349 protein-coding genes, 1 tRNA gene and 2 pseudogenes (1 of these 352 running past the window's edge) are annotated in these 364,192 nt (G+C 64.4%); 176 read left to right on the plus strand and 176 right to left on the minus strand.

The annotated features are described in order from the left end of the window. The 3 genes from QM588_RS02755 to QM588_RS02765 all read left to right on the plus strand — a co-directional run. A protein-coding gene (locus QM588_RS02755) for an ABC transporter ATP-binding protein (protein ID WP_027495330.1) crosses the window boundary here: on the plus strand, positions 1-497 show its end. It extends 583 nt beyond the left edge of the window; 497 of the gene's 1,080 nt are visible here — the last part of the coding sequence; its start codon lies beyond the left edge, outside the window; it ends in the stop codon at positions 495-497. A 173-nt stretch (positions 498-670) separates the two neighbouring features. After that, the gene (locus QM588_RS02760) at positions 671-1,984 is read left to right on the plus strand and encodes a TrkH family potassium uptake protein (protein ID WP_283311804.1); all 1,314 of its coding nucleotides are present in this window, start codon (positions 671-673) and stop codon (positions 1,982-1,984) included. After that, positions 1,977-2,642 carry a potassium channel family protein gene (locus QM588_RS02765; protein ID WP_027495332.1) on the plus strand — a complete coding sequence of 222 codons (666 nt, stop codon included), beginning with the start codon at positions 1,977-1,979 and terminating at the stop codon, positions 2,640-2,642. Before QM588_RS02760 ends, QM588_RS02765 begins: the two co-directional genes overlap by 8 nt. Here QM588_RS02765 and QM588_RS02770 read toward each other — a convergent pair. Together QM588_RS02770 and QM588_RS02775 are read right to left on the minus strand one after the other, a co-directional pair. Continuing rightward, on the minus strand, positions 2,626-4,101 hold the full coding sequence (locus QM588_RS02770; protein WP_283311292.1) for a mannitol dehydrogenase family protein: 1,476 nt from the start codon (positions 4,099-4,101) through the stop codon (positions 2,626-2,628). The two genes, QM588_RS02765 and QM588_RS02770, sit on opposite strands and share 17 nt — an antisense overlap. Next, positions 4,098-5,120, minus strand: coding sequence for an NAD(P)-dependent alcohol dehydrogenase (locus QM588_RS02775; RefSeq protein WP_283311805.1), 1,023 nt, complete (start codon positions 5,118-5,120; stop codon positions 4,098-4,100). The genes QM588_RS02770 and QM588_RS02775 overlap by 4 nt, the downstream gene beginning before the upstream one ends. A gap of 116 nt (positions 5,121-5,236) precedes the next feature. Here QM588_RS02775 and QM588_RS02780 point away from each other — a divergent pair, with 116 nt between their 5' ends. The 5 genes from QM588_RS02780 to QM588_RS02800 are packed head-to-tail and all read left to right on the plus strand — an operon-like array spanning position 5,237 to position 10,542. Continuing rightward, positions 5,237-6,262: a sugar-binding transcriptional regulator gene (locus QM588_RS02780; protein WP_283311293.1), complete on the plus strand. Its 1,026-nt coding sequence runs from the start codon at positions 5,237-5,239 to the stop codon at positions 6,260-6,262. Next, positions 6,259-7,611, plus strand: coding sequence for an ABC transporter substrate-binding protein (locus QM588_RS02785; protein WP_283311296.1), 1,353 nt, complete (start codon positions 6,259-6,261; stop codon positions 7,609-7,611). The genes QM588_RS02780 and QM588_RS02785 overlap by 4 nt, the downstream gene beginning before the upstream one ends. Then, positions 7,608-8,558 carry a carbohydrate ABC transporter permease gene (locus tag QM588_RS02790; protein WP_135046710.1) on the plus strand — a complete coding sequence of 317 codons (951 nt, stop codon included), beginning with the start codon at positions 7,608-7,610 and terminating at the stop codon, positions 8,556-8,558. The genes QM588_RS02785 and QM588_RS02790 overlap by 4 nt, the downstream gene beginning before the upstream one ends. Beyond that, the gene (locus QM588_RS02795; protein WP_283311297.1) at positions 8,558-9,424 is read left to right on the plus strand and encodes a carbohydrate ABC transporter permease; all 867 of its coding nucleotides are present in this window, start codon (positions 8,558-8,560) and stop codon (positions 9,422-9,424) included. Before QM588_RS02790 ends, QM588_RS02795 begins: the two co-directional genes overlap by 1 nt. Positions 9,425-9,435: 11 nt before the next feature. Beyond that, on the plus strand, positions 9,436-10,542 hold the full coding sequence (locus tag QM588_RS02800) for an ABC transporter ATP-binding protein (protein WP_032374789.1): 1,107 nt from the start codon (positions 9,436-9,438) through the stop codon (positions 10,540-10,542). On the opposite strand, the gene QM588_RS02805 is transcribed toward QM588_RS02800, so the two are convergent. Then, positions 10,539-11,012 (minus strand): DUF3995 domain-containing protein, encoded by a 474-nt coding sequence (locus QM588_RS02805; RefSeq protein ID WP_283311299.1) that lies wholly within the window; start codon positions 11,010-11,012, stop codon positions 10,539-10,541. The genes QM588_RS02800 and QM588_RS02805 overlap by 4 nt on opposite strands. 77 nt (positions 11,013-11,089) lie before the next feature. Here QM588_RS02805 and QM588_RS02810 point away from each other — a divergent pair, with 77 nt between their 5' ends. Next, positions 11,090-12,805, plus strand: coding sequence for an AMP-binding protein (locus tag QM588_RS02810; RefSeq protein WP_442972854.1), 1,716 nt, complete (start codon positions 11,090-11,092; stop codon positions 12,803-12,805). A gap of 178 nt (positions 12,806-12,983) precedes the next feature. On the opposite strand, the gene QM588_RS02815 is transcribed toward QM588_RS02810, so the two are convergent. The 3 genes from QM588_RS02815 to QM588_RS02825 form a co-directional block, all read right to left on the minus strand. Next, on the minus strand, positions 12,984-13,796 hold the full coding sequence (locus QM588_RS02815) for an alpha/beta fold hydrolase (RefSeq protein ID WP_442972855.1): 813 nt from the start codon (positions 13,794-13,796) through the stop codon (positions 12,984-12,986). 37 nt (positions 13,797-13,833) lie between these two features. Continuing rightward, positions 13,834-15,444 (minus strand): ABC-F family ATP-binding cassette domain-containing protein, encoded by a 1,611-nt coding sequence (locus QM588_RS02820; RefSeq protein WP_283311301.1) that lies wholly within the window; start codon positions 15,442-15,444, stop codon positions 13,834-13,836. A gap of 133 nt (positions 15,445-15,577) precedes the next feature. Next, positions 15,578-16,135 carry a hypothetical protein gene (locus QM588_RS02825; RefSeq protein ID WP_283311303.1) on the minus strand — a complete coding sequence of 186 codons (558 nt, stop codon included), beginning with the start codon at positions 16,133-16,135 and terminating at the stop codon, positions 15,578-15,580. Between the two features lie 79 nt (positions 16,136-16,214). On the opposite strand from QM588_RS02825, the gene QM588_RS02830 reads away from it, so the two are divergent. From QM588_RS02830 to QM588_RS02840, 3 genes are all read left to right on the plus strand, one after another. Further along, the gene (locus tag QM588_RS02830) at positions 16,215-18,044 is read left to right on the plus strand and encodes a penicillin-binding transpeptidase domain-containing protein (RefSeq protein ID WP_283311304.1); all 1,830 of its coding nucleotides are present in this window, start codon (positions 16,215-16,217) and stop codon (positions 18,042-18,044) included. A gap of 107 nt (positions 18,045-18,151) precedes the next feature. Beyond that, on the plus strand, positions 18,152-19,813 hold the full coding sequence (locus QM588_RS02835) for an NTF2-like N-terminal transpeptidase domain-containing protein (protein ID WP_283311810.1): 1,662 nt from the start codon (positions 18,152-18,154) through the stop codon (positions 19,811-19,813). 37 nt (positions 19,814-19,850) lie between these two features. Continuing rightward, positions 19,851-20,597 carry a sulfite exporter TauE/SafE family protein gene (locus QM588_RS02840; RefSeq protein ID WP_283311306.1) on the plus strand — a complete coding sequence of 249 codons (747 nt, stop codon included), beginning with the start codon at positions 19,851-19,853 and terminating at the stop codon, positions 20,595-20,597. A 3-nt stretch (positions 20,598-20,600) separates the two neighbouring features. Here the strand turns inward: QM588_RS02840 and QM588_RS02845 are convergent. The 13 genes and pseudogenes from QM588_RS02845 to QM588_RS02905 form a co-directional block, all read right to left on the minus strand. After that, a pseudogene (locus QM588_RS02845) lies at positions 20,601-21,920 on the minus strand (NAD(P)-binding domain-containing protein). Beyond that, positions 21,917-22,972: an ArsO family NAD(P)H-dependent flavin-containing monooxygenase gene (locus tag QM588_RS02850; RefSeq protein ID WP_283311307.1), complete on the minus strand. Its 1,056-nt coding sequence runs from the start codon at positions 22,970-22,972 to the stop codon at positions 21,917-21,919. The pseudogene QM588_RS02845 and the gene QM588_RS02850 overlap by 4 nt, the downstream one beginning before the upstream one ends. A gap of 5 nt (positions 22,973-22,977) precedes the next feature. Continuing rightward, positions 22,978-23,394 carry an arsenate-mycothiol transferase ArsC gene (locus tag QM588_RS02855; protein WP_283311309.1) on the minus strand — a complete coding sequence of 139 codons (417 nt, stop codon included), beginning with the start codon at positions 23,392-23,394 and terminating at the stop codon, positions 22,978-22,980. Continuing rightward, positions 23,391-23,813: an arsenate reductase ArsC gene (locus QM588_RS02860; protein ID WP_283311310.1), complete on the minus strand. Its 423-nt coding sequence runs from the start codon at positions 23,811-23,813 to the stop codon at positions 23,391-23,393. The genes QM588_RS02855 and QM588_RS02860 overlap by 4 nt, the downstream gene beginning before the upstream one ends. Further along, entirely contained in the window at positions 23,813-24,901 is a 1,089-nt protein-coding gene (arsB, locus tag QM588_RS02865) for an ACR3 family arsenite efflux transporter (protein WP_283311311.1), read from the minus strand. The genes QM588_RS02860 and arsB overlap by 1 nt, the downstream gene beginning before the upstream one ends. Continuing rightward, positions 24,898-25,263, minus strand: coding sequence for an ArsR/SmtB family transcription factor (locus QM588_RS02870; RefSeq protein ID WP_283311313.1), 366 nt, complete (start codon positions 25,261-25,263; stop codon positions 24,898-24,900). The genes arsB and QM588_RS02870 overlap by 4 nt, the downstream gene beginning before the upstream one ends. Positions 25,264-25,294: 31 nt before the next feature. Further along, positions 25,295-26,548 carry an APC family permease gene (locus tag QM588_RS02875; RefSeq protein ID WP_283311314.1) on the minus strand — a complete coding sequence of 418 codons (1,254 nt, stop codon included), beginning with the start codon at positions 26,546-26,548 and terminating at the stop codon, positions 25,295-25,297. A 66-nt stretch (positions 26,549-26,614) separates the two neighbouring features. Further along, positions 26,615-27,712, minus strand: a complete 1,098-nt coding sequence (locus QM588_RS02880; RefSeq protein WP_283311315.1) for a serine hydrolase domain-containing protein — start codon at positions 27,710-27,712, stop codon at positions 26,615-26,617. A 42-nt stretch (positions 27,713-27,754) separates the two neighbouring features. Continuing rightward, positions 27,755-29,035 (minus strand): Na+/H+ antiporter NhaA, encoded by a 1,281-nt coding sequence (nhaA, locus tag QM588_RS02885; protein WP_442972862.1) that lies wholly within the window; start codon positions 29,033-29,035, stop codon positions 27,755-27,757. A 164-nt stretch (positions 29,036-29,199) separates the two neighbouring features. Then, positions 29,200-29,574, minus strand: coding sequence for a DUF3054 domain-containing protein (locus tag QM588_RS02890; RefSeq protein ID WP_032367109.1), 375 nt, complete (start codon positions 29,572-29,574; stop codon positions 29,200-29,202). A gap of 200 nt (positions 29,575-29,774) precedes the next feature. Then, a complete protein-coding gene (locus QM588_RS02895; RefSeq protein WP_283311319.1) occupies positions 29,775-30,326 on the minus strand; it encodes a YceI family protein in 552 nt (183 codons plus the stop codon). A gap of 112 nt (positions 30,327-30,438) precedes the next feature. After that, positions 30,439-31,572 carry a lysylphosphatidylglycerol synthase transmembrane domain-containing protein gene (locus tag QM588_RS02900; RefSeq protein ID WP_283311322.1) on the minus strand — a complete coding sequence of 378 codons (1,134 nt, stop codon included), beginning with the start codon at positions 31,570-31,572 and terminating at the stop codon, positions 30,439-30,441. Positions 31,573-31,581: 9 nt separating this feature from the next. Next, positions 31,582-33,057 carry an adenylate/guanylate cyclase domain-containing protein gene (locus QM588_RS02905; RefSeq protein WP_283311811.1) on the minus strand — a complete coding sequence of 492 codons (1,476 nt, stop codon included), beginning with the start codon at positions 33,055-33,057 and terminating at the stop codon, positions 31,582-31,584. Between the two features lie 73 nt (positions 33,058-33,130). Between QM588_RS02905 and QM588_RS02910 the strand changes: the two genes are divergently transcribed. From QM588_RS02910 to QM588_RS02925, 4 genes are read left to right on the plus strand one after another with little or no spacing between them, the layout of a single operon-like run. After that, positions 33,131-34,378: an AI-2E family transporter gene (locus tag QM588_RS02910; protein WP_371828769.1), complete on the plus strand. Its 1,248-nt coding sequence runs from the start codon at positions 33,131-33,133 to the stop codon at positions 34,376-34,378. Further along, a complete protein-coding gene (gene macS / locus QM588_RS02915; protein WP_283311323.1) occupies positions 34,365-35,534 on the plus strand; it encodes a MacS family sensor histidine kinase in 1,170 nt (389 codons plus the stop codon). The genes QM588_RS02910 and macS overlap by 14 nt, the downstream gene beginning before the upstream one ends. A 35-nt stretch (positions 35,535-35,569) precedes the next feature. Continuing rightward, positions 35,570-36,196: a response regulator gene (locus tag QM588_RS02920; RefSeq protein ID WP_027495360.1), complete on the plus strand. Its 627-nt coding sequence runs from the start codon at positions 35,570-35,572 to the stop codon at positions 36,194-36,196. A 37-nt stretch (positions 36,197-36,233) separates the two neighbouring features. Continuing rightward, entirely contained in the window at positions 36,234-36,452 is a 219-nt protein-coding gene (locus tag QM588_RS02925; RefSeq protein WP_045841033.1) for a hypothetical protein, read from the plus strand. Between the two features lie 3 nt (positions 36,453-36,455). Here QM588_RS02925 and QM588_RS02930 read toward each other — a convergent pair whose 3' ends face one another. Beyond that, positions 36,456-36,845 (minus strand): MarR family transcriptional regulator, encoded by a 390-nt coding sequence (locus tag QM588_RS02930; protein WP_230073191.1) that lies wholly within the window; start codon positions 36,843-36,845, stop codon positions 36,456-36,458. A 110-nt stretch (positions 36,846-36,955) separates the two neighbouring features. Between QM588_RS02930 and QM588_RS02935 the strand changes: the two genes are divergently transcribed. The 3 genes from QM588_RS02935 to QM588_RS02945 all read left to right on the plus strand — a co-directional run bounded on the left by QM588_RS02935 (position 36,956) and on the right by QM588_RS02945 (position 40,716). After that, entirely contained in the window at positions 36,956-38,068 is a 1,113-nt protein-coding gene (locus QM588_RS02935) for a glycosyltransferase (protein ID WP_283311327.1), read from the plus strand. Positions 38,069-38,089: 21 nt separating this feature from the next. After that, positions 38,090-38,740 (plus strand): DUF1707 SHOCT-like domain-containing protein, encoded by a 651-nt coding sequence (locus tag QM588_RS02940; RefSeq protein ID WP_283311329.1) that lies wholly within the window; start codon positions 38,090-38,092, stop codon positions 38,738-38,740. 74 nt (positions 38,741-38,814) lie between these two features. Then, a complete protein-coding gene (locus tag QM588_RS02945) occupies positions 38,815-40,716 on the plus strand; it encodes a DUF2339 domain-containing protein (protein ID WP_283311330.1) in 1,902 nt (633 codons plus the stop codon). 102 nt (positions 40,717-40,818) lie between these two features. On the opposite strand, the gene QM588_RS02950 is transcribed toward QM588_RS02945, so the two are convergent. Genes QM588_RS02950 through trmB form a run of 3 tightly spaced genes read right to left on the minus strand, consistent with a single transcriptional unit; the run spans position 40,819 to position 45,665 of the window. Continuing rightward, the gene (locus QM588_RS02950) at positions 40,819-44,205 is read right to left on the minus strand and encodes an MMPL family transporter (protein WP_283311332.1); all 3,387 of its coding nucleotides are present in this window, start codon (positions 44,203-44,205) and stop codon (positions 40,819-40,821) included. Then, a complete protein-coding gene (locus QM588_RS02955; RefSeq protein WP_228139387.1) occupies positions 44,206-44,892 on the minus strand; it encodes an NYN domain-containing protein in 687 nt (228 codons plus the stop codon). Positions 44,893-44,906: 14 nt separating this feature from the next. Next, positions 44,907-45,665 carry a tRNA (guanosine(46)-N7)-methyltransferase TrmB gene (trmB, locus tag QM588_RS02960; RefSeq protein ID WP_027495368.1) on the minus strand — a complete coding sequence of 253 codons (759 nt, stop codon included), beginning with the start codon at positions 45,663-45,665 and terminating at the stop codon, positions 44,907-44,909. 247 nt (positions 45,666-45,912) lie between these two features. On the opposite strand from trmB, the gene QM588_RS02965 reads away from it, so the two are divergent. The 4 genes from QM588_RS02965 to QM588_RS02980 all read left to right on the plus strand — a co-directional run bounded on the left by QM588_RS02965 (position 45,913) and on the right by QM588_RS02980 (position 51,040). Continuing rightward, positions 45,913-46,995 (plus strand): hypothetical protein, encoded by a 1,083-nt coding sequence (locus QM588_RS02965; protein ID WP_283311335.1) that lies wholly within the window; start codon positions 45,913-45,915, stop codon positions 46,993-46,995. Continuing rightward, on the plus strand, positions 46,992-48,542 hold the full coding sequence (locus tag QM588_RS02970; protein ID WP_283311336.1) for a hypothetical protein: 1,551 nt from the start codon (positions 46,992-46,994) through the stop codon (positions 48,540-48,542). Before QM588_RS02965 ends, QM588_RS02970 begins: the two co-directional genes overlap by 4 nt. Positions 48,543-48,599: 57 nt before the next feature. After that, a complete protein-coding gene (locus QM588_RS02975) occupies positions 48,600-48,896 on the plus strand; it encodes a DUF6802 family protein (protein WP_283311338.1) in 297 nt (98 codons plus the stop codon). Positions 48,897-49,210: 314 nt separating this feature from the next. Further along, positions 49,211-51,040 (plus strand): phosphoenolpyruvate carboxykinase (GTP), encoded by a 1,830-nt coding sequence (locus tag QM588_RS02980; protein ID WP_283311340.1) that lies wholly within the window; start codon positions 49,211-49,213, stop codon positions 51,038-51,040. A gap of 66 nt (positions 51,041-51,106) precedes the next feature. Here the strand turns inward: QM588_RS02980 and QM588_RS02985 are convergent, their stop codons facing one another. Then, complete coding sequence (locus tag QM588_RS02985) at positions 51,107-51,985, minus strand: ROK family protein (RefSeq protein WP_283311343.1); 879 nt, start codon at positions 51,983-51,985, stop codon at positions 51,107-51,109. 9 nt (positions 51,986-51,994) lie between these two features. After that, the gene (locus QM588_RS02990; RefSeq protein WP_283311344.1) at positions 51,995-52,765 is read right to left on the minus strand and encodes a class I SAM-dependent methyltransferase; all 771 of its coding nucleotides are present in this window, start codon (positions 52,763-52,765) and stop codon (positions 51,995-51,997) included. A gap of 83 nt (positions 52,766-52,848) precedes the next feature. Between QM588_RS02990 and QM588_RS02995 the strand changes: the two genes are divergently transcribed. Continuing rightward, positions 52,849-54,081: a glycosyltransferase family 4 protein gene (locus QM588_RS02995; RefSeq protein WP_283311814.1), complete on the plus strand. Its 1,233-nt coding sequence runs from the start codon at positions 52,849-52,851 to the stop codon at positions 54,079-54,081. Here QM588_RS02995 and QM588_RS03000 read toward each other — a convergent pair. Next, on the minus strand, positions 54,016-55,743 hold the full coding sequence (locus QM588_RS03000; protein WP_283311345.1) for a hypothetical protein: 1,728 nt from the start codon (positions 55,741-55,743) through the stop codon (positions 54,016-54,018). The two genes, QM588_RS02995 and QM588_RS03000, sit on opposite strands and share 66 nt — an antisense overlap. A 25-nt stretch (positions 55,744-55,768) precedes the next feature. Here QM588_RS03000 and QM588_RS03005 point away from each other — a divergent pair, with 25 nt between their 5' ends. After that, positions 55,769-56,983 (plus strand): lipopolysaccharide biosynthesis protein, encoded by a 1,215-nt coding sequence (locus QM588_RS03005; RefSeq protein ID WP_283311346.1) that lies wholly within the window; start codon positions 55,769-55,771, stop codon positions 56,981-56,983. On the opposite strand, the gene QM588_RS03010 is transcribed toward QM588_RS03005, so the two are convergent. Beyond that, positions 56,964-58,040 (minus strand): substrate-binding domain-containing protein, encoded by a 1,077-nt coding sequence (locus QM588_RS03010; RefSeq protein ID WP_283311347.1) that lies wholly within the window; start codon positions 58,038-58,040, stop codon positions 56,964-56,966. The two genes, QM588_RS03005 and QM588_RS03010, sit on opposite strands and share 20 nt — an antisense overlap. 104 nt (positions 58,041-58,144) lie before the next feature. On the opposite strand from QM588_RS03010, the gene QM588_RS03015 reads away from it, so the two are divergent. The 3 genes from QM588_RS03015 to QM588_RS03025 all read left to right on the plus strand — a co-directional run bounded on the left by QM588_RS03015 (position 58,145) and on the right by QM588_RS03025 (position 61,907). Next, positions 58,145-58,582, plus strand: coding sequence for a MarR family winged helix-turn-helix transcriptional regulator (locus QM588_RS03015; RefSeq protein WP_283311348.1), 438 nt, complete (start codon positions 58,145-58,147; stop codon positions 58,580-58,582). Between the two features lie 167 nt (positions 58,583-58,749). After that, on the plus strand, positions 58,750-60,189 hold the full coding sequence (locus QM588_RS03020) for a purine-cytosine permease family protein (RefSeq protein WP_283311349.1): 1,440 nt from the start codon (positions 58,750-58,752) through the stop codon (positions 60,187-60,189). After that, positions 60,186-61,907: a nitrilase-related carbon-nitrogen hydrolase gene (locus tag QM588_RS03025; RefSeq protein WP_283311350.1), complete on the plus strand. Its 1,722-nt coding sequence runs from the start codon at positions 60,186-60,188 to the stop codon at positions 61,905-61,907. The genes QM588_RS03020 and QM588_RS03025 overlap by 4 nt, the downstream gene beginning before the upstream one ends. A 102-nt stretch (positions 61,908-62,009) precedes the next feature. Here the strand turns inward: QM588_RS03025 and QM588_RS03030 are convergent, their stop codons facing one another. Further along, positions 62,010-63,134 carry a DUF3068 domain-containing protein gene (locus QM588_RS03030; protein WP_283311352.1) on the minus strand — a complete coding sequence of 375 codons (1,125 nt, stop codon included), beginning with the start codon at positions 63,132-63,134 and terminating at the stop codon, positions 62,010-62,012. A gap of 167 nt (positions 63,135-63,301) precedes the next feature. On the opposite strand from QM588_RS03030, the gene QM588_RS03035 reads away from it, so the two are divergent. After that, positions 63,302-64,447: an acyltransferase family protein gene (locus QM588_RS03035; RefSeq protein ID WP_283311354.1), complete on the plus strand. Its 1,146-nt coding sequence runs from the start codon at positions 63,302-63,304 to the stop codon at positions 64,445-64,447. On the opposite strand, the gene QM588_RS03040 is transcribed toward QM588_RS03035, so the two are convergent. The 3 genes from QM588_RS03040 to QM588_RS03050 form a co-directional block, all read right to left on the minus strand. Next, on the minus strand, positions 64,425-68,714 hold the full coding sequence (locus tag QM588_RS03040; protein ID WP_283311356.1) for an alpha-(1->3)-arabinofuranosyltransferase: 4,290 nt from the start codon (positions 68,712-68,714) through the stop codon (positions 64,425-64,427). The two genes, QM588_RS03035 and QM588_RS03040, sit on opposite strands and share 23 nt — an antisense overlap. Beyond that, entirely contained in the window at positions 68,695-68,865 is a 171-nt protein-coding gene (locus QM588_RS03045; RefSeq protein WP_072692026.1) for a DUF2613 domain-containing protein, read from the minus strand. The genes QM588_RS03040 and QM588_RS03045 overlap by 20 nt, the downstream gene beginning before the upstream one ends. A gap of 103 nt (positions 68,866-68,968) precedes the next feature. Continuing rightward, positions 68,969-69,436: a universal stress protein gene (locus tag QM588_RS03050; protein ID WP_027495380.1), complete on the minus strand. Its 468-nt coding sequence runs from the start codon at positions 69,434-69,436 to the stop codon at positions 68,969-68,971. Positions 69,437-69,590: 154 nt separating this feature from the next. On the opposite strand from QM588_RS03050, the gene QM588_RS03055 reads away from it, so the two are divergent. Then, positions 69,591-70,766 carry a glycoside hydrolase family 3 N-terminal domain-containing protein gene (locus QM588_RS03055; protein ID WP_283311358.1) on the plus strand — a complete coding sequence of 392 codons (1,176 nt, stop codon included), beginning with the start codon at positions 69,591-69,593 and terminating at the stop codon, positions 70,764-70,766. A 62-nt stretch (positions 70,767-70,828) separates the two neighbouring features. After that, positions 70,829-71,431, plus strand: a complete 603-nt coding sequence (locus QM588_RS03060; protein ID WP_027495382.1) for a TetR/AcrR family transcriptional regulator — start codon at positions 70,829-70,831, stop codon at positions 71,429-71,431. 68 nt (positions 71,432-71,499) lie between these two features. Here QM588_RS03060 and QM588_RS03065 read toward each other — a convergent pair whose 3' ends face one another. Continuing rightward, positions 71,500-72,357, minus strand: coding sequence for a MaoC/PaaZ C-terminal domain-containing protein (locus tag QM588_RS03065; RefSeq protein ID WP_222079669.1), 858 nt, complete (start codon positions 72,355-72,357; stop codon positions 71,500-71,502). Then, the gene (locus QM588_RS03070) at positions 72,354-73,700 is read right to left on the minus strand and encodes a 3-oxoacyl-ACP reductase (RefSeq protein ID WP_283311361.1); all 1,347 of its coding nucleotides are present in this window, start codon (positions 73,698-73,700) and stop codon (positions 72,354-72,356) included. The genes QM588_RS03065 and QM588_RS03070 overlap by 4 nt, the downstream gene beginning before the upstream one ends. 139 nt (positions 73,701-73,839) lie before the next feature. Between QM588_RS03070 and QM588_RS03075 the strand changes: the two genes are divergently transcribed. Next, positions 73,840-75,138 carry an acetyl-CoA C-acetyltransferase gene (locus QM588_RS03075; RefSeq protein ID WP_032387612.1) on the plus strand — a complete coding sequence of 433 codons (1,299 nt, stop codon included), beginning with the start codon at positions 73,840-73,842 and terminating at the stop codon, positions 75,136-75,138. A gap of 149 nt (positions 75,139-75,287) precedes the next feature. On the opposite strand, the gene QM588_RS03080 is transcribed toward QM588_RS03075, so the two are convergent. Genes QM588_RS03080 through QM588_RS03100 form a run of 5 tightly spaced genes read right to left on the minus strand, consistent with a single transcriptional unit; the run spans position 75,288 to position 80,051 of the window. Next, a complete protein-coding gene (locus tag QM588_RS03080) occupies positions 75,288-76,607 on the minus strand; it encodes an ABC transporter substrate-binding protein (protein WP_283311362.1) in 1,320 nt (439 codons plus the stop codon). Continuing rightward, positions 76,604-77,647, minus strand: coding sequence for a branched-chain amino acid ABC transporter permease (locus QM588_RS03085; protein WP_283311364.1), 1,044 nt, complete (start codon positions 77,645-77,647; stop codon positions 76,604-76,606). Before QM588_RS03085 ends, QM588_RS03080 begins: the two co-directional genes overlap by 4 nt. Position 77,648: 1 nt before the next feature. Next, positions 77,649-78,527, minus strand: coding sequence for a branched-chain amino acid ABC transporter permease (locus QM588_RS03090; RefSeq protein WP_032374817.1), 879 nt, complete (start codon positions 78,525-78,527; stop codon positions 77,649-77,651). Positions 78,528-78,553: 26 nt separating this feature from the next. After that, positions 78,554-79,276 carry an ABC transporter ATP-binding protein gene (locus QM588_RS03095; RefSeq protein WP_283311367.1) on the minus strand — a complete coding sequence of 241 codons (723 nt, stop codon included), beginning with the start codon at positions 79,274-79,276 and terminating at the stop codon, positions 78,554-78,556. Further along, complete coding sequence (locus QM588_RS03100) at positions 79,266-80,051, minus strand: ABC transporter ATP-binding protein (protein WP_442972863.1); 786 nt, start codon at positions 80,049-80,051, stop codon at positions 79,266-79,268. The genes QM588_RS03095 and QM588_RS03100 overlap by 11 nt, the downstream gene beginning before the upstream one ends. Positions 80,052-80,235: 184 nt before the next feature. Here QM588_RS03100 and QM588_RS03105 point away from each other — a divergent pair, with 184 nt between their 5' ends. From QM588_RS03105 to QM588_RS03120, 4 genes are all read left to right on the plus strand, one after another. Further along, entirely contained in the window at positions 80,236-81,540 is a 1,305-nt protein-coding gene (locus QM588_RS03105; RefSeq protein ID WP_283311369.1) for a PucR family transcriptional regulator, read from the plus strand. 229 nt (positions 81,541-81,769) lie between these two features. Continuing rightward, the gene (locus QM588_RS03110) at positions 81,770-83,998 is read left to right on the plus strand and encodes a VanW family protein (protein ID WP_283311371.1); all 2,229 of its coding nucleotides are present in this window, start codon (positions 81,770-81,772) and stop codon (positions 83,996-83,998) included. A 169-nt stretch (positions 83,999-84,167) separates the two neighbouring features. Beyond that, positions 84,168-84,659 (plus strand): flavin reductase family protein, encoded by a 492-nt coding sequence (locus tag QM588_RS03115; RefSeq protein ID WP_283311373.1) that lies wholly within the window; start codon positions 84,168-84,170, stop codon positions 84,657-84,659. Between the two features lie 525 nt (positions 84,660-85,184). Further along, positions 85,185-86,171 (plus strand): hypothetical protein, encoded by a 987-nt coding sequence (locus QM588_RS03120; RefSeq protein ID WP_283311375.1) that lies wholly within the window; start codon positions 85,185-85,187, stop codon positions 86,169-86,171. 350 nt (positions 86,172-86,521) lie between these two features. On the opposite strand, the gene QM588_RS03125 is transcribed toward QM588_RS03120, so the two are convergent. Both QM588_RS03125 and QM588_RS03130 read right to left on the minus strand, forming a co-directional pair. Then, positions 86,522-88,357, minus strand: a complete 1,836-nt coding sequence (locus QM588_RS03125) for an acyl-CoA dehydrogenase (RefSeq protein WP_027495393.1) — start codon at positions 88,355-88,357, stop codon at positions 86,522-86,524. Between the two features lie 79 nt (positions 88,358-88,436). Next, the gene (locus QM588_RS03130) at positions 88,437-89,060 is read right to left on the minus strand and encodes a class I SAM-dependent methyltransferase (RefSeq protein ID WP_283311379.1); all 624 of its coding nucleotides are present in this window, start codon (positions 89,058-89,060) and stop codon (positions 88,437-88,439) included. 275 nt (positions 89,061-89,335) lie between these two features. Here QM588_RS03130 and QM588_RS03135 point away from each other — a divergent pair, with 275 nt between their 5' ends. Continuing rightward, entirely contained in the window at positions 89,336-89,770 is a 435-nt protein-coding gene (locus QM588_RS03135; protein ID WP_283311382.1) for a MarR family winged helix-turn-helix transcriptional regulator, read from the plus strand. A 5-nt stretch (positions 89,771-89,775) separates the two neighbouring features. Here QM588_RS03135 and QM588_RS03140 read toward each other — a convergent pair whose 3' ends face one another. The 5 genes from QM588_RS03140 to QM588_RS03160 all read right to left on the minus strand — a co-directional run bounded on the left by QM588_RS03140 (position 89,776) and on the right by QM588_RS03160 (position 93,264). After that, the gene (locus tag QM588_RS03140; RefSeq protein ID WP_283311384.1) at positions 89,776-89,937 is read right to left on the minus strand and encodes a hypothetical protein; all 162 of its coding nucleotides are present in this window, start codon (positions 89,935-89,937) and stop codon (positions 89,776-89,778) included. A 175-nt stretch (positions 89,938-90,112) separates the two neighbouring features. Then, the gene (locus QM588_RS03145; protein ID WP_283311388.1) at positions 90,113-90,769 is read right to left on the minus strand and encodes a TIGR04282 family arsenosugar biosynthesis glycosyltransferase; all 657 of its coding nucleotides are present in this window, start codon (positions 90,767-90,769) and stop codon (positions 90,113-90,115) included. After that, positions 90,766-91,419: a glycosyltransferase family 2 protein gene (locus QM588_RS03150; RefSeq protein WP_283311389.1), complete on the minus strand. Its 654-nt coding sequence runs from the start codon at positions 91,417-91,419 to the stop codon at positions 90,766-90,768. The genes QM588_RS03145 and QM588_RS03150 overlap by 4 nt, the downstream gene beginning before the upstream one ends. Next, positions 91,412-92,470, minus strand: coding sequence for an NAD-dependent epimerase/dehydratase family protein (locus QM588_RS03155; protein WP_283311390.1), 1,059 nt, complete (start codon positions 92,468-92,470; stop codon positions 91,412-91,414). Before QM588_RS03155 ends, QM588_RS03150 begins: the two co-directional genes overlap by 8 nt. Next, a complete protein-coding gene (locus QM588_RS03160) occupies positions 92,467-93,264 on the minus strand; it encodes an S-methyl-5'-thioadenosine phosphorylase (protein WP_283311391.1) in 798 nt (265 codons plus the stop codon). Before QM588_RS03160 ends, QM588_RS03155 begins: the two co-directional genes overlap by 4 nt. 112 nt (positions 93,265-93,376) lie before the next feature. Here QM588_RS03160 and QM588_RS03165 point away from each other — a divergent pair, with 112 nt between their 5' ends. Then, positions 93,377-94,660: a hypothetical protein gene (locus QM588_RS03165; protein WP_283311817.1), complete on the plus strand. Its 1,284-nt coding sequence runs from the start codon at positions 93,377-93,379 to the stop codon at positions 94,658-94,660. On the opposite strand, the gene QM588_RS03170 is transcribed toward QM588_RS03165, so the two are convergent. From QM588_RS03170 to QM588_RS03190, 5 genes are all read right to left on the minus strand, one after another. Then, complete coding sequence (locus QM588_RS03170) at positions 94,647-95,312, minus strand: methyltransferase domain-containing protein (protein ID WP_283311392.1); 666 nt, start codon at positions 95,310-95,312, stop codon at positions 94,647-94,649. The genes QM588_RS03165 and QM588_RS03170 overlap by 14 nt on opposite strands. Continuing rightward, positions 95,309-95,779, minus strand: coding sequence for a hypothetical protein (locus tag QM588_RS03175; protein ID WP_283311394.1), 471 nt, complete (start codon positions 95,777-95,779; stop codon positions 95,309-95,311). The genes QM588_RS03170 and QM588_RS03175 overlap by 4 nt, the downstream gene beginning before the upstream one ends. 103 nt (positions 95,780-95,882) lie before the next feature. Then, the gene (locus QM588_RS03180) at positions 95,883-96,572 is read right to left on the minus strand and encodes a hypothetical protein (protein ID WP_027495404.1); all 690 of its coding nucleotides are present in this window, start codon (positions 96,570-96,572) and stop codon (positions 95,883-95,885) included. A 154-nt stretch (positions 96,573-96,726) separates the two neighbouring features. Then, on the minus strand, positions 96,727-98,313 hold the full coding sequence (locus QM588_RS03185; protein ID WP_283311396.1) for a GMC family oxidoreductase: 1,587 nt from the start codon (positions 98,311-98,313) through the stop codon (positions 96,727-96,729). A 20-nt stretch (positions 98,314-98,333) separates the two neighbouring features. Beyond that, positions 98,334-100,058 carry an aldehyde dehydrogenase family protein gene (locus tag QM588_RS03190; protein WP_283311819.1) on the minus strand — a complete coding sequence of 575 codons (1,725 nt, stop codon included), beginning with the start codon at positions 100,056-100,058 and terminating at the stop codon, positions 98,334-98,336. A gap of 188 nt (positions 100,059-100,246) precedes the next feature. On the opposite strand from QM588_RS03190, the gene QM588_RS03195 reads away from it, so the two are divergent. Continuing rightward, the gene (locus tag QM588_RS03195) at positions 100,247-101,434 is read left to right on the plus strand and encodes a PucR family transcriptional regulator (RefSeq protein WP_283311398.1); all 1,188 of its coding nucleotides are present in this window, start codon (positions 100,247-100,249) and stop codon (positions 101,432-101,434) included. 4 nt (positions 101,435-101,438) lie between these two features. On the opposite strand, the gene QM588_RS03200 is transcribed toward QM588_RS03195, so the two are convergent. The 5 genes from QM588_RS03200 to QM588_RS03220 all read right to left on the minus strand — a co-directional run bounded on the left by QM588_RS03200 (position 101,439) and on the right by QM588_RS03220 (position 107,459). Next, positions 101,439-102,413 carry an esterase/lipase family protein gene (locus QM588_RS03200; protein ID WP_283311400.1) on the minus strand — a complete coding sequence of 325 codons (975 nt, stop codon included), beginning with the start codon at positions 102,411-102,413 and terminating at the stop codon, positions 101,439-101,441. Between the two features lie 188 nt (positions 102,414-102,601). Continuing rightward, a tRNA-Gly gene (locus tag QM588_RS03205) sits at positions 102,602-102,675 on the minus strand. Between the two features lie 19 nt (positions 102,676-102,694). Next, positions 102,695-104,488, minus strand: coding sequence for a putative bifunctional diguanylate cyclase/phosphodiesterase (locus QM588_RS03210; RefSeq protein WP_336620056.1), 1,794 nt, complete (start codon positions 104,486-104,488; stop codon positions 102,695-102,697). Between the two features lie 143 nt (positions 104,489-104,631). Continuing rightward, positions 104,632-106,743 carry an Rv1355c family protein gene (locus QM588_RS03215; protein ID WP_442972864.1) on the minus strand — a complete coding sequence of 704 codons (2,112 nt, stop codon included), beginning with the start codon at positions 106,741-106,743 and terminating at the stop codon, positions 104,632-104,634. 2 nt (positions 106,744-106,745) lie between these two features. After that, positions 106,746-107,459 (minus strand): hypothetical protein, encoded by a 714-nt coding sequence (locus QM588_RS03220; protein ID WP_283311403.1) that lies wholly within the window; start codon positions 107,457-107,459, stop codon positions 106,746-106,748. 140 nt (positions 107,460-107,599) lie between these two features. Here QM588_RS03220 and dcd point away from each other — a divergent pair, with 140 nt between their 5' ends. The 7 genes from dcd to QM588_RS03255 all read left to right on the plus strand — a co-directional run bounded on the left by dcd (position 107,600) and on the right by QM588_RS03255 (position 115,196). Continuing rightward, positions 107,600-108,178 carry a dCTP deaminase gene (gene dcd / locus QM588_RS03225; RefSeq protein ID WP_027495411.1) on the plus strand — a complete coding sequence of 193 codons (579 nt, stop codon included), beginning with the start codon at positions 107,600-107,602 and terminating at the stop codon, positions 108,176-108,178. Positions 108,179-108,283: 105 nt separating this feature from the next. Beyond that, positions 108,284-109,804, plus strand: coding sequence for an Hsp70 family protein (locus QM588_RS03230; protein WP_283311405.1), 1,521 nt, complete (start codon positions 108,284-108,286; stop codon positions 109,802-109,804). 86 nt (positions 109,805-109,890) lie between these two features. After that, the gene (locus QM588_RS03235) at positions 109,891-111,330 is read left to right on the plus strand and encodes a CYTH and CHAD domain-containing protein (protein ID WP_283311406.1); all 1,440 of its coding nucleotides are present in this window, start codon (positions 109,891-109,893) and stop codon (positions 111,328-111,330) included. Positions 111,331-111,413: 83 nt separating this feature from the next. Then, positions 111,414-112,490, plus strand: a complete 1,077-nt coding sequence (locus QM588_RS03240) for a hypothetical protein (protein ID WP_283311408.1) — start codon at positions 111,414-111,416, stop codon at positions 112,488-112,490. A gap of 149 nt (positions 112,491-112,639) precedes the next feature. Next, a complete protein-coding gene (locus QM588_RS03245; protein WP_027495414.1) occupies positions 112,640-112,927 on the plus strand; it encodes an ANTAR domain-containing protein in 288 nt (95 codons plus the stop codon). Between the two features lie 137 nt (positions 112,928-113,064). Beyond that, positions 113,065-114,033 (plus strand): Hsp70 family protein, encoded by a 969-nt coding sequence (locus QM588_RS03250; protein WP_283311411.1) that lies wholly within the window; start codon positions 113,065-113,067, stop codon positions 114,031-114,033. A gap of 83 nt (positions 114,034-114,116) precedes the next feature. Further along, the gene (locus tag QM588_RS03255) at positions 114,117-115,196 is read left to right on the plus strand and encodes a fused (3R)-hydroxyacyl-ACP dehydratase subunits HadA/HadB (RefSeq protein WP_283311413.1); all 1,080 of its coding nucleotides are present in this window, start codon (positions 114,117-114,119) and stop codon (positions 115,194-115,196) included. Positions 115,197-115,511: 315 nt separating this feature from the next. Here the strand turns inward: QM588_RS03255 and QM588_RS03260 are convergent, their stop codons facing one another. Beyond that, positions 115,512-116,066 carry a CGNR zinc finger domain-containing protein gene (locus QM588_RS03260; protein WP_283311414.1) on the minus strand — a complete coding sequence of 185 codons (555 nt, stop codon included), beginning with the start codon at positions 116,064-116,066 and terminating at the stop codon, positions 115,512-115,514. Positions 116,067-116,118: 52 nt separating this feature from the next. On the opposite strand from QM588_RS03260, the gene QM588_RS03265 reads away from it, so the two are divergent. Continuing rightward, complete coding sequence (locus tag QM588_RS03265; RefSeq protein WP_283311416.1) at positions 116,119-116,709, plus strand: LysE family translocator; 591 nt, start codon at positions 116,119-116,121, stop codon at positions 116,707-116,709. A gap of 23 nt (positions 116,710-116,732) precedes the next feature. On the opposite strand, the gene QM588_RS03270 is transcribed toward QM588_RS03265, so the two are convergent. Further along, entirely contained in the window at positions 116,733-116,897 is a 165-nt protein-coding gene (locus QM588_RS03270; RefSeq protein ID WP_283311417.1) for a hypothetical protein, read from the minus strand. Positions 116,898-116,926: 29 nt separating this feature from the next. Next, positions 116,927-117,397 (minus strand): winged helix-turn-helix transcriptional regulator, encoded by a 471-nt coding sequence (locus QM588_RS03275; protein WP_283311419.1) that lies wholly within the window; start codon positions 117,395-117,397, stop codon positions 116,927-116,929. 93 nt (positions 117,398-117,490) lie between these two features. Here QM588_RS03275 and QM588_RS03280 point away from each other — a divergent pair, with 93 nt between their 5' ends. Together QM588_RS03280 and QM588_RS03285 are read left to right on the plus strand one after the other, a co-directional pair. After that, positions 117,491-118,660 carry a thiolase family protein gene (locus QM588_RS03280; RefSeq protein WP_283311421.1) on the plus strand — a complete coding sequence of 390 codons (1,170 nt, stop codon included), beginning with the start codon at positions 117,491-117,493 and terminating at the stop codon, positions 118,658-118,660. A gap of 295 nt (positions 118,661-118,955) precedes the next feature. Further along, the gene (locus QM588_RS03285; protein WP_027495425.1) at positions 118,956-119,396 is read left to right on the plus strand and encodes an Hsp20/alpha crystallin family protein; all 441 of its coding nucleotides are present in this window, start codon (positions 118,956-118,958) and stop codon (positions 119,394-119,396) included. 68 nt (positions 119,397-119,464) lie between these two features. Here the strand turns inward: QM588_RS03285 and QM588_RS03290 are convergent, their stop codons facing one another. The 3 genes from QM588_RS03290 to QM588_RS03300 are packed head-to-tail and all read right to left on the minus strand — an operon-like array spanning position 119,465 to position 121,922. Continuing rightward, on the minus strand, positions 119,465-120,298 hold the full coding sequence (locus QM588_RS03290) for an alpha/beta fold hydrolase (protein ID WP_283311423.1): 834 nt from the start codon (positions 120,296-120,298) through the stop codon (positions 119,465-119,467). Between the two features lie 19 nt (positions 120,299-120,317). Continuing rightward, positions 120,318-121,535: an alpha/beta hydrolase family protein gene (locus QM588_RS03295; protein WP_283311424.1), complete on the minus strand. Its 1,218-nt coding sequence runs from the start codon at positions 121,533-121,535 to the stop codon at positions 120,318-120,320. Between the two features lie 9 nt (positions 121,536-121,544). Continuing rightward, a complete protein-coding gene (locus tag QM588_RS03300) occupies positions 121,545-121,922 on the minus strand; it encodes a hypothetical protein (protein ID WP_283311426.1) in 378 nt (125 codons plus the stop codon). A 555-nt stretch (positions 121,923-122,477) separates the two neighbouring features. Between QM588_RS03300 and QM588_RS03305 the strand changes: the two genes are divergently transcribed. Next, the gene (locus QM588_RS03305) at positions 122,478-123,209 is read left to right on the plus strand and encodes a tryptophan-rich sensory protein (protein WP_283311428.1); all 732 of its coding nucleotides are present in this window, start codon (positions 122,478-122,480) and stop codon (positions 123,207-123,209) included. Here the strand turns inward: QM588_RS03305 and QM588_RS03310 are convergent. From QM588_RS03310 to QM588_RS03340, 7 genes are all read right to left on the minus strand, one after another. After that, on the minus strand, positions 123,196-123,984 hold the full coding sequence (locus QM588_RS03310; RefSeq protein ID WP_283311429.1) for an alpha/beta fold hydrolase: 789 nt from the start codon (positions 123,982-123,984) through the stop codon (positions 123,196-123,198). The genes QM588_RS03305 and QM588_RS03310 overlap by 14 nt on opposite strands. A 69-nt stretch (positions 123,985-124,053) precedes the next feature. Next, positions 124,054-125,841 (minus strand): FAD-dependent monooxygenase, encoded by a 1,788-nt coding sequence (locus QM588_RS03315; protein WP_283311430.1) that lies wholly within the window; start codon positions 125,839-125,841, stop codon positions 124,054-124,056. Beyond that, complete coding sequence (locus tag QM588_RS03320) at positions 125,838-126,764, minus strand: fumarylacetoacetate hydrolase family protein (RefSeq protein ID WP_283311432.1); 927 nt, start codon at positions 126,762-126,764, stop codon at positions 125,838-125,840. Before QM588_RS03320 ends, QM588_RS03315 begins: the two co-directional genes overlap by 4 nt. Positions 126,765-126,790: 26 nt before the next feature. After that, positions 126,791-127,426 carry a VOC family protein gene (locus tag QM588_RS03325; RefSeq protein WP_283311433.1) on the minus strand — a complete coding sequence of 212 codons (636 nt, stop codon included), beginning with the start codon at positions 127,424-127,426 and terminating at the stop codon, positions 126,791-126,793. Between the two features lie 130 nt (positions 127,427-127,556). After that, positions 127,557-128,273: a TetR family transcriptional regulator gene (locus tag QM588_RS03330; protein ID WP_283311434.1), complete on the minus strand. Its 717-nt coding sequence runs from the start codon at positions 128,271-128,273 to the stop codon at positions 127,557-127,559. Between the two features lie 12 nt (positions 128,274-128,285). Beyond that, positions 128,286-129,071, minus strand: coding sequence for an SDR family NAD(P)-dependent oxidoreductase (locus QM588_RS03335; protein WP_283311435.1), 786 nt, complete (start codon positions 129,069-129,071; stop codon positions 128,286-128,288). Next, entirely contained in the window at positions 129,068-130,048 is a 981-nt protein-coding gene (locus tag QM588_RS03340; protein WP_283311436.1) for an SDR family oxidoreductase, read from the minus strand. Before QM588_RS03340 ends, QM588_RS03335 begins: the two co-directional genes overlap by 4 nt. Before the next feature lie 118 nt (positions 130,049-130,166). Here QM588_RS03340 and QM588_RS03345 point away from each other — a divergent pair, with 118 nt between their 5' ends. Next, a complete protein-coding gene (locus QM588_RS03345; RefSeq protein WP_201010078.1) occupies positions 130,167-130,796 on the plus strand; it encodes a TetR/AcrR family transcriptional regulator in 630 nt (209 codons plus the stop codon). Positions 130,797-131,033: 237 nt separating this feature from the next. Beyond that, entirely contained in the window at positions 131,034-133,391 is a 2,358-nt protein-coding gene (locus QM588_RS03350; protein ID WP_283311437.1) for a transketolase-like TK C-terminal-containing protein, read from the plus strand. A 12-nt stretch (positions 133,392-133,403) separates the two neighbouring features. Here QM588_RS03350 and QM588_RS03355 read toward each other — a convergent pair whose 3' ends face one another. Both QM588_RS03355 and QM588_RS03360 read right to left on the minus strand, forming a co-directional pair. Beyond that, positions 133,404-133,610 carry a helix-turn-helix domain-containing protein gene (locus tag QM588_RS03355; protein ID WP_283311439.1) on the minus strand — a complete coding sequence of 69 codons (207 nt, stop codon included), beginning with the start codon at positions 133,608-133,610 and terminating at the stop codon, positions 133,404-133,406. Next, entirely contained in the window at positions 133,610-134,092 is a 483-nt protein-coding gene (locus QM588_RS03360; RefSeq protein WP_283311441.1) for a DUF2975 domain-containing protein, read from the minus strand. Before QM588_RS03360 ends, QM588_RS03355 begins: the two co-directional genes overlap by 1 nt. Positions 134,093-134,266: 174 nt before the next feature. On the opposite strand from QM588_RS03360, the gene QM588_RS03365 reads away from it, so the two are divergent. Beyond that, complete coding sequence (locus QM588_RS03365; protein ID WP_283311442.1) at positions 134,267-135,115, plus strand: GAF and ANTAR domain-containing protein; 849 nt, start codon at positions 134,267-134,269, stop codon at positions 135,113-135,115. Between the two features lie 88 nt (positions 135,116-135,203). On the opposite strand, the gene QM588_RS03370 is transcribed toward QM588_RS03365, so the two are convergent. Further along, positions 135,204-135,866: a TetR/AcrR family transcriptional regulator gene (locus QM588_RS03370; RefSeq protein ID WP_283311445.1), complete on the minus strand. Its 663-nt coding sequence runs from the start codon at positions 135,864-135,866 to the stop codon at positions 135,204-135,206. A gap of 158 nt (positions 135,867-136,024) precedes the next feature. Here QM588_RS03370 and QM588_RS03375 point away from each other — a divergent pair, with 158 nt between their 5' ends. Genes QM588_RS03375 through QM588_RS03395 form a run of 5 tightly spaced genes read left to right on the plus strand, consistent with a single transcriptional unit; the run spans position 136,025 to position 139,726 of the window. Then, a complete protein-coding gene (locus QM588_RS03375) occupies positions 136,025-137,227 on the plus strand; it encodes a cytochrome P450 (RefSeq protein ID WP_283311822.1) in 1,203 nt (400 codons plus the stop codon). Continuing rightward, positions 137,224-137,421 carry a ferredoxin gene (locus QM588_RS03380; protein ID WP_027495453.1) on the plus strand — a complete coding sequence of 66 codons (198 nt, stop codon included), beginning with the start codon at positions 137,224-137,226 and terminating at the stop codon, positions 137,419-137,421. The genes QM588_RS03375 and QM588_RS03380 overlap by 4 nt, the downstream gene beginning before the upstream one ends. Further along, positions 137,418-138,560 carry an NAD(P)/FAD-dependent oxidoreductase gene (locus QM588_RS03385; protein ID WP_283311447.1) on the plus strand — a complete coding sequence of 381 codons (1,143 nt, stop codon included), beginning with the start codon at positions 137,418-137,420 and terminating at the stop codon, positions 138,558-138,560. The genes QM588_RS03380 and QM588_RS03385 overlap by 4 nt, the downstream gene beginning before the upstream one ends. A gap of 8 nt (positions 138,561-138,568) precedes the next feature. Next, positions 138,569-138,961 (plus strand): hypothetical protein, encoded by a 393-nt coding sequence (locus tag QM588_RS03390; protein ID WP_032392145.1) that lies wholly within the window; start codon positions 138,569-138,571, stop codon positions 138,959-138,961. Between the two features lie 6 nt (positions 138,962-138,967). Beyond that, a complete protein-coding gene (locus QM588_RS03395; protein WP_283311454.1) occupies positions 138,968-139,726 on the plus strand; it encodes a 1-acyl-sn-glycerol-3-phosphate acyltransferase in 759 nt (252 codons plus the stop codon). A 34-nt stretch (positions 139,727-139,760) separates the two neighbouring features. On the opposite strand, the gene QM588_RS03400 is transcribed toward QM588_RS03395, so the two are convergent. Beyond that, a complete protein-coding gene (locus QM588_RS03400) occupies positions 139,761-141,386 on the minus strand; it encodes an FAD-dependent monooxygenase (RefSeq protein WP_283311456.1) in 1,626 nt (541 codons plus the stop codon). A 132-nt stretch (positions 141,387-141,518) separates the two neighbouring features. Here QM588_RS03400 and QM588_RS03405 point away from each other — a divergent pair, with 132 nt between their 5' ends. From QM588_RS03405 to QM588_RS03430, 6 genes are all read left to right on the plus strand, one after another. Then, a complete protein-coding gene (locus QM588_RS03405) occupies positions 141,519-142,844 on the plus strand; it encodes an MCE family protein (protein WP_283311457.1) in 1,326 nt (441 codons plus the stop codon). 49 nt (positions 142,845-142,893) lie between these two features. Then, on the plus strand, positions 142,894-143,445 hold the full coding sequence (locus QM588_RS03410) for a TetR/AcrR family transcriptional regulator (protein ID WP_283311459.1): 552 nt from the start codon (positions 142,894-142,896) through the stop codon (positions 143,443-143,445). A 104-nt stretch (positions 143,446-143,549) separates the two neighbouring features. Further along, a complete protein-coding gene (locus tag QM588_RS03415) occupies positions 143,550-145,139 on the plus strand; it encodes a GMC oxidoreductase (RefSeq protein ID WP_283311462.1) in 1,590 nt (529 codons plus the stop codon). A 20-nt stretch (positions 145,140-145,159) separates the two neighbouring features. After that, the gene (locus tag QM588_RS03420; protein ID WP_283311463.1) at positions 145,160-146,452 is read left to right on the plus strand and encodes a lipase family protein; all 1,293 of its coding nucleotides are present in this window, start codon (positions 145,160-145,162) and stop codon (positions 146,450-146,452) included. After that, positions 146,437-146,724, plus strand: a complete 288-nt coding sequence (locus QM588_RS03425; protein WP_283311466.1) for a hypothetical protein — start codon at positions 146,437-146,439, stop codon at positions 146,722-146,724. Before QM588_RS03420 ends, QM588_RS03425 begins: the two co-directional genes overlap by 16 nt. Then, the gene (locus QM588_RS03430; RefSeq protein WP_283311467.1) at positions 146,711-147,466 is read left to right on the plus strand and encodes an EAL domain-containing protein; all 756 of its coding nucleotides are present in this window, start codon (positions 146,711-146,713) and stop codon (positions 147,464-147,466) included. Before QM588_RS03425 ends, QM588_RS03430 begins: the two co-directional genes overlap by 14 nt. An 8-nt stretch (positions 147,467-147,474) precedes the next feature. On the opposite strand, the gene QM588_RS03435 is transcribed toward QM588_RS03430, so the two are convergent. From QM588_RS03435 to QM588_RS03450, 4 genes are read right to left on the minus strand one after another with little or no spacing between them, the layout of a single operon-like run. Then, entirely contained in the window at positions 147,475-148,086 is a 612-nt protein-coding gene (locus QM588_RS03435) for a methyltransferase (RefSeq protein WP_283311470.1), read from the minus strand. 23 nt (positions 148,087-148,109) lie between these two features. Continuing rightward, a complete protein-coding gene (locus QM588_RS03440) occupies positions 148,110-149,102 on the minus strand; it encodes a tripartite tricarboxylate transporter substrate binding protein (RefSeq protein WP_283311472.1) in 993 nt (330 codons plus the stop codon). Beyond that, on the minus strand, positions 149,099-150,622 hold the full coding sequence (locus QM588_RS03445; RefSeq protein WP_283311473.1) for a tripartite tricarboxylate transporter permease: 1,524 nt from the start codon (positions 150,620-150,622) through the stop codon (positions 149,099-149,101). The genes QM588_RS03440 and QM588_RS03445 overlap by 4 nt, the downstream gene beginning before the upstream one ends. A gap of 3 nt (positions 150,623-150,625) precedes the next feature. Then, positions 150,626-151,201, minus strand: a complete 576-nt coding sequence (locus QM588_RS03450) for a tripartite tricarboxylate transporter TctB family protein (RefSeq protein ID WP_032371763.1) — start codon at positions 151,199-151,201, stop codon at positions 150,626-150,628. A 143-nt stretch (positions 151,202-151,344) separates the two neighbouring features. On the opposite strand from QM588_RS03450, the gene QM588_RS03455 reads away from it, so the two are divergent. Both QM588_RS03455 and QM588_RS03460 read left to right on the plus strand, forming a co-directional pair. Beyond that, the gene (locus QM588_RS03455; protein WP_283311476.1) at positions 151,345-152,184 is read left to right on the plus strand and encodes a MurR/RpiR family transcriptional regulator; all 840 of its coding nucleotides are present in this window, start codon (positions 151,345-151,347) and stop codon (positions 152,182-152,184) included. After that, on the plus strand, positions 152,184-153,353 hold the full coding sequence (locus tag QM588_RS03460; RefSeq protein ID WP_283311478.1) for an MFS transporter: 1,170 nt from the start codon (positions 152,184-152,186) through the stop codon (positions 153,351-153,353). Before QM588_RS03455 ends, QM588_RS03460 begins: the two co-directional genes overlap by 1 nt. A gap of 98 nt (positions 153,354-153,451) precedes the next feature. Here the strand turns inward: QM588_RS03460 and QM588_RS03465 are convergent, their stop codons facing one another. The 3 genes from QM588_RS03465 to QM588_RS03475 form a co-directional block, all read right to left on the minus strand. After that, the gene (locus tag QM588_RS03465) at positions 153,452-153,886 is read right to left on the minus strand and encodes a GNAT family N-acetyltransferase (RefSeq protein ID WP_283311480.1); all 435 of its coding nucleotides are present in this window, start codon (positions 153,884-153,886) and stop codon (positions 153,452-153,454) included. Positions 153,887-153,916: 30 nt separating this feature from the next. Beyond that, positions 153,917-154,336 (minus strand): DUF4234 domain-containing protein, encoded by a 420-nt coding sequence (locus QM588_RS03470; RefSeq protein WP_283311482.1) that lies wholly within the window; start codon positions 154,334-154,336, stop codon positions 153,917-153,919. A 105-nt stretch (positions 154,337-154,441) separates the two neighbouring features. Continuing rightward, positions 154,442-154,795 carry a VOC family protein gene (locus QM588_RS03475; RefSeq protein ID WP_283311483.1) on the minus strand — a complete coding sequence of 118 codons (354 nt, stop codon included), beginning with the start codon at positions 154,793-154,795 and terminating at the stop codon, positions 154,442-154,444. A gap of 245 nt (positions 154,796-155,040) precedes the next feature. Between QM588_RS03475 and QM588_RS03480 the strand changes: the two genes are divergently transcribed. Together QM588_RS03480 and QM588_RS03485 are read left to right on the plus strand one after the other, a co-directional pair. Beyond that, positions 155,041-156,069 (plus strand): ABC transporter substrate-binding protein, encoded by a 1,029-nt coding sequence (locus QM588_RS03480; RefSeq protein ID WP_283311484.1) that lies wholly within the window; start codon positions 155,041-155,043, stop codon positions 156,067-156,069. 168 nt (positions 156,070-156,237) lie between these two features. Next, complete coding sequence (locus QM588_RS03485) at positions 156,238-156,834, plus strand: hypothetical protein (RefSeq protein ID WP_283311485.1); 597 nt, start codon at positions 156,238-156,240, stop codon at positions 156,832-156,834. 52 nt (positions 156,835-156,886) lie between these two features. Here QM588_RS03485 and QM588_RS03490 read toward each other — a convergent pair whose 3' ends face one another. Continuing rightward, positions 156,887-157,939 (minus strand): YihY/virulence factor BrkB family protein, encoded by a 1,053-nt coding sequence (locus QM588_RS03490; RefSeq protein ID WP_283311486.1) that lies wholly within the window; start codon positions 157,937-157,939, stop codon positions 156,887-156,889. Between the two features lie 127 nt (positions 157,940-158,066). Here QM588_RS03490 and QM588_RS03495 point away from each other — a divergent pair, with 127 nt between their 5' ends. Beyond that, the gene (locus QM588_RS03495; protein WP_283311487.1) at positions 158,067-159,137 is read left to right on the plus strand and encodes an NAD-dependent epimerase/dehydratase family protein; all 1,071 of its coding nucleotides are present in this window, start codon (positions 158,067-158,069) and stop codon (positions 159,135-159,137) included. A 26-nt stretch (positions 159,138-159,163) separates the two neighbouring features. Here the strand turns inward: QM588_RS03495 and QM588_RS03500 are convergent, their stop codons facing one another. Further along, the gene (locus QM588_RS03500; RefSeq protein WP_283311489.1) at positions 159,164-159,787 is read right to left on the minus strand and encodes a TetR/AcrR family transcriptional regulator; all 624 of its coding nucleotides are present in this window, start codon (positions 159,785-159,787) and stop codon (positions 159,164-159,166) included. A gap of 73 nt (positions 159,788-159,860) precedes the next feature. Here QM588_RS03500 and QM588_RS03505 point away from each other — a divergent pair, with 73 nt between their 5' ends. Then, positions 159,861-160,649, plus strand: coding sequence for an alpha/beta hydrolase (locus tag QM588_RS03505; RefSeq protein ID WP_283311490.1), 789 nt, complete (start codon positions 159,861-159,863; stop codon positions 160,647-160,649). A 43-nt stretch (positions 160,650-160,692) separates the two neighbouring features. Then, positions 160,693-161,073, plus strand: a complete 381-nt coding sequence (locus QM588_RS03510; protein WP_283311491.1) for a VOC family protein — start codon at positions 160,693-160,695, stop codon at positions 161,071-161,073. Between the two features lie 22 nt (positions 161,074-161,095). On the opposite strand, the gene QM588_RS03515 is transcribed toward QM588_RS03510, so the two are convergent. Beyond that, positions 161,096-161,776: a FadR/GntR family transcriptional regulator gene (locus QM588_RS03515; RefSeq protein ID WP_283311492.1), complete on the minus strand. Its 681-nt coding sequence runs from the start codon at positions 161,774-161,776 to the stop codon at positions 161,096-161,098. Positions 161,777-161,914: 138 nt separating this feature from the next. Here QM588_RS03515 and QM588_RS03520 point away from each other — a divergent pair, with 138 nt between their 5' ends. Then, complete coding sequence (locus QM588_RS03520) at positions 161,915-163,591, plus strand: 2-isopropylmalate synthase (RefSeq protein WP_283311832.1); 1,677 nt, start codon at positions 161,915-161,917, stop codon at positions 163,589-163,591. Here QM588_RS03520 and QM588_RS03525 read toward each other — a convergent pair. Continuing rightward, entirely contained in the window at positions 163,588-163,752 is a 165-nt protein-coding gene (locus QM588_RS03525) for an SDR family oxidoreductase (protein WP_283311834.1), read from the minus strand. The two genes, QM588_RS03520 and QM588_RS03525, sit on opposite strands and share 4 nt — an antisense overlap. 45 nt (positions 163,753-163,797) lie before the next feature. Here QM588_RS03525 and QM588_RS03530 point away from each other — a divergent pair, with 45 nt between their 5' ends. Then, the gene (locus QM588_RS03530) at positions 163,798-163,947 is read left to right on the plus strand and encodes a hypothetical protein (RefSeq protein WP_283311494.1); all 150 of its coding nucleotides are present in this window, start codon (positions 163,798-163,800) and stop codon (positions 163,945-163,947) included. Here QM588_RS03530 and QM588_RS03535 read toward each other — a convergent pair whose 3' ends face one another. Continuing rightward, on the minus strand, positions 163,948-165,087 hold the full coding sequence (locus tag QM588_RS03535) for an alpha/beta hydrolase family protein (protein ID WP_283311495.1): 1,140 nt from the start codon (positions 165,085-165,087) through the stop codon (positions 163,948-163,950). Between the two features lie 183 nt (positions 165,088-165,270). On the opposite strand from QM588_RS03535, the gene QM588_RS03540 reads away from it, so the two are divergent. Continuing rightward, positions 165,271-165,678, plus strand: a complete 408-nt coding sequence (locus tag QM588_RS03540; RefSeq protein ID WP_045841083.1) for a hypothetical protein — start codon at positions 165,271-165,273, stop codon at positions 165,676-165,678. On the opposite strand, the gene QM588_RS03545 is transcribed toward QM588_RS03540, so the two are convergent. Then, entirely contained in the window at positions 165,679-166,473 is a 795-nt protein-coding gene (locus tag QM588_RS03545; RefSeq protein WP_283311497.1) for a hypothetical protein, read from the minus strand. A gap of 135 nt (positions 166,474-166,608) precedes the next feature. Between QM588_RS03545 and QM588_RS03550 the strand changes: the two genes are divergently transcribed. From QM588_RS03550 to QM588_RS03565, 4 genes are read left to right on the plus strand one after another with little or no spacing between them, the layout of a single operon-like run. After that, positions 166,609-168,492 (plus strand): hypothetical protein, encoded by a 1,884-nt coding sequence (locus QM588_RS03550; RefSeq protein ID WP_283311499.1) that lies wholly within the window; start codon positions 166,609-166,611, stop codon positions 168,490-168,492. Further along, positions 168,489-168,653, plus strand: coding sequence for a hypothetical protein (locus QM588_RS03555; protein WP_167326471.1), 165 nt, complete (start codon positions 168,489-168,491; stop codon positions 168,651-168,653). Before QM588_RS03550 ends, QM588_RS03555 begins: the two co-directional genes overlap by 4 nt. Before the next feature lies 1 nt (position 168,654). Beyond that, complete coding sequence (locus QM588_RS03560) at positions 168,655-169,074, plus strand: hypothetical protein (RefSeq protein WP_283311500.1); 420 nt, start codon at positions 168,655-168,657, stop codon at positions 169,072-169,074. Next, entirely contained in the window at positions 169,071-170,387 is a 1,317-nt protein-coding gene (locus QM588_RS03565; RefSeq protein ID WP_283311501.1) for a hypothetical protein, read from the plus strand. The genes QM588_RS03560 and QM588_RS03565 overlap by 4 nt, the downstream gene beginning before the upstream one ends. Here the strand turns inward: QM588_RS03565 and QM588_RS03570 are convergent. Further along, the gene (locus QM588_RS03570; RefSeq protein ID WP_283311502.1) at positions 170,348-170,656 is read right to left on the minus strand and encodes a hypothetical protein; all 309 of its coding nucleotides are present in this window, start codon (positions 170,654-170,656) and stop codon (positions 170,348-170,350) included. The two genes, QM588_RS03565 and QM588_RS03570, sit on opposite strands and share 40 nt — an antisense overlap. A gap of 45 nt (positions 170,657-170,701) precedes the next feature. Continuing rightward, positions 170,702-171,394, minus strand: a complete 693-nt coding sequence (locus QM588_RS03575; RefSeq protein ID WP_283311503.1) for a hypothetical protein — start codon at positions 171,392-171,394, stop codon at positions 170,702-170,704. A gap of 76 nt (positions 171,395-171,470) precedes the next feature. Between QM588_RS03575 and QM588_RS03580 the strand changes: the two genes are divergently transcribed. Further along, entirely contained in the window at positions 171,471-171,944 is a 474-nt protein-coding gene (locus QM588_RS03580; RefSeq protein ID WP_032400416.1) for a hypothetical protein, read from the plus strand. A gap of 22 nt (positions 171,945-171,966) precedes the next feature. On the opposite strand, the gene QM588_RS03585 is transcribed toward QM588_RS03580, so the two are convergent. Then, positions 171,967-173,157, minus strand: coding sequence for a transposase (locus QM588_RS03585; RefSeq protein WP_283311505.1), 1,191 nt, complete (start codon positions 173,155-173,157; stop codon positions 171,967-171,969). A gap of 194 nt (positions 173,158-173,351) precedes the next feature. Here QM588_RS03585 and QM588_RS03590 point away from each other — a divergent pair, with 194 nt between their 5' ends. Further along, entirely contained in the window at positions 173,352-174,635 is a 1,284-nt protein-coding gene (locus QM588_RS03590) for an MFS transporter (protein ID WP_283311507.1), read from the plus strand. Here QM588_RS03590 and QM588_RS03595 read toward each other — a convergent pair. Both QM588_RS03595 and QM588_RS03600 read right to left on the minus strand, forming a co-directional pair. Then, positions 174,610-175,632: an ABC transporter substrate-binding protein gene (locus tag QM588_RS03595; protein WP_135046834.1), complete on the minus strand. Its 1,023-nt coding sequence runs from the start codon at positions 175,630-175,632 to the stop codon at positions 174,610-174,612. The genes QM588_RS03590 and QM588_RS03595 overlap by 26 nt on opposite strands. A 96-nt stretch (positions 175,633-175,728) precedes the next feature. After that, positions 175,729-176,151 (minus strand): hypothetical protein, encoded by a 423-nt coding sequence (locus tag QM588_RS03600; RefSeq protein WP_245154411.1) that lies wholly within the window; start codon positions 176,149-176,151, stop codon positions 175,729-175,731. Positions 176,152-176,284: 133 nt separating this feature from the next. Between QM588_RS03600 and QM588_RS03605 the strand changes: the two genes are divergently transcribed. After that, the gene (locus QM588_RS03605) at positions 176,285-176,761 is read left to right on the plus strand and encodes a DinB family protein (RefSeq protein ID WP_135046835.1); all 477 of its coding nucleotides are present in this window, start codon (positions 176,285-176,287) and stop codon (positions 176,759-176,761) included. Here the strand turns inward: QM588_RS03605 and QM588_RS03610 are convergent. Continuing rightward, positions 176,733-177,542 carry an NAD(P)H-dependent oxidoreductase gene (locus tag QM588_RS03610; protein WP_283311511.1) on the minus strand — a complete coding sequence of 270 codons (810 nt, stop codon included), beginning with the start codon at positions 177,540-177,542 and terminating at the stop codon, positions 176,733-176,735. The two genes, QM588_RS03605 and QM588_RS03610, sit on opposite strands and share 29 nt — an antisense overlap. Positions 177,543-177,692: 150 nt before the next feature. On the opposite strand from QM588_RS03610, the gene QM588_RS03615 reads away from it, so the two are divergent. Continuing rightward, positions 177,693-178,556: a helix-turn-helix transcriptional regulator gene (locus QM588_RS03615; RefSeq protein WP_283311514.1), complete on the plus strand. Its 864-nt coding sequence runs from the start codon at positions 177,693-177,695 to the stop codon at positions 178,554-178,556. On the opposite strand, the gene QM588_RS03620 is transcribed toward QM588_RS03615, so the two are convergent. From QM588_RS03620 to QM588_RS03655, 8 genes are all read right to left on the minus strand, one after another. Next, positions 178,519-179,673, minus strand: a complete 1,155-nt coding sequence (locus tag QM588_RS03620; protein WP_283311515.1) for an FAD-dependent oxidoreductase — start codon at positions 179,671-179,673, stop codon at positions 178,519-178,521. The genes QM588_RS03615 and QM588_RS03620 overlap by 38 nt on opposite strands. Positions 179,674-179,762: 89 nt before the next feature. Next, a complete protein-coding gene (locus QM588_RS03625; protein ID WP_283311517.1) occupies positions 179,763-180,425 on the minus strand; it encodes a TetR/AcrR family transcriptional regulator in 663 nt (220 codons plus the stop codon). A gap of 93 nt (positions 180,426-180,518) precedes the next feature. Then, positions 180,519-181,187, minus strand: coding sequence for a hypothetical protein (locus QM588_RS03630; RefSeq protein WP_283311518.1), 669 nt, complete (start codon positions 181,185-181,187; stop codon positions 180,519-180,521). Positions 181,188-181,423: 236 nt separating this feature from the next. Next, entirely contained in the window at positions 181,424-181,969 is a 546-nt protein-coding gene (locus QM588_RS03635) for a GNAT family N-acetyltransferase (protein ID WP_283311519.1), read from the minus strand. Between the two features lie 127 nt (positions 181,970-182,096). Then, positions 182,097-182,687, minus strand: a complete 591-nt coding sequence (locus QM588_RS03640) for a TetR/AcrR family transcriptional regulator (protein WP_283311520.1) — start codon at positions 182,685-182,687, stop codon at positions 182,097-182,099. After that, entirely contained in the window at positions 182,680-183,516 is an 837-nt protein-coding gene (locus QM588_RS03645; protein WP_283311521.1) for an alpha/beta fold hydrolase, read from the minus strand. The genes QM588_RS03640 and QM588_RS03645 overlap by 8 nt, the downstream gene beginning before the upstream one ends. A 106-nt stretch (positions 183,517-183,622) precedes the next feature. Next, positions 183,623-183,820 (minus strand): hypothetical protein, encoded by a 198-nt coding sequence (locus QM588_RS03650; protein ID WP_167326485.1) that lies wholly within the window; start codon positions 183,818-183,820, stop codon positions 183,623-183,625. Positions 183,821-183,918: 98 nt separating this feature from the next. Then, positions 183,919-184,509 (minus strand): hypothetical protein, encoded by a 591-nt coding sequence (locus tag QM588_RS03655; protein ID WP_283311522.1) that lies wholly within the window; start codon positions 184,507-184,509, stop codon positions 183,919-183,921. 281 nt (positions 184,510-184,790) lie between these two features. On the opposite strand from QM588_RS03655, the gene QM588_RS03660 reads away from it, so the two are divergent. Next, the gene (locus tag QM588_RS03660; RefSeq protein ID WP_283311523.1) at positions 184,791-185,162 is read left to right on the plus strand and encodes a VOC family protein; all 372 of its coding nucleotides are present in this window, start codon (positions 184,791-184,793) and stop codon (positions 185,160-185,162) included. A 46-nt stretch (positions 185,163-185,208) separates the two neighbouring features. Here QM588_RS03660 and trpS read toward each other — a convergent pair whose 3' ends face one another. Beyond that, on the minus strand, positions 185,209-186,255 hold the full coding sequence (trpS, locus tag QM588_RS03665; RefSeq protein WP_283311524.1) for a tryptophan--tRNA ligase: 1,047 nt from the start codon (positions 186,253-186,255) through the stop codon (positions 185,209-185,211). A gap of 605 nt (positions 186,256-186,860) precedes the next feature. On the opposite strand from trpS, the gene QM588_RS03670 reads away from it, so the two are divergent. From QM588_RS03670 to QM588_RS03725, 13 genes and pseudogenes are all read left to right on the plus strand, one after another. After that, a complete protein-coding gene (locus QM588_RS03670; RefSeq protein ID WP_283311526.1) occupies positions 186,861-188,381 on the plus strand; it encodes a sugar transferase in 1,521 nt (506 codons plus the stop codon). A 212-nt stretch (positions 188,382-188,593) separates the two neighbouring features. Beyond that, positions 188,594-189,913, plus strand: a complete 1,320-nt coding sequence (locus QM588_RS03675; protein ID WP_283311527.1) for a UDP-glucose dehydrogenase family protein — start codon at positions 188,594-188,596, stop codon at positions 189,911-189,913. A gap of 491 nt (positions 189,914-190,404) precedes the next feature. Continuing rightward, on the plus strand, positions 190,405-191,913 hold the full coding sequence (locus tag QM588_RS03680) for a sugar transferase (protein WP_442972856.1): 1,509 nt from the start codon (positions 190,405-190,407) through the stop codon (positions 191,911-191,913). A gap of 571 nt (positions 191,914-192,484) precedes the next feature. Continuing rightward, positions 192,485-192,745, plus strand: coding sequence for an acyltransferase (locus tag QM588_RS25775; RefSeq protein ID WP_442972865.1), 261 nt, complete (start codon positions 192,485-192,487; stop codon positions 192,743-192,745). After that, complete coding sequence (locus QM588_RS03685) at positions 192,745-193,830, plus strand: glycosyltransferase (protein ID WP_283311529.1); 1,086 nt, start codon at positions 192,745-192,747, stop codon at positions 193,828-193,830. The genes QM588_RS25775 and QM588_RS03685 overlap by 1 nt, the downstream gene beginning before the upstream one ends. 97 nt (positions 193,831-193,927) lie before the next feature. Further along, positions 193,928-195,028, plus strand: a complete 1,101-nt coding sequence (locus QM588_RS03690; protein ID WP_283311530.1) for a glycosyltransferase — start codon at positions 193,928-193,930, stop codon at positions 195,026-195,028. Between the two features lie 53 nt (positions 195,029-195,081). Continuing rightward, complete coding sequence (locus QM588_RS03695; RefSeq protein ID WP_283311532.1) at positions 195,082-196,062, plus strand: glycosyltransferase family 2 protein; 981 nt, start codon at positions 195,082-195,084, stop codon at positions 196,060-196,062. An 81-nt stretch (positions 196,063-196,143) separates the two neighbouring features. Beyond that, entirely contained in the window at positions 196,144-197,295 is a 1,152-nt protein-coding gene (locus tag QM588_RS03700; RefSeq protein WP_283311534.1) for a polysaccharide pyruvyl transferase family protein, read from the plus strand. Next, positions 197,295-199,961, plus strand: coding sequence for an oligosaccharide flippase family protein (locus tag QM588_RS03705; RefSeq protein WP_283311838.1), 2,667 nt, complete (start codon positions 197,295-197,297; stop codon positions 199,959-199,961). The genes QM588_RS03700 and QM588_RS03705 overlap by 1 nt, the downstream gene beginning before the upstream one ends. Before the next feature lie 28 nt (positions 199,962-199,989). Beyond that, positions 199,990-200,133: pseudogene (locus tag QM588_RS03710) on the plus strand (IS3 family transposase); the annotation flags it as partial. A gap of 185 nt (positions 200,134-200,318) precedes the next feature. Beyond that, a complete protein-coding gene (gene rfbA, locus QM588_RS03715; RefSeq protein ID WP_283311536.1) occupies positions 200,319-201,191 on the plus strand; it encodes a glucose-1-phosphate thymidylyltransferase RfbA in 873 nt (290 codons plus the stop codon). Continuing rightward, the gene (locus QM588_RS03720; RefSeq protein ID WP_283311538.1) at positions 201,188-201,769 is read left to right on the plus strand and encodes a dTDP-4-dehydrorhamnose 3,5-epimerase family protein; all 582 of its coding nucleotides are present in this window, start codon (positions 201,188-201,190) and stop codon (positions 201,767-201,769) included. The genes rfbA and QM588_RS03720 overlap by 4 nt, the downstream gene beginning before the upstream one ends. 455 nt (positions 201,770-202,224) lie before the next feature. Continuing rightward, entirely contained in the window at positions 202,225-203,841 is a 1,617-nt protein-coding gene (locus tag QM588_RS03725) for a polysaccharide biosynthesis tyrosine autokinase (protein WP_283311540.1), read from the plus strand. 352 nt (positions 203,842-204,193) lie between these two features. On the opposite strand, the gene QM588_RS03730 is transcribed toward QM588_RS03725, so the two are convergent. Then, positions 204,194-205,969 carry a DUF4012 domain-containing protein gene (locus QM588_RS03730; protein ID WP_283311542.1) on the minus strand — a complete coding sequence of 592 codons (1,776 nt, stop codon included), beginning with the start codon at positions 205,967-205,969 and terminating at the stop codon, positions 204,194-204,196. A gap of 207 nt (positions 205,970-206,176) precedes the next feature. On the opposite strand from QM588_RS03730, the gene QM588_RS03735 reads away from it, so the two are divergent. The 4 genes from QM588_RS03735 to QM588_RS03750 all read left to right on the plus strand — a co-directional run bounded on the left by QM588_RS03735 (position 206,177) and on the right by QM588_RS03750 (position 217,524). Then, positions 206,177-216,037 carry a non-ribosomal peptide synthetase gene (locus QM588_RS03735; protein WP_283311544.1) on the plus strand — a complete coding sequence of 3,287 codons (9,861 nt, stop codon included), beginning with the start codon at positions 206,177-206,179 and terminating at the stop codon, positions 216,035-216,037. Next, positions 216,037-216,912 carry a cyclopropane mycolic acid synthase family methyltransferase gene (locus QM588_RS03740; RefSeq protein ID WP_230073058.1) on the plus strand — a complete coding sequence of 292 codons (876 nt, stop codon included), beginning with the start codon at positions 216,037-216,039 and terminating at the stop codon, positions 216,910-216,912. Before QM588_RS03735 ends, QM588_RS03740 begins: the two co-directional genes overlap by 1 nt. 104 nt (positions 216,913-217,016) lie before the next feature. Then, positions 217,017-217,322, plus strand: coding sequence for a hypothetical protein (locus QM588_RS03745; RefSeq protein ID WP_283311547.1), 306 nt, complete (start codon positions 217,017-217,019; stop codon positions 217,320-217,322). A gap of 25 nt (positions 217,323-217,347) precedes the next feature. Next, the gene (locus QM588_RS03750) at positions 217,348-217,524 is read left to right on the plus strand and encodes a hypothetical protein (protein ID WP_283311548.1); all 177 of its coding nucleotides are present in this window, start codon (positions 217,348-217,350) and stop codon (positions 217,522-217,524) included. Positions 217,525-217,570: 46 nt separating this feature from the next. Here QM588_RS03750 and QM588_RS03755 read toward each other — a convergent pair whose 3' ends face one another. After that, positions 217,571-217,732, minus strand: coding sequence for a hypothetical protein (locus QM588_RS03755; RefSeq protein WP_283311550.1), 162 nt, complete (start codon positions 217,730-217,732; stop codon positions 217,571-217,573). A 96-nt stretch (positions 217,733-217,828) separates the two neighbouring features. Between QM588_RS03755 and QM588_RS03760 the strand changes: the two genes are divergently transcribed. From QM588_RS03760 to QM588_RS03775, 4 genes are all read left to right on the plus strand, one after another. Further along, positions 217,829-218,497 carry a hypothetical protein gene (locus tag QM588_RS03760; protein ID WP_283311551.1) on the plus strand — a complete coding sequence of 223 codons (669 nt, stop codon included), beginning with the start codon at positions 217,829-217,831 and terminating at the stop codon, positions 218,495-218,497. A gap of 59 nt (positions 218,498-218,556) precedes the next feature. Beyond that, positions 218,557-219,090 carry a hypothetical protein gene (locus QM588_RS03765; RefSeq protein ID WP_283311552.1) on the plus strand — a complete coding sequence of 178 codons (534 nt, stop codon included), beginning with the start codon at positions 218,557-218,559 and terminating at the stop codon, positions 219,088-219,090. A gap of 371 nt (positions 219,091-219,461) precedes the next feature. Further along, on the plus strand, positions 219,462-220,307 hold the full coding sequence (locus QM588_RS03770) for a nucleoside-diphosphate sugar epimerase/dehydratase (RefSeq protein ID WP_283311554.1): 846 nt from the start codon (positions 219,462-219,464) through the stop codon (positions 220,305-220,307). Beyond that, positions 220,304-220,735, plus strand: coding sequence for a sugar transferase (locus tag QM588_RS03775; RefSeq protein WP_283311555.1), 432 nt, complete (start codon positions 220,304-220,306; stop codon positions 220,733-220,735). The genes QM588_RS03770 and QM588_RS03775 overlap by 4 nt, the downstream gene beginning before the upstream one ends. Before the next feature lie 12 nt (positions 220,736-220,747). Here QM588_RS03775 and QM588_RS03780 read toward each other — a convergent pair whose 3' ends face one another. From QM588_RS03780 to QM588_RS03800, 5 genes are read right to left on the minus strand one after another with little or no spacing between them, the layout of a single operon-like run. Then, the gene (locus QM588_RS03780; RefSeq protein ID WP_283311556.1) at positions 220,748-221,812 is read right to left on the minus strand and encodes an isopenicillin N synthase family dioxygenase; all 1,065 of its coding nucleotides are present in this window, start codon (positions 221,810-221,812) and stop codon (positions 220,748-220,750) included. A 50-nt stretch (positions 221,813-221,862) separates the two neighbouring features. Then, a complete protein-coding gene (locus tag QM588_RS03785) occupies positions 221,863-222,330 on the minus strand; it encodes a Sec-independent protein translocase subunit TatA/TatB (RefSeq protein WP_283311557.1) in 468 nt (155 codons plus the stop codon). Continuing rightward, positions 222,318-223,097 (minus strand): twin-arginine translocase subunit TatC, encoded by a 780-nt coding sequence (gene tatC, locus QM588_RS03790; protein WP_283311558.1) that lies wholly within the window; start codon positions 223,095-223,097, stop codon positions 222,318-222,320. The genes QM588_RS03785 and tatC overlap by 13 nt, the downstream gene beginning before the upstream one ends. Further along, a complete protein-coding gene (gene tatA, locus QM588_RS03795; protein ID WP_032366957.1) occupies positions 223,094-223,300 on the minus strand; it encodes a twin-arginine translocase TatA/TatE family subunit in 207 nt (68 codons plus the stop codon). Before tatA ends, tatC begins: the two co-directional genes overlap by 4 nt. 33 nt (positions 223,301-223,333) lie before the next feature. Continuing rightward, positions 223,334-224,329 carry a dioxygenase family protein gene (locus QM588_RS03800; protein WP_204857656.1) on the minus strand — a complete coding sequence of 332 codons (996 nt, stop codon included), beginning with the start codon at positions 224,327-224,329 and terminating at the stop codon, positions 223,334-223,336. A 168-nt stretch (positions 224,330-224,497) separates the two neighbouring features. Here QM588_RS03800 and QM588_RS03805 point away from each other — a divergent pair, with 168 nt between their 5' ends. Both QM588_RS03805 and QM588_RS03810 read left to right on the plus strand, forming a co-directional pair. Further along, complete coding sequence (locus tag QM588_RS03805; RefSeq protein ID WP_283311561.1) at positions 224,498-225,046, plus strand: ABC transporter substrate-binding protein; 549 nt, start codon at positions 224,498-224,500, stop codon at positions 225,044-225,046. Between the two features lie 4 nt (positions 225,047-225,050). Further along, a complete protein-coding gene (locus tag QM588_RS03810; protein ID WP_283311562.1) occupies positions 225,051-225,515 on the plus strand; it encodes a hypothetical protein in 465 nt (154 codons plus the stop codon). 65 nt (positions 225,516-225,580) lie between these two features. On the opposite strand, the gene QM588_RS03815 is transcribed toward QM588_RS03810, so the two are convergent. Beyond that, a complete protein-coding gene (locus QM588_RS03815; protein WP_283311563.1) occupies positions 225,581-226,555 on the minus strand; it encodes a GGDEF domain-containing protein in 975 nt (324 codons plus the stop codon). Positions 226,556-226,789: 234 nt separating this feature from the next. Between QM588_RS03815 and QM588_RS03820 the strand changes: the two genes are divergently transcribed. After that, entirely contained in the window at positions 226,790-227,731 is a 942-nt protein-coding gene (locus QM588_RS03820) for a GGDEF domain-containing protein (RefSeq protein WP_283311564.1), read from the plus strand. 10 nt (positions 227,732-227,741) lie between these two features. Here the strand turns inward: QM588_RS03820 and QM588_RS03825 are convergent, their stop codons facing one another. Further along, positions 227,742-228,536: an SDR family NAD(P)-dependent oxidoreductase gene (locus QM588_RS03825; protein ID WP_283311568.1), complete on the minus strand. Its 795-nt coding sequence runs from the start codon at positions 228,534-228,536 to the stop codon at positions 227,742-227,744. Positions 228,537-228,691: 155 nt separating this feature from the next. Between QM588_RS03825 and QM588_RS03830 the strand changes: the two genes are divergently transcribed. Then, the gene (locus QM588_RS03830) at positions 228,692-229,015 is read left to right on the plus strand and encodes a hypothetical protein (protein ID WP_141214889.1); all 324 of its coding nucleotides are present in this window, start codon (positions 228,692-228,694) and stop codon (positions 229,013-229,015) included. Between the two features lie 163 nt (positions 229,016-229,178). Continuing rightward, a complete protein-coding gene (locus QM588_RS03835; RefSeq protein ID WP_283311569.1) occupies positions 229,179-230,147 on the plus strand; it encodes an AurF N-oxygenase family protein in 969 nt (322 codons plus the stop codon). Here QM588_RS03835 and QM588_RS03840 read toward each other — a convergent pair. The 3 genes from QM588_RS03840 to QM588_RS03850 are packed head-to-tail and all read right to left on the minus strand — an operon-like array spanning position 230,120 to position 232,503. Next, complete coding sequence (locus QM588_RS03840) at positions 230,120-230,857, minus strand: TetR/AcrR family transcriptional regulator (protein WP_283311571.1); 738 nt, start codon at positions 230,855-230,857, stop codon at positions 230,120-230,122. The two genes, QM588_RS03835 and QM588_RS03840, sit on opposite strands and share 28 nt — an antisense overlap. A 53-nt stretch (positions 230,858-230,910) precedes the next feature. Further along, on the minus strand, positions 230,911-231,267 hold the full coding sequence (locus tag QM588_RS03845) for an ArsR/SmtB family transcription factor (protein ID WP_032366952.1): 357 nt from the start codon (positions 231,265-231,267) through the stop codon (positions 230,911-230,913). A 30-nt stretch (positions 231,268-231,297) separates the two neighbouring features. Continuing rightward, positions 231,298-232,503 carry an MFS transporter gene (locus QM588_RS03850; RefSeq protein ID WP_283311572.1) on the minus strand — a complete coding sequence of 402 codons (1,206 nt, stop codon included), beginning with the start codon at positions 232,501-232,503 and terminating at the stop codon, positions 231,298-231,300. A 135-nt stretch (positions 232,504-232,638) separates the two neighbouring features. On the opposite strand from QM588_RS03850, the gene QM588_RS03855 reads away from it, so the two are divergent. Further along, positions 232,639-233,865, plus strand: coding sequence for a PAS domain S-box protein (locus QM588_RS03855; protein ID WP_283311573.1), 1,227 nt, complete (start codon positions 232,639-232,641; stop codon positions 233,863-233,865). A gap of 335 nt (positions 233,866-234,200) precedes the next feature. On the opposite strand, the gene QM588_RS03860 is transcribed toward QM588_RS03855, so the two are convergent. Continuing rightward, a complete protein-coding gene (locus QM588_RS03860) occupies positions 234,201-234,494 on the minus strand; it encodes a hypothetical protein (protein ID WP_094621451.1) in 294 nt (97 codons plus the stop codon). A gap of 77 nt (positions 234,495-234,571) precedes the next feature. Between QM588_RS03860 and QM588_RS03865 the strand changes: the two genes are divergently transcribed. Both QM588_RS03865 and QM588_RS03870 read left to right on the plus strand, forming a co-directional pair. Beyond that, positions 234,572-234,754: a hypothetical protein gene (locus QM588_RS03865; RefSeq protein WP_283311575.1), complete on the plus strand. Its 183-nt coding sequence runs from the start codon at positions 234,572-234,574 to the stop codon at positions 234,752-234,754. 276 nt (positions 234,755-235,030) lie between these two features. After that, positions 235,031-235,453 carry a hypothetical protein gene (locus QM588_RS03870; RefSeq protein ID WP_283311576.1) on the plus strand — a complete coding sequence of 141 codons (423 nt, stop codon included), beginning with the start codon at positions 235,031-235,033 and terminating at the stop codon, positions 235,451-235,453. A 50-nt stretch (positions 235,454-235,503) separates the two neighbouring features. On the opposite strand, the gene QM588_RS03875 is transcribed toward QM588_RS03870, so the two are convergent. Together QM588_RS03875 and QM588_RS03880 are read right to left on the minus strand one after the other, a co-directional pair. Beyond that, positions 235,504-235,989, minus strand: coding sequence for a hypothetical protein (locus QM588_RS03875; RefSeq protein WP_222096352.1), 486 nt, complete (start codon positions 235,987-235,989; stop codon positions 235,504-235,506). A 46-nt stretch (positions 235,990-236,035) separates the two neighbouring features. Continuing rightward, a complete protein-coding gene (locus tag QM588_RS03880) occupies positions 236,036-236,368 on the minus strand; it encodes a hypothetical protein (RefSeq protein WP_283311580.1) in 333 nt (110 codons plus the stop codon). Between the two features lie 41 nt (positions 236,369-236,409). Between QM588_RS03880 and lepB the strand changes: the two genes are divergently transcribed. Then, complete coding sequence (lepB, locus tag QM588_RS03885; RefSeq protein ID WP_222082412.1) at positions 236,410-237,150, plus strand: signal peptidase I; 741 nt, start codon at positions 236,410-236,412, stop codon at positions 237,148-237,150. 40 nt (positions 237,151-237,190) lie between these two features. Here lepB and QM588_RS03890 read toward each other — a convergent pair whose 3' ends face one another. After that, entirely contained in the window at positions 237,191-237,565 is a 375-nt protein-coding gene (locus tag QM588_RS03890) for a PLD nuclease N-terminal domain-containing protein (protein ID WP_222082411.1), read from the minus strand. A 217-nt stretch (positions 237,566-237,782) separates the two neighbouring features. Then, a complete protein-coding gene (locus QM588_RS03895) occupies positions 237,783-239,111 on the minus strand; it encodes a glycosyltransferase 87 family protein (RefSeq protein WP_283311586.1) in 1,329 nt (442 codons plus the stop codon). Between the two features lie 215 nt (positions 239,112-239,326). Between QM588_RS03895 and QM588_RS03900 the strand changes: the two genes are divergently transcribed. Genes QM588_RS03900 through QM588_RS03910 form a run of 3 tightly spaced genes read left to right on the plus strand, consistent with a single transcriptional unit; the run spans position 239,327 to position 240,705 of the window. Then, on the plus strand, positions 239,327-239,896 hold the full coding sequence (locus tag QM588_RS03900; protein ID WP_283311589.1) for a cysteine hydrolase family protein: 570 nt from the start codon (positions 239,327-239,329) through the stop codon (positions 239,894-239,896). Between the two features lie 26 nt (positions 239,897-239,922). Beyond that, positions 239,923-240,366, plus strand: a complete 444-nt coding sequence (locus QM588_RS03905) for a hypothetical protein (RefSeq protein ID WP_094643389.1) — start codon at positions 239,923-239,925, stop codon at positions 240,364-240,366. Between the two features lie 3 nt (positions 240,367-240,369). Continuing rightward, a complete protein-coding gene (locus QM588_RS03910; protein WP_283311593.1) occupies positions 240,370-240,705 on the plus strand; it encodes a hypothetical protein in 336 nt (111 codons plus the stop codon). Here the strand turns inward: QM588_RS03910 and QM588_RS03915 are convergent. Genes QM588_RS03915 through QM588_RS03925 form a run of 3 tightly spaced genes read right to left on the minus strand, consistent with a single transcriptional unit; the run spans position 240,692 to position 242,641 of the window. Beyond that, positions 240,692-240,985: a hypothetical protein gene (locus tag QM588_RS03915; protein ID WP_283311595.1), complete on the minus strand. Its 294-nt coding sequence runs from the start codon at positions 240,983-240,985 to the stop codon at positions 240,692-240,694. The two genes, QM588_RS03910 and QM588_RS03915, sit on opposite strands and share 14 nt — an antisense overlap. A 55-nt stretch (positions 240,986-241,040) precedes the next feature. Beyond that, entirely contained in the window at positions 241,041-241,973 is a 933-nt protein-coding gene (locus QM588_RS03920) for a TIGR01777 family oxidoreductase (protein ID WP_283311597.1), read from the minus strand. Beyond that, complete coding sequence (locus QM588_RS03925; protein WP_283311599.1) at positions 241,970-242,641, minus strand: TetR/AcrR family transcriptional regulator; 672 nt, start codon at positions 242,639-242,641, stop codon at positions 241,970-241,972. The genes QM588_RS03920 and QM588_RS03925 overlap by 4 nt, the downstream gene beginning before the upstream one ends. A 99-nt stretch (positions 242,642-242,740) precedes the next feature. Here QM588_RS03925 and QM588_RS03930 point away from each other — a divergent pair, with 99 nt between their 5' ends. Then, a complete protein-coding gene (locus tag QM588_RS03930) occupies positions 242,741-243,415 on the plus strand; it encodes a class I SAM-dependent methyltransferase (RefSeq protein WP_283311600.1) in 675 nt (224 codons plus the stop codon). 66 nt (positions 243,416-243,481) lie between these two features. Next, positions 243,482-243,784 carry a helix-turn-helix domain-containing protein gene (locus QM588_RS03935; RefSeq protein ID WP_045841141.1) on the plus strand — a complete coding sequence of 101 codons (303 nt, stop codon included), beginning with the start codon at positions 243,482-243,484 and terminating at the stop codon, positions 243,782-243,784. Here QM588_RS03935 and QM588_RS03940 read toward each other — a convergent pair. After that, positions 243,742-244,371: a ClpP family protease gene (locus QM588_RS03940; RefSeq protein WP_283311602.1), complete on the minus strand. Its 630-nt coding sequence runs from the start codon at positions 244,369-244,371 to the stop codon at positions 243,742-243,744. The two genes, QM588_RS03935 and QM588_RS03940, sit on opposite strands and share 43 nt — an antisense overlap. Then, entirely contained in the window at positions 244,368-244,976 is a 609-nt protein-coding gene (locus QM588_RS03945; RefSeq protein ID WP_283311604.1) for a ClpP family protease, read from the minus strand. Before QM588_RS03945 ends, QM588_RS03940 begins: the two co-directional genes overlap by 4 nt. 98 nt (positions 244,977-245,074) lie before the next feature. Here QM588_RS03945 and QM588_RS03950 point away from each other — a divergent pair, with 98 nt between their 5' ends. Together QM588_RS03950 and QM588_RS03955 are read left to right on the plus strand one after the other, a co-directional pair. Next, positions 245,075-245,542, plus strand: a complete 468-nt coding sequence (locus tag QM588_RS03950) for an SRPBCC family protein (protein ID WP_283311606.1) — start codon at positions 245,075-245,077, stop codon at positions 245,540-245,542. Positions 245,543-245,647: 105 nt separating this feature from the next. Further along, entirely contained in the window at positions 245,648-246,097 is a 450-nt protein-coding gene (locus QM588_RS03955) for a YdeI/OmpD-associated family protein (RefSeq protein WP_283311608.1), read from the plus strand. 52 nt (positions 246,098-246,149) lie between these two features. Here the strand turns inward: QM588_RS03955 and yczR are convergent, their stop codons facing one another. From yczR to QM588_RS03985, 6 genes are all read right to left on the minus strand, one after another. Continuing rightward, on the minus strand, positions 246,150-247,613 hold the full coding sequence (gene yczR / locus QM588_RS03960) for an aminotransferase-like domain-containing protein (RefSeq protein WP_283311609.1): 1,464 nt from the start codon (positions 247,611-247,613) through the stop codon (positions 246,150-246,152). A 394-nt stretch (positions 247,614-248,007) separates the two neighbouring features. Then, entirely contained in the window at positions 248,008-248,628 is a 621-nt protein-coding gene (locus QM588_RS03965) for a TetR/AcrR family transcriptional regulator (protein ID WP_283311611.1), read from the minus strand. Positions 248,629-248,638: 10 nt separating this feature from the next. After that, positions 248,639-249,853 carry an NAD(P)/FAD-dependent oxidoreductase gene (locus tag QM588_RS03970; protein ID WP_283311613.1) on the minus strand — a complete coding sequence of 405 codons (1,215 nt, stop codon included), beginning with the start codon at positions 249,851-249,853 and terminating at the stop codon, positions 248,639-248,641. Continuing rightward, positions 249,850-250,023: a rubredoxin gene (locus QM588_RS03975; RefSeq protein WP_027495558.1), complete on the minus strand. Its 174-nt coding sequence runs from the start codon at positions 250,021-250,023 to the stop codon at positions 249,850-249,852. The genes QM588_RS03970 and QM588_RS03975 overlap by 4 nt, the downstream gene beginning before the upstream one ends. Then, positions 250,020-250,184: a rubredoxin gene (locus QM588_RS03980; protein ID WP_283311615.1), complete on the minus strand. Its 165-nt coding sequence runs from the start codon at positions 250,182-250,184 to the stop codon at positions 250,020-250,022. Before QM588_RS03980 ends, QM588_RS03975 begins: the two co-directional genes overlap by 4 nt. Beyond that, entirely contained in the window at positions 250,184-251,407 is a 1,224-nt protein-coding gene (locus QM588_RS03985; protein ID WP_283311616.1) for an alkane 1-monooxygenase, read from the minus strand. The genes QM588_RS03980 and QM588_RS03985 overlap by 1 nt, the downstream gene beginning before the upstream one ends. Before the next feature lie 772 nt (positions 251,408-252,179). Between QM588_RS03985 and QM588_RS03990 the strand changes: the two genes are divergently transcribed. Further along, positions 252,180-252,398 (plus strand): hypothetical protein, encoded by a 219-nt coding sequence (locus tag QM588_RS03990; RefSeq protein WP_027495561.1) that lies wholly within the window; start codon positions 252,180-252,182, stop codon positions 252,396-252,398. A 98-nt stretch (positions 252,399-252,496) separates the two neighbouring features. After that, positions 252,497-253,606: a GGDEF domain-containing protein gene (locus QM588_RS03995; RefSeq protein ID WP_283311617.1), complete on the plus strand. Its 1,110-nt coding sequence runs from the start codon at positions 252,497-252,499 to the stop codon at positions 253,604-253,606. 69 nt (positions 253,607-253,675) lie between these two features. On the opposite strand, the gene QM588_RS04000 is transcribed toward QM588_RS03995, so the two are convergent. Together QM588_RS04000 and praA are read right to left on the minus strand one after the other, a co-directional pair. Then, positions 253,676-254,398, minus strand: coding sequence for a hypothetical protein (locus QM588_RS04000; protein ID WP_283311619.1), 723 nt, complete (start codon positions 254,396-254,398; stop codon positions 253,676-253,678). 44 nt (positions 254,399-254,442) lie between these two features. After that, positions 254,443-254,952: an alkane oxidation protein activator PraA gene (praA, locus tag QM588_RS04005; protein WP_032366927.1), complete on the minus strand. Its 510-nt coding sequence runs from the start codon at positions 254,950-254,952 to the stop codon at positions 254,443-254,445. Positions 254,953-255,375: 423 nt separating this feature from the next. Here praA and QM588_RS04010 point away from each other — a divergent pair, with 423 nt between their 5' ends. Further along, the gene (locus tag QM588_RS04010; RefSeq protein ID WP_283311623.1) at positions 255,376-256,605 is read left to right on the plus strand and encodes an EAL domain-containing protein; all 1,230 of its coding nucleotides are present in this window, start codon (positions 255,376-255,378) and stop codon (positions 256,603-256,605) included. 141 nt (positions 256,606-256,746) lie between these two features. Here the strand turns inward: QM588_RS04010 and QM588_RS04015 are convergent, their stop codons facing one another. From QM588_RS04015 to QM588_RS04035, 5 genes are all read right to left on the minus strand, one after another. Further along, the gene (locus QM588_RS04015) at positions 256,747-256,968 is read right to left on the minus strand and encodes an ANTAR domain-containing protein (RefSeq protein WP_283311624.1); all 222 of its coding nucleotides are present in this window, start codon (positions 256,966-256,968) and stop codon (positions 256,747-256,749) included. Between the two features lie 119 nt (positions 256,969-257,087). Further along, positions 257,088-257,396 (minus strand): WhiB family transcriptional regulator, encoded by a 309-nt coding sequence (locus QM588_RS04020; RefSeq protein ID WP_135043299.1) that lies wholly within the window; start codon positions 257,394-257,396, stop codon positions 257,088-257,090. 130 nt (positions 257,397-257,526) lie between these two features. Further along, on the minus strand, positions 257,527-258,654 hold the full coding sequence (locus QM588_RS04025) for a cation:proton antiporter (RefSeq protein WP_283311628.1): 1,128 nt from the start codon (positions 258,652-258,654) through the stop codon (positions 257,527-257,529). Between the two features lie 15 nt (positions 258,655-258,669). Next, positions 258,670-258,870 (minus strand): hypothetical protein, encoded by a 201-nt coding sequence (locus QM588_RS04030; protein WP_222067619.1) that lies wholly within the window; start codon positions 258,868-258,870, stop codon positions 258,670-258,672. A 172-nt stretch (positions 258,871-259,042) separates the two neighbouring features. Then, positions 259,043-259,639 carry an Rv1733c family protein gene (locus QM588_RS04035; protein ID WP_442972857.1) on the minus strand — a complete coding sequence of 199 codons (597 nt, stop codon included), beginning with the start codon at positions 259,637-259,639 and terminating at the stop codon, positions 259,043-259,045. 194 nt (positions 259,640-259,833) lie between these two features. Between QM588_RS04035 and QM588_RS04040 the strand changes: the two genes are divergently transcribed. Together QM588_RS04040 and QM588_RS04045 are read left to right on the plus strand one after the other, a co-directional pair. Next, positions 259,834-260,265 (plus strand): hypothetical protein, encoded by a 432-nt coding sequence (locus tag QM588_RS04040; RefSeq protein WP_283311632.1) that lies wholly within the window; start codon positions 259,834-259,836, stop codon positions 260,263-260,265. Then, the gene (locus tag QM588_RS04045) at positions 260,262-260,762 is read left to right on the plus strand and encodes a flavodoxin domain-containing protein (protein ID WP_283311634.1); all 501 of its coding nucleotides are present in this window, start codon (positions 260,262-260,264) and stop codon (positions 260,760-260,762) included. The genes QM588_RS04040 and QM588_RS04045 overlap by 4 nt, the downstream gene beginning before the upstream one ends. On the opposite strand, the gene QM588_RS04050 is transcribed toward QM588_RS04045, so the two are convergent. Continuing rightward, entirely contained in the window at positions 260,737-261,189 is a 453-nt protein-coding gene (locus QM588_RS04050) for a DUF1003 domain-containing protein (RefSeq protein ID WP_283311636.1), read from the minus strand. The two genes, QM588_RS04045 and QM588_RS04050, sit on opposite strands and share 26 nt — an antisense overlap. Before the next feature lie 90 nt (positions 261,190-261,279). Between QM588_RS04050 and QM588_RS04055 the strand changes: the two genes are divergently transcribed. The 4 genes from QM588_RS04055 (at position 261,280) to QM588_RS04070 (ending at position 263,587) form a co-directional block, all read left to right on the plus strand. Then, complete coding sequence (locus QM588_RS04055; RefSeq protein WP_283311638.1) at positions 261,280-261,426, plus strand: hypothetical protein; 147 nt, start codon at positions 261,280-261,282, stop codon at positions 261,424-261,426. Positions 261,427-261,445: 19 nt separating this feature from the next. Next, on the plus strand, positions 261,446-262,456 hold the full coding sequence (gene adhP, locus QM588_RS04060; protein WP_283311640.1) for an alcohol dehydrogenase AdhP: 1,011 nt from the start codon (positions 261,446-261,448) through the stop codon (positions 262,454-262,456). Between the two features lie 111 nt (positions 262,457-262,567). Then, positions 262,568-262,843 carry an ANTAR domain-containing protein gene (locus tag QM588_RS04065; RefSeq protein WP_283311641.1) on the plus strand — a complete coding sequence of 92 codons (276 nt, stop codon included), beginning with the start codon at positions 262,568-262,570 and terminating at the stop codon, positions 262,841-262,843. A gap of 144 nt (positions 262,844-262,987) precedes the next feature. Further along, the gene (locus tag QM588_RS04070; RefSeq protein WP_283311642.1) at positions 262,988-263,587 is read left to right on the plus strand and encodes a hypothetical protein; all 600 of its coding nucleotides are present in this window, start codon (positions 262,988-262,990) and stop codon (positions 263,585-263,587) included. A gap of 15 nt (positions 263,588-263,602) precedes the next feature. Here the strand turns inward: QM588_RS04070 and QM588_RS04075 are convergent, their stop codons facing one another. From QM588_RS04075 to QM588_RS04095, 5 genes are all read right to left on the minus strand, one after another. Next, on the minus strand, positions 263,603-264,364 hold the full coding sequence (locus tag QM588_RS04075) for a flavodoxin domain-containing protein (protein ID WP_283311644.1): 762 nt from the start codon (positions 264,362-264,364) through the stop codon (positions 263,603-263,605). A gap of 273 nt (positions 264,365-264,637) precedes the next feature. Continuing rightward, a complete protein-coding gene (locus QM588_RS04080; RefSeq protein WP_283311646.1) occupies positions 264,638-265,288 on the minus strand; it encodes a hypothetical protein in 651 nt (216 codons plus the stop codon). After that, the gene (locus QM588_RS04085) at positions 265,281-266,108 is read right to left on the minus strand and encodes an ABC transporter permease subunit (RefSeq protein WP_283311648.1); all 828 of its coding nucleotides are present in this window, start codon (positions 266,106-266,108) and stop codon (positions 265,281-265,283) included. Before QM588_RS04085 ends, QM588_RS04080 begins: the two co-directional genes overlap by 8 nt. Further along, positions 266,105-267,070 (minus strand): ABC transporter ATP-binding protein, encoded by a 966-nt coding sequence (locus tag QM588_RS04090; protein ID WP_283311650.1) that lies wholly within the window; start codon positions 267,068-267,070, stop codon positions 266,105-266,107. The genes QM588_RS04085 and QM588_RS04090 overlap by 4 nt, the downstream gene beginning before the upstream one ends. Positions 267,071-267,156: 86 nt before the next feature. Continuing rightward, complete coding sequence (locus tag QM588_RS04095) at positions 267,157-268,068, minus strand: universal stress protein (RefSeq protein ID WP_283311651.1); 912 nt, start codon at positions 268,066-268,068, stop codon at positions 267,157-267,159. A gap of 196 nt (positions 268,069-268,264) precedes the next feature. Here QM588_RS04095 and QM588_RS04100 point away from each other — a divergent pair, with 196 nt between their 5' ends. The 4 genes from QM588_RS04100 (at position 268,265) to QM588_RS04115 (ending at position 272,474) form a co-directional block, all read left to right on the plus strand. Then, positions 268,265-268,936 carry a response regulator gene (locus tag QM588_RS04100; RefSeq protein WP_135043265.1) on the plus strand — a complete coding sequence of 224 codons (672 nt, stop codon included), beginning with the start codon at positions 268,265-268,267 and terminating at the stop codon, positions 268,934-268,936. Next, positions 268,929-270,635 carry a sensor histidine kinase gene (locus QM588_RS04105; RefSeq protein WP_283311653.1) on the plus strand — a complete coding sequence of 569 codons (1,707 nt, stop codon included), beginning with the start codon at positions 268,929-268,931 and terminating at the stop codon, positions 270,633-270,635. Before QM588_RS04100 ends, QM588_RS04105 begins: the two co-directional genes overlap by 8 nt. A 115-nt stretch (positions 270,636-270,750) precedes the next feature. Beyond that, the gene (locus tag QM588_RS04110) at positions 270,751-271,593 is read left to right on the plus strand and encodes a universal stress protein (RefSeq protein ID WP_283311654.1); all 843 of its coding nucleotides are present in this window, start codon (positions 270,751-270,753) and stop codon (positions 271,591-271,593) included. Further along, positions 271,590-272,474: a universal stress protein gene (locus QM588_RS04115; RefSeq protein WP_283311656.1), complete on the plus strand. Its 885-nt coding sequence runs from the start codon at positions 271,590-271,592 to the stop codon at positions 272,472-272,474. The genes QM588_RS04110 and QM588_RS04115 overlap by 4 nt, the downstream gene beginning before the upstream one ends. Positions 272,475-272,485: 11 nt before the next feature. Here the strand turns inward: QM588_RS04115 and QM588_RS04120 are convergent, their stop codons facing one another. Both QM588_RS04120 and QM588_RS04125 read right to left on the minus strand, forming a co-directional pair. After that, positions 272,486-274,876, minus strand: a complete 2,391-nt coding sequence (locus QM588_RS04120; protein ID WP_283311657.1) for a phosphoketolase family protein — start codon at positions 274,874-274,876, stop codon at positions 272,486-272,488. Continuing rightward, positions 274,873-275,751: a universal stress protein gene (locus QM588_RS04125; RefSeq protein WP_283311658.1), complete on the minus strand. Its 879-nt coding sequence runs from the start codon at positions 275,749-275,751 to the stop codon at positions 274,873-274,875. The genes QM588_RS04120 and QM588_RS04125 overlap by 4 nt, the downstream gene beginning before the upstream one ends. Positions 275,752-275,901: 150 nt before the next feature. Here QM588_RS04125 and QM588_RS04130 point away from each other — a divergent pair, with 150 nt between their 5' ends. From QM588_RS04130 to QM588_RS04140, 3 genes are all read left to right on the plus strand, one after another. Then, positions 275,902-276,297: a DUF6153 family protein gene (locus QM588_RS04130; RefSeq protein WP_283311659.1), complete on the plus strand. Its 396-nt coding sequence runs from the start codon at positions 275,902-275,904 to the stop codon at positions 276,295-276,297. A gap of 82 nt (positions 276,298-276,379) precedes the next feature. Then, on the plus strand, positions 276,380-277,003 hold the full coding sequence (locus QM588_RS04135; RefSeq protein WP_283311660.1) for a DUF305 domain-containing protein: 624 nt from the start codon (positions 276,380-276,382) through the stop codon (positions 277,001-277,003). 145 nt (positions 277,004-277,148) lie between these two features. Beyond that, positions 277,149-278,456 carry an NAD(P)/FAD-dependent oxidoreductase gene (locus QM588_RS04140; protein ID WP_283311661.1) on the plus strand — a complete coding sequence of 436 codons (1,308 nt, stop codon included), beginning with the start codon at positions 277,149-277,151 and terminating at the stop codon, positions 278,454-278,456. A 92-nt stretch (positions 278,457-278,548) separates the two neighbouring features. Here the strand turns inward: QM588_RS04140 and QM588_RS04145 are convergent, their stop codons facing one another. Continuing rightward, positions 278,549-278,944 (minus strand): hypothetical protein, encoded by a 396-nt coding sequence (locus QM588_RS04145; RefSeq protein ID WP_283311662.1) that lies wholly within the window; start codon positions 278,942-278,944, stop codon positions 278,549-278,551. Between the two features lie 77 nt (positions 278,945-279,021). On the opposite strand from QM588_RS04145, the gene QM588_RS04150 reads away from it, so the two are divergent. The 3 genes from QM588_RS04150 (at position 279,022) to QM588_RS04160 (ending at position 281,863) form a co-directional block, all read left to right on the plus strand. Continuing rightward, the gene (locus tag QM588_RS04150; protein WP_283311664.1) at positions 279,022-280,320 is read left to right on the plus strand and encodes a hypothetical protein; all 1,299 of its coding nucleotides are present in this window, start codon (positions 279,022-279,024) and stop codon (positions 280,318-280,320) included. A 177-nt stretch (positions 280,321-280,497) separates the two neighbouring features. Beyond that, a complete protein-coding gene (locus QM588_RS04155) occupies positions 280,498-281,463 on the plus strand; it encodes an alpha/beta hydrolase (protein WP_442972866.1) in 966 nt (321 codons plus the stop codon). Between the two features lie 103 nt (positions 281,464-281,566). Further along, on the plus strand, positions 281,567-281,863 hold the full coding sequence (locus tag QM588_RS04160; RefSeq protein ID WP_027495602.1) for a hypothetical protein: 297 nt from the start codon (positions 281,567-281,569) through the stop codon (positions 281,861-281,863). A 53-nt stretch (positions 281,864-281,916) separates the two neighbouring features. Here the strand turns inward: QM588_RS04160 and QM588_RS25780 are convergent, their stop codons facing one another. Further along, positions 281,917-282,507 (minus strand): CsbD family protein, encoded by a 591-nt coding sequence (locus QM588_RS25780; RefSeq protein ID WP_063216602.1) that lies wholly within the window; start codon positions 282,505-282,507, stop codon positions 281,917-281,919. A gap of 474 nt (positions 282,508-282,981) precedes the next feature. On the opposite strand from QM588_RS25780, the gene QM588_RS04170 reads away from it, so the two are divergent. The 4 genes from QM588_RS04170 to QM588_RS04185 all read left to right on the plus strand — a co-directional run bounded on the left by QM588_RS04170 (position 282,982) and on the right by QM588_RS04185 (position 285,536). After that, positions 282,982-283,806 carry an alpha/beta fold hydrolase gene (locus QM588_RS04170; RefSeq protein ID WP_283311667.1) on the plus strand — a complete coding sequence of 275 codons (825 nt, stop codon included), beginning with the start codon at positions 282,982-282,984 and terminating at the stop codon, positions 283,804-283,806. A 76-nt stretch (positions 283,807-283,882) separates the two neighbouring features. Next, complete coding sequence (locus QM588_RS04175; RefSeq protein ID WP_283311668.1) at positions 283,883-284,635, plus strand: MerR family transcriptional regulator; 753 nt, start codon at positions 283,883-283,885, stop codon at positions 284,633-284,635. A gap of 68 nt (positions 284,636-284,703) precedes the next feature. Beyond that, positions 284,704-284,910, plus strand: coding sequence for a hypothetical protein (locus tag QM588_RS04180; RefSeq protein WP_027495611.1), 207 nt, complete (start codon positions 284,704-284,706; stop codon positions 284,908-284,910). A 50-nt stretch (positions 284,911-284,960) separates the two neighbouring features. Beyond that, on the plus strand, positions 284,961-285,536 hold the full coding sequence (locus QM588_RS04185; RefSeq protein ID WP_283311671.1) for a YdcF family protein: 576 nt from the start codon (positions 284,961-284,963) through the stop codon (positions 285,534-285,536). Between the two features lie 10 nt (positions 285,537-285,546). On the opposite strand, the gene QM588_RS04190 is transcribed toward QM588_RS04185, so the two are convergent. Together QM588_RS04190 and QM588_RS04195 are read right to left on the minus strand one after the other, a co-directional pair. Beyond that, positions 285,547-285,912, minus strand: coding sequence for a CrcB family protein (locus tag QM588_RS04190; RefSeq protein ID WP_283311672.1), 366 nt, complete (start codon positions 285,910-285,912; stop codon positions 285,547-285,549). Continuing rightward, complete coding sequence (locus QM588_RS04195) at positions 285,909-286,328, minus strand: fluoride efflux transporter FluC (protein ID WP_283311673.1); 420 nt, start codon at positions 286,326-286,328, stop codon at positions 285,909-285,911. The genes QM588_RS04190 and QM588_RS04195 overlap by 4 nt, the downstream gene beginning before the upstream one ends. Before the next feature lie 287 nt (positions 286,329-286,615). On the opposite strand from QM588_RS04195, the gene QM588_RS04200 reads away from it, so the two are divergent. Genes QM588_RS04200 through QM588_RS04210 form a run of 3 tightly spaced genes read left to right on the plus strand, consistent with a single transcriptional unit; the run spans position 286,616 to position 289,255 of the window. After that, positions 286,616-286,951 carry an STAS domain-containing protein gene (locus tag QM588_RS04200; protein WP_442972867.1) on the plus strand — a complete coding sequence of 112 codons (336 nt, stop codon included), beginning with the start codon at positions 286,616-286,618 and terminating at the stop codon, positions 286,949-286,951. Between the two features lie 21 nt (positions 286,952-286,972). Next, positions 286,973-287,437 carry an ATP-binding protein gene (locus QM588_RS04205; protein ID WP_283311674.1) on the plus strand — a complete coding sequence of 155 codons (465 nt, stop codon included), beginning with the start codon at positions 286,973-286,975 and terminating at the stop codon, positions 287,435-287,437. A gap of 21 nt (positions 287,438-287,458) precedes the next feature. Next, positions 287,459-289,255, plus strand: a complete 1,797-nt coding sequence (locus QM588_RS04210; protein WP_283311675.1) for an ABC transporter ATP-binding protein — start codon at positions 287,459-287,461, stop codon at positions 289,253-289,255. A gap of 3 nt (positions 289,256-289,258) precedes the next feature. Here the strand turns inward: QM588_RS04210 and QM588_RS04215 are convergent, their stop codons facing one another. Further along, positions 289,259-289,630, minus strand: coding sequence for a hypothetical protein (locus QM588_RS04215; protein WP_283311676.1), 372 nt, complete (start codon positions 289,628-289,630; stop codon positions 289,259-289,261). A gap of 90 nt (positions 289,631-289,720) precedes the next feature. Continuing rightward, positions 289,721-290,230: an arsenate reductase/protein-tyrosine-phosphatase family protein gene (locus QM588_RS04220; RefSeq protein ID WP_283311678.1), complete on the minus strand. Its 510-nt coding sequence runs from the start codon at positions 290,228-290,230 to the stop codon at positions 289,721-289,723. Between the two features lie 164 nt (positions 290,231-290,394). Here QM588_RS04220 and QM588_RS04225 point away from each other — a divergent pair, with 164 nt between their 5' ends. Beyond that, the gene (locus QM588_RS04225; RefSeq protein WP_283311679.1) at positions 290,395-291,789 is read left to right on the plus strand and encodes an Hsp70 family protein; all 1,395 of its coding nucleotides are present in this window, start codon (positions 290,395-290,397) and stop codon (positions 291,787-291,789) included. A 10-nt stretch (positions 291,790-291,799) separates the two neighbouring features. Here QM588_RS04225 and QM588_RS04230 read toward each other — a convergent pair whose 3' ends face one another. Next, complete coding sequence (locus QM588_RS04230) at positions 291,800-292,738, minus strand: endonuclease/exonuclease/phosphatase family protein (protein ID WP_283311680.1); 939 nt, start codon at positions 292,736-292,738, stop codon at positions 291,800-291,802. Between the two features lie 355 nt (positions 292,739-293,093). Here QM588_RS04230 and QM588_RS04235 point away from each other — a divergent pair, with 355 nt between their 5' ends. Beyond that, positions 293,094-294,098 carry a DUF1839 family protein gene (locus QM588_RS04235; RefSeq protein ID WP_283311682.1) on the plus strand — a complete coding sequence of 335 codons (1,005 nt, stop codon included), beginning with the start codon at positions 293,094-293,096 and terminating at the stop codon, positions 294,096-294,098. Continuing rightward, positions 294,095-296,512 carry a glycosyl hydrolase 2 galactose-binding domain-containing protein gene (locus tag QM588_RS04240; protein WP_283311683.1) on the plus strand — a complete coding sequence of 806 codons (2,418 nt, stop codon included), beginning with the start codon at positions 294,095-294,097 and terminating at the stop codon, positions 296,510-296,512. Before QM588_RS04235 ends, QM588_RS04240 begins: the two co-directional genes overlap by 4 nt. Positions 296,513-296,540: 28 nt before the next feature. On the opposite strand, the gene QM588_RS04245 is transcribed toward QM588_RS04240, so the two are convergent. The 7 genes from QM588_RS04245 to QM588_RS04275 form a co-directional block, all read right to left on the minus strand. Continuing rightward, positions 296,541-297,503 carry a glycosyltransferase family 2 protein gene (locus QM588_RS04245; RefSeq protein ID WP_283311685.1) on the minus strand — a complete coding sequence of 321 codons (963 nt, stop codon included), beginning with the start codon at positions 297,501-297,503 and terminating at the stop codon, positions 296,541-296,543. Continuing rightward, positions 297,500-298,351, minus strand: coding sequence for a glycosyltransferase family 2 protein (locus QM588_RS04250; RefSeq protein ID WP_442972858.1), 852 nt, complete (start codon positions 298,349-298,351; stop codon positions 297,500-297,502). Before QM588_RS04250 ends, QM588_RS04245 begins: the two co-directional genes overlap by 4 nt. Before the next feature lie 238 nt (positions 298,352-298,589). Beyond that, positions 298,590-300,164, minus strand: a complete 1,575-nt coding sequence (locus QM588_RS04255) for a lipopolysaccharide biosynthesis protein (RefSeq protein ID WP_283311689.1) — start codon at positions 300,162-300,164, stop codon at positions 298,590-298,592. Then, positions 300,161-301,969, minus strand: coding sequence for a hypothetical protein (locus tag QM588_RS04260; RefSeq protein ID WP_283311690.1), 1,809 nt, complete (start codon positions 301,967-301,969; stop codon positions 300,161-300,163). Before QM588_RS04260 ends, QM588_RS04255 begins: the two co-directional genes overlap by 4 nt. A gap of 46 nt (positions 301,970-302,015) precedes the next feature. Then, a complete protein-coding gene (locus QM588_RS04265; RefSeq protein WP_442972859.1) occupies positions 302,016-302,954 on the minus strand; it encodes an amino acid--[acyl-carrier-protein] ligase in 939 nt (312 codons plus the stop codon). After that, positions 302,951-304,108, minus strand: a complete 1,158-nt coding sequence (locus tag QM588_RS04270; RefSeq protein ID WP_283311692.1) for an acyl-CoA dehydrogenase family protein — start codon at positions 304,106-304,108, stop codon at positions 302,951-302,953. Before QM588_RS04270 ends, QM588_RS04265 begins: the two co-directional genes overlap by 4 nt. A gap of 5 nt (positions 304,109-304,113) precedes the next feature. Then, complete coding sequence (locus tag QM588_RS04275; protein WP_283311693.1) at positions 304,114-304,371, minus strand: acyl carrier protein; 258 nt, start codon at positions 304,369-304,371, stop codon at positions 304,114-304,116. Between the two features lie 277 nt (positions 304,372-304,648). On the opposite strand from QM588_RS04275, the gene QM588_RS04280 reads away from it, so the two are divergent. Together QM588_RS04280 and QM588_RS04285 are read left to right on the plus strand one after the other, a co-directional pair. Beyond that, positions 304,649-306,028 (plus strand): hypothetical protein, encoded by a 1,380-nt coding sequence (locus tag QM588_RS04280; protein WP_283311694.1) that lies wholly within the window; start codon positions 304,649-304,651, stop codon positions 306,026-306,028. Between the two features lie 99 nt (positions 306,029-306,127). Next, entirely contained in the window at positions 306,128-308,038 is a 1,911-nt protein-coding gene (locus QM588_RS04285; RefSeq protein WP_283311695.1) for an Hsp70 family protein, read from the plus strand. Positions 308,039-308,044: 6 nt separating this feature from the next. Here QM588_RS04285 and QM588_RS04290 read toward each other — a convergent pair whose 3' ends face one another. After that, the gene (locus QM588_RS04290; RefSeq protein ID WP_032366892.1) at positions 308,045-308,569 is read right to left on the minus strand and encodes an Lrp/AsnC family transcriptional regulator; all 525 of its coding nucleotides are present in this window, start codon (positions 308,567-308,569) and stop codon (positions 308,045-308,047) included. A gap of 112 nt (positions 308,570-308,681) precedes the next feature. On the opposite strand from QM588_RS04290, the gene ald reads away from it, so the two are divergent. Next, the gene (ald, locus tag QM588_RS04295) at positions 308,682-309,764 is read left to right on the plus strand and encodes an alanine dehydrogenase (RefSeq protein ID WP_032366891.1); all 1,083 of its coding nucleotides are present in this window, start codon (positions 308,682-308,684) and stop codon (positions 309,762-309,764) included. A gap of 75 nt (positions 309,765-309,839) precedes the next feature. Here ald and QM588_RS04300 read toward each other — a convergent pair whose 3' ends face one another. Beyond that, positions 309,840-311,192, minus strand: a complete 1,353-nt coding sequence (locus QM588_RS04300) for a YibE/F family protein (RefSeq protein WP_283311696.1) — start codon at positions 311,190-311,192, stop codon at positions 309,840-309,842. A gap of 246 nt (positions 311,193-311,438) precedes the next feature. Next, entirely contained in the window at positions 311,439-312,689 is a 1,251-nt protein-coding gene (locus tag QM588_RS04305; protein ID WP_222059608.1) for a pyridoxal phosphate-dependent aminotransferase, read from the minus strand. 105 nt (positions 312,690-312,794) lie between these two features. Here QM588_RS04305 and QM588_RS04310 point away from each other — a divergent pair, with 105 nt between their 5' ends. Further along, a complete protein-coding gene (locus tag QM588_RS04310; RefSeq protein WP_283311699.1) occupies positions 312,795-313,499 on the plus strand; it encodes an SOS response-associated peptidase in 705 nt (234 codons plus the stop codon). Here QM588_RS04310 and QM588_RS04315 read toward each other — a convergent pair. After that, a complete protein-coding gene (locus tag QM588_RS04315; RefSeq protein ID WP_283311701.1) occupies positions 313,496-313,732 on the minus strand; it encodes a DUF3263 domain-containing protein in 237 nt (78 codons plus the stop codon). The genes QM588_RS04310 and QM588_RS04315 overlap by 4 nt on opposite strands. Before the next feature lie 70 nt (positions 313,733-313,802). On the opposite strand from QM588_RS04315, the gene QM588_RS04320 reads away from it, so the two are divergent. Continuing rightward, positions 313,803-315,746 (plus strand): dipeptidyl-peptidase 5, encoded by a 1,944-nt coding sequence (locus QM588_RS04320; RefSeq protein ID WP_283311702.1) that lies wholly within the window; start codon positions 313,803-313,805, stop codon positions 315,744-315,746. Here QM588_RS04320 and QM588_RS04325 read toward each other — a convergent pair. Both QM588_RS04325 and QM588_RS04330 read right to left on the minus strand, forming a co-directional pair. Then, entirely contained in the window at positions 315,739-316,008 is a 270-nt protein-coding gene (locus tag QM588_RS04325) for a hypothetical protein (protein ID WP_283311703.1), read from the minus strand. The genes QM588_RS04320 and QM588_RS04325 overlap by 8 nt on opposite strands. 468 nt (positions 316,009-316,476) lie before the next feature. Beyond that, positions 316,477-319,878: a heterodisulfide reductase-related iron-sulfur binding cluster gene (locus tag QM588_RS04330; protein ID WP_283311704.1), complete on the minus strand. Its 3,402-nt coding sequence runs from the start codon at positions 319,876-319,878 to the stop codon at positions 316,477-316,479. A gap of 539 nt (positions 319,879-320,417) precedes the next feature. Here QM588_RS04330 and QM588_RS04335 point away from each other — a divergent pair. The 7 genes from QM588_RS04335 to QM588_RS04365 all read left to right on the plus strand — a co-directional run bounded on the left by QM588_RS04335 (position 320,418) and on the right by QM588_RS04365 (position 328,495). Next, positions 320,418-321,074 carry an ammonium transporter gene (locus QM588_RS04335; protein WP_283311706.1) on the plus strand — a complete coding sequence of 219 codons (657 nt, stop codon included), beginning with the start codon at positions 320,418-320,420 and terminating at the stop codon, positions 321,072-321,074. A 417-nt stretch (positions 321,075-321,491) separates the two neighbouring features. Then, on the plus strand, positions 321,492-322,526 hold the full coding sequence (locus QM588_RS04340; protein WP_283311707.1) for a GNAT family N-acetyltransferase: 1,035 nt from the start codon (positions 321,492-321,494) through the stop codon (positions 322,524-322,526). Positions 322,527-322,724: 198 nt separating this feature from the next. Further along, positions 322,725-323,909, plus strand: coding sequence for a glycosyltransferase family 4 protein (locus QM588_RS04345; protein WP_283311708.1), 1,185 nt, complete (start codon positions 322,725-322,727; stop codon positions 323,907-323,909). Between the two features lie 98 nt (positions 323,910-324,007). Further along, the gene (locus QM588_RS04350; RefSeq protein WP_283311709.1) at positions 324,008-325,162 is read left to right on the plus strand and encodes a glycosyltransferase family 2 protein; all 1,155 of its coding nucleotides are present in this window, start codon (positions 324,008-324,010) and stop codon (positions 325,160-325,162) included. Next, positions 325,159-327,384: a serine/threonine protein kinase gene (locus tag QM588_RS04355; RefSeq protein WP_283311710.1), complete on the plus strand. Its 2,226-nt coding sequence runs from the start codon at positions 325,159-325,161 to the stop codon at positions 327,382-327,384. The genes QM588_RS04350 and QM588_RS04355 overlap by 4 nt, the downstream gene beginning before the upstream one ends. Further along, positions 327,381-327,605: a hypothetical protein gene (locus tag QM588_RS04360; RefSeq protein WP_283311711.1), complete on the plus strand. Its 225-nt coding sequence runs from the start codon at positions 327,381-327,383 to the stop codon at positions 327,603-327,605. The genes QM588_RS04355 and QM588_RS04360 overlap by 4 nt, the downstream gene beginning before the upstream one ends. After that, a complete protein-coding gene (locus QM588_RS04365; protein WP_283311712.1) occupies positions 327,602-328,495 on the plus strand; it encodes a glycoside hydrolase family 16 protein in 894 nt (297 codons plus the stop codon). The genes QM588_RS04360 and QM588_RS04365 overlap by 4 nt, the downstream gene beginning before the upstream one ends. 12 nt (positions 328,496-328,507) lie before the next feature. Here QM588_RS04365 and QM588_RS04370 read toward each other — a convergent pair whose 3' ends face one another. From QM588_RS04370 to QM588_RS04395, 6 genes are all read right to left on the minus strand, one after another. After that, positions 328,508-329,626 carry a S1 family peptidase gene (locus tag QM588_RS04370; protein ID WP_283311713.1) on the minus strand — a complete coding sequence of 373 codons (1,119 nt, stop codon included), beginning with the start codon at positions 329,624-329,626 and terminating at the stop codon, positions 328,508-328,510. An 87-nt stretch (positions 329,627-329,713) separates the two neighbouring features. Further along, complete coding sequence (locus QM588_RS04375) at positions 329,714-331,012, minus strand: S1 family peptidase (RefSeq protein WP_283311715.1); 1,299 nt, start codon at positions 331,010-331,012, stop codon at positions 329,714-329,716. Positions 331,013-331,087: 75 nt separating this feature from the next. Continuing rightward, positions 331,088-332,737 carry a hypothetical protein gene (locus QM588_RS04380; RefSeq protein WP_283311716.1) on the minus strand — a complete coding sequence of 550 codons (1,650 nt, stop codon included), beginning with the start codon at positions 332,735-332,737 and terminating at the stop codon, positions 331,088-331,090. Beyond that, positions 332,734-333,912, minus strand: a complete 1,179-nt coding sequence (locus QM588_RS04385) for a hypothetical protein (RefSeq protein WP_283311718.1) — start codon at positions 333,910-333,912, stop codon at positions 332,734-332,736. The genes QM588_RS04380 and QM588_RS04385 overlap by 4 nt, the downstream gene beginning before the upstream one ends. A 121-nt stretch (positions 333,913-334,033) precedes the next feature. Continuing rightward, positions 334,034-336,505 carry a helix-turn-helix transcriptional regulator gene (locus QM588_RS04390; protein ID WP_283311719.1) on the minus strand — a complete coding sequence of 824 codons (2,472 nt, stop codon included), beginning with the start codon at positions 336,503-336,505 and terminating at the stop codon, positions 334,034-334,036. Positions 336,506-336,512: 7 nt separating this feature from the next. Further along, entirely contained in the window at positions 336,513-338,252 is a 1,740-nt protein-coding gene (locus QM588_RS04395; RefSeq protein WP_283311721.1) for an Hsp70 family protein, read from the minus strand. Positions 338,253-338,508: 256 nt separating this feature from the next. Here QM588_RS04395 and QM588_RS04400 point away from each other — a divergent pair, with 256 nt between their 5' ends. From QM588_RS04400 to QM588_RS04410, 3 genes are all read left to right on the plus strand, one after another. Beyond that, entirely contained in the window at positions 338,509-341,031 is a 2,523-nt protein-coding gene (locus QM588_RS04400) for an IniB N-terminal domain-containing protein (RefSeq protein WP_283311722.1), read from the plus strand. A 152-nt stretch (positions 341,032-341,183) separates the two neighbouring features. Next, positions 341,184-342,992, plus strand: coding sequence for a dynamin family protein (locus QM588_RS04405; protein ID WP_283311724.1), 1,809 nt, complete (start codon positions 341,184-341,186; stop codon positions 342,990-342,992). Next, positions 342,989-344,449 (plus strand): dynamin family protein, encoded by a 1,461-nt coding sequence (locus tag QM588_RS04410; RefSeq protein WP_283311725.1) that lies wholly within the window; start codon positions 342,989-342,991, stop codon positions 344,447-344,449. The genes QM588_RS04405 and QM588_RS04410 overlap by 4 nt, the downstream gene beginning before the upstream one ends. Here QM588_RS04410 and QM588_RS04415 read toward each other — a convergent pair. Next, positions 344,438-345,001, minus strand: coding sequence for a hypothetical protein (locus QM588_RS04415; protein WP_283311726.1), 564 nt, complete (start codon positions 344,999-345,001; stop codon positions 344,438-344,440). The genes QM588_RS04410 and QM588_RS04415 overlap by 12 nt on opposite strands. A 41-nt stretch (positions 345,002-345,042) precedes the next feature. Next, on the minus strand, positions 345,043-347,223 hold the full coding sequence (gene treS / locus QM588_RS04420) for a maltose alpha-D-glucosyltransferase (protein ID WP_283311727.1): 2,181 nt from the start codon (positions 347,221-347,223) through the stop codon (positions 345,043-345,045). Between the two features lie 316 nt (positions 347,224-347,539). On the opposite strand from treS, the gene QM588_RS04425 reads away from it, so the two are divergent. The 6 genes from QM588_RS04425 to QM588_RS04450 all read left to right on the plus strand — a co-directional run bounded on the left by QM588_RS04425 (position 347,540) and on the right by QM588_RS04450 (position 353,387). Beyond that, positions 347,540-348,040: a Pro-kumamolisin, activation domain family protein gene (locus QM588_RS04425; protein WP_283311729.1), complete on the plus strand. Its 501-nt coding sequence runs from the start codon at positions 347,540-347,542 to the stop codon at positions 348,038-348,040. Positions 348,041-348,341: 301 nt separating this feature from the next. Next, a complete protein-coding gene (gene dnaK, locus QM588_RS04430; protein WP_283311730.1) occupies positions 348,342-350,186 on the plus strand; it encodes a molecular chaperone DnaK in 1,845 nt (614 codons plus the stop codon). Next, positions 350,183-350,842: a nucleotide exchange factor GrpE gene (grpE, locus tag QM588_RS04435; protein WP_283311731.1), complete on the plus strand. Its 660-nt coding sequence runs from the start codon at positions 350,183-350,185 to the stop codon at positions 350,840-350,842. Before dnaK ends, grpE begins: the two co-directional genes overlap by 4 nt. A 31-nt stretch (positions 350,843-350,873) precedes the next feature. Continuing rightward, positions 350,874-352,049, plus strand: a complete 1,176-nt coding sequence (gene dnaJ / locus QM588_RS04440; protein ID WP_283311732.1) for a molecular chaperone DnaJ — start codon at positions 350,874-350,876, stop codon at positions 352,047-352,049. Next, complete coding sequence (locus QM588_RS04445; RefSeq protein ID WP_283311733.1) at positions 352,049-352,465, plus strand: heat shock protein transcriptional repressor HspR; 417 nt, start codon at positions 352,049-352,051, stop codon at positions 352,463-352,465. Before dnaJ ends, QM588_RS04445 begins: the two co-directional genes overlap by 1 nt. Positions 352,466-352,640: 175 nt before the next feature. Continuing rightward, complete coding sequence (locus QM588_RS04450) at positions 352,641-353,387, plus strand: FAD-binding oxidoreductase (protein ID WP_283311735.1); 747 nt, start codon at positions 352,641-352,643, stop codon at positions 353,385-353,387. Positions 353,388-353,416: 29 nt separating this feature from the next. Here the strand turns inward: QM588_RS04450 and QM588_RS04455 are convergent, their stop codons facing one another. Continuing rightward, positions 353,417-353,818, minus strand: coding sequence for a MarR family winged helix-turn-helix transcriptional regulator (locus tag QM588_RS04455; RefSeq protein ID WP_283311737.1), 402 nt, complete (start codon positions 353,816-353,818; stop codon positions 353,417-353,419). Further along, on the minus strand, positions 353,815-355,230 hold the full coding sequence (locus QM588_RS04460; RefSeq protein WP_283311739.1) for an MFS transporter: 1,416 nt from the start codon (positions 355,228-355,230) through the stop codon (positions 353,815-353,817). The genes QM588_RS04455 and QM588_RS04460 overlap by 4 nt, the downstream gene beginning before the upstream one ends. Before the next feature lie 158 nt (positions 355,231-355,388). On the opposite strand from QM588_RS04460, the gene QM588_RS04465 reads away from it, so the two are divergent. Next, positions 355,389-355,619, plus strand: coding sequence for a hypothetical protein (locus QM588_RS04465; protein ID WP_027495662.1), 231 nt, complete (start codon positions 355,389-355,391; stop codon positions 355,617-355,619). Position 355,620: 1 nt separating this feature from the next. Here the strand turns inward: QM588_RS04465 and rsgA are convergent, their stop codons facing one another. From rsgA to QM588_RS04480, 3 genes are all read right to left on the minus strand, one after another. Further along, positions 355,621-356,670 (minus strand): ribosome small subunit-dependent GTPase A, encoded by a 1,050-nt coding sequence (rsgA, locus tag QM588_RS04470; RefSeq protein WP_283311742.1) that lies wholly within the window; start codon positions 356,668-356,670, stop codon positions 355,621-355,623. 141 nt (positions 356,671-356,811) lie between these two features. After that, on the minus strand, positions 356,812-358,260 hold the full coding sequence (locus QM588_RS04475) for an alpha,alpha-trehalose-phosphate synthase (UDP-forming) (protein WP_135043124.1): 1,449 nt from the start codon (positions 358,258-358,260) through the stop codon (positions 356,812-356,814). Between the two features lie 51 nt (positions 358,261-358,311). Further along, the gene (locus QM588_RS04480) at positions 358,312-358,485 is read right to left on the minus strand and encodes a hypothetical protein (protein ID WP_008710019.1); all 174 of its coding nucleotides are present in this window, start codon (positions 358,483-358,485) and stop codon (positions 358,312-358,314) included. 105 nt (positions 358,486-358,590) lie between these two features. Between QM588_RS04480 and QM588_RS04485 the strand changes: the two genes are divergently transcribed. The 5 genes from QM588_RS04485 to QM588_RS04505 form a co-directional block, all read left to right on the plus strand. Beyond that, positions 358,591-360,339 carry an ABC transporter ATP-binding protein gene (locus tag QM588_RS04485; protein ID WP_283311743.1) on the plus strand — a complete coding sequence of 583 codons (1,749 nt, stop codon included), beginning with the start codon at positions 358,591-358,593 and terminating at the stop codon, positions 360,337-360,339. Then, positions 360,336-362,084 (plus strand): ABC transporter ATP-binding protein, encoded by a 1,749-nt coding sequence (locus tag QM588_RS04490; RefSeq protein ID WP_283311744.1) that lies wholly within the window; start codon positions 360,336-360,338, stop codon positions 362,082-362,084. Before QM588_RS04485 ends, QM588_RS04490 begins: the two co-directional genes overlap by 4 nt. A 69-nt stretch (positions 362,085-362,153) precedes the next feature. Further along, positions 362,154-362,726, plus strand: coding sequence for a TetR/AcrR family transcriptional regulator (locus QM588_RS04495; protein ID WP_283311745.1), 573 nt, complete (start codon positions 362,154-362,156; stop codon positions 362,724-362,726). After that, on the plus strand, positions 362,723-363,211 hold the full coding sequence (locus tag QM588_RS04500; protein WP_283311746.1) for an FBP domain-containing protein: 489 nt from the start codon (positions 362,723-362,725) through the stop codon (positions 363,209-363,211). The genes QM588_RS04495 and QM588_RS04500 overlap by 4 nt, the downstream gene beginning before the upstream one ends. A gap of 519 nt (positions 363,212-363,730) precedes the next feature. Beyond that, the coding region (locus tag QM588_RS04505; RefSeq protein WP_283311747.1) for a DUF222 domain-containing protein at positions 363,731-364,192 on the plus strand (462 nt) is incomplete at its 3' end.

A 364,192-nucleotide genomic window follows, 5' to 3' on the forward strand; every position in this document is an offset into this window, starting at 1 on the left:
ATCAGGTCGAGGCCATGACGATGGGCGATCGCGTGGCCGTCCTCAAAGACGGTGTGCTGCAGCAGTGTGACTCGCCGAGGCGCATGTACGAACACCCGAACAACGTGTTCGTCGCCGGCTTCATCGGATCGCCTGCAATGAATCTGCTCGAGCTACCGCTCGTCGACGGCGGCGTCCGCTTCGGCGGTGAAGTGGTTCCGGTTCCCCGCTCCGCCATCGCCGGAATCGGCGAGAACACAGTGACGCTCGGTGTGCGGCCCGAGGACCTGCAGATCACCACCGGGGCAGGCCTCGAAGTGACCATCGACGTCGTCGAAGAACTCGGAGCCGACGCCTACGTCTACGGCCAGGCCGATATCAACGGCACGCGTCAGCCCATCGTCGTCCGCGCCGACGGCCGCATCCCACCGGAACGCGGATCGACGATCACGCTCTCCTACGCCGCCGAGCGCACCCACCTGTTCTCCACTGTGACCGGGGAGCGCTTGGTCGACTGATGCCGTAGGCGGTGGAGCGCTGACGCGCATGTGCGCGGAAACTCGACCCCTGCTACGAACTTCCGCGCACGTGCCGCGAAGCGGCTCGTCTCACCGGTACTGTCTGCCGAGTGGCAGACGCTCGCCCGGCCTCGCGATGGTCCGCGGTCTTTCGGCTCACGCCGGTACGAGTCATGGCGTCTGGATTCGCGTTCGCCATTCTGCTCGGCTCAGGTGTGCTGATGATTCCGGCGGCCACTATGCCTGGCTACGACACCGATGTTCTCCAGGCGTTGTTCACCTCGACCTCGGCCGTGAGCTTGACAGGTCTGATCGTGGTCGACACCCCGGTGTACTGGTCGGCTTTCGGGCAGGGCGTGATTCTCGGCCTGATCCAGATCGGCGGATTCGGGATCATGACGATCGCGTCTCTGGTCGGATTGGTCCTGGCCGATCGAATCGGGCTGCGAGGCAGGCTCAATGCGGCGGCGGAGGTACGCACGACGGGGCTGGGCGACGTCAGGAGTGTCGTCGTCGGGGTGTTCCGCACCAGCGTGATCATCGAGAGTGTGGTCGCGATGGCCCTGGCGGCGCGTTTCGTCATCGGCTACGACGAGCCACCCGGGCGCGCGCTCTGGTTGGGCGTCTTCCATGCCGTGTCGGCGTTCAACAATGCCGGATTCGCTCTGTTCAGCGACAACATGATCGGGTTCGCCACCGACCCGTGGATCTGTGTGCCGCTGCTGATCGCAGTCGTGTTGGGCGGCATCGGATTTCCGGTTCTCTTCGAGATCGCCCGTCACCTCCGCGCACGTTCCCGCGGCGTTCGGGCACGAAAGCGATGGTCGCTCCACACCCGGATGACACTCACCGTCACCGGCGTTCTTCTGGTCCTCGGGCCCACTGTGGTGATGTTGTTCGAGTGGTCCAGGACGCTGGGCGGATTCGGCTTCTGGGACAAGATGCTCGTTGCCACGTTCCAGGGCGTCATGCCCCGAACCGCAGGATTCAACAGCGTCGACTACGCGGATGTGGACAACGCGACCCTCTTGGTCACCGACGTCCTGATGTTCATCGGCGGTGGTAGCGGCGGCACGGCGGGTGGTATCAAAGTCACCACCTTCGCACTCCTGCTGTTCGTCATCGTGGCCGAGATCCGCGGTGATCGGGAGGTGACGGTGTTCGACCGTCGAATAGATCCACGGGTGCAACGTCAGGCATTGACCGTCGCGTTGATCGGGGTGGCCCTCATCATGCTGCCGGTGGTAGCGCTGTTGGCCGGTACGAACTTCGACCTCGACGTGCTTCTTTTCGAGGTCGTCTCGGCATTCGCGACGGTGGGCCTGTCCACCGGAATCACCGCGCAGTTGCCCGGCTGGGGCCAGATGATTCTGATCGTCCTGATGTATCTGGGCCGCATCGGTTCCATCACTCTGGTCAGTGCTCTCGCCGCCCGCGACCGCGGTCGGCGCTACACGCTTCCCACGGAAAGGCCGTTCATTGGCTAGGAAACCGTCCTCCGACGTCGTCGTCGTTCTCGGTCTCGGCCGCTTCGGTAAGTCGCTGGCGCTGGAACTGATGAGCCAGGGAGTCGAGGTGCTCGGCGTCGACAGCGACGAGGCCGTAGTGCAACGCGTGGCAGACCGTTTGACGCATGCTGTGGTGGCCGATACCACCGACGAGGAGTCGTTGCGACAGCTTTCGGTACACGAGTACGACCGCGCCGTCGTGGGCATCGGCTCAAATCTCGAAGCGAGCCTGCTCACCGCATCCGCTCTGGTGAATCTGTCGATGTCGACCATCTGGGCCAAGGCTCTGAGCAACGCGCACGCCAAGATTCTCAGCCAGATCGGCGTCCACCACGTCGTCCGGCCCGAGCACGACATGGGTAAGCGAGTAGCTCACCTGGTACGTGGTCGGATGATGGACTACATCGAGTTCGACGACGGCTTTGCCATGGCGAAGACGTCGCCCCCGGCCTCACTGCTCGGAAAAACTCTGGGCGAGAGCGGAATCCGCACCAAGCACGGAGTAACCGTCGTTGCAGTCAAGCGTCCGGGTGAAGGGTTCACCTACGCCACGGCGGATACGGTGATCGGCGCAGGCGATACCGTCATCGTCTCCGGCCAGGTTCGAGACACCGAAAAATTCAGCGAGTCGACATGAGCGCCTCCAGGGTTGCGCGCGCACCGTTCTCCTGAAGTGATGTCAGCTGTTTCGTGTATTCGGTGACGAAGCGTTCGTTGTCGATCAGGTCCCCGAACACGGCTCGGTTGGCGATGAAGGCCGTCGGATTCTCCCGCTGACTCTGCGCGATCGGCACCAGTGAATCCTTCAACTGATCGACGATCTCGATGGGCTCGCCGGATTCGTCCACGGCCTCGGCGTAACGCGCCCAACTGGCAACGACCGCGGTGGAGCGAGTGATCTCACCGCCGGTCTCGAGGTTCTTGCGGATGACAGGCAAGAGCCACTTGGGAATTCGATCCGAGGACTCGGCGCACAGCCGAGCGACGGTATCGCGGATCTCAGGATTGGAGAATCGTTCGATGAGTGTGTGCTTGTACTCGGTCAGATCGATGCCGGGCACGGCCTGCAGCGTGGGCGTTGCTTCCTCGTCCATGTAGGCGAGTAGGAACGCGGCGAACTGCGGGTCCTGACAGACCTCGTGCACCAGTCGAAAACCGCTGAGGTAGCCGAAATACGCGAGCGCCTGATGGCTGGCGTTGAGCAGCCGTAGCTTCATCAGCTCGTACGGAGTGACGTCGTCGACAACCTGAACTCCGACATCGTCGAGAGGGGGGCGTCCGAGCGTGAAGTTGTCCTCGAGCACCCACTGTGTGAACGGCTCACCGGCTACCGGCCACTGATCGTCGATGGCGTATCGGGCCGATAGTTCCTCGATCACTTCCGGTGTCGTGACCGGAGTGATGCGATCGACCATGGAGTTGGGGAACGCGCCTTCTGTGGTGATCCACTCTGCGAGAGCTGGATCTTTCAGGCGCGCGAAGGTGGTGAACGTCGACTGTGCGATGTGGCCGTTGCCTTCGATGTTGTCGCACGACATGATCGTGAACGGCATGAGTCCGCGTTCCTTACGCCGTGACAATGCTTCCACGACGAGCCCGAATGTCGTTGCCGGAACTGCCCCGTCCGCGAGATCGGCGACGATGGCGGGGTTCTCGACGTCGAACTCACCCGTCGTCGCGGAGAAGTTGTAGCCGCCCTCGGTGATCGTGAGGGAGACGATCTTCGTGGTCTCCGCGGCCATCTTCTCGATGACGGCCTCTGCGTCGTCGGGCGCGAAGAGATATTCGACGATGGATCCGATGACGCGGGTGTCCCATGTGCCGTCGGAATGCTTGAGCGCCAACGTGTACAGGCAGTTCTGCGCCTCCATGACGTCCTTCATCCGGCGGTCTCCGGGAAGTACGCCGACTCCACAGATGCCCCACTCGGAACCTTGCCCCTGTTGCAACAACCGGTCGATGTACATCGCCTGATGGGCGCGATGGAAGCCGCCGACACCGAAATGCACTATGCCCACGGTGATGTCGGAACGGTCGTAGGTGGGAACGGCCACGTCCTCGATGAAGTCGTCGAGATTGCGCGAGTTCAACTTCATACGTCCGTCTCCTTCGAAAGTCCGGGTATCACTACGGCTTTGATGCTGCCGGGTTGCTTGTCTGCGTTCAAGGCATCTTCGACGCGATCGAGGCCGAAACGCGCGGTGACCATTGCGTCGAGGTCGACGCGACCGGCCAGGACGAGCTCGCGCGCGATCGGCCATGTGTTGGCGTACCGAAAGACACCGGTGAGAACCAGTTCTCGGTTCTGAATCAGTGAGATGGGGAGCGGGTAGTCCGAACCGCCCATGCCCACCAGTACGACGGTACCCGCCGGCCGCACAGCGTGAATGCCGTCGACGACGGCCCGAGCGGCACCCGATGCGTCGATGAACGCGTCCACGTCGAGCGCGCGGACGTCCTCCACTGCTGGATCGAGCACCCGCGTCGCGCCGAGTTTCGCGGCATTGTCGCGCCGCGGTGCGTCGATGTCACTGACGATCACTTCGGTGGCACCGAAAGCACGGGCCACCTGGGCGGTGACGATGCCGACCGGACCTGCGCCGGCGATGAGCACGCTCGATCCGGCGGTGATTCCGGCCTTCTGCGCCGACGCGATACCGACCGACAGCGGCTCGAACAGTGCTGCGGCCTCGTCGGAGATCGAGTCTGGGACGTCGTGGGCGAATACCGACTGGATCAGAACGTACTCCGCCAGCGCGCCGTCGATCGGCGGCGTCGCGAAGAATTCCATGGCCGGGCACAGGTTGTAGCGGCCGGCGCGCGACTGGGCACTGGTGGGATCGGGGCGCTGCGGCTCGATGGAGACGCGCTGCCCGACGCGGGTGTCGGCGACTGCTGATCCCACGGCCACGATCACACCCGCAGCCTCGTGTCCGAGTACCAGCGGACCGTCGACGACGTAGTCGCCGATGCGTCCCTCGCGGTAGTAATGCGCGTCGGAACCGCAGACACCGACGGCGGTGACCTTGACGAGTACCTCGTCGTGAGCCGGGGTGGGCACCGGCCGATCTTCCATTCGTATCTCCTGCACGCCGGTGAGCACGCTGGCCTGCATGAACTGTGGCACGGGTCGCCGGTCGCGAGGGGGTGTTGTGTAGATCACACCTTAATGTTAGCTTAATGAGCAGATGAACACGAGCTGAGCATCTGCTCACCAAGCAGGGAGGCGCAATGGACGGATCGGAGTCCGGCAGAGCGAGGCCCGTGCGGTCCGGAGAGGATCTCCGTCTCGCTCTGCGCGCCGCCACGATGTACCACCTCGAAGGTGCGACGCAGGCCGAGATCGCAGTGAAGCTGGGAGTTTCGCGTCCGACCGCTGGACGATTGGTCGCTCGTGCTCGTACTCAGGGTCTCGTGACGATCGAGATCAACGTCCCCGACGATCTGCAGGGCACCGTGCATGCGGACGTCGAGCGAGAGCTGGAGGCGATGTTCGGGCTCACCGAGGTGTTGGTCGTTTCGGACGTCATCGACGGAACGGACGGCGGCTACGGGTCCTTGGGCCGCGCGGCAGCGACGTTGCTGTCGCGGCGACTCAAGGATCAGGACGTTCTCGGTTTTACCTGGGGCCCCGAAACGGTGGCGGTAGCGAGCTCGCTGAAGACCCGATCCACCAAATGTGCTGCGGTGGTACAGCTCGACGGCTCCATCACGTCGGCCGATTATCAGACCGGTGTCGAGTACACGCTCGGACGCTGCGCCTCGTACTTGCAGGCGACACCCGTCCGGCTCAATGCTCCGCTGTACGCCGATCAGGCGACAGTGGTTGCGCTGGAGCAGGATTCCGTGATCTCGCGCGCCCTCAAAGCCGGGACCGATGCCGATGTGATGATGTACGGCATCGGTCCCGTTTCCACGTCCACCACATTGTTCGAGGGAAGCTTCATCGACCTCGAGGTTCTCGACGAATTGCGCCGCCTCGGTGCAGTCGGCGAAATCGGCGGACGGTTCTACGACGCCGACGGCATCGATACCGGAGGATCACTCCCCGGCCGAACTGTGTCGGTGGGGCTCGACGCCATCAGGGCGTGCGATCGGGCCGTGCTCGTCACCGGTGGGCGACGTAAACACGAGGCGCTCCTCGGTGCTCTGCGCGGCGGACTGGCCTCGATCCTGGTGACCGACATCGAAAGTGCACGTTGGCTCGTTGCGCAAGCTCCTGCAACGGCGACCTCCAATGGAAAGGTATTTCAGTGAGGGTTCTACCGAAAGTGGCTGTCGCGGCATCGCTGGCGACAACCTTGGTGTTATCCGGCTGCGCCGGTGCCGGATCGATAGGCGGTGACGGTGACGGGAAGACGATCACCGTGGCGATCGTCTCCAATTCGCAGATGTCCGACGCCATTTCGCTCGCTCCGGAGTTCGAGGCGGAGAACCCCGGCATCAATCTGAAGTTCGTGTCGCTGTCGGAGAACGAGGCGCGTGCCAAGATCACCGCCTCGGTCGCCACCGGCGGTGGTGAGTTCGACGTGGTGATGATCAGCAACTTCGAGACCCCACAGTGGGCCGAGAACGGCTGGCTGACCAATCTGTCCGAGTATGCCGACGCCACACCGGGTTACGACGAGGATGATTTCATCCCCACACTGAAGGAGTCGTTGTCCTACGAGGGCAGCATGTACTCGGTGCCGTTCTACGGTGAGTCGTCGTTCTTGATGTACCGCAAGGACCTGATGGAAGCCGCCGGAATCACCATGCCGGAGGAGCCCACCTGGCAGGAAGTCGCCGACGCGGCCGCGAAGCTCGACAGTCCTGATGTCTCGGGAATCTGCCTGCGCGGCAAGCCCGGTTGGGGTGAAGTACTCGCCCCGCTGGATACCGTCATCAACGCCTTCGGTGGCCGGTGGTTCGACGAGAACTGGAACGCGCAGCTCAACAGCCCAGAGGTGGAACAGGCCGTTCAGTTCTACGTCGACTTGGTCCGTGAGCACGGTCAGGCAGGCGCGGCGACAAGCGGTTTCAGCGAATGTGGAACGCAACTGTCGCAGGGAAATACGGCAATGTGGTACGACGCAACGTCCGCTGTGTCGGTACTCGAAGACCCGACGTCGTCGAACGTCGTCGGCAAGATCGGGTACGCCAAGGCGCCGTCGGCGGTCAAAGGCGACAACGGGTGGCTGTACTCCTGGGCACTCGGTATCCCGAAGACGTCGGAGAATCCCGACGACGCATGGAAGTTCGTCTCGTGGATGACCAGCAAGGAATACCTGAACAAGGTCGGCAACGAATTGGGTTGGGAACGAGTACCTCCCGGTAGCCGCCTGTCCACCTACGAGATCCCCGAGTACGAACGGGCATCCGCGGCCTATGGGCAGGTCACCCTCGATTCCATCAACGGTGCCGATCCCAACAATCCGACGGTCGATCCGGTTCCGTACACCGGAGTGCAGTTCCTGACCATTCCCGAGTTCCAGGACCTGGGAACCCGCGTCAGCCAACAGATCAGCGCCGCCGTGGCAGGGCGAATCAGCGTCCAGGACGCGCTCGAACAAGCGCAGCAGTACGCCGAAGTGGTCGGCAAGACGTACCAGGAGGGCCAGGGATGACCACCACCGAAACACGATCGGCGCAGGCCGATTCCGAGGAATTCGTACCGAGACCCAGGACGATCTCGAAGGCGGAAGGGTGGCGTCGCCGCGGCCCGCTACTCCCGGCCATGGTGTTCGCCATTCTGGTCACCCAAGTCCCGTTCCTGTTCACGCTGTACTACTCGACGCAGTCGTGGAACCTCGTGCGACCGGGTTCGCAGAAGTTCAACTGGCTCAACAACTATGTGGCAGTCTTCCAGGACAGTCAGTTCCGTGAGGTCGCCCTCAACACGGTGATCATGATCGTGGGAACCGTCATCATCTCGGTGGTTCTCGGGTTGTTCCTGGCGCTGCTCCTGGATCGTAAGTTCATCGGCCGCAGCCTGATTCGCACCCTACTGATCACCCCGTTCCTCATCACCCCGGTCGCCGGCGCGCTGATCTGGAAGACCACGATGTTCGATCCCGTCTTCGGCCTCATCAACTTTGCACTCAGCCCGTTCGGTGTCGATCAGATCGACTGGGTCTCGCGTTACCCGCTGCCTGCCGTCATGGCGAACCTCATCTGGCAGTGGACTCCGTTCATGATGCTGCTCATCCTCGCCGGCCTGCAGTCCATGCCCAAGGACATCGCCGAGGCCGCACGGGTCGACGGTGCGGGCCCGGTCAAACTCTTCCGTGAGCTGACCCTCCCGCATCTGCGTCGATTCATCGAGCTCGGTGCCGTTCTCGGTGCGATCTACCTGGTCAACACCTTCGACGCGGTCTACATGATGACCTCCGGCGGACCGGGTGTGGCGAGTGCGAACCTGCCGTTCTACATCTACCAGCGAGCGTTCCTCGGCTTCGACATCGGCCAGGCCGCGGCCATGGGCGTCGTCACCGTCGTGGCCACCATCATCGTCAGCACCCTGGCGCTGAGACTGATCTTCAAGAGCTTCAGCGGAACCGAGGAGGCAGCGTGATGAGTACCCCAACCGTAGACAAGACAACTACTTCCGCGCCGATCAAGCGCAAGAGCAAGTGGGGCCCGGGGTCCATCTGGTCCTTCGTCGCCTGGGTCGCAGGCATCGCGTTCTTCTTCCCGGTGCTGTGGATGGTCCTCACCGGTTTCAAGCAGGAGGCCGACGCCTACTCCGACCCGCCCAAGCTGTTCTTCACACCGACCCTCGATCAGTATCGAGGGGTTCTCGAGAGCGGCATCGGCACGACACTGTTGAACTCGGCATTCGCGACGGTCGTCTCGACGATCTTCGTTCTGCTGCTGGGTGTTCCGGCCGCCTTCGCTCTGTCGCTGCGACCGGTCAAGAAGACGAAGGACGTGCTGTTCTTCTTCATCTCCACCAAGATGCTGCCCGTCGTCGCCGCGATTGTCCCGTTGTACGTCATCGTCGGTGACATCGGAATGCTCGACAACATCTGGACTTTGGTCGTGCTGTACACCGCGATGAATCTTCCGATCGCCGTGTGGATGATGCGATCGTTTTTCCTCGAGGTGCCGAGCGAACTGCTCGAAGCCGCGAGTATGGACGGCGCGTCACTGTGGACGTCGGTACGTGAGGTGATCCTGCCGCTGGTCTCGCCCGGCATCGCGGCCACGTCGTTGATCTGCGTCATCTTCTCGTGGAACGAGTTCTTCTTCGCGGTCAACCTCACTGCCGTTCAGGCCCAGACGATTCCGGTGTACCTCGTCGGATTCATCACCGGTCAGGGCCTGTACTGGGCCCAGCTTTCCGCCGCTGCGACGTTCGCAGCACTCCCCGTCGTCCTTGCCGGATGGTTCGCGCAGAACAAGCTCGTGCGCGGCCTGTCCTTCGGCGCAATCAAGTAGGAGAAAGTCCCATGGCTGCAATCACGTACAAGAAGGCATCCTGCGTCTACGAAGGTGCCGACAAGCTCGCCGTCGATTCACTCGACCTCGACATCCAGGACGGCGAATTCGTCGTTCTGGTCGGGCCTTCCGGCTCCGGCAAGTCCACGGCACTGCGGATGCTCGCCGGACTGGAGGAGATCGACGGTGGTGCCATCGAGATCGGTGGCAAGAACATGGTGGGGGTGCCGTCGAAGGACCGCGACATCGCGATGGTGTTCCAGAACTACGCCCTGTACCCCAACAAGACCGTCGGGGAAAACATGGGTTTCGCACTCAAGATGCGCGGCGTCTCGCTCGAGGAGCGCACGAAGAAGGTGGCCGAGGCCGCGAAGATCCTCGACCTCACCGAGTACCTCGACCGCAAGCCCGGCAAGCTCTCCGGTGGTCAGCGACAGCGAGTTGCCATGGGACGCGCCATCGTTCGTGAGCCGCAGGTGTTCTGCATGGACGAGCCCCTGTCCAACCTCGACGCGAAACTGCGAGTCCAGACGCGTACGCAGATCGCGGCGTTGCAGCGTCGGCTCGGCACCACCACGGTCTACGTCACGCACGACCAGGTCGAGGCCATGACGATGGGTGATCGTGTGGCCGTGTTGCGCGGCGGCAAGCTGCAGCAGTTCGCCTCTCCCACAGACCTGTACGACAACCCCGTCAACGCGTTCGTCGCCGGCTTCATCGGTTCGCCGGCGATGAACCTGATGACGGTTCCCATCGGCTCGGGTGGCGTACAGATCGGTAGCTTCCTGCTTCCCCTCGAGCGCGACGAGCTGACCAAGCTCGCGAGCCTGGGTCTCGACAACGTCACCGTCGGGCTACGCCCGGAGCAACTCGGCATCGTGCACGGCGGCGGTGAAGGCTTCGAGGGCAAGGTCGATCTGATCGAGGAACTCGGCAGCGAATCCTACCTCTACGCGCACCTGGACGACCCGAAGGTCAAGGGTCTCGATGGGGGACCGGTGTCGTTGGTTGCGCGTTCGGCCGTCCGAGCCCCGGCCAAGATCGGCGAAAGCATCGGCCTGACGCGACTCGACGGTGCAATCCATCTCTTCCACCCGGAGACCGGGGAGCGCATCTAGCGCGGTTGGTACGGGGCTTTTCGGGCGAGGACCAATGCCGTCAGAAGCGCGGCACCCCAGAGCAGGAAGATGCCGTCGAAGAACAAGTGGCCGTACTTGACGCTTCGGTTCTCGTCCGAAGCGATCAGGCCGATCACCGCGCCGACGAACGACGCTCCGCCCCACAGGATCAGCAGCACAGAGCCGGGCCAGGATATGCCGAAGATCAACGACGGCAGCCGGGTCCGGTTCCGTGCTGCCAGGCGCGGCCGGTTCATGTATGCGAGGGCCGGAAGAATTGCTGCGGCCAGCTTGACGAGTGCAAGCACCAGCAGTGCCGTTCGTGCCGTTGCCGGTTCGGAGTCGGCCCACTCCGTGGCGAAGGCACCGACGGTATCGAGCATCCACCGGCCACCTGCAGCCCAATAGCCGGAGAACGCAGCGTGGACTATCCCCAATGCGCATGCGATAGCGAAGTATCTGATGGCCACGGCGATCGAGGCTAGCCGAGTTGCCACCCCCGTTCAGGGGTAGCGAGGGATTGTTCATCTGCCCTACCGTGGCGGTGATGGGCATCACAGGCGCAGGAGGAAACATGGTCGACTCGGCATATACGGCATTCAGAAACGCACGCGATCTTCTGCTCGACACCTACGGCGACTACGACCGTGCGGTAGCGACTTTCGAATGGCCGTCGTTCGGCGAGACGTTCAACTGGGCCATCGATTGGTTCGACGCAATTGCCCGTGGCAACGACGGCACCGCGCTGTGGATCGTCGAAGAGGACGGCAGCGAGGCCAAATACAGTTTCGACGACATGGCGCGTCGCTCCGATCAGGTGGCTCGTTGGCTCGAACTGCAGGGAATCGGCCGCGGCGACTCGGTGATCCTGATGCTGGGCAACCAGGTGGAACTCTGGGAGTCGATGCTCGCGGTGATGAAGCTCGGAGCGGTGCTGATGCCGACGACCACGGCGATCGGGCCCGCCGACCTGACCGACCGAGTAGTGCGCGGCAATGCTCGCGCCGTGATCGTGAACCCCTCGGATACCGAAAAATTCGACGACGTTCCGGGGGACTACCTGCGTATCGCCACTGCGGCACATGACGGTTGGGTCGACTATTCGGATGCTCGTTCTGTGGAGGCCAGGCCGTTCGAGTCCGTCACCGCACCCACCGACCGCCTGCTCATGTACTTCACCTCCGGCACCACCAGTAAGCCCAAGCTCGTAGAGCACACTCAGATCTCCTATCCCGCTGGGCATCTGAGCACGATGTACTTCCTCGGGCTACGTCCGGGCGACGTGCACCTGAACATCAGCTCGCCCGGCTGGGCCAAGCACGCCTGGAGTTGTTTCTTCGCGCCATGGATTGCCGAAGCGACCATCTTCATCTACAACTACGGCAAGTTCGACGCGAAGGCGTTGCTCGAGCAGATCCGCCGCGCTGAGGTGACGACGTTCTGCGCGCCACCGACAGTGTGGCGCATGCTGATTCAGGCAGACCTCGCCGGCGGGGGTGGATCGCTGCGTGAGGCAATCGGTGCCGGTGAGCCACTCAACCCAGAGGTGATCTCCCGGGTACAGCAGGACTGGGGCCTGAACATCCGTGACGGCTTCGGCCAGACCGAAACCACTGCGCTGGTTGCCAACACGCCGGGTGCGGTGCTGAAGTCCGGATCGATGGGTCGGCCACTGCCCGGCGTCCCCGTGGTGATCGTCGACCCCACCACCGGTGAACTCACCGACGAGGGAGAGATCTGCCTCGACCTGGCGCAGCAGCCGTTCAACCTGATGACCGGCTACCTCGGGGACCCCGAGCGCAACGCTGCCGTCATGGCCGACGGTTACTACCACACCGGTGACGTCGCATCGCGGGATTCCGAGGGCTACATCACCTACGTCGGCCGCACCGACGACGTGTTCAAGGCGTCGGACTACAAGATCTCCCCGTTCGAGCTCGAAAGCGTGCTGATCGAACACCCTGCGGTGGCCGAGGCGGCCGTCGTTCCGGCTCCCGACGAGACGCGGTTGGCCGTCCCCAAGGCGTATGTTGCGCTCGCAGCAGGCTGGGAACCCAACGAAGACACGGCATTCGAGATCTTGAAGTACGCACGCGAGCACCTGGCCCCGTTCCTGCGTGTTCGGCGTATCGAGTTCTTCGAGCTACCCAAAACCATCTCGGGCAAAATCCGTCGAGTGGAGTTGCGCGCCCGTGAGGACGCAGCCGTCGGACCACTGGCCAGCGAGTGGCGTGACGACCAGTTCCCTGCGCTGAAGAGGTGATGTGAGCGCCCACTATTCGCTCTGCGAGGCGGGATCCCGCTCCTCGACGCGAATTGTGGACACTCAGATCAGTTGTGGGTGGGGCCGGCAGGGTCGGTTGTCGTAGGTGACGTGAGCGCCCATTATTGGTTGCTCGCGGCGGGATCCCGATTCTCGACGCGAATTGTGGACACTGAGCTCAGTTGCTCCAGAACCGCTCGAGGAATTCGAGCACCTCGGCCGATGCGGCCATCGTCGTCGCATGGTCGAATCCGCGAACGATGTGCAATTCGGAGTCGGGCACCAGGGCGGCAGCGGCACGGGTGTCGTCGAGCCGGGTCCGGTCCTCGCTGCCGACGTAGAACAGCGACGGCTGGGTGAAGTGCTGCAACATCTCGTCGGGTAGTCCGGGATCGGCGTCGCATGCGCGGATGTACGCAGCCATGGCCCGAGCATCGTTGGCGGAGAACACCGCTCGTGTTCCGGCGTCGACTGGAAACATGCGGTGCTTGTTCCACGCCGCGATGAAACCGTCCATGCCGCGCTCCTCCAACACGTCCGCGCAGCCCGGGAAGAAAAGCCTGTCGAATGCTCCCGCCTGAGCGCCGTGACTACCGCCACCCACCGCGAGTGAACGCACGCGATCCGGTTTCGCAGCCGTCAACGCGAGGCCGGCCCGCGCCCCGAACGAATACCCCAGATAGTCGACAGTCGGAGCGCCGACCGCATCGAGTACCGCCGTCAGATCGCCGACGATGTTGGCCATGGCATAGGCGTCGAGAGTATGGGGCTTTTCGCTGCGACCGTGGCCGCGACTGTCGACCAGAATAAGTTGCCGACTTCCGCGTAGCGCTTTGACGTAACCGAACGTCCGCCAGATCGTGTGCGTCAGAAAGCTGCCGTGCACCATCAACAACGGCGGCCCGGACCCCACCACCGTGTACGCGATCTGCGTCCCATCATCTGCATTCGAGGCGTACTCCACCCCGCGATTCTCCCTTCCGAAGTCCACTCAACGTGACATTGACCCCCTGAAAGGCCACCGAACGTCACATTGACTCCTCCCGGGTGGGTGTTTCCTCGGCCGACTCGGCGAGCTCCACGGTCGGCGTCAGGTCGATGGTGCGGGTAGGGGCTATGGCGTCGAGGAACGGGCGATCGTGGCTTGCGATGATCAGCGCACCCTCGAATGTGTTCAGTGCGTCGATGAGGTGTTGGCGGCTGGTGATGTCGAGGTTGTTGGTGGGCTCGTCGAGCATCAGTAGTTTCGGAGCAGGCTCGGCCAGCAGGATTCGTGCCAGTGCGGCCCGCAGTCTCTCGCCTCCGGACAGGGTGGCGACGACGGCGTCGGCGTCGGATCCGCGGAAGAGGAAACGCGCCAATCGGCCACGGATCTTCTCGGCGGTGGCGTGCGGTGCCACGTCGGCGATGTTCTCGGCAACGGTGCGTGTTTCGTCGAAGATGTCGAGGCGTTGCGGAAGGTATTTCCACGGCACTTCGGCTTCGGCGGCGTCGAGGCTGCGCAGCAGGGTGGTCTTCCCGCTTCCGTTCGGCCCGACGAGCGCGATGCGTTCGGGACCGACGATGTGCACGTCGTCATGAGTCAGAACTACCTGTCCCGGATGGACTTTCGTTGCGGGTAGGTCGACGCGTATCTCGCGGTCGTCGCGCAGGAGGTCCTCGGCGGCAGACAGTGACGTCCGGGCATCGTCGACGCGGTCGCTGTGGGTACCGCGTAGTTTGCCGGCTGATTCCTGGGCGGCCCGCTTGCGTCTGCCCGCAAGGATCGGAGGTACGCGCTTCTGCTCCGCCATCTTCTTGCCGTAGCGCAACCTGCGATCGAGTTTGATTTGTGTGTCGACCAATTCGCGTTCCTGCTTGCGCACGTCGTTCTTGGCGTCTCGGATGCTCGCCCGCGCGGCTTCCTGTTCGGCGTCGATCACCGATCGGTAGTGCGTGTAGTTTCCACCGAACATGCGTACTCGGGAGGTGCCGCTGCGTTCGGCGCGGACCTCGGCGATGGTATCGACACGCTCGAGCAGTTCGAGGTCGTGGCTGCAGACGACGAGCACCCCCGAGTATCCGTTCACGGCCGCATACAGTCGTTCTCGTGCAACGAGATCCAGGTTGTTCGTCGGCTCGTCCAACAGCAGTACGTCTGGTTCGGCGAGCAACTGCGCGGTGAGAGCCAGCAGCATCGCTTCGCCACCGGACAGCGTGCCTACCGGTCGATCCAGGTCGTCGAGGGAGCCGACGATGCCGCCCAGTCCGAGCTTGTTCAGCAACGCCAGCGCGCGCTCCTCGATGTCCCAGGCCGATCCCACGACGGCGAAATCGTCCTCGGATGACGAACCGGATTCGATGCGATGCAATGACTTTCGGACCGAATCGATAGCCAGCACGCGATCCACCGAGAGCTCGGGGTCGAGTGCGATGTCCTGACGCAGATAACCCAGGACGCCGGGCATCGAGATCGAACCGCGCTGCGGCGTCAGGCGTCCGGCGAGCAATTTCAGAAGGGTCGACTTTCCGGCACCGTTCGAGCCGACGAGACCTGTTGTGCCGCTGGGAAAGATGGCTGACAACGCGTCGAACACGGGGTCACCGTCGGGCCAGGAGAACGTCAGATCCGAGACAGAAAGGGAAGATGAATGAGGCATGGATGCTCCAAAGGTGTGCGTGCGGTCGATCTGCAGGCGTCTAGAACCTTTGGAAGAGCAATGGCCTCTCCGAATCTGTGGGCAACAAGGCGATCTCCACGCTAATACCGAACGTGGGCAGTCCGCAAGCGATTTAGACCGATGGCCCCTTCTTGCGCAGTTCGTCCACTGTCGACATGGCTCCGCGCAGTTCGTCCAACCAGTCCTGCGTGTGTTCGCCGACCAACTTCACGGCCCACGAGAGGGCGTCTGCACGAGACCGCGCGACTCCGGCATCGACGAGCGTGTCGAGGACGCGTCGTTCGGGCTGACGCAGGCGGGTCATGACCGGAACGGCGAGGTGGGTGAACAGGACTACCTCGGAGTCGGTCCGAACGCCCCAGGCAACCTTGCGTCCGTAGCGCTTCTCGGCCTCGTCGGCAATCTGCATGCGCTCGGCCCGGGTGCCTTCTCGGAATCGGGCGATGCGACCTTCGGTGGCGGCAGGTGAACTGCCCTCCTCGGTGGGCAACGTCCCGACCACCACGATCTCTTCGCGATCCACCTCGATTGACGCGGTGCCCTCGAACCAGCTGTCGGGCAGTCTGCCGCCGAACCAGTCGCCGGCATCGGTGGCGTCGGGAACGTCTGCGTGCTGCCAGCCGCCGGGGCGACCGAACGAGCGTCCACTGGGTTTCATGGTGACTCCCATGATGGTTCAGTAATACTGATTACATGATTACACCTGATCTTGGGTTCGCGCCACCGCCGGTTCGTCGGAGGCCTGGGGCATGATCGACTCCGTGCGCACAACGAGAAGACCGACGACTCTGGCCGCAATCGTGTCCGTACTGGCGCTGGTGGTCGCTGCCTGCGGAAACAGTGGGCCCGATCAGCCGCGGACGGTCGCCGAGCAGTTCGCGGCCGCCGTCAGCAGCTCGAACATCGATCAGGCAGCCGCGCTGACGACCGATCCCGCGGGCGCGAGCGCCGCTCTCACCCAGCTGTACGACGGGCTGTCCGCCGGCGGAACGGTGACGGCCACTCCCGATTTCGAGGCTGTCGACGCGAACGAGGATGCGGGCACGTTCACGCTGAACGCCGGGTGGCGCTTCTCGACCACCACCGACGGCACGGCGGAACCGGACGGCGAGCCGAAGGAGTGGAACTACACGACGTCTGCGACGGCGGCGGAGACTCCGCAAGGGTGGAAGATCACCTGGGACCCGGCCATCTTGGTCCCCGGACTGACGGCCGATTCCTCGGTCCGATTCACCCCGACCGACGCACTCGTCGCGCCCAGGGTTTTCGATGCCAACGGCGGCGAGCTCATGTCGCAGCAGGTCGTCACCCTCGTCAACGTCGATGCGACGGCCGACCCTGTTGCAGTTGCGAACCTCGTCGGATCCGTCGTTCCCGGGATCACGGCCCAGTCTGTTGCGTCGTCTGTTGCTGCTGCACAAGGTAATTCAGCAACCATAGTCTCGCTCCGTCAGGCAGACATCGATCCCATCGGCGCACAACTCGCGGCCGTTCCGGGAGTCACCCTGGCACCGCAGACTCGGCTGCTGGCCACCGATCGCAATCTCGTCTCGCCGGTTCTCAGCGATCTGACGACGCTGTGGGAACAGGAGCAGGCGGCCAATCGAGGTTGGGCGATCCAATCGGTCGCTGCCGACAACACCGTCACCCAGCTTGCCGGTCGCGATGCCACCACCGGTGAAGACATCGCGACCACCGTCGACTCGGCGTTGCAGATCAAGGCCGAGAACGCACTGGCGTCGGTGCCGCAGCAGGCTGCCATCGTCGCGCTTCGGCCGTCCACCGGAGAGGTTCTTGCCGTCGCACAGAACGCCGCGGCGGATGCGGAGGGCCCGATTGCTCTGACCGGTCTCTACCCGCCCGGGTCGACCTTCAAGACGGTCACCACGTCGGCTGCTCTGCAATCCGGTGCCGTCACCCCCGACACCGTGTTGCCGTGCCCGGCGACGGAGAACATCGAGGGACGTCAGATTCCCAACGACGACAACTTCGCGCTCGGCGACGTTCCGCTGCACACTGCCTTCGCGAAATCGTGCAACACGACGATGGGCCGACTCGGCGTCGCCCTGCCACCGAACGGTCTGACCGACGCAGCAGCGCAATACGGCCTCGGCGTCGACTACGTGACCCCCGGTTTCACGACCGTCACCGGATCGGTGCCGTCGGCCGACACCCCGGCGCAGCGCGTCGAATCCGCCATCGGCCAGGGGCAGGTGACTGCGTCGCCGTTCGGTATGGCGCTGGTCGCGTCGTCGATCGCGAACAACGGATTGCTTCCGCCGACGGTCGTCGCAGGTAAGCCCGGCGTGGGAAACATGCAGCCGGCAGCGGTGAACCCACAGGTCACCGAGCAGATCAAGACCATGATGCGCGAGACCATCACCGGCGGTACGGCCACGGCCCTGAACGACATTCCGGGGCTGCTCGGCAAGACCGGAACCGCCGAATTCGGGCCGAACAACGAAGGCGCGCACGGCTGGTTCGTCGGGATATCCGGTGATCTTGCGTTCGCGGTCTTCGTGAACAACGCGGGAAGTTCGGCTCCCGCCATCGAGGCTGCGGGACGTTTTCTGAGGTAGCAGTCTTCGGGTAACAGACCACGCCGTATCTCAATCGTGACCGGCTCGTGTGAATACCGTGCTTGTTACTCGTGTGACTACAGTGAATATTGTGACTCATGAGTTCTATGAGTCGTGTCCGTCGTGGCCCGCGCAAGGTCCGCGGTCGCTACCTCGTCGCAGTAGCAGCATCGGCGACGCTGTCGGTCTCGGCCGTGTTCTGGATGGTCGACCGCCCGCCGAGCGAGGCCGAGGTGTTGGTCTCGAAATTCGTCGACGCGCTGGACAACCGCGACGTCGCGGCGGCCGCCGCACTGACGACCTATCCGAGTGCTGCTACCGCAGCGATCACCCAGATGTTCGACGGTTTGGCGGCCGACGGTAAATCGACGGGCGACTTCGACCTGACGCAGTACATGGATCTCTCCGACGAGAGCGGATTTTTCACGCTCGCGTCCGCCTGGAATTTCGGCGAGGGCAAGGACTGGAAGTACAGCGCTCAGGGCGCAACCAAGAAGCTCAGCGTCGGCTGGCGTATCGCGTGGGATCCGGCCACGCTCGTTCCGGATCTGACCTCGGGTGGGTCGGTTCGCTACACCCGCACCGACGCCGCTCCGCCGTTGATCTTCGATTCCGCGAACAACGTGCTGATGAGCGAGCGGACCATCAACGCGATCTCTCTCGACCCCGCCCAGATGAGTGATCCGGCGGCGTCGACTCAGCAGCTCGCCGATGTCATCGACGTCGTCGCGCCGCTGATCACCTCCGAATCGCTACTGAAGGAACTCGATTCGGCCCACGGAGCTCCGATCACCGCAGTGACACTGCGCGACGACGACTTCGCCGTTCTCGAGGACGATCTGCGAGCGGTGCCGGGAGTGGTGGTCGCCCCGCAGCCGAAGCTCATCGTCGACGATCGTCGAATCACCTCACCGGTGCTCGACTCCCTGCGCGCCGCATGGCAATCCGGCCGCGACGCCACGGCAGGCTGGGCCGTCGACACCTACACCGTCGACGGAACCGGTGAACGACGCGTGGGATTCCAGGGACCGGGCGGACCGGACCTGCACGCAACACTCGATCCGCGCGTCCAACTTGCGGCCGAGAACGCTGTGGTGATGGCGGGTACGTCCGCGTCGATCGTGGCGGTGTCCACCTCGACCGGTGCGATTCTCGGTGCGGCACAGAACAGTTACGCCAACGAGCAGGGTGACGTGGTGTTCGCCGGCTCCTATCCGGCCGGTACCGCGTCGGAGTTGATCAAAGCCGTACAGGCCGATCGCGGCGACGACAGTGCCGAAGACGCGGCAGCACGCCTGGGTCTGGGAATTCACTACGCAATGCCCGGTCTCGACGCCTACACCGGCACTCCCGCCGACAGCCGGAGCGCGATCGACGGCATTCGGAACGTCTCCACCACATCCGGGGCCGAGGCGACGGTGACACCGTTCGGACTGGCCCAGATGGCAGCGGCGATCTCCCGCGGCAGCGCGCCCACTCCGGCCATCGTCGCCGGGCAGACTGCAGTAGCAGACCGCGCAGCGGAGCCCATGGGCGCTGACGCGGCAGCCCGCTTGCGTGAGATCGTGGCCGCATCGTCGAACAGCAGTGGCCTCGATACGTTCGACGGCGTCCAGGGATTTGCGGGCGAGAGCGCAGACGATCGCTTCGTGCTCGCCACCAGTGGCGATGTTGCCTTCGCGGTGTACATCGAGGACGCCGACGGTGGAGATCAGGCAGTGCGCATGACGAGCCGGTTGTTGCAGGAGATGGCAAACCCGGTCGAGTAGATTTCGACCGGACGGTCGGTCGCGGTAGTTTCGTCAGGTGACTGTGCTCGATTTCGGACTACTGGTGGTGGCCGGGTTCTTCGCCGGCCTCATCGGGTTCGTCACCGGGCTCGCATCCCTCGTGTCGTATCCGGCGCTGTTGGCGGTAGGGCTCCCCGCGGTATCGGCGAACGTGACTAACACCGTCGCTCTGGTCGCTGCCGGAGTGGGTGCCACGGCGAGTTCGTCGGCCGAACTCGCCAAGGACGGCAAGCAGCTGGTTCGCTACGCGATCTACTCGGCGCTCGGCGGAACCACCGGAGCCATCCTGTTGCTCGTCACCCCTGAGGGATCGTTCGAGGTGATCGTGCCCTTCCTGGTCGCGATGGCTGCGATTGCGCTGCTGCTGCAGCCCAAGATTCGAAAGTTGTCCGGCGGCAGGCAGTTTCCGACGCCGTACCCGTTGGCGCTGTTCGCCGTTGCCATTTACGGGGGCTACTTCGGAGCCGGAGCCGGGGTGATCTTCCTGGCTCTGGCGCTGATCTGCACGTCCGATACGTTCTGGCGCGCAAGCATCCTGAAGAGCTTCTTCCTCGGCATCGCCAATCTCATTGCGGCGATCATCTTCTCGTTCTCCGGTTACGTGAACTGGTGGGCCGCTCTGGCTCTCGCGATCGGCTGCTTCGTCGGCGGTGCCTGCGGGCCCCCGACCGTCAAGGTGATCTCGCCGATCGTGCTCCGCGTCGGCGTCGGCATTCTGGGACTCGGCCTCGCCGGCTGGTTGGGGTACCAGGCATTCGGCTGACAGTCAGGTCAGTGCGATCAATTCCGGAGCCGCCGGGGCACCGCAGCATCCACCGGTCGTGGGGGCGTCGGGCTCGTCGAACAGGCCGGCCCCACCGCAGACGCCGGTGTCGGGCAACGTCAGCTCCACCTTTCGCGCGCCCTCGTGATCGCCGGCCAGTTCGGCGGCGATGCTGCGCACCTGCTCGTATCCGGTCATCGCCAGGAACGTCGGCGCGCGGCCTTAGCTCTTCATACCCACCAGGTAGAAGCCGGGCTCGGGTTGGGTGAGTTCTTCGACTCCGTGCGGTGACACCGAGCCGCAGGAATGCATGTTGGGGTCCACCAACTCTGCGACGAATCTGGGTGCCTGCAGGGTGGGATCGAGATCGAGACGGACCTCGGACAGCCACGACAGGTCCGGGCGGAACCCGGTCAGTGCGACGACGCGGTCGACGTTCTCGATGCGGGCGCCGGTATCGCCCACGAGGGTGAGTCGATCACCCTCCACCGCAACGGTTTCGGTGCGGAATCCCGATCGCACGGTGAGGAAGCCGTCTTCGACGGCCTTCCTCGCGCGTAGGCCCAGAGCGCCGCGGGCAGCAAGTTCGTCGGCTTCCCCGCCGCCGAATACGTCTGCGGTGACGCCTCGGCGCACGGCCCAGGTGAGCGTCGTTCCTGTTTCCTCTGCAGCGAGTTCGGCGAAGGTGATGATGGCGGTCAGGGCGGAGTGGCCGCTGCCTGCGATGACCGTGTGCTTGCCCGCGAACTGGGCGCGAATCACCGGATCGGTCAGATCGGGAATTCGATAGTTGATCCGGTCTACGGCGGACCTCTCGCCGATGGCTGGAAGTCCCTCACTGCCCAGTGGATTCGGCGATCCGCAGGTGCCCGACGCGTCGATTACCGCGCGGGCCAGAATACGTTCCTCGCTGCCGTCGGAATGCCGGATGTGAACGGACAGGGGCTCGGTGTCGCGGCCGGCGTCGACGACGCGGTCGCGTCCGCGGCGGGCTACGCCGACTACTTCGGAGTCGACTCGAACGGCTTCTCCGAGAACAGCGGCGAGAGGCGCTAGGTATCGCTCCACCCATTCGCGTCCGGTGGCGTAGGCGTCGCCGTCCGGTGAAGTCCACCCGGTCGGCTCGAGCAACCGTGCGGCAGCGGGATCCACGACCTCCGACCACGGGGAGAACAATCGCACGTGATTCCAGTCGGACACTGCCGCACCTGCGGACGACCCGCGTTCGAGAACGGCCACGGCAGAGCCGGTTTCGGTGAGATGTGCTGCGGCAGCCAGACCGATGGGGCCGGCGCCGATGACCACCACGGGGTATTCGTTCATGGCTGATCTACCTTTCCTCGTCGAGCGAGAGTGTCCACCGCTGCGCGTGCTGTGCGGCCGACACCGATGAGCGTTGCCGATGCCGGGCCGGTCCAGTCGCCGTAACCGAGAAACAGCAGGTTCGGCTCGTCTCGAACATGATTGCCGTCCAGCATGATTCCGGACCCGTCGGCGTGCAGGTGCAGTGGCCGCAGGTGGTGCAGAGCAGGGCGAAAGCCGGTGCACCACACGATTGCATCCAGTGTTTCGGTCGTGTGTCCGTCGGTGACGCCGTCGGAGGTGAGCGCGGTGAACATCGGCCGAGCATGCAGTACTCCACGTTCGCGGGCCTCTCGCACTGGCGGGACCATCACGATGTCGCCCAGGCCGGCGACCCCGCCGGTATCCGCATCGCCCGATGCGAGAGCACGAGCCCGATCGCTGGCGACATCGAACAGCACTCGGCCGTCGACATCGTCGGGTAGAAACCTGGGTTCGCGGTTGGTGAACCACAGGGTCTCGGCGACGGTGGAGATCTCGGCAAGTATCTGAGCGGCCGAGTTTCCGCCGCCGACGATTCCTACTCGCTTGCCCACGAACTGATCCGGCGTTCGGTAGTCGGCGGCATGCAGCTGAGTCCCACCGAACTCACGCATGCCCGGGTAGCTCGGCCAGAACGGCCGAGACCACGTTCCCGTCGCATTGACGACTGCTGCGGCACCGTACGACTCGCCGTCGGTGTCGATTCGGTAGCCGCCGTCGACTCTGTGCACGGACTGCACCGCGACGGGCCTGCGCACCGGCAAGTCGTACTTCTTCTCGTACACCTGAAGGTAGTCCACCACATGCGATGCCGGCGGAAAACCACTGTGCCACGACGGCATCGGCCAACCGGGCAGTCGCGAGTACTCTGCGGGTGAGAACAGATGCAGCGAGGGCCAGTAGTCCTGCCACGAACCGCCGGCATTGGTCTGGTCGTCGAGGATGACGAAGTCCAGCCCGGCTCGGCGCAGGTAGTAGCCGGCGGCCAGCCCTGCCTGACCACCGCCGATCACCACTACCTCGTACTTCATGCGAATCAGCTGCTCACGCTGAGCATTCGGGACGCAAGTTCCTCGACGCGACCGGCAATATCGTCGCGTACCAGACGCATCCGCTCGATCCCGTCGATACCACGCTCGGACGGCTCGTCGGTGTGCCAGTTCTCGAACGTCGGGCCGTCCACGGGTTCCACGTGCGCCTCGCTACCGAGGGTGATCACGTAGTCGATGCGAGACAATAACTCCGGATCGATGGGCTTCGGCCGACCACCGGACAGGTCGACACCGACTTCGAGGAGAGCCTCGGCCGACAACGCGTTGACGCCGCCACCAGGTTTCGTTCCGGCAGAATGTACTTCGACCGAATCCCCGGCGATCTTGCGCATCAAACCTGCGGCCATCTGTGACTTGCCGCCGTTCTTGGCGCAGACGAACAGCACGCTGGGTGTCGTCATGACGCCGAACTCTGCTTCGCTGGAGCCAGTTCGGCGATCAGTTTTTCGATTCGACTCTTGATCTCGTCGCGAATCGGCCGCACGGCTTCGACGCCTTTGCCTGCCGGATCGGCCAGTGCCCAGTCGCGGTAACTCACTCCGGGGAACACCGGGCAGGCGTCACCGCAGCCCATGGTGATGACGACGTCGGACGTCTCGACGGCCTCGGGTGTGAGAATCTTCGGAGACTGCGACGAGATGTCGATGCCGAGTTCGGCCATGGCCTCGACCGCTGCCGAGTTGATGGATTCCGCCGGAGCGCTTCCGGCGGAGCGAACCTCGATCGCGTCGCCGGCGAGGTGGCTCAAAAATCCCGCGGCCATCTGAGATCGACCGGCGTTGTGGACGCAGACGAAGAGAACACTGGGTGTGTCGGACATCAGGATTCCTTCGGTGACGTGGTCGTGGAAAGGCTGGGGGCGAAGCGTTTACGTAGTGCAAGCGACACGTACACGAGGCCGACCAGGACCGGCACCTCGATGAGTGGTCCGACGACTCCGGCGAGTGCCTGCCCGGAGGTCGCGCCGTAGGTCGCGATGGCGACGGCAATCGCCAGCTCGAAATTGTTGCCTGCAGCGGTGAACGCGAGGGTGGTGGTGCGCTCGTAGCCCAGACCCATTGCGGCACCGAGGGCGTAGCCGCCGCCCCACATCACCGCGAAGTACACCAGTAGAGGCAGCGCGATACGCACCACGTCGAACGGCTGCGACGTGATCTGATCACCCTGCAGCGCAAAGAGAATGACGATGGTGAACAGCAAACCGTAGAGCGCCCACGGGGCGATCCTGGGGATGAACTTCTCCTCGTACCACTCGCGGCCCTTGGCGCGCTCACCGAAGAAGCGCGAGGCGAATCCCGCAATCAGCGGAATGCCGAGGAAGATCAGCACCGATTTCGCGATCTGCCAGGGCGAGGCTTCGATGGTCGTCTGTTCCAACCCGAGCCAGCCGGGAAGTACGGAGAGGTAGAACCATCCGAGGATGGCGAACATGAAGACCTGGAACACCGAGTTGATGGCCACCAGAACCGCGGCGGCCTCTCGGTCGCCGCAGGCGAGGTCGTTCCAGATGATGACCATCGCGATACATCGAGCCAGACCGACGATGATCAGGCCGGTTCGATACTCAGGCAGGTCGGGCAGGAAAAGCCATGCGAGAGCGAACATCAGCGCCGGTCCGAGGATCCAGTTGAGGAGCAGGGAGCCGATCAGCAGACGCTTGTCGCCGGTGACGGTGTCGAGGCGGTCGTAGCGCACTTTCGCCAACACCGGATACATCATGATCAGCAGTCCGACGGCGATCGGGAGTGAGACTCCGTCGATGGAGATGGACGACAAGGCGTCGTTCAGCCCGGGAATCACCCGTCCCAGCAGAAGGCCCACGACCATGGCCACCCCGATCCACACGGGGAGAAAACGGTCGAGGGTGGAGAGCTTGCCGACCACGGCGGTCTCGGTCGATGTGCTCATGCCATGACCGCCGTCGGATCGGCCGAGTCGAGAACCGACGACAGCTGTTGCAGCGCAGTAGGAACCACCCAGTAGTACACCCAGGTCCCGCGGCGCTCGCAGTCGAGCAGGCCTGCCTCGCGTAGGACCTTGAGGTGGTGGGAGATGGTGGGTTGGGAGAGGTCGAATGCGGGGGAGATATCGCAGACACATGCTTCGCCGCCGGCGTGGCTGGCAACGAGGCTGAGTAGACGCAGCCGGACGGGATCCCCCAGAGCTTTGAACATGCGGGCGAGATCTCCGGCCCAGTCCACGGTGAGGGGCTCGCGAATCAGCGGCGAGCAGCACTCGTCGTCGACGGACGGCCGGTCTTGGTTCGACATGCGTCTATATTGATGTTCATCGAACCAGTCGTCAAGTGAACAGTGGCCGAACGCGGACGAGCCGATACGCGACACCGAGCACGACCACCACGGTTCCGACGGCAATGGACGTCGCAGGCAGCGTGGCTATCAGGACGATGCATCCGATACTGCCGACGATCTGCAGAGCCTTCGGGTACCGCCGGTTCTCGGTGTCCTGGGTGTAGGCGCTCAGGTTCGCAACCAGGTAGTACAGCAGCACCCCGAACGACGAGAAGCCGATGGCGTTGCGTAGATCGACGACGAGAACGAGGACGCAGACGATCACTGCGAGAGTGATCTCGGCGCGATGCGGAACCGAGTAGCGGGGGTGGACCGCGGTCAGATACGACGGCAGATCGTCGTGGCGGGCCATTGCCAGTGAGGTGCGTCCGATGCCGGCGATCAAGGCCAGCAACGCTCCCAACGCGGCCAACGCCGCGCCGATGCGCATCAGCGGTGACGCCCACGAATGTCCGGATGCCACAACGAGATCGACCAGAGGAGCCGTCGACGACGCCAGTGAATCGGGGCCGAGGACCGACAACAAGGTCAGTGCAATCACCGCATAGACGACCAACGCGATAGCGAGGGCGGACACGATGGCGCGCGGAATGGTGCGCTCGGGCCGGACGACCTCCTCGCCCAGAGTGGCAATGCGTGCGTAGCCGGCGAAGGCGAAGAACAGGAGACCGGCCGACTGCAGAATTCCGTACCAGCCGTCCCCGGTGAAGGATTCCGCACTGCCGATACCGCTCCCCGGCGAGCCCGCGAAGCCCAGTACCACCCCGACGGCGAGGATGGCGAGCACCGCGGTGACGATGATCTTCGTCAGCAGCGCCGTGCGACTGATGCCGAAGTAGTTCACCACCGTCAACGCAACAATGGCAAGAACAGCAACGACTTTCGTGTACCCGGCAGGTGCGACGTAGGCCGCGAACACCAGTGTCATGGCTGCGGAACTGGCGGTCTTGCCTATGACGAAGCTCCACCCGGCCAGAAAGCCGGACCACTCACCGAGCCGCTCTCGGCCGTAGATGTATGTCCCGCCCGACGTCGGATACTGGGCGGCGAGTTGCGCGGACGACGTCGCGTTGCAGAACGCGACGACAGCCGCGATGGCGAGGCCGATCAGCAAGCCGGCACCCGCTGCGGCCGACGCGGGCGCGAAGGACGCGAACACTCCCGCTCCGACCATCGAACCGACACCGATGGCGATGGCGTCGAACAACCCGAGTCGACGGGCGAGCGATGGCGGATTCGTCATGCGAGGAATCGATGGTCGATCACGGCGACAACTGTAGGTGCTGCACTCGACTCAGCGTCGATCCTGTCAGCGCAGTTCCTGGAACTCCGACAGCAGCGCGAAGGCGGCTTCGCACAATTCGGTCTGCGTCAGCAGGATGCCGACCGTCCCGTCCGGGTCGACGAAGAAGTCGGTCCCCTGCCCGCCGGACCATCCGTACCGACCGAGGTGCTCTCCTTCGGTGACGACCGAAACGCCGAATCCCCACCCCGTGCCCGGCCAGAAGCCCGGGTAGAAGCTCTCGTCCGTCTTGATCGACGCAGGCACTTGGTCGTGTGTCATGAGCTCCAGATGCTCGGTCGACACCACCGTCGCGATCATACGAAGAAAGCGGTGAAAATCGGTCACCGTCGACACCAACTCGCCGTGACTCACATCGACAGCGGGCGTTCCTGCGTAGGGCCCGCCGGCGGCTGGTTCGGTCTCGATCAACGACCCGTCCTCGTACCGGTAGGCCGCCGTCAGGCGATGGCATCGGTCGGTGGGTACCCACAGTCCGGTGTCGGGCATGTCGAGTGGTCCGAACAGGTCGTCGCGGAAGTGATCCTGCAGTGACCGGCCGACGATCCGAGAGACGAGGATGCCGAGGATCGCGAAGCCGTGGTGGTAGCGCCACCCGGTACCGGGCTGAAAAGCCAGAGGGAGATCCGCCATGCGTGCCAACCACTCGTCCGCGCCGAGCGGGGACGGCGCGGGGCCGGCTTCCGTGTCGTTGTCCCTCATTGCCCGGGCCAGCGGGGTATCTCCCATCTGAATTCCGTACCCACTGGTGTTGGTGAGCAAGTGCTGCAACGTGATCGGGCGGTCCTGAGGAACGGTGTCGTCGAGTGCGGCGTCGGGGCGGGTGAGCACACGGCGGACGGCGAGTTCGGGAAGCCAGGGTGCGATGTCGTCGTCCAGCGTCAGTCGACCCGCCTCCACGAGCCGCAGGGCGGCCACACTGGTGACGATCTTGGTCATCGACTGAATCCGGACGATGGCGTCGACTGCCATCGGTGGACCGCCGACCGCGGATGACCCGAGTGCGACGGGTTCCGCGTCAGGGCCACCCAGGAGTGCTGTTGCCCCCGGCATCAGTCCGGCGTCGATGTGCCGGGTCAACAGTTCGCGCACGGTCTCGCTCACGGACTCATCGTGTCACCGGAGCGGTCCGGATTCCAACGCTCGCTACTTCTGATACACGTCCGGGATGCCGTCGTGGTCGTCGTCGCGGGTCTCTTCGATGTAGATGTCCCGGTACGCCTTGTTGCGGGTGCGCAGAATGATCGAGGCGATGGTTGCGGCGATGATCGAACCGGTGAGCACACCGACCTTGACGTGGTCGTCGCGTTGAGTTCCTTCGCCGAAGGCGAGGTCGCCGATCAGTAGCGACACGGTGAATCCGATACCCGCGAGCATCGCGACACCGAACACGTCGAGCCATTTCAGTCCGGCATCCAGTGTCGCCCGGGTGAAACGGGAGACGAGGTAGGTGGTGCCGAAGATGCCGATGGCCTTACCGATGACGAGGCCGGCGATGATGCCGATGGCGATCGGGTCGGTCAGGGCACTGGCCAGGCCGGAGAATCCACCGACTGTGACACCGGCTGCGCAGAAGGCGAACAGGGGCACCGCGATGCCCGCGGAGATGGGCCGGATCTTGTGCTCGAAGTGCTCGGCGAGTCCGGGGCCTGCTTCGGGGCCGCCGTTGGCCTTGCTCCGGATCACCGGGACGGCGAAACCGAGCAGCACGCCCGCGACGGTGGCGTGGACGCCGGACTCGTGCATGAGCACCCACGTCACCACCGCCAGCGGGATTAGAATCCACCACGAGCGGACGCGCATCTGCACGGCGACAGCGAACAGAGCCAGCGGAATCAGCGTCAGGCCGAGCGCGATGAAGTTGATGTCGTCGGTGTAGAAGATGGCGATGACGCTGACGGCGAGGAGGTCGTCGACCACAGCCAAGGTCAGCAGGAAGGTACGCAGCGCGGTCGGAAGGTGCGTGCTGATCACAGCGAGAACGGCAACAGCGAACGCGATGTCGGTTGCGGTGGGAATGGCCCAGCCGAGGAGGGCACCGTCCCCGGTGCCGAGATTGAACAGCACGAAAATGACTGCGGGAACTGCCATTCCGCCGACGGCTGCGGCAACCGGCAATGCGGCGCGTGCCGGATCGCGCAAATCGCCGGCAACGAATTCGCGTTTGAGTTCGAGTCCGACGACGAAGAAGAAGATGGCCAGCAGCCCATCGGCGGCCCACGTCGACAGGGTCAGATCGAGATGGAGAGCCGACGGCCCGACGCGAGTGCTCATCACTGTGTCGTAGGCGGCGGACCACGGTGAGTTGGCCCAGATCAGTGCAACGAGGGTGGCAACGAGAAGCAGAGCCCCACCGACTGTTTCTTTGCGCAGGACCTGTGCGATGCGGTCTGCCTCGGACCAGGAACCGCGAGAGAACAGCGGCAGTTTCTCTTTTGGGATCGGTGAATCAGACACGGGAACAACGCCTTTCGGTAGCAACAGCGTGCTGAGCGCGTCCGCCGAGTCGACGGGCATGTGCGCAGCACAGAACAGTTGCCGACCAGACTTCCCGGCGCACCGTGGATCATCCTATCGCGAAAAAGTCCCTGTCACCGAACCGAGGGAATGAATCTGGCGATCGCGCGCCAGCCGAGCAGCAGAACCGCGGTGGAAATCGTCGCAACGATGATGAACGCGGTAGCGGTTCCCTGACCTGTCGCCGTGCGCAGGATCATGCCTCCCACGACCGTGGTGACCCACACCAGAATGCCCGTCGGAACGACGAGGAACGCGTCGAACTTGTTGCGGTACAGAGCGAACGTAGCGATCCAGCCGACAGCGGCACCGACGACGAACGGCCACGCGGTGTGGAAGAGGCCGGACAGCGCAGTGGCCTCGTCGTGACTGCGACGGCCGATCGCGGCGAACAGCACGATCATGACGAGATCGAGGACGGCAGCGACAGCGGGGGAACGAAACTTCACGGGCCCACTGTAGGACACCGACGAGAACGGCCCGCGCCTACGAGTGCAGGTGCGGGCCGTTCGATGCCACTGGATCCCGGCCCCCCAGGTCCGGATCAATGTGGGTTTCAGTCGGTTGGACTGCAACAAAGGCGCATTGATCCGGAAGGCGGGGGTGAATCCGGAAGGAGAGGGCGGAATCCGGAAGGCGGGAGTGAAACTTACGCCTGGAGGCCGGCCTCGATGTCGAGGTTCAATGCGATCTTGTCGCCGACGACTGCGCCGCCGCCTTCGAGGGGCATGTCGATGCTGATGCCGAAGTCCTTGCGGTTGATGGTGGTGCTGGCTTCGAAGCCTGCGACCGGTCCGTTGCCCATGCCGGCGTTGACGCCGTTGAACTCGAGCTTGAGGTCGATGGACTTGGTGACGCCGTGGAGGGTGAAGTCTCCGGTGACGACGAAGTTTCCGCCGTCGGCCTTGACCGAGGTGGACTTGAACGTCGCGGTCGGGAACTTCTCGACCTCGAAGAAGTCGGCGGTCTTGAGGTGGCCGTCGCGCTGCTCGTTGTCGGTGGTGATCGAGGTGACGTCGATCTCGGCGTCGACGGACGGGGTGCCGTCGGCGGCGACGGTGACGGTGCCGGTGAAGTTCTGGAAGCGGCCGCGGACCTTGCTGACCACCAGGTGGCGGACGGTGAATCCGACGGTGGAGTGGGTGGGATCGATGGCCCAGGTGCCTGCGGTGAGCTCGGGAAGTGCGATGGCGGTGGTCATGAGGACTCCTTGTTGGGTTGAAGATTCAAACTCATAGTACACAAGCGGACCGGGGTCCGTATATATTCCGGGTGAACAGACAGTGACGGACGCCATACCGAACGGCACTGGGTCACGCAGTCTCCGGGTCGCCCTTGGAGTCGCGATCGTGCTCGGCGGGTCGGCCGAGATCCGAGGTCTCCTGCCGCTCGAGGGCGATGTCGAATTCGAGATCGGCGTGCTGGTGCTTGCGGAACAGGACGAGGAACACGATCCACCCGACGATGGCGACCAAGATGAAGCTGACCCCGCGATAGACCAGGGCCGACGCCACTGCCTGCGACGCGGTGATGGACGCAGCGCTGGTCAGGAATGCGATGAGGGTGGCGTCGACGACCACGAGGCCGCCGGGTGCGAGCGGGACGGATCCGACGGCCTTGCCCGCCGCGAACGCGATGAACAGCCCGGACAGTCGCGGATCTGCGCCGACGGCGAAGCACGCGAACGCCAGGCACGCCACGTCCGCGAGCCGATGTACGGCAGACCAGGACAGTGTGAGCGCGCCGTCCCGCTTGCCGAGCTGGACGGATTGAATCTGGCCGATGACCTTGTCGATGGCCTCGGCTCCGGCGTCGAGATCGTGGTTGCGGAACGCGTTGTACTTGCGCAGACCCCAGCGGGCGAGCTGTTTGATGGACGCCGGGTGGTTCGAGATGTATCGGACAGCGGCCACGATCGCGATGACGCCGATGATCGGCAGCACCACGGTGAAGGTATTGAACGAACTGCCGACAACCAGTCCGCCGGCAACGCCGAGCACCGCCAACCCGGCCGCGGCGATGACGCCGGAGATGGCGAGCTGCCACGAGGCGACAACCGGACTCGCACCCCAGCGTCGGGTCTCGCGGTAGGTGAAGGCCGTCGAGAACACCTGGCCGGCGGGCAGAGTGAGTGACATTGCGGTGCTGCCGTAAATGACCGAAACGGATTTGCGCTGGCGTACCTGCACGCCGCCCGCGTCGAGCAGCTGCTTCTGGACGCGGCCGAACGCGCTGAGCGACACGGCTTGGGCGAATACGCACGCCGCCAGCCAACCCCAGTGAATTTCTCGTACGGCTGTCCAGGATTCGTGCAGCCGTGGCCACAGGTAGATTGCCTCGCCCACTAGCAGTGCAACCAGGGCGATTCCCGCAATCCACTTGACCCATCTCAGCCGGTTTCGCGGGCGCCGCGCTGCGGGTCCGCTGGTCGAGCTGGGGTCGGGCATCTTGTCAGACTAACCGTCGCTCGAAGGGGAGTCGGGATACTCCACCGGCCAGGCCAGGTGGGTTGCCCGTCGTCGGCCACGCAGTTGCACCTGGTCGCCCAATTCCCACTGTTCCTGCTCCTCGTCGTCGGCGAAGTACAGGGCCGAGGTGGATGCCAGAACGCGCCCGGGCCGCAGTTTCGCCAGTTCTGTGAGCCGCGAGGCCTCGTTGACCGGGTCTCCGATGACCGTGTACTCGAAGCGCTCGGACGCGCCGATGTTGCCGGCGACGGCCAGTCCCGCGGACACCCCGATGCCGATGTCGAGTCCGGTGATCTCGTCCAGAGCGAAACGCAGTTCACGCGCCGCGGCCAAGGCAGCGGTGGGAGCGTCGGGACGGTCCAGCGGTGCCCCGAAGATCGCCAGCGCCGCGTCGCCCATGAATTTGTTGACGAAGCCGTGGTGGCGTCCGACGACGTCGACGACCACCCGGAAGAACTCGTTGAGCAACACCACGACCTCGCTCGGCGGGCGCTCCGACGCGGTGGCGGTCGATCCGACCATGTCGACGAACAGCACTGCGACGAATCGTGTCTCGCCGCCCAGTTCGGTACCGAACTGCAGTGCTCGACGCGCCACGTCCTCGCCGACGTGCTGGCCGAACAACTGACGCAGGACGCGTCGCTCGGCGGATTCCTCCATCATTCGGTTGAAGCCGACCTGGAGGCGACCGATCTCGCTGCCGTCGAACACATCGACCTCGACGTCGGTCTCGCCGCGTTGCACGCGTTCGATGGCGTTGTGCAGTTGGCTGATCGGGTCGGAGATCTGGCTCGCCGTGAGCATCGACAGGACGAATGCCTGCACGATGGCCAGCACGCTGAGCAGGATGATGGCCACGGCCAGTGCGTTCGGCGAGAACACCAGGTCGGTCGTCAGCTGGGTGGCGCACAGCAAGATGATGCCGATGACGGGCATCAACGTGCCCAGTCCCCACGTCATGGCCATGCGGGTGCCGACGCCGGGCGTCATGGTGCGGTCGAAGCGGCCTTCGCTCAGGGCCAGTGCTGCGACCGGGCGCAGGATGCGTTCGCCGAGCATGTAGGTGAAACCGAAGGTGACGGTGGCGGCCATGCCGACGGTGACGATGACGGCGATCGACAGCGACGGCATCTCCGCGATGGTCAGCAACACGAAGATGATGCCGCCGATGATCCACAGAATCAGGTGCACGATGGCCTGACGCAGCGGCGCGTGCAGCGTCGTCATCTGCTCCTTGCGGGTGGGCGGGCCGCCCCGCAACTGCCACCTGATGACCGAGCGCAGCAGAACGTAGGCATAGATGAGGCTGACGACCAGCGCCACACCGAGGTACGCGCCGAAGATGTACACGTTGCGGACGCGGTCGGCGACGATCGAGTCCGACTCGGGGATGGGTAGGCCGTAGCGCACGAAGGCGAATACGAGCACCGCGCCGAAGACGTTGGCGATGAGCATCGAGAGCATATAGAGCGGCCAGCGACTCTTCAGGGTGAGCGAGACCGCTCGGAAAGATGCCAGCACAGGTTAAATTTAGCGGGTGAGCACCGACGAGTTGCGGGCGCAAGGTACGGGGGCGTCCCCGCGCCTCACTTCGGCCGCAGATTCGGTGCATCCGCTGGTGCGGGTGGGGGCGGAATGGACGTGGCGACTGCTCGTCCTGTTTGCCGGATTCATCACTTTTGCCTATGTGATCGCCAAACTGAGCACGGTCGTCATCCCGCTGGGTCTGGCGCTGCTGGCGGCCGCGCTGCTGGTGCCGATCGTCGATTGGATGCAGCGCCGAGGAGTGCCGCGTGTCGCCGCGGTGATCATCGTGATCATCGCCAGCATCGGCGTCGTCGCCGGAATCATGACGTTCATCGTCGAGCAGTTCATCGAGGGGCTGCCGCAGGTGGGCGATCAGTTCACTCAGTCGATCAACAGCGTCGAGGAGTGGCTCAGTAACGGGCCGCTGCACATCAGTGAGGACCAGATTCGGCAGGCGACCGACAATCTGGTCAAGGTCATACAGGACAACCAGGAGGCCGTCACCAGTGGTGCGCTGACCACGGCGACGGTGATCGGCGAGATTCTGACCGGGGCGCTGCTGACGCTGTTCACACTGATCTTCTTCCTGTACGGCGGTGATCAGATCTGGCAGTTCGTCACCCGGCTCGCACCGACGAAGGCGCGCAGGAAGATTCGCACAGCCGGTATCCAAGGTTTCGGGTCGCTCGTCGGATACGTCCGCGCGACGGTGGCCGTCGCCGCAGCCGACGCCGTGGGCATCGGTGCCGGGCTCGCCATTCTCGGTGTACCGCTGGCACTTCCGTTGGCCTCACTGGTGTTCATCGGCGCATTCATTCCGATCATCGGTGCCGTGCTGACCGGATTCGTCGCAGTGTTCATCGCCCTGGTGACGAAGGGGCTCATCACGGCCGTCATCACCCTGGGTATCGTCATAGCGGTCATGCAACTCGAAGGCCATGTGTTGCAGCCACTTCTGCTCGGCCGCGCCGTTCGGCTGCACCCGCTGGCCGTCGTCCTGTCCATCACCGTCGGCATACTGCTCGCGGGCATCGTCGGCGGCCTGCTGGCGGTCCCGATCGTCGCGGTGCTCAACACCGCCGTCCGGTCGCTGCTCGCCGACGACCCCGACGAGGTGTACGAGGAACTCGACGTCAGCGACACGCTGTACTCCGCCGAACCCAGCGACCCGGACACCCCTCCCGGTTCCTCGGAGCCCGATCGACTTGCCAAGGGGGAGCTGAACACTGCAGACCCGAAGACCGATGCGGACGACTGACAGAGTGCGGCCGACGCTGAACTCGGCCGATCCCGACAGCCCGCTGTGGCGGGCCTCGCAGGCCTTCCGTCTGGTCACTCTCGTGTACGCCGTCAGCTACCAGGCCGCGACCGTCGACAACTACACCAACCCACGGCTGAGTTGGGCGTTGGTCGCCCTGATGGCCGTGTGGTCCGGAGCCTCGGCGCTCCTGCTCTCGCGGGCCACCCTGCCGCGCTGGCAGGTGGTGCTCGCAGATCAGATCATCGTGATCGCCCTGATGGCGTCGACGCGGTTGGTGGCCGACTACGACTGGTACAGCACCCGCCAGACCCTGCCCACCACGCTGTGGGCCACCAACGCCGTCATCTCCGCCGCAATTCTGTTGGGGCCCAGAGGCGGTATCGCCTCGGGTGTGGTGATGTCGTTGGTCAGTGCCCTGGTACGGGACCGGTTCGACACCGACCTGTGGTCCGACGCCACCGCCCCGGTGCTGCTGTCGGCCGGACTCGCGTTGGGATTGGCGTCGAACACCGCCCGGCGCGCCCACGAGGAATTACGCAGTGCGGCACGGTTGGCCGCGATCACCGAGGAGCGTGAGCGACTCGCCCGACAGGTGCACGACGGGGTTCTGCAGGTACTGGCCCTCGTTCGCCGTCGAGGTCTCGAAATAGGCGGACCGGCAGCCGAACTCGCCGAGCTCGCCGGTGAGCAGGAAGTCGCTCTGCGCGTGCTGATCTCCGAACAGTCGGCTCCGCGAGACGATCACACCGGATCGATCGTCGACGTGCGGGCCCTGCTGCGCACTCAGGCCGGCACGTCGATCTCGGTGTCGACTCCCGCGGACCCGGTGCTCGTCGAATCCGACGTCGCCGACGAGCTCGCTGCCGTCGTGACCACTGCCCTGTCCAACGTCGAGCTCCACGCAGGTGCCGACGCGAAGGCCTATGTGCTGCTCGAAGACGTCGGCGGAGAGCTGATCCTGAGCATTCGTGACGACGGCCGCGGCATACCCGCCGGGCGGCTCGCTGCCGCCGAGGCCGAGGGCCGGATGGGCGTCTCGAAGTCCATCCTCGGCCGCGTCGAATCTCTCGGTGGTACTGCGATACTCGACACCGGAGAGGGCGAGGGCACCGAATGGGAAATTCGGGTTCCGCGAACGAGAGGAGCGAGATGACCGGCGACGAGAATCCGAACGCCGAGATCGCGGTGATGGTCGTCGACGATCACCCCATGTGGCGAGACGGCGTCGCCCGGGATCTCGAGGCCGCCGGATTTCGGGTGGTCGCCACCGCAGATGGAGTAGCCGCGGCCGGACGCCGCGCGCGAGCCACCACGCCCGACGTCGTTCTCATGGACATGCATCTGCCCGACGGGAACGGTGCCGATGCCACTGTCGCAGTGCTGGACGCGTCCCCGAAATCCACGATTCTGGTGCTCTCGGCGTCGGCAGAACGCAGCGACGTACTCGACGCGATCAAGGCAGGTGCGACGGGTTACCTCGTCAAGAGTGCCTCGGCGGAGGAACTGTTCGACGCCGTCCGCGCTACCGCAGCCGGACAAGCGGTGTTCACTCCGGGTCTGGCCGGTTTGGTTCTCGGCGAGTTCCGGCGGATGTCGTCGTCACCGGAGCCGGAGTCCGATACCCGCCCCACGTTGACCGAGCGCGAGACCGAGGTGCTCAGGCTGGTGGCAAAAGGGCTCAGCGCCAAGCAGATTGCGACCCGTTTGACGCTCAGCCATCGGACGGTCGAGAACCACGTGCAGGCGACACTGCGCAAACTGCAGCTGGCCAACCGCGTCGAATTGACCCGGTACGCCATCGAAAAGGGCCTGTAGGGGTTTGCGCCCCGGCACCACGGGCACTCTTGACCCCATGACCGACAACGAAGCAGTGGACACGACAGTCGATCCGGCCGAGCATACGAAGGGCGTCGACGCCGACCAAGATCAGACCGGTGCCGAACGCGCCGAGGCCATCGACGAATTCGACGGCCATCTGGACGGATCGGGCGAGGAGTCCGAGCTTCCGACACCCGAGCCGACCGAAGTGGCCGACAAGAGCGACGAGAAGACCGTCACCCGGTCCGAGTAGCCCCTACTGGGCACACAGCCTGCCGAGCGCGAATTTGGCGATCGGCAGGTAGGGCAGGACCAGCGGCAGCGGGCCGTCGATGGTGATCCACGCCCGGGTTCCACTGGGTCGGGAGACGACACCGTGAGCCAGATCCACGCCGATGGCCCTGTTCTGGAACCACGCCGACCACGCCCACGTCCACGACTGCTCATCCACCGAGTGCACCTCGAAATCGATCGGCACCCCCAACGGTCCCAGCACTCGGCCGGTGGTGTCGGAGTCGAGGCGTTCGCCCCGGTATTCGACGCCCATGATCTGCGGAGCCCAGGTCTTCCAGACCGTCGGGTCCATGTAACGCTCCCAGACCTCGGGTGCCGGGGCGTCTCCGGTGGATTGCAGTGTCACTCGCATAGCTCTCACCTACCCGCTGGTAGCCGTCTCCACACGGATATTCGCCGAACGTTCGGTCACCATCCACCGCCGTGGCATCGAGTGGACGTCCGGCTGGAGAGACTGAGCAGGTGCGCATCGTTCAACTGGCGAACTTCTACGGGCCGCGGTCCGGCGGTCTGCGGACGGCCGTCGATCAGCTGGGATCGGGCTACGTGGCCGCTGGTCACGACGTGACGCTGATCGTGCCGGGTGCCCGGTGGAGTGAGACGACGCTGCAGTCGGGAGTGACGCGCGTCGAAGTGCCTGCGCCGAAGGTCCCGTTCACCGGCGGCTACCGCGTGGCCGATCCGCGACGAGTGGCCTCGATCGCGTCGGGTCTACGTCCGGACGTGATCGAAGTGTCGGATCGGCTGACCCTGCGCGGAATGGGCAGGTGGGCGTCGCGTCGCGACATCCGCAGCGTGATGATCTCCCATGAGCGTCTCGACCGGCTGCTGGCTCAGACGATGCCGATGCGGTACGCCCGGCCCCTCGCCGACGCGGCCAACCGACGCAGTGCCGAGTGGTACGACGCCGTCGTCTGCACCACCGAGTTCGCGCAGCAGGAATTCGATCGAATCGGAACACCCAACGTTTATCGGGTACCGCTCGGCGTCGATCTCGAGCTGTTTCATCCCCGACGACGTCGAGCCGGCGCGCGCTCGGCATGGTTGGGTAGCGCCGACCGGCTGCTGGTCCATTGCGGCCGGCTGTCGGTGGAAAAGCATGTCGAGACCAGTATCGATTCGCTTGCCGCGCTCTGCGATTCGGGTATGCGGGCTCGGTTGGTCATCGCCGGCGACGGCCCCCGACGAGCGGGCCTCGAACGACGCGCCCGCGGGCTGCCCGTCGACTTCCTCGGCTTCGTCGACGGCAGGTCGGCCGTCGCCGAACTGCTCGCCTCGGCAGACATCGCCCTCGCACCGGGGCCGCACGAGACATTCGGCCTCGCCGCACTGGAATCGCTCGCCGCGGGCACGCCCGTCGTCGTCTCCGAAACCTCGGCACTGGCCCAGATCGTCACCCCGCAGTGCGGCGGATCCTCGATCAACACCGCGGACGGCTTCGCAGCGGAAATCCAACGGCTGCTTCGGCTTCCGGCCGACGGACGCCGGATCGCGGCGAGAGTACGCGCAGAAGAGTTCGGCTGGCCCGCATCGGTACACGGAATGTTGTCGGTTCTCCGCGGGCACGCCGCCTGAGAACTTCGCTACCCTGGGCCCATGGAGGCAAGGGATCTGCGAGTGTCCGATGCCGAACGCGAGCACGTCGGGCAACTGCTGCAACGGGCAGTCGGCCAAGGCATGTTGTCGCTCGGTGAGTTCACCGAAAGAATGGACACCGCTCTGGCGTCGAAGACCCGGGGCGAGCTGAACTCGGTACTCGCCGATCTACCGGGGATGCAGATTGCCGAAGAACACCGTCCGTCGCCGAAACCCTTCGCTGATCCCACCCCGCAACCGACGCCACGCCGCGTCGTGCAGGAGCACTGGGGACACGGCGGCGGTACCCCGGACACGGTGCGCGGCAGCATGTCCACCATCACCCGCAAAGGCCCGTGGAACGTACCGCGTCGATTGAACGTGGTGACGCGGCTGTCGTCGGTGACACTCGACTTCACGCAGGCCGTCATGGTCAGTCAGGTCGTCGACATTCACGTCGACGACTATTGCAGCTCGGTCACGTTGATCCTCCCGACGGAGGCCACCGCCGACGTCAACGGTGCCGAGGCCGTCGCAGGTACCGTCACCAACAAGGTGCGCACCGGCCCGCCGTACGGACCGCTGCACGTGGTGCTCACCGGGAAGGTCCGCTTCGGTTCCCTCACCGTCAAGCACCCCTTCGGAAGCTCGTTCCGTAAAATTTTCGGATAGTCGGGCGGACTACTCGAGGGATCCGAGTAGCACTACTCAGGCTATCGGTCCGCGCGGCCCGCAGGATCTATCCCATGACTTCTTCCCAGAACTCCGGGCTGGACCCGCAACTCGTCGCGCGCCTGTCCAGCCGATTCGATTCCCTGGGCGACCACATGCGTCAGGTGGCCGTCGACCTGCAGACATTGCAGTCTCAGCTCGGTACTGCGCCCGCTTCGGCTCCTGCCAGGCCACAGCCGGTGCCGCGGACGTACGTGCCGCCCGTCGCTCCGCAGTCGTTCTCGCCCCCGCAGATGCTTGCACCGCAGCAACCCTTCGCTGCGCGCGGCCCGGTGTCGGCACCGCCGGTCATGCCCCCTCCTGTGGTCGGCCGGCCCATGGCAGCCCCGGCGTTGCGAGGGCCGGTGGTCGCGCCGCGGCCACCCGTTCCACCTCGTGAGCCGTGGTGGCAACGGGACGGCGTCATCAGTCGCCTCCTCGCCGTCGCAGGCGCGGGTGTCACCCTCGTCGGTGTCGTGATGCTGCTGGTTCTGGCCGCACAGGCCGGCTGGTTCGGGCCGCCCCTGCGCGTCGCCGCAGGCGGGGTGTTCTCCCTCGCCCTGATCGGTGCCGGTGTGCGGGTGTTCGGCCGGTCCGGAGGACGCGTCGGCGGAATTGCTCTGGCCGCCACAGGTATTGCAGGTCTGTACCTCGACGTTCTGGCAACGTCCGTCCTGTACGGCTGGCTCGATCCGGTGATCGGCCTGATCGGTGCATTCGGAATCGCGGCTGCTGGAACAGCTCTCGCAGTGCAGTGGAAGTCGCAGCCGATGGCGGTATTGATTCTCGCCGGAGTCGCGGCGTGCGGCCCCATCCTGACCGACGGTCCGACCTTGGCCCTGATCGCGTTCTTCATCGCCACCTACATTGCGAGCTTCCCGGCCCAGATCGGCCGTGATTGGCCGCTGCTGCAGATCGTCCGAACCCTTCCCCTCGTCGGCACGGTCCTGATAGCGCTGGTCGGCACCGACCTGTCCGAACCGACCGACTATCGACTGCTTCTCGTCGTCCTGCTGGTCGCTGCGTCCGGGATGAGCATGTCTCTGGAACTGCTGCGCCGCAACGTCTCCGACGTGGCGGCCACCGTCATGACGGCTCTGGCTGCGCTGCCGCTGTTGATCTCGGCGAGCGTGTTCGATCGGTGGACCACCGTGACCGTGCAGTTGGTTCTGGTGGCCGCGGCACTGGTGATCGTGTTGCTGGTGCACTGGCTGCCGGCGCATGCCCGCATCACGGTCTCGATCATCGGTGCCGTGGCAATGCTGCAGGCGGCAGTCGGATCGACGACGGTCGACGTGCGTCCGGTCGTGCTGTTCGCGGTTGCCCTGGCGCTGTTCGCCGCGGCCCACCGCACTCGCTCGTCGTTGGCGTACCTGATCGGAAGCGCGTTCGGTGTGATCGGCGCGTTGACCTTCGTCTCGATCTCCCCGCCGGAGGCTCTCCTGGACTCCGATCACGCTGCCGGGAACGCGGGCATCATCATCGGCGGAATACTGCTCGCTGCAACAGCATCCGCGTTCGCCTATGTCCTGACCGAACTGAAACTCCTCGACGACGGAATGCAGACCCTCGCCATCGTCTCCGGAGTGCTCGCCCTGTACGGCCTCACCTCGGCCACCGTGAGCCTGGGAACCTCGATCGGCGGCAACACCACCGGATTCACCGCCGGGCACACCGCCGCCACGATCGAGTGGATGATCGCCGCATTCGCCCTGCTGGCCTTCGGATTGCGGAGTGCCGCCCACGCTCACCTGGCTCTGCTGGCCGGACTGTCCCTGACCGCCGCCTCCATCGCCAAACTGTTCCTGTTCGACCTGGTCGCCCTGGACGGCCTGTTCCGCGTCATCGCCTTCATCGCAGTCGGCTTGTTGCTGCTGATCGCGGGTACCCGATACGCCAAGGTGTTCGCGGACCGAGAGGGCGCGGTAACCCCCTGACCCCCATTGCGTGAACGGACCACTGCACACACGTCTCGACGGTGCAGTGGTCCATTCACGCGTTGCGGGGTAGGGCGTGCCGCCCGGCTGTGACGGGTGTCGTCAGCGTGAGCGGTTGCGCTCCCGAGCCAACAGTTCGCTGACACTGAGCACCTGGCCGTTATCGCCGCCGCGGTGGCGGCCACTGTCGCCGCCCTCGGTGGACGGAGCAGCACGCCGACCGGACGGCTTCTCCTCGCGATCCGATTCCGAACTCGCCCCGGCACCGTTGCCGTTGCTTTCGGGGTCGCGTCGTTCCGAGGTGCGGTGGTCGGAACCATTGCTGTTGGAACCACTGCTCTCCGAACCGTTGCGGTCGATGCCGTTTCCGTTCGAGCCACGGCGTTCGGAACCGTTGTCGGCGTTGCCGTTTCGCCCGGAAACGTTTCGCCCGGAACCGTTGCGTCCGGCAGCCGGGCCGCCGTGGGCACCGGTGCTGGAGCCGTTGGTGCCGTGCTCATCGGCCCCGTTCGTAGCTGCTCCGTTGGTAGCGGTGCCGTTGGTGGTCGAGCCGTTGGACGATGACCCATTGGCATCGGTGCTGTGACCGTTCGTGCTGTGACCGTTCGAGCCGTGACCATTCGATGTGTGGCTGTCGGAGCCGTGGGAGCCGTTGGTGGGCGACTCGCTTCGCGGAGTGCTCGGCCGTGGTGCCTGCGATGCGCTCGGGGCTCGCAGATCGGCCAGCCAACTTTCGATGGAACGCGAATCCGGCTCCTCGGCCCGTCCCGCTCGCGTGCTGCGGGTACGGCTCGGCGGTGCACTCGGCGGTCGGGGCGACCGTTCCGGTGCGGGTGCGGGTGCGGGATTCGGGGGAGCGGGGCGAACGACGTCCGCTGCCTGCGTCGGTTCGGGTTCGACGTGCGGACGCGGCGGGACCTGCTGAGCCCGAGTCGGCCCGGATACGGGTGGGCGCGGTTCGGCAGGACGCGGCGGAATGGGACGCGCCGCGGGCGCCTGCGGCGAGTAGGCCTGCGACGAACGAGCCTGGGGCGAGTAGGCCTGCGACGAGTACGGCTGCGCCGAATCGGGCTGGGGCTCAACCTGCTTCGGGGGCGTGGCCGGTGCTGCGCGGGTCGGCTCGGGTGGCGTCGCCGGTCGTCCGGTCACGCTTCGACGTGACTCTTCCTTCGCGGCGTGCGTGGCACGGATCGGTCCACCTCCGTGTGGTGCCACCACCGGGATGGGTTCGGTGAGGGGCTCACCGCGGCGCGGTGTCGGACGCATCGGGGGTGCGACGGTCGACGAGGGTGCACCGCCCGCGAGTGCGAGCTCGGGCACGTCTCCGGTGGGCAGCAGTTCGTCTTCGAGGATGGTCTCGCCGAGGCCGAGCTTGCGCTGAATGCGCTTCATCCACTGTGGGGCCCACCAGCAGTCGTCGCCCAGCAGCTTCATCGTGGCGGGCACGAGGAACATGCGGATCAGGGTGGCGTCGATGATGAGGGCGGCGATCATGCCGTAGGCGATGTACTTCATCATCACCAGATCGGAGAACGCGAACGCACCGGTGACGACGATGAGGATCAGTGCCGCCGCGGTGATGATGCGTCCGGTATGCGAGGTTCCGATGCGGATGGCTTCGCTTGTGCTGGCACCCTTTTCGCGTGCCTCGACCATTCTGGAGAGTAGGAACACCTCGTAGTCCGTGGACAGGCCGAACACAATCGAGATGATCAGCACCAGCACCGGAGCCATGATCGGCCCCGGGGTGAAGTTCATCAGTCCCGCCCCGTGACCCTCGATGAAGATCCACGTCAGGATGCCCATGGTCGCGCCGAGGCCGAGGACGGTCATCAGCACCGCCTTGATCGGCAGCACCAACGATCCGAACGTCAGGAACATCAACATCGTCACGATGAACACCACCAGCACGGCCATCAGCGGCAGCTTGTCGATGAGTGCGCTGATCGAGTCCTGCTCGATCGCCGGTGTGCCGCCGATCATCACCGTGGCACCGTCCGGCACGTCGATGCTGCGCAAGAAGTCGATAGCGGGCTTCGAGTCGTTGCGGTCGGTCAACCCGGCCTTGAAGACGATGACGCCGTCTTTACTGGCACCGACGGGGCTGAACTTCTCGATCAGTCCGGGAGCGTTGTTGGCCTGGTTGGTGATCGCCGCGAGGGTCGCGCCCTGGGCGTCCTTGATGACCATCTTGATGGGTTCGGTGCGCTGACCGGGGAAGAGGCTGTCGAACTCACCCTGCGCGACGCGGGTGACGTTGTCCGGCGGTAGGTAGGTCTCGTTGATGCCACCGAATTTGATGTTGCCGACGGGCAGCGTCAGCAGGACCAATCCGAGCACGATGGGCACGGTGACCTTGACGGGGTTACGCATCACCCAGCGGGTGAGCTTGCCCCACATGCCGTTCTCGATCTCTTCACTCGACTTGGTCTTGCGCATGAACTTCAGACCGAGGGCGTCGACGCGTGGGCCGAGGATGGCCAGCATCGCGGGCAGGATCGTGATGGCCGTCAGCGCTGCGAGCGCGACGGTGGCGATGGACCCGTAGGCGACGGATTTCAGGAAGCCCTGCGGGAACAGCAGCAGGCCACCGAGGGAGGCGACGATCATGGTCGCCGAGAACACCACGGTGCGACCCGCCGTCATGACGGTACGGCGCACCGCCTGCGTCGTCGTATATCCATCGCCCAGCTCTTCTCGAAAACGCGAGACGATGAACAGTCCGTAGTCGATGGCCAACCCGAGGCCGACGAGCGAGACCACGGGCGCGACGAACGAGTTGACCTCGGTGAAGTTGGTGAACACCTTGACGATGCCGTTGGCTCCGACGACCGTCAGTCCGCCGATGATCAGCGGGAGTGCAGCGGCCACGACGCCGCCGAAGATGAAGAACAGCAGGACTGCGACGGCGGGAATCGCCAGCAGTTCCATGCGGTGGATGTCGCCCGCCATCGTCGACTGCAGCGCCCCGGCCACGGCTTGAAGGCCGGTGACCTGGACGTCGACCCCGTCGATGTAGAAGGCGTCCTTGACGGCTTGGAAGTTGTTCGTCAGTTCGGTGTCGTTGGCACCCTTGATGGCGATGCTGGCGATGGCGTGTTGCTTGTCGTTGGTGCCGAGAGCCGCGAGGTTCGGTGCGCCGGCCACCTTGAAGTAGGTGCCGTTGACCTTCTCGATCTGGTCCGGGTGGTCGACGGGGAGCGATTCGAGGCTGGCCACGACCTTGGACTGGAACGCCGGATCGTCGATCGACGACCCCTGCGGTGCGGTGTAGAGGACGATGACGTCACCCTGCTTGTCGCGTCCGAATGTCGTATCCGCCAGACGGGCAGCCTGGGCCGATTCCGAAGTCGGATCGTCCCAACCGCTCTGACTGAGATGGCTGTTGAGATCGAGACCGTAGGCAGCGAAGCCCAACAGCCCGGCCACCATGACACCGATAACGGTGTACCGCAGGCGGTAGACGATGTCTCCCCATCTGGCGAACACTTAAGAAACTCCTTGGCGCCCGACGAGCAGGGCGGACAGCGGTCGGAAGGGCTGCAGCCACGCGCCCTCGTCGGGGAGCGAATCGAGACTCACCCGAGGCAGTGGCTCACGGAAGACGCCGGGAATGTCCTCGAGGTCGAGGAATTCCAGGATGTCCGACGTGACAGCCCAGCTTGCGTGCTCCCGGAATCCCAGTACCTGAACGGGTACTCCGGTAGCTGCGATGGCCTCCAACGGCCCCTTGAACGCCTGACCGTCGGCGGACGCGACCATGACACCGGCGAGGCCGCCGTCACGGTTGCGGAAGTCGATGTGGTCGAGCATGTCGGCGTCGACATCACTGTCTTCGTCGACCTTGGGCTTGGCGAACACCGCGAAGCCCACGTTACGCAATGCTTCGACCCAGGGGCGGACGACGTCGGCGCTGCCGGGTGCAATGTTGGTGAACACCGTTGCCTCGGGCTCGAGTGTCGCGGTGCCCGAGGTGGACAGTTCGGCGGTGCGGCTGAGCAGCCATCGGCCCAGCGCATCGAATCGTGGGCGGTAGGCAGCGGTGGGCCGGCCACCCAGGATCGCGCCGAGGCCCATATCCAGGTTGGGTGCATCCCACACGAGCAGCACTCGCTTGCTGTGGCGGGACTCACCGATCGCACCGAGCTCGGCGGGATCGATCACGGTGTCGGGCATGTCCGTACTGACGCTCATGCTGTCTTCTTTCCCCAGATCAATTCCGTCACCGAGCTGCCCACCTGCTGGGCCTTGCCCTCGAACTTGGTCACCGGCCGCTCGTGCGTCATGGGCGACTCCCAATCGAGAACGGTCAGGCCGGGCTCGGCGTTCCCGGCCTCGGCAATCCACTCAGCGTATTCGGCGTGATCGGTGGCCACGTGCAGAACGCCGCCCGGCTTCAGGCGATCCGCGATCATCGCGAACGTCGGGCCCTGCAGGAGACGGCGCTTGTGGTGGCGCACCTTGGGCCACGGGTCGGGGAAGAAGACGCGAACGCCGGTCAAGGACTCCGAGGTCAGCATGTTCTCGAGGACGTCCATCGCGTCGCCGCGGAACAACCTGACGTTCTCGATGTTCTCGCGCTCGATCTGCTGCAGAGTCTGCGCGAGCCCGGGGCGATAGACCTCGACCGCCATGAGGTTGACGTGCGGCTCGGCCATCGCCATCGCCGTGGTTGCCGTGCCCGTGCCCGACCCGATTTCGAGAATCGCCGGACCACTGCGCCCGAACCAGGCGTCGATGTCGATCTGCTCGTCGGCGACATCGCGGCCGATGCGTGGCCACAGGTTGTCCCAGGTGCTCTGCTGCGCGTCCGTCAGCGCTCCGCGGCGGGAGCGGAAACTGGTCACTCTGGGGTACAGCCGCGAGCCCCGTTCCTGGGTCTGCACCGAGTTGTCTCCGGTGTCGGCAGAGGTGTCCTGTGGCTCGTTCACCGGTCCATTGTCGCGCATCGACGGACTGTGTGACAGGTGGGTCTCGAGTTGAAGTTGAGACTTACGGTTCCTGCGCTGATCAGGGGTAGGACCGCGTCGACCAATTACATCGGTGTAATTCCCGACGACCGGTCCCAAACGGTCGTCGTGTGCCAGAATCGGTGCCGCAGCAGGGGGCTGCGGGCCACGTGGCCGATCGTGCTCGACGAGTCGATCGCGCATCTCTATGTGGACGTTCGGTGGGTCGTTTCCGGGGGGATCGATGATGGACGGTGCCGAGGCAGGTCTGGGTCGATTGCGTCAGCGCTCGGGAGAGGCGGACACGGACGGGGCCCTCACGGCCCGGAACGCTGTCGAGAACGCTGTCCAGCGGCGTCTGCGGCCGCTGGAGGTGCACATTTCCGGCCGCGTCGGAGTCGGGAAGTCGGTGATTCTCTCGGTGCTCGATGCCGCGCGTCTGCATACCGACGGGTTCGAGGTCCGGTTGCGTGAGAGCGAATGGACCGATACCCCGCGTGCAGTGCAGGTGCAGCAGAACCGCAGCGCATCCGATGTCGACGTTCTCGTCCACGTGCTGGCCGGTGCCGTGTCCCCGGACGACGTCGCATTCCTCTCCGCTCGACCCGGCGGTCCGCCGGAACACACCGTGGTTCTGCTGAACAAGGCCGACACTCTCGACGAACCCGCGGCGACAGCCGCAGCGGCATCCGAACAACTGGGGCGACGGGTGCTGCCGGTGATGGGATCTGTCGCGGCGGGCCTGGGCGGCGCGGCCCGAGGCTCTGCTGTGGACATGGCCGATGTGCGGGCCGTCGCGGCCGGTGCGCTGCGTCCTGGTGATCTGCTGACGGTCGATCGGTTCCGGAGTGCTGATATTCCGCTCTCCACGCCCCGCCGAGAGGCTCTGCTGGACCGGGTGGAATTACGCGGTCTCGCCCTACTCGTCGATGCGCTCCGGTGGCGTAGCGAAGTGTCCGACGCGGATGTATTGCGTGAGCTGTGGGAGGCCACCGGGGTCGACGCTGTGACGACGGTGGTGTCCGACGCTGTCTCGGCTGCTGCGACGGCCCGCGACGAGGACCTGCACGAACAACTGCTGCAGATATCCGCCCGTCACCGAGACGTTCGAAGTGCCGTCGAATCGTATCTGGCTTCGGATGAGGCGGTGGCTGCCGATATGCGCTGTGCTGCAGCGCGATTGGGGGTGTCGCTCGAGACGGGCTCGGAGCGGGCCCTGCTGGAGCAGGCCATGACGTGGAAGCGATGTGCCGCCACATCGGAGGACGACGCCGTCCGGCGCTCCGCCCTGGCCCTGTGTCGTGGCTATGTGCGGATGCTCCGACCGTGATCGATCCGAACAGGTACGCGCTGCCGGACGATCTCAAAAGTGTTCTGCGTCGGAGAAACTCGGAATCCCTAGTGCGCATCGACCGTGCACGCAGCAGTCGACCTGCGGGCATTCACGTCACCGGCACCGCAGCAGCCGGTAAGACCGAGATCTGCCATCTGCTCACTCGGCGCGACGGCGCGGTGACCGGATTCGCCGACTCGGTCGAGGAGGCCGCGGTGGTCGTGATCGTCGTCGACGCGTCGGCTCCTGTCGGCCGTGCCGACGTCGAGCGCTGGCGTCCTGCCTTCGAGTCGACACCGGTTGTATTGGTCATCGACGAGATCGATGTGCATCGCCGGTGGCGCGAGGTGGTCGACGCCGATATCGACATCGTCGCCGAGCGGGTTCCGCGTGCGGCGGAACACTCCGTTCATCCGGTCTCGGCGCGGTTGGCGCGAGTCGGTAGGGAAAGCGGCGATGCTGCCATGTTCGCGGAGTCGGGTTTCGGGGCGGTCGCCGACAGAATCGACGCGTTGCTGATGCAGGTCGCAGCGGTAGGGGCTCAGCGTAAATACGTTGCTGCAGTGCAGGATTCTGCCGCGGAAGCGAAAGCCGCCATCGTTGCCGAAGCTCGCGTAGTGACCGGAGGAGGGGACACCGCCCCTCTGCGTGCCCGGCGGGCGCGGCTGCTCGGTGAACGCGAAAATCTCGGTGGTGACCGACGAGCATTGCTGCACAACCGTATTCAACGGGTTCGGGTCGACTGCATTCACACAGCGGCCGAGGACGTTCGGATGCTCGGCGCTCGGGTACGGCAGACGATAGAGGGATCTCGGCGGGCCGAACTCGGCCATCTGCCCGGGTACCTCGGCGAGTCCGTACAGGCAGTTCGAGCACGCGCCGACGCTGCATTGTCCACCGGTCTCCGTGCCGTGGAAGCAGAACTCGGGCTCGCCGACACGGTGCCCGAACCCGTTACCGCGGCCGGTGCGATCGACATCGGCGAACCGACCGGGCGACGCGGAATCGAGGACGTCCTGATGGTTGCACTGGGGGCCTCGGCGGGGGTGGGACTGGGTCGACTGATCGTCTCGCCCTTGGCTCTGATTCCGACTTTGGCCGTCGCCAACACGATCGTCTCACTTGCTCTCGGTGCCGCGATCGCGTGGTGGTTGACCCGGTCACGCGCACTCGTCGCCGACCGTGCGCACCTTCGGGGCTGGACCCAGGAAAGTCTGGCTCGGGTGAAGTCGGAAGTGGAACAGCGGCTCCTCTCTCGCATTCTCGATGCCGAGTCCGCGCTCGCGTCTGCGTTGACCTCGACGGACCGGGAGGCAGCATCGCGTATCGATCTGTCGCTGGCCGAGATCGATGCCGAACTTCGCACGCTCGCCGATCACAGATCGGCGCTGCTCTCGGCCTGCGATCAGGATCTGGTTGCACTCGAGCGTGGGCTGGAGCGATTTCGCGGGTCCGGGCCCGACATGGTCGTGCCGTCGGAGCACGTCGAATTCTCTCCCGGCGATCCGGAACCGATCGGCGCGCCGATGCGTCTAAGCGGGTAGGTGCACTTCCGAACAGGTTCGCAGGTGGCGAACAGTGCCCGGCAGTGAGGAGCGTCGATGATCGCGGTGGATGGCTTCGCAGTGGGCGGTGCCGAGACGAACGAGCCGGCCGAGCACGCGTCGAACGACGACGGCGGTTACGTCTCGACGGACTGGTTCGATCTCGACGGCGACGGTCGCCACGAGACCTCCGTGCGGACGACGGAGGCCGGAATGACGGTGGGAACGGATGTCGATGGAGATGGTGTGACAGACAAGTTCACCGCCTTCGACCGTGACGGGCACTACGAATCCTGGGAGATTTTTCGGGAAGCGAACGGTTTCGGGCAGGGCAGATCGTCCGAATCCGGCTGACTGTAGGCCATTCGGTCTGATTTGCATCGGCGCTGGTGGATGGCTTCTTGCGTCGGTCTTTCCCTATCTGAATCGGTCTTGTGACCAATCGGACAACACCCTGTTTCTGGAATCACGTCGCTCGGCGTTAACCTGATCAACAGGACATCCGGCGCTCGGTCCTCAGCTTGCTGTATCCAGTAACATGGTGTACTGCAGCTCGAACGGCCGAGCAGCGCCCCGCCGAGAGGGGAAAACCGAGATCTACTCGTGCGTGCTTGCCCACAGCGATCGTGCGAATTCTTCCCGGTTCCGGCTAACCCCAGGAGAGTTAGATGACCTCAGCGACCATTCCCGGCTCGAGCGGCACCGACAGCGTGCCGACTCGACACAAAGAACTGCTTGCCTGGGTTGCTCAGGTAGCCGAACTGACCGAACCGGACTCCGTGGTGTTCGCTGACGGATCCGACGCCGAATGGGAGCGCCTGACCGACAAGCTGGTCGAGGCGGGAACCTTCACCCGTCTCAACGACGAGAAGAAGCCCAACTCGTTCCTCGGCAACTCCGATCCGTCGGACGTGGCCCGCGTCGAGTCGCGCACGTACATCTGTTCCAAGGACGAGATCGACGCCGGTCCCACCAACAACTGGATGGACCCGTCGGAGATGCGGTCGTTGATGACCGAGCTCTACCGCGGCTGCATGCGTGGCCGCACCATGTACGTCGTTCCGTTCTGCATGGGACCGTTGGACGCTGCCGATCCCAAGTTGGGCGTCGAGCTCACCGATTCGGAGTACGTCGTCATCTCCATGCGTGTGATGACCCGCATGGGTCAGGCCGCTCTGGACAAGATCGGCGACGACGGGTTCTACGTCAAGGCGCTGCACTCGCTCGGTGCTCCGCTGGCCGAGGGCCAGGCCGACGTGCCGTGGCCGTGCAACGACACCAAATACATCACGCACTTCCCCGAGGACCGCGAGATCTGGAGCTACGGATCCGGTTACGGCGGAAACGCTCTGCTGGGCAAGAAGTGCTACTCGCTGCGTATCGCGTCGGCGATGGCCCACGACGAGGGCTGGCTGGCCGAGCACATGCTGATCCTCAAGCTGATCTCGCCCGAGGACAAGGCCTACTACATTGCGGCGGCATTCCCGTCCGCGTGCGGTAAGACCAACCTCGCGATGATTCAGCCGACCATTCCGGGCTGGCGTGCCGAGACCATCGGCGACGACATCGCGTGGATGCGCTTCGGTGAGGACGGCCGTCTCTACGCCGTCAACCCCGAATTCGGTTTCTTCGGTGTCGCTCCGGGCACCAACTGGGACTCCAACCCGAACGCGATGAAGACCATCGACCAGGGCAACTCGGTGTTCACCAATGTCGGCCTGACCGATGACGGCGACGTGTGGTGGGAAGGCCTCGAAGGCAAGCCCGATCACCTCATCGACTGGAAGGGCAACGACTGGACCCCCGAGTCCGGAACCGATGCCGCACATCCCAACTCGCGTTACTGCGTGCCGATGGCTCAGTGCCCCTCGATGGCTCCCGAGTGGGACGACCCGCAGGGCGTGCCGATCTCGGCAATCCTGTTCGGCGGACGTCGTAAGACCACCGTTCCCTTGGTGACCGAGGCCCGCGACTGGCAGCACGGAGTGTTCATGGGAGCCACCGTCGGCTCCGAGCAGACCGCTGCTGCCGAGGGCACCGTCGGTACCGTCCGACGCGACCCGATGGCCATGCTGCCGTTCCTCGGCTACAACGTGGGCGACTACTTCCAGCACTGGATCGACCTCGGCAAGAACGCCGACGAGTCGAAGCTGCCGAAGGTGTTCTACGTCAACTGGTTCCGCCGCGGCGACGACAAGCGCTTCCTGTGGCCCGGATTCGGTGAGAACTCGCGCGTGCTCAAGTGGATCGTCGAGCGCATCGAGCACAAGGCTGCCGGCGTCGAGACCCCGATCGGTGTCGTCCCCACGGCCGAGGCACTCGATATCGACGGCCTCGACACCACCGTCGACGACGTCGCCGAGGCACTCGCGGTGAACACCGACGAGTGGAAGGCCGAGATCCCGCTGATCCAGGACTGGTTCGACTTCGTCGGCGAGAAACTGCCCACCGGAATTCAGGACGAATTCGACGCCCTCAAGCAGCGCCTGGGCGCGTAGTATTCACGAGACAGAACGGGGCTCACCGAGGGGTGGGCCCCGTTCTGGCTTTCGAAGTATGTGAGATCAGGCGGTGAGAGCGGCAGCGCCGGCCAGGGTTCCCAGGCCACCGAGAGCTGCGGGCACCACCTGCAGGCCGTCGAGGAACTTCAGGCGAGCGTGCAGGGCGATCGACTCCTGAATTGGATCCCACAGCGGTGGGCCGGCCTGAGCGAAGCCGCCGCCGATCACCACCATGCGTACGTCCACCAGGGCGACGGCCGAGGCGATCGCTTGCCCCAGAGCCACTCCGGCGCGCTGCAGCGAGGTGATGGCAACCGGCTCCCCGGCAGCGGCGTCGGAGGCCAGTTCGGAACCGGTGCTGCCGGTCCAGCCCTGCTCGCGTGCCCACCGCACCGCCGACGGCCCGCTCGACACGGTTTCCACACACCCGATTCCGCCGCACGCGCAGGGCGTCGTCGAACCGGGGACGACGATATGGCCGATGTGCCCGGCATTGCCACTGGCCCCGGCGACGATCTTCCCGCCCAGCACCAGGCCCCCGCCGATGCCAGTGGACACCACGAGGCTCAGCACGTCCGGCACCCCGACAGCGGCACCGAATCGATGCTCACCCAACGCCGCTGCGCTGCCGTCCATCGCCAGAAGTACGTCGGCGTCGGGAAGCGCGGCGGAGATGTGCTCGCGCAGGCCGAATCCGTTCTTCCACTCGTCGACGTTGATCGGCGCGACCGACCCGGTGACGAGGTCGACCGGACCGGAGCACGCGACCCCGACCCGCGTCACGCCGACGCTTCCGACGACCCCGTGCAGCAGTTGCGCACAGGCCTCCCACACGCCGGTGGCCGGTGTCGGAACTGTCGCTGGGTTCTGCGGACGTCCGTCGTCGCCGACGAGTGCCGCTGTCATCTTGGTGCCGCCGATGTCGAGCGCGAGTGCCGTCATCGTTCCAGGCTATCCAGTCGGTTTCAGGACCAGGACGAGGTTGCTGCCGAGGAATTCGCGGAGTATCGGTACGCGCATCATCCACCATGCCCAGCGCGGGTGATAGCGCGGAAAAGAAGCTAGTAGCGTTGCGTTGGAAGTGCTTCGTGCCCAACGCAATCCGTCCGAAGCGCTGATGTCGAACAGTGATTCGCCGAATCGGTTCTTGGGTTCGTGTCCGGTGGTGCGGAGGTAGCGTCGGGCCGCGTATTCGCCACCGAGGTAATGCCACGGCCGGGTCTCGTGGCCGCCGAACGGGCCGAACCAAATGGTGTACGAGAGCACCGTGAGGCCGCCGGGCTTGGTGACACGGAGCATTTCCTCGGCCATGGTCCACGGCTCACGTACGTGTTCGGCGACGTTCGACGAAAAGCAGATGTCGACGCTGTCGTCGCGAAAGGGCAGCGCCATGCCGGAGCCGCGCACCGAACCGGGGATCTGCAGTCCTGCGGCGTGCATTTCCGAGGCGTCGGGTTCGACGGGCAGATAACGTGCGCAACTCGCTCCGAAGACCTCGGCGAAGTATCCGGGTCCGCCGCCGACGTCGAGTACCGTCGCCGCGGACATGTCGGTGCCGGTCAGGCCGCGGTACAGGTCTCCGATCAGTTCGACGGAATCACGGGCCAAGGCGCCGTAGAAGATGTCCGGAGAACTCTGCTCGTGCCCGAAATCCTTCAGGAGCTTCACCGAGCGACGCAGTGTCGCGCGAGAGGCGAACAGTCGAGTCACGGCGGAAGTCACGAAAACGAACCCTAGCGGTTAGTGTGGCAGCGGTATTCGACGACGGTCGAGAAGCGAGCACGGTGGATGGGGTGAAGCGAGCGGTGCGCGAGGTTCTGTTGCTGTGCTGGCGCGATACCGGGCATCCGCAGGGCGGCGGCAGCGAGCGCTACCTCGAGCAAGTAGGCGCGGGCCTGGCTCGACGCGGTGTCCGTGTCACGCTGCGGACGGCGTCCTACCCCGGTGCTCCTGCCGAGGAGATCGTCGACGGCATCCGGATCAGTCGCGGTGGTGGTCGCCTGTCGGTGTATCCCCGCGCTCTGGCCGCCATCGCCGCCGGTCGGCTCGGTTTCGGGCCGCTCAAGGGGATCTCCCCGGATGCCGTGATCGACACCCAGAACGGCATTCCGTTCTTCTCCCGCGCAGTGCTCGGCGTGCCGGTGACGCTGCTGGTGCATCACTGCCACCGCGAGCAGTGGCCGGTGGCCGGCCCGATGATGGCAAAACTCGGCTGGTGGCTCGAGTCGACGATCTCGCCGAGGGTGCACCGCCGCAATCAGTACCTGACGGTGTCGTTGCCTTCTGCAGACGAGTTGATCGCGCTCGGTGTCGATCGGGAGCGCATCGCCGTGGTTCGCAACGGTGCCGACGACATTCCACTGTCGGTGCCGGAAGGCGGCGAGGACACCCGCACGCCGCACCCGTCCTTGTCCGTGCTGTCGAGGCTGGTTCCACACAAGCAGATCGAGGACGCGATCGACGTCGTGGCTGCACTGCGCGGCAGCATTCCCGATATCCACCTCGACGTCATCGGCGGCGGGTGGTGGGAACAGAACCTTCGCGACTACGTCACGAACCTGGGCGTGGACCGGTACGTCACCTTTCACGGCCACGTCGACGAGGAGCGCAAGCATGCACTGCTCGGTCGGTCATGGGTGCACGTGATGCCCTCCCGCAAGGAGGGGTGGGGCCTCGCCGTCGTCGAAGCTGCCCAGCACGGTGTTCCCACGGTGGGCTATCGCAGCTCCAAGGGGCTCACCGATTCGATCATCGACGGCGTCACCGGAGTTCTCGTGGGTGGTTCGACGTCCGGAGCGGAGGACCGCGATGTGTCCGCGCTGACCGCCGCCGTCGCCGAACTGCTGCAGGACGCCGAGGCCCGCACTCGCCTCGGTGAGAAGGCGCGAGTCCGCGCGGGTGAGTTCTCCTGGGGGCAGTGCGCCGACGGCGTGTTCTCGGTGCTCGACGGGACGACGCGCGGCACCTGGTCGTCAGGTCTGGTGGGGGCGGCCGACGCCTATGCGCCTGCCGAATTGCCTCAGGAGTCCTACCGCTAGTCCTCCGAGCAACAGCAGTGTCCACGCCAGATGCGCGAGCACAACAGCTGTCGCCGAACGACTTTCGAGCATCGCCGGATTCGGCACCCGGTAGAGACTCAGTTCCTCGTCGGTGTACACGGGGTCGAGCCGGTCCAGCGTCTGCTGTGCCTCGCCGAGCTCGCCCGGCGTCGTGTTCTCCACCAGTACCCAGCCGACGCCCAGGGCCGCGAGAGTGTCCGCGGAGTCGCCTGCCAGCAGAGCGTTCTGCACTTGCGTTGCCCGTCTGCCTTCCCCGCGGACCGTGCCGCCCGCGACGAGGAGTTCACCGGTCTGCAGCACGTCGAGGGGCAGCATGCGGGGTGCAGGATCGAGAACGGGTGCTGCGCCGCTGTAGGGGAAGCGGCGAAACATACCGGCGGGCAGGACGGCCACGTCGCCGTCCTGGCCGGCGAGTTCCGCCGAAACCGCTCGCCACGACTGCGGGTACGTCACCGGCTTCAGCGTGTTGCCGACGCCCCAGCCGAGGTCGGGGAGCGCAACGAGCAGCGCGAGCACGGCAACGCCACCCGGCAGCCATGCGTTGCCGAATCGGGTGCGCCGGGATGCCAACCAGCTGACACCGGCCGCAGCGGCGAGGGCGTACATCGGCATGGCCAGCGCAACCCACTTCTGTGAATCGCGGAGCAGGCCGGCCCCGGGGACGGTGTCGCCCAGTACGCGAGCGGCCGTCAACCCCGGTCCGGTCGCAGCCAGCGCAGGAAGCACGATGGCAGCGAGTGCAACGACACTCAGACCCACGATGACCGGATTGCGTCGACGCCGATACAACGGCCGTATCCCGAGCGCGACGACGGTCAGCAACAGGACCGTCCCCACAACAGCGAAAAGTCCTGTCCGAGAATCGGGTACGGCATCGGAGTTCCAGATGCCGCCGAGACCGGCCACGCTACCCACCGTGCCCAGACCCGGTTCGGCGCGCGCTGCGAACGCGGCCCAACCCGCCGGATCCGCCGGTTCGACGCCACCGCCCGACACCATCGTCGCCGTCAACCAGGGTGCCGACGCGACGGCTGCGGTCGCGAGGGTTGCGACCACGCGCAGGCCGCGTCGGGCACCCCCGGGGAGCGCGGCGACGAGTAGCGCGACGGTTGCCGCCAGCAACGCGCCGGTGGGGGTGAGCCCGGCCGCGGCCAGGCAGACGGCGAGGGCCCACCAGGAGCGACCGGACCGGACCGCGAGTGCAGCGACCACGGTCCACGGGAGGGCGGCGTAGCCGACGAGCAGACTCCAATGTCCTTGCAGCAGGCGTTCGGCGACGTAGGGGTTCCACACGGCTACCGTCGACGCAACGAGCAGCGCGGGTAGTGGGGCTGTCGGCAGCACTGTTCGTGCCATCACCGCCGCGCCCCAGCCGGCCATCCACAACGCCAGCAGTAGGACGACCTTGACCACGAGGCCACCGTCGAACACCGTGGTCAGGGCGGCGATCGCGGCATCCTGCGGTACGGCTCGCGCAGCCGCGTCGGCGATTCCCCAGGCGGAGTCGGTGAAGTAGGACCGGGGAGTGCTGACGGCGTCGCGGAGCAGGAGATACCCGGGGCCGAGCAGTGGTCCGAGGACGACGAGTGAGAGCAGCAGGCTGTAGAGCGGCGGCGTCCACCTCGACCTCGACCACGCCATGATCGGCACCCTATACCGTGGACGCATGTCGTTTCGCGCCTCGTCCGAGGCAGACCACCCGGCGGGTGCGTCCGTCGCCGGGATGGGGATGGTGACGGCCGGCTCGATGTTCGCCAATGTCGTGGCGTATCTGCTGCAGGTGCTCGCGAGTCGCATGCTCGGCGTCGAGGGATACGGCGAGTTCGCGAGTCTTCTTGCGGTGCAATTGGTTCTGGCGGTCCCGGCGCTGGCGTTGCAGTCCGTCGTCGCGCGCGAGGTGGTGCGCGGCCGCAGTTCGCGCGAGCTTCGCGGTGTCGGCTACCGATGTGCGGCGGTCGTGGGTGTGCTGGCTGTCGCTGTGTCCCCGGCGTTGTCGGCGGCCATGGACGTCTCCGCAGCCGCGACGGTGTCGGCCGTGATCGCTGCGCCGGTGCTGGTGCTGTTGGCCGCGGAGCAGGGGCTGTTGCAAGGACGCGGCCGGTTCGGCGCTTTGAGCGTGGTGTTGGCGGCGGCCGGTTTCGGCAAGGTGGCACCGGCGGTGGTCGTGTTGCTGCTCGGCGGTGGACCGGGTTCGGTGCTGCTGGCGACGGCGGCCGGTATCGGCGTGGTGGCCGTCGGCGCGCGGTCGGCCGCCGGAGTGCCGGTGAACGCGGTGTCGGAGACCAGGGTGACCGTTCTGACGGTGCTGCAGGCCTCGCAGGTGCAGTTGGTGTTGATCGCGATGTCCGCGTTGGATCTGGTGCTGGCTCGGTCGTTGCTCAGCAGTACCGAGGCCGGGTTGTACGCGGTCGGTGCCGTCGCGTCCAAGGCGGCGTTCTGGCTGCCGCAGGCGGTCGGAGTGGTGTTGTATCCGCGCATGGCGAACCCGCTGCACTCGGCTGCCGCAGTGCGCTCGGCGCTGACCGTCGTCGCCGGACTCGGCACGGTACTGGTACTCGGGGGCGCACTGGCGTCGCCGTTACTTCCGTTGGTTGTCGGTGACACGTATTCCGGTGTACAGCAATACGTGTGGCTCTTCGTACTGCAGGGGGCGTGCCTGGCGGTACTGCAGAGTGCGCTGCTGTGGGCGATCGCGGGTGAGCGCACCCGCTTGGCCCTCGTCGCCTGGTTCGCCCTCGCGGTCGAGGTGCTGCTGTTGTTGTTCGTGGCCTCCACGCTGGCCCAGTTCGTCACCGTCGCAGCCGTTACCGCCGCAGTCACGATGGTCGTCGTGTGCGCAGTCGTTCTGTTCGGAGACAGGATCAGTCGCCGGCAGGTCTGATCTCGCCGATGATGTCGAAGTCGACGGCACCGGCCAACGCCAAGTAGATCGGTTGCGAGACGTGGCCGTCGGACAGAAACAGGTGCCCGCGGGCACCTGTGAACGACACCGAATCGGATACGGACTCGATGACGCGAACATCGGCGGTGCCTGCCCTGTTCACCAACGCCCCGAGCAGTTTGATGCCCTCGTAGCACGACTGTCCCAGTGCGCCGACGATCGGCGCGTCGACTCCGAAGGAACGGGCGAATCGAGCCGAGAATCCCAAACTCGCTTCGGTGGCGAGGGTTTCGAAGTAGCCGGACGCGACGTACAGCCCGTGGGTGTTCTCGCCGCCGGCCGCCAGCAACATGTTCTCGTCCATCAGTGGACTGAGGCGGATGCAGTGGACGTCGAGTCCTGCTGCCGCGAACTGCTGGTGAAAGTAGACCGCGTCGTCGCCGATGAGGAGCACCACGGTTGCGTCGGCTCCGGATCGTTCGAGTTCGGTCACGGTCGTGGCGAAGTCGATGGTGCCGACCGGCGCGAACTCGGCGTGCACGACCGACGCGCCGAGCCCACGCAGCCGAGTCGCGGTGATGGCTGCGCTCTTTCGTGGCCAGACGTAGTCGTTTCCGACAATGGCCCAGCGTCGCCGACCGAATTCGCGGACGAGAAACTCGAGGGCCGGAACGAGTTGGTTGGCGGGCGTCTCCCCGGTGATGAAGAGTCCCGAATAGCGATCTCCGCCCTCGTACAGGGATGTGTAGACGTAGGGAATGCGGTTCAGCGTTACCGGAATGACGGCTCGACGCACCGCGGAGGTGTGCATGCCGGCAACCGCGTCGAGGGCGCCGGCATCGAGCAGTGTGGCCACTTCACGGGCCACGTGTGCGGGGTCCCGGCCGCCGTCGATCGAGATCAGCTCCACCCGGCGGCCCAGCACTCCGTCCGAGGCGTTGAGTTCGTCCCTGGCCAGTTGGGCGGACAGCTCGCTGGATGGACCCACGATGCCGAACGGTCCGGACATCGGGAAGATCAGGCCGACGCGAAATGTGCCGAACCGATCGTTGTTCATAGTGCCGTCCGTCCGATCCGTGTCGATTCGTCGCTCGCTTCGCCATAGAATCGCTGACAGCAGACTGTAGCGCCGACGGCGGAACCGAGCAGGGGGACGATCGCATGGATCACGACGAGGCTGCGTCGGCAGCGCGTTTGCTCACCGTGGTCGAGCGGGCTGTGTCGGATCGGTTGCGTGCCGCACTCGTTCCCTGGGAGCTCGACCTCGAAGAGTGGCGAGTGCTGTCGTTGTTGTCCGACGGCGAAGGCCACACGATGGCCGAAACGGCCGAGTTCGCGCTCCTTGCTCCGCCGACGTTGACCAAGGCGGTCAACCGGCTGGTGTCCAACAATCTCGTGCACCGTCGTACCGGCACCGTCGATCGTCGACAGGTGCTCATTCGATCCACGGTGCGTGGGCAGGCCAAGTACGACGAGGCTTCCCCCGTCATGGAAGCCGCCGCAGCCGCAGTGTTTCCGTCGGCTTCGGATCGTGAGCTGTTGCAAACGCTGCTGCGTGCTCTCGAGACCAACGCGAAAGCGTCCTCGGTCTCGCTCTGATCGCCGCCGGGTGTCCGGCAAGCCCGATTCGACCGGCTTCGTTCCTGGTCGGGAAGTTTCGTGATCTCCTTTTAACATGTTTCACGTTGCAATAGTGTCCACGGAAAGTATTGTTCCGATGCAGCGCAATCAGCGCTACGACCTCGAACAGAAGTGGACACCTGTTCATGAACATGAAGAAGTACTTCGAGGGGCCGGCAACGAGCCTCGACGACCAGATCGAAAGCTACGCAACCTCCCGCGTGCCCGACGACCAACGGTGGCGACGGCCGGCGATCCTGTTGGTCCTCACCGGCAACGTGACAGCGATGTTCTGGTTCGCCCTCGGTGGTCAGATCGGGTTCTTGGTGGGATGGCCGATGTTCCTGATTCCCGTCGCCTACATGGTCATCGGTGCGACGCTCGTCGGCAGCCTGATCATGCGTATCGCCAGCCAGGAGGGCCTGTCGCTCCCGTTGCTCACCCGCGGACTCGGGTTCGGAACCAAAGGCTCGGCCGTGGCTTCGCTCGTCTACGCCGTGAACTACGTCTTCTACTTCATCTTCGAGGGCAGCATCGTCTCGCACGGCCTCAGCGAGCTCGCCGGGATCGATATCAATTCTGCTTGGGCCACAGTGGTATTCGCATTGGTCGCGCTCGTGGCGCTGTTCTTCTCCTGGCGCGGAATGCACTCGATGAACATCCTGCAGCGATTCGGCATGCCCATCTTCCTGGTCCTGTTCGCCGTCGGTATGTACATGCTGGCCAGCGGCTACGTGCTCGTCGGCCCCGGTGAATGGGAAGCAACCGGTGGATTCACCGCCACTGCCATGTGGCAGGCCTTCAGTCTCGCCAACGGGCAGGTGGTGTTCCAAGCGCTCATCGCCACCGACTACGGGCGGTTCGTCAAGAAGAGCGTGAGCTACGTCGGAACGGCCGTACTGATGCTGGCTGAGCTCCTGATGATCGTCGTCGTGATGATTCTCGGTGTGTTCCTCGGCTTCACGATGCTGCGTCACTTCACCGGAACTACTGCAAAACCAGAACTTTCGGCCACCGACCCGGGACTGTATTTCGCGATCATCATGGGTCTGCTCGGCGTGATCTTCGCCGTCGTCACCCAGGTGCGCATCAACGTCATGAACCTGTACTCCGGGTCGCTGGCGCTCTCCAACGCGTGGGATGTGCTCTCGCCTCGTAAGGTCGGACGCCAGTGGTGGATGGTTGCGCTACTCGTCGTCGGCGTGCTCTGTTACCCGGTCAACATCCTGCAGTACACCGATAAATTCCTGGCCGTCACCGGCATCATGACCAACACCTGGATCTTCATTCTGCTCGCGGACTACTTCGTCTGCAGGCGGATGCTCGGTCTTGCACCGCGCAACAACATCGAGTTTCGCGAAGGGCGAGTGCGTAATTGGAACCCCTGCGGCATCGTTGCCATGGCAGCAGGCGTGGCCGTGGGCGGACTCGGCGTGTTCGGACTCTACCCGTCGTACTACGCATCGTTCATCGCGATGCTCCTCGGGCCGATCATCTACATCCCGCTGACGATGGCAACACGGGGGAAGTACTACGAACCACCGGTCTCCACCGAGGCCCCGACAATCGAAAGGACGGTGGCATGATGACATTCACGGCAGCGGCCATTCAGTTCGAGCCCACACTGTTCGCCAAGGATGCGAATGTCGCCGCGTTGGCGGAGCTCGTCGACAAGGCCGCATCCGACGGTGCCGAATTGATCACCACACCCGAAATGGCCACCACGGGTTACTGTTTCCATGATCATGAGGAAGCAGCTACCGTCGTCGAGCAGATCCCCGGACCCACCACCGATACGTTCGTCGAGATCGCGTCCCGTCGCGACTGCTACATCGTCCTGGGCATGCCGGAAGTCGACCCGACAAGCGGATTGTTCTACAACAGTGCGATTCTCATCGGACCCCAGGGAATCATCGGTACCCATCGCAAGACGCACCCCTACATCGCCGAGCCCAAGTGGGCAGCTCCGGGGAACCTGGGCCATCAGGTGTTCGAGACCAGGCTCGGCAGAATCGCGCTGCTGATCTGTATGGATCTGCACTTCGTGGAGACCGCTCGAGTGGTCGCACTGCAAGGCGCGGACGTGATCTGCCACATCAGCAACTGGCTCGCCGAACGAACGCCGGCTCCCTACTGGATCAGTCGAGCCTTCGAGAACAACTGCTATGTCATCGAGAGCAATCGATGGGGACTCGAACGGACTGTCCAATTCAGCGGCGGCACATGCATCATCGAGCCCGACGGCACTGTCACCGGCCGGATCGACGTAGGCAATGGGATCGTCGCCGCCGAGATCGATATTCGGCGGACCCGCGCGTGCGGACCCACGCGTCGTCCGGAGCTGTATCGGGAGTTGCAGACGAACACGTACACCTGGAACCCCTTGGATTTCTTCACCCTGTACGGGCACTCGCCGTTGCCCGCAGGCCACACGTCTGCGGTGAGCGTGGTGCAATGCACGCCGGGTACGTCGATCGAGACCAACCTCGCCGACATCGAGGCCTGGGTCCAACAGGTCTCCGGCACAGCCGATCTCGTCGTGTTTCCCGAACTGTCGATCACCGGTCCGGTCTCCGAGGATCGACCACCTCGTGACGTTGCCGAGACCGTCGACGGGTCCTCGCTCACGCGGATTGCAGACCTTGCGGTTCGGCACGGCGTGTCGATCGTCGTCGGCATTGCCGAGCGCGACGCCGACACCGATCGGGTGTACAACTCGGCGGTGCTGATCGAGCAGGACAGAAAGTGCACGGCATACCGCCAGATCCATCTGTCCGCGGAACATACTTCGCTGTTCGATGCGGGTGATCGATGGGTGGTCGTAGACCTGCCGATGGGCAGAGTCGGTCTCCTCGTCGGCAACGATGCCCTGCTCCCGGAATCGGGTCGAGTGCTCGCGCTGCGCGGGTGCGACCTCGTCGTCTGCCCATCAGCACTGGCGGGTGTTTTCGTCGGATCGCACCCCGGAACCGAGATTCCCCTCGCCACCGAGGTTCTCACCGGGCCCGACGCCACCCACTGGCATCACATGCGCGTGCGCGCCGGCGAGAACAACGTCTACTTCGCGTTCGCCAACGTCGTCGACCCCAGCCGCGGTATCGCCGGGCACAGCGGAGTGTTCGGACCGGACACGTTCGCGTTCCCACGCACCGAGGCTCTCGTCGACGGCGACGCACCGGGCCACGCGACGAGCGTCGTCGACACCACCAACCTCGGCGGGGCGTACCCCACCAACGTCGTGCGCCGAAAAGACCTCGTCCTGATGCGGCAACCCCACCACTACGGGATTCTCTCGACTGCTTGAGTGGCTGAAAACGCCAGTGGCGTGGTCAGGTGCCCCCACGGGCACTCAACCACGCCACTGACCAACCGGGTCGTTCCGCAGGCTCCACTCCTGCGCAGGCACCTATTCCTTGGAGAGGTTCGTCCTCGGAATCTCTTCCGTGCGATCCGTCGTCCAATCGCGGTTCGGTGCGGTACCACCACTGGGGGTCGGGCGGGGGCCGGTGTCGGTGCGGGCCGGCTGACGGTGTCCACCGTTGCCGCCGCCGCGCAGCAGCAGCACGACTCCGGCGATCAGCGAGATGACACCGAGGATGCCGGCAACGATCGGCACGGTGCGGCCGAAGAGCGACAGCTTGTCCTGACCGTCCTTGGCCTGCTGGATCTGGTACTCGACGGTGTTCTCGTCGAACGTGATCGGGGCCTTCAGCACGTCGACCTCGGGACGACCTGCTTCACGGCCGTAGTACTGGTGGATCTGCTCTTCGCCCTTGACGACGACGCCGGTCTCGGGCTCGACCCACAGGGTGCGGGTGTTCTCGTACCAGCGGGTCATCGTCACCGGTGCGGTTCCGCCTTCGACGCCCCAGGTGTCGGCGGGCAGTGTGACCTTGTTGGTCGGCAGGTTCACCACGGTCGACAGGTCGACCGGTCCGACGGTCTGCTGGTACTGGTACACCGGCGTGCCGTTGATTTCGGTTTCTTCGACGAAGTCGATGTCCTTCGAGGCGCGCGCGTTGACGTCGAAGTACGGGTAGCTCTTCTGCTCGGCATTGAACGGGAACTTGTACTGCAGACCGGTGTGGGCCACTTCCTCGGCCGGCTTGTCGCCTGCCACCTGAATCGTGCCGATCGGGCTCTCGACGGGCATCGACGTCTTGCGGTCGATGCTCACGCGGTCGACCGTGGCGGTCAACAGTCCGGTGTCGGCCTGCTTGTCGGTGCGGCGCAACGTCTGTCCGGCCTGAAGCGTCATGATGTCGGCATCGGAGGGATCTTCGACGGTGACGAATCGCTGTGAGGTCAGCGGGACGTTCTGATCGACCACGGCGCGACCGGCTGCCAGCGACCGTGCGTCGAGGACGCTTCCGGTGCCGTCGGAGACGGTGGTGACCTCGAGGTCGAGTGGGGTCTTTTCGAGCGCCGAAACGGTGTAGGTGGGGATGAGGATGGCGGCAACCACCAGAAATGCGCCCAAGCCGATGAGAACAAGGGCCAATATCCGGCTCGGCCCTGAGCGCTCCGCCATGCTGAATCTCCTTAGTCGACCGCTTCACTGGAAGACACCGCAGGCGGGATCGTACGAATTCCCCGATGCGCTGCCCGATTTCTTACGACACGTCGCAGGTGACAGTAACAGTCGACAGTGGCACCGGTCTCGTCCATGCCGGTTCGACACGGCACACTTGAGCCACCATGAGCACTCGAGTCCAGTCGGCGTCCGTCGTACCGTTGCGTGCCTTTGTGCCCGCTCTGGAAGGGATGCGGGCAGTCGCCGCCCTCGGCATCGTCGTCACCCACGTCGCATTCCAGACCGGGGCCGCCAATTCCCCGCTGATGGGCCGAGTGTGGGGCCGGTTCGATCTCACGGTGGCGATCTTCTTCGCGCTCTCGGGTTTTCTGCTGTGGCGCCCGCATGCCGCGCAGGCCCGTGGACTCGCACAAGCGCAGCCCACTCGCCGCTACTTCTGGTCTCGCGCGGTACGCATCCTGCCCGCCTACTGGGTGGTCACGGTGCTCGTTTTGCTGTTTCTGCCGCACGCAGGCGGGGACTATCGGGTGTGGCTGGCCAACCTGTCCCTGACCCAGGTGTTCGTACCGTTGACGTTGACCGAGGGCATGACGCAGATGTGGTCACTGTCGGTGGAGGTGGCGTTCTATCTGTTGCTGCCGCTGTTCGCCTGGCTGATGATCCGGCTTCGGGGATCGTCGGCGAGGTACCGGGTGTGGGTTCTGCTCGCTGCGTCCGCGGTGACGCTCTCCTGGGCGTTCGTCCCGATCGCGACACCGGAAGCCATCCATCACGACAACTGGTTGCCCGGCTACTTCCCGTGGTTCGCCGCCGGCATGGTGCTCGCCGAAGTGTCGGTCGGCCCGCAGGGGTGGGTGCATCGTTGGGCGCGTCGCAGGTGGGTGATGCCCGCGATCGCGGTGACGGCATTCGTCCTGTCGGCGACGCCGCTCGCGGGCCCACAAGGATTGGTGCGGCCCGAGCCGTGGCAGTTCGAGCTCAAGATCGTCTTCGGTGCCGTGCTGGCGTTCGCGATGCTCTCGCCGTTGGTGCTGGCCGATTCCGGCCGCAGGCATCGGGTGTTCGAGCATCCGGTGATGCTGACCCTCGGCCGCTGGTCGTACGGAATTTTCATCTGGCACCTGGCCGTACTCGCGGTCGTGTTCCCGGTGTTCGGCATCGTCCCCTTCTCGGGTGGCATGTGGTTCGTGCTGACGGTGACCCTGGCACTGTCGATTCCGGTCGCTGCCGCGAGTTACGCGCTGGTGGAAGAGCCGGCCCGTCGCAGGTTCGCGCCGAAGAAGGCGGTCACGGCTTCCGCATCGCGCTGACGGCCAGCGCGACGATGCCGATCAACGACGCCAGCTGCACCGCGTAGGACCCGCCCACATATCCGTCGGCCGACCGCCACGGTCCGAGTGAGAGCAGCGCTGCCCCCAGCAGGGCGAATCCTCCTGCTGTACATACCGATACGCGCGACGCGAGCTCCGACCCGTAGCGGCGGTTCAGCAGCGCCGAGCCGGTGCCGAGAACCAGCACCGAGATGGCTCCGACCACGCCTGCCAACACGATCGCCGCGCCGAGCAGCGCCGCGAACGCCACCGGGGTGCTACGCCACGGTCTGGGCGCGGGGCCTGGATCGACGACGCTGCGAGGCCGCCGCAGCGCCGCGATCAGCAACGGAATCAACAGCAGCAGCCCGCCGAAGATCCCGAGTCGGTACCAGCGGTCGGTGGTGAAATCCAACGACACCGTGCCCGACGCCCCGGCCGGGACGATCCAGGCCTGCTGCCAGCCGTCGACGACCACCGGGGTCAGTTCGGTCCCTCCGGGTGTCGTTGCCCGCCATCCGCTGTTGTTGCTTTCGGGGATGACGAGCAGGCGATCCGAGGTGCTCGAGGTGAGGGTCACTTCGCGGTGATCGGGGCTCCACGCTGTGGTGCGCGCCGCCTGCGGTGCAGACGTGTTCGGCCACAACGCCGGAATGGGCGTGGTGCGCAGTCGAAGTCCGTCGACGAAGGACGACGCTCCGGGCTCGACGACGATGTCCTGGCGTCCCTCGGGGAGTGACACGGGATTGACGAAGTTCTCGTTCACCGGGGTGTCCGCGTCGCAAACGGATGCGGGTAGAGCTGCGCCGGAACGGAATTGGTCGGCGGTCGCCGTCACCGAGGTGCGCACCGTCTGCCCCGCGATGGACACCAGGGGCCCGTCGAAGCAGTCGACCGTGATCTGCCGGTCACCGTCGTACGGCGGCCCGATCGGCTCACCGGCGGACAGTGGTGTGACCTCGGCAAATCCGGGCGGTTGAGATTGGATGAAGCCCAACGAGTTTCGGTCGAGTACGCCGTCCCAGTCCACGATGGACAGCACGATTCTGTCGGTCACGTAAGGTGCCAACGCGAGTGTCGTCGAACCGTCGGTGTCCACGTCGCGCACCATCGGACCGTTGCCGAGATTCACCGCCACCCGCGTGGGGTGGGCAGGCAACGCGCCGAGGCTGGGGCTCAGCTCGAGCCCGTCCACCAGTGTCGGAGCAGGCAATTGGATGGTGAGAGTGGGGTCGGTGCCGGCTCGATCGGTGATCGACTTCTCCGGTGCCGTCCACGATGTACGCGGGTCGCCGTCGGTGGCGGCGAAGGCCGAACCGTCGAGGTCCGCGACGTCGGACGCCCCGCTCGCCAGCGGTCGTCCGGGTTGTGCCAGCAGGGCCTCGAGCTCGGGGGACTGGCGCGTGCGTACCGTCAGCTCGGGGATCACCGCGGTACCCATCGGAACGTCGATGGTGCGCGAGAAGCGACCCAGTTCCTCCGGCGACTTGGACAGTCCACTGCTGCAGCGGATTCGATCGTCGGTGTCCAGGCAGCCCGAGCGTCCCGGGAACTCTTGGCCCAGCTCCCACGCGTCGACGCTCGCGCCCGCAGGAGTGGGCGGCAACACTGCGCGATGCACGATGGAGACCGGCTTCGGGTTGTCCCGGTCGGAGTAGTCGTCCACCGACACCTCGCTGATGCCGAACTGACTGCCCCGGGTGCCGTCGACCGTCGACTTCGCGGTGATGCGCAGCCACGGAGTTTCCCCACCGGGCAGCGACACCGTCATCGGGTCTCCCGGCTTGTCCACCCGGGCCGCCGTCGAGCCGTTCGGAGTGGTGACCTCGACCCACTTGACCGGGTCTCCGATCGTTCCCGGGCTGGTCCGCATGTGGAGCAGCCCGCCGCGCACCGGCGTATCGAAATCGAGCTGAAGCCATTGCCCCACAGCGCGTTCGATGCCGTTGCTGATCCACCCGGTGGCCAGGTCGCCGTCCACTGCGGCCGCGACACCGCTGCCGGGCACACTGCCCCCGATCTGAGTGGCGTCCGACGCCGAACTCGAGGCGGTCAACGTCGCGCCTTCCCACTCGGCGTCCACGGTCTGCGCCCCGTACACCGGATAATCGGGCACCTCGTTGAGCGAACGGCGGGGCTCGTGGGCGGCACGCAACGCGGAGTTGTGATTGTCCACCTGGCCGAAGTCGGTCTCGCGATTCATCGGTGTGTCGGTCACCGTCACCGAATCGACGGGCAGGCCCGCAGCAGCTGCATCCGACGCCAGCAGCGTCGGCCCGGCCGGAACGGGCAGGCGAACACCGTTGTTGCGCAACTCGTTCGACCGCAGAATCGACTCCGGCCCGCCCTGTATCACCGGCACCCGATCCACATCGACCGTGTACGGGCCGGAGGCAGGTACGTCCGCTGCGGCATCGACCGCGTAGATCTCGACGGCCGGATACGGAGGCCGTAGATCGCCGTCCAGAACCACCCCGTCGACCTGACCGGGTGCCACGTCCTCGCCGAACTCTGCCACCTTCTCGAGCCCCGGCGAACCGTCGAGCACGCGGTGGACGGACGCCGGCCGGGTGGACCGGGAATCCTCCGGATCCAGGTCGTTGCGCACGACGACGTAGCTGATGCCCTGTCCCACCAGGGTGTCGGCCAGGCCGGTCGACGGCCGACCGTCGGCGAAGAGTCGTTGCACCGAGTCGAGGGCGCGAATGGCACCGGGCGGCGTGAGCGGCACCGCATCTCGGACGGCCCAGGGCGTGGTCGCGAGAGCCTGCAACGGCTCGTCGCGCGTCAGTCCCCAGGTCTGCAGAGCGAACGGTGCGCCGGGCACGATCAGTGCACGCTGCGCGTCGGAACCGTCGGGGCTCGAGCCGGAGGCATGGTCGGTGAGCCAGTCCGCGGCGTCGTGCCAGTACTGCGGCACGGCCTCGTACGCACCGCGCGGCGCGAGCTTGCCCGTCCACGCCAGCGCTGTCGAGAGCGTCAGCGCCACCAGGACCAGTGAGGTGACCGCCATCATCGGGTGCTTCTCGGGATGCGCGACGGCCGCTCGCCAGGTCGGCCGTGGAACCGAACCCGGCAGTGGAACCCGGGCCAGCAGATGAGCGAGGCCGAGTACCAACGGGATTCGAATGACCGGCTCGAGTTTGTGAATGTTGCGCAGTGGTGCGCCCGCGGAATCGAGGAACACTCGCACGGTTGCTGCGAACGGACCGTCGAGATCGCCGACGAACCCTGCGCCCAGGCCGACGAGGCCGACGAACAACATGATCGTCAACCGGCCGCGGGCCGGCATCGAGCGCATCGCCAGACCCGCAATGCCTGCGGCCGCGATCAAGCCGGTCGCGATCACGGCAGCAGGCTGAGTCACCAGCACGGCGCCCGCCACCCGCTCGGGAGAGACGAACGGGGTCCAGCTGCCGGTACCGCGCAGCACCTCGGTCAGCGACGTCCACTGGGTCGTCGTGCCGGACGACTCGATGTAGTCGAGGAACGGCGGAGAGACCTTGCCCAGCAACAGCAGTGGGACGATCCACCACAGTGTCGCCAGCACCAGAAAGCCGGTCCACCACGCCGCGAACACCAGCCAGCGGCGGTTCGGCCGATGGCACAGCATCCAGATGACGGCAACCAGAACGGCAGCGGCCGTCGCGACGGCATTGACCGCGCCCATCGACGCCACGGCCAGAGCAGATTGTGCTGCCGCACGCCGAACCGTGTTTCTTGCGGACCGAGTGTTCAGGCAACGAACGATGGGAACGAGCACCCACGGAGCGAGCATCATCGGCATCGTCTCCGAGGAGATCGACGCCAGCGTGGTGATCACTCTGGGGGACAGCACGAATGCCGTCGCCGCAATCAGTCGGGAGCTGCGGCTGCCGACACCGAGTGCCTCGGCGAGCCGGACGATTCCCCAGAATCCGGCGATGAGCAGCAGCGCCCACCAGATGCGCTGCGTGATCCACGGCGGAATCGACAGCAGATCACCGCCGGCGAAGAACGCTCCGTGCGGGAAGAAGTAGCCGTAGGCCTGATTCTGCACCTGGCCCAGCGGTGCGGCGCTGTTCCACTGATGCGAGGCGCGTTCGAGAAATCCGAGAGGGTTCTGCGCCAGGTCGTACTTGGTATCGGCGACGGTGAAGCCCGGGACCTGCAGAAACGTGAGCAGGAATGCGAGAGCGGAGACTCCGAAGAGCCAAATCCGGCCGAGCGGCTCGGCCGAGATCAACGATCCACGTGAGCGACCAGCGTCAGCGGCTGCCGTACTCAACCTGGTTCAGCAAGGACGAGTCGGCGTTTCCGGTGCGATCGATGTCCGGCCGAGAGTTGTCTGCTGCACCGGCGGTGACTCCGAATACGACGCCGGCACCCAGTACGGCTCCGACGACGGCGGCAATGACACCCGGGACAGCGAACTTCATCTCGGTTCTCCAGTCAGTCGGCTCAGTGAAGCAGTGGGCGAGGTTGTCCCCCACGCGGGCATCACGGTATCACTTGCACCAGCTGAACCGGCCGGTGGACGCGTTACTTTCCGGGAGGAACGATCAGGACGGGTCGATGGCTGTGCCGTAGGACGTGCTCGGCCACCGAGCTCTGCAGTAGGGCCCGCAGGCCGGTGGTGCCCCTGGTGCCGGTGACGATGATGTCGACGTTCATCTCGTCGGCCTTCTCCACGATCGCGCTCCAGATGGCGGTGGTGCATTCGGTGCACTGGCCTTCGACCTTCAGGCCTGCGGCCTCGGCCAGGGCGACGCCCTCGCTGTTGGTCACCTTGGCATCGGTGAGAGCGACGTCCTCGGCCTCGTCGTCCGGCACCCACTCGGGCTGCATGACACCCGACAGACCCGACATCCGCGCTGCTTGACGCACCATCGGTTCCCAGGCCGTGACGACGATTGCGCGAGAGGTGGTGAGAAACCGTCCCGCATAGTCGATGGCTCGTTTGGCGTTGTCGGAACCGTCGTAGGCAATGAGTATGAGGTCAGCAGTCATGGTGGTGATTCTCCTCATGTCGCTTTCGCCCAGATTACCCCGCCCCGGCCCCGGATCGATGTGGGTTTCAGTCGCTCGAAGTGCAACGAAGTCGCATTGATCCCAACCGGAGGGCGGTCAGCAACACGCAACTTCTCGGCTACCGTCGTATTCCATGCGACTTCGGTTTTCGGTTCGGTCCGCTGCAGCACTGACGGTCGGGGTGGGGTTGCTCGTCTCGTGTTCCAGTGAATCGACGCAGGTGGCCTCGACGCAGTCGGCTCCGTCCTCGACGACGACCGATCCGCAGACGACCGTCCCGCAGTCGACGCCGCCGCCTGCCGACGCGTGTGTCACCTTCGTCGACGGCCTGACCGAGAGGCAACGTCTCGCTCAGTTGCTCACCGTCGGCGTCACCGGAACGCAGGACGCGATTCGGATCATGTCCACCGAGCAGGTGGGTGGGATCTTCGTCGGCAGCTGGACCGACGAGTCGATGCTCGGCAACCGTGAGGTGCCGCAGGTGCTCGACGCGTCCGCGGTGGCACCGATGGTGACGATCGACGAAGAAGGCGGACGCGTGTCGCGGGTTGCCGATTTGTTGGGTGCGGCACCGTCGGCGCGGGAACTGGCGCAGACGATGTCGGTGGACGAGGCGTATCAGGAGGCCTTGACGCGAGGCCGGGGGCTGAAGGATCTCGGCGTCACCGTCGACTTCGCGCCGGTCGTCGACGTCAGTGCTCAGCCCGATGATTCGGTCATCGGTGATCGCTCGTTCTCCGACGATCCGCAGGTCGTCATCGAGTACGCGGGTGCGTACGCGAAGGGGTTGAAGGATGCGGGTGTCGAGCCGGTCATCAAGCACTTTCCCGGGCACGGCTCGGGTTCGGGTGACTCGCACACCGGGGCCGTCACCACGCCGCCGCTCGACGAGCTCAAAGCCAAGGATCTGCTGCCGTTCGCCGCGCTCGACACCACCGGAGTCGGCGTCATGGTCGGCCACCTCGACGTGCCAGGACTGACCGACTCCGGTGTTCCCGCCAGCATCAGCCCTGCGGCCATGGCGTTGCTGCGTGACGGCGTCGGATACGGAGCGAAGCCCTTCGACGGCCCGATCTTCACCGACGACCTCAGTGGCATGGCAGCGATCACGGCCCGGCTCGGGATCGTCGACGCGGTCGAGTCGGCGTTGGTTGCCGGAGCCGACGTGGCGTTGTGGCTGACCACCGATCAGGTGCCGGCGGTGTTGGACAATCTGGAGGACGCGGTGGCGACTGGACGCCTTCCCGCAGCCCAGGTGGACGACGCGGCGGCGACGGTTGCACGGTTCAAAGGGGCGTGCGGAGCCTGATCGGTCGTCGCTGGACCTTACTGTGGAGTAACGTCTAGTGCTTCGTACGTATTGGAGGATCCATGGCTGGCGGCACCAAGAGACTGCCCCGCGCCGTCCGTGAGCAGCAGATGCTCGACGCGGCAGTGGATGTGTTCTCCGACAACGGGTTTCACGAGACGTCGATGGATTCGATCGCCAAGAAGGCGGCGATCTCCAAGCCGATGCTCTATCTGTACTACGGCTCGAAGGACGAGCTGTTCGCTGCGTGCATCCATCGTGAGGGCCTCAAGTTCGTCGAGGCCCTGACGCCCGCGGCAGACCCGACCCTGACGCCGCGCGAACAACTGCGCCGCGCGCTGGTCGGTTTCCTCGGCTTCGTCGGCGAGAACCGGAAGTCGTGGATGGTGCTCTACCGCCAGGCGATCGGTCAGCAGGCTTTTGCCTCGCAGGTGCAGAGCAGCCGAGACCGGTTGATCGAGTTGACCGCAGGTCTGCTGGCGATGAGCACCAGAGACCCGGAACAGTCACAGAACTTCGGGCTGATGGCCGTGGCACTGGTCGGGGCCGGTGAGGCCGTGGCCGACCGTGTGGCAGGCGGAGAAATCGAGGTCGACGCCGCAGCGGACCTCCTGGAAAACCTGGCCTGGCGCGGCCTGGCAGGAAAGAAAACCGCCACTACCTGAGACGCCGAACTCGAAGTTATGGACGGAAATCCGAGGAAATTCGTCCACAACTTCGAGTTCGCGCCAACTCAGCGCAGGGTTCCCGTCAGATGCGGGTAGCCCTTCTTCGGGTTCTTCAGCGACAGGTCCCAGCCGGTGCCGACGGCATCGGCGTAGGCGTTGATCGTCGCGGGCAGGAGGATCGGCTTGCCGAAACGGATGCTGTAGTTCACGGCCTCCGGGATACGACCTTCGACCGTCTGCAGTACCGCTGCTGCACTCCACATTCCGTGTGCGATGGTTTTCGGGAAGCCGAATGCCTTTGCACCGAGCGAGGATACGTGGATCGGGTTGCGGTCTCCGGAGATGGCCGCGTACCGGCTGATGATCCGCTGATCGACGCGCAGGGTGCGGGTCGGGGGCGGCGGTACCTCGTCGGCAGGAGGCGTCTCGCGAGGCCCACCCGAGAGCGAGGTCTTCTGCAAGCTCAGGAAGCTCGAGGTCTGCTTCCAGACCAGCTCGCGTCCCACCTTGACCTCACTGATCAGGTCGACCAGTAAGCCCTTGCGGTGCTCGCGCAGATTCTCCGCGTGCACTCGGATGTCCAGCGGCTCCGATGCCGAGATGCCGCGGAACTGTTCGATGACGTTCTCGGCGTGCACCGAACCGATGGCGGCGAACGGAAAGCCCTTGGAGACCATCAGTTTCATCACGGTCGGGAACACGAGCGTGAACGGGTAGGTGATCGGGAGCTGATCGCCGAATCGCAGCCCCGTCGCGCGGCAGTAGCCGGCCAGGTTGTCCTGGTCCACTCGCAGGCCCTTGAGCTCGAACACGGTGCTGGGCACCGTCTTCGACTTGGAGCCGAGGAAGGGCAACGCGCCCAGTGCCGCCGAGGTGTAGATCTGCGACGTCTTCGGCTGCTCGGTGAGCGTGACGGTGCTCATGCGCCGAGGAGGCTCTGGCCGCACACGCGTACGACCTGCCCGGTGACGGCGTTGGATGCGGGAGACGCGAAGTAGGAGACCAACTCCGCGACGTCGACGGTCTCGCCGCCCTGCAGCAGCGAGCTCATGCGCCGTCCGGCCTCGCGGGTGGCGAACGGGATTGCCGCCGTCATCGCGGTTTCGATGAAGCCGGGGGCCACGGCGTTGATGGTGATGTTCTTCTTCGCGAGCACCGGTGCGGATGCGTGCACCAGGCCGATGACGCCGGCCTTGGAGGTGCCGTAGTTGGTCTGGCCGCGGTTGCCCGCGATACCGGCGATGGAGGAGACGTCGACGACGCGGCCGCCGTCCTTGAGTGCGCCGGAGGCCACCAGTTCGTCGGTAATACGCTGCGGCGCAGCGAGATTGACGCCGATGACGGAGTTCCAGCGGGCGTCGTCCATGTTGGCGAGGGTCTTGTCGCGGGTGATGCCGGCGTTGTGCACGATGATGTCGGCTCCGCCGTGACGCTCGAGCAGGTGCTTCGAGAGGACCTCGCCGGCGTCGGGGGAGGTGACGTCGAGGGCCAGTGAGGTGCCGCCGACCTTGTTGGCCGTCTGCGAGAGTGCTTCTCCCGCAGCGGGAATGTCCGCGGCGATGACGGTGGCTCCGTCACGGGCGAGAACCTCGGCGATGGTGGCACCGATGCCGCGGGCGGCTCCGGTGACGACGGCGACCTTGCCGGCGAGCGGCTTGTCCCACGAGGCCGGTGCCTGTGAGTCTGCGTCACCGACGGCGATGACCTGGCCGTCGACGAAGGCGGACTTGGCCGACAGCAGGAAGCGCAGGGTGGATTCGAGGCCGGAGAGTCCGGTCGACGCGTTGGGCGAGATGTAGACGAGCTGAGCCGTCGCGCCGCGCTTGACCTCTTTGCCCACGCTGCGGGTGAAGCCTTCGAGGGCGCGCTGCGCGATGTGCTCGTCGACGCTGGACGTTTCTTCGGGGGTGGTGCCGATGACGACGACGCGAGCCGAGGGTGCCAGGTTGCGGATGACCGGCTGGAAGAACTTGAAGAGCTGCTCGAGCTCAGCGACGTTGCCGATGCCGGTGGCGTCGAACACCAGTCCGCCGTGCTTGTCGTCGTGGGGCTGCGACTGAGGGTAGTCCGAGAGCAGCTCACGCAGCGGCTCGACGAGGCGGCCGCTGCCGCCGATCAGGACCGGTCCGGCCAGCGGCGGCTCGCCTGCCTTGTAGCGGCGCAGTTTCTCGGGCTGCGGCAGGCCGGCCTGCTTGGCGATGAAGGCTCCCGGCGCGGACGCGAGGAACGTTGAGTAGAGATCTGGGGCTCCCTTGGAGGCTGCCACTGTCGTACCTTTCATTCAGCGCTGCTCGCTCTGAGGGCGAGGCGCACGACCGGGTGTCGACAACCAACTTACTCGCCAGTAAGATGAAACTCCACCAGGGCCATTCCCCACACGCTGGGGACGATGTTTGGAGACGTCAGTGACAAGCAAGCAGCTACGACCGGTCGCAATCGTCGGTGGCAACCGCATTCCGTTCGCGCGTTCGGACAAGAAGTACGCGCTGGCGTCCAACCAGGACATGCTCACCGCCACCATCGACGGTCTCGTCTCGCGATTCGGTCTGCAGGGCGAGCGGCTGGGCCTCGTCGCCGCCGGTGCCGTGCTCAAGCACTCACGCGATTTCAACCTCACTCGCGAGGTCGTACTGGGCAGCGCACTGAGCCCGTACACCCCGGCCTTCGACATCCAGCAGGCCTGCGGAACCGGACTGCAGTCGATCATCGCCGTCGGCGACGCCATCGCCTCGGGCCGTATCGACGCCGGTATCGGCGGCGGCGTGGACACGACGTCCGACGCTCCGATCGGTGTCAACGACGAACTGCGCGAGTTCCTGCTCTCGCTCAACCGGGCGAAGAGCACCACCGCTCGCCTCAAGCTGCTCGGCAACGTCCGTCCCGGCATGCTCGGCATCGAGATCCCACGCAACGGGGAGCCGCGTACCGGCCTGTCGATGGGCGACCACGCGGCTATCACCGCCAAGGAATTCGGTATCCGCCGCGAGGACCAGGACGAACTGGCTGCGGCGAGCCACCACAACATGGCAGCCGCCTACGACCGCGGTTTCTTCGACGACCTGGTGACGCCGTTCCTCGGCCTCACGCGCGACGACAATCTGCGTCCGGGATCGACCGTCGAGAAGCTGGCCACCCTCAAGCCGGTCTTCGGAACCAAGCTGGGCGACGCGACCATGACGGCCGGCAACTCGACTCCGCTGACCGACGGTGCGTCGGCTGCGCTGCTGTCGAGCGACGAATGGGCTGCCGAGCGCAACCTGCCGGTGCTGGCGCACCTCGTCGATTCCGAGACTGCAGCGGTCGATTACATCCACGGCAACGGATCGTTCAAGGACGGCCTTTTGATGGCCCCGACGTACGCGATTCCGCGTCTGCTCGCCCGCAACGGTCTGACGCTGCAGGACTTCGACTACTACGAGATCCACGAGGCGTTCGCTTCGGTGGTGCTCGCGACGCTGCAGGCGTTCGAGAGCGACGCGTACTGCAAGGAGCGTCTGGGACTCGACGGTGCGCTCGGTTCCATCGACCGCAGCAAGCTCAACGTCAACGGATCCTCGCTCGCCGCGGGCCACCCGTTCGCCGCGACCGGTGGACGCATCGTCGCATCGCTGGCGAAGATGCTCGCCGAAAAGGGTTCGGGCCGCGGCCTGATCTCGATCTGCGCGGCCGGTGGCCAGGGCGTCACCGCCATCATCGAGCGCTGATCACCGCAGCTACGGCTGCTCCCCGATACGGGGACACGATCTGGGGGTCACAGGGTCGGCGGATCCGGCAAACGAGGGGTTTTCGGATCTGCTGATCACAACGTAGAAAAGGCACGCAGAGCTTGCTCTGCGTGCCTTTTCGTATCCGATCAGCCGGGTATACCGCTTTCCGGCGGAGTCGATTCCTCGCCGGTGTATTCCTCCACTGCCGAGTCTCCGATGTCGGTCTGCAGCACCGGAGTCAGGTACTCGGGTACACCTCCGCGGATCTGGAAGACACTGGCTCCGGAGATTCCGAGGTGGCTTTCGTCGGAGTATCGGAACGGGGCGAGCTGCGGGCCCTGGAAGTCCATTCCGCCGTCCTGGATCGCGGAGACGATGCCCTCACGGGTGGGGTTCTCGCCGGCCGCCTGAAGTGCCTGCACGAACGCGTACGCCTGGCTGAGTCCGTAGATGCGGTAGTTGGTCAGTGGGTCACCTGTTCCGTTCTGCGCCCAGACCTTCTGCCACAGTTGCGTCCACGGATTCTCGGGGGAGTCGACGCCGGGGATGTATTCCAGCGAGATCATGCCTTCGAGAGACTGCGCGCCGTTGGTGACCGCCCCCTGGGAGAAGCGCCCCAGCAGAGAACCGACCAGGTCGACGTCGGAGCCGATCGAACTGTAGAACCACTCGGGATCGTAGTTGAGCCGCATCGCGGTCAGTTGGCTCAGTGCGGTGTACGACGGGACGTTGAAGCCGAGTACGAGGTCGGCTCCGGCACCCTGCAGAGCCGCGATCTGTGGTGCGACATCGGTGTTGCCGGACGTGTAGCGCACGACCTCGACGATCTGGTCGTCGAGATATTGGCGTACCGCGGCTTCGCTGTCCCTGCCGAGATCGTCGTCCTGGAGGAACAGCCCGACCTTGGCGTCGGGCCGGTTCTTCGTCACCCAGTCGCCGATGATCTTGCCCTCGACCTGATAATCGGGCTGCCAGCCGAAGGTATTCGGGTACTTCTCGGGGTCGTTGCCCCACATGATCGCGCCGGAGGAGACGAACAGATCCGGCACACCCTCCTCGTTCAGAAAGTCGATGACTGCGCTGTGCGTCGCGGTGCCGAGTCCACCGACGACGGCGAACACTTCGTCCTGTAGGACGAGTTCGTTGACGACCTGGGTGGTCGTCGTCGGATCGTAGGAGTCGTCACGAACGACGTACTCGATCTGCCTGCCGTTGACGCCGCCCGCGGCGTTGACGTAGTCGAAGTAAGCTTTTGCGCCCGTGGGTATTTCGCTGTATCCGGGTGCTGCGACCCCGGTCAGTGGAAAGTGGGCTCCGATCTTCACCGAGGTGTCGGTGATGCCGACCGTCGAGCCTTCCGAGGATTCTGTTGCCTCGTCTCTACCGCCTGCACCGCACGCTGCGGCCAACGAGACGACGGCGACGAGTGCGGTCGTTCTGACCGCCACCGATCCGAACTTCTTCATTTCATCTCTTTTCTGGTTGAACGCAACCTTCGAAACGTGCCCACCAGACCCAGTGGGGCGAACAGGATGACCAGGACGGTGAAGATGCCGGTCACCAGTGGTGCGAGTTCGGCGGATTGCAGACTGCTCAGCCCCAGATCGAGCCCGAGGTTGGTGACCACCGGCGGGATGTAGGTGAGCAGCAGCGCCCCGATCAATGCCCCGGACAGGGTGCCGAGCCCGCCGATGACGACGGCGGAGAGCAGGGTCAGGGAGAGCGTCAGCGTGAACCCGCTCGGGGCGGCGATCCGCGCCGACATCGCGAGGACGGCACCTCCGGCACCCGCACAGGCCGCACTGACGACGAAAGCCAGGATGCGTGCCCGCCCGAGATCGATCCCGGACAGCTCGGCGGCTACTTCGTCGTCTCGAACGGCCCGCCAGCGACGGCCGATCCGGCTCGACGAGACGTTCGCCAGCAGGAAGAACACCACGACGAGCAGCACCCAGCTGACGTAAGCGACGAATTTGGTTCCGCTGAGCTCGTTTCCGGTGACGAAGAACATCACGTCGTCGATCAGGTCCGGTACTTTCGGAGCCGGGACGACGAGACCCTGTTCGCCGCCGAGGTAGTCCGAGAAGTACAGGGCCAGTCCCGGTACGGCGACGGCCAAGGCCAGCGTCGCACCGGCCAGGTACGGGCCGTGCAATCGGGCTGCGGCCACTCCCACGACCACGCCCACCACGGCGGAGATCACGGTGGCGGCCAGCAGTACGAGGGGCACCGACCATCCGGAATCGTTGGCCCGCAGCATCAACGCCGCGGTGTACGCACCGACGGCCATGAACGCTCCGTGCCCGAGCGAGAGCTGTCCGCTCAGCCCGGTCAGCACGGTCAATCCGCCGGCTGCGATTGCCAGGTACGCGACCGAGGTGAGCTGACTCTGACGGAAAGTGCTCAGTGATTCGAGCGCGAGCACTATGACGACGAGTCCGATGACAGCGCAGAGGAAGTGGCGTCGTACCGGGGTGGCCGTGAGACGAGTGAGAGTTGCGTTCACGTCATACCCTCCTGGCTGCTGCGCTGGCGAACAACCCGCTCGGGCGGACGAGGAGAACGACGATCAGAATGATCAACGCCGCGCTCGACACGAGGTCCTGGCCGAGATAGCCGCTGACGAAACTGAGCCCGACGCCCATCAGCAGGCCTCCGACCACTGCGCCTGCCGGGCTGTCGAGACCGCCGAGAACGGCTGCGACGAAACCGAAGACGACGATCGAGTCCATGTACCCGGGGTGCACCAGCGAGCCGCCTGCAATGAGCAGTCCGGCCAACGATCCGACGACTGCGGCCAAAGCCCAACCGAGCGTGAGCATTCGACTCACCCGGACTCCGAGCAGTTTGGCCACCTCCTGCTCGAATGCGCTGGCGCGCATCTTCAGTCCCAGATCGGTGAACCGGAACAGCAGAATCAGCAAGCCCAGGACCACGAGAACGGCGACGATCTTGAACACGTCGTATCCGGTCAGTGCCACGTTGATCTCCCCGACCTTCTGGCCGGTGAGACCGAACGGTGCTGGGAACGAACGGAATTGATTACCGAAGATGATGGCCGCGACCGCGTGGATGATGATGAACAGCCCGAGCGTCAGAATCACCGGGTTGATGTGCGAGGAGCTGTCGACGAATCGAATGACGAGTCGTTCGATCAACGCTCCCAGCAGCAGTCCGCTGAGCAGCGCGACTCCGAAGCCCAACCAGTACGAGTAACCGGCGTCGATGACGACCAGTGCGACGTACGTGGTGATCATGGCCATCGGTGCCTGGGCGAAATTGACGATGCGGGTCGATCGCCAGATGAGGACGAGAGCGAGGGCGAACGCGGCATAGACCATGCCTGTCGTCACGCCGTTGATGAGGATGGTGAGCAGTTGTTGCACTGTGGCTGGCGTCCTTTCGGCTTGCTCTAGAACCCGAGATAAGCGTGTCGGAGGGCGTCGTCCCCGGCCAAGGTGTCGGCCGGGCCTTCCACCGCGACCTTGCCCAGATCGAGGACGACGGCGTGTTCGGCGATGGACAGTGCACTGCGCGCGTTCTGTTCGACGAGCACGACCGTCATCGATTCGGAATCGACGAGTGCGCGCAGCGTTTCGAAGATCTGTGCGGCGACTTTCGGAGCCAACCCGAGCGACGGTTCGTCGAGGAGGAGAACCGACGGTGTTGCCATCAGTGCTCGACCGATCACCAACATCTGCCGTTCTCCGCCCGACAGCGTGTGCGCCGACGAGGCCCGGCGTCCGGTCAGCGGCGGGAACATGTCGTAGATCCGGTCCAGGGTCACGGCGTCGTGACTTCTGTTGCGTCCCAACGCGCCGAGTCGAAGATTCTCGTCGACGGTGAGTTCGGCGATCACTCCTCGACCCTCGGGGACATGAGCAAGCCCTTTGCGGGACATGCGATCCGGTGCGACACCGACGATGTCGACACCGGCGAGTTCGATGCGTCCCGATACCGGTTTCAGCAGACCCGAGATCGTGCGAAGTAGCGTCGTTTTTCCGGCTCCGTTTGCCCCGAGTACAGCGGTGATCGCCCCGGCAGTGACGGTCATCGAGACCGAATCGAGAGCTGTGACCGGGCCGTAGCGAACGGTCAGGTCGGTGATTTTCAGGTGTGCCGCGTCAGTTGCCATGTGTCACCTCGTTTCCGAGATATGCGGCCAGTACGGCCGGATCCTCGCGAATCTGATCCGGTGTGCCCTGGGCGATGACCTTGCCGAAGTCCAGGACGTAGATCCGGTCGCACACGGTCATGACGAGGTCCATGTGGTGTTCGACGAGCATGACAGACGGTGCCGGTCGGTCCGGCTGAGAATCCTTGTTTACTGATGTGAGAGAACGGATTTCGTCACCGAGTTCGCTCATTTCGTCGTTGGACAAGCCCGAGGCGGGTTCGTCGAGCAGGATCAACGACGGTTCGCTCACCAGTGCGCGCGCGAGGGCCACGCGCTTGCGCACCGCGTAGGGCAGGCTCGGTGGCAGCCGGTGCGCATAGCCGTCGATGCGCAGTCGTTCCAGGGTGTTCATCGCGGTCGAGCGGACCGCCGCGTCGTCGGCCGCACTCGCGGGAAGGCCCAGGAGGCCGCTGAGGATTCCGGTGCGTGCCGTTCGGTCGGCACCGACCATGACGTTGTCCAGGACGGTCATTCGGTCGAACAGTCCCAGTCCCTGCAGGGTTCGGCTCATGCCGAGCCGGGGCAGGTCGTGTGGACGCAGGCGCGTCAACGTTTCGCCGTGTCGGCCCAGGGTTCCCGATTGCGGTCGAACGAGACCGCACGCAACGTTGAACAGTGTGGTCTTGCCTGCGCCGTTGGGTCCGATCACGCCGAGGACTTCGCCGGGTCGTACCTCGATGGTCACTCCGGAGAGCGCGACGATGCCGCCGAAGGACACGTCGACGTCCGTCATGGTGAGGACCGGATTCATCGTGTCGAGAGAATTCAAGTGATGCACCTCACAATCTGTTGGCTCCACTATGGGGCGTGCAGCACAACGCGCGGTATGGGCGCTCCGCACAGAATGTTTGGGTGTCTGGGCACCAGTAACGGTCAAATCACCCTGTGATGTGGGCTCTGTGCGCAAAAATGAGCGGATGGCTTCTCCTGCAGTGCGCCGCTCGTCGTCGCGTTCCGCTGCGCGCGGCGCAGTGAAGCCCGCCGACCAGGAGAAGATTCGCGGTGCCTGGGCCGCGCTGTTGCCGCGGGCGGATGCGATTGCCGACTCGATCACGCTGGCGCTGATAGAGCAGGAGCCCGCGTACCTGGCGAGCTCCACTCCTGACATCGCGGGCGAAATTCGTCGCAGCACCCGCGCGCACATCAGCCAGGGCCTACGCACGCTGTCCGGGCTTGCGGCCGCGGGCGACAACGCCAGAGAGGTATGGCGTCGCACCGGGAGAGAGCGTGCGCGCCAGGGCATTCCGATGGAGTTGGTGCTGAAGGCGTACACGCTCGGGAGTCGGACGCTGTGGGAAGAGCTGATGCTCGAGCGTGAACAATGCAGATCCGTGATCGACGAACATCTACTCCTCGTCGCCGGCCAGCAGTTGTGGAGAGCGCTGGACAGTCAGTACGAAACTCTCGTCGAGGCGTACCGCCAGGAGAGCGCGCGTATGCAGCAGCGTGATCTCGCCAATGTGCTGGTGATTCTCGACGGTCTCCGGTCGGGCCGAGGCGGCGATCCGGCTTTCGTGATCGAAGCCCGCGCGACCCTCGGTCTTTCGGCCTCACAACAGATCGCCTGCGTGGTCGGCCCGCTCGACGATCAGGGGTCGCCTCCGCTCCCCGCGCCCGAGGATGCGATGGACCAGATCGGCGCAGTGTCGCACTGGAACACTCGGGACGGGCACCAATTCGCGCTGGTTGCCCTCGGGACCGGATCGTGGAGATCGGTCATCGACGCCCTTGCCGCGCGTGCGGTCGGTCCGGTGGGTGTCGCGCATTCGCCCGAGGGCGTGGCGTCGTTCGCGGCGGCGTATCGCCTGGCGGCGCTGACGGCCGAGACCATCACCGAAGACAGTGGCGTCGCGTTGGCGACGGACCGATTGCCGAGGGTGATCATGGCCGCCGACGATCAGTCGTCGGAACTGTTGGTTCGCCATGCGCTCGGTGCCCTGTTCACGCATCCGGAGCCGCACCGAGAAACGTTGCTCGACACGTTGGCGCACATGCTCGCTTCGGACGGTTCGCCCACCAACGCTGCGAAGGCGCTGTACTGCCATCGCAACACCGTCATCTACAGGGTGCGTCGAATCGAGGAGTTGACCGGGCGTGATCTGACCGATGCACGCGACCGGCTTCTGCTCACTCTTGCGCTGGTCAGGACAGGACATTGGGCGCGGGCCGTCGAGCAGGAGGACGGTTCGACAGCCCACGGTTCATTCAATCGAATGAAATGACGGTGGCAATTCCAAACTCGCTGTAACGAGTGGTTGAAGTCTGCATATATTCCGTGTGGCTCCGTACTGCTGCCTGACCCCCGACCCGGCAGCAGTGCGGGGCCTTTTTGCGTAATGCGCATGCGAGGGTCTCGGAACGAGCGGTGCTGTGCGGTTTGCGTAAGCTCGTCCGCGGGGTACGCCGCGCAACAGGCCGGAATATGAATCGACGGTCCTGGAAGGGTCGAATGTGAGCGAGGGCAACAGTAGGTCGGGTGACGCGCCGAAGGGTGCCGAGCCCCGCCCCGACGTACCGCCGTACGACACGCCGACCGAGGTGTTCGGGGCCATCCGGGACGACGCCGAAGCGCCGAAGCATGCAGACCAGCCGATATCCGACGGCCAGGACGCCACGGAATCCGAGGCCGCGGAATCCGATGCGAACGAAGCCGAGCTGACGCAGGCCGATGGAACCGAAGCCGATGCCACCGCCGAGGTCGAGCAGCAATCCGAGCCGGTCGCCGACCTCGACACCGCCGGTGATGCGGACGTCGACCCGCTCGGCAAGGGCGAGTCTGCTGCACCCGTCACGGACGCGCAGCCCGCGCCGGTGGCAGACGAATCACCGACGGTGGCGCAGCCCGTCGTTCTACCGTCCCCTTCTGACGCCGGGCAACCTCGACCACCGGCCGAACCTCCCGCTACTCCCCCCGAAAGCGGTCCCACGGAGCACGACGGATCCGGGTCCACACCACCGTGGAAGAAGATTGCCATCGGTACCGGCGCGGTGGTTGCCGTCCTCGGGTTGCTGTACGCGGCGGACTGGATTGCCTCCAGCGATCGGGTTCCGCGCGGTGTGACCGTTGCCGGCATCGAGGTAGGCGGCAAGAGTCATTCCGACGCCGAGGCCGTACTGCGTGCCGAATTGGGACCTCGGGCGGAGGAACCGATTCAGGTGGGCATCGACGACCGGCAGGTCGAGGTGTTGCCTGCCGCGGCCGGGCTGGGAGTCGATTGGAATGCGACGCTCGATCGCGCGGGTACGCAGCCCATCAACCCGATCACGCGTCTGACGTCGCTGTTCGGAAGCCGGGAGATCGGCGTCGTCTCGACCACCGACGAGCAGGCACTCGCGGTCGCCGTGGACGGCCTGCGAGCGGAGACGGACCGTGCGCCCGTCGAAGGCGACGTCGTCTTCGAAGGCAGCACTCCGGTAGCTGTCGAACCGCTGGCCGGCCGGGTACTCGACGCCGACGGGACGCGTCGAAATCTGCAGACCGAGTGGTCGACGGGTGCAACCGAGGTCGTCTACGAATCGACGCCCGTCACCGTGACGCAGGAGGCGGTCGATCAGTCTCTGTCGAACGTCGCGGTGCCCGCGGTCTCGGAGCCGGTGGTCATCGAAGGCCGACAGGACGTCGATGCAACGTTGCCGGTGGACCGTGTGGGTGAGGTGCTGCGCTTCGACCCGGACGGGCAGGGCGGTCTCACGCCGATCTACGACACCGGTATCGCAACGGGCATTCTTGCTCCGCAACTGGTCCGCACCGAAGTTCCGCCCAAGGACGCGTCGTTCACGTTCTCCGGCGGAGCTCCCACCGTCGTTCCCGGGGTGATGGGTGAGCTCGTCGAGTGGAACAAGACCCTCGAGCAGCTTCCCGCTCTGCTCGCTGCGGACGGTCCACGCTCGGCCGAGGCCGTCTACGAACCGGCGCCGCCTGCCCTCACCACCGAGGCGGCAGAGAATCTCGGCGTGCGAGAGGTGGTCGCGGAGTACACGACCGGAGGTTTCGAGTACGCGTCGGGCGTCAACATCGGGCTCACCGCGCAGATCGTCAACGGCGCGCTGGTCAAGCCGAAGGAGACGTTCTCGCTCAACGGGTACACCGGTCCGCGCGGGACCGCTCAGGGCTTCGTCGAATCGGGAATCATCGACAACGGTCGACCCGATCGAGCCGTCGGCGGCGGCATCAGCCAGTTCGCGACGACGCTGTACAACGCGTCGTACTTCGCGGGCATGGAAGACACCGATCACACCGAGCACAGCTACTACATCAGTCGATACCCCGAGGCCCGGGAGGCAACGGTCTTCGAAGGTGCCATCGACCTGAAGTTCACCAACCCCAACGACACCGGCGTGGTGATCGAGTCGTTCGCGGATTCGTCCAGCGTCACCGTCCGGCTGTGGGGCACCAAAACCGTCGACGTCGAGTCGATCACCGGCCCGCGCACGCGGCCTACCTCGCCCAACACCGTGACATTGCCGGCCGGTGCCGGCTGCGTCGCGTCCGGCGGGGGACCCGGATTCACCGCGAGTGACACCCGGGTGATCAGCGACGCCGCGTCGGGCCGGGAGATCTCGCGCAACACCAGAACCGTGAAATACGACCCCATTCCGATCGTCAAGTGCGTCCAGCCCGATCGCCCGGCTCCGACCCCCGCACCCGACGACCCCCCGCGCCCGAACGACGACGAATGACGACCCGTGCTCGACGTGTCACTTCGAATCACACAGATTCGGACTGTGGCGTCGACACTCGATCGGGTGTTTGCTGGAACTAGACGTATGCCCGGAACGAATGCCGCCGCGACGAGGTTGCACAGAACAGGTGCGCTCGGCACCGCACGATCGAAAGGGAGCATCCTCCATGACGCTCACACGCACCGTCCTCGATCAACAGACACTTCGTGAGGCGTATGCGCAGTTCCCCAGTGGCGTCGTGGCGATCGCTGCGAGAATCGACGGTGTCCTGGTGGGCTTGGCGGCCAGTAGCTTCGTGTCGGTGTCGATCGATCCACCGTTGGTAGCGGTGTGCATCCAGAACACGTCGACCACGTGGCCGAAACTGGAAGTTGCGCCGAACATCGGCGTCAGCGTGCTCGGGGAAGCGCACAACGATGCCGTCCGCACTCTGGCTGCGAAAACCGGTGACCGCTTCGCCGGTCTCGACCTCACCGTCACCGACGGAGGCGCAGCCTTCATCGTCGGAGCCACCGCCTGGCTCGACACCACCGTCGAGCAACAAATCCCAGCGGGCGATCACGCAATAGTGTTGCTACGCATCCATTCCCTCGAAGTGCAGAGCGAAGTCAATCCAATCGTGTTCCACGGCAGCAAGTTCCGCAAACTTCAGCAGTAGCCGCTGTTCGACTTGGTTCGGCCCCTTCGGCCTGTCCCCTTCGCCCACCGGTTTGGCCCTGTCCGCTCACCTTCGGCCTGGTCGGTTCGCCCTCCGGCTTTCGCAAACGCGCGCGCACTTGCTGAACGCGCGCGAAATGGTGGCCCCATCGTGGGCAATTCTGCGCGCATCTGACAAATGCGCGCGCGTTTGTCGGATCGGTCTCGTGAAGTCTGCCAGCGACGCTTCGCCGAGCCGGTTCTCCTGGTGGTGCAGCTGCGCTTCGCTCGGTGCGGCCTCGTTTGCTCGTCCACCTGTTTCGGCTCCGTCTGCTTCGCAAACGCGCGCGCACGTGCTGAACGCGCGCGAAATAGTGGCCGAATAGTCGACAATTCTGCGCGCACCTGACAAATGCGCGCGCGTTTGCGGGACTGACAGCTAGGCGAACTGGTACGCCGGTACCTGTATTCATCCACAAGCCCGGAGTTGTGCACAGTCGTCAGCTTTCGAGCTCGACTCCGTCGACGCATGGCCGAGACTCGGAGCATGAAGGACGACCGAATGATTCGACGCTCCGAGGCGCTGGCAGACGGGAGCGCCGATCACGAGTTGCGCGCACTGTATGAGCGGGGTGGCTGGGAGCGTTTTGTGAATGGCGTCTACGTTCCGTCGTCGAGATTGGCCGGGCTGACAGAACAGGAGCGGCACAGACTGTTGATCGATGCGATTTTGCCGATCTTGTCCGGTGGTTACGTTGTCAGTCACCGTTCGGCTGCACTACTGCACGGATTACCTTTACCCACTGGCGGATTGGACAAGGTTCACATCACCCGACACCGCCGCGGCGGCGGTCGTACGAATACGACTGTGACCGTGCACTGTGCACCGTCCTTATCGAGCGTGACGGTCGACGGAGTCTCGGTGACCTCGCTGGCTCGGACAGTGGTCGACCTTGCTCGAACCGAGACGCTGCTGTCTGCGGTAATCGCAGGTGACGTGGCTTTGAAGTGCTGTGACGAGAGGGAGCTCGACGCGGAGTTGCAGCGGGCTCGGGGCTGGAAAGGTGTGGCGCAGGCGCGACGCGCCGTGAACCTCATGGACGGGCGCAGCGAGAACCCAGGGGAATCGCAGAGTCGAATCATACTGCGCCAGGGTGGATTCGACGTCGAGTCCCAGGTGGAGATCCTGGATCCAAGTGGACGATCGGTGGCACGGATCGATTGGATGGTCAATGGCCTCGTCGTATGCGAGTTCGACGGTAAAGCCAAGTACACCAAGTACTTACGACAGGATGAGAACCCCGGCGACGTGGTCTTCAGAGAGAAGATACGGGAGGACGCGGTGCGCGATCTCGGATATCCGGTGGTGCGCTGGACCTGGGCGGACCTGGCGAATCCAGCAGAATTGGTGGCTCGCGTTGCCCGAGCTGTAGAACGGGCCGCTGCCTTGCCGCCACCGCGAGGGAGCGTACGAATTACATCGAGTCGCGAGCAAACGCGCGCGCATTTGCCGAACGCGCGCGAAATCGCCTGAGTATCCCGCAGAATCCGCGCGCATCTGACAAACGCGCGCGCGTTTGTGCCAGGGCTGGGGGAAGCGTCGCCAGGGGCTAGGGGGAAGCGTCTACGGGGGAGCGTCTACGTGGGTCGGGCTCGGTGACCGTGGCGCGTGAAGTCCATCGGACCCGGCTAGGTCGCAAACGCGCGCGCATCTGCTGAACGCGCGCGGAATTGCCTGAGTTTTCCGCAGAATTCGCGCGCATCTGACAAACGCGCGCGCGTTTGCGCCGCTACGCAGGCCGTCAGCCGACGCGAGACCGACGGCCCACATACAACAACGGCCGCACCCGAGGAACAGGTGCGGCCGTCGACGGTTTCAGGGAATCAGAATGCTGCTTCGTCCAGTTCCATGATGTCGTTGTCGATGTTGGTGAGGATGGCGCGCGTGGCGGTGAGCTGCGGCAGGATGTTCTTGGCGAAGAACGAGGCCACTGCGATCTTGCCTTCGTAGAACGCCTTGTCCTTGCCCTCTGCGCCGTTGTCCAGTGCGGCGATGGCGATTTCGGACTGGCGCAGGAGCAGCCAGCCGATGAGCAGGTCGCCGAAGCCCATCAGGAAGCGCACCGATGCCAGGCCGACCTTGTACAGCTCGGTGGGCTGGTCCTGTGCGCCCATGAGGTGCTGGGTCATCGAGGTGACGATGGCCTGGACGTCCTCGAGGGCGGTGGCGAGCAGTGCGCGCTCGGCCTTGAGGCGACCGTTGCCTGCTTCGCTGTCGATGAACGACTTGATCTGTCCGGCAACGTGCGCCAGGGCTACGCCGCGGTCGCGGGCGATCTTGCGGAAGAAGAAGTCCTGCGCCTGGATGGCGGTGGTGCCCTCGTACAGCGAGTCGATCTTGGCGTCGCGGATGTACTGCTCGACGGGGTAGTCCTGCAGGAAGCCGGAGCCACCGAAGGTCTGCAGCGATTCGGCCAGCACCTGGTAGGCGATCTCCGAGCCGACGCCCTTGACGATGGGCAGCAGCAGGTCGTTGACGCGGTAGGCGATGTCTTCGTCGGCGTCCGAGACCTGCTTGGCGGTGATCGGGTCCTGGTGTGCGGCGGTGTAGAGGTACACCGCACGCAGGCCCTCGGAGTACGCCTTCTGCATCATGAGGCTGCGGCGCACGTCGGGGTGGTGCGTGATGGTGACGCGCGGCGCGGTCTTGTCGGTCATCTGCGTCAGGTCGGCGCCCTGGACGCGTTCCTTGGCGTACTCGAGTGCATTGAGGTAACCGGTGGAGAGGGTGCCGATTGCCTTGGTGCCCACCATCATTCGAGCGTGCTCGATGACGTCGAACATCTGCGCGATGCCCTTGTGGACCTCGCCGACGAGCCAGCCCTTGGCGGGGACGCCGTGGCCACCGAAGGTGAGCTCACAGGTGGCGGAGGCCTTGAGGCCCATCTTGTGCTCGACGCCGGTGACGAAGGCACCGTTGCGCTCTCCCAGTTCACCCTTCTCGAAGTCGAAGAGGATGGACGGAACGAAGAACAGGCTCAGGCCCTTGGTGCCCGGTCCGGCACCTTCGGGGCGGGCGAGCACGAGGTGGAAGATGTTCTCGAAGAGGTCGTCGGAGACGGCCGAGGTGATGAAGCGCTTGACGCCCTCGATGTGCCAGGAGCCGTCGTCCTGCTTGATCGCCTTGGTGCGTCCTGCGCCGACGTCGGATCCGGCGTCGGGCTCGGTGAGGACCATCGTGGCACCCCACTGGCGCTCGACGGCGACCTTGGCCCATTCCTTCTGCTCGTCGGTTCCGTTGTGGTACAGGATGTTCGCAAAACCGGGGCCTGCGGAGTACATGAAGGCGGCGGGCTGCGAGCCGAGGAGCATCTCGTTGATGCCCCACAGAAGGTTGCGAGGCGCTGCCATGCCGCCGACCTCTTCGTCGAGGCCGACGCGCCACCACTCACCGTCGGCGAGGGCCTTGTAGGACTTCTTGAAGGATTCGGGCAGCTTCAGGCTGTGGGTCTCGGGATCGAAGACCGGGGGGTTGCGGTCGGCGTCCGCGAAGGATTCCGCCAGGGGGCCCTCGGCCAGGCGTACTACCTCGCGCAGCATGTCACGGGCTACTTCACCGTCCATGTCGCCGAAGTTGTCGCCTTCGAGTGTCTCGTCGAGTCCGAACAGCTCGAAGAGATTGAATTCGAGGTCCCGGAGGTTGCTCTTGTAATGGCCCATTGCTCGTTCGCTCTCCAGTCGGTGGTGCGGTCTCGTGAGTACCGCCCAAGTTAGCTACTCGTCGGTAACTTAACGGATATTACCCCCGATCGGTTCCGCTGCCAAGGGCGGACCTACTCGCCAGTAATAGAGCGTCGATCGCTGTGCCGTCGGTCACGTCTCGATACCGGTTCTCGGCCGTGGTGACAGTGAGTCGACCATCGATATCCGCCGTCAAATCCTCTGGCGTGTACAGGATTTCAGGCTCCTGCGGACCGCCGACGCCGTCGGCGATGTTCGCGGAGTGATGCCCGAGAATCATGAGGATTCCGTCAGGTTTCAACGCCGACACCGCAGCCGATACGGCTCGGCGTCGCTCGTCCGCCGGCAAATGGAGGTAGAACATGAGCACCAGGTCATAGTTGGGCTCGGTTGCCAGCTTCGTCACATCGGCATGTATCCAGGTCAGGCGCTCGCGCACCGACCTCGGGGCCGAGTCGGCCACTCGACTCGCCCGCGTCAATGCCACCGAGGAGAAGTCGACGGCGTCCACGGTCCAGCCTCGCGTCGCGAGCCAGATGGCGTTGCGGCCCTGGCCGGCCGCCAGATCGAGGGCGCGACCGCGCGGGAGCGTCGTCGCGACTTCGACCAAGGTGGCATTGGGGGCCTCGCCGTAGACGAGTTCCCGGCGTTCGTACTTGCGATCCCATTCGGCAGCGTCCACGCCGGAAGCCTAATAGGAACTGCTGCAGCGTGGCCCGCAGCAACGGCATGTCGTAGTTCTGGAACGCCGTGGCCGGTAAGTGAATGTTGCATCAGCGCAACAGATTGCGCCTCGTCGTGGTCAGGATTGCCCCTGTTTCGGTCCTTGCCCGTGCGATGGTGGTCGGTCAGGCTTCGGTCGTTGCTGCGGGCGATGGCGTCGATGTGTCAGGATCGAAGGCCGCCGGCGTCTCGGCGAATCGGACGAATGCACCGCTGTGTCGTAATCTGGACACCGTGAGTGATCTACCCGATTCCCAGCTGGCGCGGGATCTGTCCGTCAGTGCGATGCGGCTGAATCGGAGACTGCGTCTGCGTCATTCGAGCGACCGGTTGCCGGTGGCTCAGTTGTCGATTCTGACGACGTTGCTTCGCGAGGGGCCGATGACGACCGGTGAACTGGCCTCTCGGGAACGAATCAAGCCGCCGTCGGTGTCGCGGTCGTCGCATCAGTTGGTCGAGGCGGGCCTGATTCGACGTCACCCACATCCGACCGATGGTCGGCAGGTGGTGCTGCAGTTGACCGAGGCGGGTGCTGCGACTGCGCGCGATGAGGTGGCGTCTCGCGAAATCGCACTTGCGGAACAGTTGGACGAGTTGTCGGCTCGGCAGCGGGAAACGCTCGCCGCAGCGTCGGCGATCCTGATCGAATTGGTCGATCGAGTCGATTGAGACCGTCAGTTCTCGTGTTGAACTTCGCGACCGAGACCGTCGATATTCCACTCGAGGGTCGATCCGAGTTCCTCGGAGTCTCCTCGGTGCGCGACGCGGCCGAGGACGGTGGCGACCAGTGCAGCGCACACCATCCAGACGACTACGCCTATCAGCAACCCGGTCATGGACACTTTGTAGCACTGATGTCTGAGAAATCGCCGTGAAACGGTGGTTATGAAGTGTTGCTGTTCGATATACATCGCGCGCGGTCCGGCAAATGCGACAAAGTGAAGCTTCTTGTTCCCCAACATATATGGAGACCTGGAGGATTGTTTCGTAGGCCTTCTCGAATATATCGACTCAATGAGTCTCGCGTAATTGTTCGACGACTCGACGAAAGCGACTGTTCGGTGTGCACATATTCGACACCGCATCGAGATCGGATTCAAAATCCACATCTCGTAATTGCGACACCATGGTGACCTCGGCACCCGCGGCGATCAGTGCCGCCCGAGTGTCGTCGCCCGTCGACGTTACCGACATCGGGACGTCCAGCAATGCCCGGGCCTGAGCAGGATTGCGTAGACCCAGGATCCACCAGCCGCCGTCCTCGGCGGCACCGAGTAGATCGGTGTCGGCCAGCAACGCGGCTGCGTCGCTGAGCAGTGGCCCGGTGACCTGCGGGGTGTCCATGCCGATCTGAAGTACCGCACCCCTGGTTGCAGCATCGGCGTGCGCATTCGCCAGCCGTTCGCCCAGTCCGTCGCCGCGCTGCGGGATCACGGTGAACGACGCGAGGGCTCGGGTGAGTTCCTGGGCGCGGGCCGCGTCGGCGAGATGACCGGTGAGGGCCACGACGCGGTGGTCGACGTCCGCTGCCGCGACGGCGTCGAGTGTGTCCAGCAGCGCGGCAGCTGCCACCTCGGCGGCGGCCGCGTCGCCGATCGTGGCGGCGAGACGAGTCTTGGCAAGTCCTGGAACGGGTGCTTTGGCCACGACGAGGGCGGTGACGGTCACGAGAGCACCTTCCAGAAGTCGCGCACGGCCACGATGGTGCCGCGGACCGAGCCCGAGACCTTGGACGTGCCTGCGGTTCGTGGTCGGTAGTCCACGTCGTGTTCTACGACGGTCCAGCCGGCCTCGGCCGCGAGCACGAGTAGCTGCAGCGGGTAGCCGGAGCGTCGGTCGGTGACGTCGAGGTCGAGTAGTGCTTGTCGGCGCACCGCTCGGATGGCACCGAGGTCGTGAACGGGCAACTTGTACTTTGTTCGAAGCCGAAGGGACAGAACGGCATTGCCGATTCGTGCGTGTAGCGGGGAGCTGCCCTTGGCGGGCCTGCGACGGCCGACGGCCAGGTCTGCGCTGTCGAGCGCGGCCACCAGGGTGGGTAGGTCGCGTGGGTCCATCGAGCCGTCTCCGTCGAGCACGCAGACGATATCGGTGTCGGCGGCGAGGACTCCCGCGTGCACGGCGGCTCCGTATCCAGGCACGGTTTCCGCTACCACCGCAGCGCCGTGGGCGGCTGCCACCGCGGCGGTGGCGTCGGTCGAGTTGTTGTCCACGACGATCGTACGATAGCCGGAAGGGATCGAATCCAGCACGGCCGGAAGCGATTCGGCTTCGTTCATGCATGGAATGACGACGGTGACCGATTCGGGCTCAGACACGGGGTGGGCCCGTTCCCTCGGCGTCGCGCAGTGGTGCGTCGGCAAACGCGGTGAGACCATCCTGCGGCAGGATCTGCGCGCGAAATCCCAGAACCTCTTCTGCCCGCTGTGGACTGGCGACGATGTGCCGTACGTCCCCGGCTCGGTACTGGCCGGTGACCTCGGGGGCCGGTCCACCCCTCGCGTCGGCGAGCACGGACGCCACCTCCCCGATGGTGATCGGATGACCCGAGCACACGTTGAGCGCGGTGAAGCCGTCCAGTTCTGCGGAGATGGACGCGATGTTCGCTGCTGCCACGTCGTGTACGTGGACGAAATCGCGTGCCTGCTTGCCGTCTTCGTAGACCGTGGGCGGCTTCCCGAGTTCGAGCGAGGACCGGAACATTGCCGCCACACCGGAATACGGGGTGTTGCGCGGCATGTGCGGGCCGTACACGTTGTGGTAGCGCAGCGCGACGACGGAACCGCCGGTCGACAATACCCACGCGGATGCGTAGTTCTCCTGCGCCAGTTTGCTCGCTGCGTAGGTGCTGCGCGGTTGCAGCGGTGAATCCTCCTCGACCAGTAGCCAATCGAGTGGCTCGCCGGACGCGGGGTCGCGGTTGTCGAACAGCCCGGCGTCCAGATCGGCTCGGGTACGCGGTCGCGGCACGACGGTCTCGCCGGAGGAATTGAGGTAGCGCCCCTCGCCGTAGACCACCATCGACGATGCCAGCACCAAGCGGGAGCACCCTGCCTCGTACATCGCCGCGAGCAGGACTGCGGTTCCGAAGTCGTTGTGACTGGCGTACGCCGGCGCGTCCGCGGCGTCGACGCCTGCGCCGACCACAGCGGCCTGATGGCACACGACATCCACGCCGCGGAGCGCATCGACGAGTGAATCCTTGTCTCGCACATCCAGATCGGTGATGCCCTCGGCTTTCGCGCCGGGTCCGTGGGCGGAACCCAACATGGCGTCGACGGCAACGATCTCGAGATCGGTGCCGCGTGCTGCGTCGAGGACGTGGCCCCCGATGAATCCGGCTGCGCCGGTGAGCAGTACGCGAGTCATGGCAGCTCGATCGGCAGTGTGACTCCGGCGTGCACCCGGCAGTGGGGGCATTCGCCCGTCGGCGCGTCGCGCACTGCCGATCGGACCAGCGCCTTGAGCGGTTCGATGTTCTTCTGGAATTCGGCGAACACGTCCACTGCCTTGACTCCCTGACCGGATTCGATTCCGGCGTCGAGGTCGGTCACCAACGCTATCGGCGCGTAACAGAGTTCGAGCTCGCGGGCCAGGACGGCTTCGGGGTGACCGGTCATGTTCACCAGTGTCCAACCTTGCCGCGCGAACCATTGGCTTTCGGCGCGAGTGGAGAACCGAGGACCCTCGACGACCACCATGACACCGCCGTCGACCGCGGACCCCTGGACGGCCGCGCTGCGCAACTCCGCGCAGTAGGGATCGGCGAATTCGACGTGGATGCCGCCGTTGTCGAAGTAGGTCTGGTTGCGGCCGGACGTCCGATCGACGAGTTGATCCGGAATCACGACGGTTCCCGGACCGTATTCGGCCACCAGCGATCCCACGGCACACGGGGCGAACACGCGGCTGACACCGAGCATGCGCAGCGCCCACATGTTGGCCCGATACGGCAGGGTGTGCGGCGAGTATTCGTGAGCGCGGCCGTGTCGAGGTAGAAAGGCAACTCGTCGTCCTTCCACCTCGCCGACGGTGATCGGTGCGCTCGGTGATCCGTAGGGCGTGTCCAGCTCGATCTCTTCGGCGTCGTCGGCGAAGAACGAGTAGAAACCACTGCCGCCGATCACCGCGATCTCGGCCCGTAACCCCGCTTGCGTGTTCATCTACCCATCCTCCATCACCGTCGGTCGATATGCTGGTCCGAAACCGTGTTCGTCTTCAAGTCCGCAGGGAGAAAACACTATCCGTTACTGGAGAGAAGCCGTAGCCGGTGCGCTGGCCGTCGTGCTCGTTGCCGTCGCGTTCGTCGTTCCGTATCTGGGCAACGAGATCGTCACCCCGATCATCAACAGGACACCGCAGCAGGTGCGCGATTTCGCCGACGCCGCACCGCTGTTCGGTTTTCGTGACATTCATGTCGGATGGGGAACGCCGTTCGCCGTCCTCATCGCGGTAGCGACCGTGCTGTGGGGACCGACCGTAGCTCGACGCCTGTCGTGGACGCGGCTGTTGTTCATCGTGTGGGGTGCATCGGCGGCGTGGACGATGGCGCTGGCGATGGTCGACGGTTTCAAGCGCGGGTTCGTCGATCGGTTGGCCTCGACGGACGAGTACCTGCACGAGGTGCCCGGCATCACTGACATCCCCGCGACACTGCGCGGATTCTCCGAGCGCATTCTGGATTATCAGGCGGATTCGTGGACCACTCACGTCTCGGGCCATCCGCCCGGTGCGCTGCTGACGTTCGTCTGGCTCGACCGTCTCGGTCTGAGCGGCGGGGCCTGGGCGGCAACGCTGTGCGTGGTGGTGGGAACGAGTGCCGCAGTTGCCGTGGTCCTCACGCTCGGTGTTCTGGGCGACGAGGACATGGCCAGGCGCGCAGCACCGTTCGTGGCGATCGCTCCGGCAGCGATCTGGATCGCCGTCTCCGCCGACGCGTTCTATGCCGGGGTCGCGGCGTGGGGTATCGCGCTGCTGGCCGTCTCGACGAAGCGATGGCTGTGGCCCGCATCCATCGGTGCGGGAGTGCTTCTCGGGTTCGGAATCTATTTGAACTACGGCCTGGTGTTGATGGGTCTGCCCGCGGTCGCGGTGCTGATAGCGGGCCGAAAGGTTTTGCCGTTCCTCGGTGCAGTGATCGGTGCCCTGCTCGTTGCCGGCATCTTCACGGCGTACGGATTCTGGTGGTACGACGGGTACGAGCTGGTGCAGGAACGGTATTACCAGGGCATCGCCAAGGATCGACCGTTCGAGTACTGGGGCTGGGCGAACTTCGCTGCACTGTTCTGTGCGCTCGGCGTTGCTGTGCCCGCGGCTTTCCCGCGCATCGCCGCGCGGATGCAGCCGATCAACCTGTTGGTGCTCGGCGGTCTCGCGGCGGTGGTGATGGCCGATCTGAGTCAACTGAGCAAAGCGGAGACGGAGCGAATCTGGCTGCCGTTCGCGATGTGGATGTTGATCGCCCCGGCGGTGCTGCCGCGTCGAACACATCGATTCTGGTTGGCGCTGCAGGTGATCGGGGCCTTGGCCGTCAATCATCTGCTGTTCACGAATTGGTGAGCGGAGCCGGAGTCATCTGCGCGAACCAGCGGCCGTCGATCGGAGCCACGTCCACCATCTGCAAGCCCGCGGCGCGGGCGAGGTCGGCGGTGGCGTCGGCGCTGACACTCGACCAGGCGAACCAGTCGCCGACCATGGTGTCGGTTTCCCAGCGGACGGTGCGGTGCCGAATCCCGGAGTCGCTGGGTTCGTCGACCTCGGCGATGATGGCTCCGTGTGGTGCCAGCAGATCGGCGGCTCGCCGTAGCAGGCGCACCGGATCTCCGCCGATGCCGATGTTGCCGTCGGCGAGCAGCACACACGACCACGTGCCGGTGCCGGGCAGAGGCTCGAAGAGGTCACGGAGAACGGCGTTTCCGCCGCGGCCGATGGTCAGGTCGACGGCGGCCTTCGACGTGTCGACGCCGAGTGCCGCGAGCCCGCGTCGGGCAAGAGCTTCGGTCAGTCGGCCGGGTCCGCACCCGAGATCGATGGTGGAACCGGTACATCGGCTGATCATGGCGTGGTCGGCTCGGCGATCTTCTGCCGAGGATGCGCTCCCACCCATCCAGCGGGCTGTGGGCAGACGTTCTCTGGAGCCGTCGGAATCGCCGATCCAGCAGGGCAATCCAGCGGCGGCGCGGTGAAAAAGGGTGTCTGCGGTGACGCTCATGTTCGGCTCCGTACCAAGGTGAAGCGAATGAAGTAGACGAGGGCGCTGACGGTGAACAACACGGCCGTCAGGACCAGCCATCGTTCCAAGAAAGGGTCTTGGGTCAAACCTGTTGCCGCTCGGTAGGTTTCCGCGCCCTGGGACAGTATTCCGGGGAAGAACATCACGAACGTCAGCGCCGTGCCGAGAGCGGGAACGCGAATGTAGTTGACGGGCGAGACGGTCAGCTGCAGTCGTCCGAGCCCGGTGAGAAGGCGATCGGCCGCCGAGTAGAGCGGGAAGAGGACCGCGTCGTGCAGCAGTACCGATCCGAAGAACCAGACGGCGATGGAATGCCACCAGATGTCGTTGTTCCACAACGTTTTCGGGCCGGCGATGTGGACGACGTAGCCGACCAGAGCGAAAGAGAGCAGCAGGCCGACGGCATGCAGGGGGTGGCCACCGTATATCCGTCGGAAGGCTCTCATTCCCGGTCCCCTGTCGCGTTTTACGAAACGTCTGTGAAAGCACCAGAGCGCGAGCAGCACCGACATTCGTCGGTGACTGCCCGCGCACGGGTTCAGGAACTGATTATGCGGCGGTCTTGACCGTGATGGTCGCAACGCCGACGAGCAGTCCCGGGGTGACAGCGTCGGTCTTGAACGTGTCGTTGAGCAGTCCGGCTGCGGTCTCCGAGATCTTCACCTGGGTGCCTTGCAGGATGGCGGTGTTCTCGGGGCCGGTTGCCAACGGCTGCAGGGTGCGGCCGTCGAGGTCGAACAGCACGGCGTCGGCAGCAGCCTCTTCGCCGTTGACGGTGACGTCACCGGTGAGCAGCGACGTGCCCGGATCGATGTCGAAGTTGGTCAGCTCGACCACGGTCTCGCCTGCGGTCAGCGACAGTCCGCTGCCGTCGTGGTTGATCTCGCCCTGCACGTAGGGGTCGACCGTGCCGGGCTCCCAGTACTTCACGTCGCCACCGGTGATCGGGAAGCGAATGGAACCGTCTGCGAGAGTTGCGGTTCCGACTACGCCCGGCGTGAGGCCGAGGGTGGTCAGTGCGCCCAGGAAGCCGGGGTCGAGGGCAACTGCGGTGTCGACGCCGTTGCTGAGGTCGTCGACCTCGGCTGCGGGCTCGGGGGTGCTCTCCATTGCCTCGGTGGCGGAGGACGTGGCCGATTCCACGGTGCTGGATGCGTCGTCGCTGGAGCACGCGGCGAGCGGAACGATGGTGAGTGCACCGATTGCGGTGGCGGCCAAAGCTTTACGAACAGTGAACATGTCGGTCAACCTTCCGTGCTCGTCTCTCGAGCGTTGTGGGTTATTCGGCGCTGCTTGCCGATCGGATGGGTCTTCATCGCGATGCTTGCATTCAAGCGTGCCCACCTGTTACCCCACTGCGTGAACGGTCAAACCAGACATGTTCACGTTCGGCTCAGCCCAGGATCAGATCCGCGGCTCGTTCGCCGATGATCACCGACGGTGCGTGGGTGTGGCCGCGGATGATGCTGGGCATGATCGATGCGTCGGCGACACGCAGGCGGTCGACGCCCCGAACCCGCAGTGCAGCGTCGACGACGCTGCCGGCATCGTTGCCCATCCGCGCGGTGCCCACCGGGTGGTACAGAGTGTGCGCGTTCTGCTCGAGGGCCTCGGTGAGCAGATCCGCCGGGGAGATGTTCGACGCCACCCTGGGGCGTACGACGTCCCCGAGCTGCCCCTTCAGGGACGGGGTCTCCGACAGCGCGACGCACACCCGCAGTCCTTCGATCATGGCTTTGCGGTCCATGCCGTCGGGGTCGCTGAGGTAACGCGGCTCGACGATGGGCTTGGCCAGGGGGTCGGCGGACCGGAGCGTGATCTCGCCTCGGCTCTTGGGTTGCAGCAGGACGGTGCCGATGACCGCGGCGTGTGCGTCGGCGGCGATCAGGCCTTCGTCGAAGAACGGGGCGGGGCCGAAGATGAGTTCGAGGTCCGGCAGCGCCAGGTCCTCGCGGCTTCGGACGAAGCCGTATGCCTCCGCGACGTTGGAGGTGAGCATGCCGCGTCGGCGCGCGAGATAGTTGATGAGCTCGGGAATCTTCTCGGCATGGAACAGGGAGTCCTTCTCGGTTTTCCATCCGATGAGGGCAGCCAGGTGGTCGAGAAGGTTCTGTCCGACGTCCGGCGAGTGGTGCCGGACGGCGATGCCGTGGGCTTCGAGCTGCTCCTTTTCTCCGATGCCGGAGAGCATCAGCAGCTGCGGTGTGTTGATGGCTCCGCCGGACAGAATGACTTCCTTGTGCGCGCGCACCGTATGGGTGACGCCATCGGAGGTGTATTCGACGCCGACGGCGGCGCTGCCCTCGAAGAGAACCCGGGTGGCCTGTGCCTCGGTGAGGACGGTGAGGTTGGTCCGCTTCTTGGCCGGGCGGAGGTAGGCGTCGGCGGTGCTCCAGCGGGCACCGCGTTTCTGGTTCACCATGGTGCGGCTGAAGCCCGTGGGTTCGGGCAGGTTGGGTGTTTCCACCGAGTAGCCGGCTTCCTCGACGGCGGACAGGAAGGACGAGGTGAGCGGGCGTGAGCTGCGCTGGTGGGACACGATCAGCGGCCCACCGGTTCCGGCGTCCAGTTCGGTTGTGCCCTCGATGTTCTCGATCTTGCGGAAGTAACCGACGAGGTTGCGGAACGACCACGAGTCGTCGGAATTGGCCGCCCACTCGTCGTAGTCGGCGGCGAATCCGCGTACCCACATCATGGCGTTCATCGACGACGAGCCGCCGAGCATCTTGCCTCGCGGCCAGTAGATGCTGCGGTCGCGTAGACCCGGCTGCGGTTCGGTGAGGTAGTCCCAATCGACCTCGGTACGAAAGAGTTTGGAGAAGGCCGCAGGGATGTGGGCGAACTTGTTCTTGTCTTCCGGGCCTGCCTCGAGCAGGATCACGCTGTTGCGGGGATCGGCGCTGAGCCGGTTGGCCACCACTGCGCCGGCCGAGCCCGCGCCCACGACGATGTAGTCGGCGGTTGTGTTCTGTGTGCTCATGAATGTCCCTCGGGTTCTGCTCAGCCGCGCAGGGCGGAGGCGAAGATTGCGGGAAGTTTGGTCCATGACGGTGCTCCGGCGAATGCGGTGAGCAATTTGCCGGTCGACGCCGCGGTCTTGTTGGTGACGAACCACGGCGGCTTGGGCGAGATGGACATCTCGCCACTGATCAAAGATCTCGACAGGGGTCGGAACGGTCCGCGGACCACGGTTCGTTCGGCTCCGTCGATCAGTAATGCGTTGTGCACGATGCCGATTCCGCTCTGCACGTCGTCGACGGTATGGCCGGGGAATGCGCCCCAGGTGGCCGATGCGGTGAGGAAGCCGAGGGCAGTCCAGGCGTTGACGGCGATGGTGCCGTATCGCAGGTCGGCGAGCATGGAGTCGAATTTGCTGCCGAGTTCCTTGATGCTGCTCGGCGTGCCGATGATGTTGATGCCGAGGGTGCCGGTGAACTCCTCGTTGGCCGTTTGTGTGGCTTTCGCAGCGAATGCTGCACCACTGTAAGGCAATTCGATGATGCCCATGACGGGAGCGAAGTACTCGGTCTGCAGAAGCGGTGCGTACTCGCCGGGGTTGAGGTCGGTGATGAGCACGCGGCCACCGCCGTCGCCGAGCCGTTCGGCCGACGGGTACGTGGCGGTGGCGTCGGACACTCGTTTGTCGCTGCCCGGGTAGTAGGGGGCGCGAGCCGGTGCCCGGTCGAGTGCGGCGCGCAGGGCTGCGACGAACTCGTCGCGCTGCTTCCATTCCGAGGACAGCACGACGACCTGCGAAGCGACACAGTTGTATCCGCTGTTGTGCAGTCGCTGGGTGGCTACGTGTTCGGCCTGGAACTCGATGTCCGCGCGGCTCCACTCGCCCGGCAACACGATGGTGGGCGAGACGCCACCGAGTTCACTGGAGATCTCCTTGGTCAGGATCGGCCGGTTCGCCGCCTTACGGGCGGCACCGTCGGGTCCCGGGCCGAAGACGATGGCGTCGTGGGTGATTGCGCTGCCGGTCATGTGGACGTGGTCGACGCGATCGTGGTTGACCAGGTACGTGCCGACGTCGGCACCGCCGGTGAGCAGACGCAGCGCGCCGATGTCCACCAGTGGGGCGAGAATCTTCTCGAAGACCGGCAGCAGTGGGTCCATGATGGGGTTCAGCTTGAGCGCGACGACCCGGTTGAAGGCGATCAGTTCGTACAGGGCGTCGAGCGGGGCGATCGAGGTGATGTTGCCCGCGCCCAGGACCACTCCGATGCCCGCGGTGCGCGTCGGGTCGAGTTGGGCGAGACCTGCGGTGCGCTGTGCGGTGGCACGGTCGATTCCGGGCCGGAGCCACACCTCGGCACTGAATCCGTTGAGTAGCAATTTCTCGAAGTTGTTGAGCGGCAACACAGATACGGTCGTTCGTCCGCCCGGGGCTGTTCCGAACTTCACTCCGGCCAGCGGGCTGCCGCCCGACTCGAGCGCCGAGAGGGTGTGCGCGAGTGTGCCGAGACCGCCGAGGAGCGAGTACGGGCCGGAGAGCCATTCCTCACCGAGCAGGCTGGACGAGTGGTCGAGGCCTTTGACCGACGCGGCGGCGTTCACCCATTCCTGTGCGTGCGTCGTGGTGAGGGCGTGCATGCGCTCGAGCAGTGCCCGGCGGTCGGCCAGGGCGAGCTTGCCCCAGGTCTGCTCGCCTGCGGCGAGGTCGGCGAGAGCGGTATCGACCGCCTGGGAGGCGTCCGGTCCGTTCGTCGGTACAGGCTGCAGATGTGGGGTGACTTCGCTGGTCAACTTTTCGTCTCCACTCGTCGTTCGGATACACGGCTTCGATTCTGATTCTGGTCGCATTCCGGCCGACAGGCTATGGGCCACGGCTGTCAATCGAGCGCAGCGGACTGTGCCGCCGCACAATGTGGATGTGGTGTGGCTTACAGCGGCCGGGTTATGGTGCAGTCATGACCACCACGGAGTCCGCTCTGCATCCGTCACCCACCGAGCTGGCGGCGACGATGCTCGACGACGTCGACGAGCTGGCGAGCGAACTGGTCCGGCGCATCCTGGGGGCAGAGCACGCCTATCTCGAGGCGACGCTGCTCACCGCGGATCAACTCCACGAAGCGTCTCGCAGCAATCTGGCCTCGATGTTGGGCAAGCTGTCCGGGCGTGCACCGGTGCGGCTCGAGTCGGCGCAGCAGGCGGGCAGGCTCAAGGCCGAGCAAGGTGTGCCGCTGGCGGCATTGCTGCACGCGTTCCGGCTCGGTGGCAGGCTGGTCTGGGACGAGTTGATGGTGCGTTCGCACGGCCGGGCCAGTCATGCGCTGCTGGACATGGCGGCACAGGTGTGGGCATTGGTCGACGTGTATTCCGACGAGGCGGCCGAAGCGTATCGAGAGAGCGCCGACACGCGAGCCCGCGAGAGCGCCGAAGCCCGCGGCCGCCTCATTCGGGTGCTGTTCGCCGATCACGCCGCGAATCCCGCTGCGGCGGCAGATGCCCTGCGTGCGTTCCGAATTCCGGAACGTGGCTGCTTTGCGGTGGTCTCGCAGGAGCCGTCGACGACGGGACTCGGCATCGATGGCGTGGTCGCTCGGCTGCGGGCCGCGGGTACCGAGTCGGTGTGGGATGCCGAGGTGGACGGCAGCATCGGATTGTTCTGCGCTGCAGAGGAATCCGACATCGACACGGCACTGGCCACGTTCGGGGAACTGTGTCCGGGACGGATCGGTGTCAGTTCGGTGTTCCGGTCGCCGTCGGGTATCGGTGAAGCCGTGGGTCAGGCCCGTCTGGCTCGGTCGTGCAGCTTTCCCGATTCTGTGCCGTCGACGCCGGTGCGCTACGACTCGGTACCGGTGCCGCTACTGCTCGCGCGCGACCCGAAATCCGGCCGTATCGCTGCACGTCAGATTCTGGGAGATCTGTTGGCGTTGCCCCGCGCCGAGCGGACGAGTCTGCTCGCCACTCTCGATGCGTGGTTCTCGTGCGGTGGCTCCACCAAGGACGCCGCCGAACAGCTGCACTACCACCGCAATACGGTGTTGTACCGATTGCGGCGTATCGCCGAACTCACCGGTCGCGACTTCCGTGATCCCGTGCACGCCGCCGAACTCTATGTCGGACTTCGGGCCCATCAACTGCTGACCTGACGGGTCAGTGACTGGCCAGCACGACGTCGAGGATTCCCGTTCCCAGTGGTACCGGAACGCAGGACGGCTTACGCGCATTCGCGGGGTCGAGTGCATTGAGCGCCAGACGTAGTGCGGTCGGGTCGTAGGTGAACGTGAAGTGTGCGACCTCGGTGTCGGGGCACACGTCCTGGATCACGATGTTGTGCGCTCCCGGATCTCGCAGCAGCGCATTGGTATACGGCTGAATCACTTCGTCGACCTCGGTTGCGATCGAGGTGTAGTCGACGCCGGGTACGGTGTCGCCGCCGGCGTTGAGGTTCTCGAGAAAGTCCGATCCGGCCATCAGCTGGGCCAGACCCGGTCCGAATTCGTCGGCCACCAGACCGGTCGCGCCGGGCACGGCCTGTACGACGGGGGCGACTCCGTACATGGTGCCGCCGTAGGTCGGTGACGCGATTCCCACCCATCGGTCGACGACGTCGGCACCGCCGAGCCTGTTGACGAAGTATCGGGCGACGGCAGCACCCTGTGAGTAGCCGACCAGGTCCACTGCCGCGGCGCCGGTCGCGTCGAGGATGGTCGCCGTCATCGATTTCAGTTGTGCTGCACTGTCTTCGATGACTCCGTAGCCGTTGGACTTGCCGTCCGGCGACGCGCCGTAGTTGATCGCGAAGACGCAGAAGCCTGCGGCCTGCAGGATGGGGGAGAAGCCGGCCCAATCGGAGTAGGCGGTGGCGTCGGTGCCGTGGACGAGAACGACAGGATTGGGGTGTTCCGCAGTGGGCACGCAGTCCATGTCGTTGGCCCCGGGTGGGGCGGCGTCACGGTTGGTCGACGCGTAGCGAATGGCGTCGGCGTGGTCGGGTTGAGACGGCGCAGCGGCGATGGGCATGAGCGGGCCTGCTTGGGCGAGTGGTGCCGCATGGGTCGACAGAACCGACAGCGCAGCGGCGAGTGCGACGGCGAGAAGAATCAGACTTCGGCGTGGTCCGCGCATGACCACACGATATTCCTGCCGTTGTGAAATGTCCCTACGAATTCGGACATGAACGCATAAAAGTCACAACAATAGTTCTGTAGCGATTATTGTGTCGCATGCCGATTGCCGACCGAGCTACCGGTGGCGGCGAGGGTGCAGACCCAGGGATCGATCGAAAGACGGGTTTACTGCCGACAAGGGGAACGTGGAGCCGGTGACGGGAATCGAACCCGCCTCTCAACCTTGGGAAGGTCGCGTTCTACCAATGAACTACACCGGCGTGTGGTGCGGCGTCCAGATTAGCAGGGTGGCCCGACATCGATGCGTACACCGTGCAGCAGGGCCTGGGCATCCTCGGCCGGCACCGGTTCGGAGAAGAGGTAGCCCTGAGCGCGGGTGCAGCCCAAGGCCACCAATGTGCTCCTGGCACTCTCGGTTTCGACGCCCTCGGCGATGATGCTCAGGCCGAACGCGTGCGCGAGCCCGATGATCGACTGGACGATCGCGAGATCGTCGGTCGCTCCCGATCCGAGGTCGGTGACGAACGCCCGGTCGATCTTGAGTGCGTCGACGGGCAGTTCCTTGAGGTGTGACAGTGAGCTGTATCCGGTTCCGAAGTCGTCGATCGCCACCTGAACGCCGAGGTCGCGCAGTTCTCGGAGCGTCACTCGCGTACGCGAAAGATCCTGTACGACTGCCACTTCGGTGATCTCCAGGCACAGGTTGCAGCCCGCGATCGAGAATTCGTCGAGGGCGCGCGCCACGGTGGACGCGAAGCCCGTGGTGACCAGCTGTACGGGTGAGATGTTCACGCGCATCACGACGTCGAGGCCGGGGATCTCCCGTTGCCACGCAGCCAACGTCCGGCACGCCTGGTCGAGAACCCACCGACCGAGCTCGCCGGCGAGGTTCGTCTCCTCCGCCACCGGAATGAAGGCTGACGGTGGAAGCAGCCCGCGGGTGGGGTGACGCCACCGAACCAGTGCCTCCACCGCCGTGATGCGTCCGGTGACGAGGTCGACTTCGGGTTGGAAGTGCAACGTCAGCGAGTCGCCTGCGATGGCGTCACGCAGATGGATCTCGACGTCGTTGCGGAGTTCGGATTGCGCGTGCATCTCGTCGGTGAACAGTGAGATGTGATGTCCACCAGCGCGCTTGGCCACCAGAGCGGCTTGCCCTGCTTGCCGGAGCAGGGAGTCGGCGGTGTGGGTGCCGGGCACGCCGAAGGCAATTCCGATGCTGGCGCTACGACCGATTCGCTCGACCCCGAGAGTGACCGGTGCCTGTATCGACTCGGCGATCTCGCGGGCGTGGTGGGTGGCGACGCGGTGCGAGCACGGGCCCGCCAGGACGACGACGAACTCGTCGCCGCTCAGGCGGGCCGCGAGACTCACCGATCTGTCCACGAACGCTTGCAGGCGTCCGGCGACAGCCTGTAGGTACTGGTCGCCGGCGAGGTGGCCGAGAAAATCGTTCAGCGCCTTGGTGCGGTCCAGGTCGATGTGCAGCACCGCAACCGGGCCCGGCATCGACGGATCGAGTCGGTCGTGGAGGTGCTGCACGAGTGCGGTGCGGTTCGGGAGTGAGGTGAGCCCGTCGTGCGTGGCCGAGAACCTGATCTGCTCCTCGGCAACGACTCGCGCCTGCAGCTGCGAGAGAAGGGCCGCAATTGCTTTGAGAGCGTTCAGTTCTGCGTCGGACCAGCTCCGGTCTCCGACCTTGATGAAGCCCAGGATTCCGGTGGTGCGGTCGGAGTGCAGCAGTGGCACCACGGCCATCGAGGTGGCGTGCAATCCCGAGGCGTCCTCGACGCGTCGGCGATAGTCCTCCTGCTCCGGGTCGGGCCGAAACACTGCCGGTTCGGACAGTGTTTCGGCCATCGCGAAGACCGAGTCGGCCTCGTCGAAGTAGACGACGGCCAGGGGGTCGGGATCGGGCATGCTCAGGCGCGGTGGCCATTCCGCGGTGAGTCTGGTTGCCCGGGCCTCGAAATCGTGGTGCCGGAGAAAGCTGAAATCGATGCCGAGGTAGTCCACGAGCTGACGCAATACCGAAAGGTACGCTTCTCGTACCGTCGCCGCGTCGACGCCCATGAGTTCGGTGGCGACGCCGGTGACGAGGACCTCGAGTGTCCGACTGTTCTCCAGGGCCCCACTCCCGCCTCTCGTCGACGCGGTCTCGTGAACCGCTCCTGTAGACGCAGTGCAGGACTGTTCCCCCTGGTCTATGCCGGACTCTACCCCGGTAAGGACGCCGAAACCGCGACTCTGCGACTGTGTATCGCGCCTCGTGGCGCGGTGCCGAGCCGCAACACCAGAGCGATCGACTCGGCGTCGTCCAGTTTCGCCAACGTCCGCAGCTCGATATTCAACTGCTGCAACGTGTCTGCGTGGTCCGGTGACAATTCGCGGTGTTCGTCCCGAGTGTGCGCGTAGAGGAACGGCGGTGAGACAGGTTGCACCGCCAGTGCTTGCAGATGTGAAGTCACCCAAACGTTCTCCGTTGCAAATCCGCCGCGGATGTAATGCGCCGGAGTCGATCCGGGCACCACGATCACCGCAAGCGCAGAACTCGCCGATACTCGATCGCGCATGTCGGTGCTCAGGGCAGCACCTGCGTTCCAGGCAGCGACGAGCGCCATGACGTCGGGCCGTCCGATGATGTCCAGCGTGGACAGGTCTGCGGCGTCGATGCCGAGGCTGGAGACGTCGATGCCCCGATCCGGATCGGGATCGCCTGCCCAGCGCAGTTCGGAGAACATCTCTCGGTGCAGATGCGGCGTGAGATAACGAATCCGGTCGGCGGCCGCGAGGATGTCCGCCGCCGCAGTGATGGAGTCACGCGTCGTCAACAGCACGGCACGTCCGCCTTCGGCAGCGGCCGCCGCAACGAGATCGGCCACGACCGCATCGTCGAGCGTCGACGGGGACCCGAGTTCTCGGTCGGTGGACCGGGTGAGGACGGCGTCGAGAAGGCGTCGATCGGTGATCGGCGCGGGGGTGCCGTCGCGCAACGACAACGCGACCGTCTCGTCCGTGACCTCGATGCCGGCGAGCATGCCCTGGGCGGCGGCGGCCACGCGCGCGTTGAATCCGGCTGCGCCCACAGCGACGAAGCTGCCGCGGTACGCGATGTCGAGGGTGGACGTTCGTGATCGATCGACGTCGATCCGGAAGGTCCGCCCGTTCGAGGAGAAGGTCCACGGCTGACTGTTGCCACCGGAGGGCGCTCGTCGTGCCGCGTCGAGTATCGAATTATCGGGGTCCATGCTCGGCGGACCGGCCGCGGCAGTCGAGTCCACTTGTCTGCGGGTGGGGGTCGGCGTGTTCAGCCCGTCGAGGTGATCCTCCAGATCGATACGGATACGTCCGGACGGTAGGTGCGCTCCGGTCCCGAAGCGTCGAACTGCCGCGGCGATGGTGGCACCCCCGAGCTGGACGTCGCCGCCCAGCTGGGGCCACGTCTCGATCGTTTCGCCCACCTCCACCATCGAGGCCGCCATCCGAGCTGACAGCTGGGAGGCGTCGAGCTGATCGAGCACGATGGGGATCTTGTCGCGGGTTCCGAGTCCGTGCAGGCCGGCGGACTCGATGTTGCCGAGTACGCCGTGAAACACCGGCCGCTGTGGTTCGAGGTCGAATCGCTCGACGTCCAGTAGACCTCGATCGGAGGTCTCCATCAGTACCGGGATTCGACGCGACCTGGCCGCCTCGCGTGCCCGGACCTTGATATCGAGGGAATCGCATTCTTCGACGAGCAGGTCGAGTCCGTCGAAGAACTCGTCGATCGTGGTCTCGTCGATCCCGTTCCCAAAGACTTCCACCGTCAGGTACGGGTCTATTTCGGCAATTCGCCGGGCGGCGACGATCGCTTTGTTGACGCCCAGATCGATGATCGATGCCGGGATCCTGTTGAGGTTCGACAGTTCTATCTCGTCGAAATCCGCGAGGCGAAGAGTTCCGCAGATTCCCTCGAGAGCGAGAGTGTGCGCAATGGCGTGTCCGACGCTCAAGCCGATGACGCCGATCGTGAGATCTCCCAATTTCCGCTGTTCCTCGAGAGTTATCTTGTTTCTGTTTCGGTCGAGTCGGAGGTGCCGATACGAATTCGGACCGAGAATGGCGACGACGGTATTGCGCCACGGGAAATAGACCCACCTGTCGCCTTCGTCGAGAAGGCTCTGCTCAGGGCTCGGCAACACTGCCTGTAGGCCGGATCGCTGAGTGTCGCGTTCGTCGAGAACGGTGATCGAGGTGTCATCCCGTAGTTCGTCCAGGGCAGCTCGCTGTGTGGCGACCGTCTCGTCAAATATCACAGGCTGCCAGCTGGATTCGGTAGTGGTCGGAATCGTCACGACGCCACCGCCGACTGCAGGTTCTTCGACGTGCCGTGCTGCGCGAGCAGCGAGACCGTGTTGCGTTTCATGCGCCGCCACGTCTCCAGTTCGGCATCGAACGCGAGAGTCGTTCGGTCCCACCAGAACACCTCGGTTCGGTATCTGTCGTCGGGGTAGGGCACCGGTTCGATGTGCGTTGCTATCGCCGCTCCGGTCCGCAGCCACGCGGCGCGGACGTGGGAGGCGGCGGTGGCCAGCGCGTATCGAGTGCCCAGCAGGGCTGTGCTGTACGCGGGTGACTGCGCGATCATGGTGGTGACGGCGCGGCCTCGGGGTGCTCCCGGGGCGACCCACGCCGACTTGATCTCGACCACCCCGTCCTCGATGCGGCTCTCCAGCATCGCGCGAACGCGATGACGGCCCTCGGGATGCGCGGCGAATTCCACGAGTGCGTGTGATTGATCGGCCGAGGAATACGGCCCTTGAACGCGAACTCCGCCGAGGAGCGTTCCGGTTCGGTCGAGAGCGGCGAAGAACAATGCGGTGGTCTCGCCGTCGCGAATTGCCGATATTTCGAGCGCTGGTGTCACGTCGTGGCGTCGATAGCTTTCTTCGGCACCGTCGAGGAATTGGGTCCACAAAGCGGGACTTCGGGTGGGAGTCGTGGCCAGAATGTGGCACTGGGATGGGTGATCGAAGTACGAAGGAACGTCGATTCGAATGTGCATGGGGGCTCTTCCTGAGGGAGTGTCACCGAATGTGAGAGGTGTGACCGGTCGATTGTCCGACTGTTCGGTCCGCCCGCAGCTGTGGAAGTGGTCACTCGGGTGCTTCGCGCAGGGCGCGTGGGGACCAGTAGCCTGCAGTGGTGCTGCTCTCCGACCGTGACATTCGTGCCGAAGTGACCCTGGGCAACCTGGCGATCGATCCCTTCGATCCGTCGATGGTGCAGCCGTCGAGCGTCGATGTGCGGCTCGACAAGCTGTTTCGGGTGTTCAACAACACTCGGTACACCCACATCGATCCGTCCCAGCAGCAGGACGAGCTGACGACGTTGGTCGAGCCCCGAGCGGGTGAGCCTTTCGTTCTTCATCCGGGGGAGTTCGTCCTCGGTTCCACTCTCGAACTGACGACGTTGCCGGATTATCTGGCGGGTCGACTCGAGGGGAAGAGCTCTCTGGGTCGGCTGGGATTGCTCACCCACTCGACGGCGGGTTTCATCGACCCAGGATTCAGCGGCCACATCACGTTGGAGTTGTCCAACGTCGCCAACCTGCCGATCACGCTGTGGCCGGGAATGAAGATCGGGCAGCTGTGCCTGTTCCGGCTGTCGTCACCCTCGGAGAATCCGTACGGCAGCGCCGCGGTCGGCTCCAAGTATCAGGGGCAGCGTGGTCCCACTCCGTCGAAGGCGTATCTGAACTTCATCCAGTCGGACGTGACATAGACCAACGTTCGGTCTGTTTCATTGGACGAAACCTGGTGAGTTCCCGGTTGTAGCGGTATTCTGGTGCTCGAACGTGGGTTGGGGCCTACCAGAATGAGGTTTCTCGTGTCCGCGGTACCCGATCCGTCCGTGCTCGGCGCTTCCTTGGGGTCGAGTGGCGTCCGCAGCGTGATCAGCGACAGCTCGGGTGTCGACACGGTGCTCGACGTCCTCGAACCGGTTGCCACCGAGCCTGCGCCCAACGGTCTCGCCCCCGATCCCTGGGATGCCGTCGTCGCATCGGTGCACAGCACGGCAGACGAATACGCGTCCGCGCGCTACTACCCGGTGCTCGCCCTCCGTGAGAGCGATCCCGACACGGCCTTTCGCGAGGACTTCTCCGACGGCATCGTGCTCGTATCCGAACTGGGTGCGCAGCTGGGCGCGTTGCGAGAAAGCGGAGTGCTCGCCGGTGAGCGTTGCGTCGCACTGTTCGACGTCGGCGCATCAGGCACCAGCGTGTCGGTGATCGACGTCGAGTCCGGTCGCGTCCTGGCCTCACAACGAACCGAAGCACTTCGCGGCGACGACTGCGACCGTGTGCTCAGCGATCACCTGATCGAGACGTTCGGCGCGGCGGAGGCGTTGACGGTGGCAGCTCGGCGACAGCTCGTGCACGACGTGCGAGACGGCAAACACCAGCTGTCGATGCTGCGCAGCGTCTCTGTCATCGGGCCGTTCGTCGGTGGTCGCGCCTCGTTGTGGCGCCACGATCTCGACGAACTGATCGGCGACGCCGTTGATTCGGCAGTCTCCACTGCCGTCGACGTACTGGCTTCCGTCGCCGCGAGCGGCGTTCACGTGGAGGCGATCGTCGCGGTCGGCGGCGGCGCCAACATGCAGATCGTTCGGCAGAAACTGTTCGACGCCGTGTCGGTGCCCGTCTACGCTCCGGAACGGCCGGAACTGCTGGCTGCGCGTGGTGCGGCCGGGATCGCGCGGACCGTGGGTGTCAGGCCTGCACCGTCACCTGCAGTGACCACCGTGCCCTCCCGTCGTCCACGGCACAGCGGCAGCCCGTCGAATCGAATGGCCAGAGCAGCCAAGTCCCGGCGCGTCGGGGGCGCACTCGCCGCGCTGATTGCTGTGTGCGTGGCCGGAACCGTGGTCGCAGCAGCAGCTCGGACCACCGACGACGTCCCCGAACCGTCGATCGCGACCTCGCAGAGCGCGTCGCCCTCCGCCCGATCGCAGGCTGTGATGCCGGCGGTGGACGGCTCACCGTCCGTGTCGACGCAGCCCTCGGTGTCGGCCTCGAACGGGGCCGCTCCGTCCTCGGCGTCCCCGACATCCGGCGACCCGTCGTCCTCTTCTTCACCCACCTCGCCGAGTGCTGCCGATTCACCGCCTCGAAGCCCCGCGGTTCCGGACGCATCCGTCGTTCGACCCGCGCGTGAGGGCAGTCGAGTTCCGACGACGACCACGGCCCCGGCCCCGACCACCACCACCACGGCTCCGACGTCCACGACTCACCCCATGCCCACCACTGCGCCGACAACTACCGCACCGACCACAACAACGATGCCGCGCACCACCACTCGCACTCCGACCTCGACGAAACCCGCGACCACTACTCGGCGGCCGTAGCCCACCCCGGTTCGATACGCCGTCGAGGAGATAGATCTGCGGTTTCGGCCGCCACGGCACCGCATGCTCGAGGCAGGATGGTCGGTATGGAGTCACAGACCGAGCGCGAAGACAAGTTCGATGTCGATGCAGACTTCGAGTTCCCCGCCCTCACCTCGCTCGTTCCTGCCGACGGCGCGATGACGGAAACGGAGACCGAACTGGTCAGCGAGTACTTCGACACCGCCGGTCACGATCTGCTGCGTCGGGGAATCACTCTTCGGCGACGCACCGGAGACTCCGACAACGGTTGGCACGCAAAGGTTCCTGCGGAGAAGGCGCGAACCGAGATCAGGCTTCCGCTCGGTCACGGCGACCCGCAGGTCGTGCCCGACGAGCTGGCCGACGTCCTGCGCGGGGCGGTCATGGGCAAGCAGTTGTCGGCTGTCGCGACCCTGACGACGCGTCGGAAGATTCGTACCGTCACCGATGCAGACGGAGCCGTCGTGGCCGAATTCGCCGACGACGCGGTGTCGGTCGTCCTGATCGGCGGCGCGACCGGTCCACAGTGGCGTGAGGTGGAGGTCGAGCTCGGGCCGGCCGGCCCGGAATCGTTTCTGAAGAAGGCGAGCAAGGTGCTCCGCGCGTCGGGTGCGACGCCGTCGGCGCATCCGTCCAAGTTGAATCGCGCGCTGTCGGTGGTTCGTGAGGAGCCGGCGCACGACGGGCTTCGGTTGCTCGTCGATTATCTCGACGAGCAAGCGCAGGCCATCGTGGCCGGCGACGTGTATCTGCGCCGCGGACTGGATCCGATTCACTCCACGCGGGTGGCCATCAGGCGCTATCGCAGCACGCTCCGCGTCTTCGGCAGCGTGTTCGAGGACGAGCCAGCGGCCGCGCTCGAAGCCGAATTATCCTGGTATGCAAGCTTGCTCGGTGAGGTGCGGGATCGGCAGGTGCAGCGGGCGCGGTTTGCAGCTGCGCTGCGTGACCTTCCGTCGGAATTGGTTCTGGGCCCGGTGGCGTCGCGCATCGAGAACGACCTGCTGGCCGAGCAGATCCGCCACCGCGAAGCTGCGATGGCGGAGCTCGACGGCGAACGGTATCGAGAGTTGCTCACGACCGTGGCTGCGTGGTCGAGGGGATTGCCGATCGACGGCGAGGTGAGCGAGCGGTTGCTGATCAAGCTGGCGCGCAAGGCCGGTAAGAAGGCCGTCGACCGAACCGAGAAGGCTGTGCGCGGCACCGACGACGAGCAACTGCACCGCGCGAGGAAGGCCTCGAAGCGGGCTCGGTATGCGGCCGAATTGGTGGCACCCGTCGTGGACAAGAAGGTGTCCAAGTCGAATATCAAGCGATACAAGCAGATTCAGGAAGTTCTGGGCGAGCATCAGGACGCCGTCATCGCGGCGGAGATTCTGCGCACTCTCGGGGCCCGAGCGGGAACCACCTCCGGGGAGAACGGGTTCACGTTCGGACTCCTCTTCGAGCGTGAGCGCCGTGCAGCCGAACTGGCGCGCGACGAGGCGAGCAAGCTGGAGTTCTGATCGAGGACGTAAACCGTCTTTTTCCCCGTTTGGACCCTCGAAGTGTACTGTGAGACCGAATCGAGTGGGGGGGGTCGACGGGTATGTCCGTTGCGTTGGGCGTTCACGTCGGAACCGACGAGATTTCGGCCGTTTTGGTCGAAACCGATCTTCCTGGTCTGGGCCCGGTCACTTCGCGACCCGTGTCGATTGCTGCTGCTCCCGGCGGAATCGGTGACGCCGTCGCGACGGTTCTCGGAATCATGCGTGTACAGGCCGCACAACGAGACCTGATCGTCGACGGGGCCGCCGTGGTCTGCGACAACCTTCTCCACGGCGAGATCGTTCGGGCCGCGTTGGCCGACCACCGCGTCGTCGACGTCGAGGTATTGGCGATGGACGATCCGCGGTTGCCCGACGAGTATCCGTTGGACGTGGCCGCCGCCGTTGTCGGTGCCGCGTCCAGGACGGCCCGTCCGTCGGGTGGCGAGGTCGCTGCAATGCACTCCGGCTGGGACGATCAGGCCTCAGAATCGGATGCTGCGTCGCGCAGATCTCGATGGACCATGGTCGGACTGGGTGTTGCCGTGATTGCTGCTCTGAGCGGGGCAACCGTGTGGGCGTTCTCCTCGCCCGCGCCTGCTCGGAACGCAGTACTCGATACCGCAGAGTCCAGTATCGACCCATCGGTGCCCGGTCGGCCGGCGTCGAGCGTCGGTCCGGTTGTTCCTGTGGCCGAGCCGTCCTCGGTTCCACCCCTCGGCGCGGGAGTTCAGGGTGTGTCGACCGCCGGCTCCGGATCGGGGGACGTCCGGACCGACGCGTGGCCGGTGGACGCCCCGAGTGCGGCGTCGAACGCACCGCGTTCGTCGTCGACGGGACGGGACAACTCGGGTGGCGGCAATTCTGCCCCCGGTGGTCGGGGTACGACGACCGACATCTCGAAGCCCGAGACTCCGCCGACCGACGACGAAACCACGCCTCCCACCGACGTTCCGACGGACGTCCCCGATCCCACCGAACCGGGCCCGACCGATCCCACGGGTCCGACCGATCCCACGGAGCCGACAGATCCCACGGAGCCGACTGAGCCTTCGGGGCCCACGGAGCCTTCGGGGCCGACGGATCCCGAGCCCGCGCCCCGGCTGGAAGAGCCACCTGTCACCGTTCCGGCCGAGTGACGATTCGCCGATATTCCGTTGTGAGCGAGCGGGTTCGCTACTTCGAAAAGTCCGTGGTGTGACAGGTGTGTGAATTCGACTCGGACACCTGAACTTCTGCTCGAGCCTGGCTACCATCGGGTGATCGACCAGTAGACGGTGAGTTCTCGATGACCGACAAGTCCGCAGTAGAACCGGTGACGCGCACGACCATCGACAGAGCGGTGGGTGTCCTCATTGCCTTGCGCGGCTGCAGTCCGGATGAGGCGTTCGCCGAATTGGCAGCGCACAGTTTCCGTTTCGATGTTTCTCTCGTGCAGTCGGCTCGGTCCATCGTCACTGCGGCACGGGGAATGGACTCCGACAACGGCGTGGGCTGTGCCGCGATGTCGTCGGCGCAGGAGGAGTGGGGTTCGTTGCTCGCCGACCGTCGGGACGGGTTCGGGCACGTCGCTTGATCCAACTCGTCGCCCGAGTGTTTGTGCCGAATACCAAAACAAACCAAAAGTTGAACGAAACAGGGCGTTTACCGACTTGTCGACGGTTCGAGGCGCTACGATCGCCAGGTCGGAGTAGCTAGGCGAGTCGAGGAAACATGAGATCTGTCCTTGGTGTCTCGGTGGGTTCAGCCATTGCCCGGGGTGTGGCCCTGGATGCGTCGGACGAGTCGGTACGTTCTGCGCACGTCGTGCGATCGTTCGATCCCGACGACCATCTGCAGGTCGCACTCGATCTGTTGGATTCGATGTCGCGGGATCAAATGGTCGATCGACCGGACATCGTTCTCGCAGTGCCGGACGATCCCGGTGCGCGCGGACGCACGTCGGCATATTCCACGTACGAGGCCGATCGGCTGCTCGTCGCGTCGGAGCTCGGAGCGCAACTTCGGTATCTGCGCGGGACCGGGATGCTCGAGGGCGCGCGCACCGTGGCCGTGTGCGACGTCGGAGCGTCCGGAACCACCGTGTCCATTGCCGACCCGGCCACGGGAGTAGTGCATAGTTCGGTGCGCACCACGTTGTTCGGCGGAATCGGGTGTGACGCCCAGATCTCGCGTTACCTCCTGTCCGTCTACGGGGCAGACGAATTGGCCTCGGAGCGGGCGCGCGCGGAGTTGCTGGTGTCCATTCGCACGGCTCGCGAACAGCTGTCACGCTTGCGGGTGGCCGAGGTCGTCGGCCCATTCGTCGGCGGACCGGTTCGGTTGTGGCGCAACACGTTCGACGATGTCCTCGAACGTAGTATCCGATCGCTGGAAGATTGGGTGGCCAGCATCATCGTCGACGCACCCTGCGCCGTGAATGCGCTGGTGATGGTGGGCGGATGCGCCAATCTGCCGTCGCTTCGTCGGATGTTCCGACGCGATTTGATGTTGCCCGTCATCGCGCCTGCCAATCCCGAGTCCCTCACTGCGCACGGCGCGGCCCTGATGGCGATCGACGCGGTCGCGTCGCGGCAACACCGTCCGCGCGGCGCGACGAGCAGTGCGTCGGTGCTGACGCAGCAGGCCGCGATGGTGGGCATGGTGGGGTACCGGGACGCCCCGCGGCACCGTTCTGCCTGAGCCCCTTCCTGGCCAACGTGTGTCGTCGTTGGGTAGGTTGCTCGGGTAATGATGAACAGTAGGGACGAGACGGTGGGGCAACAGTGGCAGAGCAGGTAGCGGAGTCCGGCGCAGCAGCATCCGATGCGGGAGCATTCGATCCGGCGGAGCACGCGCGCAGCATGGTCGGGTATCACTACCGCACCGAGGACTACTACGAGGTGGGCCGCGAGAAGGTTCGCGAGTACGCCCGTGCCGTTCAGGATTTCCACCCCGCCCACTGGGACGGCGATGCCGCAGCAGCGCTGGGCCACAGTGCTCTGGTGGCCCCGCTGACGTTCATGTCGCTGGTCGGAACTTTGGCGCAGAAGAAGCTTCTCGAGTCCATCGCCGAGGGATACGACCTCAGCCAGATTCTGCAGACCGACCAGGTGCTGGTGTTCCAGAAGCCGATCCTGGCCGGCGACCAGTTGACCTGCGATGTCTCGCTCGACTCGTTCAAGACGGTCATGGGCCGCGACATGATGGTCACCAAGAACGTCGTGTCCAACCAGAAGAACGAACTGGTGCAGACCACGTACACCACCCTGCTCGTCGGGCGCTCGGGTGAGATCGACCCGGCCATTGCGGACGCAGCCAAGAACCTCGTGATGTTCGGTGCCTCGATGGATGCCGCTGCTGCCGCCGCCAGTGAGCACGACACGCTGTCCACTCCGCAGGAACACGAGCCGCTCATCGTCGAGGAGTACCGGGGCCAGCCGACTCGCACGTTCGACGAGGTGAACGTCGGCGACGAGTTGCCCACGCGCACGGTGCGTTTGACTCGCGGAGATCTGGTGAACTATGCCGGCGTCGCCGGTGACGCGAACCCGATCCACTGGGACGAGAAGTTCGCCAAGATGATCGATCTCGAGAACGTCCTGGCGCACGGCATGCTCACCATGGGTGTCGGCGGCGGATTCATCAGCGAGTGGCTCGGCGATCCAGGTGCGGTGAAGGACTACACCGTTCGTTTCACCACCCCGATCCCGGTGGACACACACAAGCCTGCCGAAATCGTCTTCAGCGGCAAAATCAAGTCGAAGGACGAAGAGTCCCGTACGGCCGTCATCTCGATCGGCGCGACCTTCGAGGGCAAGCGAATCTTCGGCCACCGCGCTACTGCGACAGTGCAATTGGGCTGAGCCCTCGGTCCGCATATCGGCGGGGCGTGGATGTGTGGGTGGGGTTGCGATCTACGCCCCGGTTCGGAATCTACGCCCCGTGTGGGGGGCGTGGATTGCTGCTGGGGGCGTAGATGTGTCGGCTGGGCCCTCTGTTCGTGTATCGGCTCCCCAGTTTCGGATTTCTGACTCCGATCGGCGTCGGGTTTCCGAATGTGGGGAGCCGATGTGTCGGTGGGGCGTAGATGTGTCGGCTGGGCCCTCTGCTGTGTCGGTAGAACTCGGCGAGTTGGCGCACATCGGCGCAGTCCAGCACCATCTGGCGTACCCAAACGTTCAGGATCCGCGCTTCTCCTTTGCGTGGTGTCGTGCCGCACGTGCTCGATTCCCGCATGCGCTGCAACACCATTGCTGATTGGGCCGGTCCTGCAGAAACAGTTGACCGCATCGCGGAGCGTCGCAGAGCGCCAATCGTGCGCGATCCGGTCCGTTCAGTAGGTCGATGACCGCTGACGCTGCACGGGCGCAGACGGCATCGACCGGATCCGACGCTCCCACAACATGTCCGACGCCACCGCCGCCCCCGAGATCGAGCCGGCGGGTCACCGGGTGTCGTCGGGCAATGTCGTCGATGTGGTCGACGCTGTCTCCCGGAACTTCCATGTCCGACGCCACCGCCCGCAGCAGCGCCAGCATGTGATCTCGCGTCAGCCGGAATCTGTCGATGTCGGCATCGTCAGGGATTGTCTCGGGCACTCGCGCACCCTGTAGCTCGGCCCATTCCTGGAGATCGGCGGCCGAGGCGATCAGCTCGACGTAGGTGCCGCGTTGCAACTGCACGGTGTTGACCACGTCGAGTGCGAAGTGGTCGCCGAGCCAGTTCCAGTCCATTCGCTGATTCTAATGGTTTACGTATTAAAAAGCATCAGATATCCTCGAGGCGATGACGGACATTCGATGGCTGCCGTTCCTCGGCGTTGTGCTGTTGGCCTACGCGATACCCGGTCCGGACTTCGCGGTGGTGGCCCGGGCGGCAGTGGGCAGCCGCGCCGCAGGGTGGCGAGCGGGCCTCGGCGCGCAGACCGGGCTGTGTGTGCACATGGTCGCCGCGGTGGTGGGGCTGTCACTGCTCATCTCACGATCACCGATGACGCTGAGCATCATTCAGATTCTCGGGGGCCTGTATCTGGTGTGGCTCGGTATCTCCGCGCTGCGACAGTCGTCGTCGCTGGGGAATGCAACGTCCGACGTGCGTTGGTTTCGTATGGGTTTGGTGACGAACCTGCTCAATCCGAAAGCCGTTCTGTTCTTCGTTGCGCTCCTGCCGCAGTTCGTCGATGCCGACGGACCACTGCCTGTGCAGATCGGGCTACTCGGAATCGTCGACGTGGCAATCGGTGTGGTGGTCTGGGCGGTGGTCACCACTGCTGTGGGCCGTCTGGCCGGAAGTTCGTCGAACTCGACATCCTGGAACCGAGTTGCCGGGGTCCTGTTCATCGGTATCGGAGTCGCACTCGCCGTCGAGGCGGTGTGACCCGAAGAAGGCAACTGCGCAGATCAGCGAACGATTCCGACTTCTGGGTCGTATCTGGGTTTGCGGTCCCACAGAGACGCGTCGGATTCGAGGGCCTGGCCCTCGTGGCTGGGCTGCACGGGGTCGGGTAGCTGTCGCCACTGTGCTCGCGGGTCGTCCTCGGGTTCGATGCACGATTCATCGTCCATGGCGGAGACGCTACGCGTTGGCCCGGCAATCATTCGGCAACGCGCACTCGCAGCTCGTTCATCGGCACTTCGGAACCGACGCCGTCGGTGACGCGGATACGCACTGGCTCGCCTCGGGAATCGACGACGTCGAGTGGCCCGTCGTCGTCTTGCAGATACTTATCGCCCCACTGCATCAACCCGAGTACGACGGGCAATAGATCCTCGCCCATCCTCGTCAGAACGTATTCGTAGCGCGTTCTGCCCTTATCGGGACGGTAGGGCTTCTTGACGAAGATTCCGACGTCGACCAGTTCTTTGAGTCGGGCCGCACTGCTGGCGTCGGTGATGCCGACGCGTCGGCTGAAGTCATCGAAGCGGGTGGTTCCGTAGAACGCCTCGCGCAGGATCAGCATCGTCGATCGGGTGCCGACCACTGACAGCGCGCGTGCGATGGAGCAGCGGTCGCCTGCTGTCCAGCTGCCGAGATCGGACAGTGGGCCGTCCATCTGGAGGGGCATGCCACAAGCCTACTGGCTTTACAAAACTATAGCCAGCTCGTACCGTGGTGTCAGCGATCCGATAGGAACGGATCGATCGGACAAGGAGCCGTCATGAGAGACGCAGTCATCGTCGAGGCAGTCAGAACCCCGGTCGGACGGGGCAAAGCGAACGGCACGTTACATCCCGAGCATCCAGTCGACCTGATGGCCCACAGTCTCCGGGAAGTGTTGCAGCGCAGTGGGATAGATCCGACCCAGATCGACGACGTCATCGGCGGAGTTGTCACGGCGGTAGGGGATCAGGCGTCGAACATGACTCGGCGCGCGGCGCTGGCAGCGGGCTATCCGGAATCCGTACCCGCAACCACCGTAGATCGGCAATGTGGAAGCAGCCAGCAGGCAATACATTTCGCCGCACAGGGCGTGATCTCCGGTGCTTACGATCTGGCCGTGGCTACCGGTTCGGAGTCGATGAGCCGCATTCCGATGGGGTCGAACCTGGTGGGAACCGAGGATCCGGCAGGTGTCGGTTTCATCGAGAGGTATCCGGAAGGGTTGGTACCGCAGGGCATCAGTGCCGAATTGATCGCGGCGAGATGGGGTATCAGCCGTACCGAGATGGACGAGTTCGCTCTGTCGAGTCATGCGAAGGCTGCCGCAGCCACCGAAGAGGGGCGTTTCAAGCGGGAGATCACCGCAATCCGCGGGCTCGACCGCGACGAGGGAATCCGCATCGGATCCACACTCGATGCGCTGGCGGGACTGCGACCGGCCTACTACAGCGACGCCATGGCGCAGCGTTTCCCGGAAATAGGTTGGAACATCACCGCGGGCAACGCAAGTCAGGTCAACGACGGTAGCGCGGCCGTCATGATCACGACCAGCGAGAAAGCGAAGGAACTCGGCCTGACTCCGATGGCGAGGCTGCACAGCTTTGCGGTGGTCGGTGACGATCCGCTGATGATGCTCACCGCAGTCATCCCGGCGACGAAGAAAGTGCTCGCGAAAGCCGGATTGACCATCGACGACATAGACCTGTTCGAGGTGAACGAAGCCTTTGCCTCCGTGGTGCTCGCCTGGACCAGGGAGACCGGCGCAGACCTGAACAAGGTGAACGTCAACGGCGGGGCCATCGCCATCGGCCATCCGCTCGGCGGCAGCGGTGCCCGAATAATGACGACCATGGTCCACGCGCTCGCCGAGCGCGAGCAGCGTTACGGCCTACAGGTGATGTGCGAGGCCGGAGGGCTCTCGAACGCCACCATCATCGAACGCCTGTAGTGCCTCCGGCAGTGGTGCGGTTGAGTCCCCTGGAGGGCACATAACCGCACCCTGGTGTCGTCGTACCTGGCACCGGAAACTAAGGGCCGCGATCTCGTGAGGCTTGCCGACGCAGCCTGAGATGTCCGCAGTGGTGCAGCTGAGCCCATAGCTGCACCACTGCAACATAATTGGGCGCAGAAAAATTGGAACTACCTCTTGGCACTCTCCGATGGAGAGTGCTAATTTGGGTTCTGCACAGTGAAGGGCGGCCCGCCACAGGGGCGGACGCTTCGTCGTACAGGAGGTGGTTGCTGTGCTTCGCTTCGATCCGTTCCGTGACCTCGACTCCATTGCCGCCGGCATGCTCGGCGCGACCAGTGGTTCGGACCGTGCGCCCAGATTTATGCCGATGGATCTGTACAAGCTCGACGACCATTACGTACTCAACGCTGACCTACCCGGCGTCGACCCCGGCTCCATCGACGTCGACATCGACCGAGGCACCCTCACTCTGACGGCTCATCGCACCGCTCCGAGTAGTGATGGTGTGCAGTGGCTTTCGTCGGAGCGGTTCGCCGGAACGTACCGGCGTCAACTCTCCCTCGGAGACGGCGTCGACGCGGAGAAGATCTCGGCCTCCTACGACAACGGCGTCCTGACGGTCACCATCCCGCTGGCAGAGCGCGCGAAGCCGCGCAAGATCGAGATCGCCCACGACAACACGCAGAAGACCATCGAGCCGCAGAAGAGCTGAGTGCGCTTCGCGCAGTGGTGCGGCAATGCGCCGCAGAGGGCACATAGTCGCACCACTGCCGAAGGCATCTACGAGGCGTTGGCGATAATTGCCTGCGCTGCCTCGGTCGGTGCCTGAGTCGGGATCCAATGTGTCACTCCGGCAAGCACTGTCAGGGTGTAGCGGGCATCGACGTACTGTTGTGCGCGTTCGATGGCCGAGCGGCCGATGAAGGTGTCGCCGTCACTCCACACCATCGATGTCGGCACTGTGATGCGCAGACGGCCGATACCAGGGTTGGAGAACGGCAGTCCGCGATACCAGGTGACAGCGTAGGGAAGTGCGCCGTAGTCGACGACGTCCGTGCGCGTGCGCTCCAGGTCGTCAGCATTCATACCGCTTTTCTCGTACCACTTTTCGGCCCTCTGGCCAGGCCGTGTCATCCATTTCTCGGGGAGCACCGGCAGTTGGAAGAATGCGAAGTACCAGGAGTGCAGAATTTGTCGTGAGGTGAGCAGAGCCGTGATGAACGACCCCGGATGCGGGACGGAGAACGCTGTCAGCGACGACACCAGATCCGGCCGCCGACCCGCGGTGACCCACGCGATGTTCGCTCCCCAGTCGTGGCCGACCAGATGCACCGGGGCTCCGATCGTGTCGATGAGGGCTACGACGTCGTCGACGAGCGCACCGACGCGATAGGCGCGTCGGCGTTTGGGTCGGGCACCCGGCGAGTACCCGCGCTGATCGGGCGCGACTGTTCGAAACCCGGCCTCGTTCAGCTGGTCCATCACTGCGGACCACGACGCGGCACGTTCCGGAAAGCCGTGCAGCAGCAACACAACCGGGCCGTCCAGAGGTCCCTGGTCGAGGACGTCGAACTCGAGTCCGTCATGGGTGTAGCGTGCAATCCTCTCACTCACCGAAGAGTCCTTTCGTTGGTCAGCACGTGCTGGGAACCGATGCACCGGCGAATTCGGCGGCGAGGAATTGCATGGCCGCGTCGTCGCTCACGTTGTGTCCTTGCTCTGGTTGTTCTTGGGCGACAACCCGATCGCCGATCGCACACGCTGCGCGGACGGCGTCTGCCGTCCACTGCGGTAGCACGATGTCGTCGCGCGCACCGTAGGCAACGAACATGGGCACGGTGGTTCGTACCTGGGGGAGGGTGTAACGGCCGATCAGATCGAACAGCTTCTGCTCGGCCTCAGGGGATCTCGGCGCGAACTCCGTCGGTGCCATCTCGCTGACCGCGCGCTCCTTGGTTGCGGTGTTCGTGCCCTGGCACGTCAGTAGCAGTTCTGTGTTGGTCTGGGCAACCGTGCCGCTGTAGTCGCGAGGGTCGATGGTGGGATCGACCTGTTGCGCCCCGTAGAGCAGGTACGGCAGCAGCCCTTTCTGTGACGTGGTCAGGGTGCCGTCCCTGGCGGCGCGTGCAAGCGGTGCCAGGTCCGTGGGTGGGGACAGGGATACCGAGGCGATCAGTTCCAAACCCTGCCCGTAGCTGGAGTTCAATTCGTTTGCAGCCCAAGCGGCTTGCCCGCCCTGTGACAGTCCGACGGCCGCCCACCGAGCAGAGGTCTCGGGCAGGGCGTTGTGGACGGCACGAGCCGCGTCGATCATGTTGTGCCCTGCAGTGCGCGGCTCCAGGTACGGGTGTGTGCCGTCTCCGCTGCCGAGTCCCTGATAGTCGGGTAGCACCGTGACGTAGCCGAGTTCGGTGAAGGCCTCGACCGTGGAGTCCAATCCGAGTAGGTCGGGGTAGAGGGACGGTCCGCAGTCGGCCTGTACGCCGGTGGTGCCGTGGCCGTAGACGACGATCGGCCATCCACCTGCCGGAGGTGTACCGGGCGGAACAGCGGCGACACCGGAGACCGCAGTCGCAGAATCATCGACACCGGACGTCGATTCGTACACGAAGCGATAGACGGTCGCGCCCGTCGCCGTGAGCCTGGCCGACCGGGACTCGAAATCCTCCGATTCGAGCAGCGTCCCCGCAGTACCCGTCAGCTCGTACTGCGACTGAGTTGCGGACGTCGTTGTAGGCGCGGGCGAGTCGGGTCCAGCGGGCGACGAACTGCATCCGACGGCCGTCAGCAGAGTGAGCCCGCACGCAGCTGCGAAGACTCGGCGAGACGGCAGGGCAATGGATGCGGGCATGCCGCGTGTCTACCAGAACGCAGCCAACAACTCCTCGGTCGCCTGCAGCGGCGCATATCCGTCGGGAATGACGCGACGGCATCCGTCGAGTTCGATGGTGAAATTGCGAATGTTCGACGGCCAGTCAGCAACGTATGTCGTCACTGCCGTCCGCATCGCGGACATCGAGCAGGGTCCGGCGGGTGCCAAGTCCTCGATCGATGTCCCGATCTCGCCGGTGACTCCGGTGAATTCGGTGCCGGAGAACAAGCAGTACGTGTAGCCGATGGTCAGACCCGCTGTGCGCTCACTGCCGAGGAGAATCTCGGAGTAGTGGGGGGAGCAGCTCGAGACTCGTTGCCGGTCGTAGCCGATCACCGATACGTCGTGCTCGAATTCGGTAACCATATCGAGTGTCCGAATTTCGGCGATGGCGCTGTGATTCGGCAGCCCGCATTCTCCAGCAGGGAGAGTCGGTTCCATTGCGCGCCCTCGGTTGTCGACGAGCCAAATCTGCGGCGGCTCGACGACGCTGTATGTCGGGCAATAGCCTCGTACCAGCACGTTTTCGGACGGCGCGTTGAGTAGGCGGATCACCTCCGTGAGGTCGCCTTCGTATCTGTGTTCGCGGTACGGCACAGTGTCGGGGGCGACCCCCTCGTCGATTTGGTCGCAGACGATCGCGGCTACTGGAACGAAATCGTCAGGCACTGTCCCAGGCGTGGGCCGAGGGAATCTCGGCCGCGGCTCGTCTATCTGGGGCCCTCGGTCGCACCGAAATGCCTCTGCAGATCCGATTTCGGCGACGACCCGGTGGGGACTCAGCGACACCTGCGACGCACAGGTGACCGCGATGATGGCAACGAGCATCACCCCGACCATCCATCGCCATGTCATCTGGTCAACGTAGCGGCATCGCAGCTGCGGGTTTGTCGCTTCTGTTTTTCGGGCACTATCGCAGCCATGAGTATTGGCGTCGTAGTCAGTGCGGTCGTAGCGGTTGTGGTGTCGTTTCTGGGGTCCGGTGCGTGGATAGGGACGCCCATTGCCGAGGCGGCCGGCGGTGCGCTCAGTGCGACGTCGACACTGGTGGCTCCGGCAGGTCCCGCGTTCTCGATCTGGTCGGTGATCTACACCGGTCTCATCGTCTATGCGATATGGCAGTTCCTACCCGGTCGAACTGCACGTCACGACGCCTTACGGGCACCGGCCATCGCGTCGATGTTGCTCAATCCGGCGTGGATTCTCGCGATTCAGTTCGGGCAGGTGTGGCTCAGCGTGGTGGTCATCGTCGCGCTGTTGGCCGCTCTCGTGCGCGTGTTCGTACTCCTGCAACAGCAGCGCCCGGAATCCGTGGCCGACGCGGTGATCACCGACGGCACGATGGGCCTCTATCTCGGGTGGGTGTGCGTCGCGACAATCGCCAACATCTCGGCGTGGCTGGTCGATCTCGGAGTGACCGGCGGCGCAACGTTCTGGGCAATTGTCGTACTCGTTGTCGCGGCGCTGGTCGGGGTGACTCTCGCGCGCTACTCGAACGGGGCCATTGCTCCGATGCTCGCGATCGTGTGGGGTCTGGGATGGCTGGCACAGGGGCGTCTCGGCGGCGAGCTGACGAACGCCACTGTCGGATGGACGGCAGTAGTTGCCGCAGCGATCGTCGCTGTGGTGACGGTGGCAATCAAACTGCGTTGATGATTCTCCGACATACATCGAGAACTTCTTCGGGGTGGGTCAAGTGCACCGAATGATCGGCTTCGGGCCATTGTTCGACCCTCGCGCCCAGCGCATCGGCCAAACGCGCGTGCGCCGAGGTCATTCGTGAATTCGGTTTCCGGTCGGCAGTGACAACGACGGACGGCACGCGTGGGAGGTCGCACTCGCGGAAGCTCTTCGCCAGGTCGGCCAATCCGTCGGCGGCATCACGGAGCCGCGGAATGTCGACTCCTGCGGTCCGAACAAGGGCAGACCGACACTCCGGTCGCATCGCATGTCGGTCGGCCAATTTCTCTGCCTGTGTTCGCAGTCCCGAGGCAATCGACTTTCGGAACAAGGGAACTCGCCATGCAAGGCCGGCCAGTCGCGCCATCAGCTCGGTGGCCTTCGCCAGTTTCACGTCGTTGACGGCGGATGGATCGAGGAGAATCAGACCCGCCACGTCTTCGGGGTGGTCTCGGGCGAGAAGCAGCGCCGCAGCGCCTCCGAGACTCTGCCCGACGACGATCGCGGGTGCCAGTCGGTGCTCGTCCAGCATCGTGTGCAACGCGGCACTCGCTCCGGCCAGAGACCCGCGTGTCGTGTTCGCGCCGGTGCCGGGGCGGTCGTACAACACCACCCGGCATCCGGGGTCGGCGCGAAGTCCCTCCACGAGACCGGGAAAGAACCCTTCGACGGGCTCGGCTCCGCCCGGTAGCAGGACGACGACCGGTCCTCTGTCACCGAGAATCCTCACCGATTCCGAGTTCGACACCAGGCTCCTTTTCGACGCTTCCACCGGGTACCGTGTCACGTGGGAGCCGCCGCGACAACCCCCTGCCCGTCAAACGGTTCCGGCGTAGTAGCTTGCCCACTGCGTGCTCAGAAACGTCGACAGCGAGGCCTGCGCTTCCACAGTCGAATCGGCGGCGCGCCAGGCAACATGGCCGTCGGGTCGGACGAGGACGGCTCCGGTCTCACCCACCTCGAACAGTGACATCAGCTCGTTGCGATCGAGGCCGACGGGTGCGTCCAGCACGACCAGCTCGATTCCGGGCCTGGAAGAACTGAGTCCCTCCACCACTGCTGACCACGCAGAACCGTCGAAGGTAAACAGCGTCAACATGTTCGGGTCCAACACGTCGTGCGGCGAGACGAGTTGCCCGTCGACCGAGACGAGCGCATGCGGCAATCGCGCACCGGGGTACGTGGTGGGCACGTAATCGACAACATCTTCCACGGGCTTCGTCGACGGGTCCTGGGCGATCAGTGGACTGTCGTAGAGGTAGCCGAATTGCAGGCCGGTGGAGACGAAATGCTCCAATTGCAGTGGAATCGCCGCTGCGATTTCGGCGCGCAGTTCCGTCGACCCGGGGGCATCCGGGCGCAGGCTTCGTGACCGGCTCATCTGCTTGCGGGTTGCCGCGGCCGCGATGGGTGCGATCAGTCGGCCCGGGATCTTGTTCAGGGGTGCCCGGCCCATGGCTTGAGTTGCCTTGGCCAGCATGGCATTGGTGATCCCCACCCGCTTGCCGATGTCGTCCATGCGGAAGTGGTTGGCCACGCTCTGTTCGGCGAATTTCTCCACCACGGGGCGGCGCTCGGTGTCGTAGGTGTCCAGCAACTCCGGGCCCGCCGCACCCGAGAGCACAGCGTCGAGCTTCCACGCGAGGTTGTGGGCATCCTGCACTCCCGAATTGAGCCCGAAGCCGCCGGTATGCGGGAAGCGGTGAGCGGCATCGCCCAGCAACAGCAGCCGATCGTGGCGGAACGTGTCGGCCGTCTGTGACGTCATCACCCACGTGCCCGTCGATTCGAGCGTGAAGTCGTTGGTACCCAACGCCTTCGGTAGCGTCTTCTCCCAGAATCGGCGGCCGTTCCTGGCGATCTCCTGCGCTGGGTGCAGATAGGCCGTCATCAGGATGTAGCGGTGATCGGCGTGCGAGATGAGTACTCCGCACAGGTCCGGGGTGTAGATCCAACTCAACAGTGGACGCGCGTCGTCGGGAAACAGTGTTGTCGAGGTGAAGAACGCACTGCCCATGTTGGCGAGTACCGGCCCGGTCAGCGATATCCCGGCTGCGTCGCGGGTCGCGCTGTTGGCACCGTCGCAGGCGAGGACGTACGGCCCACGTACTTCGGCGGCGTCACCCGTCACGGTGCGGAAGGCGACGCGCGCGTCACCGGAGTTCGATTCGACCGATTCGACGGAGACACCCCGACGAAATTCGATCAGCGGTTCGGCGTCCACGGCGTCCCACAGTGCGGGCATCAGAAGGTGCTGGCCGATGTGCGACACCATGTACGGGCTCTGGCTTTCCACGATCGCTTTGCGTTCGGGGTCGGACAGCAGATCGATCGACCCGATGGCGTCGCCGGCCAGGTCGCCGTACCAGCTGATCAGATTGACCTGTTCGTGCGGAGGCGACATCGCCGCTATCGACTTGGCCAGTTCGGGGCTGTACTCGTTCCAGATCTCCAGCGTCCGAGCATTGATGACGTGAGCCGCCGGATGGAACAGTGGACTGGTTCGACGCTCGAGCAGTAGCGTTCGAATACCCCTGCGCGCCAGCAGAAGCGCTGCAGTGGTACCCGCCGGCCCGGCACCGATGATGACGACAGGAGTGCTCATCGGACGACGGTTTCCTGGGTCCCCAGGTCGATCGACCCGTCCGCAGTGCGGATCGTGGCAGTGACGACGTCGTCGACCGAAAGGTATTTCGGGTTCTTGGCTTGGCGTGCGAAGAAGAACTTCCACTTCAGTGCCGGCGGGATGAGTTCGCCGATCTTCTGGATTGCTTTGGGCGGCGCGGAGATCGCCGTGCCGATCGGCGTTCCGGTCAGCAGGACGTCGCCTGCGGTCATGTTCTGAAAACGGGCCAGTCTGGTGAAGGCCTCGGCGGGAGGAGTGATGAGGTCGTCGCCGATGGTCTGGTCCTGACGGATCTCCCCGTTGACCGCCAACGTCATCCGTAGCTCGGGTAGTCGTCGCAGCTCGTCGTTGTCGAGCAGCACCAGCCGAGGGCCGAGTGGGGTGAAGGTGGGATACGACTTGCTCTCGTACACCTGCACTTTCGTCAACTGGATCTCCCGAGCCGACACGTCGTTGGCCACGACGAAGCCCGCCACGTAGGACGCGAGATTGTCGTCGGTGACGGTTGTCCCGATGGGGATATCGGCACCGACCACCACGCCCAGCTCGATTTCGTAGTCGAGCAGAGCTACCTCCGGTGGCTGCCGAATGGGATCGCTCGGGCCGCTGATCGATGCGGACGACTTGCGAAAGAACGTCGGCTGCAGGGTTTTCGGGTCCGAACCGGCATCGATCGCATGGGATCGGTAGTTCAGCAACTGCGCCACCACTCGGCAGGGTGCGGTGATGGGCGAGACGAGCCGGAGCTCGGCGACGTTCGTCCCGACCCCCGACGCGGCCTCGATGGCCGTACGGTCGGCGAGTAGCTCACGGGTGGTCTGCGCGGTGGTGTCGATCCTGATGGCCTGGTCGCCGTCGAGACGCCACCAGCCGTCCTCGGTTCGAATGATGTTGATGGGCATAGCTTTCGATCCCCCCTAGCAATCGGTCACAGAGTTTTCGGAGTGATGGTCTTCTTGTTGGCGATCACCGGCCGACCGGGCCTCGTCCCGGCCTCGCGCCGTCGCAGTTCCTCGTGGGTCGCTCCGTTGCGGAGTCGGCTCAGGAGGTAGTCGGGGTCGATGTTGACTCCGATGGGATTGCGCGCGAATTCCTCGGTGAAGAAGAAGGCCGCGGTGTTGTCGGGGTCGAAGTTCTCCACCTGGAATTCGAGCCGAATACCGTCGGGGTCCTCGTAGTACAGCGAGATCGTCGGTCCGTGGTTGATGGACCACACCGGGAGGATGCGCTGGCGCTTGAGCCGCACGTAGTTCTCCAGCAGTCGTTCCAGCGATCGGAACGTCAGGGCGATGTGGTCGATGCCGTAGGCCTTGCGCCGCAGCTTGGCGAAGGGAAACAGGAACTTCACCGGCTTGGGTACGGCGATGATCGCAAGTCGATGCGACTCGTCGTCCCAGGTCAAGAACGTGATCTCGTCGTCCTGGTAGGCGATCTCGGCACCGAACACCGTGCCGTACCAGCGCACCATCTCCTCGGTTCGCGCAGATTTGACGACCCAATGCGCGATGTAGTCGGGCGCGACCCGTTGCGTCTCGATCGTCGGTGCATCGTGCGTTGCGCTCATGAATCGACCTTTCGTCGCGATCGGAGTGTGATCCAGATTAAGGCCAGTTTGACTGTCAGTCAATAATTTGACTGACAGTCAGTAGCTTGTGAGCGTCGACCGATGCCGTAGGTGAGAAGACGTCCGGGAATCAGGCGGGCGGGATCAGAAGGTGCACACGGCCGACGAGGGCCAGAGCCGTGTCGGCGTCGGCACCGTCGAACACCGCTGTGTGGATGCCGCGCATGGCACCGGTGAGCAGTCGGGCTGAGGCAGGGAGGTCCGTGGCGTAGTCGATCTGCCCTGCTTCGGCAGCGGCGCGGAGTAGTTCGGTGATGGCATCGACGAAGCTGTCGTGCCAACGCTCGGCTGTGCCTTCGGATTTCGGGACTCCGAGATTGCGGAACAGCACGTGCGTGCGCGGGGTCTCGTAGATGCTCTCGGCAGCGATTCGAAGAAATGTCTGCAGCTGCTCGAGTGGGGTGTTCGGCCAGCCGGCATCCGCAGACCGTTCACGGATGCGTTCGACCAGAACGGTGGCGGCGTCGTCGACGGCGGCCTGAAAGAGTTGGCGTTTGTTGGGGAAGTGGTGGAAGGCCGTTCTGGGTGCCAGACCGCATCGGGCAGCGACACTTTCGATCGTGATGTCTGCGTAGTCGGCGTGCCGAAGCAGCTCCTGGGTGGCCTCGATGAGGCGTGTCGATGCGGGCCCGGGTTCGTCCGTGGTCGACGACCCGGCCCAGCGGTACAGCGTGGTGGTGTGGATGCCCAAGTCCGTGGCTACGGCTGTCGGGCTTTCGGAACCCCCGAATGCCCGTGCCACCGCCTCTCGGCGATCGGCGAGTGTGAATCTCGAGACCCTGGCCATGATCGTGACAGTCTAGTGCAGCATTCGTGCGAGGGCCGGGAGTAGAACTCGTGCGGGGACGATACCCGCCGTCGCCGCCTGCAGAGCATTGCGGCGACCCGAAACAACATGTGGCCGTGACCGTTTGGCGTCTAGTGCCTTCATGGCGGTGGCGACGACGTCGGTCGGTGTCTGGTAGGTACCGGTGGCTGTGGCCGAATCGCCTATGACGTCGAAGAATTCGGTGTGGGTGGGTCCGGGGTTGAGTGCGAACACTCTGACTCCGTGTTGCGCTGATTCGTACCACAGCGACTGGCTGAAGCTCAGCACGAAGGCTTTGGCGGCCGCGTACACGGCAAGAGTCGGGACGGGTTGGAATGCCGTCGTGCTGGCCACATTGACGATGGTGCCGGCTGTGCGGGCGATCATGTCCGGCAGGAACGCCGAGCAGATGTCCACGACCGCGCGGATGTCGACGGCGACGAGTCGCTCGAAGTCGTCTGCGTCGCCGTCGACGAACGGTCCCTGGACCGCGAATCCTGCGTTGTTGACGATGAGGTCGATGCGCTCGGGAACGATGGCCCGGAGCCGGCGACCACTGGCCTCCTCCGACAAGTCCCAGGGCACTGTTCGGCAGCGCACACCGTAGGTCGATTCGAGCTCGTCCGACAGGGCTGTCAGACGATCTTCCCGTCGGGCGACGAGCACCAGATCGGAGCCGCGGGCGGCCAGCACTCGCGCGAACTCGGCACCGATTCCGGAACTCGCGCCGGTGACCAGCGAGCGGCCCGGACGGTATCGACCAGCTGTGCGGCTCATCGGTCCGAGCGTCCGAGCTCAGCGGCCGAGCGCCGGGCGAAGTCCTCGTACGAGGTGGGTGCTCGTCCGAGCAGGGTCGGAAGAACCGTCAGGTCTCCCGCGAGCAGACCGTGGCCGTCGTAATGGGTCATCATCGTGCGATACGCCTGACGTGCGTCCTCCGGCCAATTCTTCATGTCGCGGGGGTTCGAAGCGGCCTGCGCACCGCGGACGAGGTGTCCGAGCGATGTGAGTTTCGTCGATCGCACAGCGTGACCGATGACGGTGGGGAGTGCGGGCAGGACATCGAGCGTGTTGGTCAGAGACGAGGGCGGGATTCGGATAGCGGTCACCGGATGCCCCAGCACGCGTGACCAGATCTCGGCCATCTGGTGTCGGGTGAGTTCGACAGTGGACAGGTCGTAGGTGCGGCCGGTGTGCGGCGTCGGGTCGATCAGCACGTTCGCCGCGGCCTCGGCGACGTCGGCGAGATCGACGACCCCCATGACGCTGTCCGGTGAGACCGGGTACGGCATGACGCCCGCCTGCAGGAACTCCCACACTTCCAGGTAGTTCTGCATGTAATGCGACGGCCTGAGCACCGTGGTGGGAATCCCGCTGTTGCGGAGCAGACCCTCGGCGATGTCCTTCTGCTGATGGTGTGTCAGCTGATGCAGGTCCGGATGGATGACGGAGTGAAACACGATGTGCTGCAATCCACTTGCCGGAGTCGTCGCGATCAGGTGCTCGATGATCGGTCTTTCGTCGATGACCTGGGTCGGTGCCGCGTGATAGAGCACGTCGGCTCCGGCCAGGGCTCTGTCGAGCGTGTCGGGCGACCGCAGATCGCCCACGACGACCTCGGTTGCCCCGTCTCGACGGGTGGTCGCAGCCTGGCTGTCGTTCTTCACGACAGCGCGGACGGGCATTTTCTGCGCGGTCAGCTGCCGGACGAGCAACCGTCCGATCCCGCCCGCGGCACTGGTCACTGTGATCATCGGACCTCCTCGATGGGGAGCGCGGCAGTCCCGGCTCTCTCGCACATATTGCAGATGATCTGCATATAACGCAAGAGGGCGACGCAAAAGCCGACTCGATCTGCATTAGTCTCGGACGGTGCCTTCGAACGACGTCGACGATGCAGAGCAGTCGCGGCGCGCCCGCCCACGTCGTGATCGCCGTCAGGCGTTGATCGACGCCGCGATCGAGATGATCTCCGAAGGTGCCAGCGCAGACATCAGTGCGGCGGCGATCTCGCGCAGGGCGGGTGTGGCGCACGGGTTGCTCTTCTACTACTTCACCGACAAGCAGGGCCTGGTACAGGCTGCACTGGCCGACGTTCTGGGCAAGTTGTCCGACGCGCAGGGGCCGCAGTCCGAGGAGCGGACCGTCCGAGCTCGGCTGGAAGGATTCGTCCGACGGCACATCGAGTTTCTGCGGGATCACCGCGCGCTCTACCTGCGGGTGGTGCGCGAGGAGGAATTCGGCGAGGCAGGCGTCGAGAGCGCCCTTCGGCAGGCTCGGGCCGAGGGCGAGCGTCAGGTTGCAGCCCTGGCCGAACTCCCGGATCCGTTGCCCCCGCTGGTCGCTGTTGCGATTTCGGGGTGGACAGGCTTTCTCGATCGAACAGCCGACGCCTTCTTCGAGTCGGCGGATCTCGATCTGGACGAGTCGGTCGCGCTGATCGTCGACGCATTCGAGGCCGTCATCGATTCCGCGACTCGTCGAGGTGCCGGGTCTCGGTGATCAGGTCGCCCAGAAAGTACACGCGCGTGACCGACCAATTGTGCAGAATGCCCAACCTGACTCACTTCTATTGCGCAGTCGGTCGGGTTCTGGTCGACTGACGCCGGTTGCATCACAGACGCGACTGACTCGGCGCTTCGCAATCCGAACGCTTGCCTCATGGAGTGATGGGACCCATCCGGTCCCGCCACTTCCACTCGATGCAATCTTTCGTCGCCTATTTCAGGAGTGCTCGCCATGACCAGCCTCAGCTCGACCACCGGCAATTCGACCGACGGTGATTCGGTCACCGGGGGGCGCGAAACCCTGCACGACATTTCCGAGCGGGTGCTGTGGTTGTCGACGTCGATGATCCACCACGCCAACCGAATCCGGCCCAATCCGACGGGTCTCAAGGTGGGCGGTCATCAGGCGTCGTGCGCGTCGATGGTCACCATCATGACCTCGCTGTGGTTCGAGCAGCTCGAAGCGGGCGACCGAGTGTCGGTCAAGCCGCACGCGTCGCCGGTGCTGCACGCCATCAACTACCTTCTCGGTGAGCTGGACGAGAAATATCTGACGACACTGCGCTCGTACGGTGGTCTGCAGTCCTACCCGTCGCGCGCCAAGGATCCCGATACCGTCGACTACTCGACGGGATCGGTGGGTATCGGTGCGACGGCACCTATTTGGGGCGCAATGTCGCGCCGCTTCGTCGACTCCGCATTTTCCGAAGACACACCGAGTGGGTTTCGCGGCCGGCAGTATTCGCTCGTCGGAGACGCCGAGCTCGACGAGGGTGCCGTGTGGGAAGCCGTCATCGATCCGGGCATCGGGGAGTTGGGTGAGATCGTCTGGATCGTCGACCTCAACCGTCAGTCCCTGGACCGAGTGGTGCCGAACATCGCCGCGCGTCGCCTCGAGAAGATGTTCGACGCGGCAGGCTGGCAGGTCATCACCGTGCGTTTCGGTCGGCTGCTCGAGAACCTGTTCGCGCGTACCGGTGGTGACGCCCTGCGGCGTCGCATCCTCGACATGCCCAATCCCGAGTATCAGCGGCTGTTGCGGTGCTCGGCGTCCGAGTTGCGAGATCGGTTGCCCGGCAACGGTTCCGATGCCGCGACGATCTCGGCGCTCATCGGCGATCTCGACGATCTGATTCTCACCGAGTCGATTCGCAATCTCGGCGGCCATGATCTCGACGCGCTGCGCGAGGCCTACGCGCAGATCGACGACACCCGTCCCACGGTCATCATCGCCTACACAGTCAAGGGCTTCGGGCTCCCTACACAAGGGCACCCACAGAACCATTCCTCTCTGTTGACAATCGAGGAATATGTCTCACTCGCAGACACTCTCGGCACGGATGCCGACTCGCCCTGGGGCCGCTTCGACGACGCCACCGCTGCCGGGCAGTTGTGCGCCGATGTCGCCGAACGGCTGCGCCGCGAGCCGGTGCCCGTCTCGGCACCGCCTTCAGTTCCCACCGACATCGGCCGTACTCCCAAGGGCACGGCCACGACGCAGGCCGCGCTCGGCCGCACCCTGATCGACCTGACGCGTGAGGCCCCGGATGCGGCGCGCCGCGTCGTCACGGTCAGTCCCGACGTCAGCTCCACCACCAATCTCGGCGGTTGGGTCAACAAGGTCGGTGTCTGGTCGTCGTCGGAGCGGCACGACTGGTTCGGTGACGATGCCGAAACCATCATGCACTGGCGTGAGGGTCCGACCGGTCAACACATGGAACTCGGTATCGCAGAGACCAATCTGGTCGGATTGATGGGCGAGCTGGGTGCAACGTGGAGTCGGTGGGGAGAGCCCCTGTTCCCCATCGGGGTGATGTACGACCCGTTCGTCGAACGCGCCCTCGAACCGTGGTCGTACGGCATCTACGCGGGTGGTCAGTCGATTCTGGTCGGTACGCCGTCGGGTGTCACGTTGGCTGCGGAAGGTGGTGCGCACCAGTCGATCAAGACTCCGTCGATCGGTCTGGAGCAGCCCGGATGCATCTCGTACGAGCCGGCGTTCGCCATCGACGTCGAGTGGACGCTCCTCGCCAGTATCGCCAAGTTGGGTCGCCCCGACGGCACCTCGGCGTACCTGCGCCTGTCGACCCGTCCGGTCGATCAGACGTTGGCCGACGTGCCCAGCGATCCGGCGGCCCGCGAACGCAGGCGCAAGCAGGTGGTGGCCGGCGGCTACCCACTCGTCCGACGAGACGGTGCCACCGTCACGATCGCGGCGATGGGTGCGCTCATGCCCGAAGCTCTCGATGCTGCAGCACGTTTGGAGCGCATCGGCATTCTCGCGGACGTCCTGTGCATCACGAGTCCGGGCCAGCTCTATCGAGCCGTCCAGGCTCGACAGGGGCACGGCGACGCGGAGTCGTGGATTCTCGATCAGCTGTTGCCGGCCGATCGGGCGACACCGATGGTGACCGTCCTCGACGGCCATCCGCACACCCTGGCCTTCCTTGCGAACGTGAACCGCGTGGCGTCGACGTCGTTGGGCGTCAGCAACTTCGGTCAGGTGGGCTCTCTGGACGAGGTGTACAAGCATCATCACATCGACACCGATTCGATCGTCGGTGCCGCTCTGGATGTCACCGGCCAGTAGTGCCGCGGGTGCTCATTCGTCCACCCATTCCAAGAGGTCTCCGGGTTGGCATTGCAGCACCCGGCACATGGCGTCGAGGGTGCTCAGTCGTACGGCTTTGGCCCGTCCGTTCTTGAGGACTGCGATGTTGGCGGGCGTCAGGCCGACGCGTTCGGCAAACTCGCCGACGCTCATCTTCTGCTTGGCCAACTGAACATCGATGCGCACCACGATGGCCATCAGATGACCGCGTCCATGTCGCTGCGCAGTTCCGTGGCCTGCCTGAGCAGGGTCCTCATGACGACCATCAACAGTGCGGCGACGGCGACGATGACGACGAGCAGGAAGAGCAGTAGCGGCAGGCCTGGGTCGTCGGCTCCGAATCCGACGTAGAGAAAGACGCCGACCAGCACCGCCCAGGCCGCGACGATCGACCACGTGATCGTGTCGACCCACACCAACGAGGCGCGGGTGAAGATTGCATTGCGGTTCACCATCGTCAGCAGCTTCCACGTCGCGACCACGACCACCTGAATGCACAGCACCCAGAAGATCGACACGATGGTCAACGGCCATCGCAGGTATGCGGATTCGGGAGATTCCTGTGCCATGTGGGCGAACTGCCCGGGCAGCGACATGACTTGCATCAGCACCAGTACCGCGAACAACGCGGCGAGAAACAGGCGAAGCAACAGGACGACCGCTCGATATCCACTCAGCATTTATCGAGTATCGACAGGAATCTATCGAAAGTGAATAGATCAATACGGTGTCCGGATCATCCAGTTCCGATTGACAGTGGGCGTACGGTTGTAACATTCGGCGAGGGTCAACGCCGTAGGTTGCTCGTTCACGGCGAAGGGTGTGATGGCCGCATCGTATGGGGGCGGGACCACGTGACCGATCGGACATCCGAGGAAACGCCGGACGATTCGGCTGCCGAGAGAGCGGCCGCAGCCGCGTTCGACGAGCAGATCGCGGCGGCACTCCCGAGGCGATCACACGTGCCGGGTGCGACGACGTATTTCGCGGAAGACACCTTCGAGGCGCTCGATGTGTTCCGCGGAATATTGCTCGAGCACAGCCGATTCGAGACTGTGCTGCAGGGCCTGTGCGAGCAGGCCGTCGTGGCAATTCCCGGGGCGGATATGGCGGGAGTGACCCTGCTGCATCATGATTCGGAGAATCCTGCCACCGCTGCATTCTCGGACGCTCGTGTGGTGGACATCGATGCCGATCAGTACCGAGCGGACGAGGGGCCGTGTCTCGAAGCTGCGCGCCACGATCGGTTGGTGTGCGTCCGAGTCGACGAGATCACTACTCGCTGGCCTGCATTCGCAGCCGCAGCAGCAGACATCGGAGTGCAGAGTTACCTGTCGGCACCGCTGGCAGTCGATTCCGAGCATGCAGGCTCGCTCAACATCTATGGGTTGGATGCCGGTGGCTTCAACGACATCGACGAAGTGCTGGTGAAGATGTTCGTCACATCGGTGGAAGCGGCAGTGTGGCATTCCCGACACGCAACGGAGGCGAAGCAGGAAGTCGTCGGTCTTCGTGTGGCGATGATGACCAGGGCGACCATCGAGCAGGCCAAAGGCATCCTGATGGCAACGCGATCGATCACTCCAGACGCCGCGTTTGCCGTGTTGGTGCAGCAGTCCCAGCGCGAGAACACGCGAGTTGCTGTGTTGGCGGCCCGGATGGTCGATTCCGTCATCCGGCGGCAGGAGGCCGAACGGCCTTAGTGTCGGGGTTACGTGGTCTACCGAGCATCACCCACGGCTCAGCAACTCGACATCGACACCGGCGAAGGGAGATATTTCGGGTGGTCCCTCAGTGCGACGCAGTGGGTGCAACAGCCGCATGGACGCCGCCGCTGTAGGACGCCGGTAGTGGACTGCTGCACAGTGCGCGAGCCTCATCGGTCGAAATGCCGAGTGCGCGGAGCACTCGCTCGGTGGTGCCGTCGACCGTCGCCGCTTCGTCGCGGTCGGGCTGTGCAAGGAGCAGACGGCCCATGGACAGCAGTGAACCGGCGACTATCGCGAGGGCGAGATCCGGGTCGTCGACGTCGAATCTCCCTTGCGCTGCGGCCGATTCGATATCGCGACGCGACCGTGGTGCCAGGCCACCGGCCGCGGCGAACGCGGCGGCCTCGGAGTTGAGCAGGACACGGCTCAGTTGAGGTTCGAGGCGGAACAGGCGTCCGGACAGTCTGAACGATTGGGTGAACTTCTCGACCGGATCCTCGAAACCGACGGTGAGCGAATCGAGGTAGTCGCCGACGGACTCGAGAGCGGCGTCGATGGCGGCCTGCCACAGTTCTTCTTTGCTCTCGAAGTAGTTGTAGAACGATCCGTTGCTGACGTCGGCGGCCTGCGTTATTTCGAGCACGGGTGCGTTGGTGTTCCCGTTGGCGAGTAACCCTTGCGCGGCCTGGATCAGCGCGGCTCTGGTGCGTGCCTTGCGGCGCTCGACGCGGTTGCCTTCGGTCACGATCTGCTCCTGCTCTGCGATGTCGAGTGCAGCCTATCGCGAATCAATGATGACGAATTCGTCAAAAAACCTTGACGTACGGCCGTGGCATGAGTGACGATATCGTCAACACCTTGCGACGGCAGGGGAATCGACTTCCGGCGGCACCGAAGGACCTCATGACGACGAACGCGACGATCCCGCAGTACCGCACCGATCTGTACTCCACCGATGCGATCCTCGACCCGTACCCCCATTACGCCCGGCTACGCGCCCTCGGTCCGGTGGTGTGGCTGCCGCGCCAGCAGGTATTCGCCGTCCCGCGTTACGCGGATTGCAAGGCCGTGCTGCTCGACGACGAGACCTTCATCTCGGGGGACGGAGTGGCGCTCAATCCCGTCGCCAATCGGCTCGGCCGCGGAACGACACTGAACAGTGACGGCGACGAGCATGCGACCAAGCGATCGGTGCTCGCGCATCGACTCACTCCGAAGGCCGTGCGCAAGATGAAAGCGGCTGTGGAGGAAAAAGCGAACAGCATCGTCGACGCGGCACTGAGCAAACAGTTCGTCGACGGCGTGGACGATCTCGCGACAGCCCTGCCGATGTCGATCGTGCCCGATCTCGTCGGGTGGCCGGAGGACGGCCGAGAGGATCTACTCCGTTGGGCCGGCGCGACATTCGACTCCCTCGGCCCCGTCAACCGGCACTCGATCACCGCCGTCAAGGGTGCCGCCGAGATGCTCGCTTTCTCGCGGCGCGTGGTGCGAGATCGATCGGTGATTCCCGGGAGCATGGGCGACGACGTTCTGAAGGCCGCCGACGACAACAAGATTCAGAAGTCGACATGTCCTGCGCTGATGATCGACTACCTCGGTCCCTCACTCGATACCACCATCGGAGCCATTTCCGGTGCCCTCGACCTGTTCGCCCGGCACCCCGAGCAGTGGCAGGCGATCAGGCAGGACCCGGACCTGATACCCAATGCGATCAACGAGGTCGTTCGATACGAGTCGCCGATCAGAGCATTCTCGCGTCGTGCGGTCCGTGACGTCGAGATCGACGGATCGCGAATCCCGAAAGGTGCTCGCGTACTGGTGGTCTACGCGTCGGCGAACCGCGACGAGCGTGAATGGGACAACCCCGATGCCTTCGACATCACCCGTGACGCGGCGCGTCAACTCGGCTTCGGTTCCGGCGTGCACGGGTGCGCCGGTCAGGGGCTCGCCCGTCTGGAAGCCCAGACCATGCTTCGGGTGCTGGCGCAGCGTGTCGAGAAGTTCGTTCCCGCAGGAACACCCGTACGAGCCGTCAACAACGTCATTCATCGATACGAACGGTTGCCCCTGAAATTGGTGGCAGCAGAAAGGACACAGCCATGAGGATCGACGTCGATTGGGATCGCTGCGAGGGCCACGGCATCTGCGCCGAACAGGCACCCAAGGTGTTCAGCCTCGATGACGAGGGCGAACTGCACTACGCCTTCGATGGCAACGACATTCCCGACGACCTCGCAGCCTCGGCCCGGTCCGCGGTCGGGGTGTGTCCGGTGGCGGCACTGCGAGAACAGGCGTGAGCTCTCTCGAGAGCAGGATCGTCGTCGTCGGAGACTCCATAGCCGCGTGCACCGCTGTCCGCGAACTGCGGGCCCGCGGATACGAAGGTCAACTGACGATGATCGGGGCCGATGCCGACGGTTGCTACGCGCGGCCGCCGTTGTCCAAGCACGTGCTCAAAGGCGAAGCAGCCGAGGCGGAAACGTGGGATCTGTCGGACCTGGACATCGAGGCGATCGGCGATCGTGCCGTATCGGTGAACACCGAGACTCGGATCGTCACCACCGCGGCCGGTACCGATGTTCCGTACGATCGCTTGATCGTCGCCACTGGAGCAGCTGCACGTCGCATCGCGGCTCCCGGGCAAACGGGCGAGACGGTGCTGCGGACCTTCGACGATGTCCGGGCGCTACGTCCGAAACTCGATGCGGCGCAGACGGCGATCGTCGTCGGTGCCGGATTCCTCGGCATGGAGGTCGTCAGTGCGTGCGTCTTGCGCGGAATCGCAGTCACCGTCGTGGACGTCGACCCTCCGTTGAAACGCCTGCTGGGTACTTACCTGTCCGACGCGATTTCCGCCCGGGCCGAGGCAGCGTCGGTCGAGTTTCTCCGCGCGGACAACCCGGTTGCGTTGACGGGTAACCCCGTCACCGGGATCGAGTTCGAGGGACGCACCCTCGACGCCGATGTGGTGGTCACCTGCGCCGGTGATGTCCCCGAGACCGAGTGGTTGAGCGGTACCGGTATCGCCGATGATCGCGGTGTTGCCATCGACGAGCGCTGCGCCACTGCAGTTCCCGATGTGTTCGCCGCAGGAGACGTCGCGTACTCACGTGCCGGTTCCGGTCGAGCGCCGTTCTGGTCCAATGCTGTCGCGCAGGGCAAGGTTGCCGCGGCCTCCGCACTCGGCCTCGAACCCACGTGTGCGCCTACCGACGACTACTTCTGGACCGAGATTCTGGGACTGTCCATCAAGGTCGTCGGTCCTCTTCCGCTCCTGGGTGATCCGACCGTGCTCGAGGGTGCCGTCGACGACGGATCGGCGCTGCTGCAGTGGAATCACGAGGACGGCCGCACGACCATCGTTGCCTACGGCATGAAGAAGGCCGTCGGCCTCCTCCGACGCCTTGCTCGCGACTCCGCTGTTCCCACTACGTAAGGAATTTCATGGCTTTCGGTTCTGCGTCCGGTCTGGTTCGTCGTCTACCCGAGGCGGTCGGGCTCGCCCGGGCCGCGATCGGCATCGCCCACATGGTTGCGCCCACTCGCGCCAACGAACTCCTCGCCGGGCCCGACGCGGCCGTGGCGACGACGCGAGCTGCGGCTCGCACCTTCGGAATTCGTGAAATCTACATCGGCGGCGGGCTCTACGCGGCAACTCGGTACGCGCCGAAGGCCGTGCGCACTCTGCTGCGAGCAGGTGTGGCCGTCGACGTCTGGGACACCGCGGCGTTCGCGCTCACCGCTCACCTGCCGCAACGAACGAGAACGGCCGGCTGTGCAATCGCCGGAGGCTTCGTTATCGCCGGCGCGCTGGCAGACCTGCAACTGGACCGGTAGTCGGCGGTGGACAACATCGCTCGAGTTGTTCGCGCGGCCAGCATCAGTGCTGTTCGCCTCTACAACCGATTGGAAGTGACGGTGGCGCAGCCGGTTCCGGACACCCCGGTACTGTTCGTCGCCAACCACGGGTTCGGCGGAGTCATCGATCTCAACGTGTTCGCATTCGCGGCCGCATACGACCAGCTCGGGATCGACCGCGAGCTGATCACGCTGACGCATCAGATCGCGTGGACGCTGCATGCAGAGAAGCTGATCGAACCCTTCGGTGCCAGGCCCGCAAGCAAACAGACGGCACTCGATGCGTTCGAGGAGGGCCAGAACGTCCTGGTGTTTCCTGGTGGAGATGTCGATGCGCTCAAGGCCTGGAAGCACCGCAACGAGATTCTCTTCGACGGGCGTACCGGGTACGCCCGGTTGGCGATGGAGGCGGGGGTGCCGATCGTCCCTGTGGTGACCGCAGGAGCAGGGGAGTCCCTGCTGGTACTCGGCAGCGGGAAGCGATTGGCGAAGGCGCTGAGGTTGGACAAGGTACTGCGGCTCAAAACGTTTCCGCTGACGGTGTCCATTCCGTGGGGCGTCAATCTCGGTCTGGTTGGGCTTCTTCCGTACCTGCCGCTGCCCACCAAACTCGAAACGACGGTGCTCGCACCCATGCGCCCCGAGGCCGACGAGACGGCCGAGGAGTTCGCAGTGCGGGTGCACTCGGCTATGCAAGCCGAACTCGACGAACTGACGAAGGATCGGCGACCCGTTATCGGATGACGTCGAATGCGACGCCATCCGATAGCGCGCCGACTCATGCGTGATTCGTGAGCCGCGCCCCGCCTACCACCGACGCCACTCGCTGCACATCGTCCGCTGTGATGTCGCGATCACTGCAGTAGATGAACCTGTCGGGTCGAACCAGAAATCCCCGTGCGCGAGATGTACGCATCTGACGCGCCACGACGCCTTCGCTGTCCACGTAGTGCCCTGGTGGGACGGTGTGAGTCGCTACGGCAGAGGCGTATTCGAGTTTCACCTCGCGGACGCCGGCCTCGGCAAGCGCGCGGGGGATGGGCGCGGACGAAAATCCGATCCAGGTCCAGCTGTTGTCCAAGATCGTGTCCAATCTGACCGGAGCCAGATCGGAGCCCACCACCCACGGCTGGCGGATGAAGGTGCCGCGAGGACTGCGTAAACGGGCGGTGTGGGCGAAGAAGCCGCCCTTCGTTCCCAGTTCGTAGCGGGGCTTGAGTCCATTCGACGTGATGACCCGCCCGAGGGCGGGCGTTTTCATGGCCGCTCGAATGACGTTGTCGCGCAGACGTACCGCAGTGGGGTTGCCGAGCATCACCAGCTTGCCGATGCGCAGTGAGAATGCGGTCAGTTTCGTGACGTTCGGTCGGCGTTCGGGCTCGTAGGTATCCAACAGGCTCGGGTCGGCCTGCGCGTTGAGTACTGCATCGAGCTTCCAACAGAGATTGGCAACATCACGTACCCCGGACGAGACTCCCTGCCCGGCGAAGGGCGGCATGATGTGTGCGGCGTCGCCCGCGAGAAAGACACGCCCCTTGCTCCATTGCTCGGCCTGCCGGATGTGGAAGGTGTATCCCCAGCTTCGGTAGATCTCGACCTGGTCGTAGTCGATCCCGCGTTCTGCGAGCAGGCCGCGTAGGCCTTCCTCGGTCTGCAGCTGCTCGACGGTCTCGCCCTTGTTGACCCTGAACTCGACGCGGTGATAGCCCATCGGACACGGGCAGTCGACGCCGGGACGATGCGGGTTGGAAATGAAGGTGAAGTCCAGCGGGGCGTCGACGGGTAGGTCGTACCAGGCTCGGAGCTGGATGTCGAACCAGGGTTCCTCGATGTGTTTGCCGGGCAACGCAATTCCGAGAAGCTTACGGATGGAGCTGGAGCCGCCGTCGCAGGCGATCACGTAACGTCCGGTGATCTGCCGATCCGGTCCGCCCTCGGCAGAGCGAAGAGTGACGGTGACGGATTTCTCGTCCTGCGACAGATCGATCGCGTCGTATCCCGGCATGACGGTGACGGTGGGGAAGCGTTCGATCCCCTGGCGCAGAACACGTTCGAGCTCGGGCTGATGGTAGTAACACATTCCGGGCACGCCCTGCCCATGACTCTGCGACGACGTCATCGACAGGAACGTTCGATCGCCGTTCTTGAAATGCACCCGGACGTCCGAGGACATCGTGGCCAGCATCTCGTCGAACAGGCCGAGCCCCTGCCACACCCGGTGCGCGTCCTCGTCCGACGCGATCGCGCGTTGGCGTGGATAGATGGAGATATCGCGCTCCACGATGGTAGTCCGGATGCCTCGTTGCCCCAGAAGGTTGGCGGCGGTGGCACCGGTGGGTCCGAACCCGATGATGACGACATCCACGTCGAGAGCAGGGCTGGCGCCACCGTTGTTGCTGGTCATGTGGTTCCTCGAAGTAGGCGGGAGCGTGAAGCTCGGGGGCGACGGCACTTGAATGACGGTACCGCCATGCGTGACGATACCGTCAATCGCAAAGGAGTATGGCATGAATCACTCAGACCGCACCACTTCGTCATGATCGATTCACGCCGGCGATCGACGACCGTTCCGCTCGGTGCCGCGTTCTTCGTTCTGCTGGCGGTGTTCATCGGTTGGTCCGTCACCCGGTACGACGGAACGTTCGACGACGCTGTGGACGTTGATGTGGTCTTGAACTCCGCAGGTAATTCGTTGCCGCTCCGCGCGGACGTCAAGGTGCGTGGGGTTCTGGTGGGCCATGTCGATTCGACGTCGGTTCGCGACGGGGCTGTCGTCGCACATCTGGCCATCACGCCGTCGTTCGCTCCGATGATCTCATCGAACGCGACCGCGCGTCTGCTGCCGAAGACTTTGTTCGGTGAGCGTTACGTCGCCTTGAATGTTCCTGTCGGCCCGGTGGACCCGGTCGTGGACGGATCGGTGCTCGAGCAGGACGTGAGCGGCAACGCCATCGAGGTCGGAGTTCTCCTCGACGGACTGCAGCCCCTGCTCGAGGCAATTCCGCCACAGGATCTGGCCAGTACCCTCGGTGCCCTCGCCCAAGGTCTGTCCGGAAAGGGCGAGCAGATCGGGTCCACGATCGACCGCCTCGAGAACATCTTCGAGCAGGTGAACGCCGTTATGCCCGCTCTGCAAGAAGATATTCGCGGTGTCGCCGATCTTGCCGATACCTACTCCGACGCGCTTCCGTCCTTGGTGAACGCGTTGGACAACTTCCGGGCCACCGGCAACACCGTCGTCGAACGACGGTCCGCTGTCGACGCGCTGATCGCGTCACTGAATTCGAGCAGTTCGACCACAGCGGACTTCGTAGCCGCGAACTCCGACGACGTCATCAGTCTGGCAGCGGATTCCCGGGAAGCGCTCGAAACGCTCCAGGAGTACATCCCCACCGTCGAGTGCTTCCTCGACCAGATCGTCGCGGTGGTGCCTCAGATCCCCGAAGTCCTCGAAACGGACGGCGAGTTTCCCGGAATTCAGGGAACAGCCGAGTTCGTCAACCCCAAGGGGCGGTACCTACCGAACCAGGACGAGCCGCGATTCCTGGACGATCGGCCGCCCAGGTGCCTACCGAGCCCGCCGGTAGGGGAGAACATGCCACAGTATTCCGGCGGCTCCTTCAACGACGGTGCGTATCAGGTGCCCTCACGTAATCCCGGTCCTCAGGGAGGCGGCGAACCCACTGCTCAGAACGTCGCGTTTCCTGCCGCGTCCGCGTCGTACGCCGGCTCGGACGTCGAGCGGGAGACTCTGGCCGTCGTCTACGCCAACCGATCGGGCATGGAGCCTTCGCAAATTCCCTCCTGGACAACACTGTTGGGTGCACCGGCCATGCGAGGCAGTCAGATCGAACTGCGCTGATGGGACGTGGGTGGCGACGCGGCTGTGCGGGAGCGGTCATACTCGAATCATGCGTTCGAAGCAGAAAATTCTCGACGCCACCCTCGGGCTCATTGCCGAGGGTGGGTTCGAGGATGTCACCATTGCGGCGGCTGCGCGGGCTGCAGGCGTGACGCGCCAGACGGTGTATTCGATCTTCAGCACGCGCGAGGACATGATCTCGGAGGCGATGGTCGGCCTCGTCGTCGGCTTCATCGGTGAGATAGGGGAGAAGGCCGATCAGGCCGAAACGGCATCGGAGTTCGTCGTCGAAACCATTGTGGCTGCACGAGATCTCCTTCGCAGGCAACCGGTTCTGAATACGTTGCTACGTTCGGGCAATGCGAATCCGCTGTTCGATCCGGACGTGATGGATCGCGCCGAGCCGGTGGTGCGTCAGTTCCTCGACGGCTACATCGAACGACATCCCGAATTCGATCCGACACAGTTCGACGGGGTCGAGGCCATGTTCACGCGCAACGCGCTGTCGGTCATTCTGTTCGACGACCCGACGATTCACGACGACGACGGCCTACGGGCATACCTCCGACGCTGGTTGGTGCCGCTTCTATCCGTGCGCTGACCCCCTAAGAACTTGACACTGCGACCCAGTTCTGTCTAGTTTTGCATCGCACTTGCACGTGACACAGGTCTCGGTGCGCGCTGCTGCACACCATTGGGGGGTACGTGTCGAACTTGAATCGCCGGTCTTTTCTCGGCGCAACTGCGGTTGCGGGGTTGGCCGCACTATCGGGCACCGGGGTGGCGCGAGCAGCCGGCGGGCGACGCTCTCGGATCCCGCTGACCCGCGAGGACCACCGGGTGGTGATCATCGGATCGGGGTTCGGCGGTGGCGTCGCCGCATTGCGCCTGGCCGAAGCGGGGGTGCCGGTTCTGGTCCTCGAGCGCGGAAGACGTTGGAACACAGGGCCGAACGCGAACACGTTCCCCGATGCCACGTCACCGGACAAGCGGATGCTGTGGCACGGTTCGAGTCCCAACCTGTTCGGAACGCCGGTCCCGTTCGATCCATACGTAGGCCTCCTCGAGGCCGTGCCCGGAGACAACATGACTGCGCTGTGCGCGGCCGGTGTCGGAGGCGGATCACTGATCTACCAGGGAATGACACTGCAGCCATCGCAGCCGGTATTCGAAGAGCACTTTCCGGTCGGGCTCGACTGGTCGACTCTGAATCGAGTGCACTACCCACGCGTGGCGCGGATGTTGCAGCTTCAGCAGGCTCCCGACGAGTTGATCGGTACGCCCAATTATCAAGCGGCGCGGGTGTTCGCGGCCAATGCGCGTCGAGCAGGTCTGCCGGTGTCGAAGATCCCGATGCCGATCGACTGGAACTTCGCCCTCGACGAGACGCGCGGGGTGATGGCACCGTCCTACACCGATGGGTCCGGGGCCTTCGGAGTCAACAACGGCGGCAAGCACTCAGTGGACGTCACCTACATCGCCGCCGCCGAGGCGACGGGGCTGGCCACGGTTGCGACACAGCACGATGTCACGGCAATCGAGCGGCGTGACGACGGTCGTTGGACGGTGTATGTCGATCGAATCGACTCCGACGGAACGGTATTGGAAAACAAGGTTCTCACGGCCGGCGCATTGGTGATGGCAGCGGGCAGCTTGAACACCACGAAGCTGCTCGTGCGTGCCGGTGCCACCGGAGCGATCTCGGACTTGCCGGACCAACTGGGACAGGGTTGGGGCACCAATGCCGATCGCATCTACGTGTGGTCGAGCATCGAGCAGAGTTTCGGTGCGCCACAGGGTGGTCCGGTGGTGTTCGGCAGCCTGAACTGGGACGACCCGAACACTGCGCACACCGTCATTCAGGCATCGATACCGCCGTTGTCGTTCGATGCCCACAGTACGATGCTGGTCGGGTACGGAGTCAGCAGCGGCCGCGGCCATTTCGGCTACGACTCCTCCGCGGACCAGGTGCGATTGCACTGGCCGGCCAACGGCGACAGCGTGATTCAGGACGGTTCGATCGATCCGACGGTGCGTCGTATCGCCGGATCGGGCAGTGTTCTCACCGATACCAACGCACTGTTCCCGTCCACCTGGCATCCGTTGGGTGGGGCCAACATGGGCGCGGTCTGTGATCTCGACGGTCGCGTCCACGGCCAGCGAGGCCTGTATGTCCTCGACGGAGCGCTCATGCCCGGCACCACCGCCGCGTGCAACCCATCCATGACCATCGCCGCACTGGCCGAACGCGCGTTGGACAACATCGTTGCCGACGACATCGGCTCCGTTATCTGACCCCCACCAGAAAGAGACCGATGCATCTGTACCGCAACCTGATCGGCGTCGCAGTCACCGCCGTGCTCGCGTCTTCCCTTACCGTGCTCGGCGGCTCTGCAGCGAATGCCGACCCCGTCGACGACTTCTACGTCCCTCCGGCTCAGGTAGTCGACGACCCGGGGGCCGTGTTGCGGACGCAGCCGATGTCACTGTTCGCGGCTCTGCCCGGGGCGGACGGTGTCTACCCCGTTCAGGCGCAGCGGGTGCTGTACACGTCACGGACGCAGGACGATACTCCGGTGGGCGTGTCGGGCACGTTCATCGAGACCGAGGTGCCCTGGCGTGGTGCAGGCCCGCGGCCGACCATCGTCGTCGCGCCCGGCACGGTGGGTCAGGCCGATCAGTGCGCTCCTTCGCGTGCGTTCCCGACGACGGTCAATGCTGTGACGCAGCCGTTGTCGATTTCTGCGAACCAAGAAGCCTTGTCCTCCACGCTGTGGGGGTCGATGGGTGCGAACGTGTTCGTCACCGACTACATCGGGTTGGGAACGCCCGGCGTGCACACCTATGTCAATCGAATCGAGGAGGCTCATGCGGTTCTCGACGGTGCGCGCGCGGCGAACGAACTGCTCGGTGATGCCGATGCGCCTGTTGGTATCTGGGGTTACTCCCAGGGCGGCGGGGCGGCAGCCGCGGCGGCCGAACTCGCCTCGGAGTACGCACCTGAGGTCGATCTGAAGGGCACGTGGGCCGGAGCGCCTACAGCGGACTTGCTCGAGGTGTTGAAGACCGTCGACGGAACGCTGATCGGTGGAGTGATCGGGTATGCCCTCAACGGTTTCGTCGAGCGCGATCCGAGCCTGCTGCCGCTGATCGACGAACGGCTCACCGATCGCGGCAAGGCAGTGTTGAGTGATCTGTCGACAGAGTGCATCGCAGACACCATCCTGAAGTACCCGTTCCTGCGAACCGAATCGCTGACCGCGGACGGCAAGTCGATGCTGGAAAATTTGGGCACCATTCCTCAGGCGGGTCGCATCCTCGAGGCTCAGCGGATCGGTCGCAGTACTCCGAACGCACCGGTCATGATCACCAGCGGACTCAACGACGACACCGTGCCGTACGGTCAGGCCCGGCAGTTGGCTCAGGATTGGTGTGGGCGAGGTGCCACGGTCGAGTTCCGAACCAACCCGTTGCCGCCGATCCTGCAGGGTGCGGTGTTGCCCAACCACTTCGGGCCGCAGCTGATCGACGGGTACGGCGGCGCCGCTGCAGCGTTCCTGATGGATCGGTTCGCCGACGTCCCCATGGCACCATGCTCCATCGACTGATCGGCGGCCGCAGGCGCTGGCGGCTGGTGCGAGAATTCGTACTGCGCAATCGTTGTCCCGCAGCCTCGACCGTCGAGCAGCGTGCCCATGACTATGTGGCGATAGCAGACGCGTTCGGGCTGTGCTGGCCGCCGGATGGACAGCGTGCCAGGGCACTGCTCACCAGTTTCGGCGATCGGGATCCGGATGCCGTCCTTGCCGCGATGCGTCCGCTTGCGCCTCCGGTTCGGCTCCACCCGGTGGTTCGGGTGTGGAATCGTGCCGTTGGCTAGGGCCGCGTCGACACCGGTGCGCTCGACACTGCTGCGGTCGCGGCGTCGGGTGGAGGCTGTGATTGCCGGCGGTGGCCCGGACATCGTCTTTCAGCCGATCGTCCGTGCACGCGATGGGGTGATCGAGGGATACGAGGCCCTGTCGCGTTTCCCGGCGGGTGGCGGTGACACCGAGGCGTGGTTCGCCGATGCAGCGCAGTGCGGACTCGGTCCCGCTCTGGACCGATCCGCGGCGGTGAAGGCATTGGGAGAATCTTCGCGTCTGCCGGATGGTTGCTTCGTTGCGGTGAACGTCAGTGCTGCAACGCTATTGGTCGATGCATCCTTGGTGGACGTGTTGCTCGACTTCGGCCGCCGGCGGTCACTGGTTGTCGAGCTCACCGAACACGCTGCCCCGAACGACGAGGATGCGGTGGTGGCCGTGTTGACCGAACTTCGACGCGGCGGTGTCGCTGTCGCAGTGGACGATGTGGGATCCGGATACGCAGGTATGCGGCAACTCGTCGTGATCGAGCCGCAGATCATCAAACTCGACGCGTTCGTCGTTCACGGCATGAAAGGCAATCGAGTGAAGTCGGCCTTGGCGGAACTGGTCCTCGAGTTCGCGCGAAAAACGGAGGCCAGGTGCGTGTTCGAGGGTATCGAGACCGACGACGACCTCGAAGCAGCCACGGCGATCGGGGCAGACCTGCTGCAGGGCTACCGAATCGGTCGCCCTGCAGCGGTGGATCTGCTTGTCTGAGGATGTGTTCAGTGGCTGCGGGCCGAGAAGCTCTCCCGTTTCGAAGCCTCACGTGCCACCACTTCCTCGGCCGCGACGATGACGTCGTCCACATCGGCACTCTTGACGACGACCACTCCGTCGGCATCGGCGACGATGATGTCACCGGGTGAGACGACGACTCCTCCGAGTGCGACAGGCTCGTTCAGTCGGCCCGGCCCGTTCTTGTAGGGACCCGCCGGTGTGACACCGCGCGCGAAGACGGGCAGACCCAATTCTGCCAAGGCGTCGGCATCGCGCACGGCACCGTCGATGACGAAGCCGGCGATGCCGAGCGATTTGGCGCGGATTCCGATGAGATCGCCGATGAGGGCGCGTGTGTCGTCACCCGAGCCGTTGACCACGATGACGTCGCCGGGGCGGGCGTCGTCGAGAGCCTTGTGGATGTAGAGGTTGTCGCCCGACCGAGTCCAGACGGTGTACGCCCGGCCGGTGACTGCTGCTCCGGCCCAGATGGGCCGCAGTCCGGCGATGATGCCGAAGCGCTCCTGGGCATCGCCTACGTTGGCTGCGGGCACTCGAGAGAAGCGTTCGATCATATCGTCGGATACGGCAGTGGCGGAAAAGGTTTCGGTACTCATGAGATCAATGCCTTTCGGGTGACTTATTGCTGGTCGGCGAGCAGTTCGGCGATGATCGGTTCGATCTCGGTTTCACGCTGTTCCCACAAGGTCGCGACGTCGGCACCGGACACCCAATCGGGCTGCGTCGCAGCGCCGGTCAGCTTCTCGGCGACTGCCGGGTCGGCCAGTGCAGTCTCGAGGGCGTTCTGCAGCGTGGTCATCGTCGCGTCCGGGGTGCCGGCGGGGGCACTGATGGCGAAGTTGTTGGTCATGAACGGCGCGTCGTATCCCTCGCTTGCCAGCGTCGGTACCTCGGGGATGAGCTTGTTCTGCTCTTCGGTGAGAACCGAGAGGATGTTCACCTCACCCGAGGCGAACTGGCCGTAGAAGCTGGACACTCCACCGAGGGCGAAGTCGGTTTCGCCGGAGACCAATGCCGAGATCTTGTCGGCTCCGCTGTTGTAATGAACGATGTTGAAGTCCAGGCCGAGGGTGTCTTCGAGGGTGCGGAGGTTGACGTGGTCGTCGCCGGCCCTGGAATCGGTGCCCACGGTGATGGACCCCGGGTTGGCCTTCACGGCGTCGAAGAGCTCGGCAATGTCTTTGTACGGGTTGGACTTGTTGACCCCGATCACGATGTCGTTCGATGCGAACGACCCGATGGGCGAGAAGCTTTCGCGATCGAACCCGGCTTTCTTGCTCGGGTCGAGGTATCGCCCGAGGATCGACGGGATGTTGGTGAAGCCGATGGTCTCGCCGTCCGGTTTCGCGTTGGCCAGGTAGTTCAGTCCGACGACCTGGCTGCCGCCCTCCTTGTTGACGACCTTGACCGGCACGCCCAGTTCGGTCTCCATGGCGGGGGCCATGATTCGGGCCAGGATGTCGTTGCCTGCACCTGCGGCGGACGGGACGACCCATTCGACGGTGGCACCGTTGCGTGGAAACGGTGCTCCCGAATCGGTTGTACTCGAGCTGCATCCGGCAATCAGGGCGGCGGCGGAGATGGCCGCGACCAGGGTGGGCAGTGTTCTCATGAGACAGGCTCCTTGATGGGCTGGGTGCGGGTGGCGCGGCGGGAGAGGATACGAGCGAGGACGGGGCGCAGCATTCCGAACAGAACGGCCGCGATGAAGACGAGCAGAAGGACCTTGTTGATGGGTCCTTCGACGAAGACTCCGTAGTCACCGCGGGACAGTGACAGCGAGCGCTGAAAGTTCTCCTCGAGAAGCGGCCCGAGGATCAGTGCGAGAACGAGTGGAGTGAGCGGAATCTTGGTGAGGTGGAACAGGTATCCGATGACGCCTGCGCCGAGCATGATGAAGATGTCGAAGACGCTGCCGTTGATGCTGTAGACGCCCAGGAACATGAAGGCCAAGATCATCGCCATCAGGTAGTGGAACGGGATCTTCAGTACGGCAATCCACAGACGAACCAGTGGCACGTTGAGAATCAGCAGGATGATGTTGCCGACGAGGAAGCTGGCGATGATGGTCCACGCGACCTCGGGGTTGTCGCGGAACAACAGTGGGCCGGGGATCAGACCGTTGATCGTGAAGGCGCTAGCCATGATGGCGACGGTCGCCGAGGTGGGGATACCGAGGGTGAACAGTGGAATCATCGACGACAGTGCGAGCGCGTTGTTGGCCGATTCCGGTCCGGCGACACCCTCGACGGCACCCTTACCGAACTGTCCAGGACGCTTGGTGAGCTTCTTCTCCATAGCGTAGGAAGCCAATGAGGTTGCAGCACCCGGAGATCCGGGGAGCAGACCCATGAAGAAACCGATGATCGAGCCGCGCATCGTCGGTCCCGCGGACCTGCTGATGTCCGTCTTGTTGGGCAACAGCTTTCCGACGGCGAGTGGTCGTCGGCCGGCACCGCCCGCCGAGCGGGCTTGGATGAGGATCTCGGTGAGGCCGAAGCAACCCATCACGACGGCCACGAGTGCGACGCCGTCGAACAGTTCCGGCATGCCGAACGTGAATCGCTGGATGCCTTGGCCGGAGTCGATACCCACCGACGCAATGGCCAGGCCGAGCCCGACGCTGATCAGCGCTTTGGCGGGGTTGTTGCCTGAGAAGCTGGTGATCAGGGCCATGCCGAGTAGTGCGACGAGAAACAGTTCGGGAGCACCGAATTCGAGTGCGAATCGGCTGAACGGGGCGACGACGACGAATCCGACGACGCCGACCAGTCCGCCGACGAACGACGCGAGTGCGGCAACGACGAGGGCGGGACCTCCGCGTCCGCTCTTGGCCATCTCGTAGCCGTCGAGTGTCGTTGCAATGGACGACGCCTCACCGGGAATGCGCAGTAGGACCGCGGTGACGGTGCCGCCGAATGCTGCGCCGTAGAGGATGGCGGCGAGCATGATGAGCGCTGTGGTGGCGTCGAGGCCGAAGGTGATCGGGATCAGCAGCGATACCGCAGCGGCGGGGCCGAAGCCGGGCAGCACACCGACCAACATGCCCAGTACGCAGCCGAGGAGTGCGAACAGCAGATGCGTCGGAGTGAGGACGTTGACGAAGCCTGCCATCAGATCGGGAAATCCCATGGCTCACAACCCCCAATCGGCGAGGAAGGGAATGGACGATGCAGGCAGGGCCGTGCCGAGCCAGACGTCGAACACCAGTCGGGTGGCGAGTGTGGTGGCCACGGCGACGCCGATGGCGACCACTGGAGTGCGTTTGCCGACGAAGGTCAGCACGACAGCGAGCATCAGCGCCATGGACAGGGTGTACCCGAGGGTGGGGAGGACCAGCGCTGCACCGGCGATCGCGGCGACGACCACTCCGATTCTGATCCAGCCTGCGCGGTCGGGAAGTTCGGTCTCGTCGGCGTCCTCCTCGTTGTCGCTGGAGAGGAACGCGACGGCCGCCGAGGTGGCGGGTTCGAGCTCCAGTTCAGGTTCGGGGGTCGTCACCCGCGGTGCTCGGACGAGCTGTATCGCCCACATAGCGCCGCCGAGGATCATGCCGAGGCCGCCCACCAGGGGCAGGAAGCCCGCGCCGACGCCGGGGTCGGCGGCGATGCCGTAGCCGGTTGCCATGGTGACGGTCGCCAATCCGACGACCAGCGTCGCGCCGAGCACGATCCATTCGATCGTGTGTTGTGTGCCGAGCAGTATCTTCACGGCCGGCTGCCTTTCTGACGATAAGTTCGGATGTGGCCTGGAGGGGTCGGCCGGATTGCTGTGCTTCACGTCACTTGCAATCTTGCACAGGTTTACAGGATTGTGGTTGAGTGTGTCAACAGACACAGTGGAAAGTGGAGGGTATGAGCTTCCGAACAGTGGTTGCCAGTAGCGGGAAATCGCTCAGCGCGTCCGAAAAACGCGTCATTGCAGTACTTCTCGGAGAGCCCGAACCGTCGAGTCTGCGGGCGGCCCCGGTCGCGGCCCGTGCACAGACGCATGAGTCGACGGTAGTGCGTCTTGCGCAGAAGCTCGGCTACAGCGGCTTCCCCGACCTTCGTGCCGACCTGGAGCGCGACAGCCCAGAACCGGTTGCGGCATCGGCACTGATGAGGAGCGACACCGGGCATGAGCTTGCCGTGTTCGCCCGCGACGAAGCGCGTGCTCTCGAACGATTGTCGAGCTTCATCCCACAGGAGCAGTTGGTGGAGGTGGCTACGGCGATTCACCGTTCGCGGGTGGTCTACCTGTTCTCCAAGGCCGACGAGCGGCCCGCGTTGGACATGCTGGCACGACGGCTCCGCAGGCTCGGCCTGGTGGTCGTCGAGCTCGGGCTCGGAGGGAAGGACCTTGCCGAGCGGTTCGTCAGCTTCACCGAGGACTCCGTCCTGATCGCCTTTGCCCTGCGCGAGGCACCGTCGCAGCTGCCTGCGCTGGTCCGGGAAGCGGAACGACGCGGCGGCACGTCGATCCTCATCAGCGACGCGCCGGGATATCACTTTCGCCCCGCGCCGACGCATCTGCTCGTCGCCCAACGTGGTGACGATTCGGAATACAACACCCTCATCATTCCCATCGCCATTGCGTACGCGCTGCAGTTGGCCATCTTCCACCTCGAGCCCGATCGATACGGGGCGGTGCGCGACGACATCAACGACGTGTCGAGGTTGGTCGGAGGAACCGACGAAATTCCCTTGCGCTGATGCCTTCTCGTGACTCCATTGCTCTGACCGTTCAGGCGACGACTGCGCAAGCAGGGTGGGTCGGGGTGCGGTTGATGATCGGCTATCGGGCGATCGCCGAGGGTGCCGACACTCGAACGCTTGCGGTGATTGCGGCACTCTTCGCTGCGCCCGCAGTATTGGCGGCCCTGCCGATCGGGCGCATCGCCGACAGGTTCGGCGGGCCGGTGGTGATAGTTTCGGGAATCGTGTTGTGCTCGATCGCAACCGGTGTACTCGTCACGTTTTCGGCAATGTGGGCGTTGCTCGTGTGCACGGCTGCGTTCGGACTGGGCAATCTGCTCATCATGATCGGGCAGCAAGCGTTCGTTGCACACGTCCACGTCGACGGCAAGAACGAAAGTGCCTTCGGCGCACTGACTGCCGCCGCGTCGATGGGTCAGTTGGTCGGGCCGCTCGCCGTGACGGCCGTCGCGTCGAGATTCGGCGGCGCGAGCATCGAGAGCCCGAACACGACGGCAGGCATCCTCACTGCCGGTGCCTTCACCGCCGTCGCGCTCCCCACCGCACTGTTCTTGATGCTCGGCCGCAACCACATTCGTGCCGAGAAGCCTGCCGAAGGGGAAGCATCGGGGCTGAAGTTGCTGAAGCTGCCGGGTATGTGGCAGTCGTTGACGGTCAGCGGCGCAGTGCTGGTGACCGTCGATCTGCTCTACGCCTTCGTGCCGGCATGGGCCATCGAGCGTGGGGTGTCGGTGACGACGGTGGGCTGGCTGCTGGCATTGCGTGCCGGAGTGTCGGTGGTCAGCAGAGTGGGGCTCGGCAAACTGGACGCGAGGTTCGGCCGCACTGTGCTGCTCAATGTTTCGTTGGCGGCGGGCGCGATCGCTCTCGCTGTGCTGCCGTTCGTGCAGGCCGTCGGAGCCATCGGAGTCATGATTGCACTCGGCATCGCGCTGGGCATTCCGCAGCCACTGACCATGTCGTGGGTGGTGTCGATCGTCCCGAAATCCACTCAGGGGGAGGCGTTGGGATTGCGGATGTCGGCCAACAGATCTGCGCAGATCCTCATCCCGCTGACGGTCGGCGCACTCGCCGGCCCGTTCGGGGTGACCGGCATTCTGCTCGGCAATGCCCTGGTGCTCGGAGGATCGATCGTCGCGGCCTCGCACCCGAGAAGTCGGCCCTGAGCAATCGACGCTCCACTCGACGTCTCGGTCGCGAGGATTCTCCAACATGGGGCCCAGAGTGGAGCACAAGTTGCACACGCACCGACAAATGGCCTGACTCAGCTGGGATGGGTGGACATCTTCACGTGCGGGATTCCCGCTTCCAGGTATTGCTCGCCCACTCGAGTGAATCCGAATCGCGCGTACCATTTTTCGAGGTGCGCTTGCGCGGACATCTCGACCACCCCGGGGTATGCCTTCAGCGCGGCCTCGACCAGCTGTCCGGCATAGCCTCTGCCCCGGCCCGCAGCCGCGGTCGCGACGCGGCCGATGTGGACCGTATCGTCCACGAGCACTCGGAGAGTGGCCACCACCTCGTCGTCCTCGTCCTGGATCCAGAACAGTTCGGTCGTCGGAAGTAGGTCCGCGCCATCGAGTTCGACCTCGTCGACGATCTTCTGTTCGTGCACGAATACCGCGACCCGCAGTGCCATGATGCGGTACAGCGTGCTCGGATCGACGCGCGAGAGCGTGGCGTGGTGAATGGAAGGCATGGGTCCGTTTCGTCTATTGGGCATCGGAATTCACGCCGCAAGCGGCACAACGGTTCCCGGCGGCACGTCGTTGTATCGGGCCGTGATCTTGTTCAGTTCCAGCTGGTAGTACAGGGACTGCAGGCCGAAGACGAACGTGAGCAGAAGTCCGACAACCGAGCTGCACGTCGGCTGGAGGCCGGCTGCGCGCTGGGCGTCGGCGATGCGGTTTCCGGTGTTGTAGTAGCTGATCAACGGAGCGATGATGGTCCAACCGAGGAGAAGCAGGACCAGCAGTGGGCCGACGACCGGCGGGTCGACCTTGCGTCGGTCGAAGTCGGCCATTTCACGGTGAACGAGGTAGTACCAGATGAAGTGGTAGATGCCGAGAGTGATGAGCGGCAACAGGATCCACACGACAACGGGGTTTCGCCGCTTCATCGCACTTCCCTGGGCAACCGGACCGGTCATGATGCTCCCCCACCTTGTCGGACGCGTGCTCGTGGACCGGACGATTCTACCCAGCTTGCGATTCAACCTCGGGCGGCACACATGCGTGAGCGTGACGCACAGTGATCATGTGGGTGGCGGCGTCACCAGACACCACTCGTTGCCCTCGGGGTCCAGGAGCACCTGAAAAGATCCCGCAGCATCGGAGTGCCGATCCCCGACCACCGTCGCACCGAGTTCAACGGCCTGCTCGACCGCTACATCGATACTCGGCACGGCGACGTCGAGATGAAGCCGGTTCTTGAAGGATTTGCCCTCCGGAACCCGCTGAAACGCCAGCCGAGTGAACCCGGGGACATCGACGAAGTGCCACGAATCGTCTCGCATCGCAGGCTGCCCGCCGAGCACCCGGGCCCAGAACTGCGCCAATACAGCCGGATCCGTGCAGTCGAATACGACCTCGTCGATGCGTCCGATCACGGTGTCATCGTATGCATCACTGAACACCCTGTGCTTATCAAGACTGGTCGTAAGCGGGAGCACGCAACGCAGATCGTCGATTCGATCAGGTGGCCCAAGAAACGCTGTCGGCGCAAAGCGACGCATACTGCGGCCCTGTGGTGCGACGAATCAACTGCACCGAAACCAGCTCGGGTTGGCTAGCCTTCCAACGTAGGCAACGTTTGCCTAACTTGGACGATGGGGAAAGCATGCGGCTTTGCAGAATGTCACCGACTCGAACTCCCGCCTCTGGGCACAAAGTGGCGACGGCGTTCGCCGTGCTCTCGGTCGTCGGTGTCACCGTATTGAGTGGATGTTCCTCGTCCGACAACGGACCGGCGGAGTCGAATGGGGCCACCTCGGAGTTCGGCTTCAGTTATGTGGACGGTCGCGGGGAGAAAGTCGAGCTCGACGCGATCCCGTCGCGCATCGTTGCCAGTGAACAGGCCGCTGCAGCGTTGATTCCGTTGGGCATCAGGCCGATCGGAATCTGGGGCGGCAGCTCCTTCGAGTCGTCGATCCCACTTCGCGGCCTCGATCTGGACGGGATCGAGAGCGTCGGACAGGCATACGGTGACATCGATGTCGAGAAGGTCGCAGCCCTCGATCCCGATGTGATCATCACCGGTTGGTACGCCGGTGACGCCTACGGTGGCCTCGGTCTGGAAACGTCCGACCTCGCCAAGAATCTCGCGCAGGTTGCACCGTTCCTCGCGGTGTCCGCGCAGAAACCGTCGTCCGAGGCGCTGAAGGACTACGAGACCCTGGCTACGGAACTCGGTGCCGACATCGATACCGAATCGACCAGAGCGGACCGGGACGCCTACGACGCTGCGGTCGCCGGTCTGAGGGAAGCCGTCGAAGCCAAACCAGGCCTGACCGCGATGGCCATTTCCCCTTCGGATCAGTATTACGTCGCGATCAACGACGAGTTCCCCGAACTGCGCGACTACGAGAACTGGGGTCTGACGCTTCTGGAGTCCGATGTTCCACGCGCCGCCGACTCGGGATCCTTCACTCCGGTGAGCTGGGAGAACGTCGGTCAGTACCAGCCCGATCTCATTCTGCTGGACACCCGCTCGAATTCGACCTCGTTGGCTGAGCTCGAGGCTGACCGCCCGACATGGGCTCTGGTGAAAGCGGCGGAGGCCGGCAACATCGCCGACTGGACTACCGACGCGACCAACAATTATGCGAGCTACACCGCACAGATCGTCGACCTGACAGCAGCGATCGACAAGACGCCCGTCTAGCCCCTCTGGGGTGACAGGCACGGCTGCGTCGTGGCGACGGCGCGTGCTGTCACCAAAAATTCACGGACTGGACGGTCAGCCGAAGAGCACTGCTCTTGCTTGCGGTTCGCGCCGGGTGAATACTGCTTCCTGAAGAGAGCGCCGCTCTCGAAAGGTGTGGTTGATCCAATGCGCGCTGCAGCATTACTGTTTCTCGGCTTGGTGTTTGCCGCCTACCCGATATTTCGTCCCTACTCGAGCGAGACCGGCAGTGCGGGAGCTCAGGCCTTCGCGTCCCCAGCTTGGGTCATCGCTCACTGCTTCGCGATGCTTGGATTCGTGGTGTGGGGCCTCGTCGTCCTGTACTCGGGACGGCGATCGGATCTCGCGATCATCGCCACTTGGATCGGCGTCGGGTTGGTGCTGCCCTATTACGGGGCGGAGACGTTCGCTCTGCATGCGCTCGGCGTCGAATCGGTGACGACGTCCACCCCGACGTTGATGGACCTGGCCGACCCCATTCGATACTCGCCCGTGCAGACCGTCATGTTCGGGCTCGGGCTGCTGCTGATCGCGGTGGGGGCAGTAGCGTTCGCACTGCGTAACCGATACGCGACGGTGCTGGCTGTCGGGTTTGTGCTGTTTCTACCGCAGTTCTACGCGCCGCCGACGCTCCGCATCGCTCACGGCTTACTGATTGCACTGGGCGCGATCATTGCTGCCCGTGCCGTCGTGAAGACGCTGACGGAGAGCGGGCTGCCGATCCCGACGATCGCCGGCGCGTGAGCGCCGGCGATGCCGTCGGGTATCGGGGGTGCTTCTATCGAGACGGCGTGATTCACGGAGTCCGGTTGTGTTCCTCCCGCAATTTGCGACCCTGCTCAATAGCCTGTGCATCCTTCTCGTCGTTCTTGTCCGATACCCGGGTGTCTCGGGGCGGCAGTTGCAGGCGTTCTTCGGCGACGATTCCGGCCTGAAGTTGGCGGCCGCGTTCGAGTTCGGAGTCCAATTCTGCACCGAACAGCAAGGCCAAGTTGGTGATCCACAGCCACAGCAGGAACACGATGGCTCCGGCGAGGGAGCCGTAGGTCTTGTTGTAGCTGGAGAAGTTCGCGACGTAGAAGCCGAACGCGATGGTGGCGAGAATCCACACGATGATGCCGACGGCGGCACCGGAACTGATCCATTTGAACTTGGGCTGCTGCACATTCGGCGTTGCGTAGTACAGAATCGCGACGGCGAGGACCACCACGATCAGGACCAGCGGCCACCGCGCGATGTTCCAGATGGTCAGTGCGGTGTCGCCCAGTCCGACGGCGTCGCCCACAGCTTTCGCCACGGGGCCACTGATGGCCAGCATGACGGCGGCAAGCGCGATGAGGATCAAGGCGATGAGCGTGACCAGAAGCATCACGGGGCGCAGCTTCCAGATGGGCCTGCCTTCGTCCACCTCGTACATTCGGTTCATCGCGCGGCCGAATGCGCCGACATAGCCGGATGCAGACCACAGTGCGCCTGCGATACCGATGATCAACGCGAATCCGGCAGTGGGCGCTTGGACGAGCTGTTCGATGGTGGGACGCAACGTGTCGACAGCCGACTGGGGGCCGAGATCGCCGACGACCTGCAGGACGCCGTCGACCGTGGCTTGTCCCTGGCCGAACACACCCAGCAACGACACGATGGCCAGGATCGCGGGGAACAGCGAGAGCACGGCGTAGTAGGTCAATGCGGCTGCGAGGTCGGTGCACTGATCTCGGGAGAACTCACGGGCAGTCTTCTTCAGAACATAGATCCACGACGGCTTGGTCAGATCGGCCGGTGAATCCGCTTTACGCGGGTCGTCCGGATCTGCCTCGGTGGGTGCGGGTGATGTTGCTGAGTCGGCCATGGCGGTCGCATACCCGGGGTTTTTCGGTGGAAACCGGGAGGACGGCGGCACAAACCCGTGAGTCGCATCGGTTTCGATCGACGCACACGAGGGCACTTCGATTGTGGTCCATTACCGGAGGTGGAAGATGCGAACAGTCGTCGTCGGAGCAACCGGAAATGCCGGCACGGCGCTACTGCGAGCGTTGGCACGGGATCGTCCGAACGATTCGGTTGTCGGGGTCGCGCGGCGTCCACCGGAAGCCGAATCCCCCTTTCCGCAAGCGGAATGGGTATCGCTGGATGTGACGGCCGTCGACGCCGCGGATCGGCTGCGCGCGGTGATGCGCGACGCGGATGCAGTCGTCCACTTGGCCATCGCTTTTCAGCCGATGCGAGAGCGCTCGTATCTACGGGCAGTCAACGTCGACGCAGTGCGGACGGTGGCAACGGCCAGTGCGGACGCAGGAGTTCCTCATCTTGTGCACATGTCGTCCGGCGGGGTGTACGCACCGGGGTCATACGGCGAGAAGGTCGACGAGTCGTGGCCGAGAACCGGGGTGTCCTCGTCGACGTACAGCATGGACAAGGCTGCCGCCGAGGATGTGCTCGACGAGTTCGAGGCAGCGCATCCCGACGTCGCGGTCGCCCGAATCAGGCCGGGTCTGATCGGGCAGTACGAGTTCGGAAGCGCGCTGCTGCGATACGCCCTGCCCGATCTCGTACCGTCGGCAATCGTCGATCATCTGCCGATCCTGCCCATCGACAGGTCGTTCTCTGTTCCGGCCGCGCACAGCGACGATGTCGCCGATGCCCTTGTGCGCGTGCTGGATCTACGCGCAACCGGGCCGTACAACCTCGGCGGCCCGACACCCGTGCGAGCCTACGACGTGGCCGATGCGTTCGGTGCCCGCATCGTGCCCGTTCCGTCTCGGGTGTTGTCCGCTGCCGCGCGCCTCGGCTTCGAAGCCCACGTGTCCGCTGTCCACCACGGTTGGGTCGATCTCGCGTTCGCCACCCCGATGTTGAACACCGACCGCGCTCGACGGGATCTGGACTGGACTCCCCGCATGGACGGACCCGACGTGGCCCGGGAGGTCATTCGCGGAATGCGCGACAACGCAGGGTCCATCTCGAGCGCGCTACGATCACGCACGGTGGTCGACCGCATCCGCGCCTTCGGTCGACGGGGATTCATCTCCCGCGCGAAGAGGCCGTGACGACGGTCCGATCTACGCGGCGGATGTCACGTCGTCTGGGTGAGTGCCGGACCGAGGGTTGCCATGGCCAGCTCGAATGCTGCGTCGACGCGCTCGACGTCGCCCGTTGCGACGAGGTCGAGGTGTAGGCCTCGGAGGACCGACAACACCAGGGTGGCCACCGGTCGCGCAGTGGCCGGTTCGACTCCGTCGTCGATGAGGGGTGCCTCGATCTGCGGCAGCCAGTCGGTGACGATCGACTCGGTGAACCACCGATACTGCTCGGGGTGATGTGAGGCCAACCCGAACAGCTCGAACATGACCCGAAATTGTCTGCCCTGAGCTGGGTCCAGCCACCGCCGCCACAGGATGCGCAAGGTCTCCACCGGGGGTGAGTCGACGAGTTCGGGGTCTTCGCGGAGAGTCGTGAGCAGGTCATCGTTGATGGCGCGAGTGATCTCCTGGACCAGAGCCTCCTTCGATCCGAACTGTCGCACCACCGTCGCGATGGTGATCCCCATCGCCGACGCCAGCGGCCGCAGTGTCAGATCGGATACACCGTGGTCGAGGACGTAGCGGGTGGCGGCCGCCACCAGTTCCGGTCGACGGTGTGCCCAGCGAGCAGCGCGACCATCGACCGCAGCGTCGGGTGTGTCGTCGTGTCGATCCATGGCGTCACTCTATCGGCGTATGTATCCGGATCGAACGATTGCCAAATCGAATGATCCGTGTAGATTCACGATCATGTCTACTCGTCACGTCGTCCTTGTCCACGGCACCTGGGGCCGGGGTACCCCCACCTGGTGGGGATCTGCCTCGCAGGCCTTCACCGACCGCGGGTTCACCGTCCACACCCCGACCCTTCGACACCACGAGCTGCCGCGCGAGGAGGGTGCGCAGCTGATCGCGGGCCTGAGCCTGCTCGACTACACCGACGACCTCGTTCAGCTGTGCCGATCGTTGGATTCACCGCCCCTGGTGGTGGGACTGTCGATGGGTGGACTGCTGGTGCAGCTGGTCGCCGCCCGCACCCCGGTCGCCGGCGTCGTCGCCGCGGCACCGGCCCCCGCAGCAGGCATCTTCGCCGTCTACCCGACGATGATCCGCCTGTTCGGCACCCACTTCTTCCGCCCGGGGCTGCCGTGGCGACGGCCGCTGATGCCCACCATGCCCGCGTTCGAGCTCATCGCACAGCATCAACCGCGCGAGCACGTCCGCGAACTCCTCGATGACGCCGTCGCAGAATCGGGTCGGGCGTATTGCGAGATGAGCTTTCCGTACCTCGACCGCCGGCACGCCGCCAAAGTCGACTTCGACGCAATTACCGCACCGGTGCTCGTGATCGGTGCGGAACAGGACAGGGCCGTGAACCGGCGAATTCCTCGCACCACGGCGCGCAAATACCGCGATGCCGATCACGTCGAGATTCCGGGCGCCGATCACGCACTGTTCGACGAGCCCTTTCTCGGTCTCACCATGGCTGCTGTCGACAAGTGGATGACCGAGCGGGCGGTGTCGCCGTCTAGGTCGTGAGATCGCGGCGAAGTCGCCTTTGCGGCGTGTTATGTTCGCGCCCATGGCATGTCGAATCAGTGAACTGGTACTCGAAGGTCGAGATCCCGAGGCCTTGGCGACGTTCTGGTGTGAGGTGTTGGACTTCGTCGTGTTGGACAGGGAGGGTGACGGTTCCGTCGAGATCGGTGCGCGCGATGGTTTCGGCGGCTCGCAGCCGACCATCATCTTCATCCCTAGCGAGAATCCCGAGCCGGCGAAACCTCGACTGCACATCGACGTCAGTGCAACCGACCGAGATCAGGACGCCGAGCTCGAACGACTGCTCACCCTCGGTGCCCGACGAGTGGAGATCGGCCAGACCGGCCAGGAATCGTGGCATGTGCTGGCGGATCCGGAAGGCAACGAATTCTGTTTGCTGCGAACAAGACTCAGCCCCGTGTAGATCACCATCGCTTCCATGCTGATCACGTCGAGGGGGCCATCGATTTCGACAACTCCAGTAGGTGCGCGCGCGTGAGGTTGTGAGCTCGTTCCGGTTCGCGTGCGGCGATGGACTCGACGACGTCGGTGTGGGCGTCGTGGTCTGCGTCCTCTCCGAACGTGCCCTTGATCTTCAGCATGTCGATCATGGCGTCGCGGAGACGTGGAGCCATGGAGTCGAAGAGTTCGAGCAGGATGTCGTTGTGCGACGCGACCACGATGGAGCGGTGAAAAGCCATGTCCGCCTCCACCAGATCGACCGCGTCGGGGCGGGCGGTATTGCGCACCTCGAGTGAGCCACGGATGGCGTCGAGGTCGGTGGGTGTGCGTCGGGCTGCGGCGAGACCTGCAGCCTCACCTTCGATGGCGAGGCGGGCCTCGAGGACGGCGGTGATGTGTGCGCGCTGGAGAACTTTGTCCCAGTCCGTCCGCGCCTCGTCGATCGATTCGACGAAGACTCCGGAGCCCTGACGGGTAACGAGGATTCCGCGCCCCACCAGTTGTCTGATGGCCTCGCGCATCGTCGATCGACCGACGTCGAACATGGGGGCAAGGGTGGTTTCACCAGGCAGTTTGGTGCCGATCGGCCACTCGCCGGACTGAATTCTGGCAAGCAGCAGTTCGGCGGCCTGATCGGCCAACGACGTTCGGCGTATCGCGGTCACAGGAGAAGACTACTCCTCAGCTTGTCTGAGGAGTAGTGCTACATTGCTCGCATGCGCACAGGTTTCCCCACTCTGTCCACTCCCGCCGGGCCCGTTCCCTCCGATGCGCCCGCCTGGAATCGGCAGCGGCACTCCCAGATGCCGTCGCATCGTTACCGTGACGTCTACGCCAAAGTCGACATTCCGCTGACCCAGCGCCGCTGGCCGGAGCGACGGTTGAGCGAGGCACCGCTGTGGGTGCCGGTCGATCTGCGCGACGGCAACCAAGCGCTACCCGAGCCGATGGATCCTGCCCGCAAGAAACAATTCTTCGAGTTGATGGTCGCGATGGGCTACAAGGAGATCGAAGTCGGCTATCCATCGGCATCGCAGACCGATTTCGATTTCGTGCGGCTGCTGGCCCACGCCGATCTGGCGCCCGACGACGTCACCGTGGTCGTCTTCACCCCGGCGCGACGCGACCTCATCGAGCGAACCGTCGAGTCGATTCGCGGAATCACCAACGACGTCGTGATCCATATGTACACCGCCACGGCTCCGACGTGGCGCGAGGTAGTGCTCGGCAGGGAGGCCAACGAGCTTCGCTCACTGATACTTTCGGGTGCGGCCGACGTTCTCGACCTTGCCGGCGACCTTCCCAACGTGCGCTTCGAGTTCTCGCCCGAGGTCTTCAATCTCACCGAACCCGACTACGTCCTCGATGTCTGTGATGCAGTGACGACTCTGTGGGACGCGACGCAGCAGCGGCCGGTCATCCTCAATCTGCCTGCCACCGTGGAGGTGGCGACGCCGAATGTCTATGCAGACCAGATCGAGTACATGAACGACAACCTTGCGCGACGAGACAGCGTGATCCTGTCGGTGCATCCGCACAACGACCGCGGGACGGGCATTGCCTGCGCCGAGCTGGCCGTCCTGGCCGGTGCGCAGCGAGTGGAGGGCTGCGTGTTCGGCAACGGAGAGCGCACCGGAAATGTCGACATCGCCACTCTCGCATTGAATTTGCACGCTCAGGGTATCGATCCCATGATCGATTTCTCCGACATCGATCAGATTCGCCGTACCGTCGAACACTGCAACCAGCTCGAGATTCACCCTCGGCATCCGTATGTCGGCGACCTCGTACACACCGCCTTCAGTGGTACGCACCAGGACGCCATCAAGAAGGGTTTCGTCGAGCATCGCTCGCGGGCGCTGAGCGAAGGCCGCTCCGAGCGCGACATCGAATGGCGGGTGCCGTACCTACCGATCGACCCCAGCGACATCGGTCGCTCGTACGACGCGGTCATTCGGGTGAATTCGCAATCGGGCAAGGGAGGTATCGCTTATCTCCTCGAAACCAACTATGGCATCGAACTTCCGCGTCGCCTGCAGATCGACCTCGCCCGACATGTGCAGGCCCGCACGGATTCTGTCGGTACCGAACTGTCGGCCGAGCAACTCTGGGACGTTTTCCAGGAGGTGTACATCGCTGTCGACGAACCCGACGTGACTCTGCTCGGTTTCGACTCTCACGACGACGAGGGGTCCGCCGACACCTGCATCACATTGAAGATCGACGGCACGTCCTTCGAGACATCACACACGGGAGTCGGACCCGTCGAGGCGCTCGTCGACGCGTTGTCTGCTCATGGCAGGCACGTGGACATCCTCGGTCTGACGCAGACGAGTGTGCGAGCCGGCAACGACAGTGATGCGGTCTCGATGCTCGAATATCGCTCTGCCACTGGGCCTCGATGGGCGGCAGGGATCGATCGCTCCGTTCTGTCCGCCACCCTCGACGCGGTCCTTCGTGCGGCCAACGCGTCGACCTAGCGGGACGGCCACTCACCGCCGTTGACGGCGAATGTCTGGGCAGTGATCTGGCGGGCGCGATCGGAGGCCAAGAACTCCACCATTTCGGCGATGTCCCGTGGTGCTCCGGCGCGTCCGGTCATGGCGGACGCGGCCATACCGTTCTTCGCGTCGTTGGTCAGGACGTCGAACTGACCGAATCAGGCCATCGCACAGTCGAACGCCTCGTGGACGAGGTGTTCGGACGTGAGGCGGAACTGCTCGAGAATCTCACTGCTCGGGAGAAGGAGCGGCTGGAATCGCTGCTGCGGCGACTGCTCGGGGAACTGCACGACGTGCTCGGCAGCGATCGTCGTCCACCGCATGTGGGTGGCTGATCAGCGCAACATGTCGAGTATGCGGGGCAGGGCGTCGTCGACGGTTGCGGCAGTGACGTCGTAATGAGTGGCACCGGGTACAGGCAGGTAGGTCACGTCGCGGATGCCCTGTGCCACCAGTTCCGCAGCGAGGGCGGTCGTCAGAGCCGGCGGCACGACGGTATCGGCCAGCCCCTGCTCGATGGTCACCGGCCGTGTGTAACCGGTGGTCGGCACGGATAGGTAGTCGCGGATAGCCGAGGTCATGGCGGGGTTGGACAGCGGTCGAGCCAGGAGTTGTTGTGGTGCAACACCATCGACCTTCTGCCGTAGGTCGCTGATGCAATTGTCTTCTGCGTGCGCCAGGTAGTCGCTCCCCAGTTCGCTGAGGTAGCTGTTCACGTCGAGATCCGGCCGAGAATCCCTGAGCCCGTACAGGACGTAGATCAGAGTGGCCGTGATGTTGTCGAGAGGTGCGATCCGGGGAGTGGTGGGCGAGAGCAGCGGAAGGACGGCTTCGAGGTTCGACGACGGTGCGAACGACATCACCCCGCGAAAATCCGACCGTTCTCCGTAGATGTCGGCGCGAGCCCCGGTGGTGAGTGCTGCTGCGCCGCCCTGAGAGTGTCCGGCGGCAACCCAGGTGCGCGACAGCTCGGGAAGTTCGTCTGCGGCAGCGCTGACGATGTCAGTGACGGCGTTGGCCTCCGAGATGCTGTTCAGGTAGTGGTGGGCTTCGGCGGTTCCGAGCCCGATGTAGTCCGTCGAGACAACGGCCGTGCCGCTTCGTAGCAGCTGGGTGAGCAGGGGCTTGGACAGCTCGACGGCCATGGGGTCCTCGGCAGCACCGTCGTCGAGTGCTGTGCTCATGGAGCATGAATCCCCCACGCCGACGGTCCCTTTGGCCCACGACACGACCGGCCATCCTCCCGGTGGTGGTGTGCCGGAGGGGAGGTAGACCTGTCCGTGGGCAATCGCGGGACGGCCGTGCTCGTCGGTGGTTGCGTAGGACAGTGCGTAACCCGCTGCGGCACCGTCGATCAGCCGCGGAAGCACATCGATGGACGTTGCCGGTGCCGCGTCGGCGATGGGGGTGAGAAGTCCCGCGCCGCCGAACACTGCCACCGCTGCAGGCAGAATCAAGATGGTGCGAATCTTCATGGCTTCCTTCGGTTCGACCGTCCCTGGCGACGTTCTGCCCGAACCCGCCCCGCAGGCAGAGTACACAGGGGCGCAGCTGAAACTGGTCTGAATAGAACGAGACCAATCGGACTTGTTCTGGCAGAATCGACAACTACGCCGGGGTGCGGCCGCGACCGAAGGACGACGAACGATGACGTCACCGTGAACAAGCTCTCGACGGTGGCACTGCTGATCCTGTTGGGTGCAGCCGGAACGTTCAATGGAATGTCGTTGACCTCCGACCCCACCGGGCGGTCACTGGGCTTGGATGTCGACATGCTCCCTGCGTGGCATACCTGGGACTACCGCATCTCCGGGCTGTTCGTGCTGATTTTTCTCGGACTCGGATCGTTGATCTCGGTTGCTGCTGTGCTCGTCGATGCGTACGACGCTCCGACGTGTGTCGTGTTCGTGGGGTTGGTGACCATCGGGTGGGTGGTGTGGCAGATCCTCGTACTCGATATCGACGCGCCCCGCGCCCAAATCCCCCTCACCCTGTTGGGGGTCGCGTTGACCATCCTCGCGATCGGCCAATTCCGCGCGCGTGCCCGCGACCGCAGCCGGCAGTAGTTACACGCCGACTGATCCGAGGAGCGCGTCTCCCGGATCGACGACCGCCACGACGGCAGCGACGAAGAGCAGCGCCATCCCGATCGTCATCAGCGCGCCGAGTGAACCGAGGGTGACGAACATTCGACGGTGAGTAGCGTCTGTCGTGTCCGTCGCCGCGTACCGACGGAACGCGATCACGGTTGCGGGACCGACAACGGCGATCACCACACCCGTCGCGACGATCACCGCCCAGTTGTAGTGCTCGACCTGTGTGAGCAGCTCGAGCAGAGGCGGCCTCGTATCTCCGCTCTGCACACCGTTTTCGATCAGTGACTGCGCCGCCTTGCCGTCCGCGTTGTCATCGGAGAGCATCGGAAGCAGCGCGACGACGGGAGCGACCGTCGACTGGATGTTGATCACGGCCACGAACACCGAAAACAGCGACAGCACGGCCGAAGTACCCGCAGCGATCACGTAACCCATTCCGGCAGCCAGGGATCGCCTCCACAGCGTCGCCGCCAGCAGGCCCAGAACGGTGGTCAACAGTACCGAGATGACGATCTTGATGGCGTGCCACGCGAACCAGTAGTCCACCATCTCCGCCAATCCGGGAGGAAAGGTGCGGACGCCGCTGCCCCAGTACTCGACCAATCCGCGGCCGAGCAGCTCGCCCATGGCGGATTGATCCTGGAACTGGGGATAACTTCCGCGCAGCAGCGCGGCCGGTCCGAGAACGAACGCGGCCACCAATGCTGCTCCTGCACATGCCAACAGAACGATCGACCAGCGGCCGCGGTGGATGGGCTTACTCATTGGGTGACTCACGGACGAGAGTCAATCATCGAGGGGCCGGGCGCACATCACTCTGTAGGACTGGATCGAAGAGCAGTGAGCCACCGATTGTCCCGAACTTCACCGAAATGGCGGCCTGTGGTCCATACTCTCGCTATGGTCAATGTAAGTGTGACGACGGGTAACGTCATTGCTCAGTCGGAAAGCGGAGGCGCGGCGCTGGACCAGGTCTTCGGTATGACGGCAGCCGCGGCCGTCGTGTCGTTGTTTCTGCTGTACCTGGCATTCATGCACCGCACTCGCCGCATCACGTGGTTGGCGAGGCTGGCGGACTACGCGGGATCGAAGCTGAATTTGCCCGGCTGGGCTGCGTTGCCGCTGGTCCTGTTCGTCTCGACGATCCTGACGGCATTCTTCGGGTTCATCTGGGACGTCAGCCTGCACATCGGACGAGGGCGCGACGAGGGACCACTGGCCAACCCGGCCCACTACTTCATCCTGGTCGGCTTGTTCTTCCTGTTCATCGCGGGCGCGCTGGCGATCATCCTGCCGCTCGACGAGAAGCCCGGTCGTGCGGCCGTCAAGATCACCCGCACCTGGTATGCGCCGACGGGCGGTCTGCTGATCGCGGGCAGTGGACTGTATGCGCTCATCGGTTTTCCGTTGGACGACATCTGGCACCGCATCTTCGGCCAGGACGTCACGCTGTGGGGCCCGACGCACCTGATGCTGATCGGCGGTGCCGGACTGTCTCTGATCGGAGTCCTGCTGCTCGAGCACGAAGGCAGACTGGCGCTCGCCGCAGCACAGCAGACGTCCCCCGACGAGGTGGACGAGACTGCGCAGGGGCCCAGACGCTCGGTGTTGTCCTGGATTCTCAAGGCCAGCGCCTTCGGTGGTCTCCTCATCGGGCTGTCGGTGTTCCAGATCGAATTCGATTTCGGAGTTGAGCAGTTCCGGTTGGTGTTCCAACCGATGCTCATCGTCGGTGCCGGCGCGTTCGCACTCGTCGCCGCACGACTTGTCGTGGGACGGGGCGCGACTCTGTTCGTCGTCGCATTTGCCGCGGTCATTCGCGAGCTGACGGCATTCGTCGTCGGTCCAGTTCTGGGTGAACCGCACAACGTCTTCGCGCTGTTCCTCGGGATCGCGGTGGTGGTCGAACTCGTCGGTCTCACTCCGCTCGTGGTGCACAGACTTCGATTCGGAATGCTCGCTGGATTCGCTGCCGCAACCGTGGGCTTGTGGCTCGAATCGTTGTGGATAGAAGCAGCATTCGTCTACCCGTGGCCGACGTCGATGTGGGTCGAGGCACTCGCGATGGCAGTACCCGTCGGCGTCATGTGTGGGCTGACGGCGGGACTGTTCGCGCAACTGCTCAGCGGGGACGGGCTGCCGGCACCTGCCGTCCGGCGCACGATCGTCGTCGCGTTGGTACTCGTCCTCGGCGGCGCAACAGCCAACGGTTTGATGATCGATGTACCGGAAAACGCAACGGCGACGGTCACTCTCGCCGATGCTGCGCCGCAGGACGGTGGCCGGATGGTGACGGCGACGGTCCGTCTCGATCCAGCCGATCTGGTGTCCGACGACCCCGAGTGGGTGGCGATCCTGGCATGGCAGGGAGCCGGCGATACTCTGCGTGGTCTGGTCGTCGATCGTCTCGAACGGACCGGGCCCGGCATGTATCGGTCGACCCGTCCGGTTCCGGCGCACGGAACGTGGAAGACGTTCCTGCGTATCCAGGACGGTCGAACGTTGACCGGAACGCCGATCTTCATGGCGGCCGATCCCGGCATCGGCGCATCCGAGGTCTCGGCTGACGCCCAGTTCACACGGCAGCTGCAGAGCGAGACTGCGCTGCTGCAGCGTGAGCGGAGCTTCGATCACCCGGCGTGGCTGTTCGGTGCCGCATCACTGGTTGTGCTCGTCTGCACTCTGGCATTGATCTGGGCTCTGTCGTGGGGCGCAGTGCGCATCAGTACCGAGACCCCGGGAGCATCGGTGTCACGCAGGACGCTCGATTCGAGCTCCGTATGACGGCAGCATCCGACGTCGTCTATCTCGCCGATCACTCTGTGGTGCTGGCTATTCCGGCGGTCGCGCCCGCGTTGATCATCGTGGCCGCGGTGCTGTACGTCGTCAGGAAGGACCGCCGGGCGGAGCGCGCAGAGAAACTCGAACAAGAAGGAGAGCACTGACATGGGACTGTCGCCAGTGCGGGCAGCGATCATCGGATGTGCAACGGTGGCGTTGGTGGCCGGCTGCGGATCGTCGTCCGGCGGTACCTCGCCCACCACAGCAGAACCGGTGCCCAGCACCGACTCCGCCGCGTCGGTGTCCGCGGAACCCGATACCCTGCGGATGAGTCTGTCGATCGATGGCGGAACGGTCGAACCGACCAATCAGCGCCTCGACGCCTCTGTGGGGCAGACGATTTCGATGTCCATCACCAGTGATGTCACGGACGAACTGCACGTGCATTCGGTTCCCGAGCACACCTTCGAGATCGAGCCGGGTAAAGATCAGCTGTTCACGTTCACCGTCGACGTACCCGGACAGGTGGATATCGAACTGCACCACAGCGACCGCACTGTCGCCACGCTCGTCGTTCGTCCGTGATTCTCGCCCACGGCCTCGGCGGATCGACCGATCTGCCGATTCCTGTCACCTACGCCTTGATCGGAGGGGCGTGGGCGCTGGCGGCGTCGTTCGTGCTGCTGTTGTTCGCGTGGCGTCGCCCCAGACTCGACCCCACGCGTGTCGTCGTGGCGTTGCCGCGGACGACGGTGGTGGCTGATTCGGCGGTGGTCCGGGGGCTCGTCGGGACCTTGTCGGTGTTGCTGGCGGGCACTGTCGCCGCAGCATCGGTGTGGGGGCCACAGGATTCCAGCAACGCGTTGCTCGGCACCTTCTACGTTCTGGTGTGGGTGGGCATCGTTCCGGCATCGCTGGTGTTCGGGCCGTTCTGGCGAATCGTGTCTCCGATGCGGGCACTACACCGCGTCGTGTGCGGACTGTTGCGTCGTCCGACGTCAGCGGCGATGGTCGCCTACCGTCGCCAATGGGGCTGCGTACCAGGAGTTGTCGGACTCTTCGCGTTCGTCTGGCTCGAACTGGCCTCACCCGATTCGGGCTCGGTACCGGCTGTTCGTCTGTGGTGCGCGGTGTACGTCGTGTCGATGGCGGTCGGTGCGGCGATCTTCGGTGACGAATGGTTCTCTTGTGCAGACCCTTTCGAGGTATACAGCGACACCTTGTCCCGGTTGTCTCCACTCACCCGAGATGCCGCGTCCGGCCTTCTGGCGCTGCGGTCACCGCTCGACGGTGCGGTGAGCCTTCCGGTGCAGCGGGGCACGGTGGCAGTGCTCGCCGTTCTGCTCGGGTCCACCGCCTTCGACAGCATCGGGCAGATACCGGCATGGCGTTCGCTGGTCGACGATTCCGCTCTAGGATCGGTGCCGACCAGAACTCTCGGGTTGATTGCCGTCATCTGCGTTGTCGGAGCGGCGTTCTGGTCTGCGGCCCGTGCCACCGGGGGAGTGTCGCGTGTTCGCCGTGCCGCGCTACCCGGCCTGCTCGCCCATTCTCTGATCCCGATCGTGGTGGGTTACCTGACGGCTCACTACCTCACGTACTTCGTCGAAAAGGGGCAGCAGACAATCATTTCGCTGTCGGATCCACTCGGTAATGGTGCGAATGTACTGGGGCTGCGGGATGCATCGGTCTCCTACGTCCTGTCCAACCACCCGTCGGTTGTCGCCGGTATCGCCGTCCTGGCGGTCGTGGTGGGGCACCTGGTGGGCATCATCCTCGCCCACGACGCGTCGCTGCAAACTCTGCCGAAAGAACACGCGGCCACCGGTCAACTCGCCATGATGGTCGTGATGGTGCTCTACACATTCGGTGGATTGTTCCTGCTGTTCGGTGCGTGATCGGGCCGCCCGCGCCGGACCCTGACAATCGTCACCGCTGCCAACACCAACCCGGCGAGTGTCATGAAGTCGGACTCGGTGAGACCCCGTTCTGCGTCGACCACGTACAACGTTCGGCCTTCGATAGGGGCGTTGAAGAACAGCCACAGCACCGAGACGACACCCAGCGATATCGCCGCGGGCCACGACGGCCTGGCCAGAGACCAAGCTGCTGAGGCGAACACGGCGTTCATCAGAACGAGGGCATGGAACGGATCGATAGATGGCACCGGTACATCATGACGGAGTGCGTGACAGACGACGACATCCTGAGTTCAGCGTTCACCGCGACAGAAAACCCCCGCTTCGGGATCTGCCGAGGGGTCGGGCGTGAAGTCGGCACAGTCCTTCATGACGGGCAGGCCCTGGTAGTCGGCCAGTTGCGGGCATACGTATGCCAGCGCCGAGTAGACGAGAAGATCGTATTGAGCGACCTGATCGCTAGGAATCGACGGTGCCGCCCGATCGCTCGGATGCAGTTGCTCCCACATCTGGGGAACTCCGGAACCGGCGATCGAGTTGCACGTCGCTCGTCCGTACTGTGCAACCTGGCCTCGGAGGGCGCGGAACTCGACTCCCGAGTGCAGCTGCCCGTCGTTGATGGGCAAGCCGCACACTGCATTCGAGAAGGCTGCGTCTGCGCCGCTCGGAACTTCGTCGTTCGGCCCTAGCTGCCATTCCGCGCTCTTGTCCTCGGCGATCTGTGCAGGTGATGGGAACGATTGATCCGGGTAGGCGGCACGCTGGTCGTCGAACACGGTCTGCCAGTAGGTGACGTAATCGTCCTCGGTGATGTTCGGCTGGTCGGAGTCCACGCATACAGCGGTGTCGTCGACTGGAGCGTTGACGGGAGCGGTGGTGAAGTAGCGCTCGGGCGTCGGTGACGTTGTGCTGGGTGGGTCCACGGCCGGTGTGCCGCATGCGGTTGCCACGAACACTGCAGCAACCGGGATGATCGACCACCTCATGCCGGCAAACCCTAACAGGGAGTAGCGGTTCGCATCTGATACCCGGCCGCCCATGTGCAGCTGGGATACTCACGTAGTGCACCCCTTCTTCCCGAACCGAGAGCAAGTGTTGACCGGGCAATGGACGCCATCGCGTGGAGTCGAGATAACGCATGTCGACCTGCCTGACCCGTGGTTGCGTGCTATCCACCGACTCAGCCGTGATCTGCATGTGCGCCAGTACAGCGGTCTGATCGAACACATCGATTGGGTAGCCGAGTACGACCCCGACGGCGGCGCGGTGTGGCTTGCTAGCGCGGTTACCATCACCGGTCGGCGAGCCAACGGCCTCAACGGCAACGGCACCGGCGCGAACATCGATGCCGATGAAGATGCTGCGTTGTGGTCGATGGCGGATCTTGTCCAAAACGCAGTAGCCGAGGCCCACACAGCGTGGCCGTGGGGTGATGCCGGCGGGTTCATGAGCCCTCAGCTCGTCGACGACGTAGCTGTGTGGCGCGACAGGAACGGCACCATCACACGAATGGGCGACCTCGCAGAGAGCACGTGATCGATCGAGCACACCTGCGCCGTCATCGCCCTGCATCTGCTTGCAGCACATCGTCGATCGTGTGACCGATCCAGCGTTCGTATCGGTCGGCGGGGGCCAGTTTCGGAAAGAACTCGCGACGTACGACGGAGATGAGTCCCACATGGTCGTAATCCGGCCTTTGGAATGGCAACTGGTTCGGGTGGTCGACCTGATATTGCACCTTGAGCAAGGTTTCCAGGGCGTAGAACAGGGCTGTGAACGGCTCGTCTCCGCTGGCCTCGGTCAAAGAATTGATCGCTACTGAAGCCGCCGTCGGGACCTGCTCGCCGCTGTCCGATGTGACCCACATCTGGATGCGGGTGTCGGCGTTGAAGGCGTCCCACACTTTCGTGCTGTGCCTGTCGTCGAACGGTGCCGGGAGCGGGACGTTGTTCTCGAACGCCTCGAGTCCGGCACGAATCCAGTCGATATCTGCAACGCCGGCCAACGTGTAAGACCTGCGCACGGCCCATGCTGCGATCTTGCGAAGTTTCGGTGCGCGGGCGCGCGCGAGGGCGTCGACGAGCATTCGATCGTGAAACGCGAACTGTTGGGACGTGGCGACCCGGTCCAGCTTGTCGGTGGGTGGTCGCCCACCCCAGTTGATCGCGTTCTGTTTCACTTGGTTCGCCATGTGCTCGTAGCCGTACTTGATGTACAGGGTCGCGTCTGCGACGGGATCCGGGTCCCACCAGCTTCGGACCTTGTGGACGGTGATGTCGTCGTTCCCCACCGTGTCGGTCTTGTGGAGTCGCCGCAGTGCGGCGGGCTGGGTAACTTTCCAGACCTGCACGAGGTAGGACTCGGTGGGTGCGGTGACGGTCTGGTCCGGGCTCGCATCTCGACCTCGCGCGCTGACGCGGAAGGTGTTGAGGCCCTTCGTTATCGACAGCGCTGGGAAATCCTGCGAGATCTCACCATCGAGAGTGATGACCCGGAACGGTGTGCTCACTTTGATCGTGGCTTCTTCGATGACCTCCCACTCGACCTCAGCGCCAGGGTCGCCGGGAGCGGTAGTAAGCAGTTCGACCGTCACCGATACCGGGCCGTACGCGACTCCTGTCATGACAGTAACGAAATTCCGCCCCACTTCCATGACGCTGCCGGTCACAGCAGGTTCGTAGGTCTCTGCGGATTGTGACCCGACGACGAACTGATGATGGTCGGCGTCGACGATTCCGGAGTGCTTCACGAAACCTGCTCTCTAGGAATGGACGTCGAGACATTCCAAGGATCTGCGCTGCCACGATCGTCCCAGCCGCCGGCGCGCGATGTCATGATCAGAGCTTATGAGATCGAGAACATCGTCAGCAAGGGTCGAATACCTGGGAACCCTGAAGGGCTGAGGAGACCGCACCGGCTGTCGCGCCAGTAGTGTCGACGTTCGTGACGATCAACCCTGGAGTCGGTGGTGCGTCGGCGCGAGGTCGACTACGAGACCTTCCGTCGGTGGTCAAGCTCGTGCTGGCATCGATGGTGTTGTTCAATGTCGGCTTCTATCTGGTGGTTCCGTTTCTCGCGGTGCATCTGTCAGAGGAGCTAGGCTTCGCGAGCTGGATCGTCGGGCTCGTATTGGGTCTGCGCACGTTCAGTCAGCAGGGCATGTTCTTTCTCGGCGGCAGCATCGCCGATCGTTTCGGTCGTCGACCGGTTATTCTGTGGGGCATAGCAATACGCATCGTCGGGTTCGTTGTGCTGGCGCTTGCGAGCAGCCTCCCCGCTGTGATCGTCGGGATTCTGCTGATCGGTTTCGCCGCAGCACTGTTCGCGCCTGCGGTGGAATCCGCCAACGCCGATATCGGTCGACAACTCGAAGACTCGGGCGTCATCAAACGCACCGAACTGTTCGGTTACGAGCAGATGAGCAGTCGGCTCGGCACCGTCCTCGGGCCCGCGTTGGGAGCGGTGCTCCTGGTGTTCCCGTTCTCGGCCTCCGCCGCCGTGGCCGCAATCTTGTTCGCCGGCATGTGGATCGGGTTCTACTTCCTGTTCCCCAGGACAATCGAAACCGGCAGTGTCGTCGGCACTTCCATCACCCGGGTCTGGCGTGTGGTGTTGGGCAATCGACGCTACGTCGTCCTGGCCACGCTGTGCAGCGCACAGTTCGTCGCGCTCGCTCAGCTGTATCTGATGCTGCCCGAGCAACTCTCGCTGCGCATCGGCTCTCAGGATCTGCTCGGCTGGTTCTACGTGGGGGCAGCGGTACTGGTGATCGTCGGTCAGCGGCCGATGGTGGCTGTTGCCGCACGGATGGGCTCGCGAGCCGCAACAACCATCGGCTTGGCCGTGATGGCGGCGTCGTTCGTCATTCCGGCGCTAGGGCCAGGCACCATCACAGACTCGGTGTGGCCGTACGTGCAGATTGCAGCGTGGATTGCACTACTGCATCTGGGGCAGATGTTGATGGTGCCGTCGATGCGAGACACCCTCGCCCGAATTGCCGGAGAGCGTTATCTGGGAGCACATTTCGGACTGCTCAACACCATCGGTGGATGTCTGTCGTTGATCGGCACGATCGGCGTCGGGTATCTCTACGATCGCCTCGACGACGGCAGCGTTGCAGCGGCGACCCCATGGTTGGTGGTCGCCGGCTGCATCGCCGCGCCTGCCGTCGTGCTCGGTGTGTGGTCGTCGATGTCCGACGCTATCTGGCCGCGTCGACAGCCTTGATGTCGTCGATGAACGCAGACAGCACGAACGGGATGGTCAACGGATTCGGCATCGACACTGCGTCGGAGACAATCGGATCCAGCGCGATCAATCCACCGTTGCGCACGACGCCCAGACTGGTGAAGGTCTCCTGCGATTCCATGGACTCGCGGTGGAGTTCGTAATTGTCGAAGAAGAGGTAGTCGCAGTCGAGCAAGCTGTAACTTTCCGCCGACAGTTCGGTGTTCAGCTTGCCTTCGAACTGGGACGCCAACGCGGCGGGTGCCTCGAAGCCGAGTGCGGTCAACAGCTGGGCCCGCGCCGAGTCGGGACTGAACGCCCGTAGCTTGCCGTCACTCCACCTGATGACCAATGCAGCCGTCTTGCCGACGAACTGCGGATTGTCGGTTCGAGCCTGCGCCACCAGGGCTTCGACGCGGTCGACCTCGGCCTGAGCGGCACTCGGCAAACCTACGGAGCGTCCGATTCTGGTGGTCACCTCCTGCCACGGCAGCACCCAGTCGGTCTGGTCGGCAGCGTGCAGCACCGTCGGCGCGATCGCACTGAGCTGCGCATAGACGTCCTCGTCGATGGCGTTGTTGACGGCGATGATCAGATCGGGGGCAGCGGCGGCGATCGTCTCCACATCGAACTCGGTCGTCGCATTCGCCAGCGCGACCGGTTCGTCTCCCTTGACTGTCGGTTCGGCCCAGATGCCGATGCCGTCGTCGGTCGAGCCCTTCCACACCGGCACCAGCACAGGCGTCAGACCCAACGAGAGCAGCACGTCGGAGTCGCCGATGCCCACCGCGGCGATACGAGTGGGAGCGGTGTTGATGGTCGTCGAACCGAGCTTGTGCTCGATCGTCACGGGGAACGCGCCGCTCTCGACGTTCGCCGTCGAGCTCGAACCATCCGAACGTTCCGCCGAGCCATTGGCGCAGCCGGCTACGACGAGCCCGGCGACCGACACGAACGTCATCGATAATGCAGTCCGCCGATTCACCACGGGATTCATCGAGTCTCCTTCGAGCGTAGTTTGGATGCCCTAATCTAGTCCACGCTCGCCCGATTGTGCTGTCCTACGTTCTGCGGTCGATACCTTCTCGAATGGCTACGGAACGTAGAACGTCGCGAACCCCGGCACAGTGGTCGCAGAAGTCGGTAGTCCGATGAGTGCCACTTGCCCTGGCCCGCTGTACACAATTGCCTCGTGCGGGGATCCGAAGAGGGCGTCGGACAATCGCGCGTTGCCACTGGCCCCGGTGGTCAGGTTCACCCAGCGCACGTCGGAGATGAGGTAGCAGCCGGTGTTCGCGTTCGGGACGTCCGTGACCTTGGCGATCCCGGGTTGCTCGCCCACCACCACGGCACAATTGCTCGGCGGTGAATCGACACTGCCCCTGGGGTTTCCGTAGGGGGCTGGGTTGAACTGGAACGGGATCGTCACCTCTGCGGACGCCACTGCAGCCGACGCGATCGCCGCACCGACCATTACCGCACCGCACACTGCAACCCGTTGAACAAGCCTTGCCATGGCAACCTCCACTGGTTTCGGAATCTGGCGATGGCCCCATCCTCTCTCCTATTCGAGGCGAGATGGTGGCAAACGAGCTATCGAGACGCCATCGACACTGGGTTCGCGAGATGGCTGGGTGTACGGTCCGGTGATGCACGACGACATCGAAAGGCGCGTAGCCGACGCCACTCTCGTGATCACCGGCGAGAGCCTGTCGTCGATGACGGAAATTCTCAGGGGCCTGGGTGACGAGCTGGCCAACACCACACCGGATCTGCCGGGCGCCAACAGTCCGTACGCCATCGTCTTCCACTGTGTCGCCGTGATCGAGCACTGGGGAGGCTCGGTGATCGCCGGCCTGAAAATCCCGCGGGACCGCGCCACCGAATTCACGGCCACCGGTCGGGTCGATGACCTGATCGCACGGGTCGACGACGTTCGTACGCGTCTGCCCGAGTGGGTGGATTTGGCATTACGCGAGGGCATTCGCGATCGGACCGTCATGGGTTCCACGCGTCCGGAGCTGGCAACCGCCACCCCGGAATGGGTGTTGACACACTTGGTGCGTGAGCTGTCTCAGCATCTCGGCCAGCTCGAGCTCACCCGCGACGTCCTTCGTCGGGAGTGACTGGCGGCCGCACGTGTAAGGCGAAGCTCGACTGCCCGGGTTGCTCGAGGCCGTCTTTGAGACGAAGGGACGGCATCTCGTAATCGCCGAAGTTCTGTTTCCTGAACGCTATTGGTTCGGTTGTCTCGAGTTCGAGTAGTCGCCGTTCCCAGTTCTTCGCTGCGACCGCGTACTCCTCGGCCGTCAATCGATCGGATCCGTGGACGACGAACGGAGGCAGAACATCGATGCCCGGGTAGTAGAGGATCCCGTGGTGGATGGGGAACAACAGGTCGTCGATCGGGCCGTTGATGCCTCGATCCGAGTAGTGGGCTTCAGGGCCGCCCACGGTGACCGACAGCAGTGCTCTTTTGCCGGCGAGGGTTCCCTCGCCGAAGCGCTCACCGTACTTGGTGTCGCTGTGTTCGCCGACGCCATAAGCGAAGTGGTAGGTGAACACTCGGTCCACCCATCCCTTCAGGATCGCGGGCATCGAGTACCACCACAGGGGGAATTGGAAGATGATGGTGTCGGCCCACAACAGCTTTTCCTGCTCGGTGCGGACGTCGGACGTGAGGGTGCCAGTGTCGAAGGCCCGTCCGGAATCTGCAGCCACCCGCAGCGGCGACGACGCGGCAGGACCGTAGTCCGATGCGTCCAGCGCCGGCTTCCAGTTGGAGGCGTAGAGATCGGTCACCTGCACTTCGTGGCGTCCGGCTTCCAATGTGGTGACGGCAACATCTTTGAGAGAGTGGTTGAGCGACAGCGGTTCTGGGTGGGCGTAGACGATGAGCGTCTTCACGGGTGCTCCTTGTTGTCGAGTTGTGTTCGAGTGACGCTTTCACCCTGTCTCGTTCTGTCCGTCTCGTTCAGGGGCGCGATGTCCTGTGGTCGGTGTTCCTGGTATCGGCGGTACCACTCTCGATCGACGAATCCGAGGGATACTTCAGGTGTGGACGATTTGGCGAACTTCTTGAGAATTCGGCGGGCCCGGGTCGATCCGGCCTCGGTCGGAATTCCCGTCGACCGATATCGCCGCGTCGACGGGCTGCGGCGCGAGGAGGTCGCTCACCTGTCGGGCGTCAGCATCGATTACTACGTTCGCCTCGAACAGGGCCGCGCCACACAGCCATCCGACCAGATTCTCGACGCTCTGGCGCGGGTGTTCGCTTTGGACGACACCGAACGGGCGCACCTGGATCGGCTCGCCCGCCGACGTCGCCGGCCCGCGAAGACCCCGAAGGGGCGGGTGCGGCCGGAACTCCTGCGCGTCCTCGATCTGGTCCAGGGGGCACCTGCGTTCATCATGGACCACCGCATGAATGTGCTTGCGGCCAACCGACTTGCACGTGTGCTGTATGGCCAACCCGTCCCGGGGTTGAACACTGCACGACACATCTTTCTCGAAGAGACCGAGCGGGGGCTGTACGACGACTGGAACACCTGCACCATGGATGTCGTCGGTCACCTTCGGCTCGCTGCGGGACAGTATCCGGACGACCCCCAGTTGGCGTCACTGATCGGCGAATTGTCCATGGGCAGTGACCGATTCCGTCGACTGTGGGCACGCGCTGATGTGTGCGCTCGAACGCACGGGCGCAAGGCCTACCGTCACCCGCTGGTGGGTCTGTTGGAGCTTCACCAGGAGAACTTCGCTCTGCCGGGTGAGCCGGGAATGGAGATGATCGTCCTGAGCGCCGCGGCCGGCAGTGCCAGCGAGGACGGCCTGCGGCTTCTTGCAGCCCTCGCGCTCGACACGGCGTCGGACAGTGAATCTGCTACTGCGAGAGACGAACACCAGAGCTCGCAGGGGTGACTCCGGTGATCAGGTCGATCATCCCGAACGGGGAGCGTTCCCCGAGACACAGGTCGAGCGTTTCGTGTGACTGGATGGCCACTGTCTCACTTCGGGTGAACATGGCCTTCTCGTAGGCGGACAGGGCCGCATCGATGTTGTCGGGTTGATCGGCGATGGCGCGAGCGAGTTCTGCGCCGTCGAACATCGCCAGATTCGCGCCGTCTCCGGATGGAGGCATCAGGTGTGCGGCATCGCCCACGAGGGTTACTCCCGGCGTGTGATCCCAGCGGTGGTCGTTGGGGAGCGTGAAGATCTTTCGGGGAACCAGCGCGGTTTGACCGTCGGTGATCAATGCTGTCAATTCCGGTGCCCACCCATCGAATTCGGCTGCGACCGTCGCTTTGGCCGAGGCGGTGTCGGTGAAGTCGATCGCGTCGATCCAGTCGGCGCTGCGATTGAGCTGAACGTACGTGTGCAGGATATCGCCTGCCTCGCGGTGCACGGCGATTCCCTTACCCGGGGTGAGGGCGAACATGGCACCGCCGCCGACTGCGCGAGCCGTCGCGGGGTGACGTACGTCGACGTCGTGGAGGTAGGTCTCGACGAAGACGGTACCCACGTATTCGGGTTGGTCAGCCGAGAGCAGGGATCGGACTCGTGACCACGCGCCGTCGGCTCCGACGAGCAGATCGCTGACCGCCGTGGTTCCGTTCGCGAACTCGAGTGTGTGTTGCCCATTGCCCAGTGGGCGGACGGCGGTGAGCTTGTGCCCCCACTGAACGGTGTCGGCCGGCAGTGAGTCGAGCAGAATGCGTCGCAGGTCGCCGCGCAGTACCTCCGGTCGACCGCCGGTGCCGTCGTCGGCTTCGTCGAGTAGAGCCTCGCCGTCGGGGCGCAGGACGCGAGTCGCTTCGCCTCCCTCGTGAATGATGGCGCGGAACTGTTCGGTCAGCCCGGCCGCGGCGAGGGCGACCTGCCCGTCCTCCTCGTGGATGTCGAGCTGCCCGCCTTGGGTGCGCACGTCAGCCGTGGCGTCGGCCTCGTACACCGTGGCGGCGATTCCGTGAACGTGCAGTACCCGTGCCAGCACCAGGCCGCCGAGTCCTGCACCGATGATCGAGATGGATTTCTTCATGAATGTCTCCGCTCGTTGTTGGAACGCTGTTCCAACTAAGATTGGAACACTGTTCCAAAGCTGTCAAGCGGGGTGTTGGTTAGCGGTCGTCAACCGCGGTCGATACCGGCCAGGATGATGTCGACACCCGCCCGAAATTGTTCTCTGTCGTCATGTTCGGCGAATTGCGACGCGATTCGGGTCAGGAACGGATAGTCGCCGGTGTCCGTCACCGCCGAGCGTGTGGAGTCGAGAAATGTCGCGCGGTCCGTCACCGTGGCGGCCAGTTGCCTCCCGGCATTGCGCTGACTCGCAGCCCCGAGGGCGTGGTACATGAGCACGGACGCGGCGTCGAACTGCGCATTCTCCGGAATTCCGCGTACGTCCAGTTCGGTTCCGATGCGGTCGAACAGATGCATGACGGCCGGCTGCCACGGCGCGCCGGCGAGTTGCGTCGCCACCCATGGCCGCGTGGTGATCATGTCGAACACCCTCATCATCACGCCGCGAATGCCCTGCTCTGTCGGCTCGTTCTCGGGCGAGGATTCCAGGACCGACGCCATGACTGCGTTGGCCGCTGCCGCGAGTAGATCTTCCCTGTTGCCGACGTGGTGATAGAGCGCCCCGGCGCCGGTGGACAGGTGTGCGGCGAGAGTGCGAAACGTCAAAGCGTCGGTGCCACCCTCGTCGAGCATCTCGATCGCTGCCTGCACGATGCGCCCTTTGGACAGGGCATCGGACCGTCGCGTGGGTGTCGGTTTCTTCTCGGGCATGCGCAAATCCTGTCACAACTGGAACGGTGTTCCATGCCTGAATGCCGCCCACGCAGCCTGCCACCAGCAGATGGTCGCGCCACTGGGCGATCGCTACCGCAGTAGTCGACGCACGAGCAGAACAGAACCGCCGGCGAAGACAACCACCACTGCGACCACACCGAGAAGAATCGGCCCCGCCCCGTCGTCACCCGTGCTGCCGTCGTCGACCATGTGCCCTGCCGTCGCCAATGGTGTCGCACTACCGGTGGGCGCGGTCGTGGAACTCGCCGACGTCGGCGTCCATTGATCGGCGAACGCTGGACTCAGCTCGTCGAGAGCAGGCGTCGGGCTACACGCATTGTCCGCGTAAGGAGCCAAACGAGTGAGATCGCCGCCGCCGGAATCTTGACGCGACTCGGTCGGAGCGAGGAAGTACCGTTTGCCGATCTCGAAGGTGCGTGCATTCGAATTATCCTGAGGTGCAGCAACCTTCACGCTCTCGCCAGCTTGTACCCCCTTGATGCCAGTGTCGATGGCGAACGTGTACACGGCCACCGGAAGTCCACCGGACGGAGGGCGTGGGGTCGTCTCCACAGCAGTCGGAGTCGCGATCGCAGCTATCGCAGCTCGATCGCGGGCGAAAGTAACCCGTTCGGTTTCCGATCCGAATCCCGCACAGTCCGCGGAGGCCGTGGGTGCAACCAGGACACCGAGCGACACTGTCATCAGCGCAGCCAACACCGCCCGGCGAACCGTTCGGTGGGTCGGGAAACGCCGCATGGGTTACTCCTTCAGAAGGATCGACCGTCACGCTTTTCCCACCGGCGGAAACCTAACGGTTTGTTCCAGGATGGCCAGCAAACCCTGGTGCAATCCCTGGCACAAGTAAAAGAACAACAAATTTTCCCAAAAGTCGAATCCGCGGGCTTCCTACCCGAGGATGATGCTCGACGCGACCGCGACACCCCACGGCCGCAATCAATGCGGCGTGACGCGAGACCGCACGCGTCCAAGCGCTATCCGGTCGCGATCACGGAATACAGGTGGTGATCGCGTCGCTCACCTCGGACAACCTTGAACGATCGGAGAGTGCCCTCACGAACCATCCCGACCTTCTCCAGCACCCGCGCCGACGCGAAGTTGTACACATCGCACGTCGCCGCTATCCGCACTAGCCCGAGTCGATCACGCCCGACACCGATGAGTGCCCTGGCTGCCTCTGTCGCATAGCCATGCCCCCATGCCGCAGCCGATAGCGAATAACCTAGCTCGCCAACCTTGTTCGTCGAATCTGTCACCCACACCGCCGCACTGCCGACGACCTCGCCACGGACGATAATCGCAAGCTGGTAGTCATCCACCGAGGGCGTCAACCGCTCCACCAAGAACCGGTGCGTGTCAGCAGGACTATTCGGCCCCCACGTCATGAACTCACATACGCGCGGGTCGGAAGCAAAAGCGTGGACAGCATCGAAGTCCTCAGGCAGGAACCAGCCCAAGCTCAGTCGTTCGCTTTCCGCGACGATGTGTCGCTCTCCCCCCGCACTCATATCCGCCTTCATACCAGATCATGGCGTATCCCTATGCGTAGCTTCGCAGACCAATGAGGATGCGCACCTCAAATTTGCGCCATTGTTCCTCAAGCGCAGGGTACTTCACGACCGCCGACCGACCGACTCCGCCAACGGCTCAATCATGTTCCGAACGCGTCGGTTTCGCAGCCCGAGTCAAGGATTGGTCTACGAAGTCGATCATCCAGTCGAAGCTCTCGTCGAGGTCGGTGCCGAGTTGAAAGCTGTGTTCCGCTTGGAGAGTGGCAAATCCGTGCAGCAGGCTCCGCAGCATCCGGAGCGCATGCGTCTGTTGCGCCGGATCGATGCGGTAGCCGTGCAACATCGCAGCCCAGGATTCCATGACGCGGTTGGCGGCAGCCATCAGTGGGTCGTCGGGGCCGGTGATCTGGGCGGCGTTGCCCGCGGCATATCGGCCAGGATGGGCGACGACGTAGTCGCGCATTGCGCGCGTTCCCGCGACGAGGGCTTCGCGTCCGGACCGCCCCGCGATGGCGTCGCGGATGGTGTCACCCAGTTCGTTCATGGCCAGGATGCCCACGCGGTGCACCAGGTCGGCCAGGTTGTCGACGTGTTTGTAGAGCGAGGGTGTCTTGACGCCGAGTCGTTCGGCCACCAATCCCATCGACATCTGCGCAATTCCGATCTCGTCGGCGAGGTCGGCACCCGCTTCGGTGACCGATGCGGGCGCGAGGCCGGCCCTAGGCATGGTGCAGCGCCTTGGCCAGGAACGGAAGTGTTACGGCGAGAGGCTCATCGGGTGCCTGGGTGTGTGGGTAGTGACCGACTCCGTCGAGGACGGCTACCTCGCCGATGCCGGTGGGCAGATCGGCGACAATGCGGTCGCCTTCGGCTCGGGGGTCCGCGAAATCGGGATCGGCATCGCCTTCGACGACGAGGACGGGGCACTGAACGTTGCCCAGTTGCGCGCCGGCATCGGTGGGGGCCGACTTGCACATCGCCTGAAGGGTTTTCGCTCGTCCGGGCTCGCGGAGAACGGTGACGATACGGGCCAGCTCGTCGTCCCAGTCGGCAGGCTTGGTGGGATACGCGAGATCGAGGTACTTCTGCCAGGCATTGATGTTGCCGCTCAGCAGGGTTCGACCCAGCAGTGTGGTCGCGCGGCGGTAGCGCTTGTTCGTCAGCAGTGCGCCCATCGAGTAGGTTACTGCGCGAGTGAACGGAGCGAGCTCGATCAGGCCCACGATCAGCTCGGGAGCGGTGGCGGCGGCGATGGTCGCTGCACCGCCGCTGATGGAATGTCCGATGATCACCGCGGGGCCGCCGAGGTGACGAACAAGGGCGACGAGGTCTCCGGCGATGTCGGTGCGGCTGTAGCCGTCCCACTCGATGCTGGACTCCCCGCAACCGCGAATGTCGAGATTCGCCACCCGGTATCCGGCCTCGACCAGCGCCGGTGCCAGAAAGCGGTAGGCGTGCCGGCTGTCGCCGATGCCGTGGGCGAGGACGACGAGGGGACCGTCGCCGGTCAGGTCGTATGCGAGGGTGTTGTCGCCGATGGCGAGTACTTCGGTCATGGTGGGCTCCGAGGACGAGTCGGCTAACTGGTGTAGCTAAAAGCTAATCCGATTAGCCAACGGTGTCAACCCCTCATGCAAGCCGACGCGAGGCCGGCATGTTCGTTCAGCGGCCCGAGCCTGGGGGTCGGTTCATGCGGGCAATGAACACCGACGACACGAGAGCGCCGACGAACATGCCTCCGCCGATCCCGATGCTGAGGTTGTCGATCAGAACGCCGACGATGACACCTGCCAACATGCCCGCGACTACTCCGTACAGCACGTACGTCCCGGCATTCGGCTTCTGTGGATTGTCGGCCATAGGGGTATCCGTTCGTTGATTCGGCAGAAAAGAGTTCGGACACAGCCTAATTGCTCACCGCGACGTGTGGAGCGCCCAGTGCGGAGGCCACGCAGGATTTACCCCGTACGGGTCAGCGCGGCCATGGCCTCCGCCGGGATGGTGCGGTAGTAGCCGAATCCCGAGGCGCGTTGGCACCCGTCGAGCTCGAAGGATACGAAGGAGCGGCCCGAGCCGTCGGGTCTGCGCCGTTCGGTCGATGCAATACGGGTACTGCTCTGATTGCACGCCGGCGCGATGGGCGCGTCCGCCACCGACCTGACGAGCCGAGTGCTGTCCGCTCGGCTCATTGTCGTCAGGGACCCGACCGCGTCGACTGGCGGTTCCGCGGTGGCGACCGTGCACAACTGCAGCCGGTCCACGTCGTCTATCGGCATTACCAAGGAGGGAACCAGCGGATCATCGCGTTCCTCGGCGGCAGCTACCTCCTCGGGGGTGGTATTCGCGAATCCATCTGCGTAAGAACTGGATTGGCAGGTTATGGTGTATCGGTCGTCGTAGCCGGTCGAGTGCGACGTTCTGGATACCTCGGTGAGATCGGCCAGTGCTTCGATCGGTCCGTTCTGTAGACCACACGGGCTCGCCGGCCATGCGGGACGGAATGCCTCGCCGGAGTCGTCGACGAACCACAGACCTACGGGTGGGGTCATCTCGTACGCGCACGACGCCATGACGCCGGGAGGGAAGCGCGACCGCGACCACGACGCCCATCAGAAATAGGGACGATCCGACGCGACGCATGCCCAAAGGGTAGTGGCAGACGACGTCGTCACCGGTCGCCTCGCACGTATCTCGCTGACGGGGTGAGCAGTGCTTCAGTGACGCGATGGTGCGCTCATTGTCTACACTTCGATCAGGGGCCACCGCGCCCAGAGACAGGGTTGACGCGAGCACCGCCTCGCCGCCCGAACTCTGTGCAAGGAGATCGATCATGAGCGCAACCACCGTGGGCTTCGGCCGCATCGCACCCACAATTCCCGTCACCGATATACAGCACTCGATCGAGTTCTACCGCGACGTTCTCGGTATGACCGTGACCTTCACCAATGGCAGCCCGACCGGATTCGTCATTCTCCGGCGAGACGCCGCCGAGCTGCACCTCACCTTGGTGAGCGGCCACCGAGCTGGCCACCACAACGGTGCTCACCTGATGGTCGACGATGCATCAGGCCTCTACGAGCACCTGATCGAACACCAGGTGCGCGTCGTCAAACGGCTGCGCGACGCGGACTACGGACTTCGTGGCTTCGTCTTCTGCGACCCGGACGGGAATCGAATCGACGTCGGGCAGCCCCTCCCCTAGAGGCAACCGCTTTTTCCGAATTGTGCGTGCGTCAGTGCCGACCGGCTCAGTAGTGGGTGCCCATGACCCTGCGTACTTCGTCCAGGGTCTGCTCGGCTATCTCGTTCGCACGCTCGTTCCCCCGACGCACTACCGACCGGACATAGCTGGGATCGAGGGCAAGCTCTGCGCGACGACGACGATGCCCGGCAAGGAATGAGTTGGCCGCCTCTGTCACAAGGGTTTTCAGTGCGCTCGACCCTGCTGAGCCCACATCGGCGGCGATCGATTCCGGGCTTGCGTCAGTGCACAGTGCTGCGATAGTGAGCAGCGCCGACACTCCCGGTCGCGTGTCCGGATCGTAGGAGATGTGTCGCTCCGAGTCCGTAGCCGTTCTACGTACAACCCGAGCTGTCTCGTCCGGTGTCATCGACAGCGTGATCGCGTTACCGAAACTCTTGGACATCTTGCGTCCGTCGAGTCCCGGAACGTCAGGACTCGAGGTCAGGAGTGCTTGTGGTTCGGTGAATACCGCGGCGTAGCGGTCGTTGAATCGCCGTGCGATGACCCGTGCCATCTCGATGTGCGGGAGTTGGTCCTTACCGACGGGAACCACATTGGCCTTGCAGAACAAGATGTCCGCCGCCTGATGTACCGGATAGGTCAGCAACAGGCCGCTCAGGACACGACCACTGGCTGCGAGTTCGGCCTTCACGGTCGGGTTTCGGTGGAGTTCGGCCTCTGTCACCAAGCTGAGGAAGGGCAGTATCAGTTGATTGAGGGCAGGTACCGCCGAGTGCGTGAAGATGGTCGATCTGTCGGGATCGATGCCGGCCGCCATGTTGTCCAAAGCTGCGTCGTACACGTGCTGTCGCACGTGCCCGATTGCGTCGCGGTCGGTGATCACCTGGTAGTCCGCCAGGACGATCATCGTCTCGACGCCCAGGTCTTGCAGTCGCACGCGCTCTCGGATCGTCCCGAACAGGTGACCGAGATGCAATGGCCCGGTGGGCCTTTCCCCGGTCAGCGTGCGGTACCTGCCCGGATCAGCGGCAATATCGGTGGCGAGTACATTGCTGCGCTCGACGCTGGAAATGTAGGTGTCGGTGCTCATCGAAGACCTCTCTGTACGAATGGGCGGGCTGTTTTCAGCCGCGTCGTGTTCGTTCGAGAGACCGGCGGGCTGAAGTACAGCCCGCAGGACATGGTCGACCGGGCTGCTAGCGCAGCCACCACCAAGCCTGATGAATGTCGATCATTCCGGCAGGGTAGCAAGGTCGACCGACGCTGTGCCGTGAGCTGCTACCTCCGTGGGCGATGCAGGCCTCCGGGCGGCCGGAACAGATCGCACTTCGGGCGACCTGGGTGGAACCCTCGGTCCCGCTATTCAGACGTCGACCATTCGACGGACACCTCACGGATCGAACATCTACGAGCCGGCCGAATCGGAATGGGCCGCCCTGTTCCGGTGCGCCGTTCGACCGACAACCCTTGACTTCGATTCGATGATTCGGAGCTAATGAATGGGCGGGAACCTCCCGAGTGGGAGTTCCGAGAGCCGTCTGCAACGTAGCGGACACGTCGAGGCAATCCCGCAAAAAAATGTAACGACCTGCGTCTATCTGCCGATCTCCATCAGGACAAAGCAAGTAGGACCAGCTAGTCTGCTCCGTGGGGTGGCACGCAGTCGTGTCGATCGCGCAGGGCGCGATACAGCGGATGCATAAGGGGAATCAGTTGACGATCAGCGGCTCGGGCGCGCTGGGATCGGTCGTGTCTCGACGCGACGCTCGGCGGTTGCGCAAGGTGACCTCGCGTCGCGAGTGGGAGTCGCACTACATCGATGGATTGCGCATCACGGACACACTCGTGGTGCTCCTCGCCGTAACGGTTGCGCAGATCATCCGTTTCGGTGAGATCGACTTTCGCAACCCATGGTCGATTGCCGGCTACATCGGCGTATCGGGTGCCCTCGCTCTGCTGTGGCCGACGTTCCTCGCCATCTTCCGCACCCGTTCCCCTCGGGTCATCGGCAATGGCTCGGAGGAGTATCGACGCATCGTCTCGGCCACGTTCCGCCTCTTCGGCACCGTGGCAATTCTGTCTCTGCTGTTTCGCTTCGACATCGCGCGTCTGTATCTCGCCATCGCATTTCCCGTCGGCCTGATCGGGTTGCTGCTGAGTCGATGGGGATGGCGCAAGGTGGTCGCTCGCAAGCGTGCGCGTGGTGAGTATCAGACGGCGGTGCTCATCGTCGGAAGTAAGAGTTCGGCGTTGTCGATGGCTCGGTCGTTCGAGCGTTCGCCCGGCGCGGGTTACAGCGTGGTCGGCATCTGCTTGCCCAACTACGAGCCCAGCAGCGCCGCGTCCTTCACGATCGACGGCATCGACATTCCGGTGCTGGGGGACGAGCACAGCGTCGTCGAGGCCATCGAGGTCTCCGGCGCAGACACCGTCGCGGTGACGGCAACCGAGCACATCGGCCATCACGGGCTCCGAAAGATGGTGTGGGACCTCGAGAAGAAGAAAGTCGATCTCGTCGTCTCTCCCGGCGTCATGGACGTCGCCGGCCCGCGACTGGTGATGCGGCCGGTCTCGGACTTCCCGCTCATCCACGTCGAGAAGCCGCAGTACAACGGGGCAAAGAAATTCGGGAAGACGGCCTTCGACCTCGTCTTCGCCGCGTCGATGTTGCTGGTGATCTCGCCGATTCTGCTCACCCTCGCCGTGATCATCAAGCTCACCAGCAAGGGCTCGATTTTCTACAAGTCCGAGCGAATGGGTATGGACGGCAGGCCGTTCCAGATGATCAAGTTCCGCAGCATGGTGCAGGACGCAGACAAGCGGGTGCAGGATCTCGCTGCCCTCAACGAGGGTGCGGGCGTGCTGTTCAAGATGCGTGACGACCCCCGCGTCACATCCGTCGGCAAGGTGATGCGCAAATACAGCCTCGACGAGCTTCCGCAGTTCGTCAACGTCCTCACCCGCGAGATGAGTGTGGTGGGTCCGCGGCCGCCGCTGCGCAGTGAAGTCGAAACCTACGACGGCGAAGTGCGGCGACGATTGCTGGTGAAGCCGGGCATCACCGGCCTTTGGCAGGTGAGTGGCCGATCTGATCTGTCGTGGGAAGAGAGCGTGCGTCTGGATCTCTCGTACGTCGAGAACTGGTCCATGACAGGCGATTTGCTCATCATCGCGAAGACAGCGGTTGCGGTCGCCAAGAGCGAAGGCGCGTACTGACGGAGCTGGATGAATTGGCCCACGGGTGTTCCGTTATGTTCGTATCTCTCTGACAGTCGCTCAGTTTGGCTACCGGACTCCCGGGTAACTCCTCAACGCTCATTTGTCATTCAGCCGGCATTGTCCGGACGTTGTCTTTGGGCGCTCACAATGTCGACCCGATACTGCGGAACCGTCAGGGTTGCGTTCGAGACCGAGGAGATTGCCGACGTATGCGCATCACAGTGTTCGGAACCGGGTACCTGGGCGCTACCCACGCAGCGTGTATGGCAGAGCTGGGACACGACGTCCTGGGAGTCGACGTCGACGAGTCCAAACTCCGCAAGCTGGAATCTGGTGAGGTGCCATTCTGGGAGCCCGGGTTGACAGAGGTTCTGCAGCGCAACATCGCTGCCGGCCGTCTTCGCTTCACGTCGTCTTACGCAGAAGCTGCCGAATTCGCCGAGGTGCACTTCTTGGGTGTGGGAACTCCTCAGCGAAGGGGCGAGTACGCCGCCGACATGAAGTACGTCGACTCAGTTATCGAGACGCTCGCACCGTTGCTGACCAAGCCGGCCGTGATTTTCGGTAAGTCCACAGTTCCCGTCGGCACCGCCGAGCGGCTCGGCAGCATGGCCCGCGAACTAGCCCCGGCAGGCGATGGCGTCGAGGTGGCCTGGAACCCCGAGTTCCTGCGCGAGGGCTATGCCGTCAAAGACACTCTGCGCCCGGATCGTCTGGTGCTGGGTGTCGATCGTGAGCGGCCCGGCAGGGCGGAGGAGCTGGCCCGCGAGGTTTACGCGCAGCTGCTCGACGAACAGATCCCGTTCCTGGTGACCGACTTGGCCACGGCCGAGCTGGTCAAGGCCTCGGCCAATGCGTTCCTGGCCACCAAGATCTCGTTCATCAACGCCATTGCCGAAGTCTGTGAGGCGGCCGGAGCAGATGTCACCGTCCTCGCCGACGCCATCGGCCACGACGAGCGCATCGGCCGCAAGTTCCTGAACGCGGGTATCGGCTTCGGCGGTGGCTGCCTGCCCAAGGACATCCGCGCGTTCATGGCAAGGGCAGGCGAGCTCGGCGCCGATCAGGCGCTGACGTTCCTCCGCGAGGTCGACAACATCAACATGCGAAGACGCACCCGCATGGTCGAGCTTGCGCGGGAGGCGTGCGGCTCGCTGCTCGGTGCCCGGGTGGCGGTGCTGGGCGCGGCCTTCAAGCCCGACTCCGACGACGTTCGTGATTCACCGGCCCTTAACGTGGCCGGGCAGATCCAGCTGCAGGGGGCAACGGTCAACGTGTACGACCCGAAGGCCATGGAGAACTCCCGGGCGCTGTTCCCCACGCTGACCTACAACAACACCGCTCTCGAGGCCTGCGAGGGTGCAGACGTGGTGCTGGTGCTGACGGAGTGGAAAGAGTTCAAGGCTCTCGTTCCCGGCGACCTGGACGGCGTGGTGCGCAGCAAGAAGTTGATCGATGGCCGCAACTGCTTGGACCCGGAGCAGTGGCGGGCGGCGGGGTGGAACTACCGAGGCTTAGGTCGTCCCTGAGCTCGACCAGGCAATTCGATCGCACAATTCATTCGATGGAATGAATTGTCGGCCAGTTGCGCTCGTAGGTATCTGTAAATTGCATTAACGCACACCGACTACGAGACGAACGTATTGCTTTGCACTCATCGACTAGTGTTGATGTTTGTTAGAAGCGGTCTTGGCCTCAATTGGCGGGTAAATCACCCGATAAACAGCGCTGAACACTGTGAGTGGTCACTAAAGTGCGTCGATCGTGCTCGTGTGTAACGTTTTTGGACCTCGCGGCGGTTACACCTTGGAAGTCCCAGCCACCTGTTTCGCCTCGTCAGCGTATGTGTGGTAAACCGAACGGACGCTGTTATTCATCTGTGATCTGCGCCGCTCGCGTGGTGCTTCGCATAGCAGCGTGGGACTATTCCAAATCGATACCAGTCGCATTCCGGATTGGTTCGGATGTCAGACCAGCGTCCACCGGAGGTGGACGCAGACGCGCAGAAGGAGGGGAGCAGGTGGCATCTGTCGAGGCGGCACCACGCTCACTCTGGGGATCCTCGCGGTCCGGGGAGTTGAAGACTCGCAAGCTGACATCGCGGCATGTGTGGGAACGCCAGTACATCGCCCGTCTTCGAGTGACCGACGTGCTGGCTGTGGTCCTGTCCGTTGCTCTGGCTCAGATCGTTCGCTTCGGAGGGGTAGAAACCACCGGACTGACGAACTCGGCGATCTACACCGGTGTCTCCGTCGCGGTGGCTAGTGTGTGGATCGCGTTTCTCGCCATCTTCCGAACCCGGTCGACGCGGGTGATCGGCAACGGTGCCGAGGAGTACCGCCGCATCGTGTCGGCCACCTTCCGGCTCTTCGGTGTCATCGCCATCGTCTCCCTGCTTTTCCGTGTCGACTTTGCACGGCTGTACCTGGCCATCGCGCTTCCCGTGGGATTGGTGGCGTTACTAGTCAGTCGCTGGCTGTGGCGCAAGGTGGTCACTCGACTCCGCAGCGAAGACAAGTACAAGACGTCGGTGCTGATCGTCGGAAGCCGATCGGCCGCGGTCTCGATGGCGCAGTCGTTCGAGCGTTCGCCCTCCTCAGGCTACGCAGTGGTGGGAATATGCATGCCTGGCTACGAGGTGCCGAGTGATGGAATCGTTCACGTCGAGGGTGCAGATATTCCGGTACTAGGTAGTGAAAGAGACGTCCTCGCCGCAATCGACGAGTGCGGTGCCGATACGGTCGCGGTGACGGCCACCGAACATCTCGGGCACAAGGGCATTCGCAAGATGATCTGGGACTTGGAGAAGAAGAACGTCGACCTGGTGGTCGCGCCCGGCGTCGTTGATGTTGCCGGCCCTCGTTTGGTGATGCGGCCAGTCGCAGGGTTCCCTCTGATTCACGTCGAAAAGCCGCAGTACAACGGTGCGACGCGATTCAGCAAGGTCGCCTTCGACCTGACGTTCGCCGCGCTGGTGCTGGTGGTGATCTCGCCAATCCTGCTCGCGGTAGCGATTGCAGTCAAAGCTACGAGTCGCGGGCCGGTGTTCTACAAGTCGGAACGGATGGGCATCGACGGCAAACCGTTTTCGATGATCAAGTTCCGCAGCATGACCATCGATGCGGACAAGCAGGTTGCACATCTGCTCGACCGGAACGAGGGTGCCGGCGGGGTGCTGTTCAAGATGCGCGATGACCCGCGGGTAACGCCTGTCGGCAAGATCCTGCGACGCTTCAGTCTGGATGAGCTTCCGCAGTTCATCAACGTGCTCAGGCGTGAGATGAGTGTGGTGGGGCCGAGGCCTCCGCTACGCCGTGAGGTCGAGACCTACAACGGCGAGGTTCGTCGACGCCTTCTTGTCAAGCCTGGTGTCACCGGGCTGTGGCAGGTCAGCGGGAGGTCCGACCTGTCGTGGGAAGAGACTGTCCGGCTCGATCTTTCGTACGTCGAGAACTGGTCGATGGTGGGAGATCTACTGATTATTGCGAAAACCATAAAGGCCGTCACTGGACAAGACGGTGCATACTGAGGATATAACTGGTATGTAAAATGTTCGAGATTGAGTAGCGGACAATGTACCTACTGAGCGGTAAGAGTGACCGAATTCAAGCTGCTAAGAATTGGTAAACGAGCGACTTGGACCAGAGGAAGATGTGAGCTGGATGTCTTTAATCGACCGGTTGGTCCATGACCAGCGCCATCGACTTGCAGAAGCGAAGTCAGACCAGTCGTGGAAATTGGTCAGCGGTCAATTGGCAGGCAAGACTGCAGCCATGGCCGCGCGGGGAGCCACGCTAAAGTACCGACTTCGAACGTGCACCGGAATTCCCCTCATTGGCTCGGGAGTCAGAGTTCGAAATCCGCAATTCATCGATATTGGATCAGACTTTGTCGCTGAGGACTTCGCGGAGATTCAAGGTCTAAGCCGCGACGGAATCAGGCTAGCCGACACCGTTTCTATCGGTACGGGAGCCCTCATTCGACCAAGTAGCTACTACTCCCGAGAGATCGGCGTCGGTCTGCAGGTTGGATCTGGAAGTAGTATTGGACCACAGTGCTACATCGGATGCTCCGGTGGGATAACGATAGGGCGGGACGTAATGCTTGGTCCTGGAGTGCGGCTATTCGCTGAAAACCACACAATTGGGGATGCCTCGAAAACGGTGAAGAGTCAAGGCGTCGAATGGGGAAAGATAATTATCGAAGATGGTGCTTGGATTGCTAGCGGGGTGACCATTACGGCAGGGGTTACCATTGGCGAAAACTCAGTTGTCGCTGCTGGTGCAGTTGTTACGAAGAACGTTGAGCCCGGGGTAACTGTGGGCGGAGTTCCGGCAAGGCCGATTAAAGGCAGAAGCTAGTGACGAAGAAGCGTCTTCTGGTCGTCCACCCCTCCGATGAGATGTACGGTGCCGATAAGGTATTGCTGGAATTTCTTTCCGCAGTTCCCGACGGGTGGGACGTCAATGTCTGGCTACCCACGGATATTGACTACCCACTTAAAGAACTTTCATCAAAGATTCTGGAAATGGGCTATCCAGTTAGCCATGTTGCATTGCCGGTTCTGCGCCGATCATATCTTACACCTTCTGCTGTGCCAGCCCTCGTTGGTCGATTCATCCGAACGGGGTTTCGGCTACTATGCCTAAGGCCATCAATCGTTTATGTAAGCACATCCGCAGTGGCCCCCGTGCTTCCGCTGGCAAAAATCATCGGAGCCAAGCCAATTCTGCATCTCCATGAGTACATTGATGCCGTAACAGCAAGGTATCTATTGCCCTTTATCGCGTTCGCTCGGAAAATAGTCTGCGTGAGCGAGGCAATACGTGAGCCATTGCCAGCTAGGCTTCTGACCAAGACAGACGTGATTCTCAATGGGTTCGAATTTGATGATCCGACGCCTCTGAATCAATCTGACCAAATAGTCTGTTTAGTGGCGAGTCGCTGGAACTCATGGAAGGGGCATGAGGTATTGCTGGAAGCGTGGGACCAGCTCACTCGTGATGACCTCGCCATTGTTATTCTCGGTAACGCCCCAGTTAATGGCGAGGCCACTGATGTTCTTGCGCTTGTCGCGAAATTAAAGCGAAGAGAATCCGTCACGGTGGTAGGTCAAACATCTGATGTCCGAAAGTACCTTGACGCCGCTCACTTGGTGCTGGTGCCAAGCATCAAACCCGATCCTCTGCCAACTATAGCCATTGAAGCACTGGCAGCCGGACGTCCAATAATGGGCAGCGACAGTGGTGGATTGCCTGAGATTATTGGACGCGAAGCGGGATATCTGGTCGAAACAGGTAGCGTCGAGGCCTGGAAGTCGGCGCTTGCTGCCCTAACACGAGATGATATTGCAGACCGGGCTTTGAATGCGTACCCGCGTTTTGAGAAAAAATTTGGAGTACGTCGGTTCCACGACGAAATACGTGAGGCAGTCTGGAAAACGTGAATTAGTAGACGCTAGAGGCGCATGTAATGCGATTTCACTGCGGAGTGCAGAACGACCTTCGGCCTACAATTAGTGCGACTAGAATCGGAGACATTCAGTGAAACGGTCAGTTGCGATCATCGGGACGCGGGGCTATCCGAGCTTCTACGGCGGATTTGAAACCCTGCTGCGGCAGTTATGCCCGTACCTGGCAGAAGACGATTGGGACGTGACTGTCTATGGCCGGGATGCCAAAGTGTTGGCAAACGGTGAACCTGCAGACAGTCGAATCAATAGCGTGATTACGCGCGGAATAGAATCAAAGTCTGCTAGCACGCTTTCGTACGGACTGACTTCAACCGTCCATGCAGCACGAACAAAGCCAGACGTTGCCTTAGTGATGAACGTTGCAAACGGTTTCTGGTTACCCATTCTAAAAGCGAGGGGAGTGCCGACGGTCGTAAACGTCGACGGGATTGAATGGGAGCGTGAAAAGTGGGGACAAGCAGCGAAGGGTGCTTTCAAAGCGGGTGCATTTTTGACTGCGAAGTACGCCGACAAGCTGGTTTTCGACGCGAACGAAATTGGAAAAAAATGGGATAGAGAGTTTGGTCGTGATGGCAGTTTCATCCCATACGGAGGCGCTGAACCGCCGCAGTCTGAACCTGTCGATGGATTCCCCCATCGTGGCTATGTCCTCATGGTTGCTCGTTTTGTTCCAGAAAATACTATCGAGCAGTTTTTCGATGCAGCGGAGGAAGTCAGTAGAAAGTGGCCAGTGGCTATTGTCGGGTCATCTGGTTACGGTGGTGACCTAGACTCAAGAGCGCATCAATTGGCCTCCCAGTTCGAGAATATCCACTGGTTTGGCCACATGAGTGATGATGCGAAGTTATTCGCGCTATGGCAGCACGCAGGCGCATACTTCCATGGGCATAGCGTCGGTGGTACTAATCCCGCGCTCGTCCAGGCTATGGCATGTTCGGCACCTATCGTCGCACGAGACACGGTCTTCAATCGAGAGGTGTTGGATAGCTCGGCAGTGTTTGTGCAACCCACTGCTGCGAGCATTTCCGACGGGTTAATGCGCGTTTTGTCGGATCCCAGTCTTATGTCCAGTCTTAGCCAAGGCGCAAAACTTCGACAGGAAGTGCACTACACCTGGGATTCGGTGTGCAAAAAATACTCAGATCTCCTTCGCTCTTCAGTGAAGAGGTAGCCGAGTGGCGTGTCGCGAAGTGTTTTTAATGGCAGAAGCTAGGGAGAGTTGTCATGAGTCTTAGAGGTAGTAGCGTCGCAGTGACCGCTATTATAGTCACCTATAATAGCTCGGCGGTCATCAAAGATTGCTTGTCACTCTTGCAATCGAACCCGGAGATCGAGGTAATTGTTTTTGACAATGCATCCCTTGACGGCACTGTCGAGTTAATGAAGCGAGAATACAAGAACGTCAAAGTTATCGAACACGATCGAAATCTTGGCTTTGCAGGCGCGGTTAATCGCGCAGCAGAGGAAGCCTCCGGCGATGCAATCCTGCTACTCAATCCAGACGCAATAATCAGCGGAAGTACTGTGATTGCGATGTACAAGACGTTACATTCGGATGACTCAATTGGCGTCATAGCACCCACCTTGAGGCAACCGGCTGGGCATCTGACAGTTCGTGAGGGGGGCCGTGAACCCAATTTGTGGCGGGTCCTCTGCCACTTCTCCGGGTTGTCTAGATTTTCGCACCGGATCAGAACCTTCGAGGGTGCCTACTTGCTTCATGTCCACGGGCTGAACACTCGCGACGTGGATTGGGTTTCGGGTGCGTGCATGATGGTTAAAAGTGAACTATGGAGTTCACTAGGTGGCCTCTCCGACCGTTGGTTTATGTATGCCGAGGACATTGAGTTCTGTCTCCGAGCGAGAGAATGCGGACTCAGGGTAGTTATGAGTGCGGACTTCGACGCGACGCACGCATTGGGTGAAAGCTCAGGGTCACAGGACTTTGGCAAGCCCAATACACTATGGATCGAGAACTTGTTTGACCTATATAAGTGGAAAATTTCCGGCGGGAGGCTATCCAATATTGCCTGGAAAGTGGTGGTGGCGGGCGGTTTCTACGCACGGGCGATGTTGTACATGGGCAGGTCGAGGATCGGGCACTCTCCTGATGGACCGGACGGGATCTCCGCGAGGCGAGCCCTCACCTTTGCAAGGGCAGTCAGCAAGCAACCAAGTAAGCTGGATGCGCCGTTTTTGGATTGAACAGTCAAGTTCTAGGCGCGGTATCATTTGGCCACCTATGGATATACGAAGTGCATCACCAGCTAGGAAGTGCTCACTACCATGAATCTTGTAAGCGTCGGTGCATTTGACCGGTTCAATTACGGCGACTTGCTGTTTCCACTGGTGCTCGATGCGGCGTGGAATGAGGTCAGCAATTCGCCAATGCGCCACTTTGCACTGCACGGCGCATCCGGGCGTGCCTGGGGCACATTGCCTTCTGAGAGCGCTCGCGCACTCCGAGAATATTTTGAAGCAGAATCAGGCGTCTCTGGGTGCATCGTGGCGGGCGGGGACGTTCTCGGTGCATCATGGTTTGACCTTGCCTGGCATTCGCTTCCAAGTGTGCTCGACATGCCCGCTGCGGCGTTAAGCCGCCTCGTGCCCCGCTCAAAGCTCTCGTCGAGTGTGCGGAGAATCGCAGGAGGTAAATGGAGGCTGCCGTTTGTACCGGACGCGGTCACAGCGCGGCGTGTTCCAATTGTTTATAATGCTGTGGGTGCCACCAGTATGAGTGGTATGTCCGAGATTGACCGAAGTTATGTTGTAGACGCATTAAAGTCGGCGTCATACGTAAGCGTGCGCGACAAAACTGGCAATGATTTGTTGCGGGAGATGGGCGTTCACTCTGTTTTAGTACCCGATTCAGCATCTGTTATCAAAAAGCTTATGCCTGGATTTCCGAAGAAACCCGGCAGTGTGGTATTTCAGTGTTCGAGACATTGGTTACGTTCTCAATATGAAGATGATGTTTTTGGAAGTATACGAGTACTCGCCGACTCGTTTGACCACGTCTACTTGCTAGCGATCGGCCTAGCAGGCGGCCACTCCGATATGACATCTCTTCGGAAGATCAAACGTGCATTGGACGTCGATAATGTTTCACTTATTAGTCCAAATAATGTTTTTGAGGTTGCTCGGCCGATCGCGGGTGCAGACTGCTATGTCGGCTCAAGTTTGCATGGTGCGATTACGGCGCTTGCTTATGGCACTCCAGTTGTCGGCCTAAATCGAGTTCCGAAACTGACCGCCTACCTGCAAACCTGGGCTGCCGATGTGTCCTACAGCGATGTTGCGCCGTCAGTCATCGCAGACTCCGTATTGTCAAGTAGAAACCGGGACCCAGCCGATCTTGCTGAGCTGGGTGACAGACTCTCCGAACTGAGTAGTGCTGCCACGCGTTCCATGCTTGACATATTTATTGGTTCTGCATGATGCGGCGAAGTGCGGTCGGACTCCGCTCAAAACTGGACAATAAGTTCATCTTCCTGCTGCTTGCGCAGTATTCACCATTTGCGGTGCAGCTTGCTACTGGGCCAATACTCGCACGGTCGCTTGGTCCCGTGGACCGAGGCTACTTGGGCGTCGCCTTGACTTTGGTAGCGGTTATACCGATCACTGCTGCGATGGGAATGCCCGCGGCGGCGAGACGTCTCGCCGCTGAAGGCGTGGATTCGGAAAGCGCTGGCTATGCTGCCTCAAGGTACAATCCTTGGGTTCTTTTAATTACACTGACACTGACGGTGGTTAGTGTGCAAGTGTGGTTTTCATCAATGTCGATAAGTGAATCGGCGGCAATATTTGCATTGCTACTCTTGTCTTTTTTCGGCGCTGTACGAGCCACCATACTTGCATTGGCGGTCGGGGACGGCCGGACCGATCTTGTCGCTAGATACCAAATGTCAGGTGCCGCGGTATCCGGAATTGGGATTGTGGGACTGGCAGCATGGGGTCAATTGTCAATAGTCACTGTGTGTCTCATCTATATACTGAGTCAGTTGGCGCAATTTGTGATAATTGGCGGCGCGCGATCCATCAAGTTGAAGTCTAGGAAATTTGCGCCTGACGTCTACCGTGGTGCACTCAAGGCGGACCTTCGTTATGCATTGAAGTCACTCCCCGGACAATTTGGCGACGTGATGTTGCTCCGCGTAGACCAGCTGCTTTGTGCTTTGATTCTGGGAGCCTACGCTACTGGTCTCTATACTGTCGCCTTTAGTTACGCTTTTGTTGTATTTCCGTTCGTCCATACGCTTTCGCTTAAGGTTGCTGCCGGTAAGTCCCGTAGTCGGCTAGTTGCGGACTCGGTGCGAGATCCCCTTCTTGTTCTTTCCGTTGGTTTGGTGTTTGGTCTGGTTTGGAGTGTTGGAGCGTTTCTTGCTGTTCCGCTTCTGTTCGGGTCCGCGTATCAATCGTCAGCGCCGATTGCTGGAATTCTCACGTTCGGCGTCGTCCTCTTCGCGTCCTCGACCGTAAATGTGCAGGCCGCTATTACGATGGGTCGCGCCCACGCCATGAGCGTCGTGTCCATTTTTGTTCTCCTAATCGAGATCGGCTTAATTGTTACTGTCGCTGGTTACGAATCTCTTGAACTGATAGCCCTCGTCGGTGTATTAGCGTCAGCGACGTATTTCTTCCTCTCGATGTTCGTGCGGCAGTCGAGGCAGACTGAATCGCACCTAACTGATTCTAAGGGCGTTTACAAAATGAAGATAATATTGAGGAATATCAGTTCAGCAGGCGTTCTGGTGGCGTTCCTACTTGTTTCCTGCTTTTTCGGTGCTACTGTAGCGATGTCGACAATGAATAATTCGTTCACGGTTGCTGCAATCTATGCTGGAATAAGTGTTCTTGTTCTACTAGTCGGCTTTCCCTTGCTCAAGTCTGGCGTTGCGCGTAATAATGTTGCGGTGTACTTTCTTCCGGTCTTTATCGTATACAATATGGGTTCGCTGTTTTTTGCAAGAACCGAGACTTCATCGTTTCAGGCAGTCTTAGTAGTAATTGGGGCTGGATCGTTTGTGGCAGGCTCGCTCGTGTATTCCTCCGTCGCGGATGTTCCGATTACTAAAGCGAGGCCGGAGGTTAGATTCTCACGGTACGCTGCGGTTTTCTTACTAGGTTCTGTCGTGGCGGTTGGCCTGCTCGCAGTCAATGGAGTTCCGGTACTCTCGGGCGACGTTCTGACAGCACGTCTTGGTGCCATTTCTAACGGCTATGCTGGAACTGTGATGGTTGTTGCGTTGCAGTCGGTTTTGATTGTGGGCATTAGCCGCGTTGTAGACCTCGGACGTGCTGTGAGGCGGGATGGATTATTCTGGCTCGGTGTTCTGTCTATTGCTATATTGTATTTATTCGGAAATAGGGGTTTGTATATATTTCCTTTGGTTAGTGTGGTTTCGTACTTGCTTATTCGTAGGCCGAAAGCAGTGTGGGTGACTATCCCGGGTGCTTTGTTGGGGCTGACATTAGTTTCGTGGATCGGGTTTACGAGAGGGCTTGAGGCTTACGGTTCGTCCTATCTTTCAACGCTGAGGCGGCAAGGTGTTTCGGAGCAGTTTTATATATTCGGGCCTGTGATTGAGTATTTCAAGGGAACAAGTGAGGCCGTGGACGCGGTGATTCGGACCTTCCCTGATTCAGTACCGCATCCTTGGGGTGCAGTTTTTTTCTCCCCGTTACTGACTCCGTTGCCGGGAAAGCAAGAATCGGCAGGTGTCTTTCTGAAGGAGTCGATAGGTCTGGACTTTTCCGGGTTTGGTTTGGCGTCCGGTTCCATAGGTGGGTTTTACATGGATTTCGGTTTAGCTGGCGTTTTTGGCGGTTTTTTTGCTCTTGCAATTATAGCTCAGTTGATACGAAGAAGGGCGGTCGAATCTGCTCGTTGGACGCTTGTGCTGGCATACTATATTGGGCACTTGTGGGCAATGAACTATTCGCACCCATTTCCATATCTAGCGACTGTTGTAATCCCGGTTGTGATTTTGTTCCTGACCAGTCCACTTAAAACGGTAAACGATCCTATTCGTGATTCGCGCGCGTGGATTGATGGTACCGAGGGGCGTCGGAGCAGATCTGCTACCTTTCCAGCCAAATCATAGAGGCCGGCCTCACCAACAGCGATGATCTTCGCGGGAGCTGCTACGTGTGGTGATCATGACCTCGATCGAACGGACTTACCACCGCAAGCGGGGACAGCGACGTCTCGGCAAGCTCGTTCCGATCGCGGTTGAGGCAATCAGTCGGACCGCACGCGCGGCCTGGACTACTTAACCCCACGAGCCAACCGAAGTGGGCTCAGTCCCGAGGGTCGGAAGATCGACTGAAACTAATGACACGGTGGATATAGTGCACGGTGGGTCTAACGTCAGGGACTTTCCCTACCGACGACGAACAAACGGCCCAGGCCACTTAGCTTGCCGCGCGAGGACGTTTGATACCTGGAAGACTTCGGGTTCATGCGGGGAATCATTCTGGCGGGCGGCACGGGCTCACGGCTTCATCCGATCACGATGGGGGTGAGCAAACAGTTGGTCCCGGTCTACGACAAACCGATGATCTACTACCCCCTCTCGACCCTGATCCTCGCCGGAATCCGCGAGATCCTCATCATCACCACACCCCAGGACGCCGACCAATTCGCACGCCTCCTGGGCGATGGCTCCCAATTCGGCATCTCCTTGACCTACAAGGTCCAACACGAGCCCAACGGCCTCGCCCAAGCCTTCGTCCTGGGAGCCGAGCACATCGGCACCGACTCCGCAGCACTGGTGCTCGGCGACAACATCTTCTACGGCCCCGGCCTGGGCACCCAACTCTCGCGCTTCGACACCATCGACGGCGGAGCCGTCTTCGCCTACGAGGTCTCCGACCCCACCGCCTACGGCGTCATCGAATTCGATGCGAACCGAAAAGCTGTGTCGTTGGAAGAAAAGCCCGCCGCCCCGAAATCGAACTACGCCGTCCCGGGCCTGTACTTCTACGACAACGACGTCATCGCCATCGCCCGCGACCTCGCCCCCTCCGCGCGTGGGGAGTACGAGATCACCGACGTCAACCGCCACTACCTCGACGCCGGCCGCCTCCAGGTCGAGGTCCTGCCCCGCGGCACCGCCTGGCTCGACACCGGCACCTTCGACTCCCTCCTCGACGCCTCCAACTACGTGCGCACCATCGAACAACGCCAAGGACTCAAGATCGGATCCCCCGAAGAAGTCGCCTGGCGACGAGGATTCATCACCGACGACGAACTACGCGCCCGCGCCGAGACACTCGTCAAATCCGGGTACGGCCGCTACCTGCTCGATCTGATCGACCGAGGAAACAGATGACCTTTCGTGAACTGACAATATCCGGGGCCTACGAATACACCCCACGCCAGTTCGGTGACGACCGCGGCGTGTTCTTCGAATGGTTCAAAGCGAGCCTGTTCGAGGAGACCACCGGGCGAGCGTTGGATCTGAAGCAGGCGAACTGCTCGGTCTCCGCCGCCGGAGTGCTGCGCGGGATCCACTTCACCACCAACCCACCCGGGCAAGCGAAATACGTCACCTGTGCCCGCGGGGCGTTCCTCGACGTCATCGTCGACCTGCGTGTCGGCTCCCCGACGTTCGGGCAATGGGACAGCGTGCTGATCGACGACGTCGACCGCAAAGCAGTGTTCCTCTCCGAAGGACTCGGCCACGCCATCCTCTCGCTCGAAGATGGCTCCACCGTCATGTACCTGTGTTCGTTGGAGTACACCCCGGCACTGGACCGCGACATCAACCCCCTCGACCCCGCGCTGGGCATCGACTGGCCCACCACCGGCCGCGACGGATCGCCTCTGACCTACGAGCTCTCCGCCAAAGACAAAGCCGCCCCCACCCTCACCGAAGCCCTCGAAGCAGGGACCCTGCCCACCTTCTGAGTTCGTGTCCCCCGCTCGTCGATGCCCGCACGGCCCGGCCGAGGCAAGTCAAGGAGGTTCACTCGCGCTGGAGTGCGGAATTGGGTTCTTGGTCGGTGTAGCTTAAAAACAGCCCTGTTCCAAAGATCAAGCTTGCTTGATCCATCCGGGTGTCGAGAATCACCCCGACTTGCAGCTTGAGTGCAGAGCCCTCTCTTCGTTCGCGCACAGACGGCTGCCGCACTGCTCGCGTCTGTTTTTTCAATTGTTAACACTTGCTTCAGAATCAGGGACAGAGATTGTCGTGATACGTCACAGCGGGGAATTCCCCGACTGAGGTGTCGTGAATCAAACGAATCATTAACTGGCTTCCGGGCCGGGAGCCATCCGGTGCACGGAGATCAAATACTTATGTAACGATTGAGCCACACAGTAGCCCGTTGCGGGGTTGTACGAACGGACGAGGAGCTCGAAGCATGGAGATACAGGATTACCTGAAAATCCTGAAGGCGAGATGGATCATCATCGCCGTAACCGTGGTCGTAGTGATCCTTGGTGCTTTGGGTGCGTCACTGTTGACAACACCCCTGTATGAGTCGAGCGCCAGGATGTTCGTCTCTACTTCTGGTGGCGCGACGGTAAGTGAGACCTACCAGGGCAACCTGACCTCGCAGCAACTCGTGGCGTCGTACTCGGAGTTGGCGACCAGCGACGCGTTGGCAGCCCGCGTTCTCAACGTACTTCCGCTCGGGGGTATGAGCGCGGCCCAGCTGGCATCGAAGGTGAAGGCGTCGTCGACTCCCGACACTGTTCTGTTCAATCTGACGGTCACAGATTCGTCGCCTGAACGCGCTCGCGACATTGCCAATGCGATGGCCACCGAATTGACCGAGCAGGTCCGGGAACTGGAGACACCGGCCAATGGTGGTGACCCCGCGGCCGGGGTCAAGACGTTCCAACAGGCCGAGGCGTCGTCTACGCCTGTCAGCCCTAACACCAAGCGCAACCTCGCGCTCGGTGCTGCGGTGGGTCTGTTGCTCGGCATCGCGTTGGCGGTGTTGCGAGACCGTTTGGACAACACGATCAAGGGTCGTCGCGAGATCGAAGCGATCTCCGGTAAGGCGCTCGTCGGTACGATCCCGTTCGACAAGGAGCGTAAGGCGCATCCGGCCGTCGACTTCCAAGATCTCACCCAGTCGGCTAGTGCCGAGGCGTTCCGCGAGCTGCGCACCAACTTGCAGTTCCTTGAGGTCGACCATCCACCACGAGTCATCGTCGTCACGAGTGCGATTCCCAGTGAAGGTAAGACGACCACCGCAGTGAATCTCGCCGTGGCCCTGGCCGAAGCAGGCCACCATGTGGCTCTCGTGGAAGGCGATCTGCGTCGGCCGCGCGTTTCGAAGTACATGGGTCTCATCGGCTCGGTCGGAATGAGTACCGTTCTCGCCGGCCAAGCAACGGTGGAAGAGGTGCTGCAGCCCACCAAGTACGAGGGTCTGCAGGCCATGGCCTCGGGCCCCATCCCGCCGAACCCGTCCGAGCTGTTGGGCTCGGAAGCCTCGCGTGCTCTGTTGGTCGAACTGCGTTCGAGGTTCGACTACGTGATCGTCGACGGTGCCCCGTTGCTGCCCGTCACCGACTCGGCTGTCCTCACCACCCATGCTGACGGAGCTCTTCTCGTCACCCGGTACGGACACACGAAGTCCAACGAACTCGCGCGAGCTATCGGTAATCTCGAAACCATCGGTGCCCGTGTCCTCGGCGTGGTGCTGGCGTTGACCCCGTCGAAGAAGGGGGACATGTACAGCTACTCGTACAACTACACCGCCGATACCAACCTGCCTCGTCAGGTTGTGCCCCCGGTGCCCGCACCGGCACCGCAAGGCCCGGTCGAGCCATCTGGCCCGGTCGCTGCACCCACGCCGCCGCAGGCTGCATCGACATCCACCGGCTCGGCGCAGCCTGCGCCTTCGGCACCGACCGACACTGCACGCTCGGCCGTCAGCGCGGCTCCATACGGACGAGCGCGGCGTCCCGAAGTGCACACCGACCCGCCCAGAAACGGCACCGACAACCCCCGCTTCCGTGAATAGTCGGTTCCGTCGACAGAACTAGCGCGGCCGAGATTACTCACAGCCACAACCCGAAATGCCCCGCCACAATTGCTGTGGCGGGGCATTTCGACTGTTGGAGGCTAGACGCGACCCTCGAATTCCGCGACCACGAACAGCACGGTTAGTGCAAGCGTCAGGACTATCAACGCGATCCAAACAAATGGATGCGCCTTTTCTGGTGGCCTGACCCGGTCCCTACGTCGTTTTCCGAACACGGAACGAACTGTAAGTCAGCCGAAGAACAACCGCAGCCCCGTCGCGCCTAGTGTGACGAAGACGCGCGGGGCTGGGGTTATCGGGCTGTCAGCGCTGGGCTGTCAACGCTGGGGAGTCAACATTGCGGGACGTCGATGCTGACCGTCGGCTGATCGACCAAAGGTTGCACGGGCACCGTCGCCTCACCCGGAGCTGACGGCTCCTCGAGCTCCCAGGTGACCGTCTGCGATTTGCCCGGCGGAATGGTCAGATACGCGGCCTGCACAGGACGACCCAATTCGGTGCCGGCCTGGATGGAGAATCCGGAGACACCGTTCACCTTCATGGACGTGATTTTCGCGCCCTGAGTGCCGTACAGATAGACGATCGACTCGTTGGTGCCGTATGGGACGTTGGGCTGGAACGTGCTCGCCACGTACGACGTCAGGCCGTTCGGATCAACGTTGTTGGTCAGTGTCGCCGTCACTGTCGACTTACGGGTCCCGGCGGTGCAGGATTCAGCCGAATATTTGATATCGCGGGCCAGGTAGTAATCCAGCTTGTTGCCACCGGCATTGTTGACCACCACATTGGCGTAGGGGGCCGGGCTATCCGGCAACACGTGACCCACCTTGGTGCCGGCCAGAATTGCCTGCTCGGCCGGATCTGCGCTCCACACCGAAATGCGGCCCTCACTGCCGGCGCGGCCCACCGCGTCGAGCAACGATCTGGTGGGGGCAGCGCCCGTCGTCATCTTCTGTACCACTGCGGACGCGATCTGCTGAAGATACGTCTTGCGGGCCAATTGGTCGTCGCCGAACCTCGAATAGGCGGTGCTGAGGGTGATTTCGACGACATTGTCTGCGGTGATCTGCTCGCCGTCGGCCAGCGTGACCGGCCCGGTGGCTCCGAGGATGTAGCTCAACGCAATCGGATCGGTCGCGATGGCACCGTTGAGCACCTCGCCGGTCTGCTCCGTCCACATCGACGACCAGATCTGACCGGCATACGGAAAGTGCGGGCTGGCATTCGAGTTTCGGAAGTCGGTCGTGGTGTTGCGCGGTGCCCACAGTGCGTTGTACTCGGGGCCCAGGTCGATGGGCTGCTTCGCGAATTCGAGTTCGTTGTTGGCACCCAGGGTGTCGACACGGGCGGTGCCGTTCTCGGCGCGAATGATGCCGTAGCCACCGAGCAGGCCACCGGTACCGCGGGCCTCCGCGTTGGTCTGGAACGCGAGAAAGTAACTGCGCGGGCCGTTGTCGCCGAGCATCGACGGCAACAGTTGACTGGCGATGCGGGTGTTGGTGAGCAGGCCTGCGAGGTCGTGTGTTTGATCGATCAACGACGTACGTGCATCGCTCACGACGCCGAGGAATGCGGGCTCGTCCACCTGCTGGGCTTGGAGGCTCAATTCCTCGGCTGCGGCGGCGGTCTGCTCCAGCACAGGTTGTGCGTCCCGGAGAGCGGCGGTATCGACCTTGCCGCCACCTTCGACGAGGCTGCTCGGATTCAGGCTTTCGCCCGCCGTTGATGCGGGAGTGAGGACGTCCACGGCCAAACCGTGCACCACATCGGTGATCTGAGCTACCGATTTCAGCGGACTTCCAAGGTAAGGAACGGCTTTCGCTATCGAAAACGGGATGGACGTCGTTGCCGCCACCGCGTCGTCTGCCGATTCCGAGGCCCGAGCGGCCGCGGCCTCGGCACCGGCCGCATCACCGTCGAGCAGAGCATCTTTCGCCTGCGTGGCGGAGTCGCGCGTCGCGTTCAGGCTGGACTGAGCGGTGTAGGCCTCGTACCCCAGCCACACCAGAAATGCGACGAGGACGACCAGTAACACCCCTACCGTCAGGAGAATCGGCCGCTTCTTGCCGGATCGAGAACCACGAACATCGGTGGAACTGGTCGCCATTGTCGGTGGCCTCTCGGTCATAGGAAGTCGGTCGAGTGCATAGCCTAAAGGGGAGCGGCGGTTCCGGCGTACCTGTCGTTCGATCCGGGTAGAGCATTCACAGTGGGTCGACTAGGTTTGTTACGGGCGATGTAGATCGACGTTGCTGGGCGGCACGTCAGCCGAAAATTCACGCCGTCGAAGCATATGCGTTGAGGAGGTCATCGAGTGTCGCCAGAGGTTGGTGAGCTGTTCGAGGATGGCCGCTTCCCTTTGTCCGCTGCGCAGATGAATATCTACCTCGCCCAGCAGCTGGCACCGGACGTACCGTTCACCATCGCCCAATACGTCGAAATTCGCGGCGATATCGATCCGGCCGTCCTGATCCGAGCCACGGACATCGCCTGCAGGCAACTCGAATCGCCCGCAGTGCGGATCGGACTGCACGACGGTCATCCGTACCAGTGGCGAGACCTCCGGGTGCCATACGCGATGATCTATCGCGATTTCCGAGACCGCGAGAATCCCGTCGAGGATGCTCAGCGCTACATGGACGAGCAGTACCGTCGCCCCGTCGATCTGGTTCGCGATCAGTTGATCGCCTCCGAAATTATCCAGGTGAACGATGGGCACTACTACTGGTACAGCCGCGCCCACCACATCGTCATGGACGGCCTCGGCGCGATCTCCGTCCAGGAGCGCACCGCGGCGGTGTACACCGCGTTGACCGAGGGCACCGAGATTCCGAAGACCCGCGCCATCGGCGTCCGCGAGATCTACGACTACGAGGCTGCCTACCCCAACTCCTCCCGCTACGACACCGACCGCCAGTACTGGCTCGGCCGACTCGACGGCCACCTGGACGCACCCCGACTGGCCGGCAACACGTACACGCGCGCGGCACCGAGCGGCGTGACGGTGAGTGTGGGTGCCGTGCTGGACGCAGACCTCACCGAAGCCGTGGCGGCCGTGGCGCATCGGTACAACAGCTCCGATGTTCCTGTCGTGCTCGCGACGTTCGCGCTGTATCTCGCGCGCATGACCGACACCGACGACGTGATGCTCAGCCTCCCGGTATCGGGCCGAGCCACCACCAAACTGCGGGAATCGTCCGGAATGATGTCCAACGTCGTGCCCCTGCGCATCGGCGTCGAACAGGGCGTGACCGTCGAAGAACTCCTGCGACGCATTCAGGTGGAACTCACCGGCGCGCTGCGCCACCAGCGTTTCCGCGTCGAGGACATGCAGCGCGAGACCGGCGACGGCACCGGCAGCGCCGCCGCCGGACGCGGAGTGTTCGGCCCCACGGTCAACATCATGATGTACAACAGCACAATTCGGCTCGGCGATGTCATCGGCGAATACCGCGTGCTCTCCAGCGGCCCCATCGACGACATGATGGTCAACGTCTACCCCGGAGTCGCAGGCACTAGCACCCGCGTCGACTTCCTCGGCAACCCGGCCCTCTACTCCACCGATGAGCTCGCAGCCCATCACCGTCGGTTCCTGGTTCTGCTGCGCGCGGTGGTGAATGCCCCCGAGGGCCTTGCGGTATCGGATCTGGATGTGCTCGATGCCGCGGACGAATCAGCGTTGCCGACTGCACGTCCAGCGGACACGGTGACGCCGGCACCGCTGTCGTCGCTGCTGCGACGCGGGACGGTGGTGCGTGCCGCGGGTGTCGACCAGTCCAGTGAGGACTTCACCAGGGTCGCAGAACACATTGCAGCACAACTGGTCTCGCTGGGCGCAGGCGTCGAGAAGCGCATTGCCGTGGCGATGGAACGCTCCTACGAATCTCTGCTCGCCTCGTGGTCGGTCTCCACTGCCGGAGCCTCGTTCGTTCCGCTCGACCCCACCGAGCCCACCGAGCGGCTGGCTACGGTGCTGGCCGGCGCAGACATCGAATTCGGTATCACCACCAAGGATGTGCTGGAACAGCTTCCGAGCACCATCGAATGGTTCGACATCGAGGATCTTCTCGACGCGAACGAACGTGACCTCGCGCCGCCGGCGTTGCACGTCGACAACGAGGCCTACGTCATCCACACCTCGGGATCGACCGGAAAACCCAAGGCCGTCAGCGTCACTCATCGCGGCCTGGCACAATTGGCCGATAACGTCGTCGATCGGTATGCCGTGACCGTCGACTCGCGAGTGCTGCACCTGGCCTCGCCCGTGTTCGACGCGTCCATCCAGGAGGTTCTCGCTGCCTTCGCGGCGGGTGCCACCCTGGTGATCGCCCCGGCCGATGTCTACGCCGGGCCTGCCCTCGCCGAGTTCCTGGCCGGCGAGAAGATCACGCATCTGATCACCTCACCGACGGTGCTGGCGACACTCGACCCGGAAGATCTGCGCTCCATCGAAGTCTTCGACGTCGGCGGCGAAGAGTGCCCACCCACACTGCGGGACCGATTCGCCACTCCTGAACGAACGATGCTCGACGCCTACGGACCCACCGAGACAACGGTATTGGCGACGCTGTCCGCCCCGATGGTCGCCGGTGAGCGCATCACGATCGGTGCGCCCCTACCGGGTGTTCGTGCGCTGGTACTGGACTCGCACCTGCGGCCCACACCACACGGAGGCGTCGGCGAGCTGTATCTCGGCGGCGACGGACTCGCCCGCGGATACGACGGCCAACCCGGTTCGACCGCGACGCGGTTCGTTGCCGACCCGGGCGCGGCCGGAGCGCGGCTCTACCGCACGGGCGACATCGTCCGGTGGTCGTTCGACGGGTCCTCGCTCGAATACCTGGGCCGCTCCGACCATCAGATCCAATTGCACGGGCGTCGACTCGAACTCGGTGAAATCGAATCCGCAGCAACCTCTTTCGCTGGAGTGACCGCGGCCGCGGCCGTCGTTCGTGACGATCGACTGGCCCTGTACGTCACCGGTGTCTCCGACGGGCTCGACAGCCACTTGCGGAACCGGTTGCCGGCATGGATGACTCCCCGCCACATCGTCGTTCTGGACGCACTGCCGATGACGGCAGGCGGCAAGGTCGACCGTCGGGCACTACCGGCCCCCACCGAGCCGACACACACCGAGTACGTACCGTCGCAGACCGAGACCGAACGCGCTGTCGCCGCAGCCTTCGCCGACGTTCTCGGCGTCGAGGAGGTGGGTCGTGAGCACTCCTTCTTCGAGCTCGGCGGTGATTCGCTCAGCGCCACCCGAGTTCTCGCTCGCCTCGGCTCGGGAGTCTCGCTCACCGCGTTGTTCGCCGACCCCACCGTCCGCGCCGTCGCGGCCGCCATCGATGCGTCCGCCGAGCGTGAAGTCTCGCTCGACTTGCTCGATACCGTTCTGCCGGAACATGTCCCGCTGTCGTACGCGCAACAACGCCTGTGGTTCCTCAACCAGTTCGACCCCACATCACCCGCCTACAACATGCCCATTGCGATTCGGGTCGCAGCGGGCGGCGATGCGTCATTGGTCCTGACAGCACTGCGCGATGTCGCCGAACGACACGAGGCGCTGCGCACCTACTACCCGGACGACGGTGACGGCCCGCGGCAGGTGGTGCGGCCCACCGACACCGTCCTGGTCGATGTACCGGCCCACATTGTGCCCGAGCATCACCTCGACGACGCCGTCGCGGCTATTGCCGGGCAGGGATTCGACGTCGCGGCCGACGTCCCCATCCGGGCAGCGCTGCTGAGCGTGGAGGAGTCCGGCGACACGGTGGTCGTCGTGGCAGTGCACCACATCTCGATGGACGGATGGTCCCTCGACCCACTCGTACGCGACTTCGCGTTCGCCCACGCATCACGCACGGCCGGTCATGCACCGACGTGGCCACGCCTACGCGCGCAGTACGGCCAGTACTCGGTGTGGAACCGGGCGACGGTGGATGCGGTTGCCGGCGAGCAACTCTCGTTCTGGACCTCGGTGCTGGGGGAGCGCGACACCGCGCTGGCGGAATTGCCGTCCGACTTCCCCCGACCCGCCGTGCAGTCGATGACCACCGACGCGGTTCCGTTCGAGATCGGACCGGACCTGCATGCGGGCATCCGTGAGCTGGCGCGGTCGAACAACGCCACCACATTCATGGTGGTCCACGCCGCGGTGGCCGCGGCCCTGAGTCGATTCGGCACATCGAACCGCGTGGTGGTCGGATCGCCGACGGCCGGGCGAGGCCACGAAGCCCTCGACGAGATGGTCGGAATGTTCGTCGGAACCCTCCCTCTCGCAGTCACAGTGGACCCGGCCGGTAGTTTCGCCGACCTGTTGGGTGCCGTCCGTTCCGCCGACCTCCACGCCTTCTCTCACTCGGACGTGCCATTCGAGCGCATCGTCGACGCCGTGACCACCGATCGATCGCTGGACCGGCACCCGCTGTTCCAGGTGATGCTGGCATTCGACAATGCACCGCACCGATCGGTCGACGACCTGCCGTTCTCGGTGCTGGAGATACCCACTCGCACCTCCGAGTTCGACCTCAATCTCGTGCTGGAGGAATCCTCCGCCGGACATGCCGAATCGGCCGGTCTCGTCGGACAGATCGAATATGCGCTGGACCTGTATCAGCGGGCCACCGTCGAACAGTTCGCGTCCGCGGTGACGGCACTCCTGCATGCGGCGGTGTCGGACCCCGTGTTCGTCGTCGGCGACCTCGCTCTTGCCGATGCACCGACACAACCCGCCGAATCCGACACCGGCACGCTCCTGGACGTGTTGGTCCGTGGCACAGCAGATTCGGTGGCGATCGATGGCCTGGAATCGCTGGCGTACTCCGAACTCGATCGTCGGTCCAACCGAATCGCACGCCTGCTGATCGCCCACGGCGTGGGACCGGAAACCCTCGTCGCGTTGTCGCTCGAGCGCTCGGCCGAGTACATCGTGGCGCTGTGGTCCGTGGTGAAGGCCGGTGGAGCATTCGTACCGGTGGATCCCCGCTACCCGGCGGCTCGCCGGGAGCAAATGCTGGGGCCCATCGTGATCGGCTTCGGCGGAACGGAACCGGGAGTGCGGTGGGTCGAGGAGAGCCACGCGCAGACGTTCAGCGACGCGCCACTGACCGACGACGACCGACTGGCGACGCTCGAACCAGCACACCCGGCGTACGTGATTCATACGTCCGGTTCCACCGGCACGCCCAAGCCCGTCGTCGTGACGCATCAGGGTGTGTATTCACTCGCGCAGCAAGTTGTGTCGCGCTACGGCGTCACGGCGATGTCGCGAGTGCTGCACGGATACTCGGTGAACTTCGATGCCGCGGTGCTCGAGCTCGTCCTCGCGTTCGGGGCCGGAGCGACCATGGTGATCGCCCCGCGTGACCTGCTCGGCGGTGAGGAGATGGCCGGGTTCCTCGCCGAGCAGCGAGTGACCCACTACCTGTCCACACCCGCGGTACTCGCGACGGTGCCGACGGTGGACGGCATCGAGACCGTCGCGGTCGGCGGAGACGTGCTCGGTGCCGGGGTCGTCGACGCGTGGTCGGCCGGGCGCTCGATGCTCAACGCCTACGGACCCAGCGAAGCCACGGTGGTGGCCACCCTGGCCGAATCACTGCGTGCCGGAGAGCCCGTCACGATCGGCCGCCCGTTGGACCACGTCGGAGCCTTCGTGCTCGACGACCGGTTGCAGCCGGTGCCACTCGGAGGCGTCGGAGAGCTGTATCTCGCGGGGTCCGGTGTGGCTCGCGGCTACCGAGCAGATCCGGCGTCGACTGCCGCGCGCTTCGTCGCAACCGACGGCGGTGCCCGGATGTACCGGACCGGCGATCTTGTTCGACGTGAACTCTCGGGACTGCTCGACTACCGCGGTCGGCGCGACGACCAGGTGCAGATCAACGGTGTGCGCATCGAACTCGGAGACATCGAGAGCGCACTGACGGCGCATCCCGACGTCAGTGCCGCGACAGCACTGGTGGTCGACAACAGAATTCACGCCTGGGTGGTGGGAACCAGCGAGTTCGAGGCGGGCCAGTGGCTCTTGGACCGGCTGCCGTTGGCGATGCAGCCGGCCGTCATCACGTCGATCGATCGTATTCCGTTGACCGGCAACGGAAAGGTGGACAAGGAGGCCTTGTTGCCGGCGATGTTGCCCGACTCCGAACCGGGGGCCGGTCGCACGTTGACGCAGGACGTCATTCTCGGAATCTTCGCCGACACGTTGGGGGTCGACGTGCCGGCCGTCGACAGCAATTTCTTCGTCCTCGGGGGCGACTCCCTCGCGGCCACCCGCGTCGCCACCCGCATCAGCGCGGTGCTCGGCGTTCGGGTTCCGGTGCGGACGGTATTCGAAGCCCCCACCGCGACGCAGCTCGCGTCGGCGATCGAGGTGCTGTCCGACAACTACACCGCGCTCCCCGCGCTGGTGCACCGCGCGGATGCGCGCTCCTACTCCGGCCTCGCGCCGGCCGAGCGACGCATCTGGCTGCAGAATCGATACGACCCGACATCGGCGGCCTACAACATCGCCTTCGAGGTGACGCTTCCGGACGGACTCGACCTCGAGGTGCTGCGCGCGGCGATTGCCGATGTGCTGGAACGGCATACGCCGCTCCGCACGGTGTATCCGTCGACGGGCGACGGCCCCGTGACGGTGGTCCTCGATCCGCAGATCGTGCTGTCGACCCTGGACGACGCCCATGCGGGCATCGGCGGGGTGGCACAGCAGGGCTTCGACCTGACCGTCGAGGCACCGCTACGACTCATGCTCGCGGGACGTCGCGGTGAGCGCGTGTTGACCGTCGTCGCCCACCACATCGCGGTCGACGGCCTGTCGCTACGTCCACTGAGCCGCGACATCGAGACGGCTCTGCTGGCTCGAACGGCCGGAGCTACACCGCAGTTCACTCCACTCGCCGTCGACTATCCGGACTACCGCGTGTGGCAACGCGACGTCCTGGACGCGGTGGCGTCCGACCAACTCGACTTCTGGCGTCGCACCCTGGCCGGCTTGCCGGAATTCCTCGACCTGCCCACCGGCACTCCTGACGCCGAGCAGGAGGCGTCGGGAGTCCAGTTTGCCGTCGACGCAGACACTCTCGCGAATCTGCGGTCGCTCGCGCATCGTCTGGGCGCGACGGTCTTCGTCGTCGTCCACGCGGCGCTGGCGGCCGTACTCGCGGAGGCCAGCGGAACTCGGGATATCGCCATCGGAACTCCGGTGTCGGGCCGAGCAGATCCGGCACTCGACCACCTCGTCGGCATGTTCGTCGGCACCGTTGTCCTGCGGACCGACGTCGATCCGGCGTCGACGTTCGAGGATTTCGTGACCGAGGTGCGCAATCGAGACCTCGATGCCTTCGCGAACTCGGACGTCCCGTTCGAGTGGGTGGTGGACGCGGTACAACCCACCCGCGCCGTCGACACGCACCCGCTGTTCCAGGTGCTTCTGGCCTTCGGTGACGTCAGCACGCCCACAATCGAATTGGGCCCGAGCGCCGTCAATCCGCGTCGAGTGGATATCACGGCGACGCAATTCGATCTGGAATTCGTCGTCGAAGAATCCGATGCCGGGCTGCTGGGCACTCTCGCGTACTCCGCCGACCGGTTCTCCCAGGCGGTCGTCACCGGACTGGCAGAACGTCTGACCACGGTGTTGAACACGGTCGCCGCGGCACCGGACCTTCGGCTCGGCAGCGCAGAATTCGGTCAGGGTGGATCGGCGGTCGTGTCCCGCCGAGACGGCACGGCCGATCAGTCCACACTGGCGCAAGTATTCATGCGGGCGGCGAGTAGCTGGCCCGACAACATCGCGGTGATCGACGACTCGCGTTCGGGGACCTACCGCGAGCTGGACAGGCAATCGAATGCTCTGGCCGACAGGCTCGTCCGGGCCGGAGTCGAGCCGGGGTCGTTGGTGGCGATCGCCCTGCCACGGTCTGTTGAGTACCTCACCGCGATCTGGGCTGTGGCCAAGGCCGGTGCGGGCTTCCTTCCGATCGATCCGTCGCAGCCCGCCGCGCGCGCACGGGAGATACTCGATCGCGCTGCCCCCGTCACGGGAATTGCGTCCGTGGACTTCCACTCGGCCGGAAACGACTGGCTGACGGTTGATGGTGACGAGCTCGACCACTTCCAGGTACGTGAAGCACCCGTCGACAGCACGGCGTACGTCGTCTACACCTCGGGATCGACCGGGGCACCCAAGGGTGTGCGGGTGACGCACCGCGGTATCGCGAATCTCGTTCAGAGCCAACGAGAGCTGTTCGACGTCACGCCTGAATCCCGCGTGCTGCAGTTCGCGTCACCGAGTTTCGATGCGTCGATCTTCGAGACGCTGATGGCCGTCGGTGCCGGTGCGAGCCTGGTGATCGTGCCGCCCGATGTGCACGGTGGACGCGAGCTCGAGGCGCTCGTCGACCGGCACCAGGTGACCCACGCCTGCCTCACCCCGACCGTGCTGCAGGTGACCGACTCCGCGGCTCTGCCCTCTCTCCGGGTGGTCGTCATGGCCGGCGAGGCCGCCAATTCTGCACTGCTGCAGCGATGGTCGCAGGATCGCTCGGTGTTCAACGCGTACGGGCCCACCGAGGGAACCGTCATGAGCACCTGCACCACGCATCAGCGGGACTGGGCATCGGCTGCGGTGACCATCGGCGTACCGACCCTCGGATTCGACACGGTGGTTCTCGACGCGCGTTTGCGACCGGTGGGCACCGACGTCGTGGGGGAGCTGTACCTGGGCGGGGCCGGTCTGGCCGACGGGTACGTGGGCGACGCTGCGTTGACGTCGAGCAGCTTCGTCGCCAATCCCTTCGGTGACGGCAGGCTCTATCGCACCGGCGATCTGGTGCGGTGGGTGGCGCGCGAGACGGGACGCGAACTCGAATATCTGGGTCGAGTGGATTCGCAGGTGAAGATCCGTGGCCATCGCGTCGAACTCGCCGAGGTCGAGGCGGCACTGCTGCGTCACCCCACCGTGCGCCAGGCCAGCGTGATCGGGCATGCGAACTCCTTGGCTGCCTACGTGGTGGGTGCGGTCGAACCGCGAGAGACTCGCGACTTTCTGGCGAGAACAGTGCCCGCCTACATGGTGCCCAGCACCGTGACCGTCGTGGACGCGTTGCCGATGACGTTGTCGGGCAAGGTCGATACGAGCAGGCTGCCCGAGCCCACCGTGATGTCGACCGAACGACGCGCGCCGGTCTCGCCCACCGAAGTACTCGTGCACACCGTGTTCTCAGACGTGCTGCATATCGCCGCCGACGACATCGGTATCGACGACAATTTCTTCGATCTTGGCGGGCACTCCCTCTCGGCGGTGCAGGTGATGGACGCCCTCGGCGACAAACTGAGCCGTCGCATCCCGATCAGTGCATTGCTCGAGCATCCGACGATCACGGCATTGGCCGTGCGCCTCGACATGGACGACGGAGACATCGAACCGAGTGGCGCGTTCGATGTGCTGCTGCCGCTGCGGACCGACGGCGTGGGCGCACCCCTGTTCTGCGTGCACCCGGCCATCGGAATCGCGTGGAGCTACCTGTCGTTGCTGGGGGAGACGGACCGCCCGGTGTACGGCCTGCAGGATCCGGGTATCTCGAACCGTGACGCTGCGCCGTCGTCGATCGAGGAGTTCGCTTTCGCGTACGTGCGGATGATTCGAGATGTGCAGCCGCACGGGCCTTACCACCTGCTGGGGTGGTCGCTCGGCGGTGTGATCGCCCACGCGGCGGCCGTGCAGTTGCAGTCGGAAGGCGAGGACGTCGCGTTGCTGGCGCTCGTCGATGCGCAACTCGCAGCCCCCGACGACGCCGAGGAATTCGGCATCGACGATCTCGCTCGTCAGCTCGGGGTCGAGGCGACGTCCTTCGAGGACATCGTGACCGAATTGCGGAGTACGCGAACCGAACTGACATTCCTCACCGAGGACGATTTACGTGCCATGTATAGACCGGTCGTCTCCGCTGCCAGCTGGGTCGCGTCGTACCGGCCGGCGGTGTACGCGGGCGATGTCCACTACTTCGCCGCCCGGGGCTCGGACGGCGCGAAGCACTGGACGGCTCTGGTCGACGGCCGGATCTCGGTGACAGAGGTCGATGTGGAACACGAAGACATGCTGGGCGTGCAGGGTGCCCGTGCACTAGGCCGAGTGATCGGCGCCGATGCTGTGGGGAAGGGTGTGGCGTGATGAACCAACAACTGGAGCCGTTCGTCGATGATGTGCGGGCGCATTACGACCTGTCGGACGATTTCTTCGCGCTGTTCCTCGATCCGAGCATGACGTACAGCTGCGCCTATTTCGAGCGCGACGACATGACGTTGGAGGAAGCGCAGACGGCCAAGATCGACCTGGCGCTGGGCAAGCTCGATCTGAAGCCGGGCATGACACTGCTCGATATCGGTTGCGGCTGGGGAGCTCTCGTCAAGCGAGCGGTGGAGAAGTACGACGTCAACGTCATCGGTCTGACGTTGAGTCGAAACCAGTACGAGCGCGGTCGCGCGCTCGTCGCCGACCTACCGACCGAACGCAACGTCGACATCCGGTTGCAGGGCTGGGAGGAATTCGACGAGCCCGTCGACCGGATCGTGTCCATCGGTGCGTTCGAGCACTTCAGGCGTCAGCGGTATTCGGCGTTCTTCGCCAAGTGCCGTTCGGTGTTGCAGCCCGGTGGCCGAATGCTGTTGCACACCATCGTCATTACCCCGCCCGACCCAGCCTCCGGGGGTGGACTCACGCGTGAGGATGCGCATTTCTCCCGCTTCATCCTGCGCGACATCTTTCCCGGTGGGCAGTTGACGTTGGTCAAGGTGGTGAAGGCGAAAGCGGCCGAGGCGGGATTCGAGTTGCTCCGCGAGCATGCACTGGGACCGCACTATGCACGGACACTCGACACGTGGGCCGAGAAGTTGATCGCGTCCAAGGACGAGGCCATCGCACTGTCGTCGGAAGCGACCTACGACAAATACGTGCAATACCTCACCGGGTCGTCGGAGCGATTCAAGAACTCACGCATCAACGTTGTGCAGTTCACCCTCGAAGCTGGGGACACACCTGCGGAGTGATGGTGCGACCGACCCCTTGACTAGAGAGCGCAACTAAGTACTCTGGCTAACGACAGGGGCATGTGCGTGTAGCGCGGGGCAGCGGTTGGGCCCGGGACGGAGATATGAAGAGCATCCGGACCCCGTGGGGTGTGACCCTGCCGTCAGTGGTCTACGCGGCAGTAGTGTCGTTGGCCATCATGCTGGGCTCCGTGTTGACCATGGCAAGACTCGAGTTGCCCTGGTGGGCATGGGTTATCGAGTTCTTGCTCTTGTTCGGGGTCACTTTCTCGATCGCCGAAACCAACGCCGTCCCAGCAGGCGACGGGATTTTTACAGTGACCAACGCACGAACACTTGCTCTGGCCGGCGGTGGCCTGTTGCTGTTCGTCGTCTTGTTCGTAGTAATTCTCGTCTTCTGGTCCGAGTGAGACTGCTTCCGATGTAGGAGGATCCATGCACACAGTGTTCTGGGCACCACGTTTTGCGGTTGTGTATTTCCTCGCGGCTCTGGGGGCGGTGGTCCTGTTCACTGCCATCGGTGCGAACATGGCAATAGCGGCTCCGCTGATCCTGGCCCTGATCGGAATGGGAGTCGCAGTGTTGGTTCGAGGTCGCACGGTTCGCCCGTGACGCATTCCTGAAGCCGGCTCGTAGAGCCAGGCGTGACACCGCTCGATTACGCGGCGTCTTTCTCAGGTGGTGGTTCGTGAGTCGACCTGCTCGGGGACTCGGTTGCCGACTCCTCGACGTCGGCTCGGCGAATGCCGCGGCCGATCCACACGGCAACGAGTGCGCCGATCAACAGCCACACGGCGACGATGCCGACAACCCACCACACGAGTCGCATTCGTAGCCGGGCGCTGGTTGGATGGGTATGAAACGCGACCAGCGTCGCTCACCCCGAACCGACATTCATCGACGAGGAATGCCCACCATGAAGATTGCTCGACTCGGTGTTGTCAGTGGACTGTTCACCGCCCTGGCTCTCGCGTTCACTGCGACGTCCACCGGCACCGCAACCGCAGCGCCACTTCCGGTCGTCGGCCCCGGTAGTGGTTTCGTCACCACCGGTGGCCTCGACGACCTCACCGTCTGTTCCATCGCGGCCGTCGGCTACGACGACGCGGGCCGACTCGTCGCGCTCACCGCAGGCCACTGCATCCTTCGCCCGGGGCTCCCCGTCACGCTCGTCGGATCGCCCGCGGCCCCGGTCGGCACCACCGCCGTCGGGCATTGGGGGCCGGACTACGGCGTCATCGTTCTCGACCCCACTAAGGTGACACCCGTCAACAGTCTCGGCGGAGTCACCGTCACCGACATCGGTACCGCATCGGTGGGGCAGCCCGTCTGCAAGACCGGGCTCGGCAGCGGAGTGACATGCGGCAGCATCGTCGACGCCCGCGGCAGCGACCTGATGTCCGACGCGCTCACTGTCTGGTCCGACTCCGGGGGGCCACTGGTCGTCGGCACCACCCTCGTCGGCATCACCAGCCACGCATCCGGGGTGCCGCTGATCAGCCCCACCGCGTACGCGTCGGCAGCGGAATCCGTTCGGCTGCTGAATCAATCGGGAGAGCCGGGAGCCGGCTTCCGTCCAGTGTGAGCCGGGGTGGCCGGCCGATCGCTGCGCGTAACAGAGCGGAGTGAACTACCGTCCGATAGGTGGACTTGGGGAAAACCGGATTCGGAGATCGAATCAACAGGCTGTTGACGCACCATGCCGATAAGGCCGGCGAGTCCCTCAACACCTACGCACGTCGGGCAATCATCACTCGGCTCGTCACCGAACTCGAACGAGAGTCCTCACCGGAAGTGGCCGCCGTGCTCGCGGACGCCCGTAGTTTCGAATACGAGAACATCGAGTTGTCCGATCCCGATTCGACGTCACTTCCGCAGACGTACTTACAGATCGGCGACGTCGACCGTCTCGCCGCGGTACGAGCTACCGGCATGATCGGCAGTTCTCGTGACGAGCAGTTCGACAAACTGGCCCGGATGACATTGCGAGCCATGGGAGCACAGGGTGCGTCGATCTCGTTCGTCGACGATCACACGCAATTCATCAAAGCCAGCGTCGGAACATCGGGAACGGCAGCGCAGCCACAGACCGTAGCGGTGGAACGGTCGGCGTGCTGTGTCGTGGTGGAACCGGCGAAACGCTGGTGGCACAGGACATTCGAGAGCATGCGCTACTGAGGGATCACGCGACTGCGGATCTGATCGCCTATATGGCAGCGCCGATCAAGTCCGACGCGGGTTTCACCGTCGGAATGCTGGATGTGTGGGACTACCGCCCACGTAAATGGACGTCGGGCCATGTCAAACCCTCGAAGACATCGCCTGGCTCATTCAACAGCGAATTCGTTGACAGCAGCGCTGTTTCGACAGTGACGATGCTTGCGTTGCACGCCGGAAGAACGTGAAGGGTGATATGCCTTCGGTGTACGAAATGTCGCCTGCCGAAGAGCAACCCTGTTCGTACGATCCTCACAGTTCTTTTCGACGCGCTCGCGGCCGCCATCGGCGTAGCCGAAGGCGTCCAGTGGCGCTCCGGTAGCGTCGCCGCATTGGGGTGGTACCCATGGTTGTTCGTGCCCACGGTCCTGGTGTTGCTCGCGTCGAGAAAGCTCTATCGACGTGGGCTTCGACGAAACTTCATCGATGAAATCGGCCCGGTTCAATCCGCCGTCGCTTTCGCGACCCTGATCACGCTCGCCCTGATCCTGGCCATCGAGACTCCCTATCGCCCAGGTGCGGTCATGGTTCGTGTGTGGCTGTGCGCAGCTGTTGCGCTCGCGATCGCGTGCCTGGCACGGGCGTGGGGGCAGCGCTGGCTTCGCGCGAAACACCATGCGAGTGCACCGACTGTCATCGTCGGTAGTGGACCCGTCACAGAGCAACTGGCGCGCAGAATGAAGCAGTCCTCGGAATACGGGATGGATCTCGTCGGGACAGTCGACTCCTCGCCCGACATCGACCCCTCTGTGCAACAGGGGCTTTCGTATCTGGGACCGCTCACCGACCTGACTCGAATACTCCGAGCGCATCGGGTGGAAGAGGTGGTGATCGCGTTCGCGTCGGCTCCGCACGAACAGATAGTCGACGCGATCCGTGCAGCACAACATGCCGGTGCCCGCGTCTGGCTCGTACCCCGCATGTTCGACACCGTCGGAATGCACGCGCGCATAGAGCATCTGGGCGGGCTGCCCCTGATGGTGCTGCGGCATGTCGATCCGAGGGGTTGGCAGTTCGTCCTCAAGGGCGCACTGGACCGGGTCGCTGCGGGACTGGCTCTGCTGCTGTTGTCGCCGGTGTTCCTCGTGCTCACCGTGCTGGTACGGGCGAGTTCCCCGGGCCCATCTTTTTCGCGCAAGAACGAATCGGCCGAGACGGAGTCCCGTTCGACTGCTTGAAGTTCCGATCCATGCGGCCACCACGTAACTCCGATGCAGACTTCGTCCGGACCGAGGGAGCGGCACCCGGCGGTGTGGAAGGCGTGGATCGACGCACCCGGATCGGCAAGATCATGCGGCAGACCTCGCTCGACGAGCTGCCGCAGCTCCTCAATGTGCTGCGCGGCGACATGAGCCTGGTCGGTCCACGTCCCGAGCGACCGGAGTACGTCGACCTGTTCGCAGCGCAGATCAGACGCTACGGCGAGCGACATCGCGTCAAAGCTGGTCTCACCGGATGGGCTCAGGTGAACGGATTGCGCGGTCAGACCCCCATCGCGGATCGTGCGGAATGGGACAACTACTACATCGAGAACTGGTCCCTCCGGCTCGATATCAAGATCGTGTTTCTGACGTGCATCGCCGTGCTGAAGAGGTCGGAAGACTGACCCAAGCGTCCGTCATCGGCCTTCCGCCGCGCGTACGCGTGCGGCCTCGCGGACCGCGCCGACATTCGCCTTGCCCTGCCGCGATCCGGCGAGCTTGGCGGCAATGTGATCGCGTACCGACACCGGCTCGTAGGCCAGGCCGGAATCCGCGTCCAGGTGCGACGGCAAGGTGGAGATCACCGCGTCGACATTGCCGTCGTGGAAGAACGCTGCCGACCGCCGACGCACGATGGTGCCGTCGACGACGGGTGGCTTGACGCGATGCAGAGTGGACAGCCACCGGTCGTTCGTCAATCGCGCAGTGAGGTCTCCCAGGTTCACCAACAGAGCGCCGTCCCGAGGAGTGACGTCGTGCCACACGCGGTCGGTCCCCAGCACCTGAAGACCGGCCACCTGGTCGGCCCACAACACCGTCACGATCCCGAAATCGGTGTGCTCGCCCATCCCGGTGAGGTCACCGTCGAGGGTGACCATGCCCTCGGGCAGGGCGTAGTTGTTCATCCGCAGCACGTCGATCGACTGGTCGGTGAGCGTGTCGAAAAAGTCGACCGGTAGCTCGAGTGCGGCAGCGAAGATTCCGGTGAGAGTGCGGGCGACCCGAGACGCCTCGGCGAAATACCGTTCGACGTCGCGTTGGAAATCAGGCACCTCGTCGGGCCACACGTTGATCCCGTAATCCGACTCGTCCAGATCGAGGGAGTCGAAGGACCGCGCTTCGACCCCCACATTGAACGCCTCGAAGAAGTCGTTCATCCGCGACGCAGACTCGACTCCCACACTGAGGCTCAATGATTCGCTCTTGGGCGGGCTGTATCCACGATTCGCGTCGGGTATCCGGTATTCGTTCTTGGTCGCAAGCGGCAAAGCGAAGAACGAGTCGATGGACCGCGCCAGACCGTCGAGCACCTCGTCTCCGATGCCGTGCCCGACGATTTGCATGAATCCGGAACGGGTGCAGGCATCGTCGATCTCGGCCACCACACGAGCTCGGGCTGCCGCATCGGCCGTACTGCCCGAGGCGAAGGGGCCGATGTCGATCGTGGGGATCTCGAACTCGTCTGCACGGTGATCGGACATCGGCGTTCACACTCCTGTAGTCCTGGCTGCTGAGCCGACAATTTACCGCCTCAGCACGCATTCTCGCGCGTCGATGCCTCGGCAGCGATCCGGCGTGGATCGTTCTCGGGCAGTGACTCGATGAGCACGCGACGCGGATGCGATGACGGTCCGGTGATCAGATACTTCTGACCGGGTCGCACTCGGGCGGCCTCTGCGACCAGTTCCGGATCGGTCGGCGTCCCCGTATCGTTCTCTCGCAGAGCGTCGTTCTCTTGCAGTGCGTCGTTCTCTCGCAGTGCGTCGGCGACGATGCGGCGTGGGTCGTACTGCTTGAGATCCAACGACTCCCACTCGCTGCGGCGCAGCGGGACGCCCATCTCGGCCTCCGCCGTGCTGCGGGTGCTGTCGACGAAGTGCCGGAGGGTGCGCACCGCCCGTCCGAGTCGGTGGGCATAGCCGGGCAGTCGTTGCGGGCCGAGGACGAACCCCGCAATGATCGCGACGAGGAACAATTTCTCGAATGTCAGACCGAACATGATGAATTCTCCTGTGCAGTAGCACGTCTGGACGATCGTCTGTCGTGTATCTCGGTGATCGCGAGAGCCGCGCCGAACAGGGTGACCATCGGCAGCGCGACGAGGAACATTGAGAGCACGTCTGCCGCGGGGGTGACCAGCGCGCTGAACAGGGCGATCGCTACCACGCTGACACGCCAACTGCTGCGCAGCCTGTGCGCGGAGACGATGCCGAGGCAGTTCAGCATGACCAACACTGCCGGCAGGACGAAGGCGATACCGGTTGCCAACACGATTTTCATGACGAAATCCACGTAGTACGACGCGTTGAGGATGGTGCTGTCCTCGTCGGAGGAGAAGCCCGCGAGCACGCTCACCATACGAGGGAAGATGGTGAACCCGAACGCGCAGCCGGCGACGAACAGTGGGGTGGCGGCCGCAGAGAAGCCGAGAACGTACTTCTTCTCGCGACGGGTCAATCCTGGAGTGAGATAAGCGAAGATCTCCCGTAACCACACCGGACTCGACACGATGACGCCGGTGAACAGAGCGATTCGCAGCTGGAGATCGAATGCGCCCGTGACGGTCTCGAAGTTGAGGCTGGCCTGGCGGGACAGCGCCAGTTCCTCGACGGGGCCGCGGAGGATGTCGAGAATTTCATCGGAGGTCGCGAAGCCGATCAGGACGCCGACGAGCTGCGACACCGCCGCACGGATCGCACGGCGACGTGCCTCGCGCATGTGCCCGGCAAGGGGCATCGCACCCCGCACGGCGGTGGCTGCGGTCATGAGGCGTGTCGGTACGGAACCGGGACCGAGACGTCGTCGGGCGTCGCCGATGTCTTCGCTTTGTCCTCACGCACTTCGTCTTTGAGGATGCGCATCGACTGACCGACACCCTTGGCGAGCGAGGGGAGTTTGGTCGAACCGAACACGAGCAGAACGATGGCGAGAACGACGAGGGCGTGCCATCCAGTGAGGTTGTGCAACATGATGTTTCCTTCGGTGGGTTAAGTCGGGGAGGGTCAGTTGATGGGAGCTGGTCCGCCGGCCGGGGGTGTGCCGCCCATCGGCGGTTGTCCGCCGCCGCCGCCCGCACCGCCGCCGGAAGGCGCTGCGCTCATGGCGGGTTCGGTGGTGGTGTCGATCGCGACTGCCAGCGAGCCGACGTAGCCGCTCGTGGGGTCGCCGGTGAAGGTGCCCATCTCCAGGTCGTAGCCGTCGCCGAACACGTTGTCGTTGTCGAGACTGCCGAGCTGGGCGAGGTTGCTCGCGGAGCCCGGATAGGTGTCGAGCTGGTAGATGTCGTTCAGGATCTCCTGCGGAAAGGCGACCTGCGACGTGGCAATTGCGTTCTCGGCGTTGGTTGCCGACGCTGCGTCGGGGTAGACCTCGAAGTGCATGTGCGTCCAGCGGCCGGAGTAGCAGCCGGGCACGATGGTGTCGAAGGTGGCGCTCCCGCTCGCGTCGGCCGTCTGCACACCGCGTAGGTACGTCTCGTCTTCGGCACCCTCGGAGTACATCGAGTACTTGCCGTTCGCGTCGCACTGCCACAGGTACACCGCTGCCCCCTCGAAGGGGCGGTTGTCGTTCGCCATGTCGGTGAGGGTGAACGTGAACGACAGTGGGACACCGCTGACCGTGGTGCCGCCGTCGAGGCTCGACGTCACGTCTCGGCGAACGATTCCCGATTCTTCGAGAACGTTGACGCCGTTGGTGCCGTCGGCGGGATACGGGCCGTTGGTCTCCTGCGGAATCTCGCTCGTGGCCGAGGCAGTGGTCGCCGTCGTGGATGCAGCTGTGGTGGTGGTACTTCCGGCGTTCGACGTGCTCGAGCACGCCGCGAGGGCGAGTGCTCCGGCACCGGCACCGACGATGCTCAGAACGCGGCGGCGGGTCAGGAGGGTGGTGATGTCGAACGCGGCACCCTGATCGACCACCTCCTCGTCGGGACGGTCGAGCAGTCGACCTTCGTACGCGGGTCCGTCGGGGGTGTTCGTGGGTTCGGGAATGCGAGGCATCGCGTTGTGTCTCCTTCGATGTGGCACTGGATGTTTCGGTAGTGCCAATACTCTGCGGAGATCCGGGGAGAACCCTGGGCTCCGGCTGGGAGGTTCCTGGGAGCCGATTCGCGGTTCAGGCAAGCTAAGGCTAACCTTTAGTCACTACCCCGACATACAGGACTTTTCATGACTCATCGTGTACTGACCAGCATCGCTGCCGCGGTGCTCACCTCGCTCGCCCTGGTGAGCTGCAGCTCGTCCGATGCAGATGACGCCCCCGCCGCCGCGTCGTCCACCGACTCGTTTCCGCTGACCGTGCAGCACATGTACGGCGAGACCACCCTCGACGCCGTGCCCGAGCGGATTGCCACGTGGGGCTTCGGCACCACCGACGCTGTGCTCGCGTTGGGCGTGGTGCCGGTGGCCATGCCGTCGGCCGAATACGGCGGCGGCGACGACCTGATCTATCCGTGGATCTCCGACGCCATCGACGCCAGCGGTGGGCCCGCTCCGACGTTGCTGGACAACGTGACCGACGCATTGACGGTCGAGAAGGTGCTCGCCGCCGACCCCGACGTTCTGCTCGCCCCGCATTCGGGTCTGACCCAGGCCGAGTACGACGCGGTGACCGACGCCGGAATTCCCGTCATCGCCCCGCCGGAAGAACTGTGGTCGACGCCGTGGCGCGACGTCATCACCACCACGGGCGACGTGCTGGGCGGACCGGGCTCGTGAACTCGTGGCCGATCTGGACAAGCAGGTCACCGACGCAGGCTCGCAACACCCCGAGTTCGATGGCCGCACAATCGCTTACGTGTCCGAGGCCGCAGATGTCTACTACCTGCTGCTGCTGCCGTCCGACCCGCGAGTGGAGCTGCTCGAGAATCTGGGCTTCACCTCGGACCCGTCGGTGACGGCCCTGGCGAGCGGCGACTCGACGTTCTCGACCACCGTCTCGGCGGAGAACATCTCGAAGATCGACGCCGACGTGGTGTTCACTCAGGTCGATACCGACGCTGCACTGGCCGAATTCACGGGTTCACCGGTGACGCGGCAGATCCCGGCCGTCGCCGGGGGAGCAGTGGCAGGATTCGTCGGCCAGGAAGCCGGTGCCGCAGTAGGCCCGACAGCACTGTCGATTCCGTACTTCCTGCCGACCCTCGTCGACGGACTGGCTCGGGCTACCGAGGTAGCCGGGAACTGACGCGGCAGCGATGCGGGTAGGGATTTGGTTTGGCGGCGTGGGGATTCCCCCATGACACCGACTCCTCAAGGGCGTTCTCGGCGAACATGTTTGACGCCGTACAGATTTTCGTCCGCGCGGGCGAGGATGTCCGAGACAGACTCCTGCGGATCCGTGGACTGAGCTGTTCCGACGCTGGCGTAGGGCAACGACTCGGCGGTGATCCGGGCGAACTCGTCGACCACGTCACGGCTGTGCCCTGTCAGGAGCGCCGCGAACTCGTCACCGCCCAGACGTGCGATCACGGCGTCGGAGGGAGCTGCGCGGGTCCAGGACTGCGCCAGATCGATCAGCAGTTCGTCACCCGCACGATGTCCGCCCGAATCGTTGACGGCCTTGAAATTGTCCACGTCGACGATCACCACCGCGACCGGAAGCTCCGCAGTCCTGCTGCCTGCCACCTCCGCCGCGGCCATCTCCCATCCCGCCCGGTTGAACACTCCGGTCAGAGGATCGGTGCACGACGCCACGATGAGAGCCTTGGTCACCACACCGAACGCCTCGCCTGCGGCAATCACCGCGACGCCGAAGATCAGGTACGAAATTGGATACATCGGAGCAGGAGAAGCCCACACCGCCGACAGCACACTCACCACGAGCACGCCGACCAGCACTCTGCCGGGTCCGTCCCGATGGAACGCACGGATGTACATCGCCAGAAACATCGCCGCGATCAGACACTGGCTCTGCGCCGCCGCGAGCCGATGGAACGCCATCACCGCGGGTGTCGCCACCATCGCCGCGGCCAGGGCAAGCCGAAGCGCCACCGCGGTACCGGGTCGAACCCACAGCACCACCACGCCGGCCGCTCCCAGGCCGACAGCTACGACACCACCGGTGACATCGGACGTCACCCGGTCGCCGTGAGGCAGCAACGTCAAGATCACCCCTACTGCATAGAGACCGGTTGTGGCCAGCAGAAAGTACATCAACAGCCGCGTCCGTAGACCCGCCGTACCGTGCACCGAACTCGGATGCGGAACGTGAGGGAACGAGGGCATGGCCAATACCCTGCCAGGGCGCACGGCACCTGTCTCGACCACGACCCCGCCGTTCCGTTGCCTGCGATGATTTTCGCAACGGACGAGCTCATCGGCGGCGGTGAATGCCGCCACAGCGTGCCCGCTTTTTCGGCTGATCGTGTTGCTGGTGCAGGAAAAGTACGGGGCAGTCCGGTAACGCCAGCGGGTAGGCGGCGATGATGAGCTGTGTCCCCACGGCGAAACAGGCAGTCGGTGAACGCGGGGTCGGTGGTGATCGACTCGCGTCGCCGCGTTCTGTCGTCCCTTCTCGCTGTACAGCTGGTGCTCTATTCGGCCGCGTTCATCGCGTCCTGGGCCGACACGAACGGTGCCGGGGCTGTGGGTGAGATGTGGGCCGCAGTGGTCGCTGCGGTGGGATCCGTTGCGATCCTGTCTCGTCGGCCCGGCCCGGTGCGGCAGGGGATCGCCATTGCCTGTGCGGCATTGGCTCCAGCGCTGACGATGCTGACCCATGAGAATCTCGCTGCCCAGGTGTGGGCGTTGATTCCCGCGATGTTTCTGGCGCTCTACCTGCGCGCTGCGTACCCCGTCGTCGTGGCCCGGTTCCTGTGTGTGGCGCTGGCCTTGCTGTCGGCCACGGCGCTGCTGCTCGCGCCCGCACCGGCACCGATGCTGTGGGGCGCGCTCTACGTCGTGTGCATTCTCGCCGCCGCCGAGGTGTTCGGCGCTCTCGGTGCCGCCCTGATCGCCGGTGCTCTCCGCGACCCGCTGACCGGGGTGTTCAACCGCGCCGGTGCCGTCGACGCGGCGACGAATCTCGCTGCCCGAGCGGCTCGTCGATCCGAGAACATCGCCGCGATCGTGTTCGATGTCGACCACTTCAAAGCCGTCAACGACAGGGACGGCCACGCCGCGGGCGACCGCATTCTCATCGGGCTCGCCGACACGCTGACGGAGAAAGCTCCGGCCGGAAGTGTGATCGCCCGGCTCGGCGGCGACGAGTTCATCGTTCTCGTCGCCGGCCTCGACACGGTGCAGATCGACGCTCTCGCGAGGGAACTCGTCGACGGGCATGTCGTCACAGTCACGTACGGCATCGCCGTCGGTTCGCCGGGACCCGACGTGCTCGACGCGCTGACCCAGGTTGCCGACGCCGACATGTACCGCCGAAAGATGCTGCGCCGCAGCCACTGACAGTGCTCGATCAGGGCAGGATGGAATCGACGTAACCGCCGTCGACCCGCAGAGCGCCACCGGTGGTGGCAGATGCCTGCTCCGAGCTCAAGTAGACGATCATGTTGCCGACTTCCTCGGGCTCGATCAATCTGCCGATCAACGAGTTCGGGCGATGGTTCTTCATGAACGTCGCCTGGGCCTCGTCCCACGGGAGATCGTCGCCGACGAGCTCGGCCACGAAATCCTCCACCCCGCCGGTGTGGGTGGGGCCGACGATGACGGAATTGACCGTAACGCCCGTCCCGGCAGCGGCTTTGGCAAATCCGCGGCTCACGGCCAGCAACGCGGTCTTGGTCATGCCGTAGTGGATCATCTCCTCGGGAATGACCACCGCGGAATCGCTACAGATGTTCTGCACTCGGCCCCAACCGAATTCCATCATCCCGGGCAGGTAGGTGCGGATCAGGCGAACGGCCGAGAGCACGTTCACCTCGAAGTAGCGACGCCACTCGTCGTCGTCGATCTCGAGGGCGGGCTTGGATCCGAAGATGCCGAGGTTGTTGACGAGAATGTCGACCGCGGGGACCCGTGCGGTGAGTTGCTCGACGCCCTCGGCGGTGGTGAGGTCGGCGGCGACCCCGATGACACGCGCGCCCGGAACGGTGTCGAGTATCTGCTGCTCGGCGTTGTCCACGGTGGCCTGCGAGCGCCCGTTGATGACCACGCGGGCACCCGACAGTGCAAGCGCCGTAGCGATCGCCAGCCCGATTCCCTGTGTGGAACCGGACACCAGGGCAATACGTCCGTCGAGATCTATGTGCATGGAGCCTCCTCGTCGTGTTTGTTGTGAGCCTACGCCGTTATAGCGCGTATGCAACTAATTTGGGATTAGCACTCTCGGGCGTCGGGTGCCAAAATGAAGAGGCATACTTTCGTGCAACAAGCCCCAGCTCAGCGAGCCTGAGGAAGGAGAGAACAGTGACAGTGACATCCCCCGATTTCGACGCTCACGACATGGATGACGTGCCGCCGCGGTGGTGGAATCGACACATTCGCACCCGAACGCAGGTGACCGAGATCGCCGTGATGTTCGGCGCTCTGTCGATCGTGTCGTTCTGGGCCGCCGGCCTCGGCATCGCAGCCGGCCTGATCGCCATCGCGTCCGCGCTGTGGGCGGATCGAAGCCCGGATCTCTCCGGGCCGCGCGCCGAACGCAGCGATACCGCGCTCGCCATCGGCACCGGAGCGGTCGGCGTGCTCATCGGTCTCGGCTTCCTGTTGATGGTGCTGCCGCACTGGTGAGGTAAGGGTTCTTGGCGAGAGCCGGTCGACGCCGCGTCGGCCGGCTTTCGTCGTCTTCGGCAACATTTCGGTAAGTATCTGCGACGGTCCGTTGCACTAACGGGATTTATATGTGACGCTCTGTAGCGTAAAGATTGTTCGGGACGCAGGCGGAAGGACCACCATGACTGCAGTCGACGACGCACGAACGCACTACCGAGACACCTTGCACTCCTTGTCGACGGCATCGGTGCATCAGCACTTCGACGCCTTCCTCGACATTCCCTGGGACGAGCCCGAATACGCGATCGTTCCCAACGATCCCCGGTGGGTACTCCCGGACGAGGATCCTCTCGGTCACACCGATTGGTACAAGTCACTTCCCCTGGATCGGCAGATCCACATCGGCATGTATCGCCAGGCCAGCATGGTCAAGGTAGGCCTGCAGTTCGAGCAGATCCTCATCAGCGGCCTCATGCAGTACGCCCTCACGCTGCCCAACGACTCACCGGAATTCCGGTACTCGACGCACGAGGCCACCGAAGAGTGCCACCACACCCAGATGTTCCAGGAGCTGGTGAACCGCATCGGCATCGACGTGCCGGGTGGACCCGGATGGTTCCGCAAGATCGTGCCGATGCTCACGGTGTTCGCCAGCCGCTCGGCACCGTTCGGATTCTTCGTCGGCGTCCTCGCGGGCGAAGAGCCGATCGACCACATGCAGAAGGGCGTTCTGCGCGGGGGCGCAGTCGGCCACCCGTTGGTCCAGCGCGTGATGCAGATCCACATCGCCGAGGAAGCCCGCCACATCGGCTTCGCGCATCAGTACCTGCGGTACAAGGCTCCTCGCCTCGGCCCCTTCGAGAAGGCGTCGATCTCGATCCTGACGCCCGTCATCATGCGGCTGCTGTGCGACGTCATCATGAAGCCGAGCAAGCAGATGCGACGCGAACTCGACATCCCCGACGAGGTAGTCGACGCCGTGTGGTGGAACAGCGAACCGTCACGAAAGGCATTGCGCGACAACTTCGGTGACGTACGCATGCTCGCCGGCGAACTGGGACTGATGAACCGCGTCTCCAAGCGCGTGTGGCGCGCCCTCGGAATCGACGGACGGCCGTCGCGCTACCGCAGTGAGCCCTCGTTCGGCTGAGCTGACTGGGGGCCGGTGACAGATTCGAGAGGGACTTGGGGTATCGCGATTCCGCGGGATGCCCCAAGTCCCTTGACCTGCAGCCAGATGGTGTCGGCCAGGAACGTCGCGAAATGATCCAGGCCGGTACGTGATTCGGTTTGCGCGCTCCAACTGCGCACCGCGCCCATGCAGCCGGACACCAGACCCGCGACCCACGGACGCACCAGCGACCAATCCTCGGGCGACAGATCCGCATTCACCAACGCGAGAAACGCCGCGACGCTGACCTCCAACTGCTCGGCGAGCAGGGCATTGGTCTCTTCGAGCGGACTGGGCGACTCGGTACTGACATCCTGCTCGACGAAACGCGTCCACGCGGGATGCTCGGCGACCCAGCGGACGTAGGTACTCACCACCCGATGCACCACATCGCGTGGAGTGCCGGTCAACGCGAACGAGACGACCAGCGCAGCGCTCAGCTGCTTGCAGATGGCACGCTGAATCGCGGTGTCGAGATCGGTGCGATCGTTGAAATACCGGTAGAGGCCGGTGCGATGAACGCCCGCCTCGGCGGAGATCTGTGCAGTGGTCAGCCGTTCCCCAGGTGCGATGTCACGGGCCAGTACCGTCATCGCGGCCTCGATGATATGGCGTCGACGATCGGTGTTGTGCTGTTCCCACCGCCGCTTACGGCCGTCGGCCTTCGGGCGTGCGCCACCGTCACTCATGCTGCATGGTCTCATGTTCCCCGGGCTGCTGTGGGCGCGTTGGGGTTCGACGGTCACTCGTGCGGGGGTTCACCGGTGACCTTGTGGTCGGCGAAATTCAGGCCCTCGCGCACCAGCCGAGCGAGGTGGCCGTCGGCGAGGTTGTAGATGACGTTGCGCCCGTCGCGGCGAGTCTCGACCAGACCGGTGAACCGGAGCTTGGCCAGATGTTGGCTGACGGCCGTGCGGGACGTGCCGGTGGCCGCGGTGAGCTCGCTGACGTCGGCGGGACCGCGATCGAGTAGCCAGAGTATGTGTAGCCGAGTCGGATCGGACAGCATCCGGAACGTGTCGGTTGCCGTCGCCAGTCGCGCGGAGTCGGGTTGTGCCTCGTGATGGAGACTGATGCGCTGTTCCTTCTTCGGTGGCATCGAGGTGTCTCCTTTGCGGATCGCGTCTCCTCATGCGGAGGCGGCGACCGGGATTCGGGAGCGACTCCACAGGCGTGCTGCGGACAGTGCCGCAAGTGTAGCCAAGGCCGTGAGCACCGTCGCCGCGGCGAGTAGTCCGAATTGCGCCCCGACCCAACCGGCCAACGGATACGTGAGCAGAAACGCCGCATGGGACAGGGAGAACTGAGCAGCGAAGATCGAGGTTCGGCTGTGTTCGTCCGACTCTCGTCGCAAGATCCTCGCCGACGGCGTGTTGATCAGCGAGGTGCCGACGCCCAGTACCGACCACGTGATGGCCAGCGCGGTCCACGCGGTCGGCCCGCCGCCGAGGGTGGCGACGAGTGCTGCGGCCGCGGTGCCGGCGACCGCGACGGCGGCACCGGCGAGCATGAGGCGATGGTCGGAGATGCGTTCGAGGGCCTTCGGAACGATCAGGGCCGCTGTCATCGACCCGGCACCGAAGCAACCGAGGGCGACGGCCAATTGAGTGCTCGAGCCGCCGAACAGATCACGCACGTACACAACGGTATTGACGAGTACCAGAGCCGTGGCTGCGGCGACCACGGTGTTCAGTGCTAGCAAGCCCTGGAGTTCGCGCTGCCGGACGAACGTCGCTATGCCGTCGAGCGGTTTCTTGTGTTGTGCTGCAACGTATCTGGGAAGGGCTGTGCCGACCACCATTGCTGCGGAGGCGACGAACCCCACCGCCGTCCCGACGAACAGGGTGTGGAAGGTGACGACCGTCAGCAGTGCGGCGGCGATCAGCGGGCTCACCAGGGACTCGAGGTCGTAGGCCAGGCGGGAGAGCGTGAGCGCGCGGGTGTACTGCTGTGCGTCCGGCACGACGGACGGGATGACGGCCTGAAAGGTGGGTGTGAACGTGGCCGACGCCGCCTGCAGCACGAATATCAGGACGTAGACCTGCCACACCTGATCGACGAAGGGGAGCGCCAGCGCGGTGAGCGCTCGAACGACATCGGCGGTGACGAGGACGAGCTTGCGCGGCAACCTACTGGTCAGTGACGAAACAACGGGCGCGACAACCACATACGAGATCATCTTGATGGCCAACGCGGTGCCGAGGACGGCTCCGGCGGCGCTGCCGGCGATGTCGTAGGCCAGGAGCCCGAGCGCCACCGTCAACAACCCGGTGCCCACGAGTGCGACCACCTGTGCGGTGAACAGGCGTCGGAAAAGGTGATTGTGCCGAAGCATGCGTTCACTGTACATACGCGTGCGCACTTGCGCACTCGTGTGTTTTATTGAAGATGCACCGACTAACGCCCCACGATGGGGCTATTTTCTGTAGCGTTGTCAGTTGTCGGCTCAACGAATATCCAGGGGTGGTCAATGGCCGATCAGCGCACGTATCCAGTGGGGCAACTGGCACGCGCCATCGATCAGCTGCCGTCGATGATCGGCTACTGGGACAGCGCGCAGCGCAACGTCTTCGCCAACAAAGTCTATGCCGACTACTTCGGCATCGAGCCGGCGCGCCTGGTCGGTATGCACATCAGCGAGCTCCTCGGTGAGGGACTGTACGAACTGAACAAGCCCTACATCTCGGGAGCGCTCGCCGGCGAGCAGCAACAGTTCGACCGCACACTCATCGACGTCAACGGCGCCGTACGCGTCACCCAGGCCACCTACGTCCCCGACATCGTCGACGGCGTCGTGGTCGGATTCACGGCAATGGTCGTCGACGTCAGTGCCCGTGCCGAGGCCGAGCGACAACGAGACCGCGCGATCCGGCTCTTTCAGGTCGCGATGGAGAACGCCCCGATCGGAAAAGCCATCCTGACACTGGACGGCCGCTGGATACAGGTGAACAAGGCGTTGTGCGATCTCCTGGGATACAGCGCAGAAGAGTTGCAGCAGAGAACTTTCCGTGACCTGACCCACCCCGACGACATCGTGGAGGCAGAGGCGCACCTGGAGGGCCTGGTGAGCGGATCACTGACGGGCGTCGAGTGCGAGAAACGGTACATCCGAAAGGACGGCGCCACCATCTGGGTACAGCGCAACGCAGCGCTGGTACGCGACAGCGAAACCGGCGACGTGATCATCGCGCAGATCCAAGACATCACCGCGCGCAAAACAGCCGAAGCGAAACTCGAGCGCCAAGTACTCATCGACGACCTCACCGGACTCGGCAACCGACGCCGACTGATGGCTGAACTGCAGACCCTCAAAGAGGCCGCCGACAGTACCCCGGTCGGAATCCTGTTCGTCGACGTCGACTCCTTCAAATCCGTCAACGATTGCTACGGCCACGCGGTCGGCGACGGACTACTCGCCGCCATCGGTGACCGCATTCGTACCAACCTCCGCGCCGGAGACATCGCCTGCCGCACCGGAGGCGACGAATTCGTGGCCCTACTTCATGGATCTCAGTCGGCCGACAGCGTCGAGCGCCTCGCCGCCCGAGCACGCCAACTCCTCGCCGGCCCCTACCTCATCGACGAGACCTCGATACCCGCATCGGTCAGCGTCGGATGGAGCTGGGACAAACCCGTCAGCCCCGAAAAACTCCTGCACGCCGCCGACGAACGCATGTACTCGTCGAAACGACGCTGACCCCTCGTGCGGCTCCCCGACGTTCGGCTGACCCCTCGTGCGGCTCCCCATTGCGGATCAATGTGGCTTGCAGTCGCTTGGAGTGCAACAAAGTCGCATTGATCCGCCGGTAGGGGTGAGCGGCGAGGTGCGGGTCCGGATAGTTCGCAAACGCGCGCGCACTTGTCAGAAATGCCCGGAACGGTGTGGCAATTATGCGAGCGTTCGGCAAACGCGCGCGCATTTGCGAAGGTACGCAAGAACATGGACCTCCGCCAGAACGATGTAGACGCCACTCTTGCGGGAGGCCTCGAGGTACTCCGGTCGGCGTGGGAGTCGGCTACGAGGGTGGTGCCTCACAGCCGTGTCGGACGTGCCCCCAGTATCGGTGCGGGAGCAGGGTCTTGCTTCTTGCGTGAATCGACCCGATACGCGAGATAGAGATACAGAAAGCCGGTAACGGTGCCGCCGAGACATCCTGCTGCAATATCGAGGGCGGTGGATCCTGAGTTGACTGACAAGTGGAGCAGCAAGAATCCGATTGCTACGGCCGGGACGAGAGCCAGGGCGTTGATGTAGTCGGCGCGAGTTGCGCCGCACTTCTTGCTCAACGCGCCGGTCATGACCCACTCGCGAAATGGCTTCTGCATCTCAGGCTCCTCGTATGGGTCTGATTTGTCCCGTTCAGCCAGGATACCGGAGAGTTGGTTTAGGTAGGGTTCGAGTTATGCGCGCTGTTGTCTTCCTGGCTGTACTCGCGATCATCTACAAGTGGCCGGTGTTCGGAGACAGCCCTGGCCACTGGTCGGCCCTGACACAGGGAATCATGTTCGGCGCGATCATCTGCACCGTCGCCACCCCTGCGGGATGGAAGGCCATCCGGCGCATAGATGGACGGATGCGGTCTTAGACCGATGCCCGTGGGGCGACGTTGGTCCGGATTGCGCCGCAAACGCGAGCGCATTCGTCAGGTGCGCGCGGATTCGTCGCCTATTTCGACCGCCAGAGAGGGCCATTCGACAAAAGCGCGCGCGTTTGCGGCGGGGTTCCGTCCCGTTTCGTGACTCGGCCGGAGCAGTTCGGCGTGGGCACCCGTTGCCTCCCAATCCACCTGAATCGGGTGCAGATAGCCGCGCTCACGCGGTCAGCTGCACCCGATTCGAGGGTGGTGAGGCCATGTGTTTGGGTGAGTCCCATGGACTGGGGCGGCAGAGAGCTGAGCGTGGCCGCCGGGAGTGGGGCAGTCACGTCTGCGGTACTCATCGCACCGGTCATCGATGGCAAGTGGTTGGATCTGACTCTCCCTGCCGTACTCGGCGCAATCGTTGGACTGCTGGTGGGATTCGCGGCGGTGGTCGGCGGCAAGTACGCACTGAAGACTGCAGTGCCGTGGCCGCCTAGCGGTCGAAAACAATGGCGACACCGATTTGCCCTGTGCACTGCGGCAGTGGTGACACTATTCGTTGCCGGACTCTCGGCATGGGCGAGCGCTTCCTCGGCGATGGTCGCGTCGGACAGCGCGGAGCCGCCGATACAGCTGATGGTGACAATTGCGTTGACTGCAATCAGTTACGTGTTCGCGTACTACGTTGCGCCCGAGGTCAACTGACTCCGGCTGGAGCGGTTCAGTCCGAACCGGTGAACGCGCCGAGGACACGCTCACCGACAGGCGTCAGGGCCGTCGAACGCGCCCACCAAGAGACAGGCGATATCACGCGGGACTCTCCACTGATTGTCGTATCGCACGAATGACATCGGTCCGACGGGATAACTGTCCATGCTTCGGAAAGTTCCGACACCCATGGCCTCCACCGAATCGGGACCGGTCGAAGCGACGGTTGTGAATTCGATGTGTTGCGGATCCGGCTGAGCGCCCCAGGCGCGTGCGAGCCGCACGTTGTTCTCGGCCGGCCCGTCGAACAATCGAGCTCGATCTTCTTCGCGAATCGAGTAGTCCACGCTCGCTGCGAACAGAGCCGTCAACTGGGCTGCGGTCGGCACATCGTCGGTGATGGGCGGTGGCGGAGAGGCGAATTGCGTCGGGCTGACCGATGCGACTGGCGACTTCGGCTCGTCCACCTCGGCGGGGGAGCAGGCGCAGGCGAGCAACACCACAGCGACCGCGCTCACTCCGACAAGTTTCACCGGCCCAGTATGGACCGAAACAGTGTGGCGGGTAGGTGAATAGCCTTCAGATACCCGACGTCTTCAGGAGTCGGTTGTGTTGCGCGGTGATCACCAGTACCGGCACGGCGATCGGCAGAATGAGGGCCGCCGCTGGAAGAACGAGGGCAGCAGGAGCAGTCGTCAGGTCCCACACCGCTCCAGCCACTATCCACGCGCTTGCGACCGCTACGGCCTGCGCGCCTACTCGGAGGGTCGTCACTTTCCACGGGGAACGAACCTCGAACGTGCCTATGGTCATCGGCAGGTAGTGGCCCTCGTTCACCTGTGACAGCCGCAGCGTCGCGACAGTCATCATGGCTGCGCTGATGGCAGCGAGCAGGAGGCCGAGAAACAACATGCTCAGTACGATACGCAAACTTGTGGCCCTAGGCTGCTGGTATGACTGCCGCTGCGAATTCCGATGCGACCCGTCGTAGGGTGCCGTCCTGGTTGCGAGAGTTGACGGTTCTGGTCGTGGTCGCATTGTTACTGAGTGTGCTGCTGCAAACATTTGTCGGACGTGTCTATCTCATCCCGTCGCAGTCCATGGAACCCACGCTGCACGGCTGTCCCGGTTGTACCGGTGATCGAATCGTGGTGGACAAGATGACGTTTCGATTCGGCGATCCGCAGCCGGGTGATGTGGTGGTGTTCAAGGCTCCGACGGAGTCGTGGAACAGGGGATACACGTCGAGCCGATCGAGCAACGCAGGAGTGAAGGCGTTGCAGGACGCGGGATCGTGGGCCGGACTCGTCGCGCCCGACGAGAACGACCTCGTGAAACGGGTGATCGCAACAGGCGGGCAAACCGTCCAGTGCTGCGATGTGCAAGGAAGAGTCGAGGTCGACGGGCAGCCGCTCGACGAGCCCTACATCGCGTTCGACTTCCCCTACGACGCGGACACACTCACCTGCGCAACAGTTCCGCAGTCCGGTCGCTGTTTCGGGCCGGTGACCGTACCGTCCGGCAATCTGTGGATGATGGGCGACAATCGAAGCGGCTCAGCCGATTCGAGGGCACACTCCCGTGACGAACTGGGCGGAACGGTCCCTATCGGGAATGTGATCGGCAAGGCCAGATTCATAGTGCTGCCACCGTCGAGATGGGGAGTTATCGAATCGCCTGCGATACAGCGCTGATCGACTACGCATTCCCACGATCCCGTCGAGTAGCAGCGTCTTAGAACCCGAGATCGCGCTTACGACGCTCGCGTTCCATGCGTCGCTGTTCCTCGGCGCGTTCGCGGCATTGCCGGAGGAATTCGGCGTCCGCATCCGGATTCTGGGCGGCCTGACGGCCCGGCCGTGTCTCGTACTCGGGGTACGCGGAGTTGCTCGCGCGACCGTAACCGGACCCGCCGGCACCTCCCCAGATCCCGGCACCGACGGGTCGGCCCGCAACGAGCCAGGCCAACGACCCAGCGAACGGGAGGAAGACGATGAGCAGAATCCAGACGATCTTGGGCAGATAGCGGATGCCACCCTCGTCTGCGGTGATCGCGTCGATCAGACAGAACACCCACAGCAGCATGACCAGCAAACCGAAATACGGCATTGTGTCCCTCCATGTCCAAGACCGCTCGGTCCGATGTACCGAAGATCGTAGCGCTGTCTTCGCGTTTCCGACAGACGAGTCGGTTTGGAAGTCTGGGGCGGGGGCTCGGACACGGCCGGATGCAGCGTCAATGACCTGGGCAGTAGATATACAGGGATGATCGCTGCCCATCCCTGGTGAGCAGGACGGTCACCGGACCTGTGGGACGCGGGTGCGCCTATCGGCGAGCATCGTCATGGCCCGCGGTGGGCCTGATCCTCAGAGCGACGAAGACGACGACGAGGGTCGTCAGAAACACCGCGGGATAGGTGAATTGGACGGCGAACTCGAAGGCGGGGGAGCCCTCGAACATGAAGATTCCGATGGCCTTGATGCCGCGGTAGTCGGTGAAGTACCAGGCAGTCATCGGCGTGGTCACGGCGATCGGGGCCAGCCAACTCCACCAGGTTCGGTGTCGGTTGGCGTAGTCGAGAGCGAGGACGGTCAGCGGAATGCACCACACCCAGTGATGGCCCCACGCGAAAGGCGAGACCATCGGCGTCGCCATTCCACATATTGTCAGGGCCAGCAACGTCTTTCCGGCTGCCTGCGCGCGTGCCGCCACCCACAGCGCCAGAGCGGCGACGACAACGGCGAGCACCAGCCACACGGCGAAAGGAGGTGTATTGCCCGGCCACAGTCGAGCCAATGCGCCATGGATCGACTGGTTGGCGGGTGAGGCCAGTGCACCGATTCGTTCCGAGTCGATCATCGTCGACGTCCAGAATCTCCACGAATCGGCGGGAATGACGATCAGTCCGGCAAGCACGGTTGCTGTGAACACAGCGATCGCAGTAACGGCTGCCCGCCACTGTCTCTGTGCCAGTAGATGAAGCACGAAGAATGCGGGCGTCAGTTTCAGTCCCGCAGCAATGCCGACACCCACGCCGCGGAGACGACTGCCCTCGCCGCGGGTGAGGTCGAGCAGAACGAGAACCAGCAAGAGCAAATTAATCTGACCGAGCCAGATGGTCATGCGAACCGGCTCGAGCCACGTCAGTGCCACTGCCAATCCGACACTGACGAGATACATTGTTGCGCTTCGATATCCGAGCGCGCGCCAGCTCGCGACCACGGCCACGTAGATCAGCAACAGGTTGATCGCCTGAACCACCGCCACAGCGCTCGTGACAGTGAGAAGGGCGAGCGGGGCGAAGGCCAACGCCGCGAAGGGCGGGTAGGTGAACGGTAGGCCGATGTCGAACAATGCGAACTCGTACAGCGGCTCGCCCTGTTGAACGACGTACGCACCGTGCCGATAGACGATGGTGTCGATTCCGTTGCCGAACAGACCGAAGGGGGTTGTCCATCCCAAGAAGTAGGCGTGCGCAACGATCGCGACGCACGCGGCGAGCGCAGACGCGAGGAACCAGCGCCAACCGAGCCGGCCGACGCCCGTCGCGTGCACTTCCGGCTGCGTCTCCCGGATGGCCGTCTCCTGGTCGTTCTCTGCGTGCACGTCCGAGTCCGACCGCGCGTAGAGCGGCCGAATACTGGACGTCGTCATGGCCTACACGATAGATCGTTGTACCTGATACAGGGAACTCGACACGGACAGACCGGTACGTTTTTGTCAGCGTCTGGCTCGGACTCCTCTCCATCCTCCCGCTGTCCGTACTACTGATCTACGAACTCGCGACGCGATAGTTCGACGAAAATCCCGGGCCGCAACTCGACCCGGGATTTTCGCTGTCCCGATCGGCACCGGATAGGTTGGTGTCCATGGATATCCGGGTGGCCGACCTTCGTCGACCTGCACTCATCGTCGTCGACGTGCAGGCCGGTTTCGAAAATTTGGAATTCTGGGGTCCGCGGGACAACTCGCAGTGCGAGAGCAATATTGTTGAGCTCGTTCAGTTCTGGCGGTCCAGGGCTTGGCCGGTGGTATTCGTTCAGCATGATTCCGACAATCCACAGTCGCCGTTGTCGCCGACGCAGGACGGGCATCGCTTCAAGGACATGCTCGACGGGATTCCGGATCTGCTCGTCCACAAACGCGTCAATTCGAGCTTCTACGGCACTCCCGATCTGGACGCATGGCTGCGCGGCGAGGACATCGACCAGGTGGTCATCTGCGGAATCACCACCAACCACTGCTGCGAGACCACCGCGAGGATGGCTGGGAACCTCGGCTACGACACCTACTTCGTCATTGACGCGACGCACACCTTCGATCGCGTCGCGCCCGACGGGACTGTCGTACCCGCCGCAACACTGTCGGCCATCACGGCCACCAACCTGCACGGCGAGTTCGCGACGGTGATCAAAACGAAAGACATAACTTCCCACTGACGTCGCCCAATTTGATACCGTTCGGTATGGCCGATCGGGGAGCAGTAGCAGGGCTCGCGGGACCCATTGTGCTGCTGTATCTGGGGTACTTCGCGTCGATCCCGACTCTCTCGTCGCTGGTCCACGGGGTCTTCGACCCTCGAATAGATTGGGCCGACACGGGTTTCGGTGAAGTGTTGCTGTTCTCGTTCCTGGTCGTGGGCGGTCTCGCCGCGTGTGTTGCGGCAGTTCGCACACTGGCCGACTCACCGAAGTTCCCCGGAATCGTCGTCACACCGGGGTCGTCGATCGGGCGGAAAGTCGACGCGGTGGTGGTGACACTGATCGCGTACGCCGTCGTTGTTCTGGTGTTCGCGACCGCTACCGCATCAGCCGGATTCCTGGTGCCGCTCATTGCGGCGTGGGCTTGCTCCAACACGATTCGGAACTATCGCGAACTGAAGAGTCGACGTCGAGCGTCCGCAACATAGCCCATGAACACCGTGCTGATACTGATGCTGATGCTCTGGTTCGTCGCGTTTGCGTACGCGGCATCCGTCGGATTCCGTGGCAGGGCAACGCATCCCGACTACTACGGTGCACGAGTGTCGGACACGGTGAAATCGACACCCCGACTGCGTGCACGAGCCAATCGATCGGTCGGGATCTGGTGCACGGTCAGTTCCATGATGGCTGTGGTGCCAATCGTATGGATCGGCTCCGAGTTCCACCGTGAAAGAACGACTTGGGAGCTGGCCGGTCTGGCTGTTTACGTCTTCGTCGTCGTGGTGGTGGGGGGTTACCCGCTGGAGAAGATCAAGAAGTCGTGACGTTCGGAAGGTCCAACAACGCGAATGCGGCCTTCAATTGTGCTCGGGCTGCGTCGACTTCGGAGGTGTTGCCCGCAAGATGGCGGAGCAAGGCGCGTTGGAAGATCCCGTCGAGCAGGATGTAGGCGGAGGGGCGGTCGAGGGCCGATTCGGTGCCGCGTAGTTCGCAGTACTTCGTCACCACGCGCCGGATCATGTCTTCTCGACGTTGCTCGATGTCCGGGACGTCGAGTGACGCTTCCTCGCCTCGGACTGCGCAACATGGATCACGGGCAGTCACTACATTCTGGACGGCGGCCTCTCGGCGTCCCTGGTGTAGAGCTCGGAGCTCCCCGTCAGCCGAGGGCGACGGGGAGCAGGCCGGGTCGCGTCCGAGATGCGATGTCGGCCAACGCACCCTCCAGCGTCGGGTATCGGAAGTCGAACCCACTGTCGGTCAATACCTGCGGCTCGACCCACCGACTCTTGAGGACCAGCTCGGGTTCGGTTCGGATCACCCGTGCGCCCAGCTTCAGCAGCCATGCCGGCGTCGCCAGTCCGTGATCGCGACCGAGAGCAGACCGAACCTGGTGCATCAGAACCTCGTTGGTCACCGGGAACGGTGTCGCCACGTTGACAGGTCCGGCGATGTCCGAGGTGGCGTACAGATGGTCGAGAGTCCGAGCGACATCATCGACGTGCACCCAGCTGAACATCTGGCCGCCATCGCCCATGCGGCCAACTAAACCCACTCGCGCCAGATCGATGATGGGGTTGATCGCCCCACCGCCTGCGCCCAACACGATCGACAACCGCAGTGCCACTCGGCGAATCGACACGTCGGCGTCGAACAGTTCGCGCTCCCACGACCTGGCCACCTCGACCGAGAAGCCCGATCCCAGTTCGCCGTCCCGTTCGCTCATCGACCTGTCGCGGGCATCGCGATAGATGGTTCCGGTGCTCGCGTTGACCCACAGCGCCGGCGGATTCTGCGCTTGTGCCAAGGCACGCCCGAGCTGGGCTGTCGTCTGAATTCGCGACGACATGATCGCGTCGGCGTTGGCCTTGTTGTAGCGACAGCTCACCGAGCGGCCGGCGAGGTTGACCACCAGATCGGACCCGTTCAGGACCTCGACGAGACCGCGATGGTCGGACCATGGTGCATCGCTGGACGATCCGCGTCCGACCGTCCTGACGCCGATGCCGCGGTCCTCGTAGTAGCTACGCAGATACCCGCCGATGTAGCCGGAGGCACCGCACAGGACGACGGTCGATGGTGAATCGGTCATCGGCTCGATCCTTCTGGTGAGGTCATTCGTTTCAGGAGACCGGCGACATCGGCTACCAGGCCGCGCGCGACCGGGAGACGGGCGAGACGAACCGCCTTGGATACGACGGGTACGAGCCCGTCGACCAGCATGCGGGTGCGAGCCTGGTCGTCGGACGAATCGGTGACCCAATGCAGCGTGACGCCCATGTAGATCATCCAGAGCAGCTGCGGGAGTGCGTCGTTCAGCGAGGCGGGCACCTTCTGTTTCGACGCATCCAGCGTCGTGCGCATCAGATCGATGGCCATGGCTCTGGCATCGGACGATTCCTCGGAGAACGGACTGGAGCTGGACCTCGTCGGCAGGGCCAGCTGGAGGAACGCGCCACCGAACGCGTGATACGGCGTCAGCACGTCCAAGCCGGAATGCAGTACCGCCGCGAGATTCTCCGACAACGACCCGCCCTGGGTGATGACCCGTTCCGCACGTTCGCGGTGATCGCGCTGGATCACCACGTACAGCTCGTTGACGAGTTCGTCCTTGCCGGCGAAGTAGTAGTACGCATTGCCCAGCGACACGCCGGCCTCGTCGGCGATCCGGCGCATGGTGGTGGCCTGGAACCCCTCCTCGCGGAACAGCCGAAGAGCTACTTCGACCAGCTTGTCGCGCGTCTCGGATGTGCGGGCCATGCGGTCACCTCGTTTCTGAACGTGTTCAAAAAGGACCGTAGACCTCTTTTTGAACATGTTCAAGAGCCGTGGCCCGGCGCTGACCGGGATACTCGACGCATGCTCAGACGAATGGGGACCTCGCTGATCGGAGGCAAGGGGGCTCAGTGGGTACAAGCGCTGAACGCGCGGCATCCGTGGAGTCACAACGACTACTTTCACAGTTGGATTCTCGCCAACCTGCCGAGCCGACGATGCCAGGCAATCGACGTGGGTTGTGGCCGTGGCGGTCTCGTGCGCTCTCTCGCAACATATTTCGATCACGTCACCGGAGTCGACATCGACTCCGGCATGCGCCGCCGCACAGGTCTTGCGTGCACCGATGTCACCAACGTGACCGTCACCGAACGCCAACTGGACTCCTGGGCAGACGAATCCGTCGATCTGATCACGATGATCGCCGTTCTCCACCACCTCGACCTCGACGACACGCTCCGCCAGGTCGAGCGGGTTCTCGCGCCGAACGGCCGGCTGCTCGTCGTAGGTATGGCTGCGCCGCGGAGCCCACGAGATCTGCTGTGGGACGCAGTATCCATCGTGACCAATCCGCTGATCGGCTTCGTCGGCCATCCCTGGCCGAGCCCAGCGGGAAAGCAGCCGGCACCCTTCCCGGTCAAGGACCCGGTGCTCAGTTTCGACGAAGTGAAGCAATCGGTCGACGCGACGCTGCCCGGGGCGACGATGCGACATCGCGTCGGATTCAGGCACACCATCGAATGGTCGAAGCCGGGGTGATCGAAAGGCTCTCTGCTCTGAGCAGAATCGCCGACCCTCCACGGAATCGGGGCTTAGGCTCCGATCATGGGCGAGGTCATACGAATCGATGAGCGCCGAGCAGCACGCGCAGTGGAACCGCTGTGGCGTGAGGTGGTCGGCCGCCGGCTGCGCGAGCGCAGACACTCCCGCGGCGACACTCTCGCCGACACGGCGGCGCGCGCAGGCATTGCGCCGCAATATCTTTCGGAGCTCGAACGCGGCCGCAAGGACCCGTCGAGTGAGATCCTTGCGGCCGTCGTCGGGGCACTCGGCACCTCGATGGCCGAAATTTCAGGTCTTGCGCATCACGACCTGTCGCGCGGCAATGCCACGTTGATGGCGGCCTGACGTCGTCCCTCCAAGACCTGATCGACCAGGCCGTACTGCAGCGCCGACGGTGCCGTCAACACCAGGTCGCGGTCGGTGTCGTGCCGAATCTTCGCCGCATCGCGTCCAGTGTGTTTTGCCAGAATCATCTCCATTTCGGCGCGGACCCTGACGATCTCGTCGGCAGCGAGAATGAGATCGGGAATGGTGCCTCGCCCCTGCGCAGCGGGCTGATGCAAGACCACCCGACTGTGCGTCAACGCCGAACGTCGTCCCGGCGCACCGGCGGCGAGCAGCACCGCGCCGGCCGCCACTGCCTGCCCCACACATGTTGTGGCGACAGGGGATCCGATGAACTGCATCGTGTCGTAGATTGCCAACATGGCGGCAGTATCGCCGCCCTCGCAGTTGATGTACATGGAGATTTCCTGATCGGGGGAATCGGCCTCGAGATGGAGTAACTGCGCGATCATCGCATTCGCAACACCGGCATCCAATGCGGTACCGAGGTACACGATGCGTTCGCTGAGCAGATGCGAATAGACGTCGACGACGCGTTCGCCGCGCGAATCACGGGTGACGACATTGGGAATGGTGTACGTACTCATCGGGCCATCTCCATCCCGAACGACACCCGACGCGCAGGCATGACCTGATCGAACGAACTGACGATGGCGTCGACGAACCCGTAGTCGCGCGCGGCGTCCGCGGTGAACCAACGATCGTGCAAGGAGTCGTCGAATATTTGCTCTCGTGTCTGCCCGGTGTCGTCGGCGATGAGGCCGAGCACCGTATCGCGGGTATGGCGAAGATCGTTGGCCTGCACCTCCACTTCGACAGCAGAACCGTCGATGCCGGACGAGCCCTGGTGCATCAGAATCCGCGAATGCGGTAGCGCGTAGCGCTTTCCGTGTGTTCCCGACGACAGCAGGAATTGACCGGCGCTGCAGGCCAATCCGAGTGCCAACGTCGAGACGTCGCAGGGAATCAAATGCATCACGTCACGGATGGCGAGCATGGCAGGAACCGATCCGCCAGGGGAGTGAATCCACAGGGCGATATCGGCCGACGGGTTCTCGGCCGCCATCGTCAACAGGTTGGTGGTGAGGACGGTGCCGTTGTCGTCGTCGAGTGGGCCGTCGAGCACGAGGATTCGATGACGTAGGAGTCGGTCGCGGAGTTCGGGTGGGAACATTCGGGGTGTCTCGCTCATGATTCGAGTGTGAACTCCAATAGCGCTGTGTGCCAACGATTCTGCTGTCGGCAGCGACGCTGCTCAGAGCTGCGCGACGCTCGAGGGACAATGGAGGCATGACCACACTCGAATTCTCCGATTCCGTCGTCGTCGCCGCATCGCCCGAGGATGTCTATGCCGTCGTATCCGACGTCACCCGAACAGGTGAATGGAGCCCGATCTGCCAGGAATGCCGGTGGAACGAACCCGACGGTGGCGGTGTGGGATCGACGTTCACCGGACGCAACGTCACTCCCGACCGCACTTGGGAAACGGTCTCGACCGTCGCAGCGGCCGAGCCCGGACGCGAATTCGCGTGGGTCGTCGGCGACAACTTCGTGCGCTGGGGATACACACTCGAAGCGGTGGACGGCGGAACCCGACTGACCGAGAACTGGAACTTCCTGCCCGACGGCATCGCCTTCTTCCACCGCAAATTCGGAGACTCCGCGCAGGAGCAAATCGACACCCGTTGCAAGGCCGCGCTCGACGGCATTCCGCGCACCCTGGCGGCCATCAAGCGCATCATCGAATCGGAGTCCTGACAGGTAGGTGCGCTGGCTGTCCACTTTTCGCGTCGGCGCGCGGGATTCCGCCCGTCGACGCGAATTGTGGACACTCAGCCCTGTAGTCGCGCCTATTCTGTGCCGATGACGTCGACGGTTCTTCAACTGACCACGGTCCTCGAGCCTCGCGGCCCAGCGGCTGCGATCGTGCTGACCGACGCCCAGGTCGCCTCACTCGGCAGCACCAAGACGCCGCCGGTGCGGTTCACGATCGGTGGGCAGACGGTGGCAGGACGCATCGGGCGCATGGGCGGGGAGAACCTGCTGGGCCTGAACAAGAGTGTGCGCACGACGCTCGGAGTCGAGGCCGGCGACACCGTCGACTTGACCATCGAACTCGACGACGAACCGCGCACCGTCGAGCTACCGGCCGAGCTCGCCACCGCACTCGACGCCGAGCCTGCGGTGCGCGCAGCATTCGACGCACTGTCTCCGTCGAAGAGGAAAGAACACGCAGGATCGGTCGCCGACGCCAAGCGCGCCGACACCCGTGACCGTCGCATCGCGTCGATCATCGAGGCTCTTCGGCCCTGACGTTCTTCCCGGTATGGGGGCGCGTGCCAGCGTCGACGGTGGCAGTGCGCGCTCACACCACCGTCGCGGGTCTGTTCGATGCGACGACCTCCGTCGACCTGTCCGCCGCAGACAGCCGCGCGAGAATATCCACAGCCGAGGTGATGTCGGGAAGTGAACGAGTGAAGGGAATGCGTTGACGGTCGTCGAACGCATATCCCGTGCCGAATCGTAGTCCGGGTGCCAGCAGCAAGCCGTGAGACTGAGCTTCGGCGACGAGTGCGCTGGATCGACGACCGTCGGGCAGGGAACACCACAATGCCAGGCCTCCATCCGGAACACGAAAGTGCCAATCAGGCAACCGGTCTCGCATCAGCGCAACGGTGTGATCACGTGCGACTCTGGATATGTCGGCGCGCACTCGGCGTACCTCGTCGTACTTGCCCATCAACTCGACCGCAGCGAGTTGATCGAGAATGGACGTCGAAAGTTGGCGTCGCGCATACGTGGCGGCAATTCTGGCCAGTAGCCCTGACTCGGCGCGAACCCAGCCGACTCGCAGCCCACCCCACACTGTCTTGCTCGTCGACCCGATCGTCACCGTCGCAATATCCGGCGTTGCCGCCCCGAAGGGTTCGATATCGGGCGACCCGTCGAGGGACAGGTCCGCTGCTACCTCGTCGACGATGGTCAGTACTGCGTGCCGGTGCATCGTTGCGGACAGCTGTCGGCGGGTGCCCAGGGGGAGTCGAGCTCCCGATGGATTCGAGAAGTCGGGCATGAAATAGGCCAGGGTCGGTGCGCTTTGACGTGCGGCCCGGTCTGCGGCAGGCACGAACGCCTCGGTGTCGTCCGGGTCGATGGGGACTGGGATGCATCGGCCGCCGAGTGAGTGGACGAGTTCGACGACACCCGGATACGTCGGGTGCTCGACCAACACGCGGGCACCCGGCTCGGTGAATGTCGCCAACACCGCATGGATGGCGTCGGTGGCACCGGAAGTGACGAGGATGTTCTCGGCCGTGGTCGACACTCCGCGCCCCCGGTAGTAGGCGGCGATCGATTCACGGAGCTCGAACAGTCCGGACGGGGCATAACCGCCCGTGGCGAATCGGCCCTGAATCCTCTGGGCCGCAACGCAGTACGCATCGGCAAGCAGGGGAGAGGCCGACGGTGACGCATTGACGAATTCCATTGTCGCAGTGTCGCGGTCGCCGGCAAGTGAACTCCAGGCCGGCATCGACCCCGTCGGGGAAACGTATGTGCCCGAGCCCCGTTGGGCGCTGATCCAGCCACCTTCACGGAGGTGGCGATAGGCCGACGCCACCGTGACCCGACTGACGTCCAGACTGATCGAGAGCGCCCGCTCGGCGGGTAGCCGCGTCTGAGCCGACACCTCGCCGTTCTCGATCAACCGCCGCAACTCGTCGGCGATCTCGAGGTAGAGCGGACCACCGGATCTGTTGCGCAGCGTCGACGGGCCGATGCGTGCTGCCAACTCCGGGGCCGAGATCGCTGTGGCGTCGAACGAGTCCATGCAGTCCACTGTCCCACACTGGACTGAACTATTCACGGTAAAACCAGTCCATTGTTGTCGCATGATCGCAATTGGAGCTGTATTGGCCTTGTCTCTGGTCGGCGCGGGATGGACCGTGGTGGCACTGAGGGAGGGAGGGAGAAGTGCGCCGACGGGCCCTCCGCGCAGTCGTGTCGACGTCGACTGACCTGGCTGTGCTTCGGCAAACGCGCGCGCATTCGTCAGACGCGTTCGAATTTGCTCCCGATTCGAGGCCTATTTTGCTCGCACCTGGCAAACGCGCGCGCGTTTGCGAGATCAGCGGGGGTGGAGAGGCGCGCGCGTTTGCGAGATCAGCGCGCGTTGGCGAGATCAGACGGGGCAAAGGGGCGAGGGCGAACTATGGGCGCTGAGGTCAGTTGCCGTCGGCGATGGAGTCGATGAACGGGGACAGCAGCAGGGCGAGATCGTCTGCGGCAGAGGCGACATCGTCGGGCGGCTCGGGAATGTAGCTCAGGGCCAGGCGCACGATGGACTTGCTGATGACGTCGGCCTGTCGTGGACTTGCGCCCACCCATCCACGCTGAAATGTCTCCGCCAGACGCTCGCCCGCACGGTCGATCAGCACCTCACTGTCGGTGGTGATCAGGCGCAGAAGATCCTCCGGCGCGTCGCCGCTGTGCAGAGATCGGACGAGTGGATCCAGACCGCTCAGCTCGAAGAACGACGAAAAGCCCTGTCTCAGAGCGGCCGACGCATCGTTCTCGTGTTGGTACAGCGCGGTCTCGCACATCGCGACGAACGCGTCCGTCAATCTGATCGCATACCCCTGCGCGACGCCGCGTCGCGAACCGAACTCGTTGTACAGACTCTGCCTGCTCAACCCCGCGGCCTTGGCGATGTGGCTCATCGTGACGTTGCGCCAGTTGCGCTCGTGCAACAACTCGCGCAGCGCATCGAGCGCCACATCGCGCGCCAGAGTGGACGCGGCTTCACGGTATCGACCGGGAGTCGACGTCTGTTCGGCGGCGGGCATGAACACGACTCTATCGAACGACCGCATGTGGCCTGTCCAGCCAACCTTCTTCGAGACTGTTCCGATCGACGGGGCCCGCGCTCGCGATGAGGGTGCGAACCTGCCGGATGTCCTTGGGATGTCCCACCCCGATTGCCCCGACGAGCCTGGCGTCGCGCACCGCGCAGGCCGTGAACCGACGGCTTTCGATGGAGCCGCGCACCACGACGTACTCGTCGTGTGCATCGGTCCACCCCGCGAATTGCAGGTTGACGCCGTGCTGCATGGACCATCCCCACGGGACATCGAGATCACCGACGTCGAGACCGAGGATGGATCGCGCCGCCCGGGTGGCTTGGTCGATCGCTCCGTTCCAGTGCTCACTCCGATACGTCCCGCCCAGTACCGAGTTGGGAACTTCGGCGACGTCGCCCGCGGCGTAGACGTTCGGTCTCGACGTACGCATGCTGGCGTCCACCAGGATTCCCGACGCGGTCTCGAGGCCCATGTCCGCAGCGAGCTCGGTGTTGGCGACCGAGCCGACGGACACCAGCACGGTGCCCGCAGACCATGAACGACCGTCCGCGGAGGTTGCGAGAACAGTGCCGTCGGCCAGCTTCTCCAGGCCGGTCACAGCGACGTCGGTGTGCATCGTTATGCCGTTGTCGGCATGCAGGTCTCGGTACATCTGCGAGATCGCGGCCGGTGCGATCCGGTTCAGCGGAGCCGATGCCGCCTCCAACACCGTGACCTCGGCACCGAGCGATCGTGCCGCTGCCGCCGCCTCGCACCCGATCAGTCCGCCGCCGATCACCAGCAGTGATCTCGTTCGGACGATGTCGGCCTGCAGCGGAGCGACATCGGCAGCGCTTCGGAGGGTGAACGCGTGCGCCGCCCCCGGTATGTCGAGTTGGCGTGCACGAGAACCGGTTGCCAGCAGCAGTGCGTCGTACGGGACCGGAACGCCCTCGTTCAGATGCACCTCGGAATCGGTGACGGCGGTAGCCGTGACGCCTGTGCGAACATCGACCCCGTCGATGGCTGCACCGAGCTGGACCTGATCGACCGATTTCGTACCCAGCAGCAGCTCCTTGGAGACAGCCGGTCGACGGTAGGTGGTATCCGATTCGCTACCGACGATCGTGATGGATCCGGTGAAGCCCTCGGCGCGAAGCACTGTGGCGGCGGTGTGTCCGGCGGCCCCGGTGCCGACGATCACGACGTTGCCGGGTTGGCGAGCGGTCACCCGCGCTCGACCTCGACCATCTCGAAATCGGCCTTGGCTGCACCGCAGTCGGGGCACGACCAGTCGTCGGGAATGTCGTCCCAGCGCGTGCCGGGTTCGATGCCGTCCTCCGGCCAGCCGAGCTCTTCGTCGTACTCGAATCCGCACTGCACACAGCGGTATAGCTTCATTTCTTGCTCCTGAAGTCGATTTTCTCTCGGACGCCGCAGTCGGGGCACGGCCACTCGTCGGGTACCTCGGACCACGGAGTTCCGGCCGGAAAGCCCTCACGCGGTGCGCCCGCGGTCTCGTCGTAGACGAACTCGCAGACCGGGCACTCGTAGGCCGCCATCACTTCGCTCCGTACGCGGCGAGGATCTTCTCCCGCTTGGACGGTTGGATGTTGACCTTCGTGATGTCGCCGTCGTAGTGATCGAGAACGCGGTGATCCATCACCTTGCGCCACACGGGCGGGAAGTAGGCCAGCGAGATCATGCTTGCGTAACCGCTCGGCAGGTTGGGTGCTCCGTCCATGCTGCGCAGAGTCTGGTAGCGCCGGGTGGGGTTGGCATGGTGATCACTGTGTCGCTGAAGGTGATACAGGAAGATGTTGGTCACGATGTGATCGGAGTTCCAGCTGTGCTCGGGGGTGCATCGCTCGTAACGGCCGTTGTCCTTCTTCTGGCGCTGCAGGCCGTAGTGCTCGAGGTAGTTGACCGTTTCGAGCAGCGAAAAGCCGTAGATTGCCTGAACGACCAAGAACGGCAACACGATCGGGCCGAACACAACGGCAAGGACCGTGTAGAGGACGACGGACATCAGCCACGCGTTGAGTACATCGTTGTGAATACTCCACGTGCTCTTGCCCAGTCGCTCCATGCGAGTCTTCTCGAGTTCCCAGGACGACCGCAGGCTTCCCCACACGCTGCGGGGGAGGAAGGCCCAGAAGCTCTCACCGAACTTCGAACTCGCCGGATCCTCGGGAGTAGCGACGCGCACATGGTGACCGCGGTTGTGTTCGATGTAGAAGTGGCCGTAGAACGTCTGTGCCAGAGTGATTTTCGACAGCCAGCGCTCGAGGTCGTCCTTCTTGTGACCGAGCTCGTGCGCGGTGTTGATGCCGACGCCGCCCATGACACCGATGCTGATGGCCAGGCCGATCTTCGAGAGCAGACCCAGGCCGCCGTCGATGCCGAGCCACGAGAGGTTGTCGGCGGACCAGAGGTAGCAGGCGAACACCAGGCTCGCGAGCTGGAACGGAATGTAGGCATACGTGCAGTAGCGGTAGTACTTGTCTTCCTCGAGCGCCTTCATCACCTCGTCGGGCGGGTTGTCGCCGTCGGGGCCGAAGAACCGGTCGAGGATCGGGAGCAATCCGTAGACGAGCAGCGCACCGATCCACCACCAGACCGGTGCCACGGCATTCCAGCCGAGCTGGTTGAAAGACCACACCAGGCCGGTTGCCAGAAACACCGCCGTCGGCGGGATCAGGCCCATGAGCCAGAGGTATCGCTTGCGGTCGTGCCACTCGTCGACGGGCACCTGTGCCTGATCGTCGACATTCGATGCCGTCATCGTCACTCCTCGTGTAGGGCGGATCACTGTGTCGTGGACAATACGCGCAATTTGTATCCTGTGTGTACAAATCAAGAGCTTTGTACATCGGGCGGATGGATTGTTGCGGCAGTCACAGCGTCACCGTTTGGTCGAATCGGCCTGCTATCTTCCGACTCGTTGTGATCGGTCACGAATGGTCACGGCAGTCGCAGGTCCGTCTGTATCCCGTCGGGGGTACTTCACATCAGGAGTAGTTATGGACGCATTCATCGCCAAGATCATCGTCGACGTCATCCTCGGGCTCATCGGCAGCGGAAGTGCCGAGAGCGGCAGCACCGCAGTGAGCGCAATCCTCGGATCCTGACCCGAAAGGGCTGCGTCGGCGAGAATGCCGGCGCAGCCCGCCGAGCGTCTGCGACGAAGCGGTAGGAGTGAACGCGGGGCATCGCCGCACACGCTCGATGGCGAACGGCTAGAAGCGGCCCTCGGCGATGGCGAGTACGACGAGAGCGATCGCCGCGATAATGAGTATTGCTAAGAGTGCCAACTGGATTGGGCTGGTCGAGCCTGGCGGCCGAACGCCGTTCGGACCCCTTTTCTGGAGCATGGCACAGACTGTAGGTCACTTCTCGGGTTTGTGCACAAGTTGGATGGTACAAACCGGCGAATGTGCCGTTATGGTTCGCACACCTGTTCGATAAGGAGTAGAGTTCGAGTCGGTGGAGCGAGGAGGGAAGCCTTGCTCCACCGCTCCTACATATGACACCCGAGCGAGTGGACGGTGACGGCGATGGACGACGTGTTGCGCAAGGTAGCGGAGCTCAAAGCGCTGGTCGCCGAGCTCGAGGCCCTCGACCGCCAACGCGTCGGGATGGGGGACCGGTTGGTCGATCTCGAACATTACTTTCGCCGAGCGGGTTGCCCCGAACTGTCACAGCAGGCACTCGACGCGTTCGTCGGCACTTACGCCGGACGAGTGCTCGAATTGGCGGACGGTATGCGCGGGTAGCACCTGCCCGAGACATCTGCTGTTCGCGAACCAGACGGTATCTTCTGTGGTTCACTGGTTCATCCAAGTCGGGACACGAGGAAAGCCGCTCGAGATACGTGAACATTCTGCGCGAATGGTGGGCACTTCCAGTCGACTACGGATGGAACGTTGCCTTCGCGCGCTCGCAGCAGGCGCTCGAGATCACCAAGATCCTCATCGGCGTCTGGTGCTGGCTGTTCGGCGCGGCGGCGGCCATCGGATTGGTGGTGCCGGGCCTCGCCGAAAGCAGTCTGGGTACGGCTGCACTGTGGTTCACCGTCGCCACGACAGTCCCGGTCGGGGTCGCCTGGTGGGTCGGTGGCTGGCCGAGCTGGCAGATGTCGATCGCCTTCGTCTTCTACGCCGACGCCGTCCTCGCGGCCGTGGTGCTCACCATCGGTGTTCCGACGACGGTTCTGCCGACCGTCGCCCTGTTCACCGTCATCGGCAGTTACGTCGTGGGGTTCCACGGTCCCAAGTTGCTCACTGCTCACTACGGCTTCGCCTTGGTCACGACCGCTGTGCTGTACGGCTCGGCCTTGGTGGCCGAACCCGAACTTCGGTTACTGGCCACGGTCTACCTGGTGATCTTGATACTGGTGATGTTCTCGGCACCACTGATCGTGCACACGTTCATGATGATGCTGCGACGCGATGCCACCGGCGCGTTCTACGACCCCCTCACCGGGTTGCAGAACAGGCGGGGATTCGACGCGGCGATCGGGAACCTGCGACTACGGCCGGGATCAGCAACCGGAATGACGGCCGTGGTGATGGACATCGACAACTTCAAGGCCGTCAACGACCGATACGGCCATCTGCAGGGAGACGCCGTGATCCGGCTGGCGGCTTCCCGCATCCTCGACGTGTTTCCGGCACCCGCCATCACCGTTCGGCTCGGCGGCGAGGAGTTCGCGGTCATCGCCCTCGATGATCGCGCCTCGGTCGTCGCCAGCGCAGAGGTACTACGAATTCGACTGTGCAACGCCACCGATCGCTCCCCGCTGACCGCCTCGATAGGCGTCGCGCATGCAGTTGTCGACGCGCGAGAGACGCGTACCGCAGTGGAAGAGTTGCTGGGTCGCGCGGACCGGGCGATGTACCGGGCCAAGGGGCTCGGCGGCGACCGCGTCGCCCTGTCGGAGGGCGAGCCCCGATCGCCGCGTCCGGCCGGCGAGCCGCACTGACGAGCGACGGCGTCGACCGATCCCACTTCTGGAACCGGTCGACGCCGTCGGCGGAGTCGAAAGGTCTTGCTAGAGAGCAACCTTGGCTGCAATGGCCTGCTGTGTTCCGACGTCGAAGACCGGGTTGGTCAGGTGCACGTCGAGGGTGTTGTTGGGGCCGGCGATAAGACCGTTGAGTAACGAGGTGTACGTGCCGCAGTTCTGGAACTGAGGAATCGTGTACGTGCCCTTCACGTGCGTGTCGGCCTCGTTGTTCTGGATCAGATCGATCGCGTCGAGGGCACCGGTCAGATTGGCGGTGGTCTCGCTGGTGACGCAGTTGCTACCCGGGGGAATCAGGTCGAGTGCCGCCGACCCGGACGATCCGGTTCCGCCGATGCCGAGGGGCTTGACGGAGTCGATGCGAATCTTGAAGCTCTGCGCGACATCGAGCTCCAATTGCGGTGCTTCGGCGGGACCGCCGGCTGCAATGGTGCCGGAGACGGGCGTGGCGTCGACGATCGAGATGGTGAAGTTGGCGAGCGTCGCCGGGCCGAGCTTCAGATCGGCCGACGCCTGCGGCAAGGCGAGAGTGCCGGTCACCGTTCCGCCGACGAGGTCGACGTCGGTGGCCAGATCGGTGGTCGGGAAGACCACCGGCTGACCGGTTTTCGCGATCACGGTCGTCGTGTCGGCCTGGAACGTGATGGGCAGGGTGTCAGCGGCATTGGCCGGGCCGGCGACCAAGGTCGCCAAAGCGACACTCGACGCCAAGGCCGTCGCGGTGACGACGGCTTTGTTGCGGATCTTCACGTGCTCTCCTGAATGTTGTTGTTGTGCTGGAATGGAATTGGCGATCAGGACAAGGTGAATGCCGGGTTCGGCTGCACCGACAGGCTGTTCACCGTGCAGTTGCCCGACATCGGCTGGTTGCTCGACGTCAGAGTGTTGGTCATGTTGTCGAACGAACCTGCGAGCGTCGCGGGCCCGCAGTTGTAGCCCAGAAGCGAGAAGCCGACATTCGAGACCTCACCGGTGGTGGAGCTGGTGGGAGTGAGGGTCCAGGGCAGGTTCTTCAGCTGCGGCAGGCCGCAGAGGCGGTTCGATCCGCTGATCTTCGCGTCGGTGATCGACGCCGACGAGCCGTCTGCGCTGGTGGATCCGGACAGGGTGATCGAGCAGCTGACGGGTACGCCGAACGAGGCCGGTGTGGTGACGACGATCGTGCCGGGCGCGGTGAAAGCGGTATTCGCCGGTGAGATGGTGGCGGCAGCGGCACTCCCGGCGCCGAGGGTAGCTCCCGCAATCGCAACTGCAGCAGCAACTGTGGTGAACGTTCGGGTACGGGACGGCAGGTTGAGCGTCATCGATCCTCCAAGTCCGAGCATCATCCGGCTCCCGGGCGGGCATCCGGTGGCACCGGTGCTCCGGCAGCCGAGACGAACATTAGGACGACGAAATGGATGTCGGATATGTTCTTTTACAAGACAGTGACAAGTCACAATCCGGTCGGTATGTTTGTTGTAAGTCTTGGTATTGATTTCGGTCGGCACCTCGGAAGGTATGCGCTTCATGGGTTTTCGGCCCGTTTTCTCTGGGGGAGTCGGCATGGTGGGGGCGTCGAATACCCGTCTGTGGCGTTATCGATCCGTTATGTTTCGTTACCGAAACGAGATGCGTCGTGTTGCCTCGGCGACATCTGAGTCGTCGAAACTGGCGGGAGCGATAAAAGTCGATCCGAACAGGTTTGAAACAGACAGCAACCCCTGCGTGACGGGGGTGGCTTTTTCATGTCAAACTGTGGTGTGACGTTCGCGCTGGCCGAAGCAGGTTCAACAGTCGACACGGACACGGGAGAGTTGACGGTGCAGCCGTATTTCGCCCCGGTCTGTCGACTGGACAACGGCGCGCTCGCAGCAATCGAAGTTCAGCTTCGGGGCCCGGAAGACGGGCCACTGGCTTCCGCCGATGCACTCAAGCGCGCCGCTCGCGCCATGGACGCCAAGCGAGAACTCGATGTTCTCGCGTGGGGAGTGGCCCGGCTCGAAAGCGCCGTTCGACTGCCGATGCTGGTCTCGATGGACGTCGACTCGCTCGCGGCCATCGATGACGCCACCGAAGAGCAGTTGCGTCGCGACATCGTCGTCGTCACCGAGGCGGCTTTGGTGGACAGCCCGGCGCGCACCCTGGCCGCGATAGACAAAGCACGTCGTGACGGAAAGGTGGTGGCCGTCGACGACGTCGGCCGCCGACCGCAGTCCATGACGTTGCTGCCGCTCATCGAACCCGACGTCATCATCCTGTCTCCTTCCATGGTCTCCACCAGGCCGGATCTGACCACTGCCCGTACTGCGCACGCGGTGTCGGCGCAGGTGGAACGAACCGGCGCTGTGGTCGTGGCCAGTGGAATCGATACCGCTGTGCACCGCAGCCGGGCCTTGGGTCTCGGTGCCACCTACGGAGTGGGCGAGCTGTATCCGGCTGCGCAGTCGACCGAAGAATTGCCGGCCGACGCCGCGGAGATCATGCCGCCGTTCCCCACCTGGAGCACCCCCGCCACCGCGCTCGAGTCGCCGTACGCGATTGCCGCCGCAGGCAAGATCGCGACGCGGAGCACCAAGCGTCTGTTGGTGGCCATGAGCACGTCCCTGGAGATGCAGGCATCGGCATCGGGCCCGGAAACATTGGTGCTCGGCACCTTTCAGAGGGCCGAGCATTTCACATCGACCACCCGCGCGCGGTGGGTGTCGATGGCGGAGCAGATCTCGTACGCCGGCGTCTACGGGGTGGGGATGGGTTACGTGCAAGAGGGCGGCATCGTGCACGCCCCGCTCGACCCGACGGACACTCTCGTCGAGGAGTGGAACGTGGTGGTTCTCGGCCCGCACTTCTGCGGAGTGCTCGCCGCCATCGACCTACACCGGGGCGAAACCGATGCGGATCGTGAATTCGATTACGTGATGTCGTACGACCGCGCCACCGTAGTGCGTTGTGCCCGTGCAATTCTCGCGCGATTCTGAACCGTCGAGCCAGTTGTGTGCCGTAGAAGATGTTTCGCACAGCTACAGCAGGGCATACGGCACAACAGGTGATGAAGTAGTCCGGACTGCCACATTGCTCAGACCCCGTACGTTGAAAACACAGCGTGCGGGGTCGACTTGTCAGGGTAGGTGGGACATCTCGTCCACGAACTCCCGAGCGATGTCGTGCACTTTGCGATTGGCACTTTGCGACCTGTCGAGCAGCAAAGCGAACGCCTCGTCGGCGCTGATGTGGTGAACCGCCATCAGGATTCCTTTGGCCTGTTCGATCGGCGCGCGACGCGCCAACGCGTCCTGTAGATCGAGTGGGCCCTCGATCCTCGTCACGTGCGCTGTGCTCATTCATTTATTGTCGCGCACATTGCGTCGACGCAGGTCAGAGACGGAACGACACGCGTAATTTGTAGCAGACCGTGCTGCAGCCGTTACCGGCGGCGTAGCGTTCCGTTACCGCCGCGTTATCAGGCCGCAGGGTTGGCCAGAGGTCGACCGATCAGAAGTTCGAGCGTCCGGTAGGCATCGGTGCGTCGACCGTTGCTGGCGTTGTCGTGATACGCCGCCCCCGCGACGACCACGCCGACCGGAATTCGACCCGACTCGATATCGCGAGCCGTCTGCTCGGCGCAGTTCCGCAGCACCGGGCAGTCGGCGCACAGCCGCCATGCCTTCTCTGCGCGTTTGCGTCCGTGCCGAGGAAGTTGTTGCGAGTCGTATGCATCCATGTCTTCGATGCATGCACCCTTGAGGCGCCAGACCTGGTCATCCGTCATCGTCGTGATCCGTTTCGCGTCGTGCCGATCGTTCCACAACGCTTATTCCCCATCCCTGGAGACTCGAAACAACCAAATGCGTTGCGCCGTCACAGGCCCGCAGTTCAGCCCCGCAGTTCTGGCCCACCGCTCAAGCAGGACGACGAGCAGCAGACCGAGATACGACGGCTGCCGCCGCGATGGTCACCAGTGCGCCGAGCACGATGGCGGGGCCTTCACCGGGAGCCAGAACGCCGGTCTGCTCCCCGAGAGTCACGGCCGAAACCGGCACGCCGAGTTGGGCTGCCGCGAGTATCCCGAGCCCTATGGGCTGGCCTGTCGCGCGCATCGCATCGTGTACCGCGATTGCACCCAGACCCAACACGAGGCCCAGCACGATCATGCGCGGGTGGCTGCCCAGGGCACGCAGGTCGAGTGACGCGCCGAGCCAGACGAAGTACAGCGGGCCCAGGAAACCTTCGGTGATGGCGAACAACTGTTTCGCCAGACGTCGTGGTTCTCCGATTGCAGCGATGGCCAGTCCTAAGCCGAAGCCGGCCAGCATCACCGACGCGTGAGTGTGGACCGCAAGCGCCGCAAGCCCGAACAGCAGTACCAGGTTGAGTCGCAATTCGAGCGCGAACTTGCGCTGGGCAGACACGTGGTGGATTCGGCGGCGCAGTCCGGTGAGGTCGAAGTGTCGCAGTGCGAAAAAGATCGCGGCGGCGGCAGCGATGACCGTGATGGATCCGAGCGCGGCCGGAACAGCGCGCGGTGGATCGATCACCAGGGGCAGAGCGACGATACAAACTGCGTCGGCGATCGCGATCTGTGGCAGGAAGGACATCAGCCCGGATGTGGCCGTCTTGCTGGATTCGACTATCGGCATGATGACCGCGGCCGAGGACGATGCCATCAACACCGCGTAGAGACCGGGGTGCGGTGGATCGAACGCAGTGGAGACGGCCCAGCCGAGCGCGGTTGCCAGCAGCCCGACGGCCACAGCTCGCGCAGCGCCCACCCGGAGGCCGACCCGCAGTCGTGGATCTCGAATCGGTACCTGGCTGCCCGCCACGAACATCACGAGCGCGAACCCCACCTGCGCCAGGAAGCTCAGTGTCTGCTCGCTCGGATCGAGGACGCCGAAGCCTGTGTGGCCGATGACAATTCCAGCGACGAGTTCTCCGATGACGACCGGTATCCGAAGCCCACGCGGAAGCGCCAGAAGTGGGCCGAACAAACCTACTGCGGCACACAGGGCGAGCGTCTCGAAGGTCATGTGACCCCGCCGACGTCAGGCAGAGTTCAGCGTCGGGTGCCTGTTGGGCGGCAGCGCCGACGCAACGAGATCGCGAGGGTGCAGCACGCCTTGCTCGGCCATCATCAGTCTCATCAGCTGCTCGACGACACGCAGCTGCGCCGCCAGAGGGCTGCGCATGAGTTTGCGCTCGTAGTCGATGCGGGCGGACCGATATTCGGTGTCGAGATCGCTCATGTCATCGTCTCCTCGAACGGGGCTGCTTCGTGTCGACGATTGCCGGGACGACAGTCCTGAGCGTACGACGACCAGCGGGCTGTGCCATCGGCCCAAGTGCCCTCCTTTCGAGGACACTCGGCCCTTTCTCAGGCCGTTCGACAGGTCCGCCGGACATCACTCGACGATGGCTCTACCGCGACGGGTGGTTTCGTGCCTGCAGAAAGTCCTTCCAATCACTGTCCCAGTGCCGCATCCGGACTCGGTCACCGGCGACGGTGGTGAGATAGATCGAGAATCCGACCAAGACCGCGCCGAGGACCCATACGAACATGGCCGTGGAGGCACCGTTGATGACGGCACCGACCGCACTGACGGGCGCATGCACAAGGGTTCCGTTCGCGTCGCACCAGATCGGAGTGGTCTCACCGATCTGCACGTCCGAAGGAACCTCGGTCGATTCCGAGCGAATCGACCCGTCCGGTGCATTCCATTGCACCGTTGCGATACCGGTGGCGAGAGTGGTGCTGTCGCTGCCGGTACCCGTGGACTGCACGGTGTCGATCACTCGGGCGTCGACCCGAACGTACTCTGCCCGTTGCTGTTGCGACCGCGACGACAAATCGCTGTAGGTCACCGAACCGATCGTCGCGGCGACAGGTATCAGTAACAGAAGGACAGCGACACCGACGACGAAGGCCGTCCGTTCGATCCTGTCGGGCAATCGCATCAGCGGATTCGAAAACCAAGGGCTTCGGCGCCACCACCGGTGCGCGAGTTCTGCGAGCATGCCGTCACCTACCCCTCACCGCCGTGTGTTCGGCGTCGATTACGAGTCTCCGACGTCGTGCACTGGTAAGTAAGGGCACAAGGTCCCGATACGGCGAGTGCGGTGGACGGTTGAATCACGAAGTGGAGAGAAGTCCTCGTGGTGGCGGACCTTGTGCCCTAGCTCCTGAATTGTTCGACAGCCACGCTGAACTCATGATGTCGACAACACGAGCACTCACCACGAAGGACCGACGATGGCCGTGGCTGGGTGCGGTGTGCGCCGGAATTTCCATCAACGCTTTCGGTGGCGCGATCGGTTTGGCCTCGGGTGCCATCGATCTGAGCACCGAGGCGCACGCACGCCTGCCGCTGTCGAACACGGCGCTCGCCGGTCTGGCGTTGGTTCTGGTCGTCGGAGTGCCCATGGGACTGGCGGCGGCGTCGGCTCTGGCGGGTGGCGGCAAGACCGGCCCCATCGCCCACATGGCGGGCGTACTGCTCGCTGCCTGGATAGTGGTCCAACCGCTTGTGATCGGCGAAACAAGTTGGCTGCAGGGCATGTTCGGCGTACTGGGAGTTCTCGTCGCCCTCCGAGGCTGGCGGATAACGGTGCACACGAATCGCCTCGTTGGTCACGTCGCATGAGGATCCTGGTCTCGACCGCCGGGCGGCACGGAGCGACGAACTCGCTCGGGCAGGAGATGGCCCGCGTGTTCCGGCACGCGGGAGCCGAGGTCGACATCTGCGCTCCGGATTCCGTCGTCGACATCAGTGACTACGACGCCCTGGTCATCGGAAGTGCCGTCTATTCCGATCGGTGGGTCCCCACCGCCAAGAGCCTCGTCGAGCGGGTCTCCAGGTCTGCGCACCCACCCGTGTGGCTGTTCTCTTGCGGGCCATTGCATTCGAGCGACCGCCCGGTCAACGACACCGCCGACGCCGCACGCGCAGTGTCGATGTTGGATGCATCCTCGCATCGAACATTTCCCGGTCGGCTCGACGCGGAACGGCTCTCGGTGGGCGAACGTCAGATCTTCGACAACTCCGGCGCGGTTGCCGGAGACTTCCGAGACTGGGTTCGTGTGTGCAACTGGGCCCGAGAGATCCTTGCCTGTCTCACGGCTGGGACACCGGGCTCATGACCTTCGTGTACGTGCCTGCACCGACACGCTGAGCGGACGGGCAGACGTGCTCGTGAATCTCTGCCGCCAACTGTGCCACCGATTCGGTCAAGACGGTATTCGCTTCGATCATGTCCTGCAGCAGTGCGGTATTCGAAAGTGTATGTACGGCAACCTCACTGCTCACCGAGTCCGCGCGCTTGGCCGAGATCAGCAGAATGGCGCCCTGCAGTCCTGCGATCATCGACAGGAACAGGTTGAGCAGGATGAAAGGGTACGGATCGAATCCGTCGTTCTGGTTGTACGCGGCCCACAGCGCCATCACGCCCAGGAACAGGAAGACGAACGGCCAAGAGCCCATTCCGTTTCGGACGTAATCCGCCGCACGCTCACCGGTGGTCAGTGCATCACCGGTTCGGACGCCCGGGTGTCTTCTCCACAGGTTCATCGCTCGCAGGTCTTCGAATCGGAGGGTGCAGAAGTGTCCATGGTGCCGAGTGTGGCCCCTGATCTCCGGAGCCACCAGGGACGAAAGACCATGACTGCAGTGCCTATCGACTCCCACCCGGAATCTCGGGAGACGTCCCGACCGGACGATGACTTCCGGCCCTACGTGCCGGCTGCCGCAGCGCCGATCATCGACGGTGTGCATTGCTCGACGGTCGAGAACGGCACCGGTTTCTGATGTTTGGAGGAAGTTCACGATGAAAGCAGCTGTTGTCACCGAGTTCGGCGGGCCCCTGGTCGTCAAGGACATCCGGATACCGCTGCCCGCGCCCGAGCAGGTGCTGGTGAAGATGGAGACCTGCGGTGTGTGCCATACCGATATCCATGCTGCGCAGGGGGATTGGCCGGCCAAGCCGACCTTGCCCTTCGTCCCCGGTCACGAGGGAATTGGAGTGATCGAGGCAGTCGGCTCGCAGGTGTCGAAGGACCGGATCGGTGAACGGGTGGCCATCGCGTGGCTCGGTTCGGCGTGCGGCGAATGCGATCACTGTGTCTCGGGTTGGGAGACGCTGTGCGAGACGCAACAGAACAGCGGCTACTCGATCGACGGTGCGTACGCCGAATACGCTGTCGCCCATGCGAAGTATGTCGTCCGTGTTCCCGACGGAATCTCCTCGTTCGACGCTGCCCCGCTGACCTGTGCCGGCGTGACCACGTACAAGGCGGTCAAGGTCGGTGGCGTCACCCCGGCGCAGCGCGTGGCCATCTTCGGTGTCGGCGGGCTCGGTCATATGGCGGTGCAGTACGCCAAGATCGCCGGTGGCTTCGTCACCGCTGTCGACATCGAGGACGAGAAACTCGACCTCGCAAAAGAACTCGGTGCAGACCACACCGTCAACTCGGCGACGACCGATCCGGTGGAGGCCATCCAGTCGCTCGGTGGAGCCGACGTCGCCATCGTCCTGGCTGTCATCCCCAGCGTGTTCGATCAGGCCTTCCGGTCGCTACGCCGCGGAGGACGTCTGGTGTGCGTGTCGATGCCGGCGCACGGCGTGTTCCCGATCCCGATCTTCGAGACGGTGGTCGGCGGAATCTCGGTACTCGGGTCGATCGTCGGCACCAGGACAGATCTGCGTGAGGTGTTCGCACTGCACGAGGCCGGACGAACGACGGTATCGGCGGTGTCGCGCAAACTCGACGAGGTCAACGACTGCTTCGACGACCTGATGGCCGGACGCGTCACCGCTCGTCAGGTTTTCGAGTTCTGAGGGGCTCTCCGATCGTGAGGGCTGTTCCCCTTCGACCCGATTGGCCGTAGGGTTCCTTGTGGGCAGACACGCGCTGGACCAGCGCGTGCGCTCACAAGGAATCGAGCAGTGATGAATGCAGCGATTCAGGTGCAAAATGCGCGCGCGCTGGACAGCGCCGTACTGCTGACCGAGCAGCTCGAGAAGGCGTTGGGTCAACGCGCTGTGATCGATCAGGCCATCGGCATACTGATCAGTAGAACCGGGTGCAGCGACGCGGAAGGGTACGACACACTGCGGTCCATCGGTCGGACCGAGCACAAGAAGACCGCTCTGGTCGCTCGAGCGATGGTGGCCGAGTCGCGCAATACTGCACGCTCGCGTCACCGGCACACCTGGATCGGGTGAGCACAAGCGCGTAGCATCGAGGTTGCGGGTGAATCCGAGGCTGGGAGTCCGACTCGGGCCTCACACTCGAACCGGACGGTGGATGGCCACCGTGGCAGGACTTGAAAGAATCGAACAGGCGGTCGGGCCGCCCAGGGATCCTCGATGACACTGCAGACTTGTCTGCTCGCCGATCTGGCGCGCTTGACCACAGCACTCGACAGCTCCACGGTCGATCTCGCACAACTGGTCGACCGGTTGTTGTCCGACATCGATGCGGCCGTAGCGGCCGTGGTCTCGATAACCCTCACCGTGATCGTCGACGGAGAGTACTTCGAGGTGTCGGCGTCGACGGGTGGCAGCGCCGACCGCATGCCCGCGTCGTCGCTCGGAGTCACCCTCGCTGACCCACACCGCACCGGTACTCAGAAGCACCTGCTCATTCTTTCCGGCACCGCGGGCGCTCTCACGGACTTCGCCGCCGACGTGAGCCGGTCGCTCGGGCTCGGTGTCGACTCGGCTGTTCTGGACAGACACCTGCGCGGTGCCGGTGAGTCGGGATCGACCGAGTGCGGGTCCCATGCACTCGCTTCGGTGAGCGAGGTGAATCAGGCTATCGGAGTGCTCATCGCGGGCGGGCGTAGCGCAGTGGAAGGGCGGGCCGAACTCCATCGGTTGGCCGCGCAATCGGGAACGCCGACAGCGGAAGTGGCGCGGCGGACCCTGCGTGATGCCCGCGGTTGGTTTCCTCCGCAGGCACCCTGACCGGCGTTGGTGCCGTCATAGTGGGCTCGAGGTCTGGGCGATCATGGCGGCGCAGATTGTGCCCGCCCAGTCGTCGATCTCGCTGCGGGATCTGTCGTCTCCGTCGCCTGCCTTGATCAGCCGCACCACTGTTCGCTCGAACCATGACAGCGTCGACCGATCGAGCTTCCCGCCGAACACCTTGTGCTCGATCGCCCAGGACGCCTCGTTCCATTTCGACCTCGTCGCTGCCGGTGAATCAGTCCCGATCGGCCCGCTGGAGAACAACCACACCGGCCTTGTCTCGAGCTCGGACTGCTCGCGGGCGACCAGTGATCGGGCATCGCCCAGCCATCGGCCCATGTAGACGCCGCTTCCGATGACGACGGCGTCGTACTCGGCGATGCTGTCCACCTCGGCAGCGTCACGGATGTCGACGGTTGCCGATACCGCGTTCTCTTCCAGTTTCTCGGTAAGCGACGAGCCGAGCCATTGGCCAAGCTCCCGGGTGGAACCATGACGGCTTGCCGTCGCAATCAGGATGCGCATGATGCCTTCTTCTTTCTCGAGATCGGAGTAGTGGCAGCAATGCAGTTGCGTCGACAGAAGCTTCAAAGAATCTCGATACTGAGCGAAGTCGATCTCGCCACGTGCGTACCGAGCGGCAAACAGTTCCTCCAACGTGTCGGGGGCGGCGATGTCGTGTGCCGTAGCGCAGATGCGGGTCCGGACACCGCCCCGCAGTACTGCGAAACACAGTGCGGATACAGCGATGGCGAGCGCGAGGGGGAGCGTCATGCCGGTCGGTCCTGTCGGTGGTTGACGTGAACATCACTGACGATGATGTTGCCGGGTGAGAGAGTCGGGAGACAGGGTCTAAGTACCCACACCGATCGCCGAAGGTGTTCGGCCGAGCGAGCATTTCTCGCCCGACGCACGGTCGGCTGCCCCGACGGTTCCCACCGAGAAGGGCCCGTCATGACACGTGCAACACCGCTCGGCACAGAGCAGGGGGATTGCGGGTCGTCTCCTACTCACGGCAGGGAGCCTGGACACGATGTTGCCACGAGGCTAGATCTGTTGCGCCGCAGCCGCATTTGCCGCGATGGTCCGCAACATCTTTCTGCTCATGACAAACCCGATGGGTTCGATGAAGTAGCGACCGAAGATGACGCGGCTCTTCAGTGACGTCGAATGCGAGTACCTTCCGCGTTCGATCAGTCGCGCCCTTCCCCCTGGCAGGGCGCGCAGATGAAACGACCACAGTGCCCGGTCGGCCGAGTCGGGGTCTGCGCCCAACAACACGAACGCCCTCCCGTCGTCGACCATGGTCACCGTCAGCGGTGGTGACTGCGGATGCAGGAGCACGGAGTCGCCGACCGCGAGGGTCTGGAACCCAGGGTCGATTCCCGTCGCCGACGTGATGTTGCAGCCGACCATGTTCTCCAAGCCTCGATAGCTGTAGAAGCCCGCCCGCTGCTGACCGAGCTGAATCAGCCATGGCCACACATGATCCGGTGTCGTGTCGATGTCGATCGCATGGGTGTATCCCCAGGCCGGGTGCGGCACGCTCTCGTCACCGGGCAGTGTTTCGTCGACCTCGGCCGGCGTCGCGCCCCACGTCGTGCGCCACTTGCGCAGGGGCACCGAGGCCAGGACATGAAACGCGATCAGGATTGCGCCACCGGCAGACTCGGCGATCGCCGCCCCGGACTCACGCATCGCGTCGGCGCAGGAGGTAGGCCGCAAGGGCGAGTAGCAACACGGTCCACAATGCTGCGACTCCGAATCCCTGCCAAGGAGTGAGCAAGTCGCTGGGGGCTTGCCGAGGTGAGGCGATCAGGCTGCCGGCCTGCGAGGGTAGGTACGCCTGAATGTGTCGGCCGACAGTACCGGGGATCAGCTGCGTCAGCGGGGCCAGTACGAGGACGAATCCGATGACGCCGGTGATAGCTCCCGCGGTATGTCGAACAATGGCACCGATGGCCACCGCCATGGCACCGAGCAACGCCAGGTACAGGCCGGCACCGATCACCGCTCGCAGCACACCCGGATCGGTCAGCGACACCGAAGCACGTGAGTCCATGATGGCCGAACCGAGGAAGAACGTCGGAAAGGCCGTGATCTCACCGACCGCCAACACGACGGCCATGAACACGCCGGTTTTGGCGGCCAACATCGGAATCCGTGCGGGAACCGCCAGCAGGCTGGCTCTTATCGTTCCGCTTGCGTATTCGCTGGTGACCACCAGAACGCCGAGAACGCACACCGCCAGCTGCCCGAGCTGAAACCCCGCGCCGAGAATCTGACGCGCAGGGTCGGCAACGATCTGCGACTGCGAGACGGGATCGACCCTGTCCCAGTACGCAACTGTGAACCAGGTGAACAGTCCGGTGAAGCCGAGGGTCACGACCACGAGCGCCACGAGAGACCAGACCGTCGATCTGAGTGATCTGAGCTTTGTCCACTCCGACGCCAGCAGTCCGAGAACATCCATGCGCAGACGCTCGCGCTCGAGGGGAGCCGGTGCGGTGATGCTCATGGTGTCGCCTGTCCGCGTGAGTGAGTGACGAGATGTCGGTCGTGCTCGATGTCGTCGAGGTGGGTGAGGGTCATGAACGCTTCCTCCAGCGATGCCTGTTGCGGGGTCAGCTGATAGATCGCAATGTTCTGCTGCTGGGCGAGTTCCCCCACTCGATGCGCCGAGAGATCACTGACGGTGAGTCGATCGTCGTCGAGGGCAACGGCGGTACCCCCGGTTGCCTCGATGGCTGTTGCCAGCCGCGCAGAATCGGACGACGACACCAGCACCGAGGCCCGACTGCTGCGGGCAATCAGCTCGGCGGGAGTGCATTCGGCAATGAGCTTGCCGTGATCGATGACGACGAGATGGTCTGCGGTCTGGGCCATCTCACCCATCAGATGGCTGGAGACGAAGACCGTTCGCCCTTCTCCCGCCAGGTTCTTCATGAGGTTGCGCATCCAGTAGATGCCGTCCGGATCCAACCCGTTGATCGGCTCGTCCAAGATCAGTACAGCGGGGTCGCCGAGCAGGGCCGCGGCGATTCCGAGTCGTTTTCTCATGCCGAGCGAGAACGACCCGGTACGTTCGCCACTGACGTCGAGCAGTCCGACCAGTTCCATCACCTCGGTGATGAATGTGACCGGGATACGTTGAGTCTGAGCCAGATACAACAAGTGGTCGTATGCGGTCCGGCCCGGGTGGACGGCCTCGGAATCCAGCAAGGTGCCGACCGTGAGTAGTGGGCGGTGCAGCTGCGCGTACTCGACGCCCCCGATCAGTGCGGTGCCCGCGCTGGGGCGATCCAATCCGACGATCAACCGCATCGTGGTGGATTTACCCGATCCATTCGGCCCGAGAAAGCCTGTGACAGTGCCGGGTTCGACGATGAACGACAGGTTGTCGATGACGAGTTTGTCGCCGTAACTCTTGCTCAGTGCGCGTACTTCGATGGCGTAGGCGGCGGTGTCCGGTCGGGTCATGGACACAGCGTGCTCGGCTCGGCGCGGCCGTCGTAGGGCACTAGGACCCTCGTGGGTCGACGAACGGCATTGCCCGGTCGGGCCTGTCACGTCTTGACCCGGTTGGTGCCGGCGGCGATTCGACCGGGTGACGGCACGACGGTGACCGGGCAATGCGCGCGGGTCAGCACCGACCGGCTGGTCGAGCCGAGCATCATCTCCGCGTAACCGCCGCGTCCGTGACTACCGATCACGACCAGTTGAGCACCTTGAGCGTGATCGAGGAGTGCCTGCACCGGTTTGTCCTTGACCACCACGGACCGCACCGACACCATCGGATGGCGTCGAGTGTGCGGCTCGAGCAGCCGCGCCAAGTGATCTGCAGCGGCGCATCGATTGTCCGGCCACTCCAGTCCTCGAATCGGGAAGCCGATCGACAGGTCATCGTCCGACCAGGAGTGCACCGCAGTCAGTGGTGCCGATCGAACATCCGCTTCCTCGAACGCCAACGTCATTGCCGCAGCGCTCGCCTTGGTGCCGTCCACGCCCACGACCACCGGTTGGATCGCGTGGTCGAGACCGTCGTCTGTCCAGCCACGGACCACCGTGACGGGGCATCGAGCATGAGTGGTGACGGCGAACCCGATCGAGCCGAGCGACCGCTGCTCGGTGCCACCGAGCCCACTCGTGGCAATGACCACCATGCGGGCCGTCTCCGACAGTTCGAGCAATGTGGACACCGCGGATGCTTCGGACGAGACGGTATCGACGGCGACCGTCGTGGTCCCGCGAGTCGCAGTCGCCCGGGCCTCGTTCAGAATTCTGTCGGTTTCCGATCTGGCCTGGTGCACCACGGTATCGGGAAGGACGCCCAACCCGGTCAAGACCTTGGGCAGCGACATCGCCGAGACGACAAGGAGATCGGACCGGTGCAATCGTGCGTCGAGAACGGCCCAACGCACCGCGTCCAGAGCCGCCGCCGAACCGTCGACCCCGACGATGGTCGGAAGTGGACCCATCGTTTGCCTCCTCGCTCGTGGTGTCGAATCATCCATCAGACGCCGCGCACCGCCTCGGGCGCGGCGGGACAACAACACCTGGACCGAGGACTTTGGTCCTCTCTTTCGGTGACGAAAGGTCGGACCACCGCCGCCCGTCCCCCGTAGGCTCACAAGTCGAGGCGTTCGACATGGACGCAGGTAGAGGGGTGTCGGCGTGGTCACGGTGTTCTTGGTGGACGATCACGAAATCGTGCGGCGCGGTCTGATCGACCTCATCGACTCCGATCCCGATCTCGAGGTCATCGGTGAGGCGGGCAGCTGCGCGCAGGCGCTGGCCCGAATTCCGGCTCTGCAGCCCGACGTCGCGGTACTCGACGTGCGGCTACCCGACGGCAACGGCATCGAACTGTGCCGTGAACTTCTCGATCGCCTGCCGAATCTCAAGACCATGATGCTGACCTCCTTCACCGAGGACCAGGCCATGCTCGACGCGATACTCGCGGGCGCGAGCGGCTACGTCGTCAAGGACATCACCGGCATGGAACTGACCCGAGCGATCAAGGACGTGGGCTCCGGCCGGTCGCTGCTCGACAACCGTGCGGCCGCGGCGTTGATGGACAAACTGCGAGCCGGGACGGCGTCATCGGGCCCTATCGATCACCTCACGCCCCAGGAGCGCACACTGCTGGATCTGCTGGGAGAGGGCCTGACCAACAGGCAGATCGCGGCCAGGATGTACCTGGCGGAGAAGACGGTGAAGAATTACGTGTCCCGGCTGCTCGCCAAGCTCGGGATGGAACGCCGCACTCAAGCTGCGGTGTATGCGTCGAAACTCGCCGACGGCGAAGCGACTGCCGGGCGGAAACCGGGGTCTCGGGATGGATGACCGGCACGAGGAGACCCGGTCTTCGTTACCGCAACTACGGCTCGGGGAGCTGCTGGCCGAGGTACAGGACCGTATCGGTCGGATCGCCGATGCGAGGATTCAAGCCGACGGTCTACTCGACGCGATGCTCGTCATCACCTCGGGACTCGATCTGGAGGTGACGCTGCGCTCGATCGTGGAATCGGCCGTCAAGCTCGTCGACGCCCAGTACGGTGCGCTCGGCGTGCGCGGAGAAGGCCATGGCTTGAGTGCGTTCATCAACTACGGCATGGACGAGGACACCCGGATCGCAATCGGCCCACTTCCCACCGGCCGTGGGGTGCTGGGACTGCTGATCGACCAGCCGAAAGTGCTCCGTCTGGAAGATCTTTCGTCACACCCTGAATCAGTGGGGTTCCCGCCGAATCACCCTCCGATGAAAACCTTTCTGGGAGTACCGATTCGGGTACGTGACGAAATTTTCGGCAATCTCTATCTCACCGAAAAGAAGAACGGTAAGCAGTTCACCGAGGACGATGAAGTCGTCACGAAGGCGCTGGCATCCGCGGCAGGCATTGCCATCGACAACTCGAGACTGTACGAGGATTCGCGGGTGCGTCAGGCGTGGATGGAGGCAACGCGGGACATCGGCACCGAGCTCCTTTCCGGGACGGACATCGACGAAGTACTGCAGATGGTGGCGCGTAAGTCGTTGCACCTGACCGGGTCCGATGCGGCGTTCATCGCGGTTCCCGAGGACGCAGACCAAGCCTTCGGGGATGTCACGCAACTCGTCGTCACGGTCAGTGAGGGGCACGGGGCCGATCGAATGATCGGAGCAGTCGTTCCTATCGAGGGCTCGAGCTCGGGAATGGCCTTTCGGCGTCGAACAGCGTTGCGGAAGGAGCGGCTCGATTACGGGGTCAAGGAACTGGGCTCTGCTTTCGGACCCGCAATGATTTCACCTTTCCGCGTGGCGGAGGGCGTCAGTGGCGTCCTGGTGGTACTTCGCACAGAGGGGCGGGGACCGTTCGTGGAGACCCAACTCGAACTGGTCTCGAACTTCGCCAACCAGGCCGCGCTGGTGATGCAGATCGCGGACGCCAGCCGGCGAATGCATCAACTCGACGTGTTGTCGGACCGGGATCGCATTGCCCGTGACCTGCACGATCATGTGATTCAGAGGATCTTCGCTGCAGGATTGGCATTGCAGAGCACCTTGCAGCGCACCGAGTCCCCGGACCTACGGCAGCGCCTGTCCAGAACGATCGACGACCTGCAGGACACGGTGCAGGACATCAGGACGACGATTTTCGACTTGCAAAGCACATCCCACTCCGCAACGCGGTTGCGCCAACGTATCAACAGCGCGGTACTCGAACTCACCGAGAACGTCGATATCCGTGCCGTCGTGCGGATGTTCGGACCACTGTCGGTCATCGACACGAAACTCGCCGATCATGCCGTTGCCGTTGTCCGCGAGACGGTCAGCAACGTCGTTCATCACGCCCAGGGCGACACTGTGACCGTTACTCTCTCGGTCGGAGACGAGCTCGAAATCCTGGTGTCCGACAACGGAATCGGAATGCCCGACAACACCACCACCAGTGGACTGTCCAATCTGGGGGCCCGAGCGGCCGAGTGCAGCGGAACCATGACCGTCTGCCCCGGCTCCTCCGGTAGCGGCACCGATGTGACGTGGGCGGTACCGCTTCCCTGACGGGTCCCTTGGTCACCTCTTTCGATGACCTCCGGCCGTTACCGCGAGTGGCGATGGGCTCGTAGCGTTTTCGGTGACGGTGCCGATCCTGCGTCGCACCACCGAGAGGAACCCGATGAACATCTCACACACCACCGGACCCGTTCTGGTCGGAATCGACGGATCGACGGCCGCGCTCGATGCAGTGCGCTTCGCCGTCCGTGAGGCGCGAGGCCGCGGAACGTCACTGCGCCTGGTCCACGTGATCGAACCCCACCTGCAGCGCGAGACGGTATACGGGGCGCCCGACGTAGATGGTGATTATGCACGCACCGTCCTGGATCAGGCTGCGATCATAGCGAGGGCGATCGACCCGACCGTCATCGTGGAAGCTGTTGTTCTCCAGGGTGTCCCGGAAACAGTGATGCTGTCCGAAGCCGCATCCGCGTGCCTGATCGTACTGGGCACCACAACCGAGAATTCGCTCGCTGCATGGGTTCTCGGATCCATGGTGCGCACGGTGGTCGAATGCTCGCCGAACCCCGTCGCGATCGTGCACACCTTCGATTCCGAGCGCGATGGAGCAGTAGTCGCCGCTCTGGGCGACGCTCGGGTGTCGGGCTCGGATGTCGTGGTGGCACAGGCTTTTCAGGAAGCGGCGATGCGGGGTGTCAACGTGCTGGCCGTGCACACCCAGACGGTCTCGACCATTCTGGCCAGCGCCATCGGTGGTCCGGTCGATCACCTGCATCCGGAGTCGGCGATGGACGTCCGGTTGGAACCCTTCGGTGCGGACTACCCCTCGGTGCGAGTGGCGTCGGTCTACGCCGAGGCCGACTCGGGTTCGGAACTGATCGCGGTGTCCGATTCTGCACAGCTGCTCGTGCTCGGTCACGAACGTGATCGCGTGCCGGGAAGTACGTTGACGACCGTCATGCGGCACGCCGAATGCCCCGTTCTCGTCGTCCCGCACGCATGAGTACCGTCGGCGCGAAAGCGATCGTCGTCGGTGTCGACGGCTCCAATTCGTCACTCGACGCGGTCGGCTGGGCTGCACGTGCGGCAGAGCTGCGTTGCATACCGCTGAAGCTGGTGTCCGCATACCAAGTCAGAGCTCTGTACACCAGTTTCGTTGCGCTCCCGTCCCACATCGGCTCCGAGGAACATGCCGCCGCAGAGTCGATTCTGACGTCTGCGTCACTGGTGGCGAGGCGATCGGTCGAGAATCCGAACGCACTGACGATCACGACAGAATCGATTGTCGGACCGACCATTCAGGCCATGCTCGACGAGTCCTCGGACGCCTCGATGATGGTCGTCGGCTCGCGCGGCAACGGCGAATACTTCGCCGAGCTGCTCGGTTCGGTGAGCACGGCGGTCGCCGTGCAGGCGCAGTGCCCGGTGGTCATCGTGCCGGGAAGCGTCGAGTTGCATTCGGCACGAGGCTCGGTGGTCCTCGGAGTCGACGCGTCGGCGCACAACCAGGCGGCCGTCCGGTTGGCCTTCGAGGAAGCCTCGCTTCGGCGCACCGGACTGCTTGCTGTGCATGTATCGACCGATGAGCCGGTCTCGTCACCCGAGGCGTCCGCAGCGGACAGGTCCGACGCGATCGTGTTCAACGGCCGAACCGTGCTGGCCGAGAGCCTGGCAGGGTGGAGCGAGCAGTATCCCGACGTGGCGGTGGAACGCACAGTCCTGCGCGGCAACGTGGTCGAGAAGATCCTCGAGGTGTCGTTGCGCGCGCAGGCTGTCGTCGTCGGATCGAGTGGACGCAGTGGCTTCAGTGGTCTGCTGCTCGGGTCCACCGTCCGGTCACTGGCGCACCGCGTCGACTGTCCGTTGATCGTCGCTCGCGGATAGCAACCGATCCGTCACGACCACCGCCACTGCCGAATCTCGGGGAGGTCCTCGAAATGCTCCCGGATGTAGGCGTCGTGACGGATCAGTTGGTCCTGGCAGTGCTGCCGCAGTTGCTCGGAACCGGCCGGCGCAGTGTGTGCTCGGTCGAGTGCTTCGATGGCCAGATGGTAGCGACTGATCTTGTTGAGCACCACCATGTCGAACGGTGTTGTCGTGGTGCCTTGTTCGATGAAGCCGCGGACATGGAATCGCTGCGCGTTCGGGCGTCCGTGCAGCAGCTGGTGCACCGCCCGGGGGTAGCCGTGAAAAGCGAAGACGACATCGGCCGAGTCGGTGAACAGATCTGCGAACTGGTTCTCGGAGAACCCATGTGGATGATCGGCGACGGGTAGTAGCGCCATCAGGTCGATGACGTTGACCACGCGCACCTGCAACTCGGGAGTCCAGTTGCGCAACAGGTCCGCGGCAGCCAGAGTCTCCTCGGTCGGCACGTCACCTGCGCACGCCAGGACTATCTCGGGATCGCCTCGAGATTCGGTGTTCTCGGTACCGGCCCAGTCCCACCGAGAGGCGCCGGCTGCTGCGTGCGCGCGAGCCTCGGGGAGCGTGAGGTACTGAGGATGACTCTGTTTGTCGACCACCAGCACGTTGACGTGTCCGCGGCTGCGGAAGCAGTGGTCGGCAACGGCGAGAAGAGTATTGGAGTCCGGTGGCAGCCAGACGCGCACCACATCGGGTGCCAGGGGAATCACCGCGTCGATCAGTCCGGGCCCCTGGTGACTGAATCCGTTGTGGTCGTTGCGCCAGCAGGTACTGGTGAGCAGCACGTTCAACGAAGCGACGGGTGCTCGCCAGGCCAGAGTGGCCGCATGCTGCAGCCACTTGGTGTGCTGGATCAGCATCGACACGCTCACCATCGCGAAAGCCTCGTAGCTGGCGAACAATCCGTGTCGACCCGACAGCAGGTACGCCTCGAGCCAGCCCTCACACAGATGCTCGCTGAGCACCTCCATGACGCGGCCGTCGGCGGCCAGATTGTCGTCGAACTCGGTGGTCGGCAGCTGCCAGCACCTGTCGGTCGCCTCGAACACTGCCTGTAGCCGGTTGCTGGCAGTTTCGTCGGGGCAGAACAGGCGGAAATTGCCACCGCCGTCGGGTCGGGCGTTGTCGAGGTAGATATCCCGCATCATCTCCCCGAGTACGGTGGTCGTCTCGTGCGAGGTACGTCCCGGGGATTCGACGGTGAGTGCATAGTTGTCGAGCTCTCGAATGACCAAGGGCTGCAACAGTACACCGCCGTTGGCGTGGGGAGTGGCCCCGAGCCTCTTATCGCCCGTCGGAGTGAGTTCACGGATGTGCGCCGCGGGTACGCCGTTGTCGTCGAAGAGTGATCCGGGATCGTAGGAGAGCAACCACTGCTCGAGCTGCGCCAGATGCGACGGGTTCTCGCGGACGCCGGACAGCGGGACCTGGTGGGCCCAGTGCGTTCCCTCGATCAGCTTGCCGTCGACCTCGTGTGGCCCGGTCCAGCCCTTCGGGGTACGCAAGACGATTGCAGGCCATGCACTTCCGTGGTGCGACTCGCCGCCGCGGGCCGCACGCTGGATTCTCCGAATATCGTCGTGGGCGCGGGTGAGAGCGAACTGCAAGGCCGGGAACACCTCTCGCGGATCGTCGCCCTCGACGAAGATCGGTGCCCAACCCTGACCGCCGAGGTAGTCGGCAATCGCTTGATCGGTGCTGCGCCCGAGCACTGTCGGGCCGGAGATCTTGGCGTCGTTGAGATGCAGAATGGGCAGCACTGCGCCGTCACGAACCGGGTTCAGGAACGCCGGGATCTTCCATGAACCCGACAGCGGACCGGTTTCGGCCTCCCCGTCGCCGACGACACAGGCGACCACCAGATCGGGGTTGTCGAACGCCGCGCCCGCTGCGTGGATCAGGGCATACCCCAGCTCGCCACCCTCGTGGATACTGCCGGGGGTCTGCACGCTCACATGGCTCGGAATGCCACCGGGAGTGGAGAATTGGCGACACAGACGACGCACACCGTCGCTGTCGAGCGAGATGTCGGGATAGATCTCGCTGTACGTGCCTTCGAGATAGGTGTTCGCGACCAACGCCGGGCCACCGTGACCGGGACCGGTGACATACAGCCAATCCGAACCGGTTCGGCAGATGAGGCGATTGAGCAGCGTGTAGATCATCGACAGACCGGGGCTGGTGCCCCAGTGCCCGAGCAGTCGGGGCTTGATGTGTTCCACCGTCAGTGGTTGCCGTAGCAATACGTTGTCCTGCAGGTAGATCTGGGCAACCGTCAGGTAGTTCGCGGCAGCCCAGTAGCGCAGATCGGCGTCGAGTTCATCGGAGCTGTAGGTGGTCTCGGTGGTGGACGCGGTCATCGGTTCGTGGGTACGACAACGACGGGGACATCGACCGAATGCAGCACTGCGCGGGAGGTCGATCCGAGCAGCATCGAGGCGAAGCCGCCCCGGCCGCGGCTGCCGACCACAATCAGCTGCGCGCTCTCGGAGGTGCGGACCAGTTCGCGAACGGGTCTGTCCTGAACCACCACCCGGCGGATGGTGACGTCGGGGTAGTCCTCCGACCACCCGGCCAGGCTCTCCGCCAGCGAAGTCTTCTCTGCCAGTTCGGAATCGGCCCACGGACCTTCTTCGTCGCGGGTCAGCACGCTCCCGAGCTCGAGGTCGCTCCACGCGTGTACGGCAACGAGGTCGACACCTCGCATCGACGCCTCGCGCAACGCGAATCCGATGGCCGGCTGGCTGTTGGACGTGCAATCCACACCCACGACCACCGGCCCGTCGCTGACCGTGTTCGACTTGATCACTGCAACAGGGCACTTGGCGTGTGACACGACGGCGGTACTGACCGACCCGACCAATCCGCCGGTGAACTCACCGAGGCCCCTCGAACCGACGACGATCAAGGCGGGCGCGACGTCGAAGTGCGTCAGATTTCGTGCAGCCGAGCCATGTTCGAGACGAGTGTCGAGAATCAGCGAATTGCCTGCCGCGGTCTTGTGCGCAACGTCGACCGCAGCGGTCAGGACCCGCTTGGCCTCGACGTCCGGATCTGCGAACGCGCCGATCCGGAGGCTGATGGCATCGCCGTAGGTTCCAGGTGCGAACAGTGACGACGTGACCAACTCGAGCGGGGCGTGGCGTCGTATCGCCTCGCGCGTTGCCCAACGGACCGCGTCGAGCGATGTGGCAGATCCGTCGACTCCGACGACGACCCGACTCGATGCATTCATGTTGTATTCCCGTTCGTTGACTGTCGTGTTCAGGTACACCTCGAGCATGGCCGGTTCGCTGGAGCGCAGACAGAGTCGGAAGTCCCTCGGCTCGAGCCGGAATGCCCTGACCGCTACCCCTGGGGGGTATGTCTTGCTATCGTCGGTGACATGCATTCAGTGATTCGACGCCGTCGTCCGGGCTTTGCCTCGGCGACCGGATTGTTGATCGCGCTGACGATCCTCGGGGTACTGCTGATGCATTCGGTGGCACCGACCACGTCGGCACAAAGCGAGCATGCGGCCATGGCGTCGGCGACCCACCACGAGGACCCGGTTCAGGTGGCAGTCGGTGAGCACGACTGCCCGTCGGCACATCAGATGATGCATCCGTGCGCGGGAACCACCGTGTCGTGGGCTGCGCTGTCGGTCCCGGTGACGAGCGTCGATGGCGTCCACTCGGTCATGTCGGAGGACGGGATGGGTGGGCGCGTCCATTCCATATCGGAGCGTGCGCCGCCGTGGACTCTGTGGGAGTTGGACAGATCGGTGACCTTGCGAGTGTGACAGGGAGCCCGGTGGACGCACGACCACCGGCGGATCGACATACCTAGATCCCTGTATTGCACACTCGTTCAAGGAGATTCATATGCGTACAATACTCGTCGCTTCGGTGGCTGCCGCCACCGTGAGCGCATTCCTCGTCGCCGGCTGCAGCAACGACACCACGTCGGATTCGTCGATGACGACTACCTCATCGGCTTCCGTTCAGGCATCGGCATCGGCATCGGCATCGGCATCGGCGGAGTTCAACGACGCCGACGTCGTGTTCGCGCGGATGATGTACCCACACCACGCGCAGGCGGTCGACATGGCTGACATGGTCCAAGGTCGCACCGACAATCCGGACGTCGTGGCATTGGCGTCGGCGATCCAAGCCGCGCAGCAACCGGAAATGGACCGGATGACGGCCTGGCTCGCCGAATGGGGTCAGCCCGCACCCCCGTCGGACATGGGCGAGATGAGCGGAATGGACCACAGCTCGGGTATGGGCATGATGTCCCAGCAGGACATGGACGCCCTGACCGGTCTGTCGGGCCCGGAGTTCGACCGTCAGTGGCTGACGATGATGATCGAGCATCACGAGGGCGCGATCGAGATGGCGAACAACGAGATTGCGGACGGCTCGAACCCCGACGCGCAGGAGATGGCCCGCACGATCGTGGCAACTCAGCAGCAGGAGATCGACAGAATGCAGGAGTTGCTGGGCTGACAGGTTCCAGCACGCCGGCGGCCGTACCCAGTTCCAGGGTGCGGCCCTCGGTGAGGGGTTCCGAACGGTCTGTTCGTCGACGAACTCGAGTACGCTGAACACTCGGAGAATCCATCTCCGAGTTCGGTCGAGGGAGAACGTTCAGATGACACGTCCACGGGTTTTGGTCCTCGGCGGCGGATTCGGCGGGCTTCATGCCGCGCGACGCCTCCGCAACGAGGACGTCGATGTGACCGTGCTCGAGCGCGGTACCTCCCACGTCTTCCAGCCGTTGCTCTACCAGTGCGCCACCGGCCTGGTGTCCGAGGGCTCGATCGCCAGCCCACTACGACACCTGCTGCGTAAGCAGAAGAACGTGTACGTGGCACTGGGCGAAGCAACGTCCGTCACCGCCGTCGGGGACGGCGGAGTGGTGACGGCCAGCCGATTCGACGGGTCGACGTTCGAGCTGCCCTACGACTACCTCGTCGTCGCGGTCGGGATGCAGCAGGCCTATCACGGCCACGACGAATACGTGCAGTGGGCACCGGGCATGAAGACCCTCGACGACGCCCTCGCAATCAGGCGAAAATTGATCTCGGCATTCGAGATGGCAGAGTCCCTGCCCACCCCCGAAGAGCGTCGCCCCTGGCTCACCTTCGCCGTCGCCGGGGGAGGTCCGACGGGAGTCGAACTTGCCGGCCAGATAAGGGAACTCGCCACCAGGGCGTTGGCGAAGGAGTTCGATTCGATCCACCCGTCGGAAGCTCGGGTGCTCCTCTTTCACGGCGGCGACCGCGTACTCGAATCGTTCCCCGACTCGCTGACGAAAAAGGCGCAGCGAACCCTCGACACCGTCGGTGTGGAAACCCATCTGGGGGTTCACGTCACCGACGTCACGGCCACCGACGTCGAAGTGACGGCCAAGGCCGAACCCAAGACGGTCACTCGCTACGACACGCACACAGTGCTGTGGACCGCAGGCGTGGAAGCTGTTCCGTTCGTCAAGCAACTCGCCGACGCGATGGGCGTGGAGCAGGACCGATCGGGACGCATTGCCGTGGAGCCCGACCTGTCGATTCCGGGCCATCGCAACGTCTTCGTCGTCGGCGACATCATGTCGTTGAACAAGCTCGCCGGGGTGGCAGAGGTGGCGATGCAGGGCGGCAAAGCTGCGGGTGCGGCAATTGCGGCCGACGTATCCGGTTCTGCGCGTTCGGATTTCAAGTATCGAGACCTCGGCACCGCGGCCTACATCGCGCGTGGACACGCACTGGTGCAGGCCGGGCCGCTGAAGATGTCGGGATTCCTGGGCTGGGCATCGTGGGGCGTCATCCACATCGCGTTCCTGGCCGGCAACCGCAATCGCGTCGGGACACTGATCAATTGGGCCGCAACCCTGGCCACGGGAACCCGACGCGAGCGCGCCATCACCTACGGTGACCCGGCAACGGCACGCAAGCCGTACAACTGACCTGAGCGCCCACTATTTGCACCCTCGCACGGAATCCCGCTTTCGGGGGTGAATTGTGGACACTCAGATCAGTTGCTGCCGGTGTCGACGGGTCAGCCGATGCCGGGGATGAAGCCGGGGTAGACGAAGTGACCGGGCCCGCCGCCGGGCAGCAACTGGCCCGTCGAACCCGGGTAGTTCATGTTCAGCGGAATGAGCTTGTGCGGGTTGCCATTCGAGTCGGCCTGCCAGCACTCGAGCAGTACCCCATGGAATCCCGTGCAGACGATGCGAGTGCTGTTTCCGTACGGGGACGTCAATCGGTTCTTGCTGACGAACGGATTCCAGTAGTCCGGGTCCTGTGGGGTCAGAAACCCGGTGACGTCCTGCGGAACCGTCGGGCTCGGATACGGCGGTGCGACGGGCCACTCGTCGGCGTTGGCGGTACCGACTCCGAGCGCGGCAGCACCGGCGACGACAGCAACCGTGACGGCGATACGACGAAACATGGCGCACTCCTGACGTTGGGTTCGCGACGAATAGACCACAGATGGTCGTCGATTGGGAAGCCCTCTACATTGAACGCGTGATTGCAGCGGATCGCGTGTTGCCCGTAGTGGCCACGGCCATGGGCGGATTCGTGGCGGGATATTCGATTCGGGAATCGCTCGGCCAGGATGTGTTCCACATCGAGTCGACGGGGAAGTGGTACGGAGCGTTCGTCACCGCGCAGTGGGCAGGCTCTCTCGCGGTTCTGACGGCGATGCTCGTGCTCGTGGCGGTCCATCGCCGCAGGCCCCGGATATCGGCCGCCGTAGCAACAGTTCTCGGCTCGCTGCTGGTTGCACTGCCGTCCTTCGTGCCGATCGCGGCCAACCAGGCGGTGACGACCAATGCGCTCGGTGCCGGAGCTCTGGTCGGCGTCTGCGGATTCATCGCCGGTGGACGCAGGCTTCCTTCGGCCGGTATCGCAGTAGGACTGCTGGGCTCGATGTTGTTCTACAGCGCGATTTCCCGGCTACGCGTACCGCGTGAGGGTCGGTGGATGGACGTACTGTCGGGACCGTATCTGGTGGAATCCACGGTCCCGCTACTCCTCCTTCTCGCAACCACCACCGTGCTGCTCGTGGCCGTCCTGCGGGCATCCGTGGGCCGATTTCGATCCTCCGACGCGGTAGCCGCTCTCGTGCTGGGATTCGTCTGTCTGGTGGTCTACATCTATCTGGGCAATACGACGTCGACGGCGAGCACGTGGATTTTCGCCGTCGCGATCGTCGTCTCGGTGGCATACGGTGTCGCGTTCGACCTCGGTGGCCGCGACGGCCGATACGTGATGTCGGGCTTGGCAATAGCGGCATCGGGAGTCAATGCACTCGGCTGGGGCGATGCGTCGTGGTGGGTATTCGTCGTGGCCGCGGTGTTGTTCGTCGGAGCGGTGGGAGTGGGCCTGCGACAGGATCTCACCACCGCCGCGTGTGCACTGTTGGCCGTCGTGACGGCCACCGGTCTACTGCCGACCGGAGGCGACTCGATCAATGCCGTTGGGACTGTGTGCTATTGCGTGCTGCACCCCATCGCTGTCGGATTGCTCGTCGGATCCAGCGGCGGAAGAGCAATGCGAGCGACGCGGGCGGTGGCGTCGACCATCGGTCCGCTCGTACCGTTCGCGCTGACGCTGTTCTCGGTGTCGGCACCGGTACCGCCGCGGGTGTTCGGTTGGGACGACGGGACATCGGACGACTATGTGCTGCCCATTGTCTGGTTGTCTTCGCCGCTGCCCGTCGGTGTGGTCGTGGCGGTCATCGTCCTTGTCGTTTGTCTCGCCCTCGGTCGCAGGGTCCAGGGCAAGCATCACGATCGCGTCTCGGATTCGTCCGGTCCATAACGCTCGGCACGTTTGCTCGAGGTAACGTCACCTCATCTTCGGCCGATGTAGAAACTCGACCGGTGTAACTCGACGAAAAGGTGAAACAGCGTGCCACGATCTCGACGACACGGCTTCCGGCGAATCGGTTCGGCTACGGCCGTCGCCCTCGCAGTGGCGATTCTTCCGACCGCGCTGATGACGCCCGTCGCGTCCGCGGACGAATTGCCCGCTGCGACAACTCAGTCGAGCAACGGCTCGCGAATCGACTCGGTGAAGACCCTCGACGGCCGCCAGGTTCAGCTCCAGGTGTACTCCGCGTCGATGAACCGCACCATTCCGGTGACCGTGCAACGACCCGCCGACGACAGTGTGTCGCGCCCGGTGCTGTACCTGCTCAACGGCGCAGGCGGCGGCGAGGACGCAGCATCCTGGCAGTCGCAGACCGACGCCGAGGCCTTCCTGTCGGACAAGAACGCCTACATCGTGACTCCACAGAAGGGCAAGTGGTCCTACTACACCGACTGGCTGCAGGACGATCCGAAGCTCGGCAGCAACAAGTGGAGCACCTTCCTCGGTGAAGAACTGCCGCCGCTGATCGACGCTCAGTTCGACACCAACGGCCGTCAGTCGCTCGCAGCACTGTCCATGACGGGCACATCGGTTCTCAACATCGCGATCAAGTACCCGGGCAAGTTCACCGGTGTCGCGGCCTACAGCGGTTGCGCGCAGACCTCGGACCCTATCGGTCAGCAGTTCGTCAAGCTCGTCGTCGAGACCTACGGCGGCGGAAACGTCGAGAACATGTGGGGCCCGCTCGACGGCCCCGTGTGGCGCGAGAACGATCCGCTGCTCAACGCCGAGAAGCTGCGCGGCACCCAGATCTACATGAGCACCGGCAGCGGACTGCCCGGCATCCCGAACGACACCTTCGCCAACCCGCGCCTGAAGAACGACCCGGCGACGCTCGCCAACCAGGTCATCGTCGGCGGCGGCATCGAGCTGGCCACCAACTTCTGCACGTCCAACCTGGCCAAGCGTCTCGACCAGCTGGGAATCCCGGCAACTGTCGACTTCCGTCCGGTCGGCAACCACTCCTGGGGCTACTGGCAGGACGACTTGCACAAGTCCTGGCCGTTCCTGGCAGGATCGCTCGGCATCTGATTCATCCTGATCGAAGACGGCCATCCGCACCTCGTGTGCGGGTGGCCGTCTCTCGTTGCGGGGATGGGTAGGACTGCATTCGAATCGAACGTATGATCGAACGATGGCACGACGCGCTCAACCTCGACCCGCGTCTGCCGTGCGTCCGTTCAAGATGCTCAGACCACCACTCAAGGTGTGGATCGATCTGAACGTCCTGTATCCGCTACCGCCACATCACGCGTCGAAGTTCAATCCGGAAGGCTTCGATGTTCGACGCGTGGTCCCGGGGGATCTGGTCGAATGGTCCATCACCGTCGACGGCGATTGGTTGGGTCGCGTCACGTACGAACTGATGTCGCGAGACCGGAGCGAAACCGTCACACACTGGGTGCCCAGCCGGGCGCTGAAACCGCTGTAGAACGAGCGAAAGCCCCGCCTGAAAACGAGGCGGGGCTTTCCGGGTGATTACCTTCAGAAGCTGTGCTTACGCGCCTTCTTGGCGAGCTTGCGGGTGGTGCGCTTCGACGGAACGAACAAATGTGCAGCGCTGCGGCGACGGTTGCGGCGACGGATCAGCACGAATGCGACGGCACCGGCGGCGGCTGCAATGGCGGCGATGATCGGAGTGCCGACCTTCGCGGCCTCGGCCACATCCTCGCTGTCGATGTTGCGGACCGTGGTCTTCACGTCGTCGGCGACGGCGGAGGCCTTCTCGGCTGCCTTGTCGGCGACCTGGGAAGCCTTCTCCTTCACGTCGTCGACGTCGACGTTCTCGACCTTGTCCTGGACGGCGCTCTTGACGTCTGCGGCGGTGTCGGCTGCCTTGTCGGCAACGTCTGCAGCTGCGTGCTTGGCCTGCTTGGCAGCGCCAGCCGCGGAGTCGGCAACGCTCTCGGCGGCGTCGGAAACCTTGTCGGCAGCCTGCTGAGTGTTGGCCTTGGCCTGGTCGGTGGCCCCTTCGGCGCGAAGGCTGTCGTCACCGGTGGCCTCACCGGCCTTCTCCTTCGCAGTCCCGGCCAGTTCTTCTGCCTTGTGCTGAGCCTTGTCGATGAAGTCGGCCATCGGTATCCCTCTTTCGTGTAGGTCGTCTCCGGAATCCGGAGCGGTGACGTCGCGGACGACGCCGGTAGGTATGAGTCGAACTCGACGGTCCGAAACATACGTCCGACCGTGGGTGTTTCGGGTCACTATCCGGCGGTGGGTCGCGGCTCCTAGTGACGGGCTCGGTACGCGCTCGTCACGGACCGTCGATCGAAGTCCAGACCGGAGCCCGACGACGTCAGCAGAACGAGAGCGAGAACGGCTGCTACGACCACGACGCCGGTCATCGGTTGCCGACCTGTGCAGCCGCGTTGTTCGGTGCATGACGTGTCATGAGATCTCCTCGGTTGTTTTGTATCCCTGCACAGTGGCATTGACAGCGCCATTGGTCAATGGCACATTATGTGATGTGAATCGCGGTGAGCAGCGCGAGGCGGCACTCGTCACCGGTGTTCGGCCGACTGCAGGACCGATGGCCCATTGGAATGGACAGATGTGACTTTCGATATCGACGGCCGAACGCTTGCCCACACCGTCCGCGGAGAAGGACCGACGCTGGTATTGATCCACGGCATCGTCCATCGACAGCATGCGTGGGACAGCGTGGTCGACGAGCTGGCGCGACACCGTCGTGTGGTGACGGTCGATCTCCCAGGACACGGCGATTCGCCGGACCTGCCCACCGACGAATTCGACCTCGGCCCGTGGATCGTCGTCGAGCTCGAACGCTTTCTCGAGCAGGTATCCGAGGGCGGCGAGAAGCCGCACGTCGCCGGTAACTCTCTGGGCGGTTACTTCGCGCTCGAGCTGGCCGCCCGCGGATCGGTCGCGTCGGCGACGGCGTTGTCTCCGGCCGGCTTCTTCCGAGGTCACTGGGACCAGACCCGTGCGCTGCTCGTGTTCCGCTCACTCCGCGCGTTGTCCCGACTGATCCACCCGATCGCCCCGGCCGTCATGCGATCGGTCGTCGGCCGTACCGTCGCCAACGCCGTTTTCTATGCCAAGCCGTGGCGCGTCCCCGTCGCCGCAGCCACGATCGACGCTCTGAGCATCACCACCAACCGCGCGATCGACGCAGCAGGCAATGCCGTGCCTCGATTCAGCATCCCGGTCGACGAGGATGTGCCCGTCACCGTCGCGTGGGGCCGTCGGGACTGGGTGCTGCCGGTGTACCAGGCACCGTTGGTGAAGAAGACCTTTCCGCAGGCGCAGGTACGGACTTACCCAGGGCTCGGGCACGTGCCGATGACGGACGATCCGGCCCTGGTGGCGGCGATTCTGTTGCAGGGTTCGAGCAGCGCGCGGAGTACCACGCCGTAGTCGGTTCGCGTGCGCCGAAGCGTCTTCTCTGCCATCCGGTTCGGCGGATAGGCTTGTGATTTCGAGCGTGGTGGAGGTGAGGAACTCGGTGGAGTATCGGATCGACGACTTGGCCCGAGAGGCCGAGACGACCACCCGCAACGTACGGGCGTACCAGGAACGCGGATTGCTTCCTCCGCCCACTCTTCGGGGTCGCGTCGGGATCTACGGCGACGACCATCTGACGCGGCTCAAGGTCATCGACTCTCTGTTGCAGCGAGGGTTCACCTCGGCACACATCGCCGACTTCCTGGCGGGCTGGGAACAGGGCAAGGATCTCGGCGAAGTGCTCGGTCTCCAGGAAATCGTGACCCGACGATGGTCGTCGGAAGAGCCGACGACCATCACCGGCGAACAGATCGTCGAATTGCTGGGCGAGTACGACGGCGATCTCGTGACTCGCCTGGTCGACGCCAACCTCATTCGAATCTCGGGTGATCGGTGCGAGATCCTCACTCCCACACTCCTCGAAGTATTCGTCGACCTGAAGAAGTACGGGTTCACGCTCGAGCAATTGCTGGATCTGCACGAAGAGACCTCGGCAACCATGACCGCCGTCGCCGAATCGATGGTGGGTACGGTGACCCGGCATCTGGCCGTCCGGCACGGGCCCGGGTGGTTGCCCGAAACCGGTGAGGTGGTCGAGACGACCGAAATGCTCGAGAAGATGCGCAGTCTGGCAATGGAATCGGCCCAAGCGGAATTGGCAAGGGCCCTCGACCGGGTCCAGGAGCGCGCCCTGGGCGATTATCTGTCGCAGACTCTGTCGAAGCGCAACGATGTGGTTTGAACACTGCGACAATCGGACATACCTGGCCTTCGACAGCCGAACGGCGGCTGACCGCCTAAGGGGGCACCATGAGATTCGTAACCTTGATCGTTCTGGTCTGGCTGATCATCGGCGCATTCGCGTCGTACCAGCGGGGAGACTTCGAGAACGCACCCGAGAACTGCGCAGGTGCAGGCACCATCGCCCTGACCGTCGTCGCAGGTCCGCTCAACTACTTCGGCATCAACCCCGAGGTCACGGACTGCAACGTCACAGTGCCCCAGCCCTCGGAGTGATCTGAGTCGCTGACCGCGCGCTCGCGGAGCACCTTCCTTAACCTGGTGGGGTGTTCCGCGGACGGTGGTTGCTGTTTCTCGCCCTCACGATCCCGGTTGTCCTGGTGTCGACTGTGGGTGTCGGCGGCTATCTCGCATTCACCAAAGCTCGCGTCGACCCGCTCGCCACCGCCGATGCGATCGTGGTGCTCGGCGGCGAACACGACGGACGCGAGGCCTACGGCATCTCGCTCGCTCAACAGGGCCTCGCGAAAACCGTGGTGTTGTCCGATCCCTACGCATCCAACGATCCCACGATGAAGAAGGCCTGCGCAGCGTCCACCGACGAAGTCGAGGTGCTGTGCATTCCGCCGTCGCCCTCGACCACGCGCGGCGAAGCCATGTTCACCGAAAGCCTTGCCCGCGAACGCGGCTGGAACCACGTCATCGTCGTCACGTGGCGGTACCACCTACCGCGTGCTCGATTCGTCTTCGATCAGTGTTTCGACGGAACCGTCACGATGCGTCCTACGCCTCGCGCCTACGACTTCTCGCTCGTCGAATGGGAATTCACATACCTGTACCAGATCGCAGGGTTCGTCAAGGCGGGAGTGCAAGGCTCCTGCCAGGACTCGGGAAGCGACTGACGGGATTCGGTCACAGAATCTTGTGATAAAGAGTCACACCGGACTTCCACGCCAGGAACCCGAACATCACCGCGGCGATTCCACCCACCACGTTCGCGCCGAAGAACAGTGCTGCAGAGCGATACCGACGATCTCGCGCGAGCCCGATCGTCGCCAGCGTCGTCCCTGCCAGCGGAGCCACCGACGCCAGAAACCCGACCGCCACCACGGAGCGAACAGCGTCCGGCGGATCGAGTGCGAATACCAACCCCAGCGCAGCACACGCCACCAGATTCAGTGCAGTCGCACGTCGCCGCGACCGCAGGGCGAACGAGAACACGAACTGGCCCAGAGCCGCGAGTCCGCCGCCGGCCGCCACCAGAATCAGCGTCGTCACAGCGCCGGACTCCTTCGCGTCGGTCTCGTGATCGCAGCACCGACTGCCATCGCGATCAACGCGAGCACCGGCGTCGCCACCAGATAGATCACCGAATTCCAGGCCCCCCGATGGGTGACCGCCTGAAACGCATACAGACCGAACGTAGTCAGACCGCACGCAAGACCGAACAGCCCGGCCCGAGCCACCGGTGCCTGACGACCGGACAGATACCCCAACGCAGCGCCGACAAGCAGACAGCCGAACACATTCACGCCGAACGTGGACAACAGCAGCCACCGCGGCGTCGCCCGCCACGTCCACACCTCGTACCGAAATGCCGCACCGACCGCGCCACCCACGATGACCGCGACGTACTCCCCGAGCGTGCGACGACGCAGACCACGATCGTCCATGGAATGCAGTCCCTCGATCACCGGGACGAGCCTAATGCGATCGATACACCTCAGCTGAGTGAGCCGACGGCAGCGAACACCCCAGAAGGCGACCCCGAGGGGACTCGATGTCACGTTCGGTGGACCGGAGTGGAGCCTGCGGAACGACCACAGGTACTTCCCGGGGGTCGATGTCACGTTGAGTGGACTTGCCGGGACTCGATGTCACGTCGAGTGGACTTCGGCGGCGGTGGCGGGGTGGGGGAGCGAGGTAAAGTCTTCGTGTGACTGCGGACGAAGCGGGGCTCGGACCCCAGCATTTCGATGTGATTGTGGAATGGCGTGATCAGGATGTTGTTCTGTCGGTGTCGGGCGAGTTGGATTTGGTGACGGCTCCTGATCTGTCCGAGTCCGTGGCTCTGGTGCTCGAGAAGTCGCCGTCGGCTGTGGTCATCGATCTCAGTGATGTCGGGTTCCTCGCATCCGCAGGCATGTCGCTGTTGGCGTCGACCCATCAGCAATTGGGCGGTACTGCCGGGTTTGCCGTGGTGGCGGACGGTCCGGCGACGGGTCGTCCGTTGACTTTGGTCGGGCTCGACGAGGTGTTCGGCATCTATGCGACGGTCGACGAGGCACTGGTTGCGATTCATGCGGGTAAATCCTGAAGTTTTGGGTAGACGGGATTCATGATGGCGACTCTCTTCGGAGGTGACGACTCACGTACCGACAGTTCGATCTCGACGGCAGGTGCGCGAATGGAAGAACTGCTGTTCACCGACGAGCCTGCCGATGCGGATCGAGCGTCGGAGCTTCGGCGTGAACTCGGTGACTGGTTGAACGGCTTGGGCGTCGACCCGGATCGTGCCTATGACGTCGTGTTGGCGACGTACGAGGCGATCGCGAACAGTGTCGAACATGCGTATCGGGATCACACCGATCGAGGAACCCTCGATATTCGAGTGTTGTGCGGTGCGCAGGGCCGGATCGATGTGAAGGTGACCGACCGCGGCGATTGGGCGACCCGCAATTCCGATCCCAACCGAGGCCGTGGCGTTCCGCTGATGCGGGCTCTGGCCGATACGGCGGCGGTGACGTCGGATCAGAACGGCACCACGGTCCACATGATCTGGGACGCGCTCGGTACGAGCTGATCGTTGCTGCACACTGACTACATGGTCGATGTGCAGATCGCGACAGCCGAGAAGAAGAAGATAACCGTCCCCAACCTACGGGTGCTGTGGCAGTTCGTTCGGCCTCACCGGCGCACCCTGATTCTGGGCATGATGCTCGGCCTGATCGGTACCGGAACGGCATTGGCCACGCCGATGGTTGCCAAGGGTGTGCTCGACGGACTCGGCACCGACGCATCGCTGATCGTTCCGGTCGTCGTTCTGGTGGCCTTGTTGGTGGTCGGCTCTACAGTTCTGTATCTGCAGTGGATCGTGCTCGGGGTGTTGGCGGAGCGGATCGTGCTCGACGCACGCAAGTCGATCGTGCGGAAGTATTTCGGTGCCACGGTCGGCAGCCTGAACACTCGGCCCACCGGTGAGTTGGTCACCCGCGTCACCTCGGACACCGTGCTGCTGCGTGAGGCAACGTCGAATGCGCTGGTGGCCATAGTCAACAGCGTGGTGGGTCTGGTGGGCGCGTTGATCCTGATGGCGGTCTTGGATCTGGTACTGCTGGGCGCGATCGCGGTGGCCATCGTGGCGATCGCAGTGCTGTTCGCTCGGTTGATGCCGCCGATCGCCATTGCACAGAGGCAATCACAGGAGGCGATCGGACGTCTCGGCGGCATTCTCGACGGCACCCTGCGGGCCATCCGAACAGTCAAGTCCAGCAGAGCCGAGACTCGCGAATCCGAACGCGTCATCGCGGAGGCGCGTACCTCCGCTCGGCACAGCGTGCACGCCGTCAAGATCTCGGCACTGGCGTGGACGTTCGCGGGCGGCGGCGTGCAGTTGGCCATCATCGGCATTCTCGGCCTCGGTGGCTACCGCGTCAGCACCGGAGATCTTGCGGTATCCAGCTTGATCGCGTTTCTGCTCTACGCATTTCAGGTCATGAGCCCGGTCTCCACCCTCGCCACCAACATCACCGCGCTGCAGGCGGGTATGGCCGCAGCGGCGCGGATACGTCAGATCGACGACCTCGTCGTCGAAGTGGGAGAGGAAGGTACCCCCGCGCCGACCCGTTCCGTTACCGACTCCGTCCCGGCGCTCGAATTCCGAAGTGTGACAGCACGTTACGGTCCGGGACGAGAGCCGGCCGTGCGAGGAATCGACCTGGACGTGCCCGCGCGCGGACACACGGCGATCGTCGGCCCCTCCGGTGCAGGTAAGACCAGCGTGTTTTCGCTGGTCCTGCGGTTCCTGACGCCCGAGAGCGGCGAGATAAGGCTCGGCGGAACGCCGTACAGCGAGCTCACGATCGACGAGGTGCGCTCTCGACTGTCCTACGTGGAGCAGGAGACGCCGGTGATCCCCGGTTCGGTGCGGGAGAACCTGTTGTTCAGTCACCCGGACGCCAGTGAGGGCGATATCTGGGCGGCGCTCGAGTCGGTGCATCTGGATTCGACCATCCGCGCTCTGGACGAGGGATTGGACACCGACCTGATCGGCTCGACGGTGTCCGGTGGGCAGCGGCAACGAATCGCGTTGGCGCGAGCCATCGTTCGACGCCCACAGATCCTGCTGCTCGACGAGGCGACGGCTCAGGTCGACGGACGCACCGAGGCGGCGATCCACGAGGTGATCCGTTCCATCGCCGAGGATGCTGCCGTCGTCACCATCGCGCATCGGTTGTCCACCGTGCTCGACGCCGACACCATCCTGGTGATGGACGATGGGGTGGTACGCGCACGTGGAACGCATGCTGAGCTCATGGCGTCGGACGAGCTGTATCGAGAACTGGTGGCCGCGTTGAGAATCGGAGACAGCGCGCCCGATCTGGCAGCGGGCCGTCCGTGAGATCTACCGGCCCGACTCGGTGGTCGTGGGCTCGTCGGTCGAGTCCTCGTCGGTAGTGGTCGTGGTTGTTCGGTCCGACCTCTTGGTGGTGGTTCGGGGCGTCCGCGTCGTCGACTGAGGCCGCTCCGGTGTCGTCGTCGGCGGTTTGGCAGTGGTGGGCACCGCGACCTGCCAGGTGGGCGACGGCGGCACCACGACGATGGCAGACGTCGGGGACAACTGGACCGAACTGAGGGAGTCCGACTTCAGCGCAGGCGGCCTGACATCCTGGCTCGAATCGTCGAACGCGCCGCCGAGGGCACCGATGACCAGACCTACTGTGACGGCCACTCCGGCACTCGCCACTGCTGCCAACGCGATGACCTTGTCGCGCATGAACAGACCCTAACGCCGCGGCCGCACCCGGATGGTCGGCAATGATGCGAGAACGTTACCGCAGCGTGCGAATTCGTGGTGGGTCGAAGGTTACGCCTGAGCCAGTCGAAGAACGTTCGGCAACGATGCTGCGATCAGCTCGCCGGCCTCCTCGTACACGGACGGGTCGCGGCGGTACGGGTCGCCGATATCCAGCGTCTGAACGCTGTGGACGGCCCGCGCGTCGGCGAGTGCAGCAACCGATCGTGCGCCCGACGCCGCGGCCAGGCCCGACGCCTCGAGCAAGGTGAAGGTGCGGCGCATGTGCCTGGGCGACAGTGCGAGCACGGCGTCGCGATGCGCCGCAGTCATCGTCAGAACTAGTTCGGCGTCGGCGGTGATCGCCGGAGTGAGGCGTCGAGCTACGAAGCCCTCGGGATCGCCGCCGAGTTGCGACAACACCAACGCGGCCGTCGGGTCCATCGCGTGCCCGGTCAGTCCCTGTGTCCCGGCGCTGCTCGCGGTCAGCTCGAATCCGCCCTCGCGGGCGAAAGCGACCGCGAGGCGCTCGGCAGTCGGAGAGCGGCAGATGTTGCCGGTGCAGACGAACAGAACTCGCATGCCGCAACTGTAGTGGTGTGGCCGGGTGCCCCAGGGGGCACCTGAACGCACCACTGCGGCGCAGCCGCAGGAACGCGCTACAGTGATCAATCGGGGGGATCGAGACTGGTTCGTGACATGAAGTCTCGGCGTGTGTTGACGGGGAAATCGACAAGAGGCAGGTAATGACCGAAGTTCTCGGTGTGTCGGTGGGGGCCAGCGCGGTGCGCATGGCTCGACCCGACCTGCGCCCTCAGGATTCGGGACGCCTCGACTTCCACCACGACACCGTCGACGCGCACTGGGACCGGGCCGAGGAACTGGCCGCAGAGTCCATCGGCGTGGTGCTCTCGCAACCGGGCAACGGCGGCCCTGTGCAGGCAACAGGCGTTGCGTACCGCGACCAGCAGCAGTTCGGCGAGATCCAGCAGGCCATGGCCGGTCAGCGGCTGTACAACTATCGACTCGTCCCCGAGGCTCGGGCTGCGCTGCAGTACCTCGAAGCGTCGGGCGAGCTGGGTCATTTCGGCACCATCGCGTTGTACGACCTGGGCAGTTCGGGTCTGACGATCAGCGTGATCGACCGCGGTACAGGCCAAGTTCTGCTGGCAGAACGCACCATCGACATCAGCGGCGACGACTTCGATCGCCTGATCGCCGACAACCAGTTGGCCAAGCAAGGCGTGGACATCGCCGACAACCAAGAATTGAGCGCGTTCACCGCGCGGTGCCGGGTCGCCAAGGAACAATTGTCGACCAGCGGCGCAGTATGTCTTCCGGGCGACGGCGGCGTCATCCTGATCTCCCGTGAGGCATTCGAGTCGCTGGTGACCGTTCCGATCGAGTACTCCGCCCGCCTGGTTCGTGACGTCATCGGGCGTTCTCCCAAGCATGTCGACGCGCTGTTCCTGATCGGCGGCGGCGCCCGAATACCGCTGGTCGGAGCGATACTCGATGCCTGGGTCGGGTTGCCAGTCGTCACTCCGGCAGACCCCGAATCGGTTGCGGCCCGTGGAGCGGCACTGCTCGCCACACCGGTCGCCGAGGCACCACGCCAGCCGGTTCCCCACCCGAATCCCCACCCGAATCCCCAGCCGAATACGCAGTCGGGCGGACGACAGTCTGCGGCCGACCCGGCGTCGCTGACCGGTGCACCCGATTGGTTGACCCCGGAACCCACCTCCGACAAGCCCGCGGACTCGAAGCGCAAGGTGCGCGGTGCCGTACTGGTCGCGGGTGGTCTCGTTGCGGTCGCCGCCCTCGGCCTGTCTCTCGGATACGGGGGTGGGTCGCCGGCCCCGACCAGTGCACCGGCAGATTCGCCGGTCCCGATCACCGCAGGTCCCACGACGACTCGGGTCACCCCCACGCCGACGACGCCACCGCCGACCACAACGCCCCCGCCGACGTCCGAGCCCGCTCAGGCTCCGGCTCAGACGTACTCCGAGCCGGAGTACGTGCCGCCCGCGGCACCGGCTCCTGCGCCTGCCCCGGCACCGCTGATTCCCGGCCTGCCGCAGATCCAGCTCCCGCAGATCCAGCTGCCGCCGCCTCCGGTCATTCAGCTTCCGCGCTTCTAGCCGGGGATCGTCACGGCAGCTGCACCGTTGCGAGGACCGCCAGATGATCGCTCTCCGGGATCGGTAACGGCTGCACCGACCGCGCGCGGATGCTGTCACTGGTCACGACATGGTCCAACCGTGCCAACGGACGTTCGGACGGGAAGGTGCGGAACAGTCCTGCCCCTGCAGCGTCGGCCGCATCGGAGAACGGGGCCGATGCCAACGTGCGGAATTGCCGGTGATCGTCGGTGGCGTTGAAGTCGCCGGCGACGATCACAGTGTTGTCGTAGGTATCCATGATGGCCCGCATCCTGGCCAGGTCGGCGTCCCACTGGGTGGTGTGGCGCGGCGTTGCGGGAGACATCGAATGGAACGAGACGAGGGTCAGTGCCGTGCCGTCGACGACGGTGTTCGCCTGCACCGGCACGAAGCCGAAGTCGTCCAGTCGGGTGCCGTCGGTCAAGGGTGTTCGGCTCCACAATCCGGTGCCGTCGGCTACGGGCAGTGCGGCGGTGAAGGAGAACGGCAGTAGATCGTCCAGACCGGCGTCCTGCAGGTCGACCACTTCCTCGGGGGTGAGTTCCTGCACGGCGAGCACGTCGACGTCGTGATCACGGACCCCGTCGACGATTGCCCCGGCATCGGCGTCACCGTGCGCCACGTTGACCGTCAGTACGGACAGGTCCGGGCCGGAGTTGTTCGGCCCGTCGGCCAGGAACATCGGCACCTGAACGCCCACGACGGCGACGGTGACGACGGCCGCGACCGCCGATCCGATACGTGAGCGGGCGGCGGCGAAGAGGAGAAGCGCCGCGATGGTGGCGACTCCGAGGTACGGACTGCCGACCACCAAAGCGACAAACGTGATCTCGGTCACGCCGATCTGACGAACGGCAAACATTCCGAGAGCCACGGCGAGGAGACACCACCCGACGACCAGCGCTGCGCTGCGAACGAAACGGCGCATCGCGCTCGTGCCTCCTCGTGTCCGCCCGAGATGGGCAAAAATGTTGCAGGTGTTGTCTACACTCGGCATGTGCCCAGCTCAGAGCGGATATGCAAGTGTCGACACGAACAAGCTGCGCATCAGCATTACCGCCGCGGAACCAACTGTTCGTTGTGCGATTGCCCGCGTTTTCGGGTTCCTGTTGTGCAAACGCTTAAACGGTGGATCAATAAGTAGCAGTCGCGTCGAAAACAATCCTACCGCCGGATCGGAAGCGTAGAACAAACCGGTTCGCTACGATGGGTGGCCTGGATGCAGGCAATAAGGACAAATGCGGCTCGGGGGCCGTCCGACATTTTCCGGTAGGAGAGGCGTCATGTCGAACGATGCAGTGCTGGAAAGGCTCGGTACCGGCCTCCGGGTTCTCGAACTCGACCCCATCAGCTACCGACCTCATCCCATTCACAACCACGATCGCATCTGGACCGAGACCAATTGCTACGTCGATCTGTGGATCGAAGTACTGCACTCAGTCGGTGCCGACCCCACCCCGGCGCTCGCATTCGTGCTCAGCGCCGGATGTGACGGACGGCAATGGGACTTCGTGAAGATTCTGCCCGAGGATCTGCGCGTGCTCTACGGCATCGGCGTGGCAGAGATGAACGTGTGGCGACCGGTTCTCGAGCACGTCGTCGAAGGGCTGCTCGACGGCACCCACGTCACGGTGGAGGTCGACGGCTTCTGGCTTCCCGACACCGCAGGCACCAGCTACCGAAATCAGCACACCAAGACCACCATCGTGCCGAACCTCGTCAACCGAGACGACAAGGTGATGGGCTACTTCCACAACCGGGGTTATTTCGAGCTGACCGGGGCGGACTTCGACGGGGTGTTCAATCTCGCTCCCGAGCCTCACGCCGAGGTGCTGCTGCCCTACGTCGAACAGGTCCGAGTCGACGCGGCAGTGCTCGACTCAGGGGTCGGAGACCGTGATCTCGACGTCGCCCGGGCGCATCTGTCCAGGAGGGCACCGGGCAATCCCGTCGAGGCCCTGGCTCGGCGCATCGTGGCCGACATCCCGCTCGTCCAGACGTCCGGGCCCGACGCCTTTCATCTGTGGTCGTTCGGATTGCTCCGGCAGTTCGGTGCCACCGCAGAACTTGCCGCCAACTATGTGCAGTACCTCGAGAGCCGCGGGGTACGTGGCGCCGGCGACGCGGCGCAGCATTTCCTCGACGCTGCGTCCGGCGCGAAGGCCGTGCAGTTCCGGATGGCGCGAGCAGCGCGTGGCCGCGCCGTGGTGCTCGACGAACCGCTGAACGACATGAGCAAGAACTGGGCGGCAGCGATGGACATCGTCGTGGGTGCATTGAGCGCGTGATCGATCTGCTCGACGGCGTGCCCTGGCGGCTGGCCCGAACCGACGCCGGATCCATCCTCGACCCCGCTGACCTGCCTGCCGACCTCGAGTGGCTCGACGCCGTCGTGCCCGGCACGGTGGCGAGCGCGCTCGGTGACACCGATTGTGCTCCGGACGAACACGATTGGTGGTACGTGACCACCGTGCCGACCGGAGATCGCTCCGAGGTACGGCTGACCTTCGGCGGAATCGCGACTCGGTCCCGGATCTGGGTGGACGGTGTTCATCGGCGAACCGTCACGTCCATGTTCGTGCCCGAGACTCTCGATCTGACCGGTTGTGGACCGACCGTCACCGTTGCGGTCCACGTCGAATCGCTTGCCGCACACCTGAAGACTCGACGGCCGCGTGGTCGGTGGCGGTCCTCGATAATCGCTGCACAGGGTCTGCGGCACGAGCGGACGACAATGCTGGGCCGTGCACCGGTGTACGGGCCCGTGCCTGTTCCGGTGGGTCCGTGGCGGCCGGTGTCGATGACGCCGATGTCGAGCCCTCGTGGAGTCGGTCTGTCGACCACGGTGCGCGGCACCGACGGTATCGTCACGGTGCGCGCCGAGCTGGATTACCCGTCGTCGACGCGAATCCTGATCGGGGACAGCGTGTTCGAGATCGGAACGGTCGATGGTATCGATGCGACTCTGACGCTGCCGGACGTCGAGCTGTGGTGGCCGCACACCCACGGGCAACCCCGAACGTACCGCGTAGCGCTGGATGTGAACGGGGTGCAATACCCGTTGGACGACATCGGATTTCGGACCGTCGTCCTCGATCGTTCCGCAGGCGGCGCGGAGTTGGTGGTCAACGGTAGCCCGATCTTCTGTCGCGGCGGTACCTGGACCCCGCTCGACCCGGTGCGACTGTGGTCGTCGGAGGACGACCTGCGCGCCGCGTTGGTGCAGCTGCAGTCTGCGGGCGTGAACATGGTGCGCGTGGTCGGCACGATGGTGTACGAGCAGGCCGAATTCTGGTCCCTGTGCGCGGAACTCGGCATCATGGTGTGGCAGGACGTCATGCTGGGAACCGTCGACCCGCCCACCGACGAGATGTACACGGCGGCGGTCACCCGAGAGCTGCACGCGTTCGCGGACATCGTCTGCGCCAATCCCGCGCTGATGGTGGTCAGCGGCGGAAGCGAAACGCAGCAGCAACCGACGATGCTGGGTCTCGCGGCCGAGGATCAGCGAATGGACATGCTGGACAACATCGTTCCTGATTTCCTCGCCGATAGTCTGCCGGACGTCGCATACGTGACGTCGTCTCCGTCGAGCTCGACCGGCGAATTGCACACCCACGTGGGCGACGGTATCGCCCATTACTTCGGAGTGGGTGGTTACCTGCGGCCACTGTCCGACATTCGTACCGCGGGTGTGCGATTCGCTGCGGAATGCCTGGCCTTCTCCGTTCCTCCCGAACGTGCGCAGGTCGACAGGTTCTTCGGATCCGCCGCGGTGGCCGGGCACCACCCCGAGTGGAAATCCGCGGTCCCCCGCGATCGCGGTTCGTCGTGGGATTTCGAGGACGTCCGCGATCACTACGTACGCACTGTCTTCGGTGTCGAACCGCACCTAATTCGGCGGGACGACGCCGAGCTCTATCTGGACTACGGCAGGGCGGTGATCGTCGAGGCTTTCGAGGAAGCGTTCGGTCGGTGGCGGCGGGCGTCCTCCGGCTGTGCGGGCGCGCTCGTGCTGACGCTACGAGACACCGTGCCCGGTGCCGGGTGGGGCATCACCGACGCCACCGGTGCACCGAAGGCACCGTTCTACGCACTCGCGAGGGCCAGCTCACCGACCGCAGTGCTGTTGTGCGACAACGGTCTCGACGGCTACTCCGTCGAGCTCGTCAACGACGGCCCGGCCCGATCGGGCACACTGCGCGTGGCACTGCACACCGCGCGCGGCGTGCGCCAGTTCGAGCGGGCGGTATCGGTGGACTCCAACGGCTCGACCGAACTGACGGTGGACTCCATCGTGGGGTCGTTCACCGATGCCAACCATGCCTACCGTTTCGGGAGTCGGACGTATTCGGCGATCACAGTGGTGTTCGCGGGCGACGACGGAGTCGAGGTAGCGCGGAACACCGCGCTAGTCGGCGCGCAGAGCCGGCAGAACACCGTGGGCCTGAGCGCGAGTGTCGTCGATACCGGAGCCGGGACGTGGGAGCTCACAGTGTCCTCGGAGTGGGTAGCGCAGTACGTCTGCGTCGATGTCGACGGCTTCGACGCGTCCGATTCGTGGTTCCATCTCGCGCCGAACGAAGCGCGCACCATCACGCTCGTCAACCGAGGAACAGGGAAGCCCAGGGGACACGTTCGTGCCTTGAATTCCGTCGAACGGGCGTCGGTGGCACCGAGGGTCGTGAGTGGAAGTTCGTAGTGGGCTACGAAGTTCCGTGCACGTGCCGCTAGCGGCTCACGCTGAATTTGCCTCGGACATAACCGACTCCCGCGGCTCCGACGCTGGCCACCACAGCCATCGCGCCCCACGCCCGCGCCGGGTTGCCCCGAGCAGCCGCGCTCGTCTCACGGCCGACAGCACGCGGCAGAACCTTGGCGGTGTACGCACGCTCGGAGGACAGTGCGTCGCCCGCTCCGATCAGTCGGGCGATCGCTGCCTTGGACACACCCTCGGCGTAGCTGCGGGTGATGAGGTAGCGGGGTCGCGTCCGATCGGCACTGACGGTGTGATCGACGACGATCGAGGGATCGAACACGATCTGCGCGTCGGGATGCGTCTGGCGGAGGCGGATGCACAGTTCCGTCTCCTCGCACCCGAGCGGAACACGTCCGATCCGGCCGATTCCGGAGACGAAGCCGCCGAGTTCGACGACCGGCGCGCGGCGGAACGACATGTTCGCGCCCATGAGATTACGGACCTGAGCGGTTTCCGTGGGCTGCCCGCGGTAGGTGCACCCGACGACCCAATCGAGTTCGCCGGGTTCACCCACTACCTCGGCCGGTAAGAAGGCCGGACGCTTGTCCGGCCATACCGGGTATGCAGAGCCCCCAACGGCGTACACGGCATCATCCGAGTAATGGGACAGAATGGCGTCGAGCCATTCGGTCGTGCGTGGGGACGCGTCGTCGTCCAAGAAGACGACGATGTCACCCGTGGCGAGGTCCAGAGAGGTGTTCCGTGCCCCCGACAATCCTCGTGGGTGGCTGTTCTCGACCACGTTCACGGTGTCGCTCAGCGGCAGGAATTCCGTTCGAGCGCGTTCGGCCAACTGCTGATTGTGGTCGACGACGAGAATCAGCTCGTCGGCAGCGACGCTCTGATCGAGAACGGCCCGCACGGCATCGCACAGTTCGGACCATCGAGCCAGTGTGTACGCGCAGATGACGACCGAGGAAGTCGGCAGACTCACGCCGTTCTCTCGCGGAGCTCGATGACCTCGCCGAACGATTCCATGACCTCGAACTCGAGGTCCATGTCGGTGCGGGCGTCGATCGACTCACGCGACGGGCGAGCGATGTGCTTGCGGGAAATTCTGCGGGCGCGCATGCGCTCGGTCATCAAGGTGCGCAGCACCCGGAAGCCGTCGGAGAAGGTACGTAGGTTGCTCTGGCCGTAGATGCGAGCCAGCTCGACACTCGGCACTTCTTCGATCCGTACGGACGCCTCGGCGAAGCGGCAGTTGATGATGGTCTCGATCTCGAATCCGTCACCCCACAGCATCATTCCCTCGCTGCCCGGCTGATCGACCACGGGCAGATCCAGGACCGGCACCAGGTCTCGCCAGAAGGCGTTGTAGCCGTAGCAGAGATCCGAGAAGCGGGTTCCGAAGAGTGTGTTGGCCACCAGGTGCAGACCACCGTTGCCGGCGCGGCGCAGCGGCGTGATGTCGTGGCTGCCGCCGCCCTCGCAGAATCGGCTGCCCTTGGCGAAGTCGGCACCGGCGATCAGGGCATCGACGAACCGGGGGATCTCGGCGGCGTCGGCAGAGCCGTCCGCGTCGAACATGACGATGATGTCGCCGGTGGCGGCTTCGAAGCCGCAGGCGAGCGCGTTGCCCTTACCCTTGCGGGTCTGGCGGATGACGCGGATGTCGCTGCGAATCTCGCGCGCGGCATCGATGGTTCCGTCGGTGGATCCGCCGTCGACCAGCACGAGCTCGTACTCGTGGGACAGCAACGGGAGGACATGGCGAAGGTTTGCAGCCTCGTTGAGAGTCGGGATGACGACACTGACGCGGGGATTATGACGATTCAACATATCCATTCCAGATGTTCGAGTTCGGTGGGCACTAGCTGATCGAGCTACTGCAGCTGTATCTGACCGATGCGACACGACCCCCGCCGAGTTCGCACGTAGGTTTCGGCAGGATTGATCTACCCGTCGAACCCACTGTCTTTTCCTGACTAGAAGCTTAAAAGATGCCATGGGATTGTCAAGCTGCGTATAAACGTACTCGAAGAATGTTTGCGGTGCCAGCTAACGAGAGTGATGTCGCTTACGCTCGTACGCGGTGCTCACGACCTGTCGTCGGCGACGCGGACTCGTCGCGCGGATCGACAGCCGGCGCGGCGTGCTCGGCACCACCGCCGCCGGACAGGTCACCGATCCATCTGATCAGGGGCACCAACAGAACCACGGCACCGAAGGCTTCGGCCGCCAGGTAGGACCAGCCGATGCCCGCGATGCCCAAGCTCGGGGACAGCGTCAACGAGCCGGTGACGATGATGATGGTGGCCGCTATCTGAACCAGCACTGCGAGCCGCATACGGCGACGAACTCTGGCCAGACCGTCGTACAGGGCCCCGACGACGGACAGCGGGATGGTCACGGCAGCGAGATGGACGATGATGGTCCCGTTCTCGCGGTAGTCGGGGCCGACGATACCGAGTCCGAACGGCGCGACGACCGCCAGAAAGAACGATCCGCCCACGGCGACGATGCACAGCAGGCCGATGAAGCGTTTGGCCAGCTTGGAGAACTGTTCGGGATGTGCAGCCGCCTCCGCCACGAAGGGGCCCACCAGTACCCCGATCAACACGTAGATGGCGCTCACGATGGACCAGGTGAGCGAGAAGTAGGCATTCTGCTCGGCACCCAGCGTGCTCACCACGATGATCGGGATCATCAGGGGTGCCAAGGTTCCCAAGGCAGTGATGCCGTAGGCCGACCCGAAGTACGACCACAGCTCTTTACGGGGCGGCAGGTTCGGTGTGAGCTGGTATCGCGGATCGGTGCCGAGCTTCTTCCCGAACGCGCGGAACAGCACTATCGCCGCGATGGCCGCTGGTACCGCCCACGCCGCGATGATGGTGAAACTACGGCCGGTTTCGTACGTGACGGCCAGGACCGCCAACTTCACGACCGCGTGGAAGACATTCTTGGCCGCCGCCCACCGCGCGAAGCCCAGCCCGGACGACGTCTGATCCTGCAGCGCGAACACGGCCAGTACGCCGACGAAGATCGGGAACGTCGCGATCTCTGTCGTGGTGGTGAACAACTCGTCCACCGGTGCCACGACCAAGAACGCGCATCCCAGTATCAGCGCCAGCGACAGCACGGCAGCGTAGCCGCGAAGCACGTAGGACTTGGCCCGCACGCCCGCGGTCGGCAAGAACCGCTCGTACATCGAGCCGAGACTCAGATTGGACAGCGTCGCGATCATCACCGCCGACGCGATCACCGCCGATGCACTGCCGACTTCTTCGACGGGGAACAGCCGGCCCGCCACGGCCCAGAAGGCCAGACCGAGCGCGCCGGTGGCAACGGTGGAGAACATCATCGCGAACGAGTTCAGTGCGAGATTGCGGCCGGCGGGCTTGGAGCCTGCAACGGCAGTGCCCGACGCCTCGGCCGCGGTGAACATCGGGTCCCCGTCGGGGATCGAATCGGCCGCAGACAGCTGTCCGGAGGGTTGTGCCGGCACGATCGCGAACTCGGGCGGCACCGCGTGAAAAGGCACGGTGCGGCTGTTGAAGCCCATGTCCCATCGGACCTGCTCGACGGGGTAGTAGTTGATCTTGTCGAGTCGGCCGTGATCGGGCGGGGGTACCCGGCGAGCGCGATGTTTCACAACGGCGTCCAGTTCACCTTCACAGGTGGGTCCTGCGGTTCGATGTCGACTCCCAGCGCCGCACCGATCGTCTGCAGCATCTCGGCCCGAACCGTGTCGCGAACATCGCGTCCGAAGAGGGTGTGATCGCCGTCCGTGTACGCCTTCACCACGGGTGGGTGCGCGGGCTCGGCCCGGCGGCGCAACCGATGCAGGCTCTCGGGGCCGCGGTTGTCGAGGAACCACTGCTTGTCGTCCGGCACAAGCAGCACGGACGCGTCGACTCCCTTGCGCTGCAGTTCTCCCAACGAGATCTCGGGAACCTGGATCCAGCCACGACGGCCGAGCGCGAGCCACAGTCGGTACGGCATCCGGGGCTGCGACCAGTTCTTGAAGCGAACGGCGGCCGTGTGTGCGCGGTCGAGTGCGATCGCGGTCAATCCCTGCTTCTGGGCAATGGTGGATCTCTTGGTGAAATCGACACGCCGCGTTGTCCATTCGCGCATATTGATCAGGATCGCCGTGTTCAGGCCCTCGCGGTGGGCGGCGTAACCGGCGTACCACGCGCCCGAGCACAGACCTGCCGCGACGATCTTGTTCGGCGCTGTTCCCACGGATCGGACGGCGCACACTGCGTCGTCGTCGCCGAGTTCGCTGTAGAGCGTGGGTGCGTCGTCGGCACCGACGTCTCCACTTTCTCCTGTACCGCGACGGTCGAAACGGACCGAGGTGATGCCCGCCGTCGCGAGGGTGCGGGCCATCTCGACCCACAGCCGTACCGGTCCGACCCGGTGCTCGTACGCGGTGCCGTACATGACCACGGCAGGACCGCCGGGCGTCGTGGCCACCGCGGTGGTGCGGATGGAGAACAACTCGTCGTCACCGAGCCGCTCGATGGTTTCGACGACGTCGCCCCGGGGAGTTGCGACCACGGCGGAACGTCGAATCGGAACGGCGACCGGCGTGGTCGTCGACGCGAGCGTGGCTTCTACCCAGCGCGCAATCACGTCGATGTCCGGACGCGGAATGACCACGTCCCAGGCGGGCGGCTCGAGGAATGCGTCGTGATTGCGGAGCGTGTGCTCGTCCGCCTGCTGTGCGGACACGAGTCTGCGAACAGGTGTCGCGTCGGCACGTTCGCTTCGGGTTGCCACCAGTACCGGGCAGTCGAGCCGATCCAGCTTCGATGAATCCAGGGTCGAGAATTCGGCGGCCACGCCGGCATGCAGGACCGCGCCGACGATGGACACTCGCGGGTCCGACTCGTCGTCTCGCGCAACGGTCATCGAATACAGGGCGCGCTGTTCCCGAAGATACGAGCGGCCACTGACGACCGGATCCCAGAACACCATTCCCGTCAGAGGACCGCACCGATCCGCCACGGATGCGGCGAGCAGCGAGCCGGCACGCAGACCCACGACCGCAACATCCCGAACACCGCACTGCCGAACGAAATCGACCGCAGTGACCACGCTGCGTTGCCACTGTTCGACGATGCCGTCGTCGTCCTGTGCACCGGACGAGTCGCCCGTTCCCGGATAGTCGAAGCGCAGTACGAGTAAGCCTTGCGCGCACAGGCGCTGTGCCAGCAGGACCAGACCGCGGTACGAGTCGACCTGCTCCTTGCCGAGCGGCGGCGCCAGCACGACGGCACCGCGCGCAACCGATCCCTCGGGAACGTGCACGGCACCGAGCAGCGGCGATGTTGCCGACCCGAACCAGGTCGACTGTCTGCCCGGTACGCCTGCCTCGGTGATCAGTAGCTGTTCCAGGTCGGCGGTACCGTTGTCGGCGGACTCGGATGTCGCCGTATTCGTGGTGTTCACAGCGCGCTCCGATCGCTGGTAGGGATGTCGACGTCGGCTACCGACGTCACGACCGAAGCGACCTCGGCCACTTGTCGCGGTCGATACCGTGGGTCCGCAACAGCGCCAGCGCAATACGCTCCATGCCGAAGCCGACGCACGCACTGTGTGCAGGTTCGCCGTCGACGGTGCTGATGTCGAAGGTGTGGCCGAAATGATCGCGATGGCAGTTGCACGAGACCACGGCCGTGCCGTCGTCCAGGTCTCCGTACAGCCGCACGACCAACTCGGTCTTGAGGTTCTCGTTGCGTTGATTGGCCGCGAGCATGCGACCTGCTCGACCGAAGAACGGATCGTTGGCGATCACGGCTTCCGCCTCGAGACCCAGGTCGGCGAGTACCTCCAGGCCGCGCTGCACCCACCTCTCCCGGTGGGCGACGGCGTCGTCCGGGGTGCCGACCCGCACGATCTCGTGCATGCGGAAGGCCTGCATGCGAGCAGGGTCGACGGCAGGCTCGTGCCGGAAGCAGTAGCCGTAGATGTCGTACGTCGTGCCACCGGACGGGAGTACGGACGGCAACATCGAGTACGACGGGTGACATGCCGCGGACACCAGCATCGTCCCGGCCGACTCGAGGTGGTGATCCCAGTCCTTGCCCTCGGATCGATCGGCGAGCAGCGCGGCGTGGGCCTTGTTGTCGCCGTCGAACGTGTTGATGGCACCGGTGAGATTGGGGAACGACGCGATGTAGTCGGTCTTCTCGAATGCTTCCCGCGGGAAGACCGGCGGGAACCGGAACCTGGGCACACTCGATCCGTGCTCCGACGCGCTCGCGGCCACGACCCGACGATCGATGGATTCGATGATGTCCTCGAACTCGCCGGACCGGCCGTACAGACCAGGTACCGACGACGGGATCAGCAAGCCGGCATCGACGAGCTCTTGCCTGAATTCGCTTCGCGCCGAGTCCAATTCGGAGGTCTTGTCCTGTGTCTGGGTCATCATTTGCCTTTGTAGAGAAGCGCGAGTTGAGAGTTGTGCGCGAGGATGCGTTCGTTGCTGACCATGATCGCCGAGCCGTGCGCGTCGCGTAGGTGCCGTCCGATGCTGAAATCGCCGTCTTCTCGGTACCCGGAGATGCCGCAGATCTGCATCGCCTTACCGACGATGTCGATGACGAGAGTCGACGCCGTCACCTTGACGTTGTTGATCTTGACGGCGAAGCCGATGGAACCCAGCTCCTCGGGGGAATCTGCGATGGCCTCGAACTTTGCCGCTGCACCGAACACGGTGTCGACGAGTTGCTCGTGGGCCACGAACAATTCGGCCAGCCGCAGGGCGGAGGGAGGAGTGACACCGGGGCTCTTGCTCGCCGCCTTGCGAACGAACTTGCGTGACTTGGACACGGCTGCGTCGGCGATACCGAGCCAGGCCGAGGCCCACAGCACATGGGCGACCGGAAGCATTGTCTGCGAAGATATCTCGCCGTAGTTGTCGCGCAGAATGCTCGATCGGTCGGCCACGGCGTCGAGCTGGAAGCCCGGGCTGCAGGTGCCACGAAACCCGAGGGTGTCCCAGTTGCTGGTGCGTTCGAGGGTGACGTCGGGCTTCTGGCACACGACCAGCACCTGATCGCTCGGCGGGCTGTCCACCGTGCGCCGCGCCGTCGCGAGAACGATCTCGGCGTATTCGCCGTACGAGATCACCGGGGCGGTCTTGGCCAGGTGGATGCGGTCTCCGTCGTACTCGACCGCGCAGCTGCTCGAACGCACGTCGCCGCCGATGTTGATCTCCGTCGTCGCCGACGCGACGAGCGGTTGATCGGCTGCGATCCGGCGCAGCAACGCGTCGGACGTGGGGGTGCCGCCGTGCCTGACGATGCTCAGGATCTGAGACTGGTGCATGACGAAAATCATTGCCGTCGAGGCACATTCGGCACCGAGGTCGCGTGCGATTCGGGCGAGCTCGGTGAGGGACAGGCCACCGCCGCCGAGCGCCGTCGGGATCGCGGCGGCGAACAGATTTGCCGAGCGCAGAGCGTCGACGGACTCGGCGGGAAACCTGCCCTCGCGGTCGACCTCGGCCGCGAACGTGCGGAGGGTCTTGAGAACATCGGTGAGGGGCAGTTGCGCGGGGCGACTGTCGGACGAGACCGTCATGGTCGTCAGCCCGCGAGTTGGGCGACAGCAGCTGCGATCGCGTCGATGCTCGCGAATGTGGATTTCTGCAGCATCGCGTCGGGGAACTCGATGTCGAACTCGTCCTCGAGGCCGATCATGACGTTGACACTCGCGTGCGAGGTCAAGCCACTGTCGTAGAGGTCGGAAGCAGAGTCGATGTCCGACGCGGCGACCGGCATCTTGCCGAGCTTGTCCAGCACATTCCGAATGCGTGCGTCGAACTGCGTACTGAGTGTTTCCATCGTGACGGACCTCCACCGATTGCTTGGGTGCGAGACCGGGCGGCCTCGCAAGTCGTACGGGCCGACGGAAAATATTTCGACCCGCAGTCTCCCCAGACCCGGGTAAACAATATCTCAGATTGTTTGAACCCGATACCGCATACCGAGTGCAAGTTTCGTGACCTACGTCCCGCATGTCGGTTTTTCGGCCCGTTTGCTCGTTTCGGTCACGCCGAGCGTGCGTACGATAGGTTCCGATCGTCTGTTCATACGGCAAGCAATCGAAGGACAACACTCGATGGGACCAGTCTGCGGCGTGGCCGTGGAGTCGTACGCCCTGCGCATCGCCTACACCGATGGTGACCGCCGCGTCGTCGAGTCCGTCGACATCGAGCTCACCGATCCGGACCGTGCGATGCACGACCTGTCCGACCGAATCGGAGCGCGCGGCCCCTTCGACTCCGTCGTCTTCACCGGGCGCGAGGCGCGCACCCTGCGCTACGCGGATTTCACGACGTCGTCTGGCCTGGCTGCGTCCGTCGAGACGGTGGACGAGCATTGCGCGCTGCTCGCGTTCGTGTGTTCGCTCGACACCCTCGCCGACGCGACGAACGTGCTGGTGCTCGACCTCGGCAGACACGGAACGTCGGGCTTGGTCGTGAACACCGCCGAAGAAACCGTCGGATGGCACGACCGAACCGAGTCGTTCGGCGGCGAACGCCTCGACGACGTGGTGCAGAGCGTGGTGATGACCAAGGGAATCCTGCCGGAACCCGAAGGGCCGGAGGGTGTCGCGTCCTATCGCACGTTCTTCCGAGAGCTTCGGGAGCTACTGACCACGTCGGCCGGTGTGCGCGCGCCCAACAACGGCCCGATGATCCTCGAACGCGACGAGTTCGAGGCGGCCGCCACCCCACTGATCGACGACTTGCTCGAGTGGGTCGGTCCCCGGACTCCCGACGCGATCGTGCTGCTGGGAGGAGTGGCCAACAGCCCCCTCGTCCAGCGACGGGTTCGCGCCACCTGGCCGGTGCCGCTCACCGTCCACGACTCGGTGTCGGCGGTTGCCGAGGGCGCGCTGATCAGGGCCGAAATCGGCTCGAAGCAGGCCCCCGATCCGGTAGTGGAACCCTCGCCGGTGGTCGAACCCTTGCCGGTAGTGGAGGTAGCGGATTCGGAGTCGTCGTCCGAGGTCGAGTCGACGACGCACTCCGAAGCGGAACCGGAACCGGAACTCACTCCGGAAGACCCATCGTCACGAAGAGTCCGTGGTGTCGGTCGCCGCGGGGTCGCTGCGATTCCGTTGTCGTACCTGTCGACTCTCACGGACCGGCAGTGGACGCGGCAGGCGGCACTCAAGGTCGGTGCCGTGGCGGTGTCGGTCGGAGTCGTGGTTGTCGCGCTGATGTTCGCGCTCTTCGCCGATTTCGACAATGCGCCCAGATCCGTGATCAATACCGACCCCGGTTTCGAGGCGACTCTCGCCGAGATCGCACCCCCGGTTGCCGACACACCTCCACCGGACCAACCGGCTGCGGCGGGACCGACCACACTGACGTACGAGCAGCTCTACGTCGAGCAGTACTCGTACACCGGTGAGATGTACCAGCCTCCCGGCGAGGCGTCCGACATCGGTTTCGGCTCGATCTACACCGAAGCAGAACAAGCAGGCCCGTAGGCACCCTTTCGTGCAGCTCGCCGCGAGACGGTACCGTGTGCGGGTGGACTCCCGATGGGGCGTTCACCGAAACCGCCGAACGAAGTGAGGCCGACGATCGTGACTGTGCTGCTTGGGGTGTCCATGGGGACCCGAGCCGTGCGCACGGCGCAGCCCAGAGCCGACCAGTTGGAAGCCTCCGGCGATACCTCGTCCGGCCTGGTCACCGACGTCGAGCGGCCACTGTTCTTCCGCAACGAACTGATCGACAGCGCCACCGGGGACCTCCCGCACCTGGCCGCCGAATCGATCGGCGCCGCTACCGAAGTCGATCCGGAACTCTCGACCGGCATCGCCTACCGGGATCCGCGTCAGGCGGATGCGCTGCGTGCCGCCTTCGCCGGTGCCCACCTGAACAACTACCACCTGGTCCCCGAGGTCGAGGCCGTCGTGGAATACCTCGCCGTCACCGGTGAGGCGCGGGGTGCCCGCTCCGTCGCCCTGTTCGACCTCGGTAGTTCGGGCCTGACGGTCAGCGTCGTCGACCTGACTGCGCGCACGGTGACTGCGTCCCAGCGCTCGGGTTCCTACAGCGGTGATCTGATCGACGCGTACGTGCGCAACAACCAGCTCCAGCGCCTCGGTAAGCCGGCGACCGACCCCGACATAGCGCTGTTCGAGAAGCGATGCCGCATCGCCAAGGAACGTCTGTCGACTCAGGACGCAGTGTGCCTGCCCGACGCGAGCGGGATGATCCTGCTGTCCCGGGAAAACTTCGAACTGCTGATCACAGACCTGCTCGACGAGGCGATCGAGTTCGCCCGCGAGGTCATGATCGGTGCCAACGTGCCCATCGACGCGGTCGTGTTGATCGGTGGTGGCGCACGCATGCCCATCGTCCAGCAGCGCGTGGGCCCCCTGCTCGAACTGCCCTCGATCGTCCCGACCGAGCCCGAGACGGTCGCCGCACGCGGGGCAGCACTGGCCGCGCGGCCGAATTCGCGCACCAGAACCGCGCCGGACCGCACAGTGCGCGACGCGCACGCCAGTGCGCCGAGACGCCGACACACGGACAGCGCTGCTGTTCTCTCGCCTGCTCCGGTGACCCCGCCTGTGCCTGTGGTGCCGCCTGCTCCTGTGGCACCGACGCCGCCGATGCCTGCGCGTTCGGAGTCGCAGCACGCCGCACCGCCGGTCGCCACGCCGAACTCGACTCGTCCCGTGCCGGCACGTCCGTGGATCGCTGCCGCATCGGTGACCGAATCCGCTGCTGTGGCAACAGGTTTCGAGTCGTCGAAGTTCGCCGACGCGCCGGGTGATATCGACGCGCCCGCCGATACCAACTCGCCCGCCGCTATTCCCGAGGCGTCGACCGTGAATGCTCAGCATTCGTCGGAACCGACCGCTGTGCACGACATTTTCGAGGACGGTGCGGGTGAAGTCTCTGCTGTCGCCGTGGAAGCGCCTGCAGTACAGCCGGTGTCGCAGACCTCCACCCCCGATGCTGCCGCCGGCATCGGCGAGGACGGGAAGCCCGTTCCGTTCCAGCTGAAGAACATCTACTGGCTCGACGCCGACTACGACGACGACGACGGTGAAGACGATCGCACTCGCGCACGGCGCAGGCTGCGTACCGGCGGAGTGCTCGCGTTCTGCGCGGCAGCGGTGGTCGCCGTGTCCGGCTTCATGTTCACCCACCAGAACTCACCGCAGGTAGTGGACACCTCGGTCAGTCGCGATCAGACCGATACTCCGGTGGTCACCACGGTGCCGACAACGACGCCAGCTCCCGTCCTGTTGCCGCCACCGCCTGCGCCGGAACCGACCACGACCGTGGAGCCGACGACCGAGCAGCCGGAAACCACGTGGGAACAGCCGGTCACGACCACCGAGACCACCACGGTCGAGCCGCCACCGGCACCCGTCGAGTCCGTTCCTCCCGTCACTACGCAGCAACCGCCGCCGCTGATCCCGGGCTTCCCGGACTTCACGTTGCCGGGCTTCCCTCCGATCGTGCCGCCGGCACCCTGATCGTCTTCACTTGTCCGCGTTCGTGTTTCGCGGCCTGATGTGCTCGAAGATCAGGATGGTCTCCGTCGCCGCAACGGCGGGGTCGGCACTGAGATTTTCGACGACGAAATCGCGCAGGGTGGCCGTGTCGACCGTTGCCACATGCACCAGGAAGTCGTCGGCCCCGGCGATGAAGTAGATGTTCAGCGTCTCCTTGCGGGACGCGATCTTCGAACCGAATTCGCTGATCCGCCGTCGAGCATCCGCTTGCAGCCGAACCGAGATCATGGCCTGAATGCCCTGCCCGAGGGCCTCGGGGTCGATGTCGGCGTGGAAGCCGCGGATGACGCCGCGTTCGACGAGCGCCCGGACTCGGGTGAGGGCCGTGGACGGCGCGATCCCTGCTGCGGCCGCCAGCGCATTGTTCGGTGTGCGTGCGTCTCGACGCAGTTCGTCGAGCAGGATGTGGTCGATTCGGTCCAGGGCGACGGACCGAACATCATTCGATCGAGCCCCCTCTTCGACCGGCTCGAATGAACTATCTGCATCCATAACCGGATGATACAGAATTATGTTCACATCCATTGCAGCTATTCCGCACATAATTCATAGTTGGCATACCCACGGAGCGTCGCTTCGGTCACCGCCACTGCAGGAGGACGTCATGAAAATCGGAATTCCACGCGAGATCAAGAACCACGAATACCGGGTGGCGATCACCCCGGCAGGCGTGCACGAACTTGTCTCGCGAGGACACGAAGTGATCATCGAAACCGAGGCCGGCGCCGGTTCGTCGTTCACCGATACCGATTACAAAGCCGCAGGCGCGCAGATATTCACCGACGCGGTTGCCGTCTGGGACGCGGCCGATCTCCTGCTCAAGGTCAAAGAACCCATCGCCGAGGAATATTCACGCCTGCGCAAGGGCCAGGTGCTGTTCACCTACCTCCATCTCGCCGCGTCCAAGGCCTGCACCGACGCGTTGCTGGCGTCGGGCACCACATCCATTGCCTACGAAACCGTCACTGCCGCAGACGGATCGCTGCCCCTACTCGCGCCGATGAGCGAAGTTGCCGGCCGTCTGGCACCGCAGGCCGGTGCCTACCACCTGATGTCGAGCGAAGGTGGCCGCGGTGTACTGATGGGTGGCGTACCGGGAGTGCGTCCCGCCAACGTCGTCGTGATCGGAGCCGGCGTCTCCGGAAAGAACGCCACTGCAATCGCTTTCGGCATGCACGCCGATGTCACCGTACTGGATCTCGATGTCCGGGCACTGCGCGCGATCGACGATCAGTACCGCGGTGCCGTCAAGACGTTGGTGTCGAACGCGTACGAACTCGAACAGGCCGTGCTGGCTGCCGATCTGGTCATCGGCGCCGTACTCGTTCCCGGAGCGAAAGCGCCGAAGCTCGTGTCGAACAGCCTGGTCCAGCGCATGAAGCCAGGATCGGTTCTGGTCGACATCGCCATCGATCAGGGCGGTTGCTTCGAGGACTCGGTGGCCACCACCCACGCCGATCCCACCTACAAGGTGCACGAATCCGTTTTCTACTGCGTGGCCAACATGCCAGGAGCCGTGCCCCGTACGTCGACGTACGCGCTCACCAATGCCACCCTGCCCTACGTGGTTGCTCTGGCCGACAAGGGCTGGGAAGCCGCCTGCGCCGCGGACCCCGGTCTCAAAGCGGGCCTGAGCACCCATGAGGGTGAGCTGCTGTCCGCGACCGTTGCGGCGGCGTTCGCCTGACCGAGCGGCTTCGCCGCACGTGCACGAAAGATCGGTACCTGCTACGAGTTTCCACTCACATGCGGCGAAGCCGCTCTACGCGCTGTGGCGGCCCGAGCCCCGCGAACGTGCAGGCTTGGCCGCCCGCGGCGACGGGCTCGTCCGCGACGAGGTGATCGGCCTAGCCAGCAAAACGGCGATGGCAGTGGTGAGGGGTACCGACAGGGCCAGCGCGACGCCACCGACGGACGACCGCACGATTTCGATCGCCACGGCGTCGCCGGTCAACACGTCCTGGAACGATCTGCCTGCGACGCTGAAGAGCAGGAGCAGCGGAAGCGCGCCACCGGCGTACGCGAGCACCAGGGTGTAGACGGTGCTGGCGATGTGATCACGGCCCACCCGCATCGCGGCTCCGAAGATCTCGCGCCTCGATGCCGTCTTGTCCACCGACGCCAACTCGAACGCGGCCGACGCCTGCGTGATGGTGACGTCGTTGAGCACACCGAGCGATCCGATGATGAAACCGGCCAACAGCAGTCCGGTGATGCTGACGTGGGTGATGTAGGTCTGGACCTCGGTGTTCTGTTCCTCGGACAGTCCCGTCAGATGCGTCATTCTGATCGCGACGTAGGACAGGACCGCGGCCAGCCCCATCGAGGTCAACGTGCCCAGTAGCGCCGAGCTGGTCCGCAGATTGACGCCGTGCGCCAGATACAGCACGGCGTACAGAATGATCGCCCCGGCGACCAGCGCGACCGGAATGGCCGGAGCGCCGTCGAGCAGCGCGGGCAGCATGAACACCACCAGTACCGCGAAGGCGATCACCAGCCCGACGAGAGCGCGGAAGCCACGCCATCGGGCGACGACGCAGATGACCACAGCGAACACTGCGACGATGATCGACAGCGGCAGTCCGCGCGAGTAGTCGTTGAACGAGTACTGCACCGCGCCGGCCGGGTCGGTCTGCTTCACCAGGCGGATTCCCTCGCCGGTACGCAGATCGGGCTGCCCCGGGCCCGGTGCGATCTCGAGGACCGTTCGTTTGCCCGCGTCGTCACCGGTGGTGATGTCGATGATGCTGCGTTGGCATTCGTAGGAGTCGTTGACCGGGGGAGTCGGGTTACCGCTGAACGGCCGCCCGGCGTCGGGGCTGCCGCAGGAGCCGATGCTCTGCGAGGTGACGGTGCCGGCCTCGGTGGTGACCGCTCCGCCACCGGTGGTCTGGAACGGCAGCGGAATGTCGACGCTCTGCTCGCTGGGCCACAGCGCGATGGCTCCGGCGATGACGGCGATGGCAATGGCGACCAGCAATCCGACGACGACCTTGGCTGCCACCGGTCCCAACGGAACGGGGGAGTCGCTGTGTCCGTGACCGTGACCGTGACCCACATGAGAAGTGGAGCCCGGCGAGATGCCGTCCGAGGGTTGCGTGCCGTGTGGTTCCACGGTGCAAGGCTAGTACGGGGCCGGATCGGTACCGGCCGGGTACTCGGCCGATGCGAGGAGCTCGGTGGCGGGGAGCAGGGGGGGGCGTCCCCCGCCACCACCTGATCGACCCGGGGGGGATGGGTACGACCAGGGCTCGCGGGCACCGAAGTGCCGTCCGCCAATGTACAGATGATTCGCCGCGGAGGCGGGATCACCCCGGTGTTTTGTCCATCACTTTCAACTACTTGTCGGTAACTTCGAGCCTCACTGTTTGTACGAGGACAGGAAGTTGCCGAACCGCTCGATCGCAACGGCCAGATCGCGCGCCCACGGCAGCGTCACGATCCGCACGTGGTCATGCCCGGGCCAGTTGAATCCGGTGCCCTGCACAACCAGGATCTTCTCCTGCAGCAGCAGGTCCTGTACGAGCTTCTCGTCGTCGTAGATCTCGTGCACCTCGGGATCGAGTCGAGGGAATGCGTACAGCGCACCGCGCGGCTTGACGCACGAGACCCCGTGAATGGCGTTGAGCTTCTCCCACGCGACATCGCGCTGCTCGAGCAGCCGCCCGCCGGGCAGGATCAGATCCTCGATGCTCTGATATCCACCCAGAGCAACCTGAATGGCATGTTGGGCAGGCACATTGGGGCACAGACGCGTCGACGCGAGCAGGTCGATGCCTTCGATGAAGCCGGCGGCGTGCTTCTTCGGGCCGGTGATCGCGAGCCACCCGGCACGGTAGCCGGCCACTCGATACGCCTTGGACAGACCGTTGTACGTCAGGCACAGCAGATCCGGCGCCAGGCTCGCCAGCGAGGTGTGCTCGGCGTCGTCGTAGAGAATCCGGTCGTAGATCTCGTCGGCCAGCAGCAGCAACTGATGCTTGCGCGCCAGATCGACGATGCCCTGCAGCACCTCCTTGGAGTACACCGCACCCGTCGGATTGTTGGGATTGATCACCAGCAGCGCGACGGTCTTCGGGGTGATCTTCGACTCGATGTCGGCGAGATCGGGATTCCACCCGTTCTCCTCGTCGCAGATGTAGTGCACCGCCTTGCCGCCGGACAGCGTCGTCATCGCCGTCCACAACGGGTAGTCCGGGGCCGGGATCAAGACCTCGTCGCCGTCGTCCAACAGTGCCTGCATCGTCATCGTGATGAGCTCGGAGACGCCGTTACCGAGATAGATGTCGTCGACGTCGAGATCGGGGAAACCCGGTTCGAGTTCGTAGCGCGTGACGATGGCACGTCGAGCCGACAGGATGCCCTTCGACTCCGAGTAGCCCTGGGCCACCGGGAGCGCCGCGATCATGTCTCGCACGATCACGTCCGGAGCCTCGAAGCCGAACGGGGCCGGATTACCGATGTTGAGCTTCAGGATGCGATGGCCCTCGGCCTCGAGCCGGGCCGCATGCGCGTGTACCGGTCCGCGGATCTCGTACAGCACGTTCTGCAGCTTGGTCGACTGCTGCAACGTGCGATAACGCGGCTGTGGGTGGATCTGCGGAGTGCTCACCCGTCACATCGTGCCAGGTGAGTGCCGTGGGAATCCACGAGGTTGTCGTTCGGGCACCGCTGTTTCACTGGGCCGTGTCGGTGGCAGGTGGAACAATCTCGTTCCATGTGCGGACGGTATGCCAGTACCCGGAGTGACAGCGACCTGCAGGCGGTCTTCGACATCGCCGAAACCGTGGGCGACGAGGTGCCGCCGTCGTACAACGTGGCCCCGACCCAGACCATCAGGACGGTGCTCGAACGCGCCCCCAAGGACGAACCCGAGTCCGACGCCGTGCGCCAATTGCGTTCGGTCCGATGGGGATTGATTCCGTCGTGGGCGAAGGACGCGAAGATCGGGTCCCGGCTCATCAACGCCAGGTCCGAGACGATCACCGAGAAGCCGTCGTTCAAGAAAGCCGCAAGCCGTCGACGCTGCATCATTCCAGCCGACGGGTACTACGAGTGGGAAAAGCGTGACGGCGCCAAAGTGCCGTATTTCCTGCACGAGCAGGGCGTGCTGGCGATGGCGGGTCTGTACGAGCTCTGGCGAGACCCCACCAAGGCCGACGACGACGAGGACCGCTGGGTCTGGTCGGCCACCGTGCTCACCTCGCCTGCTGCCGACGCGCTCGGGCACATCCACGATCGCTCACCGGTGGTGCTGCCTCCGGAGCTGCGGGCGAGCTGGCTCGATCCGACGCTGACGGATCTGAGCGAGGTCTCCGAACTGCTGGCCGCGATACCGCAGCCGCGGCTCGAGCCCTACGAGGTGAGTACCGCGGTGAACAGTGTGAAGAACAACAGCCCGGAGCTGCTGACTCCGGTCTAGCCCTGACCGTCGGTACGGTGCCGGCAGATGTCGAGTATCGCGGCCCGTTCGCTCGCAGTCAGGTCGTCGGCCGCCGGGGAATCGAGGATGCGCCGAAGCCGCCGGAAGTAGGTGGACGCATCGACCCCGAACGCCACGTAGATGTCCTCGTCGCTACCGCCGCCGTACCCGTGCCAGGTACGACCGAACGTCAGGATCTCGTGGTCGACCGAGTGGGTGGTGGTCCGGCGCATGGTCTCTCCCTCGTGCTGCGTCCCACCATCATCGGTGTCACGGTTGAAGGTGCGATGAACAGCGCGTTACATGCGTGTGGAGTTCACTAGGGTGGAACAGGTGACCGCTCTCGCGTACGGATCCTGGCCCTCGCCCATCACCGCAGCCGATCTGTCGTCGGCCGGCCACCCCGTCGAGGGCGGACGATTCGTCGGACACGAGATCTGGTGGTCCGAGGTGCGTCCCACCGAACAAGGCCGAACCGCGATCTGCCGCCACGTCGACGGACAGGTCGAGGCGATCCTGCCGGCACCGTTCAATGCCCGCACCCGCGTTCACGAATACGGCGGCGGCGCGTGGACGGCAACGCCGAACGGCGATCTGGTGTTCGCGGAATTCTCCGACCAACGCATCTACCGACTCACCCCCGGCGACGCACCTCTACCGCTCACCCCGGCCCCGGCTGTGGCGTCGAGCATTCGGTACGGGGAGCTGTCGGTGGTCGGCACCGACGTGATCGCCGTCCGCGAGACCCACGACGCCGGAGCCGTCACCCGTGACATCGTCGCGATCGACCTCGGCGGCGGCGGAGTGCGCTCACTGGTCTCGGGATCGAATTTCCTTGCCTACCCCAGGCTTTCGCCCGACGGCAGCCGCATCGCGTGGATCGCCTGGAACCACCCGCAGATGCCCTGGGACGGAACGGAACTGCGGGTCGCATCGCTGGCCGATCCGTCGTCCTGGACTGTGTTGATGGGTTCGACCGAGGAATCGGTGCTGCAGCCGGAATGGATCGACGACGAGTCGCTGTACGTCATCAGCGATCGAAGTGGTTGGTGGAACCTGTATTCGGTGACGCTGGACGGCGCAGCGACGCCGGTGTCGACCCTCGATGCAGACTTCGGCGCCCCACTCTGGCAACTCGGAGCCCGCTGGTACACCGTTCTCGACGACGGCACGCTGCTGACCGTTCGCACCGTCGGCACCGATACGCTTGCCGTTCTCGACCCCGTCACCGGCACCCTCGACGACATCGAACTCGACGAAGTGACATCGGTGGGGCTCGGGGGACGGCTCGGATCGACAGTTCTGCTCCGGGGCGGCGGCGCGCAGGTGCCGTCGGGACTGTTCGCAGTAGACCTGGCCACCCGCGAATTACGCAGTGTTCGTTCGAGTTTCGAATCGATACCGGACGTCGCGTACCTGCCCGAGGGGCGTCGAGTCACATTTCGAGGGCCGGAGCGCGAGGTTCATGCCATCGCGTACGCACCGCGCAACCCGTCCTACGAGGGGTTGGACGGCGAACTACCGCCGTACGTCGCGTTCGTGCACGGCGGTCCGACGGCTCATGTGGCACCGGCGTTGAACCCGGTGTTCGCGTACTTCACCAGCCGCGGCATCGGCGTCGTCGATGTGAACTACGGCGGATCCAGTGGTTACGGCCGCGAATACCGTAACCGGTTGCGTGGACAGTGGGGCGTGGTCGACGTCGAAGACACCATCGCCGCGGTCCGTGGATTGGCCGATGCCGGCCTCGCCGACCCGAACCGGCTGGCCATCGAAGGTGGTTCGGCAGGTGGCTGGACGGTGTTGGCCGCGCTCACGTCGTCGGACGTATTTGCTTGCGGTGCTTCGTACTTCGGCGTCGCCGAACTGGAGATGTTCGTAGCCGAGACGCACGATTTCGAGTCCCGCTACATCGACGGGCTCATCGGGCCGCTGCCCGAGGCTATCGACCTGTATCGCACCCGCGCGCCGGTGAACAACGTCGACGGACTCTCGTGCCCGGTACTGCTGCTGCAGGGTCTCGACGATCCCATCGTGCCGCCCTCGCAGGCCGAACGATTCCGAGACGCCATGGTGGAGAAGGGGATACCGCACGCCTACCTCACGTACACCGGTGAGTCCCACGGATTCCGGAAACTCGAAACACAGGTGAACGCCCGAGAATCGGAACTGTCGTTCTACGGGCAGGTCATGGGATTCACCCCACCCGGAATCCCCGAACTGGAGTTGTGGCGACCGTCTAGCTGAGTGGTGGGTGTGCGCGCTTCGCCTCGAGAAATTCGAGCAGCGCGCTGGGGATGGCGCAGTACTTGCTGTTGCCGACGGACAGTTTGCTGCCCGCCTCGAACGCCGCCTTCGACGGGCCGTCGTTCTCGAGAACGAGTGCACAGAGGCGCTCGTCGGTGCGGCCCGATTCGCAGCACTTCTCGACATGCGCTCGATCGTCGGGCGACAGCGCCGTCCACCACTCGTCGTAGCGGCGAAAGAGCTTGTCCGCGTCGTCGGTCATGCCTGCTCCTACTTCTTCGGGTATGCAATTCGATTCCGACCATACTCACGATGTCCGATTCGTCCACCGCCGCGGGGTCCGACTGCGACTTCACACCCCTGGTGCAAGGTGCGCGCCCCGGCTCCGAGGTGAGCGGGGGCGCGCAGTCGGTAGGACGGGCGCGCGGTCGGGGCGTCGAGCGCGGACGGCGGCATCGCGAATCATTCGGTCGACCAGTTCGGGATGGTCGAGGTCTGCCCAGGTGATGGGTTCGACCCGTCCCCCCGATGCGATCCGCGCGGCGCTTCTCGTCCCACACCACGTCTGTCGCGGACTTGCCGTCGGGAACGTAGCGCCCGTACTCGACCTTGCCGTCGAATTCGAGAACGGTCTCGACGTCGTCCAGATCGAAATCCACGCCCTACCGACGACTGCGCGCCCCTGCTCTGAAGTGAGCAGGGGCGCGCAGTCGGTAAACGGGGTGTGAGGTTACTTCCGGCGACCCGGAACCTTTGCACCCGGAGCGAATCCGAGTCCACCGGCCTTCGGCTTGGGCGGAGTGCGATCATCCGAACCGTTGGATGTGGTCTCGGCCGCAGTGTCCGACGCTTCTGCCTTCGGCGCCTCTGTTTCCGGTGCCTCGGTGCTCGATGCCTCAGTCGGTGCTTCGGTGGCTGGTGCGTCGGCTACCGGTGCCTCGGCTTCCGGGGTCGGCTCGGCCTTCTCGGGCTCCGCTTTCGCCGGCTCGGCTGGTGCTGCGGCAGGTGCAGCGGCGGCCGCACCCGGTGTCCGCGCACCTGGCTTCTTGAATCCGGACTTCACAGCCAGGCCCTTGGGCTGGACAGTCGGCTTGGATTCTGCCGCTACGGACTCGGTTGCAGCAGCCTCGGTGGCGGGTGCCTCGGACGCTGTGGCCTCGGCAACCGGTGCCTCGGCCTTGGGTGCCTCAGCCTTGGGAGCCTCTGCCGCAGGAGCTTCGGAGACCGGTGCCTCGGCAGCAGGCTTACCCTGTGCCTTGGCTCCCGGCTTCTTGAATCCGGACTTCACGGCCAGGCCCTTGGGCTGGACGGTCGGCTTGGACTCTGCTGCTACGGATTCAGTTGCAGCAGAAGGTGATTCCGCTGCAGCATCGGCCGCTTCCGGGGCAGGTGCCGCTGCAGCCGGAGCAGCATCGGCGGGCTTGCCCGGTGCCTTGGCTCCCGGCTTCTTGAACCCCGACTTCACAGCCAGACCCTTGGGCTTGACGGACGGAGTCGACTCGGAGGGCTCTGCGGGAGCTGGTGCTTCGGTTGCCGCGGGAGCGTCGGCAGGTGCCGGAGCAGCTGCCTTCGCGCCGGGTGCCTTGCCCTTCATCTGCAGACCCTTGCCACCGGGTGCCTTGCCACCGGCCATTCCGAGACCCTTCGGCTTCGGAGCGGCTTCGGCGGGAGCAGCCGCTGCAGTGTCAGGCTCGGCGGTGTCGGCCTTGGCAGCCGAACCGGGTGTCTTCGCCCCTGGTGCCTTGGCCAGACCCTTCATCTTCAGTCCACCGCCGGCTTTCGGGGCCGGTGCTGCCGGAGCGGACTTCGGCTCGGCAGGCTCCTCGACGGGTGCGATGCGCTCGGCCTCTTCGACCTCCATTGCCTTTTCGGTGTCGAGCTCTTCCTCGGGAGTGCGCTCACGCGGGATGACCTTGATGTTCTCGGCCAACTTCGAGGACTCGACGCGGGTGATCGATTCGAGCATCAGCTGCGCGACGTCGACGACCTCGACGCCTTCGTGTGCGCCGCCTTCCTGACGTGCGGTGACACCGTCGGTGAGCATGACGCGGCAGAACGGGCAACCGGTGGCGATCTTCTTGGGGTTGGTTGCCAGTGCTTCGTCGACCCGGTCGATGTTGATGCGCTTGCCGATGTTCTCTTCCATCCACATGCGAGCGCCACCGGCACCGCAGCACATGGACCGCTCACCGTGACGCGGCATCTCCTTGAGGTTGGAGCCCGACGCGGCCATGAGCTCACGCGGGGCGTCGTACACCTTGTTGTGACGGCCGAGGTAGCACGGATCGTGGTAGGTGATGTCCTGGCTGACCGAGGCCACCGGAATCAGCTTCTTCTGCCGCACGAGGCGGTTGAGCAGCTGCGTGTGGTGGACCACGTCGTAGTCGCCGCCGACCTGCGGGTACTCGTTGCCGAGCGCGTTGAAGCAGTGGGCGCAGGTGACGACGATCTTGCGCTTGGTCTGCTCGACGCCGTCGAACACGTTGTTCAGCGTTTCGATGTTCTGCATGGCGAGCTGCTGGAACAGGAACTCGTTGCCCGCGCGGCGAGCGGAGTCGCCGGTGCAGGTCTCGTCCGCGCCGAGCACCATGAACTTCACTCCCGCAGTGGCGAGCAGCTCGGCAACGGCCTTGGTGGTCTTCTTCGCACGGTCCTCGTAGGCACCGGCGCAGCCGACCCAGAACAGGTACTCGTAGTCCTGGAAGGAATCGGCGTCCTGGCCGAAGACCGGGATGTCGAAGTCCATCTCGTTGATCCAGTTGAGGCGGTCCTTGGAGTTCTGGCCCCAGGGGTTGCCCTTGTTCTCGAGGTTCTTGAACAGACCCGCGAGCTCGGACGGGAACTCCGATTCGATCAGCACCTGGTAGCGGCGCATGTCGATGATGTGGTCGACGTGCTCGATGTCCACCGGGCACTGCTCGACGCAGGCACCACAGGTGGTGCAGCTCCACAGCACCTCGGGGTCGATGATGCCGCCCTCGATGGCGTCGGCGACGAGCTTGCGATCGGCTTCGTCACGGGCGTTCTGAGGAATGGCGTCGAGCGCCTTCTGATCGACGTTGCCCTCGGCATCGACGAGTCCGACCTCGTCGCCCGCCATGTCCTTCTTGCCGCCGGCCAGCAGGTACGGGGCCTTGGCGTGGCTGTGATCGCGCAGCGACATGATCAGCAGCTTGGGGGAGAGGGGCTTGCCGGTGTTCCAGGCGGGGCACTGCGACTGGCAGCGGCCACACTCGGTGCACGTGGTGAAGTCGAGCCAGCCCTTCCAGCTGAAGTCCTCGATCTTGCCTGCGCCGAACGCGTCGACGTCGGGGTCGGCTTCTTCCATTTCGAGGACCTTGCCGCCGGACATCATCGGCTTGGCCGGTCCGAGGGCGACCGTGCCGTCGTCCATGCGCTTGAAGTAAATGTTGGGGAAGGCCGTGAACCGGTGCCACGCGACGCCCCAGTTGATGCGGGTGCCCACGATGTAGAGCCAGATCATGCCGGACATCAGCTTGATCAGAGCAAAGATCGAGACCATGTTGGAGTTGGCCGGCAGCAGCTCGGCGAGGCGCATCGTGAAGAAGTCGGTGTAGGGGTTCGCATGTCCGTAGGTGGCGATCTTGCCCGCCTTGACGAACACCATGCCCAGGCCCTCGATGAGGACGACGGCCTCGACGAAGTAGGCGGCCTTGAATCCGGAGCCGGCGAAGCGTGACTGACGCTCGGGCTTACGCGGGTGGTTGAGCTGGCGAATGACGATCAGCGTGGTGATGCCGATGACCGTGCCGAGCCCGAGAATCTCGTCCATCAGATGGTAGACGGCGGTATCGCCGACGATGGGCCAGTGGAACTCGGGGTTGAACGTCTGTCCGTAGGCCTCGAACCAGAACACGGACCCGACCATGAAGCCGATCATCACCAGCCAGTGCGCCCAGCCGACGGTGCGGAACTTGACCATCTTGGTGTGGGCGGCGAACTCGATGATCATCTGCTTGAAGCGGGGGACGATCGGTCGCCAACGGTCGGGTGCCGGCTGACCCAGCCTCACGATGTTGAACATGCGCAGGGCACCACGAATGAAGGCGTACCAACACACGAGGCTGAGCAGAGCACCGACTGTGCCCAACGTGATCGTCAGGGCGTTCATGTCGCGGCCTTTCGTTCAGTGGCAGCTGGAGCAGCTACCGCGGGTCCAGCCCGTCGAGAGGAATACGGCGATGTTACCTGTCAGTAGATCGCGAAATCTACCGGCGGGTAACTTAGGTCAGAATCGCGTGGAGCGACGCTGGTGGTTGCGCGCACGAGACCGTCCGACGGGTGGGCTGAACTCGTCAGTAGGTTGTCGCCCGCATCACGTTAGGCGTACGGGCATGTGACACCTGTGAGAAGGCAGTCCTAACCCGGCCGAATCGGCCCGAAGCTCGAGATGTGCCGACAGCCGCGCCGTACACGAAAGCCCACGTGAAACCGAACAAAAGTTCGGTCTTCCTGTCCGATTTGGGCGTTGTGATTGTTCATAACTTTTCGGTCTCGGTAAAGGGGCAGTAGCACAACGACCGGTCTGATTGATGGTTTACACTGCCTGTGGACCAGAGGTGCGAGGACGTCATTCGGGGTGATGTCGCGTTCGACGGTTTGCCGCCAAAAGCACTGCAGCACATGCACAGAAACGGAACACAACACCACATGAAACTCAGCAAACTGGTCGTCACCTCGGCTCTCGTAGCAGTGGCTACGGGTCTGGCCAGCGGAACCGCCTACGCGCAGCCCGACAGCAGCGCCACGACCCCCGACACGAACTACTCTGTCGAGCTCGAAGACCGCACCATCGTCACCACCATCGATGCGGGCGTCTTCAAGGTTGCCGACGACGGCAAGACCGTCGACGTCCTCGACGCTGCCGACAACACTCTCGTCACCCTCCCGCTGTCGTTCAACCTCGGCGGACTGAACTTCCCGTACGAGCAGAACGTCGACGACAACGGCAAGACCCTGCGTCTGGTGCCGCAGCTCGACCTCTCCAAGGCCTCGGCCAACTCGCGCAGCATCGGCGCGACGACGGTTGCCTCGCCCGAAGAGAACTACAAGGCGCAGCAGAACTTCTCGTCGCAGCTCGGAATTGCAACGGCAGTCGGCACCCTGACAGGCACCATCGTTGGAGCGGGCCTCGGCTTGGCCGGCATTGCGATCGGACCCTTGGTCTTCGCTACCGTTCCGGCGGGTGCTGCTCTCGGAGCAATCATCGGAACCATCGTGGTTGGCGGTCCGACCCTCGTGGTTGCCGGCATCGATCTTCTGAACACGTTGAATGCGGCCCCCGGAACCTCGGCCTGGGCCAAGTAGTCACAGCGCAGTTATCCAAAAAACCCACGATCTCAGCGAGGTCGTGGGTTTTTTGAGTTCGCACGCAGCCTCGGAACTACGACGGTGACCTCGTCTGAAGAGAACCTCGCGGCGTGGCAGTAATGTGCAGCCCGGTATCGCGACAGCGTTCGGTACCGCATCGGCGGCTCGTCACCGGCACCACCGTTGGGGAAATCGTCGGCACAATCGCAGGCGCACCACCTATGTCAGGTGAGAGTGGCGGGCCTGAGTCGTGTCGGCACGAGCTTGTCCGCCGCAGTGATCACTCGGTTGCCAGACGAATGTTTCATCGGTGGTATGTGGACGGGAAGGATGGTTAGCCCTTCTTTACCAACTCTTGGTACTGTAAACGCCATGCGCACGCACAGCACCGCTGATTCGAGGTGCCCAGATGTGATGAGTGCCCGTTTGCACTCGGAGTGGAGCGCGCTGGCCAGCCAGGTGGGGACGGTGTTCTCTTCGCGCCCCAGCTTCGGTTTGAATGCCCCGCGCAACGTGAATGGGACGCTTCGGTTCGTCGAGGTGCGACGCGGCGGTGACCTCGTGGCGTTCGCGCCGCTGTGCGTGACCAGTCTCGGTCCGGTGAAAGTCGCCAGGCCTCTCGGCGTGGGGCAGGGAGTGCCGACCGAACTGCTCGCCGTGGACGACGATGCGTCGATGGAGCTGTGGGATGCGATCGCCGGACTCGACGCACTCGTGTTCGCCGATTCGATGGTCGACGATCGGAATCTACGCTCACTTCGCCGTCACCCGGCGTTCTCGGCTCGGGTTGTCGCCCGCGAGCGGGTGCCGTTGATTCAGGTACCCGAGGGCGTCTCGCCCCGCGATCTGCGCAGCACGAAGACCCTGAAGCGACTACGGCAGTACCGAAACCAGCTTTCACGATCGGGGACTCCGATGCGCATCGAAGTGATCGAGGACGTCGAACACCTCGACCGGCGATGGAACGACATCTCCACCCTCGCCGCAGCGGCCTCCGAGAGGTCGCGTTACGTCGATTTCCTGGGAAGTGGCACGGCCCGGGAGTTCCTGCGAGCCGAGGCCGTCGCGGGGCGCGTGATCATCGCCGGCCTCACCGTCGGCGGGCGTTGGATGGCGCACGATATCGGGATACGCACGGGCGACCGGATCGAGGCGTGGTTGACGCATCACGATCGGAGAGTGCGCAGATTCGAACCCGGCCACCAAATGATCGAGTGGTTCGTCGAGGCGCACGACGATCTGGGGGTCACCGTGCTCGATCAGGGCCTCGGCGTGAACGAGATCAAGAAGTCCTGGACCAACGCCGACTACGGTGTCCACGCGATCGCAGCATCTCCGAAGTCGGGGCTGCTCGCGAAAGTGATGATCGACACCCTGATGGCGTGGGAACTTTCGCCTGCGGTTGCGCATGCCCGGCGGATCAGAAGAACGCGGCCCGCACTGCGCTGACCGCAGCCCGACCCTCGGACTGCGCGCGTTCCACCACGCATCTGTTGGAGAAGCCATGTCAGCGGTGCTCTCTATCGATTCGGGTTTTGCGACCTGTTCGGGAAGTTGTGCACTGACTGTGGACGAAGCGCAGCTTTGATCCGACCCTGAGTACGATGTAATGGAGTCAAACAAACTATTGGACGGGAAACCGGAGTTGTGGACGGAGTCAGCGACGTGCAGGTACTCGCGGTCTCGTTGTCGACATCGGTGGGCGGAACCGATCACAGCCTTCGGAACGTGGCGCTGGCATTGCGGCCGCTGGGCGTGAACGTCACGCTGGGTGCACCCGGTGGCAGCGACACCGAACAGTGGTGGCGTGCTGCCGGGCTGCCGTTCCTGCCACTCGACCTGCCGCAACGCATCGGAATCCATCGTCAGGGCGAGAAGTCTCTGCATCCCCTCGGCGGGCTCGCGGCGCAGGTGCCGAAGAGCGCACGCACGGTGTCGATACTTCGGCGGGCTGCCCGCGACTTCGACGTCGTGCATTCCAACCATCTGCTGCTGCATCCTGACGCGGTGCTCGCGTCCAGACTCGCGCGCACCCCGGTGGTCGTCGAATTGCACGACATCGTCCCCGCCGGACCTGGGCGCGCACTGCTCGCCGCGATCGCGGCGACGGCAACCCACACGGTCGCCGTCAGCACAGCTGCAGCACAGCAACTCCCGACGCGTGCGCGTGGACGGGTGAGTGTGGTGCACCAGGGAATCGACACCACGGCCTTCGCGCCGGGTGCCGGTGACCCGGCTCTGCGGGCCGGCATGACCGCCGATCCCGATGCTCCACTGATCGCAGCCGTCGGCCGGATCGACCGTGAGAAGAAGCTCGACGTGCTGATCGATGCCGTGGCACGGGTGCGTCGGTCCGGAGTCGACGCGCATCTGGCGATCGTCGGCGCGCCCAGCGAGGACGACGGTGGCTACCTCGTGGAGTTGCACCAGGCCGCGGAACGGTTGCTGCCCGGTAAGCATCGTTTCCTCGGCCGAACGGATGCGGTGGCGTCGACACTGCGTGCCGTGGATGTGCTGGCCTGCCCGTCACAGGACGAACCGTTCGGGCTCATCGCGCTCGAGGCACAGGCCTGCGCGGTGCCGGTCGTGGTGAGTGACACCGGAGGCCTGGTCGATTTCGTCTCGCACGAGCGCACCGGCCTCGTTGCCCGAACCGGCGACGTCGACTCGCTGACCGCGCAGTTGTGCAGGATGCTGACCGATCGCGACCTGGCCGCCACCCTCGCCGAGGCCGCGCGAGGGCAAGCCACCGCCCGGTTCGATTCCCAACATCGCGCGAAGCATTTCGCCGACATCTACAGTTCAGCAATCGGGAAGAAGCGCACCACATGAAGTGACGCATCGGCTCTGCAGCGGAGCCGATCACGCAACCCAGCCGTCGGATGTCGGGGCATCCGCACGCACACGCTCGTACCGAATCGGAGTTCTTCATGCTCGACCACATCGCCCCCGGCGTCCCGCGCCGCCGCACCCCGCAGCGGGTCGGCGTTGCCGTACTTGCCGCGACGGCGACCGCGACCATGGCCGGGGCCGGCTGGGTCCTGGCACCCAGGCGGTCTCCGGAACCGCTGCGCGCAGCAGAGCGGTTCGTCGACGGCGACCTCATCACCGTCGTCGTGGGAACCGTGGGCAGGCCGTCGCTGGCGGGCACTGTCGAAGCCGTGCTCGCCCAGTCCTACCCGGCCGTGGAAGTCGTGGTGGTGGACAACGCACCCACGTCGGGACGGGTCGACGACGCGTTGAAGTCCATCGACGATCCCCGCTGCATCGTCGTGCGTGAGCCGCGCCGCGGGGTCTCGAGAGCCAGAAACACAGGTGCCCGGCACGCGTCGGGCCGCGTGATCGCCTTCACCGACGACGACGCCGAACCGGATTCGCAGTGGCTCGCCGCCGTGGCGCAGGTGTACGCGGCAGATCGAGACGGTGTGGTGGCCGGGGTGACCGGACGGGTCGTCGGACTCGAGGTCGAGACCGATCAGCAGCGGTGGTTCGAGGAATCGGGCTTGTTCGAGAAGGGTTCGACGCGCACTGTCTGGACCCTCGCGCCGATCGGATCGATCGACGAAGAACTGGGTGCACGCGGCACCGCAGCGCTGTTCCCCTACACGGCCGGGGAGATGGGCAGCGGCAACAACATGTCGTTCCGAAAGACTGCCTTCGACTCGCTCGCGGGATTCGACGAGAGGATCGGCCCTGGCACGCCCACCAAAGGCGGCGAGGACCTCGAACTGTTCCGACGTGCAGTGCTGCGCGGGGGAACGATCGTCTACGACCCGACGGCCGTTGTCGGCCATCATCATCGAGCCGATCACGAGGCGTTGCGCGAGCAGATGTTCGGGTACGGAAGCGGAATGGCCGCCATCGTCACCAAACTCTTTCTCGACGGCGGAGCTCCGGCCCGCGCCCTGCTCGGCCGGCTCCCGACCGCATTCCGCATGCTTCTCGCACCCGAGGAGAACCGCTTCGCGGACGGGGCTCCGCCGATGCCTCGCGATCTCAAGCTCACCGAGCTCTACGGCTACCTGTGCGGGCCGTTCCTGTACGTCAAGGCCATCACGGTCCGCGGCTCCGGGATCAATTCATGACGGTCACCGACACCGCCGACGCACCCGAGGACACGGTAGGTCGAGCCGATCCGACGCGACCGGACTCGAGCTATCGCGGGGCGCAAGCGCTGCTCTTCGCTGCCGCAGCGGTCGCCATCGCGTCGACGCTGCTGGCCATCCTCGCCGGATCCGATCACGCGGGTGCGGTACCCAACGGGCTGCGGGTCGCCGTGGTCGTCGCCGCCGCGACCCTGTTGCCCGGGGCGCCCATAGCGGTGCTGCTACGCCTCCGACAGCCCGCACTGGTCGGTTCGGTGACGGTCTCGATCTCGTTCGCGACGATGCTGATCATCGCGCAGGCCGAAGTCGTCACCGGGAATCTGCGTCCGGTGACGGTGCAGCTCTACATCTGTGCGGTGTCCGCCGCGCTCATTCTGTGGGCGTCGCGAACGCTGGTGCCTGCGGTGCCCCGACCGCGCCCGGACCGGACTGCGGTGGTGACCCGGTACGTCCTGCTCGGCGCGGTGGCCGTCGCCGTCGTACTGTTCGCTCACGCGACGAAGGTGCTCAGGCCGCAGGCGTCCGGGGCGTTGGGCGTCATCACCCACATCGGCTTCAGCTACCTCGTCGCGCTGGCCATCGTGGCAGCCGTGATCGCCGTGGCGCTCTCGCGAGCCCGACTCGACCCGGTGGTACTCGGCGCGGCCGGTCTCGCTCTGATCATGTTCACCACGATGTACGTGTCGTTGGCCGACGGCGTCACCTCGATCCCGACGGCGTACACCCATCGCGGGCTGATCGACATCATCGCGTCGTTGCAGGGTCTGCCACCGCCGTCGGACGCGCGATTCAGTTGGGCCGGATTCTTCTCTGCCGGAGCTCACATGTCGGGTGCCGGCGCGTTGTCGGACCTGTCTCCGATGCTGCTGTGGGCTCCGCTCTTCTACGGCGGCGTGACCATGTTGCCGCTGTACTCGATCGCGCTGTCGCTGACCGGGCGCAGGCGCGTGGCGTGGATCGCGGTGATCCTCTACCTGTCGTTCAACTGGTACCAGCAGGACTACTTCGCGCCGCAGCCGACGGCGACCATGCTGTACCTGACCATCTGTGCCTTGCTGCTGTGGCAGTTGCGCAGTGCGCCCCTGCCGTCGGCCCCGCGGTCGTGGCGTCGGTGGATCGTCACGGTGCCGAGGCGAACTCTGGGCAGGGTCCCCGGTGTCGGTGCCGGCCGCACCCTCGCGATCGAGGCGCTGATGATCGTCATGATCGCGGCGATCGTCATCACTCACCAGCTGACGCCCATCGTGTTGATCGCGGCGCTGTTCCTGTTCTCGCTCACCGGGACCACGCGCTACCGACTGCTGTGGCTGTTCGCGGTCGCGCTGTTCGTGGCCTGGTTCAGTTACGGAGCCGTCGACTACTGGAAGGGCCACCTCGCGTACGTGCTCGGTGATGTGGGCCAGGTGTCGGGCGCGGTGCAGGGCGGCGTCAGCGACCGGATCGGTGCCGATCCGCTGTATCAGAAGATGCAGTATCTGCGGTTGGCGGCGTCGGGCGCGCTGCTGATGTTCGCGTTCGCCGGTTGGCTGACCTACCGCCGACGCAAGACGTGGCTCATCGGCGGCTTGCTCTGCATGGTGCCCTTCGGTTTGGTGCTGGTGCAGAGCTACGGCGGCGAGGTAGTGATCCGGTGCTTCGTGCTGGCGTCGCCGTTCATCGCGCCCTACGCCGCGGACGCGCTGGTGCGCACCTTCGCGATCATTCGACGATTCACGGGTCGATCGGCCCAGCCACGGCACTGGTCGCGCACCGTCGCCGCGACCGCGGCAATCCTCGGAATTGCCTTGATACTGACGGCAACTCGCGGGTTGAACACTTCGTTCGAGCACACCGACGAGGATCAGATCCGATACGGTGACGCGTTGATGCGGTCGGTTCCGCAGGGCTCGGAAATCATGGTCATCGGAACGGCGGCCGGGCTGGTGTCCGCACGCTACTTCGACGACGTCAGAGTGGCGACCATGGAATCGTTCGAGTGCCTCGACGATCTCAGCGGTTGCGTCCGAAAGGAGAACCCCGACTTCGTGTTCACCACGCGACAATCGTCGGCGCAGATCTACCTGCAGTACGGATATTCGCAATCGGTCGTCGACCAACAGCTGGGCGTGCTGGTCGGATCCGACGAGTATCGCGTGGTTGTCGAAACCGCCGACCTGACCATTCTGCAGAATGCGTCCACCCCACCGGTGGTGCTCAAATGACCGATCTGTGGCTCGGCTTCCTCGCATTCGGTGCCCTGTTCGCGGCACTGGTCGTCTCGTCGGTACTGCGCGAACGCGAGGTGCCCTCCGACGGTGCGATCGGGCGCGGCAGCGGACGCATCAACCGCGCGGTGGTGCTCTCCGCGACACTGATCGTGCTGTTGCTCCTGGCCGCAGTCGTCGTGATCGTGCGGTTCCAGCAGATCGCGATCTGGGAGTGAGATTCGGACGCGGCCTGTCGGTGGCCCTGCTGGTCGTGGCGACGACGGTGTCCTGTGCGCAGTCGAGCGGACCCGGACCCACGTTGGTCAGCAGCGAACGGTGCGACCCCATGGCCGACGACGTCATGTCGGGTGACGCCGTGCCTCGGGAGGACCTACCGGGGTGGCGGCAGACCTTCGTCGACGATTTCGACCGGTGCGATCTCGGTGACGACTGGGGTGCGTACTACGGCCAACCCGGAGGTGACCCGGCCAGTTGGTGGGAGTACGAACAGGCTTCGGTCACCGGTGGCGCACTGCGGCTGCGCGCCGAGCAGAAGGACGGCCGCTGGGTGACCGGCGGCGTCTCGAATTCGCCTGTGTCACAGACGTACGGCAAGTGGGACGTACGGCTGCGTGCGGACCGATCCGACGAGATCAGCTACCACATTCTGCTGTGGCCTGCCGACGAGGTGTGGCCGCCGGAGATCGACATCGCCGAGAGCGCCGACGGGACGAGGCAGACGATGTCGTCGTTCCTGCACTGGAGCGGCGCAGGAGGAGAACATCACTTCTCACAGGCGAACCTGCAGTTGGACACCAACGACTGGCAGACCGTCGGAGTCGAATGGGACCCCGAGCAGATCAGGTATCTGGTCAACGGAAAGGTCTGGGCGCGAACCCCACTGGGAGCATCCATCCCGGACAAGCCGATGTGGTTGGGCATCCAGGCCCAGGCGGGCGCGTGCACCAAGCTCGAATCGTGGGGCGTCGGGGAATGCGGCCGGGCGGGAACGCCCGACGTCGCGAACGTGGATGTGGACTGGGTGTCGGTGTACGAATCGGACGGGACACCGTCCGTCGTGGAGGACACTCCGTCGGGATCGGTTCTGCTGGAACAACAGAACTGACCCGAAGCCGGCCTACGACGTACGAACCGTCAGGCCCGGGTTCTCGGCGAGAATGTCGTTGACCGGCGTCGCGAACAGTTCCGGACGCTGACCCTGCAGCATGCTGACGATGGTCGCGATCTCGCATGAGGGTTGATCGCCCACGTTCGACGCGTTGGCGATGCCCACGGCGAGCGTGCCACTGACGATGGGCCCGCCGCTGTCGCCGCGCAGGGCGCAGATGGACGTGGAGAAGCTGCGGTCCAAGACATTGCCGCCCATGGTGACGTGCTGGCCCGTCGACAGGATTGTGCCGCAACTGAATCCGGTGGTGGCTCCGGATTTGCAGACCGGCGCGCCGACGACCGGATCCACCGTACCGGTGATCAACAGTGGGCCGGACCCGGGGACCCGCATTGCGTTGCTCTCGAATTCCCCGGTGTTGCCGTCGTCGATGTCGATGAGCGCATAATCGTTGTGCGCCCGGCTGGTTCGATAGAACGAGCCGAACTTGGAGCCGACGAGGCTGCCGTACATGGGGTACGCGCCCGTCGTGATTGCGGAACCGGTGCTCGACTCGCCCGGATCGCAATGTCCCGCAGTGATGTTGACGGCTCCCCGCGTCGAATCGACGGCGTTGAAGCCCAGCGAGCAACGTAGACCTGCTCCGGCCGGGGTGCCGGCGAGAAAGCTGTCGCCCCCGAGATACGAACTGGCGCGGATGGGCCCGGCAGTGAGCGAGGGATCGAACGGCAATCGGTCCAGGAGCGGTCCGATTGCGTCGAACACGGGTGAATCCAGGACGGCGGCGGGGATGTCGAATGCAGCCGGATCGATCATGAACCCGGCCGCCGCCGCCGCGTCGACCACATCCGCCCGGGACGGTCCGTCGGCGACCGCGACGACCGGCAGCCCTGCCGCGTCGAGATGGCCGCGGACCGCCGGGCCGGCGGCGGCAGTGAACTCGGCCAACCGGCGCGCTGTGTCGGCGCGGTCGAGAAACTGCTGAGGGCTCAGCCCGAGATCGCGTGCCACAGCGTCGGCCAGTGACGCCGGTTCGGGCGGCGCCGCAACGGCAGTGGGTGCAGACACCACCGTCGCCACGAGCAACGAGACAGCAGTGACCGATAGTGCACACGCACGGCGACGCATAACGACCTTCCCCCCGGGCATCGAACGATGTGATGCCGTTCACTCCGCACACGACTATAGGGGGTCGGCGGCCTCCGCCGTACCTGCTTACCCGGTTCGGACGGTAGCTCCGGTCGCACGCGTGACCTGATCGATGGGAATGCCCAAGCTGGCGGTGCCGCCGAACTGCGCCAGCGCGAGGTTCGCCTCGGTGCAGTCGGGTGCTCCACCGCTGTTGGATCCGCTGGTGATGCCGAGTGCCAGCGTGCCGGTGACGATGGCCCCGCCGCTGTCACCGGCCAAAGTGCATGCGGTACTGGCGAAGCCGCGCACGGTGCGCGACGTGCCGTCCTCCATGAACAGTTGGGTCTCGACGCGATCGGCAGCCACTACACCGCACGTGAACGACGACGACTGCCCGGATTTGCAGACGGGTGCGCCGATGACGGGGGATGCCGTTCCGGTGACGGTGACGGTGCTGCCGTTGGCCCCGCGAACGGTGGGGCGGTCCAGCCCGGCCTTCTGCCCGGCGGCGTCGAGGCCGATGACCGACCAGTCGAGACCGTCCGGTGCTCCCAGGCTCGAGCGATCGAACGAGCCGATCTGGGAGCTGCGCGCGATGTCGGCCGGATCGGGCAGGTACACCGGCGCTCCACCGGACCCGGTCGCCTTGTTCGGATTGCAGTGTCCTGCAGTCAGATTGACGGGACTACCGTCGGCGTCGACGGCGTTGAAGCCGAACGAGCAGATGCTGATCTCGGTCGGCGATGCGTCGGCGATCGGCCCGGCAGTGGTGACGTAGGTGTCGCCGCCCATCGGCGCCGGGTCGGCCGGCTTGTCGCCACCGGGCGCGAGCGTCACCTTGATGTTGGCGAGCAGTGTCGGCAGGTTCAACGCCCGGCCGATCGGACTGTTCGCCACGTCCAGCACGATCTGGTTGTCGATGAAGTCGATGGCTGTGCCGTTGATCTGCTCCGAGATCTCACGGGGTAGGCCGGCGATCCACGAGTTCAGATCTGCCAGCGACTTCTCCAGACCGTCCGCGGACACCGGCGACTGCGCGGTGGCATAGCCGTCCTTGGCAACGGCCTGCGCCGCAGCCGGAGACGTGACGGCGACGACGGCATTGCCGTCGGGTCCGATCCAGGCACCGGCGAAATCGGCGGGTCGGCTCGCGCGGAAATCCGAGGCGTAGGCCGACAGCTCCTGTGCGCGTGCCGCACGATCGAGGTATTCCTGCGGTGAGATCTTCAGATCTCGCTGCACGGCTTCGACGAGCTCCCGCGGAAGCTGATCGGCGGGCGACTGAACCACAGGTTCGGCTGCCGCTGTTCCGGAGAACGAAGCAAGAAAAACGAAAGCCGTCGAGCACAGCACTGCAGTACGCAGAGCCCCGGTGTTACGCATGAAATCCCTTCATCGGGTGCTTGGCATCAGCGCCCCACCCTAGGGCATGCACAACTGAACCAGTGTTCGCCCTGGTCAGGACGCTGGGACTGTCGCTGAGGTGGTCGTCGTAGTCGTGGTGGTGGTGGTCGTCGTCGTTTCCGTCGGCGTCGTTGCTTGCGGAGTGGTGGTCACCGCGACGGGTGGTGTCGTGACCACCGGAGGTGGTGCCGGTGTCGGTTCCGGCGCGGGCGGCGGCGCAGGCAGGGGAGCCGGTTGGGGCGGGGTGTACTCCTCGGCCGTCGGCTCCCGCACCACCTCGGGAGCAGCCGCGGGTGCGGTCGTCGTGGTCGGTGCGGTCGAGGGCACCCGCGCGGAGGTGGTGACCGGTGATCCGGCGTCGGTGACGGTGGGCGGTGTCGTCGCGGGTCCGCTGCTGAACACGCCGCTCAGGGCTGCGATGACGAGAACGATGACCACGCCCGCACCGGCACCGGCGATGATCGTGGTGACGGTACGCGAGCGCTCGCTGCGTTCCTTCTTGTTCTCGGTCATCGCACCGGAGTATGCGGTTGCGGCGTACTGCTGGGTCGCCGGGCCGGATCCGTCGGGATCTCCGGCCGGAACGATGGGCTCCGAGCGCAGCTGGGACGGGCCGAACACCGGTGCCACCGCCGGTATCGCCTCGGAGAACGCGAGTGGCGGCGGCGGAGCGACCACCGGGATCGCGTCGGTATCGAGAGAGTCCGAGCCGTCGTTGCGCGTGACCACCGGCGCTGCGCCGGTCACCATCGAGTTGCCGTCGACGTCCTCGATCTCGGCGATGTTCAGTGCGCCGCGAGCCGCAGCGAGCGGCTCGACGAGCAGTGCGCCTGCGGTGCGCTCGCCGATGTCCGCGACCACCGGCGGTAGGGCAGCACTGCCACCGGTGAGCACGACCGTGCCGGTCGTCGGCACGTCGAGCAGGCCCAACGTCGGCGCGATCAGGTCGGCGAACTCGGTGCGGGTGACCTCCGTCGTATCCGAGACGCCGGGCAGCTCCACCGCGATCGTGGCCACGTCCTCGGTGCTCAACGTGTGTTTCGCCTGCTCGCAGGATGCGACGACACCGGTGAGAGAGGCCAGGACTGCCGCGTCGGACAGGTCGAGGTGTTCGCGATCGGTCACCACGTGATCGAACAGGGCATCGGTGAACACGTCACCGCTGACGGCGGTGGTGCGCTCGGTGCCGCCGCCCGGGTACGTCGAGATGTCCGTGCCGGTGGCCCCGATGTCGATCACGGTGACTGCTGCCCCCGGGCTCGGCTGCGCGAAAGCGCTCGCGGCCTTGGCCTCGGGAACCAGCGCGACGTCGCTGAGACCGGTGTGATCGAGGGCGTCGCGCAGCAGAGCGATGTTCTCGCGGGGCCATCGCGTCGGATACGTCATCGTCGTGACGGGCGTGGACGCTGATTCGGACGTCTCGGAGAACATGCTCACGAGGCAGTTCGCGGCGTTGGCCATCAGATCCTCGGCGCGATACGCGTCGGCATCGGGTTCGAGATCTTCTTGTTTGCCGACCAGATCGACGAAGCGAGTGAACGGTGCCGTGTCGACGGGCTCTCCGAGATGGGCACGGCCGTCGTCGTCGAATCTCAGTGTCGTCGGCAGTACGACGACGGTGGGTTCGAACGCGGTCGAGTCGCGATACACCGCAACGGACCTGGTGTTTCCGATCGTGATTCCGAGATGCCCGGCACCGCTCATGGAGTGCCGCCCGTCGTAGCTCCGGCCGGAGCCTGGTCCTGGGGCGGAGCGAGACGTCCGGCCTGGGTGTTCTCGCCGGCGTTCTCGTCGGGGCCGGGCTTCACCGGGGTGTCGTCGGTCGGGTCCTCGGCGGTGTCGTCGTCGGGCAACTCGGGATCGACCGAACCGTCGTCGGTCGGCGGTGTCGTGGTGGGGTCCTCGGTGTCGGTGGCCTCCGGAAGGTCGACGGCGGGTCGCGTGTCGACCTCGGCGGCGTCGCGTTCGGAGCGTCGGTCCCGGGTCGGGTCCGTAGCCGTGGTCTCCGGAGTGATGATCGGTGCCGGCGGGACGGCGGGTACGAATTCGACCGCTGGTTCGACGACGGCGGTGGGGAAGTCGATGGGCCCACCCGGCCGGATTCCCGACGTCGTCGTCGGGGGCGCGACCTGAGCGTTCTCGATGGTGGGCACCGGGGTGTCGGCGGACGTGCCGAGCTGCAATGCGATCACCCCGGCACCGACTGTCAGCGCGGCTGCGAACGCTGCGGCGGCGAACAGTGGGGCAGCGAACAGGGGGCGACGGTCGGGGCGGGTCGGTGCGCCGACGACGGCGAGGCGTTCGGTGACGGCGTCGACCGGGTAGCGGGCAGCCAGAATCGCTGCACCACGAGCCGCGGCGACGGCAGTGTCCTTCTTCTCCATGGTTGCGCGCATCGACGAGTTCCAGGCGTCCAACGCCTCCTCTTCCGATACGAGCGCAACGTGCGCCAACCCGTGCCCGTTCATGGCCGAACGCAGGGCGAACACCTGCTCGGCGGTCCAGCGGGCCGGGTAGGTGGCGGCCGCAGCGAGATCACCGGGGCGCAGATCGATCGACGACGCCACCTCGGTGAGCAGGCACAGCAGCGCCATCGACGTCAGCTGCTCGGCGGGGAAGACGGTGCCCCGGCTGCCGGTGACGCCGTCACCGAGCGAGTCGAGGAAGTGCGTGTACGCCTCGGAGTCGCTGTCGGTGGCATCACCGAGCGAAACGGTGCCGTCGGGATGAGTATTGAGCACGGTCGAGTGCAGGGACGCCAGATGCAGGGACGGCCCCGGCGCGATGGGGTGCGACACGGCCGCGACGGCCTGCTCGTCGTCCAGATAGAGGCCGACGTCCGGTGCGCCGATACTCGCCCCGCCGGGCTGCTCGGTCATGCGGGCTGCTCGGTCATGGGGATATCTACCTGTCCTGGGCTCGGAGTCGATGTTCGGTCGTTATGTCGCTTCGGATCCTCACACAGTTACACCCGCGGTAGGGGGCATCAGATTGTCGAGGTCAGGTGGTCGATGCTCCGTAGCCCATCGCGCGCAGCATCGAGATCAGTTCCGAGCGCGACCCGGCTCCGAGTCTGCGGCGAATGCGAGCCACATGATGTTCGACGGTTTTCGGGGAGATGTAGAGACGGCTGCCCACCTCGCGGTACGTGACGCCGAGAACCAGCAGTTCGGCCACCTCGGCCTCGCGTTCGCTCAGTGATCCCGACGGCTGCGGCGTCGTCCCGGCGGTGTCCCGTTGATGCGAGCTGGGCTGGCGCAGCGACCGGGCGATGTGCAGTAACGAGGTGGCCGTGGCGGTGTCGGCGACGGTCAGTGCGGCCTCGCTCGCCAACCGGGCACCGTCCCACGGCAGACCGAACGCGGTGAGGGTGCGCGCCGAGAGTTCGACCTCTGCGGCGTCGGGCCTGCCCTGTAGAACGCCGAGCCACGCCCGCCCCGCCGCGGCGAGTGCGGAACTGTACGGGTGAGTCGGAGCGGCGGACGCGAGGGCTTTCGCGTGCGGCACCAGCGCTTCGGGCGTCTGCGCCACGATGGCGGCCTGCACCTGATACCAATGCAGCGCCGACGCCCACACGGGCGGATCCCCCAGCGCGGCGAGCAGTGCTGTGGCCTGGGACACGAGGTGCTCGACGCGATCGAACTGGCCCACTCGTGTTGCGGCCAGCACCAATTCGCCGAGGGGCAGGAGGGAGAAGAGGTCGATCGAGTACGCGGCAACGACGTTCTGCGCCTGGGTCCACGCTGTGACGAGAGATCCGGCGTCCCCGGACCTGCGGGCCAACCCCACTCGAATGCCGTGCAGGAACAGATGATTGCGCACGTGCGAGTCGGGGATCTCGAGCGGGTCGACCAGGTGGCAGGCCTGCGCGGCGTCTCCTCGCAGCATGGCCGCCCAACCGCCGATGAGAACGAGCCGCGTGTGGGCCTCGGTTCCCGGACGCAGCTCGGGTAGGGCGCGGGCGATGACGGAATCGACGCGGGCGAGATCACCGCAGTGCACCGCATGCAGGGCGGCCACCGCGGCTGCCGAATCGGGAGCGCACCAACGATCGGACGGCGCGGCCGTCAACGTGACCGCGCGCATCAGCGCGTTCGTCGCCGCACTCGACGCAGCAGCGCTACGCGAGTCGATCGAACCGAGGACCCCGTCGACGAGCAACGCACCCGACGCGGTGTTCGACGTCGGTGCCAGCGATGCCACGACACTCAGTGCGCGGTCGGCAGCAGGGCGGTCGCCGGCGGCAGCGGCCGACAATGCAGCCCACACCGCGTCGGTCCCGAGTCGATCCGTCCCGAGCCAGGCGAACAATTGCGCACTGCGCGAGACCATTCCGCGCTGCGCGGCGATCGACGCCGAGACCCTGACCGCAGTGCGTAGATCGACCTGCGTGTGATCGGTGGCCGCGTCGAGGATCTCGTCGGCGCGACGGCCTGCCTCGTCGAGGTGTCCGGTCGCGGCGGCCACCTCTGCCCGCCGCGCCGCGAGTGCCGACGGGTCGAATCCCGCCGCTGCTGCCGCGTCGTACAGCACGCCCGCTGATTCGGCGGCAGCCGAATCGGCTTGTCCAGCAAGGAAGCCGGCGAGGTCTGCGCGTACGACCCCGTGCGTTGCCAACGCGCGCGCGGCCGAGGCGTCGAGTAGGCCGAATCCCGCCGCTACCTCGGTGATGCGATCGAGCAGCACCCGGCATCGACGCTCCCCGATCATCTCGGTCAGGGGGCCTTCGACCGACGGGACCAACGCGCCCGTGGCGTCGAGAAGACCGGAGCTGCACGCGATATCGACGACCGTCTCCGCGTCGACCGGTCGCGTCACGAGCTGCGCCGCGGTGACCGGGTCCGGGACGAGGCCGAAGCGAGCCGCGAGCAGTACGGCGCGGGTGTCGTCGGTGGTGTCGACGAGGATTCGGCGATGCTGTTCGGCAACGGATTCGGTGACCGCACGCAGCGGTGTGGGGTCGGACCGTTCGCCCCCGAGCGCGGCCAGTGCTGCGTCGACAGCGACGAGCAGCCCTCCGGTGGATTTTGCGATCGCGCTCGCCAGCGACGCGGAGATCGGCCGAGCGACGGCGGCTGCCCGCGTCGAGATCGACGTCTTGTCCAGCGGTACCAGCGTCAGGCGAGCGGCACCTGCGGACGCGACGAGCTTCTCGATCCGGGAATCGTATCGGCGCGGGGCCGTGGCGAGAACCAGGGTGATGTCCGAACGCGTTGCCGCAGCGGCAATCTCGTCGACGCGGTGGTCCGGCAACAGGTGCGCGTCGTCGACCAGAACCGTTGCACCCGACGGCGCATCGGTGACACTGCCCGCATGCACCGTCGTCGCGGCTGCCGCGACCGCACCGAGCACCGCGGATCGGCCGGAGCCGTTCACCCCGACGACAACATGCACGCCGGTGCCGGACGACGCGTCACGAACGAATCGATCGGCGCGCTCGACGCCGACGAGAGCGGAGAGGGTGCTGGCCACGGTCGGGCTATCGACCGGTCAGGCCGCCGACGACCCCGCCGAGTCCGTCACCCAGGCCCTGACCCACACCTCCGACAACGCCGCCGAGGCCTTGCCCGACGCCCTGACCGACATCGCCGAGCGTCGGACCCTGGTACGTCGGTAGCGGTTGTGGCGTGAACTGCGGTGCTTGCGGTACCTGCACGGCCGGAGGCTGGTAGTTGGGCACCGTCGGCGCGGCGATCGACGGGATGGTCGGTACGGTGGCGGCCCCGTTCTGGCCGGGGACAGCGGCGGGCGCTCCGGCGACAGGAGCCCCGGTGGCCGGATCGATCTGGGTGACACTGCCGTCGGCGTTGACCACGGTGGTAGGTGCACCCGTGGAAGCGACTGCTGCAGAACCGTTTTCACCGGTCGGGCCGGTTGTCGACTCGACGCCCGCCACCGCGGCGGTGCTGCCCGGAGTCTGGGTGCCGGAGATGGAGGTCTGCGAGTTGGACTCCGCCGGAGTCGTGTTGTCGGAGGTCAGGGCCGTTCCCACCGACAGTCCGCCGCCGGCGAGTAGGGCCAGTACGACGACGGAGCCGGCGACCAGGCCTGCCTTCTTGCGTCCGGACATTCCCGATTCCGACGCCACTGCCGTCGGGGCGGGCCGCGGGGTGGGACGGGGCATCGGCGCGGCAACGGCAGTCGCGGCGGGAACCGCAGCCAATGCTGCTGCGTCGTCCGCGGCGGTGGCGCCGGCGATGTCGCTGCCGAGGATTGCGGCTCCGATCGCGACGGTCAGTTCGGGGCGCGGCCCGGCCACGACCGGTACTCGCAGTTCGGTCGAGACGAGCTCGGCGACGAGGGGGATGGCCGAGCTGCCGCCGGTCAAGACCACCTGATCGATGTCGGTGACCTCGAGGCCTGCGGCCGCGACTGCGTCACGCACGACGCCGATGGAGGCCAGCAGCGATGTGCGAACGAGGTCTTCGATCTCCGAGCGCACCAGTCGTACTTCGGTGTGCAGCCCCGGCAGGTCCACGGTCAGCGATGTGGAGGTGTCGTAGGACAGCTGTTCCTTGGCCTCGCCGCAGCGGGCGCGCAATTCGACCAATGCGCCGACGGTGTCGGGATCGAAGGGATCGAACTCGAACGACTGACTGCCCGAGACGGTGTCGAGCACGTACTGCATGATCTCGTGGTCGAACTGCGCGCCGCCGAACTCCTGCGAATGAACGCCGGTTCCGACCACGCCTGCGTCCGACCCGGTCCGCATGAGCGTGACGTCGAGAGCAGTCGCGCCGAGGTCGTAGACGACCGCGAGACCGTCGGACTGGGTTCCGCGGGTGACCTCGAGCCAGCGCATCGTGGCGACCGACTCGGGAACCAGAGTGACGTCGGTCAGGCCTGCGCGATCGAGCGCCTCACCGAGTACTTCGACGGTATAAGCGGTCCAGCGTGTGGGGTGGGTGACCACCACGGCGGGGGAGGAGTCGACACCGGCGGAGACGTCGGCGACGAGGGCTCGGGTGGCGGTGGCGTACAGGTCTTCGGCGCGGTGACTGCGGCCGTCGTCGTCGATCAGTTCGACGGGGTCACCGACGCGATCGGCGAATCCACTGATGAGATGGCGCGTCGAGCGGTCCCACAGGTCGGCGAGACCGGGGGCCGCACCGGGACGAAGATCGAGGGCCGAACGCTTGACCACCGAGGTCACCGGGTCGGTATCCAGGGCGGCAACAGCCGTCACGGTTCCGATCCGTATGCCGAGCCCTGCGTTCATCTGCCGCCACCTTCTTGTCGCACTGCCCTGGTTCCCACCGCCGTTACCCGCACTGTCGGCTCGGTGCCCCGATTCGTTACGTCTCACAGCAGGTTAGAGCGTGCAACGAGGTAAATCCCCTAAAGCGCTCGGATCCCCTAATGCAAGTCCCCTGGCGACCCCCGGGGCAGTAGGGGGATCGTCCCCGTTGGGCGGGGGCTCTGCGGGCCATAGCTTTGTGATCAACCACGAAGCATCACTCGTCAAGGAGACTCACATGGCTACCAACGCCGTACTCGATTTCATTCTCGGCCTGCTGCGCGACGACAACGCCGCTGCTGCCTACTGCGCCAACCCCGAGACGACGTTGGCCGCTGCCGGCCTCGGCGGCGTCACCCACGCAGACATCGTCGCGGTGGCCCCGTTGGTCGCCGAGTCGGGACTGTTCGCCGGTGCAGGCAGCCAGCTCTCCGCCATCCTGGGTGCAGGCGGATCCGCAGGCCTCGACGGCGCACTCGCCGGAGGCGCGAGCCTCGGCGGCGGACTGTCGGCCGGACTCGGCATCGCAGCAGGAGCAGTGGCCGGCGGCGGGCTCGCCGCAGGTGGCACCCTGACCGGCGGAATCGACGTGGCGGGCGAGATCGAAGCGTCGCTGCAGGCAGCCCTCGCCGCAGCTCTGGCCGTCGGTGGCCAGATCGGCCTCGAACTCGGAGCCGCCTTCGGTGGCGCTCTCGACGCGCTCATCGGTGCCGGTGCGGGCATCGGCGGCGGACTCGGTGGCGGAATCGATCTGGACCTCGACGGCCTTCTCGGCGGCACGGTCGGACTCGGCGCTGCGCTCACGGGACTCATCGGAGCAGGCGCAGACATCGGCGGTGAGATCAGCGCCGACCTGGCTGCGCAGTTGCAAGCAGCCCTCGACGCCGCGATCGGTGCCACCGGCGCAGTCGACCTCGCCGCGCTGGCCGACATCCAGGGCGGACTGTCCGGCGCGCTCGGTGCCCTCTTCGCAGTCGGCGGAACCGTCGGTGCCGAATTGGGCGCTGCCGTCGGTGGCGTCTTCGAATCCGTGCTCGACGCCGGTGCCGGGCTGGACATCGTCGGCGGCCTCGGGACCGCGCTGACCGCAGGCATCGGCGGCGCTCTCGCCGGACTCGGAACGGTCGGTGCCGACCTCACCGCAGACATCTCGGCAGCCCTGAGCGGATCCGCCGAAGCCGGAGCCGTGCTGGTCGGCGACATCGCCGGTGGCATCGGTGGCAGCCTCGGCGGACTCTTCGCCGTCGACGGTGCCATCGCAGGATCCATCGGAACCGCACTCGGTGCAGTACTCGACGCCGGTGCCCTCGCCGACATCGACGTGGACGCACTCCTCGCAGCAGGCGGCAACATCGGCACGGTCGTCAGCGGAGCACTGGGCGGCGTCCTCGATCTCGACGCCGGAGTCGTCGGAAACCTGGCCACGGCCATCGACACCGCCATCGAGGGAACCCTCGGCGCGGGTCTGGGCATCGGTGGCAGCATCACCGGCGAACTGGCGGGTGAGCTGACGGGTGAGCTGACCGGCGGAATCACCGGCGCGCTGACCGGCGGCGTCACGGGCAGCCTCGAAGGAATTCTCGGAACCGCATTCGGTGTCGGCGGCGCTGCAGGCGCACAGCTCGGCACGGCCGTCGAAGCGATCGTCGACGCCGGAGCCACTCTCGACCTCGGAGCCGCACTCGGCGCGAGTGCCGATCTCAGCGCTCAGCTGGCCGGTGCGGTCGACACTGCAGTATCGGCAGGTGCCGATCTCACCGGCACCGTGGAAGGCACCCTCTCCGGACTCGGTGGCCTCGGCGGCGGCTTGACCGGCGGCCTCGCCGGGCTCGGCAACGTCGGCGGAGACCTCACCGGCGGCCTGGCCGGACTCGGTGGCCTCGGCGGCGGTCTGACGGGCGGCCTCGCCGGAGTCGGCAGCGTCGGCGCAGGCATCACCGGTGGCCTCGCGGCCGTCGGCAGCGCAGGAGCAGATGTGACCGGCGGCCTGACGGCAGTCGGGAACGTCGGCGGCGACGTGGCCGGCGGACTGACCGGGCTCGTCGACGCGGGCACGAGCCTGACCGGCGGCCTGGCCGGACTGGGCAGCCTCGGTGGCGGAATCGCAGGCGGTGTCGCAGGTGGTGTCGCAGGCGGTGTCTCGACCGGTGTCGACGCAGCCGCTCAGGCCGGTGCGGGTCTGGAAGGCACCCTCACCGGTGCGGTGAACGGCGGAATCGACGCCGGTACCCAGGTCGGTGCAGGACTCGAATCGGCAGGTGACCTGGCCGGTTCCGCCGCGGGTGACCTGGCCGGAACCGTCACCGGAGGACTAGAGGGCACCGTGGGCGGCGTCGTCGACGCCGGAACCTCGGTGGGCGGCGAGATCGCGTCGAACATCGGCGGCGGACTGGATGCCGGCGGCTCGATCGGCGGCGGACTGGCCTCCACGGTGAGCGGGGGTTTGGATGCTGGTGCGGACGCTGCGGGTTCCGTGGCCGGCGGGTTTGACTCCGCCGCGCAGCTCGGTGGCCAGGTCACCGGTGCAGTGCAGTCGGGAGCCGAGGGATCTTTCGAGTCCGCGAGCTCCTTCGATTCCAGCGCGAACGCATCCGGCACGGGCTGGTCGAGTGTCGACTCCGACGTCTTCGGACAGAGCGAGAGCAGCACGGACCTGTTCGGCGAGACCGGCGGCAACCTGCACGGATCGGTCGATTCGGCAGCAGATTCGCTGGGCCACTCGCTGACCGTCGACCACGACATCGACCCGCTGAACCCCTGATCGAGTTGCCTGTGATCAGGTGACGCAGTGACGAGCCGGCCCCGAGCGTTCAACGACACTCGGGGCCGAGTCGTCGCTAGAGTTTGGGAATGCGGCCTGCGGGACGAGCTGGGTTTGCAGGAGTCGACGAGATGGGTTGTGGAGACACAGGTATGGACGGGCAATCTACGGAACTGGCCGAGCTGCTCGATCGCACTGCGAAGGTGGCGACATCGGCGGGACGATCCGATCTGGTCGATCGAGTCGAGGCAGCGAAGTCGCGTGTGCTCGACCCTCGCCGTCGCATCATCGTGGTCGGACCCCTCAAGCAGGGCAAGAGCCAGTTCGTGAATTCGCTGCTGAATCTGACGGTGTGCTCGGTGGGCGACGACGAGACCACCGCGATTCCGACGGTGGTGTCCAACGCGGACAGCTTCTCCGCGCAGCTCGTGCTCGCGAATCCCGGTGACGAACCGATTCGCGTCGACGTACCGCTCGAGGAGATCACCACGGTCACACCGGCGAGTCCCCGCACCCAGGGCCGGGAGGTGCTGCGGCTGGACATCGCGGTACCGAGCCCGCTGCTCGCCGACGGCCTGGTGCTGGTCGACACCCCGGGAGTCGGCGGCCACGGAAATCCGCATGCGGCAGGGACATTGGGTCTGATTCCGTCGGCCGATGCCGTGCTCGTCGTGTCCGATGCCTCCCGTGAATTCACCGAGCCGGAGTTGGCGTTCCTGCGGCAGGTGCAGGGCCTGTGCCCGGCTGTGGCGGTGCTGATCACCAAGATCGATCTGTATCCCCACTGGCGACAGATCGTCGAGGCCAACCGTGGACATCTGGACCGTGCAGGCATCACCGTGCAGATGCTGCCGGTGTCGTCGTTGTTGCGTTCGCACGCAGTGCGTTTGAACGACGAGGAACTCAATGCCGAATCCGGCTTCCAGCAGCTGTACGCGTTTCTGCGCGACGACGTGGTGGCACGAGCCGACGTGCTGGCTCGCGCATCGGTATCCCTCGACGTCCGCTCGGTGACCGAGCACCTGACACTGTCGTTCGGCAGTGAGCTTGCGGCGCTGAAGGATCCGGAGCGCGCGGCCGCCGCGGTCGCCGGGCTCCAGCGTGCCAAGTCCGCCGCCGAGGAACTGCACAAGAGGTCCTCGCAGTGGCAACAGACGCTCGGTGACGGAATCGCAGATCTCGCGTCGGACATCGATCACGACCTGCGCGACCGACTGCGGCGCGTCACCCGGGAGGCCGAGGAAACCGTCGACGAGGGAGATCCGGGGAAGGACTGGCCGCAACTGGGCGAATGGCTCGAAGAGCAGATCGCCGCGTCGGTGGGCGATAATTTCGTATGGGCACACGAGCGCGCGCTGTGGTTGTCGGAGTTGGTGGCCGAGCATTTCGCGTCGTCCGGGGCGGCGGCCCTCCCCGATCTCGATTTGGGCGACCTCGACAATGTGCTCGAGCCCGTGACGTCCCTGGCCGATCTGGAGTCGGGTCGGGTGGGTATCACGCAGAAAGTGCTCGTGGGAATGCGCGGATCCTACGGCGGCGTACTGATGTTCGGTCTGATCACCACGTTCGTCGGGCTGAGTCTGCTCAACCCCATCTCGATCGGCGCGGGTGTTCTGCTGGGTACCAAGGCCTACAAGGAGGACAAGAAAAACCGGGTCAAGGCGCGTCGTTCCGAGGCCAAGATGGCGATCCGCCGTTTCACCGACGACGTCAGCTTCCAGGTGGGCAAGGAGTCGAAGGATCGGCTGCGACAGATCCAGCGGGTGCTGCGCGATCACTTCACCTCGATCGCCGAGCAGACATTGCGTTCGCTCAACGAGTCGCTGCGCTCGGCGCAGGAGGCCGCTGCCGCCGACAACACCGACCGCACCGCCCGGATCGCGCAGCTGGAGAACGACATGCGGTTGGTCTCGGAATTGAACTCTCGCGCAACGCGTCTGGTGAAGGACGTCGCGGTATGAGCGTGACGGCACTGGCCCGAGCGCGCGATCTGATCTCGGCAGCGCGGTCGACGTACGCCGGCGACGCCGAGGCGTCCTGGATGCTCGACGAATGTCTCTACCGTTTGGACGAGCCGCTCCGGGTCGCGCTCGCGGGATCGCTCAAGGCAGGCAAGTCCACTCTGCTCAATTCGCTTGTCGGGCAGGATATTGCGCCGACCGACGCCACCGAATGCACCAAGGTCGTCACGTGGTATCGCAACGGCGTCTCACCCAGTGTGACGGCCTGGTACGACGGCGATCGGGCGGCGAACGTTCCGGTGCAACGACGCGACGGGCGGCTGACGTTCGATCTCGGTGCGTTGACGGCGGCGCAGGTCGATCGCCTCGACGTCGAATGGCCGGCAAGTACTTTGGCGCAGACGACGATCATCGACACACCCGGCACCTCGTCGCTCTCTCGCGATGTCTCGGCGCGCACGTTGGCGATGCTGACCCCCGAGAATTCGTCGTCGGGGGCCGACGCGGTGGTCTACCTGCTGCGCACCCTCAATGCCACGGACGTCTCGTTTCTCGGGCAGATCGGGGCACACGTCGGAGGTGATTCCGGGCCACTGGGGGTAATCGGGGTGGTCTCCCGGGCGGACGAGGTCGGCTCGGGCCGCATGGACGCGATGATGTCGGCCAAGGAGGTCGCGGCCCGGTTCGCGTCCGAGCTCGAAGCCACCGGACTGTGCCAGGCCGTCGTCCCGGTGGCAGGGCTGTTGGCGTTGGGAGCAGAGACGTTGCGGCAGAGCGAGTTCGCCGCATTCCAGATGCTCGCGACGGTACCGACCGAGGATCTGCAGCTGGCGATGCTTTCGGCCGATCGGTTCGTGCGGGCGGAGAGCACTCTGCCCGTCGATGCCGCCCTGCGCGCCAGCATTGTCGACCGCTTCGGCTTGTTCGGGATTCGGATGGCCGTGACGCTGATTCGGCTCGGTGTGCGTGATTCGCCGACACTGGCGGCCGACCTGGTCGAGCGCAGTGGACTGTCCGAACTTCGCTCGGTCATCGACGTGCAATTCGGCCAGCGTGCGGATCAGCTGAAGCTGCACTCGGCTCTGGTTGCGCTACAACGAATTCTGGAGTTCCGGCCGGAGTCGCATGCGCTGCGTACCGAAGCCGGCAGGATGCTCGCCGACGTGCACGGGTTTGCCGAACTACGGTTGCTCGGCCGATTGCGTTCGGTCACAACGACATTGCCCGACGGAGGACTGCTCGATCTGCAGCGCATCATCGGCGGCTTCGGTATCGCCGCCACCGAGCGTCTCGATCTGCCGCCCGATGCGGGGCACACTCAGCAGCGCGACACGGCACTGGCTGCGGTGCGCAAGTGGCGATCCCTCTCGGAGCATCCGCTTCTGGACCGGTTCACGTCGAATTCGTGTGCCCTCGCCGCACGTAGTGCCGAAGGGATTCTCGCCTCACTGACGTGAGGGGCGTCGAGGTAGCAGCGCGACGACCGTGGCGGCTGCGGCAGCGCCTGCCACGACGAACGGACCCCATTGCAGCACGCCGCCGAGCAGGGCCGAGGCGTCGGAGACGAAGGTCGAGAACGTGACGGCCGCCCCGATGGTCAGAATTCCTACCGCGCCCATCAATATTTTGGACGACGTGGCTGCGCCGCGGAGCAGGTTCAACGAGACGAACCCGAGTAGTACCAGCACGGCGGCGGCAGCACCGCTCGAGATGAGGGTGGCCGACGCCGTGTTCCGGACGTCTGCGGCGCTTGCCGTCGAATCCTGCTGAGCCACGGCGGTTTCGACGCCCGAAAGAACGACGTTCCAGTTCAGCGCGATGACGGCGGCCAGCGCCAGGATCAATGCGGCGGTCACCGCCCACAGTCCGGTCGCGATCTTCGGCAGACGGGAGTCTGCGGTGGATTCCTGTCGTGGCCGAAGAGGTTCGACGGACAGCTCCGGCCGCGGTGGTTGCGGGCGGGCAGGCCGAGGCCGGCCTGCTGTCGGATCGTTCGGTTCTACGGCCACGGTGCAGGAGTCTATCCGTCAGCGGTGCTGCGTCGTCTCTCTCACCGCAGCACCACCGCGACGCCCTCGTACGGACCGAGGTTCATCGGGAAACTGTGCAGTTCGTCGACCGTCGCGATCTCGTTGTCGTCGAACACATCGATGGCGCAGGTGCCGGGCACCAGGTGCTTGGACTGAATGGTTGCGCTGATCTCGTCGGACGAGAAGTTCAGCACCGTGGCCTGGATGATGCCCTGGCCGAGCTCGTGCACCATCACCAGCAGGCTCTTGTGCGAGACCGTCGGAATGTCGATCTGCTGCGCCGTGGCAATTCCGTACTTGTTGCGCAGCTCGATGATTCGAGCCAGCTGCCGAGCGAACGACTGGGGGTCGGCCAACTGCTCCGGTAGCGAACCGTACAGGCTGCGTCCACGGGGAATGCCCGACTCCGAGCGCACGGCGTCGGGGAAATACCCCATCAGGTCGTGTGCGCCGCGGTTGAGCCAGCGAGTGTCGCCCTCTTTGATGAGATCCTCGACCTCGTCGGCGGCGATCGGAAGGATGCCCAGCAAGTCCCAGCCGGACAGTGCGAACACGCCGGGCTGGAGTGCGTTGTACATGGCGAGCAGCAGGTGCGCACGTTTGACGGTCTCGATGTCCTGCTCGTCCATCCGATCGAGATCGCGGATGCCGAGCGACGCGGTGATCACACTGGCTGTGGTGCAGGCGATTCCGTTGGTGGTGAACGTTCGGTTGTACGGTGCCCAGCGGCCGGTGAGTCGATCGGTGAGCTCGCCGCGAATGCGATCGCCCAGATCGCAGCCCTTGACCGACTCGCCGCCGTAGGCGAACTCGTCTTCTGCGTGCAGTGTCGCGAAGTGGATGAGTTCGAACGTCATCTCGTCGTGGTTCTGCAGCGCGTGCACCAGCGACGCGGTATCCACACCGTGATCGCGAGCCAAAGTCATGGTGAGCCTGAGGAATTCGGTGTTCCCCATGACCAACGCATGCTGGTAGGCCGGGCGGTTGATGAAGTCGTACGACAGATCGGCACCGTTGGTGCCCATCGCCTTGATGTCGTCGATCGTCAGGTTCAACTCCTGGAAGGTGAACCCACCCATCTTGCGCACCACACTGGCGATCAGGTGATTCGCGGCCTCCGAGAGTGGGTGTCCCTCGGACCAACCCGGACCCTCCGCACGACGTTCGACGCCGAGGAAACCGTTGGCGTCCAAGCGCAACGCGCCGGCACCGAGATCGGCGATGGAATGGCAGGCGTCGCCGATGACGAGGCGCATTCCCGCGAACGATGGGTCGAGCCAGTTGATGGACGGCTGACCGGCCTTGAAGTAGTGCAGGTACACCCAACGCCGCTCGACGCCGTCGATACCGACGACGGGAGGTGTTGCGCTCCAGTTGGTTTCCTTGACGCCGAGCTCGTAGAAGATCACTCGCTGCAGCTGGCCGATGATGTAGCCGGCACGAGCGAGATTGGCCTCGGCCTCGGCGTCGATGTTCTGCGAGTCGGCACCGGCGCGCACACGCGGCAGCAGGTGCCAGTCCTGCGGCTCGATCTCGACCATGTGGTAAATGCCGGGGTAATCGGCGACGGCCATCTCGGCCAGCCGGAAATCCGCACCCTTACCGGTGTGGCCGGGAACGATGTCGTCGATGACGATGCCGTCGTACGCGGCGGCCACGACGCACAGGCGTCGGAACTCTTCTTCCGAGCCGAAGGCGGGGTCTATCTGCATACCAATGCGGTCGAAGTGGCCGTCGACGGACGGGGTGGGACGCCACCCGTGGATGCCGCCCGCCACCTTCACCGGTCCGGTGTGCACGGCGGTGACGCCGATTTCGGAGAACGCCTGCCACAACTTCTCGTCACCGAGGGTGCTCAGGAAGCTGGTCTGCGGAGCGTTGATCACCGAGATGGGGTAGGCGGTGAACCAGACGGGTGCTCGCTCGACGGCAGCACGCGGGTCGGGATCGGCATACGGGTTCTGCCACATGCTGCCCTTGCCCGACAGCTGTTCGGCAATGAGCTTGGCATCTCGCAGCATCGACTGTTCGGTGAGCCAGTCCACGTACTCGGGATTGGACGCGACCGGCTCGCTGTCCGGTGTGGGACCACTACTTCGGTTCGCACGGCGCACGGACGGACGAAGCGGTTTCGGCCGAGCCGGGTAGAACTTCTCGTCGTAGGTGATCTCGCTCGGTTCGTGCTGCACTTCGGGATCCATGTGCCTCCGTAGCCTCGCTTTTCCTCAACCCTACGTAGGGCGCGGCCGATCCGCAGGGTTGTGGTTCCCCTCTTCTTCGGCCAGCGAAACCTAGCGTGTGGGCGCGCCGGGCCCGGCCGGTCGATCGGTGAGAGTCGGCCGAATCACACGAATGTCATTCGGCCCGACCGGTTTTGTTCGATATGCGAACGTCATCGAATCGAGACCGCCTGGTGTGGAATGTCTGAATCGGATAGGCCATAGTGAGGAAGTACCAACTGTCCCTTCAGTCACATCAGACTCACGGGTCACATCCCCTCAGTCACAGGAGTTGTCCATGCGACGTCTTGCCCGCACATCGATCCTGGCCTCGACGGCCGCCCTGGCCGCCGGCATCGGTGCGGTCGTCCTCGTACCCATGGCCTCGGCCGAGCCCGAGACCGAGCCCGCGATGCCACTCGGCTCCGCAGTTCTCGAAAGCCCCGACCTGGTCGTCTCGATCGCCACTGTCTGCGACACCGCAGTCGAGAAGGCCCCCGAGGGCGGCGTCGTCGCACTGCAGGTCAAGGTCGAGAACAAGGGTGCCGACGACGCGTCGAACGTCAACGTCAACTACGGCGCGCTGCCGGGTCTGCAGGGTCAGAACACCGAGAAGACCATCAAGGCGGGCGAGGCAATGACCTACACCGTGCCGTCGGCCGATCGCGAATGGGTCGCTCGCCCCGCCGGCGCAGCTGCCTTCGCCAGCGCACTCGACGCCGACTTCATGAACAACATCACCGGTGGACTACTCAGCTACAGCTGCATCCCCGCACCCGCCGAGGATCCTGCCGAGTAATTCTCGTTCCGTACTTTCTCTCCCGCTGCGCCGCGACGATCCACCGGATCGTCGCGGCGTACTGCTGTGGAGGGGCTTCGCCCCATGTGAGTGGAACTTCGGTACCTGCTACGAGTTTCCACTCACATGCGGCGCAGCCGCTCCCCGGGAACAAATTCGCCACACCCTCCGTTGTGCAGGTCAGCAGCCTTGAGTGGATGAGGCTCAAGTTGGAAGTTGACGCGACAGATCGCGTTATGCAAACTTGAGTGGAGTTCGCTCACCCAGGGACTGAATCCACGCAATAACAGGAGGAAACATTATGGCTCGTGCGGTCGGTATCGACCTCGGGACCACCAACTCGGTCGTGTCCGTCCTCGAGGGCGGCGAACCGGTTGTCGTCGCCAACTCCGAGGGATCACGCACCACCCCGTCGATCGTCGCTTTCGCCAAGAACGGTGAAGTGCTGGTCGGCCAGCCCGCGAAGAACCAGGCGGTCACCAACGTCGACCGCACGATTCGTTCCGTGAAGCGCCACGTCGGCACGGACTGGACCGTGGAGATCGACGGTAAGAAGTACACCCCTCAGGAAATCTCCGCGCGCACGCTGCAGAAGCTCAAGCGCGACGCCGAGGCCTACCTGGGTGAAGAAATCACCGACGCGGTCATCACCGTTCCCGCGTACTTCGAGGACGCACAGCGTCAGGCCACGAAAGAAGCCGGCCAGATCGCCGGCCTCAACGTCCTGCGCATCGTCAACGAGCCCACCGCGGCTGCTCTCGCATACGGCCTGGACAAGGGCGACAGCGAGCAGACCATTCTCGTGTTCGACCTCGGTGGCGGCACGTTCGACGTCTCGCTGCTGGAAATCGGCGACGGCGTCGTCGAGGTCCGTGCGACGTCCGGTGACAACCACCTCGGTGGCGACGACTGGGACGAGCGCATCGTGACCTGGCTCGTCGACAAGTTCAAGGCTCAGAACGGCATCGATCTGACCAAGGACAAGATGGCGCTGCAGCGTCTGCGTGAGGCCGCCGAGAAGGCGAAGATCGAACTGTCCTCCGGGCAGAGCACCTCGATCAACCTCCCGTACATCACGGTCGACGCGGACAAGAACCCGCTCTTCCTCGACGAGCAGCTCAGCCGCTCGGAGTTCCAGAAGATCACCTCCGATCTGCTCGACCGCACCCGTGCGCCGTTCCAGGCAGTGGTCAAGGACTCCGGCATCGCCGTCAAGGACATCGACCACGTCGTGCTCGTCGGTGGTTCGACGCGTATGCCCGCAGTCTCCGAGCTGGTCAAGGAACTCTCCGGTGGACGCGAGCCCAACAAGGGCGTCAACCCGGACGAGGTCGTGGCCGTCGGTGCTGCACTGCAGGCCGGTGTCCTCAAGGGTGAGGTCAAGGACGTTCTGCTCCTCGACGTCACGCCGCTGTCCCTCGGTATCGAAACCAAGGGTGGCGTCATGACCAAGCTCATCGAGCGCAACACCACCATCCCGACGAAGCGTTCCGAGACCTTCACCACCGCTGACGACAATCAGCCCTCGGTGCAGATCCAGGTCTTCCAGGGTGAGCGCGAGATCGCCTCGCACAACAAGCTCCTCGGCTCCTTCGAGCTGACCGAGCTGCCCCCGGCTCCTCGCGGCGTCCCGCAGATCGAGGTCACCTTCGACATCGACGCCAACGGCATCGTGCACGTCACGGCCAAGGACAAGGGCACCGGCAAGGAAAACACGATCAAGATCCAGGACGGCTCCGGCTTGTCCAAGGAAGAGATCGACCGCATGGTCGCCGACGCGGAAGCTCACGCAGACGAGGACAAGGCTCGTCGCGAAGAGGCCGAGGTCCGCAACCAGGCCGAGTCCCTCGTCCACCAGACGGAGAAGTTCGTCAAGGACAACGAGGACAAGGTCGACGCCGAGCTCAAGGGCCGCGTCGAAACCGCCATCGCCGACGCCAAGACGGCTCTCGCGGGCAGCGACATCTCGGCAGTCAAGACCGCCGTGGAGAAGCTGTCGAGCGAGTCGCAGGCTCTCGGCACCGCCATCTACGAGGCTCAGGCCAAGGAGCAGGGTGGCGCAGAGGGTGGCGCGCAGGCAGCTGACGACGGTGTAGTCGACGCAGAGGTTGTCGACGAGCCCGCCGACGACACGGACAAGAAGTGACGTCCGACAACACCGAGCAGGAACCGGTCACTTTCGTGGACAAGCGAAAGATCGATCCCGAGACCGGTGAAGTACGGGAAGGTGACGCAGTTCCCGAGCCCCTCGCGGGCACCGGAACTGCGCCCCAGCCCGGCTCGGTTGACGCAGGGAACGGCGATGCAGAGATCGACGCCGAGGTAGTGGAAGACCCGCGTGACACGAAGGTTGCAGAACTCACCGCAGATCTGCAGCGCGTGTCGGCGGAGTACGCCAATTACCGTCGTCGCACGGATCGCGAGAAGCAGTCGGGAGCGGAGAACGCGAAGGCGTCCGTCGTGTCCCAGTTGCTCCCCGTCCTCGACGATCTGGAGCGAGCTCGCCAGCACGGCGATCTCGAAACCGGACCGCTCAAGTCCGTGGCGGACAAGTTGGCGGGGGTGTTCTCGAACATCGGTTTGAGCACCTTCGGGGCCGAGGGCGACGCCTTCGACCCGGCCATCCACGAGGCCGTCTCCCATGAGGGCGATGGCAGCAATCCGGTCGTCGGCACGCTGATGCGTCCGGGCTACAAGCTCGGCGAGCGCGTGCTGCGTACCGCGATGGTCGGTGTGGTCGACAGTGCTTCCGAGGGCACAGCAACAGAAGAATCGGACGCACCCGCGTCCGACGAGCAGTAAAAAGAAATAGCGCGAGAGGAGGAAACGCCCGGTGAGCCAGCGGGAGTGGATCGAGAAGGACTTCTACAAGGAGCTGGGCGTTTCCTCCAGCGCTACTGCAGAAGAGATCAAGAAGGCGTACCGAAAGTTGGCGCGGGACAACCATCCCGACGCCAATCCCGGTAACGCCGCGGCCGAGAACAAGTTCAAAGCGGTCAGCGAGGCGCACGCCGTTCTCGCCGACCCGGCCAAACGCAAGGAATACGACGAGGCCAGGCGGCTGTTCGCGTCCGGCGGCTTCGGTAGCCGCGCCGGCGGTGGGTTCTCACCCGGTGCCGGTGGATTCGGCGGCGGTGGTCAGAGCTTCGACGTCGGCGACATCTTCGGTCAGGCCGGCGGCGACGGCGGCATCGGCGACCTCTTCGGTGGACTGTTCAATCGCGGCGCTGCGCAGCAGCGCCCGCAGAGCAACCGTCCCCGACGCGGCAGCGACGTCGAGACCGAGACCTCGCTGCAGTTCCGTGAGGCAGCGCTGGGCGTGACGGTTCCGTTGCGGTTGACCAGTCCGTCCTCGTGCACCACGTGCCACGGCAGCGGTGCCAAGCCGGGAACCAGCCCGCGGGTCTGCCCCAAGTGCAACGGCCAGGGTGTCGTCAACCGAAACCAAGGCGCGTTCGGCTTCAGTGAGCCGTGTGACGACTGCCGCGGTACCGGATCCATCATCGACGACCCGTGCGTCGATTGCCGCGGCACCGGAGTGCAGAACCGCACCCGCACCATCACCGTGCGCGTACCGGCCGGCATCAGCGACGGCCAGAAAGTACGACTCGCAGGCCAAGGCGAAGCCGGCCTCCGCGGAGCACCGTCGGGCGACCTGTTCGTCACCGTTCGGGTCAAGCCCGACAAGGTCTTCGGCCGCACCGGCGACGACCTCACGGTAACCGTGCCGGTCAGCTACGGCGAACTGGTCCTCGGCACCACACTGTCGGTGCCCACCCTCGAAGGACGCGTCGGCGTGAAAGTGCCACCGGGAACCGTCGACGGGCGAGTGCTGCGGGTGCGCGGACGCGGTATCCCGAAGAAATCCGGCACCGGCGATCTGATGGTGACCGTCAAAGTTGCCGTGCCGCAGAAACTCGACGATGCTGCTACCGACGCTCTGAAGAACTATCTGGAAGCCGAGAAGGCCAGCGGATTCGACCCGCGGGCCGGGTGGGCAGGTGTGTGATGTCGGTCCCTCCCGAGGGCGGTTCCGCGAAAGCCGGTGGAGTGCAAGGTGATCCCGACGCGCAGATCTTCGTGATCTCCGTCGCGGCTCAGCTGGCCGGTATGCATGCGCAGACCTTGCGTACCTACGACAGGCTCGGGCTGGTCACCCCGCACCGCACGACCGGCGGCGGGCGACGCTACTCCCCGCGTGACGTCGCACTGCTTCGTGAAGTGCAGCGACTCTCGCAGGACGAGGGCGTCAACCTCGCCGGCATCAAGCGCATCATCGAGCTCACCAATCAGGTCGAGGCCCTGCAGGCCCGGGTCTCGGAACTGGCGCAGGAGGTAGCGAACGTGCACGCGAGCTATCGCCGGGACCTGGTGCCGATCCAACGCAACGCCCTGGTGGTCTGGAAGCCGAAACACCAGCGTTAGGTTCGCCGCCTTCCCCCCGGCAAACGCGCGCGCATTTGTCAGGTGCGCGCAGATTTGCCGCGATTCGGTCACTATTCCGCGCGCGTTCAGCAAACGCGCGCGCGTTTGCGGCACCGGCAGTGGCGAACCCCGCGCGTTTGCGAGACACCCGGCATCGACCCCTATCCTGGTCCGCATGCAGGCGTGGAATTCGACAGTCGTTCAGTACCATCGCCTTCGGAACGACCTCGCGGTCATCAGGCTCGAGGGCGACGCGATTCCATTCAGGGCCGGGCAGTCGGTGTCCGTGACAGTTCCTCAGAACGCTGCTCTGACGCGTCGATATTCGCCCGCCCTGCCGCCGTCGCTGGACGGCAAGCTCGAGTTCCACGTGCGCGCGGTACCCGCGGGGTGGGTGAGCGGATCGATCGTCAACGAGACGCGGCCCGGTCATGTCTGGCAGATCAGCGATCCGCGGGGCGGTCTGCACGTCGACGACTCGGGTCGCGACGTCGTCATGATCGCAGGCGGAACCGGCCTCGCCCCGTTGCGCGCAATTCTGCTCGATCTCACGCGCTGGGAGCGGCCGCCGAACGTGACGCTGTTCTTCGGCGGCAAGTCGCCGCGCGATCTCTATGCAAGCGACATGCTGTGGTTGATGGCGTCCGAGTTGCCGTGGCTCACGGTTGTTCCCGTCGTCGATCAACTGCACGAGCCGTGGGCCTCGGACCGCTGGAACGATCGTATTCACGACGAAATAGGTTCCAGCACATCCTTCTTCGAGCCGGAGCACTGCTGGGAGGGTGCCATCGCCGACGTCGTCGCGGTGCAGGGCCCGTTTCCCGACAGTCAGATCCTGGTGTGTGGTTCACCCGGCATGGAGGCCGCCACCGTGCGCGCCCTGGTCGAGATCGGAACCCCGCTTGCAGACATCCGCCGCTGAAGCCGAAGCCGAAGCACCGTCCCACCACATCAGGGCAGTCCCAATATCCGACGCAGATGCGCCAGGTCCTCCGGCGGTAGTGCCGTGAATTCCGGCGGCGGGGCGTCGGCGATCGTGCGGGCTTTCTCGGCGAGGCGGCGTCCGGCGTCGGTGAGTCCGATGATGCGTCGTCGACGATCGTCGGGGTCCTCGGTGCGCACCACCAGGTCTCGCTGTTCGAGTTCGCGCACGTTCAGCGACACGTAGGGCACGTCGGAGGCGAGCAGGTCGGCGAGTTCGGTGACCGTCCGATCGCCGCCCAACAGCTTGATCAGCAGTTTCGCCCGCAGGAAGCTCATTCCGGTGGCCTCCGCGACGGCCCGTCGAGTGTCGTGTACCTCGAGCATCAGCGCTCGCATCTCGCGCCAGATCTGCGCTGCGTCGCTGCTCATACGAGCACCGGCTGATCGATACGCTCGGCGGTCGATCGGGCCCACCGGCCGGTGGTGACGATGGCGAGGACGGTGACGACCACCCCGGCACCGGCGATGACGAACCAGGCGGGCACGGCGGCGGCGGTGAAGCCGTCGGAGATCTCTCCGACGATGCTCGCGGTGACGATCGAGCCCATGACGGCGACGCCGAGCGACTGACCCACCTGCCTGCTGGTCGACGCGATGGCCGATGCCACGCCGGCTTGGCTGCGCGGCATCCCGGACACAGCGGTGTTGGTGATCGGGGCGTTGACCATGCCGAAGGAGATTCCGAAGATCACATACGCCGTCGCGAGCCAGGCAAAGGACGTCGTGGGCGTCGTTCTGGTGAGCATCAGCGCCGAGATCACGAAGCCGAGGCCGGCCACGAGCAGGGGGATGCGAGCCCCGAGGGTGCCGACGATGCGTCCCGATATCGGCGCGAAGATCAGCGTCATCAGTGCCATCGGCAGAGTGTAGAGACCCGCGTGCAGAGGTGAGTAGCCGCGAACGTCCTGCAGGTACAGCGTGTTGAGGAACAGGAACCCGCCGAGGGACGCGAACGCACACACGGCGATTACCGTAGCGCCACTGAACGGCGCACTGCGGAAGAACTTCAGCTGGATCAGCGGTTCCTCGATTCGCGATTCGACCACCAGCAGCCCGACGAGAGAGCCGATCGCGACGGCACCCGTGAACACGATCAGCGGTGATCCCCAACCCTTCGCGGGACCTTCGATGATGGTGAAGACCAGGGACGCGAGGAACGCGAAGATGAGGAACTGACCTACCGGATCGAACTTCCGCGCGTGCTCGGCCTTGGATTCCGGGACGAACTTCAGTGTCATCGCCAAAGCGAAGATCCCGACGGGGACGTTGATCCAGAAGATGGACTGCCAGCCGGCGCTGGTGACGAGCACGCCGCCGAGTGCCGGTCCCGCAGACATCGAGATTCCGACGACGGCACCCCACATGCCGATCGCGCCGGCGCGCTCTTTGGGGTCGGTGAAGGTGTTGGTGATGATCGACATCGCGACGGGATTCATCATCGAGCCGCCGATGGCCTGCAGCATCCGGAAGGCGATGAGCCAGCCCAGCGACGGTGCGACGCTGCACAGCAGCGAGCCGAGCACGAACGTTCCGGTGCCGATCAGGAAGAAGCGTTTGCGGCCGTACTTGTCGGCCATCGAGCCGCCGAGCATCAGCAGAGATGCCACGACCAGCGTGTATGCATCGATGATCCATTGCAGACCCGATACCGATGCATTCAGATCTGCGCGCATCGACGGCAGCGCTACGTTGACGATCGTGTTGTCGGTGCTGACGAGAAACAGGCTCAGGCAGCAGATCCCGAGCACGAGATATCGGTGTCGTCGAGTCAGCTCGGTCACGTGCACCTCCGCATATTTGCTTGTACATCTACAACTATTACATGAGTACTCCTAACTTGTTCGCCGAGCAAGTGGCGTCGGGCCGGTCGGTGCCCGATAGGGTGTGTGTCACAGACTTGCTCGACCCCCGATACCTGCTCGGTGAATGGAGAACAACAGTGGCTTCCGAGATCGCACCAGGCGACCTGGTTCAGGCGTCCGGGCACGCAGGCCCGTGGAAGGTGCTCGAGATTCGTCAGGGGTTGGCGTTGCTCGAGCATCACGACGGGCATCGGCTGTCGGTCCGTACGACGACGGTCGAGGTGGTGCGCAAGGCGTCGCCGCGCGAGGGCTCGGCTCCGCTGGAAGAGGCGGAGTCCGAGAGCCCCTCGCTGTTCGACGAGAGCTGACCTAGCGCCGCCCACCGTCGGCTGCGTATTTCTGCCGTAGCGACTTGGTCATCTGCTTGTATTCCCTCAACTTCTCGCTGCGCGCCCGCGCATCGTGGCGCGACGTTGTCCAGGCGTTCTCCCGCAACAGCTTTCGGTAGTTACCCAGCCGGCGTTCGGTGAGTTCGCCTGCCTCGACGGCAGCGAGAACGGCGCAACCGGGCTCGTGTGCGTGCGCGCAGTCGCCGAAACGGCACAGTGCGGCCAGCTCGTCGATATCCGAAAAGGCGTTCGCTACTGCGTCTTCCGATCCTTGTACGCCCACCGATCTCAATCCGGGAGTATCGAGCAGGGTCAGTCCCAGCCGTGGTACCGGAATCAATTCCCGACGCACCGTCGTGTGTCTGCCCTTGGCGTCCGCCTCGCGAGTGGTGCCGGTGGCGAACGCGGTGCTCCCGATCAGAGCGTTGCCGAGAGTCGATTTACCCGATCCCGACGGCCCGATCAGCGCAACCGTGCCGTGCAGATGCGCTGTCAGCGAGTCGATTCCGTCGGCCGACACCGCACTGGTGCTACAGACGGTGACACCCGGCGCGGCGGCCAGTACCGACTCTTCGGTGACGCGTCCGCTGTCGGTCTTGGTGATCGCGACGACGGGCACACCGCCGCTGCCCCACGCCAGCGTGAGGTAGCGCTCGACGCGACCGAGATCGAGGGCCGTGTCCGACGCGACGGTGACCACGACGGTGTCGACGTTGGCACCGAGAACCTGTGCGGCCGAGATCGATCCGGCACTGGCTCGAACTATGGCAGTCCGGCGGGGCAAGATGTCGATCAGCCGGAACGATTCCGCGTCCAGTGCCACCCAATCCCCGGTGCAGAGGCCGCCAGGAGTGGAGCCTGCGGAACGACCGCTGACACTGCCGGTGCCGCGCGCGATTCCGTGCTCGGTGACGGCGTCGAATTCACCGCGGTCGACGCGAACCACGCGAGCGAGAACTGCGCTGTGAGAATGCTGTTCGAACTCGTCACGCCAGTGTTGGTCGAGTCCGTATTCGAGTAGAGAAGACATGCGAGAAGTCCTTCGTGGAGGAGGTGTGAGGGCTCGGGTGTGTTCTCGTCCAGGTGGCCACGATGCCCACCTCCTCACTTCTCGAATGCACAAAACCGTCGACGGCAAACTAACAGCCGTCGACGGTGGGGGTAAAGCGATTTATCGACCGAGGTTGGTGCCCTCGGCCGGTTGCGCCAGAGCGGTCAGGAACGAGCGGGCCCAGCGGTCGACGTCATGGGCGAGAACCTGCCGACGCATGGCTCGCATGTGACGCTTACCTGCCTCGGGTTCCTGTTCGAGCGCTCCGGTGATGGCGTCCTTCACGCTGTCCAGATCGTGGGGGTTGCACAGGTACGCCTGGCGCAATTCCGCAGCAGCACCGGTGAATTCGCTGAGAACCAGTGCACCACCGAGATCGCTGCGGCAGGCCACGTACTCCTTGGCGACGAGGTTCATGCCGTCGCGTAGGGGAGTGACCAGCATGACGTCGGCAGCGACGAAGTAGGCGAGCAGGTCCTCACGGGGAATGGGACGATGCAGGTAGTGCACCACCGGGTGGCCCACCTGGCCGTACTCACCGTTGATGCGTCCCACCTGCTGTTCGATCTCACCGCGCATGGCGACATAGCTCTCGACGCGTTCACGGCTGGGCGTCGCCAATTGCACGATGACGTTCTCGGCCGGATCGACTCGGCCTTCTTCGAGCAACTCTCGAAATGCGTTGAGCCGAACGTCGATTCCCTTGGTGTAATCCAGTCGATCGACGCCGAGCATGATCCGTTTCGGATTACCGAGGTCTTTGCGCAGCTGCTTGGCGCGGTCTCGGACGGCCTTCGTGCGCGACTTGGTGTCGAGGTCACCGGAGTCGATGGAGATCGGGAACGCTCCGACGCGTACGGTCCGGAACCCCACCTGCACGACGCCGAGCTTGGACCGCACACCGACGGTTCCGCGTGAGGTGGTTCCCCCGGCGAGGCGTCGGGCAAGGTAGAGGAAGTTCTGCGCGCCGCCGGACAGATGGAAACCGATCAGGTCGGCTCCGAGCAGTCCTTCGACGATCTCGGTGCGCCACGGCATCTGCATGAACAGCTCGATCGGCGGGAACGGGATGTGCAGAAAGAACCCGATGGTGAGATCGGGCCGCAGCATCCTGAGCATCTTCGGGACGAGCTGGAGTTGGTAGTCCTGAATCCACACCGTCGCGCCCTGCGCGGCTGCCTCGGACGTCTTCTCCGCGAAGCGGCGATTGACCTCGACGTACGCGTTCCACCAGTCGCGGTCGTACTCAGGCTTGACGATGACGTCGTGATACAGCGGCCACAGCGTGGCGTTGGAGAAGCCCTCGTAGTACTGGGTGTATTCCTTCTCGCTGATCGGCACCGGACGCAGATGCAGATCGTCCTCCACGAACGGCTCGACATCGACGTCGGATACCCCGACCCATCCCACCCAGGCACCCTTGTTGGCGCGCAGGATGGGCTCGAGCGCGGTGACCAGCCCGCCGGGGCTGCGCTTCCATCGCGTGCTTCCGTCGGGAAGTGTCTCCAGGTCGACGGGCAACCTGTTGGCTACGACGACGAAATCCGAACCCTGCGAGGCGTCAGCCACAACTGTCCAATCCGCTTGTTGATCCCTGGGTATTCAGCCCTGCGAAACCTGTCAGTCGGTCTTCGCTACGGGGTCTATACCCAGCATCGACAACAACATGCGGCACTCGTCGGCATCGGTCGCGTAGGCGGCGACGACGCGCTGGGCCTGGCTGGCGGTCTCGTACTCGAGTGGGACGATGTCTTCGTCGGCGATGTCGTTGTCGGTCGATGTCTTGGCAGGCATGGTGTTCTCCGTACTCTCTGCTGGACTTACTCGGTGTTCGCTGGTGCCAACTCTATGTAAACAGGACACCCCATTGCCACTTCCCGATGCCATAGGCTGCAGCAAATGACCGATTCTGTCTCGCTTCACCATGCTCGAAACGTGGTGGAGGCACCATCCCCGGCCACCGGGGGCGCGATTCTGCGCCGCACCGTACGACGTCGTCGCACCCGCTTGATCGTCTCGTCCCTGCTGTTCGGGGTGCATCAACTGTGCGAAACGATGGTTCCGGTCGCGATCGGTCTGATCGTGTCGCGGGCGATCGACACCGGCGACGTGACGGCGATGATCGTCTCGTTGGTCGGTCTTGCGGCTCTGTTCGTCACACTGTCCTACGCCTGGCGCATCGGTGCCCGCATCATCGTCGTCGCCATCGAGCGAGAGGCCCACGATGTGCGGGTGGAGGTCGCCGGCCGCGTTCTCGACCCACGCGGACTGCGCACCGATCTGTCGGCCGGGGAATTGCTGACGGTTTCGACGTCCGATGCCGAGAAGGAATCGTGGATTCTCGATCTGATCGCCCGGGTCTTCGCGTCGGCCGTGGCGGTGGTGGCGTCGGCGGTGGCATTGCTGATCATCGACATTCCCCTCGGCCTGGCCGTTGTGATCGGTACTCCGGTGATTCTGATTGCGCTCCAGCGCCTCGCCCCGTTGCTCACCCGCGCGGCCACCGCACAGCAGGCCGAGATCGCCGGGGTATCGGGAATGGCCACCGATCTGGTCAGTGGAGTGCGTCCGCTGCGCGGAATCGGAGCAGAGGACGCCGCGACCCAGCGGTTCGTGACGTCGAGCCGAACGGCACTGGCAGCCACGCTGAGGATGGCCCGCGCCAACAACGTCTATCAGGGTCTGGCGGCGGCGGTCAACGCGTTGCTCGCTGTCGGAATCGCCGGTACCGCAGGCTGGTTCGCATTGCAGGGTCGCATCTCGGTCGGCGAGCTGATCACCGTCATCGGGCTCTCGCAATTCGTCATCGAACCGCTGACCGGGTTGTCCAAGGTCCCTGGCGTGGTGGCGATGGTGCGTGGCTCGGCCGACCGGCTCGCACTCGTACTCGGTGCCGACCACGTTCTGCCGCAATCGGATTCCGCTGTGCCCTCGGGTACCGATCTCACCGTCGACGAGGTCGGGTTCCGTTCGCTCGACGGCCTCACCTTCTCGGCCGCACCCGGCGAGATGCTCGGAATCGTCGCCTACCGGCCGCAGGACGGGGAGGCACTCGCCCAGGTGCTCTCCGGTCAGATCTCCGAGTCCGACTACACCGGAACGGTACGGATCGGCGGCGTCGCAACAGGGAACATCGATCTCCGACGCGCCCGCGAGACCGTGCTCGTCGAGCCGCACATCACCGACCTGTTCGCCGGTACCGTCCGCAGCAACGTCACCGCAGGTCGCGCGCAGCCCGACGCCGAACTCGACCGCGTGCTCGAGGCCTCCGCGGCCACCGACGTCGTCGAACTGCACGAAGCCGGACTCGACCACGCCGTCACCGACCGCGGTGCCAGCCTCTCCGGCGGCCAACGTCAACGGGTCGCGTTGGCGCGGGCCCTGTCGGTCGACGCCCCGGTGCTGGTGCTGCACGACCCCACCACTGCGGTCGACGCCGTCACCGAGCACACGATCGCGCGCGGCATCGCCGAGCTGCGACACACCGGAAGCGCGGCGCAGACCACGATCCTGATCACCACCAGCCCTGCGCTGCTGTCGGTGACGCATCGCGTACTCGTCGTCGACGACGGCCGCGTCGTCGACGAGGGAACCCACCACGATCTCGCGTCCTCGGACGCGCAGTACAAGGAGACGGTGCTGCGATGACCGCCCCCGAGCTTCTTCCCATCGCCACCGGTGCCAGGTCGGGCCGCTGGCTGTTGGAACAGCTGCGCCTACGCAAGCTCCGCACCGCGGTGACGCTGCTGCTCGGCGCAGTGGCCGCGGCGATGTCGCTGGTGCCGGTCTATGTGCTCGGTGTCCTGGTCGACCGCGTCCGCGCCGGGGCCGACTCGTCGACCATCGTCGGGGTCGTCGTCGTGATCGCGGTGGCAGCGGTCATCGGCGGTGTCGTCACCGGTTTCAGCGGCTACCTGATCAGTACCCTCGGCGAGGGCATCCTGGCGTCCCTGCGTGAGGCCGTCGTCCGACGCGCCCTCCGTCTGCCGGTGGCCACGTTGGAGCGAGTGGGCAAGGGAGACTTGCTCTCTCGCGTCGGCGACGACGTCGCAGTGATGGCCAAGTCGATCGGCGAAGTGATTCCCCAGCTCGTCGGAGCATTCCTGCTCGTGTGCTTGAGCATGATCACGATGCTCGGAATCGACTGGCGTCTGGGGCTTGCCGGTCTGGTGGCATTGCCGATGTATGTGCTCGCGCTGCGCTGGTATCTGCCCCGATCGGCTCCGCTGTACGCGGCCGAACGAGTCGCTATGGGCGAGCGGGCGCAGTCCTTCGTCAGCAGCATGCAGGGCGCAAAGACGGTGCGCGCCTACGGTCTCGAAGCCGAGCACCTCGGTGAGGTGGATAGAGCGTCGGCGAAAGCCCGCGACATCGGCGTCGACGTCTTCCGGTTGTTCACGCGTTTCGGCTCACGCAGCAACCGTGCCGAATGTGTCGGCCTGTCGGTGATCCTGCTGGCCGGATTCCTGCTCGTACGAGGCGATTACGTCACCGTCGGCGAGACGACGGCCGCAGCACTGCTGTTCCATCGCCTGTTCAATCCGATCGGCACCCTGCTCTTCACGTTCGACGACATCCAGTCTGCCGGTGCGTCGTTGGCTCGATTGGTCGGCGTCGTCGACATCCCCGACGAGCGGCCGGTGGGCGACGGTTCCGTGCCTGCCGACGCCACCCTCGATGTCGTCGATCTGCGCCACTCCTACGACGGGGGTCACGAAGTGCTGCACGGGGTCGACCTGCGCGTCGACGCAGGCGAGACGGTGGCGCTCGTGGGATCCACCGGTGCCGGGAAGTCGACGATCGCGGCCATCGCGGCCGGGTCCATGGCGTCGACGTCGGGCACGGTCCGTGTCGGTGGTGCATCCCTGGATGCGTTGGGGCATCAGGGATTACGACGACATGTCGCGATCGTCAGCCAGGAAGTGCACGTCTTCGCGGGCCCCTTGATCGACGACGTGTTGCTCGCGGCACCGGACGCCGGCCGCGACGACGTCGAAGCCGCACTGCGGACCGTCGGCGCCTGGGGGTGGGTCGAGGCGCTCGAGAACGGCCTCGACACCGCCGTCGGCGAGGGTGGTCACCAGTTGACGGCGGCGCAGTCGCAGCAATTGGCTCTGGCGCGGCTCGTTCTCGCCGACCCGGCTGTCGCGGTGTTGGACGAGGCCACCGCCGAGGCCGGTAGCTTCGGTGCCCGTGAGCTCGAACTGGCTGCGGAGGCGGCGACGAGAGGTCGTAGCACGTTGATCGTGGCACATCGCCTCACCCAGGCCGCTGCCGCCGACCGCGTCGTGGTGCTCGAGCACGGGAAAATCGTGGAGCAAGGTCCGCACGACGAGTTGGTCGCTGCCGGTGGGCGTTACGCACAGCTGTGGGAGGCGTGGCGGGGACGCTGATAGTTGTAGCAATTTGCCTATAGCTATTAGTTTTGGCTACGGTGTCCTCGGAAGATGGAGGAGGCCGACATGGCACGCGCAGGATTGACCTCGCAGCGCATCGTGGCAGCAGGAGCGGATCTGGCCGACGAGGTCGGCTTCGATCGCGTGACGGCCAGTGAGATCGCCAGGCGCTTCGACGTGAAAGTAGCGAGTCTGTATTCGCACCTGAAGAACGCGCATCAGCTCAATGTCGGTATCGCGCTGCTGGCGTTGGAAGAATTGGCCGACCGGGTAGCAGAAGCGTTGGCAGGCAGGGCAGGCAAGGACGCGTTGGTGGCAGTGGCCGACGCGTACCTGGTCTATTCGCGCGAACATCCCGGCCGGTATGCGGCCACTCAATTTCCTCTCGACCACGAGACGGCGATCAACAGTGCCGGGGTGCGGCACTCGGCAATGATGAAGGCGATCCTTCGTGGGTATCACCTGAGCGAGGTGGATCAGGTACATGCTGTTCGATTGTTGGGCAGCGTCTTTCACGGTTTCGCCAGCCTCGAAGCGGCCGGCTCGTTCGCTCACAGTGCACCCGACTCACAAGAGTCGTGGGCCCGAATCCTCGACGGAATCGACACACTCCTACGGCAGTGGAGGCAGGAACAATGAAGCCGATCTCCGAACGCGACATCAGATCGTCGTTCGTCAATTCGTCCAAGGGTGACGCCACTCGGCTTTCCCTCCCCGATATGTTCGACGAAGTGCCGTGGGAGGATCTCGATTTTCTCGGCTGGGGCGACCCGAAGCTGGCGGGACGAAGCTACATCGTCGTACCGCAGGAAGATCGACTTCGGGGAATTGCGTTGCGACACAAGGCAGGTGGCCCACGCACCGCACAGATGTGCAGCATCTGTCTCACCACCCATGCCAACGGCGGTGTGTCGCTGATGGCCGCTGCGAAGGCAGGGGAGTCCGGCCGACGCGGCAACACCGTGGGTACCTACATCTGCTCGGACCTCGCATGTTCTCTGTACGCACGCAAGAAGAAAACACCGGCCCTGGGTCGACAGTTCAAGGAAGACTTCGACGTCGACACCCGCACGGCGACGGTCAGAGGCAATATCGACGCATTCCTCGCTCGCATCGTCAGCTGATCGTCGCTGCGCTCCGGTCGTGCGCGTTTTGCGCCCCCAGAGGTACGCACAACGCGCACGACCTAGCTCTTTTGGCTGGACCGCTGCGGGCGCAATGCTGTGAAAAGCCAGGCCGCTGCCGCGACGGTTGCCAGTCCCCAGCCCGCGATGCCGGCCCATGGCAGATCCAGTCGCGGGATTGCGAGAACGCCAACTGTTATCAGTGTCGCGAACAGCGCCGCGAGTGTGCGGTGGGATTCGAATGGTCGAGTCGAATTGGCTCCCGTTCGTGGTGTGCGCATCTATTCGCCTCGTCGATGTGTTTGGTGAGCCTACAGTAAACCGGGAGGTCGGTCTTCGTCCAGGCGCCCCGGTTGATACCCATGGAGTGTGGCGCAACGGGCGTAGCGCGTCCGAGGATTGGTGATTTGCCTAGCACGGGCCACCGACAGGTTCCGGTTCGCGAATCCTTGTGCACAGCAATAGTTTTCGATTACACTATCATTGTGTATAGAACATATGTTCGATACACTTCTTCTCATGACCACGCAGATCTGGCAACTGAGCGAAGCAGAACTGCTCGCCGACGCTGCCGCGGTCTCTCATGACATCCAATTACTCGAAGCACGCCGCATCGCCCTCGTCGCTGACATCGACACCCGCGTGAGCCGGGAGAAGCTCGGCTTCCCCGGACCCGCAGGGTGGCTGACCTCCACCACCCTCCTCACCCCGAGCAAAGCGAACAAGATCGTGGCCCTCGCTCGCGGGTTGAAGAACTTCCCCGACATCGCCGACGCCGTGAGCACCGGCGTCATGTCCGTCGACCACGCCGCCCTGATTCTCACCTTCGCCGAATCGCCCCCGAAGAACCTCCCGCAAGAGGGTCGCGATATCGCCCGCTCCGCGATGATCGCCGCCGCCACCGGGCCCGGGGCACGCACCGACAGCATCCGCGAAGCGATCACCAAACTCGAGGACACCTACGGCGGCAACAAGCCACCA

The organism is Rhodococcus sp. IEGM 1354 (genome assembly GCF_030056855.1).
Taxonomy (GTDB): domain Bacteria; phylum Actinomycetota; class Actinomycetes; order Mycobacteriales; family Mycobacteriaceae; genus Rhodococcoides.

Excerpts from the sequence above, each read along its gene's own strand:
- QM588_RS02760 (WP_283311804.1), top strand. The coding sequence starts at position 671 with ATGGCGTCTGGATTCGCGTTCGCCATTCTGCTCGGCTCAGGTGTGCTG.
- QM588_RS02770 (WP_283311292.1), bottom strand. The coding sequence starts at position 4,101 with ATGAAGTTGAACTCGCGCAATCTCGACGACTTCATCGAGGACGTGGCC.
- QM588_RS02775 (WP_283311805.1), bottom strand. The coding sequence starts at position 5,120 with ATGCAGGCCAGCGTGCTCACCGGCGTGCAGGAGATACGAATGGAAGAT.
- QM588_RS02780 (WP_283311293.1), top strand. The coding sequence starts at position 5,237 with ATGGACGGATCGGAGTCCGGCAGAGCGAGGCCCGTGCGGTCCGGAGAG.
- QM588_RS02790 (WP_135046710.1), top strand. The coding sequence starts at position 7,608 with ATGACCACCACCGAAACACGATCGGCGCAGGCCGATTCCGAGGAATTC.
- QM588_RS02795 (WP_283311297.1), top strand. The coding sequence starts at position 8,558 with ATGAGTACCCCAACCGTAGACAAGACAACTACTTCCGCGCCGATCAAG.
- QM588_RS02800 (WP_032374789.1), top strand. The coding sequence starts at position 9,436 with ATGGCTGCAATCACGTACAAGAAGGCATCCTGCGTCTACGAAGGTGCC.
- QM588_RS02810 (WP_442972854.1), top strand. The coding sequence starts at position 11,090 with ATGGGCATCACAGGCGCAGGAGGAAACATGGTCGACTCGGCATATACG.
- QM588_RS02820 (WP_283311301.1), bottom strand. The coding sequence starts at position 15,444 with ATGCCTCATTCATCTTCCCTTTCTGTCTCGGATCTGACGTTCTCCTGG.
- QM588_RS02825 (WP_283311303.1), bottom strand. The coding sequence starts at position 16,135 with ATGGGAGTCACCATGAAACCCAGTGGACGCTCGTTCGGTCGCCCCGGC.
- QM588_RS02830 (WP_283311304.1), top strand. The coding sequence starts at position 16,215 with ATGATCGACTCCGTGCGCACAACGAGAAGACCGACGACTCTGGCCGCA.
- QM588_RS02835 (WP_283311810.1), top strand. The coding sequence starts at position 18,152 with ATGAGTCGTGTCCGTCGTGGCCCGCGCAAGGTCCGCGGTCGCTACCTC.
- QM588_RS02850 (WP_283311307.1), bottom strand. The coding sequence starts at position 22,972 with ATGAAGTACGAGGTAGTGGTGATCGGCGGTGGTCAGGCAGGGCTGGCC.
- QM588_RS02855 (WP_283311309.1), bottom strand. The coding sequence starts at position 23,394 with ATGACGACACCCAGCGTGCTGTTCGTCTGCGCCAAGAACGGCGGCAAG.
- QM588_RS02860 (WP_283311310.1), bottom strand. The coding sequence starts at position 23,813 with ATGTCCGACACACCCAGTGTTCTCTTCGTCTGCGTCCACAACGCCGGT.
- arsB (WP_283311311.1), bottom strand. The coding sequence starts at position 24,901 with ATGAGCACATCGACCGAGACCGCCGTGGTCGGCAAGCTCTCCACCCTC.
- QM588_RS02870 (WP_283311313.1), bottom strand. The coding sequence starts at position 25,263 with ATGTCGAACCAAGACCGGCCGTCCGTCGACGACGAGTGCTGCTCGCCG.
- QM588_RS02875 (WP_283311314.1), bottom strand. The coding sequence starts at position 26,548 with ATGACGAATCCGCCATCGCTCGCCCGTCGACTCGGGTTGTTCGACGCC.
- QM588_RS02895 (WP_283311319.1), bottom strand. The coding sequence starts at position 30,326 with ATGACCACCGCCATCGCACTTCCCGAGCTCACCGCAGGCACCTGGGCC.
- QM588_RS02900 (WP_283311322.1), bottom strand. The coding sequence starts at position 31,572 with ATGCCCGACCCCAGCTCGACCAGCGGACCCGCAGCGCGGCGCCCGCGA.
- QM588_RS02905 (WP_283311811.1), bottom strand. The coding sequence starts at position 33,057 with ATGCTCTCGATGCTCATCGCCAACGTCTTCGGCGCGGTGCTCGTATTC.
- macS (WP_283311323.1), top strand. The coding sequence starts at position 34,365 with ATGCGGACGACTGACAGAGTGCGGCCGACGCTGAACTCGGCCGATCCC.
- QM588_RS02920 (WP_027495360.1), top strand. The coding sequence starts at position 35,570 with ATGGTCGTCGACGATCACCCCATGTGGCGAGACGGCGTCGCCCGGGAT.
- QM588_RS02925 (WP_045841033.1), top strand. The coding sequence starts at position 36,234 with ATGACCGACAACGAAGCAGTGGACACGACAGTCGATCCGGCCGAGCAT.
- QM588_RS02930 (WP_230073191.1), bottom strand. The coding sequence starts at position 36,845 with ATGCGAGTGACACTGCAATCCACCGGAGACGCCCCGGCACCCGAGGTC.
- QM588_RS02940 (WP_283311329.1), top strand. The coding sequence starts at position 38,090 with ATGGAGGCAAGGGATCTGCGAGTGTCCGATGCCGAACGCGAGCACGTC.
- QM588_RS02945 (WP_283311330.1), top strand. The coding sequence starts at position 38,815 with ATGACTTCTTCCCAGAACTCCGGGCTGGACCCGCAACTCGTCGCGCGC.
- QM588_RS02955 (WP_228139387.1), bottom strand. The coding sequence starts at position 44,892 with ATGCCCGACACCGTGATCGATCCCGCCGAGCTCGGTGCGATCGGTGAG.
- trmB (WP_027495368.1), bottom strand. The coding sequence starts at position 45,665 with ATGCGCGACAATGGACCGGTGAACGAGCCACAGGACACCTCTGCCGAC.
- QM588_RS02965 (WP_283311335.1), top strand. The coding sequence starts at position 45,913 with ATGGACGGTGCCGAGGCAGGTCTGGGTCGATTGCGTCAGCGCTCGGGA.
- QM588_RS02975 (WP_283311338.1), top strand. The coding sequence starts at position 48,600 with ATGATCGCGGTGGATGGCTTCGCAGTGGGCGGTGCCGAGACGAACGAG.
- QM588_RS02980 (WP_283311340.1), top strand. The coding sequence starts at position 49,211 with ATGACCTCAGCGACCATTCCCGGCTCGAGCGGCACCGACAGCGTGCCG.
- QM588_RS02985 (WP_283311343.1), bottom strand. The coding sequence starts at position 51,985 with ATGACGGCACTCGCGCTCGACATCGGCGGCACCAAGATGACAGCGGCA.
- QM588_RS03000 (WP_283311345.1), bottom strand. The coding sequence starts at position 55,743 with ATGGCGTGGTCGAGGTCGAGGTGGACGCCGCCGCTCTACAGCCTGCTG.
- QM588_RS03005 (WP_283311346.1), top strand. The coding sequence starts at position 55,769 with ATGTCGTTTCGCGCCTCGTCCGAGGCAGACCACCCGGCGGGTGCGTCC.
- QM588_RS03010 (WP_283311347.1), bottom strand. The coding sequence starts at position 58,040 with ATGAACAACGATCGGTTCGGCACATTTCGCGTCGGCCTGATCTTCCCG.
- QM588_RS03015 (WP_283311348.1), top strand. The coding sequence starts at position 58,145 with ATGGATCACGACGAGGCTGCGTCGGCAGCGCGTTTGCTCACCGTGGTC.
- QM588_RS03020 (WP_283311349.1), top strand. The coding sequence starts at position 58,750 with ATGAACATGAAGAAGTACTTCGAGGGGCCGGCAACGAGCCTCGACGAC.
- QM588_RS03025 (WP_283311350.1), top strand. The coding sequence starts at position 60,186 with ATGATGACATTCACGGCAGCGGCCATTCAGTTCGAGCCCACACTGTTC.
- QM588_RS03030 (WP_283311352.1), bottom strand. The coding sequence starts at position 63,134 with ATGGCGGAGCGCTCAGGGCCGAGCCGGATATTGGCCCTTGTTCTCATC.
- QM588_RS03035 (WP_283311354.1), top strand. The coding sequence starts at position 63,302 with ATGAGCACTCGAGTCCAGTCGGCGTCCGTCGTACCGTTGCGTGCCTTT.
- QM588_RS03045 (WP_072692026.1), bottom strand. The coding sequence starts at position 68,865 with ATGAAGTTCGCTGTCCCGGGTGTCATTGCCGCCGTCGTCGGAGCCGTA.
- QM588_RS03050 (WP_027495380.1), bottom strand. The coding sequence starts at position 69,436 with ATGACTGCTGACCTCATACTCATTGCCTACGACGGTTCCGACAACGCC.
- QM588_RS03055 (WP_283311358.1), top strand. The coding sequence starts at position 69,591 with ATGCGACTTCGGTTTTCGGTTCGGTCCGCTGCAGCACTGACGGTCGGG.
- QM588_RS03060 (WP_027495382.1), top strand. The coding sequence starts at position 70,829 with ATGGCTGGCGGCACCAAGAGACTGCCCCGCGCCGTCCGTGAGCAGCAG.
- QM588_RS03065 (WP_222079669.1), bottom strand. The coding sequence starts at position 72,357 with ATGAGCACCGTCACGCTCACCGAGCAGCCGAAGACGTCGCAGATCTAC.
- QM588_RS03080 (WP_283311362.1), bottom strand. The coding sequence starts at position 76,607 with ATGAAGAAGTTCGGATCGGTGGCGGTCAGAACGACCGCACTCGTCGCC.
- QM588_RS03095 (WP_283311367.1), bottom strand. The coding sequence starts at position 79,276 with ATGGCAACTGACGCGGCACACCTGAAAATCACCGACCTGACCGTTCGC.
- QM588_RS03100 (WP_442972863.1), bottom strand. The coding sequence starts at position 80,051 with ATGACGGACGTCGACGTGTCCTTCGGCGGCATCGTCGCGCTCTCCGGA.
- QM588_RS03105 (WP_283311369.1), top strand. The coding sequence starts at position 80,236 with ATGGCTTCTCCTGCAGTGCGCCGCTCGTCGTCGCGTTCCGCTGCGCGC.
- QM588_RS03115 (WP_283311373.1), top strand. The coding sequence starts at position 84,168 with ATGACGCTCACACGCACCGTCCTCGATCAACAGACACTTCGTGAGGCG.
- QM588_RS03120 (WP_283311375.1), top strand. The coding sequence starts at position 85,185 with ATGAAGGACGACCGAATGATTCGACGCTCCGAGGCGCTGGCAGACGGG.
- QM588_RS03125 (WP_027495393.1), bottom strand. The coding sequence starts at position 88,357 with ATGGGCCATTACAAGAGCAACCTCCGGGACCTCGAATTCAATCTCTTC.
- QM588_RS03140 (WP_283311384.1), bottom strand. The coding sequence starts at position 89,937 with ATGACCGGGTTGCTGATAGGCGTAGTCGTCTGGATGGTGTGCGCTGCA.
- QM588_RS03155 (WP_283311390.1), bottom strand. The coding sequence starts at position 92,470 with ATGACTCGCGTACTGCTCACCGGCGCAGCCGGATTCATCGGGGGCCAC.
- QM588_RS03160 (WP_283311391.1), bottom strand. The coding sequence starts at position 93,264 with ATGAACACGCAAGCGGGGTTACGGGCCGAGATCGCGGTGATCGGCGGC.
- QM588_RS03170 (WP_283311392.1), bottom strand. The coding sequence starts at position 95,312 with ATGAGCGTCACCGCAGACACCCTTTTTCACCGCGCCGCCGCTGGATTG.
- QM588_RS03175 (WP_283311394.1), bottom strand. The coding sequence starts at position 95,779 with ATGAGAGCCTTCCGACGGATATACGGTGGCCACCCCCTGCATGCCGTC.
- QM588_RS03180 (WP_027495404.1), bottom strand. The coding sequence starts at position 96,572 with ATGTTCACTGTTCGTAAAGCTTTGGCCGCCACCGCAATCGGTGCACTC.
- QM588_RS03185 (WP_283311396.1), bottom strand. The coding sequence starts at position 98,313 with ATGAGCACACAGAACACAACCGCCGACTACATCGTCGTGGGCGCGGGC.
- QM588_RS03195 (WP_283311398.1), top strand. The coding sequence starts at position 100,247 with ATGACCACCACGGAGTCCGCTCTGCATCCGTCACCCACCGAGCTGGCG.
- QM588_RS03200 (WP_283311400.1), bottom strand. The coding sequence starts at position 102,413 with ATGCGCGGACCACGCCGAAGTCTGATTCTTCTCGCCGTCGCACTCGCC.
- QM588_RS03210 (WP_336620056.1), bottom strand. The coding sequence starts at position 104,488 with ATGGGCGTCGACGCGGCGACGGTACGAGAAGCGTACCTTTCGGTATTG.
- QM588_RS03220 (WP_283311403.1), bottom strand. The coding sequence starts at position 107,459 with ATGCACATTCGAATCGACGTTCCTTCGTACTTCGATCACCCATCCCAG.
- QM588_RS03235 (WP_283311406.1), top strand. The coding sequence starts at position 109,891 with ATGGAGTCACAGACCGAGCGCGAAGACAAGTTCGATGTCGATGCAGAC.
- QM588_RS03240 (WP_283311408.1), top strand. The coding sequence starts at position 111,414 with ATGTCCGTTGCGTTGGGCGTTCACGTCGGAACCGACGAGATTTCGGCC.
- QM588_RS03245 (WP_027495414.1), top strand. The coding sequence starts at position 112,640 with ATGACCGACAAGTCCGCAGTAGAACCGGTGACGCGCACGACCATCGAC.
- QM588_RS03250 (WP_283311411.1), top strand. The coding sequence starts at position 113,065 with ATGAGATCTGTCCTTGGTGTCTCGGTGGGTTCAGCCATTGCCCGGGGT.
- QM588_RS03260 (WP_283311414.1), bottom strand. The coding sequence starts at position 116,066 with ATGGACTGGAACTGGCTCGGCGACCACTTCGCACTCGACGTGGTCAAC.
- QM588_RS03265 (WP_283311416.1), top strand. The coding sequence starts at position 116,119 with ATGACGGACATTCGATGGCTGCCGTTCCTCGGCGTTGTGCTGTTGGCC.
- QM588_RS03270 (WP_283311417.1), bottom strand. The coding sequence starts at position 116,897 with ATGGACGATGAATCGTGCATCGAACCCGAGGACGACCCGCGAGCACAG.
- QM588_RS03275 (WP_283311419.1), bottom strand. The coding sequence starts at position 117,397 with ATGCCCCTCCAGATGGACGGCCCACTGTCCGATCTCGGCAGCTGGACA.
- QM588_RS03280 (WP_283311421.1), top strand. The coding sequence starts at position 117,491 with ATGAGAGACGCAGTCATCGTCGAGGCAGTCAGAACCCCGGTCGGACGG.
- QM588_RS03295 (WP_283311424.1), bottom strand. The coding sequence starts at position 121,535 with ATGCCCGCATCCATTGCCCTGCCGTCTCGCCGAGTCTTCGCAGCTGCG.
- QM588_RS03300 (WP_283311426.1), bottom strand. The coding sequence starts at position 121,922 with ATGGTTACCGAATTCGAGCACGACGTATCGGTGATCGGCTACGACCGG.
- QM588_RS03305 (WP_283311428.1), top strand. The coding sequence starts at position 122,478 with ATGAGTATTGGCGTCGTAGTCAGTGCGGTCGTAGCGGTTGTGGTGTCG.
- QM588_RS03315 (WP_283311430.1), bottom strand. The coding sequence starts at position 125,841 with ATGAGCACTCCTGTCGTCATCATCGGTGCCGGGCCGGCGGGTACCACT.
- QM588_RS03320 (WP_283311432.1), bottom strand. The coding sequence starts at position 126,764 with ATGCCCATCAACATCATTCGAACCGAGGACGGCTGGTGGCGTCTCGAC.
- QM588_RS03325 (WP_283311433.1), bottom strand. The coding sequence starts at position 127,426 with ATGAGCGCAACGCACGATGCACCGACGATCGAGACGCAACGGGTCGCG.
- QM588_RS03330 (WP_283311434.1), bottom strand. The coding sequence starts at position 128,273 with ATGGCCAGGGTCTCGAGATTCACACTCGCCGATCGCCGAGAGGCGGTG.
- QM588_RS03335 (WP_283311435.1), bottom strand. The coding sequence starts at position 129,071 with ATGAGCCGCACAGCTGGTCGATACCGTCCGGGCCGCTCGCTGGTCACC.
- QM588_RS03340 (WP_283311436.1), bottom strand. The coding sequence starts at position 130,048 with ATGATCACAGTGACCAGTGCCGCGGGCGGGATCGGACGGTTGCTCGTC.
- QM588_RS03350 (WP_283311437.1), top strand. The coding sequence starts at position 131,034 with ATGACCAGCCTCAGCTCGACCACCGGCAATTCGACCGACGGTGATTCG.
- QM588_RS03355 (WP_283311439.1), bottom strand. The coding sequence starts at position 133,610 with ATGGCCATCGTGGTGCGCATCGATGTTCAGTTGGCCAAGCAGAAGATG.
- QM588_RS03360 (WP_283311441.1), bottom strand. The coding sequence starts at position 134,092 with ATGCTGAGTGGATATCGAGCGGTCGTCCTGTTGCTTCGCCTGTTTCTC.
- QM588_RS03375 (WP_283311822.1), top strand. The coding sequence starts at position 136,025 with ATGACGACGAACGCGACGATCCCGCAGTACCGCACCGATCTGTACTCC.
- QM588_RS03380 (WP_027495453.1), top strand. The coding sequence starts at position 137,224 with ATGAGGATCGACGTCGATTGGGATCGCTGCGAGGGCCACGGCATCTGC.
- QM588_RS03390 (WP_032392145.1), top strand. The coding sequence starts at position 138,569 with ATGGCTTTCGGTTCTGCGTCCGGTCTGGTTCGTCGTCTACCCGAGGCG.
- QM588_RS03400 (WP_283311456.1), bottom strand. The coding sequence starts at position 141,386 with ATGACCAGCAACAACGGTGGCGCCAGCCCTGCTCTCGACGTGGATGTC.
- QM588_RS03405 (WP_283311457.1), top strand. The coding sequence starts at position 141,519 with ATGATCGATTCACGCCGGCGATCGACGACCGTTCCGCTCGGTGCCGCG.
- QM588_RS03410 (WP_283311459.1), top strand. The coding sequence starts at position 142,894 with ATGCGTTCGAAGCAGAAAATTCTCGACGCCACCCTCGGGCTCATTGCC.
- QM588_RS03420 (WP_283311463.1), top strand. The coding sequence starts at position 145,160 with ATGCATCTGTACCGCAACCTGATCGGCGTCGCAGTCACCGCCGTGCTC.
- QM588_RS03425 (WP_283311466.1), top strand. The coding sequence starts at position 146,437 with ATGCTCCATCGACTGATCGGCGGCCGCAGGCGCTGGCGGCTGGTGCGA.
- QM588_RS03435 (WP_283311470.1), bottom strand. The coding sequence starts at position 148,086 with ATGAGTACCGAAACCTTTTCCGCCACTGCCGTATCCGACGATATGATC.
- QM588_RS03440 (WP_283311472.1), bottom strand. The coding sequence starts at position 149,102 with ATGAGAACACTGCCCACCCTGGTCGCGGCCATCTCCGCCGCCGCCCTG.
- QM588_RS03445 (WP_283311473.1), bottom strand. The coding sequence starts at position 150,622 with ATGGGATTTCCCGATCTGATGGCAGGCTTCGTCAACGTCCTCACTCCG.
- QM588_RS03455 (WP_283311476.1), top strand. The coding sequence starts at position 151,345 with ATGAGCTTCCGAACAGTGGTTGCCAGTAGCGGGAAATCGCTCAGCGCG.
- QM588_RS03460 (WP_283311478.1), top strand. The coding sequence starts at position 152,184 with ATGCCTTCTCGTGACTCCATTGCTCTGACCGTTCAGGCGACGACTGCG.
- QM588_RS03465 (WP_283311480.1), bottom strand. The coding sequence starts at position 153,886 with ATGCCTTCCATTCACCACGCCACGCTCTCGCGCGTCGATCCGAGCACG.
- QM588_RS03470 (WP_283311482.1), bottom strand. The coding sequence starts at position 154,336 with ATGACCGGTCCGGTTGCCCAGGGAAGTGCGATGAAGCGGCGAAACCCC.
- QM588_RS03480 (WP_283311484.1), top strand. The coding sequence starts at position 155,041 with ATGTCACCGACTCGAACTCCCGCCTCTGGGCACAAAGTGGCGACGGCG.
- QM588_RS03485 (WP_283311485.1), top strand. The coding sequence starts at position 156,238 with ATGCGCGCTGCAGCATTACTGTTTCTCGGCTTGGTGTTTGCCGCCTAC.
- QM588_RS03490 (WP_283311486.1), bottom strand. The coding sequence starts at position 157,939 with ATGGCCGACTCAGCAACATCACCCGCACCCACCGAGGCAGATCCGGAC.
- QM588_RS03495 (WP_283311487.1), top strand. The coding sequence starts at position 158,067 with ATGCGAACAGTCGTCGTCGGAGCAACCGGAAATGCCGGCACGGCGCTA.
- QM588_RS03500 (WP_283311489.1), bottom strand. The coding sequence starts at position 159,787 with ATGGATCGACACGACGACACACCCGACGCTGCGGTCGATGGTCGCGCT.
- QM588_RS03505 (WP_283311490.1), top strand. The coding sequence starts at position 159,861 with ATGTCTACTCGTCACGTCGTCCTTGTCCACGGCACCTGGGGCCGGGGT.
- QM588_RS03510 (WP_283311491.1), top strand. The coding sequence starts at position 160,693 with ATGGCATGTCGAATCAGTGAACTGGTACTCGAAGGTCGAGATCCCGAG.
- QM588_RS03520 (WP_283311832.1), top strand. The coding sequence starts at position 161,915 with ATGCCGTCGCATCGTTACCGTGACGTCTACGCCAAAGTCGACATTCCG.
- QM588_RS03535 (WP_283311495.1), bottom strand. The coding sequence starts at position 165,087 with ATGAAGATTCGCACCATCTTGATTCTGCCTGCAGCGGTGGCAGTGTTC.
- QM588_RS03545 (WP_283311497.1), bottom strand. The coding sequence starts at position 166,473 with ATGAGTAAGCCCATCCACCGCGGCCGCTGGTCGATCGTTCTGTTGGCA.
- QM588_RS03550 (WP_283311499.1), top strand. The coding sequence starts at position 166,609 with ATGGTCAATGTAAGTGTGACGACGGGTAACGTCATTGCTCAGTCGGAA.
- QM588_RS03555 (WP_167326471.1), top strand. The coding sequence starts at position 168,489 with ATGACGGCAGCATCCGACGTCGTCTATCTCGCCGATCACTCTGTGGTG.
- QM588_RS03560 (WP_283311500.1), top strand. The coding sequence starts at position 168,655 with ATGGGACTGTCGCCAGTGCGGGCAGCGATCATCGGATGTGCAACGGTG.
- QM588_RS03575 (WP_283311503.1), bottom strand. The coding sequence starts at position 171,394 with ATGAGGTGGTCGATCATCCCGGTTGCTGCAGTGTTCGTGGCAACCGCA.
- QM588_RS03595 (WP_135046834.1), bottom strand. The coding sequence starts at position 175,632 with ATGAATCCCGTGGTGAATCGGCGGACTGCATTATCGATGACGTTCGTG.
- QM588_RS03600 (WP_245154411.1), bottom strand. The coding sequence starts at position 176,151 with ATGGCAAGGCTTGTTCAACGGGTTGCAGTGTGCGGTGCGGTAATGGTC.
- QM588_RS03605 (WP_135046835.1), top strand. The coding sequence starts at position 176,285 with ATGCACGACGACATCGAAAGGCGCGTAGCCGACGCCACTCTCGTGATC.
- QM588_RS03620 (WP_283311515.1), bottom strand. The coding sequence starts at position 179,673 with ATGAAGAAATCCATCTCGATCATCGGTGCAGGACTCGGCGGCCTGGTG.
- QM588_RS03625 (WP_283311517.1), bottom strand. The coding sequence starts at position 180,425 with ATGCCCGAGAAGAAACCGACACCCACGCGACGGTCCGATGCCCTGTCC.
- QM588_RS03630 (WP_283311518.1), bottom strand. The coding sequence starts at position 181,187 with ATGCGGCGTTTCCCGACCCACCGAACGGTTCGCCGGGCGGTGTTGGCT.
- QM588_RS03635 (WP_283311519.1), bottom strand. The coding sequence starts at position 181,969 with ATGAAGGCGGATATGAGTGCGGGGGGAGAGCGACACATCGTCGCGGAA.
- QM588_RS03640 (WP_283311520.1), bottom strand. The coding sequence starts at position 182,687 with ATGCCTAGGGCCGGCCTCGCGCCCGCATCGGTCACCGAAGCGGGTGCC.
- QM588_RS03645 (WP_283311521.1), bottom strand. The coding sequence starts at position 183,516 with ATGACCGAAGTACTCGCCATCGGCGACAACACCCTCGCATACGACCTG.
- QM588_RS03650 (WP_167326485.1), bottom strand. The coding sequence starts at position 183,820 with ATGGCCGACAATCCACAGAAGCCGAATGCCGGGACGTACGTGCTGTAC.
- QM588_RS03655 (WP_283311522.1), bottom strand. The coding sequence starts at position 184,509 with ATGACCCCACCCGTAGGTCTGTGGTTCGTCGACGACTCCGGCGAGGCA.
- QM588_RS03660 (WP_283311523.1), top strand. The coding sequence starts at position 184,791 with ATGAGCGCAACCACCGTGGGCTTCGGCCGCATCGCACCCACAATTCCC.
- trpS (WP_283311524.1), bottom strand. The coding sequence starts at position 186,255 with ATGAGCACCGACACCTACATTTCCAGCGTCGAGCGCAGCAATGTACTC.
- QM588_RS03670 (WP_283311526.1), top strand. The coding sequence starts at position 186,861 with ATGCATAAGGGGAATCAGTTGACGATCAGCGGCTCGGGCGCGCTGGGA.
- QM588_RS03675 (WP_283311527.1), top strand. The coding sequence starts at position 188,594 with ATGCGCATCACAGTGTTCGGAACCGGGTACCTGGGCGCTACCCACGCA.
- QM588_RS25775 (WP_442972865.1), top strand. The coding sequence starts at position 192,485 with ATGCTTGGTCCTGGAGTGCGGCTATTCGCTGAAAACCACACAATTGGG.
- QM588_RS03695 (WP_283311532.1), top strand. The coding sequence starts at position 195,082 with ATGAGTCTTAGAGGTAGTAGCGTCGCAGTGACCGCTATTATAGTCACC.
- QM588_RS03700 (WP_283311534.1), top strand. The coding sequence starts at position 196,144 with ATGAATCTTGTAAGCGTCGGTGCATTTGACCGGTTCAATTACGGCGAC.
- QM588_RS03705 (WP_283311838.1), top strand. The coding sequence starts at position 197,295 with ATGCGGCGAAGTGCGGTCGGACTCCGCTCAAAACTGGACAATAAGTTC.
- rfbA (WP_283311536.1), top strand. The coding sequence starts at position 200,319 with ATGCGGGGAATCATTCTGGCGGGCGGCACGGGCTCACGGCTTCATCCG.
- QM588_RS03720 (WP_283311538.1), top strand. The coding sequence starts at position 201,188 with ATGACCTTTCGTGAACTGACAATATCCGGGGCCTACGAATACACCCCA.
- QM588_RS03725 (WP_283311540.1), top strand. The coding sequence starts at position 202,225 with ATGGAGATACAGGATTACCTGAAAATCCTGAAGGCGAGATGGATCATC.
- QM588_RS03730 (WP_283311542.1), bottom strand. The coding sequence starts at position 205,969 with ATGGCGACCAGTTCCACCGATGTTCGTGGTTCTCGATCCGGCAAGAAG.
- QM588_RS03740 (WP_230073058.1), top strand. The coding sequence starts at position 216,037 with ATGAACCAACAACTGGAGCCGTTCGTCGATGATGTGCGGGCGCATTAC.
- QM588_RS03745 (WP_283311547.1), top strand. The coding sequence starts at position 217,017 with ATGAAGAGCATCCGGACCCCGTGGGGTGTGACCCTGCCGTCAGTGGTC.
- QM588_RS03750 (WP_283311548.1), top strand. The coding sequence starts at position 217,348 with ATGCACACAGTGTTCTGGGCACCACGTTTTGCGGTTGTGTATTTCCTC.
- QM588_RS03760 (WP_283311551.1), top strand. The coding sequence starts at position 217,829 with ATGAAGATTGCTCGACTCGGTGTTGTCAGTGGACTGTTCACCGCCCTG.
- QM588_RS03780 (WP_283311556.1), bottom strand. The coding sequence starts at position 221,812 with ATGTCCGATCACCGTGCAGACGAGTTCGAGATCCCCACGATCGACATC.
- QM588_RS03785 (WP_283311557.1), bottom strand. The coding sequence starts at position 222,330 with ATGTTCGGTCTGACATTCGAGAAATTGTTCCTCGTCGCGATCATTGCG.
- tatC (WP_283311558.1), bottom strand. The coding sequence starts at position 223,097 with ATGACCGCAGCCACCGCCGTGCGGGGTGCGATGCCCCTTGCCGGGCAC.
- tatA (WP_032366957.1), bottom strand. The coding sequence starts at position 223,300 with ATGTTGCACAACCTCACTGGATGGCACGCCCTCGTCGTTCTCGCCATC.
- QM588_RS03800 (WP_204857656.1), bottom strand. The coding sequence starts at position 224,329 with ATGCCTCGCATTCCCGAACCCACGAACACCCCCGACGGACCCGCGTAC.
- QM588_RS03805 (WP_283311561.1), top strand. The coding sequence starts at position 224,498 with ATGACTCATCGTGTACTGACCAGCATCGCTGCCGCGGTGCTCACCTCG.
- QM588_RS03815 (WP_283311563.1), bottom strand. The coding sequence starts at position 226,555 with ATGCCCTCGTTCCCTCACGTTCCGCATCCGAGTTCGGTGCACGGTACG.
- QM588_RS03825 (WP_283311568.1), bottom strand. The coding sequence starts at position 228,536 with ATGCACATAGATCTCGACGGACGTATTGCCCTGGTGTCCGGTTCCACA.
- QM588_RS03835 (WP_283311569.1), top strand. The coding sequence starts at position 229,179 with ATGACTGCAGTCGACGACGCACGAACGCACTACCGAGACACCTTGCAC.
- QM588_RS03840 (WP_283311571.1), bottom strand. The coding sequence starts at position 230,857 with ATGAGTGACGGTGGCGCACGCCCGAAGGCCGACGGCCGTAAGCGGCGG.
- QM588_RS03845 (WP_032366952.1), bottom strand. The coding sequence starts at position 231,267 with ATGCCACCGAAGAAGGAACAGCGCATCAGTCTCCATCACGAGGCACAA.
- QM588_RS03850 (WP_283311572.1), bottom strand. The coding sequence starts at position 232,503 with ATGCTTCGGCACAATCACCTTTTCCGACGCCTGTTCACCGCACAGGTG.
- QM588_RS03855 (WP_283311573.1), top strand. The coding sequence starts at position 232,639 with ATGGCCGATCAGCGCACGTATCCAGTGGGGCAACTGGCACGCGCCATC.
- QM588_RS03860 (WP_094621451.1), bottom strand. The coding sequence starts at position 234,494 with ATGCAGAAGCCATTTCGCGAGTGGGTCATGACCGGCGCGTTGAGCAAG.
- QM588_RS03865 (WP_283311575.1), top strand. The coding sequence starts at position 234,572 with ATGCGCGCTGTTGTCTTCCTGGCTGTACTCGCGATCATCTACAAGTGG.
- QM588_RS03880 (WP_283311580.1), bottom strand. The coding sequence starts at position 236,368 with ATGTTGTTTCTCGGCCTCCTGCTCGCTGCCATCAGCGCAGCCATGATG.
- lepB (WP_222082412.1), top strand. The coding sequence starts at position 236,410 with ATGACTGCCGCTGCGAATTCCGATGCGACCCGTCGTAGGGTGCCGTCC.
- QM588_RS03890 (WP_222082411.1), bottom strand. The coding sequence starts at position 237,565 with ATGCCGTATTTCGGTTTGCTGGTCATGCTGCTGTGGGTGTTCTGTCTG.
- QM588_RS03895 (WP_283311586.1), bottom strand. The coding sequence starts at position 239,111 with ATGACGACGTCCAGTATTCGGCCGCTCTACGCGCGGTCGGACTCGGAC.
- QM588_RS03900 (WP_283311589.1), top strand. The coding sequence starts at position 239,327 with ATGGATATCCGGGTGGCCGACCTTCGTCGACCTGCACTCATCGTCGTC.
- QM588_RS03905 (WP_094643389.1), top strand. The coding sequence starts at position 239,923 with ATGGCCGATCGGGGAGCAGTAGCAGGGCTCGCGGGACCCATTGTGCTG.
- QM588_RS03910 (WP_283311593.1), top strand. The coding sequence starts at position 240,370 with ATGAACACCGTGCTGATACTGATGCTGATGCTCTGGTTCGTCGCGTTT.
- QM588_RS03920 (WP_283311597.1), bottom strand. The coding sequence starts at position 241,973 with ATGACCGATTCACCATCGACCGTCGTCCTGTGCGGTGCCTCCGGCTAC.
- QM588_RS03925 (WP_283311599.1), bottom strand. The coding sequence starts at position 242,641 with ATGGCCCGCACATCCGAGACGCGCGACAAGCTGGTCGAAGTAGCTCTT.
- QM588_RS03930 (WP_283311600.1), top strand. The coding sequence starts at position 242,741 with ATGCTCAGACGAATGGGGACCTCGCTGATCGGAGGCAAGGGGGCTCAG.
- QM588_RS03935 (WP_045841141.1), top strand. The coding sequence starts at position 243,482 with ATGGGCGAGGTCATACGAATCGATGAGCGCCGAGCAGCACGCGCAGTG.
- QM588_RS03940 (WP_283311602.1), bottom strand. The coding sequence starts at position 244,371 with ATGAGTACGTACACCATTCCCAATGTCGTCACCCGTGATTCGCGCGGC.
- QM588_RS03945 (WP_283311604.1), bottom strand. The coding sequence starts at position 244,976 with ATGAGCGAGACACCCCGAATGTTCCCACCCGAACTCCGCGACCGACTC.
- QM588_RS03950 (WP_283311606.1), top strand. The coding sequence starts at position 245,075 with ATGACCACACTCGAATTCTCCGATTCCGTCGTCGTCGCCGCATCGCCC.
- QM588_RS03955 (WP_283311608.1), top strand. The coding sequence starts at position 245,648 with ATGACGTCGACGGTTCTTCAACTGACCACGGTCCTCGAGCCTCGCGGC.
- yczR (WP_283311609.1), bottom strand. The coding sequence starts at position 247,613 with ATGGACTCGTTCGACGCCACAGCGATCTCGGCCCCGGAGTTGGCAGCA.
- QM588_RS03965 (WP_283311611.1), bottom strand. The coding sequence starts at position 248,628 with ATGCCCGCCGCCGAACAGACGTCGACTCCCGGTCGATACCGTGAAGCC.
- QM588_RS03975 (WP_027495558.1), bottom strand. The coding sequence starts at position 250,023 with ATGAAGCTATACCGCTGTGTGCAGTGCGGATTCGAGTACGACGAAGAG.
- QM588_RS03980 (WP_283311615.1), bottom strand. The coding sequence starts at position 250,184 with ATGGCGGCCTACGAGTGCCCGGTCTGCGAGTTCGTCTACGACGAGACC.
- QM588_RS03985 (WP_283311616.1), bottom strand. The coding sequence starts at position 251,407 with ATGACGGCATCGAATGTCGACGATCAGGCACAGGTGCCCGTCGACGAG.
- QM588_RS03990 (WP_027495561.1), top strand. The coding sequence starts at position 252,180 with ATGGACGACGTGTTGCGCAAGGTAGCGGAGCTCAAAGCGCTGGTCGCC.
- praA (WP_032366927.1), bottom strand. The coding sequence starts at position 254,952 with ATGACGCTCAACCTGCCGTCCCGTACCCGAACGTTCACCACAGTTGCT.
- QM588_RS04010 (WP_283311623.1), top strand. The coding sequence starts at position 255,376 with ATGTCAAACTGTGGTGTGACGTTCGCGCTGGCCGAAGCAGGTTCAACA.
- QM588_RS04015 (WP_283311624.1), bottom strand. The coding sequence starts at position 256,968 with ATGAGCACAGCGCACGTGACGAGGATCGAGGGCCCACTCGATCTACAG.
- QM588_RS04020 (WP_135043299.1), bottom strand. The coding sequence starts at position 257,396 with ATGACGGATGACCAGGTCTGGCGCCTCAAGGGTGCATGCATCGAAGAC.
- QM588_RS04025 (WP_283311628.1), bottom strand. The coding sequence starts at position 258,654 with ATGACCTTCGAGACGCTCGCCCTGTGTGCCGCAGTAGGTTTGTTCGGC.
- QM588_RS04030 (WP_222067619.1), bottom strand. The coding sequence starts at position 258,870 with ATGAGCGATCTCGACACCGAATATCGGTCCGCCCGCATCGACTACGAG.
- QM588_RS04035 (WP_442972857.1), bottom strand. The coding sequence starts at position 259,639 with ATGCTCGCAGAACTCGCGCACCGGTGGTGGCGCCGAAGCCCTTGGTTT.
- QM588_RS04040 (WP_283311632.1), top strand. The coding sequence starts at position 259,834 with ATGATGTCGACAACACGAGCACTCACCACGAAGGACCGACGATGGCCG.
- QM588_RS04045 (WP_283311634.1), top strand. The coding sequence starts at position 260,262 with ATGAGGATCCTGGTCTCGACCGCCGGGCGGCACGGAGCGACGAACTCG.
- QM588_RS04050 (WP_283311636.1), bottom strand. The coding sequence starts at position 261,189 with ATGAACCTGTGGAGAAGACACCCGGGCGTCCGAACCGGTGATGCACTG.
- QM588_RS04055 (WP_283311638.1), top strand. The coding sequence starts at position 261,280 with ATGACTGCAGTGCCTATCGACTCCCACCCGGAATCTCGGGAGACGTCC.
- adhP (WP_283311640.1), top strand. The coding sequence starts at position 261,446 with ATGAAAGCAGCTGTTGTCACCGAGTTCGGCGGGCCCCTGGTCGTCAAG.
- QM588_RS04065 (WP_283311641.1), top strand. The coding sequence starts at position 262,568 with ATGAATGCAGCGATTCAGGTGCAAAATGCGCGCGCGCTGGACAGCGCC.
- QM588_RS04070 (WP_283311642.1), top strand. The coding sequence starts at position 262,988 with ATGACACTGCAGACTTGTCTGCTCGCCGATCTGGCGCGCTTGACCACA.
- QM588_RS04075 (WP_283311644.1), bottom strand. The coding sequence starts at position 264,364 with ATGACGCTCCCCCTCGCGCTCGCCATCGCTGTATCCGCACTGTGTTTC.
- QM588_RS04080 (WP_283311646.1), bottom strand. The coding sequence starts at position 265,288 with ATGCGTGAGTCCGGGGCGGCGATCGCCGAGTCTGCCGGTGGCGCAATC.
- QM588_RS04085 (WP_283311648.1), bottom strand. The coding sequence starts at position 266,108 with ATGAGCATCACCGCACCGGCTCCCCTCGAGCGCGAGCGTCTGCGCATG.
- QM588_RS04090 (WP_283311650.1), bottom strand. The coding sequence starts at position 267,070 with ATGACCCGACCGGACACCGCCGCCTACGCCATCGAAGTACGCGCACTG.
- QM588_RS04095 (WP_283311651.1), bottom strand. The coding sequence starts at position 268,068 with ATGGGTCCACTTCCGACCATCGTCGGGGTCGACGGTTCGGCGGCGGCT.
- QM588_RS04105 (WP_283311653.1), top strand. The coding sequence starts at position 268,929 with ATGGATGACCGGCACGAGGAGACCCGGTCTTCGTTACCGCAACTACGG.
- QM588_RS04110 (WP_283311654.1), top strand. The coding sequence starts at position 270,751 with ATGAACATCTCACACACCACCGGACCCGTTCTGGTCGGAATCGACGGA.
- QM588_RS04115 (WP_283311656.1), top strand. The coding sequence starts at position 271,590 with ATGAGTACCGTCGGCGCGAAAGCGATCGTCGTCGGTGTCGACGGCTCC.
- QM588_RS04120 (WP_283311657.1), bottom strand. The coding sequence starts at position 274,876 with ATGACCGCGTCCACCACCGAGACCACCTACAGCTCCGATGAACTCGAC.
- QM588_RS04125 (WP_283311658.1), bottom strand. The coding sequence starts at position 275,751 with ATGAATGCATCGAGTCGGGTCGTCGTCGGAGTCGACGGATCTGCCACA.
- QM588_RS04130 (WP_283311659.1), top strand. The coding sequence starts at position 275,902 with ATGCATTCAGTGATTCGACGCCGTCGTCCGGGCTTTGCCTCGGCGACC.
- QM588_RS04135 (WP_283311660.1), top strand. The coding sequence starts at position 276,380 with ATGCGTACAATACTCGTCGCTTCGGTGGCTGCCGCCACCGTGAGCGCA.
- QM588_RS04140 (WP_283311661.1), top strand. The coding sequence starts at position 277,149 with ATGACACGTCCACGGGTTTTGGTCCTCGGCGGCGGATTCGGCGGGCTT.
- QM588_RS04145 (WP_283311662.1), bottom strand. The coding sequence starts at position 278,944 with ATGTTTCGTCGTATCGCCGTCACGGTTGCTGTCGTCGCCGGTGCTGCC.
- QM588_RS04155 (WP_442972866.1), top strand. The coding sequence starts at position 280,498 with ATGACGCCCGTCGCGTCCGCGGACGAATTGCCCGCTGCGACAACTCAG.
- QM588_RS04160 (WP_027495602.1), top strand. The coding sequence starts at position 281,567 with ATGGCACGACGCGCTCAACCTCGACCCGCGTCTGCCGTGCGTCCGTTC.
- QM588_RS25780 (WP_063216602.1), bottom strand. The coding sequence starts at position 282,507 with ATGGCCGACTTCATCGACAAGGCTCAGCACAAGGCAGAAGAACTGGCC.
- QM588_RS04180 (WP_027495611.1), top strand. The coding sequence starts at position 284,704 with ATGAGATTCGTAACCTTGATCGTTCTGGTCTGGCTGATCATCGGCGCA.
- QM588_RS04205 (WP_283311674.1), top strand. The coding sequence starts at position 286,973 with ATGATGGCGACTCTCTTCGGAGGTGACGACTCACGTACCGACAGTTCG.
- QM588_RS04210 (WP_283311675.1), top strand. The coding sequence starts at position 287,459 with ATGGTCGATGTGCAGATCGCGACAGCCGAGAAGAAGAAGATAACCGTC.
- QM588_RS04215 (WP_283311676.1), bottom strand. The coding sequence starts at position 289,630 with ATGCGCGACAAGGTCATCGCGTTGGCAGCAGTGGCGAGTGCCGGAGTG.
- QM588_RS04220 (WP_283311678.1), bottom strand. The coding sequence starts at position 290,230 with ATGCGAGTTCTGTTCGTCTGCACCGGCAACATCTGCCGCTCTCCGACT.
- QM588_RS04225 (WP_283311679.1), top strand. The coding sequence starts at position 290,395 with ATGACCGAAGTTCTCGGTGTGTCGGTGGGGGCCAGCGCGGTGCGCATG.
- QM588_RS04230 (WP_283311680.1), bottom strand. The coding sequence starts at position 292,738 with ATGCGCCGTTTCGTTCGCAGCGCAGCGCTGGTCGTCGGGTGGTGTCTC.
- QM588_RS04235 (WP_283311682.1), top strand. The coding sequence starts at position 293,094 with ATGTCGAACGATGCAGTGCTGGAAAGGCTCGGTACCGGCCTCCGGGTT.
- QM588_RS04250 (WP_442972858.1), bottom strand. The coding sequence starts at position 298,351 with ATGTTGAATCGTCATAATCCCCGCGTCAGTGTCGTCATCCCGACTCTC.
- QM588_RS04265 (WP_442972859.1), bottom strand. The coding sequence starts at position 302,954 with ATGATGACCCAGACACAGGACAAGACCTCCGAATTGGACTCGGCGCGA.
- QM588_RS04270 (WP_283311692.1), bottom strand. The coding sequence starts at position 304,108 with ATGACGGTCTCGTCCGACAGTCGCCCCGCGCAACTGCCCCTCACCGAT.
- QM588_RS04275 (WP_283311693.1), bottom strand. The coding sequence starts at position 304,371 with ATGGAAACACTCAGTACGCAGTTCGACGCACGCATTCGGAATGTGCTG.
- QM588_RS04280 (WP_283311694.1), top strand. The coding sequence starts at position 304,649 with ATGGGACCAGTCTGCGGCGTGGCCGTGGAGTCGTACGCCCTGCGCATC.
- QM588_RS04290 (WP_032366892.1), bottom strand. The coding sequence starts at position 308,569 with ATGGATGCAGATAGTTCATTCGAGCCGGTCGAAGAGGGGGCTCGATCG.
- ald (WP_032366891.1), top strand. The coding sequence starts at position 308,682 with ATGAAAATCGGAATTCCACGCGAGATCAAGAACCACGAATACCGGGTG.
- QM588_RS04310 (WP_283311699.1), top strand. The coding sequence starts at position 312,795 with ATGTGCGGACGGTATGCCAGTACCCGGAGTGACAGCGACCTGCAGGCG.
- QM588_RS04315 (WP_283311701.1), bottom strand. The coding sequence starts at position 313,732 with ATGCGCCGGACCACCACCCACTCGGTCGACCACGAGATCCTGACGTTC.
- QM588_RS04320 (WP_283311702.1), top strand. The coding sequence starts at position 313,803 with ATGCGTGTGGAGTTCACTAGGGTGGAACAGGTGACCGCTCTCGCGTAC.
- QM588_RS04325 (WP_283311703.1), bottom strand. The coding sequence starts at position 316,008 with ATGACCGACGACGCGGACAAGCTCTTTCGCCGCTACGACGAGTGGTGG.
- QM588_RS04330 (WP_283311704.1), bottom strand. The coding sequence starts at position 319,878 with ATGAACGCCCTGACGATCACGTTGGGCACAGTCGGTGCTCTGCTCAGC.
- QM588_RS04335 (WP_283311706.1), top strand. The coding sequence starts at position 320,418 with ATGAAACTCAGCAAACTGGTCGTCACCTCGGCTCTCGTAGCAGTGGCT.
- QM588_RS04340 (WP_283311707.1), top strand. The coding sequence starts at position 321,492 with ATGAGTGCCCGTTTGCACTCGGAGTGGAGCGCGCTGGCCAGCCAGGTG.
- QM588_RS04350 (WP_283311709.1), top strand. The coding sequence starts at position 324,008 with ATGCTCGACCACATCGCCCCCGGCGTCCCGCGCCGCCGCACCCCGCAG.
- QM588_RS04355 (WP_283311710.1), top strand. The coding sequence starts at position 325,159 with ATGACGGTCACCGACACCGCCGACGCACCCGAGGACACGGTAGGTCGA.
- QM588_RS04360 (WP_283311711.1), top strand. The coding sequence starts at position 327,381 with ATGACCGATCTGTGGCTCGGCTTCCTCGCATTCGGTGCCCTGTTCGCG.
- QM588_RS04370 (WP_283311713.1), bottom strand. The coding sequence starts at position 329,626 with ATGCGTCGCCGTGCGTGTGCACTATCGGTCACTGCTGTCTCGTTGCTC.
- QM588_RS04375 (WP_283311715.1), bottom strand. The coding sequence starts at position 331,012 with ATGCGTAACACCGGGGCTCTGCGTACTGCAGTGCTGTGCTCGACGGCT.
- QM588_RS04380 (WP_283311716.1), bottom strand. The coding sequence starts at position 332,737 with ATGAGCGGTGCCGGGCATCTCGGAATCACGATCGGAAACACCAGGTCC.
- QM588_RS04385 (WP_283311718.1), bottom strand. The coding sequence starts at position 333,912 with ATGACCGAGCAGCCCGGCGGGGCGAGTATCGGCGCACCGGACGTCGGC.
- QM588_RS04395 (WP_283311721.1), bottom strand. The coding sequence starts at position 338,252 with ATGAACGCAGGGCTCGGCATACGGATCGGAACCGTGACGGCTGTTGCC.
- QM588_RS04400 (WP_283311722.1), top strand. The coding sequence starts at position 338,509 with ATGGCTACCAACGCCGTACTCGATTTCATTCTCGGCCTGCTGCGCGAC.
- QM588_RS04405 (WP_283311724.1), top strand. The coding sequence starts at position 341,184 with ATGGACGGGCAATCTACGGAACTGGCCGAGCTGCTCGATCGCACTGCG.
- QM588_RS04410 (WP_283311725.1), top strand. The coding sequence starts at position 342,989 with ATGAGCGTGACGGCACTGGCCCGAGCGCGCGATCTGATCTCGGCAGCG.
- treS (WP_283311727.1), bottom strand. The coding sequence starts at position 347,223 with ATGGATCCCGAAGTGCAGCACGAACCGAGCGAGATCACCTACGACGAG.
- QM588_RS04425 (WP_283311729.1), top strand. The coding sequence starts at position 347,540 with ATGCGACGTCTTGCCCGCACATCGATCCTGGCCTCGACGGCCGCCCTG.
- dnaK (WP_283311730.1), top strand. The coding sequence starts at position 348,342 with ATGGCTCGTGCGGTCGGTATCGACCTCGGGACCACCAACTCGGTCGTG.
- QM588_RS04445 (WP_283311733.1), top strand. The coding sequence starts at position 352,049 with ATGTCGGTCCCTCCCGAGGGCGGTTCCGCGAAAGCCGGTGGAGTGCAA.
- QM588_RS04450 (WP_283311735.1), top strand. The coding sequence starts at position 352,641 with ATGCAGGCGTGGAATTCGACAGTCGTTCAGTACCATCGCCTTCGGAAC.
- QM588_RS04455 (WP_283311737.1), bottom strand. The coding sequence starts at position 353,818 with ATGAGCAGCGACGCAGCGCAGATCTGGCGCGAGATGCGAGCGCTGATG.
- rsgA (WP_283311742.1), bottom strand. The coding sequence starts at position 356,670 with ATGTCTTCTCTACTCGAATACGGACTCGACCAACACTGGCGTGACGAG.
- QM588_RS04480 (WP_008710019.1), bottom strand. The coding sequence starts at position 358,485 with ATGCCTGCCAAGACATCGACCGACAACGACATCGCCGACGAAGACATC.
- QM588_RS04485 (WP_283311743.1), top strand. The coding sequence starts at position 358,591 with ATGACCGATTCTGTCTCGCTTCACCATGCTCGAAACGTGGTGGAGGCA.
- QM588_RS04490 (WP_283311744.1), top strand. The coding sequence starts at position 360,336 with ATGACCGCCCCCGAGCTTCTTCCCATCGCCACCGGTGCCAGGTCGGGC.
- QM588_RS04495 (WP_283311745.1), top strand. The coding sequence starts at position 362,154 with ATGGCACGCGCAGGATTGACCTCGCAGCGCATCGTGGCAGCAGGAGCG.
- QM588_RS04500 (WP_283311746.1), top strand. The coding sequence starts at position 362,723 with ATGAAGCCGATCTCCGAACGCGACATCAGATCGTCGTTCGTCAATTCG.